This window comes from Pseudomonas sp. PDM20, from assembly GCF_014852575.3.
GTDB lineage: Bacteria > Pseudomonadota > Gammaproteobacteria > Pseudomonadales > Pseudomonadaceae > Pseudomonas.
The window spans coordinates 5,296,733-5,749,156 of the sequence record NZ_CM181224.1 but is presented as its reverse complement, the minus strand read 5'-3'; the positions used below and the strand labels follow the sequence as shown (position 1 = coordinate 5,749,156).

The 452,424-nt window shown below is 64.9% G+C and carries 410 protein-coding genes, 10 tRNA genes, 6 rRNA genes, 1 other RNA gene, 1 pseudogene and 2 riboswitches (2 of these 430 only partly in view); of the genes and pseudogenes, 240 read left to right on the top strand and 188 right to left on the bottom strand.

All coding sequences use genetic code 11. The features are described 5' to 3' along the window. The 7 genes from IB261_RS26520 to IB261_RS26490 form a co-directional block, all read right to left on the bottom strand. Positions 1-313 carry the 5' portion of a DUF3426 domain-containing protein gene (locus IB261_RS26520; RefSeq protein WP_151188454.1) on the bottom strand. It extends 1,298 nt beyond the left edge of the window, so only the first 313 of its 1,611 coding nucleotides appear in the window; its start codon is at positions 311-313; its stop codon lies beyond the left edge, outside the window. A gap of 60 nt (positions 314-373) precedes the next feature. Further along, positions 374-1,252, bottom strand: coding sequence for a 50S ribosomal protein L11 methyltransferase (prmA, locus tag IB261_RS26515; RefSeq protein ID WP_081515608.1), 879 nt, complete (start codon positions 1,250-1,252; stop codon positions 374-376). Between the two features lie 183 nt (positions 1,253-1,435). Continuing rightward, positions 1,436-2,785 (bottom strand): acetyl-CoA carboxylase biotin carboxylase subunit, encoded by a 1,350-nt coding sequence (gene accC, locus IB261_RS26510; protein WP_045216407.1) that lies wholly within the window; start codon positions 2,783-2,785, stop codon positions 1,436-1,438. A gap of 17 nt (positions 2,786-2,802) precedes the next feature. Then, complete coding sequence (gene accB, locus IB261_RS26505) at positions 2,803-3,267, bottom strand: acetyl-CoA carboxylase biotin carboxyl carrier protein (protein WP_081515610.1); 465 nt, start codon at positions 3,265-3,267, stop codon at positions 2,803-2,805. A 24-nt stretch (positions 3,268-3,291) separates the two neighbouring features. Beyond that, a complete protein-coding gene (gene aroQ, locus IB261_RS26500; protein WP_015479055.1) occupies positions 3,292-3,735 on the bottom strand; it encodes a type II 3-dehydroquinate dehydratase in 444 nt (147 codons plus the stop codon). A 149-nt stretch (positions 3,736-3,884) separates the two neighbouring features. Next, positions 3,885-5,738: a protein-disulfide reductase DsbD gene (locus tag IB261_RS26495; RefSeq protein ID WP_192383763.1), complete on the bottom strand. Its 1,854-nt coding sequence runs from the start codon at positions 5,736-5,738 to the stop codon at positions 3,885-3,887. Between the two features lie 145 nt (positions 5,739-5,883). Beyond that, positions 5,884-6,792: a LysR family transcriptional regulator gene (locus IB261_RS26490; protein ID WP_081515612.1), complete on the bottom strand. Its 909-nt coding sequence runs from the start codon at positions 6,790-6,792 to the stop codon at positions 5,884-5,886. 114 nt (positions 6,793-6,906) lie between these two features. Here IB261_RS26490 and IB261_RS26485 point away from each other — a divergent pair, with 114 nt between their 5' ends. Next, positions 6,907-7,998 (top strand): polyamine ABC transporter substrate-binding protein, encoded by a 1,092-nt coding sequence (locus tag IB261_RS26485; RefSeq protein ID WP_192383764.1) that lies wholly within the window; start codon positions 6,907-6,909, stop codon positions 7,996-7,998. A gap of 151 nt (positions 7,999-8,149) precedes the next feature. Next, positions 8,150-9,112 (top strand): agmatinase, encoded by a 963-nt coding sequence (gene speB / locus IB261_RS26480; protein ID WP_192383765.1) that lies wholly within the window; start codon positions 8,150-8,152, stop codon positions 9,110-9,112. Between the two features lie 166 nt (positions 9,113-9,278). On the opposite strand, the gene IB261_RS26475 is transcribed toward speB, so the two are convergent. Further along, entirely contained in the window at positions 9,279-9,866 is a 588-nt protein-coding gene (locus IB261_RS26475) for a methyl-accepting chemotaxis protein (protein WP_427871392.1), read from the bottom strand. Between the two features lie 1,514 nt (positions 9,867-11,380). Next, on the bottom strand, positions 11,381-12,991 hold the full coding sequence (locus IB261_RS26470) for a GGDEF domain-containing response regulator (protein ID WP_081515615.1): 1,611 nt from the start codon (positions 12,989-12,991) through the stop codon (positions 11,381-11,383). A 288-nt stretch (positions 12,992-13,279) separates the two neighbouring features. Here IB261_RS26470 and IB261_RS26465 point away from each other — a divergent pair, with 288 nt between their 5' ends. From IB261_RS26465 to speA, 4 genes are all read left to right on the top strand, one after another. After that, complete coding sequence (locus tag IB261_RS26465; protein WP_045216423.1) at positions 13,280-14,344, top strand: DUF2333 family protein; 1,065 nt, start codon at positions 13,280-13,282, stop codon at positions 14,342-14,344. A 3-nt stretch (positions 14,345-14,347) separates the two neighbouring features. Then, a complete protein-coding gene (locus IB261_RS26460) occupies positions 14,348-14,887 on the top strand; it encodes an NUDIX hydrolase (protein WP_081515616.1) in 540 nt (179 codons plus the stop codon). A 309-nt stretch (positions 14,888-15,196) separates the two neighbouring features. Continuing rightward, the gene (locus IB261_RS26455) at positions 15,197-15,568 is read left to right on the top strand and encodes a translation initiation factor Sui1 (RefSeq protein WP_015479046.1); all 372 of its coding nucleotides are present in this window, start codon (positions 15,197-15,199) and stop codon (positions 15,566-15,568) included. 289 nt (positions 15,569-15,857) lie between these two features. After that, on the top strand, positions 15,858-17,771 hold the full coding sequence (gene speA, locus IB261_RS26450; protein WP_081515617.1) for an arginine decarboxylase: 1,914 nt from the start codon (positions 15,858-15,860) through the stop codon (positions 17,769-17,771). 350 nt (positions 17,772-18,121) lie between these two features. Here the strand turns inward: speA and IB261_RS26445 are convergent, their stop codons facing one another. The 4 genes from IB261_RS26445 to pdxR all read right to left on the bottom strand — a co-directional run bounded on the left by IB261_RS26445 (position 18,122) and on the right by pdxR (position 22,624). Next, the gene (locus IB261_RS26445; protein WP_192383767.1) at positions 18,122-18,820 is read right to left on the bottom strand and encodes an anaerobic ribonucleoside-triphosphate reductase activating protein; all 699 of its coding nucleotides are present in this window, start codon (positions 18,818-18,820) and stop codon (positions 18,122-18,124) included. Then, positions 18,817-18,963, bottom strand: coding sequence for an anaerobic ribonucleoside-triphosphate reductase (gene nrdD, locus IB261_RS26440; RefSeq protein WP_015479043.1), 147 nt, complete (start codon positions 18,961-18,963; stop codon positions 18,817-18,819). The genes IB261_RS26445 and nrdD overlap by 4 nt, the downstream gene beginning before the upstream one ends. A gap of 54 nt (positions 18,964-19,017) precedes the next feature. Beyond that, positions 19,018-21,036, bottom strand: coding sequence for a ribonucleoside triphosphate reductase (locus tag IB261_RS26435; RefSeq protein WP_192383768.1), 2,019 nt, complete (start codon positions 21,034-21,036; stop codon positions 19,018-19,020). Positions 21,037-21,193: 157 nt separating this feature from the next. After that, a complete protein-coding gene (gene pdxR, locus IB261_RS26430) occupies positions 21,194-22,624 on the bottom strand; it encodes a MocR-like pyridoxine biosynthesis transcription factor PdxR (protein WP_192383769.1) in 1,431 nt (476 codons plus the stop codon). Positions 22,625-22,888: 264 nt separating this feature from the next. Here pdxR and cbpA point away from each other — a divergent pair, with 264 nt between their 5' ends. Then, the gene (gene cbpA / locus IB261_RS26425) at positions 22,889-23,857 is read left to right on the top strand and encodes a curved DNA-binding protein (RefSeq protein WP_192225275.1); all 969 of its coding nucleotides are present in this window, start codon (positions 22,889-22,891) and stop codon (positions 23,855-23,857) included. After that, the gene (locus IB261_RS26420; protein ID WP_225594885.1) at positions 23,854-24,156 is read left to right on the top strand and encodes a chaperone modulator CbpM; all 303 of its coding nucleotides are present in this window, start codon (positions 23,854-23,856) and stop codon (positions 24,154-24,156) included. The genes cbpA and IB261_RS26420 overlap by 4 nt, the downstream gene beginning before the upstream one ends. Positions 24,157-24,160: 4 nt before the next feature. Here the strand turns inward: IB261_RS26420 and IB261_RS26415 are convergent, their stop codons facing one another. Together IB261_RS26415 and IB261_RS26410 are read right to left on the bottom strand one after the other, a co-directional pair. Beyond that, a complete protein-coding gene (locus IB261_RS26415) occupies positions 24,161-24,916 on the bottom strand; it encodes a hypothetical protein (protein ID WP_081515626.1) in 756 nt (251 codons plus the stop codon). 157 nt (positions 24,917-25,073) lie between these two features. After that, positions 25,074-25,634 carry an NADPH-dependent FMN reductase gene (locus IB261_RS26410; RefSeq protein WP_081515628.1) on the bottom strand — a complete coding sequence of 187 codons (561 nt, stop codon included), beginning with the start codon at positions 25,632-25,634 and terminating at the stop codon, positions 25,074-25,076. A 182-nt stretch (positions 25,635-25,816) separates the two neighbouring features. Between IB261_RS26410 and IB261_RS26405 the strand changes: the two genes are divergently transcribed. The 3 genes from IB261_RS26405 to IB261_RS26395 are packed head-to-tail and all read left to right on the top strand — an operon-like array spanning position 25,817 to position 27,922. Continuing rightward, complete coding sequence (locus tag IB261_RS26405; protein WP_192383770.1) at positions 25,817-26,557, top strand: NAD-dependent epimerase/dehydratase family protein; 741 nt, start codon at positions 25,817-25,819, stop codon at positions 26,555-26,557. Beyond that, complete coding sequence (locus IB261_RS26400) at positions 26,554-27,048, top strand: cupin domain-containing protein (RefSeq protein ID WP_192383771.1); 495 nt, start codon at positions 26,554-26,556, stop codon at positions 27,046-27,048. The genes IB261_RS26405 and IB261_RS26400 overlap by 4 nt, the downstream gene beginning before the upstream one ends. Positions 27,049-27,070: 22 nt before the next feature. Next, positions 27,071-27,922, top strand: coding sequence for an arylamine N-acetyltransferase family protein (locus tag IB261_RS26395; protein ID WP_192383772.1), 852 nt, complete (start codon positions 27,071-27,073; stop codon positions 27,920-27,922). On the opposite strand, the gene IB261_RS26390 is transcribed toward IB261_RS26395, so the two are convergent. From IB261_RS26390 to IB261_RS26360, 7 genes are all read right to left on the bottom strand, one after another. Next, positions 27,892-28,563: a hypothetical protein gene (locus IB261_RS26390; RefSeq protein WP_192383773.1), complete on the bottom strand. Its 672-nt coding sequence runs from the start codon at positions 28,561-28,563 to the stop codon at positions 27,892-27,894. The two genes, IB261_RS26395 and IB261_RS26390, sit on opposite strands and share 31 nt — an antisense overlap. A 112-nt stretch (positions 28,564-28,675) precedes the next feature. Next, positions 28,676-29,131: a DUF2214 family protein gene (locus IB261_RS26385; protein ID WP_081515636.1), complete on the bottom strand. Its 456-nt coding sequence runs from the start codon at positions 29,129-29,131 to the stop codon at positions 28,676-28,678. A 32-nt stretch (positions 29,132-29,163) separates the two neighbouring features. Further along, a complete protein-coding gene (locus IB261_RS26380; protein WP_081515638.1) occupies positions 29,164-30,207 on the bottom strand; it encodes a sensor domain-containing diguanylate cyclase in 1,044 nt (347 codons plus the stop codon). 17 nt (positions 30,208-30,224) lie between these two features. Next, positions 30,225-31,574, bottom strand: coding sequence for an MATE family efflux transporter (locus IB261_RS26375; protein ID WP_192225281.1), 1,350 nt, complete (start codon positions 31,572-31,574; stop codon positions 30,225-30,227). 65 nt (positions 31,575-31,639) lie between these two features. Continuing rightward, complete coding sequence (locus IB261_RS26370) at positions 31,640-32,041, bottom strand: YkgJ family cysteine cluster protein (protein ID WP_081515642.1); 402 nt, start codon at positions 32,039-32,041, stop codon at positions 31,640-31,642. Positions 32,042-32,131: 90 nt separating this feature from the next. Beyond that, entirely contained in the window at positions 32,132-32,671 is a 540-nt protein-coding gene (gene idi, locus IB261_RS26365; RefSeq protein WP_081515644.1) for an isopentenyl-diphosphate Delta-isomerase, read from the bottom strand. 50 nt (positions 32,672-32,721) lie between these two features. After that, the gene (locus IB261_RS26360; protein WP_081515646.1) at positions 32,722-33,171 is read right to left on the bottom strand and encodes a DMT family transporter; all 450 of its coding nucleotides are present in this window, start codon (positions 33,169-33,171) and stop codon (positions 32,722-32,724) included. Positions 33,172-33,297: 126 nt separating this feature from the next. On the opposite strand from IB261_RS26360, the gene IB261_RS26355 reads away from it, so the two are divergent. Further along, complete coding sequence (locus IB261_RS26355; RefSeq protein WP_192383774.1) at positions 33,298-33,699, top strand: SRPBCC family protein; 402 nt, start codon at positions 33,298-33,300, stop codon at positions 33,697-33,699. Positions 33,700-33,709: 10 nt separating this feature from the next. Here the strand turns inward: IB261_RS26355 and IB261_RS26350 are convergent, their stop codons facing one another. The 3 genes from IB261_RS26350 to IB261_RS26340 all read right to left on the bottom strand — a co-directional run bounded on the left by IB261_RS26350 (position 33,710) and on the right by IB261_RS26340 (position 36,492). Further along, positions 33,710-33,997 carry a HigA family addiction module antitoxin gene (locus tag IB261_RS26350; protein WP_192383775.1) on the bottom strand — a complete coding sequence of 96 codons (288 nt, stop codon included), beginning with the start codon at positions 33,995-33,997 and terminating at the stop codon, positions 33,710-33,712. Positions 33,998-34,011: 14 nt separating this feature from the next. After that, positions 34,012-34,290, bottom strand: a complete 279-nt coding sequence (locus tag IB261_RS26345; RefSeq protein WP_081515650.1) for a type II toxin-antitoxin system RelE/ParE family toxin — start codon at positions 34,288-34,290, stop codon at positions 34,012-34,014. A gap of 177 nt (positions 34,291-34,467) precedes the next feature. Then, positions 34,468-36,492 carry an NADPH-dependent 2,4-dienoyl-CoA reductase gene (locus IB261_RS26340; protein WP_192383776.1) on the bottom strand — a complete coding sequence of 675 codons (2,025 nt, stop codon included), beginning with the start codon at positions 36,490-36,492 and terminating at the stop codon, positions 34,468-34,470. A 191-nt stretch (positions 36,493-36,683) separates the two neighbouring features. Between IB261_RS26340 and IB261_RS26335 the strand changes: the two genes are divergently transcribed. From IB261_RS26335 to selB, 7 genes are all read left to right on the top strand, one after another. Continuing rightward, positions 36,684-36,872: a hypothetical protein gene (locus IB261_RS26335; RefSeq protein ID WP_081515654.1), complete on the top strand. Its 189-nt coding sequence runs from the start codon at positions 36,684-36,686 to the stop codon at positions 36,870-36,872. A gap of 153 nt (positions 36,873-37,025) precedes the next feature. Then, positions 37,026-40,103, top strand: coding sequence for a formate dehydrogenase-N subunit alpha (gene fdnG / locus IB261_RS26330; RefSeq protein WP_139791455.1), 3,078 nt, complete (start codon positions 37,026-37,028; stop codon positions 40,101-40,103). An 8-nt stretch (positions 40,104-40,111) separates the two neighbouring features. Further along, on the top strand, positions 40,112-41,044 hold the full coding sequence (gene fdxH, locus IB261_RS26325; RefSeq protein ID WP_192383777.1) for a formate dehydrogenase subunit beta: 933 nt from the start codon (positions 40,112-40,114) through the stop codon (positions 41,042-41,044). A gap of 57 nt (positions 41,045-41,101) precedes the next feature. Then, positions 41,102-41,728: a formate dehydrogenase subunit gamma gene (locus IB261_RS26320; RefSeq protein ID WP_081515662.1), complete on the top strand. Its 627-nt coding sequence runs from the start codon at positions 41,102-41,104 to the stop codon at positions 41,726-41,728. A gap of 126 nt (positions 41,729-41,854) precedes the next feature. Continuing rightward, entirely contained in the window at positions 41,855-42,787 is a 933-nt protein-coding gene (fdhE, locus tag IB261_RS26315) for a formate dehydrogenase accessory protein FdhE (RefSeq protein WP_192292805.1), read from the top strand. A 172-nt stretch (positions 42,788-42,959) separates the two neighbouring features. Next, positions 42,960-44,366, top strand: a complete 1,407-nt coding sequence (selA, locus tag IB261_RS26310) for an L-seryl-tRNA(Sec) selenium transferase (RefSeq protein WP_192383778.1) — start codon at positions 42,960-42,962, stop codon at positions 44,364-44,366. After that, positions 44,363-46,285, top strand: coding sequence for a selenocysteine-specific translation elongation factor (selB, locus tag IB261_RS26305; protein ID WP_192383779.1), 1,923 nt, complete (start codon positions 44,363-44,365; stop codon positions 46,283-46,285). The genes selA and selB overlap by 4 nt, the downstream gene beginning before the upstream one ends. Before the next feature lie 127 nt (positions 46,286-46,412). Here the strand turns inward: selB and IB261_RS26300 are convergent, their stop codons facing one another. The 3 genes from IB261_RS26300 to IB261_RS26290 all read right to left on the bottom strand — a co-directional run bounded on the left by IB261_RS26300 (position 46,413) and on the right by IB261_RS26290 (position 49,631). Next, complete coding sequence (locus IB261_RS26300) at positions 46,413-47,867, bottom strand: alpha/beta hydrolase (protein WP_192383780.1); 1,455 nt, start codon at positions 47,865-47,867, stop codon at positions 46,413-46,415. Between the two features lie 65 nt (positions 47,868-47,932). Next, a complete protein-coding gene (locus IB261_RS26295; RefSeq protein ID WP_192383781.1) occupies positions 47,933-48,403 on the bottom strand; it encodes a hypothetical protein in 471 nt (156 codons plus the stop codon). A 1,009-nt stretch (positions 48,404-49,412) separates the two neighbouring features. Next, positions 49,413-49,631, bottom strand: a complete 219-nt coding sequence (locus tag IB261_RS26290) for a carbon storage regulator (RefSeq protein ID WP_192383782.1) — start codon at positions 49,629-49,631, stop codon at positions 49,413-49,415. A gap of 145 nt (positions 49,632-49,776) precedes the next feature. Here IB261_RS26290 and IB261_RS26285 point away from each other — a divergent pair. Next, positions 49,777-49,872: transfer RNA gene (locus IB261_RS26285), tRNA-Sec, on the top strand. A gap of 133 nt (positions 49,873-50,005) precedes the next feature. Here the strand turns inward: IB261_RS26285 and IB261_RS26280 are convergent. Both IB261_RS26280 and IB261_RS26275 read right to left on the bottom strand, forming a co-directional pair. Next, entirely contained in the window at positions 50,006-50,302 is a 297-nt protein-coding gene (locus IB261_RS26280; RefSeq protein WP_192225311.1) for a hypothetical protein, read from the bottom strand. Next, entirely contained in the window at positions 50,299-50,592 is a 294-nt protein-coding gene (locus tag IB261_RS26275; RefSeq protein ID WP_192225312.1) for a hypothetical protein, read from the bottom strand. The genes IB261_RS26280 and IB261_RS26275 overlap by 4 nt, the downstream gene beginning before the upstream one ends. Positions 50,593-50,912: 320 nt before the next feature. On the opposite strand from IB261_RS26275, the gene IB261_RS26270 reads away from it, so the two are divergent. Both IB261_RS26270 and IB261_RS26265 read left to right on the top strand, forming a co-directional pair. Next, the gene (locus IB261_RS26270) at positions 50,913-51,149 is read left to right on the top strand and encodes a DNA-binding protein (RefSeq protein ID WP_081515731.1); all 237 of its coding nucleotides are present in this window, start codon (positions 50,913-50,915) and stop codon (positions 51,147-51,149) included. A gap of 62 nt (positions 51,150-51,211) precedes the next feature. Continuing rightward, on the top strand, positions 51,212-51,649 hold the full coding sequence (locus tag IB261_RS26265; protein WP_192383783.1) for a hypothetical protein: 438 nt from the start codon (positions 51,212-51,214) through the stop codon (positions 51,647-51,649). On the opposite strand, the gene IB261_RS26260 is transcribed toward IB261_RS26265, so the two are convergent. The 5 genes from IB261_RS26260 to IB261_RS26240 form a co-directional block, all read right to left on the bottom strand. Further along, positions 51,611-52,033, bottom strand: coding sequence for a hypothetical protein (locus IB261_RS26260; protein WP_192383784.1), 423 nt, complete (start codon positions 52,031-52,033; stop codon positions 51,611-51,613). The two genes, IB261_RS26265 and IB261_RS26260, sit on opposite strands and share 39 nt — an antisense overlap. Beyond that, on the bottom strand, positions 52,034-52,249 hold the full coding sequence (locus IB261_RS26255; protein WP_192383785.1) for a DUF6434 domain-containing protein: 216 nt from the start codon (positions 52,247-52,249) through the stop codon (positions 52,034-52,036). Positions 52,250-52,332: 83 nt separating this feature from the next. Further along, positions 52,333-52,536, bottom strand: a complete 204-nt coding sequence (locus tag IB261_RS26250; protein WP_045216516.1) for a hypothetical protein — start codon at positions 52,534-52,536, stop codon at positions 52,333-52,335. A gap of 71 nt (positions 52,537-52,607) precedes the next feature. Next, complete coding sequence (locus IB261_RS26245) at positions 52,608-53,231, bottom strand: GrpB family protein (RefSeq protein ID WP_192383786.1); 624 nt, start codon at positions 53,229-53,231, stop codon at positions 52,608-52,610. Positions 53,232-53,505: 274 nt separating this feature from the next. Beyond that, positions 53,506-53,922: an anti-virulence regulator CigR family protein gene (locus tag IB261_RS26240; RefSeq protein WP_192383787.1), complete on the bottom strand. Its 417-nt coding sequence runs from the start codon at positions 53,920-53,922 to the stop codon at positions 53,506-53,508. Between the two features lie 179 nt (positions 53,923-54,101). Between IB261_RS26240 and IB261_RS26235 the strand changes: the two genes are divergently transcribed. Further along, positions 54,102-54,527 carry a hypothetical protein gene (locus tag IB261_RS26235; protein WP_192383788.1) on the top strand — a complete coding sequence of 142 codons (426 nt, stop codon included), beginning with the start codon at positions 54,102-54,104 and terminating at the stop codon, positions 54,525-54,527. A 30-nt stretch (positions 54,528-54,557) separates the two neighbouring features. Here the strand turns inward: IB261_RS26235 and IB261_RS26230 are convergent, their stop codons facing one another. The 5 genes from IB261_RS26230 to IB261_RS26210 are packed head-to-tail and all read right to left on the bottom strand — an operon-like array spanning position 54,558 to position 57,140. Continuing rightward, positions 54,558-55,241 carry a M15 family metallopeptidase gene (locus tag IB261_RS26230; protein WP_192383789.1) on the bottom strand — a complete coding sequence of 228 codons (684 nt, stop codon included), beginning with the start codon at positions 55,239-55,241 and terminating at the stop codon, positions 54,558-54,560. Then, on the bottom strand, positions 55,238-55,720 hold the full coding sequence (locus tag IB261_RS26225) for a glycine cleavage system protein H (RefSeq protein ID WP_405308124.1): 483 nt from the start codon (positions 55,718-55,720) through the stop codon (positions 55,238-55,240). The genes IB261_RS26230 and IB261_RS26225 overlap by 4 nt, the downstream gene beginning before the upstream one ends. Next, complete coding sequence (locus tag IB261_RS26220) at positions 55,696-56,070, bottom strand: DsrE family protein (RefSeq protein WP_081515751.1); 375 nt, start codon at positions 56,068-56,070, stop codon at positions 55,696-55,698. Before IB261_RS26220 ends, IB261_RS26225 begins: the two co-directional genes overlap by 25 nt. Then, the gene (locus IB261_RS26215; RefSeq protein WP_081515753.1) at positions 56,057-56,551 is read right to left on the bottom strand and encodes a GNAT family N-acetyltransferase; all 495 of its coding nucleotides are present in this window, start codon (positions 56,549-56,551) and stop codon (positions 56,057-56,059) included. The genes IB261_RS26220 and IB261_RS26215 overlap by 14 nt, the downstream gene beginning before the upstream one ends. 28 nt (positions 56,552-56,579) lie before the next feature. Then, the gene (locus tag IB261_RS26210; RefSeq protein WP_412548099.1) at positions 56,580-57,140 is read right to left on the bottom strand and encodes a DUF4136 domain-containing protein; all 561 of its coding nucleotides are present in this window, start codon (positions 57,138-57,140) and stop codon (positions 56,580-56,582) included. Between the two features lie 144 nt (positions 57,141-57,284). Between IB261_RS26210 and IB261_RS26205 the strand changes: the two genes are divergently transcribed. Continuing rightward, positions 57,285-58,211: a glycerophosphodiester phosphodiesterase family protein gene (locus IB261_RS26205; protein WP_192383790.1), complete on the top strand. Its 927-nt coding sequence runs from the start codon at positions 57,285-57,287 to the stop codon at positions 58,209-58,211. Here the strand turns inward: IB261_RS26205 and IB261_RS26200 are convergent. From IB261_RS26200 to IB261_RS26185, 4 genes are read right to left on the bottom strand one after another with little or no spacing between them, the layout of a single operon-like run. Further along, positions 58,196-58,777 carry a DUF4136 domain-containing protein gene (locus IB261_RS26200; RefSeq protein ID WP_192225320.1) on the bottom strand — a complete coding sequence of 194 codons (582 nt, stop codon included), beginning with the start codon at positions 58,775-58,777 and terminating at the stop codon, positions 58,196-58,198. The genes IB261_RS26205 and IB261_RS26200 overlap by 16 nt on opposite strands. A gap of 53 nt (positions 58,778-58,830) precedes the next feature. Further along, positions 58,831-59,601, bottom strand: coding sequence for a methyltransferase domain-containing protein (locus IB261_RS26195; RefSeq protein ID WP_081520038.1), 771 nt, complete (start codon positions 59,599-59,601; stop codon positions 58,831-58,833). Further along, complete coding sequence (locus IB261_RS26190) at positions 59,598-59,915, bottom strand: nucleotide pyrophosphohydrolase (RefSeq protein ID WP_017520638.1); 318 nt, start codon at positions 59,913-59,915, stop codon at positions 59,598-59,600. Before IB261_RS26190 ends, IB261_RS26195 begins: the two co-directional genes overlap by 4 nt. 46 nt (positions 59,916-59,961) lie before the next feature. Beyond that, positions 59,962-60,819 carry a MaoC family dehydratase gene (locus IB261_RS26185; RefSeq protein WP_081520039.1) on the bottom strand — a complete coding sequence of 286 codons (858 nt, stop codon included), beginning with the start codon at positions 60,817-60,819 and terminating at the stop codon, positions 59,962-59,964. Between the two features lie 205 nt (positions 60,820-61,024). Here IB261_RS26185 and IB261_RS26180 point away from each other — a divergent pair, with 205 nt between their 5' ends. After that, a complete protein-coding gene (locus IB261_RS26180; protein ID WP_081520040.1) occupies positions 61,025-62,032 on the top strand; it encodes an AraC family transcriptional regulator in 1,008 nt (335 codons plus the stop codon). 64 nt (positions 62,033-62,096) lie between these two features. Beyond that, a complete protein-coding gene (locus IB261_RS26175) occupies positions 62,097-62,501 on the top strand; it encodes an EF-hand domain-containing protein (RefSeq protein WP_081520041.1) in 405 nt (134 codons plus the stop codon). A 134-nt stretch (positions 62,502-62,635) separates the two neighbouring features. On the opposite strand, the gene IB261_RS26170 is transcribed toward IB261_RS26175, so the two are convergent. After that, positions 62,636-63,991, bottom strand: a complete 1,356-nt coding sequence (locus IB261_RS26170) for a 3-oxoacyl-ACP reductase (RefSeq protein ID WP_081520042.1) — start codon at positions 63,989-63,991, stop codon at positions 62,636-62,638. A 166-nt stretch (positions 63,992-64,157) separates the two neighbouring features. Here IB261_RS26170 and IB261_RS26165 point away from each other — a divergent pair, with 166 nt between their 5' ends. Beyond that, a complete protein-coding gene (locus IB261_RS26165; RefSeq protein ID WP_192383791.1) occupies positions 64,158-65,435 on the top strand; it encodes an acetyl-CoA C-acetyltransferase in 1,278 nt (425 codons plus the stop codon). Between the two features lie 212 nt (positions 65,436-65,647). On the opposite strand, the gene IB261_RS26160 is transcribed toward IB261_RS26165, so the two are convergent. Next, entirely contained in the window at positions 65,648-66,094 is a 447-nt protein-coding gene (locus IB261_RS26160; protein WP_192383792.1) for an Lrp/AsnC family transcriptional regulator, read from the bottom strand. Between the two features lie 165 nt (positions 66,095-66,259). Between IB261_RS26160 and yedA the strand changes: the two genes are divergently transcribed. The 9 genes from yedA to IB261_RS26115 all read left to right on the top strand — a co-directional run bounded on the left by yedA (position 66,260) and on the right by IB261_RS26115 (position 75,148). Next, positions 66,260-67,147: a drug/metabolite exporter YedA gene (gene yedA, locus IB261_RS26155; protein ID WP_151189744.1), complete on the top strand. Its 888-nt coding sequence runs from the start codon at positions 66,260-66,262 to the stop codon at positions 67,145-67,147. Positions 67,148-67,308: 161 nt separating this feature from the next. After that, positions 67,309-68,211 (top strand): acyl-CoA dehydrogenase family protein, encoded by a 903-nt coding sequence (locus IB261_RS26150; RefSeq protein ID WP_151188416.1) that lies wholly within the window; start codon positions 67,309-67,311, stop codon positions 68,209-68,211. A 205-nt stretch (positions 68,212-68,416) separates the two neighbouring features. Then, positions 68,417-69,436, top strand: a complete 1,020-nt coding sequence (tauA, locus tag IB261_RS26145) for a taurine ABC transporter substrate-binding protein (protein WP_138214168.1) — start codon at positions 68,417-68,419, stop codon at positions 69,434-69,436. 194 nt (positions 69,437-69,630) lie between these two features. Then, positions 69,631-70,434, top strand: coding sequence for a taurine ABC transporter ATP-binding protein (locus IB261_RS26140; RefSeq protein WP_184592084.1), 804 nt, complete (start codon positions 69,631-69,633; stop codon positions 70,432-70,434). After that, a complete protein-coding gene (locus IB261_RS26135; protein WP_081520048.1) occupies positions 70,424-71,242 on the top strand; it encodes an ABC transporter permease subunit in 819 nt (272 codons plus the stop codon). The genes IB261_RS26140 and IB261_RS26135 overlap by 11 nt, the downstream gene beginning before the upstream one ends. Before the next feature lie 85 nt (positions 71,243-71,327). Then, on the top strand, positions 71,328-72,164 hold the full coding sequence (gene tauD, locus IB261_RS26130; RefSeq protein ID WP_081520049.1) for a taurine dioxygenase: 837 nt from the start codon (positions 71,328-71,330) through the stop codon (positions 72,162-72,164). 236 nt (positions 72,165-72,400) lie between these two features. After that, the gene (locus IB261_RS26125) at positions 72,401-74,440 is read left to right on the top strand and encodes an OPT family oligopeptide transporter (protein WP_081520345.1); all 2,040 of its coding nucleotides are present in this window, start codon (positions 72,401-72,403) and stop codon (positions 74,438-74,440) included. 133 nt (positions 74,441-74,573) lie between these two features. Further along, complete coding sequence (locus IB261_RS26120) at positions 74,574-74,789, top strand: ribbon-helix-helix protein, CopG family (protein WP_151188412.1); 216 nt, start codon at positions 74,574-74,576, stop codon at positions 74,787-74,789. Further along, positions 74,783-75,148 (top strand): type II toxin-antitoxin system VapC family toxin, encoded by a 366-nt coding sequence (locus tag IB261_RS26115; protein ID WP_081520051.1) that lies wholly within the window; start codon positions 74,783-74,785, stop codon positions 75,146-75,148. Before IB261_RS26120 ends, IB261_RS26115 begins: the two co-directional genes overlap by 7 nt. A gap of 265 nt (positions 75,149-75,413) precedes the next feature. Here IB261_RS26115 and betT read toward each other — a convergent pair whose 3' ends face one another. Further along, positions 75,414-77,372 carry a choline BCCT transporter BetT gene (gene betT, locus IB261_RS26110; RefSeq protein ID WP_139791660.1) on the bottom strand — a complete coding sequence of 653 codons (1,959 nt, stop codon included), beginning with the start codon at positions 77,370-77,372 and terminating at the stop codon, positions 75,414-75,416. 772 nt (positions 77,373-78,144) lie between these two features. Here betT and IB261_RS26105 point away from each other — a divergent pair. Continuing rightward, complete coding sequence (locus IB261_RS26105) at positions 78,145-78,480, top strand: hypothetical protein (RefSeq protein ID WP_015478994.1); 336 nt, start codon at positions 78,145-78,147, stop codon at positions 78,478-78,480. Positions 78,481-78,548: 68 nt separating this feature from the next. Here IB261_RS26105 and IB261_RS26100 read toward each other — a convergent pair whose 3' ends face one another. The 3 genes from IB261_RS26100 to IB261_RS26090 form a co-directional block, all read right to left on the bottom strand. Continuing rightward, positions 78,549-79,526, bottom strand: a complete 978-nt coding sequence (locus tag IB261_RS26100) for a sigma 54-interacting transcriptional regulator (protein WP_192211213.1) — start codon at positions 79,524-79,526, stop codon at positions 78,549-78,551. 19 nt (positions 79,527-79,545) lie between these two features. After that, complete coding sequence (locus tag IB261_RS26095; protein ID WP_192383793.1) at positions 79,546-80,736, bottom strand: trans-sulfuration enzyme family protein; 1,191 nt, start codon at positions 80,734-80,736, stop codon at positions 79,546-79,548. Positions 80,737-80,854: 118 nt separating this feature from the next. After that, positions 80,855-81,634, bottom strand: a complete 780-nt coding sequence (locus tag IB261_RS26090; RefSeq protein WP_081520055.1) for a MetQ/NlpA family ABC transporter substrate-binding protein — start codon at positions 81,632-81,634, stop codon at positions 80,855-80,857. 477 nt (positions 81,635-82,111) lie between these two features. On the opposite strand from IB261_RS26090, the gene IB261_RS26085 reads away from it, so the two are divergent. The 3 genes from IB261_RS26085 to IB261_RS26075 are packed head-to-tail and all read left to right on the top strand — an operon-like array spanning position 82,112 to position 84,720. Continuing rightward, on the top strand, positions 82,112-83,548 hold the full coding sequence (locus IB261_RS26085) for a cytochrome ubiquinol oxidase subunit I (protein WP_081520056.1): 1,437 nt from the start codon (positions 82,112-82,114) through the stop codon (positions 83,546-83,548). A gap of 3 nt (positions 83,549-83,551) precedes the next feature. After that, complete coding sequence (gene cydB / locus IB261_RS26080) at positions 83,552-84,559, top strand: cytochrome d ubiquinol oxidase subunit II (RefSeq protein ID WP_192225329.1); 1,008 nt, start codon at positions 83,552-83,554, stop codon at positions 84,557-84,559. Between the two features lie 11 nt (positions 84,560-84,570). Then, on the top strand, positions 84,571-84,720 hold the full coding sequence (locus tag IB261_RS26075) for a DUF2474 domain-containing protein (RefSeq protein ID WP_151188408.1): 150 nt from the start codon (positions 84,571-84,573) through the stop codon (positions 84,718-84,720). 582 nt (positions 84,721-85,302) lie between these two features. Here the strand turns inward: IB261_RS26075 and IB261_RS26070 are convergent. The 3 genes from IB261_RS26070 to IB261_RS26060 all read right to left on the bottom strand — a co-directional run bounded on the left by IB261_RS26070 (position 85,303) and on the right by IB261_RS26060 (position 88,537). Further along, a complete protein-coding gene (locus IB261_RS26070; protein WP_192383794.1) occupies positions 85,303-86,172 on the bottom strand; it encodes a hypothetical protein in 870 nt (289 codons plus the stop codon). A gap of 16 nt (positions 86,173-86,188) precedes the next feature. Continuing rightward, positions 86,189-87,007, bottom strand: a complete 819-nt coding sequence (locus IB261_RS26065) for a PAAR domain-containing protein (RefSeq protein ID WP_192383795.1) — start codon at positions 87,005-87,007, stop codon at positions 86,189-86,191. Positions 87,008-87,325: 318 nt separating this feature from the next. Beyond that, positions 87,326-88,537, bottom strand: a complete 1,212-nt coding sequence (locus IB261_RS26060; protein WP_192383796.1) for an MFS transporter — start codon at positions 88,535-88,537, stop codon at positions 87,326-87,328. 321 nt (positions 88,538-88,858) lie between these two features. Between IB261_RS26060 and IB261_RS26055 the strand changes: the two genes are divergently transcribed. From IB261_RS26055 to IB261_RS26035, 5 genes are read left to right on the top strand one after another with little or no spacing between them, the layout of a single operon-like run. After that, positions 88,859-91,690, top strand: coding sequence for a xanthine dehydrogenase family protein molybdopterin-binding subunit (locus IB261_RS26055; protein WP_192383797.1), 2,832 nt, complete (start codon positions 88,859-88,861; stop codon positions 91,688-91,690). After that, positions 91,683-92,222, top strand: a complete 540-nt coding sequence (locus IB261_RS26050; protein ID WP_024764769.1) for a (2Fe-2S)-binding protein — start codon at positions 91,683-91,685, stop codon at positions 92,220-92,222. The genes IB261_RS26055 and IB261_RS26050 overlap by 8 nt, the downstream gene beginning before the upstream one ends. A gap of 2 nt (positions 92,223-92,224) precedes the next feature. Next, positions 92,225-93,436 (top strand): cytochrome c, encoded by a 1,212-nt coding sequence (locus tag IB261_RS26045; protein ID WP_081520061.1) that lies wholly within the window; start codon positions 92,225-92,227, stop codon positions 93,434-93,436. Positions 93,437-93,439: 3 nt separating this feature from the next. Beyond that, a complete protein-coding gene (locus IB261_RS26040; RefSeq protein ID WP_151188404.1) occupies positions 93,440-94,411 on the top strand; it encodes an XdhC family protein in 972 nt (323 codons plus the stop codon). Then, positions 94,408-94,974: a nucleotidyltransferase family protein gene (locus IB261_RS26035; protein ID WP_192383798.1), complete on the top strand. Its 567-nt coding sequence runs from the start codon at positions 94,408-94,410 to the stop codon at positions 94,972-94,974. The genes IB261_RS26040 and IB261_RS26035 overlap by 4 nt, the downstream gene beginning before the upstream one ends. Before the next feature lie 186 nt (positions 94,975-95,160). On the opposite strand, the gene IB261_RS26030 is transcribed toward IB261_RS26035, so the two are convergent. From IB261_RS26030 to IB261_RS26015, 4 genes are all read right to left on the bottom strand, one after another. Continuing rightward, entirely contained in the window at positions 95,161-96,018 is an 858-nt protein-coding gene (locus IB261_RS26030; protein ID WP_192383799.1) for an alpha/beta fold hydrolase, read from the bottom strand. Positions 96,019-96,088: 70 nt separating this feature from the next. Beyond that, on the bottom strand, positions 96,089-96,496 hold the full coding sequence (locus IB261_RS26025; RefSeq protein WP_192383800.1) for a type II toxin-antitoxin system VapC family toxin: 408 nt from the start codon (positions 96,494-96,496) through the stop codon (positions 96,089-96,091). After that, a complete protein-coding gene (locus IB261_RS26020) occupies positions 96,493-96,753 on the bottom strand; it encodes an antitoxin (protein WP_192383801.1) in 261 nt (86 codons plus the stop codon). Before IB261_RS26020 ends, IB261_RS26025 begins: the two co-directional genes overlap by 4 nt. 76 nt (positions 96,754-96,829) lie before the next feature. Continuing rightward, the gene (locus tag IB261_RS26015) at positions 96,830-97,954 is read right to left on the bottom strand and encodes a methyltransferase (protein ID WP_192383802.1); all 1,125 of its coding nucleotides are present in this window, start codon (positions 97,952-97,954) and stop codon (positions 96,830-96,832) included. 337 nt (positions 97,955-98,291) lie between these two features. Here IB261_RS26015 and IB261_RS26010 point away from each other — a divergent pair, with 337 nt between their 5' ends. The 3 genes from IB261_RS26010 to IB261_RS26000 all read left to right on the top strand — a co-directional run bounded on the left by IB261_RS26010 (position 98,292) and on the right by IB261_RS26000 (position 101,961). After that, a complete protein-coding gene (locus IB261_RS26010; RefSeq protein WP_192225337.1) occupies positions 98,292-99,284 on the top strand; it encodes a TRAP transporter substrate-binding protein in 993 nt (330 codons plus the stop codon). Between the two features lie 120 nt (positions 99,285-99,404). Continuing rightward, positions 99,405-100,181: a ferredoxin--NADP reductase gene (locus IB261_RS26005; RefSeq protein ID WP_192383803.1), complete on the top strand. Its 777-nt coding sequence runs from the start codon at positions 99,405-99,407 to the stop codon at positions 100,179-100,181. A 229-nt stretch (positions 100,182-100,410) separates the two neighbouring features. After that, positions 100,411-101,961: a TerC family protein gene (locus IB261_RS26000; RefSeq protein WP_192225338.1), complete on the top strand. Its 1,551-nt coding sequence runs from the start codon at positions 100,411-100,413 to the stop codon at positions 101,959-101,961. Positions 101,962-101,997: 36 nt separating this feature from the next. Here the strand turns inward: IB261_RS26000 and mscL are convergent, their stop codons facing one another. Next, on the bottom strand, positions 101,998-102,414 hold the full coding sequence (gene mscL / locus IB261_RS25995) for a large-conductance mechanosensitive channel protein MscL (protein WP_045216609.1): 417 nt from the start codon (positions 102,412-102,414) through the stop codon (positions 101,998-102,000). 182 nt (positions 102,415-102,596) lie between these two features. On the opposite strand from mscL, the gene IB261_RS25990 reads away from it, so the two are divergent. The 3 genes from IB261_RS25990 (at position 102,597) to radA (ending at position 104,738) form a co-directional block, all read left to right on the top strand. Beyond that, on the top strand, positions 102,597-102,839 hold the full coding sequence (locus tag IB261_RS25990) for an HP1242/YdcH family protein (protein ID WP_081520069.1): 243 nt from the start codon (positions 102,597-102,599) through the stop codon (positions 102,837-102,839). A 76-nt stretch (positions 102,840-102,915) separates the two neighbouring features. Further along, entirely contained in the window at positions 102,916-103,158 is a 243-nt protein-coding gene (locus IB261_RS25985; RefSeq protein WP_081520070.1) for a hypothetical protein, read from the top strand. A gap of 200 nt (positions 103,159-103,358) precedes the next feature. Beyond that, positions 103,359-104,738, top strand: a complete 1,380-nt coding sequence (gene radA, locus IB261_RS25980) for a DNA repair protein RadA (protein WP_081520071.1) — start codon at positions 103,359-103,361, stop codon at positions 104,736-104,738. 114 nt (positions 104,739-104,852) lie between these two features. Here radA and IB261_RS25975 read toward each other — a convergent pair whose 3' ends face one another. Continuing rightward, the gene (locus IB261_RS25975; protein WP_192383804.1) at positions 104,853-105,221 is read right to left on the bottom strand and encodes a PilZ domain-containing protein; all 369 of its coding nucleotides are present in this window, start codon (positions 105,219-105,221) and stop codon (positions 104,853-104,855) included. Positions 105,222-105,400: 179 nt separating this feature from the next. Between IB261_RS25975 and IB261_RS25970 the strand changes: the two genes are divergently transcribed. The 4 genes from IB261_RS25970 (at position 105,401) to yjiA (ending at position 109,469) form a co-directional block, all read left to right on the top strand. After that, positions 105,401-105,910: a DUF3015 domain-containing protein gene (locus IB261_RS25970; protein WP_081520073.1), complete on the top strand. Its 510-nt coding sequence runs from the start codon at positions 105,401-105,403 to the stop codon at positions 105,908-105,910. A 184-nt stretch (positions 105,911-106,094) separates the two neighbouring features. After that, a complete protein-coding gene (locus tag IB261_RS25965; RefSeq protein WP_192383805.1) occupies positions 106,095-108,161 on the top strand; it encodes a carbon starvation CstA family protein in 2,067 nt (688 codons plus the stop codon). A 12-nt stretch (positions 108,162-108,173) separates the two neighbouring features. Next, positions 108,174-108,377 (top strand): YbdD/YjiX family protein, encoded by a 204-nt coding sequence (locus tag IB261_RS25960; protein WP_015478970.1) that lies wholly within the window; start codon positions 108,174-108,176, stop codon positions 108,375-108,377. 93 nt (positions 108,378-108,470) lie between these two features. Beyond that, positions 108,471-109,469 carry a GTPase gene (yjiA, locus tag IB261_RS25955; RefSeq protein ID WP_192383806.1) on the top strand — a complete coding sequence of 333 codons (999 nt, stop codon included), beginning with the start codon at positions 108,471-108,473 and terminating at the stop codon, positions 109,467-109,469. A 143-nt stretch (positions 109,470-109,612) separates the two neighbouring features. Here yjiA and IB261_RS25950 read toward each other — a convergent pair whose 3' ends face one another. Next, positions 109,613-110,299: a GntR family transcriptional regulator gene (locus IB261_RS25950; RefSeq protein ID WP_081520076.1), complete on the bottom strand. Its 687-nt coding sequence runs from the start codon at positions 110,297-110,299 to the stop codon at positions 109,613-109,615. A gap of 140 nt (positions 110,300-110,439) precedes the next feature. Between IB261_RS25950 and IB261_RS25945 the strand changes: the two genes are divergently transcribed. The 17 genes from IB261_RS25945 (at position 110,440) to tagD (ending at position 130,402) form a co-directional block, all read left to right on the top strand. Beyond that, entirely contained in the window at positions 110,440-111,510 is a 1,071-nt protein-coding gene (locus IB261_RS25945) for an ABC transporter ATP-binding protein (protein WP_192383807.1), read from the top strand. Between the two features lies 1 nt (position 111,511). After that, positions 111,512-112,423, top strand: a complete 912-nt coding sequence (locus tag IB261_RS25940) for an ABC transporter permease (RefSeq protein WP_081520077.1) — start codon at positions 111,512-111,514, stop codon at positions 112,421-112,423. Next, entirely contained in the window at positions 112,420-113,211 is a 792-nt protein-coding gene (locus IB261_RS25935; protein WP_151188395.1) for an ABC transporter permease, read from the top strand. Before IB261_RS25940 ends, IB261_RS25935 begins: the two co-directional genes overlap by 4 nt. Positions 113,212-113,260: 49 nt before the next feature. After that, the gene (locus IB261_RS25930; protein ID WP_151188394.1) at positions 113,261-114,313 is read left to right on the top strand and encodes an extracellular solute-binding protein; all 1,053 of its coding nucleotides are present in this window, start codon (positions 113,261-113,263) and stop codon (positions 114,311-114,313) included. Positions 114,314-114,483: 170 nt separating this feature from the next. Beyond that, the gene (locus tag IB261_RS25925; RefSeq protein ID WP_192383808.1) at positions 114,484-115,683 is read left to right on the top strand and encodes an amidohydrolase family protein; all 1,200 of its coding nucleotides are present in this window, start codon (positions 114,484-114,486) and stop codon (positions 115,681-115,683) included. Beyond that, complete coding sequence (locus IB261_RS25920; protein ID WP_192383809.1) at positions 115,680-117,179, top strand: amidohydrolase family protein; 1,500 nt, start codon at positions 115,680-115,682, stop codon at positions 117,177-117,179. Before IB261_RS25925 ends, IB261_RS25920 begins: the two co-directional genes overlap by 4 nt. 11 nt (positions 117,180-117,190) lie before the next feature. Further along, on the top strand, positions 117,191-117,862 hold the full coding sequence (locus tag IB261_RS25915; protein ID WP_192383810.1) for a flavin reductase family protein: 672 nt from the start codon (positions 117,191-117,193) through the stop codon (positions 117,860-117,862). A gap of 712 nt (positions 117,863-118,574) precedes the next feature. Then, complete coding sequence (locus IB261_RS25910; RefSeq protein ID WP_318653091.1) at positions 118,575-119,573, top strand: glycosyltransferase; 999 nt, start codon at positions 118,575-118,577, stop codon at positions 119,571-119,573. 4 nt (positions 119,574-119,577) lie between these two features. After that, on the top strand, positions 119,578-120,648 hold the full coding sequence (gene rfbB, locus IB261_RS25905; protein ID WP_151188390.1) for a dTDP-glucose 4,6-dehydratase: 1,071 nt from the start codon (positions 119,578-119,580) through the stop codon (positions 120,646-120,648). After that, on the top strand, positions 120,645-121,541 hold the full coding sequence (rfbD, locus tag IB261_RS25900; protein ID WP_192383811.1) for a dTDP-4-dehydrorhamnose reductase: 897 nt from the start codon (positions 120,645-120,647) through the stop codon (positions 121,539-121,541). The genes rfbB and rfbD overlap by 4 nt, the downstream gene beginning before the upstream one ends. Before the next feature lie 2 nt (positions 121,542-121,543). Next, on the top strand, positions 121,544-122,431 hold the full coding sequence (rfbA, locus tag IB261_RS25895) for a glucose-1-phosphate thymidylyltransferase RfbA (RefSeq protein WP_192225344.1): 888 nt from the start codon (positions 121,544-121,546) through the stop codon (positions 122,429-122,431). Continuing rightward, on the top strand, positions 122,428-122,973 hold the full coding sequence (gene rfbC, locus IB261_RS25890) for a dTDP-4-dehydrorhamnose 3,5-epimerase (RefSeq protein ID WP_151188388.1): 546 nt from the start codon (positions 122,428-122,430) through the stop codon (positions 122,971-122,973). The genes rfbA and rfbC overlap by 4 nt, the downstream gene beginning before the upstream one ends. Next, entirely contained in the window at positions 122,970-124,439 is a 1,470-nt protein-coding gene (locus tag IB261_RS25885) for an ABC transporter permease (RefSeq protein WP_192225345.1), read from the top strand. Before rfbC ends, IB261_RS25885 begins: the two co-directional genes overlap by 4 nt. Continuing rightward, positions 124,439-125,137: an ABC transporter ATP-binding protein gene (locus IB261_RS25880; RefSeq protein WP_151188386.1), complete on the top strand. Its 699-nt coding sequence runs from the start codon at positions 124,439-124,441 to the stop codon at positions 125,135-125,137. The genes IB261_RS25885 and IB261_RS25880 overlap by 1 nt, the downstream gene beginning before the upstream one ends. A 15-nt stretch (positions 125,138-125,152) precedes the next feature. Continuing rightward, a complete protein-coding gene (locus IB261_RS25875) occupies positions 125,153-125,614 on the top strand; it encodes a hypothetical protein (RefSeq protein ID WP_151188385.1) in 462 nt (153 codons plus the stop codon). Between the two features lie 265 nt (positions 125,615-125,879). After that, positions 125,880-130,010 carry a CDP-glycerol glycerophosphotransferase family protein gene (locus IB261_RS25870; protein ID WP_192383812.1) on the top strand — a complete coding sequence of 1,377 codons (4,131 nt, stop codon included), beginning with the start codon at positions 125,880-125,882 and terminating at the stop codon, positions 130,008-130,010. Continuing rightward, positions 130,007-130,402 carry a glycerol-3-phosphate cytidylyltransferase gene (gene tagD, locus IB261_RS25865; RefSeq protein ID WP_151188382.1) on the top strand — a complete coding sequence of 132 codons (396 nt, stop codon included), beginning with the start codon at positions 130,007-130,009 and terminating at the stop codon, positions 130,400-130,402. Before IB261_RS25870 ends, tagD begins: the two co-directional genes overlap by 4 nt. A 181-nt stretch (positions 130,403-130,583) precedes the next feature. Here the strand turns inward: tagD and IB261_RS25860 are convergent, their stop codons facing one another. Together IB261_RS25860 and IB261_RS25855 are read right to left on the bottom strand one after the other, a co-directional pair. Beyond that, a complete protein-coding gene (locus IB261_RS25860) occupies positions 130,584-132,068 on the bottom strand; it encodes an APC family permease (protein ID WP_081520083.1) in 1,485 nt (494 codons plus the stop codon). A gap of 131 nt (positions 132,069-132,199) precedes the next feature. Then, positions 132,200-133,693, bottom strand: a complete 1,494-nt coding sequence (locus IB261_RS25855; protein ID WP_151188381.1) for an aldehyde dehydrogenase — start codon at positions 133,691-133,693, stop codon at positions 132,200-132,202. Between the two features lie 294 nt (positions 133,694-133,987). Here IB261_RS25855 and IB261_RS25850 point away from each other — a divergent pair, with 294 nt between their 5' ends. The 4 genes from IB261_RS25850 (at position 133,988) to IB261_RS25835 (ending at position 136,746) form a co-directional block, all read left to right on the top strand. Continuing rightward, positions 133,988-134,734 (top strand): FadR/GntR family transcriptional regulator, encoded by a 747-nt coding sequence (locus IB261_RS25850; protein ID WP_081520085.1) that lies wholly within the window; start codon positions 133,988-133,990, stop codon positions 134,732-134,734. Between the two features lie 107 nt (positions 134,735-134,841). Then, complete coding sequence (locus IB261_RS25845) at positions 134,842-135,597, top strand: cache domain-containing protein (RefSeq protein WP_192383813.1); 756 nt, start codon at positions 134,842-134,844, stop codon at positions 135,595-135,597. A 61-nt stretch (positions 135,598-135,658) separates the two neighbouring features. Continuing rightward, a complete protein-coding gene (locus IB261_RS25840) occupies positions 135,659-136,330 on the top strand; it encodes a YceH family protein (RefSeq protein WP_151188379.1) in 672 nt (223 codons plus the stop codon). Between the two features lie 113 nt (positions 136,331-136,443). Then, complete coding sequence (locus tag IB261_RS25835; protein WP_081520088.1) at positions 136,444-136,746, top strand: hypothetical protein; 303 nt, start codon at positions 136,444-136,446, stop codon at positions 136,744-136,746. Between the two features lie 611 nt (positions 136,747-137,357). On the opposite strand, the gene ssrA is transcribed toward IB261_RS25835, so the two are convergent. The 10 genes from ssrA to IB261_RS25785 all read right to left on the bottom strand — a co-directional run bounded on the left by ssrA (position 137,358) and on the right by IB261_RS25785 (position 151,722). Next, positions 137,358-137,715: a transfer-messenger RNA gene (gene ssrA, locus IB261_RS25830) on the bottom strand. 74 nt (positions 137,716-137,789) lie between these two features. Further along, the gene (locus tag IB261_RS25825) at positions 137,790-138,467 is read right to left on the bottom strand and encodes a type 1 glutamine amidotransferase domain-containing protein (protein ID WP_081520675.1); all 678 of its coding nucleotides are present in this window, start codon (positions 138,465-138,467) and stop codon (positions 137,790-137,792) included. A gap of 86 nt (positions 138,468-138,553) precedes the next feature. After that, on the bottom strand, positions 138,554-139,567 hold the full coding sequence (locus tag IB261_RS25820) for a sodium:calcium antiporter (RefSeq protein WP_081520676.1): 1,014 nt from the start codon (positions 139,565-139,567) through the stop codon (positions 138,554-138,556). Positions 139,568-139,622: 55 nt separating this feature from the next. Continuing rightward, positions 139,623-139,792, bottom strand: a riboswitch (yybP-ykoY riboswitch). 37 nt (positions 139,793-139,829) lie between these two features. Next, complete coding sequence (locus IB261_RS25815; RefSeq protein ID WP_192383814.1) at positions 139,830-143,114, bottom strand: acetyl-CoA carboxylase family protein; 3,285 nt, start codon at positions 143,112-143,114, stop codon at positions 139,830-139,832. Positions 143,115-143,264: 150 nt separating this feature from the next. Continuing rightward, the gene (locus IB261_RS25810) at positions 143,265-143,531 is read right to left on the bottom strand and encodes a PA2433 domain-containing protein (RefSeq protein ID WP_081520678.1); all 267 of its coding nucleotides are present in this window, start codon (positions 143,529-143,531) and stop codon (positions 143,265-143,267) included. Between the two features lie 83 nt (positions 143,532-143,614). Continuing rightward, positions 143,615-145,018, bottom strand: coding sequence for a sensor histidine kinase (locus IB261_RS25805; RefSeq protein WP_192383815.1), 1,404 nt, complete (start codon positions 145,016-145,018; stop codon positions 143,615-143,617). Continuing rightward, positions 145,015-145,692, bottom strand: coding sequence for a response regulator (locus tag IB261_RS25800; RefSeq protein WP_192211223.1), 678 nt, complete (start codon positions 145,690-145,692; stop codon positions 145,015-145,017). The genes IB261_RS25805 and IB261_RS25800 overlap by 4 nt, the downstream gene beginning before the upstream one ends. A gap of 189 nt (positions 145,693-145,881) precedes the next feature. Continuing rightward, complete coding sequence (locus IB261_RS25795) at positions 145,882-148,704, bottom strand: FAD-binding and (Fe-S)-binding domain-containing protein (RefSeq protein ID WP_192383816.1); 2,823 nt, start codon at positions 148,702-148,704, stop codon at positions 145,882-145,884. Between the two features lie 80 nt (positions 148,705-148,784). Then, positions 148,785-149,930, bottom strand: a complete 1,146-nt coding sequence (gene lldD / locus IB261_RS25790; protein ID WP_081520682.1) for an FMN-dependent L-lactate dehydrogenase LldD — start codon at positions 149,928-149,930, stop codon at positions 148,785-148,787. A gap of 115 nt (positions 149,931-150,045) precedes the next feature. Then, the gene (locus tag IB261_RS25785; protein ID WP_192383817.1) at positions 150,046-151,722 is read right to left on the bottom strand and encodes a lactate permease LctP family transporter; all 1,677 of its coding nucleotides are present in this window, start codon (positions 151,720-151,722) and stop codon (positions 150,046-150,048) included. Between the two features lie 346 nt (positions 151,723-152,068). Between IB261_RS25785 and IB261_RS25780 the strand changes: the two genes are divergently transcribed. After that, the gene (locus IB261_RS25780) at positions 152,069-152,845 is read left to right on the top strand and encodes an FCD domain-containing protein (protein WP_192383818.1); all 777 of its coding nucleotides are present in this window, start codon (positions 152,069-152,071) and stop codon (positions 152,843-152,845) included. A 36-nt stretch (positions 152,846-152,881) separates the two neighbouring features. Here IB261_RS25780 and smpB read toward each other — a convergent pair whose 3' ends face one another. Continuing rightward, on the bottom strand, positions 152,882-153,361 hold the full coding sequence (smpB, locus tag IB261_RS25775) for an SsrA-binding protein SmpB (protein ID WP_017518965.1): 480 nt from the start codon (positions 153,359-153,361) through the stop codon (positions 152,882-152,884). 154 nt (positions 153,362-153,515) lie between these two features. On the opposite strand from smpB, the gene IB261_RS25770 reads away from it, so the two are divergent. Further along, positions 153,516-153,950, top strand: a complete 435-nt coding sequence (locus IB261_RS25770) for a type II toxin-antitoxin system RatA family toxin (protein WP_081520685.1) — start codon at positions 153,516-153,518, stop codon at positions 153,948-153,950. Further along, positions 153,943-154,251: an RnfH family protein gene (locus tag IB261_RS25765; RefSeq protein WP_081520686.1), complete on the top strand. Its 309-nt coding sequence runs from the start codon at positions 153,943-153,945 to the stop codon at positions 154,249-154,251. The genes IB261_RS25770 and IB261_RS25765 overlap by 8 nt, the downstream gene beginning before the upstream one ends. Positions 154,252-154,339: 88 nt before the next feature. Here the strand turns inward: IB261_RS25765 and IB261_RS25760 are convergent, their stop codons facing one another. Continuing rightward, positions 154,340-154,876, bottom strand: coding sequence for an outer membrane protein assembly factor BamE (locus tag IB261_RS25760; protein WP_081520687.1), 537 nt, complete (start codon positions 154,874-154,876; stop codon positions 154,340-154,342). A 96-nt stretch (positions 154,877-154,972) separates the two neighbouring features. Here IB261_RS25760 and fur point away from each other — a divergent pair, with 96 nt between their 5' ends. After that, complete coding sequence (gene fur / locus IB261_RS25755) at positions 154,973-155,377, top strand: ferric iron uptake transcriptional regulator (RefSeq protein WP_009613072.1); 405 nt, start codon at positions 154,973-154,975, stop codon at positions 155,375-155,377. Between the two features lie 72 nt (positions 155,378-155,449). On the opposite strand, the gene recN is transcribed toward fur, so the two are convergent. After that, positions 155,450-157,126, bottom strand: a complete 1,677-nt coding sequence (gene recN, locus IB261_RS25750; protein ID WP_151188371.1) for a DNA repair protein RecN — start codon at positions 157,124-157,126, stop codon at positions 155,450-155,452. A gap of 196 nt (positions 157,127-157,322) precedes the next feature. Between recN and grpE the strand changes: the two genes are divergently transcribed. The 9 genes from grpE (at position 157,323) to IB261_RS25705 (ending at position 168,147) form a co-directional block, all read left to right on the top strand. Beyond that, positions 157,323-157,886, top strand: a complete 564-nt coding sequence (gene grpE / locus IB261_RS25745) for a nucleotide exchange factor GrpE (protein ID WP_081520689.1) — start codon at positions 157,323-157,325, stop codon at positions 157,884-157,886. Between the two features lie 90 nt (positions 157,887-157,976). Continuing rightward, complete coding sequence (dnaK, locus tag IB261_RS25740) at positions 157,977-159,893, top strand: molecular chaperone DnaK (RefSeq protein ID WP_081520690.1); 1,917 nt, start codon at positions 157,977-157,979, stop codon at positions 159,891-159,893. Positions 159,894-160,015: 122 nt separating this feature from the next. Then, positions 160,016-161,146 (top strand): molecular chaperone DnaJ, encoded by a 1,131-nt coding sequence (gene dnaJ, locus IB261_RS25735; protein WP_081520691.1) that lies wholly within the window; start codon positions 160,016-160,018, stop codon positions 161,144-161,146. A gap of 58 nt (positions 161,147-161,204) precedes the next feature. Beyond that, positions 161,205-162,011, top strand: a complete 807-nt coding sequence (dapB, locus tag IB261_RS25730; protein WP_192383819.1) for a 4-hydroxy-tetrahydrodipicolinate reductase — start codon at positions 161,205-161,207, stop codon at positions 162,009-162,011. 187 nt (positions 162,012-162,198) lie between these two features. Further along, the gene (gene carA / locus IB261_RS25725; RefSeq protein ID WP_081520693.1) at positions 162,199-163,335 is read left to right on the top strand and encodes a glutamine-hydrolyzing carbamoyl-phosphate synthase small subunit; all 1,137 of its coding nucleotides are present in this window, start codon (positions 162,199-162,201) and stop codon (positions 163,333-163,335) included. A gap of 29 nt (positions 163,336-163,364) precedes the next feature. After that, positions 163,365-164,018 carry a leucine efflux protein LeuE gene (gene leuE / locus IB261_RS25720; protein WP_026079047.1) on the top strand — a complete coding sequence of 218 codons (654 nt, stop codon included), beginning with the start codon at positions 163,365-163,367 and terminating at the stop codon, positions 164,016-164,018. Between the two features lie 19 nt (positions 164,019-164,037). Beyond that, the gene (gene carB, locus IB261_RS25715) at positions 164,038-167,259 is read left to right on the top strand and encodes a carbamoyl-phosphate synthase large subunit (RefSeq protein WP_081520694.1); all 3,222 of its coding nucleotides are present in this window, start codon (positions 164,038-164,040) and stop codon (positions 167,257-167,259) included. Beyond that, positions 167,256-167,732 (top strand): transcription elongation factor GreA, encoded by a 477-nt coding sequence (gene greA / locus IB261_RS25710; protein WP_081520695.1) that lies wholly within the window; start codon positions 167,256-167,258, stop codon positions 167,730-167,732. The genes carB and greA overlap by 4 nt, the downstream gene beginning before the upstream one ends. Positions 167,733-167,742: 10 nt before the next feature. Next, complete coding sequence (locus IB261_RS25705) at positions 167,743-168,147, top strand: DUF4149 domain-containing protein (RefSeq protein WP_081520743.1); 405 nt, start codon at positions 167,743-167,745, stop codon at positions 168,145-168,147. Between the two features lie 42 nt (positions 168,148-168,189). On the opposite strand, the gene IB261_RS25700 is transcribed toward IB261_RS25705, so the two are convergent. After that, positions 168,190-168,504, bottom strand: coding sequence for a YhbY family RNA-binding protein (locus IB261_RS25700; protein WP_015478938.1), 315 nt, complete (start codon positions 168,502-168,504; stop codon positions 168,190-168,192). 79 nt (positions 168,505-168,583) lie between these two features. Here IB261_RS25700 and rlmE point away from each other — a divergent pair, with 79 nt between their 5' ends. The 18 genes from rlmE to IB261_RS25610 all read left to right on the top strand — a co-directional run bounded on the left by rlmE (position 168,584) and on the right by IB261_RS25610 (position 186,062). After that, positions 168,584-169,207: a 23S rRNA (uridine(2552)-2'-O)-methyltransferase RlmE gene (gene rlmE, locus IB261_RS25695; RefSeq protein ID WP_045216738.1), complete on the top strand. Its 624-nt coding sequence runs from the start codon at positions 168,584-168,586 to the stop codon at positions 169,205-169,207. A gap of 201 nt (positions 169,208-169,408) precedes the next feature. After that, positions 169,409-171,325: an ATP-dependent zinc metalloprotease FtsH gene (ftsH, locus tag IB261_RS25690; RefSeq protein ID WP_192383820.1), complete on the top strand. Its 1,917-nt coding sequence runs from the start codon at positions 169,409-169,411 to the stop codon at positions 171,323-171,325. Between the two features lie 9 nt (positions 171,326-171,334). Next, entirely contained in the window at positions 171,335-172,204 is an 870-nt protein-coding gene (gene folP / locus IB261_RS25685) for a dihydropteroate synthase (RefSeq protein WP_192383821.1), read from the top strand. After that, positions 172,201-173,541 carry a phosphoglucosamine mutase gene (gene glmM, locus IB261_RS25680; RefSeq protein WP_081520699.1) on the top strand — a complete coding sequence of 447 codons (1,341 nt, stop codon included), beginning with the start codon at positions 172,201-172,203 and terminating at the stop codon, positions 173,539-173,541. Before folP ends, glmM begins: the two co-directional genes overlap by 4 nt. Positions 173,542-173,606: 65 nt before the next feature. Continuing rightward, positions 173,607-174,362, top strand: coding sequence for a triose-phosphate isomerase (gene tpiA, locus IB261_RS25675; RefSeq protein ID WP_192225371.1), 756 nt, complete (start codon positions 173,607-173,609; stop codon positions 174,360-174,362). Between the two features lie 2 nt (positions 174,363-174,364). Next, complete coding sequence (gene secG, locus IB261_RS25670; protein WP_081520701.1) at positions 174,365-174,757, top strand: preprotein translocase subunit SecG; 393 nt, start codon at positions 174,365-174,367, stop codon at positions 174,755-174,757. Between the two features lie 16 nt (positions 174,758-174,773). Continuing rightward, positions 174,774-174,859: transfer RNA gene (locus IB261_RS25665), tRNA-Leu, on the top strand. Between the two features lie 93 nt (positions 174,860-174,952). Then, a tRNA-Met gene (locus IB261_RS25660) sits at positions 174,953-175,029 on the top strand. Between the two features lie 127 nt (positions 175,030-175,156). Beyond that, a complete protein-coding gene (gene rimP / locus IB261_RS25655; protein WP_045216751.1) occupies positions 175,157-175,615 on the top strand; it encodes a ribosome maturation factor RimP in 459 nt (152 codons plus the stop codon). Between the two features lie 45 nt (positions 175,616-175,660). Beyond that, a complete protein-coding gene (gene nusA, locus IB261_RS25650; protein WP_017518943.1) occupies positions 175,661-177,142 on the top strand; it encodes a transcription termination factor NusA in 1,482 nt (493 codons plus the stop codon). Between the two features lie 27 nt (positions 177,143-177,169). Next, positions 177,170-179,707, top strand: coding sequence for a translation initiation factor IF-2 (gene infB / locus IB261_RS25645; RefSeq protein WP_192225372.1), 2,538 nt, complete (start codon positions 177,170-177,172; stop codon positions 179,705-179,707). Positions 179,708-179,813: 106 nt separating this feature from the next. Continuing rightward, on the top strand, positions 179,814-180,200 hold the full coding sequence (gene rbfA, locus IB261_RS25640) for a 30S ribosome-binding factor RbfA (RefSeq protein ID WP_045216758.1): 387 nt from the start codon (positions 179,814-179,816) through the stop codon (positions 180,198-180,200). A gap of 3 nt (positions 180,201-180,203) precedes the next feature. Then, entirely contained in the window at positions 180,204-181,118 is a 915-nt protein-coding gene (gene truB, locus IB261_RS25635; protein WP_081520703.1) for a tRNA pseudouridine(55) synthase TruB, read from the top strand. 98 nt (positions 181,119-181,216) lie between these two features. Then, on the top strand, positions 181,217-181,486 hold the full coding sequence (gene rpsO, locus IB261_RS25630; protein ID WP_017518939.1) for a 30S ribosomal protein S15: 270 nt from the start codon (positions 181,217-181,219) through the stop codon (positions 181,484-181,486). A gap of 169 nt (positions 181,487-181,655) precedes the next feature. After that, positions 181,656-183,761 carry a polyribonucleotide nucleotidyltransferase gene (pnp, locus tag IB261_RS25625; RefSeq protein ID WP_081520704.1) on the top strand — a complete coding sequence of 702 codons (2,106 nt, stop codon included), beginning with the start codon at positions 181,656-181,658 and terminating at the stop codon, positions 183,759-183,761. A gap of 94 nt (positions 183,762-183,855) precedes the next feature. Continuing rightward, the gene (locus IB261_RS25620; RefSeq protein WP_192225373.1) at positions 183,856-185,277 is read left to right on the top strand and encodes a DUF4013 domain-containing protein; all 1,422 of its coding nucleotides are present in this window, start codon (positions 183,856-183,858) and stop codon (positions 185,275-185,277) included. A gap of 193 nt (positions 185,278-185,470) precedes the next feature. Next, on the top strand, positions 185,471-185,818 hold the full coding sequence (locus IB261_RS25615) for a BON domain-containing protein (RefSeq protein WP_081520706.1): 348 nt from the start codon (positions 185,471-185,473) through the stop codon (positions 185,816-185,818). 46 nt (positions 185,819-185,864) lie between these two features. Next, positions 185,865-186,062 (top strand): CsbD family protein, encoded by a 198-nt coding sequence (locus tag IB261_RS25610; RefSeq protein WP_081520707.1) that lies wholly within the window; start codon positions 185,865-185,867, stop codon positions 186,060-186,062. A 62-nt stretch (positions 186,063-186,124) separates the two neighbouring features. On the opposite strand, the gene IB261_RS25605 is transcribed toward IB261_RS25610, so the two are convergent. From IB261_RS25605 to IB261_RS25565, 9 genes are all read right to left on the bottom strand, one after another. Beyond that, a complete protein-coding gene (locus IB261_RS25605; protein WP_192383822.1) occupies positions 186,125-187,579 on the bottom strand; it encodes a rhomboid family intramembrane serine protease in 1,455 nt (484 codons plus the stop codon). Positions 187,580-187,652: 73 nt separating this feature from the next. Then, entirely contained in the window at positions 187,653-187,976 is a 324-nt protein-coding gene (locus IB261_RS25600; RefSeq protein ID WP_139791699.1) for a DUF2845 domain-containing protein, read from the bottom strand. After that, complete coding sequence (locus IB261_RS25595; protein ID WP_139791700.1) at positions 187,973-188,263, bottom strand: DUF2845 domain-containing protein; 291 nt, start codon at positions 188,261-188,263, stop codon at positions 187,973-187,975. Before IB261_RS25595 ends, IB261_RS25600 begins: the two co-directional genes overlap by 4 nt. Before the next feature lie 11 nt (positions 188,264-188,274). Further along, a complete protein-coding gene (locus IB261_RS25590; RefSeq protein WP_192383823.1) occupies positions 188,275-191,403 on the bottom strand; it encodes a DUF748 domain-containing protein in 3,129 nt (1,042 codons plus the stop codon). 100 nt (positions 191,404-191,503) lie between these two features. After that, positions 191,504-192,118: a response regulator transcription factor gene (locus IB261_RS25585; RefSeq protein ID WP_081520710.1), complete on the bottom strand. Its 615-nt coding sequence runs from the start codon at positions 192,116-192,118 to the stop codon at positions 191,504-191,506. 191 nt (positions 192,119-192,309) lie between these two features. Beyond that, complete coding sequence (locus tag IB261_RS25580; protein WP_192383824.1) at positions 192,310-193,488, bottom strand: acetyl-CoA C-acetyltransferase; 1,179 nt, start codon at positions 193,486-193,488, stop codon at positions 192,310-192,312. A 98-nt stretch (positions 193,489-193,586) separates the two neighbouring features. Then, positions 193,587-194,465, bottom strand: coding sequence for an oxygenase MpaB family protein (locus IB261_RS25575; protein WP_192383825.1), 879 nt, complete (start codon positions 194,463-194,465; stop codon positions 193,587-193,589). 82 nt (positions 194,466-194,547) lie between these two features. Beyond that, complete coding sequence (acs, locus tag IB261_RS25570) at positions 194,548-196,485, bottom strand: acetate--CoA ligase (RefSeq protein ID WP_192383826.1); 1,938 nt, start codon at positions 196,483-196,485, stop codon at positions 194,548-194,550. Positions 196,486-196,547: 62 nt separating this feature from the next. Further along, on the bottom strand, positions 196,548-197,639 hold the full coding sequence (locus tag IB261_RS25565) for a DJ-1/PfpI family protein (protein ID WP_192383827.1): 1,092 nt from the start codon (positions 197,637-197,639) through the stop codon (positions 196,548-196,550). 101 nt (positions 197,640-197,740) lie between these two features. On the opposite strand from IB261_RS25565, the gene IB261_RS25560 reads away from it, so the two are divergent. After that, positions 197,741-198,769 carry a GlxA family transcriptional regulator gene (locus tag IB261_RS25560; protein ID WP_081520715.1) on the top strand — a complete coding sequence of 343 codons (1,029 nt, stop codon included), beginning with the start codon at positions 197,741-197,743 and terminating at the stop codon, positions 198,767-198,769. On the opposite strand, the gene pgi is transcribed toward IB261_RS25560, so the two are convergent. From pgi to dksA, 11 genes are all read right to left on the bottom strand, one after another. Beyond that, complete coding sequence (gene pgi / locus IB261_RS25555; RefSeq protein ID WP_081520716.1) at positions 198,757-200,421, bottom strand: glucose-6-phosphate isomerase; 1,665 nt, start codon at positions 200,419-200,421, stop codon at positions 198,757-198,759. The genes IB261_RS25560 and pgi overlap by 13 nt on opposite strands. A gap of 83 nt (positions 200,422-200,504) precedes the next feature. Beyond that, a complete protein-coding gene (gene panD / locus IB261_RS25550; RefSeq protein ID WP_017518923.1) occupies positions 200,505-200,885 on the bottom strand; it encodes an aspartate 1-decarboxylase in 381 nt (126 codons plus the stop codon). Between the two features lie 122 nt (positions 200,886-201,007). Then, positions 201,008-201,859 carry a pantoate--beta-alanine ligase gene (panC, locus tag IB261_RS25545; protein ID WP_081520718.1) on the bottom strand — a complete coding sequence of 284 codons (852 nt, stop codon included), beginning with the start codon at positions 201,857-201,859 and terminating at the stop codon, positions 201,008-201,010. Then, positions 201,859-202,656: a 3-methyl-2-oxobutanoate hydroxymethyltransferase gene (gene panB, locus IB261_RS25540; protein ID WP_081520719.1), complete on the bottom strand. Its 798-nt coding sequence runs from the start codon at positions 202,654-202,656 to the stop codon at positions 201,859-201,861. The genes panC and panB overlap by 1 nt, the downstream gene beginning before the upstream one ends. 141 nt (positions 202,657-202,797) lie before the next feature. Further along, complete coding sequence (folK, locus tag IB261_RS25535; protein WP_081520720.1) at positions 202,798-203,283, bottom strand: 2-amino-4-hydroxy-6-hydroxymethyldihydropteridine diphosphokinase; 486 nt, start codon at positions 203,281-203,283, stop codon at positions 202,798-202,800. Next, entirely contained in the window at positions 203,280-204,689 is a 1,410-nt protein-coding gene (locus IB261_RS25530; RefSeq protein ID WP_081520721.1) for a polynucleotide adenylyltransferase PcnB, read from the bottom strand. Before IB261_RS25530 ends, folK begins: the two co-directional genes overlap by 4 nt. A gap of 763 nt (positions 204,690-205,452) precedes the next feature. Next, the gene (locus tag IB261_RS25525; protein ID WP_081520722.1) at positions 205,453-206,889 is read right to left on the bottom strand and encodes a sigma-54-dependent transcriptional regulator; all 1,437 of its coding nucleotides are present in this window, start codon (positions 206,887-206,889) and stop codon (positions 205,453-205,455) included. Between the two features lie 26 nt (positions 206,890-206,915). Beyond that, entirely contained in the window at positions 206,916-209,867 is a 2,952-nt protein-coding gene (locus tag IB261_RS25520; protein ID WP_081520723.1) for a sensor histidine kinase, read from the bottom strand. Beyond that, a complete protein-coding gene (locus IB261_RS25515) occupies positions 209,851-210,027 on the bottom strand; it encodes a hypothetical protein (protein WP_015478907.1) in 177 nt (58 codons plus the stop codon). The genes IB261_RS25520 and IB261_RS25515 overlap by 17 nt, the downstream gene beginning before the upstream one ends. 84 nt (positions 210,028-210,111) lie before the next feature. Continuing rightward, complete coding sequence (gluQRS, locus tag IB261_RS25510; protein ID WP_192383828.1) at positions 210,112-210,999, bottom strand: tRNA glutamyl-Q(34) synthetase GluQRS; 888 nt, start codon at positions 210,997-210,999, stop codon at positions 210,112-210,114. Positions 211,000-211,084: 85 nt separating this feature from the next. Further along, a complete protein-coding gene (gene dksA, locus IB261_RS25505) occupies positions 211,085-211,528 on the bottom strand; it encodes an RNA polymerase-binding protein DksA (protein ID WP_043255255.1) in 444 nt (147 codons plus the stop codon). Positions 211,529-211,862: 334 nt separating this feature from the next. Between dksA and IB261_RS25500 the strand changes: the two genes are divergently transcribed. Beyond that, positions 211,863-213,035 (top strand): pyridoxal phosphate-dependent aminotransferase, encoded by a 1,173-nt coding sequence (locus tag IB261_RS25500; RefSeq protein ID WP_192383829.1) that lies wholly within the window; start codon positions 211,863-211,865, stop codon positions 213,033-213,035. Further along, on the top strand, positions 213,035-213,742 hold the full coding sequence (gene sfsA / locus IB261_RS25495; protein WP_192383830.1) for a DNA/RNA nuclease SfsA: 708 nt from the start codon (positions 213,035-213,037) through the stop codon (positions 213,740-213,742). Before IB261_RS25500 ends, sfsA begins: the two co-directional genes overlap by 1 nt. Positions 213,743-213,780: 38 nt before the next feature. Here sfsA and IB261_RS25490 read toward each other — a convergent pair whose 3' ends face one another. Then, on the bottom strand, positions 213,781-214,098 hold the full coding sequence (locus IB261_RS25490; protein ID WP_192383831.1) for a Rieske (2Fe-2S) protein: 318 nt from the start codon (positions 214,096-214,098) through the stop codon (positions 213,781-213,783). 255 nt (positions 214,099-214,353) lie between these two features. Here IB261_RS25490 and IB261_RS25485 point away from each other — a divergent pair, with 255 nt between their 5' ends. The 5 genes from IB261_RS25485 to IB261_RS25465 are packed head-to-tail and all read left to right on the top strand — an operon-like array spanning position 214,354 to position 219,022. Beyond that, positions 214,354-215,409 (top strand): hemin-degrading factor, encoded by a 1,056-nt coding sequence (locus tag IB261_RS25485; RefSeq protein WP_192383832.1) that lies wholly within the window; start codon positions 214,354-214,356, stop codon positions 215,407-215,409. 10 nt (positions 215,410-215,419) lie between these two features. After that, positions 215,420-216,313, top strand: a complete 894-nt coding sequence (locus IB261_RS25480; protein ID WP_192383833.1) for a heme/hemin ABC transporter substrate-binding protein — start codon at positions 215,420-215,422, stop codon at positions 216,311-216,313. Positions 216,314-216,363: 50 nt separating this feature from the next. Continuing rightward, a complete protein-coding gene (locus tag IB261_RS25475) occupies positions 216,364-217,347 on the top strand; it encodes a FecCD family ABC transporter permease (RefSeq protein WP_151189740.1) in 984 nt (327 codons plus the stop codon). Further along, positions 217,347-218,114 carry a heme ABC transporter ATP-binding protein gene (locus IB261_RS25470; protein ID WP_192383834.1) on the top strand — a complete coding sequence of 256 codons (768 nt, stop codon included), beginning with the start codon at positions 217,347-217,349 and terminating at the stop codon, positions 218,112-218,114. Before IB261_RS25475 ends, IB261_RS25470 begins: the two co-directional genes overlap by 1 nt. An 11-nt stretch (positions 218,115-218,125) precedes the next feature. Beyond that, a complete protein-coding gene (locus tag IB261_RS25465) occupies positions 218,126-219,022 on the top strand; it encodes a ChaN family lipoprotein (protein ID WP_192383835.1) in 897 nt (298 codons plus the stop codon). A gap of 529 nt (positions 219,023-219,551) precedes the next feature. On the opposite strand, the gene IB261_RS25460 is transcribed toward IB261_RS25465, so the two are convergent. From IB261_RS25460 to IB261_RS25450, 3 genes are all read right to left on the bottom strand, one after another. Then, positions 219,552-220,352, bottom strand: a complete 801-nt coding sequence (locus tag IB261_RS25460; protein ID WP_045216845.1) for a cyclic nucleotide-binding domain-containing protein — start codon at positions 220,350-220,352, stop codon at positions 219,552-219,554. A 104-nt stretch (positions 220,353-220,456) separates the two neighbouring features. Next, entirely contained in the window at positions 220,457-220,729 is a 273-nt protein-coding gene (locus IB261_RS25455; protein WP_045216847.1) for a TfoX/Sxy family protein, read from the bottom strand. 230 nt (positions 220,730-220,959) lie between these two features. Next, positions 220,960-222,522, bottom strand: a complete 1,563-nt coding sequence (locus tag IB261_RS25450) for a bifunctional aminoglycoside phosphotransferase/ATP-binding protein (RefSeq protein ID WP_192383836.1) — start codon at positions 222,520-222,522, stop codon at positions 220,960-220,962. A 216-nt stretch (positions 222,523-222,738) separates the two neighbouring features. Here IB261_RS25450 and mrcB point away from each other — a divergent pair, with 216 nt between their 5' ends. Genes mrcB through IB261_RS25435 form a run of 3 tightly spaced genes read left to right on the top strand, consistent with a single transcriptional unit; the run spans position 222,739 to position 226,239 of the window. Further along, positions 222,739-225,063: a penicillin-binding protein 1B gene (mrcB, locus tag IB261_RS25445; protein ID WP_139791701.1), complete on the top strand. Its 2,325-nt coding sequence runs from the start codon at positions 222,739-222,741 to the stop codon at positions 225,061-225,063. Positions 225,064-225,079: 16 nt separating this feature from the next. Continuing rightward, positions 225,080-225,910, top strand: coding sequence for a tetratricopeptide repeat protein (locus tag IB261_RS25440; protein ID WP_192383837.1), 831 nt, complete (start codon positions 225,080-225,082; stop codon positions 225,908-225,910). Next, positions 225,910-226,239 (top strand): YqcC family protein, encoded by a 330-nt coding sequence (locus IB261_RS25435; RefSeq protein WP_192383838.1) that lies wholly within the window; start codon positions 225,910-225,912, stop codon positions 226,237-226,239. Before IB261_RS25440 ends, IB261_RS25435 begins: the two co-directional genes overlap by 1 nt. A gap of 7 nt (positions 226,240-226,246) precedes the next feature. Here the strand turns inward: IB261_RS25435 and IB261_RS25430 are convergent, their stop codons facing one another. Next, positions 226,247-226,699 carry a DUF4124 domain-containing protein gene (locus IB261_RS25430; RefSeq protein WP_081520737.1) on the bottom strand — a complete coding sequence of 151 codons (453 nt, stop codon included), beginning with the start codon at positions 226,697-226,699 and terminating at the stop codon, positions 226,247-226,249. Positions 226,700-227,102: 403 nt separating this feature from the next. Between IB261_RS25430 and IB261_RS25425 the strand changes: the two genes are divergently transcribed. The 19 genes from IB261_RS25425 to IB261_RS25335 all read left to right on the top strand — a co-directional run bounded on the left by IB261_RS25425 (position 227,103) and on the right by IB261_RS25335 (position 248,138). Continuing rightward, positions 227,103-228,833, top strand: a complete 1,731-nt coding sequence (locus tag IB261_RS25425) for an acetolactate synthase 3 large subunit (RefSeq protein ID WP_081520738.1) — start codon at positions 227,103-227,105, stop codon at positions 228,831-228,833. A gap of 2 nt (positions 228,834-228,835) precedes the next feature. After that, positions 228,836-229,327 carry an acetolactate synthase small subunit gene (ilvN, locus tag IB261_RS25420; RefSeq protein WP_081520739.1) on the top strand — a complete coding sequence of 164 codons (492 nt, stop codon included), beginning with the start codon at positions 228,836-228,838 and terminating at the stop codon, positions 229,325-229,327. 44 nt (positions 229,328-229,371) lie between these two features. After that, complete coding sequence (ilvC, locus tag IB261_RS25415; RefSeq protein ID WP_017516327.1) at positions 229,372-230,388, top strand: ketol-acid reductoisomerase; 1,017 nt, start codon at positions 229,372-229,374, stop codon at positions 230,386-230,388. A 148-nt stretch (positions 230,389-230,536) separates the two neighbouring features. Beyond that, a complete protein-coding gene (pssA, locus tag IB261_RS25410) occupies positions 230,537-231,361 on the top strand; it encodes a CDP-diacylglycerol--serine O-phosphatidyltransferase (protein ID WP_017516328.1) in 825 nt (274 codons plus the stop codon). 57 nt (positions 231,362-231,418) lie between these two features. Continuing rightward, positions 231,419-232,429, top strand: coding sequence for a protein-methionine-sulfoxide reductase catalytic subunit MsrP (gene msrP, locus IB261_RS25405; RefSeq protein ID WP_151188348.1), 1,011 nt, complete (start codon positions 231,419-231,421; stop codon positions 232,427-232,429). Continuing rightward, positions 232,429-233,037 (top strand): protein-methionine-sulfoxide reductase heme-binding subunit MsrQ, encoded by a 609-nt coding sequence (gene msrQ / locus IB261_RS25400; RefSeq protein ID WP_192383839.1) that lies wholly within the window; start codon positions 232,429-232,431, stop codon positions 233,035-233,037. The genes msrP and msrQ overlap by 1 nt, the downstream gene beginning before the upstream one ends. Positions 233,038-233,582: 545 nt before the next feature. After that, a 16S ribosomal RNA gene (locus tag IB261_RS25395) occupies positions 233,583-235,119 on the top strand. A gap of 151 nt (positions 235,120-235,270) precedes the next feature. Continuing rightward, a tRNA-Ile gene (locus IB261_RS25390) sits at positions 235,271-235,347 on the top strand. A gap of 27 nt (positions 235,348-235,374) precedes the next feature. Continuing rightward, positions 235,375-235,450, top strand: a tRNA-Ala gene (locus IB261_RS25385). Positions 235,451-235,679: 229 nt separating this feature from the next. Beyond that, positions 235,680-238,571, top strand: a 23S ribosomal RNA gene (locus tag IB261_RS25380). A 135-nt stretch (positions 238,572-238,706) separates the two neighbouring features. After that, positions 238,707-238,822: ribosomal RNA gene (gene rrf, locus IB261_RS25375) — 5S ribosomal RNA — on the top strand. Positions 238,823-239,204: 382 nt separating this feature from the next. Then, positions 239,205-240,741 (top strand): 16S ribosomal RNA (locus tag IB261_RS25370). Positions 240,742-240,805: 64 nt separating this feature from the next. After that, a tRNA-Ile gene (locus tag IB261_RS25365) sits at positions 240,806-240,882 on the top strand. Between the two features lie 27 nt (positions 240,883-240,909). Further along, positions 240,910-240,985 (top strand) — tRNA-Ala (locus IB261_RS25360). Positions 240,986-241,214: 229 nt separating this feature from the next. Continuing rightward, positions 241,215-244,106: ribosomal RNA gene (locus IB261_RS25355) — 23S ribosomal RNA — on the top strand. A gap of 134 nt (positions 244,107-244,240) precedes the next feature. Continuing rightward, a 5S ribosomal RNA gene (rrf, locus tag IB261_RS25350) occupies positions 244,241-244,356 on the top strand. Together the 16S, 23S and 5S rRNA genes with 4 tRNA genes alongside form the textbook arrangement of a ribosomal RNA operon. 225 nt (positions 244,357-244,581) lie before the next feature. Continuing rightward, entirely contained in the window at positions 244,582-245,238 is a 657-nt protein-coding gene (locus tag IB261_RS25345) for a paraquat-inducible protein A (protein ID WP_081516420.1), read from the top strand. After that, entirely contained in the window at positions 245,225-245,845 is a 621-nt protein-coding gene (locus tag IB261_RS25340; RefSeq protein ID WP_192223830.1) for a paraquat-inducible protein A, read from the top strand. The genes IB261_RS25345 and IB261_RS25340 overlap by 14 nt, the downstream gene beginning before the upstream one ends. Continuing rightward, entirely contained in the window at positions 245,838-248,138 is a 2,301-nt protein-coding gene (locus IB261_RS25335; protein WP_192223831.1) for a PqiB family protein, read from the top strand. The genes IB261_RS25340 and IB261_RS25335 overlap by 8 nt, the downstream gene beginning before the upstream one ends. 120 nt (positions 248,139-248,258) lie before the next feature. Here IB261_RS25335 and mksF read toward each other — a convergent pair whose 3' ends face one another. The 3 genes from mksF to mksB are packed head-to-tail and all read right to left on the bottom strand — an operon-like array spanning position 248,259 to position 253,133. Next, positions 248,259-251,093 (bottom strand): Mks condensin complex protein MksF, encoded by a 2,835-nt coding sequence (gene mksF, locus IB261_RS25330; RefSeq protein WP_192380902.1) that lies wholly within the window; start codon positions 251,091-251,093, stop codon positions 248,259-248,261. Further along, positions 251,090-251,866: an Mks condensin complex protein MksE gene (gene mksE / locus IB261_RS25325; protein ID WP_192380903.1), complete on the bottom strand. Its 777-nt coding sequence runs from the start codon at positions 251,864-251,866 to the stop codon at positions 251,090-251,092. Before mksE ends, mksF begins: the two co-directional genes overlap by 4 nt. After that, on the bottom strand, positions 251,856-253,133 hold the full coding sequence (gene mksB, locus IB261_RS25320; protein ID WP_192380904.1) for an Mks condensin complex protein MksB: 1,278 nt from the start codon (positions 253,131-253,133) through the stop codon (positions 251,856-251,858). The genes mksE and mksB overlap by 11 nt, the downstream gene beginning before the upstream one ends. Before the next feature lie 217 nt (positions 253,134-253,350). Between mksB and IB261_RS25315 the strand changes: the two genes are divergently transcribed. The 12 genes from IB261_RS25315 to IB261_RS25260 all read left to right on the top strand — a co-directional run bounded on the left by IB261_RS25315 (position 253,351) and on the right by IB261_RS25260 (position 264,563). After that, positions 253,351-253,956, top strand: a complete 606-nt coding sequence (locus IB261_RS25315) for a hypothetical protein (RefSeq protein WP_192380905.1) — start codon at positions 253,351-253,353, stop codon at positions 253,954-253,956. 236 nt (positions 253,957-254,192) lie between these two features. Further along, a complete protein-coding gene (locus tag IB261_RS25310; RefSeq protein WP_151188342.1) occupies positions 254,193-255,275 on the top strand; it encodes a hypothetical protein in 1,083 nt (360 codons plus the stop codon). A gap of 1 nt (position 255,276) precedes the next feature. Continuing rightward, complete coding sequence (locus tag IB261_RS25305; RefSeq protein ID WP_192380906.1) at positions 255,277-256,857, top strand: hypothetical protein; 1,581 nt, start codon at positions 255,277-255,279, stop codon at positions 256,855-256,857. Between the two features lie 18 nt (positions 256,858-256,875). After that, positions 256,876-257,391: a DUF6160 family protein gene (locus IB261_RS25300; protein WP_494515521.1), complete on the top strand. Its 516-nt coding sequence runs from the start codon at positions 256,876-256,878 to the stop codon at positions 257,389-257,391. 115 nt (positions 257,392-257,506) lie between these two features. Beyond that, positions 257,507-258,340, top strand: coding sequence for an energy transducer TonB (locus tag IB261_RS25295; protein WP_151188340.1), 834 nt, complete (start codon positions 257,507-257,509; stop codon positions 258,338-258,340). Next, a complete protein-coding gene (gene rimI, locus IB261_RS25290) occupies positions 258,337-258,789 on the top strand; it encodes a ribosomal protein S18-alanine N-acetyltransferase (protein WP_081516411.1) in 453 nt (150 codons plus the stop codon). Before IB261_RS25295 ends, rimI begins: the two co-directional genes overlap by 4 nt. A 184-nt stretch (positions 258,790-258,973) precedes the next feature. After that, on the top strand, positions 258,974-260,362 hold the full coding sequence (locus tag IB261_RS25285) for a flavin monoamine oxidase family protein (RefSeq protein ID WP_192223836.1): 1,389 nt from the start codon (positions 258,974-258,976) through the stop codon (positions 260,360-260,362). Then, positions 260,337-261,581 (top strand): C69 family dipeptidase, encoded by a 1,245-nt coding sequence (locus IB261_RS25280; protein WP_192223837.1) that lies wholly within the window; start codon positions 260,337-260,339, stop codon positions 261,579-261,581. The genes IB261_RS25285 and IB261_RS25280 overlap by 26 nt, the downstream gene beginning before the upstream one ends. 64 nt (positions 261,582-261,645) lie before the next feature. After that, entirely contained in the window at positions 261,646-262,290 is a 645-nt protein-coding gene (can, locus tag IB261_RS25275) for a carbonate dehydratase (protein ID WP_081516408.1), read from the top strand. Further along, positions 262,287-263,288: an isocitrate/isopropylmalate dehydrogenase family protein gene (locus tag IB261_RS25270; RefSeq protein WP_192380908.1), complete on the top strand. Its 1,002-nt coding sequence runs from the start codon at positions 262,287-262,289 to the stop codon at positions 263,286-263,288. The genes can and IB261_RS25270 overlap by 4 nt, the downstream gene beginning before the upstream one ends. Before the next feature lie 80 nt (positions 263,289-263,368). Continuing rightward, entirely contained in the window at positions 263,369-264,070 is a 702-nt protein-coding gene (locus IB261_RS25265; protein ID WP_192380909.1) for an SOS response-associated peptidase, read from the top strand. Positions 264,071-264,182: 112 nt separating this feature from the next. Next, positions 264,183-264,563 carry a hypothetical protein gene (locus tag IB261_RS25260; RefSeq protein ID WP_192380910.1) on the top strand — a complete coding sequence of 127 codons (381 nt, stop codon included), beginning with the start codon at positions 264,183-264,185 and terminating at the stop codon, positions 264,561-264,563. Positions 264,564-264,625: 62 nt separating this feature from the next. Here IB261_RS25260 and IB261_RS25255 read toward each other — a convergent pair. The 10 genes from IB261_RS25255 to IB261_RS25210 form a co-directional block, all read right to left on the bottom strand. Next, positions 264,626-264,702: transfer RNA gene (locus tag IB261_RS25255), tRNA-Met, on the bottom strand. 178 nt (positions 264,703-264,880) lie between these two features. After that, on the bottom strand, positions 264,881-265,981 hold the full coding sequence (ychF, locus tag IB261_RS25250) for a redox-regulated ATPase YchF (protein ID WP_192223855.1): 1,101 nt from the start codon (positions 265,979-265,981) through the stop codon (positions 264,881-264,883). Positions 265,982-266,020: 39 nt separating this feature from the next. Further along, the gene (gene pth, locus IB261_RS25245) at positions 266,021-266,605 is read right to left on the bottom strand and encodes an aminoacyl-tRNA hydrolase (protein ID WP_081516404.1); all 585 of its coding nucleotides are present in this window, start codon (positions 266,603-266,605) and stop codon (positions 266,021-266,023) included. Positions 266,606-266,643: 38 nt separating this feature from the next. Beyond that, entirely contained in the window at positions 266,644-267,258 is a 615-nt protein-coding gene (locus IB261_RS25240; RefSeq protein ID WP_081516403.1) for a 50S ribosomal protein L25/general stress protein Ctc, read from the bottom strand. 112 nt (positions 267,259-267,370) lie between these two features. Next, positions 267,371-268,312 (bottom strand): ribose-phosphate pyrophosphokinase, encoded by a 942-nt coding sequence (locus tag IB261_RS25235; RefSeq protein ID WP_015478849.1) that lies wholly within the window; start codon positions 268,310-268,312, stop codon positions 267,371-267,373. A gap of 52 nt (positions 268,313-268,364) precedes the next feature. Then, positions 268,365-268,439, bottom strand: a tRNA-Gln gene (locus IB261_RS25230). Positions 268,440-268,501: 62 nt separating this feature from the next. Continuing rightward, positions 268,502-268,576: transfer RNA gene (locus tag IB261_RS25225), tRNA-Gln, on the bottom strand. Positions 268,577-268,607: 31 nt separating this feature from the next. Beyond that, on the bottom strand, positions 268,608-269,456 hold the full coding sequence (gene ispE / locus IB261_RS25220; RefSeq protein WP_151188320.1) for a 4-(cytidine 5'-diphospho)-2-C-methyl-D-erythritol kinase: 849 nt from the start codon (positions 269,454-269,456) through the stop codon (positions 268,608-268,610). Between the two features lies 1 nt (position 269,457). Beyond that, positions 269,458-270,102, bottom strand: a complete 645-nt coding sequence (lolB, locus tag IB261_RS25215; protein WP_192380911.1) for a lipoprotein insertase outer membrane protein LolB — start codon at positions 270,100-270,102, stop codon at positions 269,458-269,460. A gap of 3 nt (positions 270,103-270,105) precedes the next feature. After that, a complete protein-coding gene (locus IB261_RS25210; protein ID WP_177429472.1) occupies positions 270,106-271,872 on the bottom strand; it encodes a tetratricopeptide repeat protein in 1,767 nt (588 codons plus the stop codon). A 145-nt stretch (positions 271,873-272,017) separates the two neighbouring features. On the opposite strand from IB261_RS25210, the gene hemA reads away from it, so the two are divergent. The 6 genes from hemA (at position 272,018) to IB261_RS25180 (ending at position 277,383) form a co-directional block, all read left to right on the top strand. Next, positions 272,018-273,286 (top strand): glutamyl-tRNA reductase, encoded by a 1,269-nt coding sequence (hemA, locus tag IB261_RS25205; RefSeq protein WP_045211202.1) that lies wholly within the window; start codon positions 272,018-272,020, stop codon positions 273,284-273,286. After that, entirely contained in the window at positions 273,283-274,365 is a 1,083-nt protein-coding gene (gene prfA, locus IB261_RS25200; RefSeq protein ID WP_192380912.1) for a peptide chain release factor 1, read from the top strand. Before hemA ends, prfA begins: the two co-directional genes overlap by 4 nt. A gap of 14 nt (positions 274,366-274,379) precedes the next feature. Beyond that, positions 274,380-275,210 carry a peptide chain release factor N(5)-glutamine methyltransferase gene (gene prmC / locus IB261_RS25195; protein WP_192380913.1) on the top strand — a complete coding sequence of 277 codons (831 nt, stop codon included), beginning with the start codon at positions 274,380-274,382 and terminating at the stop codon, positions 275,208-275,210. Further along, positions 275,204-275,959, top strand: coding sequence for a molybdopterin-synthase adenylyltransferase MoeB (locus tag IB261_RS25190; protein ID WP_151188317.1), 756 nt, complete (start codon positions 275,204-275,206; stop codon positions 275,957-275,959). Before prmC ends, IB261_RS25190 begins: the two co-directional genes overlap by 7 nt. Continuing rightward, positions 275,952-276,746: a glutamate racemase gene (murI, locus tag IB261_RS25185; protein ID WP_081516396.1), complete on the top strand. Its 795-nt coding sequence runs from the start codon at positions 275,952-275,954 to the stop codon at positions 276,744-276,746. Before IB261_RS25190 ends, murI begins: the two co-directional genes overlap by 8 nt. 115 nt (positions 276,747-276,861) lie before the next feature. Beyond that, positions 276,862-277,383 carry an acyloxyacyl hydrolase gene (locus IB261_RS25180; RefSeq protein WP_081516395.1) on the top strand — a complete coding sequence of 174 codons (522 nt, stop codon included), beginning with the start codon at positions 276,862-276,864 and terminating at the stop codon, positions 277,381-277,383. A 230-nt stretch (positions 277,384-277,613) separates the two neighbouring features. On the opposite strand, the gene phrB is transcribed toward IB261_RS25180, so the two are convergent. From phrB to IB261_RS25160, 4 genes are all read right to left on the bottom strand, one after another. Further along, positions 277,614-279,041: a deoxyribodipyrimidine photo-lyase gene (gene phrB / locus IB261_RS25175; RefSeq protein ID WP_192380914.1), complete on the bottom strand. Its 1,428-nt coding sequence runs from the start codon at positions 279,039-279,041 to the stop codon at positions 277,614-277,616. Continuing rightward, the gene (locus IB261_RS25170; RefSeq protein ID WP_192380915.1) at positions 279,038-279,988 is read right to left on the bottom strand and encodes a MerR family transcriptional regulator; all 951 of its coding nucleotides are present in this window, start codon (positions 279,986-279,988) and stop codon (positions 279,038-279,040) included. The genes phrB and IB261_RS25170 overlap by 4 nt, the downstream gene beginning before the upstream one ends. Positions 279,989-280,019: 31 nt before the next feature. Beyond that, complete coding sequence (locus IB261_RS25165) at positions 280,020-280,991, bottom strand: YbgA family protein (protein WP_192380916.1); 972 nt, start codon at positions 280,989-280,991, stop codon at positions 280,020-280,022. A gap of 150 nt (positions 280,992-281,141) precedes the next feature. After that, positions 281,142-282,125, bottom strand: coding sequence for an NAD(P)/FAD-dependent oxidoreductase (locus IB261_RS25160; RefSeq protein WP_151188312.1), 984 nt, complete (start codon positions 282,123-282,125; stop codon positions 281,142-281,144). A gap of 275 nt (positions 282,126-282,400) precedes the next feature. On the opposite strand from IB261_RS25160, the gene IB261_RS25155 reads away from it, so the two are divergent. The 4 genes from IB261_RS25155 (at position 282,401) to IB261_RS25140 (ending at position 287,313) form a co-directional block, all read left to right on the top strand. Continuing rightward, positions 282,401-283,306 carry a TIGR01777 family oxidoreductase gene (locus tag IB261_RS25155; RefSeq protein ID WP_192380917.1) on the top strand — a complete coding sequence of 302 codons (906 nt, stop codon included), beginning with the start codon at positions 282,401-282,403 and terminating at the stop codon, positions 283,304-283,306. Between the two features lie 108 nt (positions 283,307-283,414). Then, complete coding sequence (hemH, locus tag IB261_RS25150) at positions 283,415-284,437, top strand: ferrochelatase (protein ID WP_081516389.1); 1,023 nt, start codon at positions 283,415-283,417, stop codon at positions 284,435-284,437. 292 nt (positions 284,438-284,729) lie between these two features. Next, positions 284,730-286,094 (top strand): spinster family MFS transporter, encoded by a 1,365-nt coding sequence (locus IB261_RS25145; RefSeq protein ID WP_081516388.1) that lies wholly within the window; start codon positions 284,730-284,732, stop codon positions 286,092-286,094. Positions 286,095-286,197: 103 nt separating this feature from the next. Beyond that, positions 286,198-287,313, top strand: coding sequence for a hypothetical protein (locus IB261_RS25140; protein ID WP_192380918.1), 1,116 nt, complete (start codon positions 286,198-286,200; stop codon positions 287,311-287,313). 185 nt (positions 287,314-287,498) lie between these two features. Here the strand turns inward: IB261_RS25140 and IB261_RS25135 are convergent, their stop codons facing one another. From IB261_RS25135 to IB261_RS25050, 18 genes and pseudogenes are all read right to left on the bottom strand, one after another. Then, the gene (locus tag IB261_RS25135; protein ID WP_151188309.1) at positions 287,499-287,936 is read right to left on the bottom strand and encodes a type IV pilin protein; all 438 of its coding nucleotides are present in this window, start codon (positions 287,934-287,936) and stop codon (positions 287,499-287,501) included. Continuing rightward, complete coding sequence (locus IB261_RS25130) at positions 287,933-291,898, bottom strand: pilus assembly protein (RefSeq protein WP_192380919.1); 3,966 nt, start codon at positions 291,896-291,898, stop codon at positions 287,933-287,935. The genes IB261_RS25135 and IB261_RS25130 overlap by 4 nt, the downstream gene beginning before the upstream one ends. 10 nt (positions 291,899-291,908) lie before the next feature. Beyond that, the gene (locus tag IB261_RS25125) at positions 291,909-292,487 is read right to left on the bottom strand and encodes a pilus assembly PilX family protein (RefSeq protein ID WP_081516384.1); all 579 of its coding nucleotides are present in this window, start codon (positions 292,485-292,487) and stop codon (positions 291,909-291,911) included. Continuing rightward, positions 292,484-293,245: a PilW family protein gene (locus tag IB261_RS25120; protein ID WP_192380920.1), complete on the bottom strand. Its 762-nt coding sequence runs from the start codon at positions 293,243-293,245 to the stop codon at positions 292,484-292,486. Before IB261_RS25120 ends, IB261_RS25125 begins: the two co-directional genes overlap by 4 nt. Before the next feature lie 8 nt (positions 293,246-293,253). Next, complete coding sequence (gene pilV, locus IB261_RS25115; RefSeq protein WP_192380921.1) at positions 293,254-293,790, bottom strand: type IV pilus modification protein PilV; 537 nt, start codon at positions 293,788-293,790, stop codon at positions 293,254-293,256. Continuing rightward, the gene (locus tag IB261_RS25110) at positions 293,787-294,263 is read right to left on the bottom strand and encodes a GspH/FimT family pseudopilin (RefSeq protein ID WP_081516447.1); all 477 of its coding nucleotides are present in this window, start codon (positions 294,261-294,263) and stop codon (positions 293,787-293,789) included. The genes pilV and IB261_RS25110 overlap by 4 nt, the downstream gene beginning before the upstream one ends. A gap of 345 nt (positions 294,264-294,608) precedes the next feature. After that, a complete protein-coding gene (locus IB261_RS25105; RefSeq protein WP_192380922.1) occupies positions 294,609-297,665 on the bottom strand; it encodes a multidrug efflux RND transporter permease subunit in 3,057 nt (1,018 codons plus the stop codon). Between the two features lie 86 nt (positions 297,666-297,751). Further along, positions 297,752-298,867 carry an efflux RND transporter periplasmic adaptor subunit gene (locus IB261_RS25100; RefSeq protein ID WP_081516380.1) on the bottom strand — a complete coding sequence of 372 codons (1,116 nt, stop codon included), beginning with the start codon at positions 298,865-298,867 and terminating at the stop codon, positions 297,752-297,754. 290 nt (positions 298,868-299,157) lie between these two features. Then, a complete protein-coding gene (locus IB261_RS25095) occupies positions 299,158-299,862 on the bottom strand; it encodes a methyl-accepting chemotaxis protein (RefSeq protein WP_412548371.1) in 705 nt (234 codons plus the stop codon). A 228-nt stretch (positions 299,863-300,090) separates the two neighbouring features. Beyond that, positions 300,091-300,300: pseudogene (locus IB261_RS25090) on the bottom strand (methyl-accepting chemotaxis protein); the annotation flags it as partial. 725 nt (positions 300,301-301,025) lie between these two features. After that, positions 301,026-302,120 carry a DUF1513 domain-containing protein gene (locus tag IB261_RS25085; protein ID WP_081516446.1) on the bottom strand — a complete coding sequence of 365 codons (1,095 nt, stop codon included), beginning with the start codon at positions 302,118-302,120 and terminating at the stop codon, positions 301,026-301,028. Positions 302,121-302,273: 153 nt separating this feature from the next. Beyond that, entirely contained in the window at positions 302,274-303,335 is a 1,062-nt protein-coding gene (locus tag IB261_RS25080) for an imelysin family protein (RefSeq protein ID WP_184596262.1), read from the bottom strand. Positions 303,336-303,350: 15 nt separating this feature from the next. After that, positions 303,351-304,775 carry a di-heme oxidoreductase family protein gene (locus IB261_RS25075; RefSeq protein WP_192380923.1) on the bottom strand — a complete coding sequence of 475 codons (1,425 nt, stop codon included), beginning with the start codon at positions 304,773-304,775 and terminating at the stop codon, positions 303,351-303,353. A gap of 197 nt (positions 304,776-304,972) precedes the next feature. Further along, a complete protein-coding gene (locus tag IB261_RS25070) occupies positions 304,973-306,313 on the bottom strand; it encodes an imelysin family protein (protein WP_138215918.1) in 1,341 nt (446 codons plus the stop codon). 205 nt (positions 306,314-306,518) lie between these two features. Beyond that, positions 306,519-308,600 (bottom strand): putative bifunctional diguanylate cyclase/phosphodiesterase, encoded by a 2,082-nt coding sequence (locus IB261_RS25065; RefSeq protein ID WP_081516375.1) that lies wholly within the window; start codon positions 308,598-308,600, stop codon positions 306,519-306,521. Between the two features lie 192 nt (positions 308,601-308,792). Then, complete coding sequence (locus IB261_RS25060; protein WP_045211147.1) at positions 308,793-309,374, bottom strand: superoxide dismutase; 582 nt, start codon at positions 309,372-309,374, stop codon at positions 308,793-308,795. Positions 309,375-309,700: 326 nt separating this feature from the next. Further along, on the bottom strand, positions 309,701-310,303 hold the full coding sequence (locus IB261_RS25055; protein WP_081516374.1) for a LysE/ArgO family amino acid transporter: 603 nt from the start codon (positions 310,301-310,303) through the stop codon (positions 309,701-309,703). Between the two features lie 3 nt (positions 310,304-310,306). Then, complete coding sequence (locus IB261_RS25050; RefSeq protein ID WP_192380924.1) at positions 310,307-310,714, bottom strand: ACT domain-containing protein; 408 nt, start codon at positions 310,712-310,714, stop codon at positions 310,307-310,309. 93 nt (positions 310,715-310,807) lie between these two features. On the opposite strand from IB261_RS25050, the gene IB261_RS25045 reads away from it, so the two are divergent. Next, positions 310,808-311,713 (top strand): LysR family transcriptional regulator ArgP, encoded by a 906-nt coding sequence (locus IB261_RS25045; RefSeq protein WP_139791484.1) that lies wholly within the window; start codon positions 310,808-310,810, stop codon positions 311,711-311,713. On the opposite strand, the gene IB261_RS25040 is transcribed toward IB261_RS25045, so the two are convergent. Then, on the bottom strand, positions 311,700-312,761 hold the full coding sequence (locus IB261_RS25040) for a saccharopine dehydrogenase family protein (protein ID WP_192380925.1): 1,062 nt from the start codon (positions 312,759-312,761) through the stop codon (positions 311,700-311,702). The two genes, IB261_RS25045 and IB261_RS25040, sit on opposite strands and share 14 nt — an antisense overlap. Before the next feature lie 193 nt (positions 312,762-312,954). On the opposite strand from IB261_RS25040, the gene IB261_RS25035 reads away from it, so the two are divergent. Then, on the top strand, positions 312,955-313,944 hold the full coding sequence (locus tag IB261_RS25035) for an NAD-dependent epimerase/dehydratase family protein (RefSeq protein WP_192380926.1): 990 nt from the start codon (positions 312,955-312,957) through the stop codon (positions 313,942-313,944). 129 nt (positions 313,945-314,073) lie between these two features. On the opposite strand, the gene IB261_RS25030 is transcribed toward IB261_RS25035, so the two are convergent. Continuing rightward, positions 314,074-314,358, bottom strand: coding sequence for a hypothetical protein (locus IB261_RS25030; RefSeq protein ID WP_318653037.1), 285 nt, complete (start codon positions 314,356-314,358; stop codon positions 314,074-314,076). A gap of 252 nt (positions 314,359-314,610) precedes the next feature. Between IB261_RS25030 and IB261_RS25025 the strand changes: the two genes are divergently transcribed. The 4 genes from IB261_RS25025 (at position 314,611) to IB261_RS25010 (ending at position 318,439) form a co-directional block, all read left to right on the top strand. After that, positions 314,611-315,450 (top strand): kinetochore Spc7 family protein, encoded by an 840-nt coding sequence (locus IB261_RS25025; protein WP_151188296.1) that lies wholly within the window; start codon positions 314,611-314,613, stop codon positions 315,448-315,450. Between the two features lie 191 nt (positions 315,451-315,641). Then, the gene (feoA, locus tag IB261_RS25020; protein ID WP_192380928.1) at positions 315,642-315,869 is read left to right on the top strand and encodes a ferrous iron transporter A; all 228 of its coding nucleotides are present in this window, start codon (positions 315,642-315,644) and stop codon (positions 315,867-315,869) included. Between the two features lie 6 nt (positions 315,870-315,875). Then, positions 315,876-318,170: a Fe(2+) transporter permease subunit FeoB gene (gene feoB / locus IB261_RS25015; RefSeq protein WP_192380929.1), complete on the top strand. Its 2,295-nt coding sequence runs from the start codon at positions 315,876-315,878 to the stop codon at positions 318,168-318,170. Then, positions 318,170-318,439 (top strand): FeoC-like transcriptional regulator, encoded by a 270-nt coding sequence (locus tag IB261_RS25010; protein WP_081516365.1) that lies wholly within the window; start codon positions 318,170-318,172, stop codon positions 318,437-318,439. Before feoB ends, IB261_RS25010 begins: the two co-directional genes overlap by 1 nt. Positions 318,440-318,641: 202 nt before the next feature. Here the strand turns inward: IB261_RS25010 and IB261_RS25005 are convergent, their stop codons facing one another. The 3 genes from IB261_RS25005 to IB261_RS24995 are packed head-to-tail and all read right to left on the bottom strand — an operon-like array spanning position 318,642 to position 321,262. Beyond that, positions 318,642-319,691 carry an alkene reductase gene (locus tag IB261_RS25005; RefSeq protein ID WP_192380930.1) on the bottom strand — a complete coding sequence of 350 codons (1,050 nt, stop codon included), beginning with the start codon at positions 319,689-319,691 and terminating at the stop codon, positions 318,642-318,644. Between the two features lie 30 nt (positions 319,692-319,721). Next, positions 319,722-320,885 carry an MFS transporter gene (locus IB261_RS25000; protein ID WP_192380931.1) on the bottom strand — a complete coding sequence of 388 codons (1,164 nt, stop codon included), beginning with the start codon at positions 320,883-320,885 and terminating at the stop codon, positions 319,722-319,724. Between the two features lie 47 nt (positions 320,886-320,932). After that, positions 320,933-321,262: an ArsR/SmtB family transcription factor gene (locus IB261_RS24995; protein WP_138215930.1), complete on the bottom strand. Its 330-nt coding sequence runs from the start codon at positions 321,260-321,262 to the stop codon at positions 320,933-320,935. A 129-nt stretch (positions 321,263-321,391) separates the two neighbouring features. Between IB261_RS24995 and IB261_RS24990 the strand changes: the two genes are divergently transcribed. Next, positions 321,392-321,985: an acyl carrier protein phosphodiesterase gene (locus IB261_RS24990; protein WP_192381432.1), complete on the top strand. Its 594-nt coding sequence runs from the start codon at positions 321,392-321,394 to the stop codon at positions 321,983-321,985. Positions 321,986-322,063: 78 nt separating this feature from the next. Next, positions 322,064-322,921 (top strand): universal stress protein, encoded by an 858-nt coding sequence (locus IB261_RS24985; protein ID WP_263866181.1) that lies wholly within the window; start codon positions 322,064-322,066, stop codon positions 322,919-322,921. A gap of 161 nt (positions 322,922-323,082) precedes the next feature. Here the strand turns inward: IB261_RS24985 and IB261_RS24980 are convergent, their stop codons facing one another. After that, a complete protein-coding gene (locus IB261_RS24980; protein WP_151188292.1) occupies positions 323,083-323,850 on the bottom strand; it encodes a lysophospholipid acyltransferase family protein in 768 nt (255 codons plus the stop codon). Beyond that, positions 323,850-324,605, bottom strand: coding sequence for an L-ornithine N(alpha)-acyltransferase (gene olsB / locus IB261_RS24975; protein ID WP_192380932.1), 756 nt, complete (start codon positions 324,603-324,605; stop codon positions 323,850-323,852). The genes IB261_RS24980 and olsB overlap by 1 nt, the downstream gene beginning before the upstream one ends. A 148-nt stretch (positions 324,606-324,753) precedes the next feature. Between olsB and IB261_RS24970 the strand changes: the two genes are divergently transcribed. From IB261_RS24970 to IB261_RS24950, 5 genes are all read left to right on the top strand, one after another. After that, positions 324,754-325,650: an acyl-CoA dehydrogenase middle domain-containing protein gene (locus IB261_RS24970; protein WP_192380933.1), complete on the top strand. Its 897-nt coding sequence runs from the start codon at positions 324,754-324,756 to the stop codon at positions 325,648-325,650. Positions 325,651-325,755: 105 nt separating this feature from the next. Next, positions 325,756-326,541: an oxygen-binding di-iron domain-containing protein gene (locus IB261_RS24965; protein ID WP_192223876.1), complete on the top strand. Its 786-nt coding sequence runs from the start codon at positions 325,756-325,758 to the stop codon at positions 326,539-326,541. A 132-nt stretch (positions 326,542-326,673) separates the two neighbouring features. After that, on the top strand, positions 326,674-327,801 hold the full coding sequence (locus tag IB261_RS24960; RefSeq protein ID WP_192380934.1) for a serine hydrolase domain-containing protein: 1,128 nt from the start codon (positions 326,674-326,676) through the stop codon (positions 327,799-327,801). Beyond that, positions 327,798-328,145 carry an amidase gene (locus IB261_RS24955; protein ID WP_081516354.1) on the top strand — a complete coding sequence of 116 codons (348 nt, stop codon included), beginning with the start codon at positions 327,798-327,800 and terminating at the stop codon, positions 328,143-328,145. Before IB261_RS24960 ends, IB261_RS24955 begins: the two co-directional genes overlap by 4 nt. Before the next feature lie 43 nt (positions 328,146-328,188). Further along, on the top strand, positions 328,189-328,788 hold the full coding sequence (locus IB261_RS24950) for a YceI family protein (RefSeq protein WP_081516353.1): 600 nt from the start codon (positions 328,189-328,191) through the stop codon (positions 328,786-328,788). 389 nt (positions 328,789-329,177) lie between these two features. Here IB261_RS24950 and IB261_RS24945 read toward each other — a convergent pair whose 3' ends face one another. Further along, complete coding sequence (locus IB261_RS24945) at positions 329,178-330,677, bottom strand: MFS transporter (RefSeq protein ID WP_192380935.1); 1,500 nt, start codon at positions 330,675-330,677, stop codon at positions 329,178-329,180. Between the two features lie 109 nt (positions 330,678-330,786). On the opposite strand from IB261_RS24945, the gene IB261_RS24940 reads away from it, so the two are divergent. From IB261_RS24940 to IB261_RS24855, 18 genes are all read left to right on the top strand, one after another. After that, complete coding sequence (locus tag IB261_RS24940) at positions 330,787-331,692, top strand: LysR family transcriptional regulator (protein WP_192380936.1); 906 nt, start codon at positions 330,787-330,789, stop codon at positions 331,690-331,692. 112 nt (positions 331,693-331,804) lie between these two features. Beyond that, positions 331,805-332,380, top strand: coding sequence for a YceI family protein (locus tag IB261_RS24935; RefSeq protein WP_081516350.1), 576 nt, complete (start codon positions 331,805-331,807; stop codon positions 332,378-332,380). Further along, positions 332,377-333,534, top strand: a complete 1,158-nt coding sequence (locus IB261_RS24930) for a phospholipase D-like domain-containing protein (RefSeq protein ID WP_081516349.1) — start codon at positions 332,377-332,379, stop codon at positions 333,532-333,534. Before IB261_RS24935 ends, IB261_RS24930 begins: the two co-directional genes overlap by 4 nt. A gap of 108 nt (positions 333,535-333,642) precedes the next feature. Then, positions 333,643-334,881, top strand: coding sequence for an acyltransferase family protein (locus IB261_RS24925; RefSeq protein ID WP_494515534.1), 1,239 nt, complete (start codon positions 333,643-333,645; stop codon positions 334,879-334,881). 160 nt (positions 334,882-335,041) lie between these two features. Continuing rightward, positions 335,042-335,629, top strand: coding sequence for a GNAT family acetyltransferase (locus IB261_RS24920; protein WP_192381434.1), 588 nt, complete (start codon positions 335,042-335,044; stop codon positions 335,627-335,629). Positions 335,630-335,778: 149 nt separating this feature from the next. After that, positions 335,779-336,357 carry a DUF2846 domain-containing protein gene (locus IB261_RS24915; protein ID WP_192380938.1) on the top strand — a complete coding sequence of 193 codons (579 nt, stop codon included), beginning with the start codon at positions 335,779-335,781 and terminating at the stop codon, positions 336,355-336,357. Between the two features lie 151 nt (positions 336,358-336,508). Then, positions 336,509-338,020 (top strand): arginine/agmatine antiporter, encoded by a 1,512-nt coding sequence (gene adiC, locus IB261_RS24910; RefSeq protein WP_192380939.1) that lies wholly within the window; start codon positions 336,509-336,511, stop codon positions 338,018-338,020. Positions 338,021-338,120: 100 nt separating this feature from the next. Next, positions 338,121-340,406, top strand: a complete 2,286-nt coding sequence (locus IB261_RS24905; RefSeq protein WP_192380940.1) for an Orn/Lys/Arg family decarboxylase — start codon at positions 338,121-338,123, stop codon at positions 340,404-340,406. Positions 340,407-340,791: 385 nt separating this feature from the next. Beyond that, the gene (gene fae / locus IB261_RS24900) at positions 340,792-341,304 is read left to right on the top strand and encodes a formaldehyde-activating enzyme (protein WP_081516344.1); all 513 of its coding nucleotides are present in this window, start codon (positions 340,792-340,794) and stop codon (positions 341,302-341,304) included. Between the two features lie 10 nt (positions 341,305-341,314). Further along, complete coding sequence (locus IB261_RS24895) at positions 341,315-342,349, top strand: aldo/keto reductase (protein WP_151189736.1); 1,035 nt, start codon at positions 341,315-341,317, stop codon at positions 342,347-342,349. Then, positions 342,346-343,785, top strand: coding sequence for an NAD-dependent succinate-semialdehyde dehydrogenase (locus tag IB261_RS24890; RefSeq protein ID WP_192380941.1), 1,440 nt, complete (start codon positions 342,346-342,348; stop codon positions 343,783-343,785). Before IB261_RS24895 ends, IB261_RS24890 begins: the two co-directional genes overlap by 4 nt. Before the next feature lie 96 nt (positions 343,786-343,881). Beyond that, positions 343,882-345,243, top strand: coding sequence for an MFS transporter (locus IB261_RS24885; RefSeq protein WP_192380942.1), 1,362 nt, complete (start codon positions 343,882-343,884; stop codon positions 345,241-345,243). Between the two features lie 282 nt (positions 345,244-345,525). Continuing rightward, complete coding sequence (locus IB261_RS24880; RefSeq protein WP_192380943.1) at positions 345,526-345,882, top strand: hypothetical protein; 357 nt, start codon at positions 345,526-345,528, stop codon at positions 345,880-345,882. 59 nt (positions 345,883-345,941) lie between these two features. Further along, positions 345,942-346,553, top strand: coding sequence for a hypothetical protein (locus IB261_RS24875; protein WP_139791478.1), 612 nt, complete (start codon positions 345,942-345,944; stop codon positions 346,551-346,553). A 198-nt stretch (positions 346,554-346,751) separates the two neighbouring features. Continuing rightward, positions 346,752-347,795, top strand: a complete 1,044-nt coding sequence (locus IB261_RS24870) for an efflux RND transporter periplasmic adaptor subunit (RefSeq protein WP_192223887.1) — start codon at positions 346,752-346,754, stop codon at positions 347,793-347,795. Between the two features lie 10 nt (positions 347,796-347,805). Beyond that, complete coding sequence (locus tag IB261_RS24865; protein ID WP_192380944.1) at positions 347,806-350,973, top strand: efflux RND transporter permease subunit; 3,168 nt, start codon at positions 347,806-347,808, stop codon at positions 350,971-350,973. Further along, entirely contained in the window at positions 350,973-352,403 is a 1,431-nt protein-coding gene (locus IB261_RS24860) for an efflux transporter outer membrane subunit (protein WP_192380945.1), read from the top strand. The genes IB261_RS24865 and IB261_RS24860 overlap by 1 nt, the downstream gene beginning before the upstream one ends. A gap of 4 nt (positions 352,404-352,407) precedes the next feature. Continuing rightward, a complete protein-coding gene (locus tag IB261_RS24855; protein ID WP_192380946.1) occupies positions 352,408-352,656 on the top strand; it encodes a hypothetical protein in 249 nt (82 codons plus the stop codon). 47 nt (positions 352,657-352,703) lie between these two features. Here the strand turns inward: IB261_RS24855 and IB261_RS24850 are convergent, their stop codons facing one another. Both IB261_RS24850 and IB261_RS24845 read right to left on the bottom strand, forming a co-directional pair. Further along, positions 352,704-353,159 carry a hypothetical protein gene (locus IB261_RS24850; protein ID WP_151188276.1) on the bottom strand — a complete coding sequence of 152 codons (456 nt, stop codon included), beginning with the start codon at positions 353,157-353,159 and terminating at the stop codon, positions 352,704-352,706. Positions 353,160-353,456: 297 nt separating this feature from the next. Beyond that, on the bottom strand, positions 353,457-354,332 hold the full coding sequence (locus IB261_RS24845) for a LysR substrate-binding domain-containing protein (protein ID WP_192209873.1): 876 nt from the start codon (positions 354,330-354,332) through the stop codon (positions 353,457-353,459). 236 nt (positions 354,333-354,568) lie between these two features. Here IB261_RS24845 and IB261_RS24840 point away from each other — a divergent pair, with 236 nt between their 5' ends. The 9 genes from IB261_RS24840 to IB261_RS24800 all read left to right on the top strand — a co-directional run bounded on the left by IB261_RS24840 (position 354,569) and on the right by IB261_RS24800 (position 364,361). Then, entirely contained in the window at positions 354,569-355,720 is a 1,152-nt protein-coding gene (locus IB261_RS24840; protein ID WP_225594712.1) for a putative porin, read from the top strand. 52 nt (positions 355,721-355,772) lie between these two features. Beyond that, on the top strand, positions 355,773-356,711 hold the full coding sequence (locus IB261_RS24835; RefSeq protein ID WP_081516333.1) for a LysR substrate-binding domain-containing protein: 939 nt from the start codon (positions 355,773-355,775) through the stop codon (positions 356,709-356,711). Between the two features lie 262 nt (positions 356,712-356,973). After that, positions 356,974-358,395, top strand: coding sequence for an aldehyde dehydrogenase (gene aldA, locus IB261_RS24830; RefSeq protein ID WP_192380947.1), 1,422 nt, complete (start codon positions 356,974-356,976; stop codon positions 358,393-358,395). A gap of 106 nt (positions 358,396-358,501) precedes the next feature. Continuing rightward, positions 358,502-359,797: an MFS transporter gene (locus IB261_RS24825; RefSeq protein ID WP_225605900.1), complete on the top strand. Its 1,296-nt coding sequence runs from the start codon at positions 358,502-358,504 to the stop codon at positions 359,795-359,797. Next, on the top strand, positions 359,794-361,011 hold the full coding sequence (locus tag IB261_RS24820; protein WP_081516332.1) for a mandelate racemase/muconate lactonizing enzyme family protein: 1,218 nt from the start codon (positions 359,794-359,796) through the stop codon (positions 361,009-361,011). The genes IB261_RS24825 and IB261_RS24820 overlap by 4 nt, the downstream gene beginning before the upstream one ends. Positions 361,012-361,087: 76 nt before the next feature. Further along, positions 361,088-362,752, top strand: a complete 1,665-nt coding sequence (locus IB261_RS24815) for a GMC family oxidoreductase (protein ID WP_192380948.1) — start codon at positions 361,088-361,090, stop codon at positions 362,750-362,752. Between the two features lie 91 nt (positions 362,753-362,843). After that, entirely contained in the window at positions 362,844-363,425 is a 582-nt protein-coding gene (locus IB261_RS24810; RefSeq protein ID WP_138216007.1) for a DJ-1/PfpI family protein, read from the top strand. 33 nt (positions 363,426-363,458) lie between these two features. After that, on the top strand, positions 363,459-363,764 hold the full coding sequence (locus tag IB261_RS24805; protein WP_192380949.1) for a ribbon-helix-helix domain-containing protein: 306 nt from the start codon (positions 363,459-363,461) through the stop codon (positions 363,762-363,764). A gap of 96 nt (positions 363,765-363,860) precedes the next feature. After that, positions 363,861-364,361 (top strand): hypothetical protein, encoded by a 501-nt coding sequence (locus tag IB261_RS24800; RefSeq protein ID WP_081516328.1) that lies wholly within the window; start codon positions 363,861-363,863, stop codon positions 364,359-364,361. A 69-nt stretch (positions 364,362-364,430) separates the two neighbouring features. On the opposite strand, the gene IB261_RS24795 is transcribed toward IB261_RS24800, so the two are convergent. Then, positions 364,431-365,954 (bottom strand): fumarate hydratase, encoded by a 1,524-nt coding sequence (locus IB261_RS24795; RefSeq protein ID WP_081516327.1) that lies wholly within the window; start codon positions 365,952-365,954, stop codon positions 364,431-364,433. 274 nt (positions 365,955-366,228) lie between these two features. Here IB261_RS24795 and IB261_RS24790 point away from each other — a divergent pair, with 274 nt between their 5' ends. The 3 genes from IB261_RS24790 (at position 366,229) to IB261_RS24780 (ending at position 369,257) form a co-directional block, all read left to right on the top strand. Continuing rightward, positions 366,229-367,356 (top strand): GGDEF domain-containing protein, encoded by a 1,128-nt coding sequence (locus IB261_RS24790; RefSeq protein ID WP_192380950.1) that lies wholly within the window; start codon positions 366,229-366,231, stop codon positions 367,354-367,356. Further along, positions 367,349-368,287, top strand: coding sequence for an iron-sulfur-binding ferredoxin reductase (locus IB261_RS24785; RefSeq protein WP_192380951.1), 939 nt, complete (start codon positions 367,349-367,351; stop codon positions 368,285-368,287). Before IB261_RS24790 ends, IB261_RS24785 begins: the two co-directional genes overlap by 8 nt. Positions 368,288-368,483: 196 nt before the next feature. After that, positions 368,484-369,257 (top strand): enoyl-CoA hydratase-related protein, encoded by a 774-nt coding sequence (locus tag IB261_RS24780; protein WP_192380952.1) that lies wholly within the window; start codon positions 368,484-368,486, stop codon positions 369,255-369,257. A 422-nt stretch (positions 369,258-369,679) separates the two neighbouring features. On the opposite strand, the gene pyk is transcribed toward IB261_RS24780, so the two are convergent. The 3 genes from pyk to IB261_RS24765 all read right to left on the bottom strand — a co-directional run bounded on the left by pyk (position 369,680) and on the right by IB261_RS24765 (position 373,070). After that, positions 369,680-371,131 carry a pyruvate kinase gene (gene pyk / locus IB261_RS24775; protein ID WP_081516323.1) on the bottom strand — a complete coding sequence of 484 codons (1,452 nt, stop codon included), beginning with the start codon at positions 371,129-371,131 and terminating at the stop codon, positions 369,680-369,682. Between the two features lie 105 nt (positions 371,132-371,236). Continuing rightward, positions 371,237-372,145, bottom strand: coding sequence for a universal stress protein (locus IB261_RS24770; RefSeq protein WP_192380953.1), 909 nt, complete (start codon positions 372,143-372,145; stop codon positions 371,237-371,239). 100 nt (positions 372,146-372,245) lie between these two features. Next, positions 372,246-373,070 (bottom strand): outer membrane protein assembly factor BamD, encoded by an 825-nt coding sequence (locus IB261_RS24765; protein ID WP_151188267.1) that lies wholly within the window; start codon positions 373,068-373,070, stop codon positions 372,246-372,248. 99 nt (positions 373,071-373,169) lie between these two features. Here IB261_RS24765 and IB261_RS24760 point away from each other — a divergent pair, with 99 nt between their 5' ends. From IB261_RS24760 to IB261_RS24750, 3 genes are all read left to right on the top strand, one after another. After that, positions 373,170-373,538 (top strand): lipoprotein, encoded by a 369-nt coding sequence (locus tag IB261_RS24760; protein ID WP_045211033.1) that lies wholly within the window; start codon positions 373,170-373,172, stop codon positions 373,536-373,538. 75 nt (positions 373,539-373,613) lie between these two features. Further along, positions 373,614-374,036 (top strand): DUF4124 domain-containing protein, encoded by a 423-nt coding sequence (locus tag IB261_RS24755; RefSeq protein WP_081516320.1) that lies wholly within the window; start codon positions 373,614-373,616, stop codon positions 374,034-374,036. A gap of 60 nt (positions 374,037-374,096) precedes the next feature. Further along, positions 374,097-374,456, top strand: coding sequence for a PilZ domain-containing protein (locus tag IB261_RS24750; RefSeq protein WP_081516319.1), 360 nt, complete (start codon positions 374,097-374,099; stop codon positions 374,454-374,456). Positions 374,457-374,527: 71 nt separating this feature from the next. Here IB261_RS24750 and IB261_RS24745 read toward each other — a convergent pair whose 3' ends face one another. The 7 genes from IB261_RS24745 to IB261_RS24715 all read right to left on the bottom strand — a co-directional run bounded on the left by IB261_RS24745 (position 374,528) and on the right by IB261_RS24715 (position 382,361). Continuing rightward, complete coding sequence (locus IB261_RS24745; protein WP_192380954.1) at positions 374,528-375,856, bottom strand: DUF58 domain-containing protein; 1,329 nt, start codon at positions 375,854-375,856, stop codon at positions 374,528-374,530. Beyond that, a complete protein-coding gene (locus IB261_RS24740) occupies positions 375,853-376,872 on the bottom strand; it encodes an AAA family ATPase (RefSeq protein ID WP_081516317.1) in 1,020 nt (339 codons plus the stop codon). Before IB261_RS24740 ends, IB261_RS24745 begins: the two co-directional genes overlap by 4 nt. Then, positions 376,869-378,158, bottom strand: a complete 1,290-nt coding sequence (locus IB261_RS24735; RefSeq protein ID WP_192380955.1) for a DUF4350 domain-containing protein — start codon at positions 378,156-378,158, stop codon at positions 376,869-376,871. Before IB261_RS24735 ends, IB261_RS24740 begins: the two co-directional genes overlap by 4 nt. After that, entirely contained in the window at positions 378,155-379,750 is a 1,596-nt protein-coding gene (locus IB261_RS24730) for a DUF4129 domain-containing protein (RefSeq protein WP_192380956.1), read from the bottom strand. The genes IB261_RS24735 and IB261_RS24730 overlap by 4 nt, the downstream gene beginning before the upstream one ends. Beyond that, positions 379,737-380,723: a stage II sporulation protein M gene (locus tag IB261_RS24725; protein WP_151188263.1), complete on the bottom strand. Its 987-nt coding sequence runs from the start codon at positions 380,721-380,723 to the stop codon at positions 379,737-379,739. Before IB261_RS24725 ends, IB261_RS24730 begins: the two co-directional genes overlap by 14 nt. Then, positions 380,720-381,457 carry an RDD family protein gene (locus IB261_RS24720; RefSeq protein WP_225605902.1) on the bottom strand — a complete coding sequence of 246 codons (738 nt, stop codon included), beginning with the start codon at positions 381,455-381,457 and terminating at the stop codon, positions 380,720-380,722. The genes IB261_RS24725 and IB261_RS24720 overlap by 4 nt, the downstream gene beginning before the upstream one ends. 88 nt (positions 381,458-381,545) lie before the next feature. Next, entirely contained in the window at positions 381,546-382,361 is an 816-nt protein-coding gene (locus tag IB261_RS24715) for a DUF975 family protein (protein ID WP_151188262.1), read from the bottom strand. A 143-nt stretch (positions 382,362-382,504) separates the two neighbouring features. Here IB261_RS24715 and sbcB point away from each other — a divergent pair, with 143 nt between their 5' ends. After that, positions 382,505-383,935 carry an exodeoxyribonuclease I gene (gene sbcB, locus IB261_RS24710; protein WP_192380957.1) on the top strand — a complete coding sequence of 477 codons (1,431 nt, stop codon included), beginning with the start codon at positions 382,505-382,507 and terminating at the stop codon, positions 383,933-383,935. A 69-nt stretch (positions 383,936-384,004) separates the two neighbouring features. On the opposite strand, the gene mvaT is transcribed toward sbcB, so the two are convergent. Beyond that, positions 384,005-384,379: a histone-like nucleoid-structuring protein MvaT gene (gene mvaT, locus IB261_RS24705; protein WP_045211008.1), complete on the bottom strand. Its 375-nt coding sequence runs from the start codon at positions 384,377-384,379 to the stop codon at positions 384,005-384,007. Positions 384,380-384,637: 258 nt separating this feature from the next. On the opposite strand from mvaT, the gene purU reads away from it, so the two are divergent. Together purU and IB261_RS24695 are read left to right on the top strand one after the other, a co-directional pair. Continuing rightward, entirely contained in the window at positions 384,638-385,489 is an 852-nt protein-coding gene (gene purU, locus IB261_RS24700) for a formyltetrahydrofolate deformylase (protein ID WP_017519713.1), read from the top strand. 87 nt (positions 385,490-385,576) lie between these two features. Next, on the top strand, positions 385,577-385,762 hold the full coding sequence (locus tag IB261_RS24695) for a hypothetical protein (protein ID WP_081516310.1): 186 nt from the start codon (positions 385,577-385,579) through the stop codon (positions 385,760-385,762). Positions 385,763-385,765: 3 nt separating this feature from the next. Here IB261_RS24695 and gpgF read toward each other — a convergent pair whose 3' ends face one another. The 3 genes from gpgF to upp form a co-directional block, all read right to left on the bottom strand. Beyond that, the gene (gpgF, locus tag IB261_RS24690) at positions 385,766-386,764 is read right to left on the bottom strand and encodes a glucosaminyl phosphatidylglycerol flippase (protein ID WP_138216024.1); all 999 of its coding nucleotides are present in this window, start codon (positions 386,762-386,764) and stop codon (positions 385,766-385,768) included. Positions 386,765-386,925: 161 nt separating this feature from the next. Next, on the bottom strand, positions 386,926-388,227 hold the full coding sequence (locus IB261_RS24685; protein WP_151188260.1) for a uracil-xanthine permease family protein: 1,302 nt from the start codon (positions 388,225-388,227) through the stop codon (positions 386,926-386,928). A gap of 3 nt (positions 388,228-388,230) precedes the next feature. Beyond that, positions 388,231-388,869 carry a uracil phosphoribosyltransferase gene (upp, locus tag IB261_RS24680; protein WP_081516307.1) on the bottom strand — a complete coding sequence of 213 codons (639 nt, stop codon included), beginning with the start codon at positions 388,867-388,869 and terminating at the stop codon, positions 388,231-388,233. 155 nt (positions 388,870-389,024) lie between these two features. Between upp and IB261_RS24675 the strand changes: the two genes are divergently transcribed. The 3 genes from IB261_RS24675 (at position 389,025) to IB261_RS24665 (ending at position 391,637) form a co-directional block, all read left to right on the top strand. Continuing rightward, entirely contained in the window at positions 389,025-389,582 is a 558-nt protein-coding gene (locus IB261_RS24675) for a hypoxanthine-guanine phosphoribosyltransferase (protein WP_017519718.1), read from the top strand. A 2-nt stretch (positions 389,583-389,584) separates the two neighbouring features. Continuing rightward, on the top strand, positions 389,585-390,061 hold the full coding sequence (locus tag IB261_RS24670; protein ID WP_192380958.1) for a WbuC family cupin fold metalloprotein: 477 nt from the start codon (positions 389,585-389,587) through the stop codon (positions 390,059-390,061). A gap of 151 nt (positions 390,062-390,212) precedes the next feature. After that, entirely contained in the window at positions 390,213-391,637 is a 1,425-nt protein-coding gene (locus IB261_RS24665) for an aldehyde dehydrogenase family protein (RefSeq protein WP_192380959.1), read from the top strand. On the opposite strand, the gene IB261_RS24660 is transcribed toward IB261_RS24665, so the two are convergent. Next, a complete protein-coding gene (locus IB261_RS24660; RefSeq protein WP_192223905.1) occupies positions 391,621-392,538 on the bottom strand; it encodes a LysR family transcriptional regulator in 918 nt (305 codons plus the stop codon). The two genes, IB261_RS24665 and IB261_RS24660, sit on opposite strands and share 17 nt — an antisense overlap. A gap of 136 nt (positions 392,539-392,674) precedes the next feature. Between IB261_RS24660 and IB261_RS24655 the strand changes: the two genes are divergently transcribed. The 3 genes from IB261_RS24655 to IB261_RS24645 all read left to right on the top strand — a co-directional run bounded on the left by IB261_RS24655 (position 392,675) and on the right by IB261_RS24645 (position 394,190). Then, positions 392,675-393,169, top strand: coding sequence for a hypothetical protein (locus IB261_RS24655; protein WP_192380960.1), 495 nt, complete (start codon positions 392,675-392,677; stop codon positions 393,167-393,169). Positions 393,170-393,267: 98 nt separating this feature from the next. Next, the gene (locus tag IB261_RS24650) at positions 393,268-393,555 is read left to right on the top strand and encodes a PA4642 family protein (protein WP_017519723.1); all 288 of its coding nucleotides are present in this window, start codon (positions 393,268-393,270) and stop codon (positions 393,553-393,555) included. Positions 393,556-393,788: 233 nt separating this feature from the next. After that, entirely contained in the window at positions 393,789-394,190 is a 402-nt protein-coding gene (locus tag IB261_RS24645) for a VOC family protein (protein WP_192380961.1), read from the top strand. A 63-nt stretch (positions 394,191-394,253) separates the two neighbouring features. Here the strand turns inward: IB261_RS24645 and mqo are convergent, their stop codons facing one another. Further along, positions 394,254-395,747, bottom strand: coding sequence for a malate dehydrogenase (quinone) (gene mqo / locus IB261_RS24640; protein ID WP_192380962.1), 1,494 nt, complete (start codon positions 395,745-395,747; stop codon positions 394,254-394,256). Between the two features lie 803 nt (positions 395,748-396,550). Here mqo and IB261_RS24635 point away from each other — a divergent pair. Beyond that, a complete protein-coding gene (locus IB261_RS24635) occupies positions 396,551-397,138 on the top strand; it encodes a YajG family lipoprotein (RefSeq protein ID WP_081516300.1) in 588 nt (195 codons plus the stop codon). A 62-nt stretch (positions 397,139-397,200) separates the two neighbouring features. Here the strand turns inward: IB261_RS24635 and IB261_RS24630 are convergent, their stop codons facing one another. Then, entirely contained in the window at positions 397,201-397,407 is a 207-nt protein-coding gene (locus tag IB261_RS24630; protein ID WP_081516299.1) for a hypothetical protein, read from the bottom strand. A gap of 262 nt (positions 397,408-397,669) precedes the next feature. Here IB261_RS24630 and IB261_RS24625 point away from each other — a divergent pair, with 262 nt between their 5' ends. Further along, positions 397,670-397,948: a hypothetical protein gene (locus IB261_RS24625; RefSeq protein WP_081516298.1), complete on the top strand. Its 279-nt coding sequence runs from the start codon at positions 397,670-397,672 to the stop codon at positions 397,946-397,948. Positions 397,949-397,989: 41 nt separating this feature from the next. Here the strand turns inward: IB261_RS24625 and IB261_RS24620 are convergent, their stop codons facing one another. Then, the gene (locus IB261_RS24620) at positions 397,990-399,150 is read right to left on the bottom strand and encodes a 1-acyl-sn-glycerol-3-phosphate acyltransferase (protein WP_151188253.1); all 1,161 of its coding nucleotides are present in this window, start codon (positions 399,148-399,150) and stop codon (positions 397,990-397,992) included. A gap of 138 nt (positions 399,151-399,288) precedes the next feature. Between IB261_RS24620 and IB261_RS24615 the strand changes: the two genes are divergently transcribed. Genes IB261_RS24615 through IB261_RS24605 form a run of 3 tightly spaced genes read left to right on the top strand, consistent with a single transcriptional unit; the run spans position 399,289 to position 400,371 of the window. Continuing rightward, positions 399,289-399,471, top strand: coding sequence for a CPXCG motif-containing cysteine-rich protein (locus tag IB261_RS24615; protein WP_081516296.1), 183 nt, complete (start codon positions 399,289-399,291; stop codon positions 399,469-399,471). Beyond that, on the top strand, positions 399,471-399,737 hold the full coding sequence (locus IB261_RS24610) for a putative signal transducing protein (RefSeq protein WP_081516295.1): 267 nt from the start codon (positions 399,471-399,473) through the stop codon (positions 399,735-399,737). The genes IB261_RS24615 and IB261_RS24610 overlap by 1 nt, the downstream gene beginning before the upstream one ends. 22 nt (positions 399,738-399,759) lie before the next feature. Next, the gene (locus IB261_RS24605; protein WP_192380963.1) at positions 399,760-400,371 is read left to right on the top strand and encodes an SOS response-associated peptidase; all 612 of its coding nucleotides are present in this window, start codon (positions 399,760-399,762) and stop codon (positions 400,369-400,371) included. 138 nt (positions 400,372-400,509) lie between these two features. Here IB261_RS24605 and IB261_RS24600 read toward each other — a convergent pair whose 3' ends face one another. Further along, on the bottom strand, positions 400,510-402,642 hold the full coding sequence (locus IB261_RS24600) for a methyl-accepting chemotaxis protein (protein ID WP_151188251.1): 2,133 nt from the start codon (positions 402,640-402,642) through the stop codon (positions 400,510-400,512). 429 nt (positions 402,643-403,071) lie between these two features. Between IB261_RS24600 and IB261_RS24595 the strand changes: the two genes are divergently transcribed. Together IB261_RS24595 and IB261_RS24590 are read left to right on the top strand one after the other, a co-directional pair. Then, entirely contained in the window at positions 403,072-403,893 is an 822-nt protein-coding gene (locus IB261_RS24595) for a M48 family metallopeptidase (RefSeq protein ID WP_151188250.1), read from the top strand. A 92-nt stretch (positions 403,894-403,985) separates the two neighbouring features. After that, positions 403,986-404,969 carry an NAD-dependent epimerase/dehydratase family protein gene (locus IB261_RS24590; RefSeq protein ID WP_081516291.1) on the top strand — a complete coding sequence of 328 codons (984 nt, stop codon included), beginning with the start codon at positions 403,986-403,988 and terminating at the stop codon, positions 404,967-404,969. Between the two features lie 117 nt (positions 404,970-405,086). On the opposite strand, the gene IB261_RS24585 is transcribed toward IB261_RS24590, so the two are convergent. The 6 genes from IB261_RS24585 to IB261_RS24560 all read right to left on the bottom strand — a co-directional run bounded on the left by IB261_RS24585 (position 405,087) and on the right by IB261_RS24560 (position 410,825). After that, entirely contained in the window at positions 405,087-405,530 is a 444-nt protein-coding gene (locus IB261_RS24585) for a ketosteroid isomerase-related protein (protein ID WP_045210962.1), read from the bottom strand. A 100-nt stretch (positions 405,531-405,630) separates the two neighbouring features. Next, the gene (locus IB261_RS24580; protein ID WP_192380964.1) at positions 405,631-406,212 is read right to left on the bottom strand and encodes a TMEM165/GDT1 family protein; all 582 of its coding nucleotides are present in this window, start codon (positions 406,210-406,212) and stop codon (positions 405,631-405,633) included. 90 nt (positions 406,213-406,302) lie between these two features. Further along, positions 406,303-406,422, bottom strand: a riboswitch (yybP-ykoY riboswitch). A 44-nt stretch (positions 406,423-406,466) separates the two neighbouring features. Continuing rightward, positions 406,467-407,924, bottom strand: a complete 1,458-nt coding sequence (locus IB261_RS24575) for an amino acid permease (RefSeq protein WP_081516289.1) — start codon at positions 407,922-407,924, stop codon at positions 406,467-406,469. A gap of 119 nt (positions 407,925-408,043) precedes the next feature. Further along, complete coding sequence (locus tag IB261_RS24570) at positions 408,044-409,045, bottom strand: methyltransferase (RefSeq protein ID WP_192380965.1); 1,002 nt, start codon at positions 409,043-409,045, stop codon at positions 408,044-408,046. Positions 409,046-409,098: 53 nt separating this feature from the next. Beyond that, complete coding sequence (locus IB261_RS24565) at positions 409,099-409,863, bottom strand: DUF1835 domain-containing protein (RefSeq protein ID WP_081516287.1); 765 nt, start codon at positions 409,861-409,863, stop codon at positions 409,099-409,101. Further along, entirely contained in the window at positions 409,860-410,825 is a 966-nt protein-coding gene (locus IB261_RS24560; RefSeq protein WP_151188248.1) for a 2-hydroxyacid dehydrogenase, read from the bottom strand. Before IB261_RS24560 ends, IB261_RS24565 begins: the two co-directional genes overlap by 4 nt. A gap of 219 nt (positions 410,826-411,044) precedes the next feature. Between IB261_RS24560 and IB261_RS24555 the strand changes: the two genes are divergently transcribed. Together IB261_RS24555 and IB261_RS24550 are read left to right on the top strand one after the other, a co-directional pair. Then, positions 411,045-412,493, top strand: a complete 1,449-nt coding sequence (locus IB261_RS24555) for a DUF1266 domain-containing protein (protein ID WP_192380966.1) — start codon at positions 411,045-411,047, stop codon at positions 412,491-412,493. 29 nt (positions 412,494-412,522) lie between these two features. Continuing rightward, positions 412,523-413,152 (top strand): LysE family translocator, encoded by a 630-nt coding sequence (locus tag IB261_RS24550; RefSeq protein WP_151188246.1) that lies wholly within the window; start codon positions 412,523-412,525, stop codon positions 413,150-413,152. 63 nt (positions 413,153-413,215) lie between these two features. On the opposite strand, the gene IB261_RS24545 is transcribed toward IB261_RS24550, so the two are convergent. Beyond that, positions 413,216-414,391 (bottom strand): thiolase family protein, encoded by a 1,176-nt coding sequence (locus tag IB261_RS24545; protein ID WP_081516283.1) that lies wholly within the window; start codon positions 414,389-414,391, stop codon positions 413,216-413,218. Positions 414,392-414,591: 200 nt separating this feature from the next. Between IB261_RS24545 and IB261_RS24540 the strand changes: the two genes are divergently transcribed. From IB261_RS24540 to IB261_RS24525, 4 genes are all read left to right on the top strand, one after another. Beyond that, a complete protein-coding gene (locus tag IB261_RS24540) occupies positions 414,592-416,274 on the top strand; it encodes a fatty acid--CoA ligase (protein ID WP_192223913.1) in 1,683 nt (560 codons plus the stop codon). Between the two features lie 207 nt (positions 416,275-416,481). Next, positions 416,482-418,404: a DUF1302 domain-containing protein gene (locus tag IB261_RS24535; protein ID WP_081516281.1), complete on the top strand. Its 1,923-nt coding sequence runs from the start codon at positions 416,482-416,484 to the stop codon at positions 418,402-418,404. A gap of 166 nt (positions 418,405-418,570) precedes the next feature. Further along, entirely contained in the window at positions 418,571-419,938 is a 1,368-nt protein-coding gene (locus IB261_RS24530; protein WP_151188245.1) for a DUF1329 domain-containing protein, read from the top strand. A gap of 232 nt (positions 419,939-420,170) precedes the next feature. After that, positions 420,171-422,897 carry a winged helix-turn-helix domain-containing protein gene (locus tag IB261_RS24525; RefSeq protein ID WP_081516279.1) on the top strand — a complete coding sequence of 909 codons (2,727 nt, stop codon included), beginning with the start codon at positions 420,171-420,173 and terminating at the stop codon, positions 422,895-422,897. A 278-nt stretch (positions 422,898-423,175) separates the two neighbouring features. On the opposite strand, the gene IB261_RS24520 is transcribed toward IB261_RS24525, so the two are convergent. Further along, positions 423,176-424,048: a hypothetical protein gene (locus IB261_RS24520; protein WP_081516278.1), complete on the bottom strand. Its 873-nt coding sequence runs from the start codon at positions 424,046-424,048 to the stop codon at positions 423,176-423,178. 163 nt (positions 424,049-424,211) lie between these two features. Here IB261_RS24520 and IB261_RS24515 point away from each other — a divergent pair, with 163 nt between their 5' ends. Next, positions 424,212-425,150 (top strand): alpha/beta fold hydrolase, encoded by a 939-nt coding sequence (locus tag IB261_RS24515; protein ID WP_192380967.1) that lies wholly within the window; start codon positions 424,212-424,214, stop codon positions 425,148-425,150. 384 nt (positions 425,151-425,534) lie between these two features. On the opposite strand, the gene IB261_RS24510 is transcribed toward IB261_RS24515, so the two are convergent. Then, positions 425,535-426,374 carry a metal-dependent hydrolase gene (locus tag IB261_RS24510; RefSeq protein ID WP_081516440.1) on the bottom strand — a complete coding sequence of 280 codons (840 nt, stop codon included), beginning with the start codon at positions 426,372-426,374 and terminating at the stop codon, positions 425,535-425,537. Between the two features lie 121 nt (positions 426,375-426,495). Between IB261_RS24510 and IB261_RS24505 the strand changes: the two genes are divergently transcribed. Then, positions 426,496-427,512: an AraC family transcriptional regulator gene (locus tag IB261_RS24505; protein WP_192223915.1), complete on the top strand. Its 1,017-nt coding sequence runs from the start codon at positions 426,496-426,498 to the stop codon at positions 427,510-427,512. Positions 427,513-427,572: 60 nt separating this feature from the next. Here the strand turns inward: IB261_RS24505 and IB261_RS24500 are convergent, their stop codons facing one another. From IB261_RS24500 to IB261_RS24485, 4 genes are all read right to left on the bottom strand, one after another. Next, positions 427,573-428,895, bottom strand: a complete 1,323-nt coding sequence (locus IB261_RS24500) for an alginate export family protein (RefSeq protein WP_192380968.1) — start codon at positions 428,893-428,895, stop codon at positions 427,573-427,575. A 109-nt stretch (positions 428,896-429,004) separates the two neighbouring features. Continuing rightward, positions 429,005-430,183, bottom strand: a complete 1,179-nt coding sequence (locus IB261_RS24495) for an MFS transporter (protein ID WP_192223917.1) — start codon at positions 430,181-430,183, stop codon at positions 429,005-429,007. Further along, the gene (locus tag IB261_RS24490) at positions 430,180-431,310 is read right to left on the bottom strand and encodes a histone deacetylase-like amidohydrolase (RefSeq protein ID WP_192380969.1); all 1,131 of its coding nucleotides are present in this window, start codon (positions 431,308-431,310) and stop codon (positions 430,180-430,182) included. Before IB261_RS24490 ends, IB261_RS24495 begins: the two co-directional genes overlap by 4 nt. A 183-nt stretch (positions 431,311-431,493) precedes the next feature. After that, the gene (locus IB261_RS24485; RefSeq protein WP_192380970.1) at positions 431,494-432,306 is read right to left on the bottom strand and encodes a LuxR C-terminal-related transcriptional regulator; all 813 of its coding nucleotides are present in this window, start codon (positions 432,304-432,306) and stop codon (positions 431,494-431,496) included. A gap of 119 nt (positions 432,307-432,425) precedes the next feature. Here IB261_RS24485 and IB261_RS24480 point away from each other — a divergent pair, with 119 nt between their 5' ends. Continuing rightward, positions 432,426-433,067 (top strand): MBL fold metallo-hydrolase, encoded by a 642-nt coding sequence (locus IB261_RS24480; protein WP_081516271.1) that lies wholly within the window; start codon positions 432,426-432,428, stop codon positions 433,065-433,067. Between the two features lie 85 nt (positions 433,068-433,152). Then, entirely contained in the window at positions 433,153-433,866 is a 714-nt protein-coding gene (locus IB261_RS24475; RefSeq protein WP_081516270.1) for a YiaD family glycine zipper/OmpA-like lipoprotein, read from the top strand. Positions 433,867-433,931: 65 nt separating this feature from the next. On the opposite strand, the gene yihG is transcribed toward IB261_RS24475, so the two are convergent. The 4 genes from yihG to IB261_RS24455 all read right to left on the bottom strand — a co-directional run bounded on the left by yihG (position 433,932) and on the right by IB261_RS24455 (position 438,635). After that, the gene (yihG, locus tag IB261_RS24470; protein WP_192380971.1) at positions 433,932-434,840 is read right to left on the bottom strand and encodes a 1-acylglycerol-3-phosphate O-acyltransferase, YihG family; all 909 of its coding nucleotides are present in this window, start codon (positions 434,838-434,840) and stop codon (positions 433,932-433,934) included. Between the two features lie 81 nt (positions 434,841-434,921). Beyond that, complete coding sequence (pta, locus tag IB261_RS24465) at positions 434,922-437,048, bottom strand: phosphate acetyltransferase (protein WP_081516268.1); 2,127 nt, start codon at positions 437,046-437,048, stop codon at positions 434,922-434,924. 61 nt (positions 437,049-437,109) lie between these two features. Continuing rightward, a complete protein-coding gene (locus tag IB261_RS24460; protein WP_081516267.1) occupies positions 437,110-438,300 on the bottom strand; it encodes an acetate kinase in 1,191 nt (396 codons plus the stop codon). Positions 438,301-438,302: 2 nt separating this feature from the next. Continuing rightward, a complete protein-coding gene (locus IB261_RS24455) occupies positions 438,303-438,635 on the bottom strand; it encodes a DUF3565 domain-containing protein (protein WP_139791476.1) in 333 nt (110 codons plus the stop codon). On the opposite strand from IB261_RS24455, the gene IB261_RS24450 reads away from it, so the two are divergent. The 3 genes from IB261_RS24450 (at position 438,604) to IB261_RS24440 (ending at position 440,646) form a co-directional block, all read left to right on the top strand. Then, entirely contained in the window at positions 438,604-439,089 is a 486-nt protein-coding gene (locus IB261_RS24450; RefSeq protein ID WP_017519102.1) for an FKBP-type peptidyl-prolyl cis-trans isomerase, read from the top strand. The genes IB261_RS24455 and IB261_RS24450 overlap by 32 nt on opposite strands. A gap of 218 nt (positions 439,090-439,307) precedes the next feature. Continuing rightward, the gene (locus tag IB261_RS24445; RefSeq protein ID WP_081516265.1) at positions 439,308-439,793 is read left to right on the top strand and encodes a glutathione peroxidase; all 486 of its coding nucleotides are present in this window, start codon (positions 439,308-439,310) and stop codon (positions 439,791-439,793) included. Positions 439,794-439,905: 112 nt separating this feature from the next. Further along, the gene (locus IB261_RS24440; protein ID WP_192380972.1) at positions 439,906-440,646 is read left to right on the top strand and encodes a nitroreductase family protein; all 741 of its coding nucleotides are present in this window, start codon (positions 439,906-439,908) and stop codon (positions 440,644-440,646) included. Here IB261_RS24440 and IB261_RS24435 read toward each other — a convergent pair. Then, a complete protein-coding gene (locus tag IB261_RS24435) occupies positions 440,633-441,040 on the bottom strand; it encodes a tautomerase family protein (protein WP_081516263.1) in 408 nt (135 codons plus the stop codon). The two genes, IB261_RS24440 and IB261_RS24435, sit on opposite strands and share 14 nt — an antisense overlap. A 107-nt stretch (positions 441,041-441,147) precedes the next feature. On the opposite strand from IB261_RS24435, the gene IB261_RS24430 reads away from it, so the two are divergent. The 4 genes from IB261_RS24430 (at position 441,148) to IB261_RS24415 (ending at position 445,089) form a co-directional block, all read left to right on the top strand. Further along, on the top strand, positions 441,148-442,038 hold the full coding sequence (locus tag IB261_RS24430; RefSeq protein WP_192209833.1) for a LysR substrate-binding domain-containing protein: 891 nt from the start codon (positions 441,148-441,150) through the stop codon (positions 442,036-442,038). Positions 442,039-442,112: 74 nt separating this feature from the next. After that, positions 442,113-442,703, top strand: a complete 591-nt coding sequence (locus IB261_RS24425) for a TetR/AcrR family transcriptional regulator (protein WP_192380973.1) — start codon at positions 442,113-442,115, stop codon at positions 442,701-442,703. 69 nt (positions 442,704-442,772) lie between these two features. After that, positions 442,773-443,885: an NADH:flavin oxidoreductase gene (locus IB261_RS24420; RefSeq protein ID WP_081516260.1), complete on the top strand. Its 1,113-nt coding sequence runs from the start codon at positions 442,773-442,775 to the stop codon at positions 443,883-443,885. Between the two features lie 244 nt (positions 443,886-444,129). Then, positions 444,130-445,089, top strand: a complete 960-nt coding sequence (locus IB261_RS24415) for a DegV family protein (RefSeq protein WP_192380974.1) — start codon at positions 444,130-444,132, stop codon at positions 445,087-445,089. A 2-nt stretch (positions 445,090-445,091) separates the two neighbouring features. Here the strand turns inward: IB261_RS24415 and IB261_RS24410 are convergent, their stop codons facing one another. From IB261_RS24410 to IB261_RS24400, 3 genes are all read right to left on the bottom strand, one after another. Further along, a complete protein-coding gene (locus IB261_RS24410; protein WP_151188232.1) occupies positions 445,092-446,288 on the bottom strand; it encodes a glycosyltransferase family 4 protein in 1,197 nt (398 codons plus the stop codon). Between the two features lie 83 nt (positions 446,289-446,371). Beyond that, positions 446,372-447,112 (bottom strand): sulfate transporter CysZ, encoded by a 741-nt coding sequence (gene cysZ, locus IB261_RS24405; protein WP_081516257.1) that lies wholly within the window; start codon positions 447,110-447,112, stop codon positions 446,372-446,374. 97 nt (positions 447,113-447,209) lie between these two features. Continuing rightward, positions 447,210-449,141 carry a sensor domain-containing diguanylate cyclase gene (locus tag IB261_RS24400; protein ID WP_151188230.1) on the bottom strand — a complete coding sequence of 644 codons (1,932 nt, stop codon included), beginning with the start codon at positions 449,139-449,141 and terminating at the stop codon, positions 447,210-447,212. A 420-nt stretch (positions 449,142-449,561) separates the two neighbouring features. On the opposite strand from IB261_RS24400, the gene trxB reads away from it, so the two are divergent. Together trxB and IB261_RS24390 are read left to right on the top strand one after the other, a co-directional pair. Next, the gene (trxB, locus tag IB261_RS24395; protein ID WP_192380975.1) at positions 449,562-450,506 is read left to right on the top strand and encodes a thioredoxin-disulfide reductase; all 945 of its coding nucleotides are present in this window, start codon (positions 449,562-449,564) and stop codon (positions 450,504-450,506) included. 1,005 nt (positions 450,507-451,511) lie between these two features. Continuing rightward, positions 451,512-451,988, top strand: coding sequence for a BRO-N domain-containing protein (locus IB261_RS24390; protein ID WP_081516254.1), 477 nt, complete (start codon positions 451,512-451,514; stop codon positions 451,986-451,988). Between the two features lie 155 nt (positions 451,989-452,143). Here the strand turns inward: IB261_RS24390 and IB261_RS24385 are convergent, their stop codons facing one another. Further along, a protein-coding gene (locus tag IB261_RS24385; protein WP_081516253.1) for a HopJ type III effector protein crosses the window boundary here: on the bottom strand, positions 452,144-452,424 show its 3' portion. Its footprint extends 58 nt past the window's final position; the window shows 281 of its 339 coding nt (coding positions 59-339); the start codon falls outside the window, past its right edge; the stop codon is at positions 452,144-452,146.

Here is a 452,424-nt window from a genome sequence, read left to right as displayed (position 1 = left end):
GCTTTTCGGGAGTGAAGGTGTTGAAGGCCGGCGCGGGAACGGGCGCGGCTGCGATCGGCTCCGGGGCTTTCGATGGCGCAGGCGGCGCGACCGGCTCCGCTGCCGGGGCAGGTTTCGGGGCTGCAGCGGGCGGTATCGTCGTGACAGCCGGCGCCGGAACCTGGGTCGGCTCGCCGACCATGTTCTGCGGCGCACTGAAGACCTTCAGGCAGGTTCCGCAGCGCACAGCACCGCTGGCCGCGCCCAGTTGCGCCGAGTTGACGCGGAAACGGGTCTGGCAATGGGGGCACTGTGTGATGAAGCTTTCGCTCATGCGGCGGTCCGGCGGAAAAATCTGGCGGTTAGTCTAACTCAAGCCCCGTACGGCGGGCACTCAGCGGCGGCGGCCGCTGATGCGGATCCAGCCATCGCGTTCGGCGGTCGGGTCGAGGTCGAAGGCGTCGGCGTAGGCGGCGCGTACTTCCTCGGCCTGCTCGGCGAGGATGCCCGAAAGGGCCAGCAGGCCACCAGATTTCACCAGCCCGGTGAGCTGCTCTGCCAATGTGACCAGCGGACCGGCCAGAATGTTCGCCACCAGCACGTCCGCCTGCGCCTTGGGCAGATCAGCGGGCAGGTAGACGGGGAATTTCGCCGGGTCGATGCCGTTGCGCGAGGCGTTGTCGCGAGAAGCTTCCAGCGCCTGCGGGTCGATGTCGGTGCCGACCGCCTGCTCAGCACCCAGCAGCAGCGCGGCGATGGCGAGGATGCCCGAGCCACAGCCGAAGTCCAGCACCTGCTGGCCGGCCAGCTCCTGGCCGTCGAGCCATTCCAGGCACAGCGCGGTGGTCGGGTGGGTGCCGGTGCCGAAGGCCAGGCCCGGGTCGAGCAGCAGGTTCACCGCTTCCGGCTCCGGAGCCTCGTGCCAGCTGGGGACGATCCACAGGCGGCGGCCGAAGCGCATCGGCTTGAAGTTGTCCATCCAGCTGCGTTCCCAGTCCTGGTCCTCGATGCGCTCGATCTGGTGCTCTGGCAGTTCGCCGCCGGTGAGCAGGGTCAGGTGGGCGATCAGCGAGGTTTCGTCGGTGTCGGCCTCGAACAGTGCGAGCAGGTGGGTGTGGCTCCACAGCGGGGTGGTGCCCAGGTCCGGCTCGAAGATCGGCTGGTCTTCGGCGTCCATGAAGGTCACGGAGACGGCGCCGACTTCCAGCAGCGCATCTTCATAGGTTTCCGCCTGATCCGGGGTGATGGCGAGTCGGACTTGAAGCCAGGGCATGGGGCGGTACCTCGATCGTGCCGGGATGGAGCTGGAAAAGACAACGGACCGCCTGGGCGGCCCGCAGATAAAGGCGGCAAGCTTACTGCACGGCACCCTGCCATGCCAGCGTGCAGGGGCCGCAAAGCACAAGGGCCGCCCGGAGGCAGCCCTTGTGGTGGAGCGAGGCGGAGCAGGGCAGGCTTAGTGCTTGTCCATGCCCAGCTTCTTCTCCAGGTAGTGGATGTTCACGCCACCCTTGCAGAACTCTTTATCGCGGACCAGCTCCTTGTGCAGCTCGGTGTTGGTCTTGATGCCATCGACGATCAGCTCGTCCAGCGCATTACGCATGCGCGCCATGGCTTCATCGCGGTCCTTGCCGTAGGTGATGATCTTGCCCACCAGCGAGTCGTAGTTCGGCGGCACGGCGTAGCCGCTGTACAGGTGCGAATCCACACGCACGCCGTTGCCGCCCGGTGCGTGGAAGTGCTTCACCTTGCCGGGGCTCGGCATGAAGGTCTTCGGGTCTTCGGCGTTGATCCGGCATTCCAGCGCATGGCCACGGATGACCACGTCTTCCTGCTTGATCGACAGCTTGTTGCCCGAGGCGATGCTGAGCATTTCCTTGACGATGTCGATACCGGTGACCATCTCCGACACCGGATGCTCCACCTGCACGCGGGTGTTCATCTCGATGAAGTAGAAGCGGCCGTTCTCGTAGAGGAACTCGAAGGTGCCGGCGCCACGGTAGCCGATTTCCACGCAGGCCTGGACGCAGCGGGCCAGCACTTCGGCGCGGGCCTTCTCGTCGATGCCCGGGGCTGGGGCTTCTTCCAGCACCTTCTGGTGACGACGCTGCAGGGAGCAGTCGCGGTCGCCCAGGTGGATGGCGTTGCCCTGGCCGTCGGAGAGGACCTGGACTTCCACGTGACGCGGGTTGGTCAGGAACTTCTCCAGGTAGACCATCGAGTTGCCGAAGGCCGCGCCCGCTTCGGTGCGGGTCAGCTTGGCGGACTTGATCAGGTCTTCTTCCTTGTGCACGACGCGCATGCCGCGACCACCACCGCCACCGGCGGCCTTGATGATCACCGGGTAGCCCACCTCGCGGGCGATGGCCAGCGCGGTTTCTTCGTCCTCGGGCAGCGGGCCGTCGGAGCCCGGTACGGTCGGCACGCCGGCTTTCTTCATGGCGTCCTTGGCGGACACCTTGTCACCCATCAGGCGGATGACGTCGGCGCTCGGGCCGATGAAGGTGAAGCCCGAGCGCTCGACCTGCTCGGCAAAGTCGGCGTTCTCGGCGAGGAAGCCGTAGCCGGGGTGGATACCCACGGCGCCGGTAACCTCGGCCGCGGCGATGATCGCCGGGATGTGCAGGTAGGACTGCGCGGCCGGGGCCGGACCGATGCAGACCGCTTCGTCGGCCAGCGACAGGTGCATCAGCTCGCGGTCGGCGGTCGAGTGCACGGCCACCGTCTTGATGCCCAGCTCCTTGCACGCGCGCAGGATGCGCAGCGCGATTTCGCCGCGGTTGGCGATCAGTACTTTTTCCAACATCGCAGGTTCCCCGCGGTTTAAACGATGGTGAACAGGGGCTGGTCGAATTCGACCGGCTGGCCGTTCTCCACGAGGATCTGACCGATCACGCCGCTGGTCTCGGCCTCGATGTGGTTCATCATCTTCATGGCTTCGACGATGCAGAGGATGTCGCCTTTCTTCACGCTCTGGCCGACTTCGACGAAGTTGGCGGAAGTCGGCGAGGCTGCGCGGTAGAAGGTGCCGACCATCGGCGAGCGTACGGCGCCGGCGAGGTTCTGGGCAGCCGGGGCGGCTTCAGCGGCCGGGGCAGCAGCGGCAGCGGCCACGGGAGCTGCGGCCGGGGCCGGAGCGTAGGCCGGGGCGGCAGCGTAGATCGGCTGGGCGGCGGTCTTGCTGTGACGGCTGATGCGTACGGACTCTTCGCCCTCTTTGATCTCCAGTTCGTCGATACCGGATTCTTCGAGCAGTTCGATCAGTTTCTTGACTTTACGGATGTCCATCAGTGTTCGCTCTCCCAGGTGAGGTCACGGGCGTTCAAGTTGTTCGAGGGCGGATTCCAGGGCCAGGCGGTAGCCTGTGGCTCCCAGACCGCAGATCACCCCTACCGCCACGTCGGAAAAGTAGGAGTGATGCCGGAAAGGTTCACGTTTGTGCACGTTGGAGAGGTGCACTTCGATGAATGGGATGCTCACTGCGAGCAATGCGTCACGTAGAGCGACACTTGTATGCGTGAAAGCGGCCGGATTGATGAGGATGAAGTCCACGCCTTCGTTGCGCGCGGCGTGAATCCGGTCGATCAGTTCGTACTCGGCATTGCTCTGCAGGTGCATCAGGTGGTGGCCGGCCTCGCGGGCGCGGCGCTCCAGGTCCTGGTTGATCTGCTCGAGGGTGACGGAGCCGTACTTGTCGGGCTCGCGGGTGCCCAGCAGATTGAGGTTGGGCCCGTGCAGTACCAGTAAGGTCGCCATCTGGATGCGGTAGTCCTTGTTCTTGGCGGGAAAAGATAGGGCGGGACTATGCCGGAAAGTCGGCGTGACTGTCCAGTCATGCGGGTTTTGCCGTAGATGTCAGCATGTTGCCAGCCGATTACGGCAAAACCATTGCAATCAAACTGTGATCAGGAGCGCGTTCCAGCCTGTTTCAGGCGGTCGGCGAGGGTGGCGGCGTCGGTCTCGCCGATGATGCGCAGGTCGCTCCATTCGTCGCCTTGTGCCGAAAAGAACAGCAGCGCGGGCGGGCCGAACAGGTTGTAGCGGTCGAGCAGGGCGCGCTGCTCCTCGGTGCTGGCGGTCATGTCGAAGCGCAGCAGGACGAAGCCGGGCAGTTGCGACTGTACTTCCGGCGCCGGCAGTACCTGGCGCTCGATGATCTTGCAGCTGATGCACCAGTCGGCGTACCAGTCCAGCAGTACCGGCCGACCGGCGGCCTGGGCGCTGGCCAGCGCCGCGTTGAGCTGCGCCGGGGTGGTGATGTTCTGCCAGTCGCCGGGGGTGGACGTCGGCGGGCCCGCATGCAGGCCGGGGCCGCTGCGGCCCAGCGGGTGCAGCGGGTCGGATTCGCCGCGCAGGGCGCCGGTCCAGGCGGCCACGGCGTAGACCAGCAGCATCAGGCCGAGCAATTGACCGAGGCGCTGCAGGGGCTTCTTCGGCCCCAGTTCGAGGGTGCCGATGGCCAGGGCGATGCCGCCGGCCAGGGTGCCCCAGAGGGTCAGCGAGACCGGGCCGGAGACGATGCGGTCGAGCATCCAGATGGCCACGGCCAGCAGCATCACGCCGAAGACGTTGCGCACGCCGTTCATCCAGGCGCCGCTCTTGGGCAGCAGCGCGCCGCCGCCGACGGCGAAGATCACCAGCGGCGTGCCCATGCCCAGGCCCAGGGAGAACAGCAGCAGGCCGCCGCCTACCGCATCGCCGGTGCTGCTGATGTACAGCAGCAGGCCGGCCAGCGGGGCGGTGACGCAGGGCGATACCAGCAGGCTGGAGAGCACGCCCAGGGTCGCCGCGCCGGCGATGGAGCCGCCGCGGGTGTTGTTCGCCATCTTGTCCAGACGCTCGCGCACGAAGCCCGGCAGGCGCAGCTCGAAGGCACCGAACATGGCGATGGCGAAGACCACGAAGAACGCCGCGAAGGGGATCAGCACCCAGGGCGACTGCAGCATTGCCTGCAGGTTGAGCTTGGCGCCGAACAGGCCCATCAGGGTGCCGAGCACCGCATAGCAGGCGGCCATCGGCAGCACATAGGCGAGCGACAGCGCCAGGCCGCGCATGCCGCCCGGACGACCGCGCAGCACGACGCCGGAGAGGATCGGCAGCATCGGCAGTACGCAGGGGGTGAAGGTCAGCGCCAGGCCCAGCAGGAAGAAGATCGCCAGCGCTCGGCCGAGTTTCTTGATCTTGCCCGGCTCGTGGTCGCCCAGCAGGCTGGCCAGCGGGTTGGCCGAAGTGGCGGAGGATTTGGTAGCGGCGGAAGGTGCGGGGCCGGTCACCACGCTGGCGGCCTGGCCGTCGGCGATCTGCAGGCGGGTGGTTTCCGGCGCATAGCACAGGCCCTTGTCGGCGCAGCCCTGGTAGCTGACGACCAGGGTGAAGGGCTTGTGCTGCGGGTTCACCAGCGGCACGTCGATGTCGGTGATGGCGTAGTAGACCACCGTGTCGCCGAAGTAGTCGTCGTGGTGCTGCTTGCCTGGCGGCAGCTTCACTTCGCCGACGCTCACGCCGCTGTCGGCGGGCTCGACCTTGAAGCTGAAACGGTGCTGGTAGAGGTAGTAGCCATCGGCGTTGATGAAGCGCAGCTTCACCTGCTGGCTGTCGCTGTCCTCGACGCTGACGCGGAAGGCCTCGGCCACCGGCAGGAAATCGCCCTTGGCCGGTTGCCCGACGGCGAAGCCGCCCTTGTCGGCGGGTTTGTCGAACAGGCCGGCGGAAGCAGGCAGGGCGACCAGGAGCAGAAGCAGGGTGAGCAGGCGGCGCATGGACATCTCGCGGACTACAGGGTGGCGGGCATGATAGCGGAAAGCTTCCTGCGCGGCCCGAGGCGTTGCCGGATCAGCTGTCACAAGAAGTGATAGACGCTGTGGGACTGCGCCTACGAGTCCCGGTTCCCGTGACGCCGCTGCGTCAATCGGCCGCGTGCTGGCCGAAGGCTGTCAACAGATCGCTGACGAAGGCCTGCTCAGCGTCACCGGGGTGGCGGCCGCGGTGGCGGGTCAGGCTGAAGGCCACGTCGAAGCCCAGTTCGCCGGGCAGCAGTTCGCGCAGCTGGCCACGCTCGATCCACGGCTGGGCGACATGCCTGGGCAGGTAGCCGATGTGCGCGCCGGAGAGGATGAAGGCCAGGCTGCCGTCCACCTGCTCGCAGCGCGCGCTGCTGCGGCTGGTTTGCAGCGGCTCGTCGGCGGCGATGAAGCGGTAGGGGTGCAGGACCTGGTCGGCGTCGGCGAGGGAGTCGCGGGTCGGTTTCTTCTCGCTGAAGGCCGGGTGCCCGGCGCCGCAGTAGAGGCCCTGGGGTTCGCTGAACAGCTCGACATGTTCCAGCGCCGCCTGGGTCCCGGCGAAATAGCCGACTGCCAGGTGCAGGCGGTCCTGCAGTAGCAGGCGCTCCAGCTCGGCGGGCGTGGCGGTGATCAGTTCCAGGCTGACGGCTTCATTGCGCTGGCGGAAGCGCCGGATGGCCCCGGACAGCTGCGCCAGTACTTCCACGTCCAGCCCTTCGGAAAGCCCGATGCGTACCTCGCCGAGCAGCTTGTCGGCGACACCGCGGGCCTCGTCGCGGAAGCCCTCGATGGCGAGGAACAGGCGCCGCGTCGATTGCAGCAGGTGCTCGCCCTTGGGCGTCAGGCGAAAGCCGCCCTTGCCGCGCTCGCACAGGCGGTAGCCCAGGCGCGTCTCCAGCTTGGCCATCTGGATGCTGATGCTCGGCTGGCTCAGCCCCAGCTCGCCCTGCGCGGCGCTGAAGCCGCCGCATTCCACCACGGTGACGAACAGCCGCAGCAGTTGCAGGTCGAGGTCGCGCAATTGGCTGAGCATGGCCGTCTCCAAACATTGTCATGATGAAATGCCAAAGTAATTAACTTTGTATTTTTACAAAGTAAAGCCCGCCCCATGCTCGCCGCATAACCACAACAACCTGAGGCGATGATCATGCGTGCGTTCTTCCGGGCTTCTCTCACGGCGCTGGCCGTGGCCCTGGCCATGCCCCTGCAGGCGCAGGAGCGGGTGCTCAACCTCTACAACTGGGCGGATTACGTCGGCGCCGATGCCCTGCAACGCTTCCAGAAGGAAACCGGCATCCGCGTCAAATACGACACCTTCGACAGCGCCGAGGTGCTCGACAGCAAGCTGATGACCGGCCGCAGCGGCTACGACGTCGTGTTCCCCGCCAGCAGCGGGCTGGCCCGCGCCATCCAGGCCAAGGCCGTGCAGCCGGTGAACGACGCGCAATTGAAGAACTTCGCCAACCTCGACCCGGACCTGCTCGCCAAGCTGGCCGCCATCGACCCCGGCAACCGCTTCGGCGTGCCCTACACCTGGGGCACCGTGGGCCTGGCGATCAACAAGGACGCAGTGCTCAAGCGCATCCCCGACGCACCGCTGGACAGCCTCGACCTGCTGTTCAAGCCCGAGTACGCCAGCCGCCTAGCCGACTGCGGCATCTCGCTGATCGACTCGCCGCAGGAAGTCATCAGCGTGGCGCTGAATTATCTGGGCAAGTCGCCCTACAGCACCGACGCGGCCGACCTGGCCGAAGTCCGTCAGTTGCTGGAGAAGCTGCAGCCCAGCGTGCGCTACATCGCCAGCGGCAAGCACATCAACGACCTGGCCAACGGCACGCTGTGTGTGGCCCTGACCTACACCGGCGACGCGCTGATGGGCGCTGCGCAGGCGAAGCAGGCGAACAAGCCGTTCGAGGTGATCTACCGGATTCCGAAGGAGGGCACGCTGATCTGGTTCGACACCATGGCCATCCCGGTGGACGCGCCACACCCGCAGGAAGCGCGCGCCTTCATCGACTTCATGCTGCGCCCGGATTCCATCGCCGAGCTGACCAACACGCTCTATTTCGCCAACGCCAACCTGAAGGCCACGCCGCTGCTGAATGCCGATGTTGCTGGCGACCCGGACATCTACCCGGCGCCGGCCATGCGCCAGAAGTTGTTCGGCGAGCAGTTGCTGACCTTGAAGCAGCAGCGCGAGCGCACCCGGCTGTGGTCGGCGTTCCGTACCCGTAGCTGAGGAGCCGTTTTTTGTAGGGCGCATAACGCGCCAGCGTTATCCGCCGAGTCGCGCCAGAGCCGGCGGATAACCTGTTCCAGGTTATGCACCCTACGTAGCGGACGCTCCCTGAATCACCGTGACCAACCGATAACTAAAAAATGAGGAAGCCATGGATCTCGCCCAAGACAACGACCAGGCCATCACCCGCGACAGCCTTTACGGCACCGCCGCCGAATCCACCTACGCCGGCATTACCAGCTTCATGCGCCGCCGCTACAGCCGTGACCTGCGCGGCGTCGACCTGGTGGTCAGCGGCGTGCCCTTCGACACCGCCACCACCAACCGCCCCGGCAGCCGCTTCGGACCGCGGGCGATCCGCGCCGCCTCGGTACAGATGGCCTGGGCCCGGCACTTCCCCTGGGAATTCGACCCCTTCGACCACCTGGCGGTGATCGACTACGGCGATTGTTCCTTCGACCACGGCGTGCCGCAGGAAACCCCGGACGTCATCGAAGCCCACGCCGCGCACATTCTCGACGCCGGCTGTGCGCTGCTGACCCTGGGCGGCGACCACTTCATCAGCTACCCGCTGCTCAAGGCCCACGCGAAGAAGCACGGGCCGCTGTCGCTGATCCACTTCGACGCCCACAGTGACACCTGGCCGGACGAGGATTGCCAGCGCATCGACCACGGCACCATGTTCTATCACGCCGCCCGCGAAGGTCTGGTCGACCCGGCGCGCTCTGTGCAGGTCGGCCTGCGCACCACCAACGACGATGTGATGGGCTTCCAGGTGCTGGACGCCCGCGAGGTGCATCGCAACACGCCGCAGGCCATCGCCGAGCGTATTCGCGCACGGGTGGGCGACAACCCGGTGTACCTGACCTTCGACATCGACTGCCTCGACCCGGCTTTCGCACCGGGTACCGGTACGCCGGTCTGTGGCGGGCTGAGCTCGCACCAGGCGCTGGAAATCCTCCGCGCGCTGCGTGGCATCAACCTGGTGGGGATGGACGTGGTGGAAGTCGCGCCGCCCTACGACAACGCCGAAATCACCGCGCTGGCCGGCGCGACCCTGGCGATGGAGATGGTTTGCCTGTATGCGGCGCGGCACAAGCTCGGCGAGCGCTGACTCCGCTTTGAATTGCCCCAGCGCCTGCGCGTACAGGAAAAACCGGACGTAGGATGGCGTGGAGCGCAGCGATACCCATGCTGCCTGCGCACGGCGATTGATGGGTATCGCTGCGCTCCACCCATCCTACCAATGCCTGATCCCAGGCGTCGGGCGTATGACGTCGTCAGACACGGAACGCCCGCACGGCGGTGTGCAACGCACCGCCCAGTTCCTGCAACTGCTCGCCCTGGCTGCGTCCCTGGCCGATCAGGCGCAGGTTCTCGCTGCCCAGTTCGTGGATGCGTTCGCTGTGCGAGCGGATTTCGCTCACCGCGCCGCTCTGCTGGGCGGAGCTTTCGGCGATGCGCTCGGCCATGCTGGCGATGGTGCGGATGGCGCCGACCACTTCGTCCAGCGCGCCCTCGGCGGCGCCGGCCTGGTTGGCGGTGACTTCCGCGTGCTCGACCTGGCTGCGCATCGCCTCCACCGACTGCCGCGCAGCCTGCTGCAGACGCGCGGTGAGCTGCTGGATTTCCTCGGTGGCGCCGGTGGTGCGCAGGGCCAGCGAGCGCACTTCCTCGGCGACCACGGCAAACCCGCGGCCCTGTTCGCCAGCCCGCGCGGCCTCGATGGCGGCGTTGAGCGCCAGCAGGTTGGTCTGGTCGGCAATGGAGCGGATCACCCCCAGCACGTTGCCGATCGTGGCCGACTCCTCGGCGAGGTTCTCGATGGCCTGGGCGTTGCTCTGCACTTCGTCCACCAGCGCGCGCATGCCGCTCAGGCTGTTGCCGATCACCTGCTGGCCCTGCTCGACGGCCGTACCGGCTGCGTGGCTGGCCGAAGCGGCCTGGCTGGCGTCGCCGGCCACCTGCTGGATCGCCGCTTCCATGTTGCCCAGCGCGTCGCGGATTTCCCCGGTATCGCTGGCCTGGCGCTCGGCCCCTGCGTGCAGGCCGCCGCTGAGCTCGGCCAGGGCGCGGCTGCTGCCGGCGACTTCCTCGGCGCGCTGGTGGATGGTGCCGACCAGGGTGCCGAGGAAGTCGCGCAGGCGGTTCAGCGATTCCTGCAGCTCCACCAGGTCGCGGGTGCGGGTGGCCAGGGCGATGGGCCTGGCGAAGTCGCCACGGGCCCAGGTGGAGAGCGCCGGGACCAGTTGGCCAAGCACGCGCGCCAGGCGGCGTTGCAGGGTGTCGATGAGCAGCGCGGTGGCGAGGATCAGGGCGATCAGCGCGCCCTGGATGATGCGCACCTGGGTCTGGATCTTCGAGCGCTCCTCGCGCACCTGCGGCTCCAGGGTCGCCAGCGCCTGCTGCACGGCGCCCAGGCGCTGGGCGGTGGCGTTGGCCAGCTCCTGGCGCTGGGCGATCAGCTGGCGGGTGCGGTTGAGTTCATCCGGGTAGCGGCGCAGCACGCTGGCGAGGTCGCGCTTCAGGGGGACGCCACGGTCCTCGCTCTGCGCCTGGGCGGCCGGCTGGGATTCCAGGCCCATCATGGCGGCGAAGTCGTCGGAGGCGGAGGCCTGTTGCTCCAGCACGCCGAGAAGGGGCAGGGCGTCGATGCGCTCGGCCAGCTGGCGCAGGGTTTCCAGCTCGCGCTGGATGTCTTCGGCCAGCGCCGGGTTGCCGCTCTCCACCAGCTTGGCACGGGCGTGGGCCAGGCGCGTCAGGTGCAGGCCGGCTTGCAGCAGCGGGGTGCGGTACTCGGCGGCGGCAGGGTTCTGGCTGGCGTCGGCGTAAGTGCCGAGCTGGTCCAGCGCGGCCAGCAGGTCACGCTCGGCCTGCAGCAGCAGGCCCTGTGGGTCGCCGGCCAGTTTGCCGGCGGCGAGCAGTTGGTTGCCGCTGAACTGGCGCAGTTCGTCGAGGCTCTGGCCGAGCAGTTGGCTGAGGCTGTCCGGCAGTTGCGGCAGCTCCTGGGCGAGTTCGTCCAGGCCCTGCTGGGCGGCTTTCTGCTTGAGCGCGTCGCCGCTGGCGAGGTACGCCTGGATGTTCTGCGCGACCTTGCGCTCGAAGCCCTGGGAGAGCTCCAGGTAGCGGTCCATCAGCGTGAAAGGGCGCTCCAGGGCGCGTTGCGACCACCACAGGGTGGCGCCCAGCGCGAGGCAGACGAGCAGGAGCAGGAAGGTGTTGAGGTTGGTGAGCAGCTTGAGGCGCATGGCAGGTCTCGACCGACAGCGAAAAAACGGCGAGCCCTGAACCTATTGCAGTTTCGTTACTGGCTGATGACACGGTGCCAGCATCCGGTCGGGAAATGGCGCGGCAGAGCGCCGCGCCGGACCGGCGGCGGGAGTTACTTGTAGACCTCGACGCGGTTGCGGCCGCCGTGCTTGGCGGTGTACAGCGCCTCGTCGGCCTGCTTGGCGAGGGTCTTGATGTCCATCTCCTCGCCCAGCTCGGCGATGCCGCAGCTGAAGGTGCAGGACAGGTCGTGGGGCTGCGCCGGGTAGTGGATCTCGGCGAAGCGCTGGCGGATTTCCTCCAGCACCTTGTGCGCCGAGGCGGCGTCGGTGTCCGGCAGTACCACGGCAAACTCTTCGCCGCCGTAACGGCCGATGTGGTCGGTCTTGCGCAGACGCTGCTTGAGGAACAGCGCGAGGCTCTTGATCACCCGGTCGCCCATGGGGTGGCCGTAGGTGTCGTTGACCCGCTTGAAGTGGTCGATGTCGAGCATCGCGAAGGTCAGCGGGCGCTCCTCGCGGCGCGCGCGGAAGCGGGCATCGTCGAGCAGCTGCAGGGTATGCGTGTGGTTGTACAGGCCCGTGAGGCTGTCGCGCACCATCCGCGCCTTCAGGCTGCGCGCGCGGGCGGCGCGGTTGCGCACGGTGGCGATCAGGTGGCGCGGCTTGATCGGCTTGGTGAGGAAGTCGTCGCCGCCTTCGCTCATGGCGTCGAGCTGCTTGTCCAGGTCGTCCTCGGCGGACAGGTAGATGATCGGCACGCTCACATAGCGCTCGTGCTGGCGGATCACCTTGGCCAGCTCGGTGCCCAGGCACTCGGGCATGTACATGTCGAGGATGATCAGGTCCGGCTGGAACTCGGCCAGCTCGGTCATCACCGACAGCGGCGCGGTGAGGGCGCGGGTGACGATGCCGGCGCTGTTGAGGACCATCTCGGTATGCGCGGCCTGGGCGCGGGAGTCGTCGACGATCAGTACGCGGAATGGCTCGTAGTGGGCCACGCGGGTCAGCGTCTCGATCTTCTCCAGCAGGCCGGAAGCGTCCAGCGCGCCACTGAAGAAGTCCTGGCCACCGGCGCGGGCAGCGGCCAGGCGGGTCGGGGTGTCGGTTTCTTCGTGGCTGAAGAACAGCACCGGCAGCTTCTGCTTGAGACCGGCCTGGGCCTCGTCGGCCAGCGCCAGGCCCTGGCCGTTGGCGAAGTCGATTTCCATCACGATGGCCGCCGGATGGCGGTCGGCCATGGCGGCGCGGAAGGCGTTGGCGTGCTCGCACGGCTGCGCGGCCATGCCGAAGAATTCCAGCTGCTGGGCCAGTCGCTCGGCGCGTTCCTGGTCCTGCAGGGCGAGGTAGACCGGCTTGCGCAGCGGTGGCAGGTTGGTCTGCTCGAACTGGTCGCCGTGGCGCAGGCCGGTGCGCGACAGGCGCTGCATCAGGCGGTTGAGTTCGGTGATCAGCTCGCTGGAAAGACGCCCGCGGTTGTCCTGCACAGCGCGCAGACACTGGTCGATGGCCTTGGCCAGGTCCGCATGCTCGGCCTGTTCGAAGCGTTCGGCATAGCGTTGCAGGCGCAGGCAGGCTTCGGCCAGCTCGGCCGTGCCGGCGCTGTTCCACTCCGAGCGCGACAGGCGCTGCCAGACTTCCAGCAGGTGCCGGGCCTGGTGGATCACCCGCTGGGCGAAATGATGCTTGAGGCGGTCGAGAGATGGATCGTCGAGCTCGGTCATCGCGCGCTTCTTTATAGAGCCGTACCGGCGGCCTGCGGGGCGAAAATGTTTCCGCCGTGATACACGGTGATGGCCCTATGCTACCAATCCTTGATGGCAATAACAGTGCCTTCGGTCAAACATCCGAAGCTTTGTATTTCGCAGCATTAACCAGCACCATGCGCAGGGTAGGCTGCGCCGACCCGCCTGCGTGCGGCATGCTTGCGCACAGCGGCCTAAAATCCCGGCACCCTGGGGCCGGTTGCGGGTCCAAGCTATCTTCGAATTCGGGACATCAAGGAACTTGCCATGTGGAACTGGAAGAAACGCGGCTCCGTGCGTGACCGCGTGAACGACTCGGTGGACGACGCGCGCGCCTACTTCGGCGGCCCCTGGCTGGGCCGCGTGCTCGGCGGTCTGCTGGGCGTCTACCTGGTGATCTGCGGCGCGATCGGCTGGTACTGGAGCCAGGAGCCGGACCTCTTCCCCGTGCAGCAGAACGCCCAGGCCGCCGCCGAGCGTGCCGGCCGGCAGATGGTGGTGGGCTACACCACGGTGGAAACCCTCAAGGAAGTGGTCGCCACGCTGCTGAACAAGCCGGGCGGCTATCTCTCCAACGACATCTTCCCGCCGGGCGTCTGGCTGGACAACATGCCCAGCTGGGAATACGGCGCCCTGGTCCAGGTGCGCGATCTGTCCCGCGCGCTGCGCAAGGACTTCGCCCGCTCCCAGTCGCAGTCCACCGAGGACGCCGACCTGGCACGCGCCGAGCCGCGCTTCAACTTCGACAACAAGAGCTGGGCGCTGCCGTCCTCCGAGTCGGAATACGCCGAGGGCATCAAGTCCCTGGACCGCTACCTGGGCCGTCTCTCCGCCGACCCGGCCGGCGCGCAGTTCTATGCCCGCGCCGACAGCCTGAACAACTGGCTGGGTGACGTCTCCACCCGCCTGGGCTCGCTGTCCCAGCGCCTCTCGGCCAGCGTCGGCCGGGTCAAGCTGAACACCAACATCACGCCGATGCAGCCGGTCACCCCTGGCCAGGCGCCGGAAGTCGAGGAAGTGATCCAGGAAACCCCCTGGATGCAGATCGACAACGTGTTCTACGAAGCCCGCGGCCAGGCCTGGGCGCTGTCGCACATCCTGCGCGCCATCGAGGTGGACTTCGCCGACGTGCTGGCGAAGAAGAACGCCACTGTCAGCGTGCGCCAGATCATCCGCGAGCTGGAGGCCGCCGAGGCGCCGCTGTGGAGCCCGATGGTCCTCAACGGCAGCGGCTTCGGCGTGCTGGCCAACCACTCGCTGGTGATGGCCAACTACATCTCCCGCGCCAACGCCGCGATCATCGACCTGCGTCAGCTGCTGGCCCAGGGCTGATCCATGGCCGCCATCAGCGACAAGGAAGCCGCCCACCGGGCGGCTTCGGACGCCGAGAAGATCGCCTGGGTCGACGAAGACGACCAGCTGCTGGGCAGCCTGCCGCGCGCCGAACTGCGCGCGCGCGGGCTGATCGGCCGCGGCACCTTCATCCTGCTGTTCAACTCAGCCGGTGAGCTGTGCGTGCACCGCCGCACCCTGAGCAAAGCGGTCTATCCCGGCTACTGGGACCCGGCCGCCGGCGGCATGGTGCAGGCCGACGAGAGCTACGCGGAGTCCGCCGCTCGTGAGCTGGAAGAGGAACTGGGCATCGCTGGCGTCGAATTGCGCGCCCACGGCACCTTCTTCTTCGACCAGCCGGACAATCGCCTGTGGTGCGCGGTGTTCTCTGCCGTGTCCGATGCGCCGCTGAAGTTGCAGCCCGAAGAGGTGCTGGAAGCGAAATTCATCGACCCGCACCAGGCGCTGGCCGAGGCCAAGGCGGGCACGCCTTACTGCCCGGATTCGCTGGCGGCGCTGCGCAAGTACCTGGTCAGTTTCTGATCCTCCAACCCACTGCGGGCTGCTCTTCGTAGGAGCGAGCATGCTCGCGAATGGCTTCGCAGCGGGGCTTGTTCGCGAGCAAGCTCGCTCCTGCAACAACCCTGCTGCGCCGGCATGTCGCCAAACTGCCGATCAATGACGCATTTTCGCTCTTAGCATTTGCCTTCAATGCTGCTAAATTGCGCGACCTTTCCGGCAGGGTCCTCCGCCGGGAATTGCGCAGCCCCTGCCTGAGTGGGGCGTCGCGGTCGGCGCCAGCCGGCCATTCGTTGACCTGGCCCGAAGAGGCCAATCCTGGGGAAACGCCCGGTGGTCAAGAAAGCATCCTCCCTGTCCGCCCTCGGCGGGCTCGTCTACTCCACTGATTCCGGCCGGCATTGCCCGGACTGCAATCAGCCCATTGGCGCGTGCATCTGCAAGCAGGCCGAGATTCCGGCCGGCGATGGCATCGCTCGCGTGCGTCGGGAAACCAAGGGCCGCGGTGGCAAGACCGTGACCACGGTGACCGGCGTGCCGCTGGCGGCCGATGCGCTGAAGGACCTGGCCACCGCGCTGAAGAAGCGCTGTGGCACGGGTGGCGCGTTGAAGGACGGCATCATCGAGATCCAGGGCGACCACGTCGACCTGCTGCTCGAAGAGCTGACCAAACGCGGCCTCAAGGCGAAGAAATCCGGCGGCTGAGCCGTCTTCCGCCGTCTGTCTCAACTGACAGGCGACTCTCCCCTGTCGAGAACGGGTTCCAGGCGATGCGCGCGCAGCGCTTCGCCGGCAAGCCCTTTCCCTAGATGGGAGATTTATCGGCGCGCCCTGGGCGTGTCGTCGGATTTTCCTAAACTTACCGCCAAGCCCGGCGGTCAACACGGCAACGTCACGAGGCCCGGCTAGGTTTACTCCACCAGGCCTTGACGACTCACCCGCACGCCGGGCGGGCGCCTGCACACATTCGCGCAATCTGAGGAGACCACCCCGCATGGCCGCTAGACGGACCCGCAAAGACGACGGCAGCAACTGGACCGTGGCAGACAGCCGCAGCATCTACGGAATTCGCCACTGGGGTGCTGGCTACTACGCCATCAACGACGCCGGTAACGTGGAAGTTCGCCCGCAGGGCGCCGATGCCCAGCCGATCGATCTGCATGCGCTGGTCGAGCAGCTGCGCGAGGCGGGCCTGTCGCTGCCGCTGCTGGTGCGCTTCCCGGATATCCTCCAGGACCGCGTGCGCAAGCTCACTGGCGCCTTCGACGCGAACATCGCGCGCCTGGAATACACCAGTCGCTACACCGCGCTGTACCCGATCAAGGTGAACCAGCAGGAAGCCGTGGTGGAAAGCATCATCGCCACCCAGAACGTCTCCATCGGCCTGGAAGCCGGCTCCAAGCCCGAGCTGATGGCCGTGCTGGCGCTGGCGCCCAAGGGCGGCACCATCGTCTGCAACGGCTACAAGGACCGCGAGTTCATCAAGCTGGCGCTGATGGGACAGAAGCTCGGCCACAACGTGTTCATCGTGATCGAGAAGGAATCGGAGGTGCAGCTGGTGATCGAGGAGGCCGCCAACGTGGGCGTGCTGCCACAGGTCGGCCTGCGCGTGCGCCTGTCCTCGCTGGCTTCTTCGAAGTGGGCGGACACCGGTGGCGAGAAGGCCAAGTTCGGCCTGTCCGCCGCGCAGCTGCTGTCGGTAGTCGACCGCTTCCGCGCCGCTGGCCTGGACCAGGGCGTGCGCCTGCTGCACTTCCACATGGGGTCGCAGATCGCGAATCTTGCCGACTACCAGCACGGCTTCAAGGAAGCCATCCGCTACTACGGCGAACTGCGCGCCCTCGGCCTGCCGGTGGACCACGTGGACGTCGGCGGCGGCCTGGGCGTTGACTACGACGGCACCCACTCGCGCAACGCCAGCTCGATCAACTACGACATCGACGACTACGCCGGTGTGGTGGTGGGCATGCTCAAGGAGTTCTGCGACGCGCAGGGCCTGCCGCATCCGCACATCTTCTCCGAGAGCGGCCGCGCGCTGACCGCGCACCACGCGGTGCTGATCACCCAGGTCACCGATGTCGAGCGCCACAACGACGAAGTGCCGAAGATCACCGACCTCGCCGAGCAGCCGGAGATCGTCCAGTGGCTGGCCGACCTGCTCGGCCCGACCGACGCCGAGATGGTCACCGAGACCTACTGGCGCGCGACCCATTACATGAGCGATGCCGCCGCGCAGTACGCCGAGGGCAAGATCAGCCTGGCGCAGAAGGCCCTGGCCGAGCAGTGCTACTTCGCCATCTGCCGTCGCCTGCACAACCAGCTCAAGGCGCACCAGCGTTCGCACCGCCAGGTGCTCGACGAGCTGAACGACAAGCTGGCCGACAAGTACATCTGCAACTTCTCGGTGTTCCAGAGCCTGCCCGACACCTGGGCCATCGGCCAGGTGCTGCCGATCCTGCCGATCCATCGCCTGGGCGAGGAACCGACCCGCCGCGCAGTGCTGCAGGACCTGACCTGCGACTCGGACGGCAAGATCACCCAGTACGTCGACGAGCAGAGCATCGAGACCAGCATGCCGGTGCACGACGTGAAGGAAGGCGAGGACTACCTGATCGGCACCTTCCTGGTCGGCGCCTACCAGGAAATCCTCGGTGACATGCACAACCTGTTCGGCGACACCGACTCGGTGAACGTCTACCAGAACGCCGACGGCAGCTACTACCACGCCGGCATCGAGACCCACGACACCATTGAGGACATGCTGCGCTACGTGCACCTGTCGCCCGAGGAGCTGATGACCCACTACCGCGACAAGGTCGCCGGGGCCAAGCTCACCGCGCGCGAGCGCACCCAGTTTCTCGACGCGCTGCGTCTGGGGCTGACCCGCTCGGCCTATCTGTCGTCCTGACAGGTCCGCAGTCCGCGTGATGAAAGCCCCGCTTCGGCGGGGCTTTTGCTTTTTTCCGTTGCCGTGGTGGTGAGCCGAGCGTAGGAGCAACTGTCTTTCCCTGGTAGTTCGGTGATTGTGCTTTCCCCCTCACCCCAGCCCTCTCCCTCAGGGAGAGGGAGCAAATCGTGCCGGCTGACGCTGTGGTTTCATCCGGCACCGAACGGTCCCCTCTCCCTCTGGGAGAGGGTTAGGGTGAGGGCCGATCCGAGCACAGATCTATCCGGTAGGAGCGGATTTATCCGCGATGTTCCTCGGCGGTGGCGGGCCTATCGCGGGCATGGCCCGCTCCTACAGGGGAACACGGGAGCTCAGACGTCGCGCAGTTCGAATGAAGGGAACAGCGCATGCAGCTCCCGCCACAGATCGGGCGCGCCATGGGGCGCGGGTGTGGCGATCAGTTGGGGATCGAGCTGCCGGCCGCTGCGGGCCAACTGCACCACGAAGTTATCCACACCCATCCCGCGCAACCGCGTGGCCAGCTGACTCAGGCGCTCCAGGTCGAACAATTGCCAGTGCACAGTCGTTCGGCACTCGTAGCCAACGCCGCTCTCCAGCAACAGCTCCAGGCTGCGCCAGTTGGCCTGTCCGCTGCGTTTCACGCAGGTTGTAGCGTCCATCTCCTCGGCCAGCCCCTTCACGTCGAAGCCGATCCAGTCGGCATGGGGCAGCGCGCGGGCGAAGGCCTCCGGGCGGATGCCGGCGCTGTGCAGCCCGCTGCGGAAACCCATCTCGCGCACGCTGGCCATGGCCTCCGGTAGCGCGTTCTGCAGCGTCGCCTCGCCGCCGCTGAACACCACGGCCTGCAGCAGGCCCTGGCGTCGCCGGAGGAAGGCGAGAATGGTGTCCCAGGGGATCTCCGCTTCGCCACGCGGCGGAATCAGTTCCGGGTTGTGGCAATACCGGCAGCGCCACGCGCAGCCCTGACAGAACAGCACGCAGGCGAGCAGGCCGGGGTAGTCGAGGGTGGTCAGGGGCACCAGGCCCCCGACCCTGAGCGCACTGCTCATCGCGTCTCGCGGAAGTGACGGCGCTCGCGGTGCTCGGATTGCTTGCCGGCGTTGAACGCCGTCACCGGGCGGTGATAGCCCATCACGCGGGTCCACACCTCGCAGCGCTGGCGCTGGCTTTCGGGCAGTTGGTTCGCGGTCATCGTGGTGCTCCTTTTTTTGCGGGGATGAATTTTCGGGGATGAAAGAGAAGGGGCTCAGCTGCTGCAGCAGTTCCTGCTGGCGGCTTTCTGCAGCGCGGCTTCGTCGCAGCGCGGACAGAACTCGTGTTCGCCGGCGAGGTAGCCGTGTACCGGGCAGATGGAGAAGGTCGGCGTCACCGTCAGGTAAGGCAGGCGGAAGCGTCCGAGGGCGGTGCGCACCAGGGTCTTGCAGGCCTCGGCGCTGGAGATGCGCTCGGCCATGTACAGGTGCAGCACGGTGCCGCCGGTGTATTTGCGTTGCAGGGCGTCCTGCAGTTCCAGCGCCTCGAACGGATCATCGGTGAGGCCCACCGGCAGCTGCGAGGAGTTGGTGTAGTAGGGCGCGTCCGGCGTGCCGGCCTGGAGGATGTCCGGGTGGCGCTTCTGGTCCTCACGGGCGAAGCGGTAGGTGGTGCCTTCGGCCGGCGTGGCTTCCAGGTTGTAGAGGTGCCCGCTGTCTTCCTGGAAGCGCACCAGACGCGCCCGCACATGGTCCAGCAGCGCCAGCGCCATCTGCCGACCGACCTCGGTGTGCAGGCCTTCGCGGTCGTCGGTGAAGTTGCGCAGCATCTCGTGCAGGCCGTTCACACCGATGGTGGAGAAGTGGTTGCGCAGGGTGCCCAGGTAGCGCTTGGTGTAGGGGTAGAGCCCGGCATCCATGTGCTGCTGGATGACCTTGCGCTTGACCTCCAGGCTGTCGAAGGCCAGCTCCAGCAGGTAGTCGAGCTGAGCGTAGAGGCCGGCTGCGTCACCGCGATGGCGGTAGCCCAGGCGCGCGCAGTTGATGGTCACCACACCCAGCGAACCGGTCTGCTCCGCCGAACCGAACAGTCCGTTGCCGCGCTTGAGCAGCTCGCGCACGTCCAGTTGCAGGCGGCAGCACATGGAGCGCACCTGGTTGGGCTGCATGTCCGAGTTGAGGAAGTTCTGGAAGTACGGCAGGCCATAGCGCGCGGTCATCTCGAAGAGGCGCGTGGCGTTGTCGCTGTCCCAGGGGAAGTCGTGGGTGATGTTGTAGGTCGGGATCGGGAAGGTGAACACCCGGCCGTGGGCGTCGCCGGCCTGCATCACTTCGATGTAGGCGCGGTTGATCAGGTCCATCTCGGCCTGCAGCTCGCCATAGGCGAAGGGCATTTCCACGCCGCCGACGTAGGGAATCTGCTCGCGCAGGTCTTCCGGGCAGACCCAGTCGAAGGTCAGGTTGGTGAAGGGCGTCTGGGTGCCCCAGCGCGAGGGCACGTTGAGGTTGTAGATGAACTCCTGCAGCGCCTGGCGCACCTGTTGATAACTCAGGCTGTCGTTGCGCACGTAGGGCGCCAGGTAGGTATCGAAGGAGCTGAAGGCCTGGGCGCCGGCCCATTCGTTCTGCAGGGTGCCGAGGAAGTTGACCATCTGCCCCAGCGCGCTGGACAGGTGCTTCGGCGGCCCGGCCTCGACCCGCCCCGGCACGCCGTTCAGGCCTTCGCTGAGCAGGGTTCGCAGCGACCAGCCGGCGCAGTAGCCGGCGAGCATGTCGAGGTCATGGATGTGCAGGTCGGCCTCGCGGTGGGCGACGGCGATGCCTTCGCTGTACACCTCGTCCAGCCAGTAGTTGGCGGTGACCTTGCCGGACACGTTGAGGATCAGCCCGCCCAGGGAATAGCCCTGGTTGGCGTTGGCGCGTACCCGCCAGTCCTCCCGCGAGAGGTATTCGTTCATCGACGCGGCGACGTCCACCAGTGTCTTGCGCTCGCGGCGCAGGCGGCCGTGGCGTTCGCGGTAGACGATGTAGGCGCGGGCGGTGGGGTAGTGTCCGGCTTCCATCAGGGCGCGCTCGACGACGTCCTGCACCTGCTCCACGTCCAGGTCGTTCCGGGCCGGCAGGCGGGCCAGCACGCGACGGGTCAGCTCTCCGGCGTGGGGCGCGGTGAACTCGCCGCTGGCCTCGCCAGCGGCGGCGATGGCGCGTTCGATCTTGCTCGGGTCGAAGGCGGCGGAGCTGCCGTTACGCTTGCGCAGGCTGGCGGGAAGAGGGGCGGTCCGTGTCAGGGGCATTGGCTTGATTCCACAACATGCTGTGTCCCGAGTTATTCAAGACAACAAGATGTTGTGGGAATCTAACGGCATTGCCCGTAGGAAAATTGACCTCGGTCAACGTCGAGCGTCAGTCAATTTTTGCCATCGGAGGTATTGACCGGCACACCTCCCGGAATCAGCCGAGCAAGGGCGCCAGCCGCTCTGCCAGGCGCCCGGCAAGGTGCTCGTCGGTGACATTGGTGAAACTCATGATCAGCGCCGGCTCGCGCCTGGCCTCGACGCACCACGCGTTCAGCGCCTGCAGGCCGAGGCCTTCGGCATGGGCGCGGCGGGCGACGGCGAGGTCGTCCTGGTCCAGCGCGCCGATCAGGTGCAGGCCGCCGGGGGTGTCAGCGAAGCGCAGGCGCTCGCCCAGGCGCTCCTCCAGCGCGCTGCGCAGCCACTGGCGGCGCCGGGCGTAGAGCGTGCGGGTGCGCTTGAGGTGGCGGGCGAAGTGGCCTTCCTGCATGAAGTCGCACAGGGTCGCCTGCAGCAGCTCCGCGCAGCCGGAGGAAAACACCTGCTGGGTGCGCACGAAGTCCTCCACCAGATGCGCCGGCACCACTAGATAGCCCAGGCGCAGGGCGGGGTAGAGCACCTTGCTGAAGGTGCCGGTGTAGAGCACGCGGCCGGCGCGGTCGAGGCTCTTCAGCGCCGGCAGCGGGAAGCCGGCGTAGCGGTACTCGCTGTCGTAGTCGTCCTCGACTATCCAGGCGCCGCTGCTGGCCGCCCAGTCCAGCAGGGCCAGGCGGCGCGGCAGGCTGAGCGCAACGCCAGTGGGGCTCTGTTGCGACGGCGTGACCAGCGCAAAACGCGCCTCCGGCGCGCGGGTGATGCCGTCTTCCACGCGCAGGCCATCGGCGTCCACCGCGATGGGCACTGGCACGCCGCCGGCCCGGCGCAGCAGTTCGCGGCCGCGCGGGTAGCCGGGGTCTTCGTGCCAGAAGCGCTGGCCGGGTTCGAGCAGGGTGCGGCTGATCAGGTCCAGCGCGCCCTGGTAGCCGGCGCAGATGAATACCTGCTCCGGGGCGCAGACGATGCCGCGGGAAATCCCCAGGTAGCCGGCGACGGCCTCGCGCAACGGCCCGTAACCGCAGGGCTCCGGGTAGGCCAGCATGGACGCGCTCTGCTGGCGCAGACGCCGCGCACACAGGCGCGCCCAGAGTGCGCGGGGGAAGGCATCCAGCGCCGGCACGCCGAGCTGGAACGGTCGCAGGGTCGGGCCGTGGGCGATCAGGCCGGGCAGGCTGCGTTCGACCGTCGAGGGTTCGACCGGCACCGGTGGTGCGGAGCTGGTGCGTCCCGCCAGCTGAGGCGAGACCACGGTGCCCGCCGGTCCGCGCGCCAGCAGGTAGCCCTCGCTGGTCAGCAACTGGTAGGCCAGCTCCACCGTGCCGCGCGCCACGCCCAGTTCGCCGGCCAGCCCCCGCACCGGCGGCACGCGCTCGCCCGGGCGTAGCGCACCACGGCTGATGGCATCGCGGAAGCGCTCGTAGAGCTGGCGGTAGATCGGCAGTTCATGGCTCGGGTCCAGCGGTTGGCGGAACGAATCGAAGGGCGCGGTCATGGCCTGTCCGAGTAGGCGATTAATCCGGAAGACGACTATGCCATGACCGGTATCAAGGCGTCCCGGCGGCCGCGATGCACGATCAGCGTCTAGGCTTGCAGGCAGTGTTGAAAAGCCGGCGCCGCGACTTCATCTGTTGTCGCAGAAGCCCGTTTTTTCCACCTGTTCGCCTCGCAGTGCGCGCAGCGGCTCCGGCTGCCCGCGCGAATTCCCCGTGTCCCAGGCGCCGACAGGTCCAACGCATGTGAGGAGTGACCGCTACCGATGGAATTCAAGGACTATTACGCCGCGCTCGGGGTCGAGCCCGACGCCGACGAGAAGGCGATCAAGACCGCCTACCGCAAGCTCGCGCGCAAGTACCACCCGGACGTCAGCAAGGAGCCGGACGCCGAGACGCACTTCAAGGAAGTCTCCGAGGCCTACGAAGTGCTGAAGAGCCCGGAGAAGCGCGCCGAGTACGACGAACTGCGCAAGTACGGCGCGCAGGGGCCGCAGTTCGAGGCGCCGCCCGGCTGGCAGCCGCGCGGTGGTTTCGACGGCCCGTCGCCGGGGCACGAGCAGGACTTCAGTGACTTCTTCGAGCAGATCTTCGGCGGCCGCGCCGGCGGCTCCCACGGTGGCTTCGGCGGTGCGCGCCAGCCGCAGGCCCACCGTGGTCAGGACGTGGAGATGGAGGTCCCGCTGTTCCTCGAGGAAACCCTTTCCGGGGACAGCCGGCCGATCAGCTTCAGCCTGCCGAGCTACGACGAATACGGCCGCAAGCTGCCGCCGCAGAACAAGACGCTGAACGTGAAGATCCCCGTGGGCACCGCCGACGGCGAACGCATCCGCCTCAAGGGGCAGGGCGCGCCGGGTATCAACGGCGGGCCGGCGGGCGACCTGTACCTGGCTATCCGCCTGGTGCCGCACCCGGTGTTCGACGTCGACGGCCGCGACCTCGTCGTCACCGTGCCGGTGGCGCCGTGGGAAGCGGCGCTCGGCGCCAAGGTGGAAGTGCCCACGCTGGGCGGGCGGATCAACCTCGGCATCCCGGCCAACAGCCAGGCCGGCCAGCGCCTGCGCATCAAGGGCAAGGGCCTGCCGAACAAGGGCGAGGCCGCCGCTGGCGATCTCTATGCGGTGCTCAAGGTGGTGATGCCGAAGACGGCAGACGAAGCGACCCGCAAACTCTGGGAAGAACTGGCTGCCAAGGCGGCCTTCGACCCCCGTGCCGATTGGGGTAAACGCGCATGACGACGACAGTGATGGTGGTGGACCTCGACGAGCTCTGCCAGTCGGTGAACCTCCCCCGCGACGTGCTCGTCGAGATCGTCGAGGTGGGTATCGTGGAGCCTCGCGAACAGCGCGCCGGGCATTGGGTCTTCGATTACCAGGCGGTCAGCGTGGTGCGCCGCGCGGTCCGGCTGCGCCGCGAGTTCGAGCTGGACTGGCCGGGCATCGCCCTGGCGCTGCGCCTGCTGGACGAGGTGGACGAACTGCGCGCGGAGAACCGTTACCTGCGCCAGCGCCTGGCGCGCCTGCTGGAGGACTGACGACTCACTGGGCCGTGGTCGCTGCGCTGGCGGCGTTGAGCGGGATGAACTGCACCAGGCCGAGGATTGGTGCGGCAAGGATGCCCTGCACGTAGTTGATCCCGCTGCGTCGCAGGCTCTCGTGTGTCATCTGTGCCAGCAACTCCAGCCGGCCGATCATGCGGCCGAACTCGCGCTCGAAGGACAGGTTGCGGCCGGCGGCGCTGATCTCGTTGGACAACAGCAGCGGCTGGCCCTGCTCGTCGGTGCGGCTGGCCAGCAGCCAGGCCGCTACCTCGATGTTCCAGGCCGCATTGGCGGTCATCTGCGAGTTCAGCCCGCTGAGCAGGTGCTGGGTATCGGTGTCGCCATACAGTTCGTAGAGCATGCTGCCGAGCCCGTAGATCAGCGCTCCGGCACGGTCGCCCTGGAACTCCGCGTCAAAGGCCAGGGGCAGGGCAGCCACCGATTGCCTGCCGCCCAGGCCGGGCAGCGGCTGCTGGTTGCGGATGGCGTCCATCACCTGCTGGTGGGCTGCATCGCGTGAGGCAGCGCCGGTTTTCTTCCATTCCCGCGGGTTGCGCTTGTAGAGCTTGTCGAGCAGCAGCGACAGGCTGTCCAGGTTATCGCGCATGGCCAGGTTGGCGGCGCGGTTGGCGTCGTTCTGCAGCATCTGCCCGGAGCTGAAGCCCACACCGTCGACGTCCTTCTTCACCGGCGGCGAAGTACAGCCGGCGAGCAGGGTGAGGGCAAGGAAGTGCAACAGAAGGTGGCGCAGCATCGACGGTCCGGGCGCGGGAAGCGGGCCTGAACCTTGGCGTGAGAAGGGGCGTGGAGCCAGCCGCAATGATGGCCAATGCCGGGTGTCGCAGCGGCCTGCGACGGGCTGCTCAGAATGGCGGGGGGAAAGCGCCGGCGGATGCCGGCGCCTGGGCAGATCAGCGTGGCTGGTTCTGCACGATCCAGCCGGAGAAGGCATCGATGATGCTCTTCAGGAAGGGCTCGGTCTTCTCCGACAGCTTGCCGGATTCATCGAAGAAGCCGCCGGCGCCGCCCAGGTAGGCTTCGGGCTGCTGCAGCACGGGCATGTTGAGGAACACCAGCGACTGGCGCAGGTGGTGGTTGGCGCCGAAGCCGCCGATGGCGCCCGGCGAGGCACTGACCACGGCGCAGGGCTTGGCATTCCAGGCGCTCTTGCCGTAGGGGCGCGAGCCGACGTCGATGGCGTTCTTCAGCACGCCGGGCACCGAGCGGTTGTACTCGGGGGTGACGAAGAGCACCGCATCGGCGCGGGCGATGCGCTCGCGGAAGGCGGTGTAGCTGGCGGGCGGGGTGCCCACGTCGAGCTCTTCGTTGTACAGCGGCAGGTCGCCGATCTCCACGATTTCCAGCTTCAGGTTGGCCGGCGCCAGTGCGGCGAATGCCTTGGCGATCTTGCGGTTCAGGGATTCCTTGCGCAGGCTGCCGACGACAACGGCAACATCGAAGACTTGGCTCATGGCGACTCCTAGGGATCGGGGTAGTGAGCCGTTTGTTATAGACGATGAGCGTGACATTGCGTGGACATGGATCAAGGTTCGGTAATCATGTCCCAGTTGTTTTGCATGATCTTGGCTCTGTGGGGTGGGGCATTGCACCACTAGAGTGGCGACATGTCCCAGCCGCCCGATTCGAGGTCCCCATGTGCATGAAAGTCTTCTTCGCCGGAGCCAGCGGTGCCATCGGCCAGCGCCTGCTGCCGATGCTGCTGGAGCGTGGTTACCAGGTGCTGGCAATCAGTCGCTGCGCGCAGCGAGCCGCCGCTCTGGAGGCCGCGGGAGCGCGGGCGCTGGTGCTGGATGTCTATGACGCGCAAGCCCTGAGTGCCGCCATGCGGCAGTTCCAGCCGCGCTGGGTGATCCACCAGCTCACCGACCTGCCCGCCGGCCTCGACCCTGCCCTGATGCCCGCCGCCCAACCGCGCAACGCGCGGGTTCGCCGCGAAGGTACTGCCAACCTCGTGGCAGCAGCTCGCGCCGCTGGCGTCGAGCGCATGGTGGCGCAGAGCATCGCCTGGGCCTACGTGCCGGGCGAGTTGCCGTTGCATGAGGAACAACCGCTGGACCTGGGCGCCGAAGGCCCGCGCGCCATCAGTGTCGGCGGCGTCGCCGCGCTCGAAGAGGCGGTGCTCGGTGCGCGGCCGATGGAGGGCATCGTCTTGCGTTACGGCCGACTTTACGGGCCGGGTACGGGAGCCGATGCGGCAGACCCGAGGCTGGCCGTGCATGTGGACGATGCCGCCCGCGCCGCCCTGCTGGCGCTGGAGTGGGGCGCGCACGGCGCCTACAACATCGCCGAACAGGACATCGAAGTCAGCTCGGCCAAGGCGCGACATCGCCTGGGCTGGCAGCCGGGCTTCCGCCTGGCGGGGGTGCCGGCATGAGCCTCGTCTCGGGGCATGAGGCCCGGGCCGGTCTGGTGCTGGTCATTGCCCTCAGTGCCGGCGCATTGCTCTGGCAGCCCTGGTCGCGGCCGCTGGTGAGCCTGGCGCAAAGACATGCCGGGGCTTCAGCTGGCGCGCGGCCGAGCACTCAGGTGAAGCGCCTGTCCTGCGAGCCGCTGGCCGACATGCCCGGCAAGGTCGTGACCACGCTGCAGGTGGACTTCCCGCCCAACGGCTACACCCCGGCGCACCGCCATCCCGGCGCGGTGACCGCCATCGTGCTCAGTGGTCAGGTGCGCTCGCAGATGCAGGGCCTGCCGGCGCAGACTTACCGCGCGGGCCAGACCTGGTTCGAGCCCAGCCGCGAGCTGCACCTGTTCGCCGAGAACCCCAGCGCCAGCGAGCCTGCGCGCCTGCTGGCAGTGATTGTCAGCGACGAGCACTGCGGCCCGCTGGTGATCCCCGAACCGACCGCCGCCCACCGCCATTGATGCTTCGCGAAAGGAGATTCGCATGACCCCACTCACCCCCTTCAGCGCTGCCCAGCTCGACGCGACCCTGGCCCGCCTCGGCCTGTCGCCGGAGCGCCCAGCGCCGACGCTGGAAAACCTCGACCGGCTGATCGTCGCCGCGCTGCATCACCTGCCTTTCGAGAACCTCGACGTGCTGCTGGACCAGCCCGTCCTGATCGAGCCGGAGGCGGTGTTCGCCAAGGTCGTCGAGCGCCAGCGCGGCGGTTACTGCTTCGAGTTGAACAGCCTGTTCGCCCGCCTGCTGGCCAGCCTGGATTACCGTGTGACCCTGCTGGTGGCGCGGGTGCGCTGGGGCCTGCCGGCGGATGCGCCGCTGACGCCGCAGACGCACCTGCTGCTGCGCATCGATCTGGCCGAAGGGCCGCACCTGGTGGATATCGGCTTCGGCGGCCCTGCCTCGCCGAGAGCCCTGCCGCTAAGGGTGAACGAAGAGCTGCCAGGAGGCTGGCGTGTCAGTGGTTCGACCGATGAGGAACTGGAGATGGCAACGCGCTCGGCATCCGGCTGGCAGACGCTGTACCGCTTCACCCTCGAGCCGCAGCATTGGGCCGACTACGGCATGCGCAACTGGTACACCTCGACCTACCCGCAGAGCGTGTTCCGCAACTCCCTGCGCGTGGCGCTCAGCGACGGCGGCGCGCGGCTGTCGCTGTTCAACGGGCAATTCAGCCGGCGTGGCGCGGACGGCGAAGTCGAGCAGCACAGCATCGAGAGTACCGATGAGCTGCTGGACGTGCTGCGCGAGCGTTTCCACCTGCAACCGGCGGCGACGGACCTGCTGGCCCTGCGCCGTCGGCTGGCTCAGTTGCTGGAGCCGGCCGTCAGCGCCTGAGTGCCGCGAGGCTCGGCGGAGGCGGCAATGTCCGGCGCCACGCCGATGGCCAGCCGGACGATGCGGCCGGGCAGTTCGTCGCGCAGTAGTTCGCCGCCGGGCCTGCCGGCGAGCCAGTTGCCGTCGATGTCCGAGGCGCGGCACTGCAACTGGCGCTCGCCGTCCGGTGAGTCCGGCAACAGCCAGCGGCAGCGCCCGTCGAAGATGCGTGCGCCCTTTTTCGGCATTCCGGCGCTGCCGGCGGAGAGCTGGCTGCGGACAGCCAGGTTGGCGAAGCTGATATCGGGTTGCACGGCGTCCAGGGGGTGGGTGGCCGATTCGCCGTCCATTTCGATGAGGATGTGCCGGAGCTCGCGCCTGCAACCGTCGCTGCTCAGGCGCAGCGGCACCTGGTAACTGACCCGGTAGGGGCGTTCACCGTGGCCGGGCGTGGCGAAGAGGCGTTGCGTGAGGTCGTCTTTCGCCGGGGAATTGCAGTGGCTGCCCTCGGGTGGCGAATAGCGCGCATTACCCACCAGGCTGAAATCGCCCGGCAGGTCGGCTTCGAAAGTGAATTCGTCGCTCGCGCAGCCGCTCAGGACGAGGGCTGCCAGCGAGGGGAGCCACCGCCACAGTGGGCGGCTGGAGGGGCGGGAAGGCATGTGGAGGTCCTGCGGCAGTCGAAGCTGCGCAGGAGCATCCACGGATCAGCGGAGCGACTGTATCGGATTGCTCGGTACTGGTTGTAGGAAAGCGGCCAGTCAGTCCGGCGGCTCAGCCGATCATCCCAAAACCACGCGCCATCAGGGTCGCCAGCAGCGGCAGGATCAGCAGCGCCAGCAGCTCCACGCGGATGGTCATGATCACCAGCTTCGCCTGGCGCTCGCTGGGCACTGGAACGCGGCCAGCCTTGAGCTCGTTGCGCCAGTTGAGGAAGGTCATGGTCGGCAGGATCGACAGCAGCGCCACCAGCACGAAGAGGCCGATCTTGGCGTGGAACAGACTGTTGTGCAGATAGTAATCCGTGCCCTTGGCGAACCAGACGACACGTGCCGCGCCGGTCAGCAGTACCACGCCGGCACAGGCGCCGTAGGCCAGGTCGACTATCACCAGGCTGCGCGCCCGCGACAGGTCCAGCGGCAGGCGGAACAGCTGGTGCTCCAGCACCAGCAGGGCGAACAGGATGAAGATCGACAGGTAGTGCAGGTACGCGGCGATGGCTTGGGCCATGAGTGGGTCCTCTGCTGGGGCCTTGCTTCTGATCAGGCTGAGGCCGGCGGCGCGCTGAAGTTCACCCGGTTGCGCCCGGCCTGCTTGGCACTGTAAAGCGCGCCGTCGGCGCGTTCCAGCGCCTGGTCGACAGGCTCTTCACCTGCCAGCAGGGTGCAGCCAATGCTCAGGCTGACCGGCAGCGGCCCGCAGGGGAGTTGCACCGGCTCGTGGCCGATCAGCTCGCGCACGCGCTCGGCGACGCGCTGCAGTTCCTCGCCGTCCTTCACCTTGAGCAGGGCGACGAACTCCTCGCCGCCCTGGCGCACCAGCAGGTCGTCCGGCCGCAGCGCGGCGCGCAGGCGGCGGGCGCATTCGCAGAGCACCTGGTCGCCGGCGGCGTGGCCGTGCTGGTCGTTGATCGCCTTGAAGTGGTCGAGGTCGGCGTAGATCACGCCCAACTGCACGTGGTTTTGCCGCGCCAGGCGGCACTCGCGGTCCTGGAAGGCGAGCAGGCCACCGCGGTTCCACAACTGGGTCAGTGGGTCGAGCAGGGCCTTGCGCTGCTCGCGGTCCATTTCCACGCGCAGGTCGCGGTTGCTCTGGATCAGTGTGCGCAATTGCAGGTAGCCCTCGGCGAGGGTGGCAAGGTCGCGGAAGTTGGCCTGCTGCGCCTCGGTCATGCTGCGCGGCCGCGGGTCGACCATGCACAGGGTGCCGATGGCTTGGCCATTGCCGGCGCGCAGCGGGCGACCGGCGTAGAAACGGATGTAGGGCGGGCCGAGCACCAGCGGGTTGTCGGCGAAGCGTTCGTCGAGGGTGGCATCGGGCACCAGCAGGGTGTCCTCGCCGAGGATCGCGTAGCCGCAGAAGGACACGTCGCGCGTGGTCTCGGTGGCGTCCAGGCCGACGCGGGCCTTGAACCACTGGCGATCCTGGTCGATCAGGCTGATCAGCACGGTGTCGACCTTCACCAGGTCCTGGGTCAGCTGGACGAGGGTATCCAGGTAGTGCTCGGCCGGGGTGTCGAGCAGGTTCATCTCATCCAGGGTCTGCTGACGCAGGGTTTCGTCAACGGGAATGGGACAAGCCGGCATGGCGTCTCCTCAACAGGTCAGGGGCTGGCAGGCGCCTGCCAGGCGTCTTGGCGTGTCAGCTTCCACGCGTAGCCGGCTAGGACCAGCGCACGCAGCAACATGAAGCATAGGAAGGTTAGCCACAATCCGTGATTTCCCCAGCCCTGCAGGGCGAATCCCAGCGGCAGGCTGGCGGCGCAGGCCAGCAGCATGGCGTTGCGCATCTCGCGGGCGCGGGTGGCGCCGATGAACAGGCCGTCGAGCAGGTAGCTCCACATGCCGATGAGTGGCAGGCAGGCGAGGTAGGGCAGGTACTGGTCGGCGGTGGCGCGCACCTCCGGGATGTCGCTCTGCAGGGCGATGAACAGGTGCCCGAAGAAGGTGAAGAAGACGACGAACAGCAGGCTGGCGATCAGCGACCAGCCGCAGGCGACCACCAGCGAGCGGCGCAGCGCGGTGCGGTCGCGGCCGCCGATGGCATGGCCGCACAGCGCCTCCACGGCGTGGGCGAGGCCGTCGAGGGCGTAGGCAGTGACCATCAGGCCGTTGAGCAGCAGCGCGTTGGCCGCCACCGTGGCGTCGCCCAGGCGCGTGCCCTGCACCGTGAGCAGGAAGAACACGCCCTGCAGCGCCAGGCTGCGGATGAAAATGTCGCGGTTGACCATCAGCAGCGGCCGCCAGCTGGCCCAGGCGCGCAGGCGTGACCAGTCCGGCAGGCCGGGAAAGCGCCTGAGCGCACCACGGGTCAACGCCAGGCCGAGCAGCGCGCCGCCCCATTCCGCGGTTACCGCGGCCTTTGCCGCGCCGGCCACGCCCCAGCCCAGGCCCAGCACGAACCACAGGCTGAGGACGATATTGATGAGGTTGGTGGTCAGCAGGATCGCCAACGGTGCGCGGGCGTTCTGCGTGCCGAGGAACCAGCCGACCAGCGCATAGGTGGCCAGTGCCGCCGGCAGGCCGAACAGGCGGATGTGGAAGAACTCGCGGGCCAGCACATCCAGCTCCGGGGACGGGCGCATCAGCGCAAGCGCGGGGCCGGTCAGCGGCACCGCCAGCAGGCTGAGCAGCAGGGCGAGGCCCAGCGCCAGCAGCAGGCCCTGGCCGAGAATCCGCCGCAAGGCTCCGCCGTCTTCACGCCCGGCCGCCTGGGCGGCGAAGCCGGTGGTGCCCATGCGCAGGAAGCCCAGCACGCCGACCAGCAGGGTATAGAGGCCGCCGCCAACCGCGACGGCGCCCAACTGGTGCGCATGCGGCAGGTGGCCGATGACCGCGCTGTCCACCAGGGTGACCAGCGGCACGGAAACGTTGGAGAGGATCATCGGCGCGGCGAGCGCCCAGACACGACGATGGGTCGGCGAATGTCGCCAGGCTTCGAGCAGGGAATTCATGAGGGGCTCCTGAGCTGGCGCGCAGTATAGCGAGCCGGGAGCCCCGTGCTTTCAGCCGGCCGTGATCAGGCCGTCTTCTTGCGGTAGGCGCAGTAGCCGGGGCGCGGGCCGACCTGCGGGTGGTTGCGGCAGGTGTCCGGGCGCTTGGCGTAGACGCTACAGAGGCGCGTCTTGCGGTCGAGGAAGTAGCAGTCGCCGTTGCTGGTGCGGGTCAGGGTGAAGATGCCGCTCTTCTGGTTGAAACGCTCGACGACGCCTTCCTTGAGCAGTCGCTTGGCGATGTTCTTCGCCGGTTCGTCGCGCTCGAATTCGTCGACCACGCCGATCCGGATCAGGTCGTTGACGTTCACTTCCGCCGGCATGGTGCAGCAGGTGGCGTTGCAGTCCTTGCACAGGCCCGAGGTGTACTTCGCCCAGGTTTCCAGGCGGTCCAGTTCGGCGTTGGCAATCAGCGGTGGTTTTCTCATGGCGGCAAGTCGGTAGCGGTGGCGCGAAGGCGCGCATCATAGTGGTCGGCGCGCAGATTTGCTTGGCCTTTCGACGAACAGAGCGGCGTTCTACAGAGCGTCGATTCCGCCGTTATCGCGCAGATAGTCCCTGAAGGTCGGGTAGCAGATGAGGAACCAGGGCGTGAAACGCTCCGGGTGCGCGGCCATCTCGGCTTCCAGATCGGGCAGGGCGACGTAGCGGAAGTCGTCGGCCTCCTGTGGATCGGGGTGCGGTGGCTGCTCATCGACGGCACCGAACAGGTGGCCGTACTCGTGCTCGGTCATGCCGTTGGCCAACGCCAGGCGATAGCTGAACTCGAACAGCTTGCGCAGCTCGACCTGTACGCCCATCTCCTCGCGCAGCCGGCGTTCGGCAGCGTGCTTCGCGGACTCATCGGGGTAAGGGTGGCCGCAGCAGGTATTGCTCCACAGTCCGCCACAGTGATACTTGCCCGCCGCGCGGCGCTGCAGCAGCAGTTCACCGGCGCGGTTGAACACGTAGACCGAAATGGCACGGTGGCGCAGCCCGAGATGATGGGCCTGGTGTTTTTCCATCGTGCCGGTCGGGTTGTCGTGTTCGTCGACCAGGATCACCTGGATATCGGTCATGGAAATCTCCTGCGGGCGAGCCATCCGTGCTCAGAGTAGACGGATGGTTTTCAGCCCTTGCGGATCATCCAGATGCCCACCGCGATGGCGGCCATGCCGGCGATCTTCAGGGTGCTCACCGGCGCTTCCTTGAAACCGGCCCAGCCGAAGTGGTCCAGCGCCAGAGCCATGCCCAACTGGCCGGCGAGCACCAGCACCATGAACATCAGCGCGCCGACGCGCGGTGCGGCGAAGGCGGCGATGAAGATGAAGAACATCCCCAGGAAGCCGCCGCACCACTGCCACCAGGGCATCCCGCGCATCGCTGCGAGGCTGGGGAATTCGCGGTTGGCCAGGGTCAGCGCGAGCAGGCCGAGCATGCCGACGAAGAAGGAAATCAGCGCGGCGGCCAGCACGCTGGATACCTGCTTGGCCAGTTGGCCGTTGATGCCGGCCTGAAGGGGCAGGCAGGCGCCGGCGATCAGCGGAAGGACGAACAACCACCAGGGTGGCGTAGGCATGGGAAACTCCGGAAAGGGTCGCAAAGCAGGGCAGCGAAGGGCTGGCCAGCGGTCGATCGAGAATAGTCAGCCGCGTAGTATGCACCAGACTGGAGCATCGCTCCCGCCCCGATGGAGGTCCCGACCATGGCCACCCGTGCTTCCCGCGTGCTGAGCGTCCGCATCGAGCGGCCGCGCGACACCGCCTACGAGTTCCTCGCCGACCCGACGAACTTCCCTTACTGGGCTTCAGGCTTGTGCAGCTCCATCGAGCCGCTGGAAGGTGATCTCTGGCTGGCGCAGACACCCCAGGGCCCCCTGCGCGTGCGCTTCACGCCGCGCAACGCGTTCGGCGTGCTCGACCATGACGTGCTGCCCGAGCAGGCGCCGGCCGTCCACATCCCGTTGCGACTGATCGCCAATGCCGAAGGCTGCGAGCTGCAACTCACGCTGTTGCGCCAGCCACAGATGGACGACGCCACCTTCGAGCGCGACGCGCAGTGGGTGGAGCGTGACCTGCAGGCGATCAAGGTGTTGCTGGAGGGGTGATTCGTGGGACTTATGCCACCGATTGCAGCCGGGCAATGGGCGGGTGCGCCTGCTGACTGACCTGCCACAGATCGTAAGCCGCCTGCATCGCCAACCAGTGGCGGGCCGTGCCCAGGCCGGCCTGCTCCAGGCGCCAGGCTAGGTCCGCGCTGATGGGCGCTCGGCCGTGGAGCACTTTGGACAGGTGCGGGCGGCTTACGCCGAGATGGGTCGCCAGAGCAGTCACGGAAAGGCGAAGCTCCGGTAGTACATCCTCACGGAGGATTTCGCCGGGGTGGGGCGGGTTGTGCATCGCCATGCTGGGTGCTCCAGTCAGTGGTAGTCGAGATAGTCCAGCAGCTCCACGTCGCTGTCGACGAAACGGAAGGTAACGCGCCAGTTGCCCGAGACGCTGACGGCCCAGCAGCCGGACAGCGAACCTTTCAGGCCGTGCAGGCGGTAACCGGGCAGGTCCATGTCTCGCGGGCCGTTGGCGCTTTCCAGCGCGGCAAGGATGCGTTTGAGCCGGGGCACGTGATCGGCCCTCACTCCACGAGGATCACCTTGCTGGTAAAGGGCGCGCAGCCCCTTGTGACGGAAGCTTCTGATCATCGCCGGACTGTAATCTAACAGATTACAGTCGCCCTAGCCGAGACGCTTGTCAGAAGGTTCTCCGCACAGTGTTCAGCTTGTAGGAGCGAGCTGGCTCGCGAACAGTTTCCAGGCAGTTGCGGCGCTGGGCGGTTCGCGAGCAAGAACTAGGCGTCCCCCTCGCCCCTACAGAAACCGTCAAAGGCGTGCGGCCAGCTCCGCACCCTCGCGGATCGCCCGCTTGGCATCGAGTTCCCGCGCCACGCTGGCGCCGCCGATGATGTGGTAGCGCAGGTTCTGCGCCGCCAGCGTCGGCTGCAGGTCCAGCAGCGGTTCCTGGCCGGCGCAGATCACCACGTTGTCCACCGCCAGGCATTGCTCCTGGCCGTCGATGCGCAGGTGCAGGCCGTCGTCGTCGATGCGCAAATATTCCACGCCACCGATCATCCGCACGCCGTGATGTTTGAGGTGCGCGCGGTGCACCCAGCCGCTGGTCTTGCCCAGCCCGGCGCCGGGTTGGCCGGCCTTGCGTTGCAGCAGCCAGAGCTGCCGGTGTGGGTTGGCGGCGACCGGTGGGATCAGCCCGCCGCCGGTGGTGTTGTCCAGGTCGATGCCCCACTGGCCCAGCCATTCGCCCAGCGGCTGCGGACCGTTGCGTTCGCTCAGCAGGAAGCTGGCGACGTCGAAGCCGATGCCGCCGGCGCCAATCAGCGCGACCTTCTCGCCCACCGCAGTGCCGCGCAGCACATCGAGGTAGCTGAGCACCTTGGCGTGGCCGATTCCCGGAATCGACGGCGTGCGCGGCTGGATGCCGGTGGCGACTATCACCTCGTCGTACTCGCCGCTCAGTTCGCCGCGCCGGATGCGCCGGCCCAGTTGCACCTCGACGCCCAGTTCGCCCAGGCGCACGGCGAAGTAGCGCAGCGTCTCGTGGAATTCCTCCTTGCCCGGCACGCGCTTGGCCAGGTTGAACTGCCCGCCGATCTCCCCAGCGGCTTCGAACAGTGTCACCCGGTGGCCGCGTTCGGCGGCGACGCAGGCGGCGGACAGCCCGGCCGGCCCGGCGCCGATCACCGCGATGCGCTTGTGGACGCGCGCCTTGCGGTAGCGCAGTTCGGTCTCGAACGCCGCACGCGGGTTGACCAGGCAGCTGGCGCGGCGGTTGGCGAAGGCGTGGTCCAGGCAGGCCTGGTTGCAAGCGATGCAGGTGTTAATCGAGGTAGCGCGGCCGGCGGCGGCCTTTTCCACGAACTGCGGATCGGCCAGCAGCGGCCGGGCCATGGAAACGAGGTCGGCGTGGCCTTCGGCGAGCAAACGCTCGGCGACTTCCGGCGTGTTGATGCGGTTGCTGGCGATTACCGGCACGCGCAGTTCGCGACGCAGGCGCGCGGTGACTTCGGCGAAGGCCGCGCGCGGCACCGAGGTGACGATGGTCGGCACCCGTGATTCGTGCCAGCCGACGCCGGTATTCAGCAGGTCGATGCCGGCGCCTTCGAGGGCTCGTGCCACAGTGCGTACCTCGTCCCAGCTGTTGCCGCCTTCCACCAGGTCGAGCAGTGACAGGCGGTAGCTGATGACGAAGCGCTCGCCCAGTGCACGACGGGTGCGGCGGACGATCTCCAGCGGCAGGCGCATGCGGTTGCCCAGGTCGCCGCCCCAGCGGTCTTCGCGCTGGTTGGTGCGCGGGCAGAGGAACTGGTTCAGCAGGTAGCCTTCGCTGCCCATGATCTCCACACCGTCGTAGCCGGCGGCGTGGGCGAGCTTCGCGCAACGCACGAAGGCGGCGATGGTGCGCAGGATGCCGCGCTCGGACAGCTCGCGCGGGGCGAACCAGCTGATCGGCGATTTCACCGGCGAGGCCGAGACCACCAGCGGGTGATAGCCGTAGCGCCCGGCGTGGAGGATCTGCAGCAGGATGCGCCCGCCCTCGCGGTGCACCGCCTGGGTCAGGCGCCGGTGCGCCGGCACCTGCAGGCCGCTGGTGAGGCTGCTGCCCAGCGGCAGCAGCCAGCCTTCGCGGTTGGGCGCAAAGCCGCCGGTGATGATCAGCCCGACACCGCCGCGCGCCCGCTCGCGGTAATAGGCGGCGAGCTTGCCGAAGTCCCACAGGCGGTCTTCCAGGCCGGTGTGCATCGAGCCCATCACCACGCGGTTGCGCAGTTGAATCGGGCCCAGGTCGAGCGGGGCGAGCAGGTGAGGGTAGGGCGAGGCGGCGGACGACATGGAAGCGCTCTTGGGCAATCAGGTCCTGCCACCCTAACGGGCCGGCGATGGGCTGGTTAACGGCCCGGCTGCCGTACCGTTCGGGCATTTCGGTCAAGCGCTTCGGTTGACAGACTGGCCACAGGTTCCAGACTCAAACCCATGGCAGGGCTGCAAGGCCCCGATCGCAGGCTGAAGTGACGGAGGTCGTCATGAAAGCGATAAGAACAAGACACGCGCGCCATTACCTGCTCGCTGCCCTGATCGGCGTGGCCCTGCTCGGGCTGCACGAATCCCTCCAGCCGGATCGCGCGCAATCCGCCTGCCGCCCCGACGGTGAGAGTATCTCCTGTGCCTACCCGCCCGTTGCCCATTTGGGGGTACTCGGCAGTGCGTTCTGAGTGACGCACTGACGCGCGTCAATGCGCCGCAAATCCACGGCGTGCATGGTCTGCCCCGCTCAAAGCTGGCGCATTGCGCCTGCTTGGCTATCTTTTAAGCAGCAAGGGTCCGGCCATGTCCCGGACGTACGCTGCCTGATCAGGAGACGCACGATGGATATGAACCGTCGGCAATTTTTCAAGGTCTGCGCCGTGGGCCTTGGAGGATCGAGCCTGGCGGCACTCGGGATGGCACCCCCGGATGCATTCGCCGACCAGATCCGCCACTTCAAGCTTGCGCGCACCGTCGAGACCCGCAACACCTGCCCGTACTGCTCGGTCGGTTGCGGCATCCTGCTGTACAGCCAGGGTGACGCGGCCAAGAACGTCGCGCAGAACATCATCCATATCGAGGGTGATTCCGATCACCCGGTCAACCGCGGCACGCTCTGTCCCAAAGGCGCAGGCCTGCTGGACTTCGTCCACAGCCCCAACCGCCTGAAGTATCCGGAAATCCGCGAGGCGGGCTCCAGCGAGTGGAAGCGCATCGGCTGGGACGAGGCGCTCGACCGCATCGCCAAGCTGGTGAAGGAAGACCGCGACGCCAACTTCATCGAGAAGAACGCCCAGGGCCAGACGGTGAACCGCTGGCTGACCACCGGCTTCCTGGCCGCGTCGGCGTCTTCCAACGAAGCGGGCTACATCACCCACAAGGTGGTTCGTTCTCTCGGCGTACTGGCGTTCGACAACCAAGCGCGTGTCTGACACGGCCCGACGGTGGCAAGTCTTGCCCCGACGTTTGGCCGTGGAGCCATGACCAACCATTGGACCGACATCAAGAATGCCGATCTGATTCTGATCATGGGCGGAAACGCCGCTGAAGCGCACCCGTGCGGCTTCAAGTGGGTGACCGAAGCCAAGGCGCACAACAAGGCGCGCCTGCTGGTGGTCGACCCGCGATTTACCCGTTCCGCTTCGGTGGCCGACTACTACGCGCCCATCCGTACCGGCACGGACATCGCCTTCCTCGGCGGTCTGATCAACTACCTGCTGGAAAACGACAAGTACCAGAAGGAATACGTGCACAACTACACCGACGTCTCCTTCATCGTGAAGGAAGGCTTCGGCTTCGACGACGGGCTGTTCAACGGCTACGACGCGGAGAAGCGCACCTACCCGGACAAGTCCTCCTGGCAGTACGAGCTGGGCGAGGATGGTTTCGCCAAGGTCGACCCGACCCTGACGCACCCGCGCTGCGTGTTCAACCTGATGAAGCAGCACTACAGCCGCTATACGCCGGACGTGGTGAGCAACATCTGTGGCACGCCCAAGGACATGATGCTCAAGGTGTGGGAAGAGATTTCCACCACTGCGGCGCCGACCAAGGTCATGACCATCATGTACGCCCTGGGCTGGACCCAGCACTCGGTGGGCGCCCAGATGATCCGTACCGGCGCGATGGTCCAGCTGCTGCTGGGCAACATCGGCATGCCCGGCGGCGGCATGAACGCCCTGCGCGGCCACTCCAACATCCAGGGCCTGACCGACCTGGGGCTGCTGTCCAACTCGCTGCCCGGCTACCTGACCCTGGGCATGGATGCGGAGCAGGACTACAACGCCTTCATCACCAAGCGCACCAGCAAGCCGCTGCGCCCGGGGCAGTTGTCCTACTGGCAGAACTACCCCAAGTTCCACGTCAGCCTGATGAAATCCTGGTTCGGCAAGGCCGCGACCAAGGAGAACAACTGGTGCTACGACTGGCTGCCGAAGCTGGACATGCCCGGCGCCGGCTACGACGTGCTGCGCTACTTCGACATGATGTACCAGGGCAAGGTCAACGGTTACTTCTGCCAGGGCTTCAACCCCATCGCCTCCTTCCCCAACAAGGCCAAGGTCAGCGCCGCGCTGGCCAAGCTGAAGTGGATGGTGGTGATGGACCCGCTGGCCACCGAGACCTCGGAGTTCTGGCGCAATGCCGGCGAGCACAACGACGTCGACACCAAGGCCATCCAGACCACGGTGTTCCGCCTGCCCACCAGCTGCTTCGCCGAGGAAGACGGCTCCATCGTCAACTCCGGGCGCTGGCTGCAGTGGCACTGGAAGGGCGCCGAGCCGCCGGGTGAAGCGCGTACCGACATCGCCATCATGAGCGGCCTGCTGCATCGCCTGCAGGCGGCCTATCGCAAGGATGGCGGCGCCTTCCCCGACCCGATCCTGGGTCTGGACTGGCCATACCTGCGGCCGGACGAACCGAGCCCGGAAGAGGTGGCCAAGGAGTACAACGGCAAGGCACTGGCGGATCTCGTCGACCCGAACAACGGCATGGTCCTGGCGAAGGCCGGCGAGCAGCTACCGGCCTTCGCGCTGCTGCGCGACGACGGCAGCACCGCCAGCGGTTGCTGGATATTCGCCGGTTCCTGGACGCAACTGGGCAACCAGATGGCCCGCCGCGACAACAGCGACCCGTACGCCATGGGCCAGACCCTGGGCTGGGCCTGGGCGTGGCCGGCCAACCGACGGATCCTCTACAACCGCGCCTCCGCGGACGTCAGCGGCAAGCCGTGGGACCCGGTGAAGAAACGCCTGGTGTGGTGGAACGGCAAGGCCTGGGGCGGCACCGACGTGCCCGACTACAAGGCCGACGTACCGCCGGAAGCGGGAATGAACCCGTTCATCATGAACCCCGAAGGTGTGGCGCGCTTCTTCGCCGTCGACAAGATGGCCGAGGGCCCGTTCCCCGAGCACTACGAGCCGTTCGAGACGCCGATCGGTGTCAACCCGCTGCACAAGAACCCGCAGGCGATCAGCAGCCCGGCGGCGCGAGTGTTCAAGAACGACATGGAGCTGTTCGGCAAGGCCGACGAGTTCCCCTACGCCGCGACTACCTACCGGCTCACCGAGCACTTCCACTTCTGGACCAAGCATTGCCGTCTGAATGCCATCGTCCAGCCGGAACAGTTCGTCGAGATCGGCGAGGCGCTGGCCAAGGAGCTCGGGATCAAGGCCGGCGACCGCGTGAAGGTCTCCTCCAACCGTGGCTTCATCAAGGCGGTGGCGGTGGTGACCAAGCGCATCCGTCCGCTGCAGGTCAACGGCAAGACCGTGCACCACGTGGGCATCCCCCTGCACTGGGGCTTCTCCGGGGTTGCGCGCAACGGCTACCTGACCAACACCCTGACCCCCTTCGTGGGCGACGGGAATACGCAGACGCCGGAGTTCAAGTCCTTCCTCGTCAACGTGGAAAAGGCGTGAGGTGAAGCATGAGTAGTCAAGACATCTACGCCCGCTCCGCCACGACCTTGCCGTCACCCTCGGTGCGGCACGAGCAGGAAGTGGCCAAGCTGATCGACGTGTCCAAGTGCATCGGCTGCAAGGCCTGCCAGGTCGCCTGCTCGGAATGGAACGAGCTGCGCGACGAGGTGGGCCACAACCACGGGACCTACGACAACCCCATCGACCTCACGGACCAGTCCTGGACGGTCATGCGCTTCACCGAGCATGAAAACCCGGCCGGCAACCTGGAGTGGCTGATCCGCAAGGACGGCTGCATGCACTGCGAGGAGCCCGGCTGCCTGAAGGCCTGCCCGAGCCCCGGCGCGATCGTGAAGTACGCCAACGGCATCGTCGACTTCAACCAGGACCACTGCATTGGTTGCGGCTACTGCATCACCGGCTGCCCGTTCAACATCCCGCGCATCTCGCAGAAGGACCACAAGGCGTACAAGTGCACCCTGTGTTCCGACCGCGTGGCGGTGGGCATGGAGCCGGCCTGCGTGAAGACCTGCCCGACCGGCGCCATCGTCTTCGGCACCAAGGAGGACATGAAGGAACACGCCGCCGAGCGCATCGAGGACCTGAAGTCCCGCGGCTTCGAGAACGCCGGCCTGTATGACCCGCAAGGCGTGGGCGGCACCCACGTCATGTACGTGCTGCACCACAACGACCAGCCCTCGCTGTACGCCGGCCTGCCCGACAAGCCGGCCATCAGCCCGATGGTCAGCCTGTGGAAAGGCCTCACCAAACCGCTGGGCCTGCTGGCCATGGCGGGCGTGGTGCTGGCCGGGTTCTTCCACTACACCCGCATCGGCCCCAACCGGGTCGAAGAGGACGAGGAAGACGGACCCGGCCCGCAGGCGCCGGTGCACAAGGTCGACCCTTCGGTGCATGGCTACGATCCGCGTGATCCCCGCTGACTGACTTCCGCCCTCCTCGCGGGGAGGGCGGAAAAGGGCAGCAAGGAGCCCGACGACATGAAAAAAGATATCCAGCGCTACAACGCCAACGAACGGAGCAACCACTGGATGGTGGCCATTCTGTTCTTCCTCGCCGGCCTCTCGGGGCTGGCGCTGTTCCACCCGGCCATGTTCTGGCTGACCAACCTGTTCGGCGGCGGGCCGTGGACGCGCATCCTCCACCCCTTCCTCGGGGTGGCGATGTTCCTGTTCTTCCTCGGCCTGGTGATCCGCTTCGCCCACCACAACCTGGTGGAGAAGCGCGACGTGCAGTGGCTCAAGCAATGGAAAGACGTGGTCACCAACCGCGAGGAAAACCTCCCGGAAGTCGGCCGCTACAACGCCGGGCAGAAGCTGCTGTTCTGGACCCTGCTGCTGTGCATGCTGGTGCTGCTGGTGACCGGTTTCGTGATGTGGCGTGCCTACTTCAGCCACTTCTTCGGCATCGACATCATCCGCATCGCTTCGCTGCTGCATGCCTTTGCCGCCTTCGTGCTCATCTGCAGCATCCTGGTGCACATCTACGCCGGCATCTGGGTGAAGGGCTCGATGGGCGCCATGCTCTACGGCTGGGTCAGCCGCGGCTGGGCGCGCAAGCACCATGCGGCCTGGCTCAAGGACGTGGACAAGGGCAAGGGGCACTGACGCTCGAAGTAATCGCCGGCTGGCACTGACCTGTCAGCCGGCACGGACAGTTCCCTCTCCCTTCAGGGAGAGGGTCAGGGAGAGGGGCTCCTCAGGCCCCGCTCCAAACCCAACAAGGAGTCCTGCGTGTCAGGCCGAATTCTCGAACCCGGGCAGATCGAAGCTGCCGCCAACATCCCCCCGCTGTTCAACCTGCCGTCCCCCGATCTGTTCTCCCGCCGCGCCGCGCGCCTGCGTGAACTGGCGCCGGGCAATCCCCTGCAGGGCTACCTCGAACTGATCGCCGGCGTCTGCGAAGCCCAGCAGGCGCTGCTCGATCGCAAGCTGTTCCTGCAATCGCCGGACGCTGCCGCGCTGGCCCGCAGCCGCGAGCACCGCATGCCGCCGCTGGCCTACGAAGTGCTGGTACGCGAAGGCGCGTGGCTGCCATTGCTGGACGCCTTCCTCGACGCCTATGAAGTCACCGCCAACCCGGCCGTGGCCGAGGCACTGAGGGTCCTGCGCAGCGCCGATTCCGGCCAGCGCAAGGCCTGGGCACTGGGCCTGCTCAACGGCCAGTTCGACCTGTTGCCACCGGCGCTGGTGCCCTTCCTTGGCGCCGTACTGCAAGTCGCCTTCAGCCAGTGGCTGCTGCAACTGCCCGACGACACCCTGGCGGAAACCGACAGCCAGACCCTCTGCCCGGCCTGCGGCGCGCCGCCGGTGGCCGGGATGATCCGCAGCCAGGGCAAGCATGCCGGGCTGCGTTACCTGTCCTGCTCGCTGTGCTCCTGCGAATGGCACTACGTGCGCGTCAAATGCAGCCACTGTGCCGAGAGCAAGGGCCTGGCCTACTACTCGCTGCAGCGCGAAGGCGTGGCCAGCGACCAGGCGCCGCTCAAGGCCGAAACCTGCCCCGGCTGCCAGTCCTACCTCAAGCAGTTCTACCAGCAGCACGACAAGCACGCCGAGGCCCAGGCGGACGACCTGGCCAGCCTCGCGCTGGACATCCGCCTCGCCGAGGACGGCTACCTGCGCACCGCACCGAACCTCCTGCTCGCACCGGGCGGCGGCGGTTAGAACCGCCCCTCGTAGGGCGCATAACGCGGAACGCGTTATCCGCCGCCAACCCCATGGCGCGGACATGGCGGATAACCGCAAGCGGTTATGCGCCCTACGAATGCAGCACTTCCGCTGCCACCCTGGTCTCCTACACTGATTCCAGCCATCGCCCCCTGCACAAGGTTCGTCCATGACCTCGGTACGTTTGCCCTCCATCGACCGCCTGCTGCGCAGCCCGGCCTGCCAGCCGCTGCAGCAACGCTACGGCCGCGAGGCCCTGCTCAAGACCCTGCGCGACCTGCTCGACGAACTGCGCGATCCCGCCCGTCACGGCCAACTGGCCGCCATCGAACTGGAAGAGTCGGTGCTCGCCGGCCGCGCTGGCGAGCGCCTCGCCGCGCACCACGCCAGCCGCGTGCGCCGGGTGTTCAACCTCACCGGCACCGTGCTGCACACCAACCTCGGCCGCGCCTTGCTGCCCGAGGAAGCCATCGAAGCGATCACCCTGGCTGCGCGCTACCCGCTCAACCTCGAATTCGACCTGGCCACCGGCAAGCGCGGCGACCGCGACGACCTCATCACCGGGCTGATCCGCGAGCTGACCGGCGCCGAAGCCGTCACCGTGGTCAACAACAACGCCGCCGCCGTGCTGCTGGCGCTCAACAGCCTGGGCGCGCGCAAGGAAGGCATCATCTCCCGCGGCGAGCTGATCGAGATCGGCGGCGCCTTCCGCATTCCCGACATCATGTCCCGCGCCGGCGTGAAGCTGGTCGAGGTCGGCACCACCAACCGTACCCACGCCAAGGACTACGAGGCCGTGATCGGCCCGCGCTCGGGCCTGCTGATGCGCGTGCATACCAGCAACTACAGCGTGCAGGGCTTCACCGCCAGCGTCGCCACCCCGCAGCTGGCGCAGATCGCCCACGCCCATGGTCTGCCGCTGCTGGAGGACCTGGGCAGCGGCACCCTGGTCGACCTCACCCGCTGGGGCCTGCCCAAGGAGCCCACCGTGCAGGAAGCCCTGCGCGACGGCGCCGACATCGTCACCTTCAGCGGCGACAAACTGCTCGGCGGCCCGCAGGCCGGACTGATCCTCGGCAGCAAGGAACTGATCGGGCGGATCAAGAAGAACCCGCTCAAGCGCGCCCTGCGCGTGGACAAGCTGACCCTCGCCGCGTTGGAGGCCGTGCTCAACCTCTACCGCGATCCGGACCGCCTCGCCGAACGCCTCACCAGCCTGCGCCTGCTCAGCCGCCCGCAAGCCGACATCCGAGTCCAGGCCCAGCGCCTGGCGCCTGCTTTGGCAGCGCTGCTGGGCGAACGCTGGAGCGTCAGTGCCGTGGATGCCTTGGGCATGATCGGCAGCGGCGCCCAACCGGTCGCGCGCCTGCCCAGCGCCGCGCTGTGCCTGCGCCCGAACCAGCCCAAGCGCCAGCGCGGCCGCGTCCTGCTGGACCTGGAAGAGCGCCTGCGCTGCCTCCCGGTTCCGGTGCTCGGTCGCATCGACGACGACGCGCTCTGGCTCGACCTGCGCCAACTCGACGACGAGCCCGGCTTCGTCGCACAACTGCCGCTGCTGGCCGAGGACGAGGCGTGATAGTCGGAACCGCCGGCCACATCGACCACGGCAAGACCTCACTGCTGCGCGCGCTCACCGGCATCGAGGGCGACCGCCGCCCGGCGGAGCGCGAGCGCGGCATCACCATCGACCTCGGCTACGTCTATGCCGACCTTGGCGACGGCGCGCTCACTGGTTTCATCGACGTGCCGGGCCACGAGCGCTTCGTCCACAACATGCTCGCCGGCGCCAGCGGCATCGACCTGGTGCTGCTGGTGGTGGCCGCCGACGACGGCGTGATGCCGCAGACCCGCGAACACCTCGCCATCGTCCAGCTGCTCGGCATCCGTCGCGCCATGGTCGCGCTGACCAAGGCCGACCGCGTCTCGGGCGAACGGGTAGAACAGGCTGCCGCGGAGGTGCGCGAACTGTTGGCATCAGGACCGCTCGCCGGCGCGCCGATCTTCCCGCTGTCCAGCGTCAGCGGAGAGGGCGTCGATGCATTGCGTGGCGCTCTTGCCGTTGCCGCCCGCGAGACCCGCGAGCGCACCGCAACCGGTGGCTTCCGTCTCGCCGTGGACCGCGCCTTCAGCGTCAGCGGCGCCGGCGTCGTCGTCACCGGAACAGCCTTTGCCGGCACCGTGAATGTCGGCGACGAATTGCTGCTGGGCAGCGCTGGCCGCCGCGCTCGCGTGCGCGGTTTGCACGCACAGAATCGCGAAGCGCAGCAGGCCCACGCGGGCCAGCGCGTGGCGGTAAACATTGCTGGCGAGCGCCTGAACCTCGACCAGATTCACCGGGGCGACTGGCTGATCGCCGGCGAACTGCATGCGCCCACCACGCGCATCGATATCGACCTGAACCTGCTGCCCAGCGAAACCCGCACCTTCGCCCACTGGACGCCGGTGCATGTGCACCTCGGCGCGCAGGATGTCACCGGCCGCGTCGCACTGCTCGAAGGCGAACGCCTGCAACCCGGCGAGCGCGCCTTCGCCCAACTGGTGCTGAATGCGCCCAGCCATGCCGTGCATGGCGACCACCTGGTGCTGCGCGACCAGTCCGCGCAACGCACCCTCGGCGGCGGGCGCGTGCTCGATCCCTTCGCGCCCGCGCGCAACCGGCGCAGCCCAGAGCGCCTGGAGCAACTTCGTGCCCTGCAGGGCGAAGGCCTGGAAAGCGCCTTGCCAACCCTGCTGGCCCACGCCAGCAACGGCCTCGATCCCGCACTGCTGGCGCGCCAGTTCAACCGCCCGCGCGAAGGCTGGCAGCTGCCCGGCGAAACGGTCGAAATCCACACCCGGCTCGGCGCGCGACTGCTCTCCGCCGAACGCTGGTCCGCGCTGCAACAGCAATTGCTCGATGCGCTGCAACGCTTCCACGCCGAAGCTCCCGACGAGCTTGGCCCCGACCGCGACCGCCTGCGCCGCTACGCCTTCTCGCAGCTGGAGCGACCGGTGTTCATCGCCCTGCTGGAAAGCCTGCTGGCGCCGGGGCAAGTCGACAGCAGCGGCCCCTGGCTGCACCTGCCTGACCACCGCGTGCAGCTGGGCGAAGCCGACGAACAACTGCGCGAACGCCTCTGGCCCTTGCTGCTGGCCGGCGCCTTCGACCCGCCCTGGGTACGCGACCTCGCCCGCGAACTGAAGGCGGAAGAGGGCGACGTGCGCCTGCTGCTACGCAAGCTCGGCCGCCTCGGCCAGCTGCACCAGGTGGTGAAAGACCTGTTCTACCCCGAACAGACCCTGCGCCAACTCGCCGGCCACGCCCTGCACCTGCGCGACGAAACCGGCATCATCCGCGCCGCCGCCTTCCGCGACCGCATCGGCATCGGCCGCAAGCGCTGCATCCAGCTGCTGGAATACTTCGACCGCATCGGCTTCACCCGCCGTTTCGGCAATGAGCGGCGGGTAAGAGAGGATTCTGCGCTGGCGCAGTCGACCGCTGAAGAAACTTTCTGAACTCCCGATCCCCACGCCCCCTCGATACCCCTGTTGACTACCGGGGAGTGGGTCCAATGAGTTCCTGGCTGATTCTGCTGTTCATCGCCGTCACCCTGATTGCCGTCGTGCTCGACGTGGGCAAGCGCTAGCGCGACGGCAACACCCGATCGACCCGTTGTACGAGGTAGTCGTAGAACGGGTTGGAGGTCACCCGCTGGAACAGGTCCAGCCCGACGATCAGTACGCCGCGTTCACCGCGCGGCGTGAGTGTGCCCAGGTGGATGCCGAAGTCTTCGCCGGCCGCCGGATGCTGGCCGTAGAGGGTGTCGTCGGGCGGGAAGGGGAGTGCCACGTGGGAGAGTGAGAACAAATCCGGCGGGTAGCTGGCTGCCAGCGGCTGGCTCTCCTGTCGCTGGCTGTGGGCCGGCGTGTGCAGGGCGCTGGTCTGGCTGCTCTGCGGGCTGTTGGAGATCACCGTCAGGTCATAGTTGCGCTGACGCTCGGGCAGCAGACGGTCGCCGAGTGTGGCCATTTCCGGGCGCAGCAGCGGGCCGTAGTTCAGCGAGCGATTGAGGTCGAACAGCACCAGCTGGCTGCCATTGTCCGGCAGGCGGTCGTATAGGTTGCTGATCACCGCCGGGGTGCTGACGGTGCTGTCGGCAAGCGACTGGAAGGTGAGGATCGGCGGCAGGCGCGCAAGGCTGCCGCTGCGGCTGGCGCTCTCCAGGCTGCCCTGCACGGCGTCGGTCAGCTCCACCGTCTGGCGCGCCGCCGCGATGGGGAAGGAGTTGTACTTGAACGGGTTGAACTCCGGCAGCACGCTCAACCAGGCCGCCTTGGCGAAGGCCGGCAGCAGCGCCGGCAAGCCCGCCAATCCGGCGAACTGTGCATAGCGGGTGACGCCGATCATCGGCGAGATCAGTACCACCTGCTTCGGCATCTTCAGGCTCGGGTCATCCAGCGCATCCAGGCTGTACTTCATCGCCAGCGCGCCGCCGTTGGAAAAGCCCACCATCAGCAGAGGCGCGCCCTTGGGCAGCTGCGCGGAAGCTTCGCGCACGGCCAGCCGGGTGGCGGCCATCCAGTCTTCCCAGTCCGCGTCGGTGAGCCCGGCCGGTACGGTGCCGTGGCCCGGCATGCGGATCGCGATGACCACGAAACCCTGCTGCCGCAGGTGCTCGCCCAGGTGGCGCAGGCTGTAGGGCGAATCGGTCAGCCCGTGCAGCAGCACCGCCGCGCCGCGCACTTCGCCAGCAGGGCGCATCTCATAGGAGCGATTCCAGTCGGTGGCGAAGTGGCCGGGGTAGACCTGGCTCTGGTCGAAGTAGCGGTTGTAGGCGACGCGCTCGAAGGGTTGCAGGCTGGCCGCCATCTCCTTGCGCATGGCCTGCATCAGCTTGTCCTCGGCGGCCAGGTAGCCGGCCCAGTCGGTGCGGTCGATGGCGTCGCTGTGCAGGTCCTCGGGCACCCAGGTGTGCCAGGGCTCCAGCGGCGGAATGTTGCGCAGCGCGGCGACCCGCAGTCCCAGCGCCAGCACGGCGAGGGCGAGGATGAGGATGACCAGCCAGAGCAGCGCCCTGGTGAGTTTCGCGTTCAGCATGGAGTTCCCTTGTCAGCGTGCAGGACAAGCATAGAGCCCCTGGCGCTACAAAGTCCGCTCACGGGTCAAAGGGCCGAGACCGCCTCGACGTAACCGGGGTTGCCGATACCGACCTGAGCCCAGACCGGGCGTGTCTCATTGCCCTGGCGGTCATACTGCTCGTCCGCGTCCCACAGCGTGATGATCTGCCCCGGAAACAGGTACTCGCAGTCGTTGAATTCGTGCGCGCCGGAGTCGTCCGCCGCAGCGATCAGCGAGAACAGCTCGCCAGCCGCCAGCGCAAACACATCCATGCCCTGGTAGCGCGCGAGGTACTGCTCGCTCTGGGACAGGCCGATGAACCAGATGAACCCCTGCTCGTCGCACTCGGTCTGGATCGCCGCCTGGCAGAAGTAATCCGTCTGCCCGTTGGACGATTCCAGCGGGAAACCCACGGCGGCCAGTGCGTCCCGCGCCATGGCCCGCGTGTCGCCAAGGCAGACCGGGCCAATGCCCAGGCGTGGGGAAATATCGAGGATGGGTAGAGTGGGCTTCATGCCGTGGAGCTCCCTGGGTACTGCTAGCGAGGGTAGAGCACGGGCAGCCAGTTCGCTGCCTTTTTCTGGCCAATAAGTGGCCTTTTGATGTTGATTGGCCAGAATGTCATTACCGGGTTCCGTGGGGGGTTATCGGACGACCGGGTGCCGACTGCGGCATGTGGACAATAAGTCTGTCCTCTTTTCGCATACGTGGCTAAACACCTCACGCATGCTTGGGTTCGCTAGATGCCCCGCCAGGGGCAGCAATCGGCCAAAAGCGGTCATTGCACCACAATGGTATCGTCCACTTCTTTTCTAAGGCTCCTGAGAAACTATGAATAGAGCTGAGTCCTCAATCTGGGCCGTTGCTCCTGCACCTGGTATCCCTGAATCACCAGCTCTTTTGGTTGAGTCGGGCAACCTTTGGCTCGCTTACTTCGAGCCTGGGAACGAATGCCTCGCGGTTGTGCGATTTACCGGGCTCATTGATCATCGTCTTGTACCTATAGGGGACGAGGGATTAGGACGCCATCCCTATGTTCTCTCGGGCCTTCAGCCCTACTCGTTCAACGAACTTATTGGCTCAGAAGAAACCATTGGCCGCCCATATTCAGGTGCTAGGCATTGGGTTGTTACGTTTAAAGACGAGACTCTTGATGTGATTGCGCGAACTGGTGAGGTCATTGCCTCGGGATTAACCCTGACATCGCCACTTGAGGCCTTGCTTTCGTTTCAACTCCCACGAGTTACAAACGTTTATCTAAACGATTGACGTCCGCCATGGGTCGATAGCTGCCCGAGGTTGCGGTCCACTTAGGATTGGTGTTGACCTTCCAGGCAGATAGAGTCGAACCCTTGATACTATTTTTTCGGAGCGTCGCGATGTGCTCGTATGAGCGGCTTTCGCGGAAAGAAAGCTAGTGTCATTCCTGTCTGGATCTTCGCTTTCTACAGGTAAAGACGCTACGTCGAAGGTGGGTGTTCAGGAGAGCACTCGGCCCCTCACGGGATGTATTTGCGTGCGGCATTACTGATGCGCGTCGTCCGGCAACAATTCTTCGCGCAGAACTCTGATGCAGGGTGGTGCGGTGATGACGAGTCGCACTTGCTGGTCCTGCACTCTGCCGATTCGGATCACCAGCTTTTGGCTGCGCAGCTGGCGGATGAGTTCTTCGTCGGAGCATTCCGGGTCGACGAAGAGGTGAATGGCTTCGAAGATGTTGCGGCTCAACAGCAGGTTTCCCATGAGGACTCGCTTGCTCGGTGGCGGGTGGGGCTGGGTGATGGATTGGCTGCTGCGGCATCGCTGCGCTGGCATCGGTCATGGCAATGATGGCAACATCCGGGCTCCCGCTTTCGCCGCTGCCTTCGTGCAGCCGGCTTCTGACCAGGGAAGGCAATCACGCCCGGTGGCGTGGCCGGGCTTCAAACCCGGTGGGGGACGGCAGCCGTTCCTGGGTGAGTTCGACTCTCACTGCCTTCCGCCAATTTCCTTTGCTTCGGTCCGCGCGGTTTGTCGCGCTCGTACTCGATTGCGGAGCGATTCAAAGTACTTTTTGTCTGCGGGTGCCGCAGGCGCCGATGTTACGCCCGCGATCAAAAGGTCTCTGGCAGGCCGCTTCAGCACATCATGATCCCGTCCTGGGGAATCAGGTCTTTGCAGGCTTCGACCTCTTCCGGTTCGAGCACCTTCAGCGACTGGATGTTGTGCCAGAACATCTCCTGCGGGTAGGGGCGGCGGAGCGTTTGGTCCATCACCAGGAAGTAGGGGCGGCTGATGATCTGATCCAGCGGAGGTACCACGCCGACGATCTGGATGCAGTGCAGTTCCGGGGTGGGGTCAGCATCGCAGGTGGTGGATACCAAGGCGTACTGGCCGAGCAGGGAGACGGGGTTCGCTGTGCCATAGCGGGTCATGGGGATACTCCTGAGGGCAAACCGCTGTTCTTCCACGCTTGTACTTCCACAGAATCCAATACTTGAAGAGACCTGATCTCTTCCCAGAACAGCTCTTCTGGCAGGTCGGACTCGAACGGAATGTCTCGTACCAAGAAATAGGGGTGGGCAAAAACCTCTGCCAATGGCGGTACAACTCCCAAGATTTGCACGCAGTACCAGCCAGGTGCGGAGCCTTCGCCGTGGGCCGTTTCTACCAGGGCGAATTTCCCTATCAGTGCTATTGCGGTGGAAAAGTCGTAGTCAGCCATGCACGGCTCCTAGGAAGGCCCTTGATTGGCACTTTTCGCCCGGTCTAATCGAGCCGCCTGCACGAGACTTCCAGTTCTATATCCGTTGATTCACTATGCGCATCGATGGACCACGGTGGTTCCTTGCGTGCTTTGGATGGCAGCTAAAAGCGGCCAAGCCAAGGTAGGCGGTTGGGCCAGACCCTGAGTCGGTCGAGCAACGCTTCAAGCCGGACCATCCAAACGGCAAGCATGAATGACGAATATTTCGTCATTTAAATTGAGGCTATAGACGAATTATTCGTCAGTCAAATATTTCGTCAGTTTCTGCGAGCGCTTTTATGATCGACGAACGCCTTAGGGTTCTTGTCCGCCACTTGGGGGCTGCGCGTTTGGCAGCTGAATCTGCCAACAGCAACCGTCGCCGCTGGCAGACGGTCGCCACGGACCTGAAGACCAAAACGCGAGTGGAAGACCTCGAGCAAGTGATCGCCGCGTTTCCGGAATACGAGCTTTGGCTGTGGAAGGGCGAAACGGACGCTGCGCGTGGGCAAATAGCCCCGGACGTGGATAGCTAGGGCCCTAGTAAACACGCTGTCCTGAGGTCGCGGCAGGCATTTCCGCAAGGATGAGGCGAGCCATGGTCAGACTGGACCAATTCACCGAAGACCATCTGGAACTGAGCGACCTGTGGCGCTGGCAGGACGGCGTTCGCGAGGATGCGTTCCTGGTGCCGCTGGCGACGGCGGCGGAGGTGGCGCCCGGTGTTTCGTTGCTGCTGGTGCGGGCGCTGTTCCGGTTGCCGGCGGGCATCGAGTTGCAGGGGCTGCTGGTCTACGATCCGGTTGGGCAGGACGTGTACGCGGTGCAGGTGCTGATTGGCCGCGACAGCTATTCCTTCAACAAGTACCTGCCGGAGGCTTCCTTCGAGGAGGTACTGGCATTGGCTGACCGTTTGAAGGTCAGCACCGGCGGTGTGCTGCCGCTGCGCTACGGCGTGGTGCGGCAGGCGATGCCGATTCGCGATGGCAGCTTCACGCTATGGCTGGGGGCTGGAGTCAACGCTGGCGGCTATTGAGGTCAGGCGCGCCTCGTCCAATAGATTGCCTCCGTAGTAGTTCAGAAAGTCACGCATGGCAGAAGTCAGTGTTTCCTCGGAGGCAATCCGCCAGAACGTCTTCTCTCCCAGGACAGGAGTCGCCCGCTGGATAAGCGCCTGTGCTGCATTGTGATGGCCCGAGCGAAGCCAATGCCGCACCAGTTGCCTGTTCTCATTGGCGGGAAGCTGAGCGGCCTGGAAGAGATCGAGCGCGTACCGGTAGTTCAGCAGCCAGAGCTGCCTGAGGAATTCTGTCCTGTCGGCAAGCGGAATACCGACGAGCCATTGGCGCACAAGTTTGTCTTGCTTGCCGAGGCCACTGCGATGGCATACCTCCTCGGGCGTGAATGTCGGTTGGTGCATTCAGCACTTCCCTTGCTTCCGGCGGCGCCACTCATCCACCACTGCGCCCATGTCCGCTGGCGCGCCGCTGCGTATCCAGGCCATGAAGGCGCGGTCGAAATGGAAGCCGTCGCCGCAGTGCTGGGTCATGAAGCGGCGGACGTTCTGGGTGTTGCGGTAGTGGGCGTCGAGCGGGGTCTGGCGGGTGATCGGGTCGCTGTGCCAGTCGAAGGCCATGGTGTCCGTTCCTGTGCCTTGGGGGAGCACCCGTTATAGCGCAATCGGCAGCCGCTGGCGCGGTCTGCCGAGGTGTTGCGGCGTCACTGGCCCCACATCATCCGCTGTTGCTGCGCCGAGTAATCGTCGCTTTGCAGGCGCACGCGGGTGGGCTGGCGTTCGAGGTTGTCTTCGCCGAAGGATTCGCGCACCGGCGATTCGATGGCGCTGAAGTGGCTGAAGTGCGGGGAGTCGGCGCAGCCGACCAGGGTGAAGCAGGCGAAGGTGACCACGGAGAGCTTGAGCATGGGACTTCCTCCTGAGGGGAGCCCCGAGCTTCGGCCGGCTGGATTAACGGCGGATTAACGCGCAGCGTTCTTCAGCGGCGGTCCGGCCCCTGGATTTCGCCGCCGTGGGCTGCTTCGCCGTCGCGGTGGTGCTCGGGCGGGTTGAGCGCGCGGCCGAGTATCTGCGCGACGACTTCGTCCTTGCCTTCGGTGTAGGCATCGCGGTCGGTGGGGAAGCGCTTCGCCAGTTCGTGCTTCACCTGGGCGTAGCGCTGTGCGTCGTCGGGGTGGGTGCGCAGCCAGTCGCGGAACAGCAGGCGGCGCGAGGCGTCGCTCAGGTCCATGACGTGGACGTGGTGGCTGCGCCCGCTGCCCAGCGGCGGCATGCCTTTGACGAAGAACATCCGCGAGGTGTCGGGGTTTTCGGCCCAGTACTGGTAGCCCAGCTCTTGCAGCGGTTCGATCAGTTGGTGCGGGTCGCTGCCCGGTGGCGGCAGCAGGAGGATGTCGATGATCGGCTTGGCGTCCAGCCCCGGCACGGCGGTGCTGCCGATGTGCTCGATGCCGAGGCCGGGAAGGTCGGCGGCACGGGCGATGGCGTCGGCTTCTTCGGCGAAGCGCTGGGGCCAGCGGGGATCGGCGGGCACGAGTTCGATGCGGTCTTGTTCGGCGTTGCTCCAGCGCTGGCCGTCGAATTCGGGGGCTTGCGGGGTCATGCGGTAACTCCAGCGGTGGGGCGGTGGGGGCGAGGGTTGGAGGTTGATCCGGTGGGCGGAGTTCCGAGTAATCCTGTAGGAGCGTCCCATGGGCGCGATCGCGGGCATGGCCCGCTCCTGCAACAGCTCCATGCCTCGCTATCCCATGTAGGGCGCATAACGCCTATGGCGTTATCCGCCGCCCTGGCGGATAACCCGTTCCGGGTTATTCGCCCTACGGGTGCCAGCGGTCAAGCACCGAGAAAAGACAGTTGCTCCTACAGGGGAGGCAGCGTCAATCCAGCACGTTCTGCAGCACTTCGTAGATGACGCCGGTGGCGATGGTCACCAGCAGCAGGTCGGTGCCGGCCTGCTGCCATTCGTAGCCGTCGTAGTGGGGCAGACGGCCGACCAGGCGGCCGTCGAGCTTCTTGGCGATGCCCGGCGGCAGCGGCTTGCCGCGGGCCAGGTTCTTCTGGATGCCGGGCGGCAGCGCCGCGCCGGGGCTCCAGTAGTTGCGGTTGTCGTTGAGGATGACCTGCACGCCGCCGATGTCGATGCTCGGGCCGCCTTGCCAGTTGTTGCCCTGATTGCCGTGCTGGCCGCCTTTGTCGTGTCCTTTGTTCTTGCCCGGATCGGCCATCAGCAGGGGGCTGGTGCCCAGCAGGGTGACGCCGATGGCTGCCGCCAGAAGAGTGTTGATTCTGGACATGTCCGTGTTGCCTCCATGGTGAGACTCCTGTGCCGGTGAGCGTAGCCGTTGCCGCAACACTCCGGTGGCGGCCAAGTTGGCACATGCGTGCTGGCACTTCGTCGGCAGGCCGCGAACGGCGGGGCCTGCGCCAGGGTCATAGAGGTATCCCAAGACCCGCCCATGGAGGCGATAACAAGATGAAAATGTCCCTGGTTGTTGCAGTAGCCTGTGCAGTCGCACTCGGCACGACAGCCTTGCTGCCTGCCGACTTTTCGCCCATCGGTTCGGCCTATGCCAAGGGCGATGGTGGCGGTCACGGTGGTGGCAATGGCGGCGGAAACGGTGGTGGTAATGGCGGTGGCCACGGTGGTGGCAAGGGCGATGCTGGCGGTAACCACGGCAGCAACAGCAATGGCGCGAACGACGGTGGCGAGCACGCCGGCAAGGCCACCCGCGACCATGGCCTGAGCGGCAATCACTACGGCAGCGAGAAGAACGACAGCAAGGGCCATGGGCAGGCGACGTCCGCCGTGGCGCACTCCAGGGATACCCAGGGCAAGACCAAGGCTACGGCGATCTCCGCCACCAAGCCGGCCCACAAGAACACCCAGCACGACAATTGATCCACCACGGCCAGGGACGGCCGCTGTCCTTCACTGCACCGGGAAGTCGAAGTAGGTCTGCGGGTAAGGCTCGGCCTTCAGGGTGTAGTGCCACCATTCGGCGCTGTAGGGCTCGAAGCCGTGCCGCAGCATGGCCTGGCGCAGCGTCTCGCGGTTGCGCGTCTGCTGCACGCTGACCAGCGCAGTGCCGTGATGGGAGATGGGCCCGAAGAAGTCGAACGGGCTGCCCATGTCCAACTCCTCCCCGGTTTTCGAATCCACCAGCGTGAGGTCGACGGTACTGCCGCGCGAGTGCCCGGAGTGCTTGGCGATGTAGCCGTCGCGGAACAGCGCGGGCTTGTCCATGTGCGGGTAGTAGCGGGCCTTCTGGCGGATGTCGTGCGGGTCGGCGGCCCAGCGGCGGAAGTCTTCCACTGCGCGCTGCGGGCGATAGCCATCGAAGATCTTCAGCGCCAGGCCGCTCAGGGCAACGTCCTTTTCCACGGCAGCCAAGGCGGTGGCGGCTTCGCGGGTGAGGATGATCCGCGCCTTCTGGTAACCGTCGATGGGCTCGCCGACGAAGTTGTCGGTGCCGGCGTAGCGCACGTCATAGCGCGCGGTTTTCAGCACCTGGTCGAGATAGACGAAGCCGTCCTGGGTGGGCTGGTCGGCGCGTAGCGGCGGGCTGATGAGCAGGCAGAGCAGCAGCGTGAACTGCGCGCCTGCCCGGCTCATGGGCGCAGGGCCTGGACCCCGTCGTCGTCGGGGTCGAAGTTGTCCAGGTGCATGCGCTGGGCGAAGGCCTCCAGTGCGGCTTCGCCCTGGAGGAAGCGAGCGCGGGCGGCGCTCCAGTCGTCGGGCTTCAGGCGCACCATCCAGCCTTCGCCATAGCAGTCCTGGTTGATCAGCCCTGGCCTGCGCACCACGGCTTCGTTGCTGGCGAGGACGGTGCCGTCCAGCGGGCTGCGCGCCGACGAGGCGGCCTTGGCGAATTCCACCACGCCGAAGCTGCGGTCGCAGTCGATGTGCCAGCCGTCGCGCTTGGGGGTGAAGGCGAATATCTGCCCGTAGACCGCGCAGCCGTAGGCGGTGAGCCCGAGGGTGACGGCGCCGCCTTCCTCCTCGCGCAGCCAGAGGTTGTAGTCGGGCGCGTAGAGCAGGTCGTCCGGGAACTCCAGGCCGTGCAGCTTCACAGCGTCAGCACCCGGTCGTATTCGAGGATCATGCGCGCCAGCTCGCCGCCGCTGGCGATCTCGTCGACTTCCTCGATCAGCCGGCTTTCGTCGATGGCCACGCCCGGTGCGCGGCACATCAGCAGGCGGGCGCCGGCTTCCTTGGCCTGCTGGATGAAGTGGCTGATGGGCTCTCCGTCTTCGGCGGCATAGAGCGTGTCGGCGATGTCCTGGAAGGCCAGGCGTGTGCCTTCGCCGCTGAGGAAGAGGGTGACCTTGGCATCCATGCACGCCAGCAGGGTGGCGGTGTAGAAGGGCGCGGCGCAGCGCGCCGGGGTGCTCGGGCCGCTGCTGACGATGATCAGCACACGCTGGGGCTCAGGCGTGGACAAGGGCTTTCTCCAGTTGGACCAGGGCGATGCGCCGGCCCTGCGGGTCGGCGCGCTCGACGATGCCCTGCGGCTTGTAGCCCAGGCGTGCATAAAGCAGCAGGCCGGCGGCGTTGGCGTTGAAGCAGGACACCTTCATGACCTGCGCCTTGTACTGGTCGCGGGCGAGATTCTCCATGACCTCGATCAGGTACTGCGCGACGCCGTGCCGCCGCGCCCAGGGCGCGACCATCATGTTGCCCAGCGCGCAGAATTCGTGGGGTTGCCACTGGTAGAAGTTGGCGAAGCCGGCGACCCGGCCACCCTGCAGCGCCACGGTGCTGCCGCGCCGCTCGGCGATGGCGGCGGCGAGCTGGCCGATGGTCAGCGGCCAGCTCGCCTTGGGGTAGCAGTAGAAGAGTTCGTCGGCGTCCTGGGGAAAGCCGACCACCTCGCCGAGGTCGTCGGCGAGGGCGGGGCGGTGTTGCAGGGCGGGCTGGTTCACGCGGTCTCCCGTGTCATGGTCGGGCCGATCAGTGCGGCGGGTACTGGGCGATGATCTTCTGCACCGTCTCGCGGATCGCCGCTTCGCGCTCGGCGGGCGTCGGCGGGCTGCTGCGCATGATCTGCTCGCCGCTGCCGCGCCAGACCAGCTTGCCGTCCTTGCCGTCGAACATATCGACCTGGATGGTGGCGACCTTGTAGGTCACGGTGCGGCTCTCGGCCATGGGTGGCGGGCCCCAGTAGCCTCCCCAGTAACCGCCCCAGTAGCCGCCGCTGTAGGTGGTGACCTGGTCCTGGCGCTGGTCGACGATCAGGTAGGCGCGCAGTTTCACGTCGCCGGGGTTGCCGCCCTGTGCCTGGCGCAGGCCGCGCTGGTCGAACTCGCCGGCAATCGCATCGCTGATGCGCTGCTCGGTGAGGTCGCTTTTGATGCGCGGATCATCCGGGCGGTACTCGAAGGCCGGCTGCGCCCAGCTCCAGGTCAGGTAGCGGGAAAAGTCGCGGGTGGTGTCGTAGTCGCGGCTGACGCTGGTGGTTTCGCAGGCGGCGAGGCCGAGCATCAGGCTCAGCAGCAGTGAACGGGACAGCAAACGGCGGATCATGATCGCAATACTCCTGTCAGAGAATTCCATCCAAGCGCAAGGCAGAAGGATTGGCAAGCGGGGAATGTTCCGCGTCTAGCGCGGCGCTTCCGGTTGCTAGAGTCGTCGCTCGTTCAAGGAATGGAGAAGGACATGAAGCATGGGCTGCCCGTGACGACACTGGGGATGCTGCTGCTTGCGGGATGCAGCTTCGACAGCGTGCGGCCGGCGCTGCCACAACCCGAGGTGGTGGCGCATCGAGCCGGCACGGCGGATGCGCCTGAGAACACGGCGCTGGCGATAGGCAAGGCGCTGGCCAACCACAGCGATGTGCTCTGGCTGTCGGTGCAGGTGTCCGCCGATGGTGTTGCGATGCTGTACCGGCCGGCGGACCTCGCGGCATTGACCGATGCCCAGGGCGCCGTGGGTTCGAAGTCGCTGGAACAGCTGCGCCGGGTGAATGCGGGTTATCAGTTCAAGGATGCGGCGGGCAATTACCCGTACCGCGCGCAGCCGCAGGCGATCCCGACACTGGCCGAGGCACTGCAGGCCATTGCACCGACAGTGCCGGTGTTCCTCGATATCAAGGCGCAACCGGTGGGCGAGGTCATCGACGCGGTGGCCCGCACGCTGGATCAGCAACAGGCGTGGTCGCGGGTGCGTTTCTACTCCACCGAGCGTGATGCCAGCGATTACCTGGCACAGCACTACGGCGACCGCGCGCGGCGCTTCGAGAGCCGCGACGCCACGCGTAACCGGCTGGTCGATCTGGCGCTGGCCGGCCGTTGTTCGCCACCGGCCGATGGCGCCTGGATGGGCATCGAGCTGGAGCGCGATCTGACGGTGACGGAGCAGTTCACCCTCGGCTCGTCGTCCTACCCGGTGAAGCCCGCGAAGCTGTGGACGCCGCAGGCGATGGCCTGCGTGCGCCGCGCCAAGGGGACGAAGGTGGTGATGTTCGGCATCAATTCCGCAGCCGCCTATGGCGCGGCGCGCGAATTGGGAGCGGATGCGGTGATGGTGGACTCGCCGGCGAGCGTGCCTGCCTACCGGCGCGCCGGGCTTCAGCCCGGCGGGTAACCGTCCATGGCCTTGCGCGCGGCTTCGCGCAGGGCGCGGGCCTGGTCGGTCTGGCTGCTGGCGTTTTCGTATTCGGCGCTGCCACTCCAGATTTCCTGGTGGTTATGGGCGTCGTACAGGGCGATGCGCACCACGCTGACGGTGACCACGTAGGTGCGGGTGACGGGGTAGGAAGCGCCGCCGTACCAGGGGTCGTTCCAGCCGCCGTAGTAGCCGCCGCCGTAATAGTCGGTGGTCTGCCGGGTGCGTTGCTCGCTGGACAGGTGCGCGCTGACGCTCAGGTCCGCCGGGGTATTCGAGCGTGCCGGGCGCAGGCCGCGCTGGTCGAGGGCTTCGCTGACGGCGTCCTGCAGCGGGCCGCCGAATCCGCTGCCGTCCATCCAGCTCCACGAGCGGTAGCGCCCGTAGTCCAGCGGCGGGGCCGGGTAGCTGCCGGGGTCGAGGCCGGGGTTGGCGGCCTGCGCGGGGGCGGGCGGGATCGGCAGCGAGGTGTTGCTGTAGGGGTTCTGGCCCTGGCAGGCAGCCAGGGCGCTGAGCAGCGGCAGGATCAACAGGTAACGCGGCATGACGGACTCCGGCACACCGGTTTGGTAAGGCGTGCGCAGTGGCAACTATGCACCTAATCCTGCGGCCGGCACAGCCAGTGCAGGTAGCGGCCGAGGCCGGCGAAGGCAGGGTGTCGACGGTATTGCAGTTCCATCTCCACCAGGTCCAATGGCTCGGCCTTGTGCTGGAACTCCACCGGCATGTAGTCGTGGAACACCCGCACGCCGCTACGCGCCTCGATGGCCCAGTGCCCGGCCATGGCGGCTTCGAGTACGCGCGGGTCGAGCGGTTCCTGCGGGGTCAGGCTCTGGCCCTCGCCGGAAAAACGGTTCTTGCGCAGCTTGCGGAAGTGGCCCTTGAGCAGGTTGCGGTAGATCAGCGCGTCGCGGTTGTAGAAGGCCAGGGACAGCCAGCCATCGGCACGGGTCAGCTGGTGCAGCACCGGCAGGATCGCCAGCGGTTCGGCCAGCCATTCCAGCACGGCGTGGCAGATCACCAGGTCATAGGGTTCATTGAGCTGGCCGAGCAGGTCCTGCCAGGGCGCGGCGATGAAGGTGGCCTGCAGGCCGGCTTCGTCGAAGCGCTGGCGTGCGCCTTCGAGCATCGGCGCGGCGGGCTCGGCGAGGGTGACGTCGTGGCCGCGTCCGGCCAGCCACAGCGACATGTGGCCCAGCCCTGCGCCGATATCCAGCACGCGCAGCGGGCGGTCGGGCAGCGCCTCGGCGAGGTCGGCCTGCAGCACGGCAAGGCGAATGGCACCCTTGGCGCCGCCGTAGATCTTCTCGGCGAAGCGCGTGGCCAGTTCGTCGAAATGGCGGTCGCCGGTCTTCGGGGAATCGCTCACTTGGCGCCCCCCTCGATGAAGCGCCGCTCGCTGTCGGCCAGCTTGGCGAGCACGGCCTGGTCCATGTCGATGCCCAGTTCCGCGCACATCAGCAGGAGGTAAAGGACGATGTCACCGACTTCCTGCCCGGCGTGGGCGAGTTTCTCCGGCGGCAGCTGGCGCGATTCGTCCTCGCGCAGCCACTGGAAGATTTCCACCAGCTCGGCCATTTCCACGCTGGCCGCCATGGCCAGGTTCTTCGGGCTGTGGAAGCGACTCCAGTCGTTGTGGTCGCGGATGGCGTGCAGGCGCGCGGTGATGGCTTCGAGGTTCATGCAGATGGGGCTCCAACGTGAGCCCCATAGCTTCAAGCCTGGCGCGTCAAACGTCCAGCGGGCTCCAGCTGCCGGCCATGTGCGGCAGGCCGTCCTTGCCGCGCAGGCTGAACTGCCCGGAAGGCGCCGGCTCGCTGGCCAGCAGGTTGACCTGGGACGGCAGCAGCACCGGCTTCTGGAAGCGTACGTCGACCCGATAGCCGGCCATCGGCAGGCGCTCGCCCAGGGCGGCCAGGCTGCGCGCCTTGTTCCACAGACCATGGGCGATGGCGCGGGGGAAGCCGAACAGCTTGGCGCTGGCGGCGGACAGGTGGATCGGGTTGTAGTCGCCGGCCACGCGGGCGTAGCGCCGGCCGATGTCCGCCGGGCAGTTCCAGGCGTCGATCTGCTCCAGCGGAAGCTCGGCCACCTCTTCGCGGGCCGGCGGCGTGCCGTCCAGGCGCATGCCGCGGAACAGAATGCGGCTGTCACCCTCCCAGAGCAGCCCGAGCTGGTCGTGCAGTTGGGTGATGATGCTGAAGGTCACGCCTTTCTCGTGGGGCTGCAGGTCATCCACCCGCACGCTGACGTTGAACGGCCCCAGGCCGCCGAGCGGACGCAACACGCTGATACGGTTTTCCAGGTGCACCAGGCCCAGCAGCGGGAAGGGGAAGCGTGCGTCCGTCAGCAGGCCCATCTGCAGGCCGAAGGCGAGGATGTGCGGGTAGGTGGGCGGCAGCAGGTGGTTGTCGGCGAAGCCACAGACCTTGCGATAACGCTCCAGGTGCTTCGGGTCGACCGTGACCGGGCAGCGCAAGCCGCGGGTCGGCAGGCTGCGGCCACGCACGCCGCGGCGCACGGCGGCGCGGGCGAACAGGCCGGTGAGGGCGGGTGGGGCGGACAGGTCAAGCCAATCGCGGGGCATCGGGTATCTCCTGACGAATATTCACTCAGCTTAGCCGCCGGTCACCGGCGGGCATTGGCCGTGGCAACGCGGCGCGCGGCAGGCAAGTCAATGTGACCGTCCGATTGCCCGGATATTTCCCGCACGCTTGTTCCTGATTCTCTTGAGGGGCGATAGGAAAGCTGCCTAAGATGGGCCCGCCTCATGGATAACTAGAAAAAACACCATGCGTGATCTGACCGACGATGTGGCGCTGATGCGCCCGGTGATCGACGCCCTGCGCGCCAGCGGTACCGACCCCGACCGTGTGCTGGCTCGCGTCGGCCTGCCGGCCGGCAGCCTGCCTGCCGGACGATTCCCCCACAGCGCACAGAACCTGTTCTGGAAGGCGGCCGCCGAAGAGTGCGGCGAAGAGCACGTCGGCCTCTATCTGGCCGGCCACCTGCCCGCGTTCCATGGCCTGCTGCTGGAGTACCTGTTCCTGTCCAGCGCCACCTTCGGCGAAGGCCTGCGTCATGCCCTGCGTTACGTGCGCCTGCTCTCCGACACCCTCAACGCCCGCCTGGAAGTAGAGGGCGAGAAGGCCGTGCTGCTGCTCGGCCACACCGCCGGGACCAACCGCCACTTCCCCGAAATGCTCGCCGGTGCGGTGGTTCGCCTGTTCCACGCGCTCACCGAGGGCGACTTCAAGCCCCAGCAAGTGCAACTGATGCACGAGGAAGGCGCGCCCGCCGAGCGTTACCGCGAGGTCTACGGCTGCCCGGCGGTGCTGGGCGCTGATCGCTATGCGCTGGTGTTCGACGCCGAAGTGCTGGAGAAGCCCTCACGCCATGCCGCGCCGGAACTGCTGCGCATGCACGAGTCCCTGGCGCGCCGGCAACTGGCGGAAGTGGAGCGGCTGGACCTGGTGCGCAAGGTGCGCGAACTGATCGGCGTGCTGCTGGTGGATGGCGGCGCGACGCTGGAGCAGGTCGCCGCCCGTCTCGACATGCCCGCCCGCCGTCTGCGCGAGCGCCTGGCCATGGCCGGGGTGCGCTTCAACGACCTGGTCACCGACTACCGCTGCCGCCTGGCCAAGGAGCTGCTGCTCAAGACCGACGAGCGCATCGAGGTGATCGTCGAACGCACCGGCTTCTCCGAGCCGAGCACCTTCTACCGCGCCTTCAAGCGCTGGGTCGGCGAGACCCCGGTGGAGTTCCGCCGCCGTGGTCGCCCGCAACCGCCGGCGGAGTGATCGAACCGTTTCGAGTCCGCCTCTGGCTAGGCTTTGCCGGTCAACTCCCGCCAAGGTACGCCCGATGCAAAGCCGAATCCGCCAGACCCTGCTGCTGTCCACCGTCCTGCTGCTGAGCGCTGAGCACGCCATGGCGGGGGAAATGGAGCAGACGGCGTTCGCCCGCCTGGACCGCGACGGTAGCGGCTTCATCGAGGCCGATGACCTGTCCGCCATGCGCGTGCGCATGTTCCACCGGCTGGATCGCAACCAGGACGGACTGCTCACCCGCGAGGAAGTGACCCCGCCCAACCCCAGCGTGAACGTCTCCCCCAACGCCATTGCCTGGCCGGACCGGGATGGCGACGGCAAGGTCAGCCAGGCGGAGTTCATGACCCAGGAGCCGGCGCTGATCGTGCGCGCGGACCGCGATGGCGATCACCGGGTGAGTGCGGAGGAGTTTCGCGAACTGGTGGCGGCGCGGGGGTGATTGAGCGCTGGCACCCGTAGGGCGAATAACCCGGAACGGGTTATCCGCCAAGACGGCGGATAACGCCGTAGGCGCTATGCGCCCTACACCGAAGATCGAGGTACGGAGCTGTTGTACAAGCTGGCCATGCCGGATCAGGCGCCCAACAGGCTCTGCCCACAAACCCGCAGCACTTGCCCGCTTACCGCGCCTGAACCCGGCTGGGCAAACCACGCCACGGCTTCGGCAACGTCCTGCGGCAGGCCGCCCTGGCCCATGGAGTTCATGCGTCGGCCGGCCTCGCGGATGGTCAGCGGGATGGCGGCGGTCATCTGGGTTTCGATGAACCCCGGCGCCACCGCGTTGATGCTGATGCCCTTCTTGCCCAGCGCCGGCGCCCAGGCCTGCGCCAGGCCGATTAGGCCGGCCTTGCTCACCGCATAGTTGGTCTGGCCCATGTTGCCGGCGATGCCGCTGATGGAGGCGAGCAGCACCACGCGGCCGTCGTCGTGCAGCTTGCCGGCGTCCAGCAGCGCCTGGGTCAGCACCTGCGGGGCCTTGAGGTTCACGTCGATCACCGAATTCCAGAAGGCTTCGCTCATCTTGGCGACGGTCTTGTCACGGGTTATGCCGGCGTTGTGCACCACGATGTCCACGCCATCGGGCAGTGCTGCCACCAGCTGAGCACCGGCGTCGGCGGCGCAGATGTCCAGTGCCACGCCTCGCCCGCCCAGGCGCGCGGCCAGCGCGTCGAGGGCATCCTTGGCCGGCGGTACGTCCAGCAGCACCACGTCGGCGCCATCACGGGCGAGGGTCTCGGCGATGGCTGCGCCGATGCCACGGGCGGCGCCGGTTACCAGCGCGCGCTTGCCCACCAGCGGGCGGCTCCAGTCCTGTACCTGCTTGTCGTAGGCGGACAGGCGCACGACCTGCCCCGACACGTAGGCGCTTTTGGGCGAGAGGAAGAAGCGCAGCGCGCCTTCGAGCTGGTCCTCGGCGCCCTTGCCGACGTACACCAGTTGGACGTTGCCGCCGCGGCGGATTTCCTTGCCCAGCGAGCGGCTGAAGCCTTCCAGGCTGCGCTGCACGCTGGCGGCGATGGGGTCTTTGACCGATTCCGGCGCGCGGCCGAGGATCACCACATGCGGGCATTTGTCCAGGCCCTTGAGGGCGCCCTGGAAGAAGGTGCGCAGCTCGAGAGTCTGCTCGAAACGGGTCAGGCCGCTGGCGTCGAAGACGATGGCCTTGAGCTTCGGCCCATGCTCGGCAGTCCAGCGTGGCAGGCCGTACTGGCCGTCGCTGAAGGAGAACACCGCATCGGTCAGGCGCTCGGCGAAGGGCAGCACCGCCTCGTTCAGGTTGCCCTCGCCGCCGAGCAGCAGCGCCCCGTCCACCGGCCGCGTGCGCCCGGCGCTCCAGCGCTCCAGGCGGACCGGCGCAGGCAGGCCGAGGGCTCCGACCAGGCGGCGGCCGACGTTGGAGTTGGCGAAGGCGATGTAGCGATCGGTCATGGAACGGGCTCCTGCACAGGGTCTCTAAAGTGCTGACCACTCTACGCAGCGGCGGGTTCGGCGCAATTGACCGCGCTGACCTGCGCAACGGCGGGGCGGCCAATGCGACACAAGCGGCTAAGGTTAGCCTTGACCGCACTTCAACGCTCATTCTCAGGAGCCCTGCATGACCCAACTGCGCCGGGTCGCCATCGTCGGCGGCAACCGTATTCCCTTCGCCCGCTCCAACACCGTGTATGCCACGGCGAGCAACCAGGAGATGCTGACCTCCGCGCTGGACGGGCTGATCGAGCGCTACAAGCTGCACGGCGAGCGCCTGGGCGAGGTCGTCGCCGGCGCGGTGCTCAAGCATTCGCGCGACTTCAACCTGACGCGCGAGTGCGTGCTGGGCACGCGTCTGGCGCCGGAAACCCCGGCCTATGACATCCAGCAGGCCTGCGGCACCGGCCTGGAAGCGGCGATCCTGGTGGCCAACAAGATCGCCCTCGGGCAGATCGACTGCGGCATTGCCGGCGGCGTGGACACCACCTCCGATGCGCCCATCGGCGTCAACGAAGGGCTGCGCAAGATCCTGCTGGAAGCCAACCGCGGCAAGTCCAACGGCGAGAAGATCAGGAGCCTACTGAAGATTCGCCCGCGCCACCTGATGCCGCACATCCCGAAAAACGGTGAGCCGCGTACCGGGCTGTCGATGGGCGAGCACTGCGAACTGATGGCGCAGACCTGGGCCATCCCGCGCGACGAGCAGGACAAGCTGGCCTTCGAGAGTCATCACAAGCTGGCTGCTGCCTACGACGAAGGCTGGCAGAACGACCTGATGACGCCCTTCCGTGGCCTGGTGCGCGACCAGAATCTGCGCCCGGACATCAACCTGGAGAAGATCGGCACCTTGAAGCCGGTGTTCGAGCGCGGCTCGCGCGGTACCCTGACGGCGGCCAACTCCACGCCGCTGACCGATGGCGCCTCGGTAGTGCTGCTGGCCAGCGAGGAGTGGGCGAAGGAGCGCGGCCTGCCGATCCTGGCGTACTTCAAGGATGGCGAAGCGGCGGCGGTGGATTTCGTCGGCGGCCACGAGGGCCTGCTGATGGCGCCGGTCTACGCGGTGCCGCGCCTGCTGGCGCGCAACGGCCTGACCCTGCAGGACTTCGACTTCTACGAAATCCACGAAGCCTTTGCCGCGCAGGTGCTGTGCACGCTCAAGGCCTGGGAGGACACGGACTACTGCAAGACCCGCCTCGGCCTCGACGCACCATTGGGCTCGATCGATCGAAGCAAGCTCAACGTGAAGGGCAGCTCGCTGGCCGCCGGCCACCCGTTCGCGGCCACCGGTGGGCGGATCGTCGCCAACCTCGCCAAGCTGCTGGATGGCGCTGGCAAGGGGCGCGGGCTGATCTCCATCTGTGCGGCAGGCGGTCAAGGTGTGACCGCGATCATCGAACGGTAATCCAATACAGCGGGACCGATGTTTTTCGGTCCCGCGATGTAGCAACTCCGTGACTTCAGGCGGCACCGCGCGAGCGGCGCCGCCTTTTTTTATCCGTGATTGCGGGCGTTACCTGTAGGAGCGGGCCATGCCCGCGATCGCGGACAAAGTCCGCCCCGGCAAGGGGACGTCGTCGTTTGGGGGCGGGCGCAATTTTCTTCTAGATGCGCACCTCAGCCGCCCTGCAACATTCCCGGATGGATTCGCCGTGAGAACGGGGTGGAAAGCACCAGCGAGGTCTTGCTGGTGCCGAACTGGGCGAGGCGGTCGATCAGCTCTTCCAGCTCCTGGGTGCAACTGACCGCCACCTTGAGCATCACGCAGGCCTCGCCGGTGATGCGGTAGCAGTCGATGATCTGCGGGATCTCCAGCAGCGGGTCGAGCATGCTCTTGCTGCGGTGGTCGTTCAGGCGCATCTCGATCAGGCACTGGATCGAGCGGCCCATCTTCGACAGGTCTACGCTGGCGTGGTACCCGGTAATCACTCCTTCGGCCTCCAGGCGCGCCACGCGATCGGCCATGGCGGGCGGGGAGAGGTTGATCCGCCGGGCCAGTTCGGCGAAGGACAGGCGGCCGTCTTCCAGCAGGGCGGCGAGCAGGGCGCGGTCGTACTTGTCCATGCGAAGACTCCGGTTTTGATTCGACGGCAAGGCTCGCGAAAATCCATCGAATGAAAAGTGTTATGCCCGTAATGGCGTTGTCTGTGCCTTATCCGGGGCGGTTGACCTGCATAAAATGAAGCGCTCCGCCTGCCTTGTCGAGCCCCACCCATGACCACGATGCCCATGCCTAGAGCCCGCGTCTCACTGACCCTGATTGCTGCCTTCTTCGCCCTCTACTTCATCTGGGGCTCGACCTACCTGGTGATCCGCATCGGCGTGGAATCCTGGCCGCCGATGCTGATGGCCGGCTGCCGCTTCATCATCGCCGGGGCGATCCTGTTCGTCTGGATGCTCACCCGCGGCGCACCCTTGCCGACGCTCAGGCAGTGCCTGTCGGCGGGCGCCATTGGCATCCTCCTGCTCAGCTGCGGCAATGGTGGGGTGACGGTGGCCGAGCACTGGGGCGTGGCCTCGGGCGTGGCGGCGCTGGCGGTGGCGACCGTGCCGCTGTTCACCCTGGTGTTCGGGCGTTTCTTCGGCAACCGCACCAACGCGCTGGAATGGGCCGGCATCGCTCTGGGCCTGTTCGGTATCGTGCTGCTCAACCTCGGCTCGAACCTGCAGGGCAGCCCGGCGGGCGCGGCGCTGATCCTCTTCGCGGCGGCGACCTGGGCCTTCGGTTCGGTGTGGAGCCGGCGCCTGGACCTGCCCGGCGGCGCCATGGCCAGCGCGGTGGAAATGCTGGTGGGCGGCGGCGTGCTGCTGCTGGGCAGCTTCCTCACTGGCGAGCGCATGGAGCAGATGCCCACCGCTGCCGGCTGGGGCGCGCTGGCTTACCTGGTGGTGTTCGGCTCGATCATTGCCTTCAGCGCCTACATGTACCTGCTGGCCAACGTGCGCCCGGCGGCTGCCACCAGCTACGCCTACGTCAATCCGGCGGTGGCAGTGATGCTCGGCGTGGTATTCGCCGGCGAGCACATCGGCCTGGCGGAATCCCTGGCAATGGCGGTGATCATCAGCGCGGTGGTGCTGATCGGCCTGCCGCAGTGGCGGCGCAAGGAAGCCGTCTGACTCGCGGCATGAGCTAAGCCCGAAAGGTTATTTCGCGCGTCTCGCGCGATTCGCTAGGGTATGCAACGGCCTCCATTCGGGGGCCGTTCTTTTCTTCTCTTTCAGTACACCCGCGCGCCATACGCCCAGGCCACTGATCCACCCTTCGATCCGAGGTGTGCATGAGCCTGGTGGTGCCGTTTTCCACGCTTTCCGAATTGCCTCCCACCCAGCGCTGGAGCGATGCCCTGCGCGCGTCCAGCCTGCTGGCCCTGTCCGTGCCGCGCGAGTACGGCGGCCGTGGTGCCGGCTGGGACGAGGTGCTGCAGACCCTGCGTGATCTTTCCGAGCGCGACGGCACCCTGGCGCGGCTGTTCGCCCTGCATCACCTGCAACTGGCCAGCGTGTTGCTGCTGGGCAGCGCCGAGCAGCGCGAGCGCCTGCTGCCGCTCAGCGTGGAGCGCGAATGGCTGTGGGGCGAGGCGGTGGATCACCAGGAAAGCCGCTTGCTGGCGCGCGAGCATCGGCGCGGTGGTTTCCTGTTGCAGGGCGGGCGCCATGACTGCTTCGGCGCCGAGGCGGTGGACTGGCTGCTGATCTCGGCGCGCCATGCGCCCAGCGAGGGTTTGCTGATCGCCGCTCTGCCAGCGGATCGCAGCGGGCTGGATCGTTTCGAACCCAGCGGCGGCGGACTGCTGCATTGCCACGAGGTGCGCCTGCATCCCGAGGACATCCTGCTGCCGCCCGGCCTGCCGTGGACGCCCCGTGCGCAACTGCGCGGCAGCCTCTCCGCATTGTTGCAGGCGAACATTGCCCTGGGCCTTGCCGTGCAGGCCTTCGAGAACCTGCCGGCGCGGGCGGCGGCGGGGGGATTGCAGCGGCTGCTGGCGCTGGGGCTGCGGCTGTCCGAGCAGTCGGCAGTGGCCTTCGAGTCCGCCCAGGCGGCGGGCAACGGCCTGAGCTTCAGCCGCAGCGCGGCGCTCGCGACCCTGGTCGCGGAAACCGCAGCAGTGGCGCAGCACGCGGTGCAGGTCGGCTTGCGCCAGGAGGGCACTCGCGCCCGTGTGCTCGCCGGCGCTACCTGAGGCGCCGTAGCACGGGGCCTGTAGCCGAATCGAGACAAGCGCTGGTGCTCATAAGTTAAGAACTAAAAAGTATTTATTCGAAGTTTTTTATATCGGTAATCTAGCTCCACCGGACCGCCGGACACCTGTTTCATCCATCGAATCCCGTCCCGTGGTCCGTCCCCTCTGTGAGGCCGGCACCGCCGTTACCTTCAGAGGAAACACCATGAACAAACCTCGTTTCGTACGCCGTGCCGTGGCCGGCGTCGCTGTTGCGGCTGCCTTGTCCTTCCAGAGCGCCGCGTTCGCCGACATCGTCCTGGGCTACCAGACCGGCATCGACCCGACCAAGGTTCCGCAAGCCGATGGCACCTATGAAAAGGTCATCGGCGAGAAGCTCGACTGGCGCCGTTTCAACAGCGGCCCGGAAGTGGTCGCCGCCATCGCCTCGGGCGATGTGCAACTGGGCAATCTCGGTTCCAGCCCGCTGGCCGCCGCCACTTCGCGCGGCCTGCCGATCGTGGCCTTCATCGTCTCCGCGCAGATCAACGCCGCCGAGGCCTTGGTGGTGCGCAACGGCAGCAAGATCGAGAAGCCCGAAGACCTGATCGGCAAGACCATCGCCACGCCCTTCGTCTCCACTTCGCACTACAGCCTGCTGGGCGCGCTCAAGCACTGGCAGATCGACCCGACCAAGGTGAAGATCGTCAACCTCAACCCCACCGAGATCGCTGCCGCCTGGCGCCGTGGCGACATCGATGGCGCCTTCGTCTGGTCACCCGCCCTGGGCGAGATCAAGAAGTCCGGCAAGGTGTTGACCGACGCCGCCGAAGTCGGCCAGTGGGGTGCACCGACCTTCGAGGTCTGGGTGGCCCGCAAGGACTTCGCCGAGAAGCACCCGGAAGTCATCGCCAAGTTCGCCCGTGTGAGCCTGGACTCCTTCGCTGACTACAACGCGCACAAGGCGCAGTGGACCGCCGATTCCGAGCAGGTGAAGAAGATCGCCCGGCTGACCGGCGCCGATCCGAAGGACGTGCCCGAGCTGCTGGCCGGTTCTGCCTTCCCCGAATCCCAGGCGCAGCTGTCGTCCGCCCTGCTGGGGGGCGGTACAGCCAAGGACATCGCCGGCACCGCCGCCTTCCTGAAAGAGCAGAAGCGCGTGCCCTCGGTGCTCAAGGACTACTCGCCCTACGTCAGCGCCGATTACGTGCGCCAGGCGGAGAGCGTGCAGGTGGGGCAGCGCTGATCAGCTTGCAACTCCATTCGCGGGGGAACCCTCTCCCCCCGCCCTCTCCCTGAAGGGAGAGGGAGCTGTCCGTGCAGGCTGACGCCGAGGTTTCAACCCGCACCGAACGGTCCCCTCTCCCTTCAGGGAGAGGGTTAGGGAGAGGGCAGACACCGCACCGAAACATCCCTTTCTCACCCTACGGAGGGCAGAACATGAGCCGTCTGACGGCCGAGGCAGTCAGCCTCACTTTCCAGCAGCGCGGGCGCGAGCGCGTCGTGCTGCAGGACCTCACTCTCAGCCTGGCCAAGGGCGAATCCCTGGTGGTGCTCGGCCCGTCCGGCTGCGGCAAGTCCAGCCTGCTCAACGTGCTGGCGGGCTTCCAGGCGCCGGACAGCGGCCGCGTGCAGATCGACGGCCGCACCCTCAGCGGCCCCGGCGGCGAGCGCGGCGTGGTGTTCCAGGACGACGCGCTGATGCCCTGGCTGAGCGCGCTGGATAATGTCGCGCTGGGGCTGCGTATCCGTGGCGTTGGCGCTGCCGAGCGCAACGCCCGCGCCCATGAAGTCCTCAAGCTGGTGGGCCTGGGCGAGCACGCGGACTACCGCATCTCGCAGCTTTCCGGTGGCCAGCGGCAACGCCTGGGTTTGGCCCGCGCGCTGGCGGTGGAGCCGGATTTCCTGCTGCTCGACGAACCCTTCGGCGCCCTCGACGCACTGACCCGCGAGCGCATGCAGGTGCTGACCCTCGACCTGTGGCGCAAGACCGGCAAGGGCCTGTTCCTGATTACCCACAGCGTCGACGAAGCGCTGTTCCTCGCCACCGACCTGGTGGTGATGGACGGCCCGCCGGCGCGCATCGTCAAGCGCCTGCCGCTGGACTTCGCCCGCCGCTACGCCGCTGGCGAGCCGGTGCGCTCGATCAAGTCCGACCCGGAATTCGCGCGCCTGCGCCAACTCCTTCTGGATCTTTTTTTGGAAGAGACGCTTGAGGAACCGGAGGCCGAACATGCCCACTGATACCCTCGCCGGCAAACTCCCCGCCGCCGTGCCTAATGCCCGCAGCGTGCCGCGCGACTACCGCCGCTGGGCCGCCGCCGGCAGCGTCGGTTCGATCTTCGTGCTCTGGTGGCTGGCCACGCACCTGGGCTGGGTCGACACGCTGTTCCTGCCTGCGCCGGAGCAACTGGTGGAAGCCTTCCAGCGCCTGCTCGCCGAGGGCTACGTCGATGCGTCGCTGTGGCAGCACATCGGCACCAGCCTGCTGCGCGTACTGCTGGCGCTGGGCGCGGCGGTGCTGACGGCCATTCCGCTGGGCATCCTGATGGGCCTCAACCCGCTGGTGGGTGCGGCGTTCGATCCGCTGGTGGAGTTCTACCGCCCGGTGCCGCCGCTGGCCTACCTGCCGCTGATCGTCATCTGGTTCGGCATCGGCGAGCTGTCCAAGGTGCTGCTGATCTACCTCGCGCTGTTCGCACCGTTGCTGATCGCCACCGCCGCTGGCGTGCGCCGCGTGGACAAGTCGCGCATCCAGGCCGTGCGCTGCCTGGGCGCCAGCCGCCTGCAGGTGGTGCGCCACGTAATCCTGCCGAGCGCGCTGCCGGACGTCCTCACCGGCCTGCGCATCGCCCTGGGCGTGGGCTGGTCGACCCTGGTCGCCGCCGAGCTGATCGCTGCCAATCGCGGCCTGGGCTTCATGGTGCAGTCCGCCGCGCAGTTCCTCGCCACCGATGTGGTGGTGCTGGGAATCCTGCTGATCGCTGCCATCGCGCTGAGCTTCGAACTGGGCCTGCGCTGGCTGCAGAAGCGCTTCGCTTCCTGGGAATAACAAACCGATTCGACGCCCTCGCCATGCCGGCGAGGGGCAGGGGAGAGCGTGGCTCTTCCCGTGAACCTCACGAGAGAACACGAACATGACCACCCTGAGTATCGAACCCATCAGCCCGGCCCTGGGCGCCATCGTTTCCGGCGTACGCCTGGCCGACCCGCTGGGGGACGCGGCGCAGCGCCAGATCGAGCAGGCCCTGCTCGATCATCACGTGCTGTTCTTCCGCGACCAGCCGCTGACGCCGACCCAGCAGGCGAACTTCGCCGCGCGCTTCGGCGACCTGCACATCCACCCGATCTACCCCAGTTCGCCCGAACAGCGCGAAGTCATCGTCCTCGACACCGCCGTCACCGACGTGCGCGACAACGCCATCTGGCACACCGACGTGACCTTCCTGGAGACCCCGGCGCTGGGCGCCGTACTGGCCGCCAAGCAGCTGCCGCCCTACGGTGGCGACACCCTGTGGGCCAGCGGCATCGCGGCGTTCGAAGCGCTGTCCAAGCCGCTGCAGCAGTTGCTCGACGGCCTCACCGCGACTCACGACATCAGCAAGTCCTTCCCCCAGGAGCGCTTCGGCGCCACCGACGCGGACCTGGCTCGCCTGGAAGAAGCGCGCAAGAAGAACCCGCCGCGCAGCCATCCGGTGATCCGCACGCATCCGGTCACCGGGCGCAAGGCGCTGTTCGTCAGCGATGGCTTCACCACCCGCATCAACGAGCTGGAGCCGGCGGAAAGCCGCGCCATTCTCGACCTGCTGTTCGCCCACTTCGCCCGCCCGGAGTTCACCGTGCGCTGGCGCTGGAAGGAGAACGACGTGGCCTTCTGGGACAACCGCGTGACTCAGCATTACGCGGTGGACGACTACCGCCCGCAGCGCCGGGTGATGCACCGCGCGACGATTCTCGGCGACAAGCCGTTCTGACGGACTTTGTTCCGGTAGGGCGAATAACCCGGAACGGGTTATCCGCCGCAATGGCGGATAACGCTGTAGGCGTTATGCGCCCTACGGGCTCGGTGTCGGCTCGGAATTTCCTACGATCCCCGTGACTTGCGGCAACAAAGCCGCACCGCAGACCGCATTCGTCGCCATTCTGGGTCGCGGTGGATGGCGCACTGTCCTACGCTTTGGCGGTCGTGTTTATGTATGAGACTGCCTACATGCAAGAAAGGATTCCGGACGAGTCCAACCTCGCCGAGCTGACGGTTCGAGGCCTGATCCTCGGCGCGCTGATTACCGTGGTGTTCACCGCTTCCAATGTGTACCTCGGCCTCAAGGTCGGCCTGACCTTCGCCTCGTCGATCCCCGCGGCGGTCATTTCCATGGCCGTGCTGCGCTACTTCTCCGGCTCCAACATTCTCGAGAACAACATGGTGCAGACCCAGGCCTCGGCGGCCGGCACCCTGTCCTCGATCATCTTCATCCTTCCCGGCCTCCTGATGATCGGCTACTGGAGCGGCTTCCCGTTCTGGCAGACCGCCGCCATCTGCTCCATCGGCGGCATCCTCGGCGTGCTCTACACCATCCCGCTGCGTCGGGTGATGGTGGTGCAGAGCAACCTGCCGTACCCCGAGGGCGTGGCGGCGGCGGAGATCCTGCGCGTCGGCAGCCAGGACGAGGAAGAGGAAAAGGCTGGCAAGCCCGCGAAAGCCGGTGGCCCGGGCCTGCGTGACATCCTCGCCGGTGGCGTGGTCGCTGCCGCGTTCAGCCTGCTCAGCAGCGGTTTCAAGGTGCTCGCCGAAGGCTTCAGCTTCTGGCTCACCGCCGGGCAGGCGGCGTTCCGCCTGTCCACCGGCTTCTCCCTGGCGCTGGTGGGCGCCGGCTACCTGATGGGCATTACCGCTGGTATCGCCATCCTGATCGGCGTGGTCATCGCCTGGGGGGTGGCCGTGCCGCTGCTCTCGGTGAACAGCGTGCTGGCCGCCGGGCAGAGCCTGCCGGAGCTGGCCACCAAACTGTGGAGCAGCCAGGTGCGCTTCCTCGGCGCCGGCACCATCGGTATTGCCGCGCTGTGGACCCTGGCCACGCTGTTCAAGCCCATGGTGCAGGGCGTCTGGTCGTCGCTCAGTGCCGTGCGCGGGCGTGGTGAGGTGAGCGACCTGCGCACCGAGCAGGACCTGTCGGCGAAGTGGATCGTTACCATCGCCGGTGTGCTGTTGCTGGCGCTGTTCGTGGTGTTCTCCTACTTCCTCGGCGAGGCCGCGCCGGACCTGCACGGCTTCGGCTTCTGGGGCCTGGTGGCGGTCTGCGTGATCTTCGCCTTCTTCTTCGGCTTCCTGATTGCCGCTGCCTGCGGCTACATGGCCGGCCTGGTGGGCTCGTCGAGCAGCCCGATCTCCGGTATCGGCATCATCGCGGTGATCCTGGTGTCGTTGCTGATCCTCGGCGTTGGCTCGCTGGAAACCGGCTTCCTCGACCAGCAGGGCGGCAAGCTGGCCATCGCCCTGGCGCTGTTCACCACCTCGGTGGTGATCGCCATCGCGGCGATTTCCAACGACAACCTGCAGGACCTGAAGACCGGTTACCTGGTCGGCGCGACCCCGTGGCGCCAGCAGGTGGCGCTGATCGTCGGCTGTCTGGTCGGCGCCCTGGTGATCCCGCCGGTGCTGGAGCTGCTGTTCAACGCCTACGGCTTCACCGGCGCCCTGCCGCGCGAGGGCATGGACCCGAACGCCGCGCTGGCCGCGCCGCAGGCGACGCTGATGACGGCGATTGCCAGCGGGATTTTCCACAATGCGCTGAACTGGAACATGATCCTCATCGGCGTGGCGCTGGGCATCGCGCTGATCCTGGTGGACGTGCTGCTGCGCCGCACCGGCAAGGCCAGCCTGCCGGTGCTCGCCGTCGGCCTGGGCATCTACCTGCCGCCGACCATCGGCATGACCCTGGTGGTCGGCGCCGTGATCGGCTGGTTGCTGGAAACTGCCCTGGCCAAGCGCGCGGTAGCCGCCGGCAAGGATGTGGAGAAGTTCTCCGACGAGCCCAAGCGTCGGGGTGTACTGCTGGCTTCGGGCCTGATCGTCGGCGAGAGCCTGATGGGCATCCTGCTCGCCGCCATCATCGGCACCACCGGCTCGGCCACGCCGCTGGCGCTGGTCGGCGACGGCTTCGAGGACACTGCGCAGTGGCTGGGCCTGGTGGTGTTCGTGGCGATCTGCGTGCTGTTCTACCGCAAGGTGTTGACCGGCACCCGCGGCTGATCCTTCGCCATGATGCGAAAAAGGCGCCTGCGGGCGCCTTTTTCGTTGTCGGAGCTTTCGCTTGTTCGTCGCCGGACGGCATCTCGTTTGGTCGGATGATATATGATGCCGATATCAGATTTAGGAGGCTCTCATGCGCACCCTGGTGGATATCCCCGTTGAATACCTGGAACGTCTGAATGACATCAGCGAACGCCAGCAGCAATCCCGTGCCTCGGTCATTCGCGAGGCCATCGCCGAATACCTGGTCAACCACGCGCAGGCGGACGCTGACGCGGCTTTCGGCCTGTGGCAGGAGAATCAGGTGGACGGCCTGGCGTATCAGGAGAAGGTGCGCGAGGAATGGTGAAGGTCCTGTTCGACACCAACATCCTTATCGACTATCTCAACGGCCATGTGCAGGCCCGCGATGAGCTGGCGCTCTACAGCGACCGCGCCATCAGCATCATCACCTGGATGGAAGTACTGATCGGCGCCACGCCGCAGACCGAAGCGGCCACCCGCGCCTTTCTCTCCAGCTTCACGCTGCTGGCGCTGGACGAGCGCATCGCCCAGCGGGCGGTGGAGGTGCGCCAGCGTCTGCGGGTGAAGCTGCCGGACGCGGTCATCAAGGCCTCGGCGGAAGTCGAAGGCCGGCTGCTGGTGACGCGCAACGTGAAGGATTTCGACGAGCGTGAGCCGGGAGTGCGGTTGCCTTATCAGTTGTAACGAGCCCCCCTGTAGGAGCGCCCCATGGGCGCGATCGCGGGCATCGCCCGCTACCGGATAGCTCTGTGCGCGGATCGGCCCTCACCCTAACCCTGGCTGCGCGCCCCGCTCAGAGGGAGAGGGGACCGTTCGGTGCCGGATGAAACCACAGCGTCAGCCGGCACGATTTGCTCCCTCTCCCTGAGGGAGAGGGCTGGGGTGAGGGGGAAAGCACAAACACCGAACTACCAGGGAAAGACAGTTGCTCGTACAAGGGGCTCCGAGTTCAGCGCACCAGGTGCAGGAACTGCAGGTGCCGCTCGTACTGGTCGAGCATGTCGTTGATGATCTGCTCCTTGCTGTAGCCCATCAGGTCGTAGTCCTGGCTGCCTTCGGAAAGGTGCACTTCGGCGCGGAAATAGCGGCGGTTCTTCAGGTGCAGGCCGCCCATGCCGGCGCGGGCGAAGGACGGGGTGAAGTAGCCGCGCATCGAGACCTGGTAGAGGAACGGATGCTGCGCGCCGTGGCCGATCTCCAGGCCGATTTCCAGGTTGCTCAGGTCCAGGTCGGAATCGACCTGCAGGCCCTTCTCGCGGAACACTTCGGAAACTTCGGCGATCGCCGGGCTGACCACGTCGACCATATAACGGTACACCTCGTCGCGGGTAGGGAAGTGCACCGCCTGGGAAATGCGCCGCTTCCAGCCGCCGGGCTTGGCCGAGGGCGGCGGCGCCAGCGAGTGGGTGCGTGCGCGCTGACGCTGGGACTCCAGGTAGAACGCCTTGTGCAGGCCCCACATCATCAGCAGCAGGATCAGCGAGAAGGGCAGCGAAGTCAGCACCACCGCTGACTTGAGCGCATCGATGCTGCCGGCGAACAGCAGGCCGCCGGTCACCAGCGCGGTGGCTACGCCCCAGAACACCCGCAGCCACTTCGGGCCGTCGTCGTCGGCGCTGCCGCCGTGGGCGGAGAGGGTGGAGAGCACCACGGTGCCGGAGTCCGCCGAGGTGACGAAGAAGACGAAGCTGACCAGCACCGTCACCGCGATCACCACGCGGCTGGCCGGATAATTCTGCAGCATCTGGTAGAGCGCCATGGACGGATCGCTGATGGCAACGCGGCCCAGCTCGCTGAAGCCATGGTTGAGCACCTGGTCCAGGGCGCTGTTGCCGAAGATCGACATCCACGCCAGGGTGAAGCCCAGCGGAATGAACAGCACGCCGAAGACGAACTCGCGAATCGTCCGCCCACGCGAGATGCGCGCGATGAACAGGCCGACGAAGGGCGCCCAGGCGATCCACCAGGCCCAGTAGAACACCGTCCAGCCACCCAGCCAGTCGCTGCCATCCTTGCCGTAGGCGTAGAGGTCGAAGCTCTTGGTCGGCAGGGCGCCGAGGTAGTCGCCGATGTTCTGCACCAGGGTGTTGAGCAGGTGTTGCGTAGGGCCGGCGAACAGCACGAAGAGCAGCAGCGCGCAGGCCAGCAGCATGTTGATGTCCGACAGCAGGCGGATGCCCTTGTCGACGCCCGACACGGCGACCAGGATGGCTGCGCCCATCATCAGCGCGATCAGGGTCATCTGCACCGGGTGGCTGTGGGCGATGCCGAACAGGAAGTCGAGGCCGGCGTTGAGCTGCAGCACGCCGAAGCCCATGTCTGCGCCCAGGCCGAAAACCGTGGCGATGATGCCGAAGCAATCCACGGTGTAGCCGATGGGGCCATTGATGCGCTTGCCGATCAGCGGGTAGAGCGCGGAACGCAGCGCCAGCGGCAGGTTGTGACGGTAGGCGAAGTAGGCCAGCGCCATCGCTACCAGGGCGAACACGCCCCAGCCGTGCAGGCCCCAGTGCAGGAACAGCAGCTGCATGGCCTGGCGCGCCGCTTCGGGCGTGCCGGCCTCGCCCTGGGGCGGCTGGGCGAAGTGGGTCAGCGGCTCGGACACGCAGAAGAAGAACAGGGTGATGCTGATGCCGGCGGCGAACAGCATGCCGGCCCAGGACAGGTAGCTGAATTCCGGCTCGTCGTGGTCGGCACCGAGCTTGATCTTTCCGTAGCCGGAAAGCGCGGTGACCACCACGAAGATCAGGTACAGCGTCATCGCCAGCAGGTAGTACCAGCCGACGCTGTCGGCGGCCCAGGACTGCGCGGCGAGCAGCCATTCACCGGCCCGTTGCGGCTGGGCGATGACGGTGAGGGCGAAGATGAGGATCAGCGCGGCCGCACCGTAGAAGACCGGTGGGTTCATGCGCATGGCGGGGGAGGGCGTTACGGACGGGGAGGATTGTGCAACGGACAAAACGGGCGGGGTCCCTCGAAATTTTCCTTGAACAAGCATTCAATGAAAACACGATTGAGCCCTGAAAGGCCAATCAGCGGGACCGGTGGTCCCGCCGCCGGCCCTGGTCGAGGGCCGAGCGGAGCGGGTACTGCTTTACTTGCGGCGGTTCTTTTTCGCCTCACGGATCTCACGGCGTTCCGGGTCGGCCTTCGCGGGCGCGGTCAGGAAAGCGGTGGCGGCGAAGAAGTTAGCAAGAGCGGCAAAGCTGGTCACGATAGTCTCCAATGGCGCCGGGGAAAATGGGTCCCGACCGCCTGATAGCCATTTTCCCTGAAGATTGTGACGAAAAGAAGTGAATGGTCTTGATGAGGGGTATTGATCTGGTCGATGGGACTGCTTTTTTCGATATTTGCGGGGAATCGACCTTATTTTGACTCTTTGCTCAGGATTCCCTCCTGCCGACCTGCAACTCGGCAAAGCCTTTCACTGCGACCGTTCGTCGCGAAAGGTGAAACGGTTCAGCGCCACTCGTGGCTTTGCCACGTTTACCGGCTGTCAGGCCGGTGAAACAGTTCTCCGCATAGCACAGTTACCGGAATAGAGCGGGTTCCAGTCCGGAAACTTGAACGGGTGTGCAATTTTTCGTGAAAAACATGTGAAACGGCTATGGCGATTGACTTGCTGATTCCGTTAGTCTCCCCCGGCAGGACAAAAAACCACCAACAGGGAGCATCTCGAGATGGACTTCAAACGCATCGCCATTGCCACTGCACTCTTCGCTTCGCTGGCCGGTTGCCAGACCATGACCACCAACCAGGCCATCGTTCCGCTGCAAGCCGCTACCGCCCAGATGATCGGTCTGGCTTCCTCCGACGAGCTGGTTGTCAGCGACGTCAAAGCCGGTCAGCCGGACGCTCTGGGTGGCCAGGAACTCTCCTACGTCGCCACCACCACCAAAGGCCGCGTGTTCAACTGCACCTCGCGCATGATGCCGGGCCTGCTGACCGATCCGGCCAAGCTGACCAACCCGTCGTGCACCCCGGTGGTCGCTCACTCGAACACCGCTACCAAGTAACACCCCAGTTGCATGCAGTCGCCCGTGCGCGGCCCTTCGGGTCGCGCTGGCGACTACAGCGCGGTGACTCAGCCGCGCTCGTGCTCCAGGCGTTGCAATAGCGCACGCAGCTGCGCTTCGACGCCGGGCTGGCGCAGCAGACGCCCCAGCGCCTCTTCGCTTACCTGCGTTTCCCCGCCAGTTCCGGCCGCGCCGCCTGACCCTGCTACGCCGCCTGACCCCGCTACGCCGCCTGAAAAGTTCAGGTGCTCCGGGCGTATCTCCTCGTCCGGGCTGACCAGCAGGGCGAAGTGGATGACGTTCTCCAGTTCGCGGATATTCCCCGGCCACGAATAGCCTTCCAGTGCCCGCTGCGTATCCGTGGCGATCTGCGGCACCGGCAGTTCCAGGCGTTGCGCATGCACGCCGAGGAAGTACTCGGCCAGCGGCTGGATATCGCCGATGCGTTCGCGCAGCGGCGGCAGTGTGAGGTTGCCGTCGTGCAGGTACTGCTGCAGCCCTTCGAGGAATTTCCCCGCTTTCACCGCCTGCCCCAGGTCGATACTGGTGGCGGCGACCAGGCGCACGTCCACTGGCACCGGCTCGCGCGCGCCGACGCGCAGCACTTCGCGCTCCTGCAGCACGCGCAGCAGTTTCTGTTGCAGCGACAGCGGCAGGTCGGCGATCTCGTCCAGGTACAGCGTGCCGCCGTTGGCCGAGCCGAACCAGCCGGCGCGGCTGCCCACCGGACCGTTGTGCGCGCCCGGCGCGTAACCGAACAGCTCGGCGTCGGCGTAGTTGCGGCTCAGGGCGCTGCAACTTACCGCGACGAACAGGCCGGGCCGTTCGCTGGCGCGGTGGATGTGGCGGGCCAGCAGCTCCTTGCCGGTGCCGGTCTCGCCGTGGATCAGCACCGGTTGCGGCAACGGCGCCAGGCGCTCCACCTCGTCGCGCACTTCATGGGAGCGCGGGTCGAAGAACACCAGCGCCTTGGCGCGGATGCTCAGCGGGCTCTTGTCGGCGTCGGGGAAGGTCAGCAGCGGCAGCGGCGCGTGGGGTGCATTCATGGGGTATCTCCTTCTGCTCTTACAGCGCGTCCAGCGCCTGCAGGAAGTCACGGACGATGTCCTCGCTGTCCTCGATGCCCACCGACACACGGATGGTGCCGTCGTGGATGTCCAGCGCGGTCAGGGTCTCGGCGGACAGTGCGCGGTGCGAAGTCTTGCCGGGGTGGGTGATGCTGCTGGCGACGCCGGCCAGCGACGGCGCGAAAGCGGCCAGTTGCAGCTCGCCGATCAATGTGTCGACCTGGTCGAGACCGCCCTTCAGGGTGAAGCTCAACATGCCCGAGTGGCCCTTGTGGAACAGCCTCTGCGCCAGCTCGAAGTCCGGATGCGAGGGCAGGCCGGGATAGAACACGCGGGCCACCTGCGGGTGCGCTTCGAGGGCTTCGGCCAGCGCCTGGGCGTTCTGCGAGTGGGCCTTCATGCGCAGGGCCAGGGTCTTGGCGCCGCGAAAATTCAGCCAGCTCTCGAAGGGGCTGGCGCTGCCGCCGGCGTTGATCTGGAAGCGTCGCGCGGCGGCGATCCACTGCGCATCGCCGACCAGTGCGCCGCCCATGGCGTCGCTGTGGCCATTGAGGTACTTGGTGGTGCTGTGGATCACCAGGTCGGCGCCATCGCGCAGCGGCTGGTAGAGCACTGGCGAGAGGAAGGTGTTGTCCACCAGCAGCTTGAGACCGTGGCGGTGGGCAAGCTCGGCCAGCGCCGGGATGTTGCTGACGCGTACCAGCGGGTTGGAGGCGGTTTCGGTGTAGATCAGCTTCGTGGTCGGGGTGATCGCCGCTTCCACTGCCGCCAGGTCATTGAGCTCGAGCAGGCTGGAGGCGATGCCGAAGCGCGTCAGCTCCTTCTCGATCAGGCTCTGGGTGGTGCCGTACAGCTCGCGGCTGGCGATCAGGTGATCGCCGGCGCCGAGCACGCCCAGCAGCGCGGCGGAAATGGCCGCCATGCCGGAAGCGGAGAACAGCGCGTCCTCGCCGCCTTCCAGTTCGCGCAGCAGCTCTTCCACGGCGCTGTGGTTGGGGTTGCCGATGCGCGTGTACATGTAGTTGTCGGGGTTGCCGGCGAGGAAGTCGTCGACCTGTTCCAGCGAGTCGTAGACGAACACCGAGCTCTGGTAGATCGGCTGGCTCTTGGCGCGGGTGACCATGCGCCGGTCGGCATCGTGGCCGGCATGCACGGCGCGGGTGGAGGGGCCTTTGGCGTGGTCGCTCATGGCAAGTCCTGGGATAAGAAAAACGCCGGTGGAACCTGCCCACCGGCGTCGAAGCGGGTGCGCTCAAGGCGCGCCCAGCGTGGGAGTCGTTGCGCCCGGCCAGCGGCCGGGCGACGGATCAGAAGGCCGGCACCACGGCGCCGTTGTACTTCTTCTCGATGAAGGCTTTGACTTCCGGGCTGGTCAGGGCGGCGGAGAGTTTCTTCAGGGCATCGCTGTCCTTGTTGTCCGGACGCGCCACCAGGTAGTTCACGTAGGGCGAGTTGCGGTCTTCGAGGATCAGGGCGTCCTTCACCGGGTTGAGCTTGGCTTCCAGCGCGTAGTTGGTGTTGATCAGGTCCAGGTCGACCTGGTCCAGCACGCGCGGCAGCAGGGCCGATTCCAGTTCCTTGAACTTCAGGTGCTTGGGGTTCTCGGCGATGTCTTTCGGGGTGGCCAGGGCGTTGCTCGGGTCCTTGAGCTTGATCACGCCGGCCTTCTGCAGCAGGAGCAGGGCGCGGCCGCTGTTGCTGCCTTCGTTGGGGATGGCGACGGTGGCGCCGTCAGGCAGCTGGTCGATGGACTTGTACTTCTTCGAGTAGCCGCCGAAGGGCTCGACGTGCACGCCGGTCACGGTGACCAGGTTGGTGCCCTTGCCGGAGTTGAAGTTGTCCAGGTACGGCTTGGTCTGGAAGTAGTTGGCGTCCAGGCGCTTCTCGGCAACCTGCACGTTGGGCTGCACGTAGTCGGTGAAGACCTTGATCTCCAGGTCCACGCCTTCCTTGGCCAGGGTCGGCTTGATCAGCTCGAGGATCTCGGCGTGGGGGATCGGCGTGGCAGCGACAACCAGCTTTTCGTTGGCGAAGGCAGTGGTGCTGAAGGCAGCGGCGAGGGCGGTCAGAAGCAGCAGCTTTTTCATTGCGATGTCCTTGTGGGGCAGATGACCGCTGGCGTCCGGGCCGGCCGGGATGGGGCCTTCGTACGGGCGGTGGATTCTTTTTCCGCGGCTCACTCGGCAGCGGTTGCAGCGAAAGTTACCCGGTCTTGTTATTCCAATAAAATATTAATTTTTCATTTTCATATTCGATTTTGTTCATACGGCTTGTGCGGGTGAGACCTGAGACAAGCTGTCGCGCGACACCCCGTCGCGCGGCAACCCACCACTCCAGCCACCGTCCGCCGGGCGCGTAAGATCGATGCAGTTTCTTGAGCGGCGTCAATGCAGATGGTGGTCCATTCTGATTGAGCGGCAAAAAGAACCCGAACCGACGCCAGATCGGTGGCTCGAAACTGAGTCATTGGAAACACAGACATCACGCAAGAACGCCCTGCGCATGCGCAAGGTACGGTGCCCGACCCTTCCGTGGGGTTGGCGTCAGCCTGAAGAGGAATCGTCATGTTCGGATTAGAGGCGCTCGACCTGGCCCGGATCCAGTTCGCCTTTACCGTGTCCTTCCACATCATCTTCCCCGCCATCACCATCGGCCTCGCCAGCTACCTGGCGGTACTCGAAGGCCTGTGGCTGAAGACCAATGAGGAGGTCTACCGCGACCTCTATCACTTCTGGTCGAAGATCTTCGCCGTCAACTTCGGCATGGGCGTGGTCTCCGGCCTCGTCATGGCCTACCAGTTCGGCACCAACTGGAGCGCCTTCTCGGCCTTCGCCGGGAGCGTCACCGGCCCGCTGCTGACCTATGAGGTGCTCACGGCGTTCTTCCTCGAAGCCGGCTTCCTCGGCGTCATGCTCTTCGGCTGGCACCGCGTCGGCCCGGGCCTGCACTTCTTCGCCACGGTGATGGTGGCGATCGGCACGCTGATCTCCACCTTCTGGATTCTCGCCTCCAACAGCTGGATGCAGACCCCGCAGGGCCACGAGATCGTCAACGGCATCGTGGTGCCGGTGGACTGGCTGGCGATCATCTTCAACCCGTCGTTCCCCTATCGCCTGCTGCACATGGCGATCGCCTCGTTCGTCGCCACCGCCTTCTTCGTCGGCGCCTCGGCGGCCTGGCACCTGCTGCGCGGCCGCGACAACCCGGCGATCCGCAAGATGCTTTCGATGGCCATGTGGATGGCGCTGATCGTCGCGCCGATCCAGGCCATGGTGGGTGACGCCCACGGTCTGAACACCCTCAAGCACCAGCCGGCGAAGATCGCCGCCATCGAAGGCCACTGGGACAACAGCGAAGGCGGCCCGACGCCGCTGATACTGGTCGGCTGGCCAGACATGGAGCGCGAGGAAACCCGCTTCAAGATCGAAATCCCGGTCCTCGGCAGCCTGATCCTGAACCACAGCCTGACCGAGCCGATCCCGGCGCTGAAGGACTTCCCGAAAGCCGACCGGCCCAACTCCACCATCATCTTCTGGTCGTTCCGCATCATGGTCGGCCTGGGGCTGCTGATGATCCTGGTGGGCCTGTGGAGCGTCTGGCTGCGCTGGCGCAAGCGGCTGTTCGAGAACCGCGCGTTCCTCCATCTGGTGTTGTGGATGGGACCGTCCGGCCTGATCGCGATCCTCGCCGGCTGGTTCACCACCGAGATTGGTCGTCAGCCTTGGGTCGTCTACGGGCTGATGCGTACCTCGGACGCGGTGTCCAACCACAGCGTCGCGCAGATGAGCCTGACCCTGGTGATGTTCGTGCTGGTGTACTTCAGCCTGTTCGGCGTGGGCATCGGCTACATGATGCGCCTGGTGCGCAAGGGCCCGGTCACCCACGAAGGCCGCGAGACCAGCCATGGCGGCGCCGGCCAGAAACGTACCGCTGCGCGGCCGCTGTCGGCCACCGAAGAGGGTTTTGACGACGATGACAGCACTGACGCGGGGAGGAACTGAGCCATGGGAATCGATCTTCCGCTGATCTGGGCGATCATCATCATCTTCGGCGTGATGATGTACGTGGTGATGGACGGGTTCGACCTGGGGATAGGCATGCTCTACCCGTTCTTCAAGGACGAGGGCGACCGCGACGTGATGATGAACACCGTCGCGCCGGTCTGGGACGGCAACGAGACCTGGCTGGTGCTGGGCGGCGCGGCGTTGTTCGGCGCCTTCCCGGTGGCCTATTCGGCCGTGCTCTCGGCGCTGTACCTGCCGCTGATCCTGATGCTCGTCGGGCTGATCTTCCGCGGCGTGGCCTTCGAGTTCCGCTTCAAGGCGCGGGCGAACAAGCGTCACCTGTGGGACAAGTCGTTCATCATCGGCTCGCTGGTGGCGACTTTCTTCCAGGGCGTGGCGCTGGGTGCCTTCATCGAAGGTATCCCGGTGGAAAACCGTGCCTTCGCCGGCGGCTCGCTGGACTGGCTGGCGCCGTTCCCGCTGTTCTGTGGCCTCGGCCTGGTGGTCGCCTACAGCCTGCTGGGCTGCACCTGGCTGATCATGAAGACCGAAGGCCGCCTGCAGGAACGCATGCATGACCTGGCCAGGCCACTGGCGCTGGTGCTGCTGGCAGTGATCGGCATCGTCAGCCTGTGGACCCCGCTGGCCCACGAAGACATCGCCCATCGCTGGTTCAGCCTGCCGAACCTGTTCTGGTTCCTGCCGGTGCCGCTGCTGGTGCTGCTGACCTTCTACGGCCTGCTGCGCTCGGTGGCGCGCAATGACCACGTGAAGCCGTTCCTGCTCACCCTGGCGCTGATCTTCCTCGGCTACAGCGGGCTGGGCATCAGCCTGTGGCCGAACATCATCCCGCCGTCGATGTCGATCTGGGACGCCGCGGCGCCGCCGCAGAGCCTGGGCTTCATGCTGGTGGGCGCGCTGTTCATCATCCCCTTCATCCTCGTCTACACCGCGTGGAGCTACTACGTGTTCCGCGGCAAGGTGAAGCACGGCGACGGCTACCACTAGAGGTGCGCAGCATGACTCACGAGGAACAGCAGAAGGCGCCGCTGCGCAAGCGGCTGGGCTGGCTGGTGCTGATCTGGGCGCTGAGCGTCGCCGGCCTGGGTATCGCGGCCTGGCTGATGCGCCTGTTCATGAGCGCGGCGGGGCTGGGCACACCGCACTAGTTCGCGCAATCGATCCCATCCGGGCGCTGTTCGCAGCGCCCGTTCCCACATCCCTCGCCGGTGCTTCCTGCGGGGGATTTTTTTGGCATTTGCGTGTTGCGTTCTCAGTCGCTCTGGTGATGTCTATTTGACTGGTTTAGCGTAATATTGATATTTGAAAACGTTATTCGAAGTTGGTGCCAATATGAAGTTTTCGGTGGGAGAATGAGTCTCCCAATGTGTCGGAAAAAGCGTTGATTTCTGGGTGTATGAAGTGTGCAAGAAAAAACACGGAAGTTATTAATGAAAAAATTCCGATTGCGCAGAGTGCGATGATTTTTGTGTATTTTTTTAATTTTATACGGCAGGTGGATTTTTCAAGGAAAACCAAGAGTACGAAGCTAATTGAAAGGTAAAATAGAGTGCTCAATATAAGGCCTGGAATGTACACGACCCTGGCCAGAGAGCTACTGCCGTTACCATGCCATAGAATAGGAAAGCCATATGCTTTCCCGTAAATTTCGCCAGAAAAATAACTATCTGCTTCCATGCTTAAAGTTGAGAATAGAGTCAGGAATATAAATAGTAGGCCTAAAAATCTTTTCATTTGATTTTCGCTTTGTTTTCAGGCTCTCTTTGGCTGGGTTCTGAATGCCAATAGAATGCCGCTCCTGCAATGCAGGTCTGATCTTTCGCGTCTGCTTGGGAAACTAAAAATCCAGATTCTGGGGTATACAGAAGCGAGGAGTCACTGCCGTCGAAGAAAACAGCATGCTTGCACCCTAATGCCATCATCTCATCTCTTACGGCTTCTATCGACATTCCCGAATCTCCGTGCTTCTGAACATATACACACACATCCAGGCTTCTAATGCCTAAGCAGGTTTTACCTAGTCTCGCACTATAGTTGCTATCGTTTTTTGAAAATGAAGTGAATTTCGCAGAGCTTCGTTGAGTTAGGAATTTTTTTGCTTCGGTCGAGGGCTCTCCGATAATTGGTCGTAAACTCTCCGGTAGTGAGTCTGCCTCGGATGAATATTTGTTGATTGATCCGTAAGGAAGTCCGTTTATTATTAATGGTCCCAGTCCTCCAAATCCGCATGAGCAGTCCCCTGGTGGATTCCCTTGGCCCGTAGAGAATGTAGTTGTTAAATCTATATTGGCTTTATGTCTATCTTTATAGTGCGCGATGTAGAAATTCAAAGGCTCAGGTTTTCCGCCCACAATTTTTCCTTCAGACACGATTTCCCCCAGAAAAGTGGTTTCTGAGGCAGGGGTCGGATTGTGACCTTTGAGAGCGGAAATGTATCCAGATGCGCTTATGTCATAGAAGTTGGTGTTTATGGTGGCGGAGCTCCTCCTCTTAGCGTTCTCCTTGAGTACCGTGGTGCTAAAGAATTCAGTTTCAGTTCTGATTATTGGGTTTATTTCGAGTTTTCCGGAGTTGTGTATGAATCTTTTGAAGATGGGCATCTGATGAGTTCTCTATTTATATGTTGGATAGCCAGTTGGAGAGCGTTAAGGAATCTTTCGAATCAAGCGACATGCTTTCGATTTCCCTAATTATCTGCTCAAGCTGATAGTAGCCTTCCGCATATACTTGGTCTCGCCAGTAGCGCCCAAACTCGGCGCTTGAAAATTTTTCGTCAGCGGCTTTGCGTAGGACTTCCTGTTGTGTCGTCAGAGATTCTGTTATGTCCGCTATTTTGCACGAGATCTTCACGGCGGTTTCCAATTCGTATCGAGTGCTTCCGATATGTGCAAATTCCACACCGTTCATTGACAATTCTGACGGCGGGATAAAATATGCGCGGCCGCTTGCTGATATCCAGTAATCCGTTATTTCGGCGGAGCCAATTCGTATCGAGAGACCTTTCTCGAAGGGTTTTCCGCGCAAGTTCTCAATATATGCGGACATATTTCGGGTTTTTGATAGCGTACTCGGAACCAGTCTGGCTAGGCCGCTCTCCTTTATATCGCCTTCGTTAGTATGAGTCGTTGCTATTGAGTTGACTGAAGGCGTAATTTGGCCAAGTCCGCTCGGAGCTGAAGTAGTGAACTGAGTTGCGGAGCCATACACCACATGGTTTGGGCAGCGGCAGAGTACCCTGTCGCCAGTGGCAACATAGGGCTGTTCCTCGAACCAATCATCGGCAGTGCCATTGATAGGAAAGGAATTGCTACATCTACTACACCAAGCGAGATCGCCTCGTTGTGCGATCGGTTTATTGCCTTCGAGCCAGGTGGAAGTGGCGGAGATGATTTTCCCATATGTGGTTAGATCGCCTAGACAGGCAAGAGCTCGCATTGTTATCTCCCTGTTTTTCGTTCTATTCCAGTTGTGTCATACAGGGTCTGGAGGCTAACAGTGGAGACGGTGCTTATGGGCGCTAGTAAAGAATTTGCGATTTTTCTGGCGGTGTTTACGGCCACCTGGATCAGGTAGATGGGAAGTATCAACGGTCAATCTCGGAAGCGCTGGTCTTGTCATTTCCGAATAGAAAGTCCCCTCCGCTCCGACGCTCACATTCTTCTGCGGCCGTAAGGGCCGCAGTTGATTGCCCCCTTCCGCGTATAGGAAAAATAGAGCGTGCGCTATTTGTCATTTCAACTGACGGGGCGGCTATCAGTGCAACTTGTCGCGCTTGGCCAGGGTGGGGAACAGCTTTATCCACGCGCCAGTAACGACCAGCGTGCCGACGCCGCCGAGCACCACCGCCGGCACGGTGCCGAGCCAGTGGGCGGTGAGGCCGGACTCGAACTCGCCCAGCTGGTTCGAGGCGCCGATGAACAGGCCGTTTACCGCGCTGACCCGGCCGCGCATCTCGTCCGGGGTTTCCAGCTGCACGAAGGCGCCCCGGATGACCATGCTGATCATGTCCGCCGCGCCCAGCACCACCAGCACCGCCAGGGAAAGCCAGAAGGAGGTCGACAGGCCGAAGGCGATGGTGGCGACGCCGAAGATACCGACGGCGAGGAACATGATCCGCCCGACATTACGCTCGATGGGGAAGCGCGCCAGCCAGAACGACATCAGCAGCGCGCCCACCGCCGGGGCCGAACGCAACAGGCCCAGGCCCCAAGGACCGGTGAGCAGGATGTCCTTGGCAAACACCGGTAGCAGCGCGGTGGCGCCGCCCAGCAGCACGGCGAACAGGTCCAGGGAGATGGCACCGAAGATGTCCGGGCGGCTGCGGATGAAGCGAATGCCGGCCAGCAGCGATTCCAGGGTCGCCTTGCCCTGCGCTGCCGGCGCCTGGCGCTTGGGCAGGGTGAGCACCAGGGCGCAGGCGATGAAGTACAGCACCGCGGTGGGCGTGTAGACCCAGAAGGCGCCGAAGGCATAAAGGAAACCGCCGAAGGCCGGCGCCGCAATGGTCGCCGCCTGCATCGCCGAAGCGGACGCCGCCACGGCGCGGGGGAACAGCGCGGTGGGCACGATGTTCGGCAGCAGCGCCTGGGTGGTCGGCATCTCGAAGGCCCGTGCGGTGCCCAGCAGGAAGGCCATCACGAAGATCATCTCGCGGGTCACGTTGTCGGTGCTGGCGCCAATCACCAGCGCGACAGCGATCAGGCCCTGGCCGATCTGGCACAGCGAGGCGATGCGCCGGCGGTCGTAGCGGTCGGCGACGTGGCCGGTGTGCAGCATGAACAGCACGCGCGGGGTGAACTCCACCAAGCCCACCAGGCCCAGGTCGAGCACGTTGTGGGTCAGCTCGTAGATGTGCCAGCCGATGGCCACGGTGATCATCTGGAAGGCGCTGGCGGTGCAGACGCGCGCGAGCCAGAAGGCGAGGAAGGGGCGGTGACGCAGCAGGGACGTGGCTTCGGCGGTCATGGAAAGTGCTTTCGTTAGGGGGCTAAGCAAGGGCTGCGCAGCGTAGCACGCTGTAACACTTTTGCGCCTGTCGTCGGCGAAACCCGCAATTGGCGAATAGTCTCGACCGGTCGACTAAAATTTTCATCGCCGCGACAAGCCGCCCGATTGACTTTGCTTCGCACTATTGAGGTGCGTTAAAGTTGACAGAAGAGTCAGGTTTTCCTGCAGGATCTTTCCTTCGGCGCCATCCCCGAGGCGCCCGCGATTCCGCGCCCTCCGAACTCTCTCCAGCACAGAAAAAACGACATGGGCGGGCCTTCACCGTCCAGAGGATGAACCATGTCCAACCGTGATATTTCCCGGCGCGCCTTCCTCCAAGGCGGGCTGATTGCCGGTGTCAGCGTGACCATGGCGCCGCTCGGCAGCCGGGCTTTCGCTGCCCTGATGGAAAACTCCGTCACCGTCTCCCCCCAGCAGTGGATGGGCCACGACGGCAAGGCGCGTTTCCGTAACGACGCGCTGTCCAAGGTCTGCGGAAACAAGGTGTTCGCCCGCGACATCCGTTCCAAGGACATGCCCGGCTGGCCGCAGCAGCAGGGCCACGCCATGCTGCTCAAGACCATCAAGGCCGACCGCATCTTCGACGGCATCGACCTTGCCTGGCTGGGCGCCGAGCTGCAGCCCGACCGCATCGTCACCGCCGAGGACCTGGACAAGGACGGCATCGTCTTCCCCGAAGCCCACGCCCCGGACCCGCTGCTGCCGCGCGGCAAGGTGCCGATGTTCATCGGCCACCCGGTGGCCATCCTGATCTGGAATGACTTCGAGCGCTTCCGTCAGGCCAAGCTGAAGATGAAGTTCAACGACAAGGCGATCCGCTACGGCGCGCAGGCCCCGCTGTACCAGGGCGATCCCTACGGCAGCTTCCGCTATGTGCGCGTCGGCGGCGCAACCTCGGCCGATCCGGACGAGTTCTCCAGCCTCAAGGACTCGATCCTCTTCCCGATGATCCGCGAGCGCAAACCGGTGTGGAACCAGCAGCCCAACCAGCACGGTGATCTCACCGAGCAGGGCCTGTTCTACGCGCAGAAGATCAAGGAGCAGATCGACAACCCGCCGGAGAACTGGCTGGTCTTCGACGAACGCTACAAGACCCCCTCCATCGAGCCGGCCGCCATGGAGCCGGACAACGGCAACGGCTGGTACGACCCGGCGAGCAAAACGCTGCACTTCGTGGTCGCCACCCAGTGCCCGTTCGAAGCCGCCTTCGAGACGGCGCACATGATCGCCCCGTCGCGCTTCGGCCTGGCCAAGCTGAACATGCACCCCGGCTACACCGTGGGTTATGGCTCCAAGGACCACAACATCTTCGTCTACTACGCGGCCCTGGCTGCGCTGTACGGCAACGGTGTGCCGGTGCGCCTGGCCAATGACCGCTACGAGCAGTTCCAGAGCGGCATCAAGCGTCACCCGTTCGACATTCGCTACCAGCTGGCGGTGGACAAGAAGGACATGACCTTCAAGATCTTCCGCACCGAGATGAGCGTGGACGGCGGCGGCCGCATCAACTACAGCCCGTCCGTGGCCGCCGTAGGCGCCACCGCTGCGCAGTCGATCTACTACATGCCGCAGAACGACCTGCAGGTGACCGCCTACCATTCCCGCGCCGTCGAGGCCGGTTCCATGCGTGGCTACGGCACCCTGCAGAGCATGGCCGCCACCGAGATGATGGTGGACGAGATCGCCGGTCGCCTGGGCGTAGACGCCATCGAGCTGCGCCGCGTCAACGCGCTCAAGTCCGGCATGAAGAACACCCAGGGCGCGATTCCTGCCGGCGCCCTGCGCCTGCACGAGATCCTCGACAAGGCTGCCGCCCACGAGTGGTGGAAGACTCGCGACGCGCGCAAGAAAGAGATGGACGCCAAGGACCCGGATCACTGGTACGGCGTTGGCTTCGCCATCTGCCAGAAGGACTTCGGCACCGGCTCCGAAGCGCCCATGGCGAGCATCGAGTTCGATGCCCAGGGCAAGGTGCACATGCGCCATATCGGCATCGAGATCGGCACCGGCATGTCCACCTCCCAGGCGCTGGTGGTGGCCGACTTCCTCGGCAAACCGGCGGACGAGATGAAGACCGCCGAGACCGAGTGGCCGGAACTTCAGCTGCTCAGCGGCGAAGATCCCTACACCATGAGCCAGCCCACCCAGGACGAGAAGCTGCGCAACCCGCGCTGGGTCGGCAAGTACGCCTCGGCGTCGTCGGCGACGAACTCGGCCTACTACTTCAGCCACGCCACCCGTGAAGCGGCGCGCGTGCTGTTCAACCACGGCCTGTGGCCGGCGGCCCTGGAAATCTGGCGTCGCGGCCCGTTCAACGGCGCGGCCAACCCGCTGGTGGTGCGCCGCGAAGACGCCCACTGGGTCGACGGCAAGCTCACCGCCAACGGCCTGCAGCCGCTGTCGTTCGCCGAACTGGCCCAGGTGGCCCACGACAAGGGCCTGGTCACCGGTGCCACCGTCCACGGCTTCAACCGCTGGAGCTGGGCGGAGTGCGATTACGTCATCGACGGCGTGCGCGACCGCCTGCCGCTGGACGCCCTGGCCGTGAAATACGGCGACGGCGCTCCCGGCGTGAAGAAGGCGCAGATGAACAGCGCCGGCTTCCACCTGCTGGACCGCCAGAACGTAGCCTATCCGCCGGTGCAGTTGAACAACGCCGCGGTGACCTACTACAGCCCGGTGGCGACCATCGTCGAACTGAAGGTGAACAAGGGCAACGGCGAAGTCAGCGTGCTCAACCACCACAGCTGGATCGAGTGCGGCCGCGTACTGGTGCCGGAACTGGTGAAAGGGCAGATCGAAGGCGGCACCGCCATGGGCATCGGCCATGCGCTGCTCGAAGACATGCCGCTGTACGAAGGTGGCCCGGGCGAGGGCGACTGGAACTTCAACCGCTACCGTCTCCCGAAAGCGAAGGACGTGGCCGTCTGGCAGCAGAGCTCGGAAATCCTTCCGCCGCTCTCGCCCAGTGACCCGTCCAAGGGCATCGCCGAAGTGGTGATGATCCCGGTGGTCGGCTCCATCAGTAACGCCGTGGCCCACGCCATCGGCAAGCGCGTCCGCGACCTGCCCATCACCCCCGCTCGCATCAAGGAGGCCCTCCATGGCTAACCGTCCGCTCAACCTGACCTTGAATGGTCAAACCGTCGGTCCGGTCGAGGTTCCCGAGGACCTGCCGATGATCGACTACCTGCACGAATACCAGAACCTCACCGGCTCGCGCCTGGGCTGCGGCCAGGGCATCTGCCACGCCTGCGTGGTGATCGTCGACAACCCCGACGGCACCAGCGAGGAAGTGCGCACCTGCATCACCGGCGCGCACTACTTCGAAGGCAAGAAGGTGCGCACTATCGAGGGCCACGCCAAGCGTGAGGAAGACGGTTCGGTGAAGGAACTGAACCCTATCCAGCAGAAGTTCGTTGACCGCTTCGCTTTCCAGTGCAGCTACTGCGCACCGGGCTTCGTCAACGCCGCCACCGTGCTGGTGGAAAAGGCCCAGCGCCAGCCACTGAAGAAGAGCGAACTGGAATCGACCATCGAGGCGAGCCTCGGCCACCACATCTGTCGCTGCACCGGGTACGTGCGTTACTACGACGCTACCCGTGAAGTGCTGACCGATCTCGGCCTGGTCAAGGAGGGCTAAGCATGCAGCGCATTCTTTCCGGCCTCACGCTGGCTGCCGGCCTCGGCCTTGCGGTCGCTGCCCAGGCGGCCGACCAGGACCTGATCAAGCGCGGCGAGTACGTCTCCCGCGCCGCCGACTGCATGGCCTGCCACACCGCCGAGGGCGGCGCGCCGTTCGCCGGCGGCCTGCCGATCCATTCACCGTTCGGCACCATCTACGGCAGCAACATCACCCCGGACAAAGAGTTCGGCATCGGCAACTACAGCGCCGACGACTTCTTCGCCGCCGTCACCCAAGGCAAGCGCAAGGATGGGGCCAATCTCTACCCGGCCATGCCCTACACCTCGTACCACCTCATCAAGCGCGAGGACAGCGATGCCCTCTATGCCTACCTGATGAGCCAGACGCCAGTGCACCGCGCCGCGCCCGAAACCAGCCTGAGCTTCCCGTTCAACGTGCGCATGGGGCTGTCGGGCTGGAACATGCTCTACGGCAAGAGCGTCCAGCTGGAGAATGCCGAGGGCAAGAGCGCGGCGTACCAGCGCGGGCAGTACCTGGTGGAAGTGCTCGGCCACTGTGGCGAGTGCCACACCCCGCGTAACCAGATCGGCGCCCTGCAGCAGGACAAGCGCCTCACCGGCGGCCTGCTCAACGGCTACAGCGCCCCGAGCCTGCTGGCCCAGGACCTGGCCGAGCGCGGCTGGACCAGTGCCGACCTCACCGGCTTCCTCAAGCACGGCATGAGCCCGCAGGGCAGCATGTTCAACGAGATGTTCCCGGTGATGCACCTGAGCACCCAGCACCTGGCTGACGAGGACCTGGCTGCCATGTCCACCTACCTGCTCGGCGAACAGCCGCCGCAGGCCAAGGTGGTCCAGGCCGTGACCGAGGACAAGCTCAGCGACAGCGCCAAGCGCGGCCGCCAGCAGTACCTCAACGTCTGCGCCGGCTGTCACGGCAACGACGGCGAGGGCAAGCCGCACATCGCCGTGGCCATGCAGGGCAACACCACCCTGCGCCTGGCCGATTCGCGCAACCTGGCCAAGGTCATTGTCGAGGGCATCCGCGAGCAGCAGTTCACCGGCTTCGAGCGCATGCAACCGATGCCGGGCTTCGCTGACAAGCTCAATGACGAGCAGCTCACCGACCTGATCAACTACCTGCGTCAGGCCTGGGGTGGCTTGCCGGGTGACATGGGCGTACAACAGGTCGCTCAACTCAAGGCGGAGTGAGTCGTGCAGCATCTCGATCTGCAAGTAGTCCGGCAGGCGCTCCAGTGGTCCAACGCCGGGCAGCGCGTGTGGCTGTGCAGCGTGCTCTTCACCTACGGCTCGGCGCCCCGCGCGCCGGGCTCGCTGCTGGCGGTCAACGCCAGCGGCCAGTGGGTGGGTTCGCTCTCCGGGGGCTGCGTCGAGGATGACTTCCTCGAACGCGTCGCCGAGGGCGAGTTCAGCGAGCCGGTAGTCGTCGTGCGCTACGGCGACGGCACCGACACCCGCACGAACATCCGCCTGCCCTGCGGCGGCATTCTCGACGTACTGGTGGAGAACCTCGCGCCCGATTGCGACGTGCAGGCCCACCTGCGCGAACTGGAATCGGCGCTGCTCGGCCAGCGCCGCCTGCTGCGCGAAGTGAACCTGCAGGACGGCAGTCGCCGCTTGAGCGACGACCACGAGCACGGCCCGCGGGTCGAACGCGACGAAGCCCGCGTGCGCCTGCGCGTCGGTGCTGCGCAGCGCTTGCTGCTGGCGGGTTACTCCAGCGTCGCGCACTTCTGCGCGGAATTCGGCAAGGGCCTGGGCTTCGAGGTGATTCTCTGTGATCCCCGCGAAGAGGCGCTGGATGGCGTGGTGCTGGACGGCATCGAAATCCGCCGCGAGCTGCCGTCGATCTTCATCGCCAACGGCGGCTGCCACGCGGACACCGCCGTGGTCGCCCTGACCCATGACCCGAAGATCGACGACCTGGCGATGCTCGAAGCCGTGCGCACCGAGGCCTTCTACATCGGCGTAATGGGCTCGCGCACCACGTCCGACAAGCGCCGCGAGCGCCTGCACCGCATCGGTGGCCTGAACGACGCTGACCTGGCGCGCGTGCATGCCCCCATCGGCCTCAACCTCGGCAGCAAGACCCCGGCGGAAATCGCCCTGGCCGTGCTCGCCGACATCCTGCGCACCCGCAGCGGCATCGCCCGCGAGGCGCTGTGACGGTCGTGGCGCTGGTCCTGGCCGCCGGCCAGGGCTCGCGCTTCGGCGCGGACAAGCGCCGCGCGACCTTGCCCGACGGGCGCAGCCTGCTGGCGCATAGCGTCGAACGCGCGCAGGTGGTGTTCGATGAAGTACGGGTGGTGCTGCGTGACGGCGAGCGGGCGGACGATTTCGGCCTGCCCGCCGGCTGCCGGGTTATCCACAGCCCGGACGCAGCGTTGGGCATGGGGCACAGTCTGGCGGCTGGGGCGGCATCGCTGAGTGACTCTCGGGCTGAGGCCGTGGCCATCCTGCTCGGCGATATGCCGTGGATTGCCGCGCAAACGTTGCGGGCGTTGTCCGACGCGGCGAGCGCCTCGAGCATTCTCTTCCCGCTTCACGAAGGCCAGCGTGGTCACCCCGTGCTTTTCGGCCGCGAGTTCTGGCCGGCGCTGACACAGCTCACCGGCGACGAAGGCGCCCGCACGGTGGTGCAGGCGCACCGTGATTGCTGTATCACCCTGGAAGTCGCCGATGCCGGCGTGCTGCGCGACGTCGATACCCCCGCCGCCCTGCGTTCCTGATCGGGTTTACAGCCAAGCGTCGGCGCTCCCCTTGTAGCAGCGAGGGGGACGCCATCGTCATTGCTCGCGAACCTCGGCGGCACCAAGGCGCAAGGATTCAGCCGCGCAGGGCGAATAACGCGCAGCGTTAACCGCCGCATAGGCCAACGGCGGATAACCTGTTCCAGGTTATGCGCCCTACAAGGATCAATGCTGCGCCAGCCACTGGGTAATGCGCGGCCAGCCTTCCAGGCTGGCATTGCGCGAGAGCAGCAGGCGGTTGTGGTTGTAGTCCTCCCGCGCCCCCGTCGCCAGCCCGAACAGCTCCAGCTTCGCCTGCGCTCCGCCAAAGGCCTTCACCAGCGCCTCGCACCCGGCGACCGGCGCGATAAAGGTATCGCCGCTGCCCGCCACGCCCAGCACCGGTAGCTCGACAGCGCCCAGCCCGGCCAGATAGTCGAAGCCTTCCAGCGAGTCGAAGCGCCGGCGGAAATTCCACTGGCACCACTGACGCATCAGCCGGGCGCTCTCCGCCTCGGGGCCGACGCTCTTCGCCCGGCTGGGTGCGATGCGCCGCCAGCGCAGCATCCAGTCGAAAGCCTGGAGCGCCAGCCAATGCCGCGGGCTGGCGCCGGCCGCCGTGGCCTGGGAACCGATCAGCACCAGTGAGCGCAGGCGGCGCTGCGCCAGCTCAGGATGGCGTGCCGCCCACATCGAGACGATCAGCCCGCCGCCGGAGTGGCCGACCCAGTGTAGCGCCGCCTGCCCGGTGCGCTGGCTCACGGCATCGAGAATTGCCGGCACGTCCTGCTCGGCCACGTCGTCGAAGCTGTGCAGGAAGTCATTGCGCCCGCTATCGCCATGGCCGCGCCAGTCGAACAGCCAGCAGGCGAAGCCCTGGCTGCCCAGGTAATTGGCGAGCCCCAGGCAGCTGCGGTGGTTGGAGAAGGTGCCGTGGGTGAGCACCACCGGCACGCCGTCCGCGGGGCCTACGCGGCGCAGGGCGAGATCGACGCCGTCGGCGGTACGGATCAATTCAGGGAGGGCGGCTTCTTGTGCGGTCATGGCGCGCGTCCGGGTTGGGGGCGATCCATGCTGCTACCGGAAGCGGTGCAAGGCAATCCGCTTCGATGGGTCAGTTGGCCCAGTCTTCCAGCATCAGGCCTTCGATACGCTCGAACTCGCGAGTGTTGTGCGTTACCAATGTTGCACCCAGAGCCAGGGCGTGACAGGCGATCCACAGGTCGTTGGCGCCAATCGGCGTACCGGCCAGTTTCAGCCGCGTGAAGTGCGCGGCGTAGTGTTCGCAAAGGCTGGGAGTGCCGTCGTAGATCACCGGTACCTGGCGTGTCAGGCGCTCCAGCCGGCGCAGGACTTCGGCCTTGCGCGAACTGCGCTCCGCACCCTTGAGCAGCTCGGCATAGGTGAAGAACGACATGCCCAGAGAGGCTTCGGCGGGCAGTGCATTGACGCGCTGCGCCACCGATTCCGGCCGGTTCTTCAGCAGGTAGATGAGGATGTTGGTGTCGAGCAGGTACTTCACAGCTCGTCCCGGTCCTGCGCAGCCGGCTGGTCGCTCTGCTCGTCCTCCAGCGCTTCGATGAAGTCGTCATCGAACCCTTGCAGCGCCACCATCAGCGCGGCGCCGCGATCCTGCGTAATGGGGTGGATGACCAGGTCGCCGTTGTCCTTGCGGGTGATCTCCACGCTGCTGACATCCAGGCGGAATTCCTGAGGAATCCGCACGGCCTGGCTGTTGCCGTTCATGAACACGCGGGTGGTTAGGGTGGAAGTCGGCATGGGTACGCGCCTCCGCTGTGTGTACGTATGCGTGTGTATTGTGCCGTCTGCTCAAGATTTGAGCAAATGCCCCTGGCTATTTGGTCGCTTTCAGCACCACGAATTTCGGATTTGCCGCCACCTGCTCGACGCCGCGGAACAGGCGCTTGAGCTTGGCGTGGTAGCCCAGGTGGCGGTTGCCGACGATCCACAGCTCGCCGCCGGTGACCAGCGCGGCGCGGGCCTGCTGGAACATGCGCCAGGCGAGGAAGTCGCCGACCACCTGCTGCTGGTGGAAGGGCGGGTTGCACAGGATCAGGTCCAGGGAGTCGGCGGCCTGGCTGGCGAGGCCATCGTCGGGGTGGATGTCCACCGAGCGGTCACCCAGGGCGGCCTGCCAGTTCTCCCGCGCGGACTGCACGGCCATGTACGACTCGTCCACCAGCGTCAGCTCGGCCTGCGGATTGAGCAGCGCGAAGGCGATGCCCAGCACGCCGTTGCCGCAGCCCAGGTCCGCCGCGCGCACGGCGTGGTGCACTTGCGGCAGGTGCGGGAGGAAGGCGCGGGTGCCGATGTCCAGGCCTTCACGGCAGAACACGTTGGCGTGGTTCAGCAGCGTCAGCGCCGGTTTGTCCAGGCGGTAGCGACTCGGGTAGGGCGAGGAGGGCGTGGGGCGCGCTTCGGCCGTCGCCACCAGCAGGCGGGCTTTCTTCACGGCGAGCGAAGCCTGCATCGGGCCGATGTACTTTTCCAGCAGGTCGCCGGCGGCACGCGGCAGGTGCTTGATCATGCCGGCAGCGACGACTTTGGCGCCCGGCGCGAGCTGGTCGTGCAGACGGATCAGCTGTTCCTCCAGCAGCGCGAGGGTCTTGGGCACGCGGATCAGTACGTGATCGAACGGGCCTTGCGGCGTCTCGCTGGCGGGCACGAAGCTCAGCGGCGCGTCGGTGAGGCCGTTGCGTTCGAGGTTGCGCTCGAGGGCGATAAAGCCCAGGTGCGAGTCGCCGCTGCTGGTCAGGCGCACATGGGGCGCGAGGCTGGCGGCGAGGGCGCCGAAGCTGTCGTTGAGCACCAGCACGCGGCTGTCCGCGCCGACGCCTTGCTCGTGGAGATGCGCGAGCAGGTACTCGTCGGCCGCATCGAAGGCCTGCAGCGGGTCTTCGCGCTGTTCGGGGTGGCGGACCAGGTCGAGCTGGGCGAAGGGGCTGGCGAGGACGGGCATGGGACTCTCGAAACGACGGAAATGGCTGAGATAGAGGTGCTGCTTCGTTGGCAATGAGTAGTGGCCTATTGCAACGATTTTGTCATTAAATTGAGACGTGGTTGACTCGCAATGGCTTGTGCGGGCCAGCGTTATACCGAAAAATTATGACCTATCCGCCCCGCCTTCGTCTGCGCGGCGGCTTCCCAATAATAACCGGGCGGTCCATGCGACCCGGTAGGGCCCGATCCCGGAGCTGCGCTCCGCCGACCGACGGCCACTCTTCCAAGTCTTCACGAATCCTCGACACGCGACAGTCGTTCGCGCGCCGGGCTATTGCCATTGCATAAGGATATCGATGTACCAGTCGTTGCTCGGGGTGGCCTTGTCCGCCCTTTTCCTCGTGGCTCAACCGGCCTTCGCCGAAGAGCCCATCGTCATCAAGTTCTCCCACGTCGTCGCCGATGAAACGCCCAAGGGCCGTGGCGCGCTGCTGTTCAAGAAACTGGTGGAAGAGCGCCTGGCCGGCCAGGTGAAGGTCGAGGTGTTCCCCAACTCCACGCTGTTCGGCGATGCCGACGAACTGCAGGCGCTGCAGGACGGCAAGGTGCAGATGCTGGCGCCGTCGCTGTCGAAGTTCGAGGGCTACACCAAGCAGCTGGAAGTCTTCGACCTGCCGTTCCTGTTCGACGACCTGGAAGCGGTGAAGCGCTTCCAGAAGCGCGACAAGAGCCGCGAACTGCTGCACTCCATGGCGCGCTCGGGCATCTATGGCCTGGCCTACTGGAACAATGGCATGAAGCAGCTCTCGGCCAACCGCGAACTGCGCGCGCCGGCCGATGCCAAGGGCCTGGCCTTCCGCATCCAGCCGTCTTCGGTGATCAACGCCCAGTTCGGCCTGCTCGATGCCACGGCGGTGAAGATGCCCTTCGCCGAGACCCTCAAGGCGCTGCAGGATGGCAAGGTGCAGGGCACCGAGAACACCTGGTCGAACATCGGCAGCCAGAAGCTCGACAGCGCCCAGCCGTTCATCACCGAGACCAACCACGGTGTGCTCAGCTACATGGTGATCAGCAACCAGAAGTTCTGGAACAGCATGCCCTACCCGGTGCGCACCCAGCTGGAAAGCATCATCGAAGAAGTCACCGTCGAGGTGAACAAGGACGCCGAAGCGCTGAACCAGAAGGAGCGCGAGCACGTCGTCGCCAACGGCAAGGCGCGCATCGTCGCCCTGACCCCGGCCGAGCGCGAAGCCTGGCGCACCGCCATGCAGCCGCTGTGGAAGCAGTTCGAGGGTGAGATCGGCTCCGACGTGCTGCGCGCCGCCCAGGTGGTGAACCGCAAGCATTGATCCACAGGGACTGATCCAGAGCAGGCTTGTGGCGATCTCACCGGATAGCCACAAGCCTTGCGGGTGTTTCTCGCGCCGGGAATACGGGAAAATGGGTCGTTGCCTGCAAAGGAGCGGACGATGACCGCCAGCGAAGAGAAGTTCACCCGCCAGACCCTGGTGGAGGTGCAGACGCTCACCCCGAGCCTGTTCACCCTGCGCACCACCCGCGACAGCGGCTACCGCTTCCGCGCCGGGCAGTTCGCCCGCCTGGGCGTGTACAAGCCCAGCGGCAGCATCGTCTGGCGCGCCTACTCGATGGTTTCGGCGCCCCACGACGACTTCCTCGAGTTCTTCTCCATCGTCGTTCCCGGCGGTGAATTCACCAGCGAGCTCAGCCGCCTGCGCGTCGGCGACCAGTTGCTGGTGGATCGCCAGGCCTTCGGCTTCCTCACCCTCGGCCGTTTCCCCGATGGCCGCGACCTCTGGCTGCTCTCCACCGGCACCGGCCTGGCGCCGTTCCTGTCGATCCTGCAGGACTTCGAGGTGTGGGAACGCTTTGAGACCATCAAGCTGGTCTACAGCGCCCGCGAGGAAAAGGAACTGGCCTACCGCGAGCTGATTGCCAGCTTCGGCGCGATGGAGCATCTGGCCGAACATATCCACAAGCTGCAGTTCATCCCGGTGGTCACCCGCGAACAGGTGCCCGGTTGCCTGAACGCGCGGATCACCACGCTGATCGAGAACGGCGAGCTGGAACGCGCCGCCGGTCTGGAGCTCACCCCGGAACATTCGCGGGTGATGCTCTGCGGCAACCCGCAGATGATCGAGGACACCCGTGCCGTGCTGAAGGCACGTGGCATGAGCCTGGCGCTGACGCGCAAGCCCGGCCAGATCGCCGTGGAAAACTATTGGTAAGTTCGGCCCGATAGATTTTGAAAAGATTGTCCCCTTAGGGCCGCAGGGCTTTGCCCTTAGGATAAGCGTCCGTTTCCCTTTTTTCGGACCTTATGGACAGTCAAAGTACAACGCCGGCCCCGGTCGCTACCCCTGTAGAGCCGGCGTTCGGCGAACCTCCCCCGGCACCCGCGTTCGCGGATAAGCCTTCCCAGCCTGCCATGGCGCGCGCCCAGCGAGGTCGTTCGACATGGAATGGTTGATGGACCCCACGGCCTGGCTCGGCCTGCTCACCCTGATCCTGCTCGAGCTGGTGCTCGGCATCGATAACCTGGTCTTCATCGCGATCCTCGCGGACAAGCTGCCGCCGCACCTGCGCGACCGCGCGCGGCTGATCGGTCTGTCGCTGGCGCTGCTGATGCGCCTGGGCCTGCTGGCGAGCATTTCCTGGCTGGTCACGCTCACCGAGCCGCTGATCGAGGTGTTTGGCAAGTCCTTCTCCGGCCGCGACCTGATCATGCTGTTCGGTGGTCTGTTCCTGTTGTTCAAGGCGACGCTGGAGCTGCATGAACGCCTCGAAGGCCGCGTGCACACCTCCAACGGCAAGCGTGTCTACGCCGCCTTCTGGCCGGTGGTTGCGCAGATCGTGGTGCTGGACGCGGTGTTCTCCCTCGACGCGGTGATCACCGCCGTGGGCATGGTCGAGCAACTGGAAGTGATGATGATCGCGGTCATCTTCTCCATCGGCCTGATGATGGTGGCCAGCAAGCCGCTGACCCGCTTCGTCAACGAACACCCGACGGTGATCATGCTGTGCCTGGGCTTCCTGTTGATGATCGGTTTCAGCCTGACGGCCGAAGGCCTGGGCTTCCACATTCCGAAAGGCTACCTGTATGCCGCCATCGGCTTCAGCCTGCTGATCGAGATGGCCAACCAACTGGTGCGCTGGAAGCGCCAGAAGAGCCAGCGCGGCCAGCGTGGCCTGCGCCAGCGGACCGCCCACGCCGTGCTGCGCCTGATGGGCGGCAAGGTTGATGCCGACGAAGTGGGCGAAGACATCGCCGACCTGGTGGGCCCGGACGATGGCGGCGACGCGCCGTTCCACCGCCGTGAGCGGGTGATGATCAGCGGTGTGCTGGGCCTGGCCGAGCGTCCGGTCAAGGCCGTGATGATCGACCGCCAGCGCGTACACCGCGTGGACGTGGCCGACAGCCCGGAGAACATCCGCCGCGCGCTGCTGGAGTCGCCTTACTCGCGCCTGCTGGTGATCCGCGAAGGCAACATCGACGAGCCGCTGGGCTATGTGCACAAGAAGGAGCTGTTCTCTGCCCTGTTGCAGGGCCGTGAGCTGGACATCCTGCCGCTGCTGCGCGAGCCGCTGAGCCTGCCGGACAGCAGTACGGTGCTGGGCGCGCTGGAGCTGATGCGCGAGGCCTCGACCCACCTGGCCTTCGTGGTCAACGAGTTCGGTGGCTTCGAGGGCATGCTGAGCATGACCGACGTGCTGGAGGCGATTGCCGGTGAACTGCCGGACGCCAGCGAGGTGTCCGGTACGGACATCGAGGCGGAGGAGGGCGCTTATCGGGTGGACGGTGCCGTAACGCTGTCGGCGCTGGCCGAGCGGGTCGGCTTCCACGCCCGCCCGACGGCGGAGTACCAGACCCTCGGCGGGCTGGCGCTCAAGCACCTTGGCCGCTTGCCGGCCAAGGGTGACACGCTGGAGCTGGGCGGCTGGCGCCTGGAAGTGACGGACGTCAGCGAGCGGCGCATTGGCCGCGTGCTGCTGACGCCTCCGGACTGACGTCAGGGGCCGCCCCCGGCCCGGTCAGCGATCTGCTCAAGGAGCGCGGTTGTTCTGCTGCTTGAGCAGGTCGCGGATCTCGGTCAGCAGGGTTTCTTCAGCGCTCGGCACCGGCGGGGCGCTGGGCTCCACGGCCTCTTCACGCTTGAGTTTGTTGATGGCCTTCACGCCCATGAAGATGGCGAAGGCCACGATGATGAAGTCCAGGCAGGTCTGAATGAATTTGCCGTAGGCCAGCATCACCGCCGGCGTCTGGCCCTCGGCGGCCTTGAGCGTGATCGCCAGGTCGGAGAAGTCCATGCCACCGATCAGCAGGCCAATGGGCGGCATGATCACGTCACCGACGAAGGACGAGACGATCTTGCCGAACGCCGCGCCGATGATGATACCGACGGCCATGTCGACCACGTTGCCCTTGACCGCGAAGGCCTTGAATTCGTTGAGCAGACTCATGCACAGACTCCTTGTTACGCAAAAAGAGGGGACAGGCGCAGTTTAGCGGCCCGTCGCCGTCTGAACACCCCGTGCGCGGTCAATTCCAACGGTATGACCGGCGGCGGTGGGCGGCATCGCGCCGTGGTCTAGGCTTATCGGGCAAGCCATCCACTCCAACGCATCCAACAAGGAGGCCCGCCATGCCGCTCGAGCATCATCCCCTGTCCCGCGAATTCCCCGACCAGAAGGCCCTGATGACCCGCTTGCACGGGAAGGACGCGAACTTCACCCGCATGGCCGCCAGCTACGAGGAGCTGGACAAGAAGATCTACGACATCGAGGACGGCCGCCAGGCGATGGACGACCTCGCCCTCAACTCCCTCAAGCTGCAGCGCGTGGCGCTGAAGGACGAGATTTCCGACCTGCTCAAGCGATCCGGTTGAGCTTGACCAGAGTCAAGGGTGGCTGCCTGCGCGAGGCGTAGGCTCCCGTCATCTCTTTCCAACCGGTGCCACCGCCATGCGTAAAGCCCTTTCGTCCTCTGGCAAGTCCGTCACCAAGCTCCCCAAACGCAACGCCGAAGCCCTGCGCGCCCAGGAGCGCCTGGTCCGCCTGAAGCTGCAGTACGAGCTGCTGGACCAGCGCATCGGTCGTGTGGAAGAGGGCATCGAACGCCCCGACTGCACCCTGGCCTCGCTGCTGATGCGCCGCGAAAGCCTCAAGCACGATATGGAAAGTCAGTATCGCCGCCTGGCGAGCTAAGAACCTGTCTACGGTCTGCTGCGCGTCGGCAGAACCGCGCTGAAATCGGCCTCGGGGTGCTCATTTGCTGCGTGTAAACTCCGCTCCCTCAACCGATTTCAGCGCACTTCTGCTCTAGCTCGCGAGACCGTAAATAGGTTCTGAACCGCTCCACCCGATTGGCTTATGATGGGGACTTTGCATTCGACGGAAGTCCCCCCATGGCCAAGGCCAAGCGCATGTACGGCTGCACCGAGTGCGGCGCCACCTACCCCAAATGGGCCGGTCAATGCCCTGATTGCGGCGCCTGGAACACCCTGGTCGAAACCGTCATCGACACCACCCCCACCGGCGGCTCGGCCAGCAGCTCCTCCGGCCGTGGCGGCTGGGCCGGCCAGCAGGCCAACATCAAGACCCTCGCCGAAGTCAGCGTCGAGGAAATGCCGCGCTTCTCCACCGCCTCGGCGGAGCTGGACCGCGCCCTGGGCGGCGGCCTGGTCGACGGCTCGGTGGTGCTGATCGGCGGCGACCCCGGCATCGGCAAGTCCACCATCCTCCTGCAGACCCTCTGCAACATCGCCACGCGCCTGCCGGCGCTCTATGTCACGGGTGAGGAATCCCAGCAGCAGGTCGCCATGCGCGCCCGCCGCCTGGGCCTGCCCGAGGACAAGCTCAAGGTCATGACCGAGACCTGCATCGAGACCATCATCGCCACGGCGCGCCAGGAGCAGCCCAAGGTAATGGTGATCGACTCGATCCAGACCATCTTCACCGAACAGCTGCAATCCGCACCCGGCGGCGTCGCTCAGGTGCGCGAAAGTGCGGCGCTGCTGGTGCGTTTCGCCAAGCAGAGCGGCACGGCAATCTTCCTGGTCGGCCACGTCACCAAGGAAGGCTCCCTGGCCGGCCCGCGTGTGCTGGAGCACATGGTCGACACCGTGCTGTATTTCGAGGGTGAATCCGACGGCCGCCTGCGCCTGCTGCGGGCGGTGAAGAACCGCTTCGGCGCGGTGAACGAGCTGGGCGTGTTCGCCATGACCGACCGTGGTCTGAAGGAGGTTTCCAACCCGTCGGCCATCTTCCTCACCCGCGCCCAGGAATCGGTGCCGGGCAGTGTGGTCATGGCCACCTGGGAAGGCTCGCGGCCGATGCTGGTGGAGGTGCAGGCGCTGGTGGACACCAGCCACCTGGCCAACCCGCGCCGCGTGACCCTGGGCCTGGACCAGAATCGGCTGGCCATGCTGCTGGCGGTGCTGCACCGCCACGGCGGCATCCCGACCTACGACCAGGATGTGTTCCTCAACGTGGTCGGCGGTGTGAAGGTTCTGGAGACGGCGTCGGACCTGGCGCTGATGGCGGCGGTGATGTCCAGCCTGCGCAACCGCCCGCTGGATCACCAGTTGCTGGTGTTCGGCGAGGTCGGCCTGTCCGGCGAGGTGCGGCCGGTGCCCAGCGGCCAGGAACGTCTGAAGGAAGCGGCCAAGCACGGCTTCAAACGCGCCATCGTGCCCAAGGGCAATGCGCCGAAGGAGTCGCCGCCCGGCCTGCAGGTGATCGCCGTGACGCGCCTGGAGCAGGCGCTGGATGCGTTGTTCGAATAGGTTGATTTCAGCGTTGCGGGTGAGCGATCGCGGACGGAGTCCGCTCCTACGAAAATGCCAACCTGGGCGTAGGAGCGGACTCCGTCCGCGATTGGCCCGCGTCGAGACGTGATCTCAATGCTCGCTGAGCAGCGTCAGCTCCCGCTCCAGCAGTGACTCATCACCCAGGTTCAGCTCCACCAGGCGCCGCAGGTGGCTGATGGAATCCAGGTCGATGTGCCGGCAGTTGAAGCCCAGCAGGCCTTCGCGCTCCCAGGCGAGGTCGGCCTCCATATAGACGTTGACGTCGAAGCCCAGGTAGATGCGCACCTGCACCGGTTCCTGCGCGACGATGCCCCAGTGTTCCGGCCGCTGCACCAGCAGGCCCTGCAGGGACAGGTCGAGCAGCGTCACCTTCCAGCGCTGGTCACCCTGGCTGATCTCGGTGCCGGCGTCGAAGGCGATGCGCTGGAAGCGCCGGCGCTCGTCGTGATCGTCAGTCATGTCGTGGCTCTCCGGCCGTTTCTGCTTCGCCTCACTATAGACGCAAGCCATTGCCGACGCGTCGTACACCGATTGCTGATGTTTCGTCCGTCAGACACAGCCCACACGGGTTTGACAGCCTGCAGACCCTCGCCAAAGCTCCATGTGCGTTTAACCACTACAACTGCGGAGTGCAGAGCATGGACAATAAAGTGATCAAGGGTCTGATTTTTGGGGTTATCAGCGTTGCCAGTCTGGCGGCGCACGCAGATGAAGCCGGGCAGAGCGGCAAGGGCTGCGGTTGGGGCAACATGGTCTTCGACGGTCAGCGCGGCCTGTTCCCGCACCTGCTGGCCACCACCACCAACGGCACCTCGGGCAACGCCACCTTCGGCCTGACCTCCGGCACCAACGGCTGTGACGCCAGCCAGCGCATTTCCTATGGCGGCCGCTCGATCTTCGCCATGAACGGTATGCTCGACAATATCGCCGAGAACATGGCCCAGGGCCACGGCGAGGCGCTGGACGCCTACGCCGTCCTGCTCGGCATCCCGACCCAGGACCGCGCGCACTTCGCCCAGGTCACCCAGCAGCACTTCGGTGAGATCTTCACGTCCAAGGACGCCACCGGCGAGCAGGTGCTCAACAACACCCTGGCGGTGATGAGCCGTGACCAGACCCTGGCACAGTACGCCAAGCAGCCGGCCTGACGACCGCTACGCCGCAAAAGGCCCGCCCCAGGCGGGCCTTTTCATTTCCTGACCCTGCGGTCGAGCGCGTGACCTCCGGCAATAAGCGCGTAACCGCCCTAGACTAAGGTCGTATGAATGGGTCGCCGGAAAAGACTAGAATTTTTCTGCGAATTCTCGCCTTCAAACTGTCGGAAGCCTCGCTATGAACAATAACAACAGCCTGCTACGTCACCTCGCCTGGCTGGCGGTGGCGATAGTCGGTGCATTTGCCTTGGGAGTCGTGGCACTACGTCGCGGCGAAGCCATCAACGCACTGTGGATCGTCGTCGCGGCGGTTGCCATCTACCTGGTCGCCTACCGCTACTACAGCCTGTTCATCGCCACCAGGGTGATGCAACTGGACGCCAACCGAGCGACCCCTGCGGTCCTCAACAACGACGGTCTGGACTACGTCCCGACCAACAAGCACATCCTCTTCGGTCACCACTTCGCTGCCATCGCCGGCGCCGGCCCGCTGGTCGGCCCCGTACTGGCCGCGCAGATGGGTTACCTGCCCGGCACGCTCTGGCTGATCGCCGGCGTGGTGCTGGCCGGTGCCGTGCAGGATTTCATGGTCCTGTTCATCTCCAGCCGCCGCAACGGGCGTTCGCTGGGTGAACTGGTACGCGAGGAAATGGGGCAGGTGGCGGGGACCATCGCTCTGTTCGGCGCGTTCCTGATCATGATCATCATCCTCGCGGTGCTCGCGCTCATCGTGGTGAAGGCCCTGGCCGAAAGCCCTTGGGGCATGTTCACCGTGCTGGCGACGATCCCGATCGCGCTGTTCATGGGCGTGTACATGCGCTACATCCGCCCGGGCCGCATCGGCGAGATTTCCGTGGTCGGCATCATCCTGCTGCTGGGCAGCATCTGGCTCGGTGGCCAGATCGCCGCCAGCCCCGAGTGGGCCCCGGTGTTCACCTTCCATGGCGTGCAGATCGTCTGGATGCTGATCGCCTACGGCGCGATCGCCTCGGTCCTGCCGGTGTGGCTGCTGCTGGCGCCGCGTGACTACCTGTCGACCTTCCTCAAGATCGGCACCATCATCGCCCTGGCCATCGGCATCGTGATCGTTTCGCCGGAGCTGAAGATGCCGGCCCTGACCCAGTTCACCGACGGCACCGGCCCGGTGTGGAAGGGCGGCCTGTTCCCGTTCCTGTTCATCACCATCGCCTGTGGCGCCGTCTCCGGCTTCCACGCGCTGATCTCCTCGGGCACCACGCCCAAGCTGCTCAACCGCGAGCCCGACGCCCGCTACATCGGCTACGGCGGCATGCTGATGGAGTCCTTCGTGGCCATCATGGCGATGGTCGCCGCCTCGGTCATCGAACCGGGCATCTACTTCGCCATGAACAGCCCGCCGGCCGTGGTCGGCACCGACGTTACCGCGGTGGCCGCGACCGTCAGCAGCTGGGGCTTCACCATCACCCCGGAAATTCTGACCCAGACTGCCAAGGACATCGGCGAGACCACCATCCTGGCCCGTGCCGGTGGTGCGCCGACCCTCGCCGTGGGCATCGCGCACATCCTTCACCAGGTGCTGCCGGGTGAGAACACCATGGCCTTCTGGTACCACTTCGCGATTCTCTTCGAGGCGCTGTTCATCCTCACCGCGGTGGACGCCGGCACCCGTGCCGGGCGCTTCATGCTGCAGGACCTGCTGGGCAACTTCGTCCCGGCGCTGAAGAAGACCGAATCCTGGACCGCCAACATCATCGGCACCGGCGGCTGCGTCGCGCTGTGGGGCTGGCTGCTGTACCAGGGCGTGGTCGATCCGCTGGGTGGCATCAACACGCTGTGGCCGCTGTTCGGCATCTCCAACCAGATGCTCGCCGGCATCGCGCTGATGCTCTCCACCGTCGTGCTGATCAAGATGAAGCGCCAGCAGTACGTCTGGGTGACCGCCCTGCCGGCCGCCTGGCTGCTGATCTGCACCACCACCGCCGGCCTGATCAAGCTGTTCGACAGCAACCCGGCCGTGGGCTTCATTGCCCTGGGCAAGAAATACTCCGCCGGCCTGGACGCCGGTCAGATCATCGCTCCGGCCAAGGACATCGGCCAGATGCAGCATGTGATGATGAACGCTTACATCAACGCCGGCCTCACCGTGCTGTTCCTGCTGGTGGTGTTCAGCGTGCTGGTGTACGCGATCAAGGTAGGCGCCAGCGCCTGGACCAAGAAGGAGCGCACCGACAAGGAAGCTCCGTTCCAGCCGATTCCGGACGCCTGACGGAGGAGCATCATGTTCAACGACCTCAGCCGCATGGGTAAGTATCTCGGGCAGGCCGCACGCATGCTGGTCGGCATGCCCGATTACGACACCTACGTTCAGCACATGCAGAACAAGCACCCGGACAAGACTCCGATGACCTACGAGGAGTTCTTCCGCGAGCGCCAGGAGGCGCGCTACGGTGGCGGCAAGGGAAGGCCGATCCGCTGCTGTTGAGTCCGCGGATGGGTGTATAACGGACGGGCCGCGAGCGATCGCGGCCCGTTTTCATTTCCGCCCGTTTTTCATTCTGATTGCCTGGAAGTTTCCATGACCGATTCCGCAAGCGCGCCGCAGATTCCGGTGACCGTCCTCACCGGCTTCCTCGGGGCCGGCAAGACCACCCTGCTCAAGCACATCCTCAAGGCAGAGCACGGCCTGAAGATCGCCGTGATCGAGAACGAATTCAGCGAGACGCCGATTGACGCTCAGTTGCTCGGCGACGACGCGGTTCAGGTGACGACGCTGTCCAACGGCTGCGTCTGCTGCACCATCAATAGCGACCTGGAGCGCGCGCTCTACGTCCTGCTGGAGCGCCGCGACAACGGCGAGCTGGCCTTCGACCGCGTGGTGATCGAGTGCACCGGCCTGGCCGACCCGGCCCCGGTCGCGCAGACCTTCTTCGTCGACGAGACCCTGCGCGAGCGCTACCTGCTCGACGGCATCATCACCCTGGTGGACGCCGCCAACGCCGAGCGCCACCTGCAGGAAGCCATCGCCCAGGCCCAGGTCGGCTTTGGCGACCGCATCCTGGTGAGCAAGAGTGACCTCGTTTCTCCTGCGCAGTACGAGGCCCTGGTCGAGCGCCTGCAGCGCATCAACCGCCGCGCCGAGATCCATGCCGTGGAGCACGGCGCCATCGAACTGGAGCGCCTGCTCGACGTACGCGGCTTCAACCTCAACGCCGACCTCGGCCTGCGCCCGCTGCTGCGCCCCGTGCGCCCGGCGGCGGATACGACCGACCGCATCACCACCCTGGTGCTGCGCAGCGACAACCCGCTGGATATCGAGCGCCTCAGCGAATTCATGGACGACCTGCTGCAGTGGCACGGCAACTCGCTGCTGCGCTACAAGGGCGTGCTGAACATCGCCGGCGAGGAGCGTCGCCTGGTGTTCCAGGGCGTGCTGCGGTTGTATGGCTTCGACTGGGATACGCCGTGGAAGGGCAACGAGCAGCGCGAGAGCGTGATCGTCTTCATCGGCGACAACCTGCCCGAAGAAGAGATTCGTCGTGGCTTCGATCGCATCACGGGCGGCCCGACCGCCTGAATGAAGAACGCCCGGCTAATGCCGGGCGTTCTTCTTTACGCGCTTTGCGTAGGGCGCATAACGCGCCAGCGTTATCCGCCGCAGGTGTGCTGGCGGATAACCTGTTCCAGGTTATGCGCCCTACGTTCATGTGCGACGGGGGCTCAGCCGCCGATCAGATGCTTGAGCGGGTGGTAATCCGCCTTCAGGTTCCCCGCCGCCTTGAGGATGGCCTGCTCGATCGCATTCAGGTGCATGCAGGTCAGCTCGATGGCCGCCGCCTGGTTGCCGGACTCGATGTACTCGATCAGCCGCTGGTGTTCGTTGCCGCGGCAGGTCTCGTGCTGGTCGTCGTCCAGGGTGGTGGCGTAGAGCGAGGCGCGCTCGATCAGCTTGCGGAAGAAGTCCAGCAGCACCGGGTTGTTCAGCGCCGCTGCCAGCTTCAGGTGGAACTCGCCCAGCAGGTGGACGAACCGCGCGTGGTCGTGGTCGTGGGTCGCCTCTTCCAGCGCCACGTGGTCGCGCAGGTCCTGGATGATCGCGCTGTCCGCGCGGCGACAGAGTTCACTGACGATGCCGATCTCGATCAACCGCCGCGTTTCGAACAGCGAGCGGATCTCCTCGTCGCTGGGTAAAGACACCCACGCACCCTTGTTGAGCGCGCTGGAAACCAGTCCATCCGCTTCCAGATGTTTCAGCGCCGCGCGTACCGAAGTGCGGCTGACCTTGAACAATTCCGCCAATGCCGCCTCGCCCAGCTTCATGCCGGGGCGCAGGGTGCGCTTGCTGATTGCCTCGTAAACCCCTTGGTAGACGCGTTCCACCGTGGACTCGGGGTGATTCTCCGCCATGAGCGACTCCGCCTCTTGCTTGACCCTTCAAAGGATGCCGCAAAACCGTCCGTGCAAAACCAGTTGCAGAAGAAAAATACATCAGCTATTTCTAGATTGCATTCAAATATTGCATACAAAAACAAGAGGAATGCACCAAAATGAATCACTCGTCGTCAGTCGAGGTGCGTCGGGTCAGCAAGCGCTACACCGATGATCCCAACGTCGCTCCCGCCCTCAACGAAGTGTCGGTCGACATTGCCCATAATGAGTTCTTCACCTTGCTGGGGCCTTCCGGCTGCGGCAAGACCACGCTGCTGCGCAGCATCGCCGGTTTCGAGAACGTCACCTCCGGCGACATCCTCGTCGGCGGCGAGCGGGTCAACGACCTGCCGCCCTACCGTCGCCGCATCAACACCGTGTTCCAGAGCTACGCCCTGTTCCCGCACATGTCGGTGAGCGAGAACATCGCCTTCGGCCTGGAGATGCAGGGCCTGGCGCGCGGCGAAATTCCCGGCCGGGTGAAGGAAATGCTGGCGCTGGTGCAGATGGAACACCTGGCGCGCCGCAAGCCGGCCGAGCTGTCCGGCGGCCAGCAGCAACGTGTGGCCCTGGCCCGCGCGCTGGCGCCCAAGCCGTCGGTGCTGCTGCTCGACGAGCCGCTGTCGGCGCTGGACCTGAAGCTGCGCAAGGAGATGCAGGTCGAACTCAAGCGCGTGCAGGAAGAGGCGGGCATCACCTTCATCTTCGTCACCCACGACCAGGAAGAAGCGCTGACACTGTCCGACCGCATCGCCGTGATGTCCCACGGCAACATCATGCAGATCGGCACGCCCAACGAAATCTACGAACGCCCGACGCACCGCTTCGTCGCGCAGTTCATCGGCGACATCAACTTCCTCCCCGGGCAGATGCGCCAGGGCGGGTTCCACCCCAACGCCATGGCCTCGGAGATCCCCTGCGAACTGCCGGCGGGCCTGAGCAGCGCCAGTGTCCAACTCGCCTTTCGCCCGGAGCGCTCGAAGCTGGTCGACCCGTCGCAGCCGCACCACCTGCGCGCGGTGATCGAGACGGTGATGTACGTCGGCACCGCCACGCTGTACCGCTGCCGCTTGCCGGATGCTTCGCAGATCACCCTGCGCGAGAGCAACGAGGGCGGTCGCGCCCGCGACGTCGGCGAGGCCGTGGCGGTGCACCTGCCGCCCCAGGCCTGCCTGCTGATGGAGGCCTGAAATGAACGAGTCGCCCACCACTCGCCGCCTGTTGCTGCTCAGCCCGGTGGCGCTGACGCTGCTCGGGCTGATCGCCATCCCGCTGGCGATCATGGGTTACATCAGCCTGCTGCCGCGCAACCTCTACGGCGGCGTCGACTGGCACGCCGACTGGCAGATCCAGAGCTACGTGCAGCTGTTCTTCCAGGAAGACTTCGACGGCAACCTCGAGCTGAACTGGGTCTATGCCCAGGCGCTGCTGCGCTCGCTGTTCCAGGCCGGCGGCACCACGCTGTTGTGCTTCCTCTTCGGCTTCCCGGTGGCGCTGTGGATGACCAGTCTCAGCGAGCGTTCGCGCAACCTGATGGTGCTGCTGATCACCATCCCGTTCTGGACCAACCTGCTGATCCGCAACTACGCCTGGCTGATCATCCTGCGCGAGCACGGCTGGGTCGCCCAGTCGGTCAACGCGCTGTTCCCCCAGGCCGGCGGCATCACCCTGCTGTACAACGACTTCGCGGTCTGCGTCGGCCTGGTCTACAGCTTCCTGCCGTTCATGATCCTGCCGATCTACTCGACCCTGGAGAAGCTCGACTGGCGCCTGGTCGAGGCCGCCTATGACCTGGGTGCGAACCGCTGGAAGGCTTTGCAGCGGGTCATCCTGCCGCTGTCCATGCCCGGTGTGATCGCCGGCTCCCTGCTGGTGTTCGTCCCGAGCCTGGGCGCCTTCATCACCCCGGCGATCCTCGGCGGCGGCAAGACCCTGATGATCGGCAACCTGATCCAGCAGCAGTTCGGCACCGCGCGCAACTGGCCGCTGGGCGGTTCGCTGTCGTTCCTGCTGCTGGCGATCATGCTGCTCGCCCTGATCGCGTTCGCCCTGTATAGCCGCCGCGCCGCCAAGGCCGTCCACCTGGGAGGAGCCAACGCATGATCGCCCAGCACCTGAAGAAACTGCCCGGCACCCGCGAAACCAGCCTGCTGGTCCTGGCCTACCTGTACCTGCCGATCTTCGTGCTGATCGGCTACAGCTTCAACGCCAACCGCTCGGCCACGGTGTGGACCGAATTCTCCTTCGCCTGGTACGGCAAGATAGTCGCCAACCCCTCGATCCAGGCGGCGGCGTTCAACTCGCTGGTGGTTGCCGGCTTTGCCACCGTGCTGTCCACGGCGATCGCCCTGGCGGCGGCGCTGGCGACCTCGCGGCCGTTCTACGGGCGGCGCCTGGTGGAGGGCGGCATCAACCTGCCGCTGATCCTGCCGGAGATCGTCATTGCGGTGGCCACGCTGCTGCTGTTCATGTCGCTGGGCATCAAGCTGGGCCTGATGACGGTGATAGTCGCCCACGTCGGCTTCTGCATTCCCTTCGCCTACCTGCCGATCCGTGCACGCCTGAACGACCTGGACAAGAGCCTGCTGGAAGCCGCCGGCGACCTCTACGCCAGCCCCTACCAGGTGTTCCGCCGGGTGACTTTGCCGCTGCTGTGGCCGGCGGTGCTGTCCGGCGCGGTGCTGGCGTTCGTGGTCAGCCTCGACGACTTCATCATGACCTTCTTCGTCGCCGGCCCCGGCTCGACGACGCTGCCGGTCTACATCTTCTCGGCCATCAAGGCCGGGGTGACCCCCGAGATCAACGCAATCTCGACCCTCATGCTGGTGATTTCCATCGTCCTCGTGGTGCTGTCGTACTGGCTCGGCCAGCGCGGCAAACCGGACGCCTGATCAAGACTGCCAACCTTTCGTTTTCTGACCTTACGTTTCGGAGAGCAACATGAAGTTGAATGCCCTGCGTCACGGCCTTGCCGGTTTGTCCCTCGCCCTGCTGGCTGCGGGCGTCGCCCAGGCCGAGGAGCCCAAGCAACTGTTCTTCTACAACTGGACCGACTACTACCCGGTGGAACTGCTGGCCAAGTTCGAGAAGGAGACCGGCATCAAGGTCACCATGGACGGCTACGACAGCAACGAGACCCTGCTGGCCAAGCTGCAGGCCGGCGGCGCGGCGTACGACGTGATCGTGCCGTCGCACTCGATCATGCAGACGCTGATCAACCAGGACCTGCTGCTGGAAATCGACACGCCCAAGCTGGCCAACTTCCAGTTCGTCAAGCCAGCGTTCCGCGACCCGGGCTTCGACCCCGGCCGCAAGTACTCGGCGCCCTACCTGTGGGGCACCACCGGTTTCTCCTACGACAGCGCACGGGTGCCGGGCGGCAAGCTGGATGACTCCTGGAAGGAGTTCTTCGAGCCGCGTCCGGAACTGCAGGGCCAGGTCGCCGCGCTGGATACTCCGAGCAGCCTGATCAACGCCGCCGCGCACTACCTCAACGTCGACGAGTGCACCGAGAACCCGCAGGACGCCAAGAAAATTCTCGAGTTGCTGCAGAAGCAGAAGCCCTTCCTGAAGATGTACAGCTCCGACAACACCGTGGACCGCATGGCCTCCGGCGAAGTCGTGCTGATGCAGAACTGGAACGGCTCCACCGCCCGCGCCACGCTGCAGAAGAGCACCATCAAGTACGTCTACCCGCGCGAAGGCGTGGCCTCCTTCCAGGACAACTTCGCCGTGCCGAAAAGCGCGCCGCACCCGGAGAACGCCAAGGTCTTCATCAACTGGATGATGAAGCCGGAGAACGCCGCCGCGGTGACCAACGCCATTGCCTATTCCAACGGCATCCAGACCGACCACCTGCTGGACGCCAAGTGGAAGGTCATGGACGCCATCAACATGCCCGAGGAGTACGCCTCGCGCCTGCGTCTGGAAAAGGAATGCAGCAACAAGTCCCGCGAGCTGCAGGATCGCATCTGGTCCAAGCTCAAGGGCTGATGGATTGGCCCGACCACGTGCCGGGCCTGCTCGCTCCTACAGTTGTCGCTCCGGTCTACCCCGTAGGGCGCATAAAGCGGAACGCTTTATCCGCCGTCGAGCTCCTCGGCGGATAACCGCGAGCGGTTATTCGCCCTACGTCATTTATCCGATTTCTGTTCGAGGTCCCCATGACCGACAGCTACTGGCTGCGCAACATCCGTCCGCTGGGCAATGCAGCGGAAGACTTCCTCATCCGTGACGGCCGCATCGCCGAACGCCGTCCGGCCGACAACACCGCGCCGCAGGCCGGCGACATCGACGGCGGCGGCCAGCTCCTGCTGCCGCCGCTGGTGGAAAGCCACTGCCACCTGGACAAGACCCTCTGGGGTCAACCCTGGCGCCCCAACAGCGCCGGGCCCACGCTCAAGGACTACATCGCCAACGAGCGCCGCGTACTGCGTGAGATCGAGGCGCCCATCGCCGCACGCGCCGGCGCGCTGCTGGAGCAGTGCATCGCCCGTGGCTCACTGACCTTCCGCTGCCACGTGGATATCGATCCCGAACTGGGCCTGCGCCACGTGGTAGCGATGCAGGCGCTGCGCGAGCGCTATGCGGACCTGATCGACATGGAGTTCGTGGTCTTCCCGCAGACCGGCCTCGTCAGTCGTCCCGGCACCGCCGAACTGATGCGCGAAGCGCTGGCGCTGGGTGTGGAAAATGTCGGCGGCCTCGACCCCTGCGGTATCGACGACGACCCCATTGCCCAGCTCGATATCGTCTTCGGCCTGGCCGTGGAATTTGGCCGTGGCGTGGATATCCACCTGCACGACAAGGGCGAACTGGGCCTCTGGCAGATCGCTCGCATCGCCGACTACACCGAGCGCCACGGCCTGCAGGGCAAGGTGATGATCAGCCACGCCTACTGCCTGGGCATGGCGCCCTGGGAGCAGGTCGAGCCGCTGGCCGAGCGACTCTCCGAACTGGGCATTTCCCTGATGAGCTCCGCGCCGGCCGACACCCCGGTGCCGCCGTTCCTCGCCCTGCGCGAGGCCGGCGTGAACCTGTGCCTGGGCAGCGACGGCATCCGCGATGCCTGGTCGCCCATGGGCAACGGCGACATGCTCGAACGCGCCATGTTCCTCGCCTTCCGCTTCGACCTGTGCAAGGACGACGACCTCGCCGCCGCCTTCGCCGCTGCTACCGACAACGGCGCTCGTGCACTGGGGCGCGAGCCAGCGCGTCTTGAAGTTGGTGCGCCGGCGGACTTCCTCCTGCTGCCGGTGGAAACCCTCGGCGAAGCCGTGGTCGCGCGCCCGGCGCAGCGCCGGGTATTCAAGGCCGGCAAGCTGATCGCCGAGCACGGTCGCCTGGTGGAGTCGCGTCTGTGAGCACGCCACGCATCGGCCTGAAAGCCAGCTTCGTGGTCGGCTTCGACGGCGCGCAGCACGTGCTGTGGCGCCACGGCGAAGTAGTGTTCGAGAGCGGCAGGATCGTCTTCGTTGGCCGTGGCTTTCCCGGCGACGTCAGCCAGTGGATCGACTACGGTCACGCGCTGATCGGCCCCGGCTTCATCGACCTCGATGCCCTCGGCGACCTCGACTCCACCGTGCTCACCCTGGACAACGGCGCCGAGTGGAACATGGGCCGCGTCTGGTCCGAAGACTACCTGCGTGCCGGGCCGAGCGAGTGCTACAGCCCGGACGAGGAACTGTTCAAGTACCGCTACGCCTTCACCCAGTTGATCCGCAACGGCATCACCACCGCCATGCCGATCACCTCGATGTACTACCGGCGCTGGGCCGAGCACTACGACGAGTTCGCCGGGGTCGCCGCGCTTTCCCGCGAGCTCGGCCTGCGCACTTACCTCGGCCCCTGCTACATGAGCGGCATGACCTATGCCCGCGCCGACAGCAGCCCTGCGCAGCACTGGGACGAAGCTGCCGGCCTCGCCGGACTGAAGGAAGCCGAGCGCTTCTTCCATGACTTCGACGGCGCCCACCACGGCCTGGTGCGCGGTGCGCTGCTGCCGGACCGCATCGAAACCTGTACGCCTGCGCTGCTGGAGCGCACCGCCGCTGTACAGCGCGAACTGAGCGCGCCGCTGCGCCTGCACTGCTGCCAGTCGCGCTACGAGGTGGAGCTGGTGCGTCGCCTGCGCGACACGTCCTCGCTGCAGTGGCTCGACGGCTACGGCCTGCTCAACCCGCGCAGCGTGCTGCCCCACGGTATTCTGCACAGCGGCGAGCATGAGTTGCAGCGCCTCGCGGATACCGGCGCGAGCCTGGTGCATTGCCCGGTGGTGTTCGCCCGCGAAGGCGACGCGCTGGATTCCTTCGGCGCTTACCGCGCACGCGGTATCAACCTCGCCATGGGCACCGACACCTTCCCGGCGGACATGCTCGACAACCTGCGCCAGGGCCTGAACATCGCGCGGGTGAAGGAGGGCGACGCCGAACACACGCGCATGCTCGATCTCTATAACGCCGCCACCCTCGGCGGCGCCCAGGCGCTGGGCCGCGACGACCTCGGCCGTCTCGCCGTCGGCGCCCGGGCAGACATCACGGTGTTCCGCCTTGGCGACTTCCATCAGGGCCCATTCTTCGATCCGCTGAAGAACCTGTTCACCGCCGGCCGCGGCGATGACTGCATCGCCAGTTTCATCGACGGTCGCAGCGTGATGCAGGGCGGCCAGGTGATCGGTGTCGATTACGCCGACCTGCAACGCCGCGCCGACGCGCTGTTCCAGAAACAGATGCAGCACCACGCCGACCGCGCTTTCGGCAACCCGCCATGGCGCACGCTGTTCCGTTCCGCGATTCCCTTTGCCGAATCGTACAGCGCCGCCGCACCGCTACTCGACGCGCACGCACCAACGGCCCCGTGAAGGATCACCCCATGCTCAGCTTCGACTTCCAGCAGCTCTCCGCCCGCGAGAAATACAAGATCCTCATTGGCAGTGTGGTACCCCGGCCCATCGCCCTGGTCACCACCATCGACGCCGAGGGGCGCGTGAACGCGGCGCCCTTCAGCTTCTTCAACGCCCTCTCTGCCGACCCGCCGATCCTCGCCCTGGGCGTGGAGAACTACAGCGATCTGAGTCCCAAGGACACCACGCTGAACATCCGGCAGAACCAGGAATTCACCGTGAATATCGTCTCCGACGCGCTGGTGGAAGCCATGAACGTCTGCGCCGTGCCCTTCGAGCCGGGCTTCGACGAGTTGGTCGCCGCCGGACTCACCGCCATCCCCGGCACCCGTGTCGGTTGCCCGCGCATCGGCGAGGCGCCGGTGGCGCTGGAGTGTCGGCGGATGATGGCACTGTCCATCGGCCAGTCACGGGAAATCATCCTCGGCGAAGTGCTGATGGCCCACGTGCGGGACGACCTGATCGATCCGGCGACGCTCTACATCGACCAGCTCGGCCTCGACGCCATTGGGCGCATGGGCGGACATGGTTATGCACGCACGAGGGAGTACTTCGACCTGCCGACGCGGTCGTTGAAGCAGTGGATGGAATCGCCCGGCGCAGGGGGGCGCCTCTGGGGGGGAGCAGAGGAGTTGGCCTGACTCTGCCAGCAGGGCTCAGGGCACAATAGCCGGCTGAGTGCGGACCCTGTTCTGCTGGTCGTGTATGCCGGGTGAATTCCCGCACAGAGAGTATCCGCCGCCCGTTACCCCGCCTTCGAATCGGCTACCCGTTCCGGCTTCATTCCGCACCTCTCCGGGGCAGGCCGGTGCGTTAGTGCGCGCAGCAGAGCGCGACGAATTGATGCCACAGAACCCGGCGTAGATCGAGCTCGTCGGCTTGACCTCGTCGGGAAGCTCTGTCTCTGCCGCGCTGGCCGATCTTATGGGCGTTTTGGCGATTCAGTCTCTGCCCACGTTCGGTTTGAGCGCGGTACGTGCTGATGGCCATAGGCCTTCAATTACGTGCCCAGGGGTGGGGTAGCGCTCGGATGCATTGTCACAGGATATGACCGCTAAGCATCGTTCCGGGAAAATCGGATGGGTGATTATAGGCGGTCTAGTTTTTGATGTTATTTGTAAATGGCAGATTTTAGTGATTTTTTTGTAATTATCGACGATTTTCAATGGAAAATTTGAGTGCTCGCGCTCAGGGCTAGAGCGGATTAATTTTCTGTTTTCACGATTCCTTAACGAATTCTTAAGAATTTTCTGAAGCCGTGATACCCTACCCACGTTTTTTGTAATGGCTTTTTGATGGTGCATCTTTAAGGCCGCCTCGCAGTGGCGAGGGTTATTCAGGGACGAAGATTCAGTGGCGTTGCTTCTCCAGCCTCCTGGCGTCGACATGCTGTGCAACCAGGCGTTTTCCCGAGACTTCAGTCTCCCGGGTACTCCCTTTGTTGCCATCCTCATGTGCGCCCATAACGGTGCTGAGTTCTTCGCCCGGCAATTCGATTCATTCGAACAGCTGGTCTACCGGAGCTGGTCGCTGCATGTTTCCGACGATGGTCCGGAAGACGGCACGCACGAGGTGCTCCAGGCTTATGCCGAGCGGTGGGGCGCGCGCAGGCTGAGAGTGGTTGGCGGTCCGCGGGCAGGCTTGGCCCGTAACTTCCTATCCCTGACGTGTCGAGCCGATATCGAGGCCGACTACTTCACCTGGTCCGATCAGGACGATATCTGGAGCGCCGAAAAGCTGCAGGTCGCCGTCGACTGGCTACGCGGCATTCCTGCCGAAGTCCCTGCGGTTTACTGCGGGCGCACCCAGATCATCGGTGAAGCGGAAACCCCTCTGGGGGTGTCGGCGAATTTCTCGTTGCCGCCGCATTTCAAGAATCCCCTGGTGCAGAGCATCGGGGGTGGCAACGCCATGGTGTTCAACCGGGCTGCGTGGGCGCTGATTGCGCAGGCCGGTGCCGAGTTGAAGGTGCCGTCCCACGACTGGTGGTGCTACCAACTGATCACCGGTGCGGGAGGGGTCGTTCATTACGATCCGCAACCGCACGTGTTCTACCGCCAGCGCGATGGGAGCGTGATAGGTGCCAACTCCGATTGGTGCGCTCGCCTCCGGCGTCTGGCCGTTGTTCTCCAGGGGCGCTTCTACGAGTGGAGTGCCCAGAACATTCGTGCTCTCGAGTCGCTGAGTCATCGCTTGAGCACGGACCATCACAAGACCCTCAAGCTTTTCAAGGCGGCACGCAAGCGACGACTGCCCGGCCGGGTTGCTTGCATCCTCAAGGCTGGACTGCACCGGCAGACCCTCTCAGGGAATCTTGGACTGGCTCTCGCGACACTACTGAAAAAGATCTGATCACATGACAATTCTGGTAACTGGTGGCGCCGGTTTCATCGGCGCCAACTTCGTGCTCGACTGGGTTGCCCAGTCGGATGAAACCGTCATCAATCTGGACAAGCTGACTTACGCCGGCAATCTGGAAAACCTTGCCAGCCTGGACGGTGATGACAGGCACGTTTTCGTGCGCGGCGACATTGCCGACGGCGAGCTGCTGCAGGCATTGCTGGGCAAGTATCGTCCGCGGGCGGTCGTCAATTTCGCGGCTGAGTCGCATGTCGATCGTTCCATCCATGGCCCGGAAGATTTCATCCAGACCAACATTGTTGGGACATTCCGCCTGCTCGAGGCGATACGTGCCTATTGGAATGGGTTGGAAGGCAGTGAGAAGGAAAAGTTCCGCTTCCTGCATGTTTCGACCGATGAAGTGTACGGATCGTTGACCAGCGACGCCCCGGCCTTCACTGAAGAACACCAGTACGAGCCGAACAGCCCGTACTCGGCGAGCAAGGCAGCGAGCGATCATCTGGTCCGGGCCTATCACCACACGTACGGCCTGCCGGTGCTCACCACCAATTGCTCGAACAACTACGGCCCCTATCACTTCCCGGAAAAACTCATCCCGCTGATGATCGTCAATGCCCTGGCAGGCAAGGCACTGCCGGTGTATGGCGATGGTCAGCAGATTCGTGACTGGCTGTACGTGAAGGACCATTGCAGCGCCATCCGCCGAGTGCTCGAGGCGGGCACTCTGGGCGAGGTCTACAACGTTGGCGGCTGGAATGAAAAGCCCAACCTGGAGATCGTCAACCGCGTCTGCGCCCTGCTCGATGAGCTGCGCCCGCGAGCCGATGGCAAGGGCTATGGCGAGCAGATCAGCTATGTCGCCGACCGCCCCGGCCATGACCGTCGCTACGCAATCGACGCTCGCAAGCTTGAGCGTGAACTGGGCTGGAAACCGGCCGAAACCTTTGAAACCGGTATTCGCAAGACGGTCGAGTGGTATCTGGCGAACCAGGGCTGGGTCGAAAGCGTACAGTCCGGCAACTACCGCGAATGGCTGGAGAGGAACTACGCGGGGCGCAGTTCGTGAAGATTCTCCTGCTGGGTAGGAACGGCCAGGTGGGTTGGGAGCTGCAGCGCAGCCTGGCCCCCTTGGGCGAGTTGCTGGCGCTGGATTCCCGCAGTACCGACTATTGTGGCGATCTGGCTGACCTCGACGGGCTGGCCGCGACGCTGGAGCGCTTTGCGCCGGACGTGATCGTCAATGCCGCGGCGTACACCGCGGTGGACAAGGCCGAGTCGGAGCCGGAACAGGCACGGCGAGTGAATGCCCAGGCGCTGGGCGTGATGGCCGAGGCCGCGGCACGCCACGGTGCGCTGCTGGTGCATTACTCGACCGACTACGTGTTCCCCGGCCACGGCCAGACGCCCTGGCGTGAGGTCGACGATGTCGGCCCCCTGAACGTCTACGGCCAGAGCAAGTTGGCCGGCGAGCAGGCGATCCAGGCCTCTGGCTGTCGGCACCTGATCTTTCGCACCTGCTGGGTCTATGCCGCGCGCGGCAACAATTTCGCCAGGACCATGCTGCGCCTGGCGCGAGAGCGCGACAGTCTGGGCGTGATCGATGATCAGTTCGGAGCACCCACCGGTGCGGACCTGATCGCCGATGTCACCGCTCACGCCATCACGGCGGCCGTGCGTTCGCCCGAGCTGTGCGGCCTCTACCACCTGGCAGCTGGCGGCGAAACCAGTTGGTGTGGGTATGCCCGTTTTGTCCTTGAGCAGGCCACCGCGGCCGGCGTCGAGTTGAGCGTGTCGGCCCAGGCCATCGGAGCGCTGACGACGGATGCCTACCCGTTGCCCGCCAAGCGCCCTGCGAATTCCCGCCTGAATACCGAAAAGCTGCAGAAGGCCTTCCTGCTGAATCTCCCCCATTGGCAACACGGGGTAGCACGGATGCTGACGGAAATTATCGAGAAGTAATGATGAGCAAACGTAAAGGAATCATCCTGGCCGGCGGGTCAGGCACTCGACTTCATCCGGCAACGCTGTCGATCTCCAAGCAGCTGCTGCCGGTGTACGACAAACCGATGATCTACTACCCGCTCACCACCCTGATGCTGGCGGGTATCCGCGACATCCTGATCATTTCCACGCCGCAGGACACTCCGCGCTTCGAACAGCTTCTGGGCGATGGCCACCGCTGGGGGGTGAACATCTCCTACGCAGTGCAGGCCTCGCCGGACGGCCTGGCCCAGGCGTTTCTGATTGGCGAGCAGTTCATCGGCAACGACCTCTCGGCACTGGTGCTCGGCGACAACATCTTCTACGGCCACCAGTTCAGCGAGCTGCTCGACAGCGCATCCGAGCGTGAGCAGGGCGCCTCCGTGTTCGCCTACCACGTGAACGATCCCGAGCGTTACGGCGTGGTTGAGTTCGATGCTCAGGGCAAGGCCATCAGCCTGGAAGAAAAGCCGCTGCAGCCAAAGTCCAATTACGCCGTTACCGGCTTGTACTTCTACGACCAGCAGGTTGTGGACATCGCCAAGAGCATCAAGCCCTCCGCCCGCGGCGAGCTGGAGATCACTGACGTCAACCGGATCTACCTGGAGCAGGGGAACCTGTCGGTGGAAATCATGGGGCGCGGTTATGCCTGGCTGGACACCGGTACCCATGACTCGCTGCTCGAAGCAAGCCACTACATCGCGACTATCGAGCACCGCCAGGGCCTGAAAGTGGCCTGCCCCGAGGAAGTGGCCTTCCGTCAGCAGTGGATCACGTCCCAGCAACTGGAAGAGCTTGCCGCGCCGATGCTGAAGAACGGTTACGGCCAGTACCTCAAGCGCCTGCTCCAAGAGACGATCTACGGATGAAAGCGAGCAAGATGGCCATCCCGGACGTGGTGCTGTTCGAGCCCCGGGTGTTTGGCGACGAGCGCGGCTTCTTCTTCGAGAGCTTCAACCAGAAGGTCTTCGACGAGGTGGTCGGACGCCCTGTGACTTTCGTTCAGGACAATCACTCGCGGTCGATCAAAGGCGTGCTCCGCGGCCTCCATTATCAGGTGCAGCAGTCCCAGGGCAAGCTGGTACGAGTGGTCCTGGGCGAGGTATTCGACGTGGCCGTGGATATCCGCCGCGGCTCGCCGACTTTCGGCCAGTGGGTCGGTGTGCACCTGTCTGCCGAGAACAAGCATCAGCTGTGGGTGCCGGAAGGTTTCGCCCATGGATTCGTTGTTCTCTCCGAGACCGCGGAGTTCCTTTACAAGACCACCGACTACTACGCCCCCGCGCATGAGCGCTGCATTGCCTGGAACGACCCGCAGATTGGTATCGAGTGGCCGTTAGAGGGGGAGCCGCAGTTGTCGGTTAAGGACAGTGCCGGTGCCAGTCTGGCACATGCCGAAGTTTTCAAATGACCACCAGCACTTTATCCGGCATCGAGCCCCTTGCCGCCGCTGATGCCTTCGAGCTGGCGCTCAAGCCCATGCGAGAAAAGCGCTGGGCTGACGCCTCTGCTCTCTGGAAAGTATTCCGCGAACAGTACCGAGGACATCCGGCGCCCTGGATACAAGGTGCGATCAGCCTGATGCGCCAAGGCGACATCGGCGCCGCTGGCGACTTGCTGGCGTTCGCGCGCGAGCATTTCCCCAAGCATTCCAGTACCTGGCTGAGCAGTGCGGAATGCGCCCGCCTGCAGAAGAATCCGACTCTGGAGCGGGAGCTGCTGGCGCAAGGTTGCGAGCAATGTCCTGAACACTGGGAGCTGCTCGGCAAATCTGCTGATCTTGAACTGCGTACCGGCAACACTCGAGAGGCCGAGAACTTCAATAGTCGGGCTCGCGAGCATGCCCAGGGTCGCATCGAGCCCTTGTTGCAGCATGCAGAAATTGCAGAACACTCTGAAGACTGGGAGCAGGCCGAGTCTCGCTGGCGCCGGGTCGTAGAGGCCAAACCTGAATACTCGCGGGGTTATACGCAGCTTTCGAATGCCTGCAAGCAGCAGGGAAAACTGGCGGAGGCGAAGAAATATCGCCTGGCCGCTCTGTACGGTGTCGATAGCGTGAGCTCTCCCGCGACCGTGCAGACGATGGAACGCAAGAGCCAGACGTCGCAGGGTGGAGAGCACTTCATTCAGCTTGTCCTGATCAAAGCGCTGCTCAACCTGAAGTCCGAGTCATCACGAAATCATCTGAACTATGCATGGGTAATCATTGAGCCACTGCTGCACCTGATCATCTATTACCTGTTGTTCTCTCAGGTTCTCAACAGCGGTGGTGACAACTACGGGCTGTTTTTACTGTGTGGCCTGGTGCCCTGGATGTGGTTCTCCAAGGCCATTTCCATGAGTGCGAACAGCATCATTTCCGGCCAGGGTCTGATGTTGAATACCGGAATCATGCCCTCGTTCTTTCCGCTGGTCGCGATAGTACAAGCGACAATGAAACAATTGCCGGCGTTGCTCTTCCTCCTGGCGTTGGGGCTTGTTGTTGATGAAAAAAGTCTGAGCCTGAATATTCTGTGGCTGCCCGGAATTTTACTTGTTCAGTTTCTTCTGACTCTTGCCTTGGGATTGTTGCTGGCGGCGATTATCCCGTTTTTACGGGACTTGGCCAATCTGGTCGCAACAGGCCTGACGCTGCTGATGTTCTTGTCTGGGGTTATTTACGATTACCGGCATATACCTGGGGGCGTCGCCAAGATACTCGAGTACAACCCCATGGCTGTGCTGATCGCCTGTTATCGCGAAGTGGTGCTGGAAGGTCGGCCCCCGGAGTGGACTGGTTTGATTTATGTGGGGTTTGTAGCGTTGATCGTGATGGTTTTTGATTATGTGCTGTATCGCCATCATCGGCGGACGTTCGTGCGTCGGTGCATGCGCTGATGGCTAACAGATTTCTTTCGTTACGTAACGTCGGTGTGCGTTTTGCGCTCAGTGGGAAAATTAATCGAAATGGTTTTGTCGAGCCATTGAAAGACATAACGCTGGATGTTTACCGCGGAGAGACACTGGGCATATTGGGCGGGAATGGTGCCGGCAAGTCGACCTTGCTCAAGGTGATGTCGGGAGCTCTTCGTCCTGATCGAGGAGAAGTGATTAACCATGGTGCCACGGTTTCGCTGCTCGCATTGCAGGCTGGTTTCGACCTGAACCTGAGTGGACGTGACAACGCGCTGTTCGGCGGCATGTTGCTGGGTTACAAGCGGCAGGAAGTACTGACCCGCCTCGAGGAGGTCAAGGCCTATTCGGAGTTGGGGGACTTTTTCGATGAGCCATTGCGAAAGTATTCCAGCGGTATGGCGTCAAGGCTGGGATTTGCAATCAGCACCATCATAAGCCCTGAAGTCCTGCTGGTGGATGAGGTCCTTAGTGTTGGTGACGCACATTTCAAGAAGAAGGCTGAGCGAACCATGATGCAGAAGATCGCAGCTGGCCAGACCGTGGTTTTGGTCTCTCACTCCAGAACCCAGGTAGCCAATCTCTGTGACCGTTGTGTGATCTTGCATCAAGGGACATTGATTGAATGTGCCTCGGTCGACGAAACATTGAAGAAATACGACCAGATGATGCAAATGCAATAGTCAAGGAGCAGTTGGATGTTCGGCAAGAGGGTAGGTTTTCTGATTTCTTTGTTTGTTTTGACGATCCTCGCGGGGTGTGGTCAGGACGTTGATCGCAAGGCTGCTGTGTTGATTAGCAGTAAGTGCGCGGTCGATGTTATTGCGGGTGAAAAACGAGACGTCGTCTGGATGAAACCGGGTGTTATCAGCTTCAGCGGATGGGCGGCGGACAGTAATAGCAGTACTGTCCCTGCGGCGCTGGATATTCTGATCACTGATTTGAACAGCAACGTCCGCACCTCCTACAAGGTATCCGGCCGCTTGGATCGCCCGGATGTCGTCAAGTACTTCAATCAGCCAACGCTTCTCAAGTCCGGCTTCAAGGCCAACATAGACCTGAGTGGGTTGGCAAAAGGTACATACGGAGTTTCGCTGCAGATGCCTGTGAAACATGGGGCGATCATCTGCTCTACCAAGAAGGCAGTGCGCATCATTTAACGATTTTCGCTTTTGGACGGGGGCGTGTTTCCGCCAGTTTGTGGCGGGGGCGGAGAGGACGCCTCGTTCAAGTAAGAGCCATTTGATACACGCAGGGCGCGCGGAGCTGTCTGAATGCCCGGCTTGCAGGATCGATTATCTGGCTGAGCGCTACATATTTTGTAATTTCAGGTTGAGTTAGACCAGCATGAAAAAGAGTGCAAGGAAAAAGCAAGTCAGGCCGTCGGAGCTAAATGGCCTCGCTGTATTACGGAACCGAGATGCCGTGGCCGACAGCGACCCGATAGTCAGCCTGAATATGCTGCTGCACGACGAACTTGCAGAGCGGAGGAAGGAAAATGCTCTGCTGGAAGCCCAGGTGCTCGAATCCGAGGAGAGTATCAAGGCTGAGCGCGAGAAGATGCGCCTGCAGAAAAAGCAGGTAGATGATGAAGTCATTCGACTGCGTCAGCAGATCGCTGCTCGCGAGCGAAAGTATTCAGCGTTGCGCAAGGAATTCCAGGAGTCCACCAGTTGGAGGCTCACCCGACCTGTTCGCAAATTTGGTGTGCTGACCCGGCGCGCCCGTTTGCTGAAGGCCACGATCACCTCTCTGTTTACCCGCGGTGGTGGGTTGAAGCAGAGCGTGCGCAAGGCTCTGGAAGTTTACCGGCGGGAAGGTTGGAGCGGCATCCGCTCGCGATTACGTCGCCACGCCTCCGATCAGTCGGTTCTTGCCACTCATAAACTCAGCGGTGTAGCGCTCAAGCCTGCCCAGCGGGCAGCCAACCTGCCTTTGGAACGGCGTGCTTTCCTTGCCCAATCGATTTCGCCGGAAGTCCAGGTGGCCAGCGAGCTGTTCACGCAGGCCGACGCCCAGATGCGCATCGCGGTCGTCATTCACGTGTTCCATCTGGATGTTCTACCTGAGTTGCTTGGACGCCTGGATAACATCAAGGTCGAGCACGATGTGTTCATGACTGTGGCGCCTGACAAGCACGAGGCCCTCCGCGCGTGGATGGCTGAATCGTCTCTTGATCGGCGCAGCGTTGAGATCGTACAGGTCGATAATGGCGGCTACGACATACTGCCCTTCATCAAGATGCTGCCTCGCGTTATCGAAGGCAAGTATGACTTGGTGTGCAAGCTGCACACGAAGAAGGGACTGGCCAATCTCGAAAAACTGTATCCGGAAGCGGGCAATGCCTGGTTGGACTTGCTGCTCAATCCTCTCATGGGCAGTGAGGAAGCTGTTCGTCAGGTGTTACATGCCTTCGCCACCCAGCCGGACTTGGGGATGTTGGGATCGGCCGATTTCTACAAATCTGTACGCCATCTGATGTATGGCAACGAAGTGGAGGTTTCCCGCTTCGTTCAACTGCTGCAGCCGTCGGCAGACCCGGGACAGCGCTGGGGCTTTTTTGCTGGCAGCATATTCTGGTCCCGACCGGCGTTGCTCAAGGGGCTGGTTGACCTGATTCCGGCGCTCGAACAACAGGTCGTTGCAACCAAGGAGCAGACCGGGAGTATCAGTTCTGCCTGGCATGCTCTGGAGCGAGTGATGGGCCTGCTCCCTTCGCTGAATGGCCAGCACACTGCACTCGTCTACAGTGCGGACGATACGGGGGAGACGACCCGAGTCATGCTGGCGCACAAAAGCTCTCTCGAAAGCGGCAGCCCTTACTCTGTTGGTGCATCTCTAGCCGGCTATATCAACCTGAAGAAAAACGTCGAGTTTCTTCGGGAGCGCGCTGAGTTCAGCCAGCAGTTTTATCTGGATGCCTATCCGCACGTGCGTACGCTGGCTATGGATGCCGTTGTCCATTACCTGCGATATGGGGTGTATGAGCGTTGCAACCCTAACCCGAATTTTGATTCGGCATGGTACTGGGACGAAAATAAGGACACGCTGAATAACCGTTGCAACCCCTTGATTCACTATCTGCAACACGGTGTCAAAGAGGGGCGTAGCTGTTTCCCTGCCGCTGAAAACATCACGGCGCTCATGGCCCTGGTCAGCGCGACAGGTCATTTCGATGGTAAGGCCTATCTGCAGGCCAATCCTGATGTTGCGCGGGCCAAGATTGAGCCGCTGAGGCATTACAGCCAGTTCGGTTGGCGGGAACTGCGGCAGCCTGCAGTCGGCAGCGGCTTCGATGCCATCTGGTACGCCTCCGAGTACCTTGAGCAGTGGCGCAGCCCGATCAACCCGTTGGTGCACTATGCAATATGCCAACAGCGCCAGAGTCTGCTGCGTCGCCCTGCGCGAAAGATGCTGGATATGTCGTCCGGGCATCGACTGCCGACAGAGCGCAAAGCCAGGCGTGTATGCCTGTTCGCGGGTTACGACCCCGATGGTTTGATTGACCAGTATGTTCTGGACTTCATCGAAGAGCTGCAGAAGTACGCCGACGTTTATTACCTTGCGGATGGCGATTTGCAGCCCGGCGAGTTGCAGAAGCTGGCGCCAATAACCAAAGGTGCCTGGGCTTTCCGTCATGGTGAATATGACTTCGGCTCATACTCTCGTTTGGCCCGGGACCTGGTCGGCTGGGAGGTGATTCGGACTTACGACGAAATGCTTCTGGTTAATGACAGTAGCTACCTACTCAGCAGCCTTAAGCCAGTCTTCGACAAGATGGATGCGAAGAGTTGCGACTGGTGGGGGCTTCAGGCAACCAAGGGGCTAACCGCTACCCGGGATGTAGCGAGCAACCGTTTTGATGAAAAGATTGCCATGGAGACCGTGCTTCGTCGCCTCGTGCCAAGTTACGAAAAGGACGAATGCTACGACTTCCATATCGGTTCGTACTTCCTCGCTTTCCGTGCGCCTGTACTGGAAGAGAAGGGTGTTTTGCAGCAGTTGCTGGATAGCGTTCGAAAGGAGCGGAGTAAGAAGAACATTGTCCTGCGCTATGAAATTGGCATGACTCGAAGGTTGCTGTTGGCTGGTCACAAGCCCGCAACCTTTATCGACCATCTGTACCCGTTCCATCCGATCTATACGAAGTATCACTACGATCTGATTGCTGAAGGCTTCCCACTGTTCAAGCGGTTCTTCCTTACCGAGAATCACTACTATGTGCCAGAACTGTGGCGCTGGAAACAATGGGTCAATGAAGTTTTGCCCGGCGCCGACCTGCGTGCGGCAGAAAGAAACTTGTTGCGTATCGGGAATGCCGACAAACTCTACCGCAGCCTGAATATTCCGGCAGATGGCAGGCAGTGGCCCGAACCCTTGTTGAGCGACTCGCAGTTTGTCAAGGAAGATGCTGTAACGGTCAAGGATGATCGCTGCTGGGCATTCCCCGTGTGTGCCTATGATCACTTGCTGGGTGGTAACGATCGAATGGTGTTCGAGTCAGTGAAAAATGACCCGAATATACGCAAGGTAATTTTGACTCGCAGCAAGTGCGTACAGGCGGAAGGCGTTAATGTCGATATCGTTCCGCTTAAGAGTTTGGCCGGCCAGCGTCTACTGATGCAATCACGCTACATATTCGTGAAGCACGCGCCACGCATCAATACGATATTCCCGTTGGATGCCAAGCAGCATCGATTCATTAACCTCTGGCACGGCATTCCATTAAAACGTATCGGTTACGCATCGCTCGATCTGCAGGACAAACTGCAGTCCATTTCCGCGGAGCATGCTCGCTGTCATTCGGTCATCGCTTCTTCGAAAATCGATCGAATGGCCATGGCATCAGCGTTCTATCCACTGAACTTCCACAATATCTGGTTGACCGGTTTGCCGCGCAATGATGTCATTTTGCGTGAAGAAACATTGCTGCCTGTCGACTTTCAGGAGCAATTGGTGCGCCTTCGCCAGACGTTGGGTGGTCGCCGACTGGTACTGTTCGCACCCACTTTCCGCAATGCGCAGGCCGAAGGCTATTACGTGTTCAGCGAATCAGAGCGTGAGGCACTGGCCGAATGCCTGCGCAAGCACAATGCGGTATTGGGCGTTCGTGAGCATATGGCGGACAAGGCTAATAGCTATTCGCAGGCGTTGAGTGGCGTCGACATGCCTGTCATCAGTCTTGATCGGCGTTACTTTGCGGATATCGAACTTCTTTATCGAGAGTCAGATCTGCTGATCACCGACTACTCAAGTTGTTTTATTGACTTCATGCTGACGGGCAAGCCGGAGATTTGCTTTGCCTATGATTACGAGTCCTACGCAGGCTCAGAACGGGGATTATTCTACGAATTGACGGATGTTTTCCCTGGTCCGGTTTGCCATGACTTCCGTGCATTGCTGCAGTCGCTGGATGAAATTTTGGCCGGGCAGCAACTTGAAAGCAAAATTTCGTACGAGTTTAAACGCAAGATTTTCTTTGACCATGTTGATGATGGCAATACTCAGCGTGTGCTCGAGCATGTTGCAAGAGAAATGGAGAGGGGGAGCGTATGAAAACTGTTATTACCTACGGAACTTTCGATGTCCTTCATGCTGGACATATTCGATTGCTGCAACGCGCTCGGGCGCTGGGCGACCGCCTGATCGTAGCGTTATCCAATGATGAGTTTAATGCAGGCAAGCACAAAAGCGCATTGCTGGACTATAGCAACCGTAAAGCTGTGCTGGAGTCGATTCGCTATGTTGACCTGGTCGTGGAAGAGGCGGACTGGGAGCAGAAAGTTCATGATGTCAGCAAATACTCGGTAGATGTTTTCGTCATTGGCGATGATTGGAAGGGTCACTTTGATTTTCTAAAGCCTCATTGCGAGGTCGTTTATTTGGCGCGTACCAGCGGTATCTCCTCGACGGAAATTCGTGAGCATTTAAGTGAAGCCGTCGTGTAATTCACAGGCAAGATGACGTGAGCCCGGACAGCCTCTGTAGGTTGTCCGGGCGCGTGCCGGTTCGTTGAGCGGCCAAGTCGACCCCGACAGGCCATTCACGCCAGATTCCGGGCCCCGCCCATCGGTCCCTACGAAAAAACGCCCGGCATCCTTGCCGGGCGTTTTCGTTTCACACTGCCGATTACTGCTGATGCAGCTTCCACGCATCCCCGTGGGGAGCGGTGCCCTTGTCGTACGGGCGGAACAGGGTCATGTAGGCCAGGCCCAGCAGGATCACGATGCCACCTACCAGGATGATCCCGTAGTTCAGGTACCAGGGCGCGTCCGGCGTGCGCGGCCAGGACATGTTGATGATCGCCAGCACACCGTAGGTCAGCGCCAGGATGTTCACGATCCAGCCCCAGTTGCCCAGGGTGAAGGCGCCGCTCGGTTTCCAGCCGCGCAGGCGGGCGAACAGGGCGCCGCCGACGATCATCTGGAACGACAGGTAGATACCGATGGCGGCGAAGCTCACCACCATGGCGATGGCGTTCTGCAGGTAGAAGCCGGCGCAGACGATCACGGACGGGATCACCCCGCAGGCGATCAGCGCGGCCACCGGCACGTGGGTGTTGGGCGACAGGCGCTTGAGCAGGCCGCTGCCCATCACCATCTCGTCGCGGGCGTAGGAGTACAGCAGGCGGCTGGCGGCGGCCTGCAGGCTGAGCACGCAGGAGACAAACGAGACGATGATCACCGCCATCACCAGGCGCGCGCCGGTCACGCCGAAGGCGTTGTCGAGGATGGTGGTCATCGGGTCCTTGTCGGCGCCGGAGATCACCGCGGCCATGTCCGGTACCGCGAGGATCAGCGCCAGGGCAGCGAAGATGGCCGCGCCGCCGCCGATCCAGATGGTCATGCGCATGGCCTTGGGAATGCGGCGGCTGGGGTTCGGGGTTTCCTCGGCGACGTCACCGCAGGCCTCGAAGCCGTAGTAGAGGAACATGCCGGCCAGCGAGGCGGTGAGGAACGCTGGCCAGTAGCTGCCGTCGATGCGGATGTCGAAGGTGTTGAACAGCACCGAGAACGGCTGGTGGCGTTCGAAGATCAGCAGGTAGGTGCCGATTACCAGCGCGCCGAGCAGCTCGCAGATGAAGCCGAACATCGCCACGCGCGCCAGCAGCTTGGTGCCGGACAGGTTGAGCAGGGTGGCGATCACCGTCAGCGCGAGGGCGACGAAGGTGTTGGTCACCGGTGTCGACTCGAAGCCGAGCAAGGTCGCGATGTACGGGCCGGCGCCCAGGGCCACGGCGGCGATGGTCACGCACAGCGACACCGAGTAGATCCAGCCGACCATCCAGGCCCAGCGCTTGCCGACCAGGCGCCGGGCCCAGGGATAGACGCCGCCGGAAATGGGGAACTGCGAGACGACCTCGCAGAAGATCAGGCACACCAGCATCTGCCCGATACCCACCAGCAGGTAGGACCAGAACATTGGCGGGCCGCCGGCGGCCAGGCACAGGCCGAACAGGGTGTACACGCCGACCACCGGCGAGAGGTAGGTGAAGCCCAGGGCGAAGTTCTGCCAGAGGGTCATGCTGCGTTCGAAATTGGAGGTGTAGCCCAGCGCGCGGAGTTGCTCCGCGTCGCGGTCCAGGGCGGCGCCTGGCTGGATCGAGCTGTTCATCGTGGGTGTCCTGTCTGAGGTTTTCGCGTCGGCAGCCAATCGGGTGCAACGGAAAGCGTTGTTGTTATTGTTCGGCGCGCGGCTTGAGCCACGCGCCGTCTTGCTCCAAACCTCTCGTTTTCCGGATCGCGTTACAGCTTGATCCAGGTCGCCTTCAGCTCGGTGTACTTGTCGAAGGCGTGCAGCGACTTGTCACGGCCGTTGCCCGACTGCTTGAAGCCGCCGAAGGGCGCGGTCATGTCGCCGCCGTCGTACATGTTCACCCACACGCTGCCGGCGCGCAGGGCGCGGGCAGTGAGGTGGGCCTTGGAGATGTCGCGGGTCCAGACCGCCGCCGCCAGCCCGTAGGGGGTGTCGTTGGCGATGCGGATGGCTTCCTCGGCGTCTTCGAACTCGATGACCGAGAGCACCGGGCCGAAGATTTCCTCGCGGGCGATCTTCATCGCGTTGCTCACGCCGTCGAACAGGGTCGGCTCGACATAGGTGCCGCCGGTTTCCTCCAGTACGCGCTTGCCGCCGGCGAGGATCTTCGCGCCTTCGTCCTGGCCGGCCTGGATATAGCCCAGTACCTGCTCCAGCTGGCGGCCGTCGACCAGTGCGCCGACGTTGGTTTCCGGGTCCAGCGGGTGGCCGGCTTTCCAGCCCTTGAGGGCCTCGACCACCAGCGGCAGGAACTTCGCCTTGATCGATTTCTGCACCAGCAGGCGCGAGCCGGCGGTGCACACTTCGCCCTGGTTGAAGGCGATGGCGGCGGCGGCGGACTCAGCGGCGGCCTGCAGGTCCGGTGCGTCCTCGAAGACGATGTTCGGGCTCTTGCCGCCGGCCTCCAGCCAGACACGCTTCATGTTCGATTCGCCGGCGTAGACCATCAGTTGCTTGGCAATTTTTGTAGAGCCTGTGAACACCGCGGTGTCCACGTCCATGTGCAGCGCCAGGGCCTTGCCGACGGTGTGGCCGTAGCCCGGCAGCACGTTCAGCACGCCGGCGGGAATGCCCGCTTCGATGGCCAGCTGGGCGATGCGGATGGCGGTCAGCGGCGAGCGCTCGGAGGGCTTGAGTATCACCGAGTTGCCGGTGGCCAGTGCGGGGCCGAGTTTCCAGGCGGCCATCATCAGCGGGAAGTTCCACGGCACGATGGCGGCGACCACGCCCACCGGCTCGCGGGTGACCAGGCCGAGCTGATCGTGGGAGGTGGCGGCCACTTCGTCGTAGACCTTGTCGATGGCCTCGCCGCTCCAGCGCAGGGAGTCGGCGGCGCCCGGCAGGTCGACGTTCAGCGAATCGCCGATGGGCTTGCCCATGTCCAGGGTTTCCAGCAGCGCCAGCTCCTCGGCGTGCTCTTCCAGCAGGGCGGCGAAGCGGATCATCACAGCCTTGCGGGTGGCCGGCGCTTCACGCGACCAGACGCCGGAGTCGAAGGTGTTGCGGGCGCTCTGCACGGCGCGCTCGGCATCGGCGGCGTCGCAGCTGGCGACCTTGGCCAGCAGGCGGCCGTCCACCGGGCTGATGCAATCGAAGGTTTCGCCGGAGGCGGCGGCAAGGTACTCGCCCTGGATGAAGGCGCGGCCCTCGATCTTCAGGGCCTTGGCGCGGGCTTCCCATTCGGCGCGGGTTGGCTGGCTCATGCGTATCGCTCCTCGTTCTTCCTGGTGTTGGCGGAGACGGCCTGCGGACCGTCGCTGGCAAATACATTTGAAACCATATCTTATGTTTTGTCGGTTGCCAATACAGGTCGAAAAATGAGCACTTGAAAGGGGTTTTTGTGGCAAAAGACCTTGCTGAAAGTCCGGAAAGCGATTTAAAAATATGGAGACATAGTTTTGCGCGGAGCCGCAGCCGGGCTTACCGGTAGACTTCTCCCTCGACGCCAGAACAGAACGCCAGAACAGGAATATTCCGCGCCCATCGCGCTGCTGCCTATGAACGAATTCAGGAAAGTCCGCCCCGCCAGTTTCATGCGCCTGCGCCAGGAAGGGCGCACCGAGGAGGTTGCGCGCCGGCTGGTGGAAATGGTCGACCTCGGCCTCTACGCCGAAGGCGAGCAGCTGCCCAGTGAAAGCGAGCTGGCGATGCAGTTCGGCGTTGCCACCGTGACCCTGCGCGATGCGCTGGCGGAGCTGCGCGAACGCGGCGTGATCGAGACCCGGCGCGGGCGCAACGGTGGCAGTTTCGTCTGCTCGCCGCAGCACACCTCCGAGGACGCCCTACTGGGGCAACTGCGCCAGATGAGTGCACTGGAACTGCGCGATCTGGGCGACGAACACGTCGCCATCGCCGGCGCTGCCGCGCGCCTCGCCGCGCAGCGCTCCACGTCCGATGAGCAGGCGCGCATCGCCCAGTACCTCGATGCGCTGGCGAGCGCCACCACCCGGCAGGAACAGCGCCGCGCCGATGCGCGCTTCCATATCGAGATCGCCGTCGCCGCCCAGTCCGTGCGCCTGACCCACGCGGAGACGCGCCTGCAGGCGGAGATCGGCGAATGGCTGTGGCTGCCGGTAGAAGGCTTCCCGGGCGCCGCAGCCATCGAGCAGGAGCACCGCGCGATCCTCGAAGCGATCAGTGCCGGTGATTCGAACCTGGCCGGTGCGCTGGCCGAGGCCCACGTCACCCGTGGCATCAAGCGCCTGATCAACCTGCGCCTGAGCCTGCTGGCCGAAGACGGCTGACTGGCACAGCGCTTGCTGCTTTCCCGACGCGTCCGGAAGGGCGCAGGCAACGACTCACCGCAGGCCTCTCTGGCCTGCGCGATAACAAGAACAGCGAGGCCCCGGTCATGTCCAGCGAACAACCCTCGGATGAACTCCAGCGCTGCGCCCAGCGCATCGACGCTTCCATCCGTAACGTTTTCCAGCGTCTCGACGAGCTGGCCGGCGAGGTCGTGGCGATCTGGCGCACGTTGGCGGAAGAGGGCAAGCGCCCGTCCTCGAAGGACCTCAGTGCGCTGCGCCCGCGCATCCAGCATGACCTCACCGATGACGGCACGCGCCTGCACGGCACCGGCGTGGTGATCGAGCCAGGCGAGCTGGCCGACCAGGAGATGTACCTGGAGTGGTGGTATCACGGCCGCGGCGACAAGGTCGTGCCCATGAGCCTGAACTTCAACCGGCGCAGCGAGAGCTTCTACAACTACCTCAACATGCCGTGGTTCTCCCGCCCGCGCGCCAGCGGCCAGCCCTCGGTGGTCGGGCCCTTCGTCGACCTTTACGGCACCGACCTGTACATCCTCGCCTTCTCCGTGCCGATCCAGGTGGACGGCCGCTTCATCGGCGTCGCCGCCGCTGATATCGCCCTGCACGAGTTCGAGAGCGTGCTGCTGGGCAGCCTGATGCAGATGGGCCACGAAGCCCTGGTGGTGAATGGCGAAGGGCGCGTTGTCGCAGCCAATACCGCCAACTGGTTCACCGGCGACCTCGCCCGGCGTACGCTGGGACGTGATGCGCAGGGGCGCGAGCAGGAGCTGGCGGCGTCCTTCTCGCACTGGGCAGTCATCGAGCGGCCGTTGAACCGCCGTCTCGCCGGCGCCGCCTGAGGCTGCCAAACGCTGCGTAAACGGCTAGGCTAGGGCGGTTTCCTCATCGACGGATACCGCCATGAGCCAGTCGCTCGACACCCTCTCCGACTTCGAACCCCTGAGTGCAACGGATGCCCGCGTTCTCGGGTGCCTGATCGAAAAGCAGCTCACCACCCCCGAAGCCTACCCGCTGACCCTCAACGCGCTGGTCACCGCGTGCAACCAGAAGACCAGCCGCGACCCGGTGATGAACCTCACTCCTGGCCAGGTCGGCCAGTCCCTGCGGCACCTGGAAGGACGCGAAATGACCCGCCTGGTCATGGGCAGCCGCGCCGACCGCTGGGAGCAGCGGCTGGACAAGGCGCTGGAACTGGTCAAGCCGCAGGTCATCCTGCTCGGCCTGCTGTTCCTGCGCGGCCCGCAGACGCTCAACGAACTGCTCACCCGCAGCCAGCGGATGCACGACTTCGACGATACCGAGGAAGTCCGCCACCAGCTCGAGCGCCTCGCTGGCCGTGGCATGGCCCTTCAGCTGGAGCGCCTGAGCGGCCAGCGTGAAGACCGCTACATGCACCTGCTGGGCACCGAGGAAGACCGCGAGGCCGCCATCGCCGCCAGCGGCAGCCGCACCTCCAGCGAGCGCAGCGACGGCGGTGGTCATGACGAGGGCCGTCTGGTCGAACTGGAAGGCCGTATTGCGGCCCTCGAAGAGCGCCTCGCGCTACTGGAAATGGGCATCTCCCGAGACTGAGGCGGAAGATTCCTACGACAGGCCGACCAAGGTCGGCCTGCTCGCTTGCTAATACAGCGTTAACATTTGTCCCCGATAGTCATGCTTGCCCCCGCTCTACCCCGGAGTACCCCATGAGTCGCAAACCCTCCCAGGCCCAGTTGAGCGCCGTGCTCAGCCAGCTCACGGAAACCGACTTCAAATCCATCGGCGATCTTGCCGGCCCCCGCGAAGCCAATCTCTTCGCCATCCGCGAATTGTTCCGCCAGGGGCTGATCAAGGGCGTGTTGATCGACGATCCCTTTGGCGCTGCAGACGAGGACGGCCCGCTGCTGTGCAACGCCGAACGCCTGCGCCTGCGCAAACCTTGTGTGGAAAGGGTGGTGAATGAGCAGGCCGAACCTCTAATGCCGCGGCTGGGATTCCTGACGCTCTAGGCAAATCGCGGGCAAGAAAAAGGCGCTGGGCTTGAGGCTCCGCGCCTTTTTCTTTGAGGATACAGCGGGGGCGCGGCAACCTGTCATGCCCAAGCTTCTGACTCAAGATACTCCGGCTGCGAAGCGTAAATGGAGGCGGCACCTTGGGCAGGATTAGAGGCGCCTTAAGGGAACCAAAATGTAGGGCTGATATCATTTGGCTATTAATTAGCCGCCAGGTATCGCTATGAACGCCGCAGCGAAGGTATTCGCGCTGACACTCTGCACTGTCCCCTTGATGATTGGTGCGCTCACTGAAAGCTTGCAAGTGGCGGGGGTTTTGCTCAGCAGCTTGATGATCGTCGGCTTGAACCGCATCCCTCGCTCATCGGCCGACGTGTGAGCGCAAGCGGGTGGGGTCGACGACGAGCAAGTAGGGTTGTTGGCGGTAGTCCAGTCTACGCGTTGGCTCGGGCATGCGCGGCCCGGCAGTTTTTTCTTCGCGCACCGGTCAATGTGGCAAATACAGGAGCGACAGCGATCGCGAAGTCCTCGCTGCTCGACATCTTCCGCGCCATAACGAAAAAGCCCCTGAAATTCACTAGGAAAATCAGGGGCTTATCGTTTGCGTTTGGTGGAGCCGGGGGGATTTGAACCCCCGTCCGCCAGTTCTCCGCTGTCGGTTCTACATGCTTAGCCATCTCTATTAGGTTAACTCCTTGCGGCCCGAGTGGCAGGGCGCTTGGAGCGAGCTGTATGAGTTTTAGCCGTTACGTCTACAGCGAACTTGGCGGCGATCCTGTTCTATATGACAGACCTAATCTTCGGGTTTACAGGCATCCCCTAGGGTCTGCTAGCGGCACTTAGGCTGCTAGGGCGTAGTTGTCGTCGTTGGCAACTATAAAGTTGTGGCAGCTGATTTACGAGAACTGTCACCTACTCGGCATGCCCCTCGAGTTTTGTTACCGGCGTCGAATCCTAATCGGCCCCAAAACCTTGAAAGGTCGTTGGCGATTGTACGGGAAAGCCGCCCCGATAGCCACCCGGGGCGGCGCAAGGTGTTGTCAGCTCAGGAATTTCAGTACAGCTTCGGCCACGGCCTCGGAGGATGCGGGGTTCTGCCCGGTGATCAGGCCGCGGTCCACTTCGACGTGGCTCTGCCAGTCCGGGCCCTTGCTGTAGCGGGCGCCGTTGGCCTTGAGCATGTCCTGGACGAGGAAGGGCACCACGTCGGTGAGGCCGACAGCGTCCTCTTCGCTGTTGGAGAAGCCGGTGACGTGCCGGCCCTGTACCAGCGGCCGGCCGTCGAGCCCGCGCGGGTGACGGAACACGGCCGGGGCGTGGCAGACCGCGGAGACGGTCTTGCCGCTGGAGTGGAAGGCTTCGATCAGCGCCACCGAGGTGCGGTCCTCGGCCAGGTCCCAGAGCGGGCCGTGGCCGCCAGGGTAGAACACGGCGTCGTAATCGTCGGCCTTCACTTCGCTGAGCTTCACGGTGCTGGCCAGCGCGGCCTGGGCGTCGCTGTCCTGGCGGAAGCGCAGGGTGGCCGGGGTCTGGGCGCCTTCCTCGTCGCTCTTGGGGTCGAGCGGCGGCTGGCCGCCCTTGGGCGAGGCCAGGGTCAGGCTGGCGCCGGCATCCTTGAACACGTAGTAGGGCGCGGCGAACTCCTCGAGCCAGAAGCCGGTTTTCTTGCCGGTGCTGCCGAGCTGGTCGTGGGAGGTCAGGACTACCAGGATTTTCATGCTCACTCCTTCGGCGTATCGCTAGTCGTGCGGCTGCCGCCGAAACGGCAGCCCGGACTGTCAGTGTAGGCAATGAGCCGTCTGCGTCAGCGCGACAGGGTGATACCCAGATAGGCGGCGTACAGCACGCCGTTGAGCATCAGTACCCAGATCGGCAGGCCGCCGCCGCGCTGGGCGTTGATTCGCAGCCAGAGCGCAGCGCCGAGGGTCACCAGTACTCCGGTGAGCACTTCGATACGCGGCTGCCAGGGTGTGAGCAGGATGCCGATGGCGGGCAACAGGGTGCCCTGGAAGACCATGGCGCCGCTGATGTTGCCGAAGGCCAGGGTGTCCTTGCCGCGGCGTACCCAGAGGATGCTGTTGATCTTCTCCGGCAGCTCGGTGGCGATGGGGATGATCAGCAGCGACAGCAGCAGCGCGGAAATGCCCAGGATGTGCGACAGGCCTTCCACACCATGGATGAAGCCCTTGGCGCCCAGCACCAGCAGCGCCAGGCCCAGCAGCAGTTGCAGCAGGATGGTGGCGAGGTTGGTCGGCAGGCCGATGCGCGACAGGTACATGCGGTGGTCGGCCTCGGTGCCGTGGCCGTCTTCCACCAGGCTTTGCGAGGCGCGGATGGTCAGCGTGATGTAGCCGATGTAGGTGAGCACCAGCAGTACGCTGAGGGCGACGCGCACGGAGTGCAGTTCAGCCGGGACGAACATGGCGATGGTGGCGAAGCTGAAGGCGACCAGGAAGAAGTTCAGGTCGCGCTGCATGCCCGTGCGCTCGGGACGGATGCGCCCGAACAGGCCGCGCGCACGCCAGGCGGCGAGCGCCATGAGGCAGGTGGACAAGGTGGAGAGCATCAGCGGTGCGCCGAGGATCGCGCCGACGCCGACTTCCTCATTGAGGTTGACGTTGCTGGTACCGGCGAACAGGGCCAGGAGAGGAATCAGGGTTTCCGGCAGGGCGGTGCCGATGGCGGCGAATAGCGAACCGGTAACGCCTTCGGAGATGCCCAGGCGCTCGCCGAAGTGTTCCAGCGCGTTGGTGAAGAGTTCGGCGGCGATCAGGATCACCAGCAGCATGCCGAGCAGTTCGAGGATGAAGGTCAGCATGCGCGCAGCTCCAGAGGGATGGAGCGAAGGGTGGGGTGGTGCATCACGGTGAAGCTCCCGGCCGGTGTAAGTACCCATGACCACGCATCTCCCCGGCCGTTGCGGAGATCACGTGGTCAAAGGTCTTGCCAGGCAAAACTGCTGACGACGCCATGGCCTGCGGGCCAAGTGTGTTGACGTCGCCCCCGTTCGTCGAACGGTCGGCTACTCCCCAATGACGCCGCGCATTCTAGCGGATCGGGCGAGCAGCTCAACCCATGGGTTACCAGGTATCGATCAGTGGACGCTTTTTCCCCTGGCGCGGTACGGGCTTCGGCGTCGATGCCAGGCCGCGCAACAACCAGCGACGGGTATCGGCCGGGTCGATGACGTCGTCGATTTCCAGGTAGCTCGCCATGTTCAGCCCCTTGCCGTTGCGGTAAGCGGCGGCGACCAGTTTGTCGAACAGCTTCTGCCGCTCCTGCGGGTCTTCAATCGCGGCAAGCTCTTTGGCGTAGCCGAGGCGGATCGCTCCCTCCAGCCCCATCGCGCCGAACTCGCCGCTGGGCCATGCGACCGTGAACAGCGCGGCGTGGAAGCTGCCGGCGGCCATGGCCTGCGCGCCGAGTCCATAACCCTTGCGCAGGACCACGGTGAAGAACGGCACGCTGAGGCTGGCGGCGGTGACGAACATGCGCGAGACGTGGCGCACGGTGCCGGTCTTCTCCGCTTCCGGGCCGACCATGAAGCCGGGGGTGTCGCACAGCGAAATGATCGGCAGGTCGAAGGCGTCGCACAGCTGCATGAAGCGTGCGGCCTTGTCGCCGGCCTCGGCGTCGATGGCGCCCCCCAGGTGCATGGGGTTGTTGGCGATCAGGCCGAACGGCTTGCCTTCAATGCGCACCAGCGCGGTGACCATCCCGGCTGCGAAGTGCCGGCGCAGTTCCAGCACCGAGCCGCTGTCGGCCAGTTGCTCGATGACCTGGCGGATGTCGTAGACCCGCAGGCGATTCTCCGGCACAGCATGGCGCAACAGGCGCTGGTCGGCGCACTGCCAGTCGGTGCTGTCGCCCTGGAAGTAGGCGAGGTACTGGCGGGCGATGCGGGTGGCTTCGGCCTCGTCTTCCACCAGTACGTCGATCACGCCATTGGCGCTCTGCACGTCGCTGGGGCCGACTTCCTCGGGGGCGAATCTGCCCAGGCCGCCGCCCTCGATCATTGCCGGGCCGGCCATCCCCAGGCTGGTATCGCGGGTGGCGATGATCACGTCGCAGCAACCCAGCAGCGCGGCGTTTCCGGCGAAGCAGCGGCCGGAGACCACGCCCACCAGCGGCACCAGCCCGGAGAGCCGCGCCAGGCCGACGAAGCTCATGTTGTCCAGCCCGGCCACGCCGACGAAATCGGTGTCGCCCGGACGCCCGCCGCCGCCTTCCGCGTAGAGCACCATCGGGATGCGCCATTGCTCGGCGAGGTGCAGCATGCGGTCGGTCTTCTTGTGGTTCATCACGCCCTGGGTGCCGGCGAACACCGTGTAGTCGTAGGCCAGCACCAGGCAGCGTGCCTTCTCGTCGCCGAACTGCGCAGCGTTGATGCTGCCCAGCCCGCTGACCAGGCCGTCGGCAGGGCTGCTGGCGATCAGTTCCTCGACGCTGCGGCGACGGCGCTGGGCCGCGATGGCCAGTGCGCCGTACTCGATGAAGCTGCCGTCATCGAGCAGATCGGCGAGGTTCTCGCGGGTGGTGCGCTTGCCGATCCTGTGGCGCTTGGCGACGGCGTCCGGGCGGCGCTCGTCGAGGCCGATGGCGTGGCGTTCGAGCACTTCGGCGAGGTCGGCGCGAATGGCGTCGAGATCGATGGCGGCGCTGCTTTCATGGTGCTGCGCTTCGATGTCCGCCGGCTCGACGAACAGCAATGCGTCGCCCTCGCCGAGGCTGTCGCCGGGGGTGGCGGCGAGACTGTGGACGATGCCACTGGCGCTGGCTTTTACCTCGAATTCCATCTTCATCGCCTCGACCACGGCGATGGTCTGGCCCTGGGCAACGGTATCGCCCATGGCCACGTTCAGGCTGACCAGCACACCCGCGCTGGGCGTGGCAAGAGGGATGCAGCCGGCCGGCGCTTCGCTGCTGCGCTGGGCTTGTGCGGTGGCACCAGCATGGCTGAAGAAGCGATGCGGGTGCGCGTGATCCTGTGCGCCCAGCAGCGTGGGCAGGTGTTCTTCGATGTAGCGGGTGGTGACCTGGTTGTCCGCCACCGCGCTCTGGCGCAGCAGATTGAGCAGCAGCGGAATGTTGCTCGCCACGCCTTCGAGACGGAATTCGCAGAGCGCGCGATAGGCGCGCTGCACCAGCTGTGGATAACTGCCGATGCCGTGGACGATCAGCTTGGCCAGCAGCGAGTCGTAGCCGGCACTGTTGCGGTAACCGGCGTAGCCGTAGCCATCCACGCGCAGGCCGGGGCCGCTGGGCGGCTCGTAGGCGCTGAGGGTGCCGCAGGCGAGGTGGGGCGTGCCGTCGCTGGCGAGGCTTTCCAGGTTGATCCGCAGTTGCAGGGCGTGGCCGCGTGGCGCGGGGATCTCCGCCTGGGTCAGGTTCAGCTCGGCGAGGCTGGCGCCGGCGGCAATGCGCAGTTGCGCCTGGACGAGGTCGACGCCGGTCACTGCTTCGGTGATGGTGTGTTCCACCTGCAGGCGCGGGTTGGCTTCCATGAACACGAAGTCGCCGCTGTCCTCGTCGAGCAGGAACTCGAAGGTGCCCAGGCCGCGATAGTTCACGGCTTCGGCCAGCCGCACGGCGGCGGCGAGAATGGCACCACGCAGCCGAGGATGCAGGTTGGGGCTGGGGGCGATCTCCAGCAGCTTCTGGTTGCGCCGCTGCAGGGTGCAGTCGCGCTCGCCCAGGTGGCTGACGACGCGGCCGTCGCCGATCACCTGCACTTCGATGTGGCGGGCGCGCTGGATCAGGCGTTCGACGTAGAGCCGGTCATCGCCGAAGGCCGCGCGGGCCTCTGCCTGGCAGCGGGCGTAGGCGTCGGCGATCTCCTCGACGCTGCGCACCGCGCGCATGCCGCGCCCACCGCCGCCAGCGAGGGCCTTGATCATCATGCCGGCGCCGGCGGGCAGTTCGCGGAAGAAGCTTTCGGCATCTTCCAGTGAGGTCGCGCGGTTGCTGCCGGCGGCCAGCGCCACGCCGTGATCGCGGGCGAGGTCGCGGGCGCGGGCCTTGTCACCGAAGACGTCGAGCACCTCCGCCGAGGGGCCGACGAAGGTGAGCCCGGCGCTTTCGCAGCGGCGGGCGAAGCCGGCGTTCTCGGAAAGGAAGCCATAGCCCGGATGCACCGCGTCGCAGCCCTGGGCCAGGGCGATGTCGATGATCTGCTGCTGGTCGAGGTAGGCGCTGGCGCCACGCCCTTTCAGGGCCGTGGCCTGGTCGGCCTGGCGAGTGTGCAGCGAGGCGGCGTCGTCCTCGGCGAAGATCGCCAGCGTCTGGATACCCAGCTCGGCGGCGGCGCGGGCAATGCGGATGGCGATCTCGCCACGGTTGGCGATGAGCAGGCGGGTGACGGGCATGGCGATTCCGGTTGTGGTTCTTGTGGTCGGCAATCGCACCATCTTAGGCGGGTGAGGAGGGTGGGGAATCAAGTACGGCGTCGCGAATGGCGCAGGCTTAGTGGGCCTTATGAGCGGTGACCGGCCTGGAGCCGGCCACCGCGTGCGGAATCACCCGTTGGCTCCGCCGTCGCCGGCGTTCTTCTTCAGCAGCTGCAGGGCTTTTTCGGTCTGCGCAATGCAGGCCTTGGTGTCACCCGCGGCCTGGGCCTGGGCGGCCTTTTCCTGCAGGCGCATGGCCTGTTCCTGGGCCTGGGTGTTGTTGGTGACGGTTTTCACCGCGTCATCGACTTTCTGCAGATTGTCGCTGCACAGGTCGGCGGCAAAAGCCGGCGACGCCAGCAGGGCGGCTGTAATGAGCAGGGCGGCACGTTTCATGGCAGTACTCCTGTCAACTTGACCGTTGTCGCGGACCGAACGAGCGGGCCGTACAGGGTGGACTGCCACGATTCACGCGGGGTTCAGAGAATCGGCCCGGCGGTTGTCGGGAGTTCGACGCAGACGCCCAGGCCGGCGCCGTCCAGCCCTTCGTGCAGGGAAATGCGCCCGTGGTGGATTTCCACGATGCGCTTGACGATGGGCAGGCCCAGCCCGCTGCCGTGGCTGCTGGCGACGCTTGGGCTGCGGTAGAAGCGGGTGAAGATCGCTGCCTGTTCGGCCGCCGCCACGCCGGGACCGTTGTCGCGCACCCAGAGGCTCAGTCGGTCGCTCGCGCTTTCCAGGCTGACGGCCACGCGGCCGCCTTCGGGGGTGTAGCGCAGGGCGTTGCCGACCAGGTTGGTCAGCATCAGCTCCAGCCAGGGCGCGACGCCCTGCAGGCTCCCTCCCTGGCTATCGAAGGTCAGGTCGATGCCCTTGTCGATGGCCTGCGGCGCCAGCTCGGCGATGGTGTCTTCGGCCAGCAGGCCGAGGTTCACCGGGCGGAATATTTCGTGCAGCTCCTCGGCATCCAGGCGCGCCAGCAGCAGGATCTGCTCCATCAGTGCACTGATGCGCTCGACACTGCGGCTGACCTGCTGCAGTCCATGGGCATGGGCGGCCGGGTCGGAGGAGCGCAGCGCGACCTGGGCATGGGTGCGCAGGCTGGCCAGCGGCGTGCGGATTTCATGGGCGGCGTCGCTGGTCAGGCGGCGCTCGGCCTCCATCGCGGTATTCAGGCGCTCCAGCAGCAGGTTCAGTTCGCTCACCAGGCTGTGCACTTCCACGGGGGCCCGGTTCAACGCCAGCGGATGCAGGCTGTGGGCGCTGCGGTGGTGCACCTGCTCGATCAGGCTGCGCAGCGGCGCGAGGCCCTGGCGTACGCCGAACCAGACCAGCACGGCGAACAGCGGCAGCGCCAGCAGCAGGGGGAAGAGCGCGCTGAACAGCAGCAGGCGCAGGGTTTTGGAGCGGAAGTGCAGGTCCTCGTAGACCCAGATGCGGATCTGGTCGGCGCCGGAGGATTCGATCTGCAGCACCCGGTAGTTCACGCCGCCCTGTTGCAGGTCGGAGAAGCCCAGAGGCTGGTCGTCCAGGCCCGCGGGCGGGCGTTCGGTAGTCAGCAGCGGTTCGCCCAGGTACCAGATTGAATAACCCAGGGTCGCTTCGCGGTGGATCAGCGGCAGGCCTTCGATGGCCTTGCGGCTGCGCGAGAGGATTTCCCCCGGCGGCGTAGGGTCGGCATCGATGGAGTCGGCGATGTCGACCAGGCTCAGGGCCGCCTGGCCGAAATCGATCATGTCCTGGTCGTAGAGGTGGTTCACCTGTTGGCGGGTCAGGTGGTAGGTGAACAGGCCGGCGACGAGCCACAGCAAGGAAACACCGCCGATCAGTGTCAGCAGCAGGCGCCGGCTGATGGAGCCGGCGCGACGGGGCGCGCTGCTCAAGCTCGCGCGGCGCCTTCAGGGCGGTCGATGCCGTAGCCGATGCCGCGCACGGTGCGGATCAGGCTATTGCCCAGCTTGCGCCGCAGGTGGTGGATGTGGACTTCGATGGCGTTGCTTTCCAGGTCGCCGTCCCAGCCGTAGAGGGCTTCCACCAGTCGGGCGCGGGACAGCACCTTGCCGCGCTGTTCCAGCAGCAGGCGCAGCAGGGCGTATTCGCGCGGTGCCAGGTCCACCGGTGAGCCGGCCAGGCTGACCTGGTGGGTGGCCGGGTCCAGTGCCAGTTCGCCGTGTTGCAGCAGCGGCGCGGCGCGGCCGGTGTGGCGGCGGGTCAGGGCGCGGACGCGGGCGAGCAGTTCGTCGAGGTCGAAGGGTTTGGTCAGGTAGTCGTCGGCGCCTGCGTCCAGGCCGGCGACGCGGTCGGCCACCTTGTCGCGGGCGGTGAGGATCAGCACGGGCGTCAGGTCACCGCGGCGGCGCAGGCCGCGCAGCACTTCCAGGCCGTCCTTGCGCGGCAGCCCGAGATCGAGGACCAGCAGGTCGAACTCATCGGTGGCCAGCGCCTGGTCGGCGGCCACGCCATCGCTCACCCAGTCCACGGTGTCGCCTTCCAGACCGAGCCCCGCGCGAATGCCATCGCCCAGCAGCTGGTCGTCTTCTGCCAACAGGATTCTCATCTTGGTCCCCTCTACCGGCCTGTGCAGCAGGATAGCTGGCGTGATCCGGTTAGGGCAGAGGGTGACAGCGCTCGCTTAACGAGGTGTTAAGGCTTTCTGCGCCGTTGACGGAGAAAGCAGGGCGAAGAATCCGGACCGATTATCCGCCGCCCGTGGGGACGGCGGATAACGCTGGAGACGTTGTGCGCCCTACGCCTGGACAGTGGACGAACGCGCGCGAGTCACGCGATCCACCAGATAGACCACGCCGCGATAGTCGATACCGCCATGGGCGGACAGACCGATCTCGCAGGTGCGGCTGGTGGAGACGCCTTCCTCGCAATACTGCACCGCGTCCTTGAGCGTGCGCAGCGAATGCGCGTTCAGCTCGGGCGTGGTGAAGCCCTTGTCGCCGGCGAAACCACAGCAGTGGATGCCCTCGGGGATCACCACTTCGCGGGTGCAGCGCTTGACCAGGTCGATCAGCGCCTGGCTTTCGCCCAGGTGCTGGGTGCTGCAGGTGACGTGCACGGCCACCGGCTTGTCCTGCGGCTGGAAGTCCAGACGCTCGACCAGATGGGTGCGGATGAACTTCACCGGGTCGTAGATCTTCAGCCGGTCGTCCGCCAGTTCCTGCACCAGGCGCAGGGTGCAGGGGCTGGTGTCGCAGTAGATCGGGTCGAGACCACCCCGACTGGCGCGCAGCAATTCGGCGAGCAGTTCGTCGCGCTTGGCGTCGGCTTGGCTCTTGTAGCCCTTGGAGGCGAACGGCTGGCCGCAGCAGAGGTTGTCGGCGTTGTCCGGGAAGACCACCTGGTAGCCGGCTTTCTCCAGCAACTGGCGGGTCTTGTCGATCAGCGGCATCTGCTCTTCGTCCGCCGCCGCCGGGCCCATGGCGCGGGAGACGCAGGCGGTGAGGTAGACGACGCGCGGCTTGCCGTTATCCACAGGCTGCGAAGCGGCAGCCAGGCGCACGGGCTGCGGCATGGCCGGCGTCCACTGCGGTACGCGGCCCTTGCTGGCATGGCTGATGGAAGCGCTGAGGCGGGCCAGGCGCGGCGCGCCGAGCACCATACGCGCACCGTTGGCAGCGTGCAGCATGAACTTCGCACCCTTGAGTGCGGTGGCGAAGTTGCGTGCCAGCCAGGTGGCGGTGCCGGCGTGGTGCGCTTCTTCACCGCGCAGCTTGCGGACCAGCTCGCCGGTGTTGATGTTCACCGGGCAGCGCTGGGCGCACAGGCCGGTGGCGGCGCAGGTGTCGATGCCCTGGTACTGGTAGTCGCGCTCAAGCTCGGTGGTGTCGACGCCGGCGCGGCGCTTGGCCTGGATGTCGCGCCACATGACGATGCGCTGGCGTGGGCTGAGGGTCAGCCCCTTGGACGGGCAGACCGGCTCGCAGAAGCCGCACTCGATGCACTTGTCGACGATCTCGTCGGCGGCCGGCAGCGGTTTGAGGTTCTTCAGGTGCAGCTGCGGGTCGTCGGTCAGCACCACGCCGGGGTTGAGGATGCCGGTGGGGTCGAGCAGGCGCTTCAGCTGCCACATCAGTTGGTAGGCGTCGTGGCCCCATTCCAGCTCGACGAAGGGCGCCATGTTGCGCCCGGTGCCGTGCTCGGCCTTGAGCGAGCCGCCGTATTCCACGGCGACCAGCTGCGCGACGTCGTCCATGAAGGCCGAGTAGCGCGCGATCTGCTCAGGCGATTCGAAACCCTGGGTGAAGACGAAGTGCAGGTTCCCTTCCAGCGCGTGGCCGAACAGGATGGCTTCGTCGTAGCCGTGCTTGTCGAACAGCTCGATCAGGCGGTTCACGCCCTCGGCCAGCTGTTCGACGGGGAAGGTGACGTCCTCGATGATCACCGTGGTGCCAGTCTCGCGCACTGCGCCGACGGCCGGGAAGGTGTCCTTGCGGATGCGCCAGAGCTGGTTGTAGACCGCCGGGTCTTCGCTGAAGTCGACCTGTTTCTCCACCGGGTAACCGGCGATGGAGGCGCTGATCTGCGCGAGTTGTTCATGCAGCAGCGACTGGGTCGCTGCGCGGGATTCGATGAGCAGCGCGCAGGCGCCTTCGGAGAGGCTCTTCACCCACGTCGGCATGCCCTGCATGTTCTCCACCGAGCGCAGGCTGCGGCGGTCCAGCAGTTCCACGGCGGAGACCGGTTGCTGCTTGAGCACGGTCACGGCCTTGCAGCAGGTCTCCACGTCGGGGAAGACGATCAGCGCGCTGGCCTTGTTCGGGTGGTCGGGCACGGTGTCGTAGGTGACCGCGCTGATGAAGCCCAGGGTGCCTTCGGAGCCGACCATCAGGTGGGTGAGGATATCCAGCGGCTCGTCGTAGTCGACCAGCGCATTCAGCGACAGGCCGGTGGTGTTCTTCAGGCGGTACTTGTGGCGAATCTTCGCGGCCAGCTCGGTGTTGGCACGGGTCTGCCGGCCCAGCTCGGCGAGCTGGTCGAGCAGTGTGCCGTGGCTTTCGCGGAAGGCCGCGAGGCTGTCGGGCAACTCGCTGTCCAGCAGCGTACCGTCGGCCAGCAGCAGGCGCATGCCGGCCAGGGTGTGGTAGCTGTTCTGCGCAGTGCCGCAGCACATGCCGCTGGCGTTGTTGGCGACGATGCCGCCGATCTTGCAGGCGTTGATCGACGCCGGGTCCGGTCCGATCTTGCGGCCGAATGGAGCCAGCCAGGCGTTGGCCTGGGCGCCGATGACGCCAGGCTGCAGGCGAATCTGCGTGCCGCCGTCGCGGATGTCGCGGCCGTTCCAGTTGTCACCCAGCACCAGCAGCACCGAGTCGCTCACGGCCTGGCCGGAGAGGCTGGTACCGGCGGCGCGGAAGGTCACCGCGACCTTGTTGGTGTGGGCGGACTTGAGCAGGCTGGCGACTTCGTCTTCGCTCTCGACGCGGATCACCAGCTTGGGGATCAGCCGGTAGAAGCTGGCGTCGGTGCCGAAGGCCAGGGTCGAGAGCGCGTCGTCGAAGCGGCGCTCGCGGGGGATCAGGTGTTCTACCGTGTCGAGGAACGCGGCGGGCAGGCTCATGCAATCTCCTCGCGGGGCCGTGGCGTCTGGCGCGCCACGTACCCCGGTCAATCAGGCTGTATTTCGTGTGGGCGTATGGATCACGCGCCCAGTTCGCGCACCAGCGAATCGCGAGTGATCTCGCCGATGGTCTTGGCGCCGGTGAGCACCATGGCCACGCGCATTTCCTTCTCGAACAGGTCCAGCAGGTTCTTCACGCCGGCTTCGCCGTGGGTCGCCAGGGCGTAGAGGAAGGCGCGGCCGATGAGCACGGTGTCCGCGCCCAGGGCGATCATGCGCACCACGTCCAGGCCGTTGCGGATGCCGGAGTCGGCGAGGATCTTCAGGTCGCCTTTCACCGCATCGGCGATGGCCGGCAGGGCGCGGGCGCTGGAGAGCACGCCGTCGAGCTGGCGGCCGCCGTGGTTGGAGACGACGATGCCGTCGGCACCGAATTTCACTGCATCCTTTGCGTCTTCCGGGTCGAGGATACCCTTGATGATCATCGGGCCATCCCAGAACTCGCGGATCCACTCCAGGTCCTTCCAGGAGATCGACGGGTCGAAGTTGGCGCCCAGCCAGCCGATGTAATCGGCAAGGCCGGTCGGGTTGCCGCGGTACTTGGAGATGTTGCCCAGGTCGTGGGGCTTGCCCAGCAGGCCGACGTCGAGGGCCCAGGACGGGTGGGTCATGGCCTGCCAGACGCGGCGCAGCGGTGCGTTCGGGCCGCTCATGCCGGAGTGGGCGTCTCGGTAGCGGGCGCCGGGCACCGGCATGTCGACGGTGAACACCAGGGTCTTCACGCCGGCGGCCTTGGCACGCTCCAGGGCGTTGCGCATGAAGCCGCGATCTTTGAGCACATAGAGCTGGAACCACATGGGTCGGTCGATGGCCGGGGCGACTTCCTCGATGGGGCAGACCGAGACCGTGGACATCGTGAAGGGGATGCCTTTCGCGGCGGCCGCGCGGGCTGCCTGTACTTCTCCGCGCCGGGCGTACATGCCGGTCAGGCCGACGGGGGCCAGGGCGATGGGCATGCTCAACGTCTCGTCGAACAGCTTCGTCTCCAGGCTCAGCTCGGACATGTTCTTCAGCACGCGCTGGCGCAGGGCGATGTTGGCCAGGTCGTCGACGTTGTTGCGCAGGGTGCGCTCGGCGTAGGCGCCGCCGTCGGCGTAGTGGAAGAGGAACGGCGGCAGCTTGCGTTGGGCCGCGGCGCGGTAGTCGGTAGAGGCAGAGATGATCATGGGCGTCTCATCGTTGTGGGGCTTGTCGAGGCCACCGCGCTGGCGCGGGTGACCTCGAAAGACCTTAGCTGCTTTGGACGGATCTCCGCGCGCAGGCGCGGAGTCGGGTCTTGCCTTAGTGAACCAGCATGCCGGTGAAGATGTAGGCCTGGGCCAGGGTGATCAGACCCACAATGGCGGCGAACATCAGGCTGTGCTTGAGGGTGAAGCGGAACAGATCGGATTCCTTGCCGACCATGCCGGTGGCGGCGCAGGCCACGGCGATGGATTGCGGCGAGATCATCTTGCCGGTCACGCCGCCGCTGGTGTTGGCGGCCACCAGCAGGGTGTCATTGACCCCGATCTGGTGTGCGGTGGTGGACTGCAGCGAGCTGAACAGGGCGTTGGAGGAGGTATCCGAACCGGTCAGGAACACGCCCAGCCAGCCGAGGAACGGCGAGAAGAACGGGAACGCCGCACCGGTGCCGGCCAGGACCAGCGCCAGGGTGGTGGACATGCCCGAGTAGTTGGTGACGAAGGCGAAGGCCAGGACCATGCCGATGGAGAGGATCGGCCACTTCAGCTCGACCAGGGTCTCCTTGAAGGTGGTCAGACCAGTTTTCGCGCTGATGCGCAGGACGAACATCGAGATCACGGCGGAGAGGAAGATCGCGGTGCCGGTGGCCGAGACCGGGTCCAGTTTGAACACGGCGGCGATCGGCGTCGGGTTGGCGACGATGGGCGCGGTCTTCACCACCATCTGGTCGAGGTGCGGGATGGCGAAGTTGAACACCAGGTTGTACAGCGCGCCGCCCGGAGCGAAGAGCGCCTTGAACGGCTTCAGCGTCCAGATGGTGACCATGACGGTCAGCACCAGGAAGGGCGACCAGGCCTTGAGGATTTCGCCGAAGCTGTAGGGGGTGGGCTCGGCGCTGCGCGGGCCGTTGCCGCCCATGACGGCGGCGCCGCCGGCGGTGGCGACCACTTCGCGCTCGCTGGCGGGTTGCCAGACTTTCAGGAACAGGGTCAGGGAAATCAGGCTGACCAGGGCGGAGGTGATGTCCGGCAGTTCCGGGCCGATGAAGTTGGAGGTGAAGTACTGGGTGATGGCGAAGCTGCCGCCAGCGACCAGGGCGGCCGGCCAGGTTTCCTTCACGCCCTTGAGGCCGTCCATCATGAACACCAGCCAGAACGGCACGAGGATCGACAGGAACGGCAGCTGGCGGCCGGTCATTGCGCCGATCTTGAACGCGTCGATGCCGGTGACCTGGCCCGCCACGATGATCGGGATGCCCAGGGCGCCGAAGGCGACCGGCGCAGTGTTGGCGATCAGGCACAGGCCCGCGGCATACAGCGGATTGAAGCCCAGGCCGACCAGCAGGGCGGCGGTGATCGCCACCGGCGCGCCGAAGCCCGCCGCACCTTCGAGGAAGGCGCCGAAGGAGAAGCCGATCAGCAGCACCTGCAGGCGCTGGTCGCCGGTGATCGACAGCACCGAGCTGCGGATCACCTCGAACTGGCCGCTCTTGACCGTGAGTTTGTAGAGGAACACCGCCGCGACGATGATCCAGGCGATTGGCCACAGGCCGTAGGCGAAGCCATAACCGGCGGCGGCGATGGCCATGTCGGCGGGCATGCCGAAGGCGGCGATGGCGATGATGATCGAGAGGGCGAGGGTAATGCTGCCGGCGACGTGGCCCTTGAGGCGGAACACGGCGAGGGCGAGGAAGAAGAACACGATCGGAATGACGGCGACCAGCGCGGACAGGCCGAGGCTGCCGAGCGGGGTGTAGATCTGCTGCCAGGTTTGCATCTGGTTGGCTCCCTAATTGTTTTTGGGTGGAGGGCCTGGTTGCCGGTCGGGCGATTCCGATGCGCTTGTGGCGCGTTGGGCAGACGGTCGACTGATCGCGGCTTGTTGTTTTTCGTGCATGTGTTGTCGTGCAATCCGACTTTCGGTAAATTGGTATGACCAATTTACAAAGCCGAGCGCTCAGGGTAAAAGCCCTGCTGGCGGCGTGTCAATTTGCTGCCCTGCGACTTTTGTCGAGCGTGGTCGGAAAGTTGCGCTGGTCTTGTTGCCGGCGGCGGCACTGGTTAGGCTGCCGCGCGCCGCGCAGGTCGCGGCCCAGAGTGAGAGAGCGAAGGAGTTCACCCGCATGAGTTTTGGTCAGGTCAAGCAGCGCCGTCTGTCGGACGATATCGTCGAGCGGCTGGAGGCGATGATCCTCGAGGGCACTCTCAAGGCTGGCGCGCGACTGCCTGCCGAGCGCGTGCTGGCCGAACAGTTCGGCGTCTCGCGGCCGTCACTGCGCGAGGCGATCCAGAAGCTCGGCGCCAAGGGTCTGCTGGTCAGTCGTCAGGGCGGTGGCAACTACGTCAGCGAGGGGTTGGGCTCGATGTTCAGCGATCCGCTGCTGCACCTGCTGGAGAGCAACCCGGAGGCCCAGCGCGACCTGCTGGAATTTCGCCATACCCTGGAAGGCTCCTGCGCCTTCTACGCGGCGCAACGCGCGACCGAGGTGGATCACCAGCGCCTGAAACAGGCGTTCGATGCGTTGCAGGATTGCTATCAGCGGGTGGGGAAGGTCAGTCGTGCGGAAGAGGGCGCGGCGGATGCGGCCTTCCACCTGGCCATCGCCGAGGCCAGCCACAATGCCGTGTTGCTGCACACCATTCGCGGCCTGTTCGACCTGCTCAAGCGCAACGTGGTGACCAACATTGGCGGGATGTACGCGCAGCGTGACGAGACCCGCGAGCAGCTGATGCGTCAGCACCGCGAGTTGTACGAGGCGATTATCGGCGGGCACGCGGAAGCGGCGCGGGAGATTTCCCAGCGGCATATCGACTACGTGCAGGAAGTGCTGGCCGAGGTGCAGGCGAAGGAATTGCGCCTGCAACGGGCACAGCGACGCCAGGGCGCGGTGGACGCCTGACCGGCAACGCGCCCTCGCAGGAGGGCGCGAACGGGCTCAGTCGTCCTTGCCGTGACGAATGGCGCGCTGGATTTCCCGGTCGGAGTCGCGCTCCTTCTCGGTGCCGCGCTTGTCGTACTCTTTCTTGCCCTTGGCCAGTGCGATCTCGCACTTGATCAGGTGCTTCTTCCAGTACATCGACAGCGCGACGCAGGCGTAGCCTTTCTGCTGCACGGCACCGAACAGCTTGCCCAGCTCGCGCTTGTGCAGCAGCAGCTTGCGCGTGCGCACCGGGTCGGCGATGACGTGGGTGCTGGCAGTGGTCAGCGGCGTGATGTGGCTGCCCAGCAGCCAGGCTTCGCCATCCTTGAGCAGCACGTAGCTGTCCACCAGCTGCGCCTTGCCGGCGCGCAGGCTTTTCACTTCCCAGCCGGCCAGGGCGACGCCCGCCTCGAAGCGCTGCTCGATGAAGTAGTCGTGCAGAGCCTTCTTGTTCTGCGCGATGGTCCCCGAAGGGTGTTTCTTCTGTTTAGCCATAGGCCGCGCATTATAGGGAGTCGCTCGCCGCGCCGCTATCGGGACAACGTGCGACGGCATGCAAGCTTGAGGGTGTGTGGCTAATCTCGGACAATGCGCGCTGTTTTTTTGAGCAGCGGGCGTATGAAACGCCCCACAACCAAGCGAGACGTCTATGAGCACGCATATCCAGCGTTCGGCGCTGCTGCCCTATCCGGCGAAGGCGCTGTACGACCTGGTCAACGATGTGGCGCGCTACCCGGAGTTCCTGCCCTGGTGTTCCGCCTCCACCGTGCTGGAGGCCAGCGATACGGCCATGCGCGCTGAGCTGACCGTGGCCAAGGGCAGCATCACCCAGCGCTTCACCACGCGTAATGCGCTGGTGCCGGGGCAGAGCATCGAGATGAATCTCGAGGAAGGCCCGTTTTCCCAGCTGCACGGCGTGTGGACCTTCAAGGCGCTGGGCGACAAGGCCTGCAAGATTTCCCTCGACCTGACCTTCGACTACGCCGGCGCCCTGGTGAAAGCCACCCTCGGCCCGCTGTTCACCCAGGCGGCGAACACCATGGTCGACGCCTTCTGCCAGCGCGCCAAGCAGCTGCATGGCTGAATCCGCGAGCATCGCCATCGAGGTCGTCTACGCGTTGCCGGAGAAGCAGGCGCTGCTGCGCCTGAGTGTTCCGCGCGGCACGCGGATGCGCGAAGCGGTGTTGTTGTCGGGCATCGCTGCGCAATTTCCTGGCCTGGATGTACAGGATTGCCCGCTGGGTATCTTCGGCAAGGCGGTGGCCCGGCCCGAGGAACGTGTGCTGGAGGAGGGCGAACGAGTGGAAATCTACCGCCCGCTGATCGTCGATCCCAAGGAAGTACGCAAGCAGCGGGCTGCGCGGGCCAAGGCAGCGCGCGGCTGAATCTTCTGCGCTGCTGATTCTTGTGTGCTGAAAGCGCAGGCAACAAAAAGCCCGGCATTGGCCGGGCTTTTTCGTTGGCGCGAATCCCTTACTGCGGATTCTTGTCCAGCGGTTCCGGAGTCGGGACCGGCACGGTTTCCACCTGGTCGACTTCCTTCTGGATCTGCTCTTCCACGGAGCCGGGCTTGGCCGGTTCTTCCTTGGGCTGTTCGGGCTGCTGCTGGGTCGGCTGCGACGGCGAAGTTGCCGGGGTGCCTTCCTTGCCGAGGATCGACTCGTCGCGGCTGACGCCGGGCATGAAGTCGCCATTCAGACCGACCAGCTGGTCGTTCTCGCCGAAGTACAGGCTCATGCGCTCCTGCTGGCGCTGACCGCCGCCGGGCTGGATGCTGTAGAGGTAGTCCCAGCGATTGGGGTGGAAGGTATCCACGATCAGGGGGTTGCCCATGATAAACCGCACTTGGCGCCGGGTCATTCCGGGCTTCAACTGGTCTATCATATCCTGCGTTACAACGTTGCCCTGCTGGATGTCGATCTTGTAGACCCCCGGGAACGAGCAACCGGCGAGTGCGGCGAGTCCCAGCCCGAAAGCGAGACTGGTCAGCATGAGCTTGGCGTTTTGCATCAAGGGGTGACTTCCACTATCTTGGCTGAGCGACGAAATCCCGATCATACCTGTATTGAGAGATGCTGCGAAGCATTCCGCGCCGAGAAAGCACACATGGTTGAAAATAGCGAACTGCGCAAAGCCGGACTTAAGGTCACACTGCCGCGCGTCAAGATCCTCCAGATGCTCGATTCCGCCGAGCAGCGCCACATGAGCGCAGAGGATGTTTACAAAGCGCTGATGGAGGCGGGTGAAGACGTCGGTCTGGCCACCGTCTACCGCGTCCTGACCCAGTTCGAAGCCGCCGGCCTGGTGGTGCGCCACAACTTCGATGGCGGCCATGCCGTCTTCGAACTGGCCGACAGCGGTCACCATGACCACATGGTCTGCGTCGATACCGGCGAAGTCATCGAGTTCATGGACTCGGAAATCGAGAAACGCCAGAAGGAGATCGTCAAGGAGCGCGGCTTCGAGCTCGTCGATCACAACCTGGTGCTCTACGTACGCAAGAAGAAGTAAGCGTACGTGGATGCAGAAACGGCGACCCTCGGGTCGCCGTTTTCGTTTGTGCGGCTTTCAAGGGGGCATGCCTCAGCCTTGTACGGCCGAATCCACCATCTTGCGGGCGTGGGCCAGGGATTCCTTGGTCAGATCGACGCCGCCGAGCATGCGGGCGATTTCCTCGATGCGCTCGGCCTTCTTAAGGTTGGCCACGGCGGTGCGGGTTTCGCTGGTGTCGCGGTCCTTGTGCACGAACAGGTGCTGATGGCCCTGGGCAGCAACCTGCGGCAGGTGGGTGACGGTCAGCACCTGGCCGCGATCGCCGAGGCGGCGCAGCAACTGGCCGACCACTTCGGCGGTGGGGCCGCCGATGCCGACGTCCACTTCGTCGAAGACCAGCGTGGGAATGCGCGAGGTCTGCGCGGTGATCACCTGGATCGCCAGGCTGATGCGTGACAATTCGCCGCCCGAAGCGACCTTGGCCAAGCCCTTCATCGGCTGGCCGGGGTTGGCGCTGACCAGGAACTCCAACTGCTCCAGGCCGCTGGCCTGCGGCTCATCCGAGCTGGACTGGCGCAGTTCGATGGCGAAGCGCCCGCCGGGCATGCCCAGGCGCTGCATCTCCACTTCCACGGCCTTGGCCAGCTTCGGTGCGGCATCCTGGCGGATACGGCTGAGTTCGTCGGCTTTCTCCTGATAGTGGCGGGCGTAGGCGGCCAGTTCGTCGCCCAGGCGCTCCACGGCTTCGTCGTCGGCGTTCAGCGCTTCCAGTTCGTCCAGCAGGCGCTGCTGCAGGTCCTGCAGCTCGTGGGGCTGCACGCGGTGTTTGCGCGCGAGGCTATAGATGGCGTCCATGCGTTCTTCGAGTTGCTGCAGGCGCATCGGGTCGGCGTCGAAGTGGTCGACGAAGCGGTTCAGCTCGCCGATGGCTTCTTCCACCTGGATCTGCGCGCTGGACAGCAGGTTCACCGCTTCGCCCAGTGCGGTCGGCTGGCTCGGGAAAGCGGTGAGGCGGTTGAGGCTGGAGGTCAGCGCCGACAGCACGTTGCCGGCATCGCTTTCGCTGCACAACTCGACGACCTGGCGGCAGGCGGCGATCAGGCTGCCGGCGTTGCTCTGGGTCTTGTGTTCGGCTTCCAGCGACTCCAGTTCGTTGTCGCCCAGGCCGAGGTTTTCCAGCTCTTCCAGCTGGTAGCTGAGCAATTGGTGGCGGGCGCGTTGCTCGTCGCCATTGCGCGACAGGCGGTCCAGCTCCTGGCGGGTCTGCTTCCAGCGCTGGGCGGCGAGGTGCACCTGGCGCGCCAGGTCCTGGCTGCCGGCGAATTCATCGAGCAGGCGGCGGTGGGTGTCGGCCTTGAGCAGTGACTGGTGCTCGTGCTGGCTGTGGATGTCGATCAGCAGCTCGCCCAGGTGCTTGAGGTCGCCCAGCGGGCAGGGCGTGCCGTTGATGTAGGCGCGGGAGCGGCCTTCGGCGGTGATCACCCGGCGCAGGATGCACGGGCCGTCCTGCTCCAGATCGCGCTCGGCGAGCCAGTCACGGGCTTCGGCAATCGCGCTGACATCGAAGCTGGCGAGAATGTCGGCCTTGTCCGAGCCTGGGCGGACTACGCCGCTGTCGGCGCGGTCGCCCAGGGCGAGGCCGAGAGCGTCGAGCATGATCGACTTGCCGGCGCCGGTTTCGCCGGTGATCACGGTCATGCCGGCGGCGAGCTCGAGATCGAGGTGCTCGACGATGGCGTAGTTGTGCACGGACAGATGAACCAGCATGGCGGCGGCTCCGCAGAAAGGTCTGGTTATTTATACAGTATTTTCAGGCGCTGGCAATTTTCTCTCGTCGCCCGGAGGAGCTCCTGAAGTGGGTGCCCTTGAACTCGGGGATTTCCGCCCCATATACACGGCAGAGCCGCGGACCATAGGGTTCGCCTTGTTTTCAAAGGCTTATTTTCTTTTTTAGGAGAGTGGCATGTCTGACGAACAACAGACTCAGGATTCCCAGTTCAACGAGCAGCCGGACACCGGCGCTACCGGGGATCTGAACGCCCGCGTGCTGGAACTGGAAGAACAGGTAGCCGCGGCGAAGGACCAGAGCCTGCGCGCCGTCGCCGAACTGCAGAACGTCCGCCGCCGTGCCGAGCAGGACGTGGAGAAGGCGCACAAGTTCGCCCTGGAGAAATTCGCCGGCGACCTGCTGCCGATCGTCGATACCCTCGAGCGCGCGCTGGAGATGTCGAACCCGGAAGACGAAGTGATCAAGCCGATGCGTGAAGGCATCGAACTGACGCTGAAGATGTTCCACGACACGCTGAAGCGCTACAACCTCGAGCCGGTCGACCCGCACGGCGAGCCGTTCAACCCCGAACACCACCAGGCCATGGCCATGGAAGAGAGCATTCGTCTCGAGCCGGGCAGCGTGGTCAAGGTGTTCCAGAAGGGCTACCTGCTCAACGGTCGCCTGCTGCGTCCGGCCATGGTCGTGGTCAGCAAGGCACCGGAACAAACTCCGCCTTCGATCGACGAGAAGGCTTGAAATCCACCACCCGGTCCCCATCTGGGTAATCAACCGAGCCAAAGACCCGCAACAGGGTCAGCGCGGAATCTAATTTCTGGAGAGTGAAATATGGGCAAAATCATTGGTATCGACCTGGGGACCACCAACTCCTGTGTGTCCATCCTGGAGAACGGTAACGTCAAGGTCATCGAGAACGCCGAAGGCGCTCGTACCACCCCGTCGATCATCGGCTACGCCAACGACGGCGAAATCCTGGTAGGTCAGCCGGCGAAGCGCCAGGCCGTGACCAACCCGACCAACACCCTGTACGCCGTAAAGCGCCTGATCGGCCGTCGCTTCGAAGAAGACGTCGTGCAGAAAGACATCAAGATGGTGCCTTACAAGATCGTCAAGGCTGACAACGGCGACGCGTGGGTCGAGGCCAAGGGCCAGAAGATGGCTCCGCCGCAGGTCTCCGCCGAAGTCCTGAAGAAGATGAAGAAGACCGCCGAGGACTACCTGGGCGAGCCGGTCACCGAAGCGGTCATCACCGTTCCGGCCTACTTCAACGACAGCCAGCGTCAGGCCACCAAGGACGCCGGTCGCATCGCCGGTCTGGACGTCAAGCGCATCATCAACGAGCCGACCGCGGCGGCGCTGGCCTATGGCCTGGACAAGGCCAAGGGCGACCACACCATCATCGTCTACGACCTGGGCGGCGGCACCTTCGACGTTTCCGTGATCGAAATCGCCGAAGTCGATGGCGAGCACCAGTTCGAAGTGCTGGCCACCAACGGTGACACCTTCCTGGGTGGTGAAGACTTCGACCTGCGCCTGATCGACTACCTCGTCGAAGAATTCAAGAAAGAATCCGGCATGGACCTCAAGGGCGACCCGCTGGCCATGCAGCGCCTGAAGGAAGCTGCCGAGAAGGCCAAGATCGAGCTGTCCTCGACCCAGCAGACCGACGTCAACCTGCCGTACGTCACCGCTGACGCTTCCGGCCCGAAACACCTGAACGTCAAGGTTTCCCGCGCCAAGCTGGAGTCCCTGGTGGAAGACCTGGTCACCCGTACCATCGAGCCGTGCCGCGTTGCGCTGAAGGACGCAGGCCTGGACGTGTCGAAGATCGACGAAGTGATCCTGGTCGGCGGCCAGACCCGCATGCCGCTGGTGCAGAAGACCGTTGCCGAGTTCTTCGGCAAGGAAGCGCGCAAGGACGTCAACCCGGACGAAGCCGTTGCCATGGGTGCTGCGATCCAGGGCGCCGTTCTGGCCGGTGACGTGAAGGACGTGCTGCTGCTCGACGTCACCCCGCTGACCCTGGGTATCGAAACCCTCGGTGGCGTGATGACCGCGCTGATCGACAAGAACACCACCATCCCGACCAAGAAGTCGCAGGTGTTCTCCACTGCCGATGACAACCAGGGCGCTGTGACCATCCATGTGCTGCAAGGCGAGCGCAAGCAAGCCGGCCAGAACAAGTCGCTGGGCAAGTTCGACCTGGCCGACATCCCGCCGGCTCCGCGCGGTGTGCCGCAGATCGAAGTGACCTTCGATATCGACGCCAACGGCATCCTGCACGTTGGTGCGAAAGACAAGGCCACCGGCAAGCAGCAGTCCATCGTGATCAAGGCTTCTTCGGGTCTGTCCGAAGACGAGATCCAGCAGATGGTCCGCGACGCCGAGGCGAATGCCGAGGAAGACCGCAAGTTCGAGGAACTGGCCGCTGCCCGCAACCAGGGTGATGCGCTGGTCCACGCGACTCGCAAGATGGTCACCGAGGCTGGCGACAAGGCCACTGCCGAAGAGAAGGCTGCCATCGACAAGGCGCTGGGCGAGCTGGAAGTTGCCGTGAAGGGCGACGACAAGGCCGAGATCGAAGCGAAGATGAATGCGCTGTCCCAGGCATCCACTCCGCTGGCGCAGAAGATGTACGCCGAACAGCCGCAGCCGGGTGCTGCCGCTCAGGGCGAAACCGCTGACGACAAGGCTGGCGACGATGTCGTCGACGCCGAGTTCGAAGAGGTCAAGGAGAACAAGTAAGCCGCGTGCTTACTTCCGCCCCGGCGCACCGACCAGCGTGTCGGTGCGCATGAAACGTCACGCGGGGGCTTGCTCCCGCGTTGGCGTGTCTGGGGGAAAGGTTTTCAAGGTGCAAAGAATTTATGGCCAAACGTGATTTTTACGAGGTACTGGGTGTCGAACGCGGCGCCAGCGAAGCGGACCTGAAGAAGGCCTATCGCCGGCTCGCCATGAAGTTCCACCCGGACCGCAATCCCGGCGACAAGGAAGCCGAGGACAAATTCAAGGAGGCCAACGAGGCTTACGAGGTCCTGTCCGACGCCAGCAAGCGCGCGGCTTACGATCAGTACGGCCATGCCGGCGTCGACCCGCAGATGGGTGGCGGCGGTGCGGGCTTCGGTGGCGCGAGCTTCTCGGACATCTTCGGTGATGTCTTCAGCGACTTCTTCGGTGGCAGCGGCGGACGCGGCGGCTCCCGTGGCGGCCCGGCGCGCGGCGCCGACCTGCGCTACACCCTCGACCTGGACCTGGAAGACGCGGTTCGCGGTACCACCGTGACCATCCGCGTTCCCACCCTGGTCGGTTGCAAGACCTGCAGCGGCAGCGGCGCCAAGCCCGGCACCACGCCGGTCACCTGTACTACCTGTGGCGGTATCGGTCAGGTGCGCATGCAGCAGGGCTTCTTCTCGGTGCAGCAGACCTGCCCGCGTTGCCATGGCAGCGGCAAGATGATCACTGACCCCTGTGGCTCGTGCCACGGCCAGGGGCGTGTGGAAGAGCACAAGACCCTGTCGGTGAAAGTGCCGGCCGGCGTCGATACCGGTGACCGCATTCGCCTGACTGGCGAAGGCGAAGCCGGCGCCCATGGTGGCCCGGCGGGTGACCTGTATGTGGTGGTGAACGTGCGCGAGCACGACATCTTCCAGCGCGACGGCAAGCACCTGTACTGCGAAGTGCCGATCAGCTTCGCTGACGCGGCCCTGGGTGGCGAGCTGGAAGTGCCGACCCTGGACGGCCGCGTGAAGCTGAAGATCCCCGAGGGTACCCAGACCGGCAAGCTGTTCCGCCTGCGCGGCAAGGGCGTTGCCCCGGTGCGCGGCGGTGGTGCTGGCGATCTGATGTGCCGCGTCGTCGTCGAGACTCCGGTCAACCTGGACAAGCGCCAGCGCGAGCTGCTCGAAGAGTTCCGCAATACCCTGCAGGGCAACTCTTCCCACTCGCCGAAGGCCAGTGGCTGGTTCGAAGGCATGAAGCGCTTCTTCGACGATCTATGATGCAAGGCCCCGGCGGTGCGAATCGTCCGGGGCTTTTTAAGCTTTGGAGCTGTTTTATATGCGACGTATAGCCGTAATGGGCGCCGCCGGGCGCATGGGCAAGACCCTGATCGAAGCGGTCCAGCAGACCAATGGCAGTGCCGGCCTGACTGCGGCGGTCGACCGTCCGGACAGCACCCTGGTGGGCGCCGATGCGGGTGAGCTGGCCGGCCTGGGTCGTATCGGCGTTCCGCTGTCGGGCGACCTGGCGAAGGTGGTCGACGAGTTCGACGTGCTGATCGACTTCACCCACCCGACCGTGACCCTGAAGAACCTGGAAGTCTGCCGCAAGGCCGGCAAGGCCATGGTCATCGGCACCACCGGGCTCTCCACCGCAGAGAAGGAACTGCTCAGCGAAGCAGCGAAGGAAATCCCGATCGTCTTCGCGGCCAACTACAGCGTCGGCGTGAACCTCTGCCTGAAGCTGCTCGACACCGCCGCCCGTGTTCTGGGCGACGACGTGGATATCGAGATCCTCGAAGCGCACCACCGCCACAAGGTCGACGCGCCGTCCGGTACCGCGCTGCGCATGGGCGAAGTAGTTGCCAATGCGCTGGGTCGTGATCTGGAGAAAGTGGCCGTGTACGGTCGCGAAGGCCAGACCGGTGCGCGTCCGCGCGAGACCATCGGCTTCGCCACCGTGCGTGCCGGCGACGTGGTGGGCGATCACACCGTGCTGTTCGCCGCCGATGGCGAGCGCGTGGAAATCACCCACAAGGCTTCGAGCCGCATGACCTTTGCTCGCGGTGCCGTGCGTGCTGCGCAGTGGCTGGATGGGCAGGCCAACGGCCTGTACGACATGCAGGATGTTCTCGGCCTGCGCTGAGTGGCATGGCCGTACGTCGTGCAAAAGGTGGACCATGATGTCGCATTTCTGTAAACTACAGCTTTAGTGTGTCCACTAAAAGTAGCGCAGCATGATCACATAAAAAGCGGGATGACTTCTTCTGATGTCATCCCGCTTTTTTACAATCTGCGCACGCCCAGCCAGGCTTGAACTACGGGAGGTCTTCTTGACTAAGCCAGCCATACTTGCACTTGCCGACGGCAGCGTTTTTCGCGGTGAAGCCATCGGCGCCGACGGCCAGACCGTCGGAGAGGTGGTGTTCAACACCGCCATGACCGGCTACCAGGAAATCCTCACCGATCCTTCCTACGCCCAACAGATCGTCACCCTGACCTACCCGCACATCGGCAACACCGGCACTACGCCTGAAGACGCCGAGTCGAACAAGGTCTGGGCTGCCGGCCTGATCATCCGTGACCTGCCGCTGCTCTCCAGCAGCTGGCGCGACAAGCAGTCCCTGCCGGACTACCTGAAAGAGAACGGCACCGTTGCCATCGCCGGCATCGATACCCGCCGCCTGACCCGTATCCTGCGCGAGAAAGGTTCGCAGAACGGCTGCATCCTGGCTGGCGACGACGCCACCGAGGAAAAAGCCCTCGAACTGGCGCGCGGCTTCCCGGGACTGAAAGGCATGGACCTGGCCAAGGTCGTTTCCTCCACCGAGCGTTACGAGTGGCGTTCCAGCGTGTGGAACCTGGAAACCGACAGCCATCCGGAAATCGCCGCCGCCGACTTGCCGTACCATGTGGTCGCCTACGATTTCGGCGTCAAGCTGAACATCCTGCGCATGCTGGTTGCCCGTGGCTGCCGCCTGACCGTGGTACCGGCACAGACTCCGGCCAGCGAAGTGCTCGCCCTGAACCCGGACGGCATCTTCCTCTCCAACGGCCCTGGCGACCCCGAGCCGTGCGACTACGCCATCCAGGCCATTCGCGAGTTCCTTGATACCGAGATCCCGGTCTTCGGCATCTGCCTCGGTCACCAACTGCTGGCCCTGGCCTCCGGCGCCAAGACCCTGAAGATGGGGCACGGCCACCACGGTGCCAACCACCCGGTGCAGGACCTGGATTCGGGCGTGGTGATGATCACCAGCCAGAACCACGGTTTCGCCGTCGATGAAGGCAGCATGCCGGCCAACCTGCGCGCCACCCACAAGTCGCTGTTCGATGGCACCCTGCAGGGTATCGAGCGCACCGACAAGGTGGCCTTCAGCTTCCAGGGCCACCCGGAAGCCAGCCCAGGCCCGCACGACGTGGCTCCGCTGTTCGACCGCTTCATCGCGGCGATGGCCGAGCGCCGCTGAGTACGAGCTCGAAGAGGTAGAAGAAGATGATGCCGACCCTGGGAATCACCGATCTCTGGACCTATGTCCTGGGTACGTTGTTCATCGTCCTGCTGCCGGGGCCGAACTCGCTGTTTGTCCTCGCCACCGCCGCCCAGCGCGGCGTGGCTTCGGGCTACCGGGCGGCGAGTGCGGTGTTCCTCGGTGATGCGATCCTGATGTTCCTGTCGGCGCTGGGTATTGCCTCGGTCCTCAAGGCCGAGCCGATGCTGTTCCTGGGCCTGAAGTACGTCGGCGCCGCGTACCTGTTCTATCTGGGGATCGGCATGCTCCGCGGTGGTTGGCAGAAGCTGCGCCACCCGCTGGAGGCAGCCGCCGCGCCGGCGAAGGAAGTGGACGTCAACCAGCCGTTCCGCAAGGCGCTGCTGCTGAGCCTGTCCAACCCCAAGGCGATCCTCTTCTTCATTTCCTTCTTCATCCAGTTCGTCGACCCGGGTTACGCCTACCCCGGCCTGTCGTTCCTGGTGCTGGGTACGATCCTCGAGATCATCAGCGCCCTGTACCTGAGTTTCCTGATTTTCTCCGGTGTGCGTCTGGCGGCCTGGTTCCGTCGGCGGCAACGGCTGGCTGCCGGCGCCTCGAGTGGCGTCGGCGCCCTGTTCGTCGGCTTTGGCGTGAAGCTGGCCAGCGCAACCCTTTCCTGAATATTGCAACGAGAGTCCCATGCCCAAGCGTACAGACATCAAGAGCATCCTGATCCTCGGCGCCGGCCCGATCGTCATCGGCCAGGCCTGCGAGTTCGACTACTCCGGCGCACAGGCCTGCAAGGCCCTGAAGGAAGAAGGCTTCCGTGTCATCCTGGTGAACTCCAACCCGGCCACCATCATGACCGACCCGGCCATGGCCGACGCCACCTACATCGAGCCGATCAAGTGGCAGACCGTCGCCAAGATCATCGAGAAGGAGCGCCCTGACGCGCTGCTGCCGACCATGGGCGGCCAGACCGCTCTGAACTGCGCCCTGGACCTGGAGCGCCACGGCGTGCTCGAGCAGTTCGGCGTGGAAATGATCGGCGCCAACGCCGACACCATCGACAAGGCCGAAGACCGTTCGCGCTTCGACAAGGCGATGCGTGACATCGGCCTGGCCTGCCCGCGCTCGGGCATCGCCCACACCATGGAAGAAGCCTACGGCGTGCTGGAGAAGGTCAACTTCCCGTGCATCATCCGTCCGTCCTTCACCATGGGCGGTACCGGCGGCGGCATCGCCTACAACCGCGAAGAATTCGAGGAAATCTGCACCCGTGGTCTGGACCTGTCGCCGACCAACGAGCTGCTGATCGACGAATCGCTGATCGGCTGGAAGGAATACGAGATGGAGGTTGTCCGTGACAAGAAGGACAACTGCATCATCGTCTGCGCCATCGAGAACTTCGACCCGATGGGCGTGCACACCGGTGACTCGATCACCGTGGCGCCGGCACAGACCCTGACCGACAAGGAATACCAGATCATGCGCAACGCCTCCCTGGCGGTGCTGCGTGAGATCGGCGTGGAAACCGGCGGTTCGAACGTGCAGTTCGGCATCTGCCCGAACACCGGCCGCATGGTCGTGATCGAGATGAACCCGCGTGTATCTCGTTCCTCGGCGCTGGCCTCCAAGGCCACCGGCTTCCCGATCGCCAAGATCGCCGCCAAGCTGGCGGTCGGCTACACCCTCGACGAACTGCAGAACGACATCACCGGCGGCCGCACCCCGGCGTCCTTCGAGCCGGCGATCGACTACGTCGTCACCAAGATCCCGCGTTTCGCCTTCGAGAAATTCCCGAAAGCCGACGCCCGCCTGACCACCCAGATGAAATCCGTGGGCGAAGTCATGGCCATCGGTCGTACCTTCCAGGAGTCCGTGCAGAAAGCCCTGCGCGGCCTGGAAGTCGGCGCCACCGGTTTCGATCCGAAGCTCGACCTGAGCAACCCGGAAGCCGAGAGCATCCTCAAGCGCGAGCTGACCGTGCCCAATGCCGACCGCATCTGGTACGTCGCCGACGCCTTCCGTGCTGGCAAGAGCATCGCCGAAGTCTTCGACCTGACCCGCATCGACGAGTGGTTCCTGGTGCAGATCGAAGACCTGGTCAAGGATGAAGAGCGCGTCAAGACCCTGGGTCTGTCCGCCATCGACCGCGAGCTGATGTACAAGCTCAAGCGCAAGGGCTTCTCTGACGCCCGCCTGGCCACCCTGCTGGGTGTGACCGAGAAGAACCTGCGCAACCATCGCCACAAGCTCAAGGTGCTGCCGGTGTACAAGCGCGTGGACACCTGCGCCGCCGAATTCGCCACCGACACCGCCTACATGTACTCGACCTACGAGGAAGAGTGCGAAGCCAATCCGTCGACTCGCGACAAGATCATGATCCTGGGCGGCGGTCCGAACCGTATCGGCCAGGGCATCGAGTTCGACTACTGCTGCGTACATGCCGCACTGGCCATGCGTGAAGACGGTTACGAGACCATCATGGTCAACTGCAACCCGGAGACCGTCTCCACCGACTACGACACGTCCGATCGCCTTTACTTCGAGCCGGTGACCCTGGAAGACGTGCTGGAAATCGTCCGCGTCGAGCAGCCCAAGGGTGTGATCGTGCAGTACGGCGGCCAGACCCCGCTGAAACTCTGCCGCGCCCTGGAAGAAGCCGGCGTGCCGATCATTGGCACCAGCCCGGACGCCATCGATCGCGCCGAAGACCGTGAGCGCTTCCAGCACATGGTGCAGCGCCTGAACCTGCGCCAGCCGGCCAACGCCACCGCGCGCAGCGAAGACCAGGCCCTGGAGCTGTCGAAGAACATCGGCTACCCGATGGTGGTGCGCCCGTCCTACGTACTGGGCGGCCGCGCGATGGAAATCGTCTACCAGGAAGAAGAGCTCAAGCGCTACATGCGCGAGGCCGTGAAGGTTTCCAACGACAGCCCGGTGCTGCTGGACCGCTTCCTCAACTGCGCCATCGAGGTCGACATCGATGCGGTGTGCGACGGCGAGACCGTGGTGATCGGCGCGATCATGCAGCACATCGAACAGGCCGGCGTGCACTCCGGTGACTCCGCCTGCTCGCTGCCGCCGTACTCGCTGCCGCAGCACATCCAGGACGAGATCCGCGAGCAGGTCAAGAAGATGGCCCTGGAGCTCGGCGTGGTCGGCCTGATGAACGTGCAGATGGCCGTGCAGGGCGAAGACATCTACGTGATCGAGGTGAACCCGCGCGCGTCCCGTACCGTACCGTTCGTCTCCAAGTGCATCGGCGAATCGCTGGCCAAGGTTGCGGCCCGCGTCATGGCTGGCAAGTCCCTGGCCGAAGTCGGCTTCACCCAGGAGGTGATCCCGCCGTACTATAGCGTCAAGGAAGCGGTGTTCCCGTTCGCCAAGTTCCCCGGCGTCGACCCGATCCTCGGCCCAGAGATGAAATCCACTGGCGAGGTGATGGGTGTCGGCGACAGCTTCGGTGAGGCATTCGCCAAGGCCCAGTTGGGCGCCAGCGAAATCCTGCCGAATGCCGGTTGCGCCTTCATCAGCGTCCGCGAGGACGACAAGCCGCAAGCCGTTCAGGTCGCCCGCGACCTGGTCGCGCTGGGCTTCGAGGTGGTTGCCACTGCTGGTACCGCCAAGGTGATCGAGGCTGCCGGTCTGCCGGTACGTCGCGTGAACAAGGTGACCGAGGGCCGTCCTCACGTGGTCGACATGATCAAGAATGACGAAGTCACCCTGATCATCAACACCACCGAAGGCCGCCAGTCCATCGCTGACTCCTATTCCATCCGTCGTAACGCCCTGCAGCACAAGATCTACTGCACCACCACCATTGCGGCGGGGCAGGCGATCTGTGAGGCGCTCAAGTTCGGTCCCGAGAAGACCGTTCGCCGTCTGCAGGATCTCCATGCAGGAATCAACGCATGAGCAAATTTCCAATGACCGTCCAGGGCTCTCGCGCCCTGGAAGAAGAACTGAAGTACCTGAAGACCGTTCTGCGCCCGCAGATCACCCAGGCCATCGCCGAAGCGCGTGAACTGGGCGACCTCAAGGAAAACGCCGAATACCATGCGGCCCGTGAACAGCAGGGCATGTCCGAAGCTCGCATCCGCGACATCGAGGCCAAGCTGTCCAACGCGCAGATCATCGACGTGACCACCATTCCGCACAGCGGCAAGGTGATCTTCGGCACCACCGTCGATATCGCCAACGTCGAGACCGACGAGACGGTGACCTACCAGATCGTCGGCGACGACGAGGCGGACATCAAGAACAGCAAGATCTCGGTCAACTCGCCGATCGCCCGTGCGCTGATCGGCAAGACTGAAGGCGACGCTGTTCTGGTCAAGACTCCGGGCGGCGACGTCGAGTACGAGATCGTTGAAGTCCGCCACGCCTGATCGGCAATCCCTGAGCGCAGGCACCATCAGTTGGCTGCTGGCCCAGACATTCTGGGTCGGCGGCCTCTGGCTGCTTCAGTTCGTGGTGTTGCCGGCACTGGACAAGATCGGCCTGGCGCCACTGCTGGTGGAAGCCGTCGCCGACGCGCTGAAGCCATTGCTGCTGGGCTTCGCGGGTTTCTGCGTGCTGCTCCAGGCTCTGGTGCTCTGGCAGGCGCGCGGGTTCGCTGCCTTCACCCGTGAAACCCGGGGGCAGTTGCTGCTGACCGTGCTGGTGATGGCGGCGGCTTATTTCGTGGTGCGCCAGGTAGCGCCGGATGCTCAGCGCTGGCTGCTGTTCAACTACCTGGTGGTGGCGCTGTGTGGCTTGCTGCTGGTGTTGCAGCCGGCGCCCGGGCGGGACGAGCGGAACTGACGCGGCGGAGCCTTGCCGGCTCCGCGTTGCCGGTCTTGACTGTCAGAGGCCGCTGAAGCGGCTGATGTTCGACAGGTTCTTGTTCGGCTTGGGATTGCGACGATAGATCAGCGCCATCTTGCCAATGGACTGAACCAGTTCGCAGCTGCCGTTCTGGCAGAGTTCGTCGATCAGCGCACGACGATCGTCGCGTTCGGTGATGCGGAACTGCACCTTGATCAGTTCATGATCGTTGAGCGCACGCTCAAGCTCGGCCATCACACCTTCCGAAAGACCGTTTTCAGCAACGGTCAATACGGGTTTCAGGTGATGCCCGATAGATTTGAACTGCTTTTTCTGCTCCTGAGAGAGCGCCATAATCTGACCCCTGGGAAAAAAGGCGGATATTCTACCCGAGTTTCGGTTATACCGGGATGCCGCTCAGACGAGGTAATACGTGGCCCGTTCCAAGACTAGCCATCGCTGGCTGAAAGAACATTTCGACGATCCTTACGTGAAGATGGCACAGCGCGACGGCTATCGCTCGCGTGCCAGCTACAAACTGCTGGAAATCCAGGAGAAGGATCGCATCCTGCGCCCCGGCATGACCGTGGTCGACCTCGGCGCGGCGCCGGGCGGCTGGTCGCAGGTCACCAGCCGGGTAATTGGCGACAAGGGCACCCTGATCGCGTCGGACATCCTGCCGATGGACAGTATCCCGGACGTCACCTTCATCCAGGGTGACTTCACCGAGGACGAGGTCTTTGCCCAGTTGCTCGAGGCCATCGGAGAAAATCCGGTAGACCTTGTGATTTCCGATATGGCCCCCAATATGAGTGGACTGCCCGCCGTGGACATGCCTCGTGCGATGTTCCTCTGCGAGCTGGCCCTGGACCTGTGCACCCGTGTACTGCGTCCGGGCGGTGATTTCCTGATCAAGATTTTCCAGGGTGAGGGTTTCGACGCTTACCACAAGATGGTTCGCGAGAACTTCGAGAAGGTGCAGATGCGCAAACCGCTGTCGTCCCGCGACCGTTCGCGGGAGCAGTATCTGCTCGCACGGGGCTTTCGCGGCGCCTAGACTGGAATGATTGGGCAGGCTTCTGGTCTATGCCTTGCAGGTTTTGCTTGTACCGGTGAAAGCCGGGGTTCATAAAGGGTTACAGACGGCGCCTGCCTGGCGGCGGGCGTTGTGTAGTAATTTTGGCCGGAAGGAGTCTGGCCGTCGTGAGAAGCGGTTTCCAGGGCGGAGCCGGCTTCAGAGGGTAGTCAATTGAACGACATGGCAAAGAACCTGATTCTGTGGCTGATCATCGCGGCGGTACTCGTCACCGTGATGAACAACTTCTCCAGCCCGAGCGAGCCGCAGACGCTCAACTATTCCGACTTCATCCAGCAGGTGAAGGACGGCAAGGTCGAGCGCGTAACCGTCGACGGCGCGGTCATCACCGGCAAGCGCCAGGATGGTGACACCTTCAAGACCATCCGCCCGGCCATCGCTGACAATGGCTTGATCGGTGATCTGGTCAACAACAACGTGGTTATCGAAGGCAAGCAACCCGAGCAGCAGAGCATCTGGACCCAGCTGCTGGTGGCGAGCTTCCCGATCCTGGTGATCATTGCGGTCTTCATGTTCTTCATGCGCCAGATGCAGGGCGGCGGCGGTGGACGCGGCGGCCCGATGAGCTTCGGCAAGAGCAAGGCCCGCCTGTTGTCGGAAGACCAGGTGAAGACCACCTTCGCCGACGTCGCCGGTTGCGACGAGGCCAAGGAAGAGGTCAGCGAGCTGGTGGAATTCCTCCGCGATCCGGGCAAGTTCCAGCGCCTGGGCGGTCGTATCCCGCGCGGCGTGCTGATGGTCGGCCCGCCCGGTACCGGTAAGACCCTGCTCGCCAAGGCGATCGCCGGCGAAGCCAAGGTGCCGTTCTTCACCATTTCCGGTTCGGACTTCGTGGAAATGTTCGTCGGCGTAGGCGCCTCGCGCGTTCGCGACATGTTCGACCAGGCCAAGAAGCACGCACCCTGCATCATCTTCATCGACGAGATCGACGCCGTCGGTCGCCATCGTGGCGCCGGCCTCGGTGGCGGTCACGACGAGCGCGAACAGACCCTCAACCAGTTGCTGGTGGAGATGGATGGCTTCGAGATGAATGATGGCATCATCGTCATCGCCGCGACCAACCGTCCGGACGTGCTCGACCCCGCGCTGCTGCGTCCCGGTCGCTTCGACCGCCAGGTGGTGGTCGGTCTGCCGGACATCCGTGGTCGCGAGCAGATTCTGAAAGTGCACATGCGCAAGGTCCCGCTGGGCGACAACGTTGATCCCGCCGTGATCGCGCGCGGTACCCCCGGCTTCTCCGGTGCCGACCTGGCCAACCTGGTCAACGAGGCTTCGCTGTTCGCCGCCCGCTCCAACAAGCGCATCGTCGACATGCGTGAGTTCGAGCTGGCCAAGGACAAGATCATGATGGGCGCCGAGCGCAAGACCATGGTCATGTCCGAGAAGGAGAAGAAGAACACCGCGTTCCACGAAGCAGGCCACGCCATCGTTGGTCGCCTGGTTCCGGAGCACGACCCGGTCTACAAGGTTTCCATCATTCCGCGCGGTCGCGCCCTGGGCGTGACCATGTTCCTGCCGGAAGAGGACCGCTACAGCCTGTCCAAGCGTGCCCTGGAAAGCCAGATCTGCTCGCTGTTCGGCGGCCGTATCGCCGAAGAGATGACCCTGGGCTTCGAGGGTGTCACCACCGGTGCCTCCAACGACATCATGCGCGCCACCCAGCTGGCGCGGAACATGGTGACCAAGTGGGGCCTGTCGGAGAAGCTCGGTCCGCTGATGTACGCGGAGGAGGAGGGCGAGGTCTTCCTCGGCCGCAGCGCTGGTGGCCAGCACTCGAATATCTCGGGTGAGACCGCCAAGCTGATCGACCAGGAAGTGCGTCGCATCATCGACGACTGCTACGGCATCGCCAAGCGCCTGCTGGAAGAGAACCGCGACAAGCTCGACATGATGGCCGACGCGCTGATGAAGTACGAAACCATCGATGCCGATCAGATCGACGACATCATGGCTGGTCGTACTCCGCGCGAACCGCGTGACTGGCAGGGTGGCAACTCCGGTTCCTCCGGCAATGCTGCCTCGCCGCGCGACGAAGGTCGCCAGGAAAACCCGATTGGCGGGCCCGCCGGCGAACACTGAGAGCACTGAATGAGTTCGTTGTACCACCCGACCCGGTTGCCTTGCGGCAACCGGGTTCTTGATTTAAGCCGCCCGCACGTCATGGGCATCCTCAACGTCACCCCTGATTCCTTCTCCGACGGCGGGCGCTTCAACCAGCACGATGCTGCGTTGCGCCACGCAGCGGAGATGGTCGCGGCCGGCGCCACGCTGATCGATATCGGCGGCGAGTCGACGCGTCCGGGCGCTCGCGTGGTTTCGCCCACCGAGGAGCTGGAACGTGTCGCTCCGGTGGTCGAGGCCATTGCCCGCGAGCTGGACGTGGTGATTTCGGTGGATACCTCCACTCCGGCCGTCATGCGCGAGACCGCGCGCCTTGGTGCCGGGCTGATCAACGACGTACGCTCACTGCAGCGCGACGGCGCCCTGGATGCTGCCGTCGATACCGGGCTCCCGGTGTGCCTGATGCACATGCGCGGTGAGCCGGGAAACATGCAGGACGACCCGCGTTACCCGGATATCCTTCAGGAAGTCCGTGCCTTCCTTGAGGAACGCATCGCGCTGTGCGAAGCCGTGGGCATTGCTCGCGAGCGGATCGTCATCGATCCTGGCTTCGGTTTCGCCAAGACCCAGAGCCACAACCTGAATCTGTTCCGACAGATGGACAGGTTGATGGACCTGGGGTGCCCGCTGCTGGTCGGTGTCTCGCGCAAGAGCATGGTCGGGCGCGCGCTTGGTCGTGAGGTGGGCGAGCGTCTCTATGGCAGCCTGGCGCTGGCCGCCCTTGCGGTCACCAGGGGAGCCAGCATTATCCGCGTCCACGATGTCGCCGAGACCGTGGATGTGGTTCGAATGATTCACGCAGTGGAAAGTGCAACGGAAGAGGGGATGCCCGCATGAGCAGGAAGTATTTTGGCACCGATGGAATTCGCGGGCGCGTAGGCACTCCGCCGATCACGCCGGACTTCGTGCTCAAATTGGGCTGGGCGGTGGGCATGGCCTTCCGTCAGCAGGGTAAATGCCGCGTGCTCGTCGGCAAGGACACGCGGATTTCCGGGTACATGTTCGAATCCGCGCTGGAGGCTGGCTTGTCTGCCGCCGGCGCCGACGTGATGCTGCTGGGTCCTATGCCGACGCCCGGCATCGCCTATCTGACCCGCACTTTCCATGCTGAAGCCGGCATCGTCATCAGTGCCTCGCACAATCCCCATGACGACAACGGCATCAAGTTCTTCTCCGGCCAGGGCACCAAGCTGCCCGACGAGGTCGAGCTGATCATCGAGGAGCTCCTCGACGCGCCGATGACCGTGGTCGAGTCTGCCCGTCTGGGCAAGGTCTCGCGCATCAATGACGCGGCCGGCCGCTACATCGAGTTCTGCAAGAGCAGCGTGCCTTCGAACACCAGTTTTGCCGGCCTGCGCATCGCGCTGGATTGCGCCCATGGCGCGACCTACAAGATCGCACCCAACGTATTTCGTGAGCTGGGTGCCGAGGTATTTGTCATCGGCGCCGAGCCCAACGGCCTGAACATCAACCACAATTGCGGTTCCACCCACATGGGGGCGCTGCAGGAAGCTGTTCTGGCTAATCATGCGGATATCGGTATCGCCTTCGACGGCGACGGCGACCGGGTGATGATGGTCGACCATACCGGCACCATCGTCGACGGCGACGAGATTCTCTACCTGATCGCCCGTGACATGCTCGATCGCGGCAAGCTGCATGGCGGCGTGGTCGGGACCCTGATGAGCAACCTGGGGCTCGAATTGGCTCTGCAGGAACTGCATATTCCCTTCGCCCGCGCCAAGGTGGGCGACCGTTACGTGATGTCCGAGCTGCAGTCGCGCAACTGGCAACTGGGTGGCGAGAATTCCGGCCATGTCGTGTGCTACCAGCACACCACCACGGGCGATGCGATCATTGCGGCGCTGCAGGTGCTGATGGCGCTCAAGACCCGCGGGCAGAACCTGGCCGAGGCGCGCATGGGCATTCGCAAGTGCCCGCAGGTGCTGATCAACGTGCGTTTCGCTGGCGGTGGCGTCGATCCTCTGGAACATCCGGCGGTCAAGGAAGCTTGCGCCAAGGTGACCGAGGAAATGGCCGGGCGCGGCCGCGTTCTGCTGCGCAAGTCCGGTACCGAGCCGCTGGTTCGGGTGATGGTCGAGGGTGACGAAGAGGCTCGCGTTCGCGGCTATGCCGAGCAACTGGCAAAAGTCGTTACAGAGGTATGTGCTTGATTTCTCTTGTCAGTTCCCAAAGCGTCGAGTAATATCTGCGCCCACTTTGCTCAGCGAGGTACAGCATGCGTCGACCCTTGGTGGCCGGTAATTGGAAAATGCACGGTACCCGCTCCAGCGTAACGGAGCTGATCAAAGGCCTGCGTCAACTGGCTCTTCCCACGGGTGTCGATGTGGCGGTGTTTCCGCCCTGTCTGTACATCAATCAGGTCGTACAAGGCCTGGATGGAAAGGCGGTTGCCGTCGGTGCGCAGAATTGCGCGGTTGAGCCGATGCAGGGCGCCTTGACGGGCGAGATCGCAGCCAGCCAGTTGGCGGATGCGAGTTGCTCGCTGGTGCTGGTCGGTCACTCCGAGCGTCGCCTGATCCTGGGTGAGAGCGATGGCGTGATCAGTCGCAAGTTTGCGGCGGTTCAGTCGTGTGGCCTGATTCCGATCCTGTGCGTGGGTGAGACCCGCGAGCAGCGTGAGGCGGGCAAGACTCTTGAGGTTGTCGGGCGCCAGTTGGGCTCGGTGATCGAAGATCTCGGTGTCGGGGCTTTCTCCCGCGCCGTTGTGGCTTACGAGCCGGTGTGGGCAATTGGGACGGGGCTGACCGCTTCTCCCGAGCAAGCCCAGGAAGTACATGCGGCGATTCGCGCGCAGATCTCGGCGGAGAACGCAGAGGTGGCTCGCGGCCTTCGTCTCCTGTACGGCGGTAGTGTCAAGGCCGCCAACGCTGTCGAGCTTTTCGGCATGCCGGATATCGATGGGGGGCTCATTGGTGGAGCTTCCCTGAATGCAGATGAGTTCGGTGCGATCTGTCGCGCCGCAGGAAACTGAAGATGCTGGAAACAGTTGTAATCGTGATTCACCTGCTGATGGCGCTGGGTCTGGTTGTGCTGGTCCTGCTTCAGCAAGGCAAGGGTGCCGACGCAGGTGCGTCGTTTGGTGCTGGCGCTTCGGGTACTGTTTTCGGTAGCCAGGGTTCTGCTACCTTCCTGAGTCGCTTCACCGCTGTGCTGGCCGCAGTTTTTTTTATTACCAGCTTGGGTTTAGCGTATTTTGCTAAAGAAAAAGCTGATATGATTCGTCACGCTGGGCTTCCTGATCCGGCAGTGATGGAGCAGAAGCAGGAACAAGCTCCGGCAGCTAGCGATGTGCCGGGCGCGCAAGGGCAACCTCAAGCCCCTGCAGGCGGTAACGGCGACGTTCCGGCGGCTCCTGAGCAGAAGTAAGCAGGCAAGAGTTTTTGCCGAGGTGGTGGAATTGGTAGACACGCTACCTTGAGGTGGTAGTGGCCATAGGCTGTAGGGGTTCGAGTCCCCTCCTCGGTACCATATTACGAAAAGGCCCGCAGTGCGGGCCTTGTCGTTCCGGAGTTTCGGTTGACCTTCAAGGGGCTCGACCGTATAATTTCGCACCAGCTTTGACGCGGGATGGAGCAGTCTGGTAGCTCGTCGGGCTCATAACCCGAAGGTCGTAGGTTCAAATCCTGCTCCCGCAACCAGTTTGGCAGAGCCCCTTTTCAGGGGCTTTTTGCTAGCTGGACAGTCCGCGCCGCCAGATCAGGGCGGTCCTTAAGGGATGGGCGTTTCGCCCATTTTTTGTTTCTACAGCATACGCGAGGCGATCAGGTGTCGAGCAAGCTAGAACAGTTGCAGGCCTTGTTGGCCCCTGTAGTAGAAGCGCTCGGCTATGAGTGCTGGGGCCTGGAGTACATTTCCCAAGGTCGCCATTCCCTGCTCCGGGTTTATATCGATCGTGCCGAAGGCATCCTGGTCGATGACTGCGAAATTGTCAGTCGTCAGATCAGTGGCATCCTCGACGTGGAAGACCCGATCAGTGGCGAGTACACCCTGGAGGTGTCTTCGCCCGGTATGGATCGGCCGCTCTTCACACTCGAACAGTTCGCCCGTTACGTCGGCGAGCAGGTGAAGATCAAGCTGCGCACGCCTTTCGAAAGGCGTCGCAATTTCCAGGGCATTCTCCGTGGTGTGGAGGAGCAGGATGTGGTGGTCCTGGTGGATGACCATGAATACCTGCTGCCGGTCGACTCGATCGACAAGGCCAACATCATTCCCCGATTTGAGTGAGCCGCCAGAGCGCGGATTCCAATGGATTGAAAGGCGAGGCGTACGATGAGCAAAGAAGTACTGCTGGTTGTTGAGTCGGTATCCAACGAGAAGGGTGTACCGCCTGGCGTGATTTTCGAAGCGCTGGAGCTCGCTCTGGCGACCGCGACCAAAAAGCGTTTCGAGGACGAGGTTGACCTGCGCGTGGAAATCAACCGCGCCAACGGCAACTACGAAACCTTCCGTCGCTGGACCATCGTCGAAGACGAGGACTACTCCAATCCGGCATCGGAACTGACCGTCGAAGACGTGCAGGAAGAGCACCCCGGCATGAAAGCCGGCGAGGTCATTGAAGAGAAGATCGAGTCCATCGAGTTCGGCCGTATCGCCGCACAGACCGCCAAGCAGGTCATCGTGCAGAAGGTTCGCGAAGCCGAGCGCGCCCAGGTGGTCGACGCCTACCGCGAGAAGGTCAACGAGATCATCTCCGGCACCGTCAAGAAGGTCACCCGCGACAATGTGATCGTCGATCTGGGCAACAACGCCGAAGCGCTGTTGGCCCGCGACCAGATCATCCCGCGTGAAACCTTCCGCGTCGGCACCCGCGTGCGTGCCCTGCTGAAGGAAATCCGCAGCGAGAACCGTGGACCTCAGCTGATCCTGTCGCGTACCGCGCCGGAAATGCTGATCGAACTGTTCCGCATCGAAGTACCGGAAATCGCCGAGCAACTGATCGACGTGATGGCTGCTGCCCGTGACCCGGGTTCGCGCGCCAAGATCGCCGTTCGCTCCAAGGACAAGCGTATCGACCCGCAGGGCGCCTGCATCGGTATGCGTGGTTCCCGCGTCCAGGCCGTCTCCGGCGAACTGGGCGGCGAGCGTGTGGACATCGTCCTCTGGGACGACAACCCTGCGCAGTTCGTGATCAACGCCATGGCCCCGGCCGAAGTGGCAGCGATCATCGTCGACGAAGATACCCACACCATGGATATCGCCGTCGCCGAGGACAACCTGGCACAGGCCATCGGCCGCAGTGGCCAGAACGTCCGTCTGGCCAGCCAGCTCACCGGCTGGACCCTGAACGTGATGACCGAGGCCGATATCCAGGCCAAACAGCAGGCTGAAACTGGCGACATCCTGCAGCGCTTTGTCGACGAGCTGGATGTCGATGAAGAACTCGCCCAGGTTCTGGTTGAAGAAGGTTTCACCACCCTGGAAGAGATTGCCTACGTACCGATGGAAGAGATGCTCAGCATCGACGGCTTCGACGAAGACATCGTCAACGAGCTGCGCTCGCGTGCCAAGGACCGCCTGCTGACCAAAGCCATCGCCACTGAAGAGAAACTCGCCGACGCACAACCTGCCGAAGACCTGCTCAGCCTCGATGGTATGACCAAAGAGCTGGCCGTGGACCTGGCGCTGCGTGGCGTAACCACCCGTGAAGATCTTGCCGAGCAGTCTATTGACGACCTGCTCGACATCGACGGCATGGACGAAGAGCGTGCCGGCAAGTTGATCATGGCCGCCCGGGCCCATTGGTTCGAGTAAGCATTCGCGGCCTGAGGAGAGAAGTGCATGACGCAAGTCACGGTGAAAGAACTGGCCAAGACGGTCGATACGCCGGTAGAGCGCCTGCTACAGCAGATGCGCGAAGCGGGTCTGCCGCATAACAACGCCGAGCAGGTGGTGACCGACAGCGAGAAACAGGCGCTGCTGGCCCACTTGAAAGGCAGCCATGGTGATCGCGCGGATGAGCCGCGCAAGATCACCCTGCAACGCAAGACCACCTCGACCATTCGGGTCGCTGGCAGCAAGACCGTCAGCGTCGAGGTTCGCAAGAAGAAGACCTACGTCAAGCGCGATCCTGAAGAGCTTGAGGCCGAGCGCCAGCGCGAGCTGGAAGAGCAGCGTGCCGCTGAAGAAGCCGTACGTGTGAAGGCCGAGGAAGAGGCCCGCCAGCGCGCCGCTGCGGAAGAGGCTCGCCGTCAGGCGGACGCCGCTCGGCAGACCGCTGATGTCGCTCCTGCTGCTACCGCTCCGGCCGCTGCCGAGGCGCCGCGCGCCGCAGCTCCGGCTGTCGCTCCTGCTGCCCCGGCCGCTGCCGCTCCTGCTGCGGACGACCGCAAGAAGGACGAAGTGCGCCGCGCGCCCAAGCGCGACGAAGAGGACGAGCGCCGTGATCGCAAGCATGCCCAGCATCGCCCGTCGATCAAGGAAAAGGAAAAGACCACTGCCCCGCGCGTTGTACGCAGCGGTGGTGGCGACGACGACGACAGCTTTGGCCGTCGCGGCGGTGGCCGTGGCAAAGGCAAGCTGAAGAAGCGTAACCAGCACGGGTTCCAGAGCCCGACAGGACCGATTGTGCGTGAAGTGAATATCGGCGAGACCATCACCGTGGGCGATCTCGCTGCCCAGATGTCGGTGAAGGGTGCCGAGGTCGTCAAGTTCATGTTCAAGATGGGCACCCCGGTGACCATCAACCAGGTCCTCGACCAGGAAACCGCCCAGCTGATCGCCGAAGAACTCGGCCACAAGGTCAAGCTGGTCAGCGAGAACGCCCTGGAAGAGCAACTGGCCGAATCCCTGAAGTTCGAAGGTGAAGCGGTTTCCCGCGCGCCGGTCGTGACCGTCATGGGCCACGTCGACCACGGCAAGACCTCGCTGCTCGACTACATCCGTCGTGCGAAGGTTGCAGCTGGCGAAGCCGGCGGCATCACCCAGCACATCGGTGCCTACCACGTGGAAACCGACCGCGGCATGGTCACCTTCCTCGACACCCCTGGCCACGCCGCGTTCACCGCGATGCGTGCCCGTGGTGCCCAGGCGACCGACATCGTCATCCTGGTGGTGGCAGCGGATGACGGCGTGATGCCGCAGACCCAGGAAGCCGTACAGCACGCGAAAGCGGCTGGCGTGCCGATCGTGGTCGCGGTGAACAAGATCGACAAGCCCGACGCCAACCCGGACAACATCAAGAACGGCCTGGCCGCTCTGGACGTGATCCCGGAAGAGTGGGGCGGCGATGCTCCGTACGTTCACGTTTCCGCCAAGCTGGGTACCGGTGTCGACGAGCTGCTCGAAGCCGTGCTGCTGCAGGCTGAAGTACTCGAACTCAAAGCCACTCCGTCGGCCCCGGGCCGTGGCGTGGTGGTCGAGTCCCGTCTGGACAAGGGCCGTGGCCCGGTAGCCACCGTGCTGGTCCAGGACGGTACCCTGCGTCAGGGCGACATGGTCCTGGTCGGCGTCAACTACGGCCGCGTCCGTGCGATGCTCGACGAGAACGGCAAGCCGATCAAGGAAGCGGGCCCGTCCATTCCGGTCGAGATCCTCGGCCTCGATGGTACCCCGGACGCCGGCGACGAGATGACCGTGGTTGCCGACGAGAAGAAGGCCCGCGAAGTTGCTCTGTTCCGCCAGGGCAAGTTCCGCGAAGTGAAACTGGCTCGTGCCCATGCCGGCAAGCTGGAAAACATCTTCGAGAACATGGGCCAGGAAGAGAAGAAGACCCTCAACATCGTGCTCAAGTCCGATGTCCGTGGTTCGCTGGAAGCCCTGCAGGGCTCGCTCAGTGGCCTGGGCAACGACGAAGTGCAGGTTCGCGTGGTCGGTGGCGGCGTCGGTGGTATCACCGAATCCGATGCCAACCTGGCGCTGGCCTCCAACGCGGTGCTGTTCGGCTTCAACGTCCGTGCCGACGCCGGTGCGCGCAAGATCGTCGAGTCCGAAGGCCTCGACATGCGTTACTACAACGTGATCTACGACATCATCGAAGACGTCAAGAAAGCCCTGACCGGCATGCTCGGCAGCGATGTTCGCGAGAACATCCTGGGTATCGCCGAAGTGCGTGACGTGTTCCGTTCGCCGAAGTTCGGCGCGGTCGCCGGCTGCATGGTCACCGAGGGTCTGGTGCACCGCAACCGTCCGATCCGCGTACTGCGCGACGACGTGGTCATCTTCGAAGGCGAGCTGGAATCCCTGCGTCGCTTCAAGGATGACGTCTCCGAAGTCCGTGCCGGCATGGAATGCGGTATCGGCGTGAAGAGCTACAACGACGTCCGCGTCGGCGACAAGATCGAAGTGTTCGAGAAGGTCGAAGTCGCTCGTACTCTGTAAGGGTATTCGAGCGTGAACGCAGCGCCCGGGCCAGCTGAATTGCTGCCCCGGGCGTTTGCCGCTTTCAGACCCGGAGCCTCGCGGCTCGGGTAAGCAGGTTAGAAAAATGGCTAAAGAGTACAGCCGTACCCAGCGTATCGGCGACCAGATGCAGCGCGAACTGGCGCTGCTGATCCAGCGTGAAATCAAGGACCCGCGTCTCGGCCTGGTGACCATCACCGGCGTCGACGTGGCCCGTGACCTGTCCCATGCCAAGGTGTACGTCACCGTGATGGGGCAGGATGACAACGCCGAAGTGGTGAAACAGAACACCAGCATCCTCAACGATGCCGCAGGCTTCCTGCGCATGCAGCTGGGCAAGGCGATGAAGCTGCGCACCGTGCCGCAACTGCACTTCAGCTACGACGCCAGCATCCGTCGCGGTGCCGAACTGTCGGCGTTGATCGAGCGCGCGGTGGCCGCCGATCGTCGCGGCGGCGATTCCGAGGAGTAACGCGTGGCCCAGGTGAAACGCATTCGCCGTGCGGTCAACGGTGTGCTGATTCTCGACAAGCCGCTGGGCATGAGCTCCAACCAGGCGCTGCAGAAGGTGCGCTGGCTGCTCAATGCCGAGAAGGCCGGGCACACCGGCAGCCTCGATCCGCTGGCCACCGGCGTGCTGCCGCTGTGTTTCGGCGAGGCGACCAAGTTCTCCCAGTACCTGCTCGACGCCGACAAGGCCTACGAGACGATTGCCAAGCTCGGCGTCACTACCACCACCGCCGATGCCGAGGGTGAGGTGGTCGAGCAGCGCGAAGTGACCGCTGGTCGGGAAGCCATCGAGGCCTTGCTGCCACGCTTCCGTGGCGACATAGAGCAGGTGCCGCCGATGTACTCGGCGCTGAAGAAGGACGGCCAGCCGTTGTACAAGCTGGCCCGTGCCGGAGAGGTAGTGGAGCGCGAGGCGCGTTCTGTTACTATTGCGCGCCTGGAAATGCTCGCGTTCGAGTCGCCCTGTGCGACCCTGGCGGTTTCCTGCAGCAAGGGCACCTACATTCGCACCCTGGTCGAAGACCTCGGCCGCGAACTTGGTTGTGGCGCACACGTCGCCGCCCTGCGCCGGACACAGGCAGGTCCGTTCCAGCTGAACCAGTCGGTGACGCTGGAGGAGCTCGAGAAAGTCCATGCCGAGGGTGGCAACGAAGCCCTCGACCGCTTCCTGCTGCCGGTGGATGCCGGCCTGGAACACTGGCCGCTGCTGCAGTTGTCGGAGCACAGCGCCTATTACTGGCTGCATGGTCAGCCGGTACGCGCCCCCGATATGCCGAAGTTCGGCATGCTGCGGGTGCAGGATCATGAAGGCCGCTTCATCGGTATCGGTGAAGTGGTCGAAGACGGGCGCCTGGCGCCGCGTCGACTGATTCGGTCTTAAGACCGAAACCGAGGGTGGCTGTCAGCAGGCACGGTCACTCCTCTTACTATGAACACAGGGATAAGTCCCTGGCCTGTTACCTCAGAGGAAGCCCCATCATGGCACTGAGCGTCCAAGAAAAAGCCCAGATCGTTAACGAGTACAAGCAAGCTGAAGGCGACACCGGTTCCCCGGAAGTGCAGGTTGCACTGCTGTCCGCCAACATCAACAAGCTGCAGGACCACTTCAAGGCCAACGGCAAAGACCACCACTCCCGTCGTGGCCTGATCCGTATGGTTAACCAGCGTCGTAAGCTGCTGGACTACCTGAAGAGCAAGGACACCTCTCGTTACAGCGCCCTGATCGGTCGCCTGGGCCTGCGTCGCTAAGACGGCAAGCCTGAAGTGGGAAGCTGGGAGTCCGGGGTCGATGGGCGGTGTAAACCGCCCATCGGCTCTGGCTCCCGGCTTTCTCGCTTTTACAGGGAATGAAATCGGGTCCGACTCCCGGCATTTCCACAATTTCCCCCAAGGCAACTAAAGCGAAGGTAGAAAAACCGTGAACCCGGTAACCAAGAAATTCCAGTTCGGTCAGTCGACCGTAACCCTCGAGACTGGCCGCATCGCCCGCCAGGCCACCGGTGCCGTCCTGGTCACCATGGACGACGTCACCGTGCTCTGCACCGTCGTCGGCGCCAAGCAGGCCGACCCGAGCAAGAGCTTCTTCCCGCTCTCCGTGCACTACCAGGAGAAGACCTACGCAGCCGGCCGCATCCCCGGTGGTTTCTTCAAGCGTGAAGGCCGTCCTTCCGAGAAGGAAACCCTGACCTCGCGCCTGATCGACCGTCCGATCCGTCCGCTGTTCCCGGAAGGTTTCATGAACGAAGTGCAGGTTGTCTGCACCGTCGTTTCCACCAACAAGAAGTCCGATCCGGACATCGCTGCCATGATCGGCACCTCCGCCGCCCTGGCGATCTCCGGCATTCCGTTCGCCGGCCCGATCGGCGCTGCCCGTGTTGGCTTCCACCCGGAAATCGGCTACATCCTCAACCCGACCTATGAGCAGCAGCAGAGCTCCAGCCTCGACATGGTCGTGGCCGGTACCTCCGACGCCGTGCTGATGGTTGAGTCCGAAGCCGACGAGCTGACCGAAGACCAGATGCTGGGCGCCGTTCTGTTCGCCCACGAAGAATTCCAGGCGGTCATCCGCGCCGTTGCCGAACTGGCAACCGAAGCTGGCAAGCCGACCTGGAACTGGTCCGCTCCGGTCGAGAACACCACCCTGGTCAACACCATCAAGGCCGAGTTCGGTGCCGCCATCTCCGAGGCCTACACCGTTACCGTCAAGCAGGACCGTTACGCGGCCCTGGACGCCCTGCGCGAGCAGATCGTCGCCAAGTTCGCCGGCGAAGGCGAAGGCCAGTTCTCCGCAGGTGAAGTCAAAGAAGTCTTCGGCCTGCTGGAATACCGCACCGTTCGCGAAAACATCGTCAACGGCAAACCGCGTATCGACGGCCGCGACACCCGCACCGTTCGCCCGCTGCGTATCGAAGTCGGCGTACTGGGCAAGACCCACGGCTCGGCGCTGTTCACCCGTGGCGAAACCCAGGCCCTGGTCGTTGCCACCCTCGGCACCGCCCGCGACGCGCAACTGCTCGACACCCTCGAAGGCGAGCGCAAAGACCCCTTCATGCTGCACTACAACTTCCCGCCGTTCTCGGTAGGCGAGTGTGGCCGTATGGGCAGCGCGGGCCGTCGTGAAATCGGCCACGGCCGTCTGGCACGCCGCAGCGTTGCTGCCATGCTGCCGACCCAGGACGAGTTCCCCTACACCATCCGCGTCGTTTCCGAGATCACCGAATCCAACGGTTCCAGCTCCATGGCTTCCGTTTGCGGTGCTTCCCTGGCTCTGATGGACGCCGGTGTTCCGGTCAAGGCGCCGGTTGCCGGTATCGCCATGGGCCTGGTGAAGGAAGGTGACAAGTTCGCCATCCTGACCGACATCCTGGGTGACGAAGACCACCTGGGCGACATGGACTTCAAGGTCGCCGGTACCGACAAGGGCGTTACCGCCCTGCAGATGGACATCAAGATCAACGGCATCACCGAAGAGATCATGGAGATCGCCCTGGGCCAGGCCCTGGAAGCTCGCCTGAACATCCTCGGCCAGATGAACCAGATCATCGCCGCTCCGCGCGCCGAGCTGTCGGAAAACGCTCCGACCATGATCCAGATGAAGATCGACACCGACAAGATCCGCGACGTCATCGGCAAGGGCGGCGCCACCATTCGCAGCATCTGCGAAGAGACCAAGGCCTCGATCGACATCGAGGACGACGGCAGCGTGAAGATCTACGGCGAAACCAAGGAAGCTGCCGAGGCCGCCAAGCAGCGCGTCCTGGGTATCACCGCGGAAGCCGAGATCGGCAAGATCTACGTCGGCAAGGTCGAGCGCATCGTGGACTTCGGTGCCTTCGTCAACATCCTGCCGGGCAAGGATGGTCTGGTGCACATCTCGCAGATCAGCGACAAGCGCATCGACAAGGTCACCGACGTTCTGCAGGAAGGCCAGGAAGTCAAAGTCCTGGTTCTCGACGTGGACAACCGCGGCCGCATCAAGCTGTCCATCAAGGACGTAGCCGCTGCTGAAGCCTCTGGCGTTTAAGCAATCGGCGAAATGAAAGAGGGCCCCTTGCGGGCCCTCTTTTTTTGCCTTGAAAATGCGCTATTCGCCGATCTCGCTCCAAGGATGCCCCGAGATGGACAAGCGTTACTGTCACTACCACAGTGCCCAGCCCGCGACCTGGCATTGCCAGCCCTGCGAGCGTCATTACGGCGACTGCTGCATTCCCCTCAATGCCGACGCTCCGGAGTACGCACCGGCGTGCCCGCTGTGCCGCGGCCACCTGCGCTTCCTCGGCGCGGCCAATACCGCGCAACCCTTCTGGGAGCGACTGCCGAAATTCTTCGCCTACGGCTTCCAGGCCGGGCCGCTGGCCTTCTGCGCCTTGCTGGCACTGGCCTGCGTGTTCATGCCGGCGATGATCGTGCTCTGGGTCGCCTTGCTCAGCGTGGCAACCAAGTACCTGCACAGCGTGATCGAGGCGGCGAGCTTTGGCGGCCAGGACGCCCCAGGCTTGATCGAGGCCTTCAGCGCCGACAGCCTGCGGACCTTTTTCCAGCAACTGGCGGTGTTCCTGATAGCCCTCGTCCTGCTCTGGCTGGCGGCTGACTTCCACAGTGAGGCCGTCTACTGGGCCGCCAACATCGGCCTCATGCTGGTGCTGCCGGCGAGCATCATCCGGTTGTCCCTTGACAAGAGCCTGGGCGCCGCGCTCAGCCCCAGTGAAGTGGGGCAGGTCATTGCAGCCATGGGCTGGCGTTACCTGATTCTCTGCGTGTTCCTGTTCATTCTCTGGCAATCCCCCACCTATGTCGGCTGGCTGCTCTCCAACGGCTTGCCTCGAGTGGTGATGGTCCCGGTGGTAGCGGGGCTGACGGGTTATTTCGCCGTGGTGATGTGCGCCATGATGGGTTACGCCGTGTTCCAGTATCAGGGTGAGCTGGGCTACGTTTCCGCCGGTGAAGACGCCCCAGCCGGCTTTGCCGCGCCGGAATGGCACCGCCGCAAGGCGCTGGCCGAGGCGGAGGTGCGGGTCAAGGAGGGGCAGACCGGCGCCGCCCTGGAGATACTGGTCGCGGCCCTGCGCGAAGGCCGCCAGGACCTCAAGCTGAACGAGCGTTATCACCAGCTGCTCTTCGCCCTGAACGAGCGCGCCGAGTGCCTGAATCACCTGCCGCACTATCTGGGTCTGGCCACCCGGCTCAATCCGCAGCTGGCTGCCAGTGCCTTCCTCAATGCCCGGCAGTTGCAGGCGGATTACCTGCCGGAAGACCCGAGCGTGTGCGAGCGCATTGCCGAGGTCCTGATCGAGCGCCACAAGGCCCGCGAGGGGCTGAGCCTGCTGCGAAACTTGCACAAGCGTTTCCCGGAGTACCCTGGGATTCCTCGCGCCTACCTGATGGCGGCGCGGGCGTTCTCCGAACAGCTGGGGCAGGTGGAGCCCGCGCAGCAACTGCTGGCCTTTATTCGCCAGCGCTATCCGGCGTTCGAGCAGATGGGCGAGGTGGTGCAACTCGAGGCCGTGCTCGCGAAGCTGGGGCGAAGCTCCGGAACCTGATCGTGCAACCTGCATGAAGCGCAGCGGCGGATTTTGCAAACTGCAAGTGAAGGGTGTTTGTGTTTTTTGTATAACGTTTTGATTTTTAAGGGTTTTACTGAATAGGAAAAACTGGCACAGGGCTTGCGATAGTACTTGTGCAACTGCTGCCAGGCACGGGCCGCAGTTTTCCAATAATTCAGGAGAAACCGCCATGAAACGTTTCAATAAACTGGCTCTCGCCGCTGCCACTGCAACCGCCCTGAGCTTCTCGTTCGCCAACTCGGTGTTCGCCCAGCCGACGACTCTGGCCGCCAACGAGACAGTTCAGAAAACCGAAGAGGCGGTTTCCGATACTTGGATCACCAGCAAGGTGAAGTCTTCGCTGATCGCCAACAAGGACATCAGCGGCACCAACATCAAGGTCGAAACCAACAAGGGCGTGGTTTCCCTCTCGGGTAACGTCAAGACCGACGCCGAGAAGGAACTGGCCATTCAGACCACCAAAGGCATCAAGGGCGTGACCGCTGTCTCCGCCGATGGCCTGAAATCGGTCGAGTAAGAACCACAGCTTCTCACCCCATCCAACCTCGAATAGGAGGATCGCCATGAACACTGACGTGATCAAAGGCAAGTGGAAGCAGTTGTCCGGCACTATGAAGGAAAAGTGGGGCAAGCTGACCGACGACGATGTACAAGCGGCAGACGGACACGCCGAGTACCTGGTAGGCAAACTGCAGGAACGCTACGGCTGGACCAAAGAGAAAGCGGAAGAGGAAGTTCGCGACTTCAGCAGCCGTCTGTAGCACCCAGCAAAGGGATGACCCAAGCCCCGCCGGTTCGCCGGCGGGGCTTTTTCATGGGCAGATCAGGGGGCGAGGTGTTGCTGGTAGATCGTCAGCTGCCGGGTTGGATCAGCTTCCGGGTAGTGCTGGCGGAGGAAGCGCGAGAGTTCGCGCACGGCCTGCAGGTCGCCTTTTTGCCCCATCTGCTTGGCCAGTTGCAGGGTCAGGCCGGGTAGCGGTTCGGGCAGTTGGCCCGAGCGTGACAGGCGACGCCAGCATTGCAATGCCTGTGCGGACTCATTGCGCTGGAGCAGTTTGCGCAACAGGTGCAACTGAATCGCCGGGTGGGCCAGCAGTCCGGCGTCGGCGGCGGCACTTTCCTCGGTGAGGCGGCGCAGTAGCGCATCGGCTGACGCGGAAGGTGGCAGGGCGAACAATTGCTTGAGGGTTTCATTCATCAGGGCGCGGTCCTGCCGCCCCTTGGCGACGCCGTACAGGCGTTCGACCAGTACCGGCTGGCCGGGAAACTGCCGCAGCAGCTCCGGGCCGCGTGCAGCAGCCTGGTCGAGGGCAAAGCGGCCGATCTGTTCGTCCAGCGACGCCAGGGCGCGCTTGAAGGGGGCGTCCGGGTCTTCTTTGCTCAGGTAAGCCTCGTCCACCGGCATCCGCCCCAGCTTGCGCGGTAGCCAGACGGCGAGAAAACCTGACACCAGACCGCCAATGTGTGCGTAGTAGTTCACGTGGTCGGCGGCGCGTACCAGCCCGAAGAGCTCCTTGCCCAGCCACAGCGGCAGGATCCACAGCGCCGGCGCCTTGAGGTAGCCCATCAGGGGGCCGAGCCAGTAGAAGAACTGGATGCGCCTCAGGCCGTACACGCCGATGTACATGCCCATCAAGCCGGAGATCGCGCCGGAGGCGCCGATGCCAGGAACCCAGGAAGGATCGAGCGCCCACCACAGCAGGCCGGAGCACAGACCGCTGAACAGGTAGAGGCCCAGATAAAGGGCCCATCCCAGCGCCGCTTCGAGGGCGAAGCCGAAGATGAACAGGAACACCATGTTGCCGGCCAGGTGCCAGAAGCTGCCATGCAGGAACATCGAGCCGAACAGGCCCTGCACGGTGAAGCGCTCGGGGATGAAGCCGAAGCGCAGGCTGCTGGTCTGGTCGCGCGCTGTTTCGGCCCTGAGACGCGAGGCCTGCCAGGCGGCGTCCTGCTGGAAGGCAGGCAGGGCGCGCAGTTCGTGGCCGAACTCCAGGTCCGAGAGTACCAGCCAGGCCAATCGCTGGCGGGGAAGGGCTTCGAGGGCGCGCTGCTGGTCGGCTTCCAGTCGGTCGCGGCGTTCCAGCGAGGCGCTGAACAACGGCCGCTCATGGCTGAGCAGGTCCTGTTCGAGGTAGATGCGCACGGCTTCTTCGCGCCGGGTGCTGTCACCGCCCTGGTAGCCGAAGTAGATCAGGACGTTGATGACGATCAGCAGCAGCGTGATGACGGGAGGTTTCTTCCAGTCCAGCGGGTGCTCGGCGGGGACGATAACCATGGCGACCGGTCCTTGGCCCGAATGGCGTAAGTGCTTGAGTGGCGGCGAGACTAGCATCCCGCCAGCACGGCTGTCAGTTGCCGCTGCGCTTGCTCTGGATGTCGCTCAGGCGGTTGCCCTCGAAGCGGACGAAATACAGCATGCCGCTCCAGGGGCCGTAGATCCATTCCTCTACGGCTACTTCCATCGACTCGCCGTAACGCGGGCCGGGTACCTGCTTGTAGCCGAGGAACGAGCGGCTGACAGGCTCGCCGCACCGGCTCAGTACGTCGCTGGTGACATCGCCGGTGCTGATCAGCTTGCTGCTGCAGCGCAGGCTGGCGGCCTGTGCCTCAAGGGGCGTGAAGGCGAGGGGCAGCAGCAGGGCCGCCAGGCGCAGTACGAGGGGCGTCTTCAATTGCGTTTGAACTCGATGCTTTTGAGCTTGTTGGCTTCGAAGGTGAGGATGTAGCTGGTGCCATTGCGCGGGCCGTAGACCCACTCCTCCACCCGGTACTCGCGGCGATCGTAACCACCGAGGGTGTAACCGACTTCGTCACGGTGATCCGGCGCACCGCACTTCTGCTCGACTTCCCAGGCGCGGTCGCCGGCGTTGATCAGGGCGCTTCCGCAACGCATGCTTTCCGCCTGGGCGCCCGCCGCGCAAAGCAGCAGGGCGCAGGACATCCAGGTCAGGGCTTTCATCGAACGACTCCTTATTCGCTATCAAGGTGAAGCTGGGTGGCCACACTGCCACCATTCTCCGCTTCGCCGAAGCTGACGTCGATGAGGTAGATGCGGTCGTCACCCAGGCCACCCTTGGCGACCAGGTAGTCCTTGATCTGGGTTGCGCGCTCCTGACCGAGCTTGCGCAGCAGCAACTGGCTGTCGCTCCAGGAATCAAGCACGGCCTGGCGCATCTTCGCCGAACGCTCGTCCTTGCTCAGGTCCTGCCATTCCGCTGGCGGCTGCTTCTTCAGGCGCGCGCGGTAAACGCCTTCGAGCAGGACCGGCTGCAGGTCTTCCGGCACTTCCAACTGGCTCGCGTCGCTGGGCACCTTGTCGCCACGGCGCTGCAACATGCTGTAGTAGTTCTTCTGGTATTCCTGCTTCAGGCGCTTGTCGGCCAGCAGTGGGCCGTCACTCGAGGCGGCGGCGACGCCTTCGACTTCCAGCTTCAGCGCCGGACGCTGCTTGAGGGCTTCGGCCAGCTTGTCGAGATTGCTCTGGGCGCTGGCGTCCAGCTCGCTGGAGCCGGGGGCGAACACCACGTTGCTCAGGTCAGGCCCACCACCGCCACCGGCCAGGCCGGCGATGAAGTTGAACGGCGCCTGCACGGCGCGCACGACCAGATTGCGCAGGGTCTGCCAGACGATGGGCATGACGCTGAACTGCGGGTTGTTCAGGTCGCCTTCCACCGGTAGCTGGATGTCGATGTTGCCGTTGGCGTCCTTGAGCAGGGCGATCGCCAGTTTCACCGGCAGGTCCACGGCGTCCGGGCTGTCGACCTTCTCGCCCAGTTGCAGATGTTCCACCAGTACCTTGTTGTCGGCTTTGAGCTTGCCCTGGGTGATCTGGTAGTGCAGGTCCAGGTTCAGCCGGCCCTTGCGGATGCGGTAACCGGCGAACTTGCCGGAGTAGGGCGTCAGGGTGGTCAGCTCGACGCGTTTGAAGCTGGTGGCGATGTCCAGCTTCTCCAGCGGCGAGAACGGGTTGAGGCTGCCCTTGATGGTGACCGGCGCGTACTTGTCGACCTTGCCCTTGACGTCCACCGAGGCCGGCGCCGGATTGCGGTTGTCGATGGTGCCGATCTCACCGCCCAGTTGCTGGATGGCCGTGGCGAAGTCGGGGCGCAGCGTCAGGTCGGCGAAGTTGGCCGAACCGTTGTTGATCTTCACGCCGCCGATACGGATGCCCAGCGGCTTGCTGTTACTGCCCGAGGCGCTGCCCTTGCTCGCCGTGGACGAGGCGGACTCCGGTTGCGCAATGATCAGCTCGCTGACGTTGGTGCTGCGGTCTTCGTTGATGATGAAGCGCGCGTAGGGCTCTTCCAGCGAAACGGTCTGGATCACCAGGCTATCGCCATGCTTGTAGGTCAGGCCGTCGAGGGTCAGCTTGGTCCATTTGACGAAGTCGCGGCTCTTGAGGGTGTCCAGGGTGTGCAGCTGGGTCACCTGGGCGCTGCCGGTGACGCTGAAGGCCAGCGGGTCGGTGCCCTTGAGGTCGACGTCCAGGTCGCTGGACAGCAGGCCGCTGCGCAGCTCCAGGCGAATGAACGGATCGATGTAGGCCTGGGCGACGCGCAGGTCGATGTCGCGGGTCGAAACCTTCAGCTTGGCGCTGACCGGGCTGGGGATGACCTGGCCGCTGGCTTCGATCTGCCCGCGCGGGCCGAGGCCGGTCTTGAGCTTGAGCTGCAGTGGCGAGGTCAGGCCGCTGTCGACGTTTTGCAGGTCCAGGTCCAGCGGGCCGATTTCCAGGGCCACCGGTTTTCCCGGTGCGCGATCGGCCAGGTGCGCCTTGTAGCCGCGCAGCTGGGTGTCGCGCAAAACGACATGCCATGGCTTCTGCGGCTCGGCCGGTTTGCTCTGCTCGGCCGTCTGGGCAGGCTTGTCAGCCTCGGCGGGCTTGGCTTCCAGCTTGGTTGCCGGCTGGGACGGAGCGGCCGGTTTGGCTGGCTCGGCCTGGGCTGTTGTGGCGGGGGCGCTGGGCTGGGCTTCCGGTTGGTCAGTCGGGGCCTTCTGCTCCTTGCCGGCTGCAGCTGCCGTCTCGGTGGCCGGCGCTGGCTCGGAAGTGGCCTGCGCTTGCGGCGTGGGCTCCTCGGGGCGCTTGTAGGGTTTGAAGTTGGCGAAGAGTTTCTGCCAGTCCAGCTGGCCGTCCTTCTCCCGCGCCGCCCAGGCCTCCAGGCCCTGGCTGCGGATCTGGCCGACCACCACTTCCTGCTTGACGAGGTCGAGGGTGGTTTCGGCGACATCCAGGGTGGCGAGCTTGGCCAGTGGTTTGCCTTCGGGGGAGCTGAGGTCCAGGTCGCGGAGCTTGATGGCGGCCTTGTCCAGCAGGAGTTGCGTCCCCTTCGAGAGGTCCAGATGATAGTCGGAGGCCACGCTGAGGATGCCGTTGTTCAGGTTCAGCGGTGCGTTGTCACGCACATAGGGCCACCAGGCCTTCAGCGGCACGCCGTCAAGGGTGAAGCTGCCCTTGGAGGTGAAGGGTACGATGCTCAGGTCGCCCTTCCAGTCGAGCTTGCCGCCGTGGGGGCCGGTGGCGACCAGGGTCATTTCGGCGCCATCCTCAGGCAGGGTGCTGAGGTTGTGCAGCTCGAAGCCCATCGGGTCGAAGACGAATTCCACCGGCTCGCTGGGGCGGCGGTCGAGGAAGTGCAGGCTGCCTTCGGCCAGGCGGATGCGGTCGATGCGCAGCGGGAAGGGATCGCTGGGTTCTTCCTGTGCGGGGGCCGGCTCACTGGGCGGTACCTTGAACAGTTGGCTCAGGTTCAGCGTGCCGTTCTCGGCGAACAGCAGTTCGGTGTGCGGTGCGTCCAGTTCAACGTCGGCGAGGTGCAGCCTGCGTTTCCACAGGCTGTCGAGTTCGAGGTTGGCATAGAGTCGACGGAAGCGGACCTGTTCCTGCCCGTCGTCACCCAGATGCAGGCCCCAGAGGGTGAGTTCGAGACTGAACGGGTTGAACTCGATGCGTTCCAGGCGTGCCGGAACGGTCGAATAGTGAGCCAGTTGCTGGTTGGCTATCCGCAGTCCAACGCCGGGCAGGATGAGAAAACCCAGCAGGCAATAGAAGAGGACTAACAGCACTACCGCGCCGATGGCGCGTTTCAATCCTTTGGGCATGGCGAGAGTCGTTTCCGTCGTGACGTGCCACAGGAGTATGGCACGGCTGTGATTCTTCGATTCGATAGTCGCCTTCGGACGAGGTTTTCAGTGATGTCTGTCAGTCATTCAGGCGATGGGTGCGGGCGAATTCGACCAGGTCCACGAGGCTTTCCAGGTTCAGCTTCTCAAGAATGCGCGTCTTGTAGGTACTGACGGTCTTCTGGCTGAGGAACAGCTCCTCGGCGATGTCCTTGTTGCTCATGCCTCTCACCAGGCTGCGCAACACGACCAGTTCCCGTGGCGTGAGGCTGGCCACCGGGTCGGTATTCTTGTCGATGCTCAGGGCCTTTTCCGGGAAGCAGCGATAGCCCGAAACCAGCATGCGCGCGGCGTTGAGAATGGCGCTGGTGTCCTTGTTCTTGCTGACGAATCCATGCGCACCCGCCGCTTCGACCTTGCTCGAGTACAGGCGTTCATCCTGCGAGCTCAACACCAGCAGGCGGATGTTCTCGTCGAAGATATGGATGCGCGCCAGCAGGTCGAGGCCATCCATGCCGGGCAGGTTGAGATCGAGTATCACCAGGTCGGGGCGCTCCTTGCGTACGGCATCCAGCCCGCCATGGCCATCGGCGGCTTCACGGACCACTTCGAACTGCGAGTCCTGCTCGAGCAATGAGCGGATCGCCAGACGCATCGCGGGGTGATCTTCGATCAGCACCACACGCTTTTTCATAGTCAACTCCCTGAGTCCAAATGATTTGCGCGCATTGATCTTGAAGATAGACCAGTTGTTCAAGCACCTACGGAATATTCCTATGCGTAGGACCGAAAGCATGCGGGGAGTCAAGTTGAGAGGGGATTTCTTGCCAGCGTGCACAGAGACTTGCTGCGCAGAGTGAATTCTGCGCAGCAAGTCAGTGGCTATCAGCGCGCCAGAGCGAGCGCCACGCCTTGCCCTCCCCCGATGCAGAGCGTCGCGAGGCCTTTTTTCGCGTCGCGGCGGAGCATCTCGTGCAACAGGGTGACCAGGACGCGGCAGCCCGATGCGCCGATGGGGTGGCCAAGGGCGATGGCGCCGCCGTTCACATTCACCTTCGAAGCATCCCAGCCCAGCTCCTTGCCCACGGACAGCGCCTGGGCGGCGAACGCCTCGTTGGCTTCGATGAGGTCCAGGTCGGCGAGTTGCCAGCCGGCCTTCTCCAGGCAGCGGCGGGTGGCCGAGACCGGGCCAATACCCATGATGGCCGGGTCGACACCCGCGTTGGCGTAGGCGGCAATGCGGGCCAGGATCGGCAGGCCCAGTTCGGCGGCCTTGGCAGCGCTCATCAGCAGGACGGCGGCGGCGCCGTCATTGAGGGTCGAAGCGTTGCCGGCGGTCACGCTGCCGTCCTTCCTGAACGCCGGCTTGAGCTTGGCTAGGGACTCGGCGGTGGTGCCGGCGCGCGGCTGCTCGTCGGTGTCGAAGCGCAGCGGTTCGCCCTTGCGCTGGGGAATCTCGATGGCGGTGATCTCGGCCTTGAAACGGCCTGCTTCGATGGCCGCGGTCGCCTTGCGCTGCGAGTCGGCGGCGAAGGCGTCCTGTTCCTCGCGGCTGATACCGTACTTCTCCACCAGGTTCTCGGCGGTGATGCCCATGTGGTAGTCGTTGAAGGCGTCCCAAAGACCATCCTGGATCATGCTGTCGATCAGCTTCGCGTGGCCCATGCGCAGGCCGGTGCGGGCTCCGGGCATGACGTAGGGGGCGAGGCTCATGCTTTCCTGGCCGCCGGCAATGATGATGTCGGCGTCCCCGCAGCGAATCGCCTGGGTCGCCAGATGCAGTGCCTTGAGGCCCGAGCCGCAGACCTTGTTCACCGTCATCGCCGGTACGCTGTTGGGCAGGCCGGCGGCGATGGAGGCCTGGCGTGCCGGGTTCTGGCCAGCGCCGGCGGTCAGGGTCTGGCCGAGGATCACCTCGTCGACCCGTGCAGGGTCCAGGCCGGTCTGTTGCAGCAGGCTGCGAATGACTGCAGCGCCCAGTTCATGGGCCGGCAGTGCGGAAAGCGAACCCTGGAAGCTGCCGATGGCGGTACGGGTGGCAGCGACGATGACGACTTCTTGCATGACACGAATCCTCTGTCGGAAGCGGCGAAGCCGCAGCGAACGGTCATGGTTGCATGCCCGCCGCCGGCTCACCACCCTCCGAACCGGGTGGTCACGCTTCAGCGCAGAGGTGGTAAACCCATGCGGCGGCGTGCGCGGTGCAACGAGCCGTTGCGGACCGCCCAGCGCAGCAGTGGCACGCTGCGCCTCACACTGGAGCGGATCAGTTGCCGTTGCAGGCTGCCCAGGCTGAGGCCGAGCTGATCCGTGGCCCAGTCCGGCAGCAGGTCGATGCCGGCGCGCATCATCAGCATGCCGAAGGGCTTGGCGAGGAAGCTCGGGGCGGGGGCGTTGAACAGTACGCTGACCACCTCGCGGGTGCGTTCATCGTAGCGAAGCTGCGGTCGCATGCGTTGCAGGTAGGCGGCTACTTCCGCGCGTGAGCGTGGCACATCCCGCGCGCCGAGTCGTTCGGCGATCAGGGCGATCTCGTCGTAGTAACGGTCCTGATCTTCGCCGGAAAGGTCCGGGTTCAGGTAGCGCAGGTGCGAGGCGAGGAAGCAGCTGACTTCGGCGACGTGCACCCAGGTCAGCAGGTCCGGGTCGCTGGCCGCATAGCCTGTGCCGTCCGGCAGCGTGCCGTGCACGTTGTCGTGAATGCGCCGTACACGTTCGATCAGCTTCTCGGCGTCACCGCGCGAGCCATAGGTGGTGGCGGAGATGAACTGCCCGGTGCGGCGCAGGCGGCCGAGCATGTCGGCGCGGAAGTTGGAGTGGTCCCAGACGCCGCCGAGGGCGGCCGGATGCAGCATCTGCAGGAGCAGGGCGCTGATGCCGCCAATGAGCATCGAGCTGAAGTCACCGTGGACTTTCCAGCTCACGGAGTCCGGCCCGAACAGGCCGGGGTCGCCCTTGGGCGACTCGAAATCGACCCCGCCCAGGGCGAGGCCGGTCAGGCTGAGTACCTGGCTTTCGATATGACGGCGGACGGTTTCCATTGTGGCGGACAGGCCTCGGGGCAAGGACGACAGGTCTGTTCTCTAAACCTAGCATCTTTGCACCCTTGGCCTGTAGCGCACATCAATGGTTGAGGCGGTTGTCGATCAGTCCCTGGACCACACTGGGATCGGCCAGGGTCGAGGTATCGCCGAGGTTTTCCAGCTCGTTGCAGGCGATCTTGCGCAGGATGCGTCGCATGATCTTGCCCGAACGGGTCTTGGGCAGGCCCGGTGCCCACTGCAGCATTTCCGGCTTGGCGAAGCTGCCGATCTCCTTGCTCACCAGGGCCAGCAGTTCCTGCTTGAGCGCATCACTGGGCTCGATGCCGTTCATGGTGGTGACGAAGGCATAGATGCCCTGGCCCTTGAGGTCGTGCGGGTAGCCGACGACGGCGGCCTCGGCGACGGAGTCGTGCAGTACCAGCGCACTCTCCACCTCGGCGGTGCCAATGCGGTGGCCGGAGACGTTGATCACGTCGTCCACGCGGCCGGTGATCCAGTAGTAGCCATCCTCGTCGCGGCGCGCGCCGTCGCCGGTGAAGTAGTAGCCGGGGTAGGGCTTGAAGTAGGTGTCGATCATCCGCTGGTGGTCGCCGTAGACGCTGCGGATCTGGCTCGGCCAGCTGGCCTTGACCGCCAGGACGCCTGAGCCGGGGCCGTCGATTTCCTTGCCCTGCTCATCCAGCAGCACCGGTTGCACACCGAAGAAGGGGCGGGTGGCGGAGCCGGGCTTGAGGTCGGTGGCGCCGGGCAGCGGGGTGATCAGGATGCTGCCGGTTTCGGTCTGCCACCAGGTGTCGACGATGGGGCAGCGCTTTTCGCCTACCACGTTGTAGTACCACTCCCAGGCTTCCGGGTTGATCGGCTCGCCAACCGAGCCGAGCAGGCGCAGGCTGCTGCGGTCGGTCTTCTGCACCGGGGCTTCGCCCTCGCGCATCAGGGCGCGGATCGCGGTCGGCGCGGTGTAGAAGATGTTCACCTGGTGCTTGTCGATCACCTGCCAGAAGCGCGAGGCGTCGGGGTAGTTCGGCACGCCCTCGAACATCAGGGTGGTGGCGCCGTTGGCCAGCGGGCCGTAGACGATGTAGCTGTGGCCGGTGACCCAGCCCACGTCCGCGGTGCACCAGTAGATGTCGCCGTCGTGGTAGTCGAACACGTACTTGTGGGTCATTGCCGCGCCCAGCAGGTAGCCACCGGTGGTGTGCAGTACGCCCTTGGGTTTGCCGGTGGAGCCGGAGGTGTAGAGGATGAACAACGGGTCCTCGGAGTCCATCGGCTCGGGGGCGCAGTCTTCGCTGACCTCGCCCAGCGCCTCGTGATACCAGATGTCACGGCCTTCGACCCATGGGATCTCGCCCTGGGTGCGCTCGACCACCACCACGGTGGAGACGTTCGGGCAGTCGGCCAGGGCCTTTTCCACATTCTTCTTCAGCGGGACGTACTTGCCGCCGCGCACGCCTTCGTCGGCGGTGATCACGGTCCGGCAGTCGGCATCGTTGATACGGTCACGCAGGGCGTCCGGGGAGAAGCCGCCGAACACCACCGAGTGGATCGCGCCGATCCGCGCGCAGGCGAGCATGGCGTAGGCCGCCTCGGGGATCATCGGCATGTAGATGCAGACCCGGTCGCCCTTCCCTACGCCGCGGCTCTTGAGCACGTTGGCCAGGCGGCAGACATGGCTGTGCAGCTTGCGGTAGGTGATGTTGGCGGATTCGCTGGGGTTGTCGCCTTCCCAGATGATCGCGACCTGCTCGGCACGCTGTTCCAGGTGGCGGTCGATGCAGTTGTAGGTGACGTTGAGCTGGCCGCCCTTGAACCAGGTGGCCTGGCCCTTCGCCAGGTCGCCGTGGTGTACCGAGTGCCAGGGCTTGAACCAGTCGAGGAAGGCCTTGGCCTGCTCGCCCCAGAAGGCTTCCGGGTCGTCTACCGACTGCTTGTAGAGGCGCTGGTACGCGTCGTTGTCGAGGTAGGCACGCTTGCGTACGGCCTCCGGCACGGGGTGAAGGCTGATCTCGTACATGGGAAGTCCTTGTTGTTGTTGAGCCGAGATGCCCCCAAGGGTGCATCCAAGGCCAGGCGGGTTCAAGGGTTGTCCATGTTGTTTCGACGCGCCAGGCGGTCGGATCGTTCAGGTGGGGCGTATTCCAGCTGGGCGGTGACCAGGCGCCGGGTCGATTCGCCGTAGCGCCGGGCTATCGCATCGAGTGCGTTGTCGAGTGTCGCGATCGCCGTGGTGCCGGCCCCCGGCAATGCTGGGTGGTCATCGGGCGAGTCCGGCAGGAACAACAGGCCGCCGGCACTGCTGACGGGGTGTGCGGCATTGCCCTGTACTTCTGTTTTGAAGGTCCGCGCCCAGGCGTCCACGGCCAGCGCCAGGCTGACTTCATCGAAACCCTGCTTCAGCGGGACGCTGAAGACCTCGTGGTTCCAGAGGGCGAGGTAGTTGCCGGCGGCGGTCAGGTAGCCACTGGCGCCGAGGCGGAAGCGCTGGCTGTCGTGCCGCGGCGACCAGTCCTGCACGCCGAACTCCCGAGCGAGCGTGGCGGCCCTGGGCTTTCCGGCGATGGTCTCCACCAGTGCAAGCGACAGCGGTAGCGCAGCGGTAACACCGGAGGTGGTGATCACCCTGCCATCCGCCACATAGCGACGATTCTCCTCCCAGTGCGCATCGGGGTACTCCTCCAGGCGCTGCTTGCGCGAGTACCAATGGCCGGTGGCGCGTCGACCGTGCAACAGCCCCGCGTTGCCCAGCACCAGGACGCCATCGCAGACGCCGACGACAGTCGCGCCCCGCGCCGCCTGAGCCTGGACGAAAGCCAGCAGGGCGGGGTCCTGGCTGTCATGCACGGCGGGCACGATCAGGTAGTCGGCGCCCTGTGGATAACGTTGCGTGAACTCCTCCAGCGTGGCCTGCGGCTGAAGTCGCAGGGCTGGCATCAGTTGCACCGGTCCAGGCTCCGACGCAAGCGCGAGCACTTCCGCTGCGCCCGAGCGGCGCAGCACGCCGAGCGGGACGACGTAGTCCGCGAGTTCGGTCATGCGATTCTGTGCGACGACGGCGATGACCGGGCGCTCGCGGCCGAAGCGCGGTTGATAGGGCGCAAGCGCGTCGTCGTCTGCCTGGGCGGCGTGGGTGCAGAGCAGCAGGATGAGGAACAGCAGGAAAGCGTGCATGGCCGTCTCCGGGTGGGGATTTCGATCCTGGCGCGGATTCGTCTGTCGCTTCTGACGCCGATGAGTGAATATCTGCCAATCGCCGCCAGGGATTCGCCCCGATGAATGCTACTCACCGCGTTCTGTTGCTGGTCTTCCCGGATTTCCAGTTGCTCGATGCCAGCGGGCCGGCCGATGTATTCGCGGCAGTGGACGAGCACCTGCCGGTCGCTGCCCGCCCCGCCTACCAGCTTGAGGCGATATCGCCCGGTGGCGGCCTGGTTCGCTCCAGCACCGGGCTGGAGCTGGCGACTAGAGCCTTGCCGGAGCCGCAGCAGGTGGCCGGCTGTACCTTGCTGGTCGCGGGCGGCCATGGGGTGCAAGCGGCCCTGCAGAAAGGCGAGGTAGCGCGTTGGGTGGCGCAGGCTGAACCCCACGCCGCGCGCTGCGGGTCGGTCTGTACCGGGGCCTTTCTGCTGGCGCAGGCTGGGCTTCTGGAGGGGCGCCCGGTCGTTACCCACTGGCGTTACGCCGAACTGCTACAGCGGCTGTTTCCTGGCTTGCGGGTGATGCACGATGCCCTGTTCGTGCGCGACGCGAAGTTCTACAGCTCCGCCGGTGTGTCGGCCGGGATGGACCTGTGCCTGAGCCTGGTGGAGGAGGACCATGGCCGCGACCTGTCGCTGCGGGTTGCTCGCGGGCTGGTGATGTACCTGCGTCGACCTGGCGGCCAGCGTCAGTTCAGCGCCGAGCTGCTGGCGCAGCAGGCGCCGCCGGACGGGCAGATGGAGCGTCTGGTGGCGTGGCTGCGGGAACGGCTGGCTGAGGCCCTGGATGTCGAGGAAATGGCGACGCAGATGGCCATGTCAGCGCGCACCCTGCATCGGCATTGCCAGGCGGAGATGGGCATGACGCCGGCGAAGCTGCTGTTGGAGTTGCGTCTGGAGAAAGCGAGCCAACTGCTGGAGGCGGGAGAATCGTCGCTCAAGCGCGTGGCACAGCACGCAGGATTTGGCAACGAGTACAACTTGCGGCGCGCCTTCGTGCAGGCGCTGGGCGTGACGCCCGGGGAGTATCGACAGCGCTTCTGCCGCCAGGAGCGGGACGGATGCGCAGGCGCGCATCCGTCCGTTCGCCATCAGCCGCGGTGACGGCCGCGGAAGAAGTCGATCAGGCCCTGGGTGGAACCGTCTTCGGCGGCGCTTTCCTCGCTGCCGACCAGGCGGCCGTAGACGGCCTTGCCCAGCTCCTTGCCCAGCTCCACGCCCCACTGGTCGAAGGCGTTGATGCCCCAGAGGATGCTCTGCACGTAGACCTTGTGCTCGTACATGGCAATCAGCGCGCCCAGGCGGCGGGCGCTGATGCGCTCCATCACCAGAGTGTTGCTCGGGCGGTTGCCCGGGATCACCTTGTGCGGCGCCAGGCGCTGCACTTCAGCTTCGTCGACGCCCTTGGCGCGCAGCTCGGCCTCGGCCTCGGCGCGGCTCTTGCCGACCATCAGGGCCTGGCTCTGCGACAGGCAGTTGGCGTACAGCCACTGGTGGTGATCGGCCACCGGGTTGTAGCTGGACACCGGGACGATGAAGTCGGCCGGGATCAGGTGGGTGCCCTGGTGCAGCAACTGGTGGTACGCGTGCTGGCCGTTGCAGCCCACGCCGCCCCAGATCACCGGGCCGGTGCCGGCGGACACCGGGGTGCCGTCCTGGCGCACGCTCTTGCCGTTGGACTCCATGTCCAGCTGCTGCAGGTGGTCGGTGATGTTCCGCAGGTAGTAGTCGTAGGGCAGGATCGCGTGGCTGCGTGCGCCCCAGAAGTCGCCGTACCAGACGCCGAGCAGGCCCAGCAGCACCGGGATGTTCTTCTCGAACGGCGAAGTGAGGAAGTGCTGGTCCATGTTGTAGGCGCCGGACAGCAGTTCCTTGAAGTTGTTGATACCCACCGACATGGCGATCGGCAGGCCGATAGCCGACCACAGCGAGTAACGACCGCCGACCCAGTCCCACATCGGGAAGACGTTTTCCGGACGGATGCCGAAGGCCGATGCCGCTTCCTTGTTGCTGGAAACGGCGATGAAGTGGCGGTACAGCTCCGCCTCGCTGCCGCCCTGGGCCAGGTACCAGGCGCGGGCGGCCTGAGCGTTCTTCAGGGTTTCCAGGGTGCCGAAGGACTTCGACGAGACGATGAACAGCGTGGTCTCGGCGTTGAGCTTGGCGGTCATCTCGCGGAATTCGCTGCCGTCGATGTTCGCCAGGTAGTGGCAACGCACGCCTTTCTGGGCGAAAGGCAGCAGCGCTTCGGAGACCAGCTGCGGGCCAAGGAAGGAACCACCGATGCCGATGTTCACCACGTCGGTGATCGGCTTCTCGGTGTAGCCGCGCCACAGGCCGTTGTGCACGGCGGCGACCAGTTCGGTCATCTGATGCAGTACGCGGTGCACCTCGGGCATCACGTCGACGCCGTCGACCAGCACCTTGTCGCCGATGGGGCGGCGCAGCGCGGTATGCAGCACCGGGCGGCGTTCGGAGGCGTTGATCACCTCGCCACGGAACATCGACCCGATTGCCTCTCCCAGCTTGGCTTCCTCGGCGAGCTTCACCAGCAGATCGAGGGTGTCCTGGCGGATCAGGTTCTTCGAGAAGTCGAGGAACAGGCCGCAGGCGGCGAGGGAGAAACGCTTGAAGCGCTCCGGGTCCTCGGCGAACGCCTCGCGCATGGTGAAGTTCTGCAGATCCTGGCGGTGTGCGGCCAATGCCTGCCAGCTTGCCAGTTTGGTGGCATCCAGCGGGTTGAGGTGGTGTTCCATGACGTACCTTCGGGTAAGACGGGCGTGTTTGAACGAGGCTTTGGAACCTGGGAAGGCCCGGTGGTTCCGGGCCCTTCCGTGGCTCAGGCGAGCTGAACCGGGATGGCGTTGCTGGTGTGGCTGAGTTCGTTGCCGGGCGCCATGTACAGCATGCGCGGCTGGTAGCCTTCCAGCTCGGCGTCGCTGAACTGAGCGTACGCGCAGATGATCACCCGGTCACCCACCTTGGCCTTGTGGGCGGCGGCGCCGTTGACGGAAATCATCCGCGAACCTTCCTCGCCACGGATGGCGTAGGTGGTGAAGCGTTCGCCATTGTCGACGTTGTAGATCTGGATCTGTTCGTACTCGCGGATGCCGGCGAGATCGAGCCATTCGCCGTCGATGGCGCAGGAGCCTTCATAGTCGAGCACGGCGTGGGTGACTTCGGCGCGGTGCAGTTTGGCTTTGAGCATGATGCTCTGCATGGCGTGGCTCCTGTTTTTCTTCTGGTCGAGGAGAGCGGGGCGAGTATGCCCGAGCACCCGAAGTCGCTCAAGGCCGCGAGTGGCGCGGCTTCGAGGCGAAAATTCGGGTATCGGACGGGGAATCAGTCGATGTGGAACGCGAGGTTGTCGATCAGCCGGGTGGTGCCCAGGAAGGCGGCGACCAGGATCACCAGCTGATGGTCTTGCGCCGTGGCCGTGCGCAGGCCGGCGGACTCGCGGGCCTCGAGGTAGTCGATGCGCAGGCCGGCCGCTTCGATCTGCTGGCGGCCTTCGGACAGCAGCGCGGGGAAGTCGCGCTCGCCCTGGCGGATACGCTCGGCCAGTTGCTTCAGGGTGCGCTGCAGAACCGGTGCGAGGGCGCGCTGCTCCTCGGTGAGGTAACCGTTGCGCGATGACAGCGCCAGGCCGTCCTCGGCGCGCACAGTGGGCTCGCCGAAGATCTGGATCGGCAGGTTCAGGTCGCGCACCAGCTTGCGGATGACCGCCAGCTGCTGGAAATCCTTCTCGCCGAACAGCGCCATATCGGGCTGGACCATGTTGAACAGCTTGCAGACCACCGTGGCGACGCCATCGAAGTGACCCGGACGGCTGCCGCCGCACAGGCCCTCGGAGACTCCGGTGACATGCAGTTTGGTCTGGCCTTCCATGCCGTCGGGATACATCTCCTCGACGGTGGGTGCGAACAGCAGATGGCAGCCGGCATCGAGCAGTTTCTCCTGGTCCGCCGCCAGGGTGCGCGGGTACTTGTCCAGGTCTTCGCTGGGGCCGAACTGCAACGGGTTGACGAAGATGCTCGCCACCACGAAGTCGGCGCGCTGGCTGGCCTTGGTCACCAGCGCGGCGTGGCCGGCGTGCAGGTTGCCCATGGTCGGGACCAGCGCAATGCGCTTGCCTTCGCTACGGGCGCGCGCCACGGCGGCGCGCAGCTCGCGGACTGTCTTGACTGTATTCATCAGGCGAAACCGTGTTCCGGGCCGGGGAAGGTGCCGTCCTTCACTGCCTTCACGTAGGCGGCGAAGGCGGACTGGATGTCGGGCTGGCCTTCGAGGAAGTTCTTCACGAACTTCGGCGAACGGCCGGACAGCGACAGGCCGAGCATGTCGTGCATCACCAGCACCTGGCCGTCGGTACCGGCGCCAGCGCCGATGCCGATGACCGGGATCTTCACGGCTTCGGTGATTTCCTTCGCCAGCGCGGACGGCACGCACTCCAGCAGCAGCACGGCAGCGCCGGCCTGCTCCAGGGCGATGGCGTCGGCGCGCAGCTGGCGCGCCTGGTTTTCCTGGCGGCCCTGGACCTTGAAACCGCCGAACAGGTTGACGGCCTGCGGGGTGAGGCCCAGGTGTGCGCACACCGGGATGCCCATCTGGGCCAGGCGAATGATCGGCTCGGCGAGCCAGGCGCCGCCTTCGAGCTTGACCATGTGGGCGCCGGCCTGCATGACCTTCACCGAGTCGCGCAGCAGCTGGTCCAGCGAGGTGCCGGATTCGAACGGCAGATCGGTGACGATCAGCGCGCCCTTGTTGCCGCGTTTCACGGCAGCGGTGTGGTAGGCCATGTCCTCTACGGTCACCGGCAGCGTGCTGTCGTGACCTTGCAGCACCATACCCAGGGAGTCACCGATCAGCAGCATTTCGGCACCGGCCAGACTGGCCGTATGGGCGAAAGTGGCATCGTAGGAGGTCAGCATCGCGATCTTTTCGCCGCTTTGCTTGAGACCTTGCAGGGTGGTCAGGGTGACATCAGGCATGAAAGTGTCCTCGGTTCTGCGCCGGGCAGGGGCAAACGGGGCCCTATAGTCCGGATCGAAAAAGGCTAAGTCAATTGCAGGTGTTACCGGACTGTTACGGCGTTACTGCCAGTGCGCCCCACGCCTGGGGCGCAGCATGCATCAGGACAGGCGCTCGAGGCCGCTGAACGGACAGGCGGCGAGCAGCTCGGCCAGGGTGCGCCCGTCGGGGAAACGCAGTTGCGGAGCGAGGTCCGCCAGCGGGTAGAGCACGAAGGCGCGGGCGTGCATGTGGTAGTGCGGTACGGTCAGGCGCGGCTCGTCGATCAGGCGCTCGCCGAACAGCAGGATATCGAGGTCGAGGGTACGCGGTCCCCAGCGCTCGTCCTTGCGTACGCGGCCCTGTTCCAGCTCGATGGTCTGCAGGGCGTCGAGCAGCGCGAGCGGCTCCAGGTCGGTATCCAGGGCGGCCACGGCGTTGACGTAGCGCGGCTGGTCCGGCGGGCCCAGCGGATCGCTGGCGTAGAGCGGGGAGACCACCGCCACCTTGGTGGCGGGGACCTGCGACAGCGCCTTCAGCGCGGCTTCCAGCTGCTGGCGCGGCTCGGCGAGATTGCTGCCGAGCCCGATGTACACGCGCTCGCTCATTCGCTGCTGGCGCCTTCGGTGCGAGGGCCGCGACGACGACGATTGCTGCCGCCACGGCGGCGTTTGCGCGGTGCGGCGGCGCCGCCTTCTTCCTGCTGGCTGGCGAGGTTGCGGATCATGCCGCGGCGTTCACCGTCACTGGCTTCCTGGTAGTCGGTCCACCAGTCGCCGAGGCCACCGGTTTCCTCGCCGGCGCTCTCGCGCAGAAGGAGGAAGTCGTAGCCGGCGCGGAAGCGCGGGTTCTCCAGCAGCAGGTCGGCCTTCTTGCCCTGGCGGCGCGGCAGGCGCTCCTGCATGTCCCAGATCTCGCGGATCGGGATGGTGAAGCGCTTGGGCACCGCGGTGCGGCGGCACTGCTCGAGGATCAGCTCGTGGGCGGCTTCCTGCATCGCCGGAATCGGCGGCATGCCGCGGTCCTGCAGTTTCAGCACGCGGGCGGGCAGGGCCGGCCAGAGCAGCGCGGCGAACAGGAAGGCCGGAGTGACCGGCTTGCCCATGCGGATGCGCTCGTCGGTGTTGGCCAGGGCCTGGCGCATCAGCTTGCCGGCGTACTCCGGGTCGTCCTTCAGCGCCTTGGCGCTCGCCGGGAACAGCGGGGCGAACAACTCGTACTCGTTGAGCAGTTCGAAGGTGCGTTCGGCCTTGCCGCTGAGGAACAGCTTGAGGATTTCGTCGAACAGGCGCGCCGAAGGAATCTCGTTGAGCAGCGGCGCCAGTCGGCGAATCGGCGCGGCGCTGTGCTTCTCGATCTCGAAGTCCAGCTTGGCGGCGAAGCGCACGGCGCGCAGCATCCGGACCGGGTCTTCGAGGTAGCGCTGCTCCGGGTCGCCGATCAGGCGGATCAGGCGGTTGCGGATGTCGCGCACGCCGTGGGCGTAGTCGAGGATGCGCTCGCCGGTGACGTCGAAGTACAGGGCGTTGATGGTGAAGTCGCGGCGCTGGGCGTCGTCTTCCAGGGTGCCGTAGACGTTGTCACGCAGGATGCGGCCGGCCTCGTTGCGGGAGGCGTGGGCGTTGTTGCTGTCGTCGTCTTCGCTGACCGGATGGTTCGCGCGGAAGGTGGCGACCTCGATGATCTCGCGGCCGAAATGGACATGAACCAGCTTGAAGCGGCGACCGATCACCCGCGCATTGCGGAATTCGGCGCGCACCTGCTCGGGGGTGGCGCTGGTGGCCACGTCGAAGTCCTTGGGCGGAATGCCCAGCAGCGGGTCACGTACGCCACCGCCGACGATGTACGCCTGGTAGCCGGCCTTGGTCAGGCGCTCCACGACGTTCACCGCGTTCCTGCTGAACTGTTCCCGCCGCAGCGAGTGCTGATGATTGCCAACGACTTCCGGAGTAGTGCGGACAGCGCGCGGACGGCGCAGTGGGGATCGGATGGACTGGATCAGCTTTTTCAGCATGTGTGCACTATCGGGAATAGGTGTATGGATGGCATACGCAGGTCTCGGCAAGCCGCCTGATTACGGCGTTTCCTGGAGGATAGCGGGTGTCTGCCGCTGCCTTGAAACAAATGGCAGCAAATCGAATGCCGTCTGCGCCGCGGCGATTCTAGCATCGTGGGGTGGGATGATGAAGAAAACTGAAGAAAGGGACTTGCGGGGAGAGAGCGGGAGGGTGTAGCGAAAGCTACTGGGGGAGCCGAGGCTCCCCCCCAAATAGGTGCGTGCTTTGTTTTTATTATGATTACCGGGCTTGTTGTTTTTGTTTGTAGACCCGACCCTCGAAGCTACCTGCTTCGGGGAACCTTCCACACTTGGAAGGTGTTCAATAGCAAACGGATTGCTTTGGTCGCTGAGTGAGCAATGATCTTTCGATCCAACCAGTTTTGCGTGCTGTCTCAAGACAGTTTTATTCTTCTTGACTGGTTGCGGGACTGGTCCCGACGGCTACCCTTCTCCAAAAGAATCAGTTAGCTGCGCCTCCGCGATCTTGTTTTTGTTGTGCTGGAGTCGTTTCGTCTTGTTCTTATTGTGAGTGGTCGTGCTTGTTATTGTTGTTGTACCAATAACAAAGCAGATGCCGTGCCAACTTTTGCGAATCCTTATTTTTCAAGGGTTTGCGAGGATTCACCCCCGGGCGGCAGGCACAAAAAAGCCGGGTTCCCGTTACCGATGAACCCGGCTTTTGTTACGGAGCTTGTCTCCGGTAACAGTGTGAAACGTCTTACGAGTCAGCCGATGCGCCGGATTTGCGGCGCGGGATACCCAGGCGCTGGCGGCGTTCCCACAGGCATTTGCGGCTGATACCCAGCTTGCGGGCCAGCTCGGTCTCGGTCATGTGGTCCTGGTGCTCGAGGACGAAGTGCTGGAAGTAGTCCTCCAGCGACAGGTCCTCTGTGGGCTCGTGGTTGCTGGCGCTGCCGTTGGTCGGGCGCAGGTCGCCGTCATCGCCGAAGTCGTCTTCCAGATCATCCAGCTCGATGTCGATGCCCAGCAGGTCGGCAGGGATTTCCTGGCTTTCGCTGAGGATCACCGCGCGCTCGATGGCGTTCTCCAGCTCGCGCACGTTACCCGGCCACGGATAGTGACGAATGGCCTGCTCGGCCTCGTGGGAGAAGGTCAGCGACGGACGCCCCATCTGGGAGCACTGGCGCGCCAGGAAGGAGCGGGCGATCTCCATCACGTCAGGGCCGCGCTCGCGCAGGGGCGGCAGTTTCAGCGAGATGACGTGGAGGCGGTAGTAGAGGTCTTCGCGGAACTGGCCGGTCTTGGCCAGCATCTTCAGGTCGCGGTGGGTGGCGGCGATCAGGCGCACGTCGACCTTCTGCGACTGTACCGAGCCGACGCGGCGGATCTCGCCTTCCTGCAGCACGCGCAGCAGGCGTGCCTGGGCCTCGAGCGGCAGCTCGCCGATCTCGTCGAGGAACAGGGTGCCGCCGTCGGCCGCTTCTACCAGGCCCGCACGGCCGGCGCTGGCACCGGTGAACGCACCTTTCTCATGGCCGAACAGTTCGGATTCGATCAGGGTTTCCGGGATCGCGGCGCAGTTCACCGAGATCAGCGGCGCCTTGGTGCGCTTGGACAGGTTGTGCAGCGCGCGGGCGACCAGTTCCTTGCCGGTACCCGACTCTCCCTGGATCAGCACATTGGAGTCGGTGGGCGCCACCTTGCGGATCTTGGTGTAGAGCTCCTGCATGGGGGCGCAGGAGCCGATGATGCCGATCTCGCCGTCCGCGGGGGCGGTGTTACCGCTGCTACGGTCGGCGGCCTTGGCGTTACCGCGGGCTTCGGCGGGAGCGTTACGGTTCTCCTGGCGATCCTTGAGGATACGCGCCACGGCCTGGAGCATCTCGTCGTGGTCGAATGGCTTGGCGATGTAGTCCACCGCGCCCATCTTCATCGAGTCCACTGCCGAGCGCAGGCTGGCATAGCTGGTCATGATCAGCACCGGAGTGCCCTGGGCCAGCTTTATCAGTTCGGTGCCGGGTGCGCCGGGCAGGCGCAGGTCGCTGACGATCATGTCGAACGACGGGATGCTGTAGCGCTCCTGCGCCTCCTGCACCGAGCCAGCTTCGCTGACCTGGTACTGGTTGCGCTCGAGCAATCGTCGCAGGGCGGAACGGATGATGGTTTCGTCTTCGACGATGAGGATATGTGCCATGTATTCAGCTCTCTCGACGTGCTCGTTTACTGCTCGGCCGTCGGGCCAGGATGCCGCGGCAAGGTGACGCTGATGCGGGTTCCGCATTCGCGTTCGGGGTCAGCCGGGCTGTCTATGGTGATTTGCCCATAATGCTCTTCCACGATCGAATAGACCAGAGCGAGCCCCAGGCCGGTCCCTTTGCCAGGGTCCTTGGTGGTGAAGAAGGGCTCGAACAGGCGGTCGATGATCGACTTGGGTATTCCGCTGCCTTCGTCCTCGACGATCAGGTCGATGGTCTGCTCGGAAGCTTCGCTGCGCACGCGGATCGCGCCGTTGGGTGGGGAGGCGTCGCGGGCGTTGGACAGCAGGTTTATCAGCACCTGGGCCAGACGCTGGGAGTCGCCTTCCACCCAGTGTTCCGGATCGCACAGGTTGAAGAACTGCACGTCGATGCTGCGCTTGTTCAGCGACAGCAGGCCGATGGCTTCCTGGGCGACGTCCGCCAGGCACACCGGCTCGGCCGCGACCTGCTTGCCGCCCGCGTGGGCGAAGCTCATCAGCGATTGCACGATGCGCGAGACGCGCTTGGTCTGTTCGAGGATCTGCCCGCTGATCTCGGTCAGCTCGCCGTCGCCTTCACGCTCTTCGCGCAGGTTCTGCGCCAGGCAGGCGATGCCGGTGATCGGGTTGCCGATCTCGTGGGCCACGCCGGCGGCGAGGCGGCCGATGGAGGCCAGGCGCTCGGAGTGGATCAGCTTGTCTTCCAGCGACTGGGTTTCGGTGAGGTCTTCGACCAGCAGCACCAGGCCACTGTTACCGGGCGCAAGGGGTTCCTCGATCGCCGCCTTGTGCAGGTTCAGCCAGCGGGTCTGGCCCTCGATGGTCAGGCGCTGCTTGTGCAGGTGCTCGTCGGGGGCGTCGATGAAGCCTTCCAGCAGGCCGCGCCATGGATCGGGCAGGGCGGCCAGGCGCGAGCCGACCACGCGCTGCGCGCTGACCCCGGTGAGGTCTTCGATGGCGCGGTTCCACATGAGGATTTCCTGGTCCTTGGCCAGCGAGCACACGCCCATCGGCAGATCCTGCAGGGTCTGGCGGTGGTAGCGGCGCAGGGTGTCGAGTTCGGCGGCCAGGCCAGTTAGCCGGGAGTGGTAGTCCTCCAGGCGGCTCTCGATGAAGTGGATGTCTTCGGTGACGTAGGCTTCGCTGCTGGCCTTGTAGGGCAGGAAGGTCTCCACCATGTCCTGCGCCACGCTCGGGCCCATCAGGCCGGAGAGGTTCGCCTCGATGCGGTCGCGCAGGCGGCGCAGGGCATAGGGGCGGCGTTCGTCGAAGGGCAGGTGCAGGTCGCGCAGGGCCTGTTCCACCTCGCGCTGGGCGGTCTTCGCGCCCAGCGGCTTGGCCAGCTGGCTAGCGAATTCCTGCGGGGAGACGGCGATCAGCTCGCGGCGCTGCGGGCGGCGTACGTTGTCCACGGCGCAGGCTTCGGCGGCGCCTTTCTCTTCATCGCTGGCTTCGGTGAACAGCGAGACCAGGGTGAACACCAGCACGTTGGCGGCCAGCGAAGCGAGCGCTGCGAGGTGCCAGGTGGTGTCGTCGAGTACATAGAGCGAGTTGAACAGCGGCAGATAGATGCTCTGCATGTTCGCCACCAGCGGGGTGAGCATGGTCGCGCCCCACACCAGCATCCCCGCCACGAGACCTGCGATGAAGCCGCGGCGGTTGGCGGTCGGCCAGTAGAGCACGGCCAGCGCGCCGGGGAGGAACTGCAGGGTGGCGACGAAGGAGACAATGCCCAGGTTGGACAGGTCCTGCTCCGCGCCCAGCAGCAGGTAGAAGGCATAGCCGGCCATGATGATCGCGGCGATCAGCGCGCGGCGGGTCCATTTCAGCCAGCGGTAGATGTTGCCTTCGGCCGGCGGCTGGTAGAGCGGCAGCACCAGGTGGTTGAGCACCATGCCCGAGAGCGCCAGGGTCATCACGATGATCAGGCCGCTGGCGGCGGAGATGCCGCCGACGAACGCGGTCAGCGCCAGGGCCGGGCTGTCCACCGAGATGCCCAGGCCGAGGGTGAAGTATTCCGGGTTGGTCGAGGCGCCCAGGTGCAGGCCGGCCCAGAGGATCGGTGGTACTGCGAGGCTCATCGGCAGCAGGAACAACGGCAGGCCCCAGCTGGCGCTCAGCAGCGAGCGCGGGTTGAGGTTCTCGGTGAAGGTCATGTGGAACATGTGCGGCATCACGATGGCCGCGGCGAAGAACACCAGCAGCAGCGTGCGCCACGGCCCTTCGGCCAGCGGCGTGTGCAGGGTGCTCAGGGCTTCCTGGTTCTGCAGCAGCCACACTTCCAGGCCGTCCGGCCCGCCGAACACGCCATAGAGGGCGAACAGGCCGATGGAGCAGAGCGCCACCAGCTTCACCAGCGACTCGAAGGCGATGGCCATCACCAGCCCTTCATGACGCTCGCGGGTCGCAATGTGGCGCGCGCCGAAGAGGATGGCGAACAGCGTGATCAGCGCGCAGAACGCCAGCGCCGCGCGGTTGGGTTCGGATTCGCGGGTGAGGATGCTGATCGAGTCGGTCACCGCCTGGATCTGCAAGGCCAGCATCGGCAGCACGCCGATCAGCATGAACAGCGTGGTCAGCGCGCCGGCCCAGGTGCTACGGAAGCGGAAGGCGAACAGGTCGGCCAGCGACGACAGCTGGTAGGCCCGGGTGATCCGCAGGATCGGGTAGAGCAGTACCGGCGCGAGCAGGAAGGCGCCGGAGACGCCCAGGTAGATCGCCAGGAAGCCGTAGCCGTACTGGTAGGCCAGCCCGACCGTGCCATAGAAAGCCCAGGCGCTGGCGTACACGCCCAGCGACAGGGTGTAGATCAGCGGATGGCGCACCAGCCGGCGCGGAATGAAGCCGCGCTCGGTGATCCAGGCGACACCGAAGAGGACCATCAGGTAGGAGGCGCTGATCAGGATCAGCTGGGTGAGGCTAAAGCTCGTCAGCATCGCGCTGGCTCTGCAGGATGAAGGTGACGACGATCAGGATCAGCCACAGCAGATACGGGCGGTACCAGGCGCCGTGGGGATCGATCCACCAGTCCATGATGGCCGGTGAGAACAGGTAGATGCCCACGACCAGGAGCAACACCAGTCGGTAGATGTACATGTCGTCTCTCTCTTGGTTCGGCGGGCAGGCTACCTGTGCGCACAGTCGCCGGCAAGCCGGCCGCCGGTGGGGACGGGTACAAGTCTAGAGCCGCGCATCTTCCAGCGTCAGGCTGTGGGGGATCGCTTCGGCATCCCAGTGCGCGATGCCCCAGGCGAGCACCTCGTGGGGCGTGGCCTGCAGCAGCTCGGTGGGCGGCTTCTGTCCCAGTGCCTTCAAGGCGCGCACCAGCAGCGGGGCGGCCTGGTCGGCTTCCAGTGGCGGCGAGCGGTAGGACTTGCCGAGCTTGTGGCCGTCGGGCTGGATGATCAGCGGCACATGCAGGTAGCGCGGGGCGGCGATGCCCAGCAGTTCCTGCAGGTAGAGCTGGCGCGGGGTGTTGTCCAGCAGGTCGGCGCCGCGAACGATGTCGGTAATACCCTGCCAGGCATCGTCCAGCACTACCGCCAGCTGATAGGCGAACAGCCCGTCGCGGCGGCGGATGACAAAGTCGCCCACTTCGCGGCCCAGGTGCTGGTGGAATTCGCCCTGCAGCCGATCGGTGAAGCGGTAGTCCAGCTCCGGCACGCGGATGCGGATGGCGACGTCGCCGTGCCAGTCATGCTGCGCGTCGCGGCAGGTGCCGGGATAGATGCCGTGGCTGCCTTCGAGCTGCTTGCGCGAACAGGTGCAGGCGTAGGCCAGGCCGCTGCGCAGCCATTGCTCGACCTGAGCGGCATAGGCTTTGCCGCGCTCGCTCTGGCGCTCGATCGGGCCGTCCCACTCGAAGCCATAGCGCTCGAGGGTCTCCAGGATGGCGGTCTGGGCGCCGGGCATTTCGCGCGGTGGGTCGAGGTCTTCCATGCGCACCAGCCACTTTCCCCCCACGGCGCGCGCGTCCAGGTAGGAGGCCACTGCCGCCACCAGCGAACCGAAGTGCAGGTAGCCGCTGGGCGTGGGGGCAAAGCGTCCGACGTAGCGGGAGGCGGGCATGGGAACTCTCTGCTGCTGGAAGACCATCTATAAAACGCAGAAACGAAACGGGGCGCCGCAGCGCCCCGTCCGGGATCAACCAGGCTCAGGAGCCCAGCTGCTTTTCCTTGATTTCCGCCAGGGTCTTGCAGTCGATGCAAAGGGTGGCGGTGGGGCGGGCTTCCAGACGGCGAATGCCGATCTCGACGCCGCAGGAGTCGCACCAGCCGTAATCGTTGTCTTCGATCAGCTGCAGGGTCTCGTCGATCTTCTTGATCAGCTTGCGCTCGCGGTCGCGGGCGCGCAGCTCGAGGCTGAACTCTTCTTCCTGGCTGGCACGGTCGGCCGGGTCGGGGAAGTTGGCCGCTTCGTCCTGCATGTGGTGCACGGTGCGGTCCACTTCTTCCATCAGCTCAACTTTCCACTTGTTGAGGATGGAGGTGAAGTGCGCGCGCATGCGCTCACTCATGTACTCCTCGCCCTTGGTTTCCTGGTAGGGCTCGAAGCCACGAATCAGTTGGCTGCTCTGTTGCTTTGCTTTGGTGGGCATGGATGACCGCCTCTCACTCTCGCTAATCCTCTCGCGGATGGTCCCTCTCCGGCACCGCCGGCCCCGCGCTCGCAGCGGGCGAACTTACCAGAACGATAACCGCGATGCTACTCCCGGTTATCGAGCCTGCCAGTGCCCGCACATGACCTGATCGCCAGGTCGGCGACCCACCGGTCATCGCCAGTGGGTTTTTCTGCAAACCTGAGCAGAATCGTCGGCGTTCGCCAGACGAAGCCTGCAAGTTCCCGGAAGCCGCACATCACAGGCGCGGCCGCCCAGAATTCATCAGTGGCCTGTTAGAATCCCGGCTCTGTCGCAAAGTTCGGAATATTCCATGGCCACCACCTTCAGTGCGCGCAGCCGCGCCATCGAACCCTTCCACGTCATGGCGCTGCTGGCGCGGGCCAACGAGCTGCAGGCCGCGGGTCACGACGTCATCCACCTGGAAATCGGCGAGCCGGACTTCACCACCGCCGCGCCCGTCGTCGAGGCCGGGCAGAAGGCCCTGGCAAATGGTCACACGCGCTATACCGCCGCACGTGGCCTGCCGGCCCTGCGCGAAGCCATCGCCGGCTTCTACGCCCAGCGCTACGGGCTGTCGATCGACCCGCAACGCATTCTCGTCACGCCTGGCGGCTCCGGTGCCCTGCTGCTCGCCAGCAGCCTGCTGGTGGATCCGGGCAAGCACTGGCTGCTGGCCGATCCGGGCTACCCGTGCAACCGCCACTTCCTGCGCCTGGTGGAAGGCGCCGCGCAACTGGTGCCGGTGGGGCCGGAGAGCCGTTACCAGCTCACCCCGGAACTCATCGAACGGCACTGGGATCAGGACAGTGTAGGCGCTCTGGCCGCATCGCCGGCGAATCCTACGGGCACCCTGTTGCACAAGGACGAACTCGCCGCGCTGTCTGGCGCCCTGAAGGCGCGCGGCGGGCATCTGGTGGTGGACGAGATCTACCACGGCCTGACGTACGGCCTGGATGCGCCCAGCGTCCTGGAAGTGGATGACGACGCCTTCGTCCTCAACAGTTTCTCCAAATATTTCGGCATGACCGGCTGGCGCCTGGGTTGGCTGGTGGCGCCGTCCGAAGCGGTGGGCGAACTGGAGAAGCTCGCGCAGAACCTCTACATCAGTGCGCCGAGCATGGCTCAGCACGCGGCGTTGGCCTGTTTCGAGCCAGCGACCCTGGCGATCCTCGAAGAGCGCCGCGAAGAATTCCGCCGCCGCCGCGACTACCTGTTGCCGGCGCTGCGCGAACTGGGCTTCGGTATCGCCGTGGAGCCGGAGGGTGCCTTTTATCTGTATGCGGATATCAGCGCCTTCGGTGGCGACGCCTACGCCTTCTGCCAGCACTTCATCGAGACCGAACACGTGGCCTTCACGCCCGGCATCGACTTCGGGCGTTACCAGGCTTCGCACCACGTGCGTTTCGCCTACACCCAGAGCGTCGAACGCTTGCAGCAGGCGGTGGAGCGCATCGCGCGCGGCCTGAAGACCTGGCGTCCCTGATGCGCTTCGAACCGGCGCTGGAAGAGGCGCGCCTGATCAAACGCTACAAGCGCTTCCTGGCGGACATCGAGACCGCCAGTGGTGAGCGGCTCACCATCCACTGCCCGAACACCGGTTCGATGCTCAACTGCATGAGCGAAGGTTGCCGTCTCTGGTTCAGCCGCTCCGATGACCCCAAGCGCAAGCTGCCGGGGACCTGGGAGCTGGTGGAAACCCCGCAGGGCCGGTTGGCCTGCGTGAACACCGGGCGGGCCAACCGTCTGGTGGAAGAGGCGCTGCTGGCCGGTACGGTGACGGAGCTGGCCGGCTTCGACGAACTGCGCCGCGAGGTGGCCTACGGGCAGGAGAACAGCCGCGCGGACTTTCGCCTGATGTACGCCGGCAAGCCGGTGTACGTGGAAGTGAAGAGCGTAACCCTGGGCTTCGACGACACCACGGTCGCCGCCTTCCCCGATGCCGTTACCCAGCGTGGTGCCAAGCACCTGCGCGAGCTGGCGGTGCTGGCGCGCGAGGATATGCGTGCGGTGCTGCTGTATGCGGTGAACCTGTCGGGTATCGAGGCGGTTCGCCCGGCGGTGGAAATCGACCCGGCCTACGCCGCGGCGCTGGCGGAGGCGCGCAACGCCGGCGTGGAGGTGCTGGCGTATGGGGCGCAGATTGATACGCAGGAGATTCGGCTCGAGCGGCCGTTGCAGGTGTTGTTGTAGGAGCGGCCCGTGGGCGCGATCGCCGGCCTGGCCCGCTCCTACATTTCCAGCCAGATGCCCTGCTCATCCTCCCGGCAGGGCAGCGCTTCCAGCACGTCCCCCAGGCACGGCCCCTGGATGCATTCGCCGGTCTCGATCAGGAACAGCGCACCATGGTGGCCGCACTGCAGCAGGCGGCCGCTGGCATCGAGGTACTGCCCGGCGTCGTAGCCCAGCGGAATCTCCCGGTGCGGGCAACTGTTGCGGTAGGCGTAGACGCGGCCCTGGCGACGCACGGCAAAGAGGTTCAGGCCAGCGGCCTTGAAGCCCCGGCTCTGGCCTTCAGCCAGGTCATGCGGGGCGCAGAGCAGGATCATCCGGGGCTTCCATCCAGGTACGGCATCACGAGGCGGGCATTATCCGCGCCCGCAGGGCGATACCGGAAGAGGGTGCACTTCCGTGTGCTGAAGAAGGGCTGAGCTGGCGCCTTGCCAGCGAAAGCGGCGCCGACCTTAAGCCTCCCTGATATTTAATGCAAATAATTATCAAATAGATTTCCTAATTTTCCTGTGGCAAGGTTCGTCCATGCTGCCGCGCCGCGGCAGGCCACCTTTCGAACGAGGAATTCTGCGATGACGACCCTGACTGCGCCGGCCTCCGAGCTGTACCGCGCCTGGCAAGCCCTGCGCGCCGAGAAACCGCGCCTGCGCGCCCGCGATGCCGCGCAACACCTGGCCGTGAGCGAAGCCGAGCTGACTGCCAGTCGCCTGGGTGTGGACGCCGTGCGCCTGCGCAGCGATTGGGCCGAGCTGCTGCCGGCGCTGGGGGAGCTGGGCCAGATCATGGCGCTGACCCGCAACGAGCATTGCGTGCATGAGCGCAAGGGGCCGTACCGTGACGTCACCGTCTCCGCCAATGGCCAGATGGGCCTGGTGGTGTCTCCGGACATCGACCTGCGCCTGTTCCTCGGCGGCTGGACCAGCGCCTTCGCCATCAGCGAGGAGACCGCCCACGGCACCCAGCGCAGCATCCAGGTATTCGACCGCCAGGGCACCGCCGTGCACAAGGTCTTCCTCACCGAGCAGAGCGACCTCGCGGCCTGGGACCCGCTGGTGCGCAGCTTCACCGCCGCCGAGCAGAGCGCAGCGCTTGACCTGGCCCCGCTGGAGCCCAAGGCCGCGCCGCTGGCCGACGGCGAAATCGATGTCGCCGCCCTGCGCGAAGGCTGGTCGGCATTGAAGGACACTCACCACTTCTTCGCCCTGCTGAAGAAGCACAAGGTCCAGCGCACCCAGGCGCTGCGCCTCGCCGGCCGCGAGTGGGCCGAGCCGCTGGCTACCGTCGAACTGCCGCGCCTGCTGGAAGCAGCGGGGGCCAAGCAGTTGCCGATCATGATCTTCGTCGGCAACGCCCACTGCATCCAGATTCACACCGGCACCGTGCAGAATCTCAAGTGGATGGACGACTGGTTCAACGTCCTCGACCCGCTGTTCAACCTGCACCTGAAGACCCCGGGCGTGGTTGAACTGTGGCGCGTGCGCAAGCCCAGCAGCGATGGCGTGGTCACCAGCTGGGAAGCCTTCGATGCCCATGGCGAGCTGGTGCTGCAGGTGTTCGGGGCGCGCAAGCCCGGCGTTCCGGAACTGCAGAGCTGGCGCGAACTCGCCGAATCCTTCCCGGCACTCTGAGGGGCGACACATGAAGATTTCCATGACTGCACGCGCGCTGTTCGCCGGGCTTTGCCTGACTGCCACCAGCGCGTTGGCCGACGCGTTGCCCCAGCGCTGGGTGAGCGCTGGTGGTTCGCTGAGCGAATGGGTCGTCGCCCTGGGCGGCGAGGCCAAGCTGGTGGGCGTCGACACCACCAGCCTGCACCCCGCATCGCTTCACGCGCTGCCGAAGATCGGCTATCAGCGGCAGCTCGCCGCCGAAGGCATCCTCGCGCTGAAACCGGACATCCTGCTGGGCAGCGAAGAGATGGGCCCGCCGCCGGTACTGCAGCAACTGCGTGCCGCTGGTGTGCGGATCGAGACGCTCTCGGCCAAGGCTGACGAGAAGACCGTGCGCGACACCATTCAGCGTCTGGGCGAACTGCTTGGTGCGCCGGACAAGGCCAGGCATGCCGTGGCGGACTTCGATGCGCGTCTCGCCGCGCAGAACGCGTGGGTAAAGAAAGCCCAGTCCGCGCAAGCCGCGCCCGGTGTCGTCCTGCTGGTCGGGCACGCTGGCGGCAACCTGCTGGTGGCCGGGCAGGACACTTCCGGCGACTGGCTGATCCAGCACGCCGGTGGCCGCAACCTGGCGACCCATACCGGCTACAAGACGCTGTCGACCGAAGCCCTCACTGCGCTGAATCCGCAGGTGGTGGTGCTCAGCGATCGCTCCCTGGATGGCGACAAGGCCCGCGCCGCACTGACCCAGCAGAACCCCGGACTCGCCGCGACCAGCGCGCTGCGTGAAGGTCGTGTTTTGGTGCTCGATCCGACCCTGCTGGTGGGCGGTCTCGGCCCGCGCATCCCGGACGGGCTGGCTAGCCTCTCCCAGGCCTTTTATCCTTCCGCGCAGGCCCTGAACACGGAAAGTCGTCCTTGACCCGGATCGTTACCGCTCGACCGCTGTTCCTGCTCCTCGGTTTTCTCCTGTTGCTGGTCGTCTGGCTCTCACTGGCTCTCGGGCCGGTGAGCCTGCCGCTGGGTGATACCCTGCGCGCGCTGGCGCACATGCTCGGGCTGCCGGTGTCCGCCGATGGCCTCGGTCAGGCCGAACTGATCGTCGGGCAGATTCGCCTGCCGCGGACCTTGCTGGGCATTGCGACCGGCGGCGTGCTGGCGCTGGCCGGCGTGGCCATGCAGGGGCTGTTCCGCAACCCGCTGGCCGATCCCGGCCTGATCGGTGTTTCCAGCGGTGCTGCGCTGGGGGCGGCCATTGCCATCGTTTTTGGTGCGTCCATCGGTGGGTTGCCCGAGGCCTTCGCTCCTTATCTGCTGTCCGCCTGCGCTTTTGCCGGCGGCCTGTTGGTGACGGCGCTGGTCTACCGGCTGGGGCGCCACAACGGCCAGACCAGCGTGTCGACTATGCTGCTCGCCGGTATCGCGCTGACCGCGCTGGCGGGCGCGCTGATCGGCCTGTTCACCTACCTCGCCGATGACGCCACGCTGCGCACCCTGACGTTCTGGAACCTCGGCAGCCTCAACGGCGCGAGCTATCCGCGCCTGTGGCCGCTGCTGCTGATCACCCTGCTGGTGGCCTGCTGGCTGCCGCGCCGGGTGAATGCCTTGAATGCGCTGCTGCTGGGCGAATCCGAAGCGCGTCACCTGGGCTTCGATGTGGAGCGGCTGAAACTCGAACTGATCCTCTGCACCGCGCTGGGCGTCGGCGCGGCTGTGGCTGCCGCCGGGATGATCGGTTTCATCGGCCTGGTGGTGCCGCACCTGCTGCGCCTGATCGTCGGCCCGGATCACCGCGTGCTGCTGCCCGCCTCAATGTTCGGCGGCGCGATCCTGCTTCTGCTCGCCGACCTGATCGCGCGGCTGGCGCTGGCGCCGGCGGAACTGCCGATCGGCATCGTTACCGCGCTGATCGGTGCGCCGTTCTTCCTTTATCTGCTGATCCGGGGGCGTTCCTGATGCTGTGCGCAGACAAGCTGCTGGTGAAGCGCGGCGCCCTGACCGTTCTGCAGGAGGTGAGCGTGGCGCTGCAGTCGGGCGAAGTGCTCGGTGTTCTCGGCCCCAACGGTGCGGGCAAGAGCACCCTGCTTGGCGCCATGAACGGGGAACTGCCGCTGGCCGGTGGATCAGTGAGTCTCGACGGCCGCCCGCTGGACTCCTGGCAAGGTACCGAGCGCGCACGCCGGTTGGCGGTGCTGCCGCAATCGTCTTCGCTGAACTTCGCATTCCCCGTCGAGGCGGTGGTTGGCTTCGGACGCTTGCCCCACGACAGTGGCCGCCAGCGCGACGAGGAGATCATCCGCGAAGCCATGGCCGCCGCCGATGCCTCGCACCTGGCCGGGCGCAGCTACCTGGCGCTCTCCGGCGGCGAGCGCCAGCGGGTGCACCTTGCCCGAGTGCTGGCGCAGTTGTGGCCGGGCGGGGCGGAACAGGTGCTGCTGCTGGATGAACCGACCTCGGCGCTCGACCCACTGCACCAGCACACCACGCTGCAAGCCGTGCGCGATTTCGCCGGGCGCGGAGCGGCGGTGCTGGTGATCCTGCACGACCTGAATCTCGCGGCGCGTTACTGTGATCGCCTTTTGCTGCTGCACGAGGCGCGCACGCATCTGCTCGGCACACCTCGCGAAGTGCTGCAGGCCGAGCCGCTGCGCACTGTCTTCGGCATCGATGTGCTGGTGCAGGAGCACCCGGAACGCGGCCATCCGCTGATCATCGCGCGCTGAAGGGAGTCGCCATGAAGAAAGTCCTGCTCGTCCCGCTGCTGGCGATGCTCACCGCCTGCCAGGCTCAGGTGAGCGTGCCGCCGCTGCCGGTCTGGCAGAGCCCGGAAGGGCGCGACAGCACCGAACTGGGCGTGATCCGCGATCTGCGTAGCGGTGAAGAGCTGTCGCCAGCGCAACTGCTCGACCGACTGGCTGCCGCACCGCGGGTGATAGTCGGCGAGCAGCACGACAACCCCGATCACCATGCACTCGAGCTCTGGCTGGCGCGCGCTCTGGCCGAGCGCCGCCCGACTGGCAGCGTGCTGCTGGAGATGCTCAACCCCGATCAGCAGAGCGCCGTGAGCGCTGCCCAGTCCACGGCAGCGAAGGGTGATACGCCGGAAGACCTGATCGGTGCGCTGCGCTGGCAACCAGGCTGGGACTGGTCACAGTACGGCCCGCTGGTGACCTGGCTGGTGAAACAGCCGGCGCCGCTGCTGGCGGCCAACCTGGATCGCAGCGAGATCATGGCCATCTACCGGAACAAGCCCGAATTGCAGGGTCCAGCCTCCACGGCGACCTCGGTGCGCGATGCGCTGCTGCAGGACATCCGCGAGTCCCACTGTGGCCTGCTGCCGGAGAGTCAGCTGCCGGCGATGCTGGCGGTGCAGCAGCAGCGCGATCGGCGCATGGCCGAACGTTTCAAGGCGGCGCCCGAACCTTCCCTGCTGATTGCCGGTGGTTTCCATGCGCGCCGTGACCTGGGCGTTCCGCTGCACCTGCAGGACCTGGACGCCGCTCAAGGGTTGAAGGTGGTGATGCTGGCGGAAGTTGGCAGGGTGGTGGAGCCGGCTCAGGCGGACTTCGCCTGGTACACACCGGCACAGCCGCCGACGGATTACTGCGCGCAGATGCGCGGCAATATGTGAAGGGGCCGAAAAGGCCCTTTTTCATGAGTGGATGAAGGACGGTCGTGGCAGAAATCGCGGGCAAAAAAAGACCCGGCAAAGTGCCGGGTCCAAACCGTGATTAGCCTGATGAGGAGATAATCTGAAGAGTCCGACTGCGTGGTCTCTCGAGCTTATCCAACTGGCCTCGCAGCCAGTGGTTGTAATAATAACCATTATCATTTGAGAGTCAACACCTTTTCTTCGACCGATCCGAAGATTTTCTGGTGGACGTGAATGCGCCGCGCGAAGGAAAAAATCGAGGCAAAAAAAAGACCCGGCAAAGTGCCGGGTCGAAACCGTGATTAGCCTGATGAGGAGATAATCTGAAGAGTCCGACTGCGTGGTCTCTTGAGGTTATCGATCTGGCCTCGCGACCAGATGACTCAATAATAATCATTATCATTTGAGAGTCAACCTCTTTTCTGCAGATTTTTTCTCGCCCGCGAAATTCCGCCGGCGCAAACGAAAAAGCCCGGCGCTGGGCCGGGCTTTCTCAGGTGGAAGCGGATCAGTCGGCCTGGCGTTGCAGACGCAGCTGGGTGACTTCCTTGTTCAGCAGGTCAATGCGCCGCGCCATGCCTTCGATGAGGCTGTGGGCGATGCGCGGGTTGCTCTGCATCAGGCTGAGGAACTGGTCCTTGGGGATCACCATCACGGTGCACGGCTCGCTGGCGATCACCGAGGCGCTGCGTTTCTCGCGGGTGAACACGGCCATGGCGCCGAAGATCTCGTCTTTCTGCACATCACCGACCTTCTGCCCGTCGACGAAGGCTTCGGCGTGGCCCTCGATGATGATGAACACGTGCTCGGCGTCGTCACCCTGCTGGATCAGCTGGGCGCCGGCGGCGAAGTGCTGGAAGCCGGTGGCCGGGCGAATCTCCGGCTGCTTGAGGTGCGCCAGGGCATCCGACAGCAGTGCGGTATGGCCGATCAGGTAGTGCAGGAACTGTTCCTGCCGCTGCTCGTGGCTGTGGATATGGCGGAACACTTCGCTGCGCGAATAGGGAATCAGGCACAGCGGCTCTTCGCTGACATAGCGGCAGGGTGGCAGCTCGATGCCCTGGCGCAGGCCGACCAGGTCGCCTTCCTGCAGGTAGAACAGCGGGCGTTCATCCACCAGGGCATGGACCAGGCCGTTCTCGATGAGGAACAGATGCTTGCCGGGCAGCTCGCCTTCCAGATCGTCGGAGCGCTCCAGGCGAATGGCTTCGCCTGCGGGCTCAAGGCCGGCGAGCAATTGCGCCGGAATGCCCTGCAGCCGATTGATCAGTCGATCGGCATAGGCGGGTTGTTCACCGAGTAGGTACATGGCCGTAATTCCTTGATATGGCGACGGTCGAGGGCGCACGAAGGGCCCTGAAACCATAAGCGGACAGGTACCTTGCGTAAACATTTTCACACAGAGCTTGTGAGCTAGCTCTTGTTACGTGCGGGAAATGTCTCAAGCTCGCCAAGAAGAGCAGCCTTGTGCGCGGGTGGCAGGTCATTCCAGTGCACATCCAGCAGGGCGCCCTCGATGGCATAGAGCAGCACTTTCGAGGCGCGGAAGCCCCTTGCGCGCACGGCCCGATAGGCGCCGACCGCCCCCAGACGGCGCAGGTCGCTGGCGCTGTGAATGCCCACGGCATGCAGCCATTGGGCGGAGGTCTTGCCTAGGTTCTTCAGGTGCAGCAGTTCGTCGTTCATCGTCTGTCCTTGCGATGGGCGCGATGGGTGTCAGGTCTTGAAGGGGCCGAGAACTGCTCGTAGCGGCCGGACACTCAGAAGGAAGTGTAGCGGTGACTGGGAAAAACGTGGCTTTGTGACATCGCCATGAATGCGGGGCAGGGCGTTGTCGTCGTCGAAGGCTGGTCGTGCGGCGTCGCCGCTAGCCGGAGAACGCCACTCGGGGCGTTCTCCGGCCGACAGGCGGTGGATCAGAGGCCGGGCAGGCGCTGGCGGATGCTGGCGACCAGGGCGTCGAGGCTGGCGGCTTCCGGGGTGTTGACGCGCTTGCTGTGCTGCTGCTCCTCGGCGCTGAGGTCGTCGCGGCTGGCCAGTTGCGCCTGGACGACTTCCAGGGTGGCGTCGGACGGATCGTTGCCGTCGTTCTGGCGCTGGGCCAACCAGCCGGCGATCACGGCCTCCGGTGCGTGACAGTCGAGGATCAGGAAGGGCACGCCGGTTTCCTCGGCGATTTCCCACGCGGCGGCGCGCTGCTCGCGTTTGAGGAAGGTGGCGTCCAGCACGACCGGGTAGCCGGCGCGGAGAATGTCCACGGCCAGTTCGTTGAGGCGCTGGTAGGTCGCGGCGGTGGAGTCGGCGTCATAGATGCCGCTCTTGAGCTGGCCCTGCTGATCGGTCTTCTGTTCACCGAACAGGCGCTTGCGCTCCACGTCCGAGCGCAGGCGAACGGCGCCCAGCGCTTCCACCAGGCGCAGGGCAACCTGGCTCTTGCCGACCGCGGAAACGCCGACGGTGACGGCCAGGAAACGCGAGGGGATGGCGCTGTAGCTTTCCGCCAGGTTGGCGTAGTTGCGGTACTGGCGCAGGGTCGCGGCCTTCTGCACGGCGTCGGTCTGGTGCGCCAGGCTGAACAGCGCGATCTTGGCGCGGACCAGGGCGCGGTAGGCCTTGTAGAAGTTCAGCAGGGCCAGGGACTGGTAGTCGCCGGTGTATTCCAAGTACTGGCTGACGAAGCGCCGCGACAGGCATTTCAGGCCACGGTCTTCCAGGTCCATGGCGAGGAAGGCGTAGTCGGCAGTGACGTCGGTGAAACGGAACGGCTCGTTGAACTCGATGCAGTCGAACAGCACGGCCTTGCCGTCGATGATCGCGGCGTTACCCAGGTGAATGTCGCCATGGCATTCGCGGATGAAGCCGTTCGCCTTGCGCTGCTCGAACACGCTGTGCAGGCGTTCGAAGCTGGATTCTGCCCAGGCTTCCAGGGCGTCGAGCTGTTGCAGGTCGACCTTGTCGGAGAGCATCGGGCGAATCTGCTCGAAGTTCTGCCGCACGGGCGCCATGCAGGCTTGCGGGGTACCCAGCGGGTGCTCGGTAGGCACGATGGGGGTGCGCAGGTGGAAGTCGGCGATCTGCCTGGCCAGGCCGTCGATGTGCTCTGCGCCCAGTTCGCCGCGGGCCTGCACTTCGCTGAGCAGTTGGGTTTGCGGGAATTCGCGGCACTGGAGCATGTACTCGATGGCCGGGCCTTCACCGTTCAACTGCGGTGCGGTCTCGCTGCCGGTGATGGCAATCACGTCGAGGTACAGGCCTTCGGTCAGGCGCTGGTTCAGGCGCAGTTCCTCCTCGCAGAAGTGCTTGCGCTGGGCGAGGTCGGTGAAGTCGAGGAAACCGAAGTTCACCGGTTTCTTGATCTTGTAGACATAGGAGCCAGTGAGCAGCACCCAGGAAATGTGGGTTTCGATGACCCGGAACCCGTCGACCGGATGAGGGAAGAGGGTGGGGTTCTGCAGGGCTGCGAGTAAGGTCTGGCTCACGTGATGTCCTTTCCGGTCGAATATCTGAAGGCAGGCATTATGGCGGCTGGGTCGGTAGCTGCAAACTCTGCGGCCGACCGGCAACCAAATGGCCATCGTGGGGTCATAGCTCGGCGACTGCCGTAAACGCGAGATGCGCGGCAGTTCGCATCAAGCCCGGACGCCCGCTGGAGCGGCGTCTGTCTCCTGTGGATAAAGTACGTATAATGCGCCGCCATGACGCGTCCCCGATCTTCCAAACCTCGTAAAAAAAGCGGCAAATCGTCGCCTGCCATGCGCAAGTGGCTGGGCTGGGCTCTCAAGCTCGGTCTGGTTGGCGTGGTGGTGCTGGCCGGTTTTGCCGTGTACCTCGATGCGGTTGTCCAGGAGAAGTTCTCCGGCAAACGCTGGACCATTCCCGCCAAGGTCTATGCCCGGCCGCTGGAACTGTTCGTCGGCCTGAAACTGGGCAAGGACGACTTCCTGCGCGAGCTGGATGCCCTGGGCTATCGGCGCGAGACTTCGGTCGCAGGGCCGGGCGCGGTGTCGGTGGCCGGCAATGCCGTCGACCTGAACACACGCGGCTTCCAGTTCTATGAAGGTGCCGAGCCGGCGCAGCGCATTCGCGTGCGCTTCTCCGGCGACTATGTGGCCGGCCTGAGTCGCGCCAACGGTGGCGACCTTGCTGTCGCGCGAATGGAGCCGCTGCTGATCGGCGGCCTGTACCCGGCGCACAATGAAGACCGCATCCTGATCAAGCTCGACCAGGTGCCGCCGTACCTGATCGATACCCTGGTCGCCGTGGAAGACCGTGACTTCTGGACCCACCACGGGGTTTCGATCAAGTCCATCGCCCGCGCCGTCTGGGTTAACGCCAGCGCCGGCCAGTTGCGCCAGGGTGGCAGTACGCTGACTCAGCAGTTGGTGAAGAACTTCTTCCTGACCAACGAACGCAGCCTGTCGCGCAAGCTCACCGAAGCCATGATGGCGGTGCTGCTTGAGTTGCATTACGACAAGCGTGAAATCCTCGAAGGCTACCTCAACGAGGTATTCCTCGGTCAGGACGGCCAGCGCTCGGTGAACGGCTTCGGCCTCGCCAGCCAGTACTTCTTCAGCCAGCCGCTGTCGGAGCTCAAGCTGCCGCAGGTGGCTCTGCTGGTCGGCATGGTGAAAGGGCCCTCCTATTACAACCCGCGCCGCAACCCCGAGCGTGCGCTGGAGCGCCGCAACGTGGTGCTCGACGTGCTCGCCGAGCAGGGTGTGATCACTGCCGACGAAGCCGCTGCCGCCAAGCAGACGCCGCTGGGCGTGACTCGCCAGGGCAGCATGGCCAACAGCTCTTATCCGGCGTTCCTTGACCTGGTGAAACGCCAGCTGCGCGAGGACTACCGCGACGAGGACCTCACCGAAGAAGGTCTGCGCATCTTCACCAGCTTCGACCCCATCCTGCAGATGAAGGCCGAGTCCGCCGTCAGCGAAACCTTCAAGCGTCTCGAAGGCCGCAAGGGCGTTGCCGAAACTGAAACCGCGATGGTCGTGACCAACCCGGAAACCGGTGAGATCCAGGCGTTGCTCGGCAGCCGTGACCCGCGCTTCGCCGGCTTCAACCGCGCCGTCGATGCGGTGCGGCCGATCGGTTCGCTGGTCAAGCCGGCGGTCTATCTGACCGCGCTGGAAAAGCCGAGCCAGTACACCCTGACCAGCTACATCCAGGACCAGCCGTTCCAGGTGAAGGGCAAGGATGGCCAGGTCTGGACGCCGAAGAACTATGAAGGCACCGCCAACGGCACGATTTTCCTCTACCAGGGGCTGGCTCGTTCGCTGAACCTGTCCACCGCCAGGCTGGGTCTTGACCTGGGCGTGCCGAACGTTCTGAAGACGCTGGAGCGCCTGGGCGTTTCGCCGAACTGGCCGGCCTATCCGTCGATGCTGCTGGGCGCCGGTGCGCTGAGCCCGATGCAGGTGGCGACCATGTACCAGACCATCGCCAGCGGCGGCTTCAACACGCCGCTGCGCAGTATTCGCAGCGTGCTGGCGGCCGACGGGCAGCCGCTCAAGCGTTATCCGTTCCAGGTCCAGCAGCGCTTCGATCCGGGCGCCATCTACCTGCTGCAGAGCGCCATGCAGCGCGTGATGCGCGAGGGCACCGGCCGCTCCGTCTACAACCAGCTGCCGGCGTCCCTGACCCTGGCGGGCAAGACCGGCACCACCAACGACTCCCGCGATAGCTGGTTCTCCGGCTTCGGTCAGGATCTGCTGGCGGTGGTGTGGATCGGTCGCGATGACAACGGCAAGACGCCGCTCACCGGTGCCACCGGTGCGTTGCAGATCTGGACCAGCTTCATGCGCAAGGCCAATCCGGCGCCGCTGGACATGCCGATGCCGGACAATGTGGTGCAGGCCTGGGTCGATCCGCATACCGGGCAGGGCACTGACGCCAACTGCCCCGGTGCAGTACAGATGCCTTATATTCGAGGAAGCGAGCCTGCGCTGGGCGCAGGTTGCGGAAACCAGACGCCGGCCGGCGAAGTCATGGACTGGGTGCGCGGCTGGTTGAACTGATGCAAGAGGATTGGAAGTGAGAAAAGCTTGGTTTGCAGCGTCGGCGACTCTGGCGCTTCTGTCCGGTTGTGCGTCCCCGCAGCACGGCGCAATTCCCGTGCAGGACTCCGGTACCTCCGTCTCCAACTCGGAGCGCGTCGGCCGCAGCGGTGGCAACACCCAGCAGGCACCGGTGCGCGCTGGTGCCGGTCAGAGCATCCCGCAGGGTGACTCCGGCGTTACCGTGATGGTCCCGCAGGATGCCGGCATGGCGCCGATCCAGACCTTCCCGGCACAGACCGGCGCCGCGCCGATCAGCACCGCGCCGATGACCACGTCTCCGGGTGCTGCCGGCTCGACCTATTCTTCGCAGCAGCCGATTTCCACCAGTGGTGGTATCACCTCCAATGGTGGTTTCCAGTCGCAGACCTACCAGCAGCCGGCGTACCAGACCCAGCAGGCCGCGCCGTCGAGCCAGGGCAGCACCTACCAGGGTCCGTCGGGGATTCCGCGGAGCAACTCCGGCCTGTCGGCGGACGAGCAACTGGATGGTCCGGTGCTGGCGCTGCTGACCTCCGCTTCGCAGCAGCAGGGTGGTGGTGATCTGAACGGCGCTGCCGCGAGCCTGGAGCGTGCCCAGCGCATCGCGCCGCGCGAGCCGCAGGTGCTCTACAAGCTGGCCCAGGTTCGCCTGGCCCAGGGCGATGCCGCGCAAGCTGAACAGGTCGCGTTGCGCGGCCTGTCGCTGGCCAATGGTCGCCCGACCATGCAGGCCAGCCTGTGGGATTTGATCGCCAAGTGCCGTGACCAGCAGGGCAACGCTGCCGGCGCTGCCGAAGCGCGTCAGAAAGCCAAGGTGACCCTGTAATGGACGCCCGCGTGCTGGCCGTTGCCGATCAGTTGCTGCTGATCGAGCGGGAGCTGCGTGCGATCGGGATGTGGGGAGTCGAGAGCCCGTCGACGGACAGGCTTACCAGCATCGAGCCCTTCTGCGTGGACACATTGGCGCTGGAGGAGTGGCTGCAGTGGATTTTCCTGCCGCGGATGAAACTGATCATCGAGAGCGGCGCGGATCTGCCCAGTGCTTCTGGCATCCGCGCCATCGCGGAAATGGCTTATGCCAATGAAGGCGCGCGCGTTGCGGCGCTGCTGGATGCGCTCGGCGCCTTCGATCAGCTGATCAGCCCGACGCCCTGAGCGGGCGTCAGTTGCAGTTCTCGCGAATGCTCTTTTCGCTGGCCGCGATGCGTCCCTGACGTTCCTCTTCGGTGATCCGGCGCAGGTCACCATTGCCGTCGTCCACGCGGACGCGCGGGTTGTTCTTCAGTTGGGCCACATCGGCGCGCAGCCTCTCGCATTGCTGGACTCGCTCGGCTTCCTGCTGCGCCACTTCCTGACGCACCTTCTCGTCGGCGGCCTTCTGCTTTTCGTCTGCGCTGGGCGGCAGCACCGGCTTGGCGGCGGCAGGCGGCGGGAAATTGCTGCTGGCCTTGGGCGGCGCCGTATTGGTGTTCACCGTGGCGGCATCGGTGCCTTCCGGCGGCTGAGCGCCGAAATGGGTGATGCCCTGGGCATCGACCCACTTGTAGACCTGCGCGGCCATCACGGTCGGGGCCAGTGCGAGCAGCAGGCTGCCCAGGAAAATCGTCCGTCGCATGCTTTGTCGATCCTTGGGATGCGGAGTCTGTCGGTAACTATAACCAAATCGTGCGCTTATTCACTCTGAGAAAGTTCACATCCCCGCTTCATTCAAAGCCATATATGGCTTGACTTGGCCGCTTCGTTTCAGAAGAATCCAAGGTTCGCTGCAGTGGGCCGGCCGCAAGCTGGTTTTACTCGGCAGACAAGAGGTGCTACCCGCGCCGCAAAGTTTCACCCTGTTTCGCGTTACCTCGCGCTGGGTGGAGGCTCTCCGTAACACAAACAGGAGCGTCTCCAGGTTCTGCTCAATCGGCAGTCGACGTAGCCGGCGATTACATTCGCCCATGTCTGCCGGGCAGCCATCCAAGTCGGTCCCCCACGTTGGGGGTTTCCGTATATAGCGTTCTAGAGGTGACAACGTGGAACTTTTATCCGGCGCTGAAATGGTCGTCCGCTCCCTGCGTGACGAAGGCGTTAAGTACATCTACGGGTACCCGGGCGGTGCCCTCCTGCATATCTACGACGCTCTCTTCAAAGAGAACGAAGTAACCCACATCCTGGTTCGCCACGAGCAGGCCGCTACCCACATGGCCGACGGCTATGCGCGCGCCACCGGCAAGCCGGGCGTGGTGCTGGTGACCTCCGGTCCCGGCGCGACCAACGCCGTCACCGGCATCGCTACCGCCTACATGGACTCCATCCCGATGGTGGTGATCTCCGGCCAGGTGGCGAGCAACATGGTCGGTACCGACGCGTTCCAGGAAACCGACATGGTCGGTATCTCCCGCCCGATCGTGAAGCACAGCTTCATCATCAAGCACCCGTCGGAAATCCCCGAGGTCATCAAGAAGGCCTTCTATATCGCCCAGTCCGGCCGTCCCGGCCCGGTGGTGATCGATATTCCGAAGGACATGGGCGATCCGACCCAGAAGTTCGAATACAACTACCCGAAGAAGGTCAAGCTGCGCTCCTACAGCCCGGCAGTCCGTGGCCACTCCGGCCAGATCCGCAAGGCTGCCGAGATGATGCTGGCTGCCAAGCGCCCGATCATCTACGCCGGTGGTGGCGTGATCATGGGCAATGCCGCCGAGCCGCTGACCGAAGTTGCGCGCATGCTCAATGTGCCGGTCACCAACACCCTGATGGGTCTGGGTGGCTATCCGGGTACCGATCGCCAGTTCGTCGGCATGCTCGGCATGCACGGCAGCTACACCGCGAACCTCGCGATGCACCACGCTGACGTGATCTTCGCTGTCGGCGCACGCTTCGACGACCGCGTGATCAACGGCGAGACCGCTGCCAAGTTCTGCCCGAACGCCAAGATCATCCACGTCGACATCGACCCGGCCTCGATCTCCAAGACGGTCAAGGCCGACATCCCGATCGTCGGCCCGGTGGACAGCGTCCTGACCGAAATGGTCGCGATCCTCAAGGAAATCGGCGAGACCCCGAACAAGGAAGCCCAGGCTGCCTGGTGGAAGCAGATCGAGGAATGGCGCGGCACCCGCGGCCTGTTCCCGTACAACATGGGCGACGGCAGCATCATCAAGCCGCAGACCGTGATCGAGACCCTCTGCGAAGTCACCAACGGTGATGCCTTCGTCGCTTCCGACGTGGGCCAGCACCAGATGTTCGCGGCGCAGTACTACCGCTTCAACAAACCCAATCGCTGGATCAACTCCGGTGGCCTGGGCACCATGGGCTTCGGCTTCCCGGCCGCCATGGGCGTGAAGCTGAACTTCCCCGAAGCCGACGTCGCCTGCGTGACCGGTGAGGGCAGCATCCAGATGAACATCCAGGAGCTGTCCACCTGCCTGCAGTACGACCTGCCGGTGAAGATCGTCAACCTGAACAACGGTGCGCTGGGCATGGTCCGCCAATGGCAGGACATGCAGTACAACAGCCGTTATTCGCACTCCTACATGGAATCGCTGCCGGACTTCGTCAAGCTGGCTGAAGCGTATGGCCACGTCGGCATGCGCATCACCGACCTGAAGGACCTGAAACCGATGATGGAAGAAGCCTTCGCGATGAAGAATCGCCTGGTCTTCCTCGACATTCAGGTCGATACCAGCGAGCACGTCTACCCGATGCAGATCCGCGGTGGTGCGATGCGCGACATGTGGCTGAGCAAGACGGAGCGTACCTGATCATGCGACACATCATTTCCCTGCTGCTGGAAAACGAACCCGGCGCGCTCTCCCGCGTGGTTGGCCTCTTCTCCCAGCGCAACTACAACATCGAAAGCCTGACCGTCGCCCCGACCGAGGACCCGACGCTGTCGCGCCTGACCCTGACCACCGCCGGTCAGGATGAGGTCATCGAGCAGATCACCAAGAACCTCAACAAGCTCATCGAGGTGGTAAAACTGGTGAACCTCTCGGAGAGCGCGCACATCGAGCGCGAGCTGATGCTGGTGAAAGTGAAGGCCACCGGCGCCCAGCGCGCCGAGGTCAAGCGCACCACCGACATTTTCCGCGGCCAGATCGTCGACGTCACCAGCAGCGTCTACACCGTGCAGCTGGCCGGTACCAGCGACAAGCTGGACAGCTTCATCCAGGCAGTCGGCACCGCGTCGATCCTCGAAGTTGTCCGCAGTGGCGTCACCGGCATTGCCCGTGGCGACAAGACTCTCAGCATCTGATTTGAAATACGGCCCACGAGGCCAACTGACAGGGGATTACCCAAATGCGCGTTTTCTACGATAAAGACTGTGACCTCTCCATCGTTCAGGGCAAGAAAGTTGCCATCATCGGTTACGGATCCCAAGGCCACGCCCACGCCTGCAACCTGAAAGACTCCGGCGTCGACGTCACCGTCGGCCTGCGTGCGGGTTCTTCCTCCGTTGCCAAGGCCCAGAACCATGGCCTGAAAGTCGCCGAAGTGGCCGAAGCCGTTGCCGCTGCCGACCTGGTCATGATCCTGACTCCGGACGAGTTCCAGGGCCGCCTGTACAAGGACGAGATCGAGCCGAACCTGAAGAAGGGCGCTACCCTGGCCTTCGCTCACGGCTTCTCCATCCACTACAACCAGGTTGTACCGCGCGCTGACCTCGACGTGATCATGATCGCGCCGAAAGCCCCGGGCCACACCGTGCGCTCCGAGTTCGTCAAGGGCGGCGGCATCCCTGACCTGATCGCCATCTACCAGGACGCTTCGGGCAATGCCAAGAACGTCGCTCTGTCCTACGCCTGCGGCGTCGGCGGCGGCCGTACCGGCATCATCGAAACCACCTTCAAGGACGAGACCGAAACCGACCTGTTCGGCGAGCAGGCTGTTCTGTGCGGCGGTTGCGTCGAGCTGGTGAAAGCCGGTTTCGAAACCCTGGTCGAAGCTGGTTACGCTCCGGAAATGGCCTACTTCGAGTGCCTGCACGAACTGAAGCTGATCGTTGACCTCATGTACGAAGGCGGCATCGCCAACATGAACTACTCGATCTCGAACAACGCCGAATACGGCGAGTACGTGACCGGTCCGGAAGTCATCAACGCCGAATCCCGCCAGGCCATGCGCAACGCTCTGAAGCGCATCCAGGACGGCGAATACGCCAAGATGTTCATCTCCGAAGGCGCCACCAACTACCCGTCGATGACCGCCAAGCGCCGTAACAACGCCGCTCACGGCATCGAAGTCATCGGCGAGCAGCTGCGCGCCATGATGCCGTGGATCGCTGCCAACAAGATCGTCGACAAGACCAAGAACTAAGGTCCATTCGACGAACGAAGAAACGCGGCGCTTGCCGCGTTTTTTCGTTTAAGGGCGGTGATCTGGTATAAAGCGGGGCGTCGGGTGAGTCTGCGCGGTAGCGTGCCCCGGCGAATCTCAGCCTCAACGAGTTCTCAAGGAATCGTCCATGAGTGAAGGTCACGAGGAGCCGAACAAGGCTTCCGACACCGAAGAAAGTCTGCTGCCCATCGATGAACACATCGAAGAGGGGCATGACGCCGAAGGTCGCAAGGTTCGTCATCGCGGCATCTACCTGCTGCCCAACCTGTTCACCACCGCGGCACTGTTCACCGGCCTCTACGCCATCATCAATGCCATGAACGGCGACTTCTCCAATGCCGCCATCGCCATCTTCGTCGCCATGGTCCTTGACGGCCTCGACGGTCGCGTGGCCCGCCTGACCAATACCCAGAGTGCCTTCGGCGCCGAGTACGACTCGCTGTCCGACATGGTCGCCTTTGGTGTCGCGCCGGCACTGGTCGCTTTCGAGTGGGCGCTGAGCAGCCTGGGCAAGGTCGGCTGGATGGTTGCCTTCATCTATGTCGCGGGTGCGGCGCTGCGCCTGGCACGCTTCAACACTCAGGTGGGCAAGGCCGACAAGCGCTACTTCATCGGTCTGGCCAGCCCGGCTGCCGCGGCGCTGGTTGCCGGTACGGTGTGGGCGTTCGCCGACTTCGACGTGCAGGGTGCCAAGGTTTCCCTGCTGGTTGCCCTGATGGTCGCTGCCGCCGGCATGCTGATGGTCAGCAACATCAAGTACTACAGCTTCAAGGACCTCGACCTGCGTGGCCGCGTGCCGTTCATGGCGATCCTGGTGGTGGTGCTGGCATTCGCCGTGGTCTTCACCGACCCGCCGCGCATCCTGCTCCTGCTGTTCCTTGCTTACGCCACCTCCGGCCCGGTGCAATACTTGTTGCAATTGCGCCGTCGCAAGCAGCCGCCTGCCGTGTAATTTCCAGCGGGCTCCGCAGTCTACTGGCGCATACAGCCAGTCGTTGCGGAGCCCGTCATGCTGATCAAGTCGTCCCGTCTTTCCGATTGCCACGAATCGGAAGTCACTCCTGAATCCCTCTATCTTTCCCGTCGTCACTTTCTCGGTGGTGCGATGGCGGCTGCCGCACTGTCCGGACTGCCCCGTCTGAGCCTTGCCGATGGCGGTCGCTATGCCGATGTGGCTGAAGCGGCTGCTCCTTCCTGGTTGGCGGAGAAGCTGTCGGCTACCCGCTGGGATGCCGTGACGGTGAAAGATGAAGCCATCACGCCATTCAAGGACGCGACCACCTACAACAACTTCTACGAGTTCGGTCCCGACAAGGGCGATCCTGCCGCCAATGCCGGCGCGCTGAAGACCGAGCCGTGGTCAGTGGTGATTGATGGGGAGGTGGGCAAGCCGGGCAAGTATGGGCTCGAAGACTTCATCAAGCCCTATCAGTTGGAGGAGCGAATCTACCGGCTGCGCTGTGTCGAAGCCTGGTCAATGGTCATTCCCTGGATTGGCTTCCCGATATCCGACCTGATCAAGCGAGTGGAGCCGACCAGCAAGGCGAAATACGTACGCTTCGAAACGCTGGTGGATCGCAAGGACATGCCGGGTGTGCAGTCCAACTTCGCCCTGATCGACTGGCCCTATGTGGAAGGGTTGCGTATGGACGAAGCCATGCATCCGTTGGCGATATTGGCAGTCGGCATGTATGGCCGGGTGTTGGCGAACCAGAACGGAGCGCCGCTTCGCCTGGTGGTGCCGTGGAAGTACGGGTTCAAGGGGGCCAAGTCCATCGTGCGGATCAGCTTCGTGGAAGAGCAGCCCAAGACCACCTGGCAAAGCCTGGCGGCTGATGAGTACGGTTTCTATGCCAACGTCAATCCGACCGTGGACCATCCTCGCTGGAGTCAGGCGCGCGAGCGGCGCCTGCCCAGTGGACTATTCAGCCCCAATGTTCGTCCTACCCTCATGTTCAACGGCTACGCCGATGAGGTCGCTTCGCTTTATGCAGGCATGGACCTGAGGAAGGATTACTGATGCGCTATCCGTTCTGGCGGGCCGGGGTGTTTCTGGCTGCGATGCTGCCGCCGCTTTATTGGCTGTACCAGGCGTGGATCTTCGATCTTGGCCCGGACCCGGGCAAGGCATTGGTAGACCGGCTGGGGCAGGGCGGTCTGATCCTATTGCTCATAACTCTGACCATGACTCCCCTGCAGAAGATCACCCGCTGGGGAGGCTGGGTGCAGGTCCGTCGACAACTGGGGCTGTGGTGCTTCACCTATATAGTGCTGCACCTGGGCGCCTATGCCGTCTTCATTCTGGGGCTGGACTGGGCGCAGTTGGGCGTCGAACTGCGCAAACGTCCCTATATCATCGTCGGGGTCGTTGCCTTCCTCGGCTTGCTCTCCCTGGCGATCACTTCCAACCGCTACAGCATGCGGAGGCTGGGGGTGGGCTGGAAGAAACTGCATCGCCTGATATATGTCATCCTCGGTCTGGGATTACTGCATATGCTGTGGGTCGTACGCTCCGATCTGGAGCGCTGGGCGATCTATGCAGCCATAGGCTTGGTCCTGCTGCTCTTGCGGATGCCGCCAGTGGCCCGGCGTCTACCGTTGCTGCGGGGCCGCCTGGCGGCTAACTGAAGAAAGTTTAAATTAGTCGTTGACGGCCGATTTAAACTCCCTATAATGCGCACCACTCCCAGCGACGAAGCGCTGAAAGAACTTGAAAATCAAGTACTTACAGAGATTCGAAGATGGGGGTGGTGGTCAGGCAGGTGATTCACTTGCCACTCTTCATTAGCTGCTCCGGCAGCGAGCTGAAAAGAAGATCGCCGAGGTGGTTGACAGCGAGTTTGATCGCTGTAGAATGCGCCTCCCGCTGATGAGAAGGTTTCCTTCGCTGAAGCACAAGCGATTGAGTAGAAAAGAAATTTTCGAAAAATAAAGCTTGACGGAAGATGAGGTTAGCGTAGAATGCGCGCCTCGGTTGAGACGAAAGCCTCAGCCAAACGCTCTTTAACAAGTTGAATCAAGCAATTCGTGTGGGTGCTTGTGATGTAAGACTGATGATCGACTGATTATCAGCAACGCAAGTAACACTCGTGAATTCGAGAGTTTTAGCTCTTTAAATAGAGCATGCGATTGCTGAGCCAAGTTTAGGGTTTTCTCAAAACCCAAGCAGTATTGAACTGAAGAGTTTGATCATGGCTCAGATTGAACGCTGGCGGCAGGCCTAACACATGCAAGTCGAGCGGATGATGGGAGCTTGCTCCCGGATTCAGCGGCGGACGGGTGAGTAATGCCTAGGAATCTGCCTGGTAGTGGGGGACAACGTTTCGAAAGGAACGCTAATACCGCATACGTCCTACGGGAGAAAGCAGGGGACCTTCGGGCCTTGCGCTATCAGATGAGCCTAGGTCGGATTAGCTAGTTGGTGGGGTAAAGGCCTACCAAGGCGACGATCCGTAACTGGTCTGAGAGGATGATCAGTCACACTGGAACTGAGACACGGTCCAGACTCCTACGGGAGGCAGCAGTGGGGAATATTGGACAATGGGCGAAAGCCTGATCCAGCCATGCCGCGTGTGTGAAGAAGGTCTTCGGATTGTAAAGCACTTTAAGTTGGGAGGAAGGGCAGTAAGTTAATACCTTGCTGTTTTGACGTTACCAACAGAATAAGCACCGGCTAACTTCGTGCCAGCAGCCGCGGTAATACGAAGGGTGCAAGCGTTAATCGGAATTACTGGGCGTAAAGCGCGCGTAGGTGGTTTGGTAAGATGGATGTGAAATCCCCGGGCTCAACCTGGGAACTGCATCCATAACTGCCTGACTAGAGTACGGTAGAGGGTGGTGGAATTTCCTGTGTAGCGGTGAAATGCGTAGATATAGGAAGGAACACCAGTGGCGAAGGCGACCACCTGGACTGATACTGACACTGAGGTGCGAAAGCGTGGGGAGCAAACAGGATTAGATACCCTGGTAGTCCACGCCGTAAACGATGTCGACTAGCCGTTGGGATCCTTGAGATCTTAGTGGCGCAGCTAACGCGATAAGTCGACCGCCTGGGGAGTACGGCCGCAAGGTTAAAACTCAAATGAATTGACGGGGGCCCGCACAAGCGGTGGAGCATGTGGTTTAATTCGAAGCAACGCGAAGAACCTTACCTGGCCTTGACATGTCCGGAACCTTGCAGAGATGCGAGGGTGCCTTCGGGAATCGGAACACAGGTGCTGCATGGCTGTCGTCAGCTCGTGTCGTGAGATGTTGGGTTAAGTCCCGTAACGAGCGCAACCCTTGTCCTTAGTTACCAGCACGTTATGGTGGGCACTCTAAGGAGACTGCCGGTGACAAACCGGAGGAAGGTGGGGATGACGTCAAGTCATCATGGCCCTTACGGCCAGGGCTACACACGTGCTACAATGGTCGGTACAGAGGGTTGCCAAGCCGCGAGGTGGAGCTAATCCCATAAAACCGATCGTAGTCCGGATCGCAGTCTGCAACTCGACTGCGTGAAGTCGGAATCGCTAGTAATCGTGAATCAGAATGTCACGGTGAATACGTTCCCGGGCCTTGTACACACCGCCCGTCACACCATGGGAGTGGGTTGCTCCAGAAGTAGCTAGTCTAACCGCAAGGGGGACGGTTACCACGGAGTGATTCATGACTGGGGTGAAGTCGTAACAAGGTAGCCGTAGGGGAACCTGCGGCTGGATCACCTCCTTAATCGAAGATCTCAGCTTCTTCATAAGCTCCCACACGAATTGCTTGATTCACTGGTTAGACGATAGGTTTGCTGCTCGGTTGGTTTGAGCGCGCCCCCGGCTCTTGGATAGAGAGCGGGTGAGGTCGACAAGCTGCCAAAGCCCGAACGATTGGGTCTGTAGCTCAGTTGGTTAGAGCGCACCCCTGATAAGGGTGAGGTCGGCAGTTCGAATCTGCCCAGACCCACCAATTGTTGTGGTGTGCTGCTGATCCGATGGGGCCATAGCTCAGCTGGGAGAGCGCCTGCTTTGCACGCAGGAGGTCAGGAGTTCGATCCTCCTTGGCTCCACCATTAATCGTCGAAAGCTCAGACATGAATGTTCAGGTTGAACGAACATTGATGTCTGGTCTTTGTGCCAGAACCGTTCTTTAAAAATTTGGGTATGTGATAGAAGTAGACTGAATAATCTCTTTCACTGGTGATTATTCAAGTCAAGGTAAAATTTGCGAGTTCAAGCGCGAATTTTCGGCGAATGTCGTCTTCACGTTCGAGACAATAACCAGATTGCTTGGGGTTATATGGTCAAGTGAAGAAGCGCATACGGTGGATGCCTTGGCAGTCAGAGGCGATGAAAGACGTGGTAGCCTGCGATAAGCTTCGGGGAGTCGGCAAACAGACTTTGATCCGGAGATCTCTGAATGGGGAAACCCACCTAGCATAAGCTGGGTATCTTGCACTGAATACATAGGTGTAAGAGGCGAACCAGGGGAACTGAAACATCTAAGTACCCTGAGGAAAAGAAATCAACCGAGATTCCCTTAGTAGTGGCGAGCGAACGGGGATTAGCCCTTAAGCTTCTTTGAATCTAACAGAACGCTCTGGAAAGTGCGGCCATAGTGGGTGATAGCCCCGTATGTGAAAGGTTCTTTGAAGTGAAATCGAGTAGGACGGAGCACGAGAAACTTTGTCTGAATATGGGGGGACCATCCTCCAAGGCTAAATACTACTGACTGACCGATAGTGAACCAGTACCGTGAGGGAAAGGCGAAAAGAACCCCGGAGAGGGGAGTGAAATAGAACCTGAAACCGTATGCGTACAAGCAGTGGGAGCCTACTTTGTTAGGTGACTGCGTACCTTTTGTATAATGGGTCAGCGACTTATATTCAGTGGCGAGCTTAACCGTATAGGGAAGGCGTAGCGAAAGCGAGTCTTAATAGGGCGTTTTAGTCGCTGGGTATAGACCCGAAACCGGGCGATCTATCCATGAGCAGGTTGAAGGTTAGGTAACACTGACTGGAGGACCGAACCCACTCCCGTTGAAAAGGTAGGGGATGACTTGTGGATCGGAGTGAAAGGCTAATCAAGCTCGGAGATAGCTGGTTCTCCTCGAAAGCTATTTAGGTAGCGCCTCACGTATCACTCCAGGGGGTAGAGCACTGTTTCGGCTAGGGGGTCATCCCGACTTACCAAACCGATGCAAACTCCGAATACCTGGAAGTGTCAGCGTGGGAGACACACGGCGGGTGCTAACGTCCGTCGTGAAAAGGGAAACAACCCAGACCGTCAGCTAAGGTCCCAAAGTTATGGTTAAGTGGTAAACGATGTGGGAAGGCTTAGACAGCTAGGAGGTTGGCTTAGAAGCAGCCACCCTTTAAAGAAAGCGTAATAGCTCACTAGTCGAGTCGGCCTGCGCGGAAGATGTAACGGGGCTCAAACCATACACCGAAGCTACGGGTGCATCGCAAGATGCGCGGTAGAGGAGCGTTCTGTAAGCCTGTGAAGGTGAGTTGAGAAGCTTGCTGGAGGTATCAGAAGTGCGAATGCTGACATGAGTAACGACAATGGGAGTGAAAAACTCCCACGCCGAAAGACCAAGGGTTCCTGCGCAACGTTAATCGACGCAGGGTTAGTCGGTCCCTAAGGCGAGGCTGAAGAGCGTAGTCGATGGGAAACAGGTTAATATTCCTGTACTTCTAGTTACTGCGATGGAGGGACGGAGAAGGCTAGGCCAGCTTGGCGTTGGTTGTCCAAGTTTAAGGTGGTAGGCAGAGATCTTAGGTAAATCCGGGGTCTTAATGCCGAGAGCTGATGACGAGTCATCTTTTAGATGATGAAGTGGTTGATGCCATGCTTCCAGGAAAAGCTTCTAAGCTTCAGGTAACTAGGAACCGTACCCCAAACCGACACAGGTGGTTGGGTAGAGAATACCAAGGCGCTTGAGAGAACTCGGGTGAAGGAACTAGGCAAAATGGCACCGTAACTTCGGGAGAAGGTGCGCCGGCGAGGGTTAAGGATTTACTCCGTAAGCCCATGCCGGTCGAAGATACCAGGCCGCTGCGACTGTTTATTAAAAACACAGCACTCTGCAAACACGAAAGTGGACGTATAGGGTGTGACGCCTGCCCGGTGCCGGAAGGTTAATTGATGGGGTTAGCGAAAGCGAAGCTCTTGATCGAAGCCCCGGTAAACGGCGGCCGTAACTATAACGGTCCTAAGGTAGCGAAATTCCTTGTCGGGTAAGTTCCGACCTGCACGAATGGCGTAACGATGGCGGCGCTGTCTCCACCCGAGACTCAGTGAAATTGAAATCGCTGTGAAGATGCAGTGTATCCGCGGCTAGACGGAAAGACCCCGTGAACCTTTACTGTAGCTTTGCACTGGACTTTGAGCCTGCTTGTGTAGGATAGGTGGGAGGCTTTGAAGCGTGGACGCCAGTCTGCGTGGAGCCATCCTTGAAATACCACCCTGGCATGCTTGAGGTTCTAACTCTGGTCCGTTATCCGGATCGAGGACAGTGTATGGTGGGCAGTTTGACTGGGGCGGTCTCCTCCTAAAGAGTAACGGAGGAGTACGAAGGTGCGCTCAGACCGGTCGGAAATCGGTCGTAGAGTATAAAGGCAAAAGCGCGCTTGACTGCGAGACAGACACGTCGAGCAGGTACGAAAGTAGGTCTTAGTGATCCGGTGGTTCTGTATGGAAGGGCCATCGCTCAACGGATAAAAGGTACTCCGGGGATAACAGGCTGATACCGCCCAAGAGTTCATATCGACGGCGGTGTTTGGCACCTCGATGTCGGCTCATCACATCCTGGGGCTGAAGCCGGTCCCAAGGGTATGGCTGTTCGCCATTTAAAGTGGTACGCGAGCTGGGTTTAGAACGTCGTGAGACAGTTCGGTCCCTATCTGCCGTGGACGTTTGAGATTTGAGAGGGGCTGCTCCTAGTACGAGAGGACCGGAGTGGACGAACCTCTGGTGTTCCGGTTGTCACGCCAGTGGCATTGCCGGGTAGCTATGTTCGGAATAGATAACCGCTGAAAGCATCTAAGCGGGAAACTAGCCTCAAGATGAGATCTCACTGGGAACTTGATTCCCCTAAAGGGCCGTCGAAGACTACGACGTTGATAGGTCGGGTGTGTAAGCGCTGTGAGGCGTTGAGCTAACCGATACTAATTGCCCGTGAGGCTTGACCATATAACACCCAAACAATTTGCGTGTTGTACGGTGAAGACGTAACGAACCGAAAGTTCGTGTGAACCGCAAATTACCTGTCACATACCCGAATCTGGATGAGCGTGTGCACTTGCCACGAGCGTCCATAAAGAATTGCTTGACGACCATAGAGCGTTGGAACCACCTGATCCCATCCCGAACTCAGTAGTGAAACGACGCATCGCCGATGGTAGTGTGGAGTTTCTCCATGTGAGAGTAGGTCATCGTCAAGCTCCTATCCCAAAGCCCCGGTCAGCTTCGCTGTCCGGGGCTTTGCCTATTAGTGTAAGCACATAGTTTGTGCTTGCTGCTGACGAGAGCTTAGGCTCCCCGAAGCCAGGCGATTGAGTAGAAAAGAAATTTTCGAAAAATAAAGCTTGACGGAAGAAGAGGTTAGCGTAGAATGCGCGCCTCGGTTGAGACGAAAGCCTCAGCCAAACGCTCTTTAACAAGTTGAATCAAGCAATTCGTGTGGGTGCTTGTGATGTAAGACTGATGATCGACTGATTATCAGCAACGCAAGTAACACTCGTGAATTCGAGAGTTTTAGCTCATTAAATTGAGCATGCGATTGCTGAGCCAAGTTTAGGGTTTTCTCAAAACCCAAGCAGTATTGAACTGAAGAGTTTGATCATGGCTCAGATTGAACGCTGGCGGCAGGCCTAACACATGCAAGTCGAGCGGATGATGGGAGCTTGCTCCCGGATTCAGCGGCGGACGGGTGAGTAATGCCTAGGAATCTGCCTGGTAGTGGGGGACAACGTTTCGAAAGGAACGCTAATACCGCATACGTCCTACGGGAGAAAGCAGGGGACCTTCGGGCCTTGCGCTATCAGATGAGCCTAGGTCGGATTAGCTAGTTGGTGGGGTAAAGGCCTACCAAGGCGACGATCCGTAACTGGTCTGAGAGGATGATCAGTCACACTGGAACTGAGACACGGTCCAGACTCCTACGGGAGGCAGCAGTGGGGAATATTGGACAATGGGCGAAAGCCTGATCCAGCCATGCCGCGTGTGTGAAGAAGGTCTTCGGATTGTAAAGCACTTTAAGTTGGGAGGAAGGGCAGTAAGTTAATACCTTGCTGTTTTGACGTTACCAACAGAATAAGCACCGGCTAACTTCGTGCCAGCAGCCGCGGTAATACGAAGGGTGCAAGCGTTAATCGGAATTACTGGGCGTAAAGCGCGCGTAGGTGGTTTGGTAAGATGGATGTGAAATCCCCGGGCTCAACCTGGGAACTGCATCCATAACTGCCTGACTAGAGTACGGTAGAGGGTGGTGGAATTTCCTGTGTAGCGGTGAAATGCGTAGATATAGGAAGGAACACCAGTGGCGAAGGCGACCACCTGGACTGATACTGACACTGAGGTGCGAAAGCGTGGGGAGCAAACAGGATTAGATACCCTGGTAGTCCACGCCGTAAACGATGTCGACTAGCCGTTGGGATCCTTGAGATCTTAGTGGCGCAGCTAACGCGATAAGTCGACCGCCTGGGGAGTACGGCCGCAAGGTTAAAACTCAAATGAATTGACGGGGGCCCGCACAAGCGGTGGAGCATGTGGTTTAATTCGAAGCAACGCGAAGAACCTTACCTGGCCTTGACATGTCCGGAATCTTGCAGAGATGCGAGAGTGCCTTCGGGAATCGGAACACAGGTGCTGCATGGCTGTCGTCAGCTCGTGTCGTGAGATGTTGGGTTAAGTCCCGTAACGAGCGCAACCCTTGTCCTTAGTTACCAGCACGTTATGGTGGGCACTCTAAGGAGACTGCCGGTGACAAACCGGAGGAAGGTGGGGATGACGTCAAGTCATCATGGCCCTTACGGCCAGGGCTACACACGTGCTACAATGGTCGGTACAGAGGGTTGCCAAGCCGCGAGGTGGAGCTAATCCCATAAAACCGATCGTAGTCCGGATCGCAGTCTGCAACTCGACTGCGTGAAGTCGGAATCGCTAGTAATCGTGAATCAGAATGTCACGGTGAATACGTTCCCGGGCCTTGTACACACCGCCCGTCACACCATGGGAGTGGGTTGCTCCAGAAGTAGCTAGTCTAACCGCAAGGGGGACGGTTACCACGGAGTGATTCATGACTGGGGTGAAGTCGTAACAAGGTAGCCGTAGGGGAACCTGCGGCTGGATCACCTCCTTAATCGAAGATCTCAGCTTCTTCATAAGCTCCCACACGAATTGCTTGATTCACTGGTTAGACGATTGGGTCTGTAGCTCAGTTGGTTAGAGCGCACCCCTGATAAGGGTGAGGTCGGCAGTTCGAATCTGCCCAGACCCACCAATTGTTGTGGTGTGCTGCTGATCCGATGGGGCCATAGCTCAGCTGGGAGAGCGCCTGCTTTGCACGCAGGAGGTCAGGAGTTCGATCCTCCTTGGCTCCACCATTAATCGTCGAAAGCTCAGACATGAATGTTCAGGTTGAACGAACATTGATGTCTGGTCTTTGTGCCAGAACTGTTCTTTAAAAATTTGGGTATGTGATAGAAGTAGACTGAATAATCTCTTTCACTGGTGATTATTCAAGTCAAGGTAAAATTTGCGAGTTCAAGCGCGAATTTTCGGCGAATGTCGTCTTCACGTTCGAGACAATAACCAGATTGCTTGGGGTTATATGGTCAAGTGAAGAAGCGCATACGGTGGATGCCTTGGCAGTCAGAGGCGATGAAAGACGTGGTAGCCTGCGATAAGCTTCGGGGAGTCGGCAAACAGACTTTGATCCGGAGATCTCTGAATGGGGAAACCCACCTAGCATAAGTTAGGTATCTTGCACTGAATACATAGGTGTAAGAGGCGAACCAGGGGAACTGAAACATCTAAGTACCCTGAGGAAAAGAAATCAACCGAGATTCCCTTAGTAGTGGCGAGCGAACGGGGATTAGCCCTTAAGCTTCTTTGAATCTAACAGAACGCTCTGGAAAGTGCGGCCATAGTGGGTGATAGCCCCGTATGTGAAAGGTTCTTTGAAGTGAAATCGAGTAGGACGGAGCACGAGAAACTTTGTCTGAATATGGGGGGACCATCCTCCAAGGCTAAATACTACTGACTGACCGATAGTGAACCAGTACCGTGAGGGAAAGGCGAAAAGAACCCCGGAGAGGGGAGTGAAATAGAACCTGAAACCGTATGCGTACAAGCAGTGGGAGCCTACTTTGTTAGGTGACTGCGTACCTTTTGTATAATGGGTCAGCGACTTATATTCAGTGGCGAGCTTAACCGTATAGGGAAGGCGTAGCGAAAGCGAGTCTTAATAGGGCGTTTTAGTCGCTGGGTATAGACCCGAAACCGGGCGATCTATCCATGAGCAGGTTGAAGGTTAGGTAACACTGACTGGAGGACCGAACCCACTCCCGTTGAAAAGGTAGGGGATGACTTGTGGATCGGAGTGAAAGGCTAATCAAGCTCGGAGATAGCTGGTTCTCCTCGAAAGCTATTTAGGTAGCGCCTCACGTATCACTCCAGGGGGTAGAGCACTGTTTCGGCTAGGGGGTCATCCCGACTTACCAAACCGATGCAAACTCCGAATACCTGGAAGTGTCAGCGTGGGAGACACACGGCGGGTGCTAACGTCCGTCGTGAAAAGGGAAACAACCCAGACCGTCAGCTAAGGTCCCAAAGTTATGGTTAAGTGGTAAACGATGTGGGAAGGCTTAGACAGCTAGGAGGTTGGCTTAGAAGCAGCCACCCTTTAAAGAAAGCGTAATAGCTCACTAGTCGAGTCGGCCTGCGCGGAAGATGTAACGGGGCTCAAACCATACACCGAAGCTACGGGTGCATCGCAAGATGCGCGGTAGAGGAGCGTTCTGTAAGCCTGTGAAGGTGAGTTGAGAAGCTTGCTGGAGGTATCAGAAGTGCGAATGCTGACATGAGTAACGACAATGGGAGTGAAAAACTCCCACGCCGAAAGACCAAGGGTTCCTGCGCAACGTTAATCGACGCAGGGTTAGTCGGTCCCTAAGGCGAGGCTGAAGAGCGTAGTCGATGGGAAACAGGTTAATATTCCTGTACTTCTAGTTACTGCGATGGAGGGACGGAGAAGGCTAGGCCAGCTTGGCGTTGGTTGTCCAAGTTTAAGGTGGTAGGCAGAGATCTTAGGTAAATCCGGGGTGTTAATGCCGAGAGCTGATGACGAGTCATCTTTCAGATGATGAAGTGGTTGATGCCATGCTTCCAGGAAAAGCTTCTAAGCTTCAGGTAACTAGGAACCGTACCCCAAACCGACACAGGTGGTTGGGTAGAGAATACCAAGGCGCTTGAGAGAACTCGGGTGAAGGAACTAGGCAAAATGGCACCGTAACTTCGGGAGAAGGTGCGCCGGCGAGGGTGAAGTATTTACTGCGTAAGCCCATGCCGGTCGAAGATACCAGGCCGCTGCGACTGTTTATTAAAAACACAGCACTCTGCAAACACGAAAGTGGACGTATAGGGTGTGACGCCTGCCCGGTGCCGGAAGGTTAATTGATGGGGTTAGCGAAAGCGAAGCTCTTGATCGAAGCCCCGGTAAACGGCGGCCGTAACTATAACGGTCCTAAGGTAGCGAAATTCCTTGTCGGGTAAGTTCCGACCTGCACGAATGGCGTAACGATGGCGGCGCTGTCTCCACCCGAGACTCAGTGAAATTGAAATCGCTGTGAAGATGCAGTGTATCCGCGGCTAGACGGAAAGACCCCGTGAACCTTTACTGTAGCTTTGCACTGGACTTTGAGCCTGCTTGTGTAGGATAGGTGGGAGGCTTTGAAGCGTGGACGCCAGTCTGCGTGGAGCCATCCTTGAAATACCACCCTGGCATGCTTGAGGTTCTAACTCTGGTCCGTTATCCGGATCGAGGACAGTGTATGGTGGGCAGTTTGACTGGGGCGGTCTCCTCCTAAAGAGTAACGGAGGAGTACGAAGGTGCGCTCAGACCGGTCGGAAATCGGTCGTAGAGTATAAAGGCAAAAGCGCGCTTGACTGCGAGACAGACACGTCGAGCAGGTACGAAAGTAGGTCTTAGTGATCCGGTGGTTCTGTATGGAAGGGCCATCGCTCAACGGATAAAAGGTACTCCGGGGATAACAGGCTGATACCGCCCAAGAGTTCATATCGACGGCGGTGTTTGGCACCTCGATGTCGGCTCATCACATCCTGGGGCTGAAGCCGGTCCCAAGGGTATGGCTGTTCGCCATTTAAAGTGGTACGCGAGCTGGGTTTAGAACGTCGTGAGACAGTTCGGTCCCTATCTGCCGTGGACGTTTGAGATTTGAGAGGGGCTGCTCCTAGTACGAGAGGACCGGAGTGGACGAACCTCTGGTGTTCCGGTTGTCACGCCAGTGGCATTGCCGGGTAGCTATGTTCGGAATAGATAACCGCTGAAAGCATCTAAGCGGGAAACTAGCCTCAAGATGAGATCTCACTGGGAACTTGATTCCCCTGAAGGGCCGTCGAAGACTACGACGTTGATAGGTCGGGTGTGTAAGCGCTGTGAGGCGTTGAGCTAACCGATACTAATTGCCCGTGAGGCTTGACCATATAACACCCAAACAATTTGCGTGTTGTACGGTGAAGACGTAACGAACCGAAAGTTCGTGTGAACCGCAAATACCTGTCACATACCCGGATCTGGATGAGCGTGTGCACTTGCCACGAGCGTCCATAAAGAATTGCTTGACGACCATAGAGCGTTGGAACCACCTGATCCCATCCCGAACTCAGTAGTGAAACGACGCATCGCCGATGGTAGTGTGGAGTTTCTCCATGTGAGAGTAGGTCATCGTCAAGCTCCTATCCCAAGACCCCTGGTCAGCATCGCTGGCCGGGGGTTTTGCTTTTGCGCGGGAAAAAATGGCAAGGGCGACGAAGGCTGCGCGCAAGTTCCGCGCATGCTGGGCATCGCGGAGAGCTGCATCCCTGGCAGGTTTCTCCAGAAATTTTGAGGCATGCTACGGGCACCGGAGACGCAGTTGCGTCGTCTACAATAGCTTTCAAATTTTCCCTGAGTTCCTACATGCCCGACATCGAAGGACATGCCTTGCAGGACCTGCCTCTGGATGAGCTGATGGCTTGCCACGAGTGCGACCTGCTGATGCGTCGCGAGCCCGTTCCCCTAGGGCATCGATCAGTCTGTCCGCGTTGCGGATACGAACTGGAAATCCACCGTCCCCATATGGTTCGCCGCGCCCTGGCGTTGGTACTGACGGCGCTGTTTCTGTACATCCCGGCGAACTTTCTGCCGATCATGCATATCACCATCCTGGGCCAGACCAGCATGGATACCGTGTGGAGCGGCGTCGTAGGCCTGTATCACTCGAATATGGCCGGCGTCGCCTTCCTGGTGTTCCTGTGCAGCATGGTAATTCCACTGCTGAAGCTGCTCTGCCAGTTGTTCGTGCTGGTGTCCATTCGCTACAAGGCGCTGCGCGAGCACGGCATGTTGCTGCTGCGCGGCTACCAGCATCTGCGGGAGTGGGGGATGCTCGAGGTATACCTGATGGGCATCCTCGTCTCGATCGTCAAGCTGATAGGGATGGCGGAGCTGCACGTCAGCGTTGGCCTGGCCTGCTTCGTGGGCTTGCTGCTCACCCAGGTCTGGCTCGAAGTCACGATGTCTCACCACCAGGTCTGGGGCGAGCTGTGCGGGGAGTTCGACGATGCGAGCCATTGATGCGGGGATCGTGGTGTGCGGCGAATGCCACCAGCTGAACCGCCGCGAGAAAGATGACGAGACTCACTGCAGCCGCTGTGGTGCCGTGGTGCATGAGCGTACGCCCAACAGCATCATCCGGACCTGGGCGCTGCTGATTACGGCGGCGATCCTCTACATCCCCGCGAACCTGCTGCCGATCATGACAGTGAACTTCCTCGGTAATGGGATGCCAGCGACGATCATGGAAGGCGTGGTCGAGCTTATCAATGCGGACATGATACCCATCGCTGCGGTGGTCTTCGTCGCCAGTATCCTGGTGCCCACCTTCAAGCTCGTTGGCATTGCGCTGCTACTGTATTCGGTGCAGCGGCGACAGCCGCTTTCCGCTCTGCAACGGAATGTGATGTACCGCTTCATTGAATGGATCGGTCGCTGGTCGATGCTCGACATCTTCGTCATCGCGATCCTGGTGACGCTGGTGAACTTCGGTAACCTGGCCAGCATCGAGGCGAACCTCGGTGCAGCCGCATTTGCCAGCGTGGTGGTGCTCACCATGCTGGCTGCAGTGACTTTCGATCCCCGGCTGATCTGGGATAACACGGACGCGGAAGAAAACGATGAGTGACCTCCCAACACCCAAGATGCGCAAGACCACCAATTGGTCGGCTATCTGGATCCTTCCGCTGATTGCCCTTGCGATCGGGGCCTGGCTGGCATGGCGTGCCTACGACCAGGCGGGGATCATGATCCAGATCCAGTTCGAAAGCGGCGAGGGTATCCAGGCCAACAAGACCGAGGTGATCTTCAAGGGGATCGGCGTCGGCAAGGTCGTCGACCTGCACGTTAACAAACCGACGCTGGGCGTGATCGCCATGGTGGAGATGCGTAAGGAGGCCGCCGAGTACCTGAGCAAGAGCACGCGCTTCTGGCTGGTCAAGCCGCGGGTTTCCATCGCCGGCGTCACCGGTCTGGAGACACTGGTCTCGGGCAACTACATCGCGATCGACCCGGTGAAAGGCGAGCAGCAGAAGGAGTTCGTCGCCCTGAAGGAGCCGCCGCCGCTCTCCGACAGCCTGCCAGGCCTGCATCTCACGTTGAAGGCTGATCGCCTGGGCTCGCTGGAGCAGGGCAGTCCGATCTATTACCGGCAGATCCAGGTCGGCCAGGTGAAGAGCTACCGGCTGGCGGAAGACCAGAAGACCATCGAGGTGAAGGTCCACATCGAGCCGGCCTACGCCAACCTGGTGCGTAAACACACGCGTTTCTGGAATGCCAGCGGCATCACCCTTTCTGGCAGCCTGAGCGGCTTGAAGCTGCGTACTGAGTCTCTGGCAAGCATCGCTGCCGGCGGTATCGCCTTCGCCACGCCGGAGAACTATGCCGACAGCCCGCCCACCGACCCGACCAAGCCCTTCCGTCTGTACGAGGATTACGATGCTGCGCAAGCGGGGCTCAGCGTCAAGGTGAAGGTCAGCGATGTCAGCGGCCTGACTCCGGGCAGTACACCGGTGATGTACAACGGTGTTGAAGTCGGTACGGTCAAGAGCATCGACATGGACAAGGACTTCAACGGCGCCACCGCCACCCTGTCCATGGATCCGCGCACCGAAGAGTTCCTCAACAGCAAGACCGAGTTCTGGATGGTCAAGCCGAGCATCTCGCTGGCCGGCATCACCGGCCTCGAGGCCCTGGTGAAGGGCAACTACCTCAATGTGCGCTTTGCCAGCGACGGGGAACCGACCCGTGATTTCGTCATCCGGCCCAAGGCGCCACCGCTGAATCTCGACTCACCGGGTCTGCACCTGGTGCTGACCACGGATCAGCTGGGTTCGCTGGAAGTCGGTACACCCATTCTCTATCGCCAGATGAAGGTCGGCAGCGTGCAGAGCTACCAGCTCTCCCGCCGTGACCCGTCGCGTCTGGTCATCGGTGTCCACATCGAGCCGGAGTACGCCAAGCTGGTGAATACTTCGTCGCGCTTCTGGAATATCAGCGGCGTCACCATCAGTGGCGGCCTGGATGGCATCAAGCTCAAGAGCGAGTCGCTGCAGACCCTGCTCGCCGGCGGTATTGCCTTTGATACGCCCGATCCCAAGGCGGCGCCGATCACCAAGGTGCGTCGCTTCGCCCTGTTCGACAGCGAAGACGATGCTCACCTGAAGGGCCAGATGATCGAGCTGCGTGCCGATACCGCCGACGGTCTGAAGGAAGGTACCGTCCTGCGTTACAAGGGCCTGGAAGTAGGCCGCGTGGAGCAGGTGGAGCTGAGCAAGGACCTGCAGAGCGTACAGTTGAAAGCGCGTCTGACCCGCGGGGCGGATCGTATCGCTCGCCAGGGCACCCGATTCTGGGTAGTGGGACCGCAGGTCGGTCTGTCCGGTGTCAGCAACCTGGGCACCATCGTCAGCGGTCAGTACATCGAAGTTCTCCCCGCGTCCAAGCCCAGCCAGGCGCAGACCAGCTTCAGCCTGTTGGGGGGCGAGCCGAACCGCCTGCTCGATGCCGACGGCCTGCGCCTGACCCTGAGTGCGGCCCGTCGAGGCTCGCTCAAGACCGGCGTCCCGGTGACCTACCGCGAGGTACAGGTCGGCAAGGTGACATCCTTCGAGCTGGGCGAGACGGCTGACCGCGTGCTGATCCACATCCTCATCGAACCGCGCTATGCGGCGCTGGTGCGGACCGGCAGCCGCTTCTGGAACACCAGCGGTGTCGGCGTGGATGCCGGACTGTTCAAGGGCGTGAAAGTGCGCACCGAGTCGATGGAGACCATCCTCGCTGGCGGCGTGGCCTTCGCTACCCCGAACAACGCCGAGATGGGCTCGGTGGCCAAGCCGGGGCAGACCTTCGCGTTGTTCGACGAGGCCAATGACGAATGGCTGGACTGGGCGCCGAAGATCCCGCTGGGCAAAGCGAACTGAGGTTCAGCCGAACAGGAAAAGGGCTGCGATTGCGGCCTTTTTCATTGCTCAACTCGCTCCTACGAAAAGCGCAAAGAAAAAGCCCCGCAATGCGGGGCTTTTTTCAACGCTGAAGAAGCATCACGCCGGTTCGGCGCTGGCCTCCACGTCGTTATGCGCTGCCTTCTCGGTATCTCGGCGGCGGATGTACTTCCAGTCCGCCTCGTCGATGTAGATGCCGTTGGGGCCGCTGCCGCCTTCCAGGTCGATGGCCACCTGGGCCGAGACCTGCGGCTTCACGCTCGCCAGGATGGGCACGAAGCCCAGCTGCAGGCTGGTTTCCAGCAGCGCCGACTGATTGCGTTCGTCGATGTCCGCCGCCTCGTCGAGGTAGTAGGGCAGGCGGATGCGGCCGGCCTGCTCGCGGTCCATCAGGTGCAGCAACAGGTACATGTTGGTCAGCGCCTTGATGGTCATGGTGGTGCCGTTGGATGCCGCGCCGTCGATGTCGGTGTGCATGATCGGCTGGCCGCCCATCTTGGTGATCTCGAACGCCAGCTCGAACAGGTCCTTCAGGCCGAGCTGGTTGTTGTTCGCCGCCACCAGGCGCGACAGGTAGTCCTTGGCTTCCTCGTTCTTGGCATCCTGCTCGGCGCTCTGGGTCAGGTCGAAGACCGAGAGGTTCTCGCCTTCTTCGTACTGGCCGGCGCTGTGGATGATCTGGTCGATGTGCTTGAGCGCGTCCTTGTTCGGCGCCAGCACGATGCGGAAGCTCTGCAGGTTCGACACCTGGCGCTTGTTGATCTCGCGGTTGAACAGCGCCAGCTGGTGTTCCAGGTTGTCGTAGTCGCTGCGGATGTTGCGCAGGGTACGGGCGATGTCGGTGACCGCCGCGCGGCGCGCCTTGGCCAGGGTCATGGCTTCGTCGGTACGGTGCGCATAGGCGTTGATCAGCAGTTGCAGGCGACGCTCCGGATCATCCTCGCTGTCGAACTTGGCCACGCCCTTCAGGCGCACCTGGGCATACAGCGCCTCGATCTGGCCGTCCACGCGCTGCAGTGACTGCCAGGTGTCCTGGTAGTCGTTGAGCAGCGGCAGCAGGTTGTCCATGGAGTCGTCGACCGGGTCCATGAACGGGATGCCGAAGGGCAGGTTGGCCGGCAGCAGCTGGCGGCGGCGCAGGGCGTCGTCGAGGGTGCGTTGCTTGGCTTCCATGTCGGCCAGCTGGCGGCCGATCAGCTGCAGCTTGGCGGAGAGCTGCTGGACGCGTTCGGTGAAGGCGTCGGAGGAGCGCTTGAGTTCGTCCTGGGTGGCTTCCAGCTGGGCGAGCTGCTCCAGCTTGCCCGGCTCTTCAGCGCTCAGGGTCTGGCTGCGGCGGAAGTCTTCCAGCGCCTTCTGCGCGTCGAGCACGTCCTGGTACAGCTTGTCCGCCTGTGCCTTGCTGGCGTTGCGGTCGGCGGCCACGGCCTGCTGGGTCTTGAGCTGCTTGAGCTCCTTCTCCAGGCGCTCCTTCTGGTCGCGCAGGGCGGCGCGGTCGGCCAGGGCCTGCAGGGCCGGCGGCTCGATGGTGGAGAGGTCGATGGTCAGGCCGGGCACTTCGAAGCGCTCGCCCTTGAAGGCATCGAGGATCTTCTCGACGCTGCCGACCCACTGGCCGGCCTCGTCCAGGTCCACGCCTTTCTCGCCCAGCGGCAGGCTGAACAGTGCACCGTTGAACAGGCGCATCAGGCGCTCGACGTCCTGCTGGGAGAACTCCTCGCGCAGCCGGGCATAGCTGTTGTTGTCGGCATGCTCGAGCTGCTGGCGGACGCCTTTGAGGCGCTTCTCCAGGTCGCGCATGCGCTCTTCCAGGTCTTCGCTGGAGAACTGCCGGGAGTGCGCCAGGGCGCCGGCCAGTTCGTCGTGGGCGTCCTTGGCGGCGAGCAGCTGCTGCTCCAGCACCTTGACGTCGTCGACCAGCGCGAAGCGGTTCTTCAGTACGGCCAGTTCGCCCATCCAGCGCTGGATTTCGCTGATCTCGCGCTCCAGGCGCATCAGTTCGGCGGTGCTGCCGCGCTGCTCGTTCTGTAGCCCGTCCTGCTCGCGGCGGTAATGCTCGGATTGGATGACCAGCTCTTCCTTGCGCGCGCCGGAATAGTCTTCCCAGGTGCCCAGCAGGTTATCCAGCAGCGGCGAGAGACGGTGCATCTTGCCGCGCAGCAGTTCGCGCTGCTGCACGCCATTGGCCAGGGCCTCGACCAGTGGGCCGGCGGCGACCAGGGCCTGGTAGTCGCCCTCCATGCGGCGCACGTCGCGGAAGGCTTCCTCGCAGGCGGCGATGTAGTCGACGCTGCCCGAGCGCAGGCTGTGCTCGAAGGCATCGAGGAACAGCTGCTTGAGCTTGGCCGCGGTGATCTCGCGCATGTGCAGCAGGTTGATGAACAGCGAGCGGAAGGTCTTCAGGCTCTGTTCACTGGTGGAACGCAGCGGGATCAGGGTCAAGTCCAGCGGGATCGAGGTGTGGCCGCCAACCAACAGGCGGCGCAGCTCGTCGGGCTTGAGCTCGTAGGACTTGATGCCCTCGCGCTCGAGGTTCGCGTACAGCTCGCGCAGGCGCAGGCAGGTGCCGTTCTTCTGGTAGTGCTCCAGGTCCAGCTCGCCCTGGTAGGCGAAGAACTGGTGGCCGAAGCCGCCGCCCGGACCGCGACCGCCGACGCCGATCACATGGCGGCCGTTGGGCAGGTCCAGTTCGACCAGGATGTAGCTGGTGTCAGTGGCGAAGTAGAACTTGCGCGAGGCTTCCAGGCTGTACTTGCCGAAGCTCATGTCAGACATGCGCGCGAGGATCGGGAACTGCAGCGCGTTGATCGATGCCGACTTGCCGAGGTTGTTCGCGCCGTACACCGACAGCGGCTGCTCCAGCGGGAAAATGCCGAGGCTGTAGCCGGCGGTATTGAGCAGGGCGAAGCGGCGGATGCCGTAGCGTTCCTGGGTCATGCCTGGGCCTCCATGTCGGCTTGTTCTTCGGCAATGGCGCGGGCGAGGGCGTCTTCTTCGCTCTCGTCTTCAATGGCGGCGTCGGCGGCAGCTTCAACGGCAGCGGCCTCGACGGGTTCGCTGATGGCAACAATCTCTTCGTCGGCATCGGCGGTATAGCTTTCGAGGATCACCACCGGCTCGTCGTCTTCTTCCATCAGCACCGGAGCGCTGAACTGCATTTCACTGGCGTGCAGGTTGGCGGCCAGGTCGCGGTCCTGCTGGACCGACAGGCAGACGTCGAGGAAGCGGTGGATCGGCGGCAGGAAGCGGTACACGCCGTTGTCCTCGGCGGCGAAGCCGAGCTGGGTGAGGCGGCGCATGACCTTCTCTTCCAGTTCTTCCTGGGTGGTCACCTCGGCCTGCAGGAACAGGTCGCGGTATTTCTCCAGCAGCGGCGGCAGCTCGTCGCGGCCGATGCTGCCGCCGTCGAGGACGGCCAGCGGGTCGCGGCCCTGGTCGGCCAGGTGCTCGACGAGGATGAAGGTGAACAGCGCCAGGCGCTGGGCGGTCTTGTTCACCTGGGCGCCGACCTGCTCGGGGACGAAGTAGTAGAAGCCGCGGGTATCGCAGACCAGTTCGTAGCCCAGGCTGCGGAACAGCGCGCGGTAGGCGTCCTGCTGGTTCGACAGCTGGCTGTACAGTTCCGGGTCGCGGCGGCTGACGTGGAAGCCCTTGAACAGCTCGCGGAAGATCGGCGCGAGCTGGGTCATTTCGGTGAGATTAATCTGCATGCGATTCGCTCTTGCTGTCCTTGCCAGCGGTCGAGCCGGCGATCAGGGCGAAGGAGCACAGGCTGACGCTGTGCTGGAGAGTGTCGTATTGGCGGCGATCAAGGCGGTCGCGCTGGAAGCGGGCATCGCGCGACAGACGCGAGAACCAGTAGAGCAGTTCGTCGGTCGCGCCTTCGGGCTCCTGTTCCAGCAGCCACTGCATGAGGTCCGGCAGCGGCAGCGCGGCCTGGCAGCGGTCGAGCATTTCCCGGGCAGTGCGCGGCGAGCGCTGCGGGCCGTCGCTCTTGCGATTGCCGCTGGCCTTGGGGAAGTGCGCCGGCTTTGGCTGGAAGCTGGCGAGGGCGAAGACGTAGCTCTCGACCTGCGAGGCGGTACCGAGGAAGTTGCTCTGCGGCCGGGTGAACATCGGCAGGGCAGCCTGCGGCACTGCGTCGATGCCCTTGCGGCGGATGACCGACAGGGCCAGCGCGGCGCCACGGGTGATCGCGTTGTGCCGGCGCGCTTCCTCGCGCAGCGGCAGCAGCAGTTCGCGGGCGCGGCGCAGGGTGAGCTGGGCGGTGGTTTGCATTTCCAGGATGCGCGCGTGGGTGCGCAGCAGCTGGTCGTCGTCAACCAGCTGACCGAGGCGCGCCTGTTCGCTGAGCAGGCGCAGCAGCACCTGCTCCACGCGATGCACGCCCTGTTCGAAGGCGCCGTCGGCGGAGACCAGCTGGATCATCGGCTCGACGTACTCGTCCCAGGTCGCCAGGACTTCCGCGTAGCGCTGGCGCAGCGGAATCTGCCGGTCCTGGGTCTTGGCGCGTTCGGCCACGGCGACCAGCGCCTGTTCATCGTTGGCGAGCTTCTTCAGCACGTCGCGCACGCGCATGTCGAGCAGGCGCAGCTGGCGGGCCAGGTCGTTGCCGTCGCGTGCTTCGAAAGCTTCGCGGATGTAGCCGGCCAGACGCTCGAGGTGGCGCAGGTAGGCTTCGATCTCCAGGCACAGACCCAGACGGTGTTCCTGGCGCAGGTAGGCGAGGAAGTCGTGGATCTGTGCGTTCAGCTCGAAGCGGTTGGGGCTCTTGGCCACCGGGACGAGGATGTCCAGGCGGACCCACTGGTCGAGCAGGGCGGTGATGTCCACCGGGGTGCTGTCGGGCAACTGGCTGGTGAGCTGGATGCGCAGCTCCACCAGGCTCAGGGTGCCGGCGTCGAAGCGCTCGCACAGCGGTTCGAGCAGCACCCAGTGTTCGGCGAGGGCGCGTAGTACGCGTCGTGGGTCGATCATCGGCTTGGTTGGGCCCGGAATGAACAAAGGGAGCGATTGTACTGCAAAGGCTTACCCCTGGCGGACAGGGTGACGAAACGCGTCAGTTTGCGACTGCACCATCAGCGCCCGTGTGACGTATCTCACGGAAAATGGGGCCTAAATGGCTGAATTTTCTGGCAAGTTTTTTGCCAAAGTCCTTACCAGAGACCTAGATATCAGAGTCTGATTTACGCAGATGACTTACGACGCCGCACTCGCCAAAGCCCGTTGGGCCGAACTGGAACGCCAGAACGATCTCGACTGGGACCTGGATGCGATCACCGATCGCAACGAAGCCATCGCCTTCCTGCAGCGCTTCGAGAATCGCTTGTGCATCTACTCGTCGTACGTCGAGAAGCTCTACAGCAATTACAGCTTCGTGATCCCGGAGAGCCAGGAAGGCGGCATCACCATTCTCCCGGACGAACAGGCCTGGTTCGACACCTTCCACGACATCCCCGGTGATGCGGTGGAGCCCACCGGCATCCACATCCTGCCCGGCGAGACCATGGGCTACAGCGGCCTGTACCTGAAGATTCCCGGCGAGCACCGGCTGGTGGCCTCGCGCGAGCTGCCCTTCCAGGACGGCCTGAAGCTGCTGATCAACCGTTACCGCATGCGTGGGGAAATCTTCCTGCCGGTACTGGTGAAGGGCGACCTGCGCGAGTACGAGGCGCGCATGCCCTCGCTGCACCTGCACCGCTTGAATACGGCCAAGCTGCAGGCCCATTCGCGGCTGAACCTCGACGCCATCAAGGGCGCGATCGCCGAGCACCTGATCGGCCTGTTCCGCCACCAGTGAGCCGCCGATTGCCCGAAGCTGTCACCCCGGTGTGACGATGGGTAACAACCCGGCCCGGACTTTCCTTTCCTCGTCTATCGTTCGGAGCGATTTACTCGACTATGGGTCGGCCCGCCGTGGCGGGTGAATTCCTATAGTGGCATCACGGTGCCGAGTCTCGACCTGTTCGCTGACCCGATACGCCCGACGAATAACAACAGGCGCCCGCGAACAGGGAGCCAGGAAAGGAGAGTGCCATGCGTCAGTCCTCCGGTCCGCTCATGCGTGCCCTAGCCTTGCTCTGCGGCGGCCTGCTGGCCTTTTCCGCCCAGGCGCGCATGCAGTCGATGGACGATGAAGAGCTGTCCGCCATCTCCGGCCAGGGCGCGATGCTCACCGTCGACGCTTCCACCTACCAGAACTACCAGTACACCCGGCTCAACTTCGGCGCCGACGTCAGCCTGCTGACCAACATCGACCAGTTGAGCCTGGGCAACTACAGCCGCACCGGCTCGACCACCGTCTCCGGCCAGCCGGCGGACATCCTGATCAACAACTTCGCCCTGGGCCGGGTGGACAACGCCAACTCCCCGGATGCCAAGGTGGTGCCGTTCCAGATCCGCGATCCCTACGTCGAGTTCGCCTTCCAGACCAACAACGGCGTACGCCAATTGGTAGGCGCGCGGGTCGGCTTCGGCAAGGCGCAGGGCGATCTCTCCGGCGACATCCTGTCGATCACCGGCAACCTGCAGGGGCAGATCTACGGCCCGGCCTCCATCGCCTACGACTACTACACCCGCAACGGTTGCCCGAACATCATCAACTGCCTGGCGCTGGCCGTGGCCGGCGATACCCCGGTGTACGCTGACGTGGTGCTGCTCAAGGGCGGCACTGGCGAGGCCACGATCAACGGCCAGCCGATCAACCGCGCCGAGCAGATCGGTATCGCCAAGGGTGACTCGCTGCATTCCGACGCCGGCGGCCTGATCGCCTCGCTGATCCCGACCCTGTCCACCACCAGCAACTGCCAGGCGCTGGGCCTGACGACCTGCTTCGATCTGACCAACTACAAGACCATCTACATCGGCAAGCCGGGCTCCACCGACATCAACACCGGCGCCCAGGGCATCTTCTTCTCCCTGCAGAACCAGAACGTGCCCTGGCAGGACCTCGCCAACGCCGGCAACTTCGTCAACACCCAGTCCGGTGCCTTCGCCAACTTCCCGAAGGTGGGCAGCGGTGCGGACGCCGTATACCCGATCCTGATCAACCTCTACGACGCCCTGCGCGGCCTGCCCCGGCAGTCCACCTGCATGGGTTCGCAGGCGGCGGGCTGCTGACATGAGCTGGCGCGCAGCGGTAGCTGCCTGTCTCGCCGGTTGCCTGGTCAGCCTGCCGGCGCTGGGCATGAAGGCCCTGGATGATGATCAACTGGAAGAGGTCAGCGGCGCCGGCCTGGGCTTCTTCATCGATGGCTTCAGCTACGACCAGGCTACGGCCACCTCGAAGATCACCGGGGTGAAGAACAGCGCCAACCAGGATGTGCAGGTGGATATCACCGGCGCCTATATAAAAGGCGCCGGCAGCCAGCGCGGCACCCTCGACACCAAGGCCTACGTCGGCACGCCCATGCACCCCTTCACCCTCGGCCCGGTGAAGTACAAGGCGGGGCTGAACATCCCGGCCAACCAGGAAGCGCTGCAACTGATGACGCCGACCTGGACCGACCCGATCAACGACACCCACAAGTTCGGCCTCTGGTCCTATTACCAGGGCTGCCTGTATGGCGACGCCGGTTGCACCAACCCGGCCCAGGCGACCAACAAGATCAACGCCGAGCTGGACGCCCTGAAGACCCAGCGCAACACGCTGCTGACCACCTATTCGAACAACATGGTGACGCTCAAGAGCGGCATCGACGCCGACATGGTGGTGGTCAACCAGCGCAAGGCGACGGTGGATGCCGCGCAGGTGGTGCAGAAGAACAACTACAGCACCATGCAGAGCACCTTCAACGTAGCTCCGGCCAGGGTCTGCGATACCGTCCTGGGCATCGCCTGTACCAACAAGCCGGACTTCGGCGAGAAGTACAGTTGCGGCGGCATCGTCGGTTGCAGCAGCAACTCGGGGGTGAAGGCTTACAACGACTCGGTGGACAAGTACGCCAGCAGCACCTCCGACCTCACCAAGGCGCAGCAGGACCTCAGCGCCTCCTGGTCGGTCAGCCGCAACGGCGTCACCCTGAGCCAGCGCGCCAGCGACTACGACAAGTTCGTCCAGCTCTGCGGCGCGCAAGGTGGCAGCGCCACCACCTGCGTCAGCGGCACCATCAGCCGTACCGAGAAGAACGTCTCCACGGTGCAACTGGTGGCCAACGCCATGCAGAACTCCTCCGGCACCCGTATCCAGGGGCTGGATATCGGTATCGCCACCAAGTTCACCCTGCCCAGCACCGCCTACAACAGCAACGGCAGCGCGGGCGCCACCACCACCCGTACCGACTTCTTCTCCATCGCCCTGGAAAACTTCACCCTCAACGGCTCCTACCTCAACCTGTGGGGCGACGCCGCTGGCCTGAAGGCCTCCATGAGCCTGCAGATGTACGCCGACAAGCTGATCATTGCCGGCTGCGAGAATTGTGCCGACACCAACAAGGTGGTGGCCAAGAACGTCTACTTCGACCTCAACCTGGGCGACGCCAACTACCAGCCGGCGACGCTCTCGGTGGCCAGCAACGGCGACCTGATGCTCAGCGCGCCGGGCGTCACCTGGGCCAACCACGAGGCCTTCTACCAGAACGTGCAGAAGAGCAATATCAGCATCGGCAACCTGAACATCAGCGGCACCGACGTCGGTTCCCAGGCCATTCGCGGCCTCCGCATCGACTACCTGAACGTCCGTACCGTGAACCTGCCGCGCTAGCGCATGAGGAGACTCGCCGTGAAAACCGCACGCCTTTCGAGCCGACTCCTGGCCCCCCTGTTGCTGCTCGCTGCCGCCACCGCCCACGGCGAGATGCGCGGCCTGGATGACAGCGAAATGGCCGACGTCAGTGGCCAGGACGGTGTCAGCCTGAGCGTCAATTTCAACCTTGCCGCCAACACCGCCGATACCCGCTGCACCGGCGGCTGCGGTGCGCGACTGGCGATCCAGCCGCTCAACAGCACCGGCTACATCGTGCTGGACAACATCAAGGGCACCTTCAGCTTCGACGGCATGTCCATCGACATGGTGACCATCAACAACGGCTTCAATGGTGACGGCGCGCTGTTCAACCGCCAGGCCATGAAAGTTGGCCTGACCAACGCCAGCGCCAGCAACCTGCAATTCACCCTGGGCGGCTCCAACCAGGGCAAGGTATCCGGCAGCGGCCTGCAGCAGACCAACCTGCTGACCTACCAGGCCACTGGCGCGGTCAAGCTCACCGGCAACGTCTACGTCTTCGGCACCCCGTAAGCGAAACGCACAGGCTCTCCGCCCACCGGCCTTTCCCCCCGGCGCGTTTCACGCGACAATCCCGCCTCGTCGTGTCGGCCTGCCCCTGCAGGCACCACCCACAGGTAAACGCCCCTTGATCGAAGAAGCCCGTCGCCGCGCCTACCTTGGCGCCATGCAGGTCGCCAGCTGGCTGCCGCGCGTGGTGCTGCCGTTCGCCGCCCCGTCGCGCCCGGAGCTGCTGGAACCCCCCGCGCCCATCGTCGCCGAGCCCATGGCTGCTGCGCCCGCCGCGGCTGCACGCGAGGCCGCCGCTCCGGTTGCTGCACCCGCGCCCGCGCCGGTCACGGCCGGCGAGCCCGGCTCGATCGCCGCGCGCCTGCTGCCCAAGGTCGGTGCCCAGGCCAAGCCGGCCGCGCCGGTCAAAGTTGAGGAATCGACCGAAGCGGAAGCCGAGCCGGCCGTCCGCGCGCCCGTCGCCCCGCCGCCGCGTTTCGCCCTGCAATTGCTGCGCGCCGGCGAATGCATCCTGCTGGTCGAACTGCCCACCGGCGAGCCGCTGGCCAGCCGTGACCCGGCCTACCTGCTGCTGAAGGACCTGCTGCGCGCCGCCGGCCTGCCGGACAGCCCGCAACTGATGGGCGAGCCCGTCCGCTGGCCGCTGTTCTCCCGCGGCAACATGGACCAGGGCCCGCAAGCCGCCCGCGAATTCGTCCAGGGTTTCGTCGCCGCACGGCTGGAGGAGGGTGCCCCGTGCTCCTGCCTGTGGCTGGTCGGTATGCCCGCCGTGCGCTTCGCTGGCGAAGGCGATGAAGAATCCCTGCTGCGCGAGCTGCAGGTCGAAGGCCTGGGCGTCGCCTGGGCGCTGCCGGGCCTCGAGCGCCTGGCCGAAGAACCCACTTTGAAAGCCGACCTCTGGCGCGCCATGCGCCGGGTGCGGCAACGCTGGATGAGTCAGACCCCTGCATGAGCGACGCTGTTTCCTTCCGCCCGATGACCGAGGCGGACCTCGATGCCGTACTCAAGATCGAATACGCCGCCTTCAGCCACCCCTGGACGCGCGGTACCTTCGCCGACGGCCTGAAGAGCTACGAATGCTGGGTGATGTTCGAAGGCAGCCAGCAGGTCGGCCACGGCGTGATCCAGCTGATCCTCGATGAGGCGCACCTGCTCAACATCACGGTGAAGCCGGAAAGCCAGGGGCGTGGCCTTGGGCTGGCGCTGCTGGAGCACCTGATGAAGCGTGCCCACGAGAAGGGCGGGGTGGAATGCTTCCTCGAAGTCCGCGCCTCCAACGGCCCGGCCTACCGCCTCTACGAGCGCTACGGTTTCAACGAAATCGGCCGCCGCCGCGATTACTACCCGGCAGTCGGCGGTCGTGAAGACGCGCTGGTGATGGCCTGCACGCTGGTCGATTGATCTCTCTACGATTCCAGATCGGCGCGCTCCTACAGGTCCGCGCCGCAGCATCGACCGTTTGAACGAATTCCCCGCCGCGATCCATCCACAATTATTGAGAAATTTCCTGCCGATCGGGTTTTTCCGAGGGCGATTCCTGGCTTAACCTTAAGACCAATAACAACAAGAACATAAGGTCGCAAACATGAATCGCAGTGATGTGATCGTGGTGGGCGCCGGTATTTCGGGGCTGACTGCGGCCTGGCGTCTGGCGCAAGTCGGGCGGCGGGTGAAAGTGATCGAGGCCAACAAGCGCGTCGGTGGGCGCACCCTCAACCATCGCTTCGCCAGCGGCGAAGTGGTCGAAGTGGGCGGGCAGTGGGTCGGCCCGACCCAGGAGCGTATCCTTTCCCTGCTGGCCGAACTCGGCCTGTCGACCTTTCCGCAATGGAACCAGGGCGACAACCTCACGCTTTTCGGCGGCCGACTCAGGCCGTATCGCGGCACCATCCCGAAGTTTCCTCCCCACGTTCTGCTCGATGTCCTTCAGGCCCATGTCCGCCTGGACCGCATGGCGCGGGATATTCCGCTGGGCGACCCCAGCCTGCATCCCAAGGCGCCCCAGTGGGACAGCCTCACCTTCGCCGAGTGGCTGCGGCGAAACGTGCGGACTTCCACCGGGCGCAAGGTCTTCGAGCTGATGTGCGGCGCCGTGTTTGCAGCGAGTCCCCATGACCTCTCGTTTCTCCATGTCCTCTTTTATATCCACGGCGGCACCAACCTCGACACCGTGCTCGGCGTCGAAGGCGGCGCCCAGCAGGACCGCATCCTGGGCGGCTCCCAGCGGATCAGTGAGACCCTGGCCGAGCGCATCGGCGACGTCCATACCGGCGAACCCGTGCGCGCCGTGCGCCAGGACGGCAGCCGCGTCGAGTTGGTGACCGACCGCGGCACGCACCAGGCCAGCCATGTCATCTTCGCCATCCCGCCAACGCAACTGCTGCGCATCACCCAGGAACCGCTGTTGCCCAGCTGGCGCGACCAGCTCCTGCAACGGCTGCCGCAAGGCGCGGTGATCAAGTGCATGGCGCTCTACGACAAACCCTTCTGGCGCGACAAGGGCCTCTCCGGCCAGGCCACCAGCGAAACCGGCCCGGTGCGCCTGACTTTCGACAACAGCGTCCCCGATTCCGGACGCGGCGTGCTGCTGGGCTTCATCGAAGGCGACGAGGCGCGGCAATGGAACGCCCGGCCCGCCGGTGACCGCCGTGGCCAGGTGCTGGACTGCTTCGCCCGCTACTTCGGCGAGCAGGCACTGCAGCCGGTGGATTACGTGGACAAATCCTGGGCCGAGGAGCCCTTCGCCCGCGGCTGCTATGCCGCCCTGTTCCCGCCGGGACTATGGAGCAGCGGCGCGGCGCGCCTACGCGAACCCTATGGGCGTTTGCACTTCGCCGGCACAGAAACGGCGACGCGCTGGATGGGCTATTTCGACGGGGCCGTGGAGGCCGGGGAGCGCGCCGCGCGGGAAGTGCTCGGCGCGCGGGAAGATCACGGGGAGGAAGATTATGTGCGACACCTTGGTATTGCGTAGCGGCGGGGCCACCTGGTTCGCCAAGAACAGCGACCGTGAACCCGCCGAAGCGCAACGCCTGATCCGCCTGCCCGCCGTCAGCGGCGACAGCGCGGGCACGGTGCGCACCAGCTACCTGCAGATCCCCCAGGCCGCCAACCGCCACGGTGTCATCCTCAGCCAGCCTGCGTGGCTGTGGGGCGCCGAAATGGGCGTCAATGACAAGGGCGTGGCCATCGGCAACGAAGCCGTGTTCACCCGATTGACCCAGCGCGACGGTGAGGCCCTGCTCGGCATGGACCTGCTGCGTCTGGGCCTGGAGCGCGGCGGCAGCGCTCGCGAGGCTTTGTCAGTCATCACCGAACTGCTGGAGCGCCACGGCCAGGGCGGCCCGGCCGGCTATCGCAACAAGCGTATGCGCTACGACAACAGCTACCTGATCGCCGACCGTGACGAAGCCTGGGTTCTGGAAACCGCCGGGCGACTGTGGGCGGCGAAGAAGGTCGAGCGCTGGGCCATCTCCAACGCCCTGAGCCTCGGCCACGAGTACGACCTCGCCAGCCCCAACCTGGAAATCCAGGCGCGCCGCTTCGGCTGCTGGAACGGCCGCGGCGACTTCCACTTTGCCCGTGCCTTCGATGGCCGCGTACTGCCCTGGGTGGCTGGCGCCCACCAGCGCCGCCAACTCAACGAAGACTTCCTCGCTCACTGCCCGGCTCAGGTCGACTGGCTGGCGCTGGTGGTTGCCCTGCGCAGCCACGGCCATCGTGGGCACCGCTTCAATCTGCACGACAACCGGCAGATCTGCCTGCACGCCGGCAGCTTCTGGCGCCCCTCGCAGACCACCGCCAGCCTCATCGCCCGGCTCGACGGCGACTCTCCGCGCCTGGCCGCGACCGCGACCTCCGCACCCTGCCTGTCGATGTTCCAGCCGCTGGGCTTCGACGAGCGCGCCGGGGAAGGTCTGCTCAGCCGCGAGACCGACGCCGTTGAGGATTCGCTCTGGTGGCGCTTCGAAACCGTGCACCAGCGTGCCCTGGCCGACCCCGGCTTCGCCGACGCCCTGCGCGCCGGTCACGGCTGGCTGGAAACCGAGTTGCTCGGCGCCCTGGATCGGCGCACGCTGGATTGGCCGCGCCTCGCCGCCGAAGGCCAGGCCTGGCACGATGCCTGGCACCAGCTGGCGCTGCAGCAGGCGCCTCGCCCGTCGCGCTGGTGGCGGATGAACGCTGTGCGCTGATGCGGCTTGTCAGCCACGCCTGTGCTGCGTAAGGTGCCGCCAGCCAAATGATGAGGAGCCGGACATGAGCGATCTGCAGGAACTGTTCGACAACAACGCCCGCTGGGCCGAAGCCATCAAGCAGGAAGACCCCGACTTCTTCGCCAAACTGGCTCGCCAGCAGACCCCCGAATACCTGTGGATCGGCTGCTCCGATGCACGCGTACCGTCCAACCAGATCGTCGGCCTGCTGCCCGGCGACCTGTTCGTCCACCGCAACGTCGCCAACGTCGTGCTGCACACCGACCTCAACTGCCTGTCGGTCATCCAGTTCGCCGTCGACGTACTCAAGGTCAAGCACATCCTGGTCACCGGCCACTATGGCTGCGGTGGCGTGCGCGCTGCGCTGCACCACAGCCAGCTCGGCCTGATCGACGGCTGGCTGCGCACCATCCGCGACCTCGCCTACGAATACCGCGACCACCTGGCGCAGTTCGAGAAGGAAGAAGAGCGCGTCGACCGCCTCTGCGAGCTCAACGTCATCCAGCAGGTCGCCAACGTCAGCCACACCAGCATCGTCCAGAACGCCTGGCATCGTGGCCAGAAGATCTCCGTGCACGGTTGCATCTACGGCATCAAGGACGGCATCTGGAAGGACCTCAACGTCACTGTCAGCGGCCTCGACCAGTTGCCGCCGCAGTACCGCCTGCGCCCGCTCGGCCAGTCTTGAGCCAACGCCTGTGCGTCATCCCCGGTGACGGCATCGGCCGCGAGGTCGTGCCCGTCGCCGTGGAGGTGCTGCAGCGCCTGCTGCCCGATCTGCAGGTAGAAGAAGCCGAAGCCGGCTGGGACTGCTTCCAACGCCACGGCACCTCGGTTCCCGAAATTACCTATGAACGCCTTCGAGCCTGCGGCGCCGGGCTGTTCGGCGCGGTTTCCTCGCCCAGTCACAAGGTCGAGGGCTACCGCAGCGCCATCCTCAGTTTGCGCCAGACGCTGGCGCTGAACCTCAACCTGCGCCCCGTGCGTTCTCGCCCGGTCGTCTCACCACGCGCTGGCATCGACCTGCTGGTCCTGCGGGAAAACAGCGAAGGCCTCTACAGCGGCCGCGAGCATTGGGAAGCCGAAGGCGTCGCCATCGCTGAGCGGGTCATCAGCCACGCCGTCTGCGAACGCCTTGCCACGGGCGCCGCCGAACTCGCCCGCCTGCGCCACGCCCGGCGCATTACCCTCGTGCACAAGGCCAACGTCCTGCCGCTTACCTGCGGCCTGTTCCGCGACACCTGCCGCGACCTGCTCGCCGAAGACGGCTGGAGCGACGTGCTCGACGAACGCCTGGTCGACGTCGCCGCCCTGCAACTGGTCGAGTGCCCGGAGGCCTTCGACCTGATCGTTACCACCAACCTCTTCGGCGACATCCTCTCCGACCTTGCCAGCCACTGGGGCGGCGGCCTCGGCATGGCCCCGTCGCTCAACCTCGGCCAGGGCATCGCCCTGGCCGAACCCGTCCACGGCAGCGCCCCCGACATCGCCGGCACCGGCCGCGCCAACCCGCTGGCCGCGATACTCAGCGCCGGCATGCTGCTGCGGCATTACTGGCTGTTGCCTGAGCTGGCGGAGCGGATCGATGGGGCGGTGGATGCATTCCTGCGGGAGGAGGGCAGGGTGGACTTCGGGGGCGAGACGACGCGGGTGATCGGAAAGGGTGTGCTGGAGCGCCTGGGCTAAACGGACGCCCGTCGCCCTGTCTGGACAGCCCGCGATTCGACACCCAAGGTGAACGTAACCTTTTCCCCAAGGTAGCCGGCATGTGCGGACGCTACGTCAGCCCCGAAGAGGCAGCCATCGAACGCTACTGGCACATCGGCGCGCGCACGCCACCGCGCTGGCTGCCGGCCTGCTACAACGTCGCCCCGACCATGACCGTGCCCATCCTGCGCCACGACGAAAACGGCCAGCTCGAACTGTTGCCCGCCCGCTGGGGCCTGATTCCCACCTGGTGGAAGCAGTCCACCCCGCCACGCTTCTCCTTCAACGCCCGCAGCGAAGACGCTGCCGGCAAACCCCTCTGGCGCCAAGCCCTGCGCAGCACCCGCTGCCTCATGCCTGCGCTGGGCTGGTACGAATGGAACGAGAAGGAAACCGTACGCAACCCTGCCGGCCGCCAGGTGCACCAGCCGTATTTCATCCACAGTCCCACCGACCCCATCATCGCCATCGCCGGCCTCTGGTCCCGGTGGACAAATCCCAACGGCGAGCCCGTCCTGTCCTGCGCGCTGCTGACCAAATCCGCCGCTCCGAGCATTGAGGACATCCACCACCGCATGCCCGTGGTGCTGGCGCCGGAGAACTTCGAGGAGTGGCTGTCTGCTACCACGCGCAGTGAAGCGCTGGGCGAGTTGGTTCTCTATTCGCGTGAGGACTTCGCGGGGAATCAGGTGTCGTTGCGGGTAAACGATGCGAGGAATGATTCGGTTGAGCTGATCGCTGCCGTCACGCGCTTGCATTGAACGGTGATGGCGGAACTCTTGACGGCCTGCTTCAAATACTCAGGTCGCTGCTTTGCGTGCTGGCAAACCAATGGCTACTTTGTCAGAACCACTCAAATCCAAGGACGGCACTATGAATACCAGCACTCTGCTGCCTGATGCGTCTGAGCCGCGGAAAATTCAACTAAATGATTCCCTGCCCCTTAATGCAGACCGTGATGGAGTCACGGAGGCGGAGTTGTATAACCTGATAAAGGTTGTGCTGCTGGATTCGTCACTCAGCGCTGAAGAAAAGCGTGTACTGATTGATGAGGTTCGAAAAAGCACCCCTGCGAGTGATCGCTGGACCTATCGCTACGCAATATACGGGTTGCTGCTGATTGTGCTGGTAGCTGTCGTCGGTTCGCTCGTGCTGTCAGCTAAGGCCGTGGAAGTTCCCGAAAGTGTGGTAGCCATTGGTGCGACGGCAGTCGGCGGCCTTGCCGGCCTTCTGAGTCCAACTCGGAAGCGATAGTGCCTACTTTCCCACAGGCAAAAGAAAAGGGGTTTAGCTTTCGCTAAACCCCTTTCGAGATATGGTGGCTACACCGGGACTTGAACCTGGGACATCAGCATTATGAATGCTGCGCTCTAACCGACTGAGCTATGTAGCCGAGTGGCGCGCATTTTCCGCAGATCGGGGGGGGGTGTCAACCCCTTTTCTTGAATATTGTTCTGATCTATCAATCATTTAGCCGGTGGCGCCGGATTTTCGCGATGAGCGGCGTGGCAGGGCGCGCATATGAAAAAGCCCCGGCGGGTGGCCGGGGCTTTTTCGGGTCTGGCTGGCGCTTATACGTTGAAGCGGAAGTGCATCACGTCGCCATCCTTGACGATGTATTCCTTGCCTTCCAGGCGCCATTTGCCGGCTTCCTTCGCACCCTGTTCGCCCTTGAACTGGATGAAGTCGTCGTAGGCGACGACTTCGGCGCGGATGAAGCCTTTTTCGAAGTCGGTGTGGATCACGGCGGCGGCCTGCGGGGCGGTGGCGCCGACGCGGACGGTCCAGGCGCGGACTTCCTTCACACCGGCGGTGAAGTAGGTCTGCAGGTGCAGCAGCTCGTAGCCGGCGCGGATCACGCGGTTCAGGCCGGGCTCTTCGAGGCCGAGGGACTCGAGGAACATGTCCTTCTCTTCGCCATCGTCCAGCTCGGCGATCTCGGCTTCGATCTTGTTGCACACCGGTACGACCATGGCGCCTTCTTCTTCGGCGATGGCGCGCACGACGTCCAGGTGCGGGTTGTTCTCGAAGCCGTCTTCGGCGACGTTGGCGATGTACATCACCGGCTTGCTGGTCAGCAGGTGGAAGCTGCGGACGAGGCGCTTCTCGTCATCGCCCATGTTCTTCATCAGCGAGCGGGCGGGTTTGCCTTCGCTGAAGTGGGGGATGAGCTTTTCCAGCAGGGCTTTCTGCACCAGGGCGTCCTTGTCACCGCCCTTGGCGTTGCGCGCGACTTTCTGCAGTTGCTTCTCGCAGCTGTCGAGGTCGGCGAAGATCAGTTCGAGGTCGATGATCTCGATGTCGCGCTTGGGGTCGACACTGTTGGAGACGTGGATGACGTTCTCGTCTTCGAAGCAGCGCACGACGTGGGCGATGGCGTCGGTCTCGCGGATGTTGGCGAGGAACTTGTTGCCCAGGCCTTCACCCTTGGAGGCGCCCGCTACCAGGCCGGCGATGTCGACGAATTCCATGGTGGTCGGGATCACGCGCTCGGGCTTGACGATCTCGGCCAGCGCATCGAGGCGGGCGTCGGGCATCGGTACGATGCCGCTGTTCGGCTCGATGGTGCAGAAGGGGAAGTTTTCCGCCGCGATGCCGGATTTGGTCAGGGCGTTGAACAGGGTGGACTTGCCGACGTTGGGCAGGCCGACGATGCCGCAGTTGAATCCCATGCTAGGTTCCTCGCGCCACGTGGCGGAAATAGAGGTGTGTCAGGCCTTCTGGCTGTGCAGCTTCTGCATCGCGCGGGTCCAGTCCCCGTCGAGCATTTCCGGCAGCACGCCGAGGGCGGAGTCGATGCTGGTGTCGAGCAGTTCCTGCTCGGAGCGCGGGGCGCGGCCGAGGACGAAGCCGGAGACCAGGCTGCTGTGCCCCGGATGGCCGATGCCAAGCCGCAGGCGATGGAAACCGTTCTGGTTGCCGAGTTGGGCGATGATGTCGCGCAGCCCGTTGTGCCCGCCGTGTCCGCCGCCCTTCTTGAGCTTGGCGACGCCGGGAGGCATGTCGAGTTCGTCGTGGGCCACCAGGATGGCTTCGACCGGAATGCGGAAGAATCCGGCGAGCGCCGCCACGGCCTGGCCGCTGCGGTTCATGTAGGTGGTGGGGATGAGCAGACGAACGTCGCGGCCCTTGTGGCTGAACTTGCCGACCAGGCCGAAGTACTTCTTGTCCAGCGACAGGTTCGCGCGTTGCGCGTCCGCCAGTCGCTCAACGAAAAGGGCCCCCGCGTTATGCCGGGTCTGGTCGTATTCGGGGCCTGGATTTCCCAGGCCAACGATCAGTTGTACGGCAGTCACGACGGGGGCCCCTTCCTTAAAGGCAATGGTGCGCGCGATTACTCGGCAGCAGCTTCGCCTTCACCTTCTTCTTTCACTACGCGGGAAGCGTGGATGTTGGCGACTGCCAGGTCGTTACCGTGGGCCAGCTGCACCAGCTCTACGCCTTTCGGCAGTTTCAGGTCGGACAGGTGAACGATCTGGCCCAGTTCTACTTTGGCCAGGTCGACTTCGATGAATTCCGGCAGGTTGGTCGGCAGGCAGGAAACTTCGACTTCGGCGATCACGTGGGAGATCTCGCCGCCACCAACCTTGACGCCAACAGCAGTGGCTTCGTTGATGAAGTGCAGCGGAACGTGAGCGGTCAGTTTCTGGCCGGCAACGACGCGCTGGAAGTCAGCGTGCATGACGAAACCCTTGGACGGGTGACGCTGCAGGGCCTTGATCAGTACGGTTTCCTTGGCGGAACCGACGTTCAGGGTGATCACGTGGCTGAAGGCAGCCTCGTTTTCCAGCAGCTTGGACACTTCGCGCAGTTCCAGGGTCAGGGATTGCGGGGCTTTCTCGCCACCGTAAACCACAGCCGGGATCAGGCCTTCGTTACGACGCAGGCGGCGGCTCGCACCTTTCCCCAGGTCGGAACGCTCTTGTGCATTCAGTACAAAATCAACCATTTCACACTCTCCAAAATGACAAGATCGCCCGGACGCTTGCGACCAGCGTTCGGGCGATTTTGCTAATGCCCCATCGACGCGACGGGGCGCTTTACGTCAGCGCTGTCCCGCCTTAGCGGAACATGGCGCTGATCGATTCTTCATTGCTGATGCGGCGCATGGCTTCAGCGACAACCGGAGCGATGTCCAGCTGGCGGATGCGGCCACAGGCTTGCGCAGCAGCGGACAGCGGGATGGTGTTGGTCACCACCAGCTCGTCCAGTACGGAATTCTCGATGTTCTCGATGGCGCGGCCGGACAGCACCGGGTGGGTGCAGTAGGCGATGACCTTGGCGGCGCCGTGCTCTTTCAGAGCCTTGGCGGCGTGGCCGAGGGTGCCAGCGGTATCGACCATGTCGTCGACCAGTACGCAGGTACGGCCTTCGACATCACCGATGATGTGCATGACTTCGGACTGGTTGGCCTTCGGACGACGCTTGTCGATGATGGCGAGGTCCACACCCAGGGACTTGGCGACGGCGCGAGCACGCACCACACCACCGATGTCCGGGGAGACGATCATCAGGTTCTCGAAGCGCTGGTCTTCGATGTCGTCGACCAGTACGGGCGAGCCGTAGATGTTGTCGACGGGGATATCGAAGAAGCCCTGGATCTGGTCGGCGTGCAGGTCAACGGTGAGAACGCGGTTGACGCCTACAACGGTCAGCATGTCGGCAACGACTTTGGCGCTGATGGCCACGCGGGCGGAACGCGGGCGGCGATCCTGGCGGGCGTAACCGAAGTAGGGGATGACTGCCGTGATACGAGTCGCCGAGGAGCGGCGGAAGGCATCGGCCATCACTACCAGTTCCATCAGGTTGTCGTTGGTCGGTGCGCAGGTCGGTTGGATCAGGAAGACGTCCTTGCCACGAACGTTTTCGTTGATCTCAACGCTGATCTCGCCGTCGGAGAATTTACCGACAGAAACGTCACCGAGGGGGATGTGCAGCTGCCGTACGACACGGCGTGCCAGATCGGGGTTGGCGTTCCCCGTGAAAACCATCATTTTGGACACGCTGCGGTACCTGTGTCGGCTTGAGGGTAGGCCCGGTTGAGCCAGAAGAAAATGGCAGGGGCGGCTGGATTCGAACCAACGCATGGCAGGATCAAAACCTGCTGCCTTACCGCTTGGCGACGCCCCTGTAGCTTACAACTTGCGGAGCAATGTGTTCGTTGACGCTGTACGTGTAACCCTGTGGGTTAATGGCAGGGGCGGCTGGATTCGAACCAACGCATGGCAGGATCAAAACCTGCTGCCTTACCGCTTGGCGACGCCCCTGTATCGTACAACCGATTACATTGCTTTCTTCTCAGACCTCGTTTTGCAGCTTGCGGTGCAACATCGAGATGTTACGCCCCTGGGCAACAAAACTCGGCAGAGTGGCCGGAAGTTGGCGGCGAACTTTATCAGCATCGCCCTTGTTTGGGAAGCTCCCAAACACACAAGCTCCGGTGCCGGTCAATCTAGCCTGGGTAAATTTACCTAGCTGGATCAGTGCGTTACGTACATCCGGGTAACGCTTCTCGACGACCGGCTGGCAGTCGTTATGACCGTCCACCCCGAGAAGGCTGCGAACTTTAATGGGCGGAGTATCCCGTGTCAACTCGGGATCGGAGAAAACTTCTGCTGTGCTGACAAAGACTTGCGGCACGGCGACGAGGAACCAGGGTTCGTCGAGTTCCACCGGCGTGAGCTGTTCGCCGACGCCTTCGGCAAATGCCGCGCGGCCGCGCACGAAGACTGGAACGTCTGCGCCCAGGCTCAGGCCCAGCGCGGCGAGGCGGTCCTCGCTCCAGTTCAGCTGCCACAGGTGATTCAGCGCGAGCAGGGTGGTGGCAGCGTCGGAACTGCCGCCGCCGATGCCGCCGCCCATGGGCAGGCGCTTGTCCAGCCAGATGTCGGCGCCCAGCTGGCAGCCCGATTGCTCCTGCAGCCGGCGAGCGGCCTTGACGATCAGGTTGCTGTCGTGGGGAACGCCCTCGATCTCGGTGTTCAGGCGGATTTCGCCGTCATTGCGCACCGCGAATTGCAGCTCGTCGCCGTGGTCGAGGAACTGAAACAGGGTCTGCAGCTCGTGGTAACCATCGGCGCGGCGGCCGGTGATGTGCAGGAACAGGTTGAGCTTGGCCGGCGCCGGCAGGGTCAGGCGGTCCTGCATGTCACTGCGGGTCCGCTTTGTTCGACTGGCCTGCGCCCAATTGACGCGGCTGCCAGGTCTTCACCACCAGGGTGACGTCGAGGTCCTGGCCGTGCAGCTTGAGGCGCTCGGGCAGCCAGTAGCCGTTCTGCTCGCCGTAGCGGGTGTACTCCACGTCCCAGCCGTCCTGCTGCAGCTTGGCCAGTCGGCTGTCGCCGTCCAGGGTCAGGCGGCTCTTGCTGTCCGGCGCGGGCAGGCCGCGAATCCACCAGAGCAGGTGGGAAACCGGCAGGCGCCAGCCCATCTGCTGTTCCAGCAGTTCTTCGGGGGAGGTGGCCTCAAAGCGGCCCTGGCCGGCGACCTCGAGGGTCACCGCACCCTCGCGCCCGGTCAGGCGTGCGGCGCCGCGGCCCAGCGGGCCCGACAGGCGGATGTCGTAGTAGTCCTGGCGTTGCAGCCAGAACAGGGTGCCGCTGCCGGAGTCCTTGGGTGCGCGGATGCCGACCTTGCCATCGATCTGCCAGCCGTCGAGGGTGGCGATGCGCGCCTTGTGGGCGTTCCAGGCGGTGGCGTTGCCCTGGCCTTCCAGGGCTTCGTGGGTGCCGAAGCTGGAGCAGCCGGCGAGCAAGGCAAGCGCGGCGGCGCCGATCAGGTGACGTAGACGCATGAATCAGAGGGTTCCGGAGCCGGTCAGGCGCAACATGGTGTCGCGCAGGACGGCGCTGTCAGGCTGGCTTTGCAGGGCGGTGGCCCAGACCTTGCGGGCTTCGCTCTGCTTGCCCTGGGCCCAGAGCACTTCGCCCAGGTGCGCAGCCACTTCGTGGTCGGGGAAGCGTTCCAGCGCCTTGCGCAGGTAGGTTTCCGCTTCGCTGAGGTTGCCCAGGCGATAATTCACCCAGCCCAGGCTGTCGAGGATCGCGGGGTCGTCCGGGTTCAGCGAATGGGCCTTCTGGATCAGGTCGCGGGCTTCGCTGTAGCGGGTGGTGCGGTCGGCCAGGGTGTAGCCCAGCGCGTTGAGCGCCATGGCGTTGTCCGGCTCGCGCTGGATGATCAGCCGCAGGTCCTGCTCCATCTGCGCCAGGTCGTTGCGCTTCTCGGCGAGCATGGAGCGGGTGTAGAGCAGGTTGAGGTCATCCGGGAACTGCTTGAGGCCCTGCTGGATGACGTTCCAGGCGCGATCCACCTGGTCGCGATTGGACAGGCCTTCGGCTTCGATCAGGTACAGCTGGATGGCGTAGTCGGGCTGGCGGTCGCGAGTCTCGGCCAGGCGGCGCGAGGCGTCGTCATAGCGCTTCTGGTCCAGCAGGATCTCGGTCGAGCGCAGCTGGGCCGGGAGGAAGTCGTTGCCCGGGCCGACCAGGGCGTATTCCTTGAGCGCGGTTTCCGGGTCCTTCTGCTCCTCGGCCAGGCGGCCCAGGTTGAAGTGGGCGGAGTCGACGTGGCTGTCGCGCTCGACCAGTTCCTGCAGGTAGACCTTGGCCTCGTCCCAGGCCTGGGCTTCGAGGCAGACCAGCGCGAGGGAGAAACGCAGGTCGTCGTCGTCGGGGAATTGCTCGACCAGCGCGGAGAACTCGGCCTTGGCGTCTTCCAGGCGGTTCTGCTCCACCAGCAGGCGGGCGTAGGCGAGGTGGACGCGCTTGTCGTCCGGGTGTTCCTTGATGCCGGCCTTGAGCAGCGGCAGCGCTTCGTCGCTGCGCTTCATGCTCTGCAGCAGGCGCGCGCGCAGCAGCAGCGGGGCGACGTCATGCTTGCTGGCGGAGTTGTCTTCGAGCAGGTGCAGGGCTTCCTGCGGGCGGCCGTCCTGCTGCAGCAGCAGGGCCTTGCCGAACAGCAGCTGGCCGTTGTCGGGGTACTTCTTCAGCAGGCGGTCGAAGCTCTGCAAGAGGCCGGCGCGGGTATCCGGGTCAGTCTCGGCGGCGGACAGCGCAAGGAAGTCGAAGTGAGTGTCACCCTGGCCGTTGAGGACTTTCTCCATGTACACCATGGATTCATCGTACTGGCCGGTGCGCGCCAGCTGGATGGCGGCGGCGCGCTGGGCATCGAGGTTGTCCGGCGCGGCCTTGGCCCAGATCAGCGAGGTGTCCAGGGCTTCCTGGTCGGCGCCCAGGTACTCGGCGATGCGGAAGGCGCGCTCGGCGACGCCAGGGTCGCGGGTTTCCCTGGCCTGCTCGACGTAGTTGGCGAGGGCGATGTCGAAGCGGTTGCGCTGGCCGGCGAGCTCGGCGGTGAGCAGCGAGAACAGGGTGTCTTCGCTGAAGGAGCCGTACTTCTGATCCTTCTGAGCAGCCGCAGCTTTGTCCTTCTCCGCGGAAGCACTGTCGGAATTTTTCTGTGTAAGAGACTGGCAGCCGCCGAGCAGCAGCAGAGCAGTCAGCAGCGCAAGAGACTTGTTCATAGAGGAAGGACGAGGGCCTGACCTGCGAAATGGGACCATCATGACATAAGGAAAGTGCCAATCCCATGGGCAAGCGCCGCTGACGGGCCTGTATACGATTTGCAGTGTGCGATACGTCGCGGGTGGTTGTCCTTCACAAGGCTAAGTAGGACAATTGCGGGCTTTCCGATCAGCTCAGCGATTCTGCATGGCCTTCATTGCCCTCGGCATCAACCACAAGACCGCGTCCGTGGCCGTCCGCGAGCGCGTGGCTTTTACTCCCGAGCAGATGGTCGAGGCCCTGCAGCTGCTGTGCAGGCTGACTTCCAGCCGGGAAGCCGCGATCCTCTCCACCTGCAACCGCAGCGAACTCTACCTGGAGATCGAGCATCCGGACGCCGGCGACGTGCTGGCTTGGCTGGCCGATTACCACAACCTGGGGATCGACGACCTGCGCGCCTGCGCCTACGTCCACCAGGACGAGGAAGCCGTGCGCCACATGATGCGCGTCGCCGCGGGCCTGGATTCCATGGTGCTGGGCGAGCCGCAGATCCTCGGGCAGATGAAGTCCGCGTACGCCGTAGCCCGCGAGGCCGGCACCGTCGGGCCGATGCTGGGGCGCCTGTTCCAGGCCACCTTCAGCACCGCGAAGACCGTGCGCACCGATACCGCCATCGGCGAGAACCCGGTGTCCGTGGCTTTCGCCGCGGTCAGCCTGGCCCGGCAGATATTCAGCGACCTGAGCCGCAGCCAGGCGTTGCTGATCGGCGCCGGCGAGACCATCACCCTGGTCGCCCGCCACCTGCACGAGCAGGGCGTGAAGCGCATCGTGGTCGCCAACCGTACCCTGGAGCGCGCCAGCCTGCTGGCCGAGCAGTTCGGCGCCCGCGCCATCCTGCTGGCGGACATGCCGGACGAACTGGTCAACAGCGACATCGTCATCAGTTCCACCGCCAGCCAGTTGCCGATCCTCGGCAAGGGTGCGGTGGAGCGCGCGTTGAAACAGCGCCGCCACAAGCCGATGTTCATGGTCGATATCGCCGTGCCGCGCGACATCGAGCCGGAAGTCGGCGAGCTGGAAGACGTCTACCTCTATAGCGTCGACGACCTCCATGAAGTGGTCGCGGAAAACCTCAAGAGCCGCCAGGGCGCTGCCCAGGCCGCCGAGGAGCTGGTGGGGGATGGCGTGCACGAATTCATGCTGCGCCTGCGCGAGCTGGCCGCGGTCGATGTGCTGCGCGCCTATCGCCAGCAGGCCGAGCGCCTGCGCGACGAGGAAACCCAGAAGGCCCAGCGCCTGCTGGCCAACGGCGCCGATCCGATGGAAGTCATCGCCCAGCTCAGCCGTGGCCTGACCAACAAATTGCTGCACGCCCCCAGCGTGCAGATGAAGAAACTCTCCGCCGAGGGCCGCATCGATGCGCTGGCCGTCGCGCAGGAACTGTTCGCCCTCGAGGAGGGCACTGACAAGCGATGAAAGCTTCCCTCCTGAAAAAGCTGGATATCCTGAGCGACCGCTATGAAGAGCTGACGGCTCTCTTGGGCGACGCCGAGGTGATCAGCGACCAGACCAAGTTCCGCGCCTACTCCCGTGAATACGCGGAAGTGGAGCCGGTCATCCTCGCCTTCCGCGAGTTCCGCAAGGTGCAGTCCGACCTCGAAGGCGCCCAGGCGCTGCTCAAGGACAACGACCCGGACCTGCGCGAGATGGCCGAGGAGGAAGTCGCCGAGGCGAAGTCCGCCCTGGTCGGCCTGGAGGATCGTCTGCAGCGCATGCTGCTGCCCAAGGACCCCAACGACGGCCGCAACGTCTTTCTGGAAATCCGCGCCGGCACCGGCGGCGACGAAGCCGCGATCTTTTCCGGCGACCTGTTCCGCATGTACTCGCGCTACGCCGAGAAGCAGGGCTGGCGCGTGGAGATCATGTCCGAGAACGAGGGCGAGCACGGCGGCTATAAAGAAGTCATTGCCCGCGTGGAAGGCGAGAGCGTCTACGCCAAGCTCAAGTTCGAATCCGGTGCCCACCGCGTGCAGCGCGTGCCGGCCACCGAATCCCAGGGGCGCATCCATACCTCGGCGTGCACCGTGGCGGTGCTGCCCGAGCCGGACGAACAGGCGGCCATCGAGATCAACCCGGCCGACCTGCGCGTGGACACCTACCGTTCCTCCGGCGCCGGCGGCCAGCACGTGAACAAGACCGACTCGGCGGTGCGCATCACGCACATCCCGTCGGGCATCGTGGTCGAGTGCCAGGAAGAGCGCTCGCAACACAAGAACCGCGCCAAGGCCATGGCCTGGCTCGCGGCCAAGCTCAACGACCAGCAGCAGTCCGCGGCCCAGCAGGCGATCGCCAGCACGCGCAAGCTGCTGGTCGGTTCGGGTGATCGCTCCGAGCGCATCCGCACCTACAATTTCCCCCAGGGCCGGGTGACCGACCACCGCATCAACCTCACCCTGTATTCCCTGGGTGAAGTCATGGAAGGCGCGGTGGAGCAGGTCATCGAGCCGCTGCTGCAAGAGTTCCAGGCCGACCAGTTGGCCGCGCTCGGCGACTGAGAGAGCGATAGACCATGGCAACCATCATGACCCTGCTCAACGAGGCGCAACTGCCGGACTCGCCCAGTGCGCGTCTGGATGCCGAGCTGCTGCTCGCCGCCGCGCTGGGCAAACCGCGCAGCTTCCTGCGGACCTGGCCCGAGCGCGTGGTCACCCGCGAGGCCCACGACCTCTATGACCGCTACCTGGCCCGCCGGGTGGCTGGCGAGCCTGTGGCCTACATCCTCGGCCGCCAGGGTTTCTGGAGCCTGGACCTGGAAGTTGCGCCGCACACCCTGATTCCGCGTCCGGACACCGAGTTGCTGGTGGAGACCGCGCTGGCGCTGCTGCCGGCCTCGCCAGCGCGCGTGCTCGACCTGGGCACCGGCACTGGGGCCATCGCCCTCGCGCTGGCGTGCGAACGCCTGAGCTGGCAGGTGCTGGGCGTCGACCGCATTCCCGAGGCCGTGGCCCTGGCCGAGCGCAACCGTGAGCGCCTGCGCCTGGCCAACGTCGCCTTCCGCGCCAGCCACTGGTTCTCCGCGGTAGAGGGCGAACGCTTCTCGCTGATCGTCAGCAACCCGCCCTACATTCCCAGCACCGACCCGCACCTCAAGCAGGGCGATGTGCGCTTCGAGCCCTCGAGCGCGCTGGTTTCCGGGCAGGACGGGCTGGACGATATCCGCCTGATCATCGACCAGGCGCCGAACCACCTGGAAAACGGAGGCTGGCTGATGCTCGAGCATGGCTTCGACCAGCCGAACGCCGTGCGCGACCTGCTGCTCAGTCGTGGCTTCAGCGCCGTGGAAAGCCGTCGCGACCTGGGCGGCCACGAGCGCATCAGCCTGGGGCGCTGGACATGCTGACCGACAACGAACTGCTGCGTTACAGCCGGCAGATCCTCCTGCCGCAGATCGATGTGGACGGCCAACTGCGCCTGAAGGACAGCCGCGTGCTGATCGTCGGCCTCGGCGGCCTTGGCGCCCCGGTGGCGCTGTACCTCGCTGCGGCTGGCGTCGGCGAGCTGCACCTGGCGGACTTCGACACCGTCGACCTGACCAACCTGCAGCGGCAGATCATCCACGGCACCGACAGCGTCGGCATGGGCAAGGTGGACTCCGCCATCGCCCGCCTGACGGCGCTGAATCCGGATGTGAAGCTGGTCGCCCATCGACAGGCGCTGGACGCCGACTCCCTCGATGCCGCCGTGGCGGGCGTGGACCTGGTGCTGGATTGCTGCGACAACTTCGGCACCCGCGAAGCAGTGAACGCCGCCTGCGTCGCCGCGAAGAAACCGCTGGTGAGCGGCGCTGCCATTCGCCTGGAAGGGCAGCTTTCGGTGTTCGATCCGCGCCGCGAGGAAAGCCCGTGCTACCACTGCCTCTATGGCCACGGCAGCGAAGCCGAACTGACCTGCAGCGAGGCCGGCGTGGTCGGCCCATTGGTGGGGCTGGTGGGCAGCCTGCAGGCGCTGGAAGCGTTGAAGCTGCTGGCTGGCTTCGGCGAGCCGCTGGTAGGTCGCCTGCTGCTGATCGATGCCCTTGGCACGCGCTTCCGCGAACTTCGGGTCAAGCGCGATCCGCAGTGCGCCGTGTGCGGAGCCGCGCATGGCTGATGCCGCGCCGATCGGCGTGTTCGATTCCGGTGTGGGCGGCCTCAGTGTCCTCCACGAAATCCGGGCGCGGCTTCCCCACGAATCCCTGATCTACCTCGCCGATTGCGGCCACGTGCCCTACGGCGAGAAGACTCCCGAATACATCCGCGCGCGTTGCCGTGCCATCGCCGACTTCCTCCTGGCCCGTGGCGCCAAGGCGCTGGTGCTGGCCTGCAACACGGCCACCGCCGCCGCCGCCGCTGACCTGCGCGAGCTGTACCCGCAACTGCCCATCGTCGCCATGGAACCGGCCGTGAAGCCGGCGGCCGAAGCGACCCGCAGTGGCGTGGTCGGCGTGCTCGCCACCACCGGCACCCTGAAGAGCGCACGCTTCGCCGCGCTGCTGGACCGGTTCGCCAGCGACGTGCGCGTCATCACCCAGCCCTGCCCGGGGCTGGTGGAGCGCATCGAACTGGGCGACCTGAGCGGTCCGCAGACCCGCGAGCTGTTGCAAGGTTACGTCGCGCCGTTGTTGGCCGAAGGTTGTGACACGCTGATCCTGGGCTGCACGCATTACCCTTTCCTGCGCCCGCTGTTGCGTGAACTGGTGCCAGCGGACGTCTCGCTGATCGATACCGGGGCTGCGGTGGCCCGCCAGCTTGAGCGCCTGCTGCAGGTGCGGGGGATGCTGGCAAAAGGCGATGCAAAAAAAACTGAGCTATGGACCAGCGGTGCAGTCGAAGGATTTGAACGCGTACTGCCGGTGCTCTGGGGCACCGAAGAGTCCGTCAGTTTCTTCCCTGGCTGAGAGAAAAATAGCTAGCTACCCACTTTGGTCTGTCAGCAGATGGTGACAAATGGCCTTATAATCGCCAGCTATTCGCGGGGATTTTTCATTCAGCTTTCTAATAAAGGATGTTTCGATGAAGAAACTACTCTCGCTTGCCGCCGTGGCAGCTTTGACTCTGGGGCATCTGGTCTCCGCACAGGCCGCTGGCCTGACTGGCGCCGTGGGTTTCACCGGGCAGAACACCATGACCTATCGCCTGGGGTTGGGGTTCGATTGGGACAAGAGCTGGTGGGAAAGCTCCACCGGGCGCCTGACCGGGTACTGGGACGCCGGCTACACCTACTGGGAAGGTGGTGACGAGGCCAGCGGCCGTCATTCGCTGTCCTTCAGTCCCGTGTTCGTCTATGAGTTCTCTGGCGAGAAGGTCAAGCCCTTCGTCGAAGCCGGTATCGGCGTGGCCGTATTCAGTGGCTCCCGTGTTGGCGACCAGAACCTGGGTGGCGCTTTCAACTTCGAGGATCGCCTGGGCGTCGGCCTGCGCTTCGGTGAGGGCCAGGCACTGGGTGTGCGCGCCATGCACTATTCCAACGCCGGTATCAGCCAGCCGAACGATGGCATCGAATCCTACAGCCTCTATTACACGCATCCGCTGTAACAGCGCGCTGACAAAGAAAGCCGGACCCTGGGTCCGGCTTTTTTGTGCGCGACATGAACAGCTGAGGGCGGCTCCTGCGCCCCAAAAGGCACTGGCGTTAATCGGTAACTCCGTAGGGCGCATAACGCACCAGCGTTATCCGCCGCGGGGCATGCGGCGGATAACCCGCTCCGGGTTATTCGCCCTACGGGCGGAGTCCCCCCGCGATCGTGCGCATGGCGCGCTCAGCTTCAGCGGCCGGCGGAGAGGCTCTTGAACGCTTCCAGCGCGCGTTCCCGAGTGGCCGACAGGTCGCACATCGGCTGTGGATAACGTTCCGCGCCGAACAGCCCCAGTTTCGATGGATCGTGCATCGCCCGACCCTGCAGCCCGGCCAGCTCCGGCACCCAGCGGCGGATGAAACGCCCGTCCGGGTCGAAGCGCTCGGACTGCGAGATCGGGTTGAAGATGCGGAAGTAGGGCGCCGCGTCGGTGCCGGTGGAGGCGCTCCATTGCCAGCCGCCGTTGTTCGCCGCCAGGTCGCCGTCGATCAGGTGACGCATGAACCAGCGTTCACCCTCGCGCCAGTCGATCAGCAGGTTCTTGGTGAGGAACATCGCCACCACCATGCGCAGGCGATTATGCATCCAGCCGGTGGCGAGCAACTGGCGCATGGCGGCGTCGATGATGGGGAAGCCGGTGCGGCCCTGCTGCCAGTCCTCCAGGTCCTTCTGGTCGTAACGCCACTTCAGCTTCTCGGTGTCCTCGCGGAAGGCCTGGTGCCGGCTCACGCGCGGGAAGCCAACCAGGATGTGCTTGTAGAACTCGCGCCAGAGCAGCTCGTTGATCCAGCTGACCGCGCCACTGTTGCCGGTCTCGAACTCGCCGTGGTTGTTCGCCAGCGCCGCGTGCAGGCATTGCCGGGGCGACAGCACGCCGGCGGCCAGGTACGGCGAAAGACGGCTGGTGCCGTCGCGGGCGGGGAGGTCGCGGGTGTCCTGGTAGGTCTTGAGGATTTCGTCGGTGAACAGCTCAACGCGCTCATGGGCGGCTTCCTCTCCGGCGGGCCATTGCTCGCTCAGTTCGGCTGGTGGCGGCTCGAAGCCTGCGACCTGCGCGGGCACCTCGTCGCTGGCGATATCCAGCTCCTGCTGCGCGCGGGGCGCCGGTACGAGACTGGGCACGCCGAGGTTCAGGCGTTCGTAGCAGACCTTGCGGAACTGGCTGTAGACCTGGAAGTAGGTGCCACCCTTGGTGAGGATGGTGCCGGGGGTGAAGAACAGCTGGTCGAGGTGGCTGCGCAGGCGGATGCCGTCGTGCTCCAGCGCCTTCTCCACGGCGGCGTCGCGGGCGGCTTCGTTGACGCCGTACTCCTCGTTGACGTGCAGCGTCTCGATGTCCAGCTCGCGGCAGAGCTGCGCGATGACTTGTGGTGCCTCATCCCAGTGATCCGCCGTGCGAACCAGCAGCGGGATGCGCAACTTGTTGAGGCCGGTGCGCAGGTCGCGCAGGTTGCGCAGCCAGAAGTCGACCTTGCACGGGGCGTCGTCGTGGCGCTGCCACTGGCCGGGGCTGAGCAGGTAGAGAGCGATCACCGGGCCGCGCTCGGCGGCGGCGTGCAGGGCGCTGTTGTCGCGCAGGCGCAGATCGGTGCGCAGCCAGACGAGTTGGCGTTTCATGCGGCCTCCCCGTTGAGCAGGTGCAGTTCGCGCAGCAGGTCGAAAGCGGCGACCGGATCGCTGGCCAGGTGCAGCGGTGGTTCGGCGATGGCCAGTTCCTGCAGCGCGTCGGGGTGGATGGCGGTGGCGGGGCCGGCCAGCAGGCGCGGGCAGTCGACGCCGGCCAGCAGCCGGGGCAACTGCAACAGGTTCAGCGTGCGGCTGGAGTAGAGCAGCACGGCGCGCGGCTGCAGGCGCTCCACCGCCAGCGCCAGTTCACCGGGCGGCAAGGGCCAGTCGAAGATTTCCAGCGGGCAACCGGCGCTGCTGGCCAGCCAGGCGGTGAGCCACAGGCCCGGTTCCAGCGGCAGTCCGGACTGGTTCACCAGCAGCAGCGGTGCGCCGCGCTGCTGGCGGTTGTGGTGGTAGAGGCGGGTGCCGAACTTGGTGCGCAGCCAGGTGTGGAAGAACACCCGTTCCAGCTGCGCGCCGAACTGGCCCTGCCAGCGCCGTTCCAGCTCGTCCAGCAGCGGCAGCATCAGTTGCTCGCAGAGGGTTTGCGCGGGATAGATTGCCAGCGCGCCGTTGAACAGCTCGTCCAGCTGGCGCTCATTGATCCGGCTGATCGCGGCGATGCACTGCTGGCGCAGGTCGTCCCAGGGCGAGGCGGTGGTTTCCGGCGGAGGCGGCGCGTCTTCGTCGAGCAGCGCGCGGATCTTGCTCACCGCCACGCCTCTGCCTAGCCAGGTGAGAATGGCCTGGATGCGCGCGATCTGCGCTTCGGAGTAGAGGCGGTGGCCCTTGGGCGTGCGTTGCGGCACGACCAGGCCGTAGCGGCGCTCCCAGGCGCGCAGGGTGACCGGGTTGACGCCGGTGCGCCGGGAGACTTCGCGGATCGGCAGCCAGCCTTCGGCCAGGGCCTGACGGTAGTCGTCGTCCGATTCGCGGTGAGGGTGGTCGGGGTTCATGGACATCCTTTCAGTACGTCTGATGGCTACGTCAGATGGCATTGCGCAGGCTCAGGTCTTCGGGGTGCGGTTGCAGGTAGGCCTGGGCATCGATGTAGGGGTGCGGGTGCAGGCGGAAGTGGTGCTTGAGCAGCGTCAGCGGCACCACCAGCGGGATCACGCCTTCGCGGTACTGGTCGATCAGCCGCTGCATCTCTGCCTTCTCGGTGGAGGGCAGGTCGTGCTTGAGGTAGCCGGCCAGGTGCTGCAGTACGTTGCTGTGGGTACCGCGGGTGGCACAGGTGCCCAGCGCCTGCATGAAGTCACGGAAGTAGTCCGGGGCGAAATCCTCCAGCGGCTGCTCGCCGATCTTCGCCAGACGCTGGCCGAGCACGCTGTACTGGCGCGGGTTGTGGGCCATCAGCTGGTACTTGTAGCGGGAGTGGAAGCCGATCACCGCGTGGCGTGTCAGGCCCTGCGCGCAGAGCTTCTGCCAGGCGGCGTAGGCAAACACGCGGGTGAGGAAGTTCTCGCGGATCACCGGGTCGTTGAGCCGGCCCTCTTCTTCCACCGGCAGTTCCGGTCGCGCGGCGCAGAAGGTTTCCGCATAGAGCCCGCGCACGCCTGGCGGACGCAGCTGGCCGTCGAAGCGATAGAGCTTTACCCGCTGCAGGCCGCAGGAGGGCGACTGCTGCATGAAGATGTAGCCGCAGATGTCCTGCAGCAGCCCGGCTTGCTTGCGGCCGAAATCGCGCAGGGCTTCGCTGACATCGCGGCCGCCTTCTCGCTGGATCAGGGCCCGCGGGTCATCTCGGTCGCCGACCAGGCGCAGGGTCGGCCGCGGCACGCCGAGGCCGATGGCGACTTCCGGGCACACCGGGACGAAGTCGAAGTAGCGGCTGAGCACGTCCAGGCACAGGCGCGAGGCCTTGTGTCCACCGTTGTAGCGCACCGGCTCGCCCAGCAGGCAGGCGCTGATGGCGAGCTGGGGGCGTGAGGGGCTGCTGGGCTTGGCGATGGGCATGGCGGTAACCGATTTCTTGTACAGGTTGGCTATCTTGTACAACTATCGGTAAGGATAGGCGCAGGCTTGTACAAGTGCAAAGACTTGTACAAGGATGGGGTGGGTGCGCAGATTCGACGGCCACCTCCGCAGGGAGATGGCCGTGGTCGGTCAGAGGTGTTCGAGCAGGCGGCGAGCGGCTTCCAGGCCGCTCAGCCAGGCGCCTTCGACGCGGCCTGAGAGGCACCAGTCGCCGCAGGCGTAGATGCCCAGGTCAGCGTCGGCGAGGGCGCCGAACTGGTGCGCTTCCATGGGGCGGGCGTAGAGCCAGCGGTGGGCGAGGGCGAAGTCAGGGGCGTGGACGGCGCAGCCGATCAGCTCGGCGAAGGCGCCGCGCAGGTGCTCGATCACGCTGTCCTTGGGCAGGTCGATGTGCTGCTTGCTCCAGCCGCTGGCAGCGTGCAGCACCCAGGTGTCGAGTTGTTCGTCACGGCCCGGCTTGGAGTGGTTGCTGGCCAGCCAGGACAGCGGCCCCTCGTGCACGAAACAGCCCTGCACGGGCGTATCCAGTGGCTCGCGGAAGGCCAGGGCAACGGCCCAGGTCGGTTCCATGGGAATGCTTGCGGCGGCGGCGGCCAGCTTCGGCGCACTGGCCAGCAGGGCAGCGGCCTGGGGCGCGGGGGTGGCGACCAGCACGCGGCTGAAGGGGCCGTGGGTCTGGCCCTCGGAGTCCTGCAGGTGCCAGTGCTCCTCGCCGCGGAATACTTCGGTGATGCGGCAGGTGAAGGTGACGACCTGGTCCTGCAGCAGTGCCCGGGTGATCGCGCTCATGCGCGGAGTGCCGACCCAGCGCGGCTGCTCGTCGGGGGAGGGGCTCAGTTCACCGTCGCGGTACTGGTAGAGGGCCGGGTCCCATTCGGCGACCCAGCCGTGCTCGCGCCACTTCTGCACGGCGTCGAGAAAGCGCCGGTCGCGGGCGGTGAAGTACTGCGCACCGAGATCCAGGGCGCCGGCTTCGCTGCGCTTGCTGGCCATCCGGCCGCCGCTGCCGTGGCCCTTGTCGAACAGCTGGACGACTTGTCCGGCGTCGCGCAGGGCGTGGGCGGCCGAGAGTCCGGCGATACCGGTGCCAATGATGGCAATGGGGGCGCTCATGACATGCCTCGTAGTCTGTGTCTTTCAGCGTAACGAGCGGAGTGTTCTTGTACAAACGAAACTATCTGTACAATTGGTTTCCAGCTGCCCGCGCTCGTCAACGATAGGAGTCCGATCATCGGAACCTTCGGCGCCGCATCGGTTCATTCAGGAATGAGCCCGGCTTTGGTTCCGGCACTTACAGCGTAGACCTCGCCGTAGAGGGAGTGTCAATGCAATCGCCTCCCTCTCGTCCAGACTGATGGAAGGTGGAACAGCCAAACAAGGAGTTCGCCATGCATATTCTCTTGACCGGCGGCACCGGCCTGATCGGCCGCCGCCTCTGCCGCCGGTGGAGCGCCGAAGGGCACCAGCTCACCGTGCTGAGCCGCCAGCCGCAGCGCGTCGCCTCGCTGTGCGGCGAGACGGTGCGCGGTATCGCCGACTTCGAGGCCTATGGAGACGGGCCGCTGGATGCGGTGGTCAACCTGGCCGGCGAGCCCATCGCCGACAAGCCGTGGAGCGCCCGGCGCAAGGCCCTGCTGTGGGACAGCCGGGTGCGCCTGACCGAGCGCCTGGTGAGCTGGCTGGAGGGGCGCAGCCAGCGCCCGGCGGTACTGATCAACGGCTCGGCGGTCGGTTGGTACGGCGATGCCGGCGAGCGTCCGCTGGAGGAGAACAGCGCGGCTGCCGGCGAGGATTTTGCCAGCGAGCTGTGCCTGGCCTGGGAGCAGATCGCCCGCGAGGCCGAGGCACTGGGTATCCGCGTGGTCCTGGTGCGCACCGGGCTGGTGCTGGCCCCCGAAGGTGGTTTCCTCAAGCGCCTGCTGCCGCCGTTCCGCCTGGGCGCCGGTGGGCGGCTGGGCGATGGTCGGCAGTGGATGTCGTGGATCCATATCGAAGACCAGATCGCCCTGATCGATTTTCTTTTGCGCAAGGCGGATGCGGCCGGTCCTTATAATGCGTGCGCGCCGCAGCCGGTGCGCAACCGCGACTTCACCCAGGAACTGGGCCAGGCGCTGCACCGGCCGACGCTGATGCCGGTGCCGGGCTTTGCCCTGCGCCTGTTGCTGGGTGAAATGTCGACCCTGTTGCTGGGCGGTCAGCGCATCGTGCCGCGCCGCCTGCTGGACGCCGGCTTCGAGTTCCGCTTCCCGGAATTCAAGGAAGCGCTGGCCGATGTGCTGCAGGAAAAGCGCTGAGTCCCTGCGACATCGGCAACAGCCCTGGAACATCTGGATAGCGCGGGCGGCGTGTAAACTGCGCAGCCCGCACGACGACCTCCTACCGTACCGGTTTAAGGACACTGCATGACCCAAAACGCCCTCCTGCTGGTCAACCTGGGATCCCCGGCCTCCACCCAGGTCGAGGACGTGCGCCGCTACCTCGATCAGTTCCTCATGGACCCTTACGTGATCGACCTGCCCTGGCCGATCCGCCGGCTGCTGGTATCGCTGGTGCTGCGCAAGCGCCCGGAGGAATCCGCCCACGCCTACGCGTCGATCTGGTGGGACGAGGGCTCGCCGCTGGTCGTGCTGAGCCGCCGCCTGCAGGAGGCCGTGAAGCCGTTCTGGCCGCACGGCCCGGTGGAGCTGGGCATGCGCTATGGCGAACCGTCCATTGAAAAGGCGCTGTTGCGTCTGAGCCAGCAGGGCATCACCCAGGTGACCTTCGCGCCGCTGTACCCGCAGTTCGCCGACAGCACCACCACCACTGCCATCGAGGAAGCCCGCCGGGTGATGCGCGAGCACAACCTCAAGCTGGAGCTGAAGGTGCTGCCGCCGTTCTACGCCGAACCGGAGTACCGCCAGGCGCTGGTGGACAGCGTGAAGCCGTACCTGGAGCAACCCTATGACCATCTGCTGCTGAGCTTCCACGGCCTGCCCGAGTCGCACATCCGCAAGCTGGTGAAGGACAAGCGCCACGACCTCACCGCCAGCTCCAGCCGGGGTGTGCACGAGGATGTCATGGCCGTCTGTTATCGCAGCCAGTGCCTGCGCACGGCGGAGGATTTCGCCGCTGGCGCCGGTCTGCAGGACGGGCGCTGGTCGGTGTCCTTCCAGTCGCGCCTGGGCCGCAACAAGTGGATCGAGCCCTACACCGAGGCGCAGCTGGACAAGCTCGGCAAGCAGGGCGTGAAGCGCCTGCTGGTGATGTGCCCGGCCTTCGTCGCCGACTGCATCGAGACGCTGGAAGAGATCGGTCAGCGTGGCCAGGAGCAATTCCGCGCGGCGGGTGGCGAGGAGCTGGTGCTGGTGCCTTGCCTGAACGACCAGGAACTGTGGGCGCGGGCGCTGGCGAAGCTTTGTGAGCGAATGCCTGCTGCGATCTGAGCCAGTCATGTCGGGTGAATAACGCCTCGAGCGTTATCCGCCACTGCGGATAAAGCGTTCCGCTTTATGCGCCCTACAGGGATGATCTGCTCTTCGTGGGAGCGAGCTTGCTCGCTCCCACAGGGGGAGACGGCGAAACCCTCCATCCAATCCCTGACCACCCATTCATCAGCCAACGGCCGACGCGCGCATTCAGAGATTTGATAGTGCGCGCGCGACGCGTTCGCAATGCCTACTCTGCGGGTTCTCCCCTTCGCCTTCGCCGCGATTGGCGGCGTTTCAGGAGCCCGGCATGAACAACAACAATAACGGCTACCCCTCCAGTGCCGTGGCCTGGTCCACGGTTGCGATCCTCATGGTCGCCTACGTGCTTTCCTTCATCGACCGACAGATTCTCAACCTGCTGGTCGGCCCCATCCGTCGCGATCTGGAGATCAGCGACACGCAGATGAGCCTGCTGATGGGCCTGTCCTTCGCGCTGTTCTACACGCTGTGCGGTATCCCTCTCGGGCGCATGGCCGACAGCCGCAGCCGTCGCGGTCTGATCACCGTCGGCGTGCTGATCTGGAGTGCCATGACCGCCGCCTGCGGCCTGGCGCGTCAGTACTGGCACTTCCTGCTGTTCCGTGTCGGTGTTGGCGTGGGCGAGGCGGCCTTGTCGCCGGCCGCCTACTCGCTGATCGCCGACAGCTTCCCGGCCCAGCGTCGCGCCACCGCCATCAGCGTCTACTCCATGGGCATCTACCTCGGCTCGGGGCTGGCCTTCCTGCTCGGCGGGCTGGTGATCAAGTTCGCTTCCGCCCAGGGCGACGTACACCTGCCGATCCTCGGTGAAGTGCGCCCCTGGCAGCTGATCTTCCTGATCCTCGGCGCTGCCGGCGTGCTCTTCACCCTGCTGATGCTCGCGGTGAAGGAACCGACCCGCCGTGGCGTCGGTGCCGGCGTGGTGGTGCCGATGAGTGAAGTGGGCGCCTACCTGCGCGCCAACCGCAAGACCGTGCTCTGCCACAACTTCGGCTTCGCCTGCATCTCCTTCGCCAGCTACGGCAGCGGCGCCTGGGTGCCGACCTTCTTCGTCCGCACCTACGGCTGGGACGCCGGCCATGTGGGCGTGGTGTACGGCAGCATTGTCGCCGTGTTCGGTTGCCTGGGCATCGTCTGCGGCGGCCGTCTGGCCGACTACTGGGCCAAGCGCGGGCGCACCGATGCCAACATGCGCGTGGGGCTGCTGGCTGCCTGCCTGGCGATCCCGCTGAGCCTGGTCTATCCGCTGCTGGACAGCGGCAACGCGGCGGCGGCGATGATGGCGCCCATCGTGTTCTTCCTCAGCATGCCCTTCGGCGTCGCCCCCGCGGCGATCCAGGAAATCATGCCCAACTCCATGCGCGGCCAGGCCTCGGCCATCTACCTGTTCGTGGTCACGCTGCTGGGCCTGGGCATCGGCCCGACCGCCATCGCCCTGGTGACCGACTACGTGTTCGGCGACGACATGGCGCTGCGCTACTCGCTGCTGATCGTCAGCGTCGTGGCCCTGGTCGCGGGGGCATTGCTGCTGGCCAGCGGCCTGAAGCCCTACCGCGCGAGCCTGGAGCACCTGAAGAGCTGGAGCCTGAAAGGCGAGAGCGACAGCGGCGCGATGCAACGCCAGCCGGCCTGATCGTTCTTCCGCGAGATCGAGCCTCCGCGCAGTGATGCACGGGGGCTTTTCTTTGCCCGTGGCACAATGCGGCGCAACACGGACTTGAGGCGAGGTTTCCGGCATGGACGGAAAGGGCATTGGTGCTGGGCTGGCAGGCCTCGTGGCGCTGGCGCTGAGCACTTGCGCAGCGGCGGACGGCCCCTGGTTGGCCTTCACGCAGAATGACCTCATCGGCTTCAAGGATGCGCAAGGTGTGGTGAAGGTCGCGCCGACGCTCAGCCCGATGTTGACCCTGGCCCGGCGCTTCGAGCACGTCATCGCCGCCGGTGAGGAAACTGCCGACGGTTACCGCAGCTACTACCTGTTGCGCGACGGCCGACAGGTGGCGCCGGATTCGCTGTACTTCTTCGATAACGCACCGGTCTGCGAGAGCGAAAACAGCATCCGCTTCCGTGACCGCCAGCGTGACAAGGTCGGTTTCCTCGACGGCAATGGCCAGGTGCTGATCCCGGCCGAGCTGAGTGACGCGACGGCCATGCGCAACGGCATGGTGGTGGCGCTGAAGGGCGCCACGCGCAGCTGTGCCGATCCGGACGTGAGCCTGGAGCAGTGCGAGCACAAGGGCTGGAGCGGTGGCACTGAACTGCTGCTGGATCGCCACGGCAGGACGCTGGTGCAAGGCTTCGACGCTTCCCGCGCCGAAGCGCTGGACTGGTTTTCGAAGCAGGTGAGCGGGCAAGCTTCCAGCGACCCGCGCCGTGTGTCCTTCAAGGGAGTCGACGGCCGCTACATCAGCTTCGTCGATATCGAGAAGGACTTCGCCGTCTGGTTCCACGATGAGTTCCTCGCGCACCTCGATGACGCCTCGCTGAAGGCCCACAGCTACTCCCGAATCCGGATTGGGCAGGGCGGTGAGCCGCTGGATGACTGGCAGGCTGCCACGCCGGACGAGGTGCTGAAAAAGTACGGCGCAGAGTTGCGCCAGCGACTGGAGGCCTTGCGAAGCTCCGTCGGCTACGGCGTGCGCCAGGGCGATATGGGCTGGCCCTTCGACCCCGAGCGCGACCCGCAGTACTTCGACGGTTGCGGCGAGTTCGCCCAGTGGCAGACGCCCAGGGTGTCTGCCATGGAGCATTGGCAGCAGGGCTCGTTCGAGCCGGGCAAGCACGCCAGCTTCGAATTCATCCGTACCGCCGAGGGGTATCGGCTGGTGGCGTTGTCTATCCCCGGGCAGTGACGGCTACCTGTAGGAGCGGGCCATGCCCGCGACCGTATCCGGTGCGTGTCCATCCGGTGAGCCCAGTGCCGATCTGGCGCCGGCCTTGCCGGCGGATCGCGCGCATGGCCCGCTCCTACGGTGGAGCCCGAGCTGTCTGCGATTGACTCAGCGCCGCTCCGCTCGATCAGGCGGCTGGTCGCGCCTCACCGCCAGCAATCGCTCACACTGCCGGTGCCGCTGCTGCCCTTCTGGCCCTGGGCGGTCAGGGTCAGGTGCGTGCACTTGCTATCGGTGAAGGTCGGGTTGGCCGTCAGCGTGTAGCCGCCGTCGCTGCTGCCTCCTCCCACCGTCAGGGTATACAGGCCGGTGGGGGAGGTGACGGTGCTGCCACTGGTGCCAGCCAGCTTCAGGTTGGCCACCGAAGCCTGGTCGGTGACGTAGCCGGATACCGAGTTGAGCGCATACCAGCGCTCTTCCTGCGACGCGGCCTGGTTGAGCAGGGCCTGGCCTTCCGCGCGTTTGCCGCGCAGCACGTATTCCTGGTAGCTGGGGTAGGCTACGGCGGCGAGGATCGCCACGATCGCCACCACCACCATGAGCTCCATCAGGGTGAAGCCTTTTTGCCGGTAGTGCCTGTTCATTCCTGTTCCTTGATGTTCAGCCAGTTCTGCCGCCCGGAGCTGGCGCCGCTGGTTGCCACGCTGACGCAGCCGTCGCTGCCGCAGGCGTTGACGTTGCTGCTGCTGGCGCTGGTGCTGCCGACCGTGAAGCCGCCCTTGAGGCCGGACATCTGCAAGGCGGAGACGACGCTGCCGTTGTACAGATCGTTGTCGTCCACCACGCCGTCGTTGTTCAGGTCCAGGGTGGCGAAATCGGTGGCGCCGCCGGTATACGGGTCGAGCGACATCAGCCAGGTGGTGACGCCGTCGGTGCAGGGGTCTTCATTGGGCGTCAGGGTGCTGGCGAGCAGCACGCCCGAGGTGGCGTAGGGGTTGTTGACCACCATTTCGCCGGTGGCGGGCAGGTCCAGGTACCAGCCGTACTGCGAGACGTTGCCGCTGCTGTCGTACCAGGTGACGGCGTTGTCGCTGACGGTGCGGATGGTCTGGGTCACCGCCGTGCCGTTGTTGTCGAAGGACGTGGTCACTTCGCTCTGGGTGATGGTCTGCTGCTGCAGCTTGCTGCGGCTGAGCGTGGGCGTACTGGTGGCGGCCTCGCCGGCGGTCTGCCGGTCCCAGATGCCATAGAGGCCCATGATCTGGGTGGTGTTGGGGTCGGCGTCGTCGGACTCGATGTACTTGCCGGTGCCGAAGATCACCAGGTAGCCGGTGCCGGAGCTGTGCTTGACCAGGTAGGGCGCGCTGGTGATGGGTTGCACCTGCCCGGCCGTAGTCGTCGCGCTGTACAGCGGCGAGCCGCCGAAGCCGACGCGGAAGCTGCTGGCGGTGGTGCTGGCGGTGAGGCTGCCGGAGCTGGTCAGGTCGAAGCGCCAGAGGTTGCCGTGCAGGTCACCGGCATAGACGTAGTCGGTGATCAGGTCACCGTTGATATCGGCGGCGCGCGGGGTGGCCAGGCCATTGGCGGTGGTCTTGCCGTCGCTGACGGTAAGGGCCTTGATCAGGCTGCCGTCCTTGACGTCCATCAGGTAGAGCACGGCCTTGTCGTTGGCACCGTTGTACCCGTTGCCCAGGATCACCGCCCAGGTGCCGTTGTGCAGCAGGCTGATGGTCGGCCGCGAATAGGTGAAGCCCAGCTCGCTGTAGTCGCTGTCGCTGTAGCTCTTCTCCCAGAGCAGCTTGATGTTGGCCGGGTCGGTGATGTCCAGGGCGAACAGCGCGCGGCCGCCGCCGCGCAGGGTGCCGACCAGCACGGTGTGCCAGGCGTTGTCGTAATACACGTCGGCGGTGACCGGCGAGCCGTCCACGTAATACTGGTGGGTGGCGCTGGTGTAGTCGCTGTCGGTGAGCTTGTAGAGGTTGCTGATCACCGCGCTGGGTACGTAGGCGAAGACTTCCTTACCGTCGGCATCGAAGGCATGCAGCATGCCGTCGTTGGCGCCGACATAGAGGCGCGTGGGGCGCGCGCTCCAGGTGCTCTTGAAGGTGGTGTAGGAGGTGTCGGTGCTGCTGACGGTGGCGTTCATCAGCGAGGCCAGGCGGTTGGGTGGGCCCACCAGTACCGGCGAAGAATCGATGATGTCGCCCAGCACGGTGCTGCGAGTACGCAGCAGCGTACCTTCATTGCTGCGGTCGCCACGCAGGTAGGCCACGCGCTTCTCGCCATTGCTGTCGGTGACGCTGGCGAGGGTCTTGTTGAGGGTGGTCTGCTGGGCGCTGCTGAGGTTGCTCCAGGTGAAGTCCTTGAGCGTCCCGGCGGTGCTGCCGGCCATCTTCACCGTACGCGTGGACCAGGCGCTGTTGCCGCTGCCGTAGGTGCTGTCCATCACGTCCTGGGCGCTCCAGACCGAGGTCTGGCTGCCGTTGGCGGTGTTCTGCAGGTACTTGATCAGGTCGCCGCTCCAGTCGGTGCTGGCGAACTTCGGGGTATAGCTGTACAGCTCGCTGTCGGCGGTGCTGCTGTCGGCGTTGAGCAGCGGCGAACTCACCAGCGCCGGCGCGGCGCCGGAGTCCTCGCGCTGGGAGATGCGGTTGACCACGTTCTGCAGGGCGGAGACCAGGTCATCCGGCGAGTCGACGCTGAAGAACTCGCCACGGGAGTCGACCGCCGCGTGCCACAGGTCGTAGACGTTGTTGGCGCTGCCTGACGAAGCCGCGGGCCAGCTCAGGGTGCCGGCGGCCAGTTTGCTGTAGTCGCCGGAGTAGGTGTCGCCGCCCCAGGCCGGGTTGGTCAGGCTGGTGGTCAGGCCCAGGCCGACGAAGTAGCTGACCATGTGCTGCCAGGTCGCCGGATCGTTCTTCGGGTTCCAGTACTGGGTGGTGGCGTTGCTGCTGCTCTCGGCGATGTAGGTGCTGACGTTGTTGGCGATGTTCGGCTGGGCGTCGGTGGCCCAGTACTTGAACGCCAGGTCGGCGAGGGTGTTGGAGGCGCTGTCCTTGTACGGTGCGCGTGCACTGTAGGTCTGGCCGTCGGGCAGGGTGCGGCCGGTGCTGTCCCAGTCGCCGTGGCTGCCGGCGGTGTTCCAGATGCCGTCGGTGAGGGTGATGCTGTAGCTCGCCCGGCAGCTGTACAGCGGTGTTTCGCTGCTGCCGATGGAGTAGGCATAGGGGCTGTACTTGCCGGTGACGCTGAGCAGCGAGCCGACGCGGTCGACGGCATCCAGCAGCGGGGTGCCCTGGTTGAAGTAGATGTCGCCGAGCCACTCGAAGAACTTGGCCCGGTGCGCGCCGGAGAAGGTGCCCAGGCGGTTGTCGTAGTAACTGCTGCTGGTGTTGCTCAGCCCGCGGCAGTTGTAGCTCGACAGGTACGAGCTGCTGGTGATGCAGGTGTCGCTGGTGCCCAGGGCCTGCCAGCTGAGGCGGGTGTTCTCCGGCAGCGAGACGAAGGCGAGGTTGGCGCCGGACTGGGTCGCCAGCTCACGGTTGCGGTAGAAGCTGTACCAGTTGGCGAAGTTCTGCCGCTCGTCACTGCCGTTGGTGCCGGAGGTGGAGGACACGGTCACCAGCTTGTAGCAGTTGTCGTCGTTGACATTGCTGCTGCAGCCGCTGAGCGCAGTGTTGTAGACGTAGTAGTACGCCGGCACTGCGGTCTTGGTGCGGTCCGGGTAGGTGATGGTGCTCGTCTGGGTGGTGGTCGCGGTCGATGTCACCGTGTAGGTGGTTTTGCCGCCGCTGGTGACGTAGGAGCAGCTGGCAGTCGAGTAGCTGACGGCGGTGGTGGTGCTGGTGGTGCTGCCGTCGCTGTTGGTGGTCGAGGTGCTGCTGGATTTCGGGTTGGTGACCGTGGCCGTGCAGCTGTTGCTCTTGGTGGTGACGGTGTAGGTGCCGCCGCCGGTGAGCGAGCCCGATTTGCTGGTGCTGGAGGAGGTGGCGGACGAGCTGCTGGTGGTGCTGGCGAGTTGGGTACTGCTCGAACTGAAGTCCGACGACGGGTTCGCCGCCAGGTAGTAGACCTTGTCCGGGCTGTTGTAGGACGTGTAGCCGGTGTAGGTCCAGTAGGTGCTGTCGGTGGTCGCGCGAGCGGTGTCGTACTCCCAGGAGACCTTGTACGCCGAGCTCAGGTCGAAGCTGCCCTTGGCGCTCTTGAAGCCGTTCACGTAGGCCGTGGTGAAGCTGGTGGTCAGCGGCGTGTAGGTGGTGCTGGCATTGCTGTAGCTGACGCTGTAGGGCGCCTGGTAGGTGACGTTGGGGTTGTAGTACAGCGGGTTGAAGGTCGACGACTTGGCGCGTCGGCTGGTACGCACCTGGTCGGCGGTATAGCCGTTGTAGGTGCTGCCGGTTGTGGGGTTCATGCCGTCGGGGGCGAAGCTCCAGCGCATGCTGTTGGAGTTGTCGATGGTCACCATGATGTTCGGCGCCACGCCCTCGGTGAGGAACAGCGGCTGCTGGCTCAGCGTCAGGGTCGCGGCATCGGTGGGCAGCGCGGTGGCCAGCAGCAGGCCGCCGAACAGGTACGGCAGGAAGGGCTGGGCGGGACGTCGGCTCACGTCGGGCTCCTCAGTAGTAACGACGGATGGTGACGGTCTGCAGCACGCTCATCAGGCGCTGTCCGTCGGCGCGGGCGGCAGCGCTCACCCGGTAGTAATGCGGCCCGCGCCCCTGGGAGCGTTCGTCGGGGTCGGTGATCTGCACGTTGCCGTTGGAGTCGGCCGGGTCGAAGGCGATGTAGGCGGCGTTCCAGCGCGGCACCGGGTCGAAGGTGGAGCTGCCGTCCATGCCCAGGTAGGCGATGGAGGTGGCGTCGCTGCTCCACCAGTCGGCGCTGGCCTTGGCGTTGGAGGAGTACTTGTCGCTGACCAGGATGCACAGGTTGGCGTGTTGCGCGACGCTGGAGGCGCAGTTCGCCGACCCCTGGTCCAGGCTGGTCTGCGCGGCCAGGCGGCGCTCACCCTCGCGCAGCGCCGACTCGGCGGCCGCCCGCGAATGCTGCTGCTCGCTGAGGTTGCCGATGATGCGGGTCTCGGTGGTGGTGCCGCGCATGCTGCTCAGGGCGATCAGGGTGCCGAGCAGCAGCATCACCAGGGCGATGACCAGGGTGGCGCCGCGTTGCGCGCGCAGGGTGTGTCGTGGGCTCATGGCATCAGGTTCCGCAGCATCACGCTGCCTTGGGCGATCTGGTAGACGTAGGCGGTGTTCTCGCTGAGGGTCGCGCCGCTGAGGGTTTTCCAGCGGCTGGCGATATCGCTGCTCATGCCGCCACGGGTCGACGCGCCGGTGGCGAGCAGAGCGGCGTAGCTGACCGCCTGGCTGTCATCGCTGCTGGCGGGCAGGGCGAACAGCGCAAAGCCCGCCACGCCCTTGATCAGCGCCTGCTCGGTGGCACCCTGGGCCGTGCAGGTAAGGGTGCCGTCCGCCGGCGTGCTGCCGGCTACATAGCCGATGCGCGTGAGCACGCGTGTACCGCGTGGGATGAACGTGCCCAGGCAGTCGTACTGGTTGCCATTGGAGCCGGCGACTTCCGTGGTGCTATCGCTGGCGCCCTGGTAGCGCAGGCAGACGCCCTTGCCATCGCTGCTGGCCTGGTAGGTCTGGCCGGCCTTGAAGGACGGGCAGCCGTTGCTGCTGGCCAGCGCGGGGAAGGCCACTTCCAGGCTGTCCTGGGGGAGGTAGCGGTAGCCGGTGCGGGCCAATTGCTGGTCCAGCAGCAGGAGCGTGTAGCGGGCGTTTTCCTGATTGCCCAACTGCCCCTGCTGGAACTGGAAGTGCGCCTTGTTGTTGATGTACAGCTCGGTGGCGCCGAGGATCAGCAGGCTGCCGATGGCCAGGGCGACCATCAGCTCGACCAGCGACAGGCCGGCCTGGCGTGCTTGTGCGGGAAATGTTCTTGCGGACATGGCGGACCTCAGAGTTCGCCGCGCAGGCGGTAGATGCACAGGTTGTTGTCGCACTGGCCGCTGGGGTCGTTCCAGGCCAGCTGGATCAGCACGGCGGAGCTGGCGTCGTTGCTGCACGCGCCATCGGACTGGCTGGGGCAGATGGTGAAGCTGGCGCTGAGGATCGAGCTGGTCACCGGCAGCGTCGCCTGCACCGCTTGTAGCCAGCAGGCGAGATCGGCTTTCGCCACGTCGGAGCCGCCATTGCCGCGCTCGCGAGTGGCGCAATCGCTGCGCGAAGTGGTGGCGAAGGCCGTGCCGGCGACCTTGTAGTAGGCCGAGCTGCTGCTGAATTGGTGGGTGGCGCTCAAGGCATCCTTGGGATTGCTGCGCATCTGCTCGAGCAACTGCTGGGCGAGCATGATCGCTTCGTTGCGCTGCACCGCATCCTGCGTGTAACGCAGGCTCTTGCCTTGCAGTGCCGCCATGCCCAGGGCGCCGACGCTGACGAGCAGCAGGCTGATCAGCACTTCCAGCAGGCTGAAACCTCGGTGGGCGCGTCTCATGACGAGCACTCCGTGGTGGTGCTGGTGATCTGCCCGCTGCTGGAGATGCTCAGCAGACGGCCGCTGCTGCTGCCGCTGCTGGGGCACAGACGGATGCTCTGTGCAGCGCCATTGAGCGTGCCGGCGGCGCGGAAGGTCAGGCTGCTGGCGCTGCCAGTGGCGGTCACCGCACTGCCGCCGTTGATGCCCTCGCTGCCGTATTGGCGCAGGGTTTCGCTACTGGTGGCGACACTCAGCGCACCGACCCAGTTGCCGCTGCTGGCGGTGACCGTCACCGCGCTGGCGCGGGTGATGGCCTCGCTGCGGGCGTATTGCAGCAGGTGAGCCAGTTCGCCGCTGGCGGCGTCGACCTTGTTGCGCTGGATCAGGTCGCCGAACATCGGCGCGGCCAGGGTTGAGAGGATGGCCAGGACGGCCAGGGTGACCATCAGTTCGACCAGGGTGAAGCCTGGGCTTGGGGCGTTTGCCGGCATGGCGGGTTCCGACGTTGAGCCGGAGATTCCCGGCGAATGGCGCGCAGGGATACGTGATGCGTGTATGGGGAATTTAGAGGTTGTGTATCAGCGCTGAGATAAAGGCGTGGGCGGTCGAAATATGCGTATGAATGGTCTGTCAGAAGACCACTCAGATGACGAACTGGCGTGCCGATCCTGCAGGCGGGCCCCGACGTAGGATGGCGTGGAGCGAAGCGATACCCATCGATCTCGTCCACCGGCAGCATGGGTATCGCTGCGCTCCACCCATCCTGCACGGCAGATCCGGATGTACCGGTGGCGGAGCTGCTCAACGAAAAAGCCCCGCATCAGCGGGGCTTTTTTTCAGTGCGCCGGAGCCGGCGCGGTGGCTTCGCCGGGTTTCTTGTCCGGCTTGGCCAGCAGCGTGTACACGCAGGGCAGCACGAACAGGGTGAACAGCGTACCCACGCTCATGCCGGTGGCGATCACCACGCCAATGTCGAAACGGCTCACCGCGCCGGCGCCGGTGGCGAGCAGCAGCGGGATCACCCCGAGCACCATGGCCGCAGTGGTCATCAGCACCGGGCGCAGGCGAATCGCCGCGGCTTCCTCCACGGCCTCGCGCACCGACAGCCCGCGCTCATGGCGTAACTGGTTGGCGAACTCGACGATGAGGATGCCGTGCTTGCTGATCAGCCCGATCAGCGTCACCAGCCCGACCTGGGTATAGATGTTCAGGCTCGACAGGCCAAGGAACAGCGGGATCAGCGCACCGCAGATCGACAGCGGCACGGTGACCATGATCACCAGCGGATCGCGGAAGCTCTCGAACTGCGCCGCCAGCACCAGGAAGATCACCGCCAGTGCCAGGGCGAAGGTGATCATCAGCGCACTGCCTTCCTGCACGAACTGCCGCGAGGCGCCGGCGTAGTCGAAGGAGAAGCCGCGCGGCGACTCCTGCTCGGCGATGCCGCGCACCGTGTCGATGGCCTCGCCCATGCTGACCATCGGCACACCGGAGATGATTGCCGAGTTGAGCTGCTGGAACTGGTTGAGCTGGCGCGGGCGCGCGCGCTCGTGGAAGGTCACCAGGGTGGACAGCGAGATCAGCTGGCCGCTCTGGCTCTTCACGTAGTAGTTGTTCAGCCAGCCCGGGTTGTCGCGGTAGGCGCGCTCGACCTGGGCGATCACCTTGTAGCTGCGCCCGTCGATGGTGAAGCGGTTGATCTCGCCCTCACCCAGCAGGGCGCCCAGAGCGACGCCCAGGTCCTGCATGGACACGCCCATCTGCGCAGCCTTGGCGCGGTCGATATCGACGACCAGTTCCGGCTTGTCGAAGGCCAGGTCGAGGTCGAGGAAGGCGAACTTGCCCGACTCCTCCGCGCGCTTCTTCACCCGCTCGGCCACTTGCAGCAGCGACTGGTAGTCGCTGGCGGTGTTGATCACGAACTGGAACGGCAGGCCCTCGCCGGTGCCCGGCAGCGACGGCAGGTTGAAGCCGAAGATCTGCAGGCCGGGGATCTTGTCCAGCTCGCCCTGCACCGCGTGCAGCAGCTCCATCTGGCTGCGGTCGCGCTCGTCCCAGGGCTTGAGCAGCATGCCGCCGATGCCGGTCTGCACGCCGTTGTAGCCGTTGATCTGGAACGCCGAATAGTACTCGGGGAACTTGCGGAAGATGCCTTCGAACTCGGCGGTGTACTTCGACAGGTAGTCGAGGTTCGCCGTCTGCGGCGCGTTGGCCATGATGAAGACGATGCCCTGGTCCTCCTCCGGCGCCAGTTCCTTGTGGGTGAACATCATCAGCAGCGGGATGATCGCCAGCACCAGCAGGGCGAAGACGACGACCACCGGGCGGCTGTTCAGCGTGCCGTGCAGGGCACGCTGGTAGCGCACCTTCAGGCCCTCGAAGATCAGGTCCAGGCGATGGGCCAGGCCGCTGGGGTTCTCGTCGTGGCGCAGCAGGCGCGAGCACATCATCGGCGACAGCGTCAGCGCGACGATGCCGGAGATGATCACCGCGCCGGCCAGGGTGAAGGCGAACTCCTTGAACAGCGCGCCGGTCAGGCCGCTGAGGAAACCGATGGGGGCGTACACCGCGGCCAGGGTGATGGTCATGGTCACCACCGGCACGGCGATTTCCCGCGCGCCTTCGATGGCGCCCTGGAACGGCGACTTGCCCTCTTCGATGTGGCGGTGGATGTTCTCCACCACCACGATGGCGTCGTCCACCACCAGGCCGATGGCGAGCACCATGGCCAGCAGCGTCAGCAGGTTGATCGAGTAGCCCATCACCTGCATGAAGAACAGCACGCCGATCATCGACAGCGGGATGGTCACCACCGGGATGATCACCGAGCGGAACGCGCCGAGGAACAGGAACACCACCACGATTACGATCAGGATCGCTTCGCCCAGGGTCTTCACCACCTCGTCGATGGACGCCTGGATGAAGCGCGTGGCGTCGTAGGCGATGGACACCTGCAGGCCCGGCGGCAGCTGCTCTTCCAGCTCCGGCATCTTGGCGCGGACTTCCTTGATCACGTCCAGCGGGTTGGAGCTGGGCGTGCCCTTGATGCCGATGTACACCGACGGGATGCCGTTGAACGAGCTGACCGCGTCGTAGCTCGCCGCACCCAGTTCGATGCGCGCCACGTCGCCCATCAGCACGCGGCGGTCGCCAGCGGTCTTCAGCGGAATGGCGGCAAAGGCTTCCGGGGATTTCAGGTCGGTGGAGGCGTTCACCGAGGTGACCACCATTTCGCCCTTCACCTCGCCGGCGGCGGAGAGGAAGTTGTACTGGCGCACCGCGTCGGCCACGTCACCGGCGGTGATGCCGTAGGCGGCCATCTTCACCGGGTCCAGCCACAGGCGCATGGCGAACACCTGGTTGCCGAGGATTTCGGCTTCGGAAATACCCGGCAGGGTGGCGAGCTTGGGCTGGATCACCCGCGACAGGTAGTCGGTGATCTGCGGGTTGTTCATCTGCTCGCTGAAGAAGCTGATGTACATCAGCGCCGAGGCGTCGGCGGCTTCCTTGTCCAGCACCGGGTCTTCCGCGTCGGGCGGCAGTTGGGTCTTCACCTCGCCGATCTTCGACAACAGCTCGGTGACCAGGCGATCGGAGTTGGCGCCGATGTGCGCGTAGATCGAGATCACCGAGTAGTTCTGCCGGCTCACCGAGGTCATGTAGTCGATGCCTTCGGCGCTGGCGAGGCTCTGCTGCAGCGGCTGGGTGATGTAGCCCTGGATGGTTTCGGCGTTGGCGCCGGCATAGAAGGTGGTGACGGTGATCAGCGCGTTTTCCATCTGCGGATATTCGCGGATCACCAGCTTGCTGAAGGCCTGCATGCCGAGCAGGACGATCAGCAGGCTGACCACGGTCGCCAGCACGGGGCGACGGATGAACGGATCGGTAAACATGCTCTCAATCCCTTGTTGCGGGCGCCGGCCGATGTACGGCGGGGCCTGTGGGCGCGCGCTGATTCAGCGGCGCGCCGCCTGTGCGATTACTGCGGGTCCTTGACGATGGCCACGGCGGTGCCGTTGTCCAGCTTGAGCTGGCCGGAGGTCACCACTTCTTCGCCGGCCTTCAGGCCCTCGAGGATCACCACGCTGCCTTCGCGGCGTTCGCCGGTCTTCACGAAGCGGCGCTCGACATCCAGCTTCGGCGCGTCGGCCTTGGCGTCTTCCGCCTTTTCGCCGTCCTTGGGCTTGTGCGGCACCACCACGTACACCGAGTTGCCGTACAGGGTGAAGGCCACCGCGGTTTCGGGCACCACGATGCGCGGCGCGCTGTCCGGCAGCTGCACTTCCAGGTTGGCGAACATGCCCGGCAGCAGCTTGCCGTCGGGGTTGGCCATGCTGGCGCGGACCAGCAGGTTGCGCGTCTGGTTGTCCACGCGCGGGCTGATGGCGTCGATCTGCGCGTCGAAGCTCTGGCCCGGATAGGCCGCCACGCGCACCACGACTTTCTGCCCGCGCTTGAGCAGCGGGAAGTCCTGTTCGGGCAGGAAGAAGTCTACCTGCAGGGTCGTCAGGTCCTGCAGGGTGACGATCTCGGTGCCCGGGGAAACGTAGTCGCCGACGTCCACCTGGCGGATGCCGATGGTGCCGGAGAAGGGCGCGAGGATGCGCTTCTTCGCCAGCGCCGCGCGCAGTTGCGCGACGGTGGCGGTGGAGCGGTTCAGCTGGGCGGCGAGGCGATCGTACTCGCTCTTGGAAATGGCCTGGCGGCCCACCAGGCTCTTGCCGCGCTCGTACTCGACCTGGGCCAGCCCGAGGTCCGCTTCGGCGGTGCGCAGGGTGGCCTGCTCGACATCGGATTCGAGTTGCACCACCGGCTGACCCACCTTGACCTTGTCGCCGGAGACGAACTGCACCGCGCTGACCGTACCGGAAACCTCGGCGGTCAGGGTCACGCCCTGGATCGCGCGCAAGGTGCCGATGGCCTGCAGGCGGCTCTGCCAGTCGCGCTCTTCGGCGTTGGCTGCGTTCACGCTCACCGGCGGACGCGGCGCCGAGAACATGGCGATCTGTTTCTTGATGGAGAGGTATTTCGAGCCGGCGAGCACCGCAACGATGACGGCAACTACGCCCAGCATGATCAGCATGCGGCGCAACATCTTCCTGTTCCTTGGTACGTGCCTGGCAGCAATCGGGCGCGATCGCTCGCCCACAAGTTGCCGGGCGGCCTTCCGTTCGCGCAGATATCGATCAGGCTTTGAAGCCGATACGGGGGACGCCCCATTGCGGGGCGGAATTGCGCACCTTATGCCTGAATGCGCGGCGAGTCAAAGGCCTGCGATTACAAGAGGTTTCCCACGAAAAGTAAGGTTGTTTGCCGCAGATACGCGCTGAATCGGTGCAGCAGACGGGTCCGGGAAGGGTGCCACATCCCTGTGGCACAAGTGGATCAGGCGCTGAGCTTGCGGGTGACGTCCGCCAGTTCACCGGAGAGGCCGTGCAAATGCCGGCTTGCACCCTGGGTACGCACCACGTTTTCCTCGTTGGTGGCGCCGATGGCGGTGATCTCGGTGAGGTTGCGCGAGATGTCCTCGGCGACCGAAGTCTGCTCCTCGGCGGCGGTGGCAATCTGGCGGTTCATGTCGCGGATCGCTTCCACCGCATGGGTGATGCTGCGCAACACTTCGCCGGCCTGGGTGACGCGCTCCACGCCCTGTTCGCTGCGGGTCTGGCCGCTCTCGATGGCGCGCAGGGCGTTCACCGAGCCGGTCTGCACGGTATCGATGATCTGGTGGATCTCGGCGGTGGACTCGGCGGTGCGCTGGGCCAGGGTGCGGACCTCGTCGGCGACCACGGCGAAACCACGGCCGGCTTCACCGGCGCGGGCGGCCTCGATGGCGGCGTTGAGGGCCAGCAGGTTGGTCTGGTCGGCGATGCCGCGGATCACTTCGAGCACCTTGCCGATGCGTCCGCTGTCGCTTTCCAGGCGGCGGATGACTTCGGCGGTGTTGGCGATCTCATTGCTCATCTCGGTGATGGTGACGATGGTGGTCTTCATCACTTCGCCGCCTTCCTGGGCGTGCTGGTCGGCATCGTCGGCGGCGCGCGCGGCGTCGGAGGCGTGGCGGGCGACTTCCTGGGCGGTGGCGGACATCTCGTGCATCGCCGTGGCCACCTGGTCGGTGCGCGAGAACTGCTCGCGGGTGCCTTCGGCCATCAGGGTGGCGATGGCGTTCAGCTCGCCGCTGGCGGTGTCCAGTTCGGTGGTGCTGTGTTTCAGGCGGGTGAAGGTCTCGGCCAGGAAGTCGCGCAGGGTATTGGCGGCGCGGGCCAGGCGGCCCAGTTCATCGCGGCGGCTGGCGTCGACGCGCTCGCCGAAGTTGCCTTCGCTGAGCTGGGCGATGTGTTCGATCAGGCGGGCGATCGGGCCGATCAGGTTGCGGTTGACCAGCCACAGACTCAGCAGGCCCAGCGCGATGCCGGAGATCAGCAGGATCAGGCTGCCGCTGATGACGGTGCTGTGGGCGCTGGCGGAGATGTTCCCGGCTTCTTCCTGGGCATCGCGGTGCAGGCTGTCCACCAGGGCGGCCATCTGCTCGCTGGCGGCGCGGTCGATGCCTTTCACCGCGGCGTCACCGGCGCGTGGGTCGCTGCCGGCGGCGAGGTAGGCGTCGCGGCCCTTGCGGTAGGCCTGGCCGAGCTGGCGGTGTTCGTCGCGCAGGCGGCTGACCTGGGCCTTGAGCTGCGGCTCGGCGGCGGCGTTCTGCTCCAGGCGACCGAGCACGTCCTGCACGGCGCGTTCCTGGTCCTCGAACTGGCCCCAGTACTTGGTCAGATCAGCCGGCTGCTGGCCGCGCAGCAGGACGTTCTTCCATTCCTGCACCTGGACCTTGAAGGCCAGGTTCGCCTGGTCGACCAGTTGCGAGGACTGCAGCGGACCGTCCAGCAGGCGCTGGTACGCGCCGACGCTGCCGGAGAGGAAGTGGAAGCAGGCGAGGGCGATCAGCAGCACGAGCAGCAGGCTGCCGCCCAGCAGCGAAAGGATCTGGGTACGCAGGGAAGTGTTGGGGGACATCTTGGTTTACGCCTCTAAGACGCAGGGTGGGAATCGGTCAGCCTTTGCATCGGCCGCATGGGTGTCTTCCTGAGTCCAGGGAGACGAGTGGTAGAGGTTTCAGATGCTCTGGGACGGGCGTTCTGGCGAATGTCGAGTGAGCGACTGAGCACACCCGTAGGAGCGCGCCATGCGCGCGATCGCGGGCGTGGCCCGCTCCTGCAAGGGAATGCCGGTGCTCAACCAGCGTTCACCGATCCTGTTCAGGCCAGGTGCAGGTGGTTGTCCCAGAAGGCCGGGGGCAGGTCCAGCGGGGTGCCGGCGATGCGCTCGCTGCGGCAGTCGTAGAAGCGGCAGCGGCCCTGGCCTGAGGTGACGACGAAGCCGTCCTTCACCGCGCCGACACCGGCGCAGTCGGGCAGCGGCGCGTCCAGGCGCACGGCTCCGGAGTCCAGGTCCCAGATGAAGAAGCGGTTGCCGCGCGGGGCGGTCAGGGCGACCAGGCGCAGGTCGTTGTGCACGGCGACGCTGGCGGTGTACTGGGTCATCGCCAGGCGCTGCTCGTCGGCCAGCGGGAAGGCCTGGAAGGCCTCGCCGGGGCGCTTGATGGCGAGCAGGTCGGCGCGGTCATGGGAGTCGCCCATGTATTGCTGGCCGGCGACTATGGTTCCGTCCGCGGCGATGGCCAGGTGGCGCACGCTGTTCATCTGCTGCGGCAGGGTTTCCCTGGAGATCAGCGCGCCGTCGCGCTGCATCAGCACCAGGCTCGGCTCCATGGCGTCGAGGTTCATCTCAACGCGGCTTTCGGCTTCGGTACGGATGCCGCCGTTGGCCACCACCAGGGTTTCGCCATCGGGCATCCAGGACACCTGGTGCGGACCGAGGCCGTGGGTGGAAACCTCGCCGGTGTGGTTCAGGCGCTCGCCATCGAAGCGGTACACGCCGAGCAGGCCGCGACCCGGATCGGTGGTGTCGTTTTCGGTGGCGTAGAGCCACTCGCCGTCCTTGTGCCAAACGCCGTGGCCGTAGAAGTGGCGGTCGGCCTGCGAATCGACGGTCTGCAGCAGGCGGCCGTCATTCAGGTCGATCAGGTAGCTTTGCCGGCCGGGGCGGCGGGCGACGAACAGCGCCAGCGGCAGGCTGGGGTGCTGCACCACGTCGTGGCAGCGCAGGCCGACTTCGGTGGCGAAGGCGCAGCTGCCGTCCAGGCGATAGCCCACGGCATAGTGCTTGCCATCCGCGTCGTCACGGGCGGACAGCACCAGGGGCTCCTTGCCCTTGCGTGACAGCGTCCAGCCGCCGAAGGTCAGGGCGCCGAGCAGCAGGCTGCCCAGGCCGATCACGTGACGTCGCAACATGGCTTTCACCTCTATCACTTCCTGCATCCCATCGATCTTGCGAGCTAGAGCCAGGCTAGGCGGGATGGTGCGGCGGATGCGGAGTTGGCTCCAGCCAATGAGCAATCCGACGCACCGTCCCAACGACGCATGGCCGACGCGCAGTAGATCGAATCAATCCCCGTCGTTGGCGTTGAACCCCAGCTGCACTCCCAGGGCCTTGGCCAGGTCGCCTTCGTGCAGGCGGTGGACGACGTTGAGGCTGTCGTACAGGTCGTTCAGCTGCTTGAGGCCGGCTTCGTTCTTGAGCAGCTCGCTGAGCGGCTGGTTGATCGCCTTCAGCTTGCCGTGGACGTCGGCGTAGGCGGCGTCGATCTTGCCGGCCAGCTCTTTCTGTTCGGCCGGCAGCAGGGCGCGCAGGCCCTTCTTGTCGGTGCCGTCCCACAGCGCCTGGGCGCCGGTCAGGCTGGAGTCCAGGCTCGCCAGCGACATGTCGCTGCGCCAACCTTCAGCCTGGAACGGCTGCGGGATGCCCTTGCTCTGGCGGCCCAGCGGGGTGCCGAGCTTCTTCTTCAGCATGTCCAGCGCGGTGACCTGTACCCGCAGCAGCTCGGCGATGGCCTCGTGGGCATCGGCGTAGCGCTCGTTGGGGAACTTGGAGAGCTGGGCGAGCATGCCGCCGTCCTGCTTCCACTGCGCCAGGATGCTCTCCGCCAGCGCCTGCTGGTGGCTGCCGATGGCTTCCAGCAGCGGGCAGTAGCGCGCCTTGGTCTCGGCGTTGGCGAGGTCGATCTTGGCGTCGTAGAGGATGTATTCGTAGGCGGTCAGGCCCTGCACCACGACGCTGGATTTATCCAGGGTCGCCGGGGAGATCGCGTTACCGCTGTTGAGCAGTTGCTCGACCTGGCGCGCCACGAGGTTCTTCTTGTCCGGCCAGAACTGTACCTGCCAGGAGCGGTTGCCCTCGGCCAGCGGGCCGACCAGCAGCGGCTGCAGCTCGGCCCAGGCCTTCTGCGCAGCCATGAAGTCGGCGCGGGCCTTGGTCAGGTCTTCCTTGCCCTGGCAGTAGGCCAGGGCGCTGGCGGCCAGCGCGCGGTCGGCGTCGACCCAGCGGCTGTAGGTCGGCAGGATCACCTGCTGGGCCAGCGTGGCGCTGGTGGTGGCCTGCGGGTCGGTGGGCGAGCAGGCGCCCAGGGCGATGGCAAGGCTGGTGATCAACAGTCGGGGGCGGAACATGGTGGGCTCGGCTCCTTAGAGTGAGTTCAGGAACGCCAGCAGGGCATCGCGCTGCCCGGCGTCGAAATTCAGTACGCGTTGCTTGGCCGCTTCGGCTTCGCCGCCGTGCCAGAGCACGGCTTCGAGCAGGTTGCGGGCGCGGCCGTCATGCAGGAACTGGGTGTGGCCGTTGACCGTCTCGGTCAGGCCGATGCCCCACAGCGGCGCCGTGCGCCAGTCGCGGCCGCTGGCAAGAAATTCCGGGCGATTGTCCGCTAGTCCCTCGCCCATGTCATGCAGCAACAGGTCGCTGTAGGGGCGGATGACCTGGTTGGCCAGTTCCGGCTCGGCGGCATTGGCGCCGGTGGTGAACTTGGGCGTGTGGCAGCTGGCGCAGCCGGAATCGAAGAACAGGCCCTTGCCGGTGAGCACCTGCGGGTCGTCGACCTTGCGCCGCGCCGGCACCGCGAGGTTGCGGGCGTAGAAGGCGACCTGGTTGAAGATGTGCTGGCTGACTTCCGGCTTGCCGCCGTCGATGGCGTTCCGGCAGTCGACCTGGGCTTTGGTGCAGTCATCGCTGGGCAGCAGGTCGCTGGTCAGGCCCATGTCGCCGGAGAAGGCGTGGGCGTTCTGCTGGGCGACGTTGGGTTGCCCGGCCTTCCAGCCGAAGCGGCCGAGGACTGTGGCCTGTTTCTCGTCGTCCCAGACCCGGTTCGGCCGGCCGTGGATGCCGTCGCTGCCCTTGGCCTGGAGCTCGGCGTTGGCGAGGATGTCCGCCTCGCTGATGGACTCCAGCAGGCCCAGGCCGATCATCGGCGGGGCGATGCGGGCGGAGAACAGGGTGTCCTGGTGCATCGGGCCGTAGCCCAGGTCGCTGATGAGCAGCTTGGGCTTGCGCAGTTCGACCAAGGTGCCGTCCTTGAAGCTCACCTTCACCGGCTCGTAGTCCACCCGCACCTTGCCCTCGGGCGCGACGCCGGGGATGGCCGAGTCCTGGAACTGGCCGCCGTACACCGGCTCGGGCACCACGCCCAGGCGCTTGATGGTTTCGACGTCGGCGGCGCCGGCGGGGATCGACAGGCGCACCAGCATCGACACGGCGTTGACGTCGTTGATCTCCGGCGGATGGCCGCGACCGTCCTTGATGTGGCAGTTCTGGCAGGCGTTGGTGTTGAACAGTGGGCCGAGGCCGTCGCGCGCGGTGGTGGTGGTCGGCGCGATCACCCAGGGATTGCGGAAGAAGCTGTTGCCCACGGCGAAGTCCAGGCGGCGACTCGGCGTGAGGTTGCCCGAGGGCATGGAATAGGCGTTGCGATCGCTCTGTTTCACCGTGGTGGCGCCGCCGGAGAGTGCTTCGCCAGGCTCGGCCACGGCATGCTGGGAGGTCTCCGGCTTGCACGCGGCAAGGGCGAGGGCAGACAGCAGCGGCACAAGGCACAGGGCGGTACGGCGGTGGAGCATTGGCGGGGTTCCAGAGCGGTAGATGGCAGCGCGCCATGGTAGCAGGGGCGTCAAATGCAAATATGAAAAATTTGTATTTGAGAACGACATCGTTTGCCGCCCGGAAATGACAAAGCCCCGCAGTGCGGGGCTTTGCAGAGGCTTGCAGGTGGCTGCGGCGTGGAGCCGCAGCACTTTCAGCCGTCAGGACAGGCGGATCAGAACTGGTGATCGGCGTTGTCCGGCTTCAGGTCCTGCACGCCGACCGCGGTGGCGGCCTTCTCGATGGCGCCGGTCTGCTTGACCAGCGAGGCGATGGCGTCGCGGATCTTCTGCTGATCGTCCTTGTCTTCCGGAGCGATCATCTGGTCGAAGTGCACACCGTCCTTCTCGGCACGGTCGACGATGACCTGCATCTTGGCTTCGGTGTTGGCCAGGTCGGCCTTCAGGTCGGTGTCGGCCTGGGCGTCAGCCTTGGCGACCAGGTCGGACAGGCTCGGGCCCTTCACGACGCTGCCGTCGGTACGCTTGTATTCGCCGGTGTAGATGTTGCGAATGCTCTTGGCGTTGAAGAACAGGGTGTTGTGGGTGTTGTCGCTGAAGCAGTCGTGCTCGTCTTCGGTGGAGTTGGCTTCCAGCGCGACCTTCATGCGCTCGCCGGCCAGCTCGCCCAGGGACAGGGAACCCATGCCGAAGAACATCTTGCGCAGGTTGTTTTCGGCGGTGTCGGCCTCGACCTTGGCGCGGTAGTTGTCGGCGACGCCGGCCTTGAAGTTGCCGTGCATTTCTTCCAGGTCGGAAACCAGCAGGTCGGTGACGGCCTTCAGGTAGGCGGCGCGACGGTCGCAATGACCGTTGGTGCAGTCCTTGCCCTGAGCGTAGTCGGTGTACTTGCGGTCGCCCGCGCCCGGCTTGGTGCCGTTCAGGTCCTGGCCCCACAGGAGGAATTCGATGGCGTGGTAGCCGGTGGCGACGTTGGCTTCGGAACCGCCCAGCTCGTTCAGGCCCTTGAGCTTCTCGCCGGTGATTTCCTTGACGTCGATCTTGTCTTCGCCGACCTGGATCTCGGTGTTGGCGACGATGTTGGCGCTGGCGCCGGCGTTGCCTTCGGCGTGCTGGTAGTCCTTGGCGACGTAGTCGATCAGGCCTTCGTCCAGCGGCCAGGCGTTAACCGCGCCTTCCCAGTCGTCGATGATCGAGTTGCCGAAGCGGAAGGCTTCGCTCTGCGAGTAGGACGGGCGGGAGGCGATCCAGGCTTCGCGGGCGGCCTTCAGGGTTTCTTCGCTGGGCTTGGCGATCAGCGCATCGACGGCGGTCTGCAGGGCCTTGGCGGTGGTCAGGGCGTCGCCGTAGGTGGCTTCTGCGATGTCCAGGTAGTTCTTCACCACGGCCTTGACCGCGGCCTCGTCGACCTTGGCAGCCGCTGCCGGGGCAGTGCTCTGGGTGCTGGCAGCCGGAGCGGCGGCGGCGGGGGCTTCGGCTTTCTTGTCATCGCCGCAGCCGGCGAGGGAGATAGCGATGGCGAGCAGGCTGGCAGTGGCCCAGGGCATACGAGTCATGACGGGTTCCTTTGCATGGAGAGGAGGCGCACGTAAAAAGGACTGCGCAAGAAAATCCGCAACATAATGCGAAAGATTTGCATTTTTGAAAAGAGAGATCGATGGCGCCGCTCGATCAAGGGGCCAGCAAGTCGCCAGCAGAAGGGAATTGGCGTGCAGGAGCGGGCCTTGCCTGCGATCGCGCGCAGGGCGCGGTATCAGGGAATCAATGGCGCTCGACGGAGCCGTTGGGATTGCCGCCGGCCGCTTCGGCCAGGCGCCGCGCCTGCTTGAGGTAGAGCGTCAGTTCGCGCGCCGGCAGCGGCTTGCTGTAGAGGTAGCCCTGACCTTCGTGGCAGCCCTGGGCGATGATGTAGGCCTCCTGCTCGACCGTCTCCACGCCCTCGGCGATCACCTGCATGCCCAGGCTCTTGCCCAGCTGGATGATGGCGCGAACGATGGTGGCGTCATCGTCGTCCAGCAGCAGGTCCTGAACGAAGCTCTTGTCGATCTTGATCTTGTCCAGCGGCAGGCTCTTCAGGTAGCTCAGCGAGGAGTAGCCGGTGCCGAAGTCGTCGATGGCGATCAAGGCGCCTGCGCGGCGCAGGCTGAGCAGGTGCTGGGCGGCGGTGGAGATGTCCTCCATCAGGCCCGTCTCGGTGACTTCCAGTTCCAGCGAGCGCGGCGGCAAGCGGTGCATCTGCAGCAGGTTGCTGACCACTCGCGGCAGGGCGTTGTGGCGCAGCTGCACGGTGGACAGGTTGACCGCCAGGCGCAGGTCGTCGAAGCCCTGGTCGTGCCATTCGCGCAGTTGGCGGCAGGACTGGTCGAGCACCCATTCGCCGATACTGAAGATGCTGCCGTTCTGTTCCGCCAGCGGAATGAACAGGTCCGGCGCGACCCAGCCCTGGGTCGGGTGCTGCCAGCGCAATAGTGCTTCCACGCCGACCACGCGGTGATCGCGGTAATCCACCTGCGGCTGATACACCAGGTGCAGTTCGTTGCGTGCCAGTGCCTCGCGCAGGTCCTTCTCCAGCTCGCGGCGTCGACGCATCTCGCTGTCGACGCTGGCGATGTAGAACTGGTAGCGATTGCGCGAACGGCTCTTGGCCAGGGTCATGGTCTGCTCGGCTTTCTGCAGCAGCTTCTCGGTGGTCTCGCCGTCCTCGGGGAACAGCGTGATGCCGATGGTGGCGCGCAGGTGCACCAGGTGCTGGTCGAGCTCGAAGGGGGCTTCCAGGTCGTCGAGGATCTGCTGGGCCAGTTCCGCCGCTTCGTAGGGCTGTTCGATGTCGGCCTGGACCAGGGCGAACTGGTCGCCGCCCAGCCGTGCCAGGGCGCCGAGGTGCGCGCTGCGGGTACGCAGGCGGTCGGCGAGGGCGATCAGCAACTGGTCGCCGAACTGGTAGCTGTATTGCTCGTTGATGCCCTTGAAGTCATCCAGGCCCAGGCAGAGCACGGCGACGCGGCGTTGCAGGCGCGAAGCGCCCTCGAGGATCTGGTCCAGGCGCTGTTGCAGCAGCTTGCGGTTGGGCAGGCCGGTGAGGAAGTCGTACTGGGAGATGCGTAGCAGGCTGTCTTCGGCCTCCCGGCGCAGGTGGCCATTGCGCTCGATGGAGGCCAGCAGCTGGTTGGCGGTATTCACCCATAGACCCAGCTCGTCCTTCTCGTGGCCGTCGGGCATCGGCAGCTTGTGCTGGCTGGGGCGGTCCGGGTTGATGGAGGCGAGGTGCTCGATGATCTTCGACAGCGGCTTGGTCAGCAGCCAGTGGTAGACCATGAACAGCACCAGGCTCAGGGCCATGGCGCGGAGGATGCCGGAGATGAAGATGATCACCGAGGTGGCGACGAAGTCGTCGCCGTAGGGCGCGGTGTCGAGGGTGATCTTCAGGTCGCCGTAGTACTCGTTGGAGCCGCCGCGGCCGGCGAGGCGGATGGAGTAGTTCTGCTCGGCGCCGAGGATCGGGTCGGTCATCCAGCGGGTGCTGGAGTCCAGCAGCGGTCGGGATTTCTCCGCCAGCATGGGTTCGTCGGGGTGGCCGATGGCGGCGTAGCGCACGGCTTCGTGCTGGAACAGGCCTTCGAGGACCTGCATCGCCATATCGCGGTCGAGGCTGTAGACGGCCTGGGTAGAGGGATCGCGGACCATCGCCAGGATGCGCTGGGCATCGTTGTGTACGGCCTGGCGCGCCTTGTGGGCGTCATAGACGATCTGGGCACAGCTGAGTACCACCCCGACCACGAGGGCCGCGAGCAATACCATTCGCAGCAGCTTGAGGGAGAGGCTGTGCCGGGGATCCAGTTTCAAGGGCGTTCCTTGTTTCTCGCCAGGGGCGAACGACTGGGGCTGAGTATTGGCAATTGGCGCAATGACGTCAAAGGGCCATCGTTGTGTTTCGTGACTGTACCGGCCTTTCAGGTTAGCTGACACGAAGGTGTTACGCGCCCATTACGAAAAAACCCGGCGCGAGGCCGGGTTTTCGTATCAGACAGGGTACATTCAGGCAGCGAACTGCTCGGCCACGAAGTCCCAGTTGACCAGGTTCCAGAACGCCTCGACGTACTTCGGACGCAGGTTGCGGTAGTCGATGTAGTAGGCGTGTTCCCAGACGTCGCAGGTCAGCAGCGGGGTGTCGCCGCTGGTCAGCGGGCAGCCGGCACCGATGGTGCTGGCCAGGGCCAGGGAGCCGTCGGCTTTCTTCACCAGCCAGCCCCAGCCGGAGCCGAAGGTGCCGATGGAGGTCTTGCTGAACTCTTCCTTGAACTTGTCGAAGGAACCGAAGGCAGCGTTGATGGCGTCAGCCAGGGCGCCGGTGGGCTGGCCACCGCCGTTGGGGCTCAGGCAGTTCCAGTAGAAGGTGTGGTTCCACACCTGGGCGGCGTTGTTGAAGATGCCGCCGGAAGAGGTCTTGACGATGTCTTCCAGGCTCTTGCCTTCGAACTCGGTACCCGGAACCAGGTTGTTCAGGTTCACGACGTAGGTGTTGTGGTGCTTGTCGTGGTGGAATTCCAGGGTTTCCGCGGAAATGTGCGGCTCAAGGGCGTTCTTCGCGTAAGGCAGCGGCGGCAATTCGAAAGCCATGGTCTCTCTCCTATCTCACTCAGTCTGGGCTAGCGCGACGTGCGCGCGACCGGTACACGGGGCCGGTTCGATGTTTGTCGCGGCATCCGGGCGTAGCTGCAATGCGCCCCATCAAGGGGCAGGCAGCGCGCCAGTTGCGTCCGGAAGGCTCAGAGCCCGCCGGCGCCACGAAGGTCCGATCATAGCACCCGACCTGCGGCATATCCACGCAGCAACTGTAGGGGCAAAGGCCCTGCATAGCGGCTTGCGTCGGAGCGCGACGCTCACTATGCACAGACCGGGATGACGGAACGTCGTTCGAAAAGCTTCCTTCGGCGGGCCGGAGATCAGCTGGCGAACACCAGTTGCGCGGCCATGCCCAGCATCATCACCGCGACCATCAGGTCCACCAGGCGCCAGGTGGCCGGCCGCGCCAGCCATGGCGCAAGCCACGCGGCGCCGAAGGCCAGGGTGAAGAACCACAGCAGCGAGGCGCTGGCGGCGCCCATGGCGTAGGCGCCGGGCGCTGCCTGCTGGGCGCCGAGTGAGCCGATCAGCAGCACGGTGTCGAGGTACACGTGGGGGTTGAGCAGGGTCACCGCCAGCGCTGCCATGAGCACGGTGCGGCGCGAGCGCGGGCCGGTTTCCTGGGCGTCGGCCATGGCTTCGGGTGCGACTGCACGACGCAGTGCCTTGAGGCCGTACCAGACCAGGAAGGTGACGCCGCCCCAGCGCGCGATGGCCAGCAGCGTCGGGTTCTCGGCGAGGACCTTGGCCAGGCCGAACACCCCGGCGCTGACCAGGATGGCGTCGCACAGCACGCACAGCGCGGCCACTGACAGGTGATGTTCGCGGCGCAGGCTCTGGGCGAGGACGAAGGCGTTCTGCGCGCCGATGGCGATGATCAGGCCGGCGGCGACCAGTACACCGTTGAGGTAGCTCTGCCACATGATTCAGGCTCCTTCCGGGTTGCGGGCGAGGGCGCGCAGCACGTCCAGCGCTCGCGGGCCGTCGGCGTAGGCGACGAACAGGTGGTCGTGATACCAGGCGGCGATCACGTTGCAGCTGATTCCGGCCCTGGCAAGGGCGCCGGCCACGGCGGCGGTGAGACCGACCGCCTGCAGCGCCGAGTGCACTTCCAGGGTCAGCCAGGCGGCGACGTAGTCGAAGGCCAGCCCGGCTTGTTCGGCTTCGGCGCGCGACAGGATCAGCGTCAGCCCCTCGCTTTCGCGAAAGCTGCCCAGCGGTTGCAGTCCGGCTGGCAATTGGCCGTCGGGCAGGGTGCAGAAGACGTACTCGCCGTCGTTGAGCACCGGGGTCATGTCGCGCAGCAGCGCGGCCAGGGAGGTTTCGCCAGCCATGGTGGGCAATCCATAAAGAGTGGGAATGCTGGCGATTGTCCGGCTTTGACCTGTATAAGAAAAACCAATACTGCTGATATCTCATTAGGGAAACTGATTATGTTCGACTACAAGCTGCTTGCCGCCCTGGCCGCCGTGGTGGAGCAGGGCGGTTTCGAGCGCGGCGCCCAGGTGCTGGGGCTATCGCAGTCGGCCATTTCCCAGCGCATCAAGCTGCTTGAAGCGCGGGTCGGCCAGCCGGTGCTGGTGCGCGCGGCGCGGCCGCAACCGACCGATCTCGGTCAACGCCTGCTCAACCATGTGCAGCAGGTGCGGCTGCTGGAGGGCGATCTGCAGCAATGGGTTCCCGCCCTGGACGACGGCGCGGCACCCGAGCGCCTGCGCCTGGCACTGAACGCCGACAGCCTGGCCACCTGGTGGGCCCATGCGGTCGGCGATTTCTGCGGCGAGCGCCACGTGCTGCTGGACCTGGTGGTCGAGGATCAGGAGGTCGGCCTCAAGCGCATGCGCGCGGGCGAGGTGGCCGGCTGCGTTTGCGCCAGTCCGCGCCCGGTGGCAGGCGGGCGCTGCGAGCCGCTGGGCGCCATGCGCTATCGCGGGCTGGCCAGCCCGGAATTCATCGCCCGGCACTTCCCGAGGGGCGTGACGCCTGCCGGATTGGTCCGCGCCCCGGCCATCGTCTACGGCCCGGACGATCAACTGCAGCACCGCTACCTGAAGGACCTCGGCGTCGACGGCCACTTCAGCTACCACCTGTGTCCGTCTTCCGAAGGCTTCGTGCGCATGACCAGCGGCGGCCTCGGCTGGGGTCTGGTGCCGGAGCAACAGGTGCGCGGCGAACTGGAGCGCGGCGAGCTGGTGGACATGCTGCCGGGGCAGGTGATCGACGTGCCGCTTTACTGGCACCACTGGCGCAACGGCGGCGAATTGCTCGCCGCGCTGACCCGGCACCTGCTGGCGAAGGCGCCGGGGCTCATGGTGCCGATCAGCCGCGAATGACGATGCTGCCGCTGCCCGGCAACTGCTCGATGCAGCGCGCGCCGAAGAGTTTCGACGGAGTGAAGTAGCCGACCGTGTTGGGGTTGGCCAGCAGGTGGCGCACCGCGAAGAGCACGCCGTGGATGGTCACGTCGTAGCCGTTGGCCGTTTCCAGCCGTGCGGTGCGGCGTTCGCCACGGGCGTTGCGCACTTCGCCCCAGACCCAGGTGCGCAGCTTGCTGCGGGCCAGTTCGTTGGGGCCATCGACGCGCTTGTCCACTTGCTGCTTGAGCCAGTCCTGCACGCGGTCGCGGCCCAGCAGCGGGCGCAGGCTGTCCATCACCCGCATGCCGATGGCGGCGGCCGGCGGCACCGGCAGGTAGACCTCGATATCGCCGATGCCGGTGGAGTAGTAGGCCGTTGCCACGTCGCCCCAGGGGATGGTTACCGCATGCTTGAGGCCTCGGCCGAAGTCGATGTCGCGGCGCTTGTAGCCCAGCGGCACGTCGCGCAGGCGCCCGGCCTCGCGCACCTTGCCGCCCAGCTTGAGGCCTTCCACGGTGGTCTTGGCGGTGCCCGGCGAGAGGCCGCTTCCGCTGTCGAAGCCCAATGCCAGGTGCGCGGCGTCGGGCATGGCTTCCTTCAGGCAGGCGGCGACGCAGTCGGTGGGGATCACGTCGAAGCCGACGCCGGGGCAGATCACCACGCCCGCCGTGCGCGCCACTTCGTCGAGGCCGTGGGCGTATTCGAAGACGGAAATCTCCCCGGTGATGTCCACGTAATGCGCGCCGCTGGCGACGCACGCCTCGATCATCGGCGCGGCGGTGGCGGAGAAGGGCCCTGCGCAGTTGGCGACCACGCCGACATCTTCCAGCGCGGCCAGGGCGGCGGCGCTGTCGTTCAGGTCGAACACCCGGCATTCCAGGCCCAGTGAACTGCCCAGCGCATGCAGGCTGGCCGGGTTGCGGCCGCCGAGGACCGGCTTCAGGCCTTCGCGCTGCGCCTGCTCGGCCACCAGCCGGCCGGTGTAGCCGTTGGCGCCGTAGATCATCCAGTGGGGCTTGCTCATGGTGTGGCCTCTTGAGAAAACTGCGTGCCTCAAAGGGTAGTCGCAACCACCCGGCGCATGTCGCCGATCGCAAGTCGTGCAACCCTGGCGCAGCGGCGCGGTCTGCAAGGATTCGTTTCTGGCGTGCAAGGCCAGAGTAGTACGGTACGGCGCCTGCTAGAGTCGCCGGACTATAAGAACGGGAGTGGCGTGCATGAAGATTCTGGTCACCGGAGCCAGCGGGTTCATTGGCGGGCGTTTTGCCCGTTTTGCCCTGGAACAGGGGCTGGCGGTTCGGGTGAACGGACGCCGCGAAGAGGCGCTGCAGCCGCTGGTGGCACGCGGGGCCGAGTTCATGGCGGGCGACCTGTCGGACCCGGCACTGGTCCGCGCGCTGTGCAGCGGCGTCGATGCCGTGGTGCATTGCGCCGGTGCGGTGGGTGTGTGGGGCAGCCAGGCGTACTTCCACCAGGCCAACGTGACCATGACCGAGTCGGTGGTCGAGGCCTGTCTCAAGCAGAAGGTGCGCCGGCTGGTGCACCTGTCCTCGCCGTCGATCTACTTCGATGGCCAGTCCCATGTCGGCATCACCGAGCAGCAGGTGCCCAAGCGCTTCGCCAACCACTACGGATCGACCAAGTACCAGTCCGAGCTGGTCGCCCTCGGCGCCCAGGAATTCGGCCTGGAAGTGCTGGCGCTGCGCCCGCGCTTCGTCACCGGCGCCGGCGACACCAGCATCTTCCCGCGGATGATCGCCGCGCACCGCAAGGGCCGCCTGCGCATCATCGGCCAGGGCCTGAACAAGGTCGATTTCACCAGTATCCAGAACCTCAACGACGCGCTGTTCGCCAGCCTGATGGCGGGCGAAGAAGCGCTCGGCCAAGCCTACAACATCAGCAACGGCCAGCCGCTGCCGCTGTGGGACGTGGTGAACTATGTGCTGCGCCGGCTGGACATGCAGCCGGTGGAGCGCCACATGCCCTACGGGCTGGCTTATAACCTGGCGCTGCTCAACGAGGGCGTGTGCAAGGTCCTGCCCGGCCGCCCGGAACCGACCCTGCATCGCCTGGGGATGGCGGTGATGGCCAAGGACTTCTCCCTGGACATCTCCCGCGCCCGCCAGTACCTCGACTACGACCCGCAGGCGAGCCTGTGGGATGCGCTGGATGAGTTCTGCGACTGGTGGCGGTTGCGCGGCGTCTGACGGTTGGCTCTACCTGTAGGAGCGGGCCATGCCCGCGATCGCGCATGGCACGCTCCTGCAGGATCAACTCCGCAGCGTGCAGGACGAAAAACGCGCCAGCGTTATCCGCCCTACGCTTTCGAGGCTCGGTCAGCGTCGAGCGCCGCCCCGCAGCGGCCCGGAGTACTGCTGGTCGCCACTGCCCTGCACTGGCAGGAAGCTCGGTTCCTGCACCACGCGGGGCAGCTTTACGCCGCTCAGCTCGCTCAGGCGCTCGCCCAGCTGGCGCGTTTCTTCCCGCGTTGAGTCGGCGCAGGCGCGGAGCATCCGCTCGATGGCGTCGCTCTGCTGGTACTGGATCTCCAGTGCCTGTTCTTCACGCAGACGGCGGCGCAGTTCGCGCATGCAATCCAGGATGGCCTTGTTGAGTTCGATCACCCGACTTCCTCCCCGCGAAGGGCGCCAAAGCGGCGCCAAGTACCTGGAGCGGGAGCAAGGGGCGTGCCACGATGTCGCAAAGCCACTATTGGCGGGTCGCCTGGGGAACTGCGACCTCCGTCACGGGTCTTCTGTGCGCCGACGAGGTGCGTGACGCCCTGTGATGGCACGCTGCTCTGAGCGTCACGCGAACGGATATACTGCGCCCTGCGCAGGCAACACGCCGCTTTATCCCCACAGGTTCATTCCATGCGTAACGACACGTTCGACGAATTCGATGATGTGCCCCACCTTTCCACCGACGCCGCCGACCGCGACGAGTTCGGTCATCACCCGCGCCGCGTGGTCGAGCCCAACGGTCGCCCCGTGCCCCAGGCGGTGAAACGCGGTGGCGGTACCGGTGCGCTGTGGGCGCTGGTCGCGGCCATGGCCATCGCCCTGGCCGGCGTGGGCTGGTGGAGCCATCAGCAACTGCTGCTGATGGAACAGCAACTGATCGCCACCCAGGAAAGCTTCGCCAAGATCAGCGAGGAAGCCGCCGGTCGCCTGGACGACATCCGCGGCAAGTTCGTCGCCAACGAATCCAACGGCATGACCGACCGCGAGGCGCTGAAGCTGCAGGTCAAGCAGCTGCAGGGCCGCCTGGCCGAGCAGGCCAAGGCGCAGCAGACGTCCCTGTCGGAATTCGACGGCGCCCAGGGCAAGCGCCTGGCGCAGGTCAGCGCCGACCTCAAGGCCCAGCAGGAAAGCGCCGCGCTGCTGATGCAGCAGCTCGACGTCAAGCTCAAGTCCATCACTGATGAACAGGCCAAGTTCAAGAACGTGCAGGCTGATCTGACCGCCGCCAACCAGCAGATCCAGGCGCTGAACACCGAGATCGCCAACCTGAAGAAGCAGGGCAATCAGAGCCAGGCGATCAAGAGCCTTCAGGACGACCTGATGCTGCTGCGCGCCGAGGTCGATGGCCGTCAGGGCCAGGCCAGCAGCGATACCAAGGAGTTCGACGTGTTCCGCATCCAGGTCATGCGCAACATCAACACCCTGCAGCAGCAGATGCAGAACCTCCAGCAGCAGATCAGCACCCGCTGATTGTCCTGCCGAAGAAAAGCCCCCGCACCGACAGGTCCGGGGGCTTTTTTCTGGCCATCCCTCTTTGGGGGTAGTAACGGCAATTCTTGTCTTGAATCAGTTTCAGGGCCGGCTTCGAGGCGAATAATCGCTAACAAATGAGAGTCATTCCGATTCTCTCCTTGTTCGATCATTCGCCCCGGAGGCTCCCCATGCACGATCTTCAAGCGCAACGCCGGTACCGCATCGCCGGCTACCGGCCCGGGATCGGCGCCGCCTTCCGCCAGCGACTGTTCTCCATGGGCCTGCTGCCCGGCGCTGAATTGCAGGTGCGCCGCGTAGCGCCGCTGGGCGATCCGGTGCAGGTGGATACCCGCCAGTGCAGCCTGGTGCTGCGCCGCCGCGACCTGGCGTTCCTCCAGCTAGAAGTGCAGGACTGAGCCGCCATGACTGAGCTGCGCATCGGCCTGATCGGCAACCCCAACGCGGGCAAGACCACCCTGTTCAACCAGCTCACCGGCTCGCGCCAGCGCGTTGGCAACTGGGCTGGCGTCACCGTGGAGCGCAAGGAAGGCAGCTTCCGCACCGCGCGCCACAGCGTGCGCCTGGTGGATCTGCCCGGTACCTATTCGCTGACCACATTGTCGACCCAGGCCTCGCTGGACGAGCAGATCGCCCGGCGCTGCATTGTCGATGGCGAAGTCGACGTGCTGGTCAACGTGGTGGACGCCACCAACCTGGAACGCAACCTCTACCTCACTGTTCAGCTGCGCGAGATGGGCCTGCCCTGCGTGGTGGCGCTGAACATGCTCGACATCGCCCGCACCCAGGGCCTGAACATCGACCGCGAGGCGCTGGCGCAGGCACTGGGTTGCCCGGTGGTGCCGCTGGTGTCGACCCGTGGCGAAGGCATCGACGCACTGAAGGACGCCATCGATGGCGTGACGGCACAGCCGCCGCTGCACGTGCCGTATCCCGCCGCGCTGCGCAACGCCGTCACCCAGCTGCTGCCCGCTGACGCACCGCCGACCCAGGCCTGGATGGCCCTGCTGGCGCTGGAAGGCGACCTGCACAGCGCCCGCCAGCTCAAGCTCGACCCGGCGAGCCTGCTGGCCGCCCGCGACGCGATCCGCTGTGCCTGCGGCGAAGACCCGGAACTGCTGCTGGTGGATGCGCGCTACCGGCTGATCGGCGAACTCTGCGAGCGCGCCAGCAACCACCGCCAGGCCGCGCCGCATCGCCTGACCCAATTGCTGGATAGCGTCGCGCTGAACCGCTGGCTGGGTATCCCGGTGTTCCTCCTCGTCATGTACCTGATGTTCTTCTTCGCGATTACCCTGGGCGGTGCGCTGCAGCCGATCTTCGACCAGGGCTCCTCGGCACTCTTCATCGACGGCATCCAGTGGCTGGGTGCGCGGACGGGTGCGCCGGACTGGCTGACCGCGCTGCTGGCCCAGGGCCTGGGCGGCGGCATCAACGCGGTGCTGCCGCTGATTCCGCAGATCGGCCTGATGTACCTGTTTCTCGCCCTGCTTGAAGACTCCGGCTACATGGCCCGCGCGGCCTTCGTCATGGACCGCCTGATGCAGGCCCTCGGCCTGCCGGGTAAGTCCTTCGTGCCGCTGATCGTCGGTTTCGGCTGCAACGTGCCGTCGATCATGGGCACCCGCACCCTGGACAACCCGCGCGAGCGCCTGATGACTTCGATGATGGCGCCGTTCATGTCCTGCGGTGCGCGGCTGGCGATCTTCGCCGTGTTCGCCGCGGCTTTCTTCGGCCAGAACGGCGCGCTGGCGATCTTCTCGCTGTACCTGCTGGGCATAGTCGTCGCGGTGCTCACCGGCCTGCTGCTCAAGCACACGCTGATGCGCGGCGAGGCCTCGCCCTTCGTCATGGAACTGCCGCTGTACCACGTGCCGCACCTGCGCAGCCTGCTGCTGCAGACCTGGATGCGCCTGCGTGCCTTCGTGGTCCGCGCGGGGACGGTGATCATCCTGGTCAGCCTGGTGATCGGCGGCCTCAACAGCGTCACCCTCGACGGCCGCCCGGTGCAAGGCGACATCGCCGACTCGGCGCTGGCCAGCCTCAGCCACAAGGTCACCCCGCTGCTCAAACCCATGGGCGTACACGAGGACAACTGGCAGGCCACGGTTGGCCTGGTCACCGGCGCATTGGCCAAGGAAGTGGTGGTCGGCACGTTGAACACCCTGTACACCGCCGAACACATCCAAGGCGAAGCCTTCGATGCCGACGGCTACGACCTCTGGGGCCAGCTGAAACAGGCCGGCGCGGATACCCTGGATGGCCTGCGCGACTCGTTCAGCCTCAGCGTGCTGGCCAACCCGGTGGCCGCGAGCATGGCCGACGGCGAGATGGAGGAGGGCTCCATGGGCACGTTCGCCGCCAAGTTCGGCAGCCCGTTGGCCGCTTACAGCTACCTGGTATTCGTGCTGCTCTACGTACCCTGCGTGGCGACCCTCGGCGCGCTGACCCGCGAGAGCGGTCGCGGCTGGATGACCTTTGCGGTGTTCTGGGGCCTCAACGTCGCCTACTCGCTGGCGACCCTCTGCTACCAGGTCTTCAGCTTCGCCCAGCATCCGCAGTACAGCGCGGTGGCCATCGGCCTGGTGCTGGCGTTCAACCTGGTGCTGTTCCTGATCCTGCGCTGGATCGGCCGGCGTGGTCTTGAGCTGGAGGGCGAGCGTGACCTGCGCCCGGCCCCGGCGGGGAGTTGCCACTGATGGCCACGGCAATCGCGGTGCGCAACCTGCTCGGCGAGATGGGCGAGGCGGACGTGCCGACCCTGGCCCAGCGCCTCGGTGCCTCGAAGGCTTTACTCGAGGCATTGCTGGAGCGACTGCTGGCGATGGGCGTGGTGGAAAAGATCGCCCCCGAGCCGGCCGCCTGCGGGAGTTGCAAGGGCTGCGCGGAGGCAACGCGGTGTTCGACGACGGGGTATCGGTTGGCTGGTCGCAACGAGGCCACGCCCCTGCGCTGGATTACCACCTGAACCCGGCTCGTAGGATGGGTGGAGCCTAAGCGATACCCATGCTGTCGGTGCCACGGATCGAAGGGTATCGCTGCGCTCCACGCCATCCTACAGGTACCGGTAACTCTGGGTGCCCATTGCAGGAGCGGCTGCGAATATTAGGACAACAAAAAAGGGCGCCTTCGCATGAAGGCGCCCTTTTCATTGGCGCAGGAACCCGCCGTTACAGGCGCGGGTAGTCCAGGTAGCCGACCGGGCCCTTGCCGTAGAAGGTTTCCGGGTGCGGCTCGTTCCAGGCGGCGCCTTTTTCCAGGCGGGTCACCAGGTCCGGGTTGGCGATGAACGGGATGCCGAAGGCCACAGCGTCGGCCTTGCCGCTTGCCAGCCACTCGTTGGCGCTGTCCTTGGTGAAGCGCTCGTTGGCGATGTATACGCCACCGAAGATCTCCTTCAGTTTCGGGCCGATGCTGTCGTCGCCGGCCTTCTCGCGGGTGCAGATGAACGCCACGCCGCGCTTGCCCAGCTCGCGGGCTACGTAGCCGAAGGTGGCCAGCGGATCGGCGTCGCCCATGTCGTGGGAGTCCATGCGCGGAGCCAGGTGCACGCCGACGCGGCCGGCACCCCAGACGCCGATCACGGCATCGGTGACTTCCAGCAGCAGGCGGGCACGGTTCTCCACCGAGCCGCCGTACTGGTCGGTGCGCTGGTTGGTGCTGCTCTGCAGGAACTGGTCGAGCAGGTAGCCGTTGGCGCCGTGGACTTCCACGCCATCGAAACCGGCAGCCTTGGCGTTCTTGGCACCGACGCGGTAGGCCTCGACGATGTCGGCGATCTCTTCGGTTTCCAGGGCGCGCGGGGTGACGAACTCCTTGATCGGGCGCACCAGGCTGACGTGGCCGGCCGGCTTGAGGGCGCTCGGCGCTACCGGCAGTTCACCGTTCAGGTACAGCGGGTCGGAGACGCGGCCCACGTGCCACAGCTGCAGCATGATGCGACCGCCGTTGGCGTGTACGGCCTTGGTGATGTTGGTCCAGCCGCGGACCTGGTCGTCGGACCAGATGCCGGGGGTGTCCGGGTAGCCCACGCCCATCGGGGTCACCGAGGTGGCCTCGCTGAGGATCAGGCCGGCGTCGGCGCGCTGGACGTAGTACTCGGCCATCAGTGCGTTGGGCACGCGGCCTTCGTCGGCGCGGCAGCGGGTCAGCGGGGCCATGACGATGCGGTTGGGCAGTTCCAGGTCACCGATGAGGATGGGGTCGAAAAGCGTGGTCATTGCGTTACTCCGGGGCGTGAGGGTGGAGGATCAGTCGAGGACGGGTTGGGTCTGGTTGGGCTTGCCGCTGAAGGCGATCATCACCGCGATCAGCGCGAGTACGGAGAGCACGGCGCCGGCCAGGGGCACGCGGGTCAGGCCCAGGCCGTGGTCGATGACGCTGCCGCCGACCCAGGCGCCGATGGCGTTGCCGACGTTGAAGGCGCCGATGTTCAGGGTGGCGACGAGGTTCGGTGCGGCGCCGCCGACGCGCACCACGTTGACCTGCAGGGCGGGCACCGCGGCGAAGGCGGCGGCGGCCCAGATGAACAGGGTGATCTCGGCCGGGATCAGCGAGGCGCTGGTCCAGCTCAGGACGGTGGAAACCACTGCCATGGTGGCGAACACGCCGGCCAGGGTGGTGCCCAGGCGCCAGTCGGCGAGGCGGCCGCCGAGGATGTTGCCCAGGGTCAGGCCGAGGCCGATCAGCACCAGGCTCCAGGTGATGCCGCGCGGCGAGACCTGGGTGACTTCGCCCAGCAGCGGCGCGACGTAGGTGAACAGCGCGAAGACGGCAGCGGAGAACAGAACGGTGGTGCCCAGCGCCAGCCACAGCGGGCCGTTGCGCAGCGCGGCGACTTCCTTGCGCATGTCCACCGCTTCTTCATCGTGTTTCTTCGGCAGCACGCTCCACAGGCCGATCAGCGCGAACACCCCGATCAGGGTCACCGCCCAGAAGGGCGAGCGCCAGCCGGCGATCTGGCCCAGCGCGGTGCCAGCCGGTACGCCGAGCACGTTGGCCAGGGTCAGGCCGGTGAACATCAGGGCCACGGCGGACGCCTTGCGGTTGGCCGGCACCAGGCTGGCGGCGACCACCGAAGCGATGCCGAAGAAGGCGCCGTGACACAGGGCGGTGATGATCCGCGCCAGCATCAGCAGGCCGTAGCTGGCGGCCACCGCGCAGAGCAGGTTGCCGAGGATGAAGATGCCCATGAGCATCAGCAGCGCGGTCTTGCGCGGCAGACGGGCGGTGAGCAGGGCCATGATCGGCGCGCCGATGGCGACGCTGAAGGCGTAGCCGCTGACCAGCCAGCCGGCGGCGGGAATGGTCACCGAGAGGTCGCCCGCAACCTCGGGCAGCAGGCCCATGATCACGAATTCCGTGGTGCCGATGGCAAACGCGGACAAAGCGAGGACGAGAAGCGAAGTGGGCATTTGCCTGCTCCTGGAGAGTGGGATTGTCTTGGCTGGCAGTAGCCGGGTTACAGCGCTTCGCTCAGGTGGCGAACAAAGGCCTGGATGGTTTCCTCATTACGTTTGAAGAAATTCCACTGGCCGACTTTTCGACTGGTCACCAGGCCCGCGCGCTGGAGGGTGGCCAGATGCGCGGAAACGGTGGATTGCGACAGACCGGTGCGCTGGTCGAACTTGCCGGCGCAGACGCCGATCTCGAAGGATTGGTGCTCCTGCTCGACGAAGAACTGCTCAGGGTCCTTGAGCCAGTGCAGCATGTCGCGCCGCACCGGGTGGGCCAGGGCCTTGAAGATTTCTTCGAGGTCGATGTCAGGATCGAGATGGGTTTGTTCAGTCATGGGGCACATCGGTATATCGCGTTGGGACGAACTATATATCGGTCAAAAGCGATATGAATTCGTTTGGGGCGATAGTAATGATCGACACCCGTGATAGTAGCCGCTGACCACCCGCGCTACTCTCTGCCCATGAACTACCTCGCGCACCTTCATCTGGGCGGCGACCGACCCGCCCAACTGCTCGGCAGCCTCTATGGCGACTTCGTCAAGGGACCGCTGGCCGGCCAGTGGCCCGCCGAGATCGAGGCAGGCATCCGCCTGCACCGGCGCATCGACGCCTTCACCGACAGTCACGCCTTGATACACAGTGCCAAGACGCGCTTCCCCAGCGAGCGTCGGCGCATGGCCGGCGTACTTCTGGACGTGTTCTTCGACCATTGCCTGGCCCGCGACTGGGGGCGTTTCTCCGGCGAGCCGCTGGAGCACTTCACCCAACGGGTCTACGGTGTACTGGGCCGCACGCCCGGCCTGCCGGAGCGTCTGGCGCGCATTGCACCGCGCATGGCCGCGCAGGACTGGCTGGGCAGCTATCGGGAGTTCGAGGTGCTGAAGGACGTGGTCGCCGGGATGTCCCGGCGGCTGTCCAGGCCGTCCCTGCTGGATGGCGCCTGGGATGAACTGGATCGCCTGTACGAGCCATTGAGCAGCGATTTTCGTGAGTTCTATCCCCAATTGCAGACCTTCGTCAGAAATCTGCCGAATACGATGGACGGTCCGGCCTGACTTGATATGCGTCAACCGCCCGACGGCCCATAGCGTGTGCAATAGACACATCTGAAGGACGACGAGAGGAGCAGCATGATGAAGTCGTTAATGGTCGCAACGGATCTGTCCGGCCGTTCCGAAAAGGCTTTGCACCGTGCGGCAGCGCTGGCCAAGCGCTACGCCTGTCCCTGGACCGTGCTCTACGTAGTCGATGAAGACCAGCCTTCGGCGCTGGTCGAGCAGGAAGTCACCCAGGTGCGCCTGATGCTTGAAGCGCGGCTGGTGGAGCTCACCGAGCTGGGCGGCTCATGCCCGAAACTGCTGGTGGAACGTGGTGATCCGAATCAGCAGATCCTCGCCGCGGCGAAGCAGCAGGACTGCGAGATGCTGGTGATGGGTGCGCACCGCAAGAGCGTGCTGCGCGACATCTTCGTCGGCACCACGGTCGAGCGAGTGCTGCGCGCCGGGCAACTGCCGGTGCTGGTGGTCAACCAGCCGGCCGGCGGCCAGTACCGCGACCTGCTGATCGCCCTCGATACTTCGCCGGCCTCGGCTCACGCAGTGGAAGTGGCCGATGAGCTGGGCTTGCTTGAAGGCGCCGTGCGCCGGGGCGTCTACGCCTTCAGCCCGCTGGCCAAGGGCATGATGCAGTACTCCGGAGTGAGCGAGGAGCGCATCGACGAATTCGTCGGCAGCGAATCCCGCCAGGCGGTGGACGAGCTGAAGAAGTTCCTCCACGAGCGCCATCTGGAAGAACGCATCGACGAACAACTGGTGGCCGTCGGGCTGCCGGGCAACGTGTTGCAGCGGATGGTCGACAAGCATCGGCCCGATCTGCTGGTCATGGGTACTCGGGGTATGGGTGGGATCAAGCGTGCCCTGATCGGCAGTGTTGCCGACTACGCTCTGCGCGAACTGGATTGTGACATCCTGGTCGTGCCGCCGGAGGCTTGAGCCTCCGGCGCCTGGAGACTGTTTTCAGGTTGCGTCGGGTGGCTCGAGGGTGCCGCCCGGCGCAGTTTGAAAGCCGTTTCGTCAGAGTGGGAACCCGTCGGCCGTAGGTTACGGCGGGCTCCAAACCCACTTCGTCTTTCCTGTCGCTTTCCTGGCAGGCCTCAGGCCGCGATGGCCGATTCTTCCTGAACCTCACACACCACTGCCTGAATCGCGGCGTGCGCCTGCTTCGCCAGCAGGTTGCGGTCCTGGTGGGCGCTGGACAGCGCCGGCAGCAGGTGAATCTCCACGACGCCCCGATCATGGTCGAACAGGCGCTTCAGGTGGCTGACCAGATCGTCGTCACCGATGAAGGGCGCCAGTTCGCACGCCTGGTCGTTGCGGCGGTAGCGCAGCGCTACCGGCTGCACCGGCACGCCGGCTTCGATGGCGCTGGCCATCAGGCGGCCGTGGAAGGTGCGCAGGCCCGTGCCGTCGGTGGTGGTGCCTTCGGGGAAGACCAGCAGCGAACGGCCGCGCGACAGGTGCGTGGCCAACTGCGCATTGATCATCCGTGCATCGCCCGAGCCACGGCGAATGAACAGCGTGCCGGCCTTCTCCGCCAGCCAGCCGGCCAGCGGCCACTGGCGCACTTCGGCCTTGGACAGGAAGGTCAGCGGCAGCAACCCGCCCAGCAGCGGGATATCGACCCACGACACATGGTTGGAGACCCACAGCATCGGCTGCCGTGGCAGCTCGCCGTGAACCTGCAATTGGAAGGGCAGGGCACCGGACAGGCGCGCCAGGAACCAGCGCGTCAGGCGCTGGCGCAGGGGCATGCGGTCTCCGGGCAGGCGCTCCAGCAGGCTGACGAAGCTGGCCAGCGCGAGGCCCACCAGCAGCAATGACAGCAGGCGGGCGACGCGCAGCCAGGCGCGCAGGCTGCGCATCAGACCGCGGCCTTGAAGTGACGGGCGTAGCGCGGGCAGAGCTCGTCGCGCTTGAGCAGGATGAACACGTCGGCAACGCCGAAGTCCGGGTCCCAGCAGGGCTCGCCGCAGATCTTCGCGCCCAGGCGCATGTAGGCCTTGAGTAGCGGCGGCAGTTCGGCGGTGAGGTTGTCCGGCACGTCCATCGGCGGCAGCGGGGTCTTCGGTTCGGCGCGCAGGTTCTGCTGGCACAGGTAGCGGTCGCGCAGGCGTTGCATGACCGCGCGGGCCTGGATGCCGCCGTCGCGCATGGGAATGCTGGCGCAGCCCATCAGGTAGCGGTAGCCGCCTTCGTTGAGCACTTCGGCCAGTTCGCTCCAGAGCACGGCGATGGTGCCGCCGTTGCGGTAGTTCGGGTCGACGCAGGTACGGCCGATTTCCAGCACCGGGCCCTGCAGGTTGTCCAGGCCGTCGAGGGCGAATTCCTCTTCGCTGTAGAAGCGGCCCAGGCGCTGCGCGGCGCGGTGGTCGAGCAGGCGGGTGGTGGCCACCAGCGCGCCAGTGTTGAGGTCGCGCACGCCGATGTGGGCGCAGTGACGGTCGTAGTCGTCCATGTCCAGCCCCAGGTCCGCGCCCTTGAGCTGGGCATCGAACTCGCTGCTGAACACGCGGTAACGCAGGGCCTGGGCTTCGCGCAGGGCGCGGGCGCCGCGCAGACGCACGGCCTTGAGACGGCGCTGTGCCGGGGTGTCACAGGAGAGGGCGATCTGACTCATGCGAGTGCCTCCGTGAACCGGCCATGCGGGTTGCGGCCGGTCGGCTTTGTTGTGCAAGCTCAGGCTAGGAATGACCGGTGTCACGCCCATGACGGTGCGGTGATGCTTGTATGACAAGAACAACGACCTCGAAGGAAGGAGCGCCGCGATGCCCTGGAAATGCCTGCTCGGCCCGCAGGACCGGTTACCGTCCGGCCTGGCCCTGGACGACTGGTACGCCGAATTGCTCTCCCGCGCAGAGTGCGCCGGCAGCTTCGAACTGGCGGTGCTCGGCGGTCGTCTGGCGACTTCGCCAGGGCTGGCTTTTCTCGCTGGCTACCAGGCGGCGCTGCGCGCACTCTGGCCGGCTGCCCCGCGCAGCCTCGGCGCGCTGTGCGTGACCGAGAAGAAGAGCGTGCGCCCCGCCGACCTGCAGACCCGCCTCGAGGGCCTGGTGCTGCACGGTCGCAAGGACTTCGCCACCGCAGCCGACAGCGCCGCCTGGTGGCTGGTCGCCGCGCGTGACGAGGAGGAGGGCGAGCCGCCGCGCATCGCCATGACCGTGGTGCAGGCCGGCGCCCCTGGCGCGAAGCTCGAAGCGCTGCCGGCCCTGCCGCTGATGCCCGACATCCCCCACGCCCGCCTGCTGCTCGATGGCGCCCATTGCGAGCGCCTGCCCGGCGATGGCTGGGAGGCCTACAGCAAACCTTTCCGTACCCTGGAAGACACCCATGTGCTGGCCGCGGTCTGCGCCTGGCTCTATGGCCTGGCCGTGGAACACCAATGGCCGGCGGAGCTGAGCCTGCGCCTGACCGGCGTACTCGCCGGTTGCGCCGAAGTCAGCCGGCAGCCCGCCTCGCAGCCGGAAACCCACCTGCTGCTGGCCGGCGTGTTCAGCCAGTTCGAAAGCCTCGCTTCGGCACTGGATGCCGCATTTGCCTCAGGCGCTGCGGAGCAGGCTGCGGTGTGGAAGCGGGACAAGGGCGTGCTGGCCATCGCCGGCTCCGCACGGGCCAAACGCCTGGAGAAAGCGAGGGTGGCAATAGGCCTTGACCCACGTCAGTGAGGGCTTGGGGAGGGGACGTTAGCCTTACAGAAGTTTCTGAGATACCTAGAAATTTCCGTAGGGCTACCCACTGTTTTCCCTCCCACTGCTTTAGGAAATCCCCTCATGCGACGCGAACCCATCGTGCTGTTCGACGACGGTAAACACCAATGCCTGTGTTTCGACGATCTGGTCAGCGGCGACGGTGTGCAATCCAACCAGTTCCTCATCGTCGATCACGACAAGCGCCTGCTGCTCGATCCGGGCGGCGACCTGACCTACACCCCGTTGTCGCTGGAACTCTCCAAGCTGTTCCCGCTGCAGGACCTGGACTACATCTTCGCCTCGCACCAGGACCCGGACATCATCGCCGCGCTGGACAAGTGGCTGCTGCACACCCGCGCCAAGGTCATCTGCTCGAAACTCTGGGCACGCTTCCTGCCGCACCTCACGGCCAGCTACCTGGCGGTCAGCCATGGCATCTCCACCTATGACCGCGTGATCCCGCTGCCGGACCGTGGCGAATCGGTGCAGCTGGGCCGCTGCCAGCTGAAGATGATCCCCGCGCACTTCCTCCACTCGGTGGGCAACTTCCAGGTCTACGACCCGATCAGCAAGATCCTCTTCTCCGGCGACATGGGCGCATCCCTGGTGGACGACGCCAGCCCGGTACAGGACTTCGCGGCCCACGTGCCGCACATGGAAGGATTCCACCGCCGCTACATGGCCTCGAACAAGGTCGGCCGGCTGTGGGCCAACATGGTTCGCGGCCTGGACATCGAGATGATCGTCCCGCAGCACGGCCGGCCCTTCGTGGGCAAACCGATGATCACGGCATTCCTCGACTGGATCGCCGACCTGCAATGCGGCATGGACCTCATGGGGCCGGACGACTACCAGGTTCCGCGCTAGCGCGCTCGTGCTGTAACAAGCACAGCGCTGACCGATTGCGCCAATCGTCCTTGATTACGGCACGATCGGCGCTTAATCCGTCATCTTCACCGTGCTAGGGTGCGGGCCGACCTGATAACAAGAGGCCCGCCGATGCCCTTTGCCCCCTTCCGCCCAGCGCTGCGCGCGCTGGCGCTGGCCACCTGCCTGCTGAGCAGCCACGCCCACGGTAGCGAAACCTGGCCCGAGGCCGACTGGCCCCACGGTGCCACGCCCAGCGGCACCGCCGTGCAGGCGTTCGAAAACTACACCTTCCCCACACGCGACGACGGCACCCGCAAGGGCGTGCGCACTGACGCCGTGGTCGTCATTCGCGATGGCAAACTGATCTACGAGCGCTACGCCGGCCCGACACGCGCCGAGACTCCGCACCTCGCCTGGTCGATGAGCAAGAGCGTGATGGCCAGCGTCCTCGGCGTGGCCTTCGGCGAGGGGAAATTCCAGCTCGACGACCCGGTCGCCAAGTATTACCCGGCCTTCGCCGAGCACCCCGACATCAAGATGCGCGACCTGCTGCACTGGGCCTCGGGCCTGGCCTGGCAGGAAGAGTACGAATACGCGCCGGTACGCTCCTCGGTGGTGGCGATGCTCTACACCCGTGGCCGCGACGACATGGCGAAGTTCACCGCCGGCTTCCCCGCGGATGCCGAGCCGGGCAAGCGCTTCCGTTACTCCAGCGGCGACAGCAACGTGCTCTCCGCCACGCTCAAGCAGATGGTCGGCAAGGACTACGCCAACTACCCCTGGACCGCGCTGTTCGAGCCGCTGGGCATCCAGTCCGCGGTCTGGGAGCGTGACGCCAGCGGCACCTTCGTCGGTTCGTCCTACGCCTACATGACCGCCCGCGACCTGGCGCGCATCGGCCTGCTGATGGAGCGCGACGGGCGCTGGAAGGATCGCCAGTTGCTGCCACAGGACTGGCTGAAATTCGTCCTCGCGCCATTCCCCGAGTACCAGCCCGATCCGAAGAAGCCCAATGAGGCGGTGCCCGGCGGCCAGTGGTGGCTCAACCGCCCGGTGGCCGGTGCGCCCGCGCCCTGGCCGGATGCGCCCGAGGACACCTTCGCCGCCCTCGGCCACTGGGGCCAGGCGCTGTACGTGATTCCCGAACAGAAGCTGGTGATCGTTCGCTACGCCGACGACCGCGACGGCAGCTACCAGCACGACACCTTCCTCAAGCTTGCCCAGGCGGCCTTCGCCCACGGGGAGGTGCAGCCATGATCCGCCGCCATCCGATCCTCACCGCCCTGGTCCTTCTGTTGCTCGCGTTGGTGACCACGGCCTGGCAGAACCGCATCCATCTCGCCGCCTTCCCCGGCATCATCGGCGCCTATACCGCCAAGGAGTACTGCTCCTGCCGCTACGTTATGGGGAACTCGGCGGACTATTGCCGGGCCTATACCAAACAGTACGTGCCGACCAGCGCCTTCCTCGACGACGAAGCGCGCAAGCGGGTGACCGCCCGCGGCCTGGGCAGTACGCAGACAGCCGCCTGGCTCAGTGCGCGCGAGGGATGCCAACTGATGCCCCAGGCGGACGATTTGCCCGAATCGGGCAGCCACTGACGGGCGCGCTCCACGGAGCGGGGCGACCCGCTTCGGAGGATCAATGCATTCTTTTGTAACAGGAGCTGTATGCGCGTTGCTGGTGCTGGCCAGCCCCCTGGCCCTGGCCGAATGGCAACTGGACGGCGACACCTCGCGGATCAGCTTCGTCTCGGTCAAGCGCGGCAAGATGGCAGAAGTGCAGCGTTTCGACCGCCTCTCCGGGCAGATCGACGACAAGGGCGCGGTGCGTGTGGTGGTGCCGCTGGAGTCCATCGACAGCGGCCTGGCACTGCGCGACGAGCGTATGCGCAATGCCTTCTTCGAGATCGAGCGCTTCCCTGAGGCGATCGTCAGCAGCCAGCTGGACCTCAGCCGTTACGAGGACCTGCAGGTCGGCCAGTCGCGCCAGGAAACCGTGGATTTCAACCTCGACCTGCACGGCCAGCAGCGCCGGCTCAAGTCCGAGGTGCTGGTCAGTCGTCCCAGCGAGAGCCGCATCGAAGTGACGACCATGGAGCCGCTGGTGCTCAAGCTGATCGACTTCGACCTGGAAGAGAAGCTGGAGCCGCTCAAGGAAGTCGCCAACGTCCCTTCGATTACCCCTGAGGTGCCGGTGTTTGCGGTGCTGGGGTTCAGTCAGGTGATCAAGCAGGCGCCGTGATGGGGCGTATTACGGTGTCGTTTCCCAGTAAGAGCGTCTGTGCTCTTGTGAAGCATCCGTGCCTGTCTGTGCCCTCACCCCAACCCTCTCCCATGGGGAGAGGGGGCAGATCGTGCCGGCTGACACCGTGGTTTCGTCCTGCACCGAACGGTACCCTCTCCCGCTTGCGGGAGAGGGTTAGGGTGAGGGGCCTTTGACCTTGTAGGAGCGAGCTTGCTCGCGAACCGCACGGAACAACCTCAATCGCGAAAACAGCCAGCCTTAAGCTCGCACCGCAACCGCCGGCACATCGGGCTGGAAGCGAAAGCCAGAGCCCACGCTGCAACTGGAAGCGCCGATGATCACGAAGGTGAGCAGCAGGATGGTTTTCATGGTGATGCTCCTGTCATTCAGGATTGGACAGCCTCCAGTCTAGGCCGCGCCGCCCGATGCGCGCCGAAGGTCAGGAAACTCCCCGCCGCGAACAGCCAGGCAGCGATCCCTCCGTAGCCGAGCACCCAGCCGAATCCCTGCACCAGTGCCGCACGGGCGCCGTCCGGATCGTCCGCACCCAGCCGGCCGCTGGCGATGCTGGCCGCCAGTTGCAGCTTCTCGCCACTCTCTACGTCGTGCAGGGCTGCGGCGACGCCGGAAAGCAGGATCAGCCCCATCACCGCGATATTGATCGCCAGGGAGATCATCCGCGCGCTCATGTCGATGCCTGAGGCCATGCCGGCGCGGGTGGCGGGCACGGCGGCGGTGGAGGTGTTGGTCACCGTGGTGTTGGTCAGCCCCAGGCCGGTGCCGGCCAGCACGCAGCCGGGCAGCAGGGTCAGCCAGCTGGCATGGTCCACGCTGCTGCCCCAGAGCATCAGGAAGAAGCCGGCGCCAATCACGAACATTCCGCCGGGAATCACCCAGCCGGGGTGGAAGCGATGCGCCAGGCGCTCGGCGATCGGCGGTACCACCAGCGTCGGCAGGGTGTAGGCGAGCAGCGACCAGCCGGCCTTCACGTCGTCGTAGCCGAGCACGCCGTGGTAGTAGACCGGCAGGTAGATCATCAGCGGCCAGAAGCTCACGTTCATCCCAGCCGAGGCAAACATCGCGCCGGAGAATGCGCGGATGCGCAGCACCGCGAAGTCAAACATCGGGTGGGCGACGCGGCGCTCGATCAGGACGAAGGCCGCCAGGCTCGCGAGGCTGAGCAGCAGGATGGCCAGCGCCGCCGGGCTGGCGTAGCCCATGTCGGCGCCCTGGGTGATGTAGAACACCATGCCGAGCACTGCCAGCGACAGCGTGAGCATGCCACCGACATCCAGCCGCTCGGCATCCGGATCGCGCGACTCCACCGCGCCGTATTGCGCCAGCGCCAGGGTGAGCAGGGCGAGCGGCCCGTGGACCAGGAACACCCATTGCCAGCTGGCCAGGGCGACGATGGCGCTGCCGACGATCGGCCCGAAGCCCAGGCCGATGCCGAACACCACACCCCAGGCGGCGAAGGCGCGCACGCGCTCGGCCGGGTCGCTGAACTGACTGGTCAGCACGGCCACCTGGCAGATCAGCATGACCCCGCCGGCGGCGCCCTGCAGGAAGCGCCCGGCGATCATGGTCGGCATGTCGCCCGCCAGCCCGCAGAGCAGCGAGGTCAGGCCGAACAGCGCCAGGCTGATGACGAACAGGCGCTTGCGGCCGAAGCGGTCGGCCAGGGTGCCGGCGGCCATCAGCACGCTGGTGACGGCAATGGTGTAGGCGTTCATCACCCATTGCAGGTCCTGGAAGTCGCCGTGCAGCACGCGCTCCAGGGCCGGCAGGCTGGCCGGCACGCTGGAGATTTCCAGGCCGAACATCATCGAGGACAGGCACACCGCCGCCAGGGCGATGAGGTTTCTTGGGTTGCGGTGGGCAGTCATGGGAGTGGGCTCCATAGGGCGAGCCACCATTGTCGAAAAGAACAGGGTTCCCCATTGGCTCCATTTGGTCCCATCATTGAGTCTTTTCAGGATTCAAAGGGGAAGGGTGATGGATGACCGTCTCGATGGCATCGCTACCTTCGTTCAGGTGGTCGACGCCGGCAGCTTCGCCCTCGCGGCGGAGCGCCTGAGCCTTACTCGTTCGGCGGTGGGCAAGGCCATCGCCCGGCTGGAGGCGCGCCTGGGCGTGCGCCTGCTGCAACGCACCACGCGCAGCCAGAACCTCACCGACGACGGCCAGGTGTTCTACGACAGCTGCGTGCGCGCGCTGGCCGAGCTGGACGCCGCGCATACCGCGCTGGAGGGCGGGCGGATGGAGCCGCGCGGGCGCCTGCGGGTCAGCGTGCCGATCTCCTTCGGCCACCTCTGCGTGGCGCCGCTGATGCTGGCGCTGGCGCGGCAATATCCGTCATTGAAGATCGACCTGTCGTTCACCGATCGCCGCGTCGACCTGGTGGAAGAGGGCATCGACCTGGCCGTGCGCATCGGCCCGCTCAGCGACAGCGCCACACTCGCCGCCCGCAAGCTGGGCGTGCAGTACACCGGCATCGGCGCGGCGCCGTCGTACATCGCCGAACATGGCATGCCCGACCACCTCGACGATCTGGTCGGCCACGCTTCCATCAGCTATTCCGTGGCTGGCGTCACCTCGCCCTGGGACATGCGCGATGACGACGGCTACGCCAGGCGCATCGAGATGGACCCGCAGCTGAGCATGGACGACCTGCAAGCCATCACCGCCGCCGCCGTGGCCGGTTTCGGCCTGGCACGCCTGCCGACCTGGCTGTTGGCGCGGCACGTGAAGCGTGGCGAGCTGGTGGTGGTGAAGGGACGCTGCAGGTTGCCGCCGCTGGAGATCCATGCGGTGTGGCCGAAGACGCGCTACATGCCGTCGAAGATTCGTTGCGCCATCGATGCGCTGGTGGCCGGTGTTCCCGGGTTGCTGGCCGACTGAACCATTGGCGCTCACGCCTGCCCAATGGGCTCGCCGGTCGGCCGGTTTGCAAGCCGACGGCGGGCCGCTATCGTTGGCCGTTGATCCATCCGTTTTCCATGTAAGGGATTCCATGCGCTCGCTGTTCGCCTTTCTCTTCGCGGCCTGCTTCGCCGCTTCTGCCCAGGCTGCCTGGTACCTCGACTACGAGTCCTCGCGGCTGACCTTCGTCACCACCAAGAACGCCGATATCGCCGAGGTGAACCGCTTCCTGGTGATGCACGGCAAGGTGGAGGAGCAGGGCCGGGTGGAACTGCGTATCGAGATGGATTCGCTGAGCACCGGCATCCCGCTGCGCGATGAACGTGTGCGCGATCAGCTGTTCGATACCGAGAAGTTCCCCGAGGCGCGCATCACCTCGACCATCGACCTGCGCCCCATCACCGATCTCGCCAACGGCGTGCAGCTGGAAACGCGCCTGCCGCTGCGCCTGGAGCTGAACGGTCAGGCGAAGGACTACCGCACCGACGTGCTGATCACCCGCCTGGACGAGCATCGCTTCCAGGTGGTGACGCTCTCGCCGCTGGTGATCAACGCCGCTGACTTCGGCCTCGCGCCGGGCGTGGCGCAGCTGCGCAAACTGGCCGGGCTCAAGAGCATCGGCCTGTCGGTGCCGGTGGGCGCCGTGCTGATCTTCGCCTCGCGGTGAGCGGGCCGATCTTCCCCTGGCGGACGGGCAACCGTTTCGCCCTGCTCTGCGATGGCGAGCGCTTTTTCCCGCGCATGTTCCAAGCCATCGACAGCGCCGAGCGGCAGATCGAACTGGAGCTGTACCTGGTGGAAAGCGGCAGCTGCGCCGAGGCGCTGCTGGATCGCCTGTTGGCTGCGCGCTCGCGCGGCGTGAAGGTGCGTTGCCTGTTCGACGCCTTTGGCAGCCTCAAGCTCTCCAGCGCCTGGACGCGCCAACTGCTGGAGGCGGGCGGCGAGCTGCGCCACTACAACCCGCTGAACTGGAAGGCCGGCATTCGCAACCTGTACCGCGATCACCGCAAGCTGTTGCTGGTGGACGAGCGCATCGCCTATGTCGGCGGTACCGGCGCCACCGACGAGTTCTGGTCCGCGCGGGAGAACCGCAGCGACTGGCACGAAGTGATGGTGGAGATGACCGGCCACATCGTCGCCGACTGGCAGCGGCTGTTCGAGCGGCAGTGGAATGCCTGTCTCGGCGTGCGCGCCTGGAAGCCCCGCGAGGAAGTCCTGCTGACCCGCCTGCCGCCGATCCCCAACTACGGCGAAGGCCTGGCGCGGGTCGCCTATGCCGACGCCGGCCAGCACAGGGACATCCTCCAGGCGCTGGTGCGTTCGCTGCGTGGCGCGCACCAGCGTGTGTGGCTGGCGACGCCTTACTTCCTGCCGACCTGGAAAGTCCGCCGCGCCCTGCGCAAGGCCGCCCAGCGCGGTGTCGACGTGCGCCTGCTGCTCACCGGGCGCCTCACCGACCATGCTCCCGTGCGCTACGCGGGTCAGCGCTATTACCCCGGCCTGCTGCGTGCCGGGGTGAAGATCTTCGAATACCAGCCGCGCTTCCTTCATCTGAAGATGGTACTGGTCGATGACTGGGTCAGCGTCGGCTCGTGCAACTTCGATCATTGGAACCTTCGGTTCAATCTGGAGGCCAATGTAGAAGCGTTCGATCCGTCGTTCACCGCGGCGGTGGCCGATTGCCTGGCCGCCGACTTCGCACAGAGCCGCGAGATCGACCTGGGCTTCTGGCGCGCGCGTCCCTGGTGGAAGCGCCTGCGCGAGCGCCTGTGGGGCTCGCTGGACCGACTGGTGGTGAACTTCCTCGATCGCCGCCGCTGATGTCGTCGTGGTTCGTCCAGCTGTCGTTCGCCTACCTGGAAGGAGAGAAGCGTGGAGAACAGACAAAAAAAGGAGCGTTTCATCGGGCTGGAGTGGCTGCGCTTCCTGATGGGCCTCTACGTGGTGATCTATCACACGCTGCACAGCTACCCGGCGGAGCAGAAGTTCGCCGGCCTCGATGACCTCACCGCATTGGGCTTCTTCGCCACCAGCACCTTCTTCGTGCTCTCCGGCTTCCTGCTCTGCCACGTCTACGTCACCGACGGGCAGCTGCGCGAGAGCCCGCGCAGCTTCTTCACCAAGCGCCTGTCCAACCTCTACCCGCTGCACATCTTCTCGATCCTGCTGACCATCACCGTGCTGCTGGTGGTGAGCGGGCTGGGCATCGGCCCGGACCTCGATCAGGCGACACCGCGCTTCGTCATCTACGACACCAACGAGGCCATCGGTCGGCTGCAGCCGGAGCTGTTCCACCACTGGATGAGCGATCGCGAGCTGCTGTTCAACAGCATTCTCCAGCTCACCATGCTGCAGGCCTGGAATCCGTATTACCTGACCTTCAACGCGCCGCTCTGGTCGCTGTCGACGCTGTTCTTCTTCTACCTCTGCTTCCCCTTCGTCGCACCGCGCCTGGCGCGCCTGCAGAACAAGTGGCGCTGGTTGCTGGCGCTGTGGGTGCTCTACCTGATCCCGCCGATCCTGGTGGTCGCCAGCGAGCAGTACGGCATGCCCTGGACCGGCCTGCTGCACCGCAACCCGCTGCTGCGTTTGCCGGAGTTCCTCAGCGGCATCCTCGCCTACGGGCTGTTCCGCGAGTACAAGGACGCCGGCCGCCTGCCGGGGCGCGGGATGCTGGTGGCGATGGGCGCTTTCGTGCTGGCCAATTTCCTCGTCGCCGATTACCTCTACACCCACGGTGCCAAGTACTGGTACTTCCTCCTGCATAACGGCCTGCTGCTGCCGGCGCAGTTGGTGCTGGTCTACATGAGTGCCCTGCCGCGCGATCCGCAGAGCAGCTTGATCCGCCACTGGTCGCCGAGACTGGGGGCTGCATCGTTGTCGCTGTTCGCCCTGCATGTGCCGCTGTTCACCCTGTTCTCGCGCACCGAGAAGCTGATCCGCGCGCCGGGCGACTGCCTGGCCGACTGGGCCTTCTGCGTCGAGGCGGCGACCCACCAGCAGCTGTCGCTGTGGCTGTATCCGCTGTTCCTGCTGTTCATGGTCACCAGTTGCGTGCTGGTGCAGGAACGCTGCGTAGTGCCGGTGCGCAAATGGCTGGTGCGCCACCTGTTGCCGGCGCCGCCCGCACCGCCCGCCACGCGGCGACGGGTGGTGACCGAGTCCTGAGGCGCGTCCGTTGGTCACACCCGCGAACTGCCTTGAAGGCTGGCGCGCACGGATACGCTTCTGTCGCGGTTGGAACTTCGGCTGGCTTCACGGCCCATGCTAGGTTTCAACATTGCTGCCGCCTTGCCGGCGGCGGCACCTGCGGACTCCCGCCATGCCCCTGGATATCCGTCTGCTCAGCGGCGATGCCCTTCGCCCGTTCATCGATGATCTGGCTCGACTGCGTATTACCGTATTCCGCGAGTATCCGTACCTCTACGACGGCAGCCCGGAGTACGAAGCCGGATACCTCGACAGCCACGTGCGCTCCGCCTGGAGCCTGTGCGTGCTGGTGATCGATGAGGGCAGGGTGGTGGGGGCCTCGACCGGGCTGCCGTTGCTGGACGAGTCCGAGGCTTTGCAGCAGCCGTTCCTGGTGCAGGGCTGGAACCCGGAACGAATCTTCTATTTTGGCGAGTCGGTGGTTCTGCCGGAGTACCGCAGCGCCGATCTCGACCTGCGCTTCTTCGAGGAGCGCGAGCGCTTTGCGCGTAGCCTGGATCGCTTCGACTGGTGTGCCTTCTGCGCCCCTCGGCGGCCGCCGGAGCATTGCGCGCGACCTGCCAGCTACCGCTCGCCGGACGCCTTCTGGCTGCAGCGGGGCTTCACTCCGCAACCCTCCCTGCAGACCGAATACCACTGGCGGGATATCGGCGAGCAACGGGAGACGGCCAAGTCGATGATGTTCTGGCTCAAGGACCTGAGCTGACGCACGTCAGTGTTCGGGACGCTGGATCGGGGACAGGTCTGCGCCGGTGGCCCAGGTGTGGCCGAGAAGAGATCGACCCGGACTTTCGACGGGTGGCAAGGCGCGAAGCGCTGGTTATGCTCCGGGTATAACCATAAGAGGGACTTTCCATGCTCCGAGTGGCCCTGTGCGCCTTTCTCCTGATGCTCGCCGGTTGCAGCTCGCCCGGTGCGTTCTTCGGCGCGGTCGACGGGCCGCCGTTCGGCGCGCTGCCTGCGAATGCGCAGCAGGCCACGGTGTACATCTACCGGCCGCAGAACCAGTGGTCCGACGAGGAGCTGGAAGCGCCCGGCCTGTTCATCAACAACGAGCTGATCGGCAGCCTGCCGAGCAATGGCTACTTCGCCCTGAGCTTCGCCCCGGGCAGTTATCCGCTGCAGATGCGGCGCCCACTGCTGGGCAGCTTCTGGACCTTCTTCGCCGGCGGCAGCCTGGACTTCACCCTGATCGCCGGCTTCACCCTGGAAGCCCGCGCTGGCGAGGTCTACTACCTGCGCTACGACGAAACCCACACGCCGCCCAAGTACGAGCACACCGCCGGCCAGGGCGCCGGCCCGCTGCAACTGGTGGGCAAGGAGCTGGGCTCGCGGGAAATCCCCGCCACGCGGCAGGTCCAGGAACCGGTGAGCATCGCCGCCAGCGGCAAGGAAGTCGAAGGACCGGGCTTCTTCGAACGCATCGGCCTCTGAGGTTGCCAAGCCACACGCGAAGACCGGAATAGACAGCTGCAGCTCTTGACCCGGTAGGGGAAAATTCGACCTCCGCTTTAGGAATCCAAGCGATTTCGGCGGCTTGCGTCGTGGCAGAAAAATCGTGACTCCACATTCAGGGAGTCACGCTATGGAACAGGCCGACAGCAACAAGATCGGGGTGGTGGCGGCCACCCTGATGGTGGCAGGCAACATGATGGGTTCGGGCGTATTCATGCTCCCGGCCAACCTCGCCACCACCGGCGGCATTGCCCTCTACGGGTGGTTCATCACCATCGTCGGCGCCGTGTCGCTGGCATTGGTCTTCGCCAAACTGTCGGCGATCGACCCGGCGGCGGGCGGCCCCTACGCCTACACCAAGAAGTCCTTCGGCAACTACATGGGCTACCAGACCAACCTGATCTACTGGTTGGCCAACGTGGTAGGCAACGTCGGCCTGGCGGTGGCCGGCCTGGGTTACCTGTCGCACTTCTTCCCCAGCCTGAAGGACCCGCTGGTCTCCGCCATGGCGCAGATCGCGGTGATCTGGTTCTTCACCTACGCCAACATCCTCGGCCCGTCGGTGGTCGGCAAGCTGCAGTCCTTCACCACCGTGTTCGCCCTGTTCCCGATCATCGGCATGGCGCTGCTGGGCTGGTTCTGGTTCAGCGGCGACATCTACAAGGCCGGCTGGAACGTCTCCGGCAAGAGCGGTTTCGAGGCGGTCGGCTCGACGCTGAACTACACGCTGTGGGCCTTCATCGGTGTCGAGAGCGCCTCGGTGTCGGCAGGTGTGGTGCGTGACCCGGCGCGCAACGTGCCGATCGCCACCGTGGGCGGGGTGCTGATCGCGGCGGTCTGCTACGTCCTCAGCTCCACCGCGATCATGGGCATGATTCCGAACAAGGACCTGCTCGCCTCCAGCGCCCCCTTCGCGGATGCCGCGCGCCTGGCGCTGGGTGATACCGCCGCCAACGTCGTGGCCCTCTGCGCGGCGATCGGCTGCCTCGGCTCGCTGGCCGGCTGGACGCTGCTCGTTGGGCAGACCGCCAAGGCGGCGGCGGACGACGGCCTGTTCGGCAAGATATTCGCCAAGGTCAATGCCAAGGGCGTGCCCTCGGCGGGGCTGGCCATCGTCGCGGCGATCATGAGCATCCAGGTGCTGGCGACCATGTCGCCCACCGCCAGCCAGCAGTTCGGCAAGATCGCCTCCATCGCGGTGATCATGACGTTGCTGCCGTACATCTACTCGGCCATTGCCATCAAGGTGATGGGCTACCAGAAGATGCCGGCGCGGCAGTATGGCTTCTACACCTTCGTCGGCATCATCGCCGCGATCTACAGCCTCTGGGCGATGGTCGGCTCCGATGGCGAGCAGACGCGCTGGTCGCTGATCTTCGTGGTCTCCACGATCATCTTCTACGAGCTGTCGATCAACAGCATGCGCACCTTTGAGGAAACCGGCGTGCATCCGGGCGGCGTCTCGCCGGGCTGGATCCGCTTTGGCACCGTGGCACTGACCATCATCGCGCTGGTGGCGATGTTCTGGGTCTCGGTCGGCCGCCACGACAACCTCAACCTGCGGCCGCGGGTACCGCAACCCGCTGCCGCCGCAGTGACTGTGCCGGCTGCCCCCGCAGCCGTCGTCCCTGCCCCCAACTGATCCCTCCGCCTGCACGCGCCTTCTCCGATGGCGCTGAAGGCGGGGCAGGCGCCTGCCTGGCTGACGGCTTGAGAGCCGCCAGTCGTATCAAGGAGTTCCCATGTCTGAGTCCGCTACCAAGAACACGCTGGATGTCGTGGTGCTGATGGTCCACGAGGGGCTGGAGCAGCCCACGTCTGCAGGTCGAGCCGCGCGTGCGCTGGTCCAGGATCTGCAGCGTCGCGGTGTGACTGTGCTGCTCGCTGCGAGCGCCAACGACGCCTGCGCGGTGATCGAGTCCAACCCCGCTCTGCAATGCCTGCTGCTGAACTGGGAGTTGCCCGGCGGTGCGCTGTCGGTTCTGCAGACGCTTCGCCAGCGCCATGCGCAACTGCCAGCCTTCCTCATGGCGTCGCGCGGTGATGCGGCGTCCATCGATCTGCAGGCACTGCGCCTGTCGGACGATTTCATCTGGCTGCTGGAGGACACCACCGACTTCATCGGCGGTCGCATCATCGCGGCCGTCGAGCGTTATCGCGACGCGGTGCTGCCGCCGATGTTCAAGGCGCTGATGAAGTTCTCCCGTGTCTACGAATATTCCTGGCATACGCCGGGCCATACTGGCGGCACGGGCTTCCTCAAGTCGCCGGCCGGGCGAGCCTTCTTCGACTTCTTCGGCGAGGAGCTGCTGCGCTCGGACCTGTCGATCTCCGTCGGCGACCTGGGTTCGCTGCTCGATCACAGCGGTCCCATCGGTGACAGCGAGCGCTATGCTGCGCGGGTGTTCGGTGCCCATCGCAGCTACCACGTCACCAACGGCTCCTCGACGTCCAACCGGGTCATCCTGATGGCCAGCGTCACCCGCGACCAGATCGCCCTGTGCGACCGCAACTGCCACAAGTCCGCGGAACATGCGATGACCATGTCGGGAGCGATTCCCACCTACCTGGTGCCCTCACGCAACCACCTTGGCCTGATCGGCCCGATACTGCCCGAACGGCTGACGCCCGTGGCGGTGAAGCGCCATATTGCCGAAAACGCGCTGGCACATCCGGGGATCGATCCCACGCCACGCCACGCGATCATCACCAACTCCACCTACGACGGCCTCTGCTACAACGTGGCAAGGGTCGAAGAGCTGCTCGGGCAGAGTGTCGACCGCCTGCACTTCGACGAGGCCTGGTACGGCTACGCGCGCTTCAACCCCATCTACCGCCAGCGCCACGCCATGCACGGCGACCCGGCCGAGCACACGGCGGACCGCCCCACCGTGTTCGCCACCCAATCCACCCACAAGCTGTTGGCGGCCTTGTCCCAGGCCTCGTTCATTCACGTGCGCGATGGGCGCAATCCGGTGGAGCACGCGCGCTTCAACGAGTCCTTCATGATGCATGCGTCCACCTCGCCGCAGTACGCGATCATCGCCTCCAACGATGTCTCGGCGGCCATGATGGACGGGCAGGGCGGGGTGGCGCTGACCACCGACGCCATCCGCGAGGCGGTGGCCTTCCGCCGCCTGCTGGCGCGCCTGAACAATGAGTTCGCCGAGCAGGGCGACTGGTTCTTCGATGCCTGGCAGCCCGACGAGGTGCGCGACCCGAGAACCGGCCGCAAGGTGTCGTTCTTCGAGGCGGACGAGGAGCTTCTGGTCAGCGACCCGCAATGCTGGACCCTGGCGCCGGGAGCGCAGTGGCACGGCTTCGGCGAGATCGAGGACGGCTACTGCATGCTCGATCCGATCAAGGTCTCGGTGGTGACGCCCGGTGTCGCGCCCAATGGCGGGTTGATGCCGGTCGGCATCCCGGCGGCGGTCCTCACCACCTACCTGGCGCAACAGGGCATAGTGGTGGAGAAGACCACCGACTTCACCCTGCTGTTCCTCTTCTCCATCGGTGTGACCAAGGGCAAGTGGGGCACGCTGGTGAACGCGCTGCTGGGCTTCAAGCGCGATTACGACTGCAACCTCCTGCTGTCGCGCGCGCTGCCGCAGCTGGTCGCGAGCTGGCCGGAGCGCTACGGCGACATCGGGCTCAAGGACCTCTGCGACCGGATGTTCGAAAGCATGGCCGAACTGCAGACCACCACCCTCATGGGCCAGGCCTTCTCGTTGCTGCCCGAGCCGCGACTGACGCCAACTGCCGCCTACGAGCAACTGGTGAAGAACAACATCGAACAGCTGACGCTGGAGGAGATGAGTGATCGCACCGTGGCGACTGGCGTGGTGCCCTATCCGCCGGGCATTCCGCTGTTGATGCCGGGTGAGAATGCCGGTCCGGGCAACGGTCCTGTACTGGGTTACCTGAAGGCACTGGAAGCCTTCGACCGGCGTTTCCCAGGCTTCACCCACGATACCCACGGCGTCGAGGTAGAGGACGGTTTCTATCGTATCGCCTGCCTCAAGAACTGACGGCCAAGGGTTACCCACCGACGGCGGAACTTGCTTCGCCGTCGGCTTTTTCCGGCTTGGCTGTCTGTTTTTTGGGGTATGAGATGAACTCATAGCTCCTTGAGTTTTTATGGTTACCGGGTCGATTTGGCCCGGTGCTAAAAATCGTCGCACCAGCTCATCGACAACAACAAAGAGCGACGCGACATGATCACCTCCCTGCTTTCCCTGCCCTCGATCCGTCCTCCGCGTTCCGGTCTGTCCGGTGCTTCTGCGCACCCGTCCGACTCGCCTGTCGATTCCTGATCCCACTCCGATTTCCTCCGGCGCCCTGCGCCGGCTTTGCCACGGGCCGCGCAAGCAGGCCCGGGCTTTCCTGCACCCCCACGATTCCATGAGGTACCCCATGAAAAAGCTCGACCTGTATATCGGTGAAGGTTTCGAAGGCCCCGGCGTCAACGCCGCGCACATCAATATCCTGCTCGGTCCGCGCAGCGGCCCCGCCGGCCAGGCCTTCTCCAACAGCCTGGCTTCGCCCAGCCAGGGCCACTGCCCGTTCATGGTGATCGCCCAGCCGAACATTCCGGTCAAGCCGATGACCCTTTACGTGAACAAGGCCGAGATCGATGGTGACCTGCACGCCAACGCCACCTGGGGGGCTTCCCAGGCGGGCATCGCCAAGGCCGTCACCGAGGCGCTGCTGGACGGCACCCTGCCTCCGGAAGCCGAGGACGAATGGGCCATCGTCACCGCCAACTGGGTCAATCCGGGCTGCGACGACCTGGATGCCGTCTACCGCAACAACTACAACGCCTGCCGCACCGCGATCCGCGCGGCGCTGACCTGCAAGCCCGAGCGTGCGCAGCTGGCCGACGTGGTCAACGCCATCGCCAACCCCTTCTACACCCCCAAGGCCTGAGGTCCGCACCATGCAATACATCCGTCTCGGCAACTCCGGCCTGCAGGTTTCCAAGCTGTGCCTGGGCACCATGAACATGGGCACCCCGGACTGGAAACCGTGGATCTTCGATGAGGCCAAAAGCGAGCCGATCGTGAAGCACGCGCTGGATGCCGGCGTGAACTTCATCGACCTCGCCGACTTCTATTCGGCCGGTGTCGGCGAGGAAGTGGTCTGCCGCATCCTCAAGCGTCTGGTGCGTCGCGAGGACGTGGTGATCACCACCAAGGTCGGCTACGGCACCCGTCCCGGCATCAACGCCAGCGGGCATTCGCGCAAGCACATCATGGATGGCATCGACGCCTCCCTGAAGCGCATGGGCATGGATTACGTCGACATCTACATGCTGCACTTCTACGACGTGAACACCCCGGTGGAAGAGGTGATGGGCGCGCTCAACGACATCGTCCGCGCCGGCAAGGCCCGCTACATCGGCGTGTCCACCATGCTCACCGGCCAGCTGGCGAAGATCCTCATGGCCTGCGAGCGCAACGGCTGGGTCAAGCCGATCAACATGCAGCTGCAGCTCAACTGCGCCTACCGCGAGGAAGAACGCGAGATGATCCCGTTCTGCCGCGACCAGGGCCTCGGCGTCTCGGTGTTCAGCCCGCTGGCTCGGGGACTGCTGACCGGCGACGTGAGCTCCACGCGTAACCAGACCGACTTCTTCACCCAGCAGATGTATGCCGACGACGCCTCCTTCGAGATCGCCCGTTCGGTGCAGCGCGTTGCCCAGCGGCGCGGAGTGTCCAATGCGCAGATCGCCCAGGCCTGGGTCCTGCAGCATTCGGGCGTGGATTGCATGCTGGTCGGCGCTGATACCACCGCGCAGTTCGACAGCGCGCTGGCTGCATTGGAGACGCGCCTGGATGATGAGGAAATCTTCGAGCTGGAGCGCAACTACACGCCCTGCGACGTGATCAACGACTACAGCGCCGGCAAGCGCATCCTGCGGGTCGCCCGCCCCATGCGCGAAGCCTTCGCGCTGACGGAGGCGGTGGCATGAGCGAGTTGCTGAAGACCGGCCATTACATCGACGGCCAATGGGTGAAGGGTGGCGCGACCTACCCGGTGCGCAACCCGGCCACCGGCGCGCTGATCGCAGACGTTGCCCGCGGTGGCGCAGAAGAAACCAATGCAGCCATCGCCGCCGCCGAACGTGCATTGCCGGCCTGGCGCGCGTTGACTGCCAAGGAACGCAGCGCGCGCATCCGCCGCTGGGGTGAGCTGATGCTGCAGCGCCAGGACGACCTGGCGCGTCTGCTCAGCACCGAGCAGGGCAAGCCGCTGGCCGAGGCCAAGGGCGAAGTAGCCTATGCGGCGAGCTTCCTCGAGTGGTTCGCCGAGGAAGCCAAACGTGTCTACGGCGACGTGATCCCTTCGCACAAGGGGGATGCGCGCATCGTGGTCATCAAGCAGGCGATCGGCGTGGTTGCGGCGATCACTCCGTGGAACTTCCCGCTGGCGATGGTCACCCGCAAGGTCGGTCCGGCGTTGGCCGCCGGCTGCACGATGATTCTCAAGCCTTCGGAAGAAACCCCGCTGTCGGCCTTCGCCCTCGCGGTGCTGGCGGAACAAGCGGGCATCCCGCCGGGCGTGTTCAACATCGTTTCTGGCGACGCCCCGGCCATCGGCGGCGCGCTGCAGGCATCGGGGGCGGTGCGCAAACTGTCGTTCACCGGCTCGACCCGCACTGGCAAGCTGCTGATGCGCCAGGCGGCGGAGACACTGAAGAAGGTCTCGCTGGAGCTGGGCGGCAACGCCCCCTTCATCGTCTTCGATGACGCCGATATCGAGGCCGCCGTGCGCGGCGCCATGGCCTCGAAGTTCCGCAACACCGGGCAGACCTGCGTGTGCGTGAACCGCTTCTACATCCAGGATGGCGTGTACGACGCTTTCGTTTCGCGCCTTACCCAAGCGGTGCTCGCCATGCGCGTGGGCAATGCACTGGAGGGCGAAACCGAGCAGGGCCCGCTGATCAACGAAGCAGCGCTGGCCAAGGTCGAGCAGCACGTCGGCGATGCGTTGGAGAAGGGCGCGAAGCTGCTCTGCGGTGGCCGTCGCCATGCGCTGGGCGGCACCTTCTTCGAGCCGACGGTGCTGGCCGAAGCGAGCCCGCAGATGCTGATCGCCAGCGAGGAAACTTTCGGACCGGTTGCAGCCTGCTTCCGCTTCCGTGACGAGTCCGAAGTCCTGAATCTGGCGAACGATACGCCCTACGGACTTTCCGCCTATTTCTACAGCCGCGACATCGGCCGCGTCTGGCGCATGGCCGAGGGCCTGGAGGCCGGCATGGTCGGCATCAACGAAGGAATCATCTCCACCGAAGTGGCGCCTTTTGGCGGCATCAAGGAATCGGGCCTGGGCCGCGAAGGTTCCAGGTACGGCATCGAGGACTATGTGGAGATCAAGTACCTGCTCATGGGCGGCCTGTCCGCCTGACGCTTCGCCAAGGCGTTCTGCCTCATCCGCCGCGCCCTCCGTGGCTCGGCGGCTCAACCTCGCTGTGTTTCCAATAACAAAAAGTCGGAGACGATCATGTCGGGTCAACCAGTCAAAATCGATGACCTGCCCATCGGCAGGTTCCACATCAAGATCGCCGGCCTCACCTTCGGCGCCCACTTCACCGACGGCTACATCCTCGGCCTCATCGGCATCGCCTTCACCCTGATCAACCCGCAGATGGCGCTGACGCCATTCTGGCAGGGGCTGATCGGCAGCTCCGCGCTGCTCGGGCTGTTCTTCGGCAGCCTGTTCTTCGGCTGGATTTCCGACCACCTCGGCCGCCAGAAAATCTTCCTCATCAGCTTTGTGCTGATCACCATCGCCTCGGTGATGCAGTTCTACGTCGAAACCGCGATGCAGCTGTTCCTCTGCCGCGTGCTGATCGGCATCGGCCTGGGCGGTGACTTCAGCGTCGGCCACGCCATGCTCGCCGAGTTTTCCCCCCGCAAGCACCGTGGTGTGTTGCTGGGCTCGTTCAGCGTGATCTGGACCTTCGGTTATGTCGCCGCCACCTTCGTCGGCACCGCTCTGCTGGCGCTGGGCGACGATGCGTGGCGCTGGATGCTGGCGTCCTCGGCGATCCCCGCGGCGATGATCCTGATCGCCCGCATCGGCACACCCGAATCGCCGCGCTGGCTGATCCACAAGGGCCGTGTCGAGGAAGCCCGCGCCATCGTGCACAAGCACCTGGGCGCCAACGTGGAGATCGACGAAGAAGTCATCACCCGCAAGCACGCCGGCTACAGCGCGTTGTTCAGCCGCGAGTACCGCAAGCGCACGGCGTTCAACTGCCTGTTCTTCATCTGCATCGTCATGCCGTACTTCGCCATCTACACCTTCCTGCCCTCAATCCTGCAGAAGATGGGGCTGTCCGAAGGCTTCGGCACCGAGATGATGCTCAACGCGCTGCTGGTGGTCGGGGCGCTGCTGGGTATCTGGTGCACCATCAGGTTCACCCGCCGTGGCTTCCTCATCAACTCCTTCCTGATCCTCGCCGCTTCGCTGTTCCTGCTGGTGTTGCTGCCGGGCAGCATGGCCTGGCTGATGGTGGCGTGCTTCGGTCTGTTCACCCTGGTGCTGTCGGCGGTGAGCAACCTGGTCGGCGTCTACCCGGCGGAAAGCTTCCCCACTGAAGTGCGCGCCGGCGGTATCGGCCTGGCCACGGCGGCCAGCCGCCTGGGCTCGGCGCTGAGTACCTTCCTGCTGCCGGTCAGCGTGGCGGGTATCGGGCTCAATCCGACCATGGCGATCCTCGCAGGCATTCTGTTGCTCGGAGCGATCATTTCCATCGCCTGGGCGCCGGAGACCAAGGACCTGACCCTGACCCACGCCTGTCGCGCCGAGTCAGAGCCGGTGCCGGATGATGTAGCCGAAAAGACCGCGCAACTGGTCTGACTTCTCCCCTCGGCTTGTACAAAAGGGCGCACCGGGAAACCGGTGCGCCCTTTTGTCTGTAGGCTCTAGTTCGGTGTTTTGCGGGACGGTTCCTCGGATATTTGTGTTGCGCTTGTAGGAATTTGGCGCAACTGGCGGGGGGACCATCCGTATCTATTTCTACCCCGATTCAGCGCTCCGGATGGCGATTAAGGTAACGACTCCTGCCTCGGACTGCCGTCTTCGCACGCTTGTACAACGGTGCAAAGGTCCCAGGCGATCACTCTTCCGCAAGGAGTCGCCATGCACCTGCGTCCCGCCGTTGCCGCCATCTTTCCGAATGGCCTGTCGTCGCTCCCCGCCGTCGCCCTGCTGGCCTGCGCTTCCCTGAGCGGCTGCATGACCGACCAGCAGTTCATTGCGCAGAACCAGAGCGCAGCCATCAACACCGCCTTGTCCCGCGCGCGGTTCGAACTCGATTGCCCTGGCGCCACCGCCACCGTGCTGTCGAGCAAGGTCACCCAGTTCGCCTACGCCAACAACCGCACCGAATACACCATCGGCGCACGCGGCTGTGGTCGGCAGGCGGTGTACATCGCCTTCTGCCTGACGCCCGACAGCTGCACTGCAGTCAGCGATACCGCACGCCTCGCCCAGTGACGCAGTCGCTTCGCGTACCTGTTCCGCTCACAAGAAGCCGAGCCCAAGGAGGGTTCCCCATGCAAGTACTCAAGACCATGCCCCTGATCGCTGCGCTGGCCCTGGCGGCCGCGGCCCCGGCGATGGCCGCCGATATTCCGCTGGGTACCGCGGTCGTGTCCGATGAGGTGGTGACCAAGGTCGTTTCCGTCGATGCGAAGGATCGCCGCATCGTTGTCGAGGACGAGGCCGGCAAGCCGCTGACCGTGCAACTGACCGACGCCGCGCAGGACCTGGGGCATCTCAAGGCGGGCGACTACATCGCCGCGCTGGTCGTTCACTCCGCGGCCTTCGACCTCGATACCCAGGTCCAGACGCAGGCTCCCGGCGGCCTTGAGGTCGATGGCGCGGTCATGGCCACTCCGACCAATCCGCATCCCGGTGGCGATGCGTTCCGCATGGCCCGCGTCCAGTTGAAGATCGTCGGTATCAATCTCAGGAAACATGAGCTGACCTTCGAAGGACCGAACGGCGCAACCAAGGTGGTGCAGGTCGATGACGCCAAGCTGCGCAGTCGCATGAACGAGCTGAAGACGGGCCAGATTCTGACAGTGACCTACGAGGACACCCTGCAGATCGTCACCGCCCACCCGGTTGCCCAGCCGGCGGCGTCGGCCAAGTCCGCCAACTGATGCCATCGCGGAGCTCCCGCCATGGCGGGAGCTCCCTTTCCCGTTCCCACGCCTTCGGGCAATCGCTGTGGATTGACTATGCGCCTGACTCCTTTGGGCTGCCCCTGCGCAGTGCTACTCGCGACCGTATTCCTGACCGCCTGTGATCGGGTGGAAACAAGGCCCGTCGGGGCCGCTCCAGTCGCTGTCACGACCGTCGTGGCGAAGCCGGCCAGCCTGCCGGCGAGCATGACCTTCGTCGGGCAGACCCAGAGTCCGCAGGCGGTGGACATCCATGCGCGGGTCGATGGTTTCCTGCTCAGGCGCAACTACAACGAAGGCAGTGTAGTGAAGGCCGGCGACCTGCTTTTCGAGATTGACCATGCACCGTTCCAGGCCCAGCTCGATTCGGCCAGGGCGCAGTACGCCGCGCAGAAGGCCAGCTACGATCGCGCCAAGGCCAACCTGGACCGCGTGCTGCCGCTGGCAGCGGAAAAGGCCCTGAGCCCGAAGGACCGCGACGATGCCATCGGCACGGCCAAATCCGCCGAGGCCTCCATGGAGGCGGCGCTGGCCCAGGTCAGGACCCAGGAGCTGAACCTCTCCTACACCTACGTGCGCTCCCCGGTCGATGGCATCAGCGACTACGCCCACGTCAACGACGGGACCTACGTCAACGCCAGCAACAGCCTGCTGACCTCGGTGTCCACGCTGGACCCGATGCGCGTGGTGATGAGCGTGAGCGAAGAGCAGTTCCTCGCCATCCGCGATCTGCGCGACAGCGGCCGCCTGGTGTTGCCGGCCGACGGGCGTCTCGAGGCTGACCTGCAGATGTCGGACGGCTCGCGCTATCCGGCAACCGGCGTGGTGACCTTCGCCTCATCCACCTTCAACCAGCAGACCGGCACCTTCATGGTCCGTGCCGACTTCGCCAATCCCAAGGGCAATCTGCGCCCCGGCCAGTTCGTGCGTATCACCCTGAAGGGCGCGAACTATGCCAATGCCATCCAACTGCCGCAGCGTGCGGTCATGCACGGCCCCAAGGGCGACTTTGTCTACGTGGTCAACGGCGACAAGGCCGAGGAGCGCCCCGTGCAGATGGCCGAGCCATCCGGGGAGTTCTGGCGGGTCGAGAAGGGGCTCAAGGGCGACGAACAGGTGGTGGTCGACGGCGCCGGGAAACTCATGCCCGGCGCCCCCCTGAAGATCACCGGCGACGCGCCGGCCGGAAGTTTCGGCCCAGCGTCCCCGAAGGCAGAGTGAGGCGACCGTCATGCTTTCCCGTTTCTGTATTGACCGTCCCATCTTCGCGATGGTGTTGTCGCTGATCATCATCATCGCCGGCGGCGTTTCCATCTTCGCCCTGCCGGTAGCGCAGTACCCGGACATCACGCCCATCCAGATCACCGTGACGGCGACCTATCCGGGCGCCGACTCGCAGACCATTGCTTCCACCGTGGCTGCGCCCATCGAGACACAGGTCAACGGTGTCGACAACATGCTGTACATGCAGTCGGTCAGTTCGCCCACCGGGCAGATGACGCTGAACGTGTACTTCGACATCGGCACCGACCCGGACATCGCCCAGGTCCAGGTACAGAACCGCGTCAGTCAAGCGCTGGCGCAGCTTCCGCAGTCCGTTCAGCAGAATGGCGTGAACGTGCAGAAGCGCTCATCCAGCTTCCTCATGCTGCTGGCGATCTACTCGCCGGACGGCAGCTTCGACCAGCAGTACGTGGGCAACTACGCCAACCTCTACGTGCTGGACGCGATCAAGCGCATCCAGGGCGCCAACCAGGCGCAGATCATGGGCGACGCCGACCTCGCGTTGCGTATCTGGCTCAAGCCGGACCGCATGGCTGAATTGGGCATCACCGCGACCGACGTGCAGAACGCGGTCAGCCAGCAGAACCAGCAGTTCGGCGCCGGCAACATCGGCCAGGCGCCGTCCCAGGGGATGATGGAACTGACCTATCCGCTGGTTACGCCAGGGCGCATGAAGACTGCCAAGGAGTTCGAGCAGATCATCCTGCGCGCCGACGCCAATGGCACCGCCATCGTTCGCCTGGGCGACGTGGCCAGTGCCGAGATCGGCCTCAACCAGTACAGCATGCGCTCCGCGCTCAACGGCAAGACGGCGACCATGATCGCGGTCTACCAGCAGGCTGGCTCCAATGCCCTGGAAGTGTCGAAGAACGTGCGCGCGGCGCTGGCGGAAATGTCTACCACCTTCCCCCAGGGCATCGGCTATGCCGTCTCCCTGGATACCACCGAGTTCGTGCGCTCCTCGATCCACGAGGTGGTGGTCACGCTGCTGATCGCCATCGCCCTGGTGGTGCTGGTGGTGTTCATCTTCCTGCAGAGCGTGCGCAGCACCCTGATTCCGGTGGCCGCGGTGGTCGTGGCGGTGATCGGCACCTTCGGCGCGCTGCTGGCGCTGGGCTTTTCGATCAACCTGCTGACCCTCTTTGCCCTGGTGCTCGCCATCGGCATCGTGGTCGACGACGCCATCGTGGTGGTGGAGAACGTCGAGCGGAACATGGAGACGTTCCACCTGAACGCCCACGACGCCACGGTCAAGGCGATGGAGGAGGTGACCGGCCCGGTGATCGCCATCGTGCTGGTGCTCTGCGCGGTGTTCATTCCCGTGGCCTTCGTCAGCGGCACCACCGGCCTGCTGTATCGCCAGTTCGCCTTGACCATCGCCTGCTCGGTGGTCATCTCGGGCTTCGTCGCCCTGTCATTGTCGCCGGCGCTCGCCTCGCTGATCCTCAAGCCGGGCCAGCATGCTCGCTGGAAGGGCTTCCAGTGGTTCAACCGGGCTTTCGACAGGATGACCCATGGCTTCGTCGGTCTGGTTGCCCTGGTCGTGCGGCGCATGGTGCTGGCGCTGGTGCTGTTCGCGGCCATGCTGCTGGGCATCGCTACACTGTTCTCGAAGATTCCCACCAGCTTCGTCCCTGAAGAAGACCAGGGCTATTTGCTGGTCGCGGTGATGATGCCGGACTCGGCCAGCCTGGATCGCACCGAAGCGACTACCGAGCAGGTCGCGGCGATGTTCCGCGAGCATCCTGCCGTGCAGGACGCTTCGGCGATCTCCGGCTACAGCTTCATCGATGGCCAGAACCAGACCAACATGGGCACGGTATTCCTCAATCTGAAGCCTTCGGAGCAGCGCAAGGGGGACGCGATGTCGGCCAATGGCATCATCCGCGCCCTCTACCCCAAGCTGGCGACCATTCCCCAGGCCCGCATCATCCCCATCAACCCGCCGTCGATTCCCGGCCTGGGCACCCAGGGTGGCTTCGAATTCTGGGTGGAGAACCGTGGCAACGGTGATGCGAAGGAACTCCAGGCGGCCACCTGGAAACTCATCGGCGCCGCCGCGAAGCGCCCGGAGCTGTCCGGCCTGATCAGCACCTTCCAGGCCTCGACCCGGCAGATGCGCGTCTCGGTGGACAACGCCAAGGCAGAGACCCTAGGCGTGCCGATGGCCGACGTGTATGGCGCGCTGCAGACCCAGTTCGGTTCGGTCTATATCAGCCAGTACGTGCTGGGCAGTCGGGTATGGCAGGTGATCGTGCAGGGCGATGCGCAATACCGCAGTTCACCGACCGACCTGGGCTACCTCTACGTGCGGCAGAAGGACGGCAAGATGATCCCGCTGTCGGCCCTGGTGAAGACCGAGTTCACCTCCGGGCCGAGCCTGGTGACACGTTTCAACAACTTCCCCGCGGCCAAGATCACCGGCAACGCAGGCCCAGGCTACAGCTCCGGCGATGCCATCAAGGCCATGCAGGAACTGGCCATGCAGGAGTTGCCGCCGGGTTACAGCTTTGCCTGGAGCGGCGAGGCTTTCGAGGAGAACAAGGCGGGCAATACCACGGTGCTGGTGTTCGTCTTCGGCATCATCATGGTCTTCCTGATCCTGGCGGCCCAATACGAGTCCTGGTCGCTGCCGTTGACCGTGCTCAGCGCGGTGCCCTTCGGCATCTTCGGCGCCCTGGTGTCGATCTGGCTGCGCGGTATCTCCAACGACGTGTACTTCCAGATCGGTCTGGTCACGTTGGTGGGGCTGGCGGCGAAGAACGCGATCCTGATCGTCGAGTTCGTCATCCTGCAGCGACAGGCCGGGTTGTCGCCGCTGGATGCGGTGCTCAAGGCGGTCGAGCTGCGCCTGCGGCCGATCATCATGACGTCCCTGGCCTTCATCTTCGGCGCCGTGCCGCTGGCCATCGCCAGCGGAGCCGGGGCCAACTCCCGCCACTCCATCGGCACCGGCATCATCGGCGGCATGATCGCGGCCACCAGCCTGGCGCTGGTATTCGTGCCGCTGTTCTCCTACATCGTCGAACGCTTCAGTGAGCGGCGGGAAAAGTCCAAAGCTTCCGTGACCACGGCAGCGACGCCCAGTGGCGACACTACCCAGGAGGCACACTGATGACTGCCAGAAAACTCTTGTTGGGACTGGCCGTCTCGACCCTGGCCGGCTGCGTGGTCGGCCCCGACTATCAACGCCCCGAGGTCGCCATGCCGGCGGCCTACAGGGCGCACCTGAACTCCACCACGTCCCAGGTCGACGGCCCGTGGTGGGGCCAATTCGGCTCTCCCACCCTGTCGTCGCTGGTCAAGGAAGGGCTGGCGAACAACCTCGATCTGCAGCGCGCTACCGCGCGCATCGAGCAGTTCCGAGGTCAATTGCGCACGGTACGGGCGGGGCTGTTCCCGCAGTTGGGGGTGGGCGCAGGGGCCAAGCGGGCACGGACTGATCAGTTCGTCGGTACGCCGCTGGCTGGGTTCGATGGAGTGGGCAACCAGTACCAGGCGGGCCTCGATGCCAGCTGGGAGATCGACCTCTGGGGCAAGCTGCGTCGCCAGAGCGAAGCGGCAAGCGCGCAATTGCTCGGTGCGCAATACGCCCAGCGCGGCGTGGCGCTGAGCCTGGCCAGTTCGATCAGCGAGGGCTACCTCAACCTGCTGGCACTGGACGAGCAGCTCGTCATCGCCGAGCAGACCGCGCAGGCGCGCAAGGACGCCCTGGACATCTTCCAGAAACGCTATGACCGAGGCGTGATCCGCCAGATCGAACTCAGCCAGGCACAGAACGACTACTGGGCGACCCAGGCGGCGATTCCTCCCCTGAGAGCGAAGATCAGCGCAGCTGAGAACTCGCTGTCGGTGCTGCTCGGTCGAAACCCCGGCCCTATCGTGCGCAATGAACGCCTGTCTTCCCTGCGCGCGCCGAAGGTGCCTGACGTCCTGCCAGCCACCTTGCTGTCGCGACGCCCTGACCTGCTGCAGGCCGAGCAGGCTGTGGTCGCCAGCAACGCGATGGTCGGTGCGGCGCAGGCGCTATACCTGCCGGACCTGAACCTGTCGGGGATGATCGGCTTCAGCCGGGGCGAGAGCGGGCAGTTGTTCGAGAGTGCATCCAGGGTCTGGAACCTGGCCCTGGGGCTCAACCAGACCGTGTTCGATGCCGGGGCAATCTCCGGACAGGTGCTCCAGGCGAAATCCGAGTACCAACAGTCGGTACTCGCCTACAAGCAGGCGGTGCAATCGTCGTTGGCCGATGTGAATGATGCGCTGGTGAGCACGCGGGAGACGGCGGCGCAGCTGACTGCGGTCGAGCAGCAGGTCGGCGCATTGCAGACCTACTCGCTGCAGGCGCGTCGCCTGTACGAGGGGGGATATTCGACGTACCTGGATGTCACCACGGCGGAAGAAAAACTCTTCGACGGGCAGTTGCAGGAGGTAAGCAGCCGCCTGGCTTCGCTGAATGCGTTCAACACGCTGTATCTCTCCGTGGGCGGCGAGGTGGGCGCGGATGCCGCGCTGCTGTTCAAGCCTGTCGCGCTGAAGGGGGGCTAGTTCGATGGCACTGGCAGCTTCCCGCCGCCGCGGGGAGAAAATCCGCATCTTCCGTGGCGATGATGCAGGCGATGCAGAAATCCTCGCGGCGCTACGGGGCGAGGAATTGGCGGTGCGCGGCGATGGCGTTTGCACGTCGCTGTCTCGGCCGCCGATGAAAGGCGTGATGGTGCGTCTTTCTATTCGTGCTCCCCGCTCCATCGAGGTGTTGCGCGACGAGTCGATCGGCAAGTCGAAACTCCCCCGCATCTGACAATCCACCTGCGTAGGCGCCTCTCGGGCGAGAGGCGCCTACGGTAATCAGCTTTGGGGAACGACACGCGCCCCGTTGCCACTCCCCTCGATGTACACCGCCATGCCTTGGCCGAGGTTGGGGTTCACCGGCTGGGTCACCGAGACCAGCACGCCGCTGCGCATGCGCACGATGACCTGCTGGGCTTCCTTGGGTTGGTCGTAAAGTTTCTTTTCCTCGTAGTCGCCACCCAGCGCTCCGCCCATTGCGCCAGCCACCATGGCTACGTCACTGCCCGTTCCGCCGCCAATCAGGCCGCCCAGTACTGCACCACCGATGCCTCCAAGCACGGCACCGACGCCGCTGTCCTGGTTGCTCTGCATTTGCGTCAAGGTGATCTGCTCGATGCGCCCGCTGCGGATTGCTATCTCGCCCGGTCCGCCGTTTCCGGCGTCGACCGTTGCGCAAGCGCTGAGGGAAAGGGCGAGCAGGGCGCTGACGAGCCAGGATGTTGCTGGTTTCATGTCTCTGTACCTCGAGAATTGCAGGCGCGCCCTCATTGGCATGCCTGTTTCCTGAGGTTAAGGGGATGCTTCCGGCGATGCTGCGGGGGTAGGTGAGTACAGGAAATGTCGCGGCAGACTCTAGGATGCTTCCGGCAGAACTGAGACGGGCGCAGTGTCAAGAATGGGCGTGCACGCCGGTCGAGGCATGCGGCAGAGGCTTCACGAGGGGCTCCGTTACTCCCGTCTCTGTCTTGGGCCAGGTCCTGGTGTTTCGTGAGTCAGGGCCTGGCTTTTTTTACGCTCGCGAAGGCCGCTTCACGGATTCCGCTCCACATTCAGCCAATGCTGGAAGCGCTCCACTTTCGACAGGCCCAGCTTGTCGCTGGCGATATCCAGCCAATAGCCGTAGGGGCCGATCACCTCGACCGGGGTGATCGGCAACAGGCTGCCGCTGGCCAGCTCCCTTTCGATCATCTGCCGGTCGATCACCGCCAGCCCACCCCCGGCGAGGGCCGTGTGGATGACCTGGTCCAGGGTGCTGAATTCGATGCCGCTGGCGGCATCGACGTCGCTGCGGCCGACCGCTTCCAGCCAGTTTTCCCAGACCCGCAGACGCTTGCCTTCGTGCAGGATGTGCAGCAGCGGGTGGTCGTGCAGTTCCGGCGGTTGTTCGCCGTCGAACAGCTCCGGGCTTGCCACGGCTATGTGGCGCTCCATCACCAGCAACTCGCTGTGGCAGTGGGGGGCCTGCTCCAGGCCGAAGCGGATGCGGCAATCCAGTTCGCCAGCACTGTCGTCGCCCTGCTGGTTGGTGATGCTCAGGCTGATGTCCGGATAGCGCTTGAGAAAGCTGCGCAGGCGCGGCGACAGCCAGCGTGTCCCCCAGGTCGGTGGCGCGAGGATGCGCAGGCGCTGGCGCAGGTTGGGCACGCGTACGGCCTGCAGGGCGCGCTCCATCTGGTCGAAGGCTTCACCCAGGTGCGGGGCGAGGGCGCTGCCGGCTTCGGTCAGGGTCAGGCCGCGTGGCGTGCGTAGGAAAAGGCTGATTCCGAGGTATTCCTCCAGTTGCTTGATCTGCCGGCTGACGGCTCCCTGGGTGACGTTCAGTGCATCGGCCGCCCGATTGAAACTGCGGTGGCGGGCCACTTCTTCGAAAACGCGGAGCATGGTCAGGGGCGGCAGGTTGCGCATGGCTGGGCCATCCGAAAGTACGCTCAGGGCGCGGGCTTTTTTCGCCGATTCTAACGGTGGCGATGCCTTCGGAATATGCGTTTTTCTCGGGTTTGGACTGCGATTTAGTCGTTTGTGTGGCGGTTCGGCCAAGGGCTAGTTTCGGCCGCGCTCACGCACCGGGGAGCACCGGGCGCGGGCGATTCCAATAACGACAAGAAACCAGCCGAGGCACCTTCAACGTGGCCAGACTCCACCTGCCGTTCCTGCTTCCTGCACTCTTCGCCCTGAGCTCCACTGCCATCGCCGCGCCGGTGACCGACAACCTGGACATCGGCGGCGCCGTGCGCGCGCGCTGGGATCATGACCCGGACCGCGATATCGAGAAGTTCGGCATCGACACCGCGATGCTGCGCGTCACCTACACCTCCGACACCTGGATCGGCGCCGCGCGCTACCGCTGGTACGGCAAGGACTATCCCTACCAGTACACCCAGCACTTCGGTGACGTGAACTTCGCCGAGTACGCCTGGATCGGTTACAAGTTCGATCCGGATCGGCAGATCCAGGTCGGCCTCAACCAGATCCCCTTCGGTCTGCAACCCTTCTTCGGCAGCACCTTCTACGAGACCCTCGGCAACGTCATCGGCCTGGAAGACGTCAACGACGTGGGCGTGAAGTACATCCAGCAGCAGGGCGACTGGAACCTGCAGGTCGGCGCGTATAGCCGCCCCGCCTGGGAGGGCAACGGCACCAGCAACGGCACCACCTATTCCACCGTGGTGACTTCGGCGGATGGCTATGTCGGCGATGGTTCGCGCAACAAGGAGCGGCAGATCCTGGTCGGCCGCCTGGCGCGCTCGCTGCAACTGGGCGATTGGAAATCCGAAGTGGGCTTCTCGGCGCTGACCTCGCGCCTGGAGAACCAGGACACCGACGACAACGGCCGGCGCAACGCCTACGCCATTCACTATGCCGGGCAGAATGGCCCCTGGGGCGTGCAACTGCAGGCAGCGCGCCAGCAGATGTCGCCGCGCAATCCGGGGAGCGACGAAGTAGTCACATTCGGTGGGTACGACGGTACGTTCAACGTCGCCAGTCGCGGTAACCTGTATGTCGGAGACCTGAGCTACAGCATTCCGGGAAGTTTCCTCGATGGTTGGGTCAGCGGCGTGAAGGTCTATGGCAACTACAGCGCCTTCGACAAGTCCGCTGACGACTTCAAGACTTCGCAGCGCTTCATCCTCGGCACCTCCTTCTCGGTGAAGGCGGTGTACATCGCCGTGGAGTGGCTCAACGGTCGCAACGATCCGTACATCGGCGGCAGCAACTACACCCAGAGCCTGGCCGAAGGTGGCACCAGCCACTGGGAGAACCAGCTGTACGCGAATGTCGGCTATTACTTCTGATATTGCGCTGACAAGGCCCGCGCGGCAGAGGCCGCGGGGCAGGGAAGGGTGGGTGAAACGCAAGATTCCGGCGCTCAATGCGCTGAAAGCCTTCGAAGTGGCCGGCAGCACGGGGAGCTTTACCCGTGCGGCCGAGCTGCTCAACGTGACCCAGAGCGCGGTCAGCCGCCAGGTGCGTCAACTGGAGGAACAGCTGGGCGAGAGCCTGCTGGTGCGCCGGCATCATCACCTGGAGCTGACCGAGGCCGGGCGTGTACTGCTGCGTGCGCTGCAACTCTCGTTCGACCGCATCGAGCTGACAGTGCGCGGTATCCAGCAGCGCCACCACCTCAATCGTCTGCGGGTCAACGCGCCGCCCACCTTCGCCCTGCGCTGGCTGTTGCCGCGCCTGTCGCGCCTGCGCGAAGCGCACCCTGACCTGGAAGTGAGCCTGACCACCAACCTGCAGGACAGCCTTGCGCAGAGCAGCACGCTGGATTGCGCGATTCGCTTCGGCAATGGCGAATGGGACGGCCTGGATAGCTCGCTGCTGATGCACGAACGGCACATCGCAGTGTGCGCGCCCAGCCTGCTGGCGCAGCGCGAGGAGCAGGACATCGATCTGCGCAGCATGACTTTGCTGCATGTGCTGGCCCGCGACGACCAGCGCTTCCTGACCTGGCGACACTGGCTGGACGCGGCGAAGATCCAGGGCGTCGACCTGCAGGGTGGCTACGAATTCGACCTGTTGGACATGGCCATCCGCGCGGCCATCGACGGGCTGGGCATCACCATCGCCGACCGGCAGATGGTCGCCCGTGAGCTGGCGGCGGGGCAGTTGGTGCAGATGCTCGACGTCGAGGTGCAGGGGCACCAGTCCTACTGGTGGGTGAGCCGGCCGGAGCAGGAGTTGCCGTCCCACGTCCAGCGTTTCCATGAGTGGTTGCAGCAGGAGGTTTGGATGACCGAGCGCAACCTGGCGGGATCGGGCTCCGTCATCAGTCTTTCCTGAAAGAATCCGTCGTCATTTCCTGTAGGAAGTGGCGACTTTCCTGCGCGCACTAACCTGCGTTTTTTGCATGTTATGGCGGTTTATTAATCGCTTGTCGCGACTCGGGCGCCTGTCGAAACTTCGGCCAACCGATAACGACAAGAGTCACCTCCCTGCCTGCGCCGCGCCGCCTTGCCCGTCGCCTGCATGAGCCAGCCTGCACCTTGTCGTTGCGTGGGGCCGCCACCGGCCCGAAGCCTTGCTTGAACGACAGGACATGACCATGCGTACAGATCGAAACTTCATCGACGGCCGCTTCGCCGACGCCTCCTCCGCCCATATCGCCGTGTTCGACCCGGCGACCGAGCAGCAGGTCGCCCAGGTGCCGGCCGCGACCGAGGCCGATGTGCGCAACGCCGTCGAAGCCGCCGCCCGTGCCCAGCGCAGCTGGGCCCGCCTGCCGGCCATCGAGCGCGGCGAACACCTGCGCCGCTTCGCCGAAGCCCTGGAACGCAACGCCGATCGTATCGGCGCCGCCCTGGCCGCCGAGTCCGGCAAGAGCCTGGCCGACGCCAGCAGCGAAGCCTTCTACGCCGGCCAGATCACCCGCTACCACGCCGAATGGGCGCGTCGCATCGAAGGCGAAGTCATACCCAGCGACTCCACCGACGAAACCATCCTGCTGCAGCGCGAACCGATCGGCGTGGTCGCGGCGCTGATCCCGTTCAACTACCCGGTCTATACCTTCCTGCGCAAGGTCGCGCCGGCGCTGATCACCGGCAACACCGTGGTGGTGCGCCCGAGCAACAACACCCCGACTTCCGCCTTCGAGATCGCCCGTTGCGCCGAGGAAGCCGGCCTGCCCGCAGGCGTGCTGAATGTGCTGACCATGAATCACGACGTCGCCGCCGTGCTCTGCCAGCAGCCGCAGATCGGCCTGATCACCCTGACCGGCAGCGTCGGCGCCGGCCGTATCGTGCTCGACTACTGCAAGGCCAACATTGCCAAGCCGTCCCTGGAACTGGGCGGCAAGACCCCGGCGATCATCGAGGCGGACGCCGACCTGGAGAAGGCCGCCACCGCCATCGTCGCTTCCAAGACCACCCACTGCGGCCAGCTTTGCACTGCCATCGAGCGCGTCTACGTGCAGGCCAGCGTGCATGACCGTTTCCTCGCCCTGCTGCGCGAGAAGATGGCCACCGTGCGCATCGGCAACCGTGCCGAGGACGCCAGCCTGATGGGCCCGCTGCAATACGGCCGCGCCCGTACCGACGTGCACGCCAAGGTCCAGCGCGCGCTGGCCGAAGGCGCCGTGCTGGAGTGCGGCGGCGTGCTGCCCGAGGGCGCCGGCCACTTCTACCCGGCGACCCTGCTCAGCGGCTGCCGCCAGGACATGGAGATTGTCCAGGAGGAAATCTTCGGCCCGGTGCTGCCGGTGCTGTCCTACGAGACCCTTGACGACGCTCTGGCCATGGCCAACGACCACCAGTTCGGCCTGTCCTCGGTGCTGTTCACCGAGAACTACCGCAACGCCATGAAGGTCGCCAACCACATCGAGGCTGGCGAGATCTACATCAACCGCACGCCCGCCGACCCCTACCAGGGCTTCCACGCCGGCTGGAAGCGCTCGGGCCTGGGCGGCGACGACGGCAAGCACGGGATGCTCGAGTTCACCCAGACGCGCCTCGTCGTCCTCAAGTTCTGATTCGCTGATCTGCTGATCCAACCCACGGGGCCCACTGCCTGGGCCCCGATACTCCCACCGCTGTTCCGACCAGTTGCCGGCGACCGAGCCGGCTGCGAGATGCATGATGAAAAAAACAATAAGTGCAGATGCCATGACCATGGCCGTGCCGGCTAACGCCAACCTCACCCGTTACATCCAGCTTGCCCTGCTCGTGCTTGCGGCGGGGGCGATCTATCCCATGCTGTATCTGCGCCAGGTGTACCAGAGCACCATGCTCGAGGCGCTGGCGATCAACAACAGCGAACTGGGCTACCTCTACTCGATCCTCGGCACCGCCTTCCTGCTCAGCTACCTGCCCAGCGGTTGGCTGGCCGACCGGTTGTCGCCGCGCTTCCTGATCAGCTTCTCGCTGATCGGTACCGGCCTGCTGGGCATGTGGTACGCGATGCTGCCGGGCTTCGACACGCTGCTGGTGATCTTCTGCGGCTTCGGCATCACCACCGGCCTGACCTTCTGGGCCGCGCTGATCAAGCGGGTGAAGATGCTCGCCGGCGAAGACGAGCAGGGCCGCTTCTTCGGCGTGCTCGACGGCGGCCGCGGGCTGGTCGAGGCGCTGCTGGCGACCATCGCCATCGCGCTGTTCGCCTACGTCACCGAGACCCGTGGCGAGAAGAACGCCCAGGGCCTGCAACTGGTCATCCATATGTACGCGATCTTCTGCATCGTGCTGGGCGCCGCACTGATGCTGGTGCGTGATCCGCAGAAGAACGGCAAGCAGTCCCGCGCCGAGAAGGGCAACCTGCTGGAAGACTTCCGCACCCTGCTGCGCATCCCCGAACTCTGGCTGGTCACCGCCATCGTCTTCTGCGGCTACCACTTCTTCTGGGCCACCTACAGCTTCTCGGCGTACCTGCAGGAAGGCGGCTTCGGCCTCTCCGCCACCGCTGCCGGCCTGATCACCACCATCAAGCTGTGGATGCGCCCGCTGGGCGGCATCGGCGGCGGCTGGCTGGGTGACCGCTTTACCCGTACCGGCGTGCTGACCTGGGCCATGCTCCTGGCCGCCCTGGGGATGATCGGCCTGATCGTGCTGCCGAGCCTGCATGTGCTCGGCGTGCTGATCTTCCTGGTGATCTTCATCGGCCTGATGACCTACGCCATCCGCGGCCTGTACTGGGCGATCCTCGATGACTGCCACATCCCGCTGCGTGTCACCGGTCTGGCCATCGGCATCATCTCGGTGCTGGGTTACGCCCCGGACGCCTACCTGCCCCTGCTCAACGGCTACATCACCGACCGCTTCCCCGGCTTCGTCGGCTACCAGATCTACTTCTCCTATGTCGTGGTGATGGGCCTGCTGGGCGTGATAGCCACCCTGATCCTGAACAAGCGCATCCAGAAGAGAGCGAAACAAGCATGAAGATCGTCTCCCTCGAAACCCATGTGGTCGCCGTCCCACCGCCCCACGTCGGCGGCATGTACTGGCTGTTCGTCAAGCTGAAGACCGATTGCGGCATCGAAGGCGTCGGCGAGATCTACGCCGCCACCTTCCATCCCCGGGTGATGGTGCCGGCCATCGAGGACGTGTTCGGCCGCTACCTGGAGAACCAGGACCCGCACCACATCGAGCGCTTCTTCCGTCGCGCCTATTCGAGCGGTTTCACCCAGCGCCCCGACCTGACCATGATGGGCATCGTCAGCGGCCTGGAAATGGCCTGCTGGGACATCATCGGCAAGGCCGCGAACAAGCCGGTGTACGAGTTGCTCGGCGGCAAGGTCCACGAGCGCTTGCGCTCCTACACCTACCTGTACCCGAAGAACGCCCAGGGCGAATACGACTACTCCGACCCGGACCTGGCGGCCGAGTGCGCCATCGAGAACATGAAGCTCGGCTTCACCGCGCTGAAGTTCGACCCGGCCGGCCCCTACACCGCGTTCTCCGGCCACCAGGTGTCGCTGGAAGTGCTGGATCGCTGCGAGACGTTCTGCCGCAAGATCCGCGAAGCGGTGGGCAACCAATGCGACCTGCTGTTCGGCACCCACGGGCAGATGGTGCCGTCCTCGGCCATCCGCCTGGCGAAGCGCCTGGAGAAGTACGACCCGCTGTGGTTCGAGGAGCCGATCCCGCCGGGCCAGGAAGATGCCATGGGCCAGGTCGCTGCCAAGACCAGCATCCCGATCGCCACCGGCGAGCGCCTGACCACCAAGTACGAGTTCTTCAAGCTGCTGCAGGCCGGCGGCGCGTCGATCCTGCAGATGAACGTCGGCCGCTGCGGCGGCCTGCTCGAAGGCAAGAAGATCGCCTCCATGGCCGAAGCCTTCTATGCCCAGATCGCCCCGCACCTCTACAACGGCCCCATCGGCGCGGCAGCGAGTTTCCAGCTGGCGGCCTGCACGCCGAACTTCCTGATCCAGGAAAGCATCGGCACCTGGGACGGCTTCCACGCGCAGGTGCTGAAGAAGCCGCTGCAGTGGGAAGACGGCTACATCATCCCGTCCAGCGAGCCCGGCCTTGGCGTCGAGCTGAACATGGACGTGGTCCGCGCCCACAGCCCCTACACCGGCGAGCGCCTGCACCTGCAGATGGGCCCGGACCCCGTCGACGTGAAAGACAACGCACCGGCCAAAGGCTGATGCCGGACCCGTCCTCGTCCTTTTCTTCAAAGAAAGGAGAGGGCGGGGTTCTACCCAATACCGCGGTACGCATTCCATGAAATACGACTACATCATCGTCGGCGCCGGTTCCGCCGGCTGCATCCTCGCCGCCCGCCTGAGCGAATCGGGCGAACACAGCGTCCTGCTGCTGGAGGCCGGCGGCAAGGACAGCTCGCACTGGTTCAGGATCCCGGTGGGCTTCGCCAAGCTCTACTACAACCCGACCTTCAACTGGATGTACTACAGCCAGCCGCAGAAGCAGCTCGCCAACCGCGAACTCTATGCGCCGCGCGGCAAGGTGCAGGGTGGCTCGGGCTCGATCAACGCGATGATCTACGTGCGCGGCCAGGCCCATGACTTCGATGACTGGGCGGCCAACGGCAACGAAGGCTGGTCGTTCAAGGACGTGCTGCCGTACTTCCGCAAGCTGGAATCGCACCCGCTGGGCAACACCGAGTACCACGGCGCCAACGGTCCGATCCGGATCACGCCCATGAAGGGGCACACCCACCCGATCTGCGACCGCTTCCTCGAAGGCTGCCAGGAGCTGGGCTACCCGCTGAGCGAGGACTTCAACGGCAAGGACTTCGAAGGCGCCGGTCTCTACGACGTCAACACGAAGAATGGCCAGCGCTGTTCCAGCAGCTTCGCCTACCTGCACCCGGCGCAGAACCGAACCAGCCTCACCATCGAGCGCAACGCGCTGGTGGAGCGCGTGCTGTTCGACGAGAACAAGCGCGCCATCGGCGTGAGCGTGAAGCAGAGCGGCGTGCAGCGGGAATTCCATGCCCAGCGCGAAGTCATCCTCGCCGCCGGCGCGGTGGATTCGCCCAAGCTGCTGCAGCTGTCCGGCGTCGCCGACCGCGAGCTGCTGGACGAGCACAAGATTGCGCAGGTCCACGAGCTGTCGGCAGTGGGCAAGAACCTGCAGGACCACCTCTGCGTCAGTTACTACTACAAGGCTAATATCCGCACCCTGAACGACGACTTCGGCTCGCTGTTCGGCCAGGCCAGGCTGGGCCTTGAATACCTGCTGACCCGCAAGGGCCCGCTGTCGATGAGCGTGAACCAGAGCGGCGGCTTCTTCCGCAGCGACGACGCGCTGGAACACCCGAACCTGCAGCTGTACTTCAATCCGCTGTCTTACCAGATTCCCAAGAGCAACAAGGCCAGCCTGAAACCCGAGCCGTATTCGGGCTTCCTGCTCTGCTTCAACCCGTGCCGGCCGACCAGCCGCGGGGAAATCCGCATTGCCTCGAAGAACCCGGCCGATGCCGCACTGATCGACCCGAACTACCTGAGCACGCAGAAGGACATCGACGAGGCCATCCAGGGCAGCCACCTGATCCGCAAGATCATGAACGCGCCGGCGCTGAAGAAAATCACCGTCGAGGAAGTGTTGCCGGGCCCGGCCACCCAGTCCGACGAGCAGATGCTGCAGTATTTCCGCGAGAACTGCGGCTCGATCTACCACCTGTGCGGCAGCTGCGCCATGGGCAGCGACCCGCAGACCTCGGTGGTGGACAACCGCCTGCGCGTGCATGGCCTCAAGGGGCTGCGCGTGGTCGATGCGTCGATCTTCCCCAACGTCACCTCCGGCAACACCAACGCCGCGGTGATGATGGTGGCGGAGAAGGGCGCCGACCTGATCCTCGAGGACGCCCGTCAGGTCGCCGAGCAGCGCCCGAGCACCAGGCCCGCGCAGCGCGTGGCGGTGTAGTAGCGGCGTATTACCCGCTGCCTGCGTGACTGACTAAGCTCTCCCGCATGCCCGGCCACCATGGCCGGGCCCTGCCGGGAGGATGCCCCAGATGGCCGCGAAGAAGATCCTGATGCTGGTCGGCGACTACGCCGAAGACTACGAAACCATGGTGCCGTTCCAGGCCCTGCTGATGGTCGGGCACACCGTCCATGCCGTCTGCCCGGACAAGAAGGCCGGCCAGAGCATCCGTACCGCCATCCACGATTTCGAAGGCGACCAGACCTACAGCGAGAAGCCCGGTCACAACTTCGCCCTTAATGCCAACTTCGCCGATGTGCGCGCCGAAGACTATGACGCGCTGCTGATCCCCGGCGGCCGCGCCCCCGAGTACCTGCGCCTGAACGCGAAAGTGATCGAACTGGTGAAAGCCTTCGACGCCGCGAAAAAGCCCATCGCCGCTGTCTGCCACGGTGCCCAGCTGCTGGCCGCTGCCGGTGTGCTCAAGGGCCGCGCCTGCAGCGCCTACCCGGCCTGCGGCCCGGAAGTGACGCTGGCCGGTGGCGAGTACGTGGACATCCCAGTGGACGCGGCCCATGTCGACGGCAACCTGGTCACCGCCCCGGCCTGGCCGGCGCACCCCGCCTGGCTGGCGAAATTCCTCGACGTGCTGGGCACGAAGATCAGCCTGTAAACTGGCCCGACATCGAAGCTGGAGCAGCCGTCCATGTGCGAACTCTACGTAAAGGCCGACCCGATTCTCTACGAGTCGCGTTCGCGCTCGCTGCGCATCCGTGGCGTGGTCACCACGCTGCGCCTGGAGAACCAGTTCTGGGACATCCTGCGCGAGATTGCCGAAGCGGACGGCATGACCACCAACCAGCTGATCACCAAGCTCTACGACGAGGTGATGGACTACCGCGGGGAGGTGGTGAACTTCGCCTCCTTCCTGCGCGTGAGCTGCACGCGCTTCCTCGCCCAGCGCCGCGACAAGGTGACGGAACTGAGCCTGGTAGCGCGCAGCGCGTCCTGATTCGGCCTTTGCTCACGGCCTTTGCCGAATAGTCCGATCCCGGAGGTCGGTGCGGTCTTTCTAGACTGCGCCGTTGCCAGATTCCGGGAGTGTCCCATGCCATCCAGTACCCGCTCGCTTTTCCTCTGCGCCTTGCTGGCGGGAGGCATGGTCGGCCTGTCGATCGCAGAGCCCAGCTCCGCGGAGCGCGAAGCCATCACGGCCTATCAGCAGAATGCCTTCGTCGAGCAACTGCGCGACATCCAGGAGTCCGCCGGCTTTGCCGTGCCCGTCGAAGTGGACTGGGAGAGCATCGCCCTGCCGGGGCAGGCCGCTCACTATGGGGCCGAGGATTATTGGACCAACGTGTACTTCGTGCCGCTGGCCGAGGCGCTGGAGATGCTGACCTCCTACGACCAGGGCAAGCAGGCGGTACAAGGCAAGCTGAAACGTGTCGTGGTGCGCTACGACGCCAGTCGCGCCCCAGCGGACGGCTACCGCGACAAGGTAGCCCTGGACGCGGGAGTGCTCCGCATCAATTTCAAGCCTGCTTCGGCGGCCGAGGAAATCGAGGAGCGCACCGAGGCCATCCAGTCCGCTCTGGAAACCGCCCTCTGACAGCGAGCGGCCAGACATGAAAAAGCCCGGCACTTGGCCGGGCTTTTTCATGGAGCGGTCATGCAGTGATCACTGCACTTCCACTGCCAGGCTCTCGGCGATCTTCTTCTGCCAGATGGCCGGGCCGGTGATGTGCACCGACTCGCCATTGGTGTCGACCGCAACGGTCACCGGCATGTCTTTGACTTCGAACTCGTAGATCGCTTCCATGCCCAGTTCGGCGAAGGCGAGGACCTTGGACTTCTTGATCGCCTGGGCGACCAGATAGGCGGCGCCGCCCACGGCCATCAGGTAGACGGCCTTGTTGTCCTTGATTGCCTCGATGGCGATCGGGCCGCGCTCGGACTTGCCGATCATGCCCAGCAGGCCAGTGGTCTCGAGGATCTGGCGGGTGAACTTGTCCATCCGGGTCGCGGTGGTCGGGCCGGCTGGGCCAACCACTTCGTCACCGACCGGATCGACCGGGCCGACGTAATAGATGAAGCGGCCCTTGAGGTCCACCGGCAGCTCTTCGCCCTTGTTCAGCATGTCGACCATGCGCTTGTGCGCGGCGTCGCGGCCGGTGAGCATCTTGCCGTTGAGCAGGATGGTCTCGCCCGGCTTCCAGCTCTGCACTTCTTCCGGGGTGATGCTGTCGAGGTTGACGCGGCGCGCGGACGGGCCGGCTTCCCAGACGATTTCCGGGTACGCGTCCAGGGACGGCGCTTCCAGTTCGGCCGGGCCCGAGCCGTCGAGCACGAAGTGTGCGTGACGGGTGGCGGCGCAGTTGGGGATCATGCAGACCGGCAGCGAGGCGGCGTGGGTCGGGTAGTCCATGATCTTCACGTCGAGCACGGTGGTCAGGCCGCCCAGGCCCTGGGCGCCGATGCCCAGCTGGTTGACCTTCTCGAACAGCTCGAGGCGCATTTCCTCGATCTTGTTCTGCGGACCGCGAGCCTTCAGTTCATGGATGTCGATCTCGTCCATCAGGACTTCCTTCGCCATCACCGCGGCCTTCTCGGCGGTACCGCCGATGCCGATGCCGAGCATGCCCGGCGGGCACCAGCCGGCGCCCATGGTCGGAACGGTCTTCAGGACCCAGTCGACGATCGAGTCGGACGGGTTGAGCATGGCCATCTTCGACTTGTTCTCGGAGCCGCCGCCCTTGGCTGCGACGTCCACTTCCACGGTGTTGCCGGGGACGATGGAGTAGTGGATCACCGCCGGGGTGTTGTCCTTGGTGTTCTTACGCGCGCCGGCCGGGTCGGCCAGGATGGAGGCGCGCAGGACGTTCTCCGGCAGGTTGTAGGCGCGACGCACGCCTTCGTTGATCATGTCGTCAACGCTCATGGTGGCGCCGGCCCAGCTCACTTCCATGCCGACGCGGACGAACACGGTGACGATACCGGTGTCCTGGCAGATCGGGCGATGACCAGTGGCGCACATGCGCGAGTTGATCAGGATCTGCGCCATCGAGTCCCGGGCAGCCGGCGATTCTTCGCGCAGGTAGGCCTCATGCATGGCCTGGATGAAGTCAACCGGGTGGTAGTAGGAGATGAACTGCAGGGCATCGGCGACGCTCTGGATCAGGTCGTCTTGCTTGATCACGGCCATGGAGCACGGTCCTCTTCAGGCAGGAAAGTCAGGCGGGTAAGACAGGCTCTCGCCTGTTACATCGGGGTTTCGCCGACACGGCTGCGGCGAAAAAAGGCGCCATAGTATAGCGCTGCGGCCGCTTGCCGCGCACTCGCCAGTGATCCGACCTTGGTCCCAGATAGCCCGCTGCTGTTCTGAAAGAGATCGCTGACCGCCCACATTCCGATCGGCTAGGCACTGGGGCGCTTTGATAGTAGAGTGAAGGCCAGGTGCCATTACGGGACGGAGCCCCATGAGCACGCTGAAACCACCTCTGAAGCAGCACGCCTTACAAAAACTACTCATCAGGCGATTCGGCATGGCCCTCGGGACCTATGCGCTGGCGCTTCTGTTGTTGTGGTTGGCCGTTTTCGGCGAGTTCTACCGCGCCCCCGTCAGCTTCGCCCTGACCTGCACGCTGCTGGTCGCCGGCAGCCAGCTGGTGTTCGCCTGGCTGTTCTTCAGCGGGCGCAACCAGCGTTTCACCGACCCGAGCATGACCGAGCCGCAGGTGCTGGTGGCGCTGGTCTGGAACACCCTGTTCCTGGCCAACGTCGATACTGCGCGCGGCACGCTGATGGTGCTCTATGTGCTGATCCTGCTGTTCGGCGTGTTCCAGTTGCAGCCAAGGGTATTCGCCCGCTGCGCCGCGCTGGCCTTCATTGCCTTCGCTGGCCTGAACCTCCACGAAGCCTTCCAGCAGCGCCTGCAACTGCCGGCCCAGGCGGTCCTGCAACTGCTGGTGCTGTTCATCGTGCTTACCTGGCTGAGCCTGTTCGCCGGTTACGTGCAGTCGTTGCGCCAGCGCATGCGCCAGCGCCGCTATGCACTGCAGGCGCACCAGGACACCCTGCGCGGCATGATGCGCCAGCTCGAAGACCTGGTGGCCACCGACGAGCTCACCGGGCTGTTCAACCGCCGGCACTTCATCCGCCTGGCCGGTCGTGCGCTGGAAGAAATGCACCCCGGCCAGCGCCACGGCCTGGCGCTGATCGACCTGGACCACTTCAAGCGCATCAACGATGTCCACGGCCATGCCGCCGGTGACCGCGTGCTGCAGACCTTCGCCGCCGTGGCGCGGGCCTGCCTGCGCGAAGGTGACGTGCTGGCGCGCTACGGCGGCGAAGAGTTCGTCCTGCTGCTGCCCAACGCCGACGCCGATCGCCTGACCACCTGCTGCGAACGCCTGCGGATGGCCTATTCGGCGGCGGAACCGGTGGGCGTGAACATCGAATCCCTGAGCCTGTCGGCGGGGATGACCCTGCTCGACGCCAACGACGATCTCGACGAGGCCTTGCAACGGGCCGACCAGGCGCTCTACCGTGCGAAACGCAGCGGACGCAACCGCTGCGATGCCGCATGGGAGTGGACGCGTGCCTGAGATACAGGCCGGATCGCAACGCTTTTCGGTCAGCCCCGGAGTCAACCTGCTCGATGCCCTGCGCGGCGCCGGCATCGCCGTGCCTTACAGCTGCCGGGCCGGCAGTTGCCACGCCTGCCTGGTGCGCTGCACCCGTGGCGACGTGCTGGATGCCTTGCCCGAGGCGCTGGATGCCGTGCGCCGCGCGGAGGGCTGGCGACTGTCCTGCCAGTGCCGGGTGATCGAGGACCTCTCGGTGGAAACCTTCGACCCGCAGCGCGATGGCCTGCCCGCCACGGTCACTGAACTGGACTGGCCGGCGCCGGACGTGCTGCGCTTGCGCCTCACCCCGCAACGCCCGCTGCGCTACAGCGCCGGTCAGCACCTGATACTCTGGAGCGCCGAAGGCGTCGCGCGGCCCTATTCCCTGGCCAGCGTGCCGGGCCTCGACCCCTGGCTCGAATTCCACATCGACTGCCGCGAGCGTGGCGCCTTCGCCGATTTCGCCCGTGGCCTGAAGGTCGGCGACAGCCTGCGCCTGGGCGAGCTGCGCGGCGGCGCACTGCACTACGACCCGGAATGGCATGAGCGACCGCTGCTGCTGATGGCTTCGGGCACCGGCCTGGCGCCGCTCTGGGGCGTCCTGCGCGAAGCGCTGCGGCAGCATCACAGCGGGCCGATCCGCGTCATTCACCAGGCTCATGACCACGCCGGCCATTATCTGGCCGAGCCCCTGCAATCCCTGGCTGCCAGCCACCCTGAGCTGGACGTGACGCTGATGACCACGGCCGAGTCGGCCGAGGTTTTGGCGCAACTCCGGCTTGTTTCGCGGCGAACCCTCGCCTTACTCTGCGGCCATCCTGCCAGCGTCGATGCCTTCGCCCGCCGCCTTTACCTCTGCGGCGTGCCCCGTGGCCAGACGCTGGCCGACCTGTACCTGCCCCACGCCTGAGAGCCATTTGAACACCTGCTGCGCGTCGGCATGACTGCGTTGGAACCAGGCTCGTGCGCGAGTCCGATGAAAATGCTTATTTACGCGATGTAAACTCCGCTTTTTCAGCCTGGTTCCACCTTGTTCTGCTCTAGCTCGCGAGGTGTTGAAAAGGCTCTGAAGCGGTCCCACCCTTCAATAAGAACAAGGAATTGCCATGAGCGAACAGATTCTCGTCGAGCGCGAAGAGGGCCTGCTGACCCTGCGCCTGAACCGTCCGGACAAGATGAACGCGCTGACCCGCAGTATGTATGCCGGTCTCGCCGATGCCCTGGAAGCGGCGCAGGAGGATCGTTCGGTGCGCGTGGTGCTGATCACCGGCAACGCCGAGTGCTTCACCAGCGGCAACGACATCGTCGACTTCCTCCAGGAGCCGCCGAGCGGCCCGGACAGCGCGGTGTTCCGCTTCATGCGCGCGCTGATGGAATTCACCAAGCCGGTGGTCGCCGCCGTCGCCGGCCCGGCCGTGGGCATCGGCACCACGCTGCTGCTGCACTGCGACCAGGTGTTCATCGCCAGGAGCGCCAAGCTGAAGATGCCCTTCGTCAACCTGGGCCTGTGCCCGGAGTTCGGTTCCAGCTTCCTGGTGCCGCGACTGGTCGGCCCGGTGAAGGCTTCCAGCCTGCTGTTGCGCGGCGAAGGTTTCACCGGCGAGCAGGCCGTGGCCTACGGCATCGCCAATGAGTCGCTGGCAGACGGCGCGGCTGCGCTGGAGCGTGCCCGCGAGGTTTGCCAGGCCTTCCAGCAACTGCCGCCGGCCGCGGTGGCGCTGAGCAAGCGCCTGCTGAAAGCGCCCTTCATTGAGGAACTGCGTCGCGTGGTGGCGGAGGAAGGCCAGCACTTCGTGCAGCGCCTGCATTCGCCGGAAGCCCACGAAGCGCTGAGCGCCTTCACCCAGCGCCGCCAGCCGGATTTCTCCAAGTTCCTCTGAGCGGCTCGCTCACGGCGTACAACCGCGAGCGGTTGTACGCCCCGCTTATGTAGGATGGGTATCGCTGCGCTCCACGCCATCCTGCGTCGTGCCCTGGGTCACTCTGGTAGGGCGAATAACGCGCCAGCGTTATCCGCCGTGGGATGGCCGGGTTGCCCACACAATCTGTGGAACGCGCTGTGGATAAGCTCTGGGGCAACCAAGCTAGCCCACGCCAGCCGTGGCCTGCAGGGGATTGAGCGGTATTTGAGCGATACCCGGCAGGTTGCCCACATAAGGTGTGGAAGGTGCTGTGGATAAGCTTGGGGCCAAGGTGCCGAAGCCGCATGGCGCCGGGCTTTCAGCCGATTGGTTGCCCTTTGAGCAACCGCAAAAGAAAAGGCCGCCCGAGGGCGGCCTTTTCTTTTTCAGCTACAGCAGGATCAGACCAGCAGGTCGCCCACGTGCAGCACCTTCATGGTGTTGGTGCCGCCCTGGGCGGTGTAGCTGTCGCCCTTGGTCAGGATCACCCAGTCACCCTTGGTCACCACGCCACGCTGCAGCAGCGCGTCGACGGCTTCCTGGCTGACACGTTCTGGCGGCAGGGCGGCCGGGTCGAACGGGATGGTCTCCACGCCACGGAACAGCGCCACGCGGGCCTGGGTTTCGCGGTGCGGGGAGTAGGCGAAGATCGGTACCGAGGAGCGGATGCGCGACATGATCAGCGGGGTGTAACCGCTTTCGGTCAGGCAGATGATCGCCTTGATGCCCGGGAAGTGGTTGGCGGTGTACATGGCCGCCAGGGCGATGCTCTCGTCGCAGCGCTCGAAGGTCTGGCCCAGGCGGTGGCTGGACTTCTTGGTGGTCGGGTGCTTCTCGGCGCCGGCGCAGATGCGCGCCATGGCCTTGACCGCTTCCACCGGGTATTCGCCAGCGGCGGATTCGGCCGAGAGCATCACGGCGTCGGTGTAGTCGAGCACGGCGTTGGCCACGTCGGAGACTTCCGCGCGGGTCGGCATCGGGTTCTGGATCATCGACTCCATCATCTGGGTCGCGGTGATCACCGCCTTGTTGTAGCGGCGCGCGTGCAGAATGATTTTCTTCTGGATACCCACCAGTTCGGCGTCGCCGATTTCCACGCCGAGGTCACCACGGGCGACCATCACGGCGTCGCTGGCGCGGATCAGGCCATCCAGCGCTTCGTCATCGGCCACGGCTTCGGCGCGCTCGATCTTGGCCACCAGCCAGGCGGTGCCGCCGGCTTCGGTGAGCAGGCTGCGGGCGTATTCCATGTCCTTGGCGTCACGCGGGAAGGACACGGCGACGTAGTCCAGGTCCATGCTCGCGGCCAGCTTGATATCGGCCTTGTCCTTCTCGGTCAGGGCCGGCGCGGTGAGGCCGCCGCCACGGCGGTTGATGCCCTTGTGGTCGGACAGCGGGCCGCCGATCAGCACTTCGCAGACCAGTTCGTCCGCCTTCACTTCCTTGACCGCCATGACCACGCGGCCGTCGTCCAGCAGCAGCTCGTCACCGATGCCGCAGTCCTTGACCAGGTCTGGGTAGTCGATGCCCACGACCTGCTGGTTGCCTTCGGTACGCGGGTGGCTGGTGGAGAAGCGGAAGGTGTCGCCGACGGCCAGTTCGATGCGCTTGTTGGCAAACTTGGCGATACGGATCTTGGGACCCTGCAGGTCGCCCAGCAGCGCCACGAAGCGACCGTGCTTGGCGGCGATGTCGCGCACCAGCTGGGCGCGCGCGCGGTGTTCGTCGGGAGTGCCGTGGGAGAAGTTCAGACGGGCGACGTCGATCCCGGCGAGGATCAGCTGTTCCAGGACTTCGGGGGAATTGCTGGCTGGGCCGAGGGTGGCGACGATCTTGGTGCGGCGAAGGGACATGCGGGACTCCTAGGGGAAAGCAGCGGTCAGGCCGCCGCCGGAGCAGGTCCGGAGCGGCCAGGGCGCCATCTTACTCTCTTCAGGTGACTCTTTCAGGTAGCTCTCTCAGGTGCGGGGCCGGATCACCAGCAGATCACATTCGACTTCCTCGAAGACCCGCTCGGCGGTCTGGCCGATCAGCGCGTTGTCGAGCTGCCCACGGGCGACGGCGCCCATCAGCAGCAGGTCGATGGCGTGGTCCTTTACGTAGGCCGGGATCACTTCCTCGGCGAAGCCCTGGCCCAGCAACGTGCGCTGGCGATCGATCTGCGGGTAGTGCGCGAGCAGGGCGTCGAAGGCTTCGCGGTGGTGGGCTTCGGTGCGCAGCACGTAGTTATCGTAGTCGGCCAGCAGCTCGGCGTTGAACGCCAGGGTGCGCGGCACGGCCATGTAAGCGTGCAGGTAGTGGGCGTCGAGCTGCAGGCGCTGCTCCAGTTCGCGGGCTACCGTGATCAGCCGATGATCCAGCGTGGCCGGGGTATCGCCGGCGTGCAGCGGGTCGACGGCGGCGCACAGGTTCTTCCCCGACCATTCGCCGTGCTGCACCAGCCACAGCGGCTGCAGGCAATGGCGGATCAGTTGCCAGTCGTTGTTGGTGAGGAACAGGCGCTTGAGCAGGTTGTGGTGATGCGCGGACTTGAGTACCAGATCGGGCGTGGTCTGCTCGCAGTGGAGAACCACCTGGTGGTGCAGGGACTTGCCCCAGCGCACCTGGCAGTGCACGTCGAGACCTGCCTCGCGCAGTGGCGCGGCCAGTTGCTGCAACCAGGCCAGGCGTTCGTCCAGCAGGTTGCGCTGGGCGGCATCGAGGTCGCCGCGGTCCAGTAACAGGGCGTTGTCCAGCGCCGGGTTGTACTCGCAGGCCAGCAGTTCCAGGCGTGCGCCGCAGCGCTGGGCGATCCAGCGGGCGCGGGTGAGGGCAGGCTGATCCGTGCGGGTCGGGTCGATGATGACGAGCAGGTGCTGCAGCTTCATGGCGGAGTCCTCGCTTGCTCTGCGCTTATTGCAGAGCAAGCGTAGACACTGCCGCCCGCCGCGCGTCTTGACGTGGCTCAGCGGTGCGCGGGCTTTGCCGTCAGCTGCGGGGCGAGGTCTGGTTCAGCGCGCGGTCCAGATGCCGGGCGCCCTTGTCGGCCAGTTCGCCGCTGGGGAATTCGGCGAGCTGGCGGCGCAGGTAGGCGATGGCCTTCTCGCGGTCCGGGTGCGGGTTGTCCGGCGCCATGTACATCAGTCCCAACTGGTACAGCGCCTTCTCGCGGATGTCCGCCGGGATGGCCGGATCATTGGCGCCCAGCAGGTAGAGTTGTGCGGCTTCGTCGACGCGGCCCTTGAGCACGGCACGGCGCGACAGCAGGGTCATGTCCGGGTCGAGGGTCGGCTTGTTCAGGTCGAGGTTGTACTGCGGTTGCCAGTCGGCCAGCAATTGCTTGGCGGTCTTCTGCACCGGGTCCTTGGCCCGCTGGCGGATGATCAGCTCGCGGGCATCGGCATGTTCGGCAGCCTTGGTGCCGGGGAATTCGCGATCGATGCGCTGGAAGTAATCCATGGCTTTCTGATCGTCGCGCTGGTCGTTGTAGCGGCTCATGTAGATCAGGCCGATCTGGTACAGCGCGATGGCGCGCACCTCGGGGCCGTAGCGGGTGTTGTCGTAGCCGGTGAGGTAGAGCTGCTCGGCTTCGCTGCTCTTGCCGTCGCGGATGGCCTGGGCGCTGTAGGTGAGGAGGTCGCCTTCCTCTTCCACGGCAGCGGTCATGCGCTTGTTCTTGAGCTGCTTGTATTCGGCCACTTCGCCGGTGGTGATCTGGGCAACGAACAACGGCGTGGTCGGGGCACAGGCGGCGAGCCAGGGCAGCAGCACGGCGAACGGGAGGGCAATTGAAATCGGGTGTGCGAAACGCATGGCAGATCCTTTGCGCTGAGGCGAAGTCCACGTGAGTCTAGTGGCGGGCTACAGTACGGCCAAGACGGGCCGATACACTTCCCAACGGAGGATATGCCCATGCGAACCCTTTTCCTCGCGCTGCTGGCGCTGAGTGTTACCGGCTGCACCAGCTGGTCGATGAACTATCACCTGAACAATGCCTACCGCGCGTACAAGAGTGGTGACTGCCAGCGCGTGCAGCTGGAACTGTCGGAGACCGAGCGCAAGGCGCGCGCGCGGCCGTGGATCCAGCCGGAAATCTCCATGCTGCGCGGCCAGTGCCTGGAGCGTGAGAAGTTCTACGTCGATGCGGCGCAGACCTACCAGTTCATCGTCGCCCGTTACCCCACCAGTGAGTATGCTTACCGGGCCAAGGCGCGACTGGAAACGCTGCGCTTGAATGGCCGTCTGCCCAACGATCTGCGCCTCGACACGCCCACGCCCTGACCGGCGGTCGCGGGCCGACTTGAGTGCAGCCCATAGCTGGCTAATCTCTTGAGTGCATCACGCAAGGAGGTACGAATGCGCGCCCTGTGGCTCTGCGCCTGGTGTTTCCCCCTGCTGGCTTCGGCGGATATCTACCGCTGGACCGACGCTCAGGGAAAGGTGCATTTCAGCGAAACCCCACCGCCGGGGGCGCAACGCGTCGAGGTCAAGCCGCAGGTCATCGAACGGGATGCGGCGACCCGCGAGCGGGAGGAACGCACCCGCCGTTTCTACGACGCGCGTCGAGATGAAAGCGCCGCCGCCCAGAACCAGGCGACGGAGCAGCAGGCCAAGCTGGACCAGCAGTGCGCGAGTTGGCGCCGTGACCTGGAGTCGCTCAGTCATGGCGGGCGGTACTTCACGCAGACCAGCAGTGGTGAACGGACTTACTACAGCGATGCACAGCTCGACGCCGCTCGTCAGGCGCTTAGCGCACGGCTGGCGGAAGGTTGTCGTTAGGACTGGCCCTGCCTGGGCGGCATCGTCATACTGGACGATATTTCATAGCGAAACGCCATTATGCGTCATCAACGACATATCGAGCGCCATCAGCTGCCCTACTACCTGAAGGTGTTCAACAGCATCACCGACAAACCGATGGGTTACCTGGGCAACGTGTCGCTGGATGGGCTGCTCCTGATCAGCCAGCTGCCGATGCTGGTGGGTGGCCGCTTCGAGATGCGCCTGAAGATCCCCGGTCATGACGGCAAGCTGCAGCTGATCGAATTCGCCGCCACCTGCCAGTGGTGCCGCGAGGACGTCAATCCGGGCAACTACGATTCGGGCTTCAGCCTGACGGCGCCGCCGATGGAGTACGTCGAGCTGGTCGACGCGCTGCGCCGTTATTTCAGTTTTCGCCGGCAGGTGGAGTCGGTCTGAAGCGCAGGACGCGCTGACCGATCTGCACGGTGTGGGACGCCACGGAGTCGGCGTCCGGTTGTGGCGCACGGTTACAGCGCGCCAGCCTTCTTCCAGCCTAGATAACGGCTGATCAGTTCCGGCCCCAGCTGGCTCGGCCGCGTGTCGAGTACCGGCACGCCATGGGCCGCCAGCTTCTCGTGCAGCCCCGCGCGGGCGTTCAGGTAATCCACCGCGCCGCAGTAGCCCAGGGCTTGCTCGAAACTCTCCACCGGCGCCTGGCGCAGGCGGTCCAGTACTTCCTCGCGCAGGCTCGCGACCAGCACGCGGTGCTGGCGCCCGAGGCGTTTCACCGCGGCCACCAGTTCCTCGTCATCCTCGTCGCGCAGGTTGGTCACTATCACCACCAGCGCGCGCCGGCGCTGGCGCGTGAGTACGGCCTGCACGGCGGCGGGGAAGTCCGCTGGGCGCTGGCTGCTGCGCAGGTCGTAGACGCTGTTGAGCAGGGCGGTGAGCTGGGCGCTGCCCTTGGCCGGTGGCAGATGGCGCGGCTGGTCGCCGGCAAAGGTCATCAGGCCCACCGCGTCGCCCTGGCGTAGCGCGACGTAGGCCAGCAGCAGGCTGGCGTTGAGCGAATGGTCGAAGTGCGAAAGGTCGCCGTCGTGGCTGCGCATGCGCCGGCCACAGTCGAGCAGGAAGAGAATCTGCTGGTCGCGTTCGTCCTGGTACTCGCGGGCGATGGGCGTGCGTTTGCGCGCGGTGGCCTTCCAGTCGATCTGCCGCAGGGTGTCGCCATCGCGGAATTCGCGCAGCTGGTGGAAATCCAGGCCCAGCCCGCGGCGCTGCCCGGCGCGCACGCCGATGCGGTTGAGCCAGTGGTCCACGGCCATCAGCTCGGCGCCGTAGAGACGGGCAAAGTCCGGGTAGACGCGGGTTTCGTCGCGCTGTTCCAGGTAGCGCCGGCCCTTCCACAGACGCAGCGGGCTGGACAGTTCGATCTCGCAGCGCTGGAAGACGAAATGCCCACGGGACAGCGGACGCACGCGGTAACCCAGTTCGGTCTGTTCGCCGGGGTGCAGCTCCACGGTCTGCGGCAGGTATTCGAAGTCCATGCCGGCGGGCAGGTGGTCGAACACCGTGATGCGTTGTGGCTGTGCGTAGCGATGATGAAATTGCAGGCGTACCTCGCTCCAGCGGCCCAGCGGCAGGTTGCCGCTCAGTTGGCGGCGCAGCTCGGGCGATGGCGTGCGGCGTAGCCAGAGGGCATCGGCCAGCGCCAGCAGGGCCAGCGCGCAGAGCGCACCCCACCAGAGACGACCGAGCAGCGCCGAGCCCGAGTCCAGAGCCTCGGCCGCGCCCAGGGCGACCGCGATCGCCAGCAGGACGCCGAGCAACGCGAGGAGCGCGCGCGATGGCTTCATACGCGCGGCGCCGGTACCTGGTCGAGCAGCTGTTGCAGCACCTGGTCGACCGACAGGCCTTCGATCTCCAGTTCCGGCGACAGGCGCACGCGATGGCGCAGCACGGCCAGGGCACTGCCCTTGACGTCGTCCGGAATCACGAAATCGCCACTGCGCAGCAGGGCGCGGGCGCGGGCGCAACGGACCAGGGCGATGGATGCGCGCGGCCCGGCGCCCAGCGCCAGGCCCGGCCAGTTGCGGGTGGTACGGGCGATGCGCACGGCGTAGTCGAGCACCTGGTCGTCGATGGGCAGGTCGGCGGCGATCTTCTGCAGGGCCAGCACGTCCTTGTCCTTGAGCAGGGCGCGCATCGGTGCCACGTCGAGCATGTCGCTGCGCGCGGAACGGGTGACCTGGCGCACCAGGGTCTGCTCCTCGGCTTCCAGCGGATAGTCGATGCGCAGCTTGAGCATGAAGCGGTCGAGCTCGGCTTCGGGCAACGGGTAGGTGCCTTCCTGCTCGATGGGGTTCTGCGTCGCCAGCACCATGAACGGCTGCGGCACGGCCAGGGCGCGGCCCTCGAGGGTGACCTGGCGCTCCTGCATCACTTCCAGCAGCGCGGCCTGGGTCTTGGCCGGGGCGCGGTTGATCTCGTCCGCCAGCAGCAGGTGGGTGAACACCGGGCCCTTGCGCAGCTTGAACTGCTCGGTGGCCAAGTCGTACACGGCGTGGCCGGTGACGTCGCTGGGCATCAGGTCGGGAGTGAATTGGATGCGCGCGAAGCCGCCGTCGAAGCAGCGGGCGAGGGCGCGCACCAGCAGGGTCTTGCCCAGGCCGGGAACGCCTTCGATGAGCACGTGGCCACCGGCGAGCAGGGCGGTGAGTACGTCGTCGATCACCTCCTGCTGGCCGATCAGGGCCTTCTGCAGTTCGTGGCGCAGCGCCTGGGCCAGCTGGCTGGCGCGCTGGCGCTGGGCGCCCGGGTTGGGGGCGGTGCCGGCGGTGGTGCCGGGCTGTTCGGGCGTCTGTTCGCTCATAGGGCATTCCTGAGGCTTTGCAGGTGCGCGACCTGGCGGGTGAATTCGGCGACGGCCATGCGCTTTGGCGGATAGGGGCGCATGGCCTGGCTGATGGCGCTGACCGACATGCGCGTCATGCGGCCCAGAGCTTGCCATTGTTCGGCGACCGGCAGGCGGTCGAAGCCGGGCTGGCGCTGCCGCGCCCGGCGCATCACGTCACGTTGCAGGCCCTGCAGCAGGGCGAGCTGGCCACGCTGGCGGAGGATGAAATCGGCGCCGGCGCGCAGGTGTTCTTCCAGTTGCCGGCGGCTGCGATCCGGGTTGGGCTGCAGCGGGCCCTGACGCAGGCCGTTGCGCCAGAGCACCAGGACCAGCAGCAGGACGGCGGCCAGCAGTGCCTGCGGGAAGTAGCGCATCAGCAGGGTCATCAGGCTGGTGCCGTCGGCGCGGTAGACCAGCGTGACGGCGCTGTCCTGGGTCAGGTACCAGAGCAGCCAGGCGTTGTCGTAGGCGTCGAGTGCGCCGTTCTGCCAGATCCAGTTGTCGGTGAGCACGGTGATCAGCCCCTGGCCCTGCTGCAGTTGCAGCAGGTGGGTGGAGTCGGCGCTGTTGGCCCAGGCGTAGGCGAGGTTCTTCGAGTCGAACAGGTGGTAGTCGGTGTCGAAGTCGAAGTAGGCCGGGGCCTTCTCGTTCTCCAGGTAGAGCTTGGTCAGGTTCGGGTAAGGGTCCGTTTCCGTCGCCTCGTTGTCGTGGGCGCTGGAGGCCTGGTCCGGATGTTCTTCTTCCACTTCCGGCTTGGCGGCTTCGTCCTGCTTCTGGTCTTCGGACGCCTCTGCGGACTTCCCGTCGGTCGGAGTGGATTTCTCCTCCTCCTTGTCCTTCAGGTCGGAGGTGAGGAATTGTTGCACGCCCAGCTGATCCAGCAGCGCGTCGCCGCTCTTGCCTTCATCTTCGTCCCACAGGCTTTCGGCGGTGACGATGAGGTGGCCGCCGCGATTGGCCCAGTCGAGCAGCCGCGCGTTCTGCGTCGGCGTGACGTTCTCGCGGGTGCCCAGCAGGATCAGGGTCTGGCCTTTGCTCGGCAACTGGTCCAGCACTTCCATGCCGCGCGCGGTGGTGACTTGGATGCCGCGACCGCGCAGGTACATTTCGGCGGCGAGATAGGGGTTGGCGCGGGCCTCCGGAGAGGCGCCGTGCTCGATGGTCTCGGTGTAGGGCTCGAGGTTGCGGTACAGGTAGTAGCCGACGCCTCCGAGCACGAGCAGGACGAGCAGCACCAGCAGGGCGAGGTTGCCGCGCTTCATGCCCGCACCTCGCTGCCGAACAGGTGGCGCCATTCGCCGCACAGCTGCTGCTTGAGTTCAGCCTGTGGTGCGCGGTGACCGTAGGCGAGCGCCTGCCACTGCTGGGTCAGGCTGCGGGCAAAGTTGTCCAGCGGCGGGTCGTTGAGGTCAGCCACGCGGACCAGGACTTCGCCTTCGGTGGTCGACTCGCGCAGCGGCACGCGGAAGTCGTGCAGCAGGCGGCTGAGCAGCGCGCGGTAGAGCAGGCCGAGCGCGGCGCGGGGCTGTTCGTCCCACAGGCGTTCGGCTTCGCTGGCGACGTCGCTGGGCAGGGTTTCCGGCGCGAGGTCCAGCCCGAACAGCACGCTGGGCGCTTCGCGGCGCGGCTTCTGCGGCAGGCCGATGCGCCCGACGAACAGCCGCAGCCATTCGCGGTAGCGCCAGATGACCAGGGCGACGACGGTGAACAGAATGCCCCAGAGCAGCACTTCGATGCCTTGCGCGGCGAACTTGAAGGCCTTCCAGTTACCCAGCGCCTCGAAGAAGCTCTTCAGCCGCTTGGCCTCGTCCGGATCGGTGGGCTTCGGGTCTTTCTTGTCTTCGTGCAGGCGCCAGCTGGTGATCTTCTCGTTGTTCTTGAAGGGCGGCGCGGTGAGGATCTTTTCCGCAGCGCCGCGCGAATCCTCGCTGTTGAGTTTCTGCTGGGTCAGCCGCGCACCCTGCGGGCCGTCGGGATTCTGGTCGGGCAGCGGGCAACTCTGGCTGGCCTTGCTGCCGGTCTCCGAGCCGGCAGCAAGCGCGTCGTGGGCCGGCAGCAGGGCGAAGGCGCCGGCGGCGACCAGCAGCAGGGCGTAGGCGCTGCCGATCAGGCGCTGGCGCAGACGGCGGAACACCAGCTCGATGTCCCAGGCCTCCAGCTCGGTGCGGCGATTGAGGTAGAGGGTGAAGCCGCAGGCGACGTACACCGGTTCCCAGACGATCAGCAGCAGCGCGTAGATCAGGTTGCTGACATGTTCCAGCCACGCCCAGTCGCCTTGCGCTACGCTGATCAGCGACTGCCATTTCCAGTCGTCCACCCACTGCTGCGGCAGCATCAGGTACATCAGTGCGGAAAGGCCCAGCCACAACGCCAGTTCGAAATGCATGCCGACAATGGTCAGCCAGGTGGCGCCGCCGGCATTGCGCTGGCCGAGCACGACCAGACGCTGGCTGCGCGCCTGGCCCTTGAGGCCTTCGAGTTGCAGCACCGGCAGGTCGAAGCTGCGCGTCGGGCTCAGCCGGCGCCAGAGCAGGCTGGGCAGCAGTTGCGACTTGAGCAGGCCGGGGAAGGCCCGCAGCGCTTCCTTGAGCGTCGGCGTATCGCCGAACAGCGAGCGCGACAGGATGTACAACGGCAGGCGCTCGAAGGCGGGCTTGAGCCACCAGAAGATCAGCACTGCCCAGCTGGAGTAGTTCCACAGCAGCACGGAAAGCAGCACGAACACCGGCAGGGTGACGATCGCCCAGCTGGCCATCAGCAGGCCAGCGTGACGGCGCGCCAGCAGGATGCCGAGGTCCAGCGCCTCCCAGGCGCTGCGCGGACGGATGGCGACGCTGGCGTCAGTCAGGCGCATGGCGACCCCGTCCGGCCAGGAGGAAATAGCTGCCCACCAGCAGCCACAGGCAAGCGCCGACGATGTACTTCACGGTCGCCGAGAAGTGCGTGACGGAGGACCAGTAGCCCTCGACGAACGCGGCGATCAGCAACATCAGGATCACTCCGCCGATCAGTTGCACGGCGCGGGCGGCGGCCTGGCGCAAGGCTTCAAGGCGGCTCAGACGGCCGGGAGACAGCAGTGCCCAGCCAAGCTTGAGGCCGGCGGCACCGGCGAAGGTGATCGCAGTCAGTTCGAAGGCTCCGTGGCCGATGACGAAGGACCAGAAGGTCTCGATGTAGCCGATCTGGGTCAGGTGGCCGGCTACCGTGCCGATCACCACGCCGTTGAACAGCAGGAAGAACAGGGTGCCGACGCAGAACAGCAGGCCACTGGCGAAGGTCTGAAAGGCGATGCCGATGTTGTTCATTATGTAGTGGCCGAACATCTTCCAGTCATCGCCGGCGTCGCGCGTGCTCATCGGCCCAAGGCGCGTGGTGTCCGGCGAGTACATCGACTCCATCTCGGACACCCGCTCCGGTGCCATGACGCTGTAGACCAGGTCGGGGAAGTGATAGACCAGCGCACCCATCAGCAACAGGCTGCCGTAGAACAGCAGGCTGGCGATGGCGATGCAGCGCCATTCCTCACGCACCAGACGCGGGAAGCCGGCGACCAGGAAGCCGAGGATGCGTGCGCCCAGGTGGCTGCGGTGGCGGTAGAACTGCTGGTGCCCGCGCATGGCGAGCTGCTGCAACTGGTCGATCAGGTGGCTGCTGTAGCCGCGCTCCTGGGCGAGAGCGAGCTGCTGGCAGATGCGTCGGTAGTCGGCGGCGAACTCCTCGGGCTTCTCGCTCGATTCCTGGCGCTTGCCGGTTTCCAGTTGCTCAAGGCGCTTGGCGAAGCGCTTCCAGCTGCCCTGGTGGCGTTGTTCGAAGAAGGCCTGCTTCATGGGTGGCCCGTCCCGTTGCCCAGCAGGCCGCTGGCGATGCGGTTCAGGCGTGCTTCCGCCTGCTCGGGCGCAATGCCCAGCGGTTGCGCGAGGATGGCGGCCAGCTCTTCGCGGCGCGCCGCCGAAAGCTGTGTGCCACGTTCGGCGAAGCTCATCAGGGCGCGTTGCTCTTCCAGGTTCAGGGGCCAGGGTGCAAGTTCGGGCGTGGTCTGCGGCACCTGCGGGCGGTTCGGCGGCGGATCACGGTAGATCACCAGGGTGCCGGCGGCGAGGTCGCCCAGGCGCTTGAATGCGGAGTTGGACAGGCAGCTGAGCAGCCCGAGCGTGTAGGCGAACGGCAGGATGTCGGCGAAGCGCAGCAGGTTGCGCAGCAGCGAGGCGGACCAGCCGATCGGTGTGCCGTCGTCATGCACTACGCGCAGGCCCATCATCTGTTTGCCGGGCGAGCGGCCCTGGTTGAGCACTTCGAAGAGCACCATGTACCACCAGGTCATGATGAAGGTGAGGATCAGCCCCAGCCCGGTGCCCAGCTCGCCGAGGAAGGCCAGCAGCATGAACAGCGCGACCATCAGCAGGACGCGGATGCCCAGGTCGATCAGGTAGGCGAGGGCGCGGGGGACGACACCGGCGGGACGCAGCAGCAGGTCGATGCCTTCCGGGGTCTCCACGTGGTAGCGGGTATCCAGGACGGGCGCGTGGGGAGACGCGTTGGAGGAAGGGGCTGCTGGGCTCAAGGGAAACCGCTGTCGATGACGTAGGTGCCAGATGCTAGCCAGCGCGGTGCGGCGAGGCAACCGCGCTGGCAGGCTCAGGCCGATTTGATCACTTGGCCGGCGGCAGTACGCCGAAGATGGTGCGGTAGAGCACGCCGATGGCGACGATCAGCCACGGCAGCACCCAGATCAGCGCAATGCCCAGGGTCAGGGTGCTGAGCATGAACAGCAGGCCGAACACCAGCAGCAGGCCGAAGACCTTGAACCAGTGCTGGGTAATGGCCTTGCGCGAGACTTCCATCGCCGCCCAGGGCGACAGGCCGCGCTCGACCACCAGCGGGATGGCGAGCATGTAGGCGATGCTCAGGTAGATACCCGGCAGCACGAAGAGGAAGTAGCCGATGAAGATCATGATGGTGCTCAGCAGCACGCAGACCACCACCTGGAAGGTGCGGCCGAAGTGGCTGAAGACTTCGTTGAAGCGCAGCGGCTGATCGGCCGCGCGACGGATGCCGAGCATGTTCACGCCGGCCAGCAGCGGGTAGCAGACGGCGGTGGCGATGAAACTCAGGACGATGGAGCCGATGAAGAACGCGACCAGCGCGCCGACCGCCATGCCCCCGGCGGCTTCGCTGTCGCCGAGCAGGCCCATGCCGGCGATCCCGGCGACGCCGACCACGGTAAGGAACAGGCTGAGCACGTTGACCAGGGCGAAGATCGCCGCATAGAAGACCACGAAGCCGCCGATGATCAGGCCCTTGGCGCCCTTGGTGCGGCGCCAGGATTCGCCCAGCAGGTCGCCAATGCCGAAGTTGTAGCCGCGGGTCAGGGCCTCGACGATGGAGGGTACCGCGCCCTGGGCGGCGCCCGGTTCGAGGTTGCTCAGCGGAGCGCTGTAGGGATTTTGTGCAGCGATGTCTTGCATGAGGAAAGTCCTTTCCAGTGGGTGTGTCCTTGCGACGCCCATCATAAAGGCGGGGGCTGGCTAGGTGCCAGTCAGGCGTTTTGGAAGTGTGGTCGGCCGCACTGTTAGACTGCGACGCACTCGCTTGCAGGCAAGGAAAAACGATGAACGCCAGCATCTTCTGGTACGACTACGAAACCACCGGTATCGACCCGCGCCGCGACCGCCCGTTGCAGGTGGCCGGCATCCGCACGGACGAGGACCTCAACGAGATTGGCGAATCGCTGAACCTCTATTGCCGGCCCAGCGACGACATCCTCCCGCACCCGGCCGCCTGCCTGGTCACCGGCATCACGCTGGATCGGCTGGAAGAGCGCGGTCTGGGCGAGGCCGAATTCATGACCCGCCTGCACGCCGAGCTGGCGCAGCCGGGTACCTGCGTGGCGGGCTACAACAGCCTGCGCTTCGACGATGAGGTGACGCGCTACAGCCTGTACCGCAACTTCTTCGATCCTTACGCCCGTGAGTGGCAGGGCGGCAACAGCCGTTGGGACCTGATCGACATGGTGCGGACCGCCTACGCCCTGCGCCCCGAAGGCATCGTCTGGCCAGAGCAGGACGGCGTCGTCAGCCTCAAGCTGGAGCGCCTCACCGCAGCCAACGGCATCGATCACGGGCAGGCGCACGACGCGCTGTCCGACGTGCGCGCCACCATCGCCCTGGCGCGGCTGGTGCGTGACCGCCAGCCCAAGCTCTACGACTATCTCTATCGCCTGCGCGGCAAGCAGGGCGTGCTGGACCAGGTGCGCGTACTGCAGCCGATGGTGCATATCTCCGGCATGTTCTCCGGGGCGCGGCATTACCTGTCCGTGGTGCTGCCGCTGGGCTGGCATCCGCGCAACCGCAACGCATTGATCGTCTGCGACCTGGCTGCCGATGTTTCGCCCTTGCTGGAGCTGGATGCGGAAACCCTGCGCAAGCGCCTCTACACGCGTCGTGACGAGCTGGCCGAGGGCGAACTGCCGGTGCCGCTGAAGCTGCTGCACATCAACAAATGCCCGGTGGTGGCGCCGCTGTCCGTATTGCGCCCGCAGGATCGTGAGCGCATCGGCCTGGACCTCGAGGCTTGTCTCGCGGCGGGGCGGACGCTGACCGATGCGAAGGCAATCTGGCAGGACAAACTCGCGCCCTTGTATGCCGAGGAAAGTTTCGCCGGCAGTGAAGATCCCGAGCAGCAGTTGTATGACGGATTTATCGGCGACCGTGATCGCCGATTGTGCGAGCAGGTGCGCCAGGCCGATCCCGCGAGGTTGGCGAAAGAACAATGGCCGTTCGATGATGCGCGACTTCCCGAACTGCTCTTCCGTTATCGCGCGCGCAATTTCCCGGAAACTTTGAGTGCCACGGAACAGCAACAATGGCAGGACTTCTGCCGTGCACGCCTGAGTCATGCCGAGTGGGGCGCGCCGAATACTCTGGATAACTTTGCCGCGGCGATGAGCGAGCAACTGGTCAATGCCACGCCGGCCGGCCGTCTGGTGCTGCAAGAGTGGGACAAGTATGCGCAGGTGCTGCGCGCGCGCTATAGCCTGTAGCGCCGCGCACTTTTCTGCGGGTAATAAAAAACGCCAGCGCAAGGCTGGCGTTTTTCATGTCGGAAAGGCTTAGCCCAGCAGTGTGGCCCAGCCTTCTACGGCCTCGGCGCCCCACTTGGCTTTCCATTCCTTGAGGGTCTTGTGGTTGCCGCCCTTGGTTTCGATCACTTCACCGTTGTGCGGGTTCTTGTACTGCTTGACCTTGCGAGCACGCTTGCTCACGGTGGCTTTTGCGGCACGCGGCGATTTGCTCAGCTTCGCGTCCGGATCGAGCAGGGCAATGACATCACGCAGGGACTTGCCGTAGCTGGCCATGAGCGCGCGAAGTTTCTCTTCGAACTCAAGCTCTTTCTTCAGCTTGTCGTCCTGTTCCAGGGATTTCAGGCGCTCCTGAAGTTCCTTGATGGCTTCTTCGGTAGCGCGGTACTCGTTGATCAGCGACATGTTGGGTACCTTGTTCTGGGTCCAGCGGTGGCGGAAAGTTTGTAGCAGACATAATAGTCAGCGAAGTTGTTCAAGTAAATGCTTGGGAAAAGTTTTGTCGGTAATTGTCGACTTGTTTAACTAGTTCATTCGCCGGTAATTAATCGCAGCACTCGCAATGCATCGAACTGGCTCTCGTCGGCGCATCGTGGCAATGGCTGATCTTTTCCCCTCGAGCCGCTAGAATGGCGGCCTTCGCGATGTATCTGGAGTACACCCATGCGCACTTTCCGACTGGTGATCGCCTGCCCCGACGGGGTCGGCATCGTCGCCAAGGTGAGTAATTTCCTGGCCACTTACAACGGCTGGATCACCGAGGCCAGTCACCATTCCGACAACGACAACGGCTGGTTCTTCATGCGGCATGAGATTCGTGCCGACTCCCTGCCGTTCGATATCGACGGTTTCCGCCAGGCCTTCGCCCCGATTGCCCGCGAGTTCTCCATGGAGTGGCGCATCACCGACTCCTCGGTGAAGAAACGCGTCGTGCTGATGGCCAGCCGCGAATCGCACTGCCTGGCCGACCTGCTGCACCGCTGGCACAGCGGCGAGCTGGATTGCGAGATTCCCTGCGTGATCGCCAACCACGATGACCTGCGCAGCATGGTGGAGTGGCACGGCATTCCGTACTTCCACGTCCCGGTGGACCCGAAGAACAAGCAGCCGGCCTTCGAACAGGTGTCGCGCCTGATCGACGAGCACCAGGCCGACAACGTGGTGCTGGCGCGCTACATGCAGATCCTGCCGCCGGACCTGTGCCAGAAGTACCGCCACCAGGTGATCAACATCCACCACAGCTTCCTGCCGTCCTTCGTTGGTGCCAAGCCGTACCACCAGGCGTCGCTGCGTGGCGTGAAGCTGATCGGTGCGACCTGCCACTACGTGACCGAGGAACTGGACGCCGGCCCGATCATCGAGCAGGACGTGGTGCGCATCAGCCACCGCGACAACATCGAAGACCTGGTGCGCCTGGGCAAGGATGTGGAGAAGCTGGTGCTGGCCCGCGGCCTGCGCTACCACCTCGAAGACCGCGTGCTGGTGCACGACAACAAGACCGTGGTATTCGACTGATCGACCCGGTTTCGTTCTAGACTGGGTACTCCGCATGCTCCCGCCGTCGCCTGACGGCGGGCGCTGCGCTCAACGGAGATGGTCAGCATGAGTGACCCGAAAAACCCAGGCACCGCCACCCCGCCGCCCACCCTGGGCGAAGGCTGTACCAGCCGCTACGATCCCGAAGCCTTGAGCGACGAGGACGGCACCGAGTTTCCCGGCGCCGCTGAACTCTGGGATTCACTCAAACCCAAGGCACCGTCCGAAGACGACAAGCCTTCCGGCGACTGATCCTCAGGCGCTTTCCCGCAGCCCCATCAGCTTGCGCAACAACGGCCGGCCCGCCATCAGGGCGAATACCGGCGCGCCCATCACCAGGTAGAAGTAGTAGGTCACCACGCGCCAGATCAGGATGGCTGCGGCGGCCGTGGACTTGCCCACCAGCGGGGCGAGCAGCGCGGCGCTGGTCAGCTCCGTGCCTCCTGCGCCACCCGGCAGCAGCGTGGCGAGACCCGCGGCCAGCGACAGCAGCTGGATCAGGAAGGCCCAGGCCCAGTGCAGGTCCACGCCCAGCGCCTTGAGGGTGATGTAGAGCACCGAGAAGCGCAGCACCCAGTGGCAGCAGGTGAAGAAGAAGATCAGCAGCAGCCGGCGCTTGGGCTGGCGCAGGCAGCTCACCAGGGTATCGCGGAAGTGCAGGCATTTGCGCGCCCAGTGCAGGCGCGTGCGCGGCTTCATCCCCAGGCGTTCGAACAGCCGGCCGTTGGCCTTGATCACCCGGCGCTGGAAGCGCGCGAGCAGTACCACGCCGAAGAAGATCCCGCCCAGCAGCACACCGCTGGTGATCAGCGACGTCTCCAGGTTCGGACTGACGCTGTGCGACAGTGCCCACACCAGCACCGCCGCGAGTGCGCAGAGGAAGAACAGCAGGTCGCTCAACTGGTCCACGGCGAAGATCGCGCTGCTGTGCGCCGGGCGCATGCCGTGGCGGGCGAGCAGGGCCATCAGGGTGAGCGGGCCGCCGGTGCCGCCGGGGGTGGCGTAGAAGGCGAACTCCGAGGCCATGATGATGCCCACCGAGCGCACCTTGCCGATCTCGCCGGCGCGGCCATTGAGCAGCACCCGCAGCTTCTGCGCGTTGATCAGCCAGCACAGGCAGATCATGCCGAACATGATCAGCAACTGGTCGAGGGGGAAGGCCAGGACATGCTCGAGCATCTCCCGGCCGCCGATGGCGAGGGGGATCAGCGAGGCGCCGATCAGGCCGAGCAGCAGCCACGCGGCACGGCTCACGGGCGCACCTGCGACGGAGAAAACGGGACGAGCGAGGCGAAGCGGATGGGCAGTGCCTCCTGTCGGAATCGAACTGTCATGCTGAATGGACCGTGTTCGGCATGTGGCGTTCGCCCAACTTTACGTGGGCTTCGGCGCCGCCTTCCGGCGGCGCCGCTGCCTCACTCGGCGGGCTTGTCAGCGGAGGAGTCGCCGGCGCCTTGTTCCAGCGCCTTGTTCTCCCAGCCTTCTTCGCCGGGCAGGATCAGGTTGAGCAAAATGGCGACGATCGCGCACAGGGCGATGCCCTTCAGGCCGAAGTCGTCCGGGCCGGTGCCGGTGCCGATCAGCACGCCGCCAATGCCGAACACCAGGGTGACCGAGACGATGCACAGGTTGCGCGCCTGGGACAGGTCCACCTTGTGGCGGATCAGGGTGTTCATGCCCACCGAGGCGATGGTGCCGAACAGCAGGCAGAGGATGCCGCCCATCACCGGGACCGGGATGCTCTGCAGGATGGCGCCGAACTTGCCGACGAAGGCCAGGCTGATGGCGAACACCGCCGCCCAGGTCATGATCTTCGGGTTGTAGTTCTTGGTCAGCATCACCGCGCCGGTGACTTCGGCATAGGTGGTGTTCGGCGGGCCGCCGAATAGGCCGGCGGCGGAGGTGGCGATGCCGTCGCCCAGCAGGGTGCGGTGCAGGCCCGGGGTCTTCAGGTAGTTCTTGCCGGTCACACCGCCCACCGCGATGACGCCGCCGATGTGCTCGATGGCCGGGGCCAGCGCCACCGGAACGATGAACAGGATGGCCTGCCAGTTGAATTCCGGCGCAGTGAACTTCGGCAGCTCCAGCCAGGGCGCAGCGACGATCTTCGCCACGTCGACCACGCCGAAGGCGAAGGACAGGCCATAGCCCACCAGCACGCCGGCGATGATCGGTACCAGGCGCAGCATGCCCTTGCCGAACACGGCGACGATCAGGGTGGTCAGCAGCGCCGGCATGGAGATGAACATGGCGGTCTTGTAGGGGATCAGCTCGGTGCCGTCACCGGCCTTGCCCATCGCCATGTTGGCGGCGATCGGCGCCATGGCCAGGCCGATGGAAATGATCACCGGGCCGATGACCACCGGCGGCAGCAGGCGGTCGATGAAGCCGGTGCCCTTGACCTTCACCGCCAGGCCCAGGAAGGTGTAGACGAAGCCCGCCGCCACCACGCCGCCCATGGTCGCCGCCAGGCCGAACTGGCCCTTGGCGAGGATGATCGGGGTGATGAAGGCGAAGCTCGAGGCCAGGAACACCGGCACCTGGCGGCCGGTGACGATCTGGAACATCAGGGTGCCGAAGCCGGCGGTGAACAGCGCGACGTTCGGGTCCAGGCCGGTGATCAGCGGCATCAGTACCAGCGCGCCGAAGGCCACGAAGAGCATCTGTGCGCCAGAAATGATCTGGCGCCACAGCGGTTCGTTGAATTCATCGGCCATCTATCAGGTTTCCTTCTGCTTGGTGCCGAAGATCTTGTCACCGGCGTCGCCCAGGCCCGGCATGATGTACCCGTTCTCGTTCAGGCACTGGTCGATGGAAGCGGTCAGGATGAGCACGTCCGGATGCGCATCGTTGACTGCCTTGATCCCTTCGGGAGCGGCCACCAGCACCATGGCGCGGATGTCCTTGCTGCCGGCTTTCTTGAGCAGGTCGATGGTGGCGACCATCGAGCCGCCGGTGGCCAGCATCGGGTCGATGATCAGCGAGCGGCGCTCGGCGATGTCCGGCGCGAGCTTTTCCAGGTAGGTGTGCGCTTCGAGGGTTTCCTCGTTGCGCGCCACGCCCACGGCGCTGACCTTGGCACCCGGAATCAGGCTGAGCACGCCGTCGAGCATGCCGATGCCGGCGCGCAGGATCGGCACCACGGTGATCTTCTTGCCGGCGATCTTCTCGACCTGTACCGGGCCGGCCCAGCCTTCGATCTCGTAGTTTTCCAGCGGCAGGTCCTTGGTCGCCTCATAGGTCAGCAGGGCGCCCACTTCCTGGGCCAGCTCGCGGAAATTCTTGGTACTGATATCGTGACGGCGCATCAGTCCGATCTTGTGGCGGATCAGGGGATGGCGGATCTCGAGGACGGGCATGGACGGGTTCTCCGGACGGGCTGGCAAAAAAATTGCGGTAGCGTAATGCATCCTAGCTACCTTGGGCCACGATTGTCGGCGACATTCGTCCGCTGACCCTTGCTCCGTGGCACGCCGATAGGTACCTTTGCGCACTTTTTCACGGGAGAACCCCCATGTCCGTCGATCTCGCGCACATCCGCCAAGTCATGGCCGAAGCCGACTGCCTGTACACCAACGCCGAGGTAGAGGCCGCCATCGCCCGTGTGGCCGAGGCCATCAACGGCTCGCTGGCCGACACCAACCCGGTGGTGTTCTGCGTGATGAACGGTGGCCTGATCTTCTCCGGCAAGCTGCTTCCGCTGCTGAATTTCCCGCTGGAAGCCTCCTACCTGCATGCGACCCGTTACCGCAACGAGACCACCGGCGGCGAGCTGTTCTGGAAGGCCAAGCCGGAAATCTCCTTCATCGACCGCGAAGTGCTGATCATCGACGACATCCTCGACGAAGGGCACACCCTCTCGGCGATCATGGACTTCTGCAAGCATGCCGGCGCCAAGCGCGTGCACACCGCCGTGCTGATCGACAAGGACCACGACCGCAAGGCCCGTCCGGACCTGAAGGCCGACTACGTGGGCCTGTCCTGCATCGACCGTTACATCTTCGGCTACGGCATGGACTACAAGGGTTACTGGCGCAACGCCGCCGGCATCTTCGCCGTCAAAGGCCTCTGACGATGGGCGGGCCGCGTTTTCTCGACAGTGCGCTGTTCGACGAGGTCGCGGCCCGTGCCGCCGCCAGCCCCCGGCGCCGGCAGAACCACAACTTCCATGAGCAGACCGAGCCCTGCCATCGCCTGCTCAATGCGCTGCAACCCGACAGCTACATCCCGCCGCATTGCCACCGTCACCCGGACAAGGCCGAGAGCCTGCTGGTCGTGAAAGGCGCGCTGGGCCTGCTGATCTTTTCCGATAACGGCGAGTTGCTGACCACCCGCGTGCTGCGTGCCGGTGGCGACTGCGTCGGTGTGGACCTGCCGCCGGGCACCTTCCACGCCATCGTGGCGCTGGAGCCGGACAGCATCATGTTCGAAGCCAAGGCCGGCCCCTTCGTGCCGCTGGGCGAGGACGAGCGCGGGCAATGGGCACCGCGCGAGGGTGGGGCGGGCGCTGCCGATTACCTGGACTGGATGCGTTCGCAGTTCCCAGCCTGATTCGAGAGCGCGCCCGATGGGCGCGATTCGCGGGAATGGCCCGCGCCTACACATCGAATCCTGTCGATGCATGCATGGGCTGACTCGCATTTTTGGCGATGCATGGCACACCTATCCTGCGACCCTCACCAGACAACCGTCCGAGGTTCGCATGTCCCGTCTCCTTTATATCGATGGCCAATGGCTGCCCGCCGACAGCGGTGCCGTCCTGCGCCCGATCGCTCCCGCTACCCGTGAAGCGCTGCCGGAAGTCGCCTGCGCCGGTGTGTCCGACGTGGAGCGCGCCGTGGCTGCCGCCAAGCGCGCCTTCACTGACTGGAAGCTGACCAGCGCCGCCCAGCGCGCGGGCTACCTGCGCGCCTTCGCCGAACAGCTCGAAGCCCGCAGCGAAGCGCTGATCGCCCTGCAGATGCAGGCCAGCGGCAAGCCGCGCCTGGAAGCGGAAATCGATATCGGCGACGCCATCGCCACCTTCGCCTACTACGCCGAACTGGCCGACCAGCTGGACGCCCGACAGAACGCCGAAGTGGCCCTGCCGGACGCCGGCTACCGCTCCCAGACCCGCTTCGAGCCCATCGGCGTGGTCGGCCTGATCGTGCCGTGGAACTTCCCCTTGGTGACCAGCGCCTGGAAAGTCGCGCCGGCCCTGGCAGCGGGTTGCACCGTGGTGCTCAAGCCCTCGGAGATCACCCCGCTGATCGAGCTGGTGCTGGGCGAGATCGCCGACGTCATCGGCCTGCCGGCCGGCGTGCTGAACCTGGTGCCGGGCCTGGCCGATGCCGGCGCAGCGCTGTGCAGCCATCCGGGCATCGCCAAGCTGTCCTTCACCGGCAGCAACGTCGTCGGCCGGAAGGTCATGGAAGCCGCCGCCGCGCGCACCCTGCCGGTGGGCCTGGAGCTGGGCGGCAAGTCGCCGATCCTGGTGTTCGAGGACTGCGACCTGGACGAAGCCGTGCAGTGGATCATCGCCGGCGTCTACTGGAACGCCGGGCAGATGTGTTCCGCCACCTCGCGCCTGCTGGTGCAGGAATCCATCGCCGAGCCGCTGCTGGCGAAGCTGAAGGTCGCGGTGGAAGGCCTGCGCGTCGGTGACTCGCTGCTCGGCGAGACCGACATGGGCCCGATGACCAGCCAAGCGCAGTGCCGCAAGGTGCTCGACTACTTCGCGGTGGCTCGCGACGAAGGCCTGGCCTGCCTGACCGGCGGCGCAGCGGCCGAGGGCTGGTTCATCCAGCCGACCGTGTACACCGACGTACCGGCTGACAGCCGCCTGTGGCGCGAGGAAATCTTCGGCCCGGTGCTGTGCGTGCGCACCTTCAGTGATGAAGCGGACGCCCTGGGGCAGGCCAACGACAGCGATTTCGCCCTGGCCGCCACCGTGTGCAGCGCCGATCTCGAGCGCGCCCAGCGCGTCGCCGAGCATCTGGAGGCTGGCAACGTCTGGCTGAACTCGCCGCAAGTGGTATTCCCGCAGACTTCCTGGGGCGGCGGCAAGCGCAGTGGCATCGGCCGCGAGCTGGGGCCGTGGGGCCTGTCGGCGTTCTTCGACATCAAGCACATCACCGCGCCGCGCTGATCGGCGTCACCCCGTGCTCCAGGCGCAGGTCCTCGACCAGCGCCTGGAGCGCTTCGTTGTGCCCCGGCTCGTCGCGCACCACCAGGCTGTGGGTGATGCCGTAGCCGAGGCTGTCTGGCAGCAGCGCGCGCATCTCGCCCTGTTCCACCCAGCGCTCGGCGTAGTGCGTGGGCAGGTAGCCCAGATGCGTGCCGGCGCGTACGGCGTGGAGTACCGCCTCCATGTGCTGAGCGAAGGCCGTGCTGCGTTGCGGATCGGCGGGCAACTGCACGTCGGCCACCGCATAGCCGTGCTGGATCCAGTCGCAGCTTTCCAGCTCTGCGGCGTCCTTCACTGACTTGTCGAACAACGGATGCTCGCGCCCGCAGAACACGGCTACCCGCTCGTGGTACAGCGGCTCGTAGCGCAGGTTCGGCAGGCGCCGGCTGAAGCAGGCGATGGCCAGATGCAGGCGGCCGTTGAGCACCAGACGCTCCAGTTCGCTGGAGGATTCGATGAGGAAATGCAGGCGCACGTCCTGATCGCGGCGGTTGAAGCGCGCCAGCGTCTGGTGGATGCGTGCCTCGGGCAGGGTGGCGATGTTGTCGGCCAGGCCCAGGTGCAGCTCGCCGACCAGGCGTCCGGCGAGGGACTGCACCTGATCGCGGAAGTCGCCCAGCGCGGCGAACAGGCTCTGCGCATAGTCCAGTACCCGCTCGCCTTTCTCGGTCAGGCGGAAGCCGCTCTTGCCGCGTTCGCACAGGCGATAGCCCAGGCGCGTCTCCAGGCTGGCGATGTGCGTGCTGATGGTCGACTGGCCCATGCCCAGTTCGCCCTGCGCGGCGGAGAACCCGCCGCAGCGCACCACGCAGGCGAAGATGCGCAGCAGGCGCAGGTCGAGGTCGGAGACGTTGTGCAGCATCGAGGATGGGCCTGTGTCGATGTGAGATATGCCTGACTTCGAAGGCTATCAATGTATCGACAGGCTTGCCATGTGCGCCTGTCGTGGCGCTTCGGGCGCATGCTAGAGTGCTCGGCCCTGTCCCGCGGAGGTGATGATGTCCGTTCGCATGTCGGGCGCCGTGCTGGCGCTGTTGTTCTGCCTTCCGCTTGGCTTTGCGGGGATGACCGTTGCCGCGCCGATGCACAGCCAGTTCCTGCCCCCGGACGACGCCAGCCTGCGCCAGGGCGAGCCGGAGCAGCAGCAACTGCTGCAGGTCACCGAATACAGCGTGGTGCTGGGCAACCAGCGCCAGTCCAACCAGCAGCCGATCCCGATCACCACGCCGTCGCTGCTGCGCCTGAAGGGCAAGCCGCTGAACAAGGGGGCGCAGATCAGCCAGGTGGTCATCAGCTTCGACGCCGAGGGCAAGAGCCTGAAGAAGCCCGCCTACGACGAGAAGACTCGCGTGCTTAGCCTGTATTACCCGCAGGCGGCTTATCCACAGCTGCTCGACCTGCTGCGCAACGGCACCGTCTACGTGCAGTTCCTCACCTACGGCAACGGCCATATCTGGGCCGACCTGCACACCGGCGCCATTCGCGCGCGTTGAGCCGCGCCCGGCGCAGGGTTAAACTGCCCGACCCGTGGTGCCCGGCCTGAGCCGTTGCCGGCCGCGATCCCCGAGACAGCCGTAGAGAGAAGCGAGCGATGCGTAAAGACAAGAAGCAGGTGATTGGCGAAGAGATCAACGACGACGCCATCAAGCTGTTCCTCGACGTGGAACCGGCCGACGACACCCCGGCGTCCCTGCACAAGCTGGTCAAGGCCTACCGCGGCCTGCGCATCGACGACTTCGAGCGCTTCGTCGGCTTCTTCGTCGAGGCCGGCTACGACCTGTCCGCCAAGGATGCCCAGGGCCAGGACTTCATCGCCCTGATCCAGGACCAGCGCCAGGCCGAGCCCTACATCGAAGTGATCAAGGCTGCTCGCGGCTGATCGCTGCGAACTGCTGAAAAGCCCGCCCTGTGCGGGCTTTTTTATGCGCGAGCTCAGCAGGAAAACTCGAAGTAGGATGGCGTGGAGCGTAGCGATACCCATCACTTCCGAGCTGCGGACCGCATGGGTATCGCTGCGCTCCACCCATCCTACGAACAGACTCGCCGGACATCTCCGCGAATCCCCGCCTAGACTTTCCCTCAGAACGATAACGACAAGGCGAGGACGAAGCCGTGCAAGTACAGCCCTATCTGTTTTTCCATGGTCGCGCCGATGAGGCCATTGCCTTCTACCAACGCGCGGTGGGCGCCCAGCTCGGAGGCCTGATGCGCTTCGAGGAGGCGCCGGGACCGTCGCCGGTGCCCGATGGCTGGCTGGACAAGGTGATGCACGCCAGCCTGCAGATCGGCGAGACGGAAGTCTTCCTGTCCGATGGTCGCGGCGAGCACAACGCGGCTTTCAATGGCTTTTCCCTGCACCTGACGCTGCGCAGCGTGGTGGCGGCGGAGCAGGCATTCGCCGCCCTGGCGGAGGAGGGGCGGGTGGAGATGCCGCTGGAGAAGACCTTCTGGGCGCAGCGCTTCGGCATGCTCACCGACCGGTTCGGCGTCGGCTGGATGGTCAGCTGCCACTGAACCGCGCTGACCACGGACACGAAAAAGCCCGCCGGATGGCGGGCTTTTTCATGAGTGCGGCACTCAGGACGCGGCGACGATCTGCAGACGGTCGGCGGTCATCTGGTTGACTTCGCGGTACACCGCGGCGTCGGTTTCCAGCTGCTTCTCGCGGGCCGGGAAGATCTCCTTGAGCTTCGCGGTCCACTCGGCCGACTTGTAGCGCTCGGGGAAGCAGCGCTCCAGCAGGCCCAGCATGATCGAAACGGTGACCGAAGCACCCGGCGAGGCGCCGAGGAGGGCGGCGATGCTGCCGTCCTGGGCCGCTACCAGTTCGGTACCGAACTGCAGGATGCCGCCTTTCTTCGGGTCCTTCTTGATGATCTGCACGCGCTGGCCAGCGGTTTCGAGGCGCCAGTCGGCCGGGTTCAGTTCCGGGTAGAACTTGCGCAGGGCTTCGATACGCTGGTCCATGGACTGCATGACTTCCTTCACCAGGTAGCGGGTGAGGTCCATGTTGTCGCGGGCCACGGCGAGCATCGGCAGCAGGTTGCTGGTGCGCACCGAGAGCGGCAGGTCGAGGAACGAACCGTGGCGCAGGAACTTGGTGGAGAAGCCGGCGTACGGGCCGAACAGCAGGGAGGTCTTGCCCTCGACCACGCGGGTGTCCAGGTGCGGCACGGACATCGGCGGGGCGCCCACTTCAGCCTGGCTGTAGACCTTGGCCTGGTGGTGCTTGACCACTTCCGGGTTGTCACAACGCAGCCACTGGCCGCTCACCGGGAAGCCGCCGAAGCCTTTGCTTTCCGGGATGCCGGACATCTGCAGCAGCGGCAGCGCGCCGCCGCCGGCGCCGAGGAAGACGAACTTCGCCTTGACCTTGCGGGCATCGCCGGTCTGGGTGTTCTTGATGTCCACCAGCCAGCCGTCGCCGGAGCGCTCGAGACCCACGACCTTCTGGAAGTAGCGGACTTCGCTGCCTTCGCGGCTGGAGAGGTAGCTCAGCAGCTGGTTGGTCAGGGCGCCGAAGTTGACGTCGGTGCCGCTTTCCACGCGGGTCATCGCGACCTGCTCGTCGGCCGGGCGGCCGGGAATGGTCAGCGGGGCCCAGTCGGCGATCTTCGCGCGGTCCTCGGTGTATTCCATCGAGGAGAAGGCATGGTGCTGGGCAAGCATCTCATGGCGCTTCTTCAGGAACGGAATGTCCTTGCCACGCACGAAGCTCATGTGCGGAACGGGGTTGATGAAGTTGCGCGGTGCGCCGAAGGCGTCCTTCCCGGTCAGGTAGGTCCAGAACTGCTTGGACACCTCGAACTGGGCGTTGATGTTCACCGCCTTCTTGATGTCGATCGAGCCGTCAGCCGCCTGCGGGGTGTAGTTCAGCTCGCAGAGGCCGGCGTGACCGGTACCGGCGTTGTTCCACGGGTTGGAACTCTCGATGGCTCCGGATTCCTGCAGTTCGACGATCTCGAGCTTGACGCCCGGATCGACTTCCTTGAGCAGGACAGCCAGGGTTGCGCTCATGATGCCGGCGCCGACCAGCAGCACGTCCATCGATTCGATTTCGTTCTGCGCCATTAACGCGTCTCCAAAACTATCAGCAGCCAGTTGTGACAGGGGCCTTGCGCTCGTTGCGCGAAAGCCGCATGTCCGAATTCTTCTCAGGTCGCAAAGGACCTTTCGCGGAATGTCTCGGGCCGGGATCGGAGGAGGGGAAATGCGCACCTTCTCGGCAATCCACGGACAGACGAATTCATCCGCAAGTGCATCCGAAAGTGGCGCTTATGCGCGGCTTCCGGTGCCGAAAAAGCGATTCAGTGCTGCGGGGTCAGACGTCAATGGTGCTACCAACGCAAAACTCTTCATTGCTCGCCACACTCTCGTGAAGTAGTGAAAAACCTTCGATCACGCTCTTTTGGAGGCGTGAAGCTCAAAGGGGATCGTCGTCGCGGGCCGGTCCGGTCTCCGTGCGGAGGGGGCGGCTGCATCCTTGCCAAGTTCTGCGCAACGAACGTACAAAGCGCGACGGCCAGTGACCGAGGCGAGTGGCGACTCTCTTTGAGGGGTGGCAGAGGCGAGACACGGTGTGTCGGCATCGTGCGGGGCCCGACCAGGAGGCGTCCTTATAATCGGGGGGCGATTATAACGGCGAAACACAAAAAAAAGCTCTGCACCTTAGACTTTTTTCCTAGTGTCTACCCCTTGATTGACCATTTGTGCTCCCTCCCGGTGCGTCTTGCCTGCAGGTGGGTCAAGGCGGCCTATCGACGCGCGGCCAGGGAACCCTGAGAACGGGTTCCGCGTCCAATGGCCAAGCGCTATCTGACCGCGCTGCCCGCCGGTATACTGCCGGCCATCGCTTACCCCATGGAGAGATGAGCATGCTGCCTCGCCTGTTGCTCGGCTTTATCGCTGCCGCCAGCCTGACCTTGACCGGCTGCGCCCTCAGCCCGCAACAACTCAACCCGACGCCCGAGTTCAAGGGCCCGGTCGCCGCCGTTGGCCAGGGCCAGCCGGTGGTGGTGAAAGTCGTCGACGGTCGCCCGAGCACCGCGCTGGGTACCCGTGGTGGCCTGTATTCGGAAACCAGCCAGCTGACCGTGCGCAGCGAAGACGTGATCCCCAAGCTGCAGTTGCAGGCTGAAACCGCCGTGCGCCTGCTGGGCTTCACCCCGTCGGCCAACGCCTACAATGCGCCGCAACTGACCCTGACCCTGGCCGAGCTGAAGTACCAGTCGCCCAAGGAAGGCATGTACGTCACCGAGGCCGACATCGGCGCCACCTTCCGCGCCGACGTGCAGAGCGGCACCCGTCGCTACAGCGGCCGCTACGGCGCCTCGACCAACCAGCGTTTCGGCATGGCGCCCAACCAGGCGACCAATACCAAGCTGGTGAGCGACGTGCTCAGCGACGCGCTGACCCGCGTGTTCAAGGACCCGACCATCGGCCAGACGCTGAACCAGCGCTGATCGATCGGACATGAAAAAGCCCGCCGAATGGCGGGCTTTTTCATGGGCGCAGATCGGGGCGATCAGGCGGCCTGGCGGTACGGGTCGACCTCGAACGAACGCATGCGCTCGTCGGTTTCCGGCAGGTCCAGGTGTTCGTGGCCGCAGGCCTGGGTGTAGACCAGCCAGTGGTCGTCCTGGACGTTGAACGAGAGTTCGACGACCACGGCTTCGATTTCTTCCAGGTGTTCGATCAGGTAGGCGTTTTCGTGGGGGACGATGTCGAGCATGGCGAATCTCCTTGGCGAAAGACCGGGTTTGCAGAATTCGTTGAAGCCAGCAACGTGCCAGGACGCGGGAGAGGTCTTAGACCCTTTCTCGATAACTCTTACGCTCGTCGTAAATAAGCGTTGCGTGCTGGCTGCGATGGCGGCCCAGCGGATAAAATGCGCGTCGATTGTTTCTCATCCATGACGGGCCAAGCCCGTTCGTCCAGACTGACCCCGCTTTGCTTCGAAGTCGTTGGCGTGCAGTTCTGAAGCGGAGGTTGTGATGTCGCTGCAGGCGCTCTGGAGTCTTTTCCAGGCCCATCCCGGTCGTATCGTGAATGACCTGGCCTTGTTCTTCGCCCTGGCCGGAGGCTGGCTGTTGCTGGCGACCCGCCGCCGCGAGCGCCTCGCCCTGGCGCGCCTGGCCGCCGAGAGCGAAATCGCGCCGGTGCCGCTGGACAGCGTCGAGCCGACCGCGCGGATGAACCGCTTCTTCTACCGTTTCGGTTTCGCCTGCATGGCCCTGGCCGTGACGGTGAGCTGGTACAGCACCCGGCTCTGAGTCATCAGTGAATTGAAAAAGGCGCCCGAGGGCGCCTTTTTTCATGCCTGCTGCTTGAGCCGGTACTGGTTCAGCACCGGGTTGGCGTACTGCAGGATCAGGTGGCCGCGCTGCTCCGCGGGGCATTCGCCCAGGCGGCGCTCCCATTCGGTGCGCGCACGCTGCAGTTCCTCGGCCTTGAACAGGGTCTCGGCGCGCGGCACGTTCAGCGCGGCGTCGCGCAGGTCGGAGGCCTCGTAGGCGAGGTAGTGCACCGGGAACAACCGGTAGTTGCCGAGGATCTGCCGGTCCAGCTCGGCGGCGAGCTGCTTGGCGTCGGCGAAGTCGCCGGTGATCTCCTCGCCGAAGTTGATGTGCACCCGGCCCTTGTAGCCGGTGATGCCCTGCACGATGCTGCGGTCGTCCTCGCCCGGCGCCTTCGTGTACTCGCCGGTGGTCGCGCGGGTGAACAGCTCGCGGGCCTTGGCGGCATCGCAGGGGTCGTATTCGTAGCTGATGGACACCGGGATCAGGTGCAGCTGGCGAACTACCTCGGCAAATGGCTCGTCCTTGCGGCTCATGTGGAACATCTTGAGGATCGCCGAATCGGTGCGGTCGTCACCATCCTTGGCGCGGCCCTCGGCCTGGGCGATCCAGATCGACTGGCCGTCCTGGCAGATCGAGTGATTGATGTAGGCCGAGAGGTTCTGGTACGCCGCCAGTTTCTCGCGCCGACCGCTGATCGAGCGGTGCACGATGAAGCTCTTGTTCAGGCGCATCAGGTCGCTGACGAAGGACTTCTGCAGCAGGTTGTCGCCGATGGCGATGCGCGGCGTCGGCAGCTTGGCGTGGTAGATCGCGTAGTTGCAGAAGGCCGGGTCGACCACGATATCGCGGTGGTTGGCGATGAACAGGTAGGCACGGCCGGATTGCAGGCGCTCGACGCCGGAATAGGTGACGCCGTCGGTGGCGTGCTCGATGGTCCGGTCGACGTAGGGCTCGACTTTGTGCTGCAGCTCGCTGACGCTGCGGATGCCGGTGACTTCGCGGGCCAGCCGATGGGCTATAAGAGGTCTGAGCAGCCAGCCGAACGGACCGGACAGACGCGGGAAACGGTAACGCGCCAGCGCGCCGAGGAAGGCGTCATCGCTCAGCAGGCGCTGCAGGACAGCCGGGACTTCGGCGTCGTTGTACGGTCGGATGGCTTCGAACTCGCCCATCATGCTCTCTATGAATTCTCGGGGTATCACGGGACAGGCCGCGAAATAGACGGCCCGGATGGGTATGCCGCCGACTCACCGGCCAGGCGGGCACCCAAAAAGACCGCGCGATTATAAACGGAAGTCACGGGGGAACCAGCGATGCTCGAAAGTCAGGACTATTCCTGTCCCTATTGCGGTGAGCCGGCCGAGGCCGTGCTTGACCTCTCCGGGGGCGACCAGAGCTACTATGAAGATTGTCCGGTGTGTTGCCGGCCGATCCTGTTCCAGCTCCACACCGACGGCGTGGACTGGACCCTGGAAGTCCAGCGCGAGGACGATTGATGCAGCGAATCTACGAACCCGCCGACCTGATCGAAGCCGAGCTGCTGGGCGGCATGCTGGCCAACGAGGGCATTTCGTCGCACCTGGGCGGACGCCATCTGGTCGGCGGCATCGGCGAGCTGCCGGGCCTGGGCCTGCTGCACCTGTGGGTGGAGGACGACGTGGCCGAGCAGGCGCGCGAACTGATCGCCGCGTACAATGCCGCGCAACCCTTGCCGGGCTGCGCCGACGATCACGAGGGCGGTCCCGGCGTCCTGCTTTGCTGACCTTCTCCCCCGACGAGTCCCAATGACCAGCCGCTACGCCCTGTTCCGCTGGAACCGCGAGCTTGCCGAAAACGCCGGCTTCCCTGCCGACCTGCAGCCGCAGTGGAACGTCGCGCCCGGCGCCCGCGTGCTCATGCTGCGCGAGGAGAACGGCGCCCGCCATGCCGACCTCGCGCGCTGGGGACTGACGCCGGCCTGGCTGAAGGACCTGTCGCGAACCCCCGCCCATGCCCGTACGGAAACCATCGTTGAACAGCCGATGTTCCGCGATGCCTTCGCCCAGCGTCGCTGCCTGCTGCCGGCCAATGGCTTCTATGAGTGGCTCGGCGTGCGCAAGCGGCCGCACTGGGTTTCCGGAGGCGGGTTGATCTGTTTTGCGGGGGTGTGGGAGGCGTATCCGGTGGAAGGCCACACCTATTACAGCGTGGCGATGCTCACCCAGGCGGCGGGCGATATGCGCCGGCCGCTGATTCTCGATGTGCAGGAGCAGGCGCAATGGCTATCGAACGAGACGCCCGCCGCGCGCTTGCTGGAACTGCTGCAGTTGCCCCAGGCGCGGCTGCGCGTGCAGGCGCTGGCGAATTTCATCAATGACCCGACCTGCAATGGGCCGGAGTGCCTGACGCCGGCCTGAGAACTCCGGGGCAGTAGGATGGTGTGGAGCGCAGCGATACCCATCGCCCCCTGCACCGGCAGCATGGGTATCGCATAGGCTCCACCCATCCTGCCAATGCGTGCGCTGTCGACGGCAGCGCACGCCCGGCAGCCTGTCTTACACCTTGAACTGATTCACCAGCCGGCGCTGCTGCTCGGCCAGCTTGGTCAGCTCGGCGCTGGCCTGGGAGGCCTCGTCGGCGCCGCCGGCCACCTGATTGGCGACCATGCCGATGTTGCTGACGTTGCGGTTGATGTCCTCGGCTACCGCGCTCTGCTCCTCGGCGGCGCTGGCGATCTGGGTGTTCATGTCGTTGATCACCGACACCGCCTGGGTGATCGACTCCAGCGCCTGGGCCGCCTCGCCGGCGTGGCGCACGCTGTCCTCGGTCTTGTCCTGGCTCTGCTGCATCACGTGCACCACTTCGCGGGTGCCGTTCTGCAGCTGCTGGATCATCGACTGGATTTCCTCGGTGGCCTGCTGGGTCTTCTGCGCCAGGTTGCGCACCTCGTCGGCGACCACCGCAAAGCCGCGGCCCTGTTCACCGGCGCGGGCAGCCTCGATGGCGGCGTTGAGCGCCAGCAGGTTGGTCTGTTCGGCGATACCGCGGATGGCCACCAGGATCGCGTTGATGTTCTCGCTGTCGCGGGCCAGCGACTGCACCACGCCCACGGCGCGGCCGATCTCGCTGGCCAGCGCCTGGATCGCTGTGGAGCTGCTCTCGACGATGCGCTTGCCGTGATGCGCGGCCTGGTCGGCATGGTTGGCCGCTTCGGCTGCATGGGTGGCGTTGCGCGCCACGTCCTGGGCGGTGGCGGTCATCTCGTGGACGGCGGTGGCCACCAGCTCGATCTCCGCCAGCTGCTTCTGCACGCCCTGGTTGGTGCGGATGGCGATGTCAGCGGTGTGCTCGGAGGAATCGCTGACGTGCTGCACCGAGGTCACCACCTGGCCGATCATCCCCTGCAGCTTGCCGAGGAAGGTATTGAAGCCCTTGGCGATGGAGCCCAGTTCGTCGGCGCGGTCGCTGGTCAGGCGGCGGGTCAGGTCGCCCTCGCCCTGGGCGATATCGTCGAGCATGCCGACCAGCTGGCGCAACGGGCGGGCGATGCCATGGCCGACCAGCCAGATCACGGCCAGGCCGATGGCGGCGATCAGCAGGCCGACCAGGGTCATGCCCAGGGTGTCGCTGTCGCGCTGGGATTTCAGGTCGCTCTGCAGCTGGTTCAGGTCACCCAGCACGGCTTCCTGCGGCAGTTGCAGCATCAGGGTCCAGCGCGCGCCGGAGTCGGCGATGGTGAAGGGCAGGAACAGCTCGATGTGGCCGTGTTCCTTGTCCACCGAGGTCAGCGGCTGGTCGAGGGTGAGCTTGGCCAGGTTGGCCACTTCGCTGGCGTCCAGCACGCTGCTGGCGGGTTCGCCGAGCTTGGCCGGGTCCTTGGTGTAGGCGACCAGGCGGCCGTTGGTGGAGATCAGCGCCATCTCGCCGGCGCCGTCATAGAGCTGGCTGTCGGCGGTCTTGAGCAGGTCCTGGATGAAGTCCAGCGACAGGTCCACGCCGACGGTGCCCTTGAACTGGCCCTTGACCATGATCGGCGCGTTGAACGAGGACATCAGCACCATCTTGCCGGCCATCTCGTAGGGCGCCGGGTCGATGATGCAGGGCTGGTGCTTCTCTTTCGGACACAGGTAGTACTCGCCTTCGCGCACGCCAGTAGGCTGCATTTTCTGGCTTTCCAGGGTGTCGCCCATGGCTTCCACGGTCAGGCCGCCGTCCTTGCGGTACCACCAGGGCATGAAGCGGCCGCTGGCGTCGTAGCCGGGCAGGCCGGAGTACTGGCTGTCGTTGCCGGCGAAGGCGTTGGGTTCCCAGCCGGCGAAGGCGTCGAGCAGCTTGGGGTTCTGCGCCACGGTCTGGCGCAGCAGGTTGGACATGCCGGCGCGGCCTATGCCCAGCAGCGGCTGGCCGTTGGCGTCGGTTTCGTCGAGCAGGGCGTTGGTGTTGGCGAGGTCGCGGGCAACGGTGAGCGGGTATTCCAGTTCGCGCTGGATTTGCGCGACCTGGCCGCGCGCGATCGCCACCAGGCGATCGTTGATCACCTGCTCGAGCAGCGCCTGGGTACGCTCCTGCACCAGCGCCTGAGTCCGCGAGCCGGCGAACAGCGCGTAAAGCACCAGCGCCGCGACCACTGCCAGAACGCTGGCACCTGCCAACGCCACCACGGAAAACTGGATCGACTTGAATTTCATACGGGTACCCGGAATGCGCCAGAGGTCTGCGTGTCTATCTGTATCGGCAGGTCCGGGGATTTTCCTTAGGCGGCCGTTGTAATGGGTTGTAACGCGGCTGTTCGCCGCCTGTCGCAGGATTGTCGGCGCTGACCGGGAGGTCTAGCATGTGATGTCAAAATGAAATTATCTGGCCGTGGCGAGCGCCTCGACATCCTGGTTTCCAGGGTGAGATCAGACGCTGGCCGCGGCTAGCTCGCGGGTGTGGATCGCAGGCGCGATGCCGCGCACCGCGTACGCCACGACAGGCGCCCCCGGCACCTTCCGATGCGTCGGTGCGGTTTCCTAAGTCACTGCTGCGCCGGCTGTTTCCTGCCAGTTGCCGGGCATCGGGGGTGGGCCTACCATGCGCGCTGTCCGTGGGAGATTGCATTGTTTCGGGAGAGCAACATGCCCAGAGTTTTTCGTGTCGCAGGCCTGGCCGCAGCCCTGCTGCTCACCGCTTGCCAGCAGGTGAACACCACCAGCAGCGGTGTCGTCGGCGTCGATCGCAAGCAGAACATGTTCAGCATGCTGTCCAGCGCCCAGGTCGACCAGATGTATGCGCAGTCCTACCAGCAGACCCTCGGTGAGGCCTCCAAGGCCGGCAAGCTGGATGCCAGCAGCAATGACGCCAAGCGCGTGAAGGCCATCGCCGCGCGGTTGATCCCGCAGACCGGCGCCTTCCGTTCCGACGCGCCGTCCTGGCAGTGGGAAGTCAACGTGATCAAGAGCGACGAGCTCAACGCCAACTGCGGTCCGGGCGGCAAGATCATCGTCTACACCGGGCTGATCGATCAGCTCAAGCTCACCGACGACGAACTGGCCGCGGTGATGGGCCACGAGATCGCCCACGCCCTGCGTGAGCACGGCCGTGAAGCCATGTCCCGCGCCTATGCGGAGCAGATGGGGCTGGGCATTGGCGGCGCGCTGCTGGGGCTGGGGCAGAGCAGCGTGGACATGGCCCACCAGGTGGTCGAATACAGCCTGACGTTGCCCAATAGCCGGCAGAATGAGAACGAAGCTGACCTGATCGGCCTGGAATTGGCGGCGCGAGCCGGTTATAACCCCAACGCCGCGATGACCCTGTGGCAGAAGATGGGGCAGGCGTCGAACGGTGAAGCTCCGCCGGAAATCCTCAGCACGCACCCGGCGGACAGTACGCGGATGGCCAACCTGCAGGCCGCCATCCCGAAGGTCATGCCGCTCTACGAGCAGGCCAAGACCCGCTGAACAGTGTTTTTGCAGCAGGGGTTCGTGATTCTCTCGAACGGCCAGGAGCGGCGTAAGGTTGCGCCGCTTTATCCAGTGAACAGGGAGCACCCGTGAAAATCGCTGTACTCGGAGCCACCGGGCTCCTGGGCCACCACGCCGCCCGCGCGATCAAGGCGGCCGGCCACCAGCTGGTGCTGATCCACCGACCCTCGTCGCAGATCCAGCGCCTGGCCTACCTCGAGCCTGAGTGCCGGGTAGCCGAACTCTTCGATCACCAGGGCATGGCCCGCGCGCTCAGCGGGCTCGACGCGGTGATCTTCAGCGCCGGTTACTACCCGGTGCGCCCGCGTCGCTGGCAGGAGGAAGTGGCCAGCGCACTGGACCTGACCAATCATTTCTACGCCGCCTGCCTGCAGGCGAAAGTACCGCGTATCCTCTACGTCGGTTCGGCCTTCGCCATGCCTTCGCACCCTCAGGGGCTGCCGGGCCATGAGGGGCTGTTCTACGAAGGCCTGCCCACCGGCAAGAGCGCCTACGTGATGTGCAAGTGGGCGCTGGACGAACAGGCCCGCGAACAGGCCCGTGGCGGCCTGCCGGTGGTGATCGGGATTCCCGGCATGGTGCTGGGCGAACTGGACATCGGCCCGACCACCGGGCGCCTGATCACCGCCATCGGCCGCGACGAGATGCTGCACTACGTGCCGGGCCGGCGGAACGTCATCGATGCCTCCGAGGCCGGGCGTGGTCTGCTCAAGGCGCTCGAGCGAGGCCGGGTGGGGGAGCGTTACCTGCTCACCGGGCACAATATCGAGATGGGCGAGCTGACCAGCACCATCGCCAAGCTGCTGGGCAAGCCGGCGCCGACCCCGATGCCGCTGCACCGCGCCCGCGCGCTGGCGACCCTGGGCCGCTGGCGCTACCGCCTGACCGGCAAGATGCCGCTGCTGGACGACACCGCCATCGAGGTGATGGCCGGCGGGCAGTTCCTCGACGGCCGCAAGGCCCGCGAGGAGCTGGGCTTCGAGTCGCATGTGCCGCTGGAAGACACGCTGGAACGGGCCATTTCCTGGTTCCACGCCAACGACTACCTCTGACTTTGGCTGTCTTTGTAGGAGCGAGCTGTTACGGAGCTTCCCGCGAGAGCCGTATGTGCCGCATAGAGCGTGGAAGTGAATGAAAAAAGCCCGGCTCATGGCCGGGCTTTTTCATTGTCAGGGCAGCGCCTTCTCCGCAAAGGGCCGGTTGGGCAGCCCCATCTGCGCGCGGAAGCTTTCCATGTCGAACAGCGTGCACAGCTCCTGTACCTGGTTCTGGCTGTTGAAGGTCCAGAAGCCCATGGCCGAGATACTGACGATGCGGTCGCTGGCCGGGTAGCCCAGCACCGGGCGGGCGATGCTGCCCATCAGGGTGCTCCAGGTGAAGACCTTGTTGCCCTCGCGGATGCATTCCTCCACGGCCACTTCCAGGTCCTCCATGCCACTGCGGATCTCCTCCACCAACGCCCGGTAGCCGGCGTTGTCCAGCGGCTGGGCGGTGAAGGCGCTCTTGTAGATGAAGTCCGGGCTGTGCAGCTGCTCCACCAGCGCCAGGTGTCCCTTGTTCCAGGCAAGGTCGATGTGGTGGCGGGCGACTTTCTTCAGGTCTTTTTCCGGCATGGCGACATCCTTTGTCGTGGGAGGCTTCAGGCGCCACTGTGTATCGCGGGCGATACACAGGCATTGGCCGGCGCGCCAGCCTCCCGACGAAAGCGGCCGGTCAGAACGCTCCGGAGAGCTTGAGCGCGTGGTACACGGCAGCCAGGCCGAGGATGGCGAAGGCGGCGGCGGCCAGGCGGCGGATCAGGTTCAGCGGCAGGCGCTCGGCGGCGAAGTTGCCCGCCAGAACCACCGGTACGTTGGCGATCAGCATGCCCAGCGTGGTGCCGATGACCACCAGCCAGAAGTGCGGGTACTGCGCGGCCAGCATCACGGTGGCGACCTGGGTCTTGTCGCCCATCTCGGCGAGGAAGAAGGCGATCAGGGTGGTGAGGAACGGACCGAATTTCTTCAGCGAACCTTCTTCGTCGTCATCCAGCTTGTCCGGAATCAGGGTCCAGCCAGCGACCGCCAGGAAGCACACGGCCAGCACCCAGCTCAGCGTGCTTTCCGAGAAGAACGAGGCGACCCAGCTACCGACGGCACCGGCGGCGAAGTGGTTGGCCAGGGTGGCGGCGATGATCCCGGCGATGATCGGCCAGGGCTTGCGGAAGCGCGCGGCGAGGACGAGCGCGAGCAATTGCGTCTTGTCGCCGATTTCCGCGAGGGCAACGATCAGGGTGGGGACGAAGAGGGATTCCATCAGACTTCCTAAGGGGGCGGGTCGACTAATCACCATGACACGCGCCACCTGCCCGCCCCGGGTCAGGTTGCTCGTGTCATAGGTCTTGTCAAACCCCGGCCTGAACGCTGCAGGCCTGGATCGTACGCGCCATGGTCTGTGGACCAAGTGTGTTGACGCGTACCGGGCGAGCAGGGCGCTCGCGGGAGACTACTCCCCTAGGACGGGGCGCATTCTGCCCAAGTCCCGGGACTTGGGCAAGCCTGCGCGTCGGATCAGTCGCGGGTGGGGCGGATGTCCATGTCCTCGTAGCGGATGAAGCGGGTACCGTTCTTGAAGCGGTAGCCCAGCCAGATCGCCAGGAACAGCGGGATGGTGATGTAGGTGGCAACCAGCCCGGCCCAGTCCACATGCTCGCCGACGAAGGCCTGGTAGTTCTGCCCCAGGGTGATGATCAGGCACAGGGTGAAGGCGAACAGCGGGCCGAGGGGGAACCACTTGGCGCGGTAGGGCAGGTCGTTGAGGTTGCCGCCCTGCAGGACGAAGCCCTTGCGGAAGCGGTAGTGCGAAACGGCGATGCCCAGCCAGACGATGAAGCCGCACATGCCCGAGGCGTTGAGCAGCCAGGTGTAGACGGTCTTGTCGCCGATGAAGCTGGTGAGGAAGCACAGGGCTCCGATCAGCGTGGTGGCGTAGAGGGCGTAGCGCGGCACGCCGCTCGCGGACACCTGGGTGAACAGGCGCGGTGCCTTGCCCTGGGTGGCCATGGTGTAGAGCATCCGGGTCGAGGCGTACATGCCCGAGTTGCCCGCCGAAAGGATCGCCGAGAGGATCACCGCGTTCATCACGCCCGCCGCGGCGGCGAGGCCCGCGCGCTCGAACAGCAGGGTGAAGGGTGAGGTGCTGATGTCGCTGCTGTCGGTCTTGAGCAGGTTCGGATCGGTGTAGGGGATCAGCATGCCGATGACGAAGATCGACAGGATGTAGAACATCAGGATTCGCCAGAACACCTGGCGAATGGCGATGGGAATGGACTTCTGCGGGTTCTCCGACTCGCCCGCGGCGACGCCGATCAGCTCGGTGCCCTGGAAGGAGAAGCCGGCGATCATCGCCACCCCGATCATCGCCTGCAGGCCGCCGACGAAGGGTGCGTCACCGCTGGTGAAGTTGCTGAAACCGGGGCTGTCGATGCCATGCATGATGCCGATGATGCTGGCCAGGCCGATGCCGATGAAGATCACCACGGCCACCACCTTGATCAGCGCGAACCAGAACTCGCTCTCGCCGAAGCCCTTCACCGAGAAGAAGTTGAGCATGAACATGATGGCCAGGAAGCCAGCGCTCCAGTACATGCCCGAGACCTCCGGGAACCAGAACTTCATCACCAGCTGCGCCGCCACCAGCTCGGCGGCGATGGTCACCGCCCAGTTGTACCAGTAGTTCCAGCCCATGGCGAAACCGAAGCCATCATCGATGAAACGGCTGCCATAAGTGCAGAACGAGCCGGAATCAGGAATGTACGCCGCCAGCTCGCCGAGGCTGGTCATGAGGAAGAACACCATCAGGCCGATCAGCGCGTAGGCCAGCAGCGCACCGCCGGGGCCGGCAGTGGCGATGGTACTGCCGGAGGCGACGAACAGGCCGGTGCCGATGGAGCCGCCGATGGCGATCATGTTCAGGTGGCGCGGCTTGAGGGAGCGCTTCAGATGATGCGGCTTCTCCTTCGGCCCCATGGCGAAAGTCAGTTCGACGTCATCTCTAATTCTTCGGTTCACAGGTGTCCTCGATAGTTCAGGGCGAGCGGCGATGCGCCGATCCAGCGGGCTCGGTGGAGTGTAGTGCGAGCCTTGGATCAGCGCCGGGCGCTGTAGATACGGAAGCCGTCGGCCTCGGCCAGGGTGCGGCAGGGGCCCAGGTGCTGTTCGATCAGCGGCGGGTATTTCAGGAAGCTGTTGGCCACCAGGCGCAGCTCGCCGCCCGACGCTAGGTGGTGTGCCGACTGGCGCAGCAGGTGTTCGGTGGCGGCGTAGCTGGTGTGCACGCCCTGGTGGAAGGGCGGGTTGCTGACGATGGCAGCGAGGCCTTCCGGTGCGGCGTCGATGCCGTCGCCGGCGATCACTTCACCCTCCAGGCCATTGGCGGCCAGGGTCAGGCGGCTGCTCTCGACGGCGAAGGCGTCGACGTCCAGCAAGGTCAGGCGGCTCTGTGGATAACGTCGCTTGAGCGTGGCGCCGAGCACCCCGGCGCCGCAGCCGAAGTCCAGCACATGGCCGGCTGGCAACTTGTCCAGGTGTTCCAGCAGCAGCGCGCTGCCGCGGTCCAGGCGACCATGGCTGAACACGCCGGGCAGGGTGATGACCTGCAGCGGGCCATCGGCCAGTGGCAGTTCGTAGCGTTGCGCGAGGGCATGCAGGTCCGGCGCGGTCGGCGCGCCGTCGATGTGCGTGTGCCACAGCTGGCAGTGGCGGGCGCTGTCCAGCTTGCTGGCGCGGCCGAACTCACCGAGCTGTTTGCTGGCGCGTTCGACGCCGGCGCGTTTCTCGCCGACCAGATACAGCTCGCCGTCCGGCACGCAACTGGCCAGCGCGGCGAGCAGGTAGTCGGTCAGTTCGCGGGACTTGGGCAGGAACAGCACGGCGGCAGCGAACTGGCCCGTCGGCGGCGTGGCGCCGAAGTGGCAGCGACCGGCGTAGCGGCTTTCCAACTGCCGAGCATCGCCGGCATGCCAGCTCCAGCCCTGGGCCTGCGGCAGGTCGCCGAGCAGGGCGTCGGCGGGCAGGCCGGCGAGCAGGACGCGGTCCTGGAAGCGCTCGATCTGGCGCAGCAGCACTTCACTGGTGGGGGCGTTGGACATGCGGCCTCCTGGCGAAAAAGGGCGCGAGTTTAGCAGGGCTGCCGCGGCCGAGCCTAGGCGAGGCGCACCTCGGCGTTCTTCCAGAAGTCGTCGCCGCGCAGTTCCAGCGCCCCGGCCGCGACTTGTTCGCGCAGGCGCCAGGCGGCCAGCAGGTCGCTGACGAACAGGCCGTCGACGTAGGCCATGGTCGGGCCGATCAGCGACTGCACCGGGCGCCAGGACTCGCTGGCGCTGTCCAGCAGGATGCGGTCGATGTGGGCGTAGCCGGTGCCGCTCAACTGGCCATCCAGCCACAGGCGCAGCTCGGCGTTTTCCGCCAGGGCGCGCTGCCAGTCCGCCGCCAGGACTTGGCGCTCGGCGGCGTCCAGTTCGTGGCTGGCGGCCAGGGCGTTGGCCAGTTCGACGGGTTTCAGCATGGCAATGGCGTGGCGGTCCTCGCTGCGGCACTGGCCGCTGCCGGCGCCGACACTGCGCAGGATGATGTTCGCTGGCAGCAAAGCGCAGACGCGGCGCAGCAGGAGTTGCTCGCTGGCGCTGTCGCCGTGCCAGAGGGTGACGGAGGCGACGTCCGGGCTGTGCAGCCAGTTCACCTCGGTGGCCATCTCGCTGGCGATTTCCCGCTCGCGCAGGACTTCGCCGCCCAGCGCATGCCAGAACGCAGCGCGCTGCTGGCAGGGCGGGTTATCCACATCGCTCAGTGGGCCGACCGCCAGGTCGTCCGGCATCACGCGGATTTTCTTTTCGGTCAGCACGCCTGCCTCGACGGCCCGATGCAGGGCTTCGGCGGCGCCGTCGCCGCAGACCAGATGCAGGCTCATGGCGCCACCACCCGGCGCGGCTCGCCAGTGAAGAAGCCGGCGGCGTTCTCGCTCAACTGGCCGACGATGCGCTGCCGGGCCTCGCGGCTGCCCCAGGCGCTGTGCGGGGTGAGGATGAAGCGCGGGATGTCGCCGGCCAGCAGAGGGTTGCCGTCCCGCGGGGGCTCGACGCTGAGCACGTCGAAGGCCGCGCCGCCGAGATGGCCGCGGCGCAGGGTGTCGGCCAGCGCCTGCTCGTCGACCAGCCCGCCGCGGGCGGTGTTGATCAGGTAGGCGCCGGGTTTCATCAGGTCCAGCTCGCGCTGGCCGATCAGGTTGCGCGTGGCGTCGGTCAGCGGGCAGTGCAGGGTGAGGGCGTCTACCTGCGGCAGCAGGTCGTCCAGCGCCAGGCGATCGGCGCGCGCCGGGCGGCCGGGCAGGGCGCCGAGCAGTACGCGCATGCCGAAGGCTTCGGCCAGTTTCGCCACCGCGCCACCCAGTTCGCCGTGGCCGAGCAGGCCGAGGGTCTTGCCTTCCAGTTCGACGATGGGGAAGTCCAGCAGGCAGAACTGCGGCGCCTTCTGCCAGCGCCCCGCGCGGATCGCCGCCTGGTAGTCCGGCAGGCGCGTGGCCAGGGCGAGCAGCAGCATCAGGGTGTGCTGAGCCACCGATGGGGTGCCGTAGCCCTGGCAGTTGCTCACGGTCACGCCGTGCTGGCGGGCGGCTTCGAGGTCGACGTTGTTGGTGCCGGTGGCGGCCACCAGGATCAGCTTGAGCTCCGGGCACTGCCCGAACACCTCGGCGCCGATGCGCACCTTGTTGCTGATCGCTACCTGCGCGCCCTGTAGTCGCTCGGCCACCTGCTGCGTGTCGCTGCGCCCGTGCAGGACCAGTTCGCCGAACGGCGCGCGCAGCGGCGCGAGGTCGAGGTCGCCGAGGTCGAGGGAGGCGTGGTCGAGGAAGACGGCGCGAGGAGGATTCATGAGCGATGACACCTTGATCGGAAGGGCGGGGTGAAGGGGATTCTCGGCGCAACCTCGCCGGCTAACAACCCAGGCTGCCCGCGTCGCGAGGGGCGGAGCGAACTGCACTGAGGTTAGACGTTTGAGTGAAAAGTCTGACAGACGATTCAGTTTCTCCTCATCTGCGGCGAGGCGTTGCCTTCGTAGATTGAGCCCATCTAAACCTCGAGGTGACTCGCGATGATGGGTTGGCTGATCTCCGGCCTCACGGCCATCCGTGCGCTCGGCGTGCGTGTCGGGCTGCGCACTGGTGCGACGACTGGGTATCTCCGCTCCCGGCGGAGAAAATCGCCCCGCGCCGCCGGCCCCGAACCCTTGCTGTGCTTCGGTGCGCTGCTGTCACACTGCGATGCGAGCGCAGGCGTGGTACAGGCCGAAGATCGGGTCGAGTTGTGGGGCATCACCGATGCGGCAACGGCGCGCCGGACACTGCAGGAGCTGATGCTCGAAGCCCAGAGTCAGACGCTGGACGAGGAGTTTCGCCGGCTGCAGCGCAACGAACCTTGCGTCTTCGAGGGGGAGCAGCGGCTGCGCTTCAAGCAGGCGAAGCGAGCCTGGAGCAAGGCGGGCCTGGCGTTGCCTGTGGATATCTGCATGGCCGCACACGATCTCGAAACCCTCGCCTGGCTGGCGCGGCAATGCCATGCCTGTGGCTATCTCGGCGAGTCGGAAACCTGGCTGTGCCTGGCCTGGGTAGCCGAGAGCGCCATCCGCAGCTTTTCCGACTGGCAGGGGTATGCCGCGTCTTTCGTGCTGGGGCGGGCGATCCTGTTGCGCGACGGGACGTCCGGCTCGATGGCGATCAGGGCGTTCAAGGAACTGATCGGCGGCCGCGCCGACAACGGCTCGTTGGCCGGCCTGTGGCGAGCCCATCCGCTGGCAGGCATCCGCGTGAGCGAGGTTGTGTTGCAGGAAGAGCACGTCCATGAGCCGGCGGCGCATCCACCCCGCAGTGCCCTGCTCGCGTTGGGTTGTGTGATTGCCCACAGCGCGGGCGTGCGCGCCGACGATCTGGCAATTGCCCCGCAGGAGAAGGAGTTTCACCGGCTCTGGCTGGCCGAACATTGGCGGGCTGCCGATGCCGGGCAGGTGCGTGCGCGGCTGGACTGGTTGCTGGGCAGCGGCAGTCGCGAAAAGCTCGATCCGCTGCTGGACTGGGTGGCCGATGCTCCGGTGTCTGTCGGTGGAACGCCGATGGCGCGTTTCGCGCAGGCGCGTCGAGCGCTGCTGAGGGAAGGTCACGATCCGGCAATGGTCGATGAGTGCCGTACCGTGCTGGCCTACGACCTGGAGCGCGCCGCCTTCGGTGCGCGCCTGGCGTTCAGAGTCGGCCTGCTCGACGAGGAGAGCCTGTGGAATGCCTTGCGCCACATGGCCAGGCAGGCCCGAGGAGCATTCGATTGCTGGGAGCAGTACCTGGTCTCGCTGATGCTCGGTCACGCCCTGGCCAATCAGGATTGGCAGGCGGGCAAGCGGTTGCTGCACAGCGGCATGGCGTTGCTCGACGGCATCACTCCGTTCGCCCAGTACCCTTCGCCGTGGCAGGTCTGCCCGCTGGAAATGCTGCCTGTGCTGCATCGAGTGGCGCCTGTCGCTTGTCGGGGGGCCGGCGCTTCGTATAGAACCTAGGGTTTTCCTGGCGGCTGTTCGGAGGCGCGATGTACTGGGCGGAATTTCTCACGGTGGCGTTCATTCACCTGCTGGCGGTGGCCAGCCCCGGTCCGGACTTCGCCGTGGTGGTGCGCGAGAGCGTGACCCACGGCCGTCGCGCCGGCACCTGGACGGCGCTGGGCGTGGGCAGCGCGATCTTCCTGCACGTCACCTACTCGCTGCTGGGCATCGGCCTGATCGTGTCGCAGTCCATCGTGCTGTTCAACGCCCTGAAATGGCTGGCGGCGGCGTACCTGCTGTACATCGGCTTCAAGGCGCTGCGGGCGCGCCCGGCTGACCCGTCGGCGGTAGAAGCAGTTGCCGCGCCGGTCGCCCGCAGCGCACGCGGTGCCTATGTCGCCGGCTTCGTTACCAATGGCCTGAACCCCAAGGCCACGCTGTTCTTCCTCTCGCTGTTCACCGTGGTGATCAACCCGCACACGCCGCTGCTGGTGCAGGCCGGTTATGGCGTGTACCTGGCCTGCGCGACCGCCGCCTGGTTCTGCCTGGTGGCGCTGCTGTTCAGCCAGCAACGGGTGCGCGCCGGTTTTGCCCGCATGGGCCACTGGTTCGATCGGATGATGGGCGTGGTGCTGGTGGGGCTGGGGATCAAGCTGGCGTTCACCGAACTGCGCTGAGCCGCGGCCGGAGCGAAATGAAAAGGGGCGCCGAGGCGCCCCTTTTTCATGCCGGTTCGAGGGTCAGACCAGCTCGATCGCCACCGCAGTGGCTTCGCCGCCGCCGATGCACAGCGAGGCCACGCCACGCTTGCCGCCCTTCTTCTGCAGGGCGTTGATCAGGGTGACGATGATGCGCGAGCCGGTGGAGCCGACCGGGTGACCCTGGGCGCAGGCGCCGCCGTAGACGTTGACCTTGGCGTGGTCCAGGCCGTGTTCGCGCATGGCGAGCATGGTGACCATGGCGAAGGCTTCGTTGATCTCGAACAGGTCAACGTCGTCCTTGCTCCAGCCGGCCTTCTTGAACAGGTTGGTCATGGCGCCGATCGGGGCCAGGGTGAACTCGGCCGGGTCCTGGCTCTGGGTGGCGTGGGCGACGATCTTCGCCAGTGGCTTCAGGCCACGGCGCGCGGCTTCTTCAGCGGTCATCAGGACCAGCGCGGAAGCGCCGTCGGAGATGGAGCTGGCGTTGGCCGCAGTGATGGTGCCGTCCTTGCGGAAGGCCGGGCGCAGGCCGGGAATCTTGTCCAGGTTGGCGGTGAGCGGCTGCTCGTCGTCCTTCACCACGGTCTCGCCCTTGCGGGTAGTGACGGTGACCGGGACGATTTCCGAATCCAGCGAGCCGTCCTTGATGGCGGCCTGGGCGCGCTGCAGGGATTCGATGGCGTAGGCGTCCATCTCTTCGCGGGTGACGTTGTACTTGTCGGCGGTTTCCTGGGCGAAGGAGCCCATCAGGCGGCCGGTGCGGGCGTCTTCCAGGCCGTCGAGGAACATGTGGTCCTTGATCTCGCCGTGGCCCATGCGCAGGCCGGTGCGGGCCTTCTCGATGACGTAGGGGGCGTTGGACATGCTTTCCATGCCGCCAGCAACCATCACGCTGTTGGTGCCGGCCTTGAGCAGGTCGTGGGCCAGCATCACGGCTTTCATGCCCGAGCCGCAGAGCTTGTTGATGGTGGTGCAGCCGGTGGCGGCGGGCAGGCCGGCGTTCAGTGCTGCCTGGCGGGCCGGGCCCTGTTTCAGACCGGCGGGCAGTACGTTGCCCATGATCACTTCCTGCACGTCCTCGGGCTGGATGCCGGCACGGGAAATGGCTTCGCGGATGGCGATGGCGCCCAGGTCGACGGCGGAAACGCCGGCCAGGCTGCCCTGGAAGCCGCCCATGGGAGTACGGGCGCCGCTGACGATGACGATCTCGGACATGACTAACCTCTTCTTCGCTCTTGTTGTGATGCGCTATCTGGGTACCGGGCGTGAACGACCGGGCGTCAGGATTCTACCGCGTGACCGGATGTGGCCATAGAGTCATCGGCAAATCACTCTTTTGACTGATGAATGGACACACGGGGCGCTCTAGAGTCGGTCTCATCCTGATGAGATCCAGCCTTGAGAGTGCGTACGCCATGCTGAAAACCCGCGTCATCCCCGCTGCACAGAACGCCTACCAGTACCCGCTGTTGATCAAGAGCCTGCTGCTGTCGGGCAGCCGTTACGAGAAAGGCCGGGAAATCGTCTACCGCGACACCGTGCGTTACAGCTATGCCACCTTCAACGAGCGCGTCGCGCGCCTGGCCAACGTGCTGACCGAGGCCGGCGTGAAGGCCGGTGACACCGTGGCGGTGATGGACTGGGACAGCCACCGTTACCTGGAGTGCATGTTCGCCATCCCGATGATCGGCGCGGTGCTGCACACCATCAACATCCGCCTCTCGCCGGAGCAGATCCTCTACACCATGAACCACGCCGATGACCGCTTCGTGCTGGTCAACAGCGAGTTCGCCGCGCTCTACCAGGGCATTGCCGGGCAACTGACCACGGTGGAAAAGACCCTGCTGATCACCGACGGCACCGACAAGAGCAGCACGCTGCCCAACTGCGTCGGTGAGTACGAGACCCTGCTGGCTGCCGCCAGCCCACGCTACGCCTTCCCCGACTTCGACGAGAACTCGGTGGCGACCACCTTCTACACCACCGGCACCACCGGTAACCCCAAGGGTGTGTACTTCACCCACCGCCAGCTGGTGCTGCACACCCTGGCGATGGCCGCGACCATCGGCAGCCTGGACAGCATCCGCCTGATGGGCACCGACGACGTGTACATGCCGATCACCCCGATGTTCCACGTCCACGCCTGGGGCGTGCCCTACGTGGCGACCATGCTGGGGGTGAAGCAGGTGTATCCGGGCCGTTACGAGCCGGAGCTGCTGTGCAAGCTGATCCGCGAGGAGAAGGTGACCTTCTCCCACTGCGTGCCGACCATCCTGCAGATGATGCTCAACGCCGCCGGCGCCAAGGACCACGACTTCGGCGGGCTGAAGATCATCATCGGCGGCAGCGCCCTCAACCACGCGCTGTACGACGCCGCCAAGGCCCGCGGCATCCAGCTCACGGCGGCCTACGGCATGTCCGAGACCTGCCCGCTGATTTCCTGTGGCTACCTCAACCAGGAACTCTGCGCCGGCAGCGAGGATGAACGCACCACCTACCGCATCAAGGCCGGCGTGCCGGTGCCGCTGGTGGAGGCGGCGATCATGGACGAGCACGGCCAGTTCCACCCAGCCGACGGCGAATCCCAGGGGGAGCTGGTGCTGCGCGCGCCCTGGCTGACCCAGGGGTATTTCCGCGAGCCGGAGAAGGGCGAAGAACTCTGGGCCGGCGGCTGGATGCACACCGGCGACGTGGCGACCCTCGATGGCATGGGCTTCATCGATATCCGCGACCGCATCAAGGATGTGATCAAGACCGGCGGCGAGTGGCTGTCGTCCCTGGAGCTGGAAGACCTCATCAGCCGTCACCCGGCGGTGCGCGAGGTGGCCGTGGTCGGCGTACCCGACCCGCAGTGGGGCGAGCGCCCGTTCGCCCTGCTGGTGCTGCGCGACGGCCAGGCGCTGGACGCCAAGGCGCTGCGCGAACACCTCAAGCCTTTCGTCGAGCAGGGCCACATCAACAAGTGGGCCATTCCCTCGCAGATCGCCGTTGTTACTGAAGTTCCCAAGACCAGTGTCGGCAAGCTCGACAAGAAGCGTATCCGGGTAGACATCGCCCAATGGCAGGAGGCTGGCAGCGCTTTCCTCTCCACGGTGTGACCGACGACCGGCAAGTCACGGTTTTCGGGCGTCGTGCCAAGCAAGCGCTTGGCACGGCGCAGCCCAGTGATCACGCCACCTCGGGGCCTGCGCAAGCGTCTAGTCAGGGCCTTTGTAAGACAAATCACACTTTAGAGCGATCAAGTGCCTTAGGACGCTGGATATAGTCGCCGCTACTCATAACAAAAAACACATGGAGTAGCGTCGATGAAAACCATGCAACATATCTGGCGCCTGGCACGGTTGCCGCTGGCAGTGAGCCTGGCATCCACGCTGGCGACGCCGGCTTCCGCCGTCAGCTTCAACATCGGGGAAATCGAAGGTTCGTTCGACTCGACGCTGTCCGTGGGGGCCAGCTGGTCGACGCAGAATCCGAACAGCAACCTCATCGGCGTGAACAACGGCGGCAAGGGGCTGTCCCAGACCTCCGACGATGGCCACCTGAACTACAAGGCCGGCAAGACCTTCTCGAAGATCTTCAAGGGCATCCACGACCTTGAACTGAAATACCAGGACACCGGCGTCTTCGTCCGCGGCAAGTACTGGTACGACTTCGAGCAGAAGGACGAGAACACCGAGTTCAAGCCGCTCTCCGACCACAACCGCAAGGAAGCCGCCCAGGCCTCCGGCGCGGAAATCCTCGACGCCTTCATCTACCACAACTACAACATCGCCGACCTGCCGGGCACCGTGCGCCTGGGCAAGCAGGTGGTGAACTGGGGCGAGAGCACCTTCATCCAGAACGGCATCAGCGTGATCAACCCGTTCGACGTCACCGCCTTCCGCCGCCCGGGTTCCGAGATCAAGGAAGCCCTGGTGCCGGTGAACATGTTCTACCTGTCGCAGAACCTCACCGAGAACCTCTCCGCCGAAGGCTTCTACCAGCTGGAGTGGGACCAGACGGTGGTCGACAACTGCGGCACCTTCTTCTCCCAGCCGGACGTCGTGGCTGACGGTTGCACCCAGAACCTGGCGGTGCTGACCAACAACCAGGCCTCGATCAATACCCTGAACTCCCTGCTCGGCCCGAGCCTGGCGCTGACTCCGTCGCCCTGGAATGAAGGTATCGTGGTGCGACGTGGCCCGGACCGCGACGCCCGTGACAGTGGCCAGTACGGCTTCTCCCTGAAGTACTTCGCCGACAGCCTGAACACCGAGTTCGGCGGCTACTACATGAACTACCACAGCCGCCTGCCGATCTTCTCCGGCCGTGGCGCCGATGCCTCCAAGGTTGCGCAGATCAACCAGCTGATCACCAACATCGCGGCGATCAGCCCGTCCCTGGCGGCCCAGGCCGGCGCGGCGGCGATGGCGGGCAACTCCAGCTACTTCATCGAGTACCCCGAAGACATCCGCCTGTACGGCCTGAGCTTCTCCACCACGCTGCCCACCGGTACCGCCTGGCAGGGCGAGATCAGCTACCGTCCGAACGCCCCGGTGCAGCTGAACACCACCGACATCCTGTACTCCGGCCTGGACCCGGTCTCTATCGGCGGCAACCATGTCTATGACAACGCCTCCGTGCTGACCGGCACCGCGGGTGAAGACCTGCACGGCTACCGCCGCAAGGAAGTCACCCAGCTGCAGACCACCTTCACCCACTTCTTCGACCAGGTCATGGGCGCCGAGCGTCTGACCCTGGTGGGCGAGGTCGGTTGGACCCACGTCGGCGGCCTGGAAAGCCAGAACAAGGCGCGCTATGGCCGCGACCCGATCTTCGGCCCCGGCCCGCTGAACGGCAGCCTCAACGGCCGCTCGACCTGCGAAGCGCTCAACGTGTCGACCCTGGGCACCGCCAACGCCAACAACGTCAGCCGCAACTGCGAAAGCGATGGCTTCACCACCGCTGACTCCTGGGGTTACCGCGCCCGTGCGATCTGGGACTACAACGACGTGTTCGCCGGCGTGAACCTCAAGCCCAACGTGGCCTGGTCCCACGACGTGGACGGTTACTCCCCCGGCCCCGGCGGCAACTTCGAGGAAGGACGCAAGGCGGTCAGCCTGGGCGTCGATGCCGACTACCTGAACACCTACACCGCAAGCCTGGCCTACACCAACTACTTCGACGGCAAGTACTCCACCGTCGATGACCGTGACTTCGTCAGCTTGAGCTTCGGGGTGACTTTCTAAGCCGGCCGTTCAACCGGCAAGCGGCCCGCCCTCGCGGCGGGCCATCCGCACGGCCGGGTAACCCGGCCGCGCGGGGCAGCAGACAAAACCGTGCCCCGTCTTGGCGAAAGCATCCGGCAAGGGCGGCCAGCGCGGTGGGCAAAGACTCAACGAGGACGATAAACGAATGAGAACAACAAAGATCCTGCTGCACACGGGCGCCCTGGCGCTCAGCCTCATCGCCTCCCAGGTGATGGCGGCCGTCTCTGCCGATGAAGCGGCGAAGCTGGGCTCCACCCTGACTCCCATGGGCGCGGAAAAGGCCGGCAACGCCGACGGCAGCATTCCGGCCTGGACCGGTGGCCTGGCGAAGAATGCCGGCACCGCTGACAGCAAGGGCTTCCTCAGCGATCCGTTCGCCAGCGAGAAGCCGCTGTTCACCATCACCGCGCAGAACATGGACCAGTACAAGGACAAGCTGACCCCTGGCCAGCAGGCCATGTTCAAGCGCTACCCCGACACCTACAAGATGCCGGTCTACACCACGCACCGTACCGCCACCGTGCCGGACAACGTGCTGGAAGCGACCAGGAAGAACGCCACCACGACCAAGCTGCTGCAGGGCGGCAACGGCCTGGAGAACTTCCAGGTAGCCAACCCCTTCCCGATTCCGAAGGACGGCCTGGAAGTCATCTGGAACCACATCACCCGCTACCGCGGCGGCCACGTGCGCCGTCTGGTGACCCAGGCGACCCCGCAGGTCAACGGCTCCTACTCGCTGGTGTACTTCCAGGACGAGTTCGTCTTCCGTACCGACCTGAAGGACTACGACGCCAGCAAGCCGAGCAACGTGCTCTTCTACTTCAAGCAGCGTGTAACCGCTCCGGCGCGTCTGGCCGGTAACGTGCTGCTGGTGCACGAGACCCTCGACCAGGTGAAGGAACCGCGCCTGGCGTGGCTCTACAACGCCGGCCAGCGCCGCGTTCGCCGCGCTCCGCAGGTTTCCTACGACGGCCCGGGTACCGCCGCCGACGGCCTGCGTACCTCCGACAACCTGGACATGTACAACGGTGCGCCGGACCGCTACGACTGGAAACTGGTGGGCAAGCAGGAGCTGTACATCCCGTACAACAACTACAAGATGGATGATCCGAAGCTGAAGTATTCGGACATCATCAAGCCCGGCCACCTGAACCAGGACCTGGCCCGCTACGAGCTGCACCGCGTGTGGCACGTGACCGCCACCCTGAAGCCGGGCGAGCGTCACATCTACGCCAAGCGTGACTTCTTCATCGACGAGGACACCTGGCAGGCCGTGGAGATCGACCACTACGACGGTCGTGGCACCCTGTGGCGCGTCGCCGAGGCGTTCAACCAGTACTACTACAACTACCAGGTACCGTGGTACACCGCGGAAACCCTGTATGACCTGCTGTCCGGCCGCTACCTGGTGCTGGGTCTGAAGAACGAGGAGAAATCCGCCTACGACTTCAACTACAGCGCTTCGGAAAGCGACTTCACCCCGGCAGCGCTTCGCCAGGAAGGCGTGCGCTGATCCCCCGATCCCCACGGGTGGTTCCGCGGTGAGAAAAGACCGGCCTTCGGGCCGGTTTTTTTATGGGAGATCATCTGTCAGATGAATGGAAGCCTGAATGTAGGACGCCTTCTGGTCATGTTGTGAGCAAAGGTAACAAAATCGACTTCTATTCCCGACCGCGAGCGGCTAGGCTCGGACGGCAGTGTGACCTTCGTTGACCGCTATAAGAGCTAGAGCAAGAGCCAGGCCGATGACCGACTTCTCGACTCTGCCAAGTCTGACCGATGTTCCCCCCAGCACGGCCGGCAGCCGCTTCTTCCGACCGCCGCTGCCGCATGGCCACGTCGCCCGTTCGCGGCTGTGCCAGCGCATGGCCGCGGGGCTGCAGGGACGGCTGATACTGGTATCCGCCCCGGCCGGGTTCGGCAAGAGCTCGCTGGCCATCGAATTCTGTCAGACGCTGGAAGATCACTGGCGCAGCCTGTGGCTGGGGCTCAGTGCCAGGGACAGCGACCCCGGACGTTTCCTCGAACGCCTGCTCGAAGGCCTGCGCCTGCATTTTCCCACCCTCGGCGAGGAAGCCCTGGCCCTGCTGAAGATGCGCCAGCGCCACCAGCCGTTCGCCTTCGAAGCCTGGCTCGACGACCTGCTCGATGAGCTGGTGGACAGCCTGTCGGTGGACCGCCCGCTGCTGCTGGTGCTCGACGACTACCACCTGGCCCAGGGCGCGGTGCTCGACCGTTGCCTGCAATTCCTGCTCAATCACCAGCCCGCCGGCCTGGTCGTGCTGGTCACCAGTCGCCAGCGCCCGGACTGGCACCTGGCGCGCCTGCGCCTGTCGCGGCAGCTGCTGGAGTTCACCGAACAGGACCTGCGCCTGACCGTCGAGGAAACCGCGCAACTGGTCAGCGCCAACGGCGCGCAACTCGACGACAACGCCCTCGATAACCTGGTCGAGCGCAGCGAAGGCTGGATCGCCGGGCTGCGCCTGTGGTTGCTGGCCCACGGCGACGAGCTGGCGGCCAATGTGCCCGATCTGTCGGTGCATGGCGCCGAAGAGCTGATTCGCGACTACCTGCTGGAGGAGGTGATCGACAAGCAGTCGCCGGAGGTCCAGATGTTCCTGGCCCAGACCGCGCGCTTTGAACGCTTCTCCGCCGAACTGTGCGACGCGTTGCGCGATGCCCACGACAGCGCCTCGATCCTGCGCCACCTGCAGCAGCACCAGGTATTCCTCGTGCCGCTGGACGAGCAGGGCCAATGGTTCCGTTATCACCACCTGTTTTCCGACCTGCTGCTGGCGCGCCCGCTGCCCGGCTCCGGGCCTTCGGCAGCGGCGCTGCACCTGCGCGCCTGTCGCTGGTTCAGCGCCCAGGGGCTGTTCGACGACGCGGTGGAGCAGGCCCTGCGCGCCGGCCACCCGGAGGTCGCGGCGAGCCTGGTACAGAGCCTGTCCGAGGAACAACTGCTGGCCGAGCAGAACGTCGCCACGCTGCTGCGCTGGAAGATGGACCTGCCTGACAGCCTGCTGGCCAGCACGCCGCGCCTGATCGTGCTGTACAGCTGGGCGCTGGCGCTGGCCTGCCAGCTGGATGCAGCCGAAGAACTGGCGGCGCAGCTGTCGCGTTTCCTCCCCGCCGCCGATGCCACGGCCCAGCGCGACCTGCTCGCGCAATGGCAGGCGCTGGCGGGCGTGGTCGCCCGTGGCCGCGGCGAGATCGAAGCGGCCGAGCGGCACTGCGAGGAGGCCATGCACGGCCTCGGCCCGGAGCGCTTCGGTCCGCGCCTGCTGTGCCTGTCGACCCTGAGCAACCTGGCCATCGTGCGCGACGACCTGTGGCGCGCCCGCGGGCTCAACCGGGAAGCGCTGGAACTGGCGCAGCGCTTCGGCAATCCGCTGTTCGAAGCCATGGTGCATTACGACCGGGCCCGCGTTCTGCAGGCACGCGGCGAGGTTTTGCGCGCCGAGGAAGAAGTGCGCCAGGGGCTGGCGCGGCTGTCCGGCCTGTCCTCCCAGCGACGCTATGCGGTGCGTGGCCGCTTGATGCTTTACCAGGGCTACCTGCGCAGCCTGGCGCTGCAGCCGGACGAGGCGCGCAAATGCCTCAAGGCCGGCATCGAGGAAGCCCGCGCCTGCCGCGACATCAGCCTGGTGATCGGCTTCTGCGTGCTGGCCAGCCTGGAAGGGCGGCTGGGCAATTACACCCGCGCCTTCGCCCACCTCGCCGAGGTCGAGCGGATGATGCATGTGTGGGACGTCCCGCCGGTCTACTACCTGTCGGCGATTACCCTGATCAAGTGCGAACTCTGGCTCGGCCAGGGCCAGGTCGAACTGGCCACTGCGTGGCTGGAGCGTCTGCGTGACACTTACACCGGCGATGAACCGGCCACTCCGCCGGAATGCTCGCCGCAGCTGCCGCGCAATGTGGAGATGCTGCAAGCCCAGCTGGAACGCCGCGAAGGCCGCATGACCGATGCCGAGGTGCGGCTGCGCGCCGTGGCCAGCGGTGCCCTGCAAGGCGGCGCGCAGTTGCAGGCGCGTTTCGCCCAGGGCCAGCTGGTCGCCCTGCTGCTGCAGGACGGTCGCGATCGCGAAGCTTCCTTCGAACTGGGCGAGTGCCTGAACGGTCTGGCAGTCGGCCTGCTGATCCCGTTGCATGAAGTGCTGCTGCAGCATCCGCAATGGTTGCGCGAGCAGTTGGCCGTGCGGGCATCATCGCCGGCCATCGACGCCCTGCGTGAGCGCCTGCCGGCCCCGCCGGAGCGCGGTGCGGTGCTCAATGATTGCCTGAGCGGGCGCGAACTGGCGGTGCTGGAACTGATCGCCCAGGGCTGCTCGAACCAGGAAATCAGCGAGCGGCTGTTCATCTCCCTGCACACCGTGAAGAGCCACGCCCGCCACATCAACGACAAGCTCGGCGTCGAACGCCGCACCCAGGCAGTGGCGCGGGCGAAGGAGCTGGGGTTGTTGCGCTAGGGGGACCCCGCTCCGAAGATCGTAGGGCGGATAACGCGCCAGCGTTATCCGCCGCGAGGCAATCGGCGGATAACCCGTTCCGGGTTATGCGCCCGGTCCCAGGGCGATTCCTCTGCGTGGGCTTGCCCTCACCCCAGCCCTCTCCCAGAGGGAGAGGGAGCCGTGTGTGCCGGCTGACGCTATGGTTTCATCCTGTGCCGATCAGTCCCCTCTCCCTTTGGGAGAGGGTTAGGGTGAGGGCCAGCGATGCCAGGATGCAGCAAGGAACTTATCCCCACTCACATCCCCTTCTTCTTCTCCGCCTCCGGCGGCGCGCTCAGGTCCAGCCCCTTGGGCACAGGCTGCCCCTTGGCCGGGGCGGCCAGCTGCTTCTGCACGTCCGCCTGGATCGCCTGCAGCACCGGCAGCAGGTCGCGCATGTTCTCGCGCACTTCCGGGTAGGCGTGCTTCTGCGACAGTTCATCCACGCGCATCAGCAGTTGCACGCGCACTTCCGGCGGCAGGTGGATGAAGAGTTCGGGCAACTGCTTGGCCAGCTCGGCGCTGTAGAGCACCAGGTCCTGGCGGTCGAACTGCGCGGTGAGACCGAGGTAGTCCAGCGCGCTGCTGGTCAGCATCGAGGCGGCGGCCTTGGCTTCCTGCATGCCTTGCAGGCGCACCGGGTTGCGCTGCTCGCTCTGCGCCAGGGTCATCCAGAATTCCACCGTCAGGTTGAACAGGATCGCCTGTTCGCGCAGCGAGTAGCTCATCAGGCCCAGCGCCTCGGCGCCATAGGGCTGCTTGGCGGCGCGGAAGTTGAAGTACAGGCGCATCAGCTCCTTGAGCTTGAACAGCACCTCGCGCGCCTCGTTCTGCCGCAGCTCCAGCGGGGCGTAGATGTTCAGCTGCGGGCGGAAGTTCTCCTCGCTGACCATGCGCTGGTAGATCGGCCCGGTGAACTCGCCGCTGCGCCGGGGCAGGCCGTTGACCTGGGTCTCGTCGATCTTCTTCAGCGCGTCGATCAGCACCTGGTAGTCGGCGCTGGTCCAGTTGCGCTGGATGTCGGGAATCTTCTGGCCCAGGTAATAGAGGTCGGCGGACAGGGCAGGGCGGCACAGGAGCAGCAACAGCACGGCCAGCGGCCACAGCGAACGGCGAGTGAAGATCGGCACGAACGGGCTTTCCTTGCGCGAGGGCGGGTCGGGCTAGGTTAGCGGGGCGCGCGGCCTGCGTCATCCCGTGGCAGGCCATCACACTACCTAGGTTGGGCGCGGCGGCGCGGGCGCTGTGGTGTGATTCAGCCTTTAGAACAACAAGCACGGGAGTCACTCGTCCATGACCGCCACATTGTCTGTGCAACCGCCGCTGGCCGAGGGCCTGGCCCGCTATGGTTTCGGCCCCCTGCCACTGGCCGCGCTGAAGGCACGCTACGCTTCGCCCGAATCCGGTTCGAAGTTCATCCACGTCGACGGTTTCGATATCCACTACCGCGACGAAGGCAGCCCGGACAAGCCGGTGCTGGTGATGGTCCACGGCGTGATGGCCTCGCTGCACACCTGGGATGGCTGGGTTGCCGAGCTTTCCGAGCATTTCCGCATCATCCGCCTCGACGTGCCCGGCTTCGGCCTCACCGGCGGCGGCCAGGACCGCGAGTACGACGGCGAGCGCCTGGTGAAGGTGTTCGGCCTGTTCCTCGACCGCCTGGACCTCAAGCACGTGTCCATCGCCGGCAACTCCCTGGGCGGCTACATCGCCTGGAACTACGCACTGGCCAACGCCCACCGCGTCGAGCGGCTGATCCTCATCGACCCGGCCGGCTACTACATGCAGAAGGTGCCGCTGATGATCGCCAGCGCGGTGCTGCCCGGCGCCGGCATCATGATGCCGATGTGGATGCCGCGCGCCCTGGTGGCCCAGGGCATCAAGGAAGTCTACGGCGATGCGCGCAACATCAAGCCGGGCGTGATTGACCGCTACTACGACATCAGCCGCCGGCCGGGCAACCGCCGCGCGATGATCGACATCTTTCGCGTGCTGGTGAAAGCCAACCGCGAGGAACTGCCCACCACGCCCAACCGCGTCGCCGCGCTGAAGGTGCCGACGATGCTGATGTGGGGCGAGCGCGACCGCTGGATTTCGCCGCGCCATGTGCCGATGTGGCAGCGTGACGTGCCGGGCATCGAGGTGAAGGTCTATCCGGGCGTGGGGCATATTCCGATGGAAGAAATCCCCGAGGAGTCGGCGGCGGATGCGTTGCGCTTCCTGCATGCTTGATTGCTCATCGCGCCACAAAAAAGCCCGGCCAAGCGCCGGGCTTTTTCATGGGCGTAGGAGCGGACTCCGTCCGCGATGGTTTTCCGTCGGCACGTCCTCCATCTGGGCGATGCCTATCGCGGATGAATCCGCTCCTACGTGAAGTCCCGCGCGGAGGCCTGCCCTCTCCCTAACCCTCTCCCTGAAGGGAGAGGGGACCGTTCGGTGCAGGATGAAACCATGGCGTCAGCTGGCACGATCGGCTCCCTCTCCCTTCAGGGAGAGGGCGGGGAGAGGGAAAGTCCAGGCACGGATTTTCAGAAGAAGACAGTTGCTCGCTCCTACAGGGGGACGGAAACGAAGCCGCCCCGACAGAGCGGGGCGGTGTTCGAAGCGCAGGGCGAGTCAGCCAGCGTGTGCCATCGGCTGCGCGTCGTACTCCTTGCGTACCTCGTAGAGCACATCGAGGTTGTTGTGCTGCCAGGGGTGGAAGTCGGACTTGAAGAAGTCCATGTACTCGCGCAGCAGTGGGCGGAACACGCCGTGCTTGCCCCAGGTCCACTTGATGCCGTCGCGCCAGACGCGCCAGTTCCACAGCAGGCCGTCGACCTTGAGCATGTGCACCAGCCCACGGAAGGTATCCAGCACGAAGAAGAAGGTCGCCATGCGCATCGCCCGGCGCAGCAGCTTGCGGCTGCCGCAGACCTGGTTGTAGACGTCGAAGGCCACCGCCTTGTGCTCGGTCTCCTCCAGCGCGTGCCAGCGCCACAGGCGCTGCATCACCGGGTCGGCGCCTTCCATGGTGCGCGGGTCGGTCAGCAGCCCGTTGGCCATGATCGCGGTGATGTGCTCCAGCGCAGCGGTCGCGGCCAGCTGGCGCTTGGCCGGGAATTTCTTCTGGGTGAAGCGGATGCGCGCCTGGGCGCGCTTCTCGATGGCGGTGATGTCGTAGCCCTGGTCGCGCAGGCGCTGGCTGTAGGTCAGGTGCTCGCGGCTGTGGTGGCCTTCCTGACCGATGAAACCACGGATCTGTTCCTTGAGCACCGGGTCGCTGATCTGGTCGCGGAACTGCCGCACCGAGTCGATGAAGAAGCGCTCGCCGTCGGGGAACAGCACCGACATGGCGTCGAACAGATGGGACTTGAAGGCGTCTCCACTGTGCCAGTGACGCGGCAGCGGATCGGGCAGATCGAAGTCCATGTGCCGGGGCTTGATCTCCAGTCCTGCGGGGGTGGTGCTGGCCATGGCGGCTCCATTGTTGTGGTTGTCCATGGTCATTACTCTGGGCTTGTAGGGAAAGCGTCACAAGGTTATTGTCTGCCAACTTTCCGGTCATATCCGGCCAGCGGTCACTATAAGAAGAATGATGAAACAACCGCTCAATTTCACCGCCGAACTGGTGCCCGTCGCCTATGCGCAGGCACTCCTGGACCTCGCCGAAGAGCTGGGCGTGCCGCGTGTGCGCCTGTTCGAACTGGCCCGCGTGCGCCCCGAGGTGCTGCAGAGCCCCAACGGCCGCCTGTCCTTCATCGACTTCCATCAGCTCTCCAGCACCGCCCTGGCGCACTGCAACGAGCCGGCCTTCGGCCTGTTGCTGGGGCAGCGGCTGAACGTCTCCACCCATGGCATCCTCGGCTACGCGGTGCTGTCCAGCGCCAACCTCGGGCGCGCCATCGGCTTCGCCCTGAAGTACTACCGCGTGCTCGGCCTGGCCTATGACCTGGAGATGGTGGAAGACGGCGGGGTGTCCTACCTGCGCGCCAGCGAGTCGATTCCCCTGGGCCCCACCAGCCGCTTCGCCGCCGAAGGCCTGATGACCAGCCTGCACACCATTGCCCGCTTCCTGGTGGGCGAACCCCTGCAGGGTGTCAGCGTCGGCTTCGCCCATGCCGAGCCGGATTACGTCGAACGCTACGCCGAGGTGTTTGGCTGCGAGGTATTGTTCGACCAGCCGTTCCACTTCATCGGCCTGCCCAGCGAGTACCTGGCGCGGCCCATGGCACTGGCCAACCCGGCCACGGTGCAGATGTGCGAGCAGCAGTGCGAGGCGCTGCTGGCCACGCTGGATGTGCAGGAAGGCCTGCTGACCCGCATCCGCCGCCTGCTGCTGGCGCGCCCCGGCGAGTTCCCCGACCTGGAGAGCGTGGCCGCCGACCTGCACACCAGCGGGCGCAGCCTGCGCCGGCATCTCTCGAACCTCGGCACCACCTACCAGGAAGTGCTCGACGACGTGCGCAAGCGCCTGGCCCTGCAATACCTGACCACGACCCACCTGCCGCTCTACGAGATCGCGCTGCTGCTGGGCTTCAACGACCCGTCGAACTTCCGCCGGGCGTTCCGCAAATGGACCGGCAAGCTGCCCACCGACTACCGCGAGGATTGACCCCAGGACCGGCGCAGCTGCCGCCCGGCAGCTGCGCTGATCACTGGGGCGGCGTCGGATTCAGAAGCGATAGCCGACGTACAGTTGCAGGGCATCGAAGGTGTCGTTGCCGAACACTTCGCGAGCGGCGGCCTTGGGTTTCACCCAGTTGTACGAGAGTGTCGCGAACAGCTGGCTGCTCGCCGCCCAGTCCAGGTACACCGCCGCCTCGTCGGCGAAGCGCCGGTCGCTGACCGGCTGGCCGTAGTAGTTCTCCTCATCCAGCGAGAACTGGTAGTAGACCGTGCCCGCGCTCAGGCCGGGCGCGACCTGCCCGGCCAGTCGCCACATGTGTACACGCTCGTTGCTGTCGTTGAGCAGGTAGTTGCCGACCACATCACCGATCACCCAGGAGCCACGCTCGGTGTAGGCCTTGCTCAGCGGGTCCCAGCTCTTGCGGCGGTTGTCACTCGGGTCGTCGTCACCGGAGAACAGCGCATAGCGGTAGGTCAGCTTCGGCTGCAGGGGCAGGTCGGCGAAGCCGTAGTCCAGGCGCACATACCAGGCGTGGCCGGAAAAGCTCACCTGTTCGCCCTCGCCGGTCTGCAGGCCGTACTCGGCGCTGATCGACAGCTCCGGCAGGGCTTCGAAGCCGCCGTCCAGCCAGCGCAGGTTGTACACCTGCATGCCATTGCGCGGCGCTATCTGGTTGGCCTGGCTACCGACGTCGCTGACTTTCAGCGCCATCAGGCCGAGCTGGCCGCGCAGGAAGGGATAGTCGAGGTTGGCACCACTGAAGCGGGCACCGCCAAGGTCGTCGTCGTTGCGCACGCTGAACGCCTGGCCAGACAGTGCGCCGCCGCGATAGGCAAGGATGGCTCCATCGCGGAAGGCGGTGCGTGGGCCGGACCAGTACGCCCCTTCGCCGAGCAGGTCGAGGTTGCCGTCGGCGAGGATGAAGCCCGTGCCGACGCGGAAGTTCTGGTTGCCCAGGGTCAGCCGCCAGGGGCCGCGCTCGATGCCGGCATAGAGTTCTTCCAGTGAGGTCTTGCCGTCCGAGTTGCGCGTGTAACCGCCGGCGTCGCCGTCGCCGAAGGTATGCGCGGCGACCAGCGAGGCGCCGCCGACCAGGCGCAGGTCCTGGTCCAGGGTGTAGCGGAAGCTGGTTTCCGGTTTGAGGAAGGCTTCCTGCCAGACGGCCCGCTCGCCCTTCACCTCGCCGCTGCGATAGTCGCGCTGGCCGGCGCCGAAGTTGACGTTGTGGCTGTCGATGAAGGTGGCGCCGCTGCTCAGGCTGAAGTCCGCCTGCAGGTCGCCGTTCTCGTAGTGACTGTCGGCGTGGGCGAGGCTCGTCAGGGAGGCGAGCAGGAGCGTGGATAACGAACCCAGGTTCTGGTTGTTCATGTGGGAGCTCTGCGTTGTTGTTATTGGGATGGCAGGAGTTCAGGGCGCAACCGCTCGCGGCGTGCCCGAAAGCACGCCGGAGGGAAGCGCGAGGTAGTGGTGGAGCGGGTCAGGCGCGGCGGCGGGCCAGCGGCAGGATCGCCAGGAACGACAGCGCGCAGATGACCGCGGAGACCTGCAGCAGCAGGCTGAAGTTCTCCGTCTCGCCGAGCAGCCAGGCCGCCAGCGAAGGACCCACGGCGAGCCCGCCGCAGATCGCCAGGTTGGCCAGCACCACCAGCTTGCCGCCCTGGCGGTCGTAGTCGCTGATTGCCGCGAGGAGGAACGGCAGGGCGAAGGTCCAGGCGAACTTGAAGGCGCAGGCCGCCAGTACGTAGCGCAGCAGCGAGACGTCTCCCAGCAGGCCGATCAGGCTCGACGCCATGGCCAGGTAGCCCAGCGCGAGCAGCCACTCACGCCGGCCACGGATGCCGATCCAGCTGGCCAGCGAAGCGCCGACCACGCCCAGCAGGGAGGCGCTGGCCAGGGCGCTGGAGCTGTCCGTGGCGCTGATGCCCTGGGTCCGCGCCAGCTCGCCGACGAAGGTCCAGATGCCGGCGAGGCTGAGGTAGAACAGGAAGATCGCGCTCATGCCCAGGGCGATCTTCCCCAGCGCGGCGCGTGCCTGGCTGGGCGGCAGGGCTTCGGCCTGATTGTCGCTGCCCGCAGGCAGGGAGCGGATCAACGGCAGGCAGGCGGCGGTGAACACGGCGATCAGCAGGAAGAAGCTGGCGACGCGCCAATGGCTGAACAGCCACGGCATGAACTGCAGGCTCAGGGCTGCCAGCACCAGCTGGCCGGTGACCCACAGGCCGAATGCCCGCGCCGCGTTCGGCAAGGTGCCGGCGGTGCCCAGGCACACCAGCACCAGCGCCGCCTCGGAGAACGCGGTGAGGAAGCGCAGCGCCACCAGCAAGGGATAGGACGGTGCCGCCGTGCTCATCAGCACGGCGCTGAGCAGGTTGCCGAGAAGGAACACGGCAGCGGCGATCGCGGCGATCCGGCGCCAGTTGTAGCGGCGCATCCAGAAGTAGGTGGGAATGGTGGAGATCGCCATGGCCCCCAGCTCCATGCTGAACAGGAAGCCGACCTGGCGGTTGTCCAGGCCCAGTTCGGCGATGTAGCGGCTGGCCAGCGCCGGTGCGGTGAGCAGCACCAGCGGGCCGATGGCGGAGAACAGCACCACTGCCAGCAGGCGCAGGCGTTGCTGCACCGGATTGAGCACCAGGGGAGCGGTCAGGGTGTTCATGCTTCCACCTTTTGCCGGCTGGCCGGGAGCAAGGGGCTGTCGTAGCGGGCGCGCAGGTTGGCGATCCACTGCCGCTGGTGCGCGGCCAGGGGCTGCCCGGAGAGGGCGCGCATCGCCTCCAGGTGCGGGTCCTGGATGTCAGTGGCGATGCCACTGAGCGTCTCGATCACGGCCAGGCCGAAGTAGGGCACCGAGTTGGGCTCGTAGCCGCCTTCGTGGCACAGCACCAGGCGGCCATCGCAGAGCTGGTCGGCCAGCGCCATCAGCCTGGCGGTCAGCGCGCGGTAGGCGTCGCCGTGGAGCATCATCCGCCCGAGCGGGTCGTGGGCGCCGGCGTCGAAGCCGCAGGGCACCAGGATCAGTTGCGGACGATGGGCGCGCAGGGCCGGCAGCACGATCTCGTCGAAGGCATGCAGGTAGGCGCCTTCGCCACAGCCGGGCGGCAGCGGCACGTTGAGGTTGAAGCCGCGGCCGGCGCCAGCGCCCTGTTCGTCGACGAAGCCCGAGTCCTGGGGATAGTTGCCTTCCTGGTGCAGGGAGAGGGTCAGCACGCGCGGGTCTTCCCAGAAAATGCTCTGCGAGCCGTTGCCGTGGTGCACGTCCCAGTCGACCACCGCGATGCGTTCCAGACCGTGTTCGGCCATCGCCACATGGGCGGCCAGGGCGGCGTTGGCCAGCAGGCAGAAGCCGCGGCCGCGGTCCGCTTCGGCGTGATGGCCCGGCGGCCGCACCAGGGCATAGGCGTTTCGCGCGTCGCCGCGCAGCACGTGCTTGACCGCCTGGATCACGCCGCCAGCGGACAGCCGGGCGATGTCATAGCTGCCGTGGCCGAAGGGCGTGTTGTCGCCGGCGTCACCGCCACGCCCGGCGCTGAGTTCCTGCAGGTGCGCGAGGTAGCCGGGGGTGTGTACCCGCAGCAGTTGCTCCTCGGTCGCCGCCAGCGGCTTGACCGCCAGCAGGCGTTCGCCGAGGCCGCTGACGTCCAGCAGGTTCTTAAGCCGGCGCTTGGTTTCGGCGTTCTCGAAATGCAGGCCGGGCTGGACCCCCAGGCCGGGAGTGAACAGACCGGCGTAGTTGCCGGTGTCATGCCACATGTAGTGTTCGTGCCAGACGAATGCCGTGGTCATTGGCTTGATCCTTGTTGTTGTTCGGGATGTTGCAGCGTGCGCAGCGGGACTGGGCAAGGCACGGCGAGAGTAGGAAGGGGCCGGAAGAGGGTAAATACACCCGTGGGGGTAGGGGCCCCGGCGGGCAACAGGCAGCCGTGTTCCCGGCGGGAACAGTGCCGATACGGGGTGGGTAGGCGCGGATCAGCGCGGCAGGGGCAGCAGGCCGTTGGCGGAGTGGCGGAGGAACAGGTCGCAGAGTTGCAGCTCGGAGCGCACGCCGAGCCGCGTATAGAGGTTGCGCCGATGCACCTTGACGGTGGCCTGGCTGATGTTCAGCTGGCGGGCGATCAGTTTGCTGGAGTTGCCCTGCAGCATCAGCCGGGCGATTTCCTGCTCGCGCGGCGTCAGCAGGCCACCTGCGAAGGAGGCCAGGGCCCGCGCGAGGCTGCCTTCCTCTTCCGGCTGGACGAGGGTTTCGCGGCTCTGTGCGAAGCCGCCCAGCAGGTACCGCAACAGCGGGTATAGGTTGCGCAGGGCGCGCAGTTCGGCGGTGCTGGCGAGGTGGCGCTGGCGTCGGCCAATGGACATCACCAGCACGGTGTCGTCGCAATCGTCGAAGAGAATGTCGATCTCGTCGTCCAGGCGCAGTTCGCGGTAGTAGTGCTTGTAGTAATCGCTGCCGTGCAACTGGCTGGTGCGCTGGTTGATGCGCAGGATGCCGCTGCTCATGCCCTCGCGAATCGAGTTCGACACCGGGTCCAGGCGATACATGCCGTCGAGGTAGCGCTCGATGTACTCGGCGTGGAGCTGGTCCGGGTAATCCTCGTAGAGAATGCGCGGGCAACCGTCGCCGCGGTACGTCTTGATGATCACGTTGTCATGGGCCAGGACCGGTTGCAGGCTGTGCGACAGCAGCACCGGGAAGTCCGGGTGGCCCTTGTGCTCCAGTAGCCGAGCCAGGTTCTGGTTCCAGTCGGCACTGGCCTGGGTCGCCAGCAGGTTGCTCAGTTGCATCGGCGTGCTCTCTGCATTCGATCTTGTTCTTTTCCGGGTGAGTTGCTGCAATATGGGTGCCATTCGGCCGCCGACTGCCATGCCGGCTTCGCTGGCCGCTCACCGCTCCGGAGTAACCGATGACCGATCAGCCTACCCTCATCCGCGAAACCTTCCCCGTCGGCCCCCTGCAATGCAACTGCACCATCATCGGCGACCCGCTGACGAAGAAGGCCATCGTCGTCGATCCGGGCGGCGACCACGAGCTCATCCTGCAGCGTCTCGACGCGCTGGGGCTGAAGGTGGTCAGTATCATCCACACCCACGCGCACCTGGACCACTTCCTCGCTTCCGGGCAGATGAAGGAGAAGACCGGCGCGACTCTGCACCTGCACAAGGACGACCAGTTCCTCTGGGATAACTTGGAGATGCAATGCCGCATGTTCGGCGTCCCCTATACTCCGGTGCCTTCGCCGGACCAGTGGCTGGCCGATGACGAGGAGCTGGCCTGCGGCTGCGGCGTGGCGCTGCACACGCCGGGTCATACGCCGGGCTCGATGAGCTTCTGGTTCCCCAGGGACAAGCTGCTGATCGCCGGCGACACGCTGTTCCGTCGCAGCATCGGCCGCACCGACCTGTGGGGCGGCGACTACGCCACCATCGAGCGCTCGATCCGCGACCGCCTGTACTCGCTGGACGAAGACGCGACCGTGGTCACCGGCCACGGCCCGGATACCAACCTGGGCGACGAGATGAGGGAGAATCCCTTCATCCGCGCTTAAGGTTGCTACGGAATTATTTGCACGACCTAAGCTCTAACCTGCCGCCCGCTAATGGGTGTTTCGCTATTTCGAGGAGTCATCCGACATGTTCACCGCACGTAGTCTGTCCATGGTTGCGGCTGCCACCGCCTTTGCCCTCATGGCCGGTTGCGCCTCCCAGAACCCCTATGACCCCAACACCCAGGCCCCGCCGGCCGAAGGCGGCATGAGCAAGACTGCCAAATACGGTGCGCTGGGCGCGCTGGCCGGTGCCGTCGCCGGTGCCGCGATCAACCATGACAACCGTGGCAAGGGCGCGATGATCGGCGCCGCCGCCATCGGTGCCGCCGCCGCCGGCTACGGCTACTACGCCGACAAGCAGGAAGCCAAGCTGCGCCAGCAGATGCAGGGCACCGGCGTGCAGGTCGAGCGCCAGGGTGACGACATCAAGCTGATCATGCCGGGCAACATCACCTTCGCCACCGATTCGGCGAACATCGCGCCGTCCTTCTACACCCCGCTGAACAACCTGGCCAACTCCTTCAAGGAGTTCAACCAGAACAGCGTCGAGATCGTCGGCTACACCGACAGCACCGGCAGCCGCCAGCACAACATGGACCTGTCCCAGCGCCGTGCGCAGTCCGTGGCCGCCTACCTGACCTCCCAGGGCGTCGACGCTTCCCGCGTCAGCACCCGTGGCATGGGCCCGGACCAGCCGATCGCGTCCAACGCCGACGTCAACGGTCGCGCGCAGAACCGTCGCGTGGAAGTGAACCTGAAGGCCCTGCCCAACGCGCAGACCCAGCAGTACCAGCAGTAAGCACTGCCCATGAAAAAGCCCGCCGATTGGCGGGCTTTTTCGTTCTTGCTGTTCTGCAAAAGCGGTCAGGCCTTGGCGGGGAATTCCCGGTGCAGCTGGGTCAGCAACTGGTCCTTGCGTTCCCACAGCTGGTTCACCCACAGCTGGAACTCGGCGCGGTAGCCCTCGTCCTGGTCGTAGCTCTTGCCGATGAACTGGCGCGGGATTTCCAGCTCCTCGAAGCGCACCACCACCGAGCGCAGGCGGCCGGACAGCAGGCACCAGAAGGTCGGGCGGCCGTCGGGGTAATGGATGGTCACGTTGACCAGGGTACGCAACTGCTCGCCCATGGCGTCGAGGACGAAGGCGATGCCGCCGGCCTTGGGCTTTAGCAGGTGCTGGAACTGCGAGTTCTGCTCGTCATGCTTGGCGGGGGTGAAGCGGGTGCCTTCGAGGAAGTTGAAGATCGCCACCGGAATGCGGCTGAACTTGGCGCACGCCTTGCGGGTGGTTTCCAGGTCCTTGCCTTTCTTCTCCGGGTGCTTGGCGAGGTAGGCCTTGGTGTAGCGCTTCATGAACGGGAAATCGAGCGCCCACCAGCACAGGCCGATCACCGGCACCCAGATCAGTTCCTGCTTGAGGAAGAAGCGCAGCAGCGGAATGCGGCGGTTGAGCTGGTACTGCAGGACGAGGATGTCCACCCAGCTCTGGTGGTTGCTGGTGACCAGGTAGGAATGGTCGTAGTGCAGCCCCTGCAGGCCCTGCACGTTCCAGCCGGTGTTGCGGACCAGGTTCATCCAGCCCTTGTTGCAGGTGATCCAGCTTTCGGCGATCACGCTCATGATCTTGCTGAGCGCCAGCTGGGCGGCCTTGAAGGGCAGCAGCAGCTTGATGATCGACATGCCCAGCAGCGGAATGCACCAGCACAGCGTGCTCGTCACCAGGATCAGGGTGGCGAGGATGCCGCGCAGGGTGTGCGGGAGTAAACTCAACATCGAGGAATGGTCCTTGTACGTAGGCGCCCGGTCGGCCGGGCGCGTGATGCGTTCTTGGGCACATCCCTCGTGCCTTGGGTTTCAGCCGTCCTTGCCGCTGTCCGCCTGGATCGCCGTCAGCGCGATGGTATAGACGATGTCGTCCACCAGCGCCCCGCGCGACAGGTCGTTCACCGGTTTGCGCAAGCCCTGCAGCATTGGCCCGATGCTGACGCAGTCGGCACTGCGCTGGACCGCCTTGTAGGTGGTGTTCCCGGTGTTCAGGTCGGGGAACACATACACGTTGGCGCGTCCGGCCACCGGGCTGTCGGGCGCCTTCTGGCGGCCCACGCTGGCGATGGCGGCGGCATCATACTGCAAGGGGCCGTCAATCAACAGATCGGGGCGTTTTTCCTGCGCGATGCGCGTAGCTTCGCGGACTTTCTCGACATCTGCGCCGGTTCCGGAGTCGCCTGTGGAGTAGCTGATCATCGCCACCCGCGGGGTGATGCCGAAGGCCTGCGCCGAGGCGGCACTCTGCAGGGCGATCTCCGCCAGGTCACTGGCCGAAGGATCGGGATTCACCGCGCAGTCGCCATAGACCACCACCTGGTCGGGCAGCAGCATGAAGAACACCGAGGACACCAGGTTGTAGCCGGGCGCCGTCTTGATCAGCTGCAGGGCCGGGCGGATGGTGTTGGCGGTGGTGTGGATGGCGCCGGAAACCAGCCCGTCCACTTCGTCCAGGGCGAGCATCATGGTGCCCAGCACCACGTTGTCTTCCAGCTGCTGCTCGGCCATCGGCGCGTTCAGGCTCTTGCCCTTGCGCAGCTCGACCATGGGCTCGACGTAGCGGCTGCGCACCAGGTCCGGGTCGACCACTTCCAGGTCCTCGGGCAGCACGATGCCCAGCATCTGCGCCACGGCCTGCACGTCGTCGGGCTTGGCCAGCAGCACGCAGCGGGCGATGCCGCGGGCGTGGCAGATGGCGGCGGCCTGCACGGTGCGCGGCTCGCTGCCTTCGGGCAGGACGATGCGCTTGTCGGCGCGGTTGGCGCGCTGGGTCAGCTGGTAGCGGAATACCGGCGGCGACAGGCGCAGCTCATGGGGGGAGCCGCAGCGGTCCTTGAGCCACTCGAAGTCGATGTGTTCGGCGACGAACTCGGTGACGCGCTCGGCGCGCTCGCGGTCGTCCACCGGGATTTCCTTGTTCATCCGCGACAGGTCGCCGGCGGTGTCGAAGGAGCCGGTCTTCACCGTCAGTACCGGCAGGCCGCTCTGCAGCGCGCTGCGGCACAGCTCCATGATCCGCGCGTCCGGCATCAGGCCCGAGCACAGCAGCAGGCCAGCCAGCGGCACGCCGTTCATGGCGGCCAGGCAGGCGGCGAGGATGATGTCGTCGCGGTCGCCCGGCACCACCACCAGCACGCCGGGTTTGAGCAGGTGCACGGTGTTGGGCGCCGAGGGCGCGCAGAGGATGATCTTCTGCACGCGGCGTTGTTCGTAGTCGCCGGCGTTGAGCACGCTGGCGTCCAGCAGGTCGGCCACGTCGCGGGTGCGCGGGGCGTTCATCTCGTCCTGCCAGGGAATGCAGCCGAGCAGGCGCACGTCGCCATCACGCAGCAGCGGGGAATGTTCCTTCAGGCGTTCGCCGAACAGCCTTGCGGCTTCTTCGGCGTCACGCGGCAGGTCGTCGCTTTCGCCACCGCGCACCTTGTTCACGATCAGGCCGGCCAGGTGCGGGTCGCGCGGGCCGCCGAACAGCTGGGCAAGGATTTCGATGCGGTCGGACAGCTCGCTCACCGTCTCGTTGTCCGGCGCGGAGACGAGGATCACCTCGGCGTCCACGCTGCGCGCCAGATGGCCGTTGATACGCGCGGCGTAGCTGGCGTGCTTGGTCGGCACCATGCCCTCGACGATCATCACGTCCTTGTCCACGGCGGCGCGGTTGTACATCCCGACGATGTCCTCGAGCAGTTCGTCGAGCAGGCCGTCGCCGAGCATGCGCTCGACCTTGGACAGCGACAGCGGGGTAGGCGCGTTGAGCCCGTGGGTGCGCGCGACCAGTTCGCTGGAGCGCTCCGGGCCGTCGTCCCCGGCATGGGGCTGGGCGATGGGCTTGAAGAAGCCGACTTTCAGGCCGGCGCGTTGCAGGGCGCGGATCAGGCCCAGGCTGGTAGACGTCAGGCCGACACCGAAACCGGTCGGCGCGAGGAAGAAGGTGTGCATCCGGGCTCCTTAAGCCGTGCGGGGGTGGGAGTTGCCCTTGTGGGGCACAACCGATGAATCTTCAGTCGAGCACTGCCAGGGTGTCGAGTGCGATCTGCTTTTCCTCGTTGGTGGGGATCACCAGCACGCGGGGGTGGCCGGGCAGGTGGATCGGCCCGCCGACGCCGCGCACGCAGCGGGCGTTGGCTTCGCCGTCGAGTTCGAGATTGAGCACGTGCAGGTGCTTGACCGTGAGGTTGCGCACCAGCGCGGAGTTCTCGCCGATGCCACCGGTGAAGATGATGCCGTCCAGGCGCGGCAGCGCACAGGTCAGCGAGGCCAGGGACTTGGCCAATCGGTAACAGAATACTTCGATGGCCAGCGCCGCATTGGCGTGGCCCTGCTCGCGGGCGTTCTCCAGGGTGCGCATGTCGTTGGACAGCCCCGACAGTCCGAGCAGGCCGCTGTCGTGGTTGAGCATGTGGTCGATCTTCTCCAGGCTCCAGCCCAGGGTGCGCGCCAGGTGGCTGTGCAGGTTCGGGTCGACGTCACCGGAGCGGGTGCCCATCATCAGCCCTTCCAGCGGGGTCAGGCCCATGCTGGTGTCGCGGCTCTGGCCGTTGGCGATGGCGCAGGTGGAGCTGCCGTTGCCCAGGTGCGCGGACAGCCAGTAGCTGTCGCCCACGGCCAGCCCGCTCATTTCCGCGGCCTTGTGGCTGACGTAGCGGTGGCTGGTTCCGTGGAAGCCGTAGCGGCGTACGTGCTGCTCGCGGTACAGCGGTTCGGGGATGGCGTAGCGGTAGGCGCGCTCGGGCAGGCTCTGGTGGAAGGCGGTGTCGAACACCGCGATGTGCGGCAGGTCCGGGTACAGCGCCATGGCGGCGTCGATGCCCACCAGGTTCGCCGGGTTGTGCAGCGGCGCCAGGGGCGAGGTCTCGCGGATGGCGCTGAGCACTTCTTCGGTCAGGCGCGAGGCCTGGGTGAAGCGCTCGCCGCCGTGCACCACGCGGTGGCCGATGGCGTGCAGCTCGCCCTGGGCGGCCTGGGCCACCAGCGGCAGCAGGCGGGCGAGGGCGGCCTTGTGGTCGGCGCCGGGCAGCTCCAGGGTCTGCGGCTGCTCGTCGGTCTCGCCTTGCCAGCGCAGGCTGGCGCCGTTGGCGCCGAGGCGTTCGGCCAGGCCGTGGAGGATGAAATCGTCGCGTCCCTCTCGAACCAGAGCGAACTTGATCGACGAACTACCGCAGTTGATCACCAGGATATTGCGAGCCGGCATGCCTACTCCTTGTTGCTGTCGGAATCCTTGGCGCACCAGCCGCAGGGGAACCAGCGGCCGATCTGCGCCATGCGCTGCTGCGGGTCCAACACCCAGGGCCGCGACTGCCAGGGTGGCTGGTGGCGCAGGTGCTGGGTGTGACCGCAGGACAAGACTGCCACCCAGTGGCCGTCTTCGTCCTGATGAAAGTCAAGCAGGCGCGGCGGGGCCGCGTGATCCCGTCCGTCCGTCTTCGGGTCGCATTCGGGGGCGTCGCCGCGTAAACTTACGCGCTCAACTTCTATATCAGATAGGTTTCGAACCATGCAGATCGCGGCCAACAAGGCGGTTTCCATCGACTATACCCTGACCAACGACGCGGGTGAGGTCATCGACAGCTCCGCCGGCGGCGCTCCGCTGGTCTACCTGCACGGTGCCCACAACATCATCGGCGGCCTGGAAAAGGCCCTGGAAGGCAAGCAGGTCGGTGACGAGCTGGACGTGACCGTCGAGCCGGCCGATGCCTACGGCGAGTACAGCGCCGAGCTGGTTGCCACCCTGACCCGCGAAATGTTCGAAGGCGTGGACGAGCTGGAAGTCGGCATGCAGTTCCACGCTTCCGCTCCGGACGGCGGCATGCAGATCGTCACCATCCGCGACATCGAAGGCGATGACGTGATCGTCGACGGCAACCACCCGCTGGCTGGCCAGCGCCTGAACTTCAAGGTGAAAGTGGTCGACATCCGCGACGCTTCCGCCGAAGAAGTTGCCCATGGCCACGTCCATGGCGAAGGTGGTCACCACCACTGATTGCTGTCACCCGGTCGGCCCCGACCGGGTGAAGCCATCATTGAGCTGCTACGCTCAATCGTGAAAGGCGCCTTCGGGCGCCTTTCTCATGCAAGTCGCTGTAACTGCAAAGAATGCCAGGGCATTTTTCCCGTATCGACTGGGATTGCGCAGCACGACGGACGCGTTGTCCGCTCCCTGCGCGGGCACTTTGTGCCTACCTCTTCAAGGAGCAAGCAATGAGCGCTTTTCACGATCTGACGCTGCATGGTCTCGACGGCCAGGATCTGCCGCTGGCCCCGCTCAAGGGCAAGGTCGTGCTGGTGGTCAACGTCGCCTCGAAATGCGGCCTGACTCCGCAGTACACCGGTCTGGAGCAGCTCTACCAGCAATACAAGGATCAGGGTTTCGTGGTACTGGGTCTGCCGTGCAACCAGTTCGCCGGGCAGGAGCCGGGCAGCGAATCCGAGATCCAGTCGTTCTGCTCGCTGAACTACGGGGTGAGCTTCCCGATGTCGGGCAAGCTCGAGGTCAACGGCTCAGAGCGCCACCCGCTGTACCGCCTGCTGGCGGGCGAGGGCGCCGAGTTCCCCGGCGACATCACCTGGAACTTCGAGAAGTTCCTCCTCGGCCCGGATGGCCGCGTGCTGGCCCGCTTCAGCCCGCGCACCACGCCGGATGATCCGGCGCTGATCCAGGCCATCGAGAAGGCGCTGGGCGCCTGATCCTCCCGGCGGGAGAGGGCGCAAGCGCCAATCCCGCCGGCATTTCTCCCTTTCGTCTTGCTCCACGCCAGGGGTGACGGCTTAATCGGGCGACCTGCTTCCGGAGCCCGCCATGAGCCGTTTCGCCGCTGAGTCCGCCTGTCTGCCCGCCACCCCCGATGCCTTGCGCGCCCTGATCGAACGGCGCCGCGCGGTGCGGCGATTCCTCGATGAGCCGGTGCCGGATGCCGTGCTGCGCGACTGTCTGGAACAGGCAGTGCTGGCGCCCAATGCCTGCAACCTGCAGCCGTGGAGCTTCCAGGTGATCCGCGATGCCGAACTGCGCCGCCAGCTGGCGCCGGTGTGCCTGGGGCAGAATGCGGCGCGCACGGCGCCGGTGCTGATTGCCGTGCTGGCGCGGCCGGATACCTGGCGCGAGTCCTGCGCGGCCGTCCTCGACCAGTGGCCCGAGCCGCAGGTGCCGGAGAAGGTGCGCGACTTCTACCAGCGCACCGCGCCCTTCCAGTACAACCAGGGTGCGTTCGGCCTGCGCGGGCTGTTCAAGCGCGCGCTGTACGCGGTGGTCGGCCGCCGCCGTGCGCTGATGCGTCAGCCCAACAGCCACGCCGAGATGCGCCTGTGGGCAGTGAAGTCCACCGCGTTGGCGGCGCAGAACCTGATGCTCGCCCTGCAGAGCCACGGCTACGCCACCTGCCCCATGGAAGGCTTCGACGAGGTGCGGCTGCGCAAGGTACTGCAGATTCCCCGTGGCGCGGTGCCGATCATGCTGCTGGCCGCCGGGCGGGCTGCCGACAACGGTGTCTACAACCCGCGCCTGCGTTTTCCGCTGGAGCAGCGCGTCAGCTGGCACTGACTGCATCGGGACGCGTCAGCACACCCATGCGCCCGCCGCCGAAGGACCAGTCGTCCGCGTCGCTGTTGGTGATCTGCACCATCACGTCCTCGCTGGCTATGCCCAGTCGTTCGCCCAGCAACGCGTTCAGCCGCCGGTAGAACGCCTGCCGGGTCTGCGAGTCCCGTGGCCGGCCGATGGTGATGGCGATCAGCACGAAGTCGTCGCTGCGCGGCCCGCCCAGGTAGTGGCGGTTGAAGACGAATTCTTCCGCCTCGTGCTGGTGGATCATCACGAACTGGTCGCCTTCCGGTACGTTGAAGGCCTCGTGCATGGCGTCGTAGACGGTGTCGGCGAGTTCGCGCAGGTAGTCGGGCTGCTTGCCCTTGAGCAGGGAGATGCGGACGGTAGGCATGGCGCCGTTCCTCGGTGAGTGATTGACGAGTTCAGGCTAGCCCGGCAAGTTGATTCGGAAAATCGGGAAATATTTGATCGATAGTTCGAATAATCAGGATGGTTGCCATGGCGCGCATCAACTTCGACCTCGACGTGCTGCGCACCTTCGTCACCGGCATCGAGCTGGGCAGCTTCGCCCGCGCGGCGGATCGCCTGGGGCGTTCCACTTCCGCCGTCAGCGCGCAGCTGAAGAAGCTGGAAGAGCAGGCCGGCACTCCGGTGCTGCGCCGTGAGGGGCGTGGCATGGCGCTGACCGAGGCGGGCGAGACGCTGCTGGCCTATGCCCGCCGGCTGCTGGAGTTGAACGACGAAGCCGCCGGCGCCTTGCGCGGTGGCTCGCTGGAAGGCCGGGTGCGCCTTGGTCTGCAGGAAGACTTCGGCGAAACCCTGCTGCCCGCCGTGCTGGCACGCTTCGCCCGCGCCCACCCCAAGGTGCGCATCGAGGTACGCACGGCACGCAATCAGCAACTCATCGAAGGTGTGCGCAACGGTGAACTGGACCTGGCGCTGGCCTGGGAAACCGGCGAACGCACGCCGCACATGGAGCGCATCGGCGCCGTGACGCAATGCTGGATCGGTGCGCCGGACGCACTCCCATCTCCCGGCGCGGAACCCTTGCCACTGGTGATGCTGGAGGCGCCGTGCCTGCTGCGCAGCGCGGCAACGGCGGCGCTGGATCGCGCCGGTATCCCCTGGCGCGTGGCGTTCACCAGTGCCGGGTTGTCCGGCATCTGGGCGGGAGTCGGCGCCGGGCTGGGCGTCGGCCTGCGCACACCGATCGGTCTGCCGGCCAGCGTCGAACGGCTGGACGCCGAGCGCGCCGGCCTGCCGTTGATGGCGCCGCTGGGCCTGTGCCTGCATCGCAGCGAAGCCGAGCCGGAAGCAGTGGTGGAGCGCCTGCGCGAACTGTTGCAGGAAGGCTTGGCAGAGCTGCTGGAAAGCCCGGCGATTCGCTGATTCGTTTCTGGAGGAAAATCACTGCGATCAATGGTGCTGGAAAAAGCGAGACGACCGGTCATATTCTTGCGCCCATGAACAGCATCCGACTCGACAAACGCGACCTGATCCTCGCCAAGGGCTCCCTGGCGATGACCCGCAGCGGCTACCACGGCACCGGCGTACAGGACATCGTCCAGGCCGCCGGCATCCCCAAGGGCTCCTTCTATCACTACTTCGAGAGCAAGGAAGACTTTGCCCTGCAGGCCCTGGAGCACCTGTACGCACCGCGCCTGGCGCGCTACGCCGAGGCGCTGGGCAACCCGGCACTGGGCCCGCGTGCGCGCATCCTCACCTATTACCGCGAACTGCTGGCGCATTTCGCCCGCCAGGAGAAGCTCGAATACCACTGCTTCATCGGCAGCCTGAGCTTCGAGATGGCCGAGCTGTCGCCGGCCATCGCCGAGCGGGTCGACGGCATCCTCCAGCAGTCCATCGATACCTTGCGTGGCTGCCTGATCGACGCCCAGCGCGCTGGTGAGCTGCCGGCAGCGGAAAACGCCGAATCCCTCGCCGAGTTCATCGGCAACGCCTGGCAGGGCGTGCTGGCACGGATGAAAGTCAGTGCCTCGCTCAAACCGGTGGAGCGCTTTATCGAACGCCTGGAGCACCTGCTTCAGGCCTGATCTGCCTGAGTCATCATTTTCCTTTCCAAAAACGAGACGACCGGTCGCCTGGTCGTCATGGAGACCTCAATGACCGCATCCGTAGACACCCTGTTCTCGCCCTTCCGCCTGGGCGGCCTGGAACTGCCCACGCGCATCGTGATGGCGCCGATGACCCGCAACTTCACCCCGGGCGGCGTACCCCATGCCCAGGTGGTCGAGTACTACCGTCGCCGCGCCGCTGCCGGCGTCGGCCTGATCGTCACCGAAGGCACCACGGTCAACCACAAGGCCGCCAACGGTTACCCGAACGTACCGCGCTTCTACGGTGAAGACGCCCTGGCCGGCTGGAAGCAGGTGGTCGACGCCGTGCATGCCGAAGGCGGCAAGATCGTCCCGCAACTGTGGCACGTCGGCGCCGTGCGCCGCCTGGGTACCGAGCCGGACGCCAGCGTTCCGGGTTACGGCCCCAGCGGCAAGGAAAAGGACGGCACCGTGCTGGTCCATGAGATGACCAGGCAGGACATCCAGGACGTCATCGCCGCCTTCGCCCAGGCCGCCGTCGACGCGAAGGCCATCGGCATGGACGGCGTGGAAATCCACGGCGCCCACGGCTACCTGATCGACCAGTTCTTCTGGGACGGCAGCAACAAGCGCACCGACGAATACGGTGGCAGCCTGGCCAACCGTTCGCGCTTCGCCATCGAGCTGATCCAGGCCGTGCGCGCGGCCGTCGGCCCCGACTACCCGATCATCTTCCGCTTCTCCCAGTGGAAGCAGCAGGACTACAGCGCCCGCCTGGTGCAGACCGCCGAAGAGCTGGAAGCCTTCCTCAAGCCGCTGTCGGATGCCGGCGTGGACATCTTCCACTGCTCCACCCGCCGCTTCTGGATTCCGGAATTCGAAGGCTCCGACCTCAACCTGGCCGGCTGGACCCGCCAGCTCACCGGCAAACCGACCATCACAGTCGGCAACGTCGGCCTGGATGGCAGCGAGTTCCTCGCCTTCTTCGGCAACACCGAGGAAGTCGCGCAGCCGTCGGGTATCGACGGGCTGCTGGAGCGCCTGAACAAGGAAGAGTTCGACCTGGTAGCCGTCGGCCGCGCCCTGCTGGTCGATCCGGACTGGGCAGTGAAAGTGCGTGACGGCCGCCTGGAGGACATCAAGCCCTTCAGCCGCGATGCGCTGATGTCGCTGGCCTGATCGGCGCTTCGTTGAAATGAAAAGCCCCTGGCGCCTTCGGTGCCAGGGGCTTTTTGCTTTTCGCAGGAGCGTCTCGGTTATGGCGTGGTATTGATGGCCTGAATGGTCTGAAAGCACCGTCCTAGGCGTTTACAAATCTTTTCCGAGACCCACCTTTCCGCATGCTGACTTCCCAGTCCGAAACGGGCAGAGTATGACGGCGTTCACACAAAAATAGGCCGGGATACGGCCATAGGAGTAAGACATGCGGATCGGCTTGGTGGTCGATGCAACCTGTGACCTTCCCCCGGAATTCCTTGCTGCCAACAACATTCGCGTACTGCCCATCGGTATCCGTGTGGGCGAGCGGCGCATCGTCGATGACCGCGATCCCGACACCACCCTCAAATTCTATTCCCAGGACCTGCCCAAGGTTGGCCCGGAGGACGGCAGCGAACCGCTGACGCCGGCGCAGACCCACGACTGGTTCCTGGAGCAGTTGGTCACCGACTTCGACTACGTGATCTGCCTGACCGTGACCAGCCAGCGCAGCCCGATCTTCGAGCACGCCACCCAGGCCTCCTTCAGCCTGCTGCAGAGCTACAAGGAGCGCCGCGCCGCCGCCGGCATCGCCGGGCCGTTCGCGTTGCGGGTGATCGACAGCCAGACCGTATTCGCCGGCCTTGCCGTGCTGGCCGCCGAAGGCGTGCGCCTGCTCAGCGAAGACCAGCATCCCAACGCCGTACGCACCCGCCTGGAACAGCTCAGCCAGCAGATGAACACCTTCCTGGTCGCCAGCGACCTGGGGCACATCCGCCGCCGGGGCTTCCAGAAGGGCGACCGCAGCAGCATCGGCGACCGCCTGCGCGGTGCCTTCCTCGGCCTGGGCTCGATGCTCGACATGAAACCGGTGCTGAGCCTGGTACAGGGCGAGGACAAGCCGGTATCGGTGTCGCCGAACTACGAGAAGTCCGCCGAGCGCCTGCTCAACTTCGCCCGTGCGCGGGTCGAGGCGGGCGAGCTGCTGGCGCCGCAGATGTGCCTGAGCTACGCCGGCGATCCTTCCGCCCTGCGCGACCTGCCCGGATTCGCGGCGCTGGAGGATGCCTGCGAGGCAAAAGGCATCCAGGTACACCTGGCGATGCTCAGCCCCACGGGTGGCATCAACCTCGGCGCGGGCGCCATGAGCCTGTCCTTCGCCGCCGAGCCCAAGCCCTTCACCTGATCCTATTTGTGGATTTCAGGGTGCCCCAGGCCGCCGGGGTTCTTCCCCGGCAAGGCTGTGCGGCAGGCTGCCTGCAGATAGCCCTCGAAACGCTCGACCACCGTGTCCCACGCCTGATGGATGGCGTGGTGGCGCGCGTTGAGGCGCACCCGGCGCAGGCGCTCCGGGTCGCCCAGCAACCAGCTCGCGGCTTCGAAGAAGCTCTGCTCTTCCCCCGGCACGCCGAGCACGCCGTTGTGCCCGTGGCGAATGTGCTGGCCGGCGGCTGCCTGGTCGAAAGCCACCACGCCCAGCCCTGAAGCCAAGGCTTCCAGGACCACGTTGCCGAAGGTTTCCGACAGGCTGGGAAACAGGAACAGGTCGCCACTGGCGTAGTGCCGGGCCAGTTCCTCGCCGCGTTGCAGGCCGCAGAACACCGCTTCGGGCAACTCCTTCTGCAGCTGTGTGCGCTGCGGGCCGTCGCCGACTATGACCAGGCGCAGCTTGAGCTGCGGGTGCGCCGCGCACAGCGCGCGGAAGCTGCTGCCCAGCAGCGACAGATTCTTCTCCGCCGCCAGCCGGCCGACGTGCAGCACGGCGACGTCGCGCTCGCCCAGGCCCCATTCGCGGCGCAGCGCTTCGTCGCGCCGCGCGGGGTTGAACAGTTTGCTGTCGACGCCGCGCGAGAGCTGCGCCAGGCGCTCGAAACCGCGCCGTTGCAACTCCACCGACTGGCTGGCGCTGGGCACCAGGGTCTGCTGGGTGCGATTGTGGAACCAGCGCAGGTACAGCGTCACCAGGCGCATCAGCGGGCCAAAGCCGTAGTGCGCGCTGTACTGCTGGAAATTGGTGTGGAAGCCGCTGATCACCGGAATCCGCAGGCGCCGCGCGGCGCGCAGGGCGGCGAGGCCGAGCGGGCCTTCGGTGGCGATGTAGAGCACGTCCGGGCGGGTACTGTTCCAGTGGCGCAGCAGCTTGTGCAGGCACGACTGGCCCCATTGCAGGCCGGGGTAGCCGGGCAGCGGCCAGCCACGGGTGAGCACGAGTTCGCCATCGCTGTGACGGCCTTCGTCGCCCTGCTGGCGCGGGCGCACGACCTGGATCTGGTGTCCGAGGCGCAACAGCCCCGAGGCCAACCGGCCAAGGGTGTTGGCAACGCCGTTGATTTCCGGCGGAAAGGTTTCGCTGATCAGCGCGATGCGCAGGGGAGTCGTGGTCATGCTTGCAGTGTCCCGGCGCGCGGTGGCGCGCCGATGACAGAGCGATGATCGATAGGTGACAGCGGCTCGGGCGGCGTCGGTGATTACTTCACCAGCGCCTTGTCCCCGCCCTCGCGCACCCAGAACAGCACCGCGCCGGCCACGGCGGCGGGCATGGCAACCAGGTTGACCACCGGGATCAGCAGCGCCAGGTAGGTGATGCCGCCAAAGCCCATGCATGCCCAGCGCTTGCTGCGCAGCCAGGCGAGCATCTCGTTCCAACCCAGCTTGTGGTTGTCCGCCGGGTAGTCGATGTACTGCACGGCCATCATCCATACGCCGAAAATCAGCCACAGCGGCGCGGCAATCAGGTTCAGGCCGGGGATCAGGCTGAGGATGAACAGCGCGATGGCGCGCGGCAGAAAGTAGCCGAGCTTGCGCAGCTCGCGGCCGATGGTGCGCGGCACCATGGCCATCAGCTCGCCCCAGCTGAATTCGGGGAAGTCATCGGTGCCACGCACCACCACCTCGACCTTCTCCGCGAGGAAGCCATTGAACGGCGCGGCGATGATGTTGGCGATCATGGTGAAGGTGAAGAACACGATCAGCAGCACCAGCGCCACGAACAGCGGCCAGAGGATGAACTGCAGGAAGCTGAGCCAGTCCGGCAGGCTGGGCATCAGCCAATCGACCCAGTGGCTGAACTGGTTGATGGCGAAGCCGATCAGGCCGACGAACAGCAGGATGTTGATGCTCAGGGGCAGCAGGACGAACAGTCGCAGGCCGGGGCGCATCATCAGTTTCAGGCCTTCGCTGAGGTATTGCGGGCCGCTCAGGGTGGACATCGGATTCTCCAGGGTTGAACCGTAGGCGACCTTAGCAGACCCGGCGAACGGCCGGCGAGCCGTCTGTTTTGCCGGGTATGTGTTCGCGGGCCGGCGCTCAGGCTGCCGTGTAGCGATAGCAGCGGTTGCGTTCCTGCTTGGCCTGGTACATGGCGATGTCGGCGGCGCGGGTGAGGGCGTCGGCGTCGCCGGCATCCTGTGGGTAGAAGGCGATGCCGATGCTGGGGGTGACGAAGTCGATCACCTGGCCGCCCAGGTGGTATTCGGCGCCGAGCACCGCCAGCAGGCGCAAGCCCAGGGCTTCGGCCTGATCCGGCTCGGCGTTCTCCAGCAGCACGGCGAATTCGTCGCCGCCCAGGCGGAAGGCCTGGTCCGGCTGGCGCAGGCTGCCGCGCATGCGCTCACCGACCGTGCTGAGCAGGGCATCGCCGAGGGCGTGGCCGAAGCGGTCGTTGACCTGCTTGAAACGGTCCAGGTCGATGTACAGCAGCGCGACCCGGTTGCTGTGCACGACGGCCTGCTGCAACTGTTCGTTGAACGCCTTGCGGTTGCCCAGCTCGGTGAGGGTGTCGCGGTAGGCCAGGTCGATGAGTTGCTTCTGGTAGGCCACCTGGTCGCTGATGTCGCGCAGGATGCCGCGGAATCCCTGGAATTCGCCCTGGCCGTCACGGATCGCCGAGAGCCGCGTCTCGCAGCTGACCAGGCGGCCGTCGCGGCGCTTGAAGGGCGCGGAGAAGGTGGTTTCCTGCTCGTCGTCGCGGGCCTGCTGGTAGAGGCTGCGAGCGCGGAGCAGGTCCTGCTCCTGCAGCAGGATGCTGAAGTGCTGGCCGCTCAGTTGCTCGGCGTTGTAGCCGAGCATTCGGCACAGCGCCGGGTTGAGGGTGCGGATGATGCCTTTGGTGTCCATCTCGAAGTAGCCGTCGCGGATCGCGTCGAGGATCGCCCGGTCGCGCGCCTCACTCTGTTCCAGGCGGTCGAGGGTGCGGTTCATCTCGTTCGCCAGTTGGCCCAGTTCGTCCGTGCCCTGGGGGCTCAGGCGCGAGGGCGTGTCGTCCTGGCCGATGACCGCGACCTCGCGGTTCATGCTGGTGACGCGGCGGATGATGCGGAATTCCAGCGCCACGTAGGCCAGCAGGATGGCGCCGCCGAGCAGTGCCAGCGTCAGGTAGAGGAACAGCCGCACGGACTGTTGGCCCTGCTGGTAAAGCGGCCGCGGGCTGGTGAGCTCCAGGCGCAGTTGCGGCTTGCCGTGGGAGTCGAGGTAGAGCAGTGACATCTGCTGGCTGTTCTCGTCCAGCAGGCGCCGCGGGCTGAGCAGGGTGGCGCCGCGCCCGGTAGGGATGTTCAGGGTACGCCAGTCGTTGCCTTTCACCTCGTCCTGCACCAGGCGCAGGGTCGCGCCCATCTGGGTCTGCAGGTTGGACATGCGCGCATTGTCGAGCAGCACGCCGGCGATGACCGCGCCCGCCGGCTCGGCGGTGCCGGAGGTATTGCTGATCGGGTAGCTGAGCAACAGCTGCGGGATGCCCTCGACCTGCAGCAACTGGTCGAGGCTGTGACGTGGGTCGCCGTCGATGTCCAGCGCGCCCAGGCGCAGCGCGGTGCTGAGAATGCCCTGGCGCAACTGGGCGGGGGCCGGCACCTGCTGGCCGGGGAAGCGCTGGGCCAGTTCGTCGAGCTTCCACTGCTGGGCGAGAATGCGCCCGTCGCGGTCGACGTAGAGCACGTAGTCGAAGCCGAGTATGCCGAGCAGGTCCTGGTCCAGGTTGTCCTCGACGAAGCGCGTCTGTGGCAGGCGCATGAACTGGTAGCTGGCGTCCCACCAGGCATAGCTGTGGACGATATCGAGGTTGCGCTGCTTCTCGTAGGCGATGCGGTTGTGGACGATGCGCACCTCGTCGGCCAGGCGCTGGCGGTCCCCGCGGTCGAAGCGGTCGAGCAGGATCATGTCCGACAGCAGCCAGACCCCGGCAAGGCTCGCGATGAACAGGGGCAGGCACAGCCATAGCAGGCGGGCGCGAAGGTTCATGGTGATACGGGTGACCTTTGATTTCTTGAGTCTAGCCATCCAGGCAATGGGTGCCCGCTGCATAGGGGCAGCCTATGGAGGGCATTGATATTGGACATTTCAGCAGGACGCAGCGGCGGCGGTAAGCTGCGCGCCATCTGCTATCGAACAAGTTCGAGGGTCGTTCCGCAGCTCCCTGACTTATCTCAAGGAGTCCGGCGCGACTGCGGAAATCCCTGACTTATCTCAAGGGATTCCCAGCGTTCTGCAGGACAATGCGAATTGTGACTTGGGTCACACCGCATTGCCCACGGTCTCCGGGCCATGCGGTTCGCGCAAGAAACTTTTACGTGGAGCTGCCGCCCTCCCAACCTTCCCCCTGGTGCTTTGGCAGCTCCCTTTTCTTTGCCCGACTCATTCACCTGTGCACTGGAGGCTGTCATGTCCGATCGTCATGCGCGCGTCATCATTCTGGGTTCCGGGCCCGCCGGCTACAGCGCCGCGGTCTATGCCGCCCGTGCCAACCTCAAGCCGCTGCTGATCACCGGCATGCAGGCCGGCGGCCAGCTGACCACCACCACCGAGGTCGACAACTGGCCGGGCGACCCCCATGGCCTGACCGGTCCGGCGTTGATGCAGCGCATGCAGGAGCACGCCGAGCGCTTCGAGACCGAGATCGTCTTCGATCACATCCACGGCGTGGACCTGGCCGGCAAGCCGTTCGTGCTCAAGGGCGACAGCGGTACCTACACCGCCGATGCACTGATCATCGCCACCGGCGCCAGCGCGCGTTATCTGGGGCTGCCGTCGGAAGAGAGCTTCATGGGCAAGGGGGTGTCCGCCTGCGCCACCTGCGACGGTTTCTTCTACCGCAACCGCGAAGTGGCGGTGGTCGGCGGCGGCAACACTGCCGTGGAAGAGGCGCTGTACCTGGCCAACATCGCCAGCAAGGTGACCCTGGTGCACCGCCGCGAAAGCTTCCGCGCCGAGAAGATCCTGCAGGACAAGCTGCGTGCGCGCATCGCCGAAGGCAAGATCGAACTGCGCCTGAATGCCCAGGTGGAGGAAGTGCTGGGCGACGCCATGGGCGTTACCGGTGTGCGCCTGCGCCACAACGACGGCGAGGTTTCCGAACTGAAGGTGGATGGCCTGTTCGTCGCCATCGGCCACACGCCCAATACCTCGCTGTTCGAAGGCCAGCTTGCGCTGAAGGATGGCTACCTGGTGGTGAGCGGCAGCCGCGATGGCAATGCCACCGCGACCAGTATTCCCGGTGTCTTTGCCGCCGGCGACGTGGCCGACCACGTCTACCGCCAGGCGATCACCTCCGCCGGCGCCGGCTGCATGGCGGCGCTGGATGTGGAGCGTTACCTGGATTCCCTGTAACGGCCCGAAGAGCCGGCGTGCAGGAAGGGGCCCCGCTTGCGGGGCCTTTTTCTTGTCCGCTCGGCAAGGCGTCTTCGTAGGGCGCATAACGCGTCAGCGTTATCCGCCGTCGTGGTATCGGCGGATAACCCGTGCCGGGTTATGCGCCCTACGTTATTGCTTGTCCGCTTTGATCTCGGTGTTCCAGCGCCGCTTCGGCGTGCGCGCGGGCTTCCTGTTTCGCCCCCTCGGGCGAGTCCCTTTTGGCAAACGCCCCAAAAGGAACCAAAAGGTCTTGCCCCGGACATCCGGTTTTTCGCTTGGGGCGAAAAATTCCCTCGTTGAATTGAAGTTTCAGGGGCACGCGTCGAAGGGCCATCCCTGGCCCATCGCCGCTCTCGCGACATCCATGTCGCTCAACCCCTGAAACTCCAATTCAACGAGGCCTCCTGAACGGGGCGTTCGGAGTGCACGGATATTCCTCTGGAAGCCTTCAGGGCCAAGTCAAAAGCCCAAGAAATCGGCGCGGATGCTCTTCGTAGGAGCGAGCTTGCTCGCGAACCGCTTGGCACCGTGCCTTGCGGGTTCGCGAGCAAGCTCGCTCCTACAGATACCGGGAAGCGCTTGGAAGGGCTTCTGCTGGCGTCCGATTCGCATTCCTATGAACTGATGCCGCAATCTTGTGTGTGATGTTTCCGTATCATCGCAAACCGCCTCGGGAGGGCTAACGGCGGCCAAGTCGACTCAGTACCTTTGCGTTCGGTGCTGAACACACTGAACTTGGCGGCGCGCCGCTCCCGACAGATTTGCGGTCTTTGCTGATCCATAGCTTTGCTATGGTCGGGTAACGCGCAGTCATACAAGACCCGAAAGGGGAAAGCTGCGGGCCGTTCCAAGTACGGTGTTCAGGTACCCGATCGCCCTTACTGAACAGAGGGCACAAATGAACAGTTACTTGGAGACTCACCATGCTTCAAATGGCCTTTTTCGCTATCGAGTCAGACCTCTGCTATTCGGAGGTCCGCCATGGATAACGAAATCCTTATCCCCACCACCTTCATCCGTCACCGCCGCCAGTTGCGCGCCTTCCTGCTCGACAACGAGCCCTGGTTCTGCGTCAGCGATCTGGGGCGGCTGATCAACCGCCCGCTGGACGAGCGCCTGCACAACAGCCTGGATGCCGATCAGTTGCAGACCTGCTGGATACGCGACAGCTGTGGCGACTACGAAAAGGCCCTGCTGGTCAGCGAGTCCGGTGCCTATGCCGCGCTGATCTTTCACTTCCATCCGGAGAACCGCAGCATCCGCCACTGGCTCAATCGTCAGGTGGTGCCGGCGTTGCGTAGCGCAGAGCATCCGGCGTTGCTACCGAGGGAACGGCAGCTGAGCTGGGCCGACCAGCACCTGGGTGTGCTGGAGTGGCATGGGCGGTTGTGGGTGCCGTTCGATGATCTGCCGGCGATAGGCCGGCTGGAACACCCTGAGGGTCCGGGCAGCGTGTAGGGCGCATAACGCCGCAGGCGTTATCCGCCAAGTCGGCGGATAACCCGTTCCGGGTTATGCGCCCTACGGCGAGGTTTGCGGCTCGTGGTAGGAGCGCGGCGCGCGAAATGAAAAAGCCCCGCATCAGCGGGGCTTTTTCATCGAACCGGCCAGCCTCAGCCGCGGCGCGACAGCGGCTGGCGCTCGAAGTTGACGCCGGCCAGGCCAGTGGTCTGCAGCGCACGGATGTTGGCGTGGTCGGTGCCTTCGGGGTGCTCGCGCACGGCGCGGTAGTGCTCGCCGAATGCCAGCAGCGACTCTTCCTGGCTCAGGCCTTCGAGGATCGCGAAACCCAGGGTCTTGCAGGAGCCTTCGTTCTGCCCGGCGGGGTTTTCCACGCTGCCGTTGGTGAAGGCGCTGGGGGTGTAGCTGTAGTGCTCGGCGATGTACGCCAGGG

Excerpts from the sequence above, each read along its gene's own strand:
- dksA (WP_043255255.1), bottom strand. The coding sequence starts at position 211,528 with ATGCCCACCAAAGCAAAGCAACAGAGCAGCCAACTGATTCGTGGCTTC.
- rfbB (WP_151188390.1), top strand. The coding sequence starts at position 119,578 with ATGACAATTCTGGTAACTGGTGGCGCCGGTTTCATCGGCGCCAACTTC.
- IB261_RS24390 (WP_081516254.1), top strand. The coding sequence starts at position 451,512 with ATGGATAACGAAATCCTTATCCCCACCACCTTCATCCGTCACCGCCGC.
- feoB (WP_192380929.1), top strand. The coding sequence starts at position 315,876 with ATGACTGAGCTGCGCATCGGCCTGATCGGCAACCCCAACGCGGGCAAG.
- IB261_RS25280 (WP_192223837.1), top strand. The coding sequence starts at position 260,337 with ATGTGCGACACCTTGGTATTGCGTAGCGGCGGGGCCACCTGGTTCGCC.
- IB261_RS25105 (WP_192380922.1), bottom strand. The coding sequence starts at position 297,665 with ATGTTTACCGATCCGTTCATCCGTCGCCCCGTGCTGGCGACCGTGGTC.
- IB261_RS25080 (WP_184596262.1), bottom strand. The coding sequence starts at position 303,335 with ATGTTCCGCCCCCGACTGTTGATCACCAGCCTTGCCATCGCCCTGGGC.
- IB261_RS26465 (WP_045216423.1), top strand. The coding sequence starts at position 13,280 with ATGTGGAACTGGAAGAAACGCGGCTCCGTGCGTGACCGCGTGAACGAC.
- IB261_RS25005 (WP_192380930.1), bottom strand. The coding sequence starts at position 319,691 with ATGACCACGCTTTTCGACCCCATCCTCATCGGTGACCTGGAACTGCCC.
- IB261_RS25520 (WP_081520723.1), bottom strand. The coding sequence starts at position 209,867 with ATGCTGACGAGCTTTAGCCTCACCCAGCTGATCCTGATCAGCGCCTCC.
- IB261_RS26170 (WP_081520042.1), bottom strand. The coding sequence starts at position 63,991 with ATGACCGATCGCTACATCGCCTTCGCCAACTCCAACGTCGGCCGCCGC.
- IB261_RS24740 (WP_081516317.1), bottom strand. The coding sequence starts at position 376,872 with ATGAGCGAACAGACGCCCGAACAGCCCGGCACCACCGCCGGCACCGCC.
- tauD (WP_081520049.1), top strand. The coding sequence starts at position 71,328 with ATGACCACCCTGAGTATCGAACCCATCAGCCCGGCCCTGGGCGCCATC.
- rimI (WP_081516411.1), top strand. The coding sequence starts at position 258,337 with ATGAGCGACGCTGTTTCCTTCCGCCCGATGACCGAGGCGGACCTCGAT.
- IB261_RS25000 (WP_192380931.1), bottom strand. The coding sequence starts at position 320,885 with ATGCCCACTTCGCTTCTCGTCCTCGCTTTGTCCGCGTTTGCCATCGGC.
- acs (WP_192383826.1), bottom strand. The coding sequence starts at position 196,485 with ATGTACGAGATCAGCCTTCACCCCGTGCCGGAGGCCGTACGCAAGCGT.
- pssA (WP_017516328.1), top strand. The coding sequence starts at position 230,537 with ATGAGTGAAGGTCACGAGGAGCCGAACAAGGCTTCCGACACCGAAGAA.
- IB261_RS26250 (WP_045216516.1), bottom strand. The coding sequence starts at position 52,536 with ATGCTCAAGCTCTCCGTGGTCACCTTCGCCTGCTTCACCCTGGTCGGC.
- IB261_RS24455 (WP_139791476.1), bottom strand. The coding sequence starts at position 438,635 with ATGGAAACCGCCTTGTTGGCCGCGATCTGCATGGTTCGAAACCTATCT.
- IB261_RS26405 (WP_192383770.1), top strand. The coding sequence starts at position 25,817 with ATGTGCATGAAAGTCTTCTTCGCCGGAGCCAGCGGTGCCATCGGCCAG.
- tauA (WP_138214168.1), top strand. The coding sequence starts at position 68,417 with ATGAACAAACCTCGTTTCGTACGCCGTGCCGTGGCCGGCGTCGCTGTT.
- olsB (WP_192380932.1), bottom strand. The coding sequence starts at position 324,605 with ATGAGTCAGATCGCCCTCTCCTGTGACACCCCGGCACAGCGCCGTCTC.
- IB261_RS24885 (WP_192380942.1), top strand. The coding sequence starts at position 343,882 with ATGTCGGGTCAACCAGTCAAAATCGATGACCTGCCCATCGGCAGGTTC.
- IB261_RS24825 (WP_225605900.1), top strand. The coding sequence starts at position 358,502 with ATGAAAAAAACAATAAGTGCAGATGCCATGACCATGGCCGTGCCGGCT.
- IB261_RS26300 (WP_192383780.1), bottom strand. The coding sequence starts at position 47,867 with ATGCTGAACGCGAAACTCACCAGGGCGCTGCTCTGGCTGGTCATCCTC.
- IB261_RS26230 (WP_192383789.1), bottom strand. The coding sequence starts at position 55,241 with ATGAGCCGGGCAGGCGCGCAGTTCACGCTGCTGCTCTGCCTGCTCATC.
- tpiA (WP_192225371.1), top strand. The coding sequence starts at position 173,607 with ATGCGTCGACCCTTGGTGGCCGGTAATTGGAAAATGCACGGTACCCGC.
- IB261_RS25795 (WP_192383816.1), bottom strand. The coding sequence starts at position 148,704 with ATGAGCCTGCCCGCCGCGTTCCTCGACACGGTAGAACACCTGATCCCC.
- IB261_RS25770 (WP_081520685.1), top strand. The coding sequence starts at position 153,516 with ATGAGCACGCATATCCAGCGTTCGGCGCTGCTGCCCTATCCGGCGAAG.
- grpE (WP_081520689.1), top strand. The coding sequence starts at position 157,323 with ATGTCTGACGAACAACAGACTCAGGATTCCCAGTTCAACGAGCAGCCG.
- IB261_RS26395 (WP_192383772.1), top strand. The coding sequence starts at position 27,071 with ATGACCCCACTCACCCCCTTCAGCGCTGCCCAGCTCGACGCGACCCTG.
- IB261_RS26255 (WP_192383785.1), bottom strand. The coding sequence starts at position 52,249 with ATGGCCTTCGACTGGCACAGCGACCCGATCACCCGCCAGACCCCGCTC.
- IB261_RS25155 (WP_192380917.1), top strand. The coding sequence starts at position 282,401 with ATGCATATTCTCTTGACCGGCGGCACCGGCCTGATCGGCCGCCGCCTC.
- IB261_RS24820 (WP_081516332.1), top strand. The coding sequence starts at position 359,794 with ATGAAGATCGTCTCCCTCGAAACCCATGTGGTCGCCGTCCCACCGCCC.
- IB261_RS24655 (WP_192380960.1), top strand. The coding sequence starts at position 392,675 with ATGTCCGTTCGCATGTCGGGCGCCGTGCTGGCGCTGTTGTTCTGCCTT.
- cbpA (WP_192225275.1), top strand. The coding sequence starts at position 22,889 with ATGGAATTCAAGGACTATTACGCCGCGCTCGGGGTCGAGCCCGACGCC.
- IB261_RS25125 (WP_081516384.1), bottom strand. The coding sequence starts at position 292,487 with ATGAGCCCACGACACACCCTGCGCGCGCAACGCGGCGCCACCCTGGTC.
- IB261_RS25345 (WP_081516420.1), top strand. The coding sequence starts at position 244,582 with ATGCCCGACATCGAAGGACATGCCTTGCAGGACCTGCCTCTGGATGAG.
- IB261_RS26005 (WP_192383803.1), top strand. The coding sequence starts at position 99,405 with ATGACCGCCAGCGAAGAGAAGTTCACCCGCCAGACCCTGGTGGAGGTG.
- IB261_RS25010 (WP_081516365.1), top strand. The coding sequence starts at position 318,170 with ATGGCCACGGCAATCGCGGTGCGCAACCTGCTCGGCGAGATGGGCGAG.
- accC (WP_045216407.1), bottom strand. The coding sequence starts at position 2,785 with ATGTTGGAAAAAGTACTGATCGCCAACCGCGGCGAAATCGCGCTGCGC.
- prmC (WP_192380913.1), top strand. The coding sequence starts at position 274,380 with ATGGCAACCATCATGACCCTGCTCAACGAGGCGCAACTGCCGGACTCG.
- murI (WP_081516396.1), top strand. The coding sequence starts at position 275,952 with ATGGCTGATGCCGCGCCGATCGGCGTGTTCGATTCCGGTGTGGGCGGC.
- IB261_RS26245 (WP_192383786.1), bottom strand. The coding sequence starts at position 53,231 with ATGACCCCGCAAGCCCCCGAATTCGACGGCCAGCGCTGGAGCAACGCC.
- IB261_RS24660 (WP_192223905.1), bottom strand. The coding sequence starts at position 392,538 with ATGCTGCACAACGTCTCCGACCTCGACCTGCGCCTGCTGCGCATCTTC.
- IB261_RS25560 (WP_081520715.1), top strand. The coding sequence starts at position 197,741 with ATGAATGCTACTCACCGCGTTCTGTTGCTGGTCTTCCCGGATTTCCAG.
- aroQ (WP_015479055.1), bottom strand. The coding sequence starts at position 3,735 with ATGGCGACCTTACTGGTACTGCACGGGCCCAACCTCAATCTGCTGGGC.
- fur (WP_009613072.1), top strand. The coding sequence starts at position 154,973 with ATGGTTGAAAATAGCGAACTGCGCAAAGCCGGACTTAAGGTCACACTG.
- fae (WP_081516344.1), top strand. The coding sequence starts at position 340,792 with ATGAAAAAGCTCGACCTGTATATCGGTGAAGGTTTCGAAGGCCCCGGC.
- mksE (WP_192380903.1), bottom strand. The coding sequence starts at position 251,866 with ATGCAGATTAATCTCACCGAAATGACCCAGCTCGCGCCGATCTTCCGC.
- IB261_RS25615 (WP_081520706.1), top strand. The coding sequence starts at position 185,471 with ATGAAACGTTTCAATAAACTGGCTCTCGCCGCTGCCACTGCAACCGCC.
- IB261_RS26200 (WP_192225320.1), bottom strand. The coding sequence starts at position 58,777 with ATGCCGCGTTACCTGTTGATCCTGCCGCTGCTCAGCGCCCTGGCTGCC.
- IB261_RS24515 (WP_192380967.1), top strand. The coding sequence starts at position 424,212 with ATGACCGCCACATTGTCTGTGCAACCGCCGCTGGCCGAGGGCCTGGCC.
- IB261_RS24780 (WP_192380952.1), top strand. The coding sequence starts at position 368,484 with ATGAGCGAACAGATTCTCGTCGAGCGCGAAGAGGGCCTGCTGACCCTG.
- IB261_RS25925 (WP_192383808.1), top strand. The coding sequence starts at position 114,484 with ATGACCGACAGCTACTGGCTGCGCAACATCCGTCCGCTGGGCAATGCA.
- IB261_RS25835 (WP_081520088.1), top strand. The coding sequence starts at position 136,444 with ATGAGTCGCAAACCCTCCCAGGCCCAGTTGAGCGCCGTGCTCAGCCAG.
- IB261_RS25315 (WP_192380905.1), top strand. The coding sequence starts at position 253,351 with ATGACTTACGACGCCGCACTCGCCAAAGCCCGTTGGGCCGAACTGGAA.
- IB261_RS26000 (WP_192225338.1), top strand. The coding sequence starts at position 100,411 with ATGGAATGGTTGATGGACCCCACGGCCTGGCTCGGCCTGCTCACCCTG.
- IB261_RS25930 (WP_151188394.1), top strand. The coding sequence starts at position 113,261 with ATGAAGTTGAATGCCCTGCGTCACGGCCTTGCCGGTTTGTCCCTCGCC.
- IB261_RS26205 (WP_192383790.1), top strand. The coding sequence starts at position 57,285 with ATGAAGCATGGGCTGCCCGTGACGACACTGGGGATGCTGCTGCTTGCG.
- IB261_RS26085 (WP_081520056.1), top strand. The coding sequence starts at position 82,112 with ATGTTCGGATTAGAGGCGCTCGACCTGGCCCGGATCCAGTTCGCCTTT.
- IB261_RS25335 (WP_192223831.1), top strand. The coding sequence starts at position 245,838 with ATGAGTGACCTCCCAACACCCAAGATGCGCAAGACCACCAATTGGTCG.
- IB261_RS24905 (WP_192380940.1), top strand. The coding sequence starts at position 338,121 with ATGTCTGAGTCCGCTACCAAGAACACGCTGGATGTCGTGGTGCTGATG.
- IB261_RS24685 (WP_151188260.1), bottom strand. The coding sequence starts at position 388,227 with ATGGCCGATGAATTCAACGAACCGCTGTGGCGCCAGATCATTTCTGGC.
- IB261_RS26260 (WP_192383784.1), bottom strand. The coding sequence starts at position 52,033 with ATGCACCAACCGACATTCACGCCCGAGGAGGTATGCCATCGCAGTGGC.
- IB261_RS25145 (WP_081516388.1), top strand. The coding sequence starts at position 284,730 with ATGAACAACAACAATAACGGCTACCCCTCCAGTGCCGTGGCCTGGTCC.
- IB261_RS24875 (WP_139791478.1), top strand. The coding sequence starts at position 345,942 with ATGCAAGTACTCAAGACCATGCCCCTGATCGCTGCGCTGGCCCTGGCG.
- IB261_RS24670 (WP_192380958.1), top strand. The coding sequence starts at position 389,585 with ATGGGCGGGCCGCGTTTTCTCGACAGTGCGCTGTTCGACGAGGTCGCG.
- IB261_RS24790 (WP_192380950.1), top strand. The coding sequence starts at position 366,229 with ATGAGCACGCTGAAACCACCTCTGAAGCAGCACGCCTTACAAAAACTA.
- IB261_RS25975 (WP_192383804.1), bottom strand. The coding sequence starts at position 105,221 with ATGACTGACGATCACGACGAGCGCCGGCGCTTCCAGCGCATCGCCTTC.
- IB261_RS25815 (WP_192383814.1), bottom strand. The coding sequence starts at position 143,114 with ATGCCCGTCACCCGCCTGCTCATCGCCAACCGTGGCGAGATCGCCATC.
- IB261_RS24695 (WP_081516310.1), top strand. The coding sequence starts at position 385,577 with ATGAGTGACCCGAAAAACCCAGGCACCGCCACCCCGCCGCCCACCCTG.
- sbcB (WP_192380957.1), top strand. The coding sequence starts at position 382,505 with ATGAACGCCAGCATCTTCTGGTACGACTACGAAACCACCGGTATCGAC.
- IB261_RS26485 (WP_192383764.1), top strand. The coding sequence starts at position 6,907 with ATGCGTGCGTTCTTCCGGGCTTCTCTCACGGCGCTGGCCGTGGCCCTG.
- IB261_RS26020 (WP_192383801.1), bottom strand. The coding sequence starts at position 96,753 with ATGCCGACTTCCACCCTAACCACCCGCGTGTTCATGAACGGCAACAGC.
- lolB (WP_192380911.1), bottom strand. The coding sequence starts at position 270,102 with ATGCGTCTACGTCACCTGATCGGCGCCGCCGCGCTTGCCTTGCTCGCC.
- IB261_RS25265 (WP_192380909.1), top strand. The coding sequence starts at position 263,369 with ATGTGCGGACGCTACGTCAGCCCCGAAGAGGCAGCCATCGAACGCTAC.
- IB261_RS24860 (WP_192380945.1), top strand. The coding sequence starts at position 350,973 with ATGACTGCCAGAAAACTCTTGTTGGGACTGGCCGTCTCGACCCTGGCC.
- IB261_RS25590 (WP_192383823.1), bottom strand. The coding sequence starts at position 191,403 with ATGCCCAAAGGATTGAAACGCGCCATCGGCGCGGTAGTGCTGTTAGTC.
- folK (WP_081520720.1), bottom strand. The coding sequence starts at position 203,283 with ATGAGCGAGCGCGTGTACATCGGGCTCGGCAGCAATCTCGCCGAGCCG.
- IB261_RS24925 (WP_494515534.1), top strand. The coding sequence starts at position 333,643 with ATGGGCCTCTACGTGGTGATCTATCACACGCTGCACAGCTACCCGGCG.
- IB261_RS24610 (WP_081516295.1), top strand. The coding sequence starts at position 399,471 with ATGCAGCGAATCTACGAACCCGCCGACCTGATCGAAGCCGAGCTGCTG.
- IB261_RS26075 (WP_151188408.1), top strand. The coding sequence starts at position 84,571 with ATGACTCACGAGGAACAGCAGAAGGCGCCGCTGCGCAAGCGGCTGGGC.
- IB261_RS24415 (WP_192380974.1), top strand. The coding sequence starts at position 444,130 with ATGCGGATCGGCTTGGTGGTCGATGCAACCTGTGACCTTCCCCCGGAA.
- IB261_RS24580 (WP_192380964.1), bottom strand. The coding sequence starts at position 406,212 with ATGGAATCCCTCTTCGTCCCCACCCTGATCGTTGCCCTCGCGGAAATC.
- IB261_RS26240 (WP_192383787.1), bottom strand. The coding sequence starts at position 53,922 with ATGTCCAGAATCAACACTCTTCTGGCGGCAGCCATCGGCGTCACCCTG.
- nrdD (WP_015479043.1), bottom strand. The coding sequence starts at position 18,963 with ATGACCGCGAACCAACTGCCCGAAAGCCAGCGCCAGCGCTGCGAGGTG.
- IB261_RS24625 (WP_081516298.1), top strand. The coding sequence starts at position 397,670 with ATGTCGCTGCAGGCGCTCTGGAGTCTTTTCCAGGCCCATCCCGGTCGT.
- IB261_RS24990 (WP_192381432.1), top strand. The coding sequence starts at position 321,392 with ATGAACTACCTCGCGCACCTTCATCTGGGCGGCGACCGACCCGCCCAA.
- panC (WP_081520718.1), bottom strand. The coding sequence starts at position 201,859 with ATGAATACAGTCAAGACAGTCCGCGAGCTGCGCGCCGCCGTGGCGCGC.
- IB261_RS26180 (WP_081520040.1), top strand. The coding sequence starts at position 61,025 with ATGCGTGATCTGACCGACGATGTGGCGCTGATGCGCCCGGTGATCGAC.
- IB261_RS25210 (WP_177429472.1), bottom strand. The coding sequence starts at position 271,872 with ATGATGGTCCCATTTCGCAGGTCAGGCCCTCGTCCTTCCTCTATGAAC.
- carB (WP_081520694.1), top strand. The coding sequence starts at position 164,038 with ATGCCCAAGCGTACAGACATCAAGAGCATCCTGATCCTCGGCGCCGGC.
- glmM (WP_081520699.1), top strand. The coding sequence starts at position 172,201 with ATGAGCAGGAAGTATTTTGGCACCGATGGAATTCGCGGGCGCGTAGGC.
- cydB (WP_192225329.1), top strand. The coding sequence starts at position 83,552 with ATGGGAATCGATCTTCCGCTGATCTGGGCGATCATCATCATCTTCGGC.
- IB261_RS24435 (WP_081516263.1), bottom strand. The coding sequence starts at position 441,040 with ATGCCTACCGTCCGCATCTCCCTGCTCAAGGGCAAGCAGCCCGACTAC.
- IB261_RS25700 (WP_015478938.1), bottom strand. The coding sequence starts at position 168,504 with ATGGCGCTCTCTCAGGAGCAGAAAAAGCAGTTCAAATCTATCGGGCAT.
- IB261_RS25875 (WP_151188385.1), top strand. The coding sequence starts at position 125,153 with ATGTTCGGCAAGAGGGTAGGTTTTCTGATTTCTTTGTTTGTTTTGACG.
- IB261_RS25580 (WP_192383824.1), bottom strand. The coding sequence starts at position 193,488 with ATGCAAGAAGTCGTCATCGTCGCTGCCACCCGTACCGCCATCGGCAGC.
- IB261_RS24935 (WP_081516350.1), top strand. The coding sequence starts at position 331,805 with ATGCGCTCGCTGTTCGCCTTTCTCTTCGCGGCCTGCTTCGCCGCTTCT.
- IB261_RS24490 (WP_192380969.1), bottom strand. The coding sequence starts at position 431,310 with ATGACCACGGCATTCGTCTGGCACGAACACTACATGTGGCATGACACC.
- greA (WP_081520695.1), top strand. The coding sequence starts at position 167,256 with ATGAGCAAATTTCCAATGACCGTCCAGGGCTCTCGCGCCCTGGAAGAA.
- yjiA (WP_192383806.1), top strand. The coding sequence starts at position 108,471 with ATGACCGATTCCGCAAGCGCGCCGCAGATTCCGGTGACCGTCCTCACC.
- IB261_RS24895 (WP_151189736.1), top strand. The coding sequence starts at position 341,315 with ATGCAATACATCCGTCTCGGCAACTCCGGCCTGCAGGTTTCCAAGCTG.
- ispE (WP_151188320.1), bottom strand. The coding sequence starts at position 269,456 with ATGCAGGACCGCCTGACCCTGCCGGCGCCGGCCAAGCTCAACCTGTTC.
- IB261_RS26190 (WP_017520638.1), bottom strand. The coding sequence starts at position 59,915 with ATGAACCTCGAAGCCATCACCGCGCGCCTGCACGCCATCCGCGACCAC.
- IB261_RS25915 (WP_192383810.1), top strand. The coding sequence starts at position 117,191 with ATGCTCAGCTTCGACTTCCAGCAGCTCTCCGCCCGCGAGAAATACAAG.
- mqo (WP_192380962.1), bottom strand. The coding sequence starts at position 395,747 with ATGGCGCAGAACGAAATCGAATCGATGGACGTGCTGCTGGTCGGCGCC.
- IB261_RS26490 (WP_081515612.1), bottom strand. The coding sequence starts at position 6,792 with ATGCTCAGCCAATTGCGCGACCTCGACCTGCAACTGCTGCGGCTGTTC.
- IB261_RS24995 (WP_138215930.1), bottom strand. The coding sequence starts at position 321,262 with ATGACTGAACAAACCCATCTCGATCCTGACATCGACCTCGAAGAAATC.
- infB (WP_192225372.1), top strand. The coding sequence starts at position 177,170 with ATGACGCAAGTCACGGTGAAAGAACTGGCCAAGACGGTCGATACGCCG.
- IB261_RS26150 (WP_151188416.1), top strand. The coding sequence starts at position 67,309 with ATGAGCCTGGTGGTGCCGTTTTCCACGCTTTCCGAATTGCCTCCCACC.
- accB (WP_081515610.1), bottom strand. The coding sequence starts at position 3,267 with ATGGACATCCGTAAAGTCAAGAAACTGATCGAACTGCTCGAAGAATCC.
- IB261_RS26160 (WP_192383792.1), bottom strand. The coding sequence starts at position 66,094 with ATGGACAAGTACGACCGCGCCCTGCTCGCCGCCCTGCTGGAAGACGGC.
- IB261_RS24960 (WP_192380934.1), top strand. The coding sequence starts at position 326,674 with ATGCCCTTTGCCCCCTTCCGCCCAGCGCTGCGCGCGCTGGCGCTGGCC.
- IB261_RS25500 (WP_192383829.1), top strand. The coding sequence starts at position 211,863 with ATGGCCACCACCTTCAGTGCGCGCAGCCGCGCCATCGAACCCTTCCAC.
- IB261_RS26385 (WP_081515636.1), bottom strand. The coding sequence starts at position 29,131 with ATGGCCCAAGCCATCGCCGCGTACCTGCACTACCTGTCGATCTTCATC.
- selA (WP_192383778.1), top strand. The coding sequence starts at position 42,960 with ATGACCTCGGTACGTTTGCCCTCCATCGACCGCCTGCTGCGCAGCCCG.
- IB261_RS25435 (WP_192383838.1), top strand. The coding sequence starts at position 225,910 with ATGGACGCCCGCGTGCTGGCCGTTGCCGATCAGTTGCTGCTGATCGAG.
- IB261_RS25880 (WP_151188386.1), top strand. The coding sequence starts at position 124,439 with ATGGCTAACAGATTTCTTTCGTTACGTAACGTCGGTGTGCGTTTTGCG.
- IB261_RS26070 (WP_192383794.1), bottom strand. The coding sequence starts at position 86,172 with ATGCCCATCTTCAAAAGATTCATACACAACTCCGGAAAACTCGAAATA.
- IB261_RS25850 (WP_081520085.1), top strand. The coding sequence starts at position 133,988 with ATGAACGAATTCAGGAAAGTCCGCCCCGCCAGTTTCATGCGCCTGCGC.
- IB261_RS26050 (WP_024764769.1), top strand. The coding sequence starts at position 91,683 with ATGGCTAACCGTCCGCTCAACCTGACCTTGAATGGTCAAACCGTCGGT.
- IB261_RS25825 (WP_081520675.1), bottom strand. The coding sequence starts at position 138,467 with ATGAAAATCCTGGTAGTCCTGACCTCCCACGACCAGCTCGGCAGCACC.
- IB261_RS25430 (WP_081520737.1), bottom strand. The coding sequence starts at position 226,699 with ATGCGACGGACGATTTTCCTGGGCAGCCTGCTGCTCGCACTGGCCCCG.
- IB261_RS26045 (WP_081520061.1), top strand. The coding sequence starts at position 92,225 with ATGCAGCGCATTCTTTCCGGCCTCACGCTGGCTGCCGGCCTCGGCCTT.
- IB261_RS25135 (WP_151188309.1), bottom strand. The coding sequence starts at position 287,936 with ATGAACAGGCACTACCGGCAAAAAGGCTTCACCCTGATGGAGCTCATG.
- ftsH (WP_192383820.1), top strand. The coding sequence starts at position 169,409 with ATGGCAAAGAACCTGATTCTGTGGCTGATCATCGCGGCGGTACTCGTC.
- IB261_RS24745 (WP_192380954.1), bottom strand. The coding sequence starts at position 375,856 with ATGAAGCCATCGCGCGCGCTCCTCGCGTTGCTCGGCGTCCTGCTGGCG.
- IB261_RS25950 (WP_081520076.1), bottom strand. The coding sequence starts at position 110,299 with ATGGCGGAGAATCACCCCGAGTCCACGGTGGAACGCGTCTACCAAGGG.
- IB261_RS25940 (WP_081520077.1), top strand. The coding sequence starts at position 111,512 with ATGAACGAGTCGCCCACCACTCGCCGCCTGTTGCTGCTCAGCCCGGTG.
- dnaK (WP_081520690.1), top strand. The coding sequence starts at position 157,977 with ATGGGCAAAATCATTGGTATCGACCTGGGGACCACCAACTCCTGTGTG.
- IB261_RS24915 (WP_192380938.1), top strand. The coding sequence starts at position 335,779 with ATGCTCCGAGTGGCCCTGTGCGCCTTTCTCCTGATGCTCGCCGGTTGC.
- IB261_RS24845 (WP_192209873.1), bottom strand. The coding sequence starts at position 354,332 with ATGCGCAACCTGCCGCCCCTGACCATGCTCCGCGTTTTCGAAGAAGTG.
- IB261_RS26360 (WP_081515646.1), bottom strand. The coding sequence starts at position 33,171 with ATGCCTACGCCACCCTGGTGGTTGTTCGTCCTTCCGCTGATCGCCGGC.
- IB261_RS26420 (WP_225594885.1), top strand. The coding sequence starts at position 23,854 with ATGACGACGACAGTGATGGTGGTGGACCTCGACGAGCTCTGCCAGTCG.
- IB261_RS25585 (WP_081520710.1), bottom strand. The coding sequence starts at position 192,118 with ATGAAAAAGCGTGTGGTGCTGATCGAAGATCACCCCGCGATGCGTCTG.
- IB261_RS26445 (WP_192383767.1), bottom strand. The coding sequence starts at position 18,820 with ATGAGCAGTGCGCTCAGGGTCGGGGGCCTGGTGCCCCTGACCACCCTC.
- ilvC (WP_017516327.1), top strand. The coding sequence starts at position 229,372 with ATGCGCGTTTTCTACGATAAAGACTGTGACCTCTCCATCGTTCAGGGC.
- IB261_RS24560 (WP_151188248.1), bottom strand. The coding sequence starts at position 410,825 with ATGAATCCTCCTCGCGCCGTCTTCCTCGACCACGCCTCCCTCGACCTC.
- IB261_RS26370 (WP_081515642.1), bottom strand. The coding sequence starts at position 32,041 with ATGAGAAAACCACCGCTGATTGCCAACGCCGAACTGGACCGCCTGGAA.
- IB261_RS24630 (WP_081516299.1), bottom strand. The coding sequence starts at position 397,407 with ATGCTCGACATCGTCCCCCACGAAAACGCCTACCTGATCGAACACCTG.
- smpB (WP_017518965.1), bottom strand. The coding sequence starts at position 153,361 with ATGGCTAAACAGAAGAAACACCCTTCGGGGACCATCGCGCAGAACAAG.
- IB261_RS26415 (WP_081515626.1), bottom strand. The coding sequence starts at position 24,916 with ATGCTGCGCCACCTTCTGTTGCACTTCCTTGCCCTCACCCTGCTCGCC.
- IB261_RS26435 (WP_192383768.1), bottom strand. The coding sequence starts at position 21,036 with ATGCCCCTGACACGGACCGCCCCTCTTCCCGCCAGCCTGCGCAAGCGT.
- IB261_RS24940 (WP_192380936.1), top strand. The coding sequence starts at position 330,787 with ATGGATGACCGTCTCGATGGCATCGCTACCTTCGTTCAGGTGGTCGAC.
- IB261_RS24750 (WP_081516319.1), top strand. The coding sequence starts at position 374,097 with ATGCGTCATCAACGACATATCGAGCGCCATCAGCTGCCCTACTACCTG.
- IB261_RS26015 (WP_192383802.1), bottom strand. The coding sequence starts at position 97,954 with ATGCCCGTCCTCGCCAGCCCCTTCGCCCAGCTCGACCTGGTCCGCCAC.
- IB261_RS25465 (WP_192383835.1), top strand. The coding sequence starts at position 218,126 with ATGAAGAAAGTCCTGCTCGTCCCGCTGCTGGCGATGCTCACCGCCTGC.
- IB261_RS25060 (WP_045211147.1), bottom strand. The coding sequence starts at position 309,374 with ATGGCTTTCGAATTGCCGCCGCTGCCTTACGCGAAGAACGCCCTTGAG.
- IB261_RS25240 (WP_081516403.1), bottom strand. The coding sequence starts at position 267,258 with ATGGTTGATTTTGTACTGAATGCACAAGAGCGTTCCGACCTGGGGAAA.
- folP (WP_192383821.1), top strand. The coding sequence starts at position 171,335 with ATGAGTTCGTTGTACCACCCGACCCGGTTGCCTTGCGGCAACCGGGTT.
- IB261_RS24665 (WP_192380959.1), top strand. The coding sequence starts at position 390,213 with ATGTCCCGTCTCCTTTATATCGATGGCCAATGGCTGCCCGCCGACAGC.
- IB261_RS26165 (WP_192383791.1), top strand. The coding sequence starts at position 64,158 with ATGACCCAACTGCGCCGGGTCGCCATCGTCGGCGGCAACCGTATTCCC.
- IB261_RS25990 (WP_081520069.1), top strand. The coding sequence starts at position 102,597 with ATGCCGCTCGAGCATCATCCCCTGTCCCGCGAATTCCCCGACCAGAAG.
- mvaT (WP_045211008.1), bottom strand. The coding sequence starts at position 384,379 with ATGTCGCTGATCAACGAGTACCGCGCTACCGAAGAAGCCATCAAGGAA.
- gluQRS (WP_192383828.1), bottom strand. The coding sequence starts at position 210,999 with ATGCCCGCCTCCCGCTACGTCGGACGCTTTGCCCCCACGCCCAGCGGC.
- IB261_RS25310 (WP_151188342.1), top strand. The coding sequence starts at position 254,193 with ATGCGTCAGTCCTCCGGTCCGCTCATGCGTGCCCTAGCCTTGCTCTGC.
- phrB (WP_192380914.1), bottom strand. The coding sequence starts at position 279,041 with ATGAAACGCCAACTCGTCTGGCTGCGCACCGATCTGCGCCTGCGCGAC.
- IB261_RS25035 (WP_192380926.1), top strand. The coding sequence starts at position 312,955 with ATGAAGATTCTGGTCACCGGAGCCAGCGGGTTCATTGGCGGGCGTTTT.
- speB (WP_192383765.1), top strand. The coding sequence starts at position 8,150 with ATGGATCTCGCCCAAGACAACGACCAGGCCATCACCCGCGACAGCCTT.
- IB261_RS25760 (WP_081520687.1), bottom strand. The coding sequence starts at position 154,876 with ATGCAAAACGCCAAGCTCATGCTGACCAGTCTCGCTTTCGGGCTGGGA.
- IB261_RS25460 (WP_045216845.1), bottom strand. The coding sequence starts at position 220,352 with ATGTACCTACTCGGTGAACAACCCGCCTATGCCGATCGACTGATCAAT.
- IB261_RS24445 (WP_081516265.1), top strand. The coding sequence starts at position 439,308 with ATGAGCGCTTTTCACGATCTGACGCTGCATGGTCTCGACGGCCAGGAT.
- leuE (WP_026079047.1), top strand. The coding sequence starts at position 163,365 with ATGCCGACCCTGGGAATCACCGATCTCTGGACCTATGTCCTGGGTACG.
- IB261_RS24795 (WP_081516327.1), bottom strand. The coding sequence starts at position 365,954 with ATGGCCGTGATCAAGCAAGACGACCTGATCCAGAGCGTCGCCGATGCC.
- IB261_RS26125 (WP_081520345.1), top strand. The coding sequence starts at position 72,401 with ATGCAAGAAAGGATTCCGGACGAGTCCAACCTCGCCGAGCTGACGGTT.
- IB261_RS24880 (WP_192380943.1), top strand. The coding sequence starts at position 345,526 with ATGCACCTGCGTCCCGCCGTTGCCGCCATCTTTCCGAATGGCCTGTCG.
- IB261_RS24430 (WP_192209833.1), top strand. The coding sequence starts at position 441,148 with ATGGCGCGCATCAACTTCGACCTCGACGTGCTGCGCACCTTCGTCACC.
- IB261_RS24510 (WP_081516440.1), bottom strand. The coding sequence starts at position 426,374 with ATGGCCAGCACCACCCCCGCAGGACTGGAGATCAAGCCCCGGCACATG.
- IB261_RS24850 (WP_151188276.1), bottom strand. The coding sequence starts at position 353,159 with ATGAAACCAGCAACATCCTGGCTCGTCAGCGCCCTGCTCGCCCTTTCC.
- IB261_RS24600 (WP_151188251.1), bottom strand. The coding sequence starts at position 402,642 with ATGAAATTCAAGTCGATCCAGTTTTCCGTGGTGGCGTTGGCAGGTGCC.
- rbfA (WP_045216758.1), top strand. The coding sequence starts at position 179,814 with ATGGCTAAAGAGTACAGCCGTACCCAGCGTATCGGCGACCAGATGCAG.
- IB261_RS24865 (WP_192380944.1), top strand. The coding sequence starts at position 347,806 with ATGCTTTCCCGTTTCTGTATTGACCGTCCCATCTTCGCGATGGTGTTG.
- dapB (WP_192383819.1), top strand. The coding sequence starts at position 161,205 with ATGCGACGTATAGCCGTAATGGGCGCCGCCGGGCGCATGGGCAAGACC.
- IB261_RS25085 (WP_081516446.1), bottom strand. The coding sequence starts at position 302,120 with ATGTTGCGACGTCACGTGATCGGCCTGGGCAGCCTGCTGCTCGGCGCC.
- IB261_RS24965 (WP_192223876.1), top strand. The coding sequence starts at position 325,756 with ATGCGACGCGAACCCATCGTGCTGTTCGACGACGGTAAACACCAATGC.
- IB261_RS24755 (WP_081516320.1), top strand. The coding sequence starts at position 373,614 with ATGCGCGCCCTGTGGCTCTGCGCCTGGTGTTTCCCCCTGCTGGCTTCG.
- IB261_RS26320 (WP_081515662.1), top strand. The coding sequence starts at position 41,102 with ATGAAAAAAGATATCCAGCGCTACAACGCCAACGAACGGAGCAACCAC.
- IB261_RS25530 (WP_081520721.1), bottom strand. The coding sequence starts at position 204,689 with ATGCTGAAAAAGCTGATCCAGTCCATCCGATCCCCACTGCGCCGTCCG.
- IB261_RS24945 (WP_192380935.1), bottom strand. The coding sequence starts at position 330,677 with ATGACTGCCCACCGCAACCCAAGAAACCTCATCGCCCTGGCGGCGGTG.
- IB261_RS26350 (WP_192383775.1), bottom strand. The coding sequence starts at position 33,997 with ATGGCGATGCACAACCCGCCCCACCCCGGCGAAATCCTCCGTGAGGAT.
- IB261_RS25455 (WP_045216847.1), bottom strand. The coding sequence starts at position 220,729 with ATGAACGACGAACTGCTGCACCTGAAGAACCTAGGCAAGACCTCCGCC.
- IB261_RS24505 (WP_192223915.1), top strand. The coding sequence starts at position 426,496 with ATGAAACAACCGCTCAATTTCACCGCCGAACTGGTGCCCGTCGCCTAT.
- IB261_RS26280 (WP_192225311.1), bottom strand. The coding sequence starts at position 50,302 with ATGACCCGCTATGGCACAGCGAACCCCGTCTCCCTGCTCGGCCAGTAC.
- IB261_RS24550 (WP_151188246.1), top strand. The coding sequence starts at position 412,523 with ATGTACTGGGCGGAATTTCTCACGGTGGCGTTCATTCACCTGCTGGCG.
- IB261_RS24495 (WP_192223917.1), bottom strand. The coding sequence starts at position 430,183 with ATGAACACCCTGACCGCTCCCCTGGTGCTCAATCCGGTGCAGCAACGC.
- IB261_RS26400 (WP_192383771.1), top strand. The coding sequence starts at position 26,554 with ATGAGCCTCGTCTCGGGGCATGAGGCCCGGGCCGGTCTGGTGCTGGTC.
- trxB (WP_192380975.1), top strand. The coding sequence starts at position 449,562 with ATGTCCGATCGTCATGCGCGCGTCATCATTCTGGGTTCCGGGCCCGCC.
- IB261_RS25810 (WP_081520678.1), bottom strand. The coding sequence starts at position 143,531 with ATGAAACGTGCCGCCCTGCTCATTACAGCCGCCCTGCTGGCGTCGCCG.
- pta (WP_081516268.1), bottom strand. The coding sequence starts at position 437,048 with ATGCACACCTTCTTCCTCGCGCCGACCGGTTTCGGTGTCGGCCTGACG.
- IB261_RS26390 (WP_192383773.1), bottom strand. The coding sequence starts at position 28,563 with ATGCCTTCCCGCCCCTCCAGCCGCCCACTGTGGCGGTGGCTCCCCTCG.
- IB261_RS26475 (WP_427871392.1), bottom strand. The coding sequence starts at position 9,866 with ATGCGCGCGCTGGTGGACGAAGTGCAGAGCAACGCCCAGGCCATCGAG.
- IB261_RS25165 (WP_192380916.1), bottom strand. The coding sequence starts at position 280,991 with ATGCCCATCGCCAAGCCCAGCAGCCCCTCACGCCCCCAGCTCGCCATC.
- msrQ (WP_192383839.1), top strand. The coding sequence starts at position 232,429 with ATGCGCTATCCGTTCTGGCGGGCCGGGGTGTTTCTGGCTGCGATGCTG.
- IB261_RS26410 (WP_081515628.1), bottom strand. The coding sequence starts at position 25,634 with ATGAGCCAAGTCTTCGATGTTGCCGTTGTCGTCGGCAGCCTGCGCAAG.
- pyk (WP_081516323.1), bottom strand. The coding sequence starts at position 371,131 with ATGTCCCTTCGCCGCACCAAGATCGTCGCCACCCTCGGCCCAGCCAGC.
- IB261_RS25480 (WP_192383833.1), top strand. The coding sequence starts at position 215,420 with ATGAAGATTTCCATGACTGCACGCGCGCTGTTCGCCGGGCTTTGCCTG.
- IB261_RS25190 (WP_151188317.1), top strand. The coding sequence starts at position 275,204 with ATGCTGACCGACAACGAACTGCTGCGTTACAGCCGGCAGATCCTCCTG.
- IB261_RS26185 (WP_081520039.1), bottom strand. The coding sequence starts at position 60,819 with ATGCCCCGCGATTGGCTTGACCTGTCCGCCCCACCCGCCCTCACCGGC.
- IB261_RS26265 (WP_192383783.1), top strand. The coding sequence starts at position 51,212 with ATGGTCAGACTGGACCAATTCACCGAAGACCATCTGGAACTGAGCGAC.
- IB261_RS24485 (WP_192380970.1), bottom strand. The coding sequence starts at position 432,306 with ATGCAACTGAGCAACCTGCTGGCGACCCAGGCCAGTGCCGACTGGAAC.
- IB261_RS26290 (WP_192383782.1), bottom strand. The coding sequence starts at position 49,631 with ATGGGAAACCTGCTGTTGAGCCGCAACATCTTCGAAGCCATTCACCTC.
- IB261_RS24985 (WP_263866181.1), top strand. The coding sequence starts at position 322,064 with ATGAAGTCGTTAATGGTCGCAACGGATCTGTCCGGCCGTTCCGAAAAG.
- feoA (WP_192380928.1), top strand. The coding sequence starts at position 315,642 with ATGCACGATCTTCAAGCGCAACGCCGGTACCGCATCGCCGGCTACCGG.
- speA (WP_081515617.1), top strand. The coding sequence starts at position 15,858 with ATGGCCGCTAGACGGACCCGCAAAGACGACGGCAGCAACTGGACCGTG.
- IB261_RS24675 (WP_017519718.1), top strand. The coding sequence starts at position 389,025 with ATGTCCGTCGATCTCGCGCACATCCGCCAAGTCATGGCCGAAGCCGAC.
- IB261_RS24760 (WP_045211033.1), top strand. The coding sequence starts at position 373,170 with ATGCGAACCCTTTTCCTCGCGCTGCTGGCGCTGAGTGTTACCGGCTGC.
- IB261_RS24950 (WP_081516353.1), top strand. The coding sequence starts at position 328,189 with ATGCATTCTTTTGTAACAGGAGCTGTATGCGCGTTGCTGGTGCTGGCC.
- IB261_RS25935 (WP_151188395.1), top strand. The coding sequence starts at position 112,420 with ATGATCGCCCAGCACCTGAAGAAACTGCCCGGCACCCGCGAAACCAGC.
- IB261_RS25485 (WP_192383832.1), top strand. The coding sequence starts at position 214,354 with ATGACGACCCTGACTGCGCCGGCCTCCGAGCTGTACCGCGCCTGGCAA.
- IB261_RS25040 (WP_192380925.1), bottom strand. The coding sequence starts at position 312,761 with ATGAGCAAGCCCCACTGGATGATCTACGGCGCCAACGGCTACACCGGC.
- IB261_RS24595 (WP_151188250.1), top strand. The coding sequence starts at position 403,072 with ATGCCCAGAGTTTTTCGTGTCGCAGGCCTGGCCGCAGCCCTGCTGCTC.
- IB261_RS24980 (WP_151188292.1), bottom strand. The coding sequence starts at position 323,850 with ATGCGCAGCCTGCGCGCCTGGCTGCGCGTCGCCCGCCTGCTGTCATTG.
- IB261_RS24635 (WP_081516300.1), top strand. The coding sequence starts at position 396,551 with ATGCTGCCTCGCCTGTTGCTCGGCTTTATCGCTGCCGCCAGCCTGACC.
- sfsA (WP_192383830.1), top strand. The coding sequence starts at position 213,035 with ATGCGCTTCGAACCGGCGCTGGAAGAGGCGCGCCTGATCAAACGCTAC.
- IB261_RS25075 (WP_192380923.1), bottom strand. The coding sequence starts at position 304,775 with ATGCTCCACCGCCGTACCGCCCTGTGCCTTGTGCCGCTGCTGTCTGCC.
- IB261_RS26010 (WP_192225337.1), top strand. The coding sequence starts at position 98,292 with ATGTACCAGTCGTTGCTCGGGGTGGCCTTGTCCGCCCTTTTCCTCGTG.
- mksF (WP_192380902.1), bottom strand. The coding sequence starts at position 251,093 with ATGACCCAGGAACGCTACGGCATCCGCCGCTTCGCCCTGCTCAATACC.
- IB261_RS26120 (WP_151188412.1), top strand. The coding sequence starts at position 74,574 with ATGCGCACCCTGGTGGATATCCCCGTTGAATACCTGGAACGTCTGAAT.
- tagD (WP_151188382.1), top strand. The coding sequence starts at position 130,007 with ATGAAAACTGTTATTACCTACGGAACTTTCGATGTCCTTCATGCTGGA.
- IB261_RS26460 (WP_081515616.1), top strand. The coding sequence starts at position 14,348 with ATGGCCGCCATCAGCGACAAGGAAGCCGCCCACCGGGCGGCTTCGGAC.
- IB261_RS26495 (WP_192383763.1), bottom strand. The coding sequence starts at position 5,738 with ATGCGCCGCCTGCTCACCCTGCTTCTGCTCCTGGTCGCCCTGCCTGCT.
- can (WP_081516408.1), top strand. The coding sequence starts at position 261,646 with ATGAGCGATCTGCAGGAACTGTTCGACAACAACGCCCGCTGGGCCGAA.
- adiC (WP_192380939.1), top strand. The coding sequence starts at position 336,509 with ATGGAACAGGCCGACAGCAACAAGATCGGGGTGGTGGCGGCCACCCTG.
- IB261_RS24530 (WP_151188245.1), top strand. The coding sequence starts at position 418,571 with ATGAGAACAACAAAGATCCTGCTGCACACGGGCGCCCTGGCGCTCAGC.
- IB261_RS24410 (WP_151188232.1), bottom strand. The coding sequence starts at position 446,288 with ATGACCACGACTCCCCTGCGCATCGCGCTGATCAGCGAAACCTTTCCG.
- IB261_RS25170 (WP_192380915.1), bottom strand. The coding sequence starts at position 279,988 with ATGAACCCCGACCACCCTCACCGCGAATCGGACGACGACTACCGTCAG.
- yihG (WP_192380971.1), bottom strand. The coding sequence starts at position 434,840 with ATGTTGAGTTTACTCCCGCACACCCTGCGCGGCATCCTCGCCACCCTG.
- IB261_RS26095 (WP_192383793.1), bottom strand. The coding sequence starts at position 80,736 with ATGAGCGACCACGCCAAAGGCCCCTCCACCCGCGCCGTGCATGCCGGC.
- IB261_RS24540 (WP_192223913.1), top strand. The coding sequence starts at position 414,592 with ATGCTGAAAACCCGCGTCATCCCCGCTGCACAGAACGCCTACCAGTAC.
- IB261_RS25785 (WP_192383817.1), bottom strand. The coding sequence starts at position 151,722 with ATGCAAACCTGGCAGCAGATCTACACCCCGCTCGGCAGCCTCGGCCTG.
- nusA (WP_017518943.1), top strand. The coding sequence starts at position 175,661 with ATGAGCAAAGAAGTACTGCTGGTTGTTGAGTCGGTATCCAACGAGAAG.
- IB261_RS24535 (WP_081516281.1), top strand. The coding sequence starts at position 416,482 with ATGAAAACCATGCAACATATCTGGCGCCTGGCACGGTTGCCGCTGGCA.
- IB261_RS25470 (WP_192383834.1), top strand. The coding sequence starts at position 217,347 with ATGCTGTGCGCAGACAAGCTGCTGGTGAAGCGCGGCGCCCTGACCGTT.
- IB261_RS25260 (WP_192380910.1), top strand. The coding sequence starts at position 264,183 with ATGAATACCAGCACTCTGCTGCCTGATGCGTCTGAGCCGCGGAAAATT.
- IB261_RS25595 (WP_139791700.1), bottom strand. The coding sequence starts at position 188,263 with ATGAAAGCCCTGACCTGGATGTCCTGCGCCCTGCTGCTTTGCGCGGCG.
- dnaJ (WP_081520691.1), top strand. The coding sequence starts at position 160,016 with ATGGCCAAACGTGATTTTTACGAGGTACTGGGTGTCGAACGCGGCGCC.
- IB261_RS26340 (WP_192383776.1), bottom strand. The coding sequence starts at position 36,492 with ATGTCGTCCGCCGCCTCGCCCTACCCTCACCTGCTCGCCCCGCTCGAC.
- ilvN (WP_081520739.1), top strand. The coding sequence starts at position 228,836 with ATGCGACACATCATTTCCCTGCTGCTGGAAAACGAACCCGGCGCGCTC.
- IB261_RS24810 (WP_138216007.1), top strand. The coding sequence starts at position 362,844 with ATGGCCGCGAAGAAGATCCTGATGCTGGTCGGCGACTACGCCGAAGAC.
- IB261_RS25515 (WP_015478907.1), bottom strand. The coding sequence starts at position 210,027 with ATGTACATCTACCGACTGGTGTTGCTCCTGGTCGTGGGCATCTACCTG.
- IB261_RS24525 (WP_081516279.1), top strand. The coding sequence starts at position 420,171 with ATGACCGACTTCTCGACTCTGCCAAGTCTGACCGATGTTCCCCCCAGC.
- IB261_RS26470 (WP_081515615.1), bottom strand. The coding sequence starts at position 12,991 with ATGACCGAGCTCGACGATCCATCTCTCGACCGCCTCAAGCATCATTTC.
- IB261_RS25860 (WP_081520083.1), bottom strand. The coding sequence starts at position 132,068 with ATGAACAGCTCGATCCAGCCAGGCGCCGCCCTGGACCGCGACGCGGAG.
- IB261_RS24605 (WP_192380963.1), top strand. The coding sequence starts at position 399,760 with ATGACCAGCCGCTACGCCCTGTTCCGCTGGAACCGCGAGCTTGCCGAA.
- IB261_RS26275 (WP_192225312.1), bottom strand. The coding sequence starts at position 50,592 with ATGGCTGACTACGACTTTTCCACCGCAATAGCACTGATAGGGAAATTC.
- fdxH (WP_192383777.1), top strand. The coding sequence starts at position 40,112 with ATGAGTAGTCAAGACATCTACGCCCGCTCCGCCACGACCTTGCCGTCA.
- IB261_RS25070 (WP_138215918.1), bottom strand. The coding sequence starts at position 306,313 with ATGACTCGTATGCCCTGGGCCACTGCCAGCCTGCTCGCCATCGCTATC.
- IB261_RS26380 (WP_081515638.1), bottom strand. The coding sequence starts at position 30,207 with ATGCCGGCTTGTCCCATTCCCGTTGACGAAACCCTGCGTCAGCAGACC.
- IB261_RS24480 (WP_081516271.1), top strand. The coding sequence starts at position 432,426 with ATGACCGATCAGCCTACCCTCATCCGCGAAACCTTCCCCGTCGGCCCC.
- IB261_RS25945 (WP_192383807.1), top strand. The coding sequence starts at position 110,440 with ATGAATCACTCGTCGTCAGTCGAGGTGCGTCGGGTCAGCAAGCGCTAC.
- IB261_RS25120 (WP_192380920.1), bottom strand. The coding sequence starts at position 293,245 with ATGTCCGCAAGAACATTTCCCGCACAAGCACGCCAGGCCGGCCTGTCG.
- IB261_RS24725 (WP_151188263.1), bottom strand. The coding sequence starts at position 380,723 with ATGAAGCAGGCCTTCTTCGAACAACGCCACCAGGGCAGCTGGAAGCGC.
- pgi (WP_081520716.1), bottom strand. The coding sequence starts at position 200,421 with ATGGAACACCACCTCAACCCGCTGGATGCCACCAAACTGGCAAGCTGG.
- IB261_RS24970 (WP_192380933.1), top strand. The coding sequence starts at position 324,754 with ATGCCCTGGAAATGCCTGCTCGGCCCGCAGGACCGGTTACCGTCCGGC.
- IB261_RS26060 (WP_192383796.1), bottom strand. The coding sequence starts at position 88,537 with ATGACCGCCGAAGCCACGTCCCTGCTGCGTCACCGCCCCTTCCTCGCC.
- IB261_RS25820 (WP_081520676.1), bottom strand. The coding sequence starts at position 139,567 with ATGCTGACCTTCATCCTCGAACTGCTCGGCATGCTGCTGGTGATCCTG.
- IB261_RS25620 (WP_192225373.1), top strand. The coding sequence starts at position 183,856 with ATGGACAAGCGTTACTGTCACTACCACAGTGCCCAGCCCGCGACCTGG.
- IB261_RS26115 (WP_081520051.1), top strand. The coding sequence starts at position 74,783 with ATGGTGAAGGTCCTGTTCGACACCAACATCCTTATCGACTATCTCAAC.
- aldA (WP_192380947.1), top strand. The coding sequence starts at position 356,974 with ATGCGTACAGATCGAAACTTCATCGACGGCCGCTTCGCCGACGCCTCC.
- IB261_RS24890 (WP_192380941.1), top strand. The coding sequence starts at position 342,346 with ATGAGCGAGTTGCTGAAGACCGGCCATTACATCGACGGCCAATGGGTG.
- IB261_RS24805 (WP_192380949.1), top strand. The coding sequence starts at position 363,459 with ATGTGCGAACTCTACGTAAAGGCCGACCCGATTCTCTACGAGTCGCGT.
- IB261_RS24440 (WP_192380972.1), top strand. The coding sequence starts at position 439,906 with ATGAGCCGTTTCGCCGCTGAGTCCGCCTGTCTGCCCGCCACCCCCGAT.
- IB261_RS25055 (WP_081516374.1), bottom strand. The coding sequence starts at position 310,303 with ATGTGGCAGAGCTACCTCAACGGTGTACTGGTCGCCGCCGGCCTGATC.
- recN (WP_151188371.1), bottom strand. The coding sequence starts at position 157,126 with ATGCTGGTTCATCTGTCCGTGCACAACTACGCCATCGTCGAGCACCTC.
- IB261_RS24400 (WP_151188230.1), bottom strand. The coding sequence starts at position 449,141 with ATGAACCTTCGCGCCCGCCTGCTATGGCTGTGCCTGCCCCTGTTCATC.
- IB261_RS24570 (WP_192380965.1), bottom strand. The coding sequence starts at position 409,045 with ATGTCCAACGCCCCCACCAGTGAAGTGCTGCTGCGCCAGATCGAGCGC.
- IB261_RS24735 (WP_192380955.1), bottom strand. The coding sequence starts at position 378,158 with ATGAAGCGCGGCAACCTCGCCCTGCTGGTGCTGCTCGTCCTGCTCGTG.
- IB261_RS26235 (WP_192383788.1), top strand. The coding sequence starts at position 54,102 with ATGAAAATGTCCCTGGTTGTTGCAGTAGCCTGTGCAGTCGCACTCGGC.
- lldD (WP_081520682.1), bottom strand. The coding sequence starts at position 149,930 with ATGATCATCTCTGCCTCTACCGACTACCGCGCCGCGGCCCAACGCAAG.
- IB261_RS24565 (WP_081516287.1), bottom strand. The coding sequence starts at position 409,863 with ATGAGCCTGCATCTGGTCTGCGGCGACGGCGCCGCCGAAGCCCTGCAT.
- pilV (WP_192380921.1), bottom strand. The coding sequence starts at position 293,790 with ATGAGACGCGCCCACCGAGGTTTCAGCCTGCTGGAAGTGCTGATCAGC.
- rfbC (WP_151188388.1), top strand. The coding sequence starts at position 122,428 with ATGAAAGCGAGCAAGATGGCCATCCCGGACGTGGTGCTGTTCGAGCCC.
- IB261_RS25340 (WP_192223830.1), top strand. The coding sequence starts at position 245,225 with ATGCGAGCCATTGATGCGGGGATCGTGGTGTGCGGCGAATGCCACCAG.
- IB261_RS25800 (WP_192211223.1), bottom strand. The coding sequence starts at position 145,692 with ATGAGAATCCTGTTGGCAGAAGACGACCAGCTGCTGGGCGATGGCATT.
- IB261_RS26345 (WP_081515650.1), bottom strand. The coding sequence starts at position 34,290 with ATGATCAGAAGCTTCCGTCACAAGGGGCTGCGCGCCCTTTACCAGCAA.
- IB261_RS26295 (WP_192383781.1), bottom strand. The coding sequence starts at position 48,403 with ATGAAGCCCACTCTACCCATCCTCGATATTTCCCCACGCCTGGGCATT.
- radA (WP_081520071.1), top strand. The coding sequence starts at position 103,359 with ATGGCCAAGGCCAAGCGCATGTACGGCTGCACCGAGTGCGGCGCCACC.
- IB261_RS26030 (WP_192383799.1), bottom strand. The coding sequence starts at position 96,018 with ATGACCGCACAAGAAGCCGCCCTCCCTGAATTGATCCGTACCGCCGAC.
- IB261_RS25960 (WP_015478970.1), top strand. The coding sequence starts at position 108,174 with ATGTTCAACGACCTCAGCCGCATGGGTAAGTATCTCGGGCAGGCCGCA.
- IB261_RS25285 (WP_192223836.1), top strand. The coding sequence starts at position 258,974 with ATGAATCGCAGTGATGTGATCGTGGTGGGCGCCGGTATTTCGGGGCTG.
- mscL (WP_045216609.1), bottom strand. The coding sequence starts at position 102,414 with ATGAGTCTGCTCAACGAATTCAAGGCCTTCGCGGTCAAGGGCAACGTG.
- betT (WP_139791660.1), bottom strand. The coding sequence starts at position 77,372 with ATGAACCCACCGGTCTTCTACGGTGCGGCCGCGCTGATCCTCATCTTC.
- IB261_RS24500 (WP_192380968.1), bottom strand. The coding sequence starts at position 428,895 with ATGAACAACCAGAACCTGGGTTCGTTATCCACGCTCCTGCTCGCCTCC.
- IB261_RS24815 (WP_192380948.1), top strand. The coding sequence starts at position 361,088 with ATGAAATACGACTACATCATCGTCGGCGCCGGTTCCGCCGGCTGCATC.
- IB261_RS25490 (WP_192383831.1), bottom strand. The coding sequence starts at position 214,098 with ATGATCCTGCTCTGCGCCCCGCATGACCTGGCTGAAGGCCAGAGCCGG.
- IB261_RS24715 (WP_151188262.1), bottom strand. The coding sequence starts at position 382,361 with ATGCAAGACATCGCTGCACAAAATCCCTACAGCGCTCCGCTGAGCAAC.
- rfbA (WP_192225344.1), top strand. The coding sequence starts at position 121,544 with ATGAGCAAACGTAAAGGAATCATCCTGGCCGGCGGGTCAGGCACTCGA.
- secG (WP_081520701.1), top strand. The coding sequence starts at position 174,365 with ATGCTGGAAACAGTTGTAATCGTGATTCACCTGCTGATGGCGCTGGGT.
- IB261_RS26335 (WP_081515654.1), top strand. The coding sequence starts at position 36,684 with ATGAAAGCGATAAGAACAAGACACGCGCGCCATTACCTGCTCGCTGCC.
- IB261_RS26105 (WP_015478994.1), top strand. The coding sequence starts at position 78,145 with ATGGACTTCAAACGCATCGCCATTGCCACTGCACTCTTCGCTTCGCTG.
- msrP (WP_151188348.1), top strand. The coding sequence starts at position 231,419 with ATGCTGATCAAGTCGTCCCGTCTTTCCGATTGCCACGAATCGGAAGTC.
- IB261_RS24575 (WP_081516289.1), bottom strand. The coding sequence starts at position 407,924 with ATGGGGCCGAAGGAGAAGCCGCATCATCTGAAGCGCTCCCTCAAGCCG.
- IB261_RS25050 (WP_192380924.1), bottom strand. The coding sequence starts at position 310,714 with ATGGCTGGCGAAACCTCCCTGGCCGCGCTGCTGCGCGACATGACCCCG.
- IB261_RS24555 (WP_192380966.1), top strand. The coding sequence starts at position 411,045 with ATGATGGGTTGGCTGATCTCCGGCCTCACGGCCATCCGTGCGCTCGGC.
- IB261_RS26175 (WP_081520041.1), top strand. The coding sequence starts at position 62,097 with ATGCAAAGCCGAATCCGCCAGACCCTGCTGCTGTCCACCGTCCTGCTG.
- IB261_RS24620 (WP_151188253.1), bottom strand. The coding sequence starts at position 399,150 with ATGATGGGCGAGTTCGAAGCCATCCGACCGTACAACGACGCCGAAGTC.
- IB261_RS25525 (WP_081520722.1), bottom strand. The coding sequence starts at position 206,889 with ATGGCACATATCCTCATCGTCGAAGACGAAACCATCATCCGTTCCGCC.
- hemH (WP_081516389.1), top strand. The coding sequence starts at position 283,415 with ATGACCCAAAACGCCCTCCTGCTGGTCAACCTGGGATCCCCGGCCTCC.
- purU (WP_017519713.1), top strand. The coding sequence starts at position 384,638 with ATGCGCACTTTCCGACTGGTGATCGCCTGCCCCGACGGGGTCGGCATC.
- mrcB (WP_139791701.1), top strand. The coding sequence starts at position 222,739 with ATGACGCGTCCCCGATCTTCCAAACCTCGTAAAAAAAGCGGCAAATCG.
- IB261_RS26135 (WP_081520048.1), top strand. The coding sequence starts at position 70,424 with ATGCCCACTGATACCCTCGCCGGCAAACTCCCCGCCGCCGTGCCTAAT.
- IB261_RS25845 (WP_192383813.1), top strand. The coding sequence starts at position 134,842 with ATGTCCAGCGAACAACCCTCGGATGAACTCCAGCGCTGCGCCCAGCGC.
- IB261_RS25855 (WP_151188381.1), bottom strand. The coding sequence starts at position 133,693 with ATGAGCCAGCCAACCCGCGCCGAATGGGAAGCCCGCGCCAAGGCCCTG.
- IB261_RS25985 (WP_081520070.1), top strand. The coding sequence starts at position 102,916 with ATGCGTAAAGCCCTTTCGTCCTCTGGCAAGTCCGTCACCAAGCTCCCC.
- IB261_RS25840 (WP_151188379.1), top strand. The coding sequence starts at position 135,659 with ATGAGCCAGTCGCTCGACACCCTCTCCGACTTCGAACCCCTGAGTGCA.
- IB261_RS24545 (WP_081516283.1), bottom strand. The coding sequence starts at position 414,391 with ATGTCCGAGATCGTCATCGTCAGCGGCGCCCGTACTCCCATGGGCGGC.
- IB261_RS25095 (WP_412548371.1), bottom strand. The coding sequence starts at position 299,862 with ATGTCCGCCACCGCCCAGGAAGTCGCCCGCCACGCCTCCGACGCCGCG.
- yedA (WP_151189744.1), top strand. The coding sequence starts at position 66,260 with ATGCCTAGAGCCCGCGTCTCACTGACCCTGATTGCTGCCTTCTTCGCC.
- IB261_RS24730 (WP_192380956.1), bottom strand. The coding sequence starts at position 379,750 with ATGCGCCTGACTGACGCCAGCGTCGCCATCCGTCCGCGCAGCGCCTGG.
- IB261_RS24460 (WP_081516267.1), bottom strand. The coding sequence starts at position 438,300 with ATGCCGGCTCGCAATATCCTGGTGATCAACTGCGGTAGTTCGTCGATC.
- IB261_RS26055 (WP_192383797.1), top strand. The coding sequence starts at position 88,859 with ATGTCCAACCGTGATATTTCCCGGCGCGCCTTCCTCCAAGGCGGGCTG.
- hemA (WP_045211202.1), top strand. The coding sequence starts at position 272,018 with ATGGCCTTCATTGCCCTCGGCATCAACCACAAGACCGCGTCCGTGGCC.
- IB261_RS25605 (WP_192383822.1), bottom strand. The coding sequence starts at position 187,579 with ATGGTTATCGTCCCCGCCGAGCACCCGCTGGACTGGAAGAAACCTCCC.
- IB261_RS25180 (WP_081516395.1), top strand. The coding sequence starts at position 276,862 with ATGAAGAAACTACTCTCGCTTGCCGCCGTGGCAGCTTTGACTCTGGGG.
- IB261_RS25160 (WP_151188312.1), bottom strand. The coding sequence starts at position 282,125 with ATGAGCGCCCCCATTGCCATCATTGGCACCGGTATCGCCGGACTCTCG.
- IB261_RS25885 (WP_192225345.1), top strand. The coding sequence starts at position 122,970 with ATGACCACCAGCACTTTATCCGGCATCGAGCCCCTTGCCGCCGCTGAT.
- upp (WP_081516307.1), bottom strand. The coding sequence starts at position 388,869 with ATGCCCGTCCTCGAGATCCGCCATCCCCTGATCCGCCACAAGATCGGA.
- IB261_RS24800 (WP_081516328.1), top strand. The coding sequence starts at position 363,861 with ATGCCATCCAGTACCCGCTCGCTTTTCCTCTGCGCCTTGCTGGCGGGA.
- IB261_RS25965 (WP_192383805.1), top strand. The coding sequence starts at position 106,095 with ATGAACAATAACAACAGCCTGCTACGTCACCTCGCCTGGCTGGCGGTG.
- IB261_RS25100 (WP_081516380.1), bottom strand. The coding sequence starts at position 298,867 with ATGTTGCGCCGCATGCTGATCATGCTGGGCGTAGTTGCCGTCATCGTT.
- IB261_RS25610 (WP_081520707.1), top strand. The coding sequence starts at position 185,865 with ATGAACACTGACGTGATCAAAGGCAAGTGGAAGCAGTTGTCCGGCACT.
- IB261_RS24585 (WP_045210962.1), bottom strand. The coding sequence starts at position 405,530 with ATGCCGGAAAAAGACCTGAAGAAAGTCGCCCGCCACCACATCGACCTT.
- IB261_RS26090 (WP_081520055.1), bottom strand. The coding sequence starts at position 81,634 with ATGAAAAAGCTGCTGCTTCTGACCGCCCTCGCCGCTGCCTTCAGCACC.
- idi (WP_081515644.1), bottom strand. The coding sequence starts at position 32,671 with ATGACCGATATCCAGGTGATCCTGGTCGACGAACACGACAACCCGACC.
- mksB (WP_192380904.1), bottom strand. The coding sequence starts at position 253,133 with ATGATCGACCCACGACGCGTACTACGCGCCCTCGCCGAACACTGGGTG.
- IB261_RS26355 (WP_192383774.1), top strand. The coding sequence starts at position 33,298 with ATGGCCACCCGTGCTTCCCGCGTGCTGAGCGTCCGCATCGAGCGGCCG.
- IB261_RS24420 (WP_081516260.1), top strand. The coding sequence starts at position 442,773 with ATGACCGCATCCGTAGACACCCTGTTCTCGCCCTTCCGCCTGGGCGGC.
- IB261_RS26375 (WP_192225281.1), bottom strand. The coding sequence starts at position 31,574 with ATGAATTCCCTGCTCGAAGCCTGGCGACATTCGCCGACCCATCGTCGT.
- prmA (WP_081515608.1), bottom strand. The coding sequence starts at position 1,252 with ATGCCCTGGCTTCAAGTCCGACTCGCCATCACCCCGGATCAGGCGGAA.
- IB261_RS24615 (WP_081516296.1), top strand. The coding sequence starts at position 399,289 with ATGCTCGAAAGTCAGGACTATTCCTGTCCCTATTGCGGTGAGCCGGCC.
- IB261_RS25575 (WP_192383825.1), bottom strand. The coding sequence starts at position 194,465 with ATGGAAACCGTCCGCCGTCATATCGAAAGCCAGGTACTCAGCCTGACC.
- IB261_RS25565 (WP_192383827.1), bottom strand. The coding sequence starts at position 197,639 with ATGCACGCTTTCCTGCTGTTCCTCATCCTGCTGCTCTGCACCCACGCC.
- IB261_RS24955 (WP_081516354.1), top strand. The coding sequence starts at position 327,798 with ATGATCCGCCGCCATCCGATCCTCACCGCCCTGGTCCTTCTGTTGCTC.
- panB (WP_081520719.1), bottom strand. The coding sequence starts at position 202,656 with ATGCCTGATGTCACCCTGACCACCCTGCAAGGTCTCAAGCAAAGCGGC.
- IB261_RS25305 (WP_192380906.1), top strand. The coding sequence starts at position 255,277 with ATGAGCTGGCGCGCAGCGGTAGCTGCCTGTCTCGCCGGTTGCCTGGTC.
- IB261_RS26140 (WP_184592084.1), top strand. The coding sequence starts at position 69,631 with ATGAGCCGTCTGACGGCCGAGGCAGTCAGCCTCACTTTCCAGCAGCGC.
- ychF (WP_192223855.1), bottom strand. The coding sequence starts at position 265,981 with ATGGGATTCAACTGCGGCATCGTCGGCCTGCCCAACGTCGGCAAGTCC.
- IB261_RS25025 (WP_151188296.1), top strand. The coding sequence starts at position 314,611 with ATGCGTAACGACACGTTCGACGAATTCGATGATGTGCCCCACCTTTCC.
- IB261_RS26065 (WP_192383795.1), bottom strand. The coding sequence starts at position 87,007 with ATGCGAGCTCTTGCCTGTCTAGGCGATCTAACCACATATGGGAAAATC.
- IB261_RS25780 (WP_192383818.1), top strand. The coding sequence starts at position 152,069 with ATGAGTTTTGGTCAGGTCAAGCAGCGCCGTCTGTCGGACGATATCGTC.
- IB261_RS25110 (WP_081516447.1), bottom strand. The coding sequence starts at position 294,263 with ATGCCGGCAAACGCCCCAAGCCCAGGCTTCACCCTGGTCGAACTGATG.
- IB261_RS24450 (WP_017519102.1), top strand. The coding sequence starts at position 438,604 with ATGCAGATCGCGGCCAACAAGGCGGTTTCCATCGACTATACCCTGACC.
- IB261_RS25140 (WP_192380918.1), top strand. The coding sequence starts at position 286,198 with ATGGACGGAAAGGGCATTGGTGCTGGGCTGGCAGGCCTCGTGGCGCTG.
- IB261_RS24425 (WP_192380973.1), top strand. The coding sequence starts at position 442,113 with ATGAACAGCATCCGACTCGACAAACGCGACCTGATCCTCGCCAAGGGC.
- IB261_RS24475 (WP_081516270.1), top strand. The coding sequence starts at position 433,153 with ATGTTCACCGCACGTAGTCTGTCCATGGTTGCGGCTGCCACCGCCTTT.
- rpsO (WP_017518939.1), top strand. The coding sequence starts at position 181,217 with ATGGCACTGAGCGTCCAAGAAAAAGCCCAGATCGTTAACGAGTACAAG.
- IB261_RS24770 (WP_192380953.1), bottom strand. The coding sequence starts at position 372,145 with ATGAAGCTGCAGCACCTGCTCGTCATCATCGACCCGACCCGCACGGAT.
- IB261_RS24650 (WP_017519723.1), top strand. The coding sequence starts at position 393,268 with ATGCGTAAAGACAAGAAGCAGGTGATTGGCGAAGAGATCAACGACGAC.
- panD (WP_017518923.1), bottom strand. The coding sequence starts at position 200,885 with ATGCAGAGCATCATGCTCAAAGCCAAACTGCACCGCGCCGAAGTCACC.
- pdxR (WP_192383769.1), bottom strand. The coding sequence starts at position 22,624 with ATGACCGCGCCCTTCGATTCGTTCCGCCAACCGCTGGACCCGAGCCAT.
- IB261_RS26100 (WP_192211213.1), bottom strand. The coding sequence starts at position 79,526 with ATGAATGCACCCCACGCGCCGCTGCCGCTGCTGACCTTCCCCGACGCC.
- prfA (WP_192380912.1), top strand. The coding sequence starts at position 273,283 with ATGAAAGCTTCCCTCCTGAAAAAGCTGGATATCCTGAGCGACCGCTAT.
- IB261_RS25765 (WP_081520686.1), top strand. The coding sequence starts at position 153,943 with ATGGCTGAATCCGCGAGCATCGCCATCGAGGTCGTCTACGCGTTGCCG.
- cysZ (WP_081516257.1), bottom strand. The coding sequence starts at position 447,112 with ATGTCCACCCTGAGCGGCCCGCAATACCTCAGCGAAGGCCTGAAACTG.
- IB261_RS25970 (WP_081520073.1), top strand. The coding sequence starts at position 105,401 with ATGGACAATAAAGTGATCAAGGGTCTGATTTTTGGGGTTATCAGCGTT.
- IB261_RS24765 (WP_151188267.1), bottom strand. The coding sequence starts at position 373,070 with ATGCGTTTCGCACACCCGATTTCAATTGCCCTCCCGTTCGCCGTGCTG.
- IB261_RS26270 (WP_081515731.1), top strand. The coding sequence starts at position 50,913 with ATGATCGACGAACGCCTTAGGGTTCTTGTCCGCCACTTGGGGGCTGCG.
- IB261_RS24855 (WP_192380946.1), top strand. The coding sequence starts at position 352,408 with ATGGCACTGGCAGCTTCCCGCCGCCGCGGGGAGAAAATCCGCATCTTC.